Source organism: Ferribacterium limneticum (genome assembly GCF_020510565.1).
Classification (GTDB): domain Bacteria; phylum Pseudomonadota; class Gammaproteobacteria; order Burkholderiales; family Rhodocyclaceae; genus Azonexus; species Azonexus limneticus_B.
This window is the reverse complement of the sequence record NZ_CP075189.1, coordinates 2,590,920-3,052,292: the sequence shown is the minus strand read 5'-3', so window position 1 is coordinate 3,052,292 and position 461,373 is coordinate 2,590,920. Positions and strand designations below refer to the sequence as shown.

Annotated in this window: 402 protein-coding genes, 3 tRNA genes and 4 pseudogenes (2 of these 409 running past the window's edge); 240 read left to right on the top strand and 169 right to left on the bottom strand. The window is 57.3% G+C overall.

Going from position 1 to position 461,373, the window contains the following annotated elements:
* The 4 genes in view from KI610_RS14570 to KI610_RS14555 are tightly spaced (at most 7 nt apart) and all read left to right on the top strand, a layout consistent with a single transcriptional unit that may run on beyond the window.
* Positions 1-1,862, top strand: partial view of a DUF748 domain-containing protein gene (locus tag KI610_RS14570; RefSeq protein ID WP_226495685.1) — the 3' portion only. The gene continues 1,513 nt to the left of window position 1, outside the view; only the last 1,862 of its 3,375 coding nucleotides appear in the window; its start codon lies beyond the left edge, outside the window; the stop codon is at positions 1,860-1,862.
* Positions 1,863-1,869: 7 nt separating this feature from the next.
* On the top strand, positions 1,870-3,201 hold the full coding sequence (rmuC, locus tag KI610_RS14565; protein ID WP_226495684.1) for a DNA recombination protein RmuC: 1,332 nt from the start codon (positions 1,870-1,872) through the stop codon (positions 3,199-3,201).
* Positions 3,185-3,616: a DUF3293 domain-containing protein gene (locus KI610_RS14560; RefSeq protein WP_226495683.1), complete on the top strand. Its 432-nt coding sequence runs from the start codon at positions 3,185-3,187 to the stop codon at positions 3,614-3,616. The genes rmuC and KI610_RS14560 overlap by 17 nt, the downstream gene beginning before the upstream one ends.
* On the top strand, positions 3,613-5,991 hold the full coding sequence (locus KI610_RS14555) for a serine/threonine protein kinase (protein WP_226495682.1): 2,379 nt from the start codon (positions 3,613-3,615) through the stop codon (positions 5,989-5,991). Before KI610_RS14560 ends, KI610_RS14555 begins: the two co-directional genes overlap by 4 nt.
* A gap of 660 nt (positions 5,992-6,651) precedes the next feature.
* Here KI610_RS14555 and KI610_RS14550 read toward each other — a convergent pair.
* Positions 6,652-7,425, bottom strand: coding sequence for an outer membrane protein assembly factor BamD (locus KI610_RS14550; RefSeq protein ID WP_226495681.1), 774 nt, complete (start codon positions 7,423-7,425; stop codon positions 6,652-6,654).
* 52 nt (positions 7,426-7,477) lie between these two features.
* On the opposite strand from KI610_RS14550, the gene rluD reads away from it, so the two are divergent.
* Positions 7,478-8,437, top strand: a complete 960-nt coding sequence (gene rluD / locus KI610_RS14545; RefSeq protein WP_226495680.1) for a 23S rRNA pseudouridine(1911/1915/1917) synthase RluD — start codon at positions 7,478-7,480, stop codon at positions 8,435-8,437.
* A complete protein-coding gene (pgeF, locus tag KI610_RS14540) occupies positions 8,430-9,158 on the top strand; it encodes a peptidoglycan editing factor PgeF (RefSeq protein WP_226495679.1) in 729 nt (242 codons plus the stop codon). The genes rluD and pgeF overlap by 8 nt, the downstream gene beginning before the upstream one ends.
* Positions 9,159-9,213: 55 nt before the next feature.
* Here the strand turns inward: pgeF and KI610_RS14535 are convergent, their stop codons facing one another.
* Together KI610_RS14535 and KI610_RS14530 are read right to left on the bottom strand one after the other, a co-directional pair.
* Positions 9,214-10,776 carry an acetyl-CoA hydrolase/transferase family protein gene (locus tag KI610_RS14535; RefSeq protein WP_226495678.1) on the bottom strand — a complete coding sequence of 521 codons (1,563 nt, stop codon included), beginning with the start codon at positions 10,774-10,776 and terminating at the stop codon, positions 9,214-9,216.
* 208 nt (positions 10,777-10,984) lie between these two features.
* Positions 10,985-11,209 carry a hypothetical protein gene (locus KI610_RS14530; RefSeq protein ID WP_226495677.1) on the bottom strand — a complete coding sequence of 75 codons (225 nt, stop codon included), beginning with the start codon at positions 11,207-11,209 and terminating at the stop codon, positions 10,985-10,987.
* Between the two features lie 133 nt (positions 11,210-11,342).
* On the opposite strand from KI610_RS14530, the gene gcvA reads away from it, so the two are divergent.
* Together gcvA and KI610_RS14520 are read left to right on the top strand one after the other, a co-directional pair.
* Positions 11,343-12,311, top strand: a complete 969-nt coding sequence (gcvA, locus tag KI610_RS14525) for a transcriptional regulator GcvA (RefSeq protein ID WP_226495676.1) — start codon at positions 11,343-11,345, stop codon at positions 12,309-12,311.
* Between the two features lie 29 nt (positions 12,312-12,340).
* Positions 12,341-13,108 carry a ZIP family metal transporter gene (locus KI610_RS14520; RefSeq protein WP_226495675.1) on the top strand — a complete coding sequence of 256 codons (768 nt, stop codon included), beginning with the start codon at positions 12,341-12,343 and terminating at the stop codon, positions 13,106-13,108.
* Here the strand turns inward: KI610_RS14520 and KI610_RS14515 are convergent.
* Positions 13,049-13,279, bottom strand: coding sequence for a hypothetical protein (locus tag KI610_RS14515; protein ID WP_226495674.1), 231 nt, complete (start codon positions 13,277-13,279; stop codon positions 13,049-13,051). The two genes, KI610_RS14520 and KI610_RS14515, sit on opposite strands and share 60 nt — an antisense overlap.
* A 112-nt stretch (positions 13,280-13,391) precedes the next feature.
* On the opposite strand from KI610_RS14515, the gene phaC reads away from it, so the two are divergent.
* From phaC to phaR, 4 genes are all read left to right on the top strand, one after another.
* Entirely contained in the window at positions 13,392-15,122 is a 1,731-nt protein-coding gene (phaC, locus tag KI610_RS14510) for a class I poly(R)-hydroxyalkanoic acid synthase (protein WP_404827411.1), read from the top strand.
* Between the two features lie 23 nt (positions 15,123-15,145).
* Positions 15,146-15,886, top strand: a complete 741-nt coding sequence (phbB, locus tag KI610_RS14505; protein WP_226495673.1) for an acetoacetyl-CoA reductase — start codon at positions 15,146-15,148, stop codon at positions 15,884-15,886.
* Positions 15,887-15,935: 49 nt separating this feature from the next.
* Positions 15,936-16,679, top strand: a complete 744-nt coding sequence (gene phbB, locus KI610_RS14500; RefSeq protein WP_226400017.1) for an acetoacetyl-CoA reductase — start codon at positions 15,936-15,938, stop codon at positions 16,677-16,679.
* Positions 16,680-16,819: 140 nt separating this feature from the next.
* On the top strand, positions 16,820-17,377 hold the full coding sequence (gene phaR, locus KI610_RS14495; RefSeq protein ID WP_226495672.1) for a polyhydroxyalkanoate synthesis repressor PhaR: 558 nt from the start codon (positions 16,820-16,822) through the stop codon (positions 17,375-17,377).
* Between the two features lie 57 nt (positions 17,378-17,434).
* Here phaR and menC read toward each other — a convergent pair whose 3' ends face one another.
* Both menC and menB read right to left on the bottom strand, forming a co-directional pair.
* Positions 17,435-18,469, bottom strand: a complete 1,035-nt coding sequence (gene menC / locus KI610_RS14490; protein WP_226495671.1) for an o-succinylbenzoate synthase — start codon at positions 18,467-18,469, stop codon at positions 17,435-17,437.
* Positions 18,466-19,290, bottom strand: coding sequence for a 1,4-dihydroxy-2-naphthoyl-CoA synthase (gene menB / locus KI610_RS14485; RefSeq protein WP_226495670.1), 825 nt, complete (start codon positions 19,288-19,290; stop codon positions 18,466-18,468). Before menB ends, menC begins: the two co-directional genes overlap by 4 nt.
* A 177-nt stretch (positions 19,291-19,467) precedes the next feature.
* Here menB and KI610_RS14480 point away from each other — a divergent pair, with 177 nt between their 5' ends.
* Positions 19,468-19,815, top strand: coding sequence for a PilZ domain-containing protein (locus KI610_RS14480; RefSeq protein WP_226495669.1), 348 nt, complete (start codon positions 19,468-19,470; stop codon positions 19,813-19,815).
* A 10-nt stretch (positions 19,816-19,825) separates the two neighbouring features.
* On the opposite strand, the gene ilvN is transcribed toward KI610_RS14480, so the two are convergent.
* The 3 genes from ilvN to KI610_RS14465 form a co-directional block, all read right to left on the bottom strand.
* Positions 19,826-20,137: an acetolactate synthase small subunit gene (gene ilvN / locus KI610_RS14475; protein WP_226495668.1), complete on the bottom strand. Its 312-nt coding sequence runs from the start codon at positions 20,135-20,137 to the stop codon at positions 19,826-19,828.
* Position 20,138: 1 nt separating this feature from the next.
* Positions 20,139-21,809, bottom strand: a complete 1,671-nt coding sequence (gene ilvB, locus KI610_RS14470) for an acetolactate synthase large subunit (RefSeq protein WP_226495667.1) — start codon at positions 21,807-21,809, stop codon at positions 20,139-20,141.
* 361 nt (positions 21,810-22,170) lie between these two features.
* Entirely contained in the window at positions 22,171-23,529 is a 1,359-nt protein-coding gene (locus tag KI610_RS14465; RefSeq protein WP_226495666.1) for an esterase-like activity of phytase family protein, read from the bottom strand.
* 400 nt (positions 23,530-23,929) lie between these two features.
* On the opposite strand from KI610_RS14465, the gene KI610_RS14460 reads away from it, so the two are divergent.
* Both KI610_RS14460 and KI610_RS14455 read left to right on the top strand, forming a co-directional pair.
* Entirely contained in the window at positions 23,930-25,183 is a 1,254-nt protein-coding gene (locus tag KI610_RS14460) for a diguanylate cyclase domain-containing protein (protein WP_226495665.1), read from the top strand.
* 41 nt (positions 25,184-25,224) lie between these two features.
* A complete protein-coding gene (locus KI610_RS14455; RefSeq protein WP_226495664.1) occupies positions 25,225-26,883 on the top strand; it encodes a CorA family divalent cation transporter in 1,659 nt (552 codons plus the stop codon).
* 21 nt (positions 26,884-26,904) lie between these two features.
* On the opposite strand, the gene KI610_RS14450 is transcribed toward KI610_RS14455, so the two are convergent.
* Positions 26,905-27,696 carry a hypothetical protein gene (locus KI610_RS14450; RefSeq protein WP_226495663.1) on the bottom strand — a complete coding sequence of 264 codons (792 nt, stop codon included), beginning with the start codon at positions 27,694-27,696 and terminating at the stop codon, positions 26,905-26,907.
* 172 nt (positions 27,697-27,868) lie between these two features.
* Between KI610_RS14450 and KI610_RS14445 the strand changes: the two genes are divergently transcribed.
* Positions 27,869-29,056, top strand: a complete 1,188-nt coding sequence (locus KI610_RS14445) for a GGDEF domain-containing response regulator (RefSeq protein ID WP_226495662.1) — start codon at positions 27,869-27,871, stop codon at positions 29,054-29,056.
* Positions 29,057-29,119: 63 nt separating this feature from the next.
* Here KI610_RS14445 and KI610_RS14440 read toward each other — a convergent pair whose 3' ends face one another.
* Together KI610_RS14440 and KI610_RS14435 are read right to left on the bottom strand one after the other, a co-directional pair.
* Complete coding sequence (locus KI610_RS14440) at positions 29,120-30,652, bottom strand: fumarate hydratase (RefSeq protein ID WP_226495661.1); 1,533 nt, start codon at positions 30,650-30,652, stop codon at positions 29,120-29,122.
* Between the two features lie 13 nt (positions 30,653-30,665).
* Positions 30,666-31,202: a TIGR00645 family protein gene (locus tag KI610_RS14435; protein ID WP_226495660.1), complete on the bottom strand. Its 537-nt coding sequence runs from the start codon at positions 31,200-31,202 to the stop codon at positions 30,666-30,668.
* 251 nt (positions 31,203-31,453) lie between these two features.
* Here KI610_RS14435 and acs point away from each other — a divergent pair, with 251 nt between their 5' ends.
* The 12 genes from acs (at position 31,454) to KI610_RS14375 (ending at position 45,556) form a co-directional block, all read left to right on the top strand.
* Positions 31,454-33,418: an acetate--CoA ligase gene (gene acs / locus KI610_RS14430; RefSeq protein WP_226495659.1), complete on the top strand. Its 1,965-nt coding sequence runs from the start codon at positions 31,454-31,456 to the stop codon at positions 33,416-33,418.
* 184 nt (positions 33,419-33,602) lie between these two features.
* Positions 33,603-33,797 carry a hypothetical protein gene (locus KI610_RS14425; RefSeq protein ID WP_226495658.1) on the top strand — a complete coding sequence of 65 codons (195 nt, stop codon included), beginning with the start codon at positions 33,603-33,605 and terminating at the stop codon, positions 33,795-33,797.
* A complete protein-coding gene (locus tag KI610_RS14420; RefSeq protein WP_226495657.1) occupies positions 33,798-36,530 on the top strand; it encodes a sensor histidine kinase in 2,733 nt (910 codons plus the stop codon).
* Positions 36,527-36,898, top strand: a complete 372-nt coding sequence (locus tag KI610_RS14415; RefSeq protein WP_226495656.1) for a response regulator transcription factor — start codon at positions 36,527-36,529, stop codon at positions 36,896-36,898. Before KI610_RS14420 ends, KI610_RS14415 begins: the two co-directional genes overlap by 4 nt.
* 69 nt (positions 36,899-36,967) lie before the next feature.
* A complete protein-coding gene (locus tag KI610_RS14410) occupies positions 36,968-39,130 on the top strand; it encodes a 3'-5' exonuclease (RefSeq protein WP_226495655.1) in 2,163 nt (720 codons plus the stop codon).
* A gap of 7 nt (positions 39,131-39,137) precedes the next feature.
* Positions 39,138-40,193: a DUF294 nucleotidyltransferase-like domain-containing protein gene (locus tag KI610_RS14405; RefSeq protein WP_226495654.1), complete on the top strand. Its 1,056-nt coding sequence runs from the start codon at positions 39,138-39,140 to the stop codon at positions 40,191-40,193.
* 77 nt (positions 40,194-40,270) lie between these two features.
* The gene (locus KI610_RS14400) at positions 40,271-42,190 is read left to right on the top strand and encodes a DUF294 nucleotidyltransferase-like domain-containing protein (protein WP_404827509.1); all 1,920 of its coding nucleotides are present in this window, start codon (positions 40,271-40,273) and stop codon (positions 42,188-42,190) included.
* Positions 42,187-42,858, top strand: coding sequence for a 3'-5' exonuclease (locus tag KI610_RS14395; protein WP_226495653.1), 672 nt, complete (start codon positions 42,187-42,189; stop codon positions 42,856-42,858). Before KI610_RS14400 ends, KI610_RS14395 begins: the two co-directional genes overlap by 4 nt.
* A gap of 8 nt (positions 42,859-42,866) precedes the next feature.
* A complete protein-coding gene (locus tag KI610_RS14390) occupies positions 42,867-44,903 on the top strand; it encodes a sodium:solute symporter family protein (RefSeq protein ID WP_226495652.1) in 2,037 nt (678 codons plus the stop codon).
* Entirely contained in the window at positions 44,900-45,151 is a 252-nt protein-coding gene (locus tag KI610_RS14385) for a DUF4212 domain-containing protein (protein ID WP_226495651.1), read from the top strand. Before KI610_RS14390 ends, KI610_RS14385 begins: the two co-directional genes overlap by 4 nt.
* A gap of 9 nt (positions 45,152-45,160) precedes the next feature.
* The gene (locus tag KI610_RS14380) at positions 45,161-45,430 is read left to right on the top strand and encodes a hypothetical protein (RefSeq protein WP_226495650.1); all 270 of its coding nucleotides are present in this window, start codon (positions 45,161-45,163) and stop codon (positions 45,428-45,430) included.
* A 35-nt stretch (positions 45,431-45,465) separates the two neighbouring features.
* Positions 45,466-45,556: transfer RNA gene (locus tag KI610_RS14375), tRNA-Ser, on the top strand.
* Positions 45,557-45,903: 347 nt separating this feature from the next.
* Here the strand turns inward: KI610_RS14375 and KI610_RS14370 are convergent.
* A complete protein-coding gene (locus KI610_RS14370) occupies positions 45,904-46,467 on the bottom strand; it encodes an NADPH-dependent FMN reductase (RefSeq protein WP_226495649.1) in 564 nt (187 codons plus the stop codon).
* Here KI610_RS14370 and KI610_RS14365 point away from each other — a divergent pair.
* The gene (locus KI610_RS14365) at positions 46,466-46,747 is read left to right on the top strand and encodes a transaldolase family protein (RefSeq protein ID WP_226495648.1); all 282 of its coding nucleotides are present in this window, start codon (positions 46,466-46,468) and stop codon (positions 46,745-46,747) included. The genes KI610_RS14370 and KI610_RS14365 overlap by 2 nt on opposite strands.
* On the opposite strand, the gene KI610_RS14360 is transcribed toward KI610_RS14365, so the two are convergent.
* The 7 genes from KI610_RS14360 to KI610_RS14330 form a co-directional block, all read right to left on the bottom strand.
* Entirely contained in the window at positions 46,748-47,479 is a 732-nt protein-coding gene (locus KI610_RS14360) for a S1 family peptidase (RefSeq protein WP_226495647.1), read from the bottom strand.
* Between the two features lie 368 nt (positions 47,480-47,847).
* The gene (locus KI610_RS14355) at positions 47,848-50,931 is read right to left on the bottom strand and encodes an ExeM/NucH family extracellular endonuclease (RefSeq protein WP_226495646.1); all 3,084 of its coding nucleotides are present in this window, start codon (positions 50,929-50,931) and stop codon (positions 47,848-47,850) included.
* A gap of 100 nt (positions 50,932-51,031) precedes the next feature.
* On the bottom strand, positions 51,032-51,514 hold the full coding sequence (locus tag KI610_RS14350; RefSeq protein WP_226495645.1) for a PEP-CTERM sorting domain-containing protein: 483 nt from the start codon (positions 51,512-51,514) through the stop codon (positions 51,032-51,034).
* A gap of 135 nt (positions 51,515-51,649) precedes the next feature.
* Positions 51,650-52,399 carry an FxDxF family PEP-CTERM protein gene (locus tag KI610_RS14345; RefSeq protein WP_226495644.1) on the bottom strand — a complete coding sequence of 250 codons (750 nt, stop codon included), beginning with the start codon at positions 52,397-52,399 and terminating at the stop codon, positions 51,650-51,652.
* Between the two features lie 29 nt (positions 52,400-52,428).
* Complete coding sequence (locus tag KI610_RS14340) at positions 52,429-54,348, bottom strand: bifunctional metallophosphatase/5'-nucleotidase (RefSeq protein ID WP_226495643.1); 1,920 nt, start codon at positions 54,346-54,348, stop codon at positions 52,429-52,431.
* Between the two features lie 97 nt (positions 54,349-54,445).
* The gene (locus KI610_RS14335) at positions 54,446-55,168 is read right to left on the bottom strand and encodes a PEP-CTERM sorting domain-containing protein (RefSeq protein ID WP_226495642.1); all 723 of its coding nucleotides are present in this window, start codon (positions 55,166-55,168) and stop codon (positions 54,446-54,448) included.
* Between the two features lie 198 nt (positions 55,169-55,366).
* Positions 55,367-55,675 carry a hypothetical protein gene (locus KI610_RS14330; protein ID WP_226495641.1) on the bottom strand — a complete coding sequence of 103 codons (309 nt, stop codon included), beginning with the start codon at positions 55,673-55,675 and terminating at the stop codon, positions 55,367-55,369.
* Positions 55,676-55,907: 232 nt separating this feature from the next.
* On the opposite strand from KI610_RS14330, the gene KI610_RS14325 reads away from it, so the two are divergent.
* From KI610_RS14325 to phoB, 19 genes are all read left to right on the top strand, one after another.
* Positions 55,908-58,124: a secretin and TonB N-terminal domain-containing protein gene (locus tag KI610_RS14325; protein ID WP_226495640.1), complete on the top strand. Its 2,217-nt coding sequence runs from the start codon at positions 55,908-55,910 to the stop codon at positions 58,122-58,124.
* Between the two features lie 2 nt (positions 58,125-58,126).
* Positions 58,127-58,606, top strand: a complete 480-nt coding sequence (locus tag KI610_RS14320) for a type II secretion system protein (protein WP_226495639.1) — start codon at positions 58,127-58,129, stop codon at positions 58,604-58,606.
* Positions 58,607-58,609: 3 nt separating this feature from the next.
* Positions 58,610-58,990 carry a type II secretion system protein gene (locus KI610_RS14315; protein WP_226495638.1) on the top strand — a complete coding sequence of 127 codons (381 nt, stop codon included), beginning with the start codon at positions 58,610-58,612 and terminating at the stop codon, positions 58,988-58,990.
* Between the two features lie 23 nt (positions 58,991-59,013).
* Positions 59,014-59,544, top strand: a complete 531-nt coding sequence (locus KI610_RS14310) for a type II secretion system protein (protein ID WP_226495637.1) — start codon at positions 59,014-59,016, stop codon at positions 59,542-59,544.
* Positions 59,545-59,640: 96 nt separating this feature from the next.
* Positions 59,641-61,995 (top strand): tetratricopeptide repeat protein, encoded by a 2,355-nt coding sequence (locus KI610_RS14305; RefSeq protein ID WP_226495636.1) that lies wholly within the window; start codon positions 59,641-59,643, stop codon positions 61,993-61,995.
* Between the two features lie 109 nt (positions 61,996-62,104).
* Positions 62,105-62,902 (top strand): ankyrin repeat domain-containing protein, encoded by a 798-nt coding sequence (locus tag KI610_RS14300; RefSeq protein ID WP_226495635.1) that lies wholly within the window; start codon positions 62,105-62,107, stop codon positions 62,900-62,902.
* On the top strand, positions 62,895-63,683 hold the full coding sequence (epsA, locus tag KI610_RS14295; protein WP_226495634.1) for an XrtB/PEP-CTERM-associated transcriptional regulator EpsA: 789 nt from the start codon (positions 62,895-62,897) through the stop codon (positions 63,681-63,683). The genes KI610_RS14300 and epsA overlap by 8 nt, the downstream gene beginning before the upstream one ends.
* 473 nt (positions 63,684-64,156) lie before the next feature.
* Entirely contained in the window at positions 64,157-64,945 is a 789-nt protein-coding gene (locus KI610_RS14290) for an FxDxF family PEP-CTERM protein (RefSeq protein WP_226495633.1), read from the top strand.
* Positions 64,946-65,014: 69 nt separating this feature from the next.
* Positions 65,015-66,493: a hypothetical protein gene (locus KI610_RS14285; RefSeq protein WP_226495632.1), complete on the top strand. Its 1,479-nt coding sequence runs from the start codon at positions 65,015-65,017 to the stop codon at positions 66,491-66,493.
* Between the two features lie 171 nt (positions 66,494-66,664).
* Positions 66,665-68,242 carry a ShlB/FhaC/HecB family hemolysin secretion/activation protein gene (locus tag KI610_RS14280; RefSeq protein ID WP_226495631.1) on the top strand — a complete coding sequence of 526 codons (1,578 nt, stop codon included), beginning with the start codon at positions 66,665-66,667 and terminating at the stop codon, positions 68,240-68,242.
* Positions 68,243-68,272: 30 nt separating this feature from the next.
* Entirely contained in the window at positions 68,273-80,935 is a 12,663-nt protein-coding gene (locus KI610_RS14275) for a filamentous hemagglutinin N-terminal domain-containing protein (RefSeq protein WP_226495630.1), read from the top strand.
* Between the two features lie 58 nt (positions 80,936-80,993).
* Positions 80,994-82,727, top strand: a complete 1,734-nt coding sequence (locus KI610_RS14270) for a MotA/TolQ/ExbB proton channel family protein (protein ID WP_226495629.1) — start codon at positions 80,994-80,996, stop codon at positions 82,725-82,727.
* Positions 82,728-82,742: 15 nt separating this feature from the next.
* The gene (locus KI610_RS14265; protein ID WP_226495628.1) at positions 82,743-83,147 is read left to right on the top strand and encodes an ExbD/TolR family protein; all 405 of its coding nucleotides are present in this window, start codon (positions 82,743-82,745) and stop codon (positions 83,145-83,147) included.
* A gap of 3 nt (positions 83,148-83,150) precedes the next feature.
* Complete coding sequence (locus KI610_RS14260; protein ID WP_226495627.1) at positions 83,151-83,555, top strand: ExbD/TolR family protein; 405 nt, start codon at positions 83,151-83,153, stop codon at positions 83,553-83,555.
* A gap of 5 nt (positions 83,556-83,560) precedes the next feature.
* Entirely contained in the window at positions 83,561-84,217 is a 657-nt protein-coding gene (locus KI610_RS14255; RefSeq protein WP_226495626.1) for an energy transducer TonB family protein, read from the top strand.
* Between the two features lie 144 nt (positions 84,218-84,361).
* Positions 84,362-85,879 carry a putative porin gene (locus KI610_RS14250; protein ID WP_226495625.1) on the top strand — a complete coding sequence of 506 codons (1,518 nt, stop codon included), beginning with the start codon at positions 84,362-84,364 and terminating at the stop codon, positions 85,877-85,879.
* A complete protein-coding gene (locus tag KI610_RS14245; protein ID WP_226495624.1) occupies positions 85,866-86,456 on the top strand; it encodes a hypothetical protein in 591 nt (196 codons plus the stop codon). Before KI610_RS14250 ends, KI610_RS14245 begins: the two co-directional genes overlap by 14 nt.
* Positions 86,457-86,479: 23 nt before the next feature.
* Positions 86,480-87,154, top strand: a complete 675-nt coding sequence (locus tag KI610_RS14240) for a CAAX prenyl protease-related protein (RefSeq protein ID WP_226495623.1) — start codon at positions 86,480-86,482, stop codon at positions 87,152-87,154.
* A gap of 87 nt (positions 87,155-87,241) precedes the next feature.
* Entirely contained in the window at positions 87,242-87,940 is a 699-nt protein-coding gene (gene phoB / locus KI610_RS14235; RefSeq protein ID WP_226495622.1) for a phosphate regulon transcriptional regulator PhoB, read from the top strand.
* Between the two features lie 70 nt (positions 87,941-88,010).
* Here the strand turns inward: phoB and KI610_RS14230 are convergent, their stop codons facing one another.
* A complete protein-coding gene (locus KI610_RS14230; RefSeq protein ID WP_226495621.1) occupies positions 88,011-88,625 on the bottom strand; it encodes a lytic transglycosylase domain-containing protein in 615 nt (204 codons plus the stop codon).
* Between the two features lie 181 nt (positions 88,626-88,806).
* Between KI610_RS14230 and gspG the strand changes: the two genes are divergently transcribed.
* From gspG to KI610_RS14195, 7 genes are read left to right on the top strand one after another with little or no spacing between them, the layout of a single operon-like run.
* Entirely contained in the window at positions 88,807-89,250 is a 444-nt protein-coding gene (gene gspG / locus KI610_RS14225; protein WP_226498552.1) for a type II secretion system major pseudopilin GspG, read from the top strand.
* Between the two features lie 13 nt (positions 89,251-89,263).
* Entirely contained in the window at positions 89,264-90,448 is a 1,185-nt protein-coding gene (locus KI610_RS14220) for a type II secretion system F family protein (RefSeq protein WP_226495620.1), read from the top strand.
* Positions 90,449-90,456: 8 nt separating this feature from the next.
* A complete protein-coding gene (locus KI610_RS14215) occupies positions 90,457-92,166 on the top strand; it encodes a GspE/PulE family protein (protein ID WP_226495619.1) in 1,710 nt (569 codons plus the stop codon).
* Positions 92,147-92,914, top strand: coding sequence for a hypothetical protein (locus tag KI610_RS14210; RefSeq protein ID WP_226495618.1), 768 nt, complete (start codon positions 92,147-92,149; stop codon positions 92,912-92,914). Before KI610_RS14215 ends, KI610_RS14210 begins: the two co-directional genes overlap by 20 nt.
* Complete coding sequence (locus tag KI610_RS14205; RefSeq protein ID WP_226495617.1) at positions 92,907-93,434, top strand: hypothetical protein; 528 nt, start codon at positions 92,907-92,909, stop codon at positions 93,432-93,434. Before KI610_RS14210 ends, KI610_RS14205 begins: the two co-directional genes overlap by 8 nt.
* Complete coding sequence (locus KI610_RS14200; protein ID WP_226495616.1) at positions 93,416-93,985, top strand: hypothetical protein; 570 nt, start codon at positions 93,416-93,418, stop codon at positions 93,983-93,985. Before KI610_RS14205 ends, KI610_RS14200 begins: the two co-directional genes overlap by 19 nt.
* Positions 93,982-94,530, top strand: a complete 549-nt coding sequence (locus tag KI610_RS14195) for a hypothetical protein (RefSeq protein ID WP_226495615.1) — start codon at positions 93,982-93,984, stop codon at positions 94,528-94,530. The genes KI610_RS14200 and KI610_RS14195 overlap by 4 nt, the downstream gene beginning before the upstream one ends.
* Before the next feature lie 54 nt (positions 94,531-94,584).
* Here the strand turns inward: KI610_RS14195 and KI610_RS14190 are convergent, their stop codons facing one another.
* Positions 94,585-95,997 carry an esterase-like activity of phytase family protein gene (locus KI610_RS14190; RefSeq protein WP_226495614.1) on the bottom strand — a complete coding sequence of 471 codons (1,413 nt, stop codon included), beginning with the start codon at positions 95,995-95,997 and terminating at the stop codon, positions 94,585-94,587.
* Between the two features lie 308 nt (positions 95,998-96,305).
* On the opposite strand from KI610_RS14190, the gene KI610_RS14185 reads away from it, so the two are divergent.
* The 5 genes from KI610_RS14185 (at position 96,306) to KI610_RS14165 (ending at position 101,253) form a co-directional block, all read left to right on the top strand.
* On the top strand, positions 96,306-97,814 hold the full coding sequence (locus KI610_RS14185) for a 3-hydroxybutyrate oligomer hydrolase family protein (RefSeq protein ID WP_226495613.1): 1,509 nt from the start codon (positions 96,306-96,308) through the stop codon (positions 97,812-97,814).
* A gap of 162 nt (positions 97,815-97,976) precedes the next feature.
* Positions 97,977-98,258 (top strand): hypothetical protein, encoded by a 282-nt coding sequence (locus KI610_RS14180; protein WP_226495612.1) that lies wholly within the window; start codon positions 97,977-97,979, stop codon positions 98,256-98,258.
* A 141-nt stretch (positions 98,259-98,399) separates the two neighbouring features.
* Positions 98,400-100,151 (top strand): alkaline phosphatase D family protein, encoded by a 1,752-nt coding sequence (locus KI610_RS14175; RefSeq protein WP_226495611.1) that lies wholly within the window; start codon positions 98,400-98,402, stop codon positions 100,149-100,151.
* Positions 100,152-100,313: 162 nt separating this feature from the next.
* Complete coding sequence (locus KI610_RS14170) at positions 100,314-100,952, top strand: hypothetical protein (RefSeq protein WP_226495610.1); 639 nt, start codon at positions 100,314-100,316, stop codon at positions 100,950-100,952.
* A 22-nt stretch (positions 100,953-100,974) separates the two neighbouring features.
* A complete protein-coding gene (locus KI610_RS14165; protein WP_226495609.1) occupies positions 100,975-101,253 on the top strand; it encodes a hypothetical protein in 279 nt (92 codons plus the stop codon).
* A 71-nt stretch (positions 101,254-101,324) separates the two neighbouring features.
* Here KI610_RS14165 and KI610_RS14160 read toward each other — a convergent pair whose 3' ends face one another.
* The 3 genes from KI610_RS14160 to KI610_RS14150 form a co-directional block, all read right to left on the bottom strand.
* Positions 101,325-102,218 carry a ParB/RepB/Spo0J family partition protein gene (locus tag KI610_RS14160; RefSeq protein WP_226495608.1) on the bottom strand — a complete coding sequence of 298 codons (894 nt, stop codon included), beginning with the start codon at positions 102,216-102,218 and terminating at the stop codon, positions 101,325-101,327.
* Positions 102,219-102,299: 81 nt separating this feature from the next.
* Positions 102,300-102,578, bottom strand: coding sequence for an HU family DNA-binding protein (locus KI610_RS14155; RefSeq protein WP_226399872.1), 279 nt, complete (start codon positions 102,576-102,578; stop codon positions 102,300-102,302).
* 448 nt (positions 102,579-103,026) lie between these two features.
* Positions 103,027-103,839: an inositol monophosphatase family protein gene (locus tag KI610_RS14150; protein WP_226495607.1), complete on the bottom strand. Its 813-nt coding sequence runs from the start codon at positions 103,837-103,839 to the stop codon at positions 103,027-103,029.
* Positions 103,840-103,905: 66 nt separating this feature from the next.
* Here KI610_RS14150 and KI610_RS14145 point away from each other — a divergent pair, with 66 nt between their 5' ends.
* Complete coding sequence (locus KI610_RS14145; RefSeq protein ID WP_226495606.1) at positions 103,906-104,667, top strand: RNA methyltransferase; 762 nt, start codon at positions 103,906-103,908, stop codon at positions 104,665-104,667.
* A gap of 6 nt (positions 104,668-104,673) precedes the next feature.
* Here KI610_RS14145 and KI610_RS14140 read toward each other — a convergent pair whose 3' ends face one another.
* From KI610_RS14140 to tig, 6 genes are all read right to left on the bottom strand, one after another.
* Positions 104,674-105,552: an HDOD domain-containing protein gene (locus KI610_RS14140; RefSeq protein ID WP_226495605.1), complete on the bottom strand. Its 879-nt coding sequence runs from the start codon at positions 105,550-105,552 to the stop codon at positions 104,674-104,676.
* Positions 105,553-105,760: 208 nt separating this feature from the next.
* Positions 105,761-106,033 (bottom strand): HU family DNA-binding protein, encoded by a 273-nt coding sequence (locus KI610_RS14135; protein WP_226495604.1) that lies wholly within the window; start codon positions 106,031-106,033, stop codon positions 105,761-105,763.
* 163 nt (positions 106,034-106,196) lie between these two features.
* Complete coding sequence (gene lon / locus KI610_RS14130) at positions 106,197-108,611, bottom strand: endopeptidase La (RefSeq protein WP_226495603.1); 2,415 nt, start codon at positions 108,609-108,611, stop codon at positions 106,197-106,199.
* 67 nt (positions 108,612-108,678) lie between these two features.
* A complete protein-coding gene (gene clpX / locus KI610_RS14125; protein WP_226495602.1) occupies positions 108,679-109,941 on the bottom strand; it encodes an ATP-dependent Clp protease ATP-binding subunit ClpX in 1,263 nt (420 codons plus the stop codon).
* 14 nt (positions 109,942-109,955) lie between these two features.
* Positions 109,956-110,585, bottom strand: a complete 630-nt coding sequence (clpP, locus tag KI610_RS14120) for an ATP-dependent Clp endopeptidase proteolytic subunit ClpP (RefSeq protein WP_226495601.1) — start codon at positions 110,583-110,585, stop codon at positions 109,956-109,958.
* Positions 110,586-110,652: 67 nt separating this feature from the next.
* Positions 110,653-111,957, bottom strand: a complete 1,305-nt coding sequence (tig, locus tag KI610_RS14115) for a trigger factor (protein ID WP_226495600.1) — start codon at positions 111,955-111,957, stop codon at positions 110,653-110,655.
* Positions 111,958-112,111: 154 nt separating this feature from the next.
* Between tig and KI610_RS14110 the strand changes: the two genes are divergently transcribed.
* The 3 genes from KI610_RS14110 to KI610_RS14100 all read left to right on the top strand — a co-directional run bounded on the left by KI610_RS14110 (position 112,112) and on the right by KI610_RS14100 (position 114,541).
* Positions 112,112-112,187: transfer RNA gene (locus KI610_RS14110), tRNA-His, on the top strand.
* 177 nt (positions 112,188-112,364) lie between these two features.
* Positions 112,365-113,603, top strand: coding sequence for a tyrosine-type recombinase/integrase (locus KI610_RS14105; RefSeq protein ID WP_226495599.1), 1,239 nt, complete (start codon positions 112,365-112,367; stop codon positions 113,601-113,603).
* A gap of 233 nt (positions 113,604-113,836) precedes the next feature.
* Complete coding sequence (locus KI610_RS14100) at positions 113,837-114,541, top strand: DUF6088 family protein (protein WP_226495598.1); 705 nt, start codon at positions 113,837-113,839, stop codon at positions 114,539-114,541.
* A gap of 544 nt (positions 114,542-115,085) precedes the next feature.
* Here KI610_RS14100 and KI610_RS14095 read toward each other — a convergent pair.
* A complete protein-coding gene (locus KI610_RS14095; RefSeq protein ID WP_226495597.1) occupies positions 115,086-115,550 on the bottom strand; it encodes an H-NS histone family protein in 465 nt (154 codons plus the stop codon).
* Between the two features lie 544 nt (positions 115,551-116,094).
* Between KI610_RS14095 and KI610_RS14090 the strand changes: the two genes are divergently transcribed.
* The 8 genes from KI610_RS14090 to KI610_RS14055 all read left to right on the top strand — a co-directional run bounded on the left by KI610_RS14090 (position 116,095) and on the right by KI610_RS14055 (position 127,220).
* Positions 116,095-117,150 carry a nucleoid-associated protein gene (locus KI610_RS14090; protein ID WP_226495596.1) on the top strand — a complete coding sequence of 352 codons (1,056 nt, stop codon included), beginning with the start codon at positions 116,095-116,097 and terminating at the stop codon, positions 117,148-117,150.
* Entirely contained in the window at positions 117,147-118,130 is a 984-nt protein-coding gene (locus tag KI610_RS14085) for a nucleotidyltransferase family protein (protein ID WP_226495595.1), read from the top strand. Before KI610_RS14090 ends, KI610_RS14085 begins: the two co-directional genes overlap by 4 nt.
* A gap of 6 nt (positions 118,131-118,136) precedes the next feature.
* Positions 118,137-118,640: an SLATT domain-containing protein gene (locus tag KI610_RS14080; RefSeq protein ID WP_226495594.1), complete on the top strand. Its 504-nt coding sequence runs from the start codon at positions 118,137-118,139 to the stop codon at positions 118,638-118,640.
* Between the two features lie 583 nt (positions 118,641-119,223).
* Positions 119,224-123,060 carry a hypothetical protein gene (locus tag KI610_RS14075; protein WP_226495593.1) on the top strand — a complete coding sequence of 1,279 codons (3,837 nt, stop codon included), beginning with the start codon at positions 119,224-119,226 and terminating at the stop codon, positions 123,058-123,060.
* A 527-nt stretch (positions 123,061-123,587) separates the two neighbouring features.
* The gene (locus KI610_RS14070; protein ID WP_226495592.1) at positions 123,588-123,869 is read left to right on the top strand and encodes an integration host factor subunit beta; all 282 of its coding nucleotides are present in this window, start codon (positions 123,588-123,590) and stop codon (positions 123,867-123,869) included.
* A gap of 192 nt (positions 123,870-124,061) precedes the next feature.
* Positions 124,062-124,325 (top strand): helix-turn-helix domain-containing protein, encoded by a 264-nt coding sequence (locus KI610_RS14065; RefSeq protein WP_226495591.1) that lies wholly within the window; start codon positions 124,062-124,064, stop codon positions 124,323-124,325.
* Positions 124,322-125,671, top strand: a complete 1,350-nt coding sequence (locus KI610_RS14060) for a type II toxin-antitoxin system HipA family toxin (RefSeq protein WP_226495590.1) — start codon at positions 124,322-124,324, stop codon at positions 125,669-125,671. Before KI610_RS14065 ends, KI610_RS14060 begins: the two co-directional genes overlap by 4 nt.
* Before the next feature lie 409 nt (positions 125,672-126,080).
* On the top strand, positions 126,081-127,220 hold the full coding sequence (locus KI610_RS14055; RefSeq protein ID WP_226495589.1) for a hypothetical protein: 1,140 nt from the start codon (positions 126,081-126,083) through the stop codon (positions 127,218-127,220).
* A gap of 83 nt (positions 127,221-127,303) precedes the next feature.
* Here KI610_RS14055 and KI610_RS14050 read toward each other — a convergent pair whose 3' ends face one another.
* Positions 127,304-128,833, bottom strand: coding sequence for an LA2681 family HEPN domain-containing protein (locus tag KI610_RS14050; RefSeq protein WP_226495588.1), 1,530 nt, complete (start codon positions 128,831-128,833; stop codon positions 127,304-127,306).
* A gap of 207 nt (positions 128,834-129,040) precedes the next feature.
* Between KI610_RS14050 and KI610_RS14045 the strand changes: the two genes are divergently transcribed.
* On the top strand, positions 129,041-129,241 hold the full coding sequence (locus tag KI610_RS14045) for a hypothetical protein (protein WP_226495587.1): 201 nt from the start codon (positions 129,041-129,043) through the stop codon (positions 129,239-129,241).
* Between the two features lie 182 nt (positions 129,242-129,423).
* Here the strand turns inward: KI610_RS14045 and KI610_RS14040 are convergent, their stop codons facing one another.
* From KI610_RS14040 to KI610_RS13910, 27 genes are all read right to left on the bottom strand, one after another.
* On the bottom strand, positions 129,424-129,723 hold the full coding sequence (locus KI610_RS14040) for a hypothetical protein (RefSeq protein WP_226495586.1): 300 nt from the start codon (positions 129,721-129,723) through the stop codon (positions 129,424-129,426).
* A 693-nt stretch (positions 129,724-130,416) separates the two neighbouring features.
* Positions 130,417-133,200 (bottom strand): conjugal transfer protein TraG N-terminal domain-containing protein, encoded by a 2,784-nt coding sequence (locus KI610_RS14035; protein ID WP_226495585.1) that lies wholly within the window; start codon positions 133,198-133,200, stop codon positions 130,417-130,419.
* Positions 133,201-133,233: 33 nt separating this feature from the next.
* Positions 133,234-134,682: a conjugal transfer protein TraH gene (locus KI610_RS14030; RefSeq protein ID WP_226495584.1), complete on the bottom strand. Its 1,449-nt coding sequence runs from the start codon at positions 134,680-134,682 to the stop codon at positions 133,234-133,236.
* Positions 134,679-135,542 carry a conjugal transfer protein TraF gene (traF, locus tag KI610_RS14025; protein WP_226495583.1) on the bottom strand — a complete coding sequence of 288 codons (864 nt, stop codon included), beginning with the start codon at positions 135,540-135,542 and terminating at the stop codon, positions 134,679-134,681. Before traF (KI610_RS14025) ends, KI610_RS14030 begins: the two co-directional genes overlap by 4 nt.
* A gap of 8 nt (positions 135,543-135,550) precedes the next feature.
* Positions 135,551-135,925: a hypothetical protein gene (locus tag KI610_RS14020; protein WP_226495582.1), complete on the bottom strand. Its 375-nt coding sequence runs from the start codon at positions 135,923-135,925 to the stop codon at positions 135,551-135,553.
* On the bottom strand, positions 135,922-138,027 hold the full coding sequence (traN, locus tag KI610_RS14015) for a type-F conjugative transfer system mating-pair stabilization protein TraN (RefSeq protein ID WP_226495581.1): 2,106 nt from the start codon (positions 138,025-138,027) through the stop codon (positions 135,922-135,924). Before traN ends, KI610_RS14020 begins: the two co-directional genes overlap by 4 nt.
* 9 nt (positions 138,028-138,036) lie before the next feature.
* Positions 138,037-138,795, bottom strand: coding sequence for a type-F conjugative transfer system pilin assembly protein TrbC (gene trbC / locus KI610_RS14010; protein ID WP_226495580.1), 759 nt, complete (start codon positions 138,793-138,795; stop codon positions 138,037-138,039).
* Entirely contained in the window at positions 138,782-139,810 is a 1,029-nt protein-coding gene (traU, locus tag KI610_RS14005) for a conjugal transfer pilus assembly protein TraU (protein ID WP_226495579.1), read from the bottom strand. Before traU ends, trbC begins: the two co-directional genes overlap by 14 nt.
* Positions 139,807-140,442 (bottom strand): type-F conjugative transfer system protein TraW, encoded by a 636-nt coding sequence (gene traW, locus KI610_RS14000; protein WP_226495578.1) that lies wholly within the window; start codon positions 140,440-140,442, stop codon positions 139,807-139,809. Before traW ends, traU begins: the two co-directional genes overlap by 4 nt.
* Complete coding sequence (locus tag KI610_RS13995; protein WP_226495577.1) at positions 140,439-140,723, bottom strand: hypothetical protein; 285 nt, start codon at positions 140,721-140,723, stop codon at positions 140,439-140,441. The genes traW and KI610_RS13995 overlap by 4 nt, the downstream gene beginning before the upstream one ends.
* 124 nt (positions 140,724-140,847) lie before the next feature.
* Positions 140,848-141,444: a conjugative transfer signal peptidase TraF gene (gene traF, locus KI610_RS13990; protein WP_226495576.1), complete on the bottom strand. Its 597-nt coding sequence runs from the start codon at positions 141,442-141,444 to the stop codon at positions 140,848-140,850.
* Positions 141,441-141,809 carry a hypothetical protein gene (locus KI610_RS13985; protein WP_226495575.1) on the bottom strand — a complete coding sequence of 123 codons (369 nt, stop codon included), beginning with the start codon at positions 141,807-141,809 and terminating at the stop codon, positions 141,441-141,443. Before KI610_RS13985 ends, traF (KI610_RS13990) begins: the two co-directional genes overlap by 4 nt.
* Positions 141,806-144,373 carry a type IV secretion system protein TraC gene (gene traC, locus KI610_RS13980; protein WP_226495574.1) on the bottom strand — a complete coding sequence of 856 codons (2,568 nt, stop codon included), beginning with the start codon at positions 144,371-144,373 and terminating at the stop codon, positions 141,806-141,808. The genes KI610_RS13985 and traC overlap by 4 nt, the downstream gene beginning before the upstream one ends.
* Positions 144,374-144,380: 7 nt before the next feature.
* Positions 144,381-144,962 (bottom strand): type IV conjugative transfer system lipoprotein TraV, encoded by a 582-nt coding sequence (gene traV / locus KI610_RS13975; RefSeq protein ID WP_226495573.1) that lies wholly within the window; start codon positions 144,960-144,962, stop codon positions 144,381-144,383.
* The gene (locus tag KI610_RS13970; RefSeq protein WP_226495572.1) at positions 144,959-145,777 is read right to left on the bottom strand and encodes a DsbC family protein; all 819 of its coding nucleotides are present in this window, start codon (positions 145,775-145,777) and stop codon (positions 144,959-144,961) included. Before KI610_RS13970 ends, traV begins: the two co-directional genes overlap by 4 nt.
* Positions 145,764-147,149, bottom strand: coding sequence for a TraB/VirB10 family protein (locus KI610_RS13965; RefSeq protein ID WP_226495571.1), 1,386 nt, complete (start codon positions 147,147-147,149; stop codon positions 145,764-145,766). The genes KI610_RS13970 and KI610_RS13965 overlap by 14 nt, the downstream gene beginning before the upstream one ends.
* Entirely contained in the window at positions 147,146-148,027 is an 882-nt protein-coding gene (locus KI610_RS13960; protein WP_226495570.1) for a type-F conjugative transfer system secretin TraK, read from the bottom strand. The genes KI610_RS13965 and KI610_RS13960 overlap by 4 nt, the downstream gene beginning before the upstream one ends.
* The gene (gene traE, locus KI610_RS13955; RefSeq protein WP_226495569.1) at positions 148,014-148,580 is read right to left on the bottom strand and encodes a type IV conjugative transfer system protein TraE; all 567 of its coding nucleotides are present in this window, start codon (positions 148,578-148,580) and stop codon (positions 148,014-148,016) included. Before traE ends, KI610_RS13960 begins: the two co-directional genes overlap by 14 nt.
* Before the next feature lie 17 nt (positions 148,581-148,597).
* On the bottom strand, positions 148,598-148,897 hold the full coding sequence (traL, locus tag KI610_RS13950; protein WP_011288049.1) for a type IV conjugative transfer system protein TraL: 300 nt from the start codon (positions 148,895-148,897) through the stop codon (positions 148,598-148,600).
* Between the two features lie 29 nt (positions 148,898-148,926).
* Positions 148,927-149,277, bottom strand: a complete 351-nt coding sequence (locus KI610_RS13945) for a hypothetical protein (protein ID WP_226495568.1) — start codon at positions 149,275-149,277, stop codon at positions 148,927-148,929.
* Positions 149,278-149,406: 129 nt separating this feature from the next.
* Positions 149,407-150,081, bottom strand: coding sequence for an OmpA family protein (locus KI610_RS13940; protein ID WP_226495567.1), 675 nt, complete (start codon positions 150,079-150,081; stop codon positions 149,407-149,409).
* Positions 150,078-150,629, bottom strand: a complete 552-nt coding sequence (locus tag KI610_RS13935; protein WP_226495566.1) for a lytic transglycosylase domain-containing protein — start codon at positions 150,627-150,629, stop codon at positions 150,078-150,080. The genes KI610_RS13940 and KI610_RS13935 overlap by 4 nt, the downstream gene beginning before the upstream one ends.
* Positions 150,630-150,827: 198 nt before the next feature.
* Entirely contained in the window at positions 150,828-151,325 is a 498-nt protein-coding gene (locus KI610_RS13930; protein WP_226495565.1) for a hypothetical protein, read from the bottom strand.
* 444 nt (positions 151,326-151,769) lie between these two features.
* Positions 151,770-152,687: an FRG domain-containing protein gene (locus tag KI610_RS13925; protein WP_226495564.1), complete on the bottom strand. Its 918-nt coding sequence runs from the start codon at positions 152,685-152,687 to the stop codon at positions 151,770-151,772.
* Between the two features lie 67 nt (positions 152,688-152,754).
* Positions 152,755-153,702: a hypothetical protein gene (locus KI610_RS13920; protein WP_226495563.1), complete on the bottom strand. Its 948-nt coding sequence runs from the start codon at positions 153,700-153,702 to the stop codon at positions 152,755-152,757.
* 383 nt (positions 153,703-154,085) lie between these two features.
* A complete protein-coding gene (locus KI610_RS13915; RefSeq protein ID WP_226495562.1) occupies positions 154,086-156,182 on the bottom strand; it encodes a sensor histidine kinase in 2,097 nt (698 codons plus the stop codon).
* A complete protein-coding gene (locus KI610_RS13910) occupies positions 156,154-156,837 on the bottom strand; it encodes a response regulator transcription factor (RefSeq protein WP_226495561.1) in 684 nt (227 codons plus the stop codon). Before KI610_RS13910 ends, KI610_RS13915 begins: the two co-directional genes overlap by 29 nt.
* Positions 156,838-157,039: 202 nt before the next feature.
* On the opposite strand from KI610_RS13910, the gene KI610_RS13905 reads away from it, so the two are divergent.
* Positions 157,040-157,936, top strand: coding sequence for a hypothetical protein (locus tag KI610_RS13905; RefSeq protein WP_226495560.1), 897 nt, complete (start codon positions 157,040-157,042; stop codon positions 157,934-157,936).
* A 418-nt stretch (positions 157,937-158,354) separates the two neighbouring features.
* On the opposite strand, the gene KI610_RS13900 is transcribed toward KI610_RS13905, so the two are convergent.
* Positions 158,355-159,095: a GntR family transcriptional regulator gene (locus tag KI610_RS13900; protein WP_226495559.1), complete on the bottom strand. Its 741-nt coding sequence runs from the start codon at positions 159,093-159,095 to the stop codon at positions 158,355-158,357.
* 318 nt (positions 159,096-159,413) lie between these two features.
* Between KI610_RS13900 and KI610_RS13895 the strand changes: the two genes are divergently transcribed.
* The 16 genes from KI610_RS13895 to KI610_RS13820 all read left to right on the top strand — a co-directional run bounded on the left by KI610_RS13895 (position 159,414) and on the right by KI610_RS13820 (position 181,674).
* The gene (locus KI610_RS13895) at positions 159,414-161,087 is read left to right on the top strand and encodes a DUF1302 domain-containing protein (RefSeq protein WP_226495558.1); all 1,674 of its coding nucleotides are present in this window, start codon (positions 159,414-159,416) and stop codon (positions 161,085-161,087) included.
* 14 nt (positions 161,088-161,101) lie between these two features.
* A complete protein-coding gene (locus KI610_RS13890; protein ID WP_226495557.1) occupies positions 161,102-162,457 on the top strand; it encodes a DUF1329 domain-containing protein in 1,356 nt (451 codons plus the stop codon).
* Positions 162,458-162,538: 81 nt separating this feature from the next.
* Entirely contained in the window at positions 162,539-163,624 is a 1,086-nt protein-coding gene (locus tag KI610_RS13885) for a WD40/YVTN/BNR-like repeat-containing protein (protein WP_226495556.1), read from the top strand.
* Complete coding sequence (locus KI610_RS13880) at positions 163,621-166,008, top strand: efflux RND transporter permease subunit (protein ID WP_226495555.1); 2,388 nt, start codon at positions 163,621-163,623, stop codon at positions 166,006-166,008. Before KI610_RS13885 ends, KI610_RS13880 begins: the two co-directional genes overlap by 4 nt.
* A gap of 47 nt (positions 166,009-166,055) precedes the next feature.
* Positions 166,056-166,919: a fumarylacetoacetate hydrolase family protein gene (locus KI610_RS13875; protein WP_226495554.1), complete on the top strand. Its 864-nt coding sequence runs from the start codon at positions 166,056-166,058 to the stop codon at positions 166,917-166,919.
* A gap of 88 nt (positions 166,920-167,007) precedes the next feature.
* Complete coding sequence (locus KI610_RS13870) at positions 167,008-167,943, top strand: VOC family protein (protein ID WP_226495553.1); 936 nt, start codon at positions 167,008-167,010, stop codon at positions 167,941-167,943.
* 116 nt (positions 167,944-168,059) lie between these two features.
* Positions 168,060-171,038: a molybdopterin-dependent oxidoreductase gene (locus KI610_RS13865; protein WP_226495552.1), complete on the top strand. Its 2,979-nt coding sequence runs from the start codon at positions 168,060-168,062 to the stop codon at positions 171,036-171,038.
* Between the two features lie 29 nt (positions 171,039-171,067).
* Positions 171,068-171,907: a 4Fe-4S dicluster domain-containing protein gene (locus KI610_RS13860; protein ID WP_226495551.1), complete on the top strand. Its 840-nt coding sequence runs from the start codon at positions 171,068-171,070 to the stop codon at positions 171,905-171,907.
* A 31-nt stretch (positions 171,908-171,938) separates the two neighbouring features.
* Entirely contained in the window at positions 171,939-173,018 is a 1,080-nt protein-coding gene (locus tag KI610_RS13855) for a hypothetical protein (RefSeq protein ID WP_226495550.1), read from the top strand.
* A gap of 18 nt (positions 173,019-173,036) precedes the next feature.
* Positions 173,037-173,699, top strand: coding sequence for an acetate CoA-transferase subunit alpha (gene atoD, locus KI610_RS13850; protein ID WP_226495549.1), 663 nt, complete (start codon positions 173,037-173,039; stop codon positions 173,697-173,699).
* A gap of 1 nt (position 173,700) precedes the next feature.
* Complete coding sequence (locus KI610_RS13845) at positions 173,701-174,354, top strand: 3-oxoacid CoA-transferase subunit B (RefSeq protein ID WP_226495548.1); 654 nt, start codon at positions 173,701-173,703, stop codon at positions 174,352-174,354.
* A gap of 156 nt (positions 174,355-174,510) precedes the next feature.
* Positions 174,511-177,960, top strand: coding sequence for a pyruvate carboxylase (locus KI610_RS13840; RefSeq protein ID WP_226495547.1), 3,450 nt, complete (start codon positions 174,511-174,513; stop codon positions 177,958-177,960).
* A gap of 9 nt (positions 177,961-177,969) precedes the next feature.
* A complete protein-coding gene (locus tag KI610_RS13835) occupies positions 177,970-178,713 on the top strand; it encodes a nitroreductase family protein (protein ID WP_226495546.1) in 744 nt (247 codons plus the stop codon).
* Between the two features lie 72 nt (positions 178,714-178,785).
* Positions 178,786-179,802: a ketol-acid reductoisomerase gene (gene ilvC / locus KI610_RS13830; RefSeq protein ID WP_226495545.1), complete on the top strand. Its 1,017-nt coding sequence runs from the start codon at positions 178,786-178,788 to the stop codon at positions 179,800-179,802.
* Positions 179,803-179,829: 27 nt separating this feature from the next.
* On the top strand, positions 179,830-180,861 hold the full coding sequence (moaA, locus tag KI610_RS13825) for a GTP 3',8-cyclase MoaA (protein ID WP_226495544.1): 1,032 nt from the start codon (positions 179,830-179,832) through the stop codon (positions 180,859-180,861).
* Between the two features lie 60 nt (positions 180,862-180,921).
* On the top strand, positions 180,922-181,674 hold the full coding sequence (locus KI610_RS13820) for a sulfite exporter TauE/SafE family protein (RefSeq protein ID WP_226495543.1): 753 nt from the start codon (positions 180,922-180,924) through the stop codon (positions 181,672-181,674).
* 46 nt (positions 181,675-181,720) lie between these two features.
* On the opposite strand, the gene KI610_RS13815 is transcribed toward KI610_RS13820, so the two are convergent.
* From KI610_RS13815 to KI610_RS13770, 10 genes are all read right to left on the bottom strand, one after another.
* Positions 181,721-182,302 carry a thermonuclease family protein gene (locus KI610_RS13815; protein ID WP_226495542.1) on the bottom strand — a complete coding sequence of 194 codons (582 nt, stop codon included), beginning with the start codon at positions 182,300-182,302 and terminating at the stop codon, positions 181,721-181,723.
* A 15-nt stretch (positions 182,303-182,317) separates the two neighbouring features.
* Positions 182,318-182,593, bottom strand: coding sequence for a YHYH domain-containing protein (locus KI610_RS20090; RefSeq protein WP_226495541.1), 276 nt, complete (start codon positions 182,591-182,593; stop codon positions 182,318-182,320).
* A gap of 54 nt (positions 182,594-182,647) precedes the next feature.
* Positions 182,648-182,932, bottom strand: a complete 285-nt coding sequence (locus KI610_RS13805) for a DUF4124 domain-containing protein (protein WP_226495540.1) — start codon at positions 182,930-182,932, stop codon at positions 182,648-182,650.
* A gap of 94 nt (positions 182,933-183,026) precedes the next feature.
* Positions 183,027-184,007 (bottom strand): restriction endonuclease, encoded by a 981-nt coding sequence (locus tag KI610_RS13800; RefSeq protein WP_226495539.1) that lies wholly within the window; start codon positions 184,005-184,007, stop codon positions 183,027-183,029.
* Between the two features lie 62 nt (positions 184,008-184,069).
* Positions 184,070-184,537 (bottom strand): hypothetical protein, encoded by a 468-nt coding sequence (locus tag KI610_RS13795; RefSeq protein ID WP_226495538.1) that lies wholly within the window; start codon positions 184,535-184,537, stop codon positions 184,070-184,072.
* 479 nt (positions 184,538-185,016) lie between these two features.
* Complete coding sequence (locus KI610_RS13790) at positions 185,017-185,640, bottom strand: DUF4400 domain-containing protein (RefSeq protein ID WP_226495537.1); 624 nt, start codon at positions 185,638-185,640, stop codon at positions 185,017-185,019.
* On the bottom strand, positions 185,640-187,544 hold the full coding sequence (traD, locus tag KI610_RS13785; protein ID WP_226495536.1) for a conjugative transfer system coupling protein TraD: 1,905 nt from the start codon (positions 187,542-187,544) through the stop codon (positions 185,640-185,642). The genes KI610_RS13790 and traD overlap by 1 nt, the downstream gene beginning before the upstream one ends.
* Position 187,545: 1 nt before the next feature.
* The gene (mobH, locus tag KI610_RS13780; protein ID WP_226495535.1) at positions 187,546-189,195 is read right to left on the bottom strand and encodes a MobH family relaxase; all 1,650 of its coding nucleotides are present in this window, start codon (positions 189,193-189,195) and stop codon (positions 187,546-187,548) included.
* A 79-nt stretch (positions 189,196-189,274) separates the two neighbouring features.
* Positions 189,275-189,841 (bottom strand): hypothetical protein, encoded by a 567-nt coding sequence (locus tag KI610_RS13775; RefSeq protein ID WP_404827408.1) that lies wholly within the window; start codon positions 189,839-189,841, stop codon positions 189,275-189,277.
* Between the two features lie 78 nt (positions 189,842-189,919).
* Positions 189,920-190,219 (bottom strand): hypothetical protein, encoded by a 300-nt coding sequence (locus KI610_RS13770; protein WP_226495533.1) that lies wholly within the window; start codon positions 190,217-190,219, stop codon positions 189,920-189,922.
* 265 nt (positions 190,220-190,484) lie between these two features.
* On the opposite strand from KI610_RS13770, the gene KI610_RS13765 reads away from it, so the two are divergent.
* A complete protein-coding gene (locus KI610_RS13765) occupies positions 190,485-191,207 on the top strand; it encodes a S24 family peptidase (RefSeq protein WP_226495532.1) in 723 nt (240 codons plus the stop codon).
* Positions 191,208-191,256: 49 nt separating this feature from the next.
* Here KI610_RS13765 and KI610_RS13760 read toward each other — a convergent pair whose 3' ends face one another.
* The 6 genes from KI610_RS13760 to KI610_RS13735 form a co-directional block, all read right to left on the bottom strand.
* Complete coding sequence (locus tag KI610_RS13760) at positions 191,257-192,321, bottom strand: DUF932 domain-containing protein (RefSeq protein WP_226495531.1); 1,065 nt, start codon at positions 192,319-192,321, stop codon at positions 191,257-191,259.
* A 281-nt stretch (positions 192,322-192,602) separates the two neighbouring features.
* The gene (locus KI610_RS13755; protein WP_226495530.1) at positions 192,603-193,658 is read right to left on the bottom strand and encodes a DUF7146 domain-containing protein; all 1,056 of its coding nucleotides are present in this window, start codon (positions 193,656-193,658) and stop codon (positions 192,603-192,605) included.
* Positions 193,597-195,210 carry an ATP-binding protein gene (locus tag KI610_RS13750; protein ID WP_226495529.1) on the bottom strand — a complete coding sequence of 538 codons (1,614 nt, stop codon included), beginning with the start codon at positions 195,208-195,210 and terminating at the stop codon, positions 193,597-193,599. Before KI610_RS13750 ends, KI610_RS13755 begins: the two co-directional genes overlap by 62 nt.
* A 67-nt stretch (positions 195,211-195,277) precedes the next feature.
* Positions 195,278-195,595 carry a hypothetical protein gene (locus KI610_RS13745; protein WP_226495528.1) on the bottom strand — a complete coding sequence of 106 codons (318 nt, stop codon included), beginning with the start codon at positions 195,593-195,595 and terminating at the stop codon, positions 195,278-195,280.
* 10 nt (positions 195,596-195,605) lie between these two features.
* Positions 195,606-195,863: a hypothetical protein gene (locus tag KI610_RS13740; RefSeq protein ID WP_226495527.1), complete on the bottom strand. Its 258-nt coding sequence runs from the start codon at positions 195,861-195,863 to the stop codon at positions 195,606-195,608.
* Between the two features lie 61 nt (positions 195,864-195,924).
* Complete coding sequence (locus KI610_RS13735; RefSeq protein ID WP_226495526.1) at positions 195,925-196,503, bottom strand: hypothetical protein; 579 nt, start codon at positions 196,501-196,503, stop codon at positions 195,925-195,927.
* 528 nt (positions 196,504-197,031) lie between these two features.
* On the opposite strand from KI610_RS13735, the gene KI610_RS13730 reads away from it, so the two are divergent.
* Together KI610_RS13730 and KI610_RS13725 are read left to right on the top strand one after the other, a co-directional pair.
* Positions 197,032-197,787, top strand: coding sequence for a DUF1845 domain-containing protein (locus tag KI610_RS13730; RefSeq protein ID WP_226495525.1), 756 nt, complete (start codon positions 197,032-197,034; stop codon positions 197,785-197,787).
* Positions 197,788-198,344: 557 nt separating this feature from the next.
* Positions 198,345-198,620, top strand: coding sequence for a helix-turn-helix transcriptional regulator (locus KI610_RS13725; RefSeq protein WP_226495524.1), 276 nt, complete (start codon positions 198,345-198,347; stop codon positions 198,618-198,620).
* Between the two features lie 202 nt (positions 198,621-198,822).
* Here KI610_RS13725 and KI610_RS13720 read toward each other — a convergent pair whose 3' ends face one another.
* From KI610_RS13720 to KI610_RS13705, 4 genes are all read right to left on the bottom strand, one after another.
* Complete coding sequence (locus KI610_RS13720) at positions 198,823-199,440, bottom strand: TetR family transcriptional regulator (protein ID WP_226495523.1); 618 nt, start codon at positions 199,438-199,440, stop codon at positions 198,823-198,825.
* Positions 199,441-199,487: 47 nt separating this feature from the next.
* The gene (locus KI610_RS13715; RefSeq protein WP_226495522.1) at positions 199,488-200,339 is read right to left on the bottom strand and encodes a pirin family protein; all 852 of its coding nucleotides are present in this window, start codon (positions 200,337-200,339) and stop codon (positions 199,488-199,490) included.
* A 231-nt stretch (positions 200,340-200,570) separates the two neighbouring features.
* Positions 200,571-201,101: a cytochrome b gene (locus tag KI610_RS13710; protein ID WP_226495521.1), complete on the bottom strand. Its 531-nt coding sequence runs from the start codon at positions 201,099-201,101 to the stop codon at positions 200,571-200,573.
* 11 nt (positions 201,102-201,112) lie between these two features.
* A complete protein-coding gene (locus KI610_RS13705; RefSeq protein ID WP_404827407.1) occupies positions 201,113-202,114 on the bottom strand; it encodes an alkene reductase in 1,002 nt (333 codons plus the stop codon).
* Positions 202,115-202,586: 472 nt separating this feature from the next.
* On the opposite strand from KI610_RS13705, the gene KI610_RS13700 reads away from it, so the two are divergent.
* The 21 genes from KI610_RS13700 to KI610_RS13600 all read left to right on the top strand — a co-directional run bounded on the left by KI610_RS13700 (position 202,587) and on the right by KI610_RS13600 (position 228,603).
* Positions 202,587-203,465, top strand: a complete 879-nt coding sequence (locus KI610_RS13700; protein ID WP_226495519.1) for a LysR family transcriptional regulator — start codon at positions 202,587-202,589, stop codon at positions 203,463-203,465.
* Positions 203,466-204,320: 855 nt separating this feature from the next.
* Positions 204,321-205,121 (top strand): pirin family protein, encoded by an 801-nt coding sequence (locus KI610_RS13695; protein WP_226495518.1) that lies wholly within the window; start codon positions 204,321-204,323, stop codon positions 205,119-205,121.
* A gap of 63 nt (positions 205,122-205,184) precedes the next feature.
* Entirely contained in the window at positions 205,185-205,781 is a 597-nt protein-coding gene (locus KI610_RS13690) for an isochorismatase family protein (RefSeq protein WP_226495517.1), read from the top strand.
* 152 nt (positions 205,782-205,933) lie between these two features.
* Positions 205,934-206,158, top strand: coding sequence for a hypothetical protein (locus KI610_RS13685; RefSeq protein ID WP_226495516.1), 225 nt, complete (start codon positions 205,934-205,936; stop codon positions 206,156-206,158).
* Between the two features lie 253 nt (positions 206,159-206,411).
* Positions 206,412-207,326, top strand: a complete 915-nt coding sequence (locus tag KI610_RS13680; RefSeq protein ID WP_226495515.1) for a LysR family transcriptional regulator — start codon at positions 206,412-206,414, stop codon at positions 207,324-207,326.
* A gap of 401 nt (positions 207,327-207,727) precedes the next feature.
* Positions 207,728-208,759 carry a CDP-6-deoxy-delta-3,4-glucoseen reductase gene (locus tag KI610_RS13675; RefSeq protein WP_226495514.1) on the top strand — a complete coding sequence of 344 codons (1,032 nt, stop codon included), beginning with the start codon at positions 207,728-207,730 and terminating at the stop codon, positions 208,757-208,759.
* Between the two features lie 36 nt (positions 208,760-208,795).
* Positions 208,796-209,299, top strand: a complete 504-nt coding sequence (locus KI610_RS13670) for a VOC family protein (protein ID WP_226495513.1) — start codon at positions 208,796-208,798, stop codon at positions 209,297-209,299.
* Positions 209,300-209,368: 69 nt separating this feature from the next.
* On the top strand, positions 209,369-211,060 hold the full coding sequence (locus KI610_RS13665) for a DUF1302 domain-containing protein (protein WP_226495512.1): 1,692 nt from the start codon (positions 209,369-209,371) through the stop codon (positions 211,058-211,060).
* Positions 211,061-211,078: 18 nt separating this feature from the next.
* Positions 211,079-212,431, top strand: coding sequence for a DUF1329 domain-containing protein (locus KI610_RS13660; protein ID WP_226495511.1), 1,353 nt, complete (start codon positions 211,079-211,081; stop codon positions 212,429-212,431).
* Positions 212,432-212,512: 81 nt separating this feature from the next.
* Entirely contained in the window at positions 212,513-213,628 is a 1,116-nt protein-coding gene (locus KI610_RS13655) for a WD40/YVTN/BNR-like repeat-containing protein (RefSeq protein ID WP_226495510.1), read from the top strand.
* Positions 213,625-216,054 carry an efflux RND transporter permease subunit gene (locus tag KI610_RS13650; protein ID WP_226495509.1) on the top strand — a complete coding sequence of 810 codons (2,430 nt, stop codon included), beginning with the start codon at positions 213,625-213,627 and terminating at the stop codon, positions 216,052-216,054. Before KI610_RS13655 ends, KI610_RS13650 begins: the two co-directional genes overlap by 4 nt.
* A gap of 132 nt (positions 216,055-216,186) precedes the next feature.
* Complete coding sequence (locus tag KI610_RS13645) at positions 216,187-217,218, top strand: universal stress protein (RefSeq protein ID WP_226495508.1); 1,032 nt, start codon at positions 216,187-216,189, stop codon at positions 217,216-217,218.
* A gap of 166 nt (positions 217,219-217,384) precedes the next feature.
* Positions 217,385-218,086: an SDR family NAD(P)-dependent oxidoreductase gene (locus KI610_RS13640; protein WP_404827406.1), complete on the top strand. Its 702-nt coding sequence runs from the start codon at positions 217,385-217,387 to the stop codon at positions 218,084-218,086.
* A gap of 307 nt (positions 218,087-218,393) precedes the next feature.
* Positions 218,394-219,410, top strand: coding sequence for a ketol-acid reductoisomerase (gene ilvC, locus KI610_RS13635; protein ID WP_226495506.1), 1,017 nt, complete (start codon positions 218,394-218,396; stop codon positions 219,408-219,410).
* Between the two features lie 205 nt (positions 219,411-219,615).
* Positions 219,616-220,548 carry a fumarylacetoacetate hydrolase family protein gene (locus tag KI610_RS13630; RefSeq protein WP_226495505.1) on the top strand — a complete coding sequence of 311 codons (933 nt, stop codon included), beginning with the start codon at positions 219,616-219,618 and terminating at the stop codon, positions 220,546-220,548.
* A 180-nt stretch (positions 220,549-220,728) separates the two neighbouring features.
* Entirely contained in the window at positions 220,729-221,400 is a 672-nt protein-coding gene (locus KI610_RS13625) for a class II aldolase/adducin family protein (protein ID WP_226495504.1), read from the top strand.
* Between the two features lie 341 nt (positions 221,401-221,741).
* Positions 221,742-222,602, top strand: a complete 861-nt coding sequence (locus KI610_RS13620; RefSeq protein WP_226495503.1) for a VOC family protein — start codon at positions 221,742-221,744, stop codon at positions 222,600-222,602.
* Positions 222,603-222,719: 117 nt separating this feature from the next.
* Positions 222,720-223,076 carry a nuclear transport factor 2 family protein gene (locus KI610_RS13615; protein ID WP_226495502.1) on the top strand — a complete coding sequence of 119 codons (357 nt, stop codon included), beginning with the start codon at positions 222,720-222,722 and terminating at the stop codon, positions 223,074-223,076.
* A 363-nt stretch (positions 223,077-223,439) separates the two neighbouring features.
* Positions 223,440-226,415, top strand: a complete 2,976-nt coding sequence (locus KI610_RS13610; protein ID WP_226495501.1) for a molybdopterin-dependent oxidoreductase — start codon at positions 223,440-223,442, stop codon at positions 226,413-226,415.
* Positions 226,412-227,263, top strand: coding sequence for a 4Fe-4S dicluster domain-containing protein (locus KI610_RS13605; protein ID WP_226495500.1), 852 nt, complete (start codon positions 226,412-226,414; stop codon positions 227,261-227,263). Before KI610_RS13610 ends, KI610_RS13605 begins: the two co-directional genes overlap by 4 nt.
* A 338-nt stretch (positions 227,264-227,601) precedes the next feature.
* Positions 227,602-228,603, top strand: a complete 1,002-nt coding sequence (locus KI610_RS13600; RefSeq protein ID WP_226495499.1) for a helix-turn-helix domain-containing protein — start codon at positions 227,602-227,604, stop codon at positions 228,601-228,603.
* A 212-nt stretch (positions 228,604-228,815) separates the two neighbouring features.
* On the opposite strand, the gene KI610_RS13595 is transcribed toward KI610_RS13600, so the two are convergent.
* The 6 genes from KI610_RS13595 to KI610_RS13570 form a co-directional block, all read right to left on the bottom strand.
* Positions 228,816-229,064 (bottom strand): hypothetical protein, encoded by a 249-nt coding sequence (locus KI610_RS13595; RefSeq protein ID WP_226495498.1) that lies wholly within the window; start codon positions 229,062-229,064, stop codon positions 228,816-228,818.
* A 446-nt stretch (positions 229,065-229,510) separates the two neighbouring features.
* Positions 229,511-229,951: a hypothetical protein gene (locus KI610_RS13590; protein WP_226495497.1), complete on the bottom strand. Its 441-nt coding sequence runs from the start codon at positions 229,949-229,951 to the stop codon at positions 229,511-229,513.
* Positions 229,952-229,968: 17 nt separating this feature from the next.
* A complete protein-coding gene (locus KI610_RS13585) occupies positions 229,969-231,753 on the bottom strand; it encodes an FAD-dependent oxidoreductase (protein ID WP_226495496.1) in 1,785 nt (594 codons plus the stop codon).
* Between the two features lie 44 nt (positions 231,754-231,797).
* The gene (locus KI610_RS13580; protein WP_226495495.1) at positions 231,798-232,016 is read right to left on the bottom strand and encodes a hypothetical protein; all 219 of its coding nucleotides are present in this window, start codon (positions 232,014-232,016) and stop codon (positions 231,798-231,800) included.
* Complete coding sequence (locus KI610_RS13575; protein ID WP_226495494.1) at positions 232,013-233,602, bottom strand: phytoene desaturase family protein; 1,590 nt, start codon at positions 233,600-233,602, stop codon at positions 232,013-232,015. The genes KI610_RS13580 and KI610_RS13575 overlap by 4 nt, the downstream gene beginning before the upstream one ends.
* A 141-nt stretch (positions 233,603-233,743) precedes the next feature.
* Positions 233,744-234,577 (bottom strand): glucose 1-dehydrogenase, encoded by an 834-nt coding sequence (locus KI610_RS13570; protein ID WP_226495493.1) that lies wholly within the window; start codon positions 234,575-234,577, stop codon positions 233,744-233,746.
* Positions 234,578-234,751: 174 nt separating this feature from the next.
* Between KI610_RS13570 and KI610_RS13565 the strand changes: the two genes are divergently transcribed.
* Complete coding sequence (locus KI610_RS13565) at positions 234,752-235,153, top strand: hypothetical protein (RefSeq protein ID WP_226495492.1); 402 nt, start codon at positions 234,752-234,754, stop codon at positions 235,151-235,153.
* Positions 235,154-235,197: 44 nt separating this feature from the next.
* On the opposite strand, the gene KI610_RS13560 is transcribed toward KI610_RS13565, so the two are convergent.
* A complete protein-coding gene (locus KI610_RS13560) occupies positions 235,198-235,656 on the bottom strand; it encodes a CerR family C-terminal domain-containing protein (RefSeq protein ID WP_226495491.1) in 459 nt (152 codons plus the stop codon).
* A gap of 87 nt (positions 235,657-235,743) precedes the next feature.
* A pseudogene (locus tag KI610_RS20170) lies at positions 235,744-235,818 on the bottom strand (hypothetical protein); the annotation flags it as partial.
* A gap of 155 nt (positions 235,819-235,973) precedes the next feature.
* On the opposite strand from KI610_RS20170, the gene KI610_RS13550 reads away from it, so the two are divergent.
* On the top strand, positions 235,974-236,216 hold the full coding sequence (locus KI610_RS13550) for a TolC family protein (protein ID WP_226495490.1): 243 nt from the start codon (positions 235,974-235,976) through the stop codon (positions 236,214-236,216).
* Between the two features lie 78 nt (positions 236,217-236,294).
* Entirely contained in the window at positions 236,295-237,128 is an 834-nt protein-coding gene (locus KI610_RS20210) for a TolC family protein (protein WP_264178966.1), read from the top strand.
* Between the two features lie 338 nt (positions 237,129-237,466).
* Here the strand turns inward: KI610_RS20210 and KI610_RS13535 are convergent, their stop codons facing one another.
* Genes KI610_RS13535 through KI610_RS13525 form a run of 3 tightly spaced genes read right to left on the bottom strand, consistent with a single transcriptional unit; the run spans position 237,467 to position 239,441 of the window.
* Positions 237,467-238,537 (bottom strand): alkene reductase, encoded by a 1,071-nt coding sequence (locus KI610_RS13535; protein ID WP_226495489.1) that lies wholly within the window; start codon positions 238,535-238,537, stop codon positions 237,467-237,469.
* 51 nt (positions 238,538-238,588) lie between these two features.
* Positions 238,589-239,227, bottom strand: coding sequence for a TetR/AcrR family transcriptional regulator (locus KI610_RS13530; RefSeq protein ID WP_226495488.1), 639 nt, complete (start codon positions 239,225-239,227; stop codon positions 238,589-238,591).
* 49 nt (positions 239,228-239,276) lie between these two features.
* Positions 239,277-239,441, bottom strand: a complete 165-nt coding sequence (locus KI610_RS13525; protein WP_226495487.1) for a hypothetical protein — start codon at positions 239,439-239,441, stop codon at positions 239,277-239,279.
* A gap of 186 nt (positions 239,442-239,627) precedes the next feature.
* On the opposite strand from KI610_RS13525, the gene KI610_RS13520 reads away from it, so the two are divergent.
* On the top strand, positions 239,628-241,352 hold the full coding sequence (locus tag KI610_RS13520) for a methyl-accepting chemotaxis protein (RefSeq protein WP_226495486.1): 1,725 nt from the start codon (positions 239,628-239,630) through the stop codon (positions 241,350-241,352).
* A 211-nt stretch (positions 241,353-241,563) separates the two neighbouring features.
* On the opposite strand, the gene KI610_RS13515 is transcribed toward KI610_RS13520, so the two are convergent.
* From KI610_RS13515 to KI610_RS13480, 8 genes are all read right to left on the bottom strand, one after another.
* A complete protein-coding gene (locus tag KI610_RS13515; protein ID WP_226495485.1) occupies positions 241,564-241,833 on the bottom strand; it encodes a DUF3135 domain-containing protein in 270 nt (89 codons plus the stop codon).
* Positions 241,834-241,926: 93 nt separating this feature from the next.
* Positions 241,927-242,118: a 2-hydroxymuconate tautomerase gene (locus tag KI610_RS13510; RefSeq protein WP_226495484.1), complete on the bottom strand. Its 192-nt coding sequence runs from the start codon at positions 242,116-242,118 to the stop codon at positions 241,927-241,929.
* Between the two features lie 17 nt (positions 242,119-242,135).
* Positions 242,136-242,927, bottom strand: a complete 792-nt coding sequence (gene dmpH, locus KI610_RS13505) for a 2-oxo-3-hexenedioate decarboxylase (RefSeq protein WP_226495483.1) — start codon at positions 242,925-242,927, stop codon at positions 242,136-242,138.
* Positions 242,924-243,955 carry a 4-hydroxy-2-oxovalerate aldolase gene (dmpG, locus tag KI610_RS13500; RefSeq protein WP_226495482.1) on the bottom strand — a complete coding sequence of 344 codons (1,032 nt, stop codon included), beginning with the start codon at positions 243,953-243,955 and terminating at the stop codon, positions 242,924-242,926. Before dmpG ends, dmpH begins: the two co-directional genes overlap by 4 nt.
* Before the next feature lie 16 nt (positions 243,956-243,971).
* Positions 243,972-244,883: an acetaldehyde dehydrogenase (acetylating) gene (locus tag KI610_RS13495; RefSeq protein ID WP_226495481.1), complete on the bottom strand. Its 912-nt coding sequence runs from the start codon at positions 244,881-244,883 to the stop codon at positions 243,972-243,974.
* A gap of 21 nt (positions 244,884-244,904) precedes the next feature.
* A complete protein-coding gene (locus KI610_RS13490) occupies positions 244,905-245,699 on the bottom strand; it encodes an SDR family NAD(P)-dependent oxidoreductase (RefSeq protein WP_226495480.1) in 795 nt (264 codons plus the stop codon).
* Positions 245,700-245,707: 8 nt separating this feature from the next.
* On the bottom strand, positions 245,708-246,490 hold the full coding sequence (gene dmpE, locus KI610_RS13485; protein WP_226495479.1) for a 2-oxopent-4-enoate hydratase: 783 nt from the start codon (positions 246,488-246,490) through the stop codon (positions 245,708-245,710).
* A gap of 33 nt (positions 246,491-246,523) precedes the next feature.
* Positions 246,524-247,978: a 2-hydroxymuconic semialdehyde dehydrogenase gene (locus KI610_RS13480; RefSeq protein WP_226495478.1), complete on the bottom strand. Its 1,455-nt coding sequence runs from the start codon at positions 247,976-247,978 to the stop codon at positions 246,524-246,526.
* 275 nt (positions 247,979-248,253) lie between these two features.
* Here KI610_RS13480 and KI610_RS13475 point away from each other — a divergent pair, with 275 nt between their 5' ends.
* Positions 248,254-248,985 (top strand): FCD domain-containing protein, encoded by a 732-nt coding sequence (locus KI610_RS13475; RefSeq protein ID WP_226495477.1) that lies wholly within the window; start codon positions 248,254-248,256, stop codon positions 248,983-248,985.
* Between the two features lie 161 nt (positions 248,986-249,146).
* Here KI610_RS13475 and fabI read toward each other — a convergent pair whose 3' ends face one another.
* The 4 genes from fabI to KI610_RS13455 form a co-directional block, all read right to left on the bottom strand.
* Positions 249,147-249,944: an enoyl-ACP reductase FabI gene (fabI, locus tag KI610_RS13470; RefSeq protein WP_226495476.1), complete on the bottom strand. Its 798-nt coding sequence runs from the start codon at positions 249,942-249,944 to the stop codon at positions 249,147-249,149.
* Between the two features lie 351 nt (positions 249,945-250,295).
* Complete coding sequence (locus KI610_RS13465) at positions 250,296-251,330, bottom strand: HlyD family secretion protein (RefSeq protein ID WP_226495475.1); 1,035 nt, start codon at positions 251,328-251,330, stop codon at positions 250,296-250,298.
* A 6-nt stretch (positions 251,331-251,336) separates the two neighbouring features.
* Positions 251,337-252,911 (bottom strand): MFS transporter, encoded by a 1,575-nt coding sequence (locus KI610_RS13460; RefSeq protein WP_226495474.1) that lies wholly within the window; start codon positions 252,909-252,911, stop codon positions 251,337-251,339.
* On the bottom strand, positions 252,908-254,377 hold the full coding sequence (locus tag KI610_RS13455) for an efflux transporter outer membrane subunit (RefSeq protein ID WP_226495473.1): 1,470 nt from the start codon (positions 254,375-254,377) through the stop codon (positions 252,908-252,910). Before KI610_RS13455 ends, KI610_RS13460 begins: the two co-directional genes overlap by 4 nt.
* A gap of 201 nt (positions 254,378-254,578) precedes the next feature.
* Between KI610_RS13455 and KI610_RS13450 the strand changes: the two genes are divergently transcribed.
* The 3 genes from KI610_RS13450 (at position 254,579) to KI610_RS13440 (ending at position 257,585) form a co-directional block, all read left to right on the top strand.
* Positions 254,579-255,244, top strand: a complete 666-nt coding sequence (locus tag KI610_RS13450) for a TetR/AcrR family transcriptional regulator (RefSeq protein ID WP_226495472.1) — start codon at positions 254,579-254,581, stop codon at positions 255,242-255,244.
* A gap of 181 nt (positions 255,245-255,425) precedes the next feature.
* On the top strand, positions 255,426-256,370 hold the full coding sequence (locus KI610_RS13445) for a site-specific integrase (RefSeq protein WP_226495471.1): 945 nt from the start codon (positions 255,426-255,428) through the stop codon (positions 256,368-256,370).
* 6 nt (positions 256,371-256,376) lie between these two features.
* Positions 256,377-257,585 (top strand): DUF1173 domain-containing protein, encoded by a 1,209-nt coding sequence (locus tag KI610_RS13440; RefSeq protein ID WP_226495470.1) that lies wholly within the window; start codon positions 256,377-256,379, stop codon positions 257,583-257,585.
* A gap of 237 nt (positions 257,586-257,822) precedes the next feature.
* On the opposite strand, the gene KI610_RS13435 is transcribed toward KI610_RS13440, so the two are convergent.
* Positions 257,823-259,469, bottom strand: coding sequence for an electron transfer flavoprotein-ubiquinone oxidoreductase (locus tag KI610_RS13435; protein ID WP_226495469.1), 1,647 nt, complete (start codon positions 259,467-259,469; stop codon positions 257,823-257,825).
* A 542-nt stretch (positions 259,470-260,011) separates the two neighbouring features.
* Here KI610_RS13435 and KI610_RS13430 point away from each other — a divergent pair.
* The gene (locus tag KI610_RS13430) at positions 260,012-260,911 is read left to right on the top strand and encodes a LysR family transcriptional regulator (protein WP_226495468.1); all 900 of its coding nucleotides are present in this window, start codon (positions 260,012-260,014) and stop codon (positions 260,909-260,911) included.
* Positions 260,912-260,938: 27 nt separating this feature from the next.
* Here the strand turns inward: KI610_RS13430 and KI610_RS13425 are convergent, their stop codons facing one another.
* A complete protein-coding gene (locus tag KI610_RS13425) occupies positions 260,939-261,601 on the bottom strand; it encodes a TetR/AcrR family transcriptional regulator (protein ID WP_226495467.1) in 663 nt (220 codons plus the stop codon).
* A gap of 918 nt (positions 261,602-262,519) precedes the next feature.
* Here KI610_RS13425 and KI610_RS13420 point away from each other — a divergent pair.
* The 8 genes from KI610_RS13420 (at position 262,520) to KI610_RS13385 (ending at position 271,160) form a co-directional block, all read left to right on the top strand.
* Positions 262,520-263,296, top strand: a complete 777-nt coding sequence (locus tag KI610_RS13420; RefSeq protein ID WP_226495466.1) for an SDR family NAD(P)-dependent oxidoreductase — start codon at positions 262,520-262,522, stop codon at positions 263,294-263,296.
* A 259-nt stretch (positions 263,297-263,555) separates the two neighbouring features.
* Entirely contained in the window at positions 263,556-265,253 is a 1,698-nt protein-coding gene (locus tag KI610_RS13415; RefSeq protein WP_226495465.1) for an FAD-dependent oxidoreductase, read from the top strand.
* A 19-nt stretch (positions 265,254-265,272) separates the two neighbouring features.
* A complete protein-coding gene (locus KI610_RS13410; protein WP_226495464.1) occupies positions 265,273-265,704 on the top strand; it encodes a c-type cytochrome domain-containing protein in 432 nt (143 codons plus the stop codon).
* A 59-nt stretch (positions 265,705-265,763) separates the two neighbouring features.
* Positions 265,764-265,967, top strand: a complete 204-nt coding sequence (locus KI610_RS13405) for a hypothetical protein (protein WP_226495463.1) — start codon at positions 265,764-265,766, stop codon at positions 265,965-265,967.
* 183 nt (positions 265,968-266,150) lie between these two features.
* Complete coding sequence (locus KI610_RS13400) at positions 266,151-267,719, top strand: phytoene desaturase family protein (RefSeq protein ID WP_226495462.1); 1,569 nt, start codon at positions 266,151-266,153, stop codon at positions 267,717-267,719.
* 628 nt (positions 267,720-268,347) lie between these two features.
* Entirely contained in the window at positions 268,348-268,494 is a 147-nt protein-coding gene (locus tag KI610_RS13395; protein WP_226495461.1) for a cytochrome P450, read from the top strand.
* Between the two features lie 89 nt (positions 268,495-268,583).
* Positions 268,584-269,360 (top strand): SDR family NAD(P)-dependent oxidoreductase, encoded by a 777-nt coding sequence (locus KI610_RS13390; RefSeq protein ID WP_226495460.1) that lies wholly within the window; start codon positions 268,584-268,586, stop codon positions 269,358-269,360.
* A gap of 96 nt (positions 269,361-269,456) precedes the next feature.
* On the top strand, positions 269,457-271,160 hold the full coding sequence (locus tag KI610_RS13385) for a HAMP domain-containing methyl-accepting chemotaxis protein (protein WP_226495459.1): 1,704 nt from the start codon (positions 269,457-269,459) through the stop codon (positions 271,158-271,160).
* A 101-nt stretch (positions 271,161-271,261) separates the two neighbouring features.
* On the opposite strand, the gene KI610_RS13380 is transcribed toward KI610_RS13385, so the two are convergent.
* Positions 271,262-271,453: a hypothetical protein gene (locus tag KI610_RS13380; protein ID WP_226495458.1), complete on the bottom strand. Its 192-nt coding sequence runs from the start codon at positions 271,451-271,453 to the stop codon at positions 271,262-271,264.
* Positions 271,454-271,487: 34 nt separating this feature from the next.
* Here KI610_RS13380 and KI610_RS13375 point away from each other — a divergent pair, with 34 nt between their 5' ends.
* A complete protein-coding gene (locus KI610_RS13375; protein ID WP_226495457.1) occupies positions 271,488-272,756 on the top strand; it encodes an MFS transporter in 1,269 nt (422 codons plus the stop codon).
* Positions 272,757-272,923: 167 nt separating this feature from the next.
* Here KI610_RS13375 and KI610_RS13370 read toward each other — a convergent pair whose 3' ends face one another.
* The 9 genes and pseudogenes from KI610_RS13370 to KI610_RS13330 form a co-directional block, all read right to left on the bottom strand.
* The gene (locus KI610_RS13370) at positions 272,924-273,523 is read right to left on the bottom strand and encodes a MarR family winged helix-turn-helix transcriptional regulator (RefSeq protein ID WP_226495456.1); all 600 of its coding nucleotides are present in this window, start codon (positions 273,521-273,523) and stop codon (positions 272,924-272,926) included.
* A 382-nt stretch (positions 273,524-273,905) separates the two neighbouring features.
* The gene (locus tag KI610_RS13365) at positions 273,906-274,559 is read right to left on the bottom strand and encodes a cytochrome b/b6 domain-containing protein (RefSeq protein WP_226495455.1); all 654 of its coding nucleotides are present in this window, start codon (positions 274,557-274,559) and stop codon (positions 273,906-273,908) included.
* A gap of 2 nt (positions 274,560-274,561) precedes the next feature.
* On the bottom strand, positions 274,562-274,999 hold the full coding sequence (locus KI610_RS13360; RefSeq protein WP_226495454.1) for a c-type cytochrome: 438 nt from the start codon (positions 274,997-274,999) through the stop codon (positions 274,562-274,564).
* Positions 275,000-275,146: 147 nt separating this feature from the next.
* The gene (locus tag KI610_RS13355; protein ID WP_226495453.1) at positions 275,147-275,587 is read right to left on the bottom strand and encodes a hypothetical protein; all 441 of its coding nucleotides are present in this window, start codon (positions 275,585-275,587) and stop codon (positions 275,147-275,149) included.
* Positions 275,577-276,044, bottom strand: coding sequence for a MarR family winged helix-turn-helix transcriptional regulator (locus KI610_RS13350; RefSeq protein WP_226495452.1), 468 nt, complete (start codon positions 276,042-276,044; stop codon positions 275,577-275,579). Before KI610_RS13350 ends, KI610_RS13355 begins: the two co-directional genes overlap by 11 nt.
* 286 nt (positions 276,045-276,330) lie before the next feature.
* Positions 276,331-276,528 (bottom strand): annotated as a pseudogene (locus KI610_RS13345) (IS5/IS1182 family transposase); the annotation flags it as partial.
* 19 nt (positions 276,529-276,547) lie between these two features.
* Positions 276,548-277,561: an isocitrate/isopropylmalate dehydrogenase family protein gene (locus KI610_RS13340; protein ID WP_226495451.1), complete on the bottom strand. Its 1,014-nt coding sequence runs from the start codon at positions 277,559-277,561 to the stop codon at positions 276,548-276,550.
* Positions 277,562-277,808: 247 nt separating this feature from the next.
* A complete protein-coding gene (locus tag KI610_RS13335) occupies positions 277,809-278,996 on the bottom strand; it encodes an MFS transporter (protein WP_226495450.1) in 1,188 nt (395 codons plus the stop codon).
* Between the two features lie 102 nt (positions 278,997-279,098).
* On the bottom strand, positions 279,099-279,644 hold the full coding sequence (locus KI610_RS13330; RefSeq protein ID WP_226495449.1) for a MarR family winged helix-turn-helix transcriptional regulator: 546 nt from the start codon (positions 279,642-279,644) through the stop codon (positions 279,099-279,101).
* A gap of 325 nt (positions 279,645-279,969) precedes the next feature.
* Between KI610_RS13330 and KI610_RS13325 the strand changes: the two genes are divergently transcribed.
* The 31 genes from KI610_RS13325 (at position 279,970) to KI610_RS13175 (ending at position 318,278) form a co-directional block, all read left to right on the top strand.
* The gene (locus KI610_RS13325; protein WP_226495448.1) at positions 279,970-281,004 is read left to right on the top strand and encodes a hypothetical protein; all 1,035 of its coding nucleotides are present in this window, start codon (positions 279,970-279,972) and stop codon (positions 281,002-281,004) included.
* A gap of 77 nt (positions 281,005-281,081) precedes the next feature.
* Positions 281,082-282,032, top strand: a complete 951-nt coding sequence (locus KI610_RS13320) for a 3-keto-5-aminohexanoate cleavage protein (protein WP_226495447.1) — start codon at positions 281,082-281,084, stop codon at positions 282,030-282,032.
* 78 nt (positions 282,033-282,110) lie between these two features.
* Positions 282,111-283,745: a DUF1302 domain-containing protein gene (locus KI610_RS13315; protein WP_226495446.1), complete on the top strand. Its 1,635-nt coding sequence runs from the start codon at positions 282,111-282,113 to the stop codon at positions 283,743-283,745.
* A 12-nt stretch (positions 283,746-283,757) separates the two neighbouring features.
* A complete protein-coding gene (locus KI610_RS13310) occupies positions 283,758-285,140 on the top strand; it encodes a DUF1329 domain-containing protein (RefSeq protein WP_226495445.1) in 1,383 nt (460 codons plus the stop codon).
* A gap of 29 nt (positions 285,141-285,169) precedes the next feature.
* Positions 285,170-286,252 carry a YCF48-related protein gene (locus KI610_RS13305; RefSeq protein WP_226495444.1) on the top strand — a complete coding sequence of 361 codons (1,083 nt, stop codon included), beginning with the start codon at positions 285,170-285,172 and terminating at the stop codon, positions 286,250-286,252.
* Positions 286,253-286,323: 71 nt separating this feature from the next.
* Positions 286,324-288,762 (top strand): efflux RND transporter permease subunit, encoded by a 2,439-nt coding sequence (locus KI610_RS13300; protein ID WP_226495443.1) that lies wholly within the window; start codon positions 286,324-286,326, stop codon positions 288,760-288,762.
* The gene (gene wrbA, locus KI610_RS13295; RefSeq protein WP_226495442.1) at positions 288,747-289,373 is read left to right on the top strand and encodes an NAD(P)H:quinone oxidoreductase; all 627 of its coding nucleotides are present in this window, start codon (positions 288,747-288,749) and stop codon (positions 289,371-289,373) included. Before KI610_RS13300 ends, wrbA begins: the two co-directional genes overlap by 16 nt.
* Positions 289,366-289,740 (top strand): nuclear transport factor 2 family protein, encoded by a 375-nt coding sequence (locus KI610_RS13290; RefSeq protein WP_226495441.1) that lies wholly within the window; start codon positions 289,366-289,368, stop codon positions 289,738-289,740. Before wrbA ends, KI610_RS13290 begins: the two co-directional genes overlap by 8 nt.
* A 59-nt stretch (positions 289,741-289,799) precedes the next feature.
* Positions 289,800-292,817, top strand: a complete 3,018-nt coding sequence (locus tag KI610_RS13285) for a molybdopterin-dependent oxidoreductase (protein ID WP_226495440.1) — start codon at positions 289,800-289,802, stop codon at positions 292,815-292,817.
* Entirely contained in the window at positions 292,807-293,646 is an 840-nt protein-coding gene (locus KI610_RS13280) for a 4Fe-4S dicluster domain-containing protein (protein ID WP_226495439.1), read from the top strand. Before KI610_RS13285 ends, KI610_RS13280 begins: the two co-directional genes overlap by 11 nt.
* 245 nt (positions 293,647-293,891) lie before the next feature.
* On the top strand, positions 293,892-294,863 hold the full coding sequence (locus KI610_RS13275; protein WP_226495438.1) for a PdxA family dehydrogenase: 972 nt from the start codon (positions 293,892-293,894) through the stop codon (positions 294,861-294,863).
* Positions 294,864-294,992: 129 nt separating this feature from the next.
* Positions 294,993-296,210 carry an NAD(P)/FAD-dependent oxidoreductase gene (locus KI610_RS13270; protein ID WP_226495437.1) on the top strand — a complete coding sequence of 406 codons (1,218 nt, stop codon included), beginning with the start codon at positions 294,993-294,995 and terminating at the stop codon, positions 296,208-296,210.
* Positions 296,211-296,243: 33 nt separating this feature from the next.
* Positions 296,244-296,582 carry a non-heme iron oxygenase ferredoxin subunit gene (locus KI610_RS13265; RefSeq protein WP_226495436.1) on the top strand — a complete coding sequence of 113 codons (339 nt, stop codon included), beginning with the start codon at positions 296,244-296,246 and terminating at the stop codon, positions 296,580-296,582.
* Positions 296,583-296,793: 211 nt separating this feature from the next.
* Entirely contained in the window at positions 296,794-297,984 is a 1,191-nt protein-coding gene (locus KI610_RS13260; protein ID WP_226495435.1) for an acyl-CoA dehydrogenase, read from the top strand.
* A gap of 60 nt (positions 297,985-298,044) precedes the next feature.
* Positions 298,045-299,205 carry an acyl-CoA dehydrogenase family protein gene (locus KI610_RS13255; RefSeq protein ID WP_226495434.1) on the top strand — a complete coding sequence of 387 codons (1,161 nt, stop codon included), beginning with the start codon at positions 298,045-298,047 and terminating at the stop codon, positions 299,203-299,205.
* A gap of 226 nt (positions 299,206-299,431) precedes the next feature.
* Positions 299,432-300,589, top strand: a complete 1,158-nt coding sequence (locus KI610_RS13250; protein WP_404827405.1) for a CaiB/BaiF CoA transferase family protein — start codon at positions 299,432-299,434, stop codon at positions 300,587-300,589.
* A 156-nt stretch (positions 300,590-300,745) separates the two neighbouring features.
* On the top strand, positions 300,746-301,594 hold the full coding sequence (locus tag KI610_RS13245) for an alpha/beta fold hydrolase (RefSeq protein WP_226495433.1): 849 nt from the start codon (positions 300,746-300,748) through the stop codon (positions 301,592-301,594).
* Between the two features lie 10 nt (positions 301,595-301,604).
* Positions 301,605-302,408, top strand: coding sequence for a 2-oxo-hept-4-ene-1,7-dioate hydratase (gene hpaH, locus KI610_RS13240; protein WP_226495432.1), 804 nt, complete (start codon positions 301,605-301,607; stop codon positions 302,406-302,408).
* A gap of 3 nt (positions 302,409-302,411) precedes the next feature.
* Positions 302,412-303,188 carry an HpcH/HpaI aldolase family protein gene (locus KI610_RS13235; protein WP_226495431.1) on the top strand — a complete coding sequence of 259 codons (777 nt, stop codon included), beginning with the start codon at positions 302,412-302,414 and terminating at the stop codon, positions 303,186-303,188.
* A 93-nt stretch (positions 303,189-303,281) separates the two neighbouring features.
* Positions 303,282-304,052: an enoyl-CoA hydratase gene (locus KI610_RS13230; protein WP_226495430.1), complete on the top strand. Its 771-nt coding sequence runs from the start codon at positions 303,282-303,284 to the stop codon at positions 304,050-304,052.
* Positions 304,049-305,578, top strand: a complete 1,530-nt coding sequence (locus KI610_RS13225) for a 3-hydroxyacyl-CoA dehydrogenase (protein WP_226495429.1) — start codon at positions 304,049-304,051, stop codon at positions 305,576-305,578. Before KI610_RS13230 ends, KI610_RS13225 begins: the two co-directional genes overlap by 4 nt.
* Positions 305,579-305,615: 37 nt before the next feature.
* Positions 305,616-306,818: a 3-oxoadipyl-CoA thiolase gene (locus KI610_RS13220; protein WP_226495428.1), complete on the top strand. Its 1,203-nt coding sequence runs from the start codon at positions 305,616-305,618 to the stop codon at positions 306,816-306,818.
* Between the two features lie 78 nt (positions 306,819-306,896).
* A complete protein-coding gene (locus tag KI610_RS13215) occupies positions 306,897-308,327 on the top strand; it encodes an aldehyde dehydrogenase family protein (RefSeq protein WP_226495427.1) in 1,431 nt (476 codons plus the stop codon).
* A 235-nt stretch (positions 308,328-308,562) separates the two neighbouring features.
* Positions 308,563-309,312 (top strand): electron transfer flavoprotein subunit beta/FixA family protein, encoded by a 750-nt coding sequence (locus KI610_RS13210; RefSeq protein ID WP_226495426.1) that lies wholly within the window; start codon positions 308,563-308,565, stop codon positions 309,310-309,312.
* Between the two features lies 1 nt (position 309,313).
* Positions 309,314-310,246 carry an electron transfer flavoprotein subunit alpha/FixB family protein gene (locus KI610_RS13205; protein ID WP_226495425.1) on the top strand — a complete coding sequence of 311 codons (933 nt, stop codon included), beginning with the start codon at positions 309,314-309,316 and terminating at the stop codon, positions 310,244-310,246.
* A 104-nt stretch (positions 310,247-310,350) separates the two neighbouring features.
* Positions 310,351-311,013: an acetate CoA-transferase subunit alpha gene (atoD, locus tag KI610_RS13200; RefSeq protein ID WP_226495424.1), complete on the top strand. Its 663-nt coding sequence runs from the start codon at positions 310,351-310,353 to the stop codon at positions 311,011-311,013.
* 1 nt (position 311,014) lies between these two features.
* A complete protein-coding gene (locus KI610_RS13195) occupies positions 311,015-311,668 on the top strand; it encodes a 3-oxoacid CoA-transferase subunit B (RefSeq protein WP_226495423.1) in 654 nt (217 codons plus the stop codon).
* Positions 311,669-312,182: 514 nt separating this feature from the next.
* Positions 312,183-315,626, top strand: coding sequence for a pyruvate carboxylase (locus KI610_RS13190; RefSeq protein WP_226495422.1), 3,444 nt, complete (start codon positions 312,183-312,185; stop codon positions 315,624-315,626).
* Positions 315,627-315,789: 163 nt separating this feature from the next.
* Positions 315,790-315,963, top strand: coding sequence for a PAS domain-containing protein (locus KI610_RS20155; RefSeq protein ID WP_404827404.1), 174 nt, complete (start codon positions 315,790-315,792; stop codon positions 315,961-315,963).
* A gap of 408 nt (positions 315,964-316,371) precedes the next feature.
* Complete coding sequence (locus KI610_RS13180) at positions 316,372-316,989, top strand: TetR family transcriptional regulator (protein ID WP_226495421.1); 618 nt, start codon at positions 316,372-316,374, stop codon at positions 316,987-316,989.
* A gap of 110 nt (positions 316,990-317,099) precedes the next feature.
* Entirely contained in the window at positions 317,100-318,278 is a 1,179-nt protein-coding gene (locus KI610_RS13175; RefSeq protein ID WP_226495420.1) for an ABC transporter substrate-binding protein, read from the top strand.
* Here KI610_RS13175 and KI610_RS13170 read toward each other — a convergent pair.
* Positions 318,271-318,648, bottom strand: a complete 378-nt coding sequence (locus KI610_RS13170; protein WP_226495419.1) for a hypothetical protein — start codon at positions 318,646-318,648, stop codon at positions 318,271-318,273. The two genes, KI610_RS13175 and KI610_RS13170, sit on opposite strands and share 8 nt — an antisense overlap.
* Positions 318,649-319,712: 1,064 nt before the next feature.
* Here KI610_RS13170 and KI610_RS13165 point away from each other — a divergent pair.
* The 6 genes from KI610_RS13165 (at position 319,713) to KI610_RS13140 (ending at position 325,564) form a co-directional block, all read left to right on the top strand.
* Complete coding sequence (locus KI610_RS13165; RefSeq protein ID WP_226495418.1) at positions 319,713-321,017, top strand: aromatic ring-hydroxylating oxygenase subunit alpha; 1,305 nt, start codon at positions 319,713-319,715, stop codon at positions 321,015-321,017.
* Between the two features lie 15 nt (positions 321,018-321,032).
* On the top strand, positions 321,033-321,521 hold the full coding sequence (locus tag KI610_RS13160) for an aromatic-ring-hydroxylating dioxygenase subunit beta (protein ID WP_226495417.1): 489 nt from the start codon (positions 321,033-321,035) through the stop codon (positions 321,519-321,521).
* Positions 321,522-321,614: 93 nt separating this feature from the next.
* Positions 321,615-322,478 (top strand): VOC family protein, encoded by an 864-nt coding sequence (locus tag KI610_RS13155; RefSeq protein ID WP_226495416.1) that lies wholly within the window; start codon positions 321,615-321,617, stop codon positions 322,476-322,478.
* Positions 322,479-322,676: 198 nt separating this feature from the next.
* Complete coding sequence (locus KI610_RS13150; RefSeq protein ID WP_226495415.1) at positions 322,677-323,408, top strand: class II aldolase/adducin family protein; 732 nt, start codon at positions 322,677-322,679, stop codon at positions 323,406-323,408.
* Positions 323,409-323,574: 166 nt separating this feature from the next.
* On the top strand, positions 323,575-324,603 hold the full coding sequence (locus tag KI610_RS13145) for a universal stress protein (RefSeq protein WP_226495414.1): 1,029 nt from the start codon (positions 323,575-323,577) through the stop codon (positions 324,601-324,603).
* A 184-nt stretch (positions 324,604-324,787) separates the two neighbouring features.
* A complete protein-coding gene (locus KI610_RS13140; protein WP_226495413.1) occupies positions 324,788-325,564 on the top strand; it encodes a hypothetical protein in 777 nt (258 codons plus the stop codon).
* 130 nt (positions 325,565-325,694) lie between these two features.
* Here the strand turns inward: KI610_RS13140 and KI610_RS13135 are convergent, their stop codons facing one another.
* Complete coding sequence (locus KI610_RS13135) at positions 325,695-326,027, bottom strand: integration host factor subunit beta (RefSeq protein ID WP_226495412.1); 333 nt, start codon at positions 326,025-326,027, stop codon at positions 325,695-325,697.
* Between the two features lie 138 nt (positions 326,028-326,165).
* Between KI610_RS13135 and KI610_RS13130 the strand changes: the two genes are divergently transcribed.
* The 3 genes from KI610_RS13130 to KI610_RS13120 all read left to right on the top strand — a co-directional run bounded on the left by KI610_RS13130 (position 326,166) and on the right by KI610_RS13120 (position 331,313).
* Positions 326,166-327,488 carry a recombination directionality factor gene (locus KI610_RS13130; protein WP_226495411.1) on the top strand — a complete coding sequence of 441 codons (1,323 nt, stop codon included), beginning with the start codon at positions 326,166-326,168 and terminating at the stop codon, positions 327,486-327,488.
* A complete protein-coding gene (locus KI610_RS13125; RefSeq protein WP_226495410.1) occupies positions 327,485-328,780 on the top strand; it encodes a metallophosphoesterase family protein in 1,296 nt (431 codons plus the stop codon). The genes KI610_RS13130 and KI610_RS13125 overlap by 4 nt, the downstream gene beginning before the upstream one ends.
* A gap of 67 nt (positions 328,781-328,847) precedes the next feature.
* Positions 328,848-331,313 (top strand): AAA family ATPase, encoded by a 2,466-nt coding sequence (locus KI610_RS13120; protein ID WP_226495409.1) that lies wholly within the window; start codon positions 328,848-328,850, stop codon positions 331,311-331,313.
* 308 nt (positions 331,314-331,621) lie between these two features.
* On the opposite strand, the gene KI610_RS13115 is transcribed toward KI610_RS13120, so the two are convergent.
* The 4 genes from KI610_RS13115 to KI610_RS13100 form a co-directional block, all read right to left on the bottom strand.
* Positions 331,622-332,098 (bottom strand): SRPBCC family protein, encoded by a 477-nt coding sequence (locus tag KI610_RS13115; RefSeq protein WP_226495408.1) that lies wholly within the window; start codon positions 332,096-332,098, stop codon positions 331,622-331,624.
* Between the two features lie 294 nt (positions 332,099-332,392).
* Complete coding sequence (locus tag KI610_RS13110) at positions 332,393-332,974, bottom strand: JAB domain-containing protein (RefSeq protein ID WP_226495407.1); 582 nt, start codon at positions 332,972-332,974, stop codon at positions 332,393-332,395.
* A gap of 291 nt (positions 332,975-333,265) precedes the next feature.
* Positions 333,266-333,937 (bottom strand): hypothetical protein, encoded by a 672-nt coding sequence (locus tag KI610_RS13105; protein WP_226495406.1) that lies wholly within the window; start codon positions 333,935-333,937, stop codon positions 333,266-333,268.
* A gap of 322 nt (positions 333,938-334,259) precedes the next feature.
* Entirely contained in the window at positions 334,260-334,697 is a 438-nt protein-coding gene (locus KI610_RS13100; protein ID WP_226495405.1) for a hypothetical protein, read from the bottom strand.
* Positions 334,698-334,825: 128 nt separating this feature from the next.
* On the opposite strand from KI610_RS13100, the gene KI610_RS13095 reads away from it, so the two are divergent.
* Complete coding sequence (locus KI610_RS13095; protein WP_226495404.1) at positions 334,826-335,056, top strand: hypothetical protein; 231 nt, start codon at positions 334,826-334,828, stop codon at positions 335,054-335,056.
* Here KI610_RS13095 and KI610_RS13090 read toward each other — a convergent pair.
* Positions 335,042-335,251 carry a hypothetical protein gene (locus KI610_RS13090; protein WP_226495403.1) on the bottom strand — a complete coding sequence of 70 codons (210 nt, stop codon included), beginning with the start codon at positions 335,249-335,251 and terminating at the stop codon, positions 335,042-335,044. The two genes, KI610_RS13095 and KI610_RS13090, sit on opposite strands and share 15 nt — an antisense overlap.
* Before the next feature lie 801 nt (positions 335,252-336,052).
* Between KI610_RS13090 and KI610_RS13085 the strand changes: the two genes are divergently transcribed.
* A complete protein-coding gene (locus KI610_RS13085; protein WP_226498592.1) occupies positions 336,053-336,202 on the top strand; it encodes a hypothetical protein in 150 nt (49 codons plus the stop codon).
* A complete protein-coding gene (locus tag KI610_RS13080; RefSeq protein ID WP_404827508.1) occupies positions 336,187-336,339 on the top strand; it encodes a transposase in 153 nt (50 codons plus the stop codon). The genes KI610_RS13085 and KI610_RS13080 overlap by 16 nt, the downstream gene beginning before the upstream one ends.
* Positions 336,340-336,491: 152 nt before the next feature.
* Here KI610_RS13080 and KI610_RS13075 read toward each other — a convergent pair whose 3' ends face one another.
* Together KI610_RS13075 and KI610_RS13070 are read right to left on the bottom strand one after the other, a co-directional pair.
* Positions 336,492-336,710, bottom strand: a complete 219-nt coding sequence (locus KI610_RS13075; RefSeq protein WP_226495402.1) for a hypothetical protein — start codon at positions 336,708-336,710, stop codon at positions 336,492-336,494.
* Positions 336,711-336,773: 63 nt separating this feature from the next.
* A complete protein-coding gene (locus KI610_RS13070; protein ID WP_226495401.1) occupies positions 336,774-337,202 on the bottom strand; it encodes a DUF2141 domain-containing protein in 429 nt (142 codons plus the stop codon).
* Positions 337,203-337,420: 218 nt separating this feature from the next.
* Between KI610_RS13070 and KI610_RS13065 the strand changes: the two are divergent.
* Positions 337,421-337,550: pseudogene (locus KI610_RS13065) on the top strand (IS3 family transposase); the annotation flags it as partial.
* On the opposite strand, the gene KI610_RS13060 reads toward KI610_RS13065, so the two are convergent.
* Complete coding sequence (locus tag KI610_RS13060; RefSeq protein WP_226495400.1) at positions 337,544-338,242, bottom strand: TetR/AcrR family transcriptional regulator; 699 nt, start codon at positions 338,240-338,242, stop codon at positions 337,544-337,546. The pseudogene KI610_RS13065 and the gene KI610_RS13060 overlap by 7 nt on opposite strands.
* A 243-nt stretch (positions 338,243-338,485) precedes the next feature.
* On the opposite strand from KI610_RS13060, the gene phaP reads away from it, so the two are divergent.
* The 15 genes and pseudogenes from phaP (at position 338,486) to KI610_RS12985 (ending at position 357,089) form a co-directional block, all read left to right on the top strand.
* On the top strand, positions 338,486-338,701 hold the full coding sequence (gene phaP / locus KI610_RS20150; RefSeq protein WP_404827507.1) for a TIGR01841 family phasin: 216 nt from the start codon (positions 338,486-338,488) through the stop codon (positions 338,699-338,701).
* 377 nt (positions 338,702-339,078) lie between these two features.
* The gene (locus KI610_RS13050) at positions 339,079-339,780 is read left to right on the top strand and encodes a DUF6781 family protein (RefSeq protein WP_226495398.1); all 702 of its coding nucleotides are present in this window, start codon (positions 339,079-339,081) and stop codon (positions 339,778-339,780) included.
* Positions 339,780-341,534: an ABC1 kinase family protein gene (locus KI610_RS13045; protein WP_226495397.1), complete on the top strand. Its 1,755-nt coding sequence runs from the start codon at positions 339,780-339,782 to the stop codon at positions 341,532-341,534. Before KI610_RS13050 ends, KI610_RS13045 begins: the two co-directional genes overlap by 1 nt.
* Before the next feature lies 1 nt (position 341,535).
* Positions 341,536-342,525, top strand: coding sequence for a patatin-like phospholipase family protein (locus KI610_RS13040; protein WP_226495396.1), 990 nt, complete (start codon positions 341,536-341,538; stop codon positions 342,523-342,525).
* Positions 342,526-342,557: 32 nt separating this feature from the next.
* The gene (locus tag KI610_RS13035) at positions 342,558-342,821 is read left to right on the top strand and encodes a hypothetical protein (RefSeq protein WP_226495395.1); all 264 of its coding nucleotides are present in this window, start codon (positions 342,558-342,560) and stop codon (positions 342,819-342,821) included.
* Positions 342,822-342,912: 91 nt separating this feature from the next.
* Positions 342,913-343,260, top strand: coding sequence for an ABC transporter permease (locus KI610_RS13030; protein ID WP_264178961.1), 348 nt, complete (start codon positions 342,913-342,915; stop codon positions 343,258-343,260).
* 171 nt (positions 343,261-343,431) lie between these two features.
* Entirely contained in the window at positions 343,432-344,064 is a 633-nt protein-coding gene (locus KI610_RS13025) for a TetR/AcrR family transcriptional regulator (RefSeq protein WP_226495394.1), read from the top strand.
* Between the two features lie 830 nt (positions 344,065-344,894).
* The gene (locus KI610_RS13020; protein WP_226495393.1) at positions 344,895-346,454 is read left to right on the top strand and encodes a PAS domain S-box protein; all 1,560 of its coding nucleotides are present in this window, start codon (positions 344,895-344,897) and stop codon (positions 346,452-346,454) included.
* Positions 346,451-347,083 (top strand): response regulator, encoded by a 633-nt coding sequence (locus tag KI610_RS13015; RefSeq protein WP_226495392.1) that lies wholly within the window; start codon positions 346,451-346,453, stop codon positions 347,081-347,083. Before KI610_RS13020 ends, KI610_RS13015 begins: the two co-directional genes overlap by 4 nt.
* A 281-nt stretch (positions 347,084-347,364) precedes the next feature.
* Positions 347,365-348,987 (top strand): methyl-accepting chemotaxis protein, encoded by a 1,623-nt coding sequence (locus KI610_RS13010; RefSeq protein ID WP_226495391.1) that lies wholly within the window; start codon positions 347,365-347,367, stop codon positions 348,985-348,987.
* Positions 348,988-349,055: 68 nt separating this feature from the next.
* Positions 349,056-349,826: an oxygen-binding di-iron domain-containing protein gene (locus KI610_RS13005; RefSeq protein ID WP_226495390.1), complete on the top strand. Its 771-nt coding sequence runs from the start codon at positions 349,056-349,058 to the stop codon at positions 349,824-349,826.
* Between the two features lie 44 nt (positions 349,827-349,870).
* On the top strand, positions 349,871-352,018 hold the full coding sequence (locus tag KI610_RS13000; protein ID WP_226495389.1) for a putative bifunctional diguanylate cyclase/phosphodiesterase: 2,148 nt from the start codon (positions 349,871-349,873) through the stop codon (positions 352,016-352,018).
* An 84-nt stretch (positions 352,019-352,102) separates the two neighbouring features.
* Positions 352,103-352,548: pseudogene (locus tag KI610_RS12995) on the top strand (plasmid pRiA4b ORF-3 family protein).
* A 284-nt stretch (positions 352,549-352,832) separates the two neighbouring features.
* The gene (locus KI610_RS12990) at positions 352,833-354,896 is read left to right on the top strand and encodes an HDOD domain-containing protein (RefSeq protein WP_404827403.1); all 2,064 of its coding nucleotides are present in this window, start codon (positions 352,833-352,835) and stop codon (positions 354,894-354,896) included.
* A 3-nt stretch (positions 354,897-354,899) separates the two neighbouring features.
* On the top strand, positions 354,900-357,089 hold the full coding sequence (locus KI610_RS12985) for a GGDEF/EAL domain-containing response regulator (RefSeq protein ID WP_226495387.1): 2,190 nt from the start codon (positions 354,900-354,902) through the stop codon (positions 357,087-357,089).
* Between the two features lie 417 nt (positions 357,090-357,506).
* On the opposite strand, the gene KI610_RS12980 is transcribed toward KI610_RS12985, so the two are convergent.
* Positions 357,507-357,824 carry an integration host factor subunit alpha gene (locus KI610_RS12980; RefSeq protein ID WP_226495386.1) on the bottom strand — a complete coding sequence of 106 codons (318 nt, stop codon included), beginning with the start codon at positions 357,822-357,824 and terminating at the stop codon, positions 357,507-357,509.
* A 314-nt stretch (positions 357,825-358,138) separates the two neighbouring features.
* On the opposite strand from KI610_RS12980, the gene KI610_RS12975 reads away from it, so the two are divergent.
* The 3 genes from KI610_RS12975 to KI610_RS12965 all read left to right on the top strand — a co-directional run bounded on the left by KI610_RS12975 (position 358,139) and on the right by KI610_RS12965 (position 359,735).
* The gene (locus KI610_RS12975) at positions 358,139-358,714 is read left to right on the top strand and encodes a hypothetical protein (protein ID WP_226495385.1); all 576 of its coding nucleotides are present in this window, start codon (positions 358,139-358,141) and stop codon (positions 358,712-358,714) included.
* On the top strand, positions 358,711-359,358 hold the full coding sequence (locus KI610_RS12970) for an RES family NAD+ phosphorylase (protein WP_226495384.1): 648 nt from the start codon (positions 358,711-358,713) through the stop codon (positions 359,356-359,358). The genes KI610_RS12975 and KI610_RS12970 overlap by 4 nt, the downstream gene beginning before the upstream one ends.
* A gap of 167 nt (positions 359,359-359,525) precedes the next feature.
* Entirely contained in the window at positions 359,526-359,735 is a 210-nt protein-coding gene (locus tag KI610_RS12965; RefSeq protein ID WP_226495383.1) for a hypothetical protein, read from the top strand.
* Between the two features lie 67 nt (positions 359,736-359,802).
* Here KI610_RS12965 and KI610_RS12960 read toward each other — a convergent pair whose 3' ends face one another.
* Positions 359,803-361,008 (bottom strand): integrase domain-containing protein, encoded by a 1,206-nt coding sequence (locus KI610_RS12960; RefSeq protein ID WP_226495382.1) that lies wholly within the window; start codon positions 361,006-361,008, stop codon positions 359,803-359,805.
* A 1,168-nt stretch (positions 361,009-362,176) separates the two neighbouring features.
* On the opposite strand from KI610_RS12960, the gene KI610_RS12955 reads away from it, so the two are divergent.
* From KI610_RS12955 to KI610_RS20145, 5 genes are all read left to right on the top strand, one after another.
* Complete coding sequence (locus KI610_RS12955; RefSeq protein ID WP_226495381.1) at positions 362,177-363,205, top strand: PRTRC system protein D; 1,029 nt, start codon at positions 362,177-362,179, stop codon at positions 363,203-363,205.
* The gene (locus tag KI610_RS12950; RefSeq protein WP_226495380.1) at positions 363,205-363,510 is read left to right on the top strand and encodes a hypothetical protein; all 306 of its coding nucleotides are present in this window, start codon (positions 363,205-363,207) and stop codon (positions 363,508-363,510) included. The genes KI610_RS12955 and KI610_RS12950 overlap by 1 nt, the downstream gene beginning before the upstream one ends.
* 353 nt (positions 363,511-363,863) lie before the next feature.
* Positions 363,864-366,149, top strand: coding sequence for a hypothetical protein (locus KI610_RS12945; protein ID WP_226495379.1), 2,286 nt, complete (start codon positions 363,864-363,866; stop codon positions 366,147-366,149).
* An 83-nt stretch (positions 366,150-366,232) separates the two neighbouring features.
* Positions 366,233-370,060, top strand: a complete 3,828-nt coding sequence (locus KI610_RS12940) for a hypothetical protein (protein ID WP_226495378.1) — start codon at positions 366,233-366,235, stop codon at positions 370,058-370,060.
* Between the two features lie 409 nt (positions 370,061-370,469).
* The gene (locus tag KI610_RS20145) at positions 370,470-370,730 is read left to right on the top strand and encodes an IS66 family transposase (RefSeq protein ID WP_226495377.1); all 261 of its coding nucleotides are present in this window, start codon (positions 370,470-370,472) and stop codon (positions 370,728-370,730) included.
* On the opposite strand, the gene KI610_RS12930 is transcribed toward KI610_RS20145, so the two are convergent.
* From KI610_RS12930 to KI610_RS12915, 4 genes are read right to left on the bottom strand one after another with little or no spacing between them, the layout of a single operon-like run.
* Complete coding sequence (locus tag KI610_RS12930; RefSeq protein WP_226495376.1) at positions 370,678-372,294, bottom strand: non-canonical purine NTP pyrophosphatase; 1,617 nt, start codon at positions 372,292-372,294, stop codon at positions 370,678-370,680. The two genes, KI610_RS20145 and KI610_RS12930, sit on opposite strands and share 53 nt — an antisense overlap.
* Positions 372,287-373,285, bottom strand: a complete 999-nt coding sequence (locus KI610_RS12925; RefSeq protein ID WP_226495375.1) for a beta-ribofuranosylaminobenzene 5'-phosphate synthase family protein — start codon at positions 373,283-373,285, stop codon at positions 372,287-372,289. Before KI610_RS12925 ends, KI610_RS12930 begins: the two co-directional genes overlap by 8 nt.
* Positions 373,272-374,006: a hypothetical protein gene (locus KI610_RS12920; RefSeq protein ID WP_226495374.1), complete on the bottom strand. Its 735-nt coding sequence runs from the start codon at positions 374,004-374,006 to the stop codon at positions 373,272-373,274. The genes KI610_RS12925 and KI610_RS12920 overlap by 14 nt, the downstream gene beginning before the upstream one ends.
* A complete protein-coding gene (locus KI610_RS12915; RefSeq protein ID WP_226495373.1) occupies positions 374,006-375,202 on the bottom strand; it encodes a DNA adenine methylase in 1,197 nt (398 codons plus the stop codon). Before KI610_RS12915 ends, KI610_RS12920 begins: the two co-directional genes overlap by 1 nt.
* Positions 375,203-376,186: 984 nt before the next feature.
* On the opposite strand from KI610_RS12915, the gene KI610_RS12910 reads away from it, so the two are divergent.
* Positions 376,187-377,638 (top strand): aminoacyl-histidine dipeptidase, encoded by a 1,452-nt coding sequence (locus KI610_RS12910; RefSeq protein WP_226498548.1) that lies wholly within the window; start codon positions 376,187-376,189, stop codon positions 377,636-377,638.
* Positions 377,639-377,709: 71 nt separating this feature from the next.
* Here the strand turns inward: KI610_RS12910 and KI610_RS12905 are convergent, their stop codons facing one another.
* From KI610_RS12905 to dapC, 6 genes are read right to left on the bottom strand one after another with little or no spacing between them, the layout of a single operon-like run.
* Positions 377,710-378,561, bottom strand: a complete 852-nt coding sequence (locus KI610_RS12905; protein WP_226495372.1) for a spermine/spermidine synthase domain-containing protein — start codon at positions 378,559-378,561, stop codon at positions 377,710-377,712.
* A gap of 14 nt (positions 378,562-378,575) precedes the next feature.
* Positions 378,576-379,472, bottom strand: coding sequence for a 50S ribosomal protein L3 N(5)-glutamine methyltransferase (gene prmB, locus KI610_RS12900; RefSeq protein ID WP_226495371.1), 897 nt, complete (start codon positions 379,470-379,472; stop codon positions 378,576-378,578).
* The gene (dapE, locus tag KI610_RS12895; RefSeq protein ID WP_226495370.1) at positions 379,469-380,602 is read right to left on the bottom strand and encodes a succinyl-diaminopimelate desuccinylase; all 1,134 of its coding nucleotides are present in this window, start codon (positions 380,600-380,602) and stop codon (positions 379,469-379,471) included. Before dapE ends, prmB begins: the two co-directional genes overlap by 4 nt.
* Entirely contained in the window at positions 380,602-381,789 is a 1,188-nt protein-coding gene (locus tag KI610_RS12890; RefSeq protein WP_226495369.1) for a PilT/PilU family type 4a pilus ATPase, read from the bottom strand. Before KI610_RS12890 ends, dapE begins: the two co-directional genes overlap by 1 nt.
* A 25-nt stretch (positions 381,790-381,814) precedes the next feature.
* Positions 381,815-382,633 (bottom strand): 2,3,4,5-tetrahydropyridine-2,6-dicarboxylate N-succinyltransferase, encoded by an 819-nt coding sequence (gene dapD, locus KI610_RS12885; RefSeq protein WP_226495368.1) that lies wholly within the window; start codon positions 382,631-382,633, stop codon positions 381,815-381,817.
* 15 nt (positions 382,634-382,648) lie between these two features.
* Positions 382,649-383,839: a succinyldiaminopimelate transaminase gene (gene dapC / locus KI610_RS12880; RefSeq protein WP_226495367.1), complete on the bottom strand. Its 1,191-nt coding sequence runs from the start codon at positions 383,837-383,839 to the stop codon at positions 382,649-382,651.
* 83 nt (positions 383,840-383,922) lie between these two features.
* On the opposite strand from dapC, the gene KI610_RS12875 reads away from it, so the two are divergent.
* Together KI610_RS12875 and KI610_RS12870 are read left to right on the top strand one after the other, a co-directional pair.
* Positions 383,923-384,282 carry a hypothetical protein gene (locus KI610_RS12875; RefSeq protein WP_226495366.1) on the top strand — a complete coding sequence of 120 codons (360 nt, stop codon included), beginning with the start codon at positions 383,923-383,925 and terminating at the stop codon, positions 384,280-384,282.
* A gap of 139 nt (positions 384,283-384,421) precedes the next feature.
* Positions 384,422-385,270, top strand: a complete 849-nt coding sequence (locus KI610_RS12870) for a M48 family metalloprotease (protein ID WP_226495365.1) — start codon at positions 384,422-384,424, stop codon at positions 385,268-385,270.
* Positions 385,271-385,335: 65 nt separating this feature from the next.
* Here KI610_RS12870 and KI610_RS12865 read toward each other — a convergent pair whose 3' ends face one another.
* The gene (locus tag KI610_RS12865; RefSeq protein WP_226495364.1) at positions 385,336-388,164 is read right to left on the bottom strand and encodes an NB-ARC domain-containing protein; all 2,829 of its coding nucleotides are present in this window, start codon (positions 388,162-388,164) and stop codon (positions 385,336-385,338) included.
* 18 nt (positions 388,165-388,182) lie between these two features.
* Positions 388,183-388,533: an antibiotic biosynthesis monooxygenase family protein gene (locus tag KI610_RS12860; RefSeq protein ID WP_226495363.1), complete on the bottom strand. Its 351-nt coding sequence runs from the start codon at positions 388,531-388,533 to the stop codon at positions 388,183-388,185.
* A gap of 156 nt (positions 388,534-388,689) precedes the next feature.
* On the opposite strand from KI610_RS12860, the gene KI610_RS12855 reads away from it, so the two are divergent.
* Entirely contained in the window at positions 388,690-389,628 is a 939-nt protein-coding gene (locus KI610_RS12855) for a toll/interleukin-1 receptor domain-containing protein (RefSeq protein ID WP_226495362.1), read from the top strand.
* 14 nt (positions 389,629-389,642) lie between these two features.
* Here the strand turns inward: KI610_RS12855 and KI610_RS12850 are convergent, their stop codons facing one another.
* The 11 genes from KI610_RS12850 to KI610_RS12800 form a co-directional block, all read right to left on the bottom strand.
* The gene (locus KI610_RS12850) at positions 389,643-390,893 is read right to left on the bottom strand and encodes a dicarboxylate/amino acid:cation symporter (RefSeq protein ID WP_226495361.1); all 1,251 of its coding nucleotides are present in this window, start codon (positions 390,891-390,893) and stop codon (positions 389,643-389,645) included.
* Between the two features lie 200 nt (positions 390,894-391,093).
* The gene (locus KI610_RS12845) at positions 391,094-391,663 is read right to left on the bottom strand and encodes a diheme cytochrome c-553 (protein WP_226495360.1); all 570 of its coding nucleotides are present in this window, start codon (positions 391,661-391,663) and stop codon (positions 391,094-391,096) included.
* A gap of 40 nt (positions 391,664-391,703) precedes the next feature.
* On the bottom strand, positions 391,704-392,663 hold the full coding sequence (locus KI610_RS12840; protein ID WP_226495359.1) for an alpha-ketoacid dehydrogenase subunit beta: 960 nt from the start codon (positions 392,661-392,663) through the stop codon (positions 391,704-391,706).
* 8 nt (positions 392,664-392,671) lie between these two features.
* Entirely contained in the window at positions 392,672-393,634 is a 963-nt protein-coding gene (locus KI610_RS12835; RefSeq protein ID WP_226495358.1) for a thiamine pyrophosphate-dependent dehydrogenase E1 component subunit alpha, read from the bottom strand.
* 136 nt (positions 393,635-393,770) lie between these two features.
* Entirely contained in the window at positions 393,771-395,108 is a 1,338-nt protein-coding gene (locus KI610_RS12830) for a GAF domain-containing protein (RefSeq protein ID WP_226495357.1), read from the bottom strand.
* Positions 395,105-395,581, bottom strand: a complete 477-nt coding sequence (locus KI610_RS12825) for a hypothetical protein (RefSeq protein WP_226495356.1) — start codon at positions 395,579-395,581, stop codon at positions 395,105-395,107. The genes KI610_RS12830 and KI610_RS12825 overlap by 4 nt, the downstream gene beginning before the upstream one ends.
* 105 nt (positions 395,582-395,686) lie before the next feature.
* Positions 395,687-396,949, bottom strand: a complete 1,263-nt coding sequence (locus KI610_RS12820) for a serine hydrolase (RefSeq protein WP_226495355.1) — start codon at positions 396,947-396,949, stop codon at positions 395,687-395,689.
* 17 nt (positions 396,950-396,966) lie between these two features.
* Positions 396,967-398,100 (bottom strand): YbdK family carboxylate-amine ligase, encoded by a 1,134-nt coding sequence (locus KI610_RS12815; RefSeq protein ID WP_226495354.1) that lies wholly within the window; start codon positions 398,098-398,100, stop codon positions 396,967-396,969.
* Complete coding sequence (locus tag KI610_RS12810) at positions 398,097-399,371, bottom strand: cation:proton antiporter (protein ID WP_226495353.1); 1,275 nt, start codon at positions 399,369-399,371, stop codon at positions 398,097-398,099. The genes KI610_RS12815 and KI610_RS12810 overlap by 4 nt, the downstream gene beginning before the upstream one ends.
* A gap of 43 nt (positions 399,372-399,414) precedes the next feature.
* Positions 399,415-400,197 carry a gamma-glutamyl-gamma-aminobutyrate hydrolase family protein gene (locus KI610_RS12805; RefSeq protein ID WP_226495352.1) on the bottom strand — a complete coding sequence of 261 codons (783 nt, stop codon included), beginning with the start codon at positions 400,195-400,197 and terminating at the stop codon, positions 399,415-399,417.
* Positions 400,194-401,411 carry a cation:proton antiporter gene (locus KI610_RS12800; protein WP_226495351.1) on the bottom strand — a complete coding sequence of 406 codons (1,218 nt, stop codon included), beginning with the start codon at positions 401,409-401,411 and terminating at the stop codon, positions 400,194-400,196. Before KI610_RS12800 ends, KI610_RS12805 begins: the two co-directional genes overlap by 4 nt.
* Before the next feature lie 120 nt (positions 401,412-401,531).
* Between KI610_RS12800 and KI610_RS12795 the strand changes: the two genes are divergently transcribed.
* Positions 401,532-402,017 carry a MarR family winged helix-turn-helix transcriptional regulator gene (locus tag KI610_RS12795; RefSeq protein ID WP_226495350.1) on the top strand — a complete coding sequence of 162 codons (486 nt, stop codon included), beginning with the start codon at positions 401,532-401,534 and terminating at the stop codon, positions 402,015-402,017.
* Complete coding sequence (locus KI610_RS12790) at positions 402,010-402,573, top strand: OmpA family protein (RefSeq protein ID WP_226495349.1); 564 nt, start codon at positions 402,010-402,012, stop codon at positions 402,571-402,573. The genes KI610_RS12795 and KI610_RS12790 overlap by 8 nt, the downstream gene beginning before the upstream one ends.
* 192 nt (positions 402,574-402,765) lie before the next feature.
* On the opposite strand, the gene KI610_RS12785 is transcribed toward KI610_RS12790, so the two are convergent.
* From KI610_RS12785 to KI610_RS12775, 3 genes are all read right to left on the bottom strand, one after another.
* A complete protein-coding gene (locus KI610_RS12785) occupies positions 402,766-404,097 on the bottom strand; it encodes a hemolysin family protein (RefSeq protein ID WP_226495348.1) in 1,332 nt (443 codons plus the stop codon).
* A gap of 190 nt (positions 404,098-404,287) precedes the next feature.
* A complete protein-coding gene (locus KI610_RS12780) occupies positions 404,288-404,605 on the bottom strand; it encodes a hypothetical protein (protein WP_226495347.1) in 318 nt (105 codons plus the stop codon).
* 16 nt (positions 404,606-404,621) lie between these two features.
* Positions 404,622-405,095, bottom strand: a complete 474-nt coding sequence (locus tag KI610_RS12775) for a nucleoside deaminase (protein ID WP_226495346.1) — start codon at positions 405,093-405,095, stop codon at positions 404,622-404,624.
* A 95-nt stretch (positions 405,096-405,190) separates the two neighbouring features.
* On the opposite strand from KI610_RS12775, the gene smc reads away from it, so the two are divergent.
* The 7 genes from smc to KI610_RS12740 are packed head-to-tail and all read left to right on the top strand — an operon-like array spanning position 405,191 to position 414,917.
* Entirely contained in the window at positions 405,191-408,703 is a 3,513-nt protein-coding gene (smc, locus tag KI610_RS12770) for a chromosome segregation protein SMC (protein WP_226495345.1), read from the top strand.
* Positions 408,704-409,978 (top strand): cell division protein ZipA C-terminal FtsZ-binding domain-containing protein, encoded by a 1,275-nt coding sequence (locus KI610_RS12765; RefSeq protein WP_226495344.1) that lies wholly within the window; start codon positions 408,704-408,706, stop codon positions 409,976-409,978.
* On the top strand, positions 409,978-412,029 hold the full coding sequence (gene ligA / locus KI610_RS12760) for an NAD-dependent DNA ligase LigA (protein WP_226495343.1): 2,052 nt from the start codon (positions 409,978-409,980) through the stop codon (positions 412,027-412,029). Before KI610_RS12765 ends, ligA begins: the two co-directional genes overlap by 1 nt.
* Entirely contained in the window at positions 412,029-412,898 is an 870-nt protein-coding gene (galU, locus tag KI610_RS12755) for a UTP--glucose-1-phosphate uridylyltransferase GalU (protein WP_226495342.1), read from the top strand. Before ligA ends, galU begins: the two co-directional genes overlap by 1 nt.
* Positions 412,899-413,447 (top strand): hypoxanthine-guanine phosphoribosyltransferase, encoded by a 549-nt coding sequence (locus tag KI610_RS12750; RefSeq protein ID WP_226495341.1) that lies wholly within the window; start codon positions 412,899-412,901, stop codon positions 413,445-413,447.
* Entirely contained in the window at positions 413,444-414,145 is a 702-nt protein-coding gene (locus KI610_RS12745) for a class I SAM-dependent methyltransferase (RefSeq protein ID WP_226495340.1), read from the top strand. Before KI610_RS12750 ends, KI610_RS12745 begins: the two co-directional genes overlap by 4 nt.
* A gap of 1 nt (position 414,146) precedes the next feature.
* On the top strand, positions 414,147-414,917 hold the full coding sequence (locus KI610_RS12740; RefSeq protein WP_226495339.1) for an S-methyl-5'-thioinosine phosphorylase: 771 nt from the start codon (positions 414,147-414,149) through the stop codon (positions 414,915-414,917).
* A gap of 42 nt (positions 414,918-414,959) precedes the next feature.
* Here KI610_RS12740 and KI610_RS12735 read toward each other — a convergent pair whose 3' ends face one another.
* On the bottom strand, positions 414,960-417,521 hold the full coding sequence (locus KI610_RS12735; protein ID WP_226495338.1) for a [protein-PII] uridylyltransferase: 2,562 nt from the start codon (positions 417,519-417,521) through the stop codon (positions 414,960-414,962).
* Entirely contained in the window at positions 417,521-418,321 is an 801-nt protein-coding gene (gene map, locus KI610_RS12730) for a type I methionyl aminopeptidase (protein WP_226495337.1), read from the bottom strand. Before map ends, KI610_RS12735 begins: the two co-directional genes overlap by 1 nt.
* A gap of 115 nt (positions 418,322-418,436) precedes the next feature.
* Here map and rfbD point away from each other — a divergent pair, with 115 nt between their 5' ends.
* The 17 genes from rfbD (at position 418,437) to KI610_RS12645 (ending at position 434,267) form a co-directional block, all read left to right on the top strand.
* On the top strand, positions 418,437-419,348 hold the full coding sequence (gene rfbD, locus KI610_RS12725) for a dTDP-4-dehydrorhamnose reductase (RefSeq protein ID WP_226495336.1): 912 nt from the start codon (positions 418,437-418,439) through the stop codon (positions 419,346-419,348).
* Positions 419,349-419,536: 188 nt separating this feature from the next.
* Positions 419,537-420,283, top strand: a complete 747-nt coding sequence (gene rpsB / locus KI610_RS12720; protein ID WP_226495335.1) for a 30S ribosomal protein S2 — start codon at positions 419,537-419,539, stop codon at positions 420,281-420,283.
* Positions 420,284-420,339: 56 nt separating this feature from the next.
* Positions 420,340-421,239: a translation elongation factor Ts gene (gene tsf / locus KI610_RS12715; protein ID WP_226495334.1), complete on the top strand. Its 900-nt coding sequence runs from the start codon at positions 420,340-420,342 to the stop codon at positions 421,237-421,239.
* A gap of 15 nt (positions 421,240-421,254) precedes the next feature.
* Positions 421,255-421,971, top strand: a complete 717-nt coding sequence (gene pyrH / locus KI610_RS12710; protein WP_226495333.1) for a UMP kinase — start codon at positions 421,255-421,257, stop codon at positions 421,969-421,971.
* Between the two features lie 13 nt (positions 421,972-421,984).
* The gene (gene frr, locus KI610_RS12705) at positions 421,985-422,542 is read left to right on the top strand and encodes a ribosome recycling factor (protein ID WP_226495332.1); all 558 of its coding nucleotides are present in this window, start codon (positions 421,985-421,987) and stop codon (positions 422,540-422,542) included.
* 27 nt (positions 422,543-422,569) lie between these two features.
* Positions 422,570-423,331 (top strand): polyprenyl diphosphate synthase, encoded by a 762-nt coding sequence (gene uppS, locus KI610_RS12700; protein WP_226495331.1) that lies wholly within the window; start codon positions 422,570-422,572, stop codon positions 423,329-423,331.
* Positions 423,324-424,154: a phosphatidate cytidylyltransferase gene (locus KI610_RS12695; RefSeq protein ID WP_226495330.1), complete on the top strand. Its 831-nt coding sequence runs from the start codon at positions 423,324-423,326 to the stop codon at positions 424,152-424,154. The genes uppS and KI610_RS12695 overlap by 8 nt, the downstream gene beginning before the upstream one ends.
* The gene (ispC, locus tag KI610_RS12690) at positions 424,151-425,347 is read left to right on the top strand and encodes a 1-deoxy-D-xylulose-5-phosphate reductoisomerase (protein WP_226495329.1); all 1,197 of its coding nucleotides are present in this window, start codon (positions 424,151-424,153) and stop codon (positions 425,345-425,347) included. The genes KI610_RS12695 and ispC overlap by 4 nt, the downstream gene beginning before the upstream one ends.
* Positions 425,344-426,711 carry an RIP metalloprotease RseP gene (gene rseP / locus KI610_RS12685; RefSeq protein WP_226495328.1) on the top strand — a complete coding sequence of 456 codons (1,368 nt, stop codon included), beginning with the start codon at positions 425,344-425,346 and terminating at the stop codon, positions 426,709-426,711. The genes ispC and rseP overlap by 4 nt, the downstream gene beginning before the upstream one ends.
* A gap of 3 nt (positions 426,712-426,714) precedes the next feature.
* Positions 426,715-429,000 carry an outer membrane protein assembly factor BamA gene (gene bamA / locus KI610_RS12680; protein ID WP_226495327.1) on the top strand — a complete coding sequence of 762 codons (2,286 nt, stop codon included), beginning with the start codon at positions 426,715-426,717 and terminating at the stop codon, positions 428,998-429,000.
* 48 nt (positions 429,001-429,048) lie between these two features.
* Positions 429,049-429,519: an OmpH family outer membrane protein gene (locus KI610_RS12675; RefSeq protein ID WP_226495326.1), complete on the top strand. Its 471-nt coding sequence runs from the start codon at positions 429,049-429,051 to the stop codon at positions 429,517-429,519.
* A 1-nt stretch (position 429,520) separates the two neighbouring features.
* Positions 429,521-430,546, top strand: a complete 1,026-nt coding sequence (gene lpxD / locus KI610_RS12670; protein WP_226495325.1) for a UDP-3-O-(3-hydroxymyristoyl)glucosamine N-acyltransferase — start codon at positions 429,521-429,523, stop codon at positions 430,544-430,546.
* A gap of 22 nt (positions 430,547-430,568) precedes the next feature.
* On the top strand, positions 430,569-431,003 hold the full coding sequence (fabZ, locus tag KI610_RS12665; protein WP_226399761.1) for a 3-hydroxyacyl-ACP dehydratase FabZ: 435 nt from the start codon (positions 430,569-430,571) through the stop codon (positions 431,001-431,003).
* A gap of 1 nt (position 431,004) precedes the next feature.
* Positions 431,005-431,775: an acyl-ACP--UDP-N-acetylglucosamine O-acyltransferase gene (gene lpxA, locus KI610_RS12660; protein ID WP_226495324.1), complete on the top strand. Its 771-nt coding sequence runs from the start codon at positions 431,005-431,007 to the stop codon at positions 431,773-431,775.
* Between the two features lies 1 nt (position 431,776).
* A complete protein-coding gene (lpxB, locus tag KI610_RS12655; protein ID WP_226495323.1) occupies positions 431,777-432,922 on the top strand; it encodes a lipid-A-disaccharide synthase in 1,146 nt (381 codons plus the stop codon).
* A complete protein-coding gene (rnhB, locus tag KI610_RS12650; protein WP_226495322.1) occupies positions 432,910-433,500 on the top strand; it encodes a ribonuclease HII in 591 nt (196 codons plus the stop codon). Before lpxB ends, rnhB begins: the two co-directional genes overlap by 13 nt.
* A complete protein-coding gene (locus KI610_RS12645; RefSeq protein WP_226495321.1) occupies positions 433,497-434,267 on the top strand; it encodes a TrmH family RNA methyltransferase in 771 nt (256 codons plus the stop codon). Before rnhB ends, KI610_RS12645 begins: the two co-directional genes overlap by 4 nt.
* Here KI610_RS12645 and ppsR read toward each other — a convergent pair.
* The 7 genes from ppsR to KI610_RS12610 form a co-directional block, all read right to left on the bottom strand.
* Positions 434,259-435,077, bottom strand: coding sequence for a posphoenolpyruvate synthetase regulatory kinase/phosphorylase PpsR (gene ppsR, locus KI610_RS12640; RefSeq protein WP_226495320.1), 819 nt, complete (start codon positions 435,075-435,077; stop codon positions 434,259-434,261). The two genes, KI610_RS12645 and ppsR, sit on opposite strands and share 9 nt — an antisense overlap.
* A gap of 9 nt (positions 435,078-435,086) precedes the next feature.
* Positions 435,087-437,849, bottom strand: a complete 2,763-nt coding sequence (ppc, locus tag KI610_RS12635; protein ID WP_226495319.1) for a phosphoenolpyruvate carboxylase — start codon at positions 437,847-437,849, stop codon at positions 435,087-435,089.
* A gap of 109 nt (positions 437,850-437,958) precedes the next feature.
* Positions 437,959-438,405, bottom strand: a complete 447-nt coding sequence (locus KI610_RS12630; RefSeq protein ID WP_226495318.1) for a universal stress protein — start codon at positions 438,403-438,405, stop codon at positions 437,959-437,961.
* Between the two features lie 74 nt (positions 438,406-438,479).
* Positions 438,480-441,245 (bottom strand): FAD-binding and (Fe-S)-binding domain-containing protein, encoded by a 2,766-nt coding sequence (locus KI610_RS12625; protein WP_226495317.1) that lies wholly within the window; start codon positions 441,243-441,245, stop codon positions 438,480-438,482.
* Positions 441,246-441,849: 604 nt separating this feature from the next.
* Positions 441,850-443,283 carry a LutB/LldF family L-lactate oxidation iron-sulfur protein gene (locus KI610_RS12620; protein ID WP_226495316.1) on the bottom strand — a complete coding sequence of 478 codons (1,434 nt, stop codon included), beginning with the start codon at positions 443,281-443,283 and terminating at the stop codon, positions 441,850-441,852.
* The gene (locus KI610_RS12615; protein ID WP_226495315.1) at positions 443,280-443,948 is read right to left on the bottom strand and encodes a LutC/YkgG family protein; all 669 of its coding nucleotides are present in this window, start codon (positions 443,946-443,948) and stop codon (positions 443,280-443,282) included. Before KI610_RS12615 ends, KI610_RS12620 begins: the two co-directional genes overlap by 4 nt.
* The gene (locus KI610_RS12610; protein ID WP_226495314.1) at positions 443,945-444,727 is read right to left on the bottom strand and encodes a (Fe-S)-binding protein; all 783 of its coding nucleotides are present in this window, start codon (positions 444,725-444,727) and stop codon (positions 443,945-443,947) included. Before KI610_RS12610 ends, KI610_RS12615 begins: the two co-directional genes overlap by 4 nt.
* 172 nt (positions 444,728-444,899) lie before the next feature.
* Between KI610_RS12610 and KI610_RS12605 the strand changes: the two genes are divergently transcribed.
* A complete protein-coding gene (locus tag KI610_RS12605; RefSeq protein WP_226495313.1) occupies positions 444,900-445,676 on the top strand; it encodes a GntR family transcriptional regulator in 777 nt (258 codons plus the stop codon).
* 32 nt (positions 445,677-445,708) lie between these two features.
* Positions 445,709-448,084: a phosphoenolpyruvate synthase gene (ppsA, locus tag KI610_RS12600; RefSeq protein WP_226495312.1), complete on the top strand. Its 2,376-nt coding sequence runs from the start codon at positions 445,709-445,711 to the stop codon at positions 448,082-448,084.
* A gap of 236 nt (positions 448,085-448,320) precedes the next feature.
* Here ppsA and KI610_RS12595 read toward each other — a convergent pair whose 3' ends face one another.
* The 3 genes from KI610_RS12595 to KI610_RS12585 form a co-directional block, all read right to left on the bottom strand.
* Positions 448,321-448,812, bottom strand: coding sequence for an RNase H family protein (locus KI610_RS12595; RefSeq protein WP_226495311.1), 492 nt, complete (start codon positions 448,810-448,812; stop codon positions 448,321-448,323).
* 295 nt (positions 448,813-449,107) lie between these two features.
* A complete protein-coding gene (gene fghA, locus KI610_RS12590; protein ID WP_226495310.1) occupies positions 449,108-449,959 on the bottom strand; it encodes an S-formylglutathione hydrolase in 852 nt (283 codons plus the stop codon).
* Between the two features lie 10 nt (positions 449,960-449,969).
* On the bottom strand, positions 449,970-451,085 hold the full coding sequence (locus KI610_RS12585; protein ID WP_404827402.1) for an S-(hydroxymethyl)glutathione dehydrogenase/class III alcohol dehydrogenase: 1,116 nt from the start codon (positions 451,083-451,085) through the stop codon (positions 449,970-449,972).
* Positions 451,086-451,212: 127 nt separating this feature from the next.
* Between KI610_RS12585 and KI610_RS12580 the strand changes: the two genes are divergently transcribed.
* The 9 genes from KI610_RS12580 (at position 451,213) to KI610_RS12540 (ending at position 460,066) form a co-directional block, all read left to right on the top strand.
* Positions 451,213-452,124 carry a LysR family transcriptional regulator gene (locus KI610_RS12580; RefSeq protein WP_226495309.1) on the top strand — a complete coding sequence of 304 codons (912 nt, stop codon included), beginning with the start codon at positions 451,213-451,215 and terminating at the stop codon, positions 452,122-452,124.
* Positions 452,125-452,297: 173 nt separating this feature from the next.
* On the top strand, positions 452,298-454,220 hold the full coding sequence (locus KI610_RS12575; protein WP_226495308.1) for an ATP-dependent DNA helicase: 1,923 nt from the start codon (positions 452,298-452,300) through the stop codon (positions 454,218-454,220).
* 5 nt (positions 454,221-454,225) lie between these two features.
* Complete coding sequence (locus KI610_RS12570; RefSeq protein WP_226495307.1) at positions 454,226-455,359, top strand: hypothetical protein; 1,134 nt, start codon at positions 454,226-454,228, stop codon at positions 455,357-455,359.
* A 17-nt stretch (positions 455,360-455,376) separates the two neighbouring features.
* Positions 455,377-455,883, top strand: a complete 507-nt coding sequence (gene mobB, locus KI610_RS12565; RefSeq protein WP_226495306.1) for a molybdopterin-guanine dinucleotide biosynthesis protein B — start codon at positions 455,377-455,379, stop codon at positions 455,881-455,883.
* Positions 455,877-457,085 carry a molybdopterin molybdotransferase MoeA gene (locus KI610_RS12560; protein WP_226495305.1) on the top strand — a complete coding sequence of 403 codons (1,209 nt, stop codon included), beginning with the start codon at positions 455,877-455,879 and terminating at the stop codon, positions 457,083-457,085. Before mobB ends, KI610_RS12560 begins: the two co-directional genes overlap by 7 nt.
* Entirely contained in the window at positions 457,082-457,330 is a 249-nt protein-coding gene (gene moaD, locus KI610_RS12555; RefSeq protein WP_226495304.1) for a molybdopterin converting factor subunit 1, read from the top strand. Before KI610_RS12560 ends, moaD begins: the two co-directional genes overlap by 4 nt.
* A 17-nt stretch (positions 457,331-457,347) precedes the next feature.
* Complete coding sequence (gene ylqF / locus KI610_RS12550) at positions 457,348-458,271, top strand: ribosome biogenesis GTPase YlqF (protein WP_226495303.1); 924 nt, start codon at positions 457,348-457,350, stop codon at positions 458,269-458,271.
* A 100-nt stretch (positions 458,272-458,371) separates the two neighbouring features.
* Positions 458,372-458,447, top strand: a tRNA-Asn gene (locus KI610_RS12545).
* Positions 458,448-458,785: 338 nt separating this feature from the next.
* A complete protein-coding gene (locus tag KI610_RS12540; protein WP_226495302.1) occupies positions 458,786-460,066 on the top strand; it encodes a hypothetical protein in 1,281 nt (426 codons plus the stop codon).
* Between the two features lie 155 nt (positions 460,067-460,221).
* On the opposite strand, the gene KI610_RS12535 is transcribed toward KI610_RS12540, so the two are convergent.
* The 3 genes in view from KI610_RS12535 to KI610_RS12525 are tightly spaced (at most 42 nt apart) and all read right to left on the bottom strand, a layout consistent with a single transcriptional unit that may run on beyond the window.
* Complete coding sequence (locus KI610_RS12535; RefSeq protein ID WP_226495301.1) at positions 460,222-460,437, bottom strand: hypothetical protein; 216 nt, start codon at positions 460,435-460,437, stop codon at positions 460,222-460,224.
* The gene (locus tag KI610_RS12530) at positions 460,431-460,871 is read right to left on the bottom strand and encodes a rhodanese-like domain-containing protein (RefSeq protein ID WP_226495300.1); all 441 of its coding nucleotides are present in this window, start codon (positions 460,869-460,871) and stop codon (positions 460,431-460,433) included. Before KI610_RS12530 ends, KI610_RS12535 begins: the two co-directional genes overlap by 7 nt.
* A gap of 42 nt (positions 460,872-460,913) precedes the next feature.
* Positions 460,914-461,373 carry the 3' portion of a DUF3617 domain-containing protein gene (locus KI610_RS12525; protein ID WP_226495299.1) on the bottom strand. The gene runs 71 nt beyond the window's last position, so 460 of the gene's 531 nt are visible here — the last part of the coding sequence; its start codon lies beyond the right edge, outside the window; the stop codon is at positions 460,914-460,916.

Below are 461,373 nucleotides of genomic sequence, written 5' to 3'. Positions count from 1 at the left end.
AGGTGGGCAAGCTGTCCATCGAAGACCTTGGTTTTCGCTTCGAGGATCGCTCCCTGCAGCACGTCGCCGTGCAGGAAATCGAGGGGTTCAATCTGCTTGGCCAGGAACTGACCAACGAGCCGAGCAAGAAGGGCACGATTGCACTGAAGAGCAAGATCAACAAGAAGGGCAGCCTGAATGTCGATGGCAGCCTGCAGATCTATCCGCTCGACGTGGCGGTCAAGGTCGATACCGTGGCCATCCCGCTGGTGCCGCTGGAGCCATACTTCGGCCAGTTCCTGAATATTTCGCTGACGCGGGGCCAAGTGTCGAACAAGGGTGAGGCCACAGCCAAGCTCGATACGGCGGGCCTCAAGGCAGGCTACAAGGGATCCTTTACGCTGGGCGACTTTGTTGCGGTGGACAAGCTCAACAGCGCCGATTTCCTCAAGTGGAAATCCCTCTATTTTGGCGGCATCGATTTCCGCCTCGAGCCGATGGCCATCAATATCGGCGAAATTGCGCTGACCGATTATTTCTCGCGGCTGATCCTCAACAAGGAAGGCAAGCTCAACGTCGCCGAGATCGTCAGGAAACCGGAAGGCGAGGCGGTCGCTGCCAAGACGGGCGAGACCAAGCTGGTCGAGGCCAAGACTGAAACGAAGGTGGCGGCCAAGGAGTCCGGGCCGGCCAAGCAGCCGATCCCGATCAAGATCGGCAAGATCACCCTGCAAAATGGCACGGTCAATTTTTCCGACCTTTTCGTCAAACCCAACTACACGGTCAATCTGAGCAAGCTCGGCGGACGAGTGACCAATCTGTCGTCGGCGGCCGATACCGTTGCCGACATGGAACTACGTGGCAGGTATGCCAACTCGGCACCGGTGCAGATCCTGGGCAAGCTCAATCCACTGGCCGCCAAGTCCTATCTCGATATCAAGGCTGAAATCACGGGCGTCGATCTGGTCGGCTTCTCGCCGTATTCCGGCAAATACGCCGGCTACGCCATCGAAAAGGGCAAGCTGTCGCTCAACGTTGCCTACAAGCTCGAGAACAACCAGCTGGCGGCGGAGAACCGCCTATTCATTGACCAATTTACCTTTGGCGAGAAGATTGAAAGTGCTGATGCGACGACGCTGCCGGTCAATCTGGCGCTATCACTGCTCAAGAACAATCGTGGCGAGATCGACCTCAATCTGCCCATTTCCGGTTCGCTCGACGATCCGCAGTTCTCGATTGGCGGGCTGATCGTCAAGGTCATCGTCAATCTGTTCGTCAAGGCCGTGACCTCGCCATTTGCACTGATCGGCTCAATGTTCGGCGGTGGGGACGAGTTGTCCAATGTCGAATTCGCAGCTGGCCGCGCCACGCTTAACGACGCTGCCGGCAAGAAGCTCGAGGTGCTGGCCAAGGCGCTCAACGAACGCAATGCCCTTAAGCTGGAAATCACCGGCCGGGCCGATCCGGAAGCCGACCGCGAAGGCGCCAAGCGCGCCGCCCTGGAACGCGCCATGCAGGCCGAAAAGCTCAAGGATCTCAAGAAGGCTGGCGAAGGCAAGTCGCTTGAAGAAATCGAGATTGCGCCCGAGGAAAGCAAAACTTACCTGACCCGCGCCTACAAGGAGGCCAAGTTCCCGAAACCGCGCAACATGATTGGTCTGCAGAAGGATTTGCCGGTCGAGGAAATGGAGAAGCTCATGCTGACCAACCTGCCGGTCAGCGACGACGACGTCAAGGCGCTGGCGGCGCGCCGGGCCGAAGTGGTGCAGGGCTGGCTGGTGGACCAAGGCAAGGTGCCGCCGGAGCGGGTTTTCCTATTGCCAGCCAAAGTCGAGGCTGATCAAAAAGGCAAGGCCAGCCGGGTTGATTTTTCGCTGAAATGAGCCATCGATGAGTGAACCGATGGGGCTGGCGCTGATCGTCGGCTTGGTGGTGGTCATCCTTTTGCAGGTGGCGTTGTTGCTGCGCGGCAACCGGCAGCAGGACGAAGCGCGCTTTCAGGCGCAGCAGGAGGCCCAGGATAAAGGGCTCATGCGCCTGGAGCGCGAACTGCGCGAGGAACTGGCGCGCGGTCGGCGTGAGGTGGCTGAAGAAGCCTTCCGCGATCGCGAGGAAAGGGCGCAGTCGTCCAATTTGCTGGGCCAGGCGCTGACGACGCAGGTTGGTCAGTTCGGCACATCGCAGGCCGAGCGACTGGAGGCTTTTGCGCGTGAGCTGAACCGCTTTTCACTGGGGCTGGACGAGCGTTTCGAACGTTTGAAAATTGCCGTCGAATCCCGGTTGACCGCAATACAGGCCGACAACGCCAACAAGCTCGAAGAAATGCGGCGGACGGTCGATGAAAAGCTGCATGCAACGCTCGAGCAACGCCTCGGCGAGTCGTTCAAGCTGGTCAGCGAGCGGCTTGAGCAGGTCCATCGCGGTCTCGGCGAAATGCAGACGCTGGCGGCCGGTGTCGGCGACCTCAAGCGCGTGCTGACCAATGTGAAAACGCGCGGCACCTGGGGTGAGGTGCAGCTTTCGGCCCTGCTCGAACAGTTGCTGACGGCCGAGCAGTTCGGCAGCAACGTGGCGACCAAACCGGGCAGCAACGAGCGCGTCGATTTCGCCATCCGCCTGCCGGGCAAGGACGACGGTGCCGTGGTCTGGTTGCCGATCGATGCCAAGTACCCGATCGAGGATTACCAACGCCTGCTCGACGCGCAGGATCGCGGCGATCCGGCCGGGGTCGAGGAGGCCTCGCGGGCCATCGAAACCCGCCTGAAGAACGAGGCCAGGAGCATCCACGAAAAATATGTCGCACCGCCGCACACCACTGACTTTGCCTTGCTCTACCTGCCGCTCGAAGGCCTTTATGCCGAGGCGCTGCGCCGACCTGGTCTGGCCGAAACCCTGCAGCGCGACTGGCGGGTCAGTCTGACCGGGCCGACGACGCTGGCGGCGATGCTCAATAGCCTGCAGATGGGTTTCCGCACCCTGGCCATTGAGCAGCGTTCGGCCGAAGTGTGGGCGGTGCTCGGCGCGGTGAAGACGGAGTTCAGCAAGTTCGGCGAGGCGTTGGCCCATACCAAGAAGAAGCTGGACGAGGCGAGCAATAGCATTAGCAAGGCGGAAACGCGGACGCGACAATTGACGCGCCGCTTGAAGGAAGTCGAGGCGCTGCCGGTGGCAGAGGCCGAACAATTGATCGGTGTGGCGGATTTCGATGGCGAAGACGAGTGAACTTGAGGCCGCCTACATGGCGACGACTTACCGGGTATTCCTGCCTGGTGGCTGCTGCGAACTGCGCATCGGTCAGCCCTGCGAAACCTTGCGCTGCTGGCTTGAAACGGCAGGCAGCACTGAATTTGCCCTGATCACGGCGCACAATCCGGGCGGCCAGCGCGCCGATGAGGCGACCAACGCCGAACGCCAGTCGCAGTTGGAGTGCGAACTGCTTGAAGGCAACTACGAACCGTATGTGGCGCTGCACGAGGCCGATGCCGAGGGCTGGCCGAACGAAGAGAGTTGTTTCGTCCCCGAGCTTTCCCGCGAGGATGCCTGCGCCCTGGCGGCAGATTACGGGCAGAATGCCGTGGTATGTGGCGGCGCCGATGCGATTCCGCATCTTGTCTGGATTGAAGATAGCGAACAATGAGCAGAAGAATCGGCCGTTTCGAAGTCCGTGGCGAGTTGGGGCGAGGCGCGCAAAGCGTGGTCCATCTTGGCTTTGATCCCCAGTTGCAGCGCGAAATTGCCATCAAGACCCTGCATTTCGCCACGCCCGACCCGGAGCATAAAGGCATGCTGCTTGACGAGGCGCGTACGGTCAGCCGGATGCGCCATCCGAGCATCGTGCCGATTTTTGAAGCGGGCGAGCAGGACGGCGATCTCTATCTCGTTTTCGAATACGTGCCGGGCAAAAGCCTCGGCGAATTCCTCCGGCAGAGTGGGGCGTTACCGCCGGTCAAGGCGATTTCGATCCTCCGCCCTATCCTCGATGCGGTCGCCTATGCCCACGGGCAGGGCATCATTCATCGTGATCTGAAGCCGTCGAATATTTTGCTCGATGACAACGGTACGCCGCGCGTCATGGATTTCGGCATCGCGGCGCGGGTCGATGCGTTGAGCGACCCGGCCGACCGCATCACCGGCACGCCGGGCTATATGGCTCCCGAGTATGTCCTGCGCCGCGAGATCAGCGAGCGTTCGGATGTCTTCGCGGCCGGACTGATTCTCTTCGAAATGCTCACCGGGCGGCGGGCTGTACCGGGGGATAGCGCCGGCGCCATTATGCAGCGCCTGGCCAGCGAAGATATCAAGCTGCCACAGGATGCCACGGTCGACGAGCAATTAAGCGCCATTTTGCACAAGGCATTGGCCCGCGATCCGCTGCTGCGTTTTCAGACGGCGGCCCAGTTTGGCGAGGCGCTGGACAACTATCTCGACCCTGAAGAAGAGCTTCCGGCCGGCGCTGGTGGTCGACAGGCAACGCTGGAATTCCTGCTGCGCCGGATGCGCCACAAGAGCGATTTCCCGGCGCTCTCGGAGTCGGTCAGCGCCATCAACAAGATCGCCAACAGCGAGACGGAAAGCATCGACAAGCTGTCGAACACCATCCTCAAGGATTTTGCGCTGACCAACAAGTTGCTGCGTCTGGTCAACTCGGCCTATTTCCGGCAGGCCGGCGGTGGCAGCATCAGCACCGTGTCGCGGGCGGTGGTCGTGCTCGGCTTCGAGGCGGTACGCAACATCGCCATTACCGTCCTGCTCTTCGATCACCTGCAGAACAAGGCCAACGCCAACCAGCTCAAGGAAGATTTCCTGCGCGCCAACATGGCCGGCGTGCTGGCCAAGGATATCGGCGCCACGGCGCGCATGCGCGATCTGGAACAATCGTTCATCTGCTCGCTGTTCCACAGCCTCGGTCGTTTGCTGTCGCAGTTTTATTTTCCGGAAGATGCCGAGGAAATCCGCCGCCTCATGGCGCAAAAAGACTGCGGTGAGGACATCGCGGCGAAACAGGTGCTCGGTATTTCCTTTGAGGAAATCGGTATCGCCATCGCCAAACTCTGGGGCTTCCCGCCGCTGATCGTCACCTCGATGCGGCGTTTGCCGGCGGGTAAGGTCAAAAAAGCACTTGACCAAGAAGATCGTCTGCGCATGCTCTCTGGCTTCTCCAATGAACTGTGCGATGTGATCGCGCTGGCCACGCCGGAGCTACGGGATCGCGAACTCAAAAAGACCATGGCGCGCTTTGCCGACGCCGTGCAGCTTGAACAGAATGTGGTGATGCAGACCGTCCAGCGCGCCGTCGAGGAGGTTGCCGATTTTGCCCGCATCATTCACCTCAATCTCCAGCAGACGACCTTCGGCAAACAGATGCGCCAGTTCGCCGATGCCGGTGCGGATGAGAAGCTTGCCGCCGATCCGCACGCCAGCGACTTTGCCGACGGTACTGTCATTCACGAGAGCGACCCGCTCGGCGGCGTCGGCAGTGGCCTGGAGGCGCAGGAAGTCGACGCGCAATCGGTGCTGACGGCCGGTATCCAGGACATCAGCAATACGCTGATCGATGGTTTTCAGCTTAACGACATCCTGCGCATCATCCTCGAAACGATGTATCGGGCCATGGGCTTCAAGCGTGTCGTGCTGTGCATCCGCGACGTCAAGGCCGGCGTCATGCAGGGGCGCTTTGGCTTCGGGCCGGATGCCAACGAGCTGGCCAAAGCTTTCCGCTTCCCGCTGAGTTTTACGCCGGATATCTTCCATGCCGCGACGTCAAAAGGGGTCGATCTGCTGATCAGCGACATCAACGATCCGAAAATTGCCGGCCGTATTCCCGACTGGTATCGCAAGGCCGTGCCGGCCAATTCCTTCGTGCTGTTCCCGCTCAATATCAAGGGCAACCCGGTGGCGTTGATCTATGCCGACCGCGATGAGCCGGGGGGGATTTCCATTCCGGAAAAGGAATTGCAGTTGCTGCGGACGCTGAGGAATCAGGCGATTCTGGCGATCAAGCAGGGGTCGTGAATTGGCTTGAGGTTCCGCCCTTGCCTTTGAGGCGGAGGTGCCTCTTCGTAACCCTTGTTTTCCGCGCTTGAGGCGCGGGCGTACTTTCTTCTTGCTTCGCCAAGAAGAAAGTAAGCAAAGAAGAAGGCGACCCTGGGTCGGTGCCGGCTGCGCCGGTTCCCTGTGCTACTCGGCAGGCCGGGCGGCTGCGGAACTCGGGCTTCGCCCTCAAACAGTCCTCGCCGACTGCCCCCGGCCTTCCTGCGTTGCTCGGCACCTTCCAAGGGGCCCGGTAAGGCGTCCACGCTGAACCTGTGGATTTCATTTTTTGGCTTTTTTTCCGGTTGACCGTGGAAGCCCGCTTTTTTCGGCGTAACGGTTGAACGTGGACGTTTTTGGGGTCCCCGTGGAAGGCGCTGAGCAACGCAGGCGGGCCGGGGGCAGTCGGCTTGCGTTGTTTGAGCCGAAGGCGAGTTTAGCAAGCCGCCCGGCCTGCCGAGTAGCGCAAGGAACCGGGCAAAGCCCGGCGCCGCCCTCGGGGTCGCCTTCTTTTTGGCTACTTTTTCTTGGCGAAGCAAGAAAAAGTACGCCCGCCAACAAGGCGGAACCCAAAGCTAATTAAACGGGAAATCACCATGATCAACGGCAATCCCGTAATCCATCCCGCTTACGCAGACACTCTTACCAGAGCTGCCACCAAGCCGTCTTGCTCTTCAACCCGTCTTTGTAAAACGGGCTCTTCGGGAAATTCTTCTTCATCACGCGATCAGCGTCGTCGCGCAGATCGTTCATGCCCATCTTGTCGTAAGCGGTAACCATGATGAACATAGCCTCTTCGATGGCCGGGGCCTGCGGATAGGTCTTGATCGCGTACTGGGCGCGATTGGCTGCGGCAATATAGGCGCCGCGCTTGACGTAGTAGCGGGCGACGTGGACTTCCAGCGAGGCCAGCGCATTGATCAGGTAGTTCATGCGCAACGTGGCGTCGGGCGTGTATTTGCTGTTCGGGAAGCGGGTGACCAATTCCTTGAAGGCCTCGAAGGCTTCGCGGGCGGCTTTGGGGTCGCGTTCGGTCGGGTCCTGGGAGCTGACCAGAGCGGTCAGGCCGAGGTCTTCGTTGAAGTTGACCAAGCCCTTCAGGTAATAGACGTAATCGACGGCCGGGTGGCTCGGGTGCAGCTTGATGAAGCGGTCACAGGCGGCCAGGGCCGAACCGGGTTCGTTGTTTTTCCAGTACACGTAACCCATTTCAAGCTGGGCTTGCTGGGCGTAGCGGCCATAGGGGAAGCGGGCCTCCAGCTTCTCCAGCATCTTGGCGGCCTTGTCCCAGTTGTTGTCGGCTTGCGCATCCTTGGCTTCGCCATAGAGCTTGCCTGCCGACCAGCCGGCGGTTTCGTCGATTTGCGCCGGCATCATGCCGCAGCCAGCGATGAAAGCGGCAATGAAAACAGCCATCAGCACGCGGAAGAGAGCGGGGAATGACTGGAATGCAGGTAAACTTCGCACCATGAATGATGATCCTGTTGAAAACTCCGGCGATTATAGCCGAACTGAACCGCTCCACCTGACCGTTCCTGACGCTAGTTATGGCCGCCGTCTCGATCAGGTTCTGGCCGAGCTGCTGCCCCAGCATTCCCGCAACCGCCTGCAGGGCTGGGTACGCGATGCCTGCGTGCTAGTCGATGGCAAGGCCGAGACCGAACCCAAGCGCAAGATGATGGGCGGCGAAAAGCTGCTGGTCAGCGAGCCGACCGATATCCGCAACCAGCCTGAACTGCCCGAAGACATTCCGCTCGATGTCGTCTACGAGGACGAAACCCTGCTCGTCATCAACAAACCGGCCGGTCTGGTCGTCCATCCGGGTAGCGGCAACTGGAGCGGCACCTTGATGAATGCGCTGCTCCACCACGTCCCGGGTATCGAGGCCGTGCCGCGCGCCGGAATCGTGCACCGTCTGGACAAGGACACGAGCGGTCTGCTCGTCGTTGCCAAGACGCTGGAAGCGCAGACCGATCTGGTTCGCCAGTTGCAGGCGCGGACTGTGCGGCGCATCTATCTGGCCCTGGCTGCCGGCGCGATGAAGCACGAAGGGACGGTCAACGAGCCGATTGGCCGGCATCCGTCGCAGCGCATCAAGATGGCCATCGTGCCGGAAAACCGCGGTGGCAAGCCGGCGATTACCAATATCCGCATTCTCGAACTCTTTCCCTACACCACCTTCGTCGAGTGTTCGCTGGAAACCGGGCGGACGCACCAGATCCGTGTGCACATGGCGGCCATTCATCATCCGCTGGTCGGCGATCAGGTTTATGGCAAGCACAACCCGAAGCTACCCGAGTTTCCTCGGCAAGCGTTGCACGCAACGCGCCTCGGCCTCGTGCATCCGCTGACCGGCCTGAAAATGCAGTGGGAAGTACCGATGCCGGAGGACATGCGTGACCTTCTCGATTCCCTGCGCTATGGCTAATCTGCTGGTTCCGGACTGGCCGGCGCCAGCCCGGGTCCGCAGCTTGCAAACGTTGCGCGGTGCCGGTTGCAGCCTGGCGCCGTGGGACAGTTTCAACCTCGGCGACCATGTTGGTGATGATCCATCCCATGTCGCAGCCAATCGGGCGGCATTGCGCGAGCATCTGCCGGCTGAACCGGCCTGGCTCAAGCAGGTGCACGGCATTGCCACGGTCAACCCGAAAAAAAGCCCAAAAATGAAAGAGGCAGATGCGGCCTTCACGCGGGACCCCGGAACGGTCTGTGCCGTGATGACCGCCGACTGTCTGCCCGTTCTTTTTTGCGACCGAGCCGGGACCGTTGTCGCCGCTGCGCATGCCGGCTGGCGCGGGCTGGCCGCCGGTGTGCTTGAAGAAACCATGGCCCAGATGGCCGTGCCGGCCGGCGAATTGCTCGCTTGGCTGGGGCCGGCCATCGGCCCGTCGGCTTTTGAAGTCGGTGACGAAGTTCGCGCCGTATTCGTTGCGCACGATGCGCGGGCAGCGCAAGCTTTCGTCGTCCATGGGCCGGGAAAATGGTTGGCTGACATCTATCTGCTCGCCCGCCAGCGCCTGAACGCGGCTGGCATCAGTTCGATCAGCGGCGGAGAGCGCTGCACCTTCAGCGAAGCAGCCGATTTCTTTTCTTACCGCCGCGATGGCGTGACCGGCCGCATGGCCAGCCTGATCTGGCTGGAGTCTTAAGCGAGTATTTAGGGGGCGGTCGGATTGTTCCGGATTCGCCCCCCGATTTTGCCGACTACTTTTTCCAGGCGTCCGCCTGCACCAGCGAATCCTCCCGCCAGGCTTCCCGTGCGGCCTGATTGGCCACCCAGTTCGGCAGGAAGGTAAAGGCCTCATCGAGCAGGTGAGGCGTGTGACGACCGGGCGAATAGCGCGTCGAGCGCTCGTAATACTCGCGCAAGGCCGGCTTGAAATTCGGATGCGCGCAATTGTCGATGATCACCTTGGCCCGCTGCTTCGGCGACAGGCCACGCAGATCGGCCAGGCCTTGCTCGGTGACGACGACCTGGACGTCGTGTTCGGTGTGGTCGACGTGCGACACCATCGGCACGATGCATGAAATGCTGCCCCCCTTGGCGCTCGACGGCGTCATGAAGATGGAGACGAAGGCGTTGCGGGCGAAGTCGCCGGAACCGCCGATGCCGTTCATGATCGAGGTGCCCATGATGTGGGTCGAATTGACGTTGCCGTAAATGTCGGCTTCGATCAGTCCGTTCATCGAGATGACGCCGAGGCGGCGGATCACTTCCGGATGGTTCGAGATTTCCTGCGGACGCAGGATGATGGAATCCTTGAAGCGCGGCAGGTCGGCATTCAGTTCGACCAGCGCATTCGGGCTCAGCGAGAACGACGTGGCCGACGCGCAGGTCAGTTTGCCCGATTTGATCAGTTCGAGCATGCCGTCCTGTAGTACTTCGGTGTAAGCCGTCAGGTTCTCGAAGGGGCCATCCTGCAAGCCGGCCATTACCGCATTGGCGACATTGCCGACACCCGATTGCAGGGGCAGCAGGTTGGCCGGCAGGCGGCCTTTTTTCACTTCGTGCTGGAGGAATTCCAAGATGTGGCCGGCGATCAGTTGCGAATTGGTGTCCGGCGGCGAGAAGGCGGAGTTGCGGTCGGCCTTGTTGGTCTCGATGACGGCGATGACCTTGTTCGGGTCGATGGTGTAATACGGCTCGCCGATGCGGTCGTCGGTCTTGAGCAGCGGAATCGGCTTGCGGTGCGGCGGCAGGGCGGTGCCGTAGTAAATGTCGTGCATGCCCTCGAGAGCAGGGTTTTGCCAGGAATTGACTTCCAGGATGATCTTGTCGGCCTGATCCAGCCATGTCTTGTTGTTGCCAACTGAGGACGACGGAATCAGCCGGCCGTCTTCAAGAATGCCGGCGACTTCAACGACGGCAATATCGAGTTTGCCGAGGAAGCCGCCCCAGACGAACTGGGCGACGTGCGACAGGTGGATGTCGATGTACTCCATCTCCCCAGCGTTGATCCGTTTGCGGCAGGTCGGGTCGGACTGGTAAGGCAGGCGCATTTCGATGCCATCGACCATGGCCAGCGCGCCGTCGAGTTCGGGTGCCGTCGAGGCGCCGGTCCACACGCCGATCTTGAATTTCTGTCCGTGCAGATTGGCGTCCATGATGCGCTTGGCCAGCGCCGTGGGAACCAGTTTCGGGTAGCCAGCGCCGGTAAAGCCACTCATCCCGACGTTGACGCCGGATTGGATGAGATTGGCGGCCTCGTCGGCCGACATGATCTTGCCGCGCATGGCGGCATTAAGGATGCGTGAACCTCCAACCATGTTTCTCGATGCTCCAGTATTGGGTTATCAACAAATGACGGACAAAAAACGAATAAAAAAAGAGCCCGCATAAAGCGGGCTCAATCCAGATCCTAAGCGCATGAAGGTCTGGAGGAGACGGGGCGCAATTTATCAAAATCGCCGTTAGGCAACGAACGAGTTATTTTTGTTTGATAAATTAGTCTTTCTTAACTGTGAGGCGTTTGGCTCAACGGGCCGGGGTGCTTTCGCCGGCCGGGGCGCTCGGGGTGGCGCTATCGGCAGGCTTGGCAGCCTCTTCCTGCCCGACGTTCGGCAGCACAGGCGGAGTGGCTGGAGCCGGCAGGGAAGGAGCGGCAACTGCCGGCGGCAGTGCTGCGACGGACTCGTCCTTCTTGCCGCAGGCGGTGAGTGCGACGGTAAGCAGTGCGGCAACGAGCAGTGACTTGTTCATGGCGATACCTTTCTTTCAGGGATGTTTGACGGTGCGACCCGATTTCGGCCGAGATGAAACATTAGTCAGCGCCTTGCCGAGCGGCAAACGACTATTTATGATGCAATGCTTTAGAAAAACTTAATCGTTAGCCGTGACCTATCGTCTGCCTCCACTTTCCGCCATGCGCGCCTTCGAGTCTGCGGCGCGTCACCTGAGTTTCAAGAAGTCTGCCGAGGAAATGCACGTCACACCGGCTGCCGTCAGCCAGCAGATCAAGTCGCTTGAAACCTATCTCGGTGTCGCGCTTTTCCGCCGCCTGACCCGGGCGCTGGAAATCACGCCGCAGGGGCGAGCCATGCTGCCCAAGATTCGCGAAGGTTTCGATTGTTTTGCCGCCGCCATCGACAGCACGCGCAGCGAAGCCGACGGCGTGCTCACCGTGACGGCGCCGCCGTCTTTTGCAACACGCTGGCTGGTGCCGCGTTTGCCCCGTTTTTCACTGGCCCATCCGGAAGTCGAATTGCGCCTGTCGAGTCGCGGCGACAGCGTCGACCGGCGGGGCGAAACACTGTTGCTCGACAATGATCGCTTCGATCTGCGCGAGGCCGGCAGCCTGCTCGCTATTCGCTATGGCACCGGTAATTATCCCGGTCTGCAGGTGGAGCAAATCTTCGCGCCGGACTGGGTGCCGGTATGCAGCCCGCGGCTGCTCAGTGCAGAGCGCCCGCTAGCCGTTCCCCAGGATCTGGCGCGTCACGTCTTGATCCACGATGAAACCATCGGTGACGAGGAAGGCCAGCCCGGTTGGCAGGAGTGGCTTTCCTGTGCCGGGGTGAGCAACGTCGATGCAGAGCGCGGGCCACGGTTTTCAAATGCCGTCCTCGCTGTTGAGGCTGCGCTTGATGGGCAGGGTGTCGCCCTGGCGCTGAAACCACTGGTCGAAGCTGATGTGGCGGCCGGACGTTTGATCGTGCCATTCGAGATCGCCGTGCCGTCGCCCTTCGGTTATTTTCTCGTGATGCGCAAGGCCGTCGCCCAGCGCGATTCGGTCGCCGCATTCCGCCGCTGGCTTTTGGACGAAGCCCTGGCGGTTCAGCCAAACTGGCCGGCGGGCGTATAATCCGCGCCTTTCCCAAGTAGCAGATTCCCGTGAGCACTCTTTCCTGGATCATTGCAGTTTCGCTGGCTGGCGGCGCCTTGAGCGTCTTCGCCGCAGCCGCGGTGAGTCTCGCCCTAGGTGCGCATCGCATCAGCATGCTGATCTCTTATGCTATCGGTGCACTGCTCGGCGCGGCCTTTCTGGAAATCCTGCCGCATGCGCTCGAACACGGCGATGTACATCGGACGACGGCGACCGTTCTGTTCGGCATCATGGCGTTTTTCGTGCTCGAAAAACTGGTCCTTTGGCGCCATTGCCACCACGATCATTGCGAGGCGCATGATGCCCATGCACCGGCTCACGATCACGGGCGCTCGGGACTGCTCATCCTGGTTGGCGATACCTTCCACAATTTTGTCGACGGCATCCTGATCGCCGCAGCATTCCTGCAAAGCACCGAGCTTGGCATCGTCACCGCGATGGCCATCATCGCCCATGAAATTCCGCAGGAGGTCGGCGATTACCTGATCCTGCTTCATTCCGGCTACAGCAAGGTCAGGGCGCTGGCCTTCAATCTGCTGTCCAGCCTGGCAACGATGGTCGGTGCCATGCTGGCCTATTTTGCCCTGGCCGACATGACTGAGTGGATTCCTTCGCTGCTCGCTCTCGGCGCTGCGAGCATGATCTATGTTGCGGTAGCCGACCTGATTCCCGGTCTGCACAAGCGTTCCGAGCTCATGGAGTCGATCCTGCAGGTCTTATTGATCGGCTCGGGCATCGCCTCGATCGCCATCGTCCAGGCGCTGGTTGGCGAGTGATTCCCGATGCGCCCGGCGCTGTCGCCGGGCCTTGCTGCCGCCCAGCCAGAGCAGCAGCGAGCAGGGCATAAGCCCGTAAAACAGGAACGAAATGATGCCGGCGACGATGCTGGGTTCGTTGACGGCAATCAGCAATGTTACGTACAGCCAGCCGATTGCAACAATGTACATATTGGGAGCCTCGAAGGGGGCTTAATTATGCATGCAAATTCATTGACAGCGCTGAATCGGGTATGGAGAATCCAAAGGCTCAAACCCGACAACAATAGAGACGAGTCTTCCCATGGCGCAGGGATCGAACAATAACGACGCATTCGCGGGTTCTGCCGCACAGTTCATGCAAAACGGGCAGAACATGATGCAGCAATTCATGGACTATCTCGGCAAGGCCGGTGGGCAGGCTGGTGCATTGCCGCCGCCGGCAGTCGATCCGCAGGCGCTGACGGCGCTGCAAAAGCAGTTCATGGATCAGCAGATGTCGCTTTGGCAGGCGATGCTCAACAAACAACCGGGTCAGGATCCCGCCTTCAAGGTGGCGCCCGAGCCCGGCGACCGTCGTTTTTCGGCGCCCGAGTGGAAAGAAAGCCCGATCTACGACTATCTGCATCAGGCCTATCTGCTCAATACCCAGTATCTGAAGCAAGTGGTCGAAGTGATTCCGGCCGAAGATGCAAAGTCCAAGGAGCGCATGCGCTTCCTGGCCCGCCAGATGGCCGATGCCATGGCCCCCTCCAATTTTGCCGCGACCAATCCTGAGTTCATCAAGCTGGCGCTCGAAACCAAGGGCCAGAGCATTACCGACGGCATCAACAATCTGATCAAGGATTTCGAGAAGGGCCGTATTTCGATGACCGACGAGTCGGTGTTCGAGGTCGGCAAGAACATCGCGACGACCGAAGGCGCTGTCGTCTACGAAAACGAGCTGATGCAGTTGATCCAGTATGCGCCGCTGACGCCCAAGGTCGGCACCCGGCCGCTGCTGGTCGTGCCGCCGTGCATCAACAAGTTCTACATCATGGATCTGCAGCCGGACAATTCGCTGATCCGTTTCATGGTCGAGCAGGGCAACACTGTGTTTCTGGTTTCCTGGCGCAATCCGAAGGAGGCGCAAGGCCAGGCAGGTTGGGATGACTATCTTGAGCAAGGGCCGATCACTGCGCTGCGTGTCGTTCAGGAAATCACCAAGGTCAAGCAGGTCAATGCGCTCGGTTTCTGTGTCGGCGGAACCATCCTGACTTCGGCGCTGGCCGTGCTCAAGGCGCGTGGCGAAAGCCCCGTTGCCTCGCTGACGCTACTGACGACGCTGCTCGATTTCTCCGATACGGGCGAAATCGGCCTGTTCATTGACGAGAAAGGTGTTGCTGCCCGTGAAGGCACGATCGGCAAGGGCGGCCTGCTGCCCGCCCGTGATCTGGCCAATACCTTCTCCTTCCTGCGCGCCAACGATCTGGTCTGGAACTACGTTACCGGCAACTATCTGAAGGGCGAAAAGCCGAAGGCCTTCGACCTGCTGTACTGGAATTCCGATTCGACCAATCTGCCGGGGCCGTTCGCCTGTTGGTACATGCGCAACATGTATCTCGAAAACAACCTGCGCGTACCGGGCAAGCTCGATATGTGCGGGAGCAAGGTCGATCTCGGTCAGCTCGACATGCCGGTCTATCTGCTGGCGACGCGCGAAGACCACATCGTGCCGTGGCACTCGGCCTACCAGAGCACGCGTCTGCTCGGCGGCAAGAGCCGCTTCGTGCTGGGCGCTTCCGGTCATATTGCCGGGGTCATCAACCCGGTCAGCAAGAACAAGCGCAGCTATTGGGTCAATGAAGATGTGAAAAACGATGCCGAGGGCTGGTTGACCGCGGCCGAAGAGAGGAAGGGGAGCTGGTGGGCCGACTGGGCTGGCTGGCTCAAACCGTTGTCGGGAGAACAGCGGGCACCGCGCAAACCGGGGAATGCCAAATACAAGCCGATTGAACCGGCGCCCGGCAGATACGTCAAGGAACGCGCGGTATAAAAACTTCTCGAGAGGGTATAACAATGTCGCGAGTTGCACTGGTTACTGGAGGAATGGGTGGTCTCGGCGAGGCCGTTTGCATCAAGCTGGCTGCATTGGGTTTCAAGGTCGTCACGACCTATTCGCCGGGCAATGCCAAGGTTCAGGATTGGCTCAAGGGAATGAACAACATGGGTTACGGCTTCAAGGCCTATCCGTGCGATGTGACCGATTTCGACTCGGCTCGCGAGTGTGTCGAAACGGTGAGCAAGGAAGTCGGACCGGTCGATGTGCTGGTCAATAATGCCGGCATCACGCGCGACATGACTTTCAAGAAAATGACCAAGGCTGATTGGGATGCCGTCATCCACACCAACCTCGACTCCGTGTTCAATATGACCAAGCAGGTCATGGAGGGCATGGTCGAGCGCAAGTGGGGGCGGGTCATCAATGTCGGTTCGGTCAATGGCCAGAAGGGCGCCTTCGGGCAGACCAACTATTCCGCGGCCAAGGCCGGCATGCACGGTTTCACCAAGGCGCTGGCCCTGGAAGTCGCCAAGCAGGGCGTGACGGTCAACACGATTTCGCCGGGTTACATTGGCACCAAGATGGTGACGGCAATCCCGCAGGAAATTCTCGATTCAAAAATTCTGCCGCAGATTCCGGTCAATCGACTGGGCAAGCCGGAAGAAATCGCCGGCCTTGTCGCCTACCTCGCTTCTGACGAAGCGGCGTTCGTGACTGGGGCCAATATTTCCATCAACGGCGGTCAGCACATGTATTGATCGCCGCAATTTTTTACCCCGCTCTATTTAACAACAGGAAGGAATAACTATGACTCAACGTGTTGCTCTCGTTACCGGCGCTATGGGTGGTCTTGGAACTGCAATTTGTCAGGAACTGGCCAAGGCTGGCCACAAGGTGGTCGCTTCTTACCACCCGCAATTCGACAACAAGGATGCCTGGCTGGCTGAAATGGCTGAAGCCGGCTTCAAGGATTTCGTCTGTGTCGCTGGTGACGTTTCGTCGCTGGAAGACTGCCAGAAGATGGTTGCCGAAGCTGAAGCCGCTTGCGGCCAGGTCGACATCCTCGTGAACAATGCCGGTATCACTCGTGACCGCATGTTCGCCAAGATGGAAAAGGACGGCTGGGATGCAGTTATCGCCACCAACCTGACCTCGCTGTTCAACATGACCAAGCAAGTCTCTGCCAAGATGGCCGAGCGTGGCTGGGGTCGCATCATCAACATATCCTCCGTCAACGGCGTCAAGGGTCAAGCTGGCCAGACCAACTACTCCGCTGCCAAGGCTGGTGTGATCGGCTTCTCCAAGGCACTGGCTGCCGAACTGGCCGCCAAGGGCGTGACCGTTAACGCCATCTGCCCGGGCTACGTTGCCACCAAGATGGTCATGGCGATCAAGCCGGAAGTGCTGCAGTCCATCATCGACACCGTGCCGATGAAGCGTCTGGCCAAGCCGGAAGAAATCGGTGGCGCCTGCGCCTACCTGGCTTCCGATCTGGCTGCCTTCATGACCGGCGCTACGATGAACATCAACGGCGGTCTGTACTACCAGTAATTTATATCGAACAATGTTGCGGCTTTCGGCATGAAATATTGCTGAATTTTTGCAATGCAACAAGAACGGGCGCCCTAAAGCGCCCGTTTTTTTTGCTATAATGTTGCGCTGCACACAAACTCGTCCTGAAGGATCAAAGCATGTCGGAACCGGTACGCCTGATCAAGAAATACCCCAATCGTCGTCTTTACGATACCAAGACGAGTGCGTACATCACGCTGGGCGATGTGAAGGAACTGGTCCTCAAGTTCGAAGTATTCAAGGTGCTCGACGCCAAGACCGATGAAGACCTGACGCGCAGCATCCTGCTCCAGATCATCCTAGAAGAAGAATCGGGCGGCATGCCGCTGTTCTCGAGCGAGCTGCTTTCCGGCTTCATCCGCTTCTACGGCAGCACGATGCAGGGCATGCTCGGCAAGTACCTCGAGAACAACATGAAGACCTTCGTCGATTTCCAGGGCAAGTTGCAGGAACAGTCGAAGACCATGTACGGCCCGAATGGCGGCGACAATACCCACATGCAGGCAGATTTCTGGAACCAGTTCCTGAACTTCCAGCAGCCGGCCATGCAGAACATGATGACTGCCTATATGGATCAGTCAAAAAAAATGTTTCAGTCGATGCAGGACCAGATGCAAAACCAGACGCGGACCATGTTCACGGGTTTTCAGTACAACCCGGGCGACAAGCCCGAGTAAGCGTCGCTCCGGGCAGTGCTCTGCCCGGTTCAATCTGCTTCGGCAGTATTTCAAATTTCACCGATATTTCCGGTTGACCGTGGTATTCCCGGCAACCGTATGAGCCATGGTCTCATGGCTGGGCTGTCCGACCTTGGTTGATTCGCGGGACTGAAATCCGAGGCCGGGAACGCTCGGAATGGCCATTCGACCGCCAATGATGGCCGGCGCAGTGCCGGTATCTTCAGAAAACCACTCGCTTGTGGCCAGCCCGTGGACGGCGTCCGGCGCCACGGCGGCAGCCAGCTGGGCGCAGGCGAGCAGGCCGCAGGCGCTTTCCAGGCTGGAGGTGATGATGACCTCGATCCCCGATGCACGGGCGCGCAGCGCGAGTTCGACGCTGGCCAGCAGGCCGCCGTGGCGAGCCGGTTTGATGACGATGCGGCGGACCGGCGGGTGGTGGAAAAAATGGGCGTCGAGCAGGTGGATCGATTCGTCGATGGCGAGCGGGAAGGCTGCGGTCGACTGCAGTTTTTGCAGCAAATCCGGCGTCGGTTCGGCCAGCGGTTCTTCAAGGCCTTCGACCGGCAGGCTGGCGCAGGCAGCGATGAAGCGTTGCGCGTCGGCGAAGTTCCAGGCGCGGTTGGCGTCGAGGCGCAGGCGCAGCCCGGCCGGCAGCGACTTGGCGAGTTGGTGCAGGGCGGCGATTTCATCGTTGACCGGGGCGATGCCGATTTTTAGCTTGAGGACGCTGAAACCGGCCTCGCCAGCATCGGCCAGTGCTTCGGGGGTGCATTCCAAAATTGGCCCAAAATTCCGGTTGACCGTGACAAAGCTCGCCGGCGGCTCGCCACTGAGCCAGGCGTTGAGCGGCAGCCCGGCTTGCTGGGCAATCAGATCGAGGTGGGCGCATTCTTCGGCAAAAGCCGTTGCAGCGTCTTCGCTGATGCCGAATTCGGGCAACGGCGCGCAGTCGCCCCAGCCGGTCAGGCCGTCGGCCGATTGCAGGCGGAGCAGGCGGCCTTCACGCTGATTTAACTCGCCGCGACTGGTTTGCCACGGGCGCTTGAGCGGCAGGGCGTAGGGCAGCCATTCGGCGGCGGCAATTTTCACGGCCGTTTGCGATACTTTCCGAAGTTGGGCGGGCGGCGTTCGAGCCAGGCGTTGCGGCCTTCCTGGCCTTCTTCGCTCATGTAGAACAGGCCGGTGGCGTTGCCGGCCAGTTCCTGGATGCCGGCCAGCCCGTCGGTGTCGGCGTTGAAGCCGGCCTTGATCATGCGCAGCGCCATGGGCGACAGCTTGAGCATATCGCGGCACCAGTTCACGGTTTCTTCTTCGAGCTTGTCGACCGGCACGACGGCATTGACCAGCCCCCAGTCGAGTGCTGTGGCGGCATCGTACTGGCGGCAGAGTAGCCAGATTTCCTTGGCCCGCTTGAGGCCGATCGTCCGCGCCATAAGCCCGGCGCCAAGGCCTGCATCGAAGCTGCCGACGCGCGGCCCGGTCTGGCCGAAACGGGCGTTGTCGGCGGCAATGCTCAGGTCGCAGACGAGGTGCAGGACGTGGCCACCGCCGATGGCAAAGCCGGCGACCATGGCGACGACCGGCTTGGGCAGCCGGCGGATCTGCATCTGCAAATCGAGCACATTGAGGTGCGGCGTGCCGCCTTCGTCGATGTAGCCCTCGGCGCCGCGCACCTTCTGGTCTCCGCCCGAACAGAAAGCCTCGTGGCCCGCACCGGTCAGGATGATGGCGCCGATGGCGTTGTCACGATGGGCGCGGTGGAAGGCGTCGATCAGCTCATTGACCGTTTCCGGGCGGAAAGCGTTACGCCGTTCTGGCCGGTTGATGGTGATCTTGGCGATGCCTTCAGCCGTGTCGTAGAGGATGTCGGTGTAGGCGTGGGCGCTTTGCCAGCTGATGCTGTGAGTCATGATTCGTCAATGGTTGGGCAGAAAGGCAGAGTATAGCCGGGCCTTCGTGGGGTCGCATCGGCGCCAGGGCGCTGGATTTTGTCGGGCGGCCCGGCTATGGTAAATCCATGTAATTGTCGTGCGTTTGAACCACGCACGTGCAAAAATGTCTGTCTAGTGTTGTGCTGGAAATCTATCGTGAAAGAACGTCGCCGCTCCCCTCGCGTATTCCTCCAAGGCCACGTCTCCCTGAGTTTGGGCGGGATGCACCTTGAGTTGCCGGCGGCTGACATTTCGGTGTCCGGTATCGGCGTGCTGATCGACGCGGCCGTTCTCGGCGCCAAGCCGAGCGGTGAAGTCGGCGTCTGCCGGATCGATTCGCCCGATCTCGGCGGAAAGGTCGAAGCCTACGTCAGTATCATGCGCATTCGCCGGCTCGGTGAACGCCGGCTGGTCGGCTTGCGCTTCGAGTCGATCAGCGACGACGAACTCGAACTGATCCGCGAATACAAACGGAAGTGCCGGGAAACCCCGGCAGCTTCCTGATTGCTTGCCGTCAGGGTTGGAAGAAGGTTTCCAGATCCTGAAAGACCGCGTGGTCGGCGTTGTGCCGGCGAATCGCGATGACGTCCTCGAGTTTTTCCACCTGTTTCATCATCTGCGCCAGCCGCTGATCTTCGTTGACCAGCAGCCAGATGCGACTTTGCCGGCCGTCGCCAACCGGCAGGCAGAGGATGCCTTCGACGTTGTATGAACGCCGCGAAAACAGGCCAACGACGTGCGACATGACGCCAGCGTGGTTGTTGACGTCGATTTCCAGCACGGCGCGGGCCAGGGCGTTTTGTTCGTTACGGTTGATCGCGTTCATCTCAGGCTCCAATCATGTCGCGGTTGGCGGCGCCCGGCGGCACCATGGGATAGACCTTCTGTTCGGCGGCTATGCTGGCGTGAATCAGGCACGGGCCGGGGCGGGAAATGGCCTCCCTGAGCGTCGCGCAGGGATAGTCCGAGGCGTCGAGGTCGACCGCCGCGATGCCGAAGCCCTGGGCGATCTTGACGAAATCTGGCGACGAGCGGAACTGCGAGGCGAACAGCCGTTCGCCGTAGAACAACGTCTGTTGCTGATGGACGAGGCCGAGCGTGGCGTTGTCCATCAGCACGATCTTGATGTTCACGTTTTCCTCGGCGGCGGTGACCAGTTCCTGGATGTTCATCATGATCGAGCCGTCACCCGTGAAGCAGACCACAGTGCGCTCGCGTTCGGCCAGCGCCGCGCCGATGGCCGCCGGCACGCCGAAGCCCATCGTGCCCAGCCCGCCGGAAGTCAGCCACTGGCGCGGGCGGCGCAGAGGGTAGGCCTGGGCGACCCACATCTGGTGCTGGCCGACGTCGGTGGCGATGATGGCATCATCGTCGAGGCAGGCCGCAACGCTCTGGATCAGGCCGAAATGCGAACGCGGGTTGTCGGTGCTGTGCAGATCGAACGGGAACTCGGCTTTCAGGGCATTGCTACGGTCAACCCAATTTTTTCTCGAATTTTGAAATACGGCCGGCAGCAACTCGCCGAGTGCTTCGCCGATGTCGGCCGTGATGCCGATGTGCGCGGTCTTGATCTTGTCCAGTTCGGCCGGGTCGATGTCGATGTGGATGATCTTCGCCTGCGGGCAGAAGGCGGCCACCTTCCCGGTTGCCCGGTCGTCGAAACGGGCGCCGACGGCGATCAGCAGGTCGCATTCGTCGAGCGCTAGATTGGTGTAGCGGGCGGCGTGCATGCCGAGCATGCCCATGGCCAGCGGGTGGTCGACCGGCATGGCGCCGAGCGCCATGAGCGTCATGACGGTTGGCAGGCTGGCTTTTTCAGCCAGTTCGATGGCGACGGCCGAGGCGCCGGAATGAATGACGCCGCCGCCGAGGTAAAGGATCGGCCGTTCGGCCGCGTTGATCATTGAGGCGGCCTGTTCGATGAGCACCGGGTCGGCGGCCGGCGCCGGCTCGGCACGACCGGGTTCCGGCCACTCGCTGACGTCGATGGCCTGCGTCTGCACGTCCTTGGGAATGTCGACAAGCACCGGGCCGGGCCGGCCGGAGGCGGCGATCCGGAAGGCGCGCGGGATGACTTCAAGCAGTTCTTCGGCCGACGAAACGAGGAAGTTGTGCTTGGTGATCGGAATGCTCAGGCCGTAGGTGTCGACTTCCTGAAAGGCATCGGTACCGATCATCGCCTTGGGCACCTGGCCGGTGATGGCGACGAGCGGAATCGAATCGAGCTTGGCATCGGCGATGGCGGTCAGCAGGTTGGTCGCGCCGGGGCCGGAGGAGGCGAGGCAGACGGCGGGCAGCCCTGTGGCGCGGGCCATGCCCTGGGCCATGAAGCCGGCACCCTGCTCATGGCGGGCGAGGACGTGGTGGATGGCGGTCGACTGCCCGAGCGCGTCGTAGATGGGCAGGATGGCGCCGCCCGGAATGCCGGCGACGGTGCGGATGCCCTGGCGTTCAAGCAGGCGCACGATGATCTGGGCGCCGGTGAGAGTTTCTGTCATGGAGATTTCCTTTCGGTTGGTGGCGCAACCGGCGGGCTCCAAAAAACAAAACCCCGCCGGTTTGCGCCGGCGGGGTTTGGGGTTCTGTGCTGCTTCTGCTTACCCGATCCGCGACGGCGCGTGCATAACGACGCCTACTACGACTACGCATACGACGACCGGTTCCACTGCAAAGGCAGTGGCAGAGCGGAAGGTCGGGCGAGCGTTCATGCGGTTTAGGTTTCGTGAAAATCAGAAGAGCGGCAACTATCGCCGAGGCGGCGCAGAAAATCAAGCGTATGGCGAACAGGGTTATTCAAGATGCAGCATTCATTTCAGCTTGTCGGGCTGTGGCCCGACAAACTGAAATTGCGAAGCTGCCTTAGTGATGACCGCGATGGTTTTCGCTTGCTTCGCAGCGGCTGAACGTTTCTTCGTCATGCCCGTGGTCATGATGGTCGAGGCCGGGAATCGGTTTGGCCAGGCGAATTTTCAGGAACTCGGTGTTGTCCGAAGCGAGTTCGCGACCGCCGCCATACGGAAAATTATTGTCGTTGATGACCAGCAGCGTATGAGCATCAAGGATCAACACATTTTCGATCGTCACGTACGGGAAAGTGAAGGTCGTCTTGCCGTCGCCATTCAGGTCGTCCGGGTCGGCCAGATTCATCAGGTCGACCAGTTCGCTCTTCTGGACGGTGCCGCCGTTGGCAACGCCCTTGATGTCAGCCATGAAAATTTTCTTGAACGGAGCCCCTGTGGTCGTCGCGGTGTTGCCGTTGCGCTCGATGACCAGGAAACGGGAATTGTCGATGGCTGTCATGTCACCGATGGCGGTGCCGTTTGCGTCCAGCGGATAGACGAAGCTGACGCCAGTGTAGGCCTCGTTGTCGATGTCGAACTCGTTGATGCGCAAGGTCTTGGCGGCATCGCCGGCGACGGTTTTTTCGAGCAGCGTGTAAAGTTTGTCGCCGCGTTTGTTGATGGCCATGCCTTCAAAACCGCCCGAGCCGCCAAGATTGGCGACTGCCTTGCCGGCGACGACATCCTTGTGCTGCGGCGCATAGACGCCGGGTAGCGAGATTTCGCTGCGCAGTATGGTGCCGGAAGCATCGGTCTTGATCAGGTAAGGGCCGAATTCATCGCCGAACCAAAGCTTGCAGTTTTTGTCGCGGCGCATGGATTCGATGTCGAGGTCGGCGCCCGTCAGCAATCGACCAAACTTGATGCCCGGATCGATCGCCGGTTTTGCCGGGTCATTGTAATAATTGTCCAGATCGGCCTGGATAGTCATGTCGAGCTTGTGATTGGCATCGTTGAGCGTGATACGGCTCGGATTCGAGAAGTTCGATAGCGCAGAACCGAGCGTGAAATTGACGGCGGAAAACGTGCCATTGCCACCTGAAGCGGTCTTGAATTCCGGCTGGATGGCATAGACACGGAGCAGCGTGTCAGCCGAGTTGGCCTGAGCGCCAAAACCGTTGTCGGTCATGACCAGGAAAGTACCTTTTTCGGGGCCGGCCAGCACACCGGAGAAGCCCTGGACTGGCTGCATGTCGGCATAGGGCGGCAGATTGGTGCCGTAGGGGTTGGCGCCAGTAAACTGACCGGAGGTCGGGCCATCGGCAAAAGTAGCTGCAGGCAGCATGGCCCAGCCGATCAGGGTGTTGGACGCAGCGAAGGCCGGGGCGGCCATGGTGGCAACGACGGCGACGATCAGGGGCTTGATTGCAGTTTTCATTTCTTCTCCTCTATCAGGTGGGGGCACGTAGTTGCCGTCCGGAGTCATGGATGTTGCCGATTTACAGTAGCCATGACGTCTGCCCGGACCGATCAAACGGTTCCGGAGCGTTCGGGCTACAGTCAGACAACCGGACAAACGACGGGGCGACAACACGTACTCAAGCCTAAGTTCTGAATGTGACAATATCCGTGCGTGCCACTGATCCGATATGACTATGTCAACACGATGGGATGGTTGTTGCCGGTAACGCGGGGCGTCATTTGCTCGCACATGGGCATGACCGGCATTTGTTGGTGTGATGCAATTCTTGACTCAAATGGTCTTACGTCGCTTAAACTTCTGATCCAGTGAATGCGATATTCAAGTATTTGAAATAATTGGTGAATTTGGAATATAGATGACAAATAAACGCAAGGTTCTGATTGTCGATGCATCGCGAGTCGTACGGGCGTCGCTGGCCAAGCAACTGTCTGAGCGTTTTGATGTGCGTGATGAGGATAATGACGAGTCGGCATGGCAGACCATGGTCCTCGACAGTGCCATTGTGGCCGTCATATCGGGAACGACTTTGGTCAGAGACGATGGCCGTGGCCTGCTTGAACGCCTGCGCGACAGCAAGTTGTCGCGTTTGAAAAACGTTCCTTTTTTGCTCATGGTGTCGAACAGCTTTTCTGAGAGCGAACGACAGGAAGCCTGGGATTTGGGGGTCACCGAATTTATTGTCAAAGGTTCGACCAGTCCGTCGATCGAAAGCATCGTTTCGGCCCAGATGGAATGGCGAGAGGACGGCGTGGAGGGGCGTGCTCATACGCTCGCCCCGCTTCCCGAAGAACCGTTCGAACAGTTTGGTGACCAGTCCGACATCGGTATCAGCAATATCATGGGCCAGATTGCCGGGCTGGAGCCGTCGGGAAGCGACGAGCCGGGTGACGACGAGTACGGCAACGACGATACGGTGCTCGCCGAGGAGATGCTTGAAGAGTACTTGGCGAAAACCCTGCCCGAGGCGCTGGAGGGCCATGGTGTCGGCGTTCTCGCCTTTGGCCTCGATGGCTATGACGATCTGGTCGTCCGCTACGGGGCTGAGCTGGCCTTCGGTTCGGCCCAAAGATTCTGTTTTTTGTTGTCGCGAAAAATCCGGCCGGAGGACTTTATCGGCCAACTCGCTGATGGTCGGGTGGTCATTGTGACGCGATCGTCGACCGCCTCGATTTGTGCCGGATTTGCCAACCGGATCTGCAAGGCGATGGCGAGCGCGCAGATATCCGTCGAGGGCCAGCGCATCCATCTGACGGTCAGCGTTGGCGTTGCCGTCGTCCCCGATGACGGTGTCGAGTTGTCGGAGCAGGCCCTGCTGCAACTGGCTTATGAGCGCCTTCAGGCTGCCGCCCGGGCCGGTGGCAACCGGGTCGTCGCTGCCTCTAGCCTGCAGGCTTCCGGCCTTGCCAGCTGCGATTCATTCGTGCCACAGCTCAAGGAATTGCTGGCAACGATTGATCCCTCGGATTTGGGGCCTTGCCTGGGGTCGGTCGGGATGCAATTGATGCCTATCCTCAGGGAGCTCGACAAGAACTTCCATTTCGGCTTGCCGATCGAGGATATGAACAAGCGCCTGTGGGATCGGGCCCGGGCTGAACGAATGGTTTCCTGATCGATAGAATCGGCATGAGCAGCGCACATGGGGGAAATCAGATGACCGACACGCAGGGCGATGCGCAGAACGGTCGCGTTCGGCTCTTTCACGCCAGCCTGGTCTGGCCGCTGCAACTGGAGCCGATGGCAATTAGCGGTAGCGAGGGGCGGCACTGGGAGGTGTTCGAGTCGCGGACCGAGACGCATCCGTGGCGCCGGATCGACGATGAGTTCATGGAGGATGCCGGTCAATTCAAGGAGCGCCACTACCGCGAATTCGTTTCGTTTTTGCCTTATGTGCAGCGATTTCTTTATGGCGAAGGGCGCTCGCGCAATTCGGCGGCGGACGACCCACCGGGCGGCTCGCCGATGCACGTTTTCCGGCGCAAGGATATTGACCGGCTGCGCGTGACGTTGCGCAAGGGGCAGGCGCCGATCGAGTTGGACATCGTGCACCTCGATCTCTATTTCTTCCACGATCTCGAGGTCGTGCAGCTCAACCTCGAAGTGCGGGCCAATGACCTGCCGCTCGATACCGTGCGCGATTTCATGTTCCGCTTCGGTCGGGCCTATCCGTCCGGCTGGGAAGAGGGCGGCGAGGGTTTGCACAATGTCTACCTGGCCGAGTGGATCGGGATTGATGGTCAGGTCGTGGCGCGTTCCGATGCCGAAAAGCGCGAGAAATACCTGAGCTACGTCTGCCAGCATCGCAGCCCCTGCATTTCCGAACATTGGGCCAGCCTGCTGCGGCCGATGGTGTTGGCCCATTCCGACGAAGAGGGGGATTTGCGTTACCGCCTGATCGAATACCAGCGCATGCCGGTCATGGCCTTTCTCGCCGTCGACCAGCCGCGCACGCTAAGCCGCGAGGAGTGGGTACGTATCGGTCTGGCGACCATGCTGCACCCGAACGAAACGCTGCCGATCAACGAACCGGGCGTCATCGAATTCGAGAGCCGGTTCTGTCACGACCGTTTCTGGACCGACAGCGAGGCCGGGCCGAACACGCGCTTCATGTGCACCGGCAACGCCTTTACGGTGGTCGGTGATGCGGCATTCCCGTTTTTTGTCGATGGCGAGCGCGGCGTATTGGCCCAGTTCCGCCATCAGTATTTCCTCGTTTTCCTGATCGCGCATTTGCACCGTGCCTCGTTGCTGGCGTTTTCCGAGGTGCTGGTCGACGCGGTCAACGATCTCGATATTCGCAACGACAATTCCGTGCGCCGCTTCAAGCGACGGATCCGGGCCAATTTTGAAACCTTTCTGCGCTTCACGCACCGCTACTGGTTCCACGAGCTTTCCGAACGGCCGCACGTGCAGGCGATGTACCGACTGTGTTCCAACCATCTGCACAACGACGCGCTGTACGACGACGTCCGCGACGAAATCCGCGAGATGAGCCACTACCTCGACAGCGACTCGCAGCGCCGGCAATCGAATACCGTCGTCCGGCTGACCGTGATCACCATTCTCGGCTTGATTGCGACGGTGACAACCGGCTATTTCGGCATGAACATCATTGCCTTCGGCGAGGGCTCAATGCTCGAACGCGGCCTGCACGGGCTGATCGCCACCTCGGTATTCATCGGGCTGGTGCTTTTTGCCGTGGCCAAGTCGAAGCGCATGTCCGATTTCCTCGAAGCCCTGTCGGACGAAAGACTGACGCTGCGCGGCAAGTTCCGCGCCCTGTGGGGCGTGGTCGGCAAGACCGAGCGCTGATTCAACGGCCGGAAAGCGATTTCATTTTTGGCTGTTTTTTCGGGTTGACCGTAGGAACCCGATTTCCACGGCAGTTTCCGGCCCGACCAGCGTATCGGCCAGGCTGATCGGGATTTCGGCAGTCTGCTCGTCCAGCGGGATACGCCCACCCATGATCTCGGCCATTTCCTGCGGCAGGCGCGGGTCGCGTCCCGGCTCGGCATAGCCCTGCGGGTAGATCGGCTGCAGTGTGGCCAGATCGTATTTGTCGGTAGCGCCGAAGGTGTGCAGCATTTCGTGGGTGATGACCACGGCGTTCTGCCGGCGCTGCTGGCGCGAGGCGTAGGCGTGGATGACGCCGATCTGCCCCTTGCTCAAGCCGGTTGAGTGCGGCACCGACGGGTTGCGTGCCGGATCGTGAAAGAGCACGAAAAGCCGGATGTGCGGTTTCGGGCCGTCGATCTTGTCGTGCTGCGACGCCCACCAGCGCAGTTTCAGGCTCCACAGCATGGCCTCGAGCGCGCTTGGCTGGTGTGGTCGCGGCGGCGGCAGCTCGGCGAGCGGTGGCGCCACGCGCAGCGCGACCGGTTGCAGGATGGCGAGGCCCTGCTTTTCGGTCTGCTGCTGCATCCATTGCGCAATGTCTGTAAAGCTTTCGTTGTTCAGGCCGCTAATGTAGCTGGCAGTGGCCGGCGAGTTGTCGCCGGCAATCGGATAAACCGCGACGTGAATGGTGTGCTCCCAGGCCGTCAGCCGGGAATTGGAGCGCCACGCGCCGAGGCCGACGGTGGCGAGGACAAGGAGCAGGATCAGGATGCGGAATTTGCGGAACATGGGGTAGGCCGAGGCAAATCGAGGGGCAGAAAATATGACATTGTTGCAATCAGGGGGAAATGAACGAAGAGTCAGTAATGTAAGCGCCATCTCGCTGAATGAATTAAACTATCCCGTTAGTCGTAACATTGTTAATAATCGCGTAGTCAAGACGATATAGCACGGAAGAAATATGACAAAGTTGCAGAAAGTCCTGATCGTGGACGCTTCGCGGCTGGTTCGAGCATCGCTGAGCAAGCTATTGCGCGGGCATTTTGACGTATGCGAGGAGCGCGACGCAGAGTCGGCGTGGCAAACACTGGTCCTTGACTCGTCGATTATTGCTGCTTTTTCCGGGCTGGATATTGCCACGCTCGAAGGCGCCGAATTGGTCGAGCGCCTGCGGGCCAGCAAATTGGCTCGCCTCAATCGGCTTCCCTATTTTCAGCTGGTCTCGGACAGCTTCTCCGATGATGGGCGGGAGCAGGCAAGGCAACTCGGTGTTTCCGAGTTCATTCCGAAAAGAACTGCCGGCCAGGAGTTCCAGAATCTGCTGCTGCGTCTGATCAAGCCAGAGCTGGTTTCCGAACCGGACGCGATGACCAGCGTTGCGGAATTTGGCGACCAGAGCGATGTCGGCCTCAATGATTTCAAACAGCGTGTCGAAAGCCTGCCAGATCTGAGCGGCGAACTGCCCACGAGTCAGCTCTCGCCTATCCCCCGGCAACTCGAAAAGACAGACGGACAGTGCCTGGAGGACTCGCTTGCCTCGGCAGCGAACGCTCAGCCGCGTGGCGTTCTGGTCTTCGGGCTGGATGGCTACGAAGGCTTCAGAATTCGTTACGGCTGGGATCTGGCCGACAAAATCGTCCAGAAAATACTCGGCTTGCTGGCGAGCAAGATCCACGCGGATGAAAGCATGCTGCCGTTGGTCGGCGGGCGTATCGCCATCATTTCATTGATGGCCGGGCGCGAGCAGAGCGAAAAATTCGCCCGTGGCGTTTGCAATGCCATTTCCGCGGCCAATATCTCGATTCAGGGGATGCGCGTCGCCGTCACCGTCAGTGTCGGTATCGCCGCCTTGCCCGATGACAGTGCGGCAACGACAACCGACGAGCTGTTGCATCTGGCCATCAGCCGCCACGATGCTGCACACCTCTCCGGCGGTAACCGGGTCATCAGCATGACGGGTTGCGGCGGAACCAGTATCAATCAGGAGGTGTTCTTTGAACGCATCAAGGAAATGCTGGCCGATGAGTCGCCGACCACCTTGATGTCGTGCAAGGGCTGGCTGACGGCTGTCTGCAAGAAATGCCGCAAGTTGCGCGCGGCCGGTGAGGCGCCGCTCTGTCCGGTCGGGGATCTCGAAGAAAACTGCTGAGCGTTGGTTTTTTCAGGCGCAAAAAACCCGGCCGCGGCCGGGTTTTTGTTGTCCGGAAAAAACTTATGCCGAAACTGGAATCTTGCCGATCTTGATCTGCCATTCCTTCGGTCCGGTTTCGTGCACGCTGATACCGGACGAGTCGACGGCAACCGTCACCGGCATGTTCTCGACATCGAACTCGTAGATGGCTTCCATGCCCAGATCGGCGAAGCCGACGACCTTGGCCGACTTGATCGCCTTGGCGACCAGATAAGCAGCGCCGCCGACGGCCATCAGGTAGGCCGACTTGTTGTCCTTGATCGCCTCGATGGCAACCGGGCCGCGTTCGGACTTGCCGATCATCGAGATCAGGCCGGTCTGTTCGAGCATCATGCGCGTGAACTTGTCCATCCGTGTGCCGGTGGTCGGACCGGCCGGGCCGACGACTTCGTCACGGACCGGATCGACCGGGCCGACGTAGTAAATGACGCGATTGGTGAAGTCGACCGGCAGCTTCTCGCCCTTGGCCAGCATGTCGGCAATGCGCTTGTGGGCTGCATCGCGGCCGGTCAGCATCTTGCCGTTGAGGAGGAGTTTCTGGCCCGGCTTCCAGGCAGCGACCTGTTCCTTCGTCAGGGTGTTGAGATCAACCGAGGTGGCGGCCTTGAGGTCCGGTGTCCAGGTGACGGCCGGCCAGTCTTCGAGTTTTGGCACTTCGAGCTTGGCCGGGCCGGAGCCATCGAGATGGAAATGGCAGTGGCGGGTAGCGGCGCAGTTCGGGACCAGGGCGACTGGCAGGTTGGCTGCGTGGCAGGGGTAATCGAGTACCTTGACGTCGAGCACGGTAGTCAAGCCGCCGAGGCCCTGGGCGCCAACGCCGAGTGCGTTGATCTTCTCGAACAGTTCGAGGCGCAGTTCTTCCGGACGGGTCAGTTTGGCACCGCTAGCGGCCTTGGCCTTCAGTTCATGAATATTGACCGGTGCCATGATCGATTCCTTGGCCAGCAGCATGGCTTTTTCCGGCGTGCCGCCGATGCCGATGCCAATGATGCCGGGCGGGCACCAGCCGGCGCCCATTTCCGGGATCTTGTGCAGCACCCAGTCGACGAGGTCGTCGGACGGGTTGAGCATGGCGAACTTGGACTTGGCTTCCGAGCCGCCGCCCTTGGCAGCACAGATGACTTCGACGTGGTGGCCGGGAACGATTTCAAAATGGACGACAGCTGGAGTGTTGTCCTTGGTGTTCTTGCGGGCACCGGCCGGGTCAGCCAGCACCGAGGCGCGCAGCGGATTGTCCGGGTTGCCGTAGGCGCGGCGGACGCCTTCGTCGATCATCTGCTGAATGCTCATGGTGGCATCCGGCCAGGTGACCTGCATGCCGACCTTGATGAAGACCATGCCGATCCCGGTGTCCTGACAGATCGGGCGGTGGCCTTCGGCGGACATGCGCGAATTGGTCAGGATCTGGGCGATGGCGTCCTTGGCAGCGGGGCTTTCCTCGCGCTCATAGGCTTCACCGAGGGCCTTGATGTAATCGAGCGGGTGGTAGTAGCTGATGTACTGGAAAGCATCGGCAACGGACTGGATCAGATCTTCTTGTTTGATGGCGGTCATGCGCAACTCCGGGTCAGTGGTTTTTCTGGTGTTGAAGAGCGAGGGTCTGGGTCATGGTCTTGTCTACCATCGCCATGGCCAGGGCGGAGAAAAGGAATACGACGTGAATGACTACCTGCCACATCAGTGTGTGCTCGGACAGGTTGTTGGCATTGATGAAGCTCTTCAGCAGGTGAATCGACGAGATGCCGATGATGGCGGTCGAAAGCTTGATCTTGAGAACGCCAGCATTGACGTGGGAGAGCCATTCCGGCTGATCCGGGTGGTCTTCGAGATCAAGGCGGGAGACGAAGGTTTCATAGCCGCCGACAATCACCATGACCAGCAGGTTGGCAATCATCACGACGTCGATCAGGCCGAGAACGACCAGCATGACTTCGGTTTCGCTGAAATGGGCGGCATCGAAGACGCTGCTGACCAGATGGCTTAACTCGACCATGAACAGCCAGCAATAGACCACTTGGGCAATGATCAGGCCAAGGTAGAGCGGGGCCTGAATCCAGCGACTGGCAAAGATGAAGGTCTCAAGGGATTTGATTGGCGAGCTCATTTTGGGAATCATAAATTGGGGAGCCGAAGTTTATCACGCGACCCGCCGGCTTCCGGAATCCCTTGAAATGCTGCGGCGCAGCGTGATTTCGTAAGGCCTTTGTAAGAATATCGAAGTCTAATGCCGCATCAACGCTGGCGGGGGAGTGAAGTGTTCTCCGGCTTGCGCGGCTTTAAACAGTTCCGGGGTCAAGCCTGGGATCCAATCGGTTGTTTCAACATAAATTGCGAAGTACCGCAGAGGAGAAGAATATGTCGAATGAGTCCGTGCAGCTAATTTATCCGTCTGACGAAATGGTCAAGAATGCGGCGGTTTCGGGGATGGATGCCTACAGGGCGCTGTGCGCGGAAGCGGAAGCCGACTACCCCGAGTTCTGGGCCAAGCGCGCCCGTGAAATGATCACGTGGAAGCAGCCGTTCACCCAGTCGCTTGATGAATCCAACGCTCCGTTTTTCAAGTGGTTTGCCGATGGCAAGCTCAACGTTTCTTACAACTGCCTCGATCGTCAGGTTGAAGCCGGTCTGGGCGAAAAAGTCGCCATCATCTTTGAAGCCGACAATGGCGAAGTAACCAAGGTTACTTACAAGGAATTGCTCTCCAAGGTTGCCAAGTTCGCCAATGCACTGCGCGGCATGGGTGTCAAGAAGGGTGATCGCGTCGTCATCTACATGCCGATGACCGTCGAAGGCATCTGCGCCATGCAGGCTTGTGCCCGTATCGGCGCCATCCACTCCATCGTTTTCGGCGGCTTCTCTGCCCAGTCCCTGCGCGATCGCATCAACGACGCCGGCGCAGTGGCCCTGATCACTTCCGACGGCCAGTTCCGCGGTGGCAAGGCCATCCCGCTCAAGCCGATCGCTGATGAAGCCTTCGCCATGGGCGGTTGCGAGTCGGTCAAGAACGTCATCGTCTTCAAGCGCACCGGCGCCGAAGTCAATATGGTTGCCGGTCGTGACACCTGGTTGCACGACGCTGTTGCAGGCCAGTCCGACGTCTGCGAACCGGAATGGGTTGAAGCCGAACACCCGCTGTTCCTGCTCTACACCTCGGGTTCCACCGGCAAGCCGAAGGGTGTTCAGCACTCCACCGGCGGCTACCTGCTGCACGCCATCATGACCATGAAGTGGACCTTCGACATCAAGCCGAACGATGTCTTCTGGTGCACGGCCGACATCGGCTGGGTCACCGGCCACACCTACATCACCTACGGCCCGCTGGCCTGCGGCGCTACCGAAGTCGTTTTCGAAGGCGTCCCGACCTACCCGGATGCCGGCCGTTTCTGGAAGATGATCCAGGATCACAAGGTTTCGATTTTCTACACCGCACCGACCGCCATCCGTTCGTTGATCAAGTCCTCCGACAACAACGCGGCTGTGCATCCGAAGAGCTACGACCTGTCTTCGCTGCGCATCCTTGGTTCGGTCGGCGAGCCGATCAACCCGGCAGCCTGGACGTGGTACTACGAAAACGTTGGCGGCGGCCGTTGCCCGATCGTCGATACCTTCTGGCAAACCGAAACCGGTGGTCACATGATCACCCCGCTGCCGGGCGCAACCCCGCTGGTTCCGGGTTCCTGCACCCTGCCGTTCCCGGGCATCCAGTTCGCCGTGGTCGATGAGACCGGCGCCGATCTGCCGTGGGGCCAGGGCGGTATCCTGGTCTGCAAGAAGCCGTGGCCGTCGATGATCCGCACGATCTGGAACGACGATGAGCGTTACGTCAAGTCCTACTATCCGCAAGACTTCCAGGGCAAGTACTACCTGGCTGGCGATGGCGCGATTCGCGACAAGGACACCGGTTACTTCACCATTACCGGCCGTATCGACGACGTGCTGAACGTTTCCGGTCACCGCATGGGTACGATGGAAATCGAATCCGCGCTGGTTGCCAACCCGCTGGTTGCCGAAGCTGCCGTTGTCGGCCGTCCGGATGACCTGACCGGTGAAGCCATCGTCGCCTTCGTGGTGCTCAAGGGCTCCCGTCCGACCGATCCGGAAACCGCCAAGAAGCTGATCAAGGAACTGTCTGATTGGGTGGGCAAGGAAATTGGTCCGATCGCCAAGCCGAAGGACATCCGTTTCGGTGACAACCTGCCGAAGACCCGTTCAGGCAAGATCATGCGTCGTCTGCTGCGCGGTCTGGCCAAGGGCGAGGAACTGACGCAAGACACCTCGACGCTTGAGAACCCGGCTATTCTGGAACAACTGAAGGGCTAAAAAAGCCTCGTTCCAGCATGAGCCAGGAGGCGGCGAACTTGCCACGCTGCCTCCAAAGACTATAAGGCAAGGAGGAGACAATGGTCGCCCAAAAGGTGGCCTCCCGTGTAGTCGCATCAGACTATATGCCAACAACGGCTGGCACGCTTGGCGTGCCAGCCGTTCCCTTTTCTGGGATGGGGTCGTGAAAAGAGCCAATCCAACCCGCCAGCGACTGGCAGCACTTGGTCTGCTCGGCGTACCGCTGCTGACCTATCCGCTGCTCAACCTGCCGGGCGGCGAAGTGGGAGATATCCCTGCGACCTATCTGTATCTGTTCGGCGTCTGGGCCGGACTGATCGCGCTGGCGGCCTGGGTGGCCGAGAAGCGGGGTTCGTAGATGCTTTCCGGCTGGTTCGTCGCGCTCCTCGCCACGGCCTATCTCGGGCTGTTGTTCGCCGTCGCGCGTTTCGGCGATGCTAGGGCCGATGCCGGCAAGTCGATCATCTCAGCCAATGTTTATGCCCTGTCGCTGGCCGTTTATTGCACCTCGTGGACTTTCTACGGCAGCGTTGGCCGGGCCACCTCCGGCGGGCTGTCCTTCTTGACCATTTATCTTGGCCCGACGCTGATGCTGCTCTGCGTCGGCGTCATCATCAAGATGATCCGCATCAGCAAGGCCCAGCGCATCACCTCGATTGCCGACTTCATCGCCTCGCGCTACGGCAAGAGCCAGTTGCTGGCCGGCATGGTGACGGTGATTGCGGTGATTGGCGTCGTGCCGTACATCGCCCTGCAACTCAAGGCGATGGCGGCCAGTGTCGATGTGCTGCTGGAGCATTCGGTAAGTGGCGTAGAGGTCTGGGGGCTCGACTCCACCTTCCTGATTGCCGTCGTGCTGGCCTTCTTTTCGATCCTCTTCGGGACGCGCCATCTTGATGCGACCGAGCGCCACGAGGGCATGGTCGCTGCCGTGGCTTTCGAGTCGGTGGTCAAACTCATCGCTTTCATGGCGGTCGGCCTCTTCGTCACTTACGGCATGTTCGGCGGGCTTGGCGATCTGTTCCAGCGGGCGGCGGCGAGTGCCGATCTCGGGCGCTTGCTGCAGCTTGATTCCGGGCGGGCGGGAACGTGGACGGCGCTGATCATCCTTTCCGGCCTGGCCATCATTTTTCTGCCGCGTCAGTTCCAGATCATCGTCGTCGAGAACGTCGATGAATCGCATCTCAAGCGCGCCGTCTGGCTCTTTCCGCTTTATCTGCTGTTGATCAACATTTTTGTCCTGCCGCTGGCCCTTGGCGGCCTTCTGCATTTTGACGGGCAGGGGGTCAATCCCGACACCTTCGTGCTGACCCTACCGTTGGCCCGTGGCGCCGAGGCGCTGGCCTTGCTGGCTTTCATCGGCGGTCTGTCGGCAGCGACCGGCATGGTCATCGTCGAAACCATCGCCTTGTCGACCATGGTCTGCAACGACCTCGTCATGCCTATATTGCTACGGTCAACCGGAAAATTCGTCGAAAAACGAAAAGATCTTTCCGGCCTGTTGATCGGCATCCGGCGCGCCGCCATCGCCCTGATCCTGCTTCTTGGCTACATCTATTTCCGTGCCGCCGGAGAAGCTTACGCCCTCGTCGGCATCGGCCTGATTTCCTTTGCCGCGGTCGCCCAGTTCGCGCCGGCCATGTTCGGCGGCATGTACTGGAAGCAGGGCACGCGGGCTGGTGCGGTGGCCGGCTTGCTGGCCGGCTTTGTCGTCTGGTTGTACACCTTGCTGCTGCCGTCCTTTGCCAAATCAGGCTGGATGCCGAGCGGTTTTGTCGAACACGGTTTGTTCGGCCTCGGCTGGCTCAAGGCGCAGGCGCTGTTCGGGCTGGCCGGGCTGGACGAGATTTCGCATTGCCTGTGGTGGAGCATGCTGGCCAATATTGGCGCCTATGTCGCCGTGTCGCTCAATTCCAAACCGGATGCGGTCGAGGCCAGCCAGGCCGAGCGTTTCGTCGATGTCTTCCGCTTCGATTCGCGCAATACCGAGGCGCTGTTATGGCGTGGCAAGGCCTCGCCCGATGCGCTGGTCCAGTTGCTCGAGCGCTTTCTCGGGGCGGCGCGGGCGCGTCAGCAACTGGCCGCCTATGCCAGTTCCCGGCGCGCCGGGCATTGGCGCGAGCTGCCGGCCGATGCCGATTTCGTCCAGTTTGCCGAGTCTGAACTGGCTGGCGCCATCGGCTCGGCCAGTGCCCGGGTCATGGTCGCTTCGGTCGCCCAGGAAGAGGATCTCGGCCTCGAAGAGGTGCTCGACATTCTCGACGAGGCGACGCAGGTCCGCGCCTACAGCCACGAACTCGAAGGCAAGCAGCGGGAGTTGGAGGCAGCGACCACCGAACTGCGCGAAGCCAACGAGCGCCTGCGCGAACTCGACCGCATGAAGGACGACTTCATTTCGACGGTGACGCACGAGTTGCGTACGCCGCTCACCTCGATCCGTGCGCTGTCCGAAATGCTGCACGAAGACCCGCGTCTCGAACTGACCGACCGCAAGCGTTTCCTCGGCATCATCGTCAATGAAGCCGAGCGGCTGACCCGGCTCATCAACCAGATTCTCGACATGGCCAAGATGGAATCCGGGCGGGCCGAATGGACGACCGGCGAAGTCGATATGGGGGAAGTGGTGCGCGAATCGATGGCCTCGCTCGAACAGTTGTTCCGGGATAAAGACGTGGCGCTCGAAGGCGATATTCCGACCTCCGCGCCGGTCGTGCAGGCCGACCGCGACCGGCTGACCCAGGTCATGATCAACCTGTTGTCGAATGCCGTGAAGTTCGTGCCGGGTGGCAGCGGCCGGGTTCAGGTCAGGCTTTCCAGCGGGGCCGGCCTGGTTCGCGTCGAAGTGCGCGACAACGGCCCGGGTCTGACGGCAGAAGAATGCAGTGTCATTTTTGAAAAATTCCGTCAGGGTGGCAACACAATGACGGACAAACCGCAGGGAACCGGTCTGGGCCTGCCAATCAGCCGCCAGATCGTGGAATATTTTGGTGGTAATCTCTGGGTTGAAAGCGCGCCCGGAGCCGGAGCGAACTTCATTTTCACGGTGCCCTTACCGGCACCGGACGATAACAGTGGGAGACAAACCGCATGACCAAGAAAATCCTGATCGTTGATGACGAACCCAACATCGTCATCTCCCTTGAATTCCTCATGAAAAAAGAAGGCTTTGCCGTCGCCGTCGCCTGCGATGGCGAAGAGGCGCTGGCCAAGGTGGCGAGTTTCGCGCCGGATTTGATCCTGCTCGACGTCATGATGCCGAAGAAGTCCGGCTTCGAAGTCTGTGAAGCCCTGCGGGCCGACCAGAAGAATGCCGGCGTACTGATCGTCATGCTCACCGCCAAGGGACGCGACACCGAAGTGGCCAAGGGCCTGGCCATGGGCGCCGATGCCTACGTCACCAAGCCGTTTTCGACCAAGGATCTGGTGGCCCGGGTGAAAACCATGCTCGGCATCGTCTGAGGGCGGACTCCCACGGTCAACCGGAAATAACGGCCAAAATCGAAAGCCAAATTTGTTGGAATGCACGCCATGAAGGCTAAACAACGTTTGATCGTCGCGGTGATTGTTCTCGGTCTGCTCATGACCGGCCCGTTTGTCGTCACCTCGCTGCTCGTCTGGCTCGACATGAAAGAGGCCGAGCGCACCCTGCTGACCAATCTGCTGGTTTCCCGGCTGCCGGTCGGGACGATGATGACCCTGTTCGGCTTTGCCCTTGGCGTCGGCGTGCTGCACAAGCTGTTCAAGCAATACGTCGAAGGCTTGCTGCGGATGGCCGAAACGCTGCGCCTGATGCTCGGCGCCAACCGCAATTTTCGCGTGACCATCGAAGGTCCGCCGGAAGTCCAGCAACTGGCCCAGGCCGCCAACGACCTGGCCCAGCAACGCGACGCCCTGATGGATGACGTCGATTCGCAGATCGCCACGGCCAAGGCCTCGGTCGAGGAAGAAAAGAACCGGCTGGCAGCCCTGATGTCCGAACTGGCCCAGGCCGTCGTCGTGTGCAATCTCGACGGTCGCATCCTGCTCTACAACAACCGCGCCCGCCTGCAGTTCAAGGCTCTGTCGCAGGGGCCGACCTCGGTCGCCGGCGGCGCCCTGATCGGCCTCGGTCGTTCCATTTTTTCCATTCTCGAAAAGAGCCAGGTCGATCACGCCGAGGAGGTCATTCGCCAGCGCCTGTCCGCTGGCAAAACGGCGATTTCCAACTTCATCACGACGACGCGCGGCGGTCAGCTGCTGCGCGCCCAGATGGTGCCGGTGCTCGCTGCCTCGGGCGACGAGGGCGAGGCGGCAATGTCGGGCTACGTGCTCACCGTCGAGAACATCACGCGCAGCATCGAGGAAGAAGAGCGTCGCGACCAGGCGCTGCATTCGCTGACCCAGGGCAGCCGTTCATCGATCGCCAATATCCGCGCCGCCGTCGCCAACCTGCTGGATTACCCCGACATGGAGCCCGAACTGCGCGAGCGTTTCCTCAGGGTCATCGACGACGAAGTGGCCAAGCGCAGCCAGGTCATCGACCAGACCATGAGCCAGTTCTCCGACGCCATGAAGACACGTTGGCCGCTCGAGGACATTCTCGGTATCGACATCATCGCCGCCGCCCAGCGCCGTATCGAAGACAAGCTCAAGTTGCCGAGCAAGATGGAAGAGATTGACGATGCCCTGTGGATCAAGGCCGACAGTTTCTCGCTGGTTTTCGCGCTGGTCAGTCTGGCCTCCAAGCTGCAGGACCACTACGAACCGCGTGAGCTGCGCTTCCGCCTGACCTCAGCCGGCAAGCTGGCCTATCTCGACCTGATCTGGGCCGGCCCGGCAATGTCGTCGGAAACTTTCTACACTTGGGAAATGGAGTCGATGCAGATTGGCAGCGAAAGCTCGCCGCTCAGCCTGCGCGATGTCATCGACCGGCATGGCGGCGAAATCTGGTACGAGCGCGAAAAGGCCGCGCACCGCGCCTTCTTCCGTTTTGTGCTGCCGGTGGCCGTGCCCGAACTCGAGAGCGAACCGGAAGAGCGCAGTCGCGGCAAGGGGCGGCCGGAATACTACGATTTCGACCTCTTCAAGTTCGAGGACAAGAGCATCGACCTCGACCGCAAGCTGTCCGATCTGACCTACACCGTGTTCGATACCGAAACGACCGGCCTGGAACCGTCCAAAGGCGACGAAATCATCCAGATCGGTGCCGTCCGCATCGTCAATAACCGGCTGCTCCGCCAGGAAGTCTTCAACCAGATTGTCGACCCTGAGTGTCCGCTCAAACCCGAGTCCATCCCCATCCACGGCATCACCGAAGACATGGTGCGCGGCAAGCCGAACATCGATGTCATCCTGCCCGCCTTCCACGAATTCTGCGAAGATACCGTGCTGATCGCCCACAACGCAGCTTTCGACATGCGTTTCCTGCAACTCAAGGAAGAGCGGACCGGCATCCGTTTCACCCAGCCGGTACTCGACACGCTGCTGCTCTCGGCCGTCGTTCATCCCAATCAGGAATCGCACAAGCTCGACGTCATTCTCGAGCGCCTGGGCGTTAGCATCGGCACCCGGCACAACGCGCTCGAAGATGCGCTGGCGACCGGCGAAGTCTTCCTGAAACTGGTCAAGCTGCTCGAAGACATGGGCATCGTGACCGTTCGCCAGGCGCTGGCAGCGGCCGAGAAAACCTATTTCGCCCGAGTGAAATATTGAGGCCGGCGTGAATACCGACTTTACGCTGCCCTGCCGGCAGCAACTCGAACTGGTGACGGCGCTGCAGTCGCTGTCCAGCCTTGATGCCGCACCGGCACTCGCCGGGCGCCTGCGCGAATACCTGCTGTCCGTGGCGGGAAACGGCTTCGACGGCCTGGCCGCGACGCGCCTGATTTCGGTCTTCAATGACCGTCTGACGAGCAAAGTCATCGAATTGACCTCCCGCCGCCATCGTCTGCCGCCGGTAGCCTGGTGCTGGCTGGCGCTGGGTTCGGAAGGACGGCATGAACAGACTTTCGTCACCGACCAGGACAATGGCCTGATTTTCAACGCGACCAGCGAGCAGGAGGCAGCCGCCCTGCGCCAGATCTTCCTGCCTTTTGCTCAGGAAGTTAACCAGCATCTGGCCGACTGCGGCTTCGCCTTGTGTACCGGGCAGATCATGGCCGGCAACCCGGCCTGGTGCCTGTCGCTTGAAGAGTGGCGCGAGAGGTTCATCGACTGGGTGCGTCGCCCTGAGCCTGAAGCGCTGCTCAACGCCAGCATCTTTTTCGATCTGCGTCCGCTGTTCGGCGAACTCGCCCTGGGCGAAAAATTGCGTACTCTGCTGCTGTCGATGACGGAGGCCACGCCATCCTTCCAGCATCTCATGGCAGCCAATGCGCTGCAGGCCGATGTGCCACTCAATTTTCGTGGCGACATTGCGGTGGGCGAGGGCGACAGCGTCGATCTGAAAAAGTACGGCAGCCGGATATTTGTCGATGCAGCGCGCATCTTCGCGCTTTCTTCCGGAACAAAGGCGGTCAATACGTCGGAACGCCTGCGCCAGGCCGGCTTATCGGTTGGTATGCCGGAGGTGGAAATTGCTCCGGTCGACGCCGCTTTTTCGCAAATTTTGCGCTTGCGTCTAGCCCAACAGATCGACGCCGCAAGCCGAGGGGAGCCCGGGGGGTATGGCCTGAAACCCGCCGCGCTGCATGACATCGATCGGGCCATCTTGCGCGAGGCATTGAAACAGGCCAAACGTCTGCAACAGCGTCTCAAGTTAAACTATGCACTCTAGAAAATGAGGTTGTCGTGACTACGCAACAGCAAACAGGGCAGGAAAAAGAACAAGAACAGGTCGTTGGCCAGGTGGAAATGTCGCTGCGTCACGATGGGCGCAGCCGAATGGCTGGCAACACGCAGGCTTTCCTGCGCAACCATGCACCGTTCAACAAGATGCAGCCGGACGCCCTGCAACACTTCGCGGAGAAGGCGCAGATCGTCTTTTATGCCGCCGGCAGCGAGATCGTCGGGCCGGATTCGGGCAAGGTTCGTTTCTTCTACCTCATTGAATCGGGCAAGGTGCAGGCGCGCCAGGCCGGCGAAGTGACGGTCACCGAATACTCCATCCTCAGCCTCGGCGCCGGCGAGAGTTTTCCGATCGGTGCCGTCACGGCCGGCCGGCCATCGACCAATCTGTACACGGCCGTTGAAGACACCTTCTGCTACCAGTTGCCGGCCGAAGATTTCCTGGTCTTGCTGACCTCCAGCCCGGAATTCAACCTGTTCTGCACGCGCTACATCGCCAGCCTGCTCGACCAGTCGCGTCGCCAGTTGCAACTGCAGTTTTCCCAGCGCGCCAGCGAGCAGCAGACACTCAATTCACCGCTGGCCGGCATCGGTTCGCGTTCGCCGATCACCGTGTCGCCGGAAACTCCGTTGCGCGCCGCGCTGGAAACCATGTCGAAAGCCGGTGTCGGTTCGCTGGTTGTTGCCGGTGACGACCGCAAGGCCGTTGGCGTCTTTACGCGGACCGACCTGCTCGATCGCGTCGTGCTGGCTGAACTGCCGCTGACCACGCCAGTCGGCCAGGCGATGTCGCCCAATCCGTTCATGATCGAAGAGCATGCCACGGCCTACGACGCGATGTTTGCCATGGCGACGCATGGCATTCGCCACGTGCTGGTTACCGATGCCGAGGGCAAACTGACTGGCGTTGTTTCCGAGCGCGACCTGTTCTCGCTGCAGCGTGTCGGTTTGCGCCAAATCCGCCAGTCGATCGATGGCGCCCGCAATGTCGAGGCCTTGCAGCAGGCGGCTGCCGATGTTCGCCAGCTGTCGTTCAACATGCTGGCCCAGGGAGTTGGCGCCGAGCAACTGACTCAGTTTATTTCGGCGCTAAACGATGCGCTGACCCGTCGCGTTATCCAGCTCAACCTCGAAAACCACAATTTCGACGGCATCGAATGGGCCTGGCTGGCCTTCGGTTCGGAAGGGCGCGACGAGCAGACCTTCAGCACCGACCAGGATAACGGCATCGTTTTCGCGCCGCCGGAAGGTGCTGCGGTCGACGCCTTGAAGCAGCGTTTTCTGGCCTACGCGCTCGACGTCAACAACGACCTCGACCGCGTCGGCTTCCCGCTGTGCAAGGGCAACATCATGGCGAGCAACCCGCAATGGTGTTTGACGCTTGAGGAGTGGAAAGACCAGTTCGGCAACTGGATACGCATGCCGCAGCCTGATGCGCTGCTCAACGCCACCATCTTTTTTGATTTCCGCGCGCTCTATGGCAAGTCCGAACTGGCCGATGCGATGCGCCGCCACCTGCTGGCGCAGACGGCATCGAATCCGATGTTCCTGCGTGCAATGGCCAAAAATGCCCTCGACGTCGAGCCGCCGCTCGGCAAGATTCGCGATTTCCTGACCGACCTCGAACCAGGGCATCCAGGCAAGATCGATCTCAAGAAATACGGCTCGCGTATTTTTGTCGACGTCGCCCGCATCTACGCCATGGCCAGCGGCGTGCACAACACCAATTCGATCCAGCGCCTGCGGCTGGCGGCCCAACGCCTGTCGATCCGTAGCGACGAGATCAACGCCGTGCTCGAGGGGCTCAACTTCATCCAGTTGCTGCGCCTGCAGCACCAGTATCTTGAAGGCGAACCAGGCACGCAGGGTGACAACCTGATCGATCCGGACACGCTCAATGAACTGGACCGCCGCATTCTGAAAGAATCCTTCCGTCAGGCCCGCAAGATCCAGACGCGCCTCAAGCTCGATTACCAGGTGCAATGACCATGCTCAGCCTCAAGAAATTCCTGTTCCGGGGCGGCGCGCCGGCCAATCTGCCGGATGATGTGCGGGCTTCGCTTGAAGTCTGGCGCGCCAGCAAGGCGCCGCCGCTCGACGATCTGCACTTCCACACCCGCTACGTCGTGGTCGACATCGTCAGCAGCGGTTCGAATCCCGAAAGCGACCAGTTGCTAAGCATCGCGGCGAGTTCAGTGTGGAAGGGAGCGATCCAGCCGGATGACACCTTCTACCTGGATTTTTCGACGCTGGACGGTGAGGGTTCCACGGTCGACCGGGAATTAACGGCATTTTTGCTGTTTGTCGCCAAGGCGCCGCTGGTTACTTATCACATCCCCTACGTCGGCGGCTTCCTGCAACGCGCCTTCAAGGAGCGGCTGGGCGTCGACTTTCAGCCGCAGTGGGTCGATCTGGCCTGGCTGTTGCCGTCGATGTTCGAGGACAAGGGCGACTCGGTCATGCCGCTCGACCACTGGATCGATGTCTTCGGTCTCGATGCAGGGACTGGCCGGCGCGATGCGATGGCCAACACGCTGCTGCTCGCCCGCATCTTCCAGATGATGACGGTGCGCGCTGTCGGCAAGCAGATCGATACGGCGACTCACCTCATCGACGAATCGCGGGCGAGCAGCTTCCTGCGGCGCACTCACTAGAATCCCGGATGTTTGCTTCACTGACCAGACTGCAGCGCTATTACCTGTATTACACCGGCGGCTTCCTGTCGTTCATCGGGGCGCTGGCGGTTCTTGAGCAACACGGCATGCCGCCGCGCTGGATCGGCTATGCCTTCCTGTGTTTCACCATTTCGATGTACGCGCTGATCGGCATTGCCTGCCGGACCTCCGATGTCTCGGAGTATTACGTCGCCGGGCGGCGCGTGCCGGCTTTCTTCAACGGTATGGCGACCGGTGCCGACTGGATGAGCGCCGCGTCTTTCATTGGTCTGGCCGGTACGCTTTACCTCTCGGGATTCCAGGGGCTGGCCTATGTCATCGGCTGGACTGGCGGCTTCGTGCTGGTCGCGCTGCTGCTCGCGCCGTATCTCCGACGCTTCGGTCAATACACCATTCCCGATTTTCTCGGTGCCCGCTATGGTGGCAACGCGATTCGCCTGGTCGCCGTCGCGGCCGCCATCCTTGCCTCCTTCGTGTACGTGGTAGCGCAGATTTATGGCGTCGGCGTCATTACCAGCCGCTTCGTCAGCCTGCAATTCGAGATTGGCGTCTTTGTCGGTCTGGCCGGCATCCTCGTTTGTTCGTTTCTGGGTGGCATGCGGGCGGTAACGTGGACGCAGGTTGCCCAGTACCTGATCCTGATCATTGCCTATGTGACGCCGGTCGCCATCCTGTCCTACAACGTCACTGGCAATCCGGTGCCGCAACTGGTCTACGGCCAGGTACTTCAGCAAGTCACCAAACTGGAAAATCGCTTGTTCCAGAGCCCGGTAGAGGTGGAAGTCCGCGAGCTATATCGCGAGCGCGCCGACCTCTATGCACAGAAGATCATGCAGTTGCCGCAGTCACTGAATTTCGAACGCGAACAGCTATCGACGCAGATCAACCAGCTCAAGGCCAGCGACGCCCAGATGCGGGATATTGTCGCGCTGGAAAGGCAGTATCGGGACTTGCCGCGCGATCCTGAACAGGCGAGGGTCCGTTGGGAAAATGCCATGTTTTCGGCGGTTGACCGTAGCAAAACGCCGATTCATCACGCCGAGGCCTTTCCCGGCGAGACGGTCGAGGAGCAGAACATCATGCGCGTCAATTTTCTCGCGCTGATCTTCTGCCTGACTGTCGGAACAGCCGCCTTGCCGCACGTGCTGACCCGCTACTACACGACGCCCACCGTTCGTCAGGCGCGCGAATCGGTGTTCTGGTCGCTGTTGTTCATCCTCTTGCTTTACATCACCGCACCAGCCTACGCGGTCTTCGCCAAGTACGAGGTGCTGTCCCACCTGGCCGAAATACCCATCACCAAATTGCCCGGCTGGGTGGCCGCCTGGGCCAAGATCGGGCTGGTGAGCATCGAGGACATCAACGCCGACGGTATCCTGCAACTGGCTGAACTATCGCTTAATCCGGACGTCATCGTGCTCGCCACCCCGGAAATCGCCGGCATGCCCTACGTGGTTTCCGGCCTGGTCGCGGCCGGCGGTCTGGCCGCTGCCCTGTCCACCGCTGACGGCCTGCTGCTGACCATTACCAGCTCACTGTCGCACGACGTTTATTACCGGATTTTCCGTCCCGATGCGTCGACACAATTCCGGCTGGTCATCTCGAAATCGATGCTGCTGGTCGTCGCCATTCTTGCCGCCACGGTCGCCGCCCAAAAACCAGGAACAATCCTGTCCATGGTTTCCTGGGCCTTTTCCATTGCCGGTTCGGCCTTCTTTCCGGCGCTGGTTCTCGGCATTTTCTGGGAAAGGGCGACCCGGGCCGGCGCGCTGGCCGGCATGGTCGTTGGCATTCTGCTGTCGATCTATTACATCATTCGCGTCGAATTCGACAGCATCCCCATCCTTGGGATCAGTGGTTTTGGCATGGAGCCGTGGTTTCATATTCAATCGACTTCCAGCGGCCTGTTTGGTGTCGCGGCCGGTTTCATGACGATCATCGTGGTCAGCCTGGTTACCAAACAGGACCCTCGGGCCGCCAGTTTCCTCAACACCATCCGTTTCCGGAACGGAGATGGGCCGTGATCCTGAAAGCCGAACTTCACTGGCGTAAAACGCGGCGCCTGACCTTCACCCTCATTTGCCTCTGGCTATTCATAACCTTTGGCTTGACCTGGTTCGCCCGAGGCATCAACGAGGTTGTCATCCTCGGCTTTCCGCTTGGTTTTTACATGGCCGCTCAAGGCGCCCTGGTCCTCTACCTGTTGATCATCTGGTGGTACAACCGGCAGATGAAAAAACTCGATGCGGAATTCGGTGTCGAGAACGAGTGAGCCGTAGCGGTGAGTCTTTTCCTGATCAGCGCTCTGCGGGCGATTATCGAAATGCTGGGCCTGTGCCTTCTCGGCCAAGGGATGATGTACTTGATTGCGGGGCGGAAGAGAGCGAGCAACCGCGTCTACCAACTTTTTTCCCTGATTACCCGTGCACCTCGCCGGATTGTGGCAGCCGCCCTGCCACGTTCGGCAAGTGGTCTTCTCATCGGCGGCTTAACCTTTGCAATTGTCCTGATACTCTGGCTGGGACTCGCTTTTGTCCGAAAGTTTGTTTGACCAAGCGGCCTCTTCTGCTACAATGCGCGGCTTCCGGAGGGGTGGATGAGTGGTTTAAGTCGCACGCCTGGAAAGCGTGTGTAGGGTAATCCCCTACCGCGGGTTCGAATCCCGCCTCCTCCGCCAGTATTCAGCAAGGCCCAATTTCCAAATCTGATCTATAGATTGCGAAATTGGGCTTTTTGCATTTAAGCCAAGTATTTACGCAACTGCTAACCCAAATCAGGGACTCTTTATGGAGACATCCTCCTGCCAGGTCTTGGATTTATGTCTGGGCAGGTGGTGGCTGGAAGCGGTATGTGGCCGAGGGTTATCGATTTGAGTGACTTCTGTAGCTGTTTTGGCTGCCACCAGGCATCAAGGCTCCACCCCCGTATTTCAGTTTTGGCTCTTTTTTCCGGTTGACCGTGGGAAACATAGAGACTTGCTGCGCCCGGTGTCCGACGGTCGCGGTTTGTCGGATTAGCCTGCCGTCACCCAGTTGTCCGGCGAACCGATTTTTCCAGCTGCACCAGCGTGTTCAACAGTTTCTTGATGAGATTGCGGCTTCGCTCGTCGGTCAGGACGCCGTTCTGGTCGAATCGTTCAGCCGCGTTGCCGATCATCACTTCGGGTTGAACGACGACCGGCATGTCGAGGGCGACCAGGATTTTCCGGAGATCGTATTGGGCGCGGGCGGTGCCGAAGTTGCCGATGGAAACGCCCATGATGGCCGCTGCCTTGCCCTGCCAGGCGCTTTGGCCGTAGGGTCTGGATCCCCAGTCGAGGGCATTTTTCAAGCCGCCCGGTAGCGAGTAGTTGTATTCCGGTGTGGCAAACAGGATTGCATCCGCCGCCATGATCTTTTGCTTGAATTCAAGCACGGCGGCCGGCGGTGCCGTTTCGTCATCCTGATTGAACACCGGAATGCCCAGGAGGCTCACTGTTTCCAGTGATACGCCTTCGGGCAGCAGTTCCTGCGCGGCTTTCAGGGCGAAAGCGTTGTACGAGTCTTTGCGCAGACTGCCCACGATGCCCAGAATTTTCAGCTCGCTCATGTTATTTCTCCTTGAGGCGGTTTCGAGTTTGACGGACAGGGTGATCGGAGCGTTCAATAGTTTTGATACCGGGCATTCATCTTGGACGATCTTGGCGACGCGTTCCCGGCATGGCCTGGTCGGGTTCGACAACTTCCCGATCAAAGCGCCGGCCACGGTTTTCGGAATCGAGGCTTTTTTCCGGTTGACCGTGGAAGGCCTCCCGGTGACCGTCACGTTGATCTTGTGTCTGCGCTGTCAGGAAGAAAGTCATGGCAGGTCCGAAGACCTGAAACCCTGATTACCGCTCGGTCAGTTTGAGCAGGATGTCGGCGTACCAGGCCCCGTTCAGACCCAATGCCTCGTCCTCGATCAGGTCGCGATTGCCGACATCGAAGCGGGAAGAATGAATGCCGAGCAGCATCCATGGCAGATCGCCGTGGGCCGGCTTGGTCTTGGCAATGCGCATGACGACAGGTGCGCCACTGCTGCCGCGATGGGTGCGCGCATCGGTCAGAAAGAAACCTTCCCCCTGAAAGCGCAGGCCGAATGACGAGGCGATGATGGCATGGCGGACCACCGGCGTATGGTGCAGGGCGTCATGAAAGCCGAGCGGGAAGCCGACGATGAGCAATGATGAGCCGACTTCGACATGATCGAGACTGGTTAACAGGTGCTGCGGACTGAAGGCACGATAGACAGCCGTCTTGGGCAGGGCCTTGCGGTTGATCTCGATGACCGCCACGTCGATTTCCCCGGCGGCGTCCAGTCCCTGGCGCCAGAGGCTCTTGCCATCGCGGTAGAGCGGAATCGAAAAGCCTGTCGATTCGGCGATATTCGCCGCATTGGTGTGCAACTCGATCTCGATCCGGGTCGGGAAATGCTTGCTTTTCTTGTCGAACACCACGTGGTGGCTGGTCACCAGAAACAGGCGCCCGTCGCGCTCGAAGAAAAACCCGCTGGCGTTGGTCAGCAAGATCTTTTCATTGAAAGTCGAGATACGGGCAGCGGCGAGTAATAGCGGTTCGATCATGGGTCTGGGCGCTCGGTTGGAGATTCAAGACATAGCCACTTTACGGCCGGTTTCCCGTGTGCAGGCACACGCTTGTGCCGGAACATCCGGCAGCCAGCCTTAGTGTAGCCCATGCACGCGTCGTCGATGTGCGCCAGCGAACGGTACCAGGGCGGCCATGCTCACAAGCCGAAGGATCGATTCATCGGGCATGCCCGAGAGAAAGCAAAGCTGTGCCCGCCCCCTCGACAAAATTTTGTTTTATCGAGGGGCGGGCAGACAGGGCCTGAGTGGTCAGCTCCTTGGTATGCCCGGAGCTGACATGGCTAGCGCATGCCTAGCCGATCAATCGAGCATTTCCCAAAAAGGAAACAGGCGTTCGTCGATGCTCAAAACCCGAAGTTGCCGGGGATGGCAACGGCGCAACTCTGGTTCTTCAACAGTACGAGGTTACGGCTGACAGCGCTGCCGGCGGCATCGGGATCAATGCCGATCATGGCGTCGGCGCCAACCGTTTTGCAGGTGACGTAGCCGCCGGCAATCGGATTGGCGATGTTGATGCCGAGGGATTGCAGAAGCTGGGTCAGCACGACACGGTCGACGCCCGGTTGGAAGTCGGTAATCGTATCGACGCCATCGCGCAGGCTGGTGAACACGAACTGGTCGGCCCCGGCGCCGCCGGTCAGCGTATCGGCCCCGATGCCGCCGGTAATCACATCGTCGCCGGGGGTGCCGACAAGCTTGTCGCGGCCGGTCGTGCCGCCGATCTGCTTGAACAGATTGAGGCCGATGACCACCGGGTCATGGTCGGACGAGCGATAGACCGTGTTGCTGTAGTAGTCTGGGCCGCAGGTGGCGCAGGCCGGCTGCTTGAACTCGGTGTTGTAGTCGATGATGGCCGGCTCGTCGGCGTTGATGCGCCAGTGTTTGGCACCGGCGATCTGGGCGCTCAGGCTGGGGGTGGCCAGGGCGTGATCGAGGTAACCGGCTTCGCCATCGAAGACGTAGGAGTAGCCGAAGCTGTCGAAGCGGGCCACCTGATCAACGTATCCGGCATTGGTGAAGTTGAGGATGGGGTCTTCCTTGCCGTAGGCATTGAGGTCGCCGATGACGATGACGTCGCTGTCACCGCTACTCGCCTGAAGGTTTTGCACGGTGTTGCGCAAGGCTTGTGCTTGCTGGGTACGTACATCGTTCCAGCAACCCTGGCCATCGCCCTGATCAGCATCATTGCCGGATGTCGGGCAGCTGCCCTTCGACTTGAAGTGATTGACCACGACGCTGAACTTCTCGCCATTGGCCGCAGCGAAGGTTTGCAGCAAAGGCGGCCGATTGTGGATCGGGTCAGTATCCGAAATGGCCTGTCCAACCGGGGTGACCGCAGCACTCTTGTAGATCAGCGCAACGCGGATCGCATCGTCGCCGATGCTGCCGTTGATGTTGGTGACGGCGGTGTACACCTGGCTGCCGTAGGCTGCATTGAGGGCGGCGACCAGGTTCTGGACGGCGACCGCAGCGTTGTTCTGGATTTCCATCAGGCCGACCACGTCGGCATTGAGCGCCTTGATGGCATTGACGATTTTGGCCTGCTGGCGGGTGAACTCGGCGGCATTGTTGGCACCCCGGCAGTTTGCAGCGGCAGAGGCGCCGCCCAGCGAACAGCCCTGGCCGCTCTGACCATCGGCCGTCTGGCCGTTGGTGAAGGTGGTGAAATAGTTGAGGACGTTGAAGCTGGCCACCTTGATGTTCCCGCCGACGGCTTCCGGGCCGGTCGTCCGCGGATTGGTCCGGCTGATGGCCGGTGCTTCCGTTGGCTGGAGACGGTAGTCGCTGAGGCCGGAACTGGTGCTGGTGGCCAGGCCGTAGTCGATGACGCCGGTCAGGCCGTTGATGCTGTCGCCGGCGCGAACGGTGTTGTCGGCTGCCAGATATGGCGTCGGGTTGACGTTCTGCAGGCTGGAGCCATCGTCGAGCAGGAGACGGCGGCGGGCATTGTCGTCGGCCATCGCCAGGGCTTCGGCGCTACCCGCCGGGTAACGGTTGGTCGGCTTTTCCAGGCGGCCGCCAGCGGCTACCGTCAGTTGGCCGTAGCGCCCAAGGAAATAGTTCTGGCCGATGGTGAGCGGGCCTTCGATATGGACCAGCATGCCTTCGTAGTGCTCAAGATCGCCTTCGACGGCTTCCGGGAAGGCGATGGTGGTCGGTGCGATGCTGATGCCGGAAGCGAGCACGCTGACCGCCGGGCTGGTCAATTCGGTGAGCGGGTTGGCGACGGCTTCGGCCCCGGTGCCGACGGCGTATTCGGCTACTGTCGCGGCGACGCGGACGCGCTGGCCAAGTTGTACGGTAGGGGCGCTACCGGTATAGACGTAGATGCCTTCGGAGGTGGTCGGGTCGCTGTCCGGCGTTTCGTCCTGCATGAAGAAACCGCTGTTCATCACCTTGGTGACCACGCCCTGCGTCGTGACCTGCTGGCCAACCAGCGGGCTGGTTGCGCCGCTGCCCTGAATGGCGTGGATCGGCGTCGTGCCGCTGATCAAGACGTTCACCGTGCAACTGGCGGTCTGTGCCTCGTCGTTGGCGAAATTGACGGCGACGGCGTAATTGCCGGCGGCGACGCTGCTGGCGACATTCAGTGCGACCGTCGCTGCTTCGCCGTCGGCGTTGGCCGCGGTCAGCGTCCCGAGCGTGAAGCCGGCCGGGGCGTTGGCGGCCAGGCTGGCGGCATTGACGCGGCTGTCGGTATCGCTGGCGCTGAGCAGGACACTGCCAACTTCACCGGCGGCCAGGCTGCTGGCCGGGCAGGCGGTGATGATCGGGGCATTGGCCGGGGTGCCACCACCACAGACGTTGAAGCTCGTGGCGGTGTTGCGCGGTGCCGGGCTGCCGGTGGTGAAGTCGGTGCTGTTGTTATTGCTGTCGGTACAGCCGTTTGCTGCGCGCAGGGCGGCCGTGGTGTTGCTCAGTGCAACACCGGTATTGGCTGTTTCGTAGCCGTTCGGCGTCGTGCCGAAGCCGACCAGATCGACGACGCTGGCGCTGCCGACGGGATTGGCGCCACTCAGCGCCGTGGTCGAATTTACCAGCGCGACCTTGCCGTTGGTCGCTGACATCGGGATTGTGCCAATCGCATCAGGCGTCGGCAGGCTGGCAGTGCCGCCTGCGCCGACAGCTTCCTGCACCAGGTAGTATTGGCCGGGTTGCAGCATTACATTGGCAAGAGCAGAAACCTGCCAGGTAGTGCCGGTCGCCGAGCCGTACTGTACCGACCAGCCGGCCAGGCTGACCGGGCTGACGCCAGCGTTGAAGAGTTCGACGAAATCGTTTTTCAGCGTCGCGCCGCTATTGCCGCCTCCGCCGTACACCTGTGAAATGACGACGCCAGCGGCAAAGGCCGGCAGGGTTGAGGCCATCAAGCTGGCCGCAATGATGTTGCGGGCGAAGCGGTGGCGGGAATCGGGACGGATTTTCATGGTGTCTCACTCATGGCGAAAAGGTTGGATAGGCTTTTTTGATCAGGGAAGGGGCCAAAAAATGGCTCCCGCAGGAGCCATTCTCTGAATGCAGTGCTGATCAGGCGGCCTGGGAACGGCGGCGGGCGACCACACCCATCAGGCCAAGACCGGCGAGCAGCATGGCGTAGGTCTCGGGTTCGGGAACCGCGGCGTAGATTACGTCGGCGGAGCTCAGGCCATCGGTGACGTAGGCATCGCTGGTGTTAAGCAGGCCGGGAACGAAGGTCATGGAGTCATTTGAATACGACAGGCCAAGGAAGGCACCGTTGTAGTAGGAGACATCCGGCGGGCCCCAGGCATCAAGCAGCGAGTAGCTGACATCGTTGTAGGTCATCGAGAGGCTCGAAACCGGGGCAACCGTGAGTAGCGGCTCGACTGCATTGAAGATCGCCAGTAGCGAGTCGTCGAAGCTGAAGCTGCCGGAGAACTGGATGGAATTCAGCGTGCCCAGGAATGAATAGCTTTGGGTGGTGGCCTGCGCAGCCGGCAAGGCAGCGAACAGCATGGCAACGATGGTGGTGATGCGAAGTAACTTGGACACAAGAATCTCCTGGGAGCAGAGCGGCGGGGCGGCATTTGGAAATTGGCCAAAATTTCCGGTTGACCGTGGAAGAGTGGCGGGGGGTGTAAAAAAACCGCACGGGCCGGGTAGCCCGTACGGTTTCACCGGCATGGATCAGCGGCTGCTACGGCGACGGGCAACGCCGGCGATCAGGCCAAGACCGGCCAGCAGCATGGCGTACTGTTCCGGCTCCGGGACGGCGGTGACCGTGAAGTTGCCGCTCATCATGCCGGTCAGGCTGGCATCGATCGGGCCGCTGGCGTTCATATGAACGCCTTGGGAGGCCGACAAGACAATGATGTCGCCGGCTTGAGCCGCGAAAGCGAAATTGACGTTCTGGTCGGCAAACTGTTTGGTCGTGAAGTTGGCCAGAATGTTGCTGCCCTGAGAGACGCGAACACTGGTCTGAAACGTACCTTCGGAAGAGCCAACCAGCCCGCTGAAGGTGGAGGACAGCCCGGCGAAGCTGACGTTGACCTGCGGGCCGATATCACCGGCGTCGGCTACCACTTGCAACTGAACCGTCTTCTCGACAGCAGTGGCGATACCGTAATACTCGATTGGATTGGCGGAGCTGAAGCTGACTGAAGTCGTCAGGTCGAGGAAGCTACCACCGAGAAAGCTGCCAGAGGCATTGCCGCTATGCTCGTAGTCGGTGGTGGTTTCGATAGCGCTTACCGCCGTTCCAAAATCGTTTCCACCGGAAGTGTAGTCGCCGTTGAAGTTGAAGTCAGTGAAATCGACGGTGCCGGAATAGCGGCTGGTAGCGTTGTAGTTAAGCACTTCGAAGTGGGCAGCTTGCGCGGAAGCGCAGCCGATCAGCAGCAGGGAGGCAAGCAGGGGTTTGAGCAGTTTGGTTTTCATGATGAGGCTCTCTAAATGGGGTCAGTTGATCAGTTCTTGACGATGCGGTTCTGCGGGCCCGGGGCGACGCCGCTCGGGTTGGCCTGCAGGTACTTCTCGAAGGCATCGGTATCGACTTCGCCGCCAAGGCGGTCGGTACCGTTCTTGAGGACGCCGAAGGCATCGCCGCCATCAGCCAGGAAGCTGTTGACCGTGACGCGGTAGCTGGCAGCGGAATCGACCGGAACACCATTCAGGGTCATCGACGTAATGCGGGCGTTACAGGCATTGGCGGCGGTGTAGGCGTAGCTGAAGCCGTTGGAGATCTGCAGGATGCGTTCCTGGGTCTGGCCGTTGCAGCCGTTGAACTGGGTTTCCAGCGCCGTCTTGATCTGCTCGCCGGTCAGGGTCAGGGTCACCAGGGAGTTGCCGAAGGGCTGGACGGTGAAGGCATTGCCGTAGGTCACCGCACCATCGTAGGCAAAGCCGGCGGAAGCCAGGTTGTACGGCAGATCGGCACGGATGCCGCCCGGGTTCATCATGGCGATGACGGCGCTACCGGTCGCGGCGCTGGACGTGGCGGCCAGTTGCGCGTCGGCGATGACGTCGCCGAGGGCCGATTCGCCGGCAGCGTTATTGGTCTTGGTGATGCCGGTGGTGATCTTGCCGATGACGCGGCCGGCCGGGACGGCGGCGGATGCATCGTAGTGGGCGACGAGGTCGGTCAGGGCCGGGTCTTCGGCTGTCGTTGCACCGGTGCCGGTGACCAGATTGGTGGCGGCGATGCTGAGGACGTTCTTCGTCTTGGTGTCGATAACCATGTCGATGTCGGTCAGGTTGCGGCCGTACTGGCCGGCCGACGTGACGCGCACCGGCTGGCCGGCGCTGTTGTTGATCAGGCAGTTGTAGGCAGCGTGCGTGTGGCCGGAGATCACCAGGTCCACTTCCGGATGCAGGCGATTGACGATATCGACGATCGGACCGGAGATGCCGGTGCAGTCGTTGATGTTGGACGTGGTGTCGAAGCCACCTTCGTGGATCAGCACGACAACGCTCTTGATGCCCTGGGCCTGCAGGGTCGGGATCAGCGCATTGACAGTGTTGGCTTCGTCGCGGAATTCAAGACCGGCAACGCCGGAAGGCGAGACGATGGTCGGCGTGGCTTCGAGGGTCATGCCGATGAAGGCGACCTTGTTGCCGAGGAAGCTCTTGACGCCGTAGGCCGGGAAGACGGTGCTACCGGAATCGGTTTCAACAACGTTGGCCGACAGGAAGTCGAACTTGGCGCCGGCGAATTCGCCATCCTTCAGGTCTTGCGGCAAACCGCTACCGGAGAACGGGTCGGTCGGGTGGTTGCCACCCTGCTTCATGCGCAGCAGTTCGGCCTTGCCTTCGTCGAATTCGTGGTTGCCCACCGAATTGAAGTCGATGCCGATGCGGTTCATCGCTTCGATGGTCGGCTCGTCCTTGAACAGGGCGGAAGTCAGCGGGCTGGCACCGATCATGTCGCCGGCGGAAACGACGGCGTTCAAGCTGTTCTGGGCGCGCAGGGCCTTGATCCTGGTGGAGAAGCGGGCAACGCCCGGGTTGCTCGACGAGCCTTCACCAGCCTTGATGTAACCGTGGAAATCGTTGAAGCCGATCAGCTTGACCTTGACCGAGTTGCCGATGCCGGAAGCCTGGGCTGCGGCCATCAACTTGTTGCGCTCGATGGCGCTGATCTTGCCAGCCTTCAGAAGGTCGAAGCTGACCTTGGAGACGTGCGCCAGAAAGGTGGCCTGACTGCCCCACTGTTGCTCATCATCGAGGATCTGGTCGTCGATGGTGCAGGTGCCGGCCACGGCGCGATTGCTCACGCCGGAGTTGTAGGTGCCGAAGGTAACGCTGGTCGAAGCGTCGGGGCAGGCGGCGAAGGCCGGGGCAGCGAAGGCGCTGGCCAGAACGAGGGCCAGGGTGGAAAGCTTGAACATGAAAATCTCCTTGGGGCAGCGGCCAATCATCGATTCGGCCGGCTGTTTCGAATGTGGCCCGACCGGAGCGGAAAACCCCGGTCGGTTGTCGTGGGCCTTAGCGGTTGCTTTGGCGGCGGGCGATAAGACCCATCAGGCCGAGACCGGCGAGGAACATGGCGTAGTTTTTCGGCTCGGGGACGGCCATCACGCTGAATGACGTAGTGTCCGGGACCATTGCGGCTTGATCACCACCCACGGTTATTACCCAGTTGGCGCTGTTGTTGATCAGGCTAGCGTAAGCGGAATACGTCGTCTGGCCGCTGCGCGGGCCGATATAGGCGGCGTAATCGGTACTGTTGGTCACCACCACGGCGGTGCTGCCGGCAGCCAGGCCGGCAGGCGCCAGGTTGGTTGCGCCTTCGCTGGAGATGCCGGCCAGGAATGAGGTCGGGCTGGTGGCGCTGGCGCCAAGATAGGCGTAGATCGTTTCGTTGGTGGCGTTGATCCCGTTGTCGCCGGTGCCTGTGATGGTGCCGGAAGTGGCGGCGCGGGTTGCCTTGTCTACCGCCGAGAAGCGGACGAGGCTGCCGGCAACGATGTTGGCGGCGCCGGTATCCCAAGTCATATAGCCTTCGCCGGTATTGAAGGCACTGCCGTTCCACTCGTTGTCGGAAAAGTAGATGGTGGAATTGGCGGCGATGTCAGAAAGCGCAACGATGGACCAGCCATCCTCGTCAGCATTGAAAGACGTGAAGGCGATGTCGCCGGCCGACAGTGCAGCGTGAGCGTTGACGCCGGCCGCAGCCAGCAGAAGAGCGAGAACAGTCTTGCGAATCATGGTTTTCCCCGGGGCGTATGGTTGAAGTCGATTCCGATAACGATCTTCGGATGAACATCAGCATATGCATCCGGCGTGACAGCAATTGCCTTGCCGGGGAGGATTAATCTGAGCCGAATGGACTAGATTCTGGTGTTGCCTGAAACAAAACGGGGAAGCTTGGCTTCCTCGTTTTGTTCATGTGTTGCCCCCGCCGTTTCAGGCCTGAAAGCGGGCCATGATTTCACCGTGCTGGCGCCACAGGCGACGCAGGCCTTCGACGCCGAGGTCTTCGCTGCTGCTGGCTTCAAGCCGATAAAGCAGAACCATCATGGCGCGCAGTTCCTGGCAGATCTGCGGATCGATACTTTCGCTGCGCGGGTTGGTCGCGTCGGCATCGAGAAAGTGGCGAACCGATGAACGATCGCCCAGGTCAACGCCGCATTGCGGGGCGAGTTGGGCAATCAGCCGGCGCAGGGCCTGCATGTCTTCGGGCGGATAGTGGGTGTCGGAAACTGGGCGCTTCATCGGTCTCTCCCTTCGTCGTGGCCGGCGCTGGCATGCCGGCCTGATGTCAGGAGAGTATTGCGGCCGCAGGTTTCAGCCGTATGAAGCGTGGCGCGGGATTCGAATGGTATATTTCCTTGTCTTTAACAAGGCTGTAATGCTGTCTTCCTAGGATAATAAGATTTTGTCACGGTTCAACTCGATGCAAATCCGATTCGATAGTGCTTTGAAGCAAGGCTCGATTTTGCTGTTCATGGCTGTTGTACTGGGCGGGTGCTCCCATCCGGCCTACCGGGACGGCCTTGATTACATGGCGGCCGGCAAGAAGGAGGAGGGCGTCGCCTCTCTGGAAAAAGCTGCCCGTGACCGGCCCCGTGATGCCGAGATCAAGGCGGCCATGATTCGCCACAAGGGCGAGTCGGTCGATGCCTACCTCGATGACGCCGATCGCCAGCGCTCTGCCGGCAAGCTCGATGCAGCCGAAGCCGCCTACCGGCGTGCGCTCGGTATCGATGGACGGAATACCCGGGCCACGCAAGGCCTGGAGCAACTTGCGGTCGACCGGAAAAACGCCGCCAGTTTGGCCCAGGCCGAACAGTTATTGAAGAAGGGCGACCTGCTCGGCGCCGAGCGCGTGGTACGTACCGTACGAGCCCAGGACACGCTCAATCCGCTGGCGCGCAAGCTGCAGCAACAGATCGACGTGTTGCGCGAGAAGGAAATGAATCCGTCGGCCAACCCGGCCGTCAAGGCAGCGCTGGCCAAGCCGGTTGTGCTGGAATTCCGCGATGCGACACTGAAATCGGTCTTCGAAGTGCTTTCGCGCTCGTCCGGCCTCAATTTCGTGTTCGACAAGGACGTCAAGGGCGACACCAAGGTGACTTTCTTCGTTCGCAACAGCCCGCTCGAAGACATCCTCAATCTGATCATGAAGACCAATCAGCTGGAAAAGCGCCAGCTCAATGACAACAGCTTCCTGATCTACCCGAACACGCCGGCCAAGGCCAAGGAGTATCAGGAGCTGGTGGTGCGCAGCTTCTATCTGGCCAATGCCGACGTCAAGCAGGCGCAGATCCTAGTCAAGACGGTGGCCAAGAGCAAGGACGTCTTTGCCGACGAAAAGCTCAACCTGCTCATCGTCAAGGACACGCCGGATGCCATGCGGCTGGTCGAGCGGCTAATCGAATCGCTCGATCTGGCCGAGCCGGAAGTGATGCTGGAAGTCGAGATTCTGGAAGTGACGCGTAGCCGGTTGCATGAGATTGGGGTGGATTGGCCGGACAGTGTTAGTTATGGCGCGCTGCAGGCTCCTCAGTCGACCACTGTGTTGGTCAACGGTGTTCCGCAGAGTATTAGTACTACGGCGGGTGGTACGCTGGCGCAAGGCTTTCTTGATCTCAGGAAGACCTCAGGCCTGACCAGCTTTGTCGCCAACCCCGGCCTGACCCTCAATCTCAAAGGCCAAGTCGGCGATACCAACGTTCTGGCCAACCCGCGCATTCGCGTCAAGAACCGCGAGAAGGCGAAGATTCACATCGGCGACAAGCTGCCGATATTCACCACCACCTCGACGGCCAACGTCGGCGTTTCCGCCTCGGTGACCTATCTTGATGTCGGCCTCAAGCTCGATGTCGAATCGAACGTTACGCTCGACGACGAAGTGTCGATGAAAGTCGCCCTGGAAGTCAGCAGCATCGTCAAGGAAGTGGCTGGACCCTCCAGTTCGCTGGCCTATCAGGTTGGGACGCGCAGCGCGAGCACCACGCTGCGTCTGAAAAATGGCGAAACCCAGGTACTGGCCGGTCTGATCAACGATGAGGAGCGCAAGTCCACCAGCCACATCCCGGGACTCGGCGAGATCCCCATCATTGGTCGTGCCTTTGGCAGCCAGCGTGATACCTCGGTCAAGACGGAAATCATCCTGCTCATCACGCCGCGCGTGCTGCGCAATATTCATCGTCCCGACTTCGGGCAGCCGGCCTTGCCGTCGGGCACTGAGTCGGCGGTCGGTGCGGCGCCGATGACCATCAAGTCACAGGGCCCGAAATCGCTGGCCGTGGCGCCGCGCGGCGGCGTCGCAGCGGCCGGTGGTGGCACGCCACGGTTCGGCGCGCCGGCTATCGAGCAGGAGCAGCCGGTGCCGCCACCCGTTTTCGAGGGGCTCCAACTTGGCGGGCCGGCTGAGGCTGTCGCTGGCAGCGAGGTGGAAATCAGCGTCATGGCACCGGGGCAAACCAGTGCCCTGATGGTCGATGTGGCCTACGACCCGACGCGGCTCGAGGTGATTCAGCCGGCGGCGGTTGCCCCGGGGCGCATTACGCTGCGCATCGAGCAGGGCAGTGGCAGCCTTCGTCTGCGCGTCCTGCCCGGAGTCAAGGGCGAGACCCGGATCGACGTGACCGGGGCGACGCTGGAAAGCGGCGAGCCTTACTCCGGGGCTGCCGTTTCGCATGCGATCAAGCTGAACTAGCCATGATCGGCAAGCCGGGCCGGGGTTTCACGCTGATCGAACTGGTCATCACCGTCGCCATCGTCGGCATTCTGGCGATGACGGCGATGCCGATGATCGAGATGACGGCCAAGCGGCAGAAGGAAGTCGAGTTGCGGGCCGCCTTGCGGGAAATTCGCGGTGGTCTCGACGCCTATCGACGGGCCGTCGACGAGGGCAAACTCGAGAAGAAGGTCGACGAAAGCGGCTATCCGCGTCGTCTCGAAGACCTGGCCAAAGGCGTCGAAAACGTGCAGGACCCGAACAAGGCCAAGCTCTATTTTCTGCGCCGCCTGCCGCGTGATCCGTTTGCCGATGATCCGGCGTTGCCGGCGGAATTGACCTGGGGCAAGCGCAGCTATGCCAGCCCGCCCGATGCGCCGGTCGAAGGCGCCGATGTGTTTGACGTCTATTCGCTGGCCAAGGGCGTCGGCCTCAATGGCACGCCGTACCGGGAGTGGTGAGACATGAACTCCCGTAAAAAAGGCTTCACGCTGATCGAACTGCTGGTTGTCATGTCGGTGATCGCCACGCTGCTCACCATCGCCGTGCCGCGCTATTTCCAGCATCTCGACCGGGCCCGCGAAGCCTCGCTGCGCGAGTCGCTGGCCGTCATGCGTGACGCTGTCGACAAATATCGCGGTGACACCGGACGCTACCCGGAAACGATTGAAGAGCTGGTCACCAAACGCTACCTGCGCAAGGTACCGCCCGACCCGATCACCGAAAGCACCGAAACCTGGGTCATCGTCCCGCCGCCGGACGAACCGGGCCAGCGCAAGGTCTGGGACATCCGTAGCGGGGCCGAAGGGCAGGGCCTGAACGGCAGCGATTATTCGACATGGTGATCTGCCACGGTCAACCGGAAATTTTGGCCAAAAATGAAATCGGTCGTCAGGGTGGCTTTACCTTCCTCGGCCTGATGTTTGCCGTCGCCATCGCCGGCATTGCGCTGGCCGGGACCGGTGCCCTGTGGCAAATGGAAAGCCGGCGCGAGAAGGAAAAGGAACTGCTCTTCATCGGCGAGCAATACCGCCATGCCATCGGCAGCTATTACGACAAATCGCCCGGCGGCGTAAAACAGTTTCCGAACAAGCTCGAAGACCTGCTGCAGGACAAGCGCTACCCCAACCCGACCCACCACCTGCGCCGCCTCTATCGCGACCCGATGACGGCCGATGGCGAGTGGGAGTTGATCCGCCAGGAAGGCCGCATCATGGGCGTCGCCAGTCGCTCCTCGGACAAGCCGATCAAGGTGGCGGGATTTACCGCCGATCAGGGTGATTTCGAGGGCGCCGCGAGCTATACCGAATGGCGATTCATCAGCAGCGGCGGGGGGCAGCCGGCGAACGCCAATTCCGGCGCACAAGCCGGCGGCGCTCAGTCCACACAGGAACGTTAGCCACCCACGGTCCCGTCTCCGGAATGCAACATTGCTTCGCTAAAGTAGCCGGCATTTCATTCTGATGCTGCGGTCATCGCAGACCAAGGTCGATTCATGAGCAAGGGAATAACCCGCCAATCCGCTGCCGCGGCCGGGCGCTCGGCAATGCCGGGCAATCTGCAATTCATACTCGATCAGGGCATTTCCCTGCTGCAACAGGGGCAACTGGCCCCGGCCGAGGTCTATTTCCGGCAGGTGCTGACGGCCGTGCCGCAACATCTCGATGCTCTGCAGTTTCTCGGCGTCATCGAATACCAGAAAGGGCGCTTCGCGGCCGCTGCCGAACTACTGCAAAGTGCCATTGATCTGGCGCCCGACGCCCCGGGTTTGCACTGCAATTTGGGCCTGGCGCAGCAGGAACTTGGCCACCCTGAACAGGCGCTGGCCAGCTACGACCGGGCGCTGGCCCTGACGCCGAAATTCGTCGAAGCCCTCAACAATCGGGGCAATGTTCTGCGCCAACTGGGGCGGCTCGCCGAATCAGCGGCCAGCTATCGGCGCGCCCTGAGCTCGCGGCCCGATTTCATCGAAGCGCTGTTCAACCTCGGCATCACCCAGATCGCCCAAGGCCAGGCTGACCAGGCTGTGACTCCGCTGGCGCGCTGCCTGCGGCTGGCACCGGGGCATCTCGGCGCCTGGGGCCAGTACGGCGTCGCCCTCATGGCGCTCAACAAACATGCCGATGCCCTGAACTGCTTCGAACGCATTCTTTCGCACACAGCCAACGATGCCGAGGCGCATTACTGGCGCGGCAACGCGCTGCTTGCGCTGGGGCGCCCTGACGAAGCGCTGCAGGCCTACGGCAATGCAGCGCAGATTCGCCCCGATATTCCTGAAGTGCACTACAACATCGGCAACGTGCTGCTCGATCAGGGCCGGGTAGAAGAGGGCATTGCCGCCTTCAATCAGGCGCTGGATCGCCGGCCCGCCTTCCCCGAGGCGCTCTATAACCGCGGCGGCGCCGAACAGGATCTCGGGCGCTACGACGATGCCGCGGCCACCTACGAGCACCTGCTGACCTTGGTGCCCGATCATCGCTACGCCCTCGGCAGGCTTTTCCACTGCCGGCAGTTCGGCGCCAACTGGCGGCGCCACGCCGAACAGCGCAGCGCCCTGGTGGCCAGCGCCGACGGCGTCGTCCGCGACATGCCTTTCCCCTTCCTTGCGGTGAGCGACGACCCGGCGCTGCAACTGCGCTGCGCCCAAGCCTACACTGCCGCCAAGTATCCGCCGGCCGCCACTCCGTTGTGCAGTGGAAAGCCCTACGCTCACCAGCGCATTCGTCTCGCCTACGTCTCGGCCGATTTTTGCGAGCATGCCCTGAGCTACCTGCTGGCCGGCGTCTTCGAGACGCACGACCGGGCCCTTTTTGAAGTCTGGGGCATTTCGCTGAAACCCGGCGACGGCAGCGCCATGGCCGGTCGCGTGGCTACCGCCTTCGAGCATTTCATCGACGCCTCGGCCCTGAACGACAACGAAGTCGCCCGCCAACTGCGCGACCTCGAAATCGACATCGCCATCGACCTCACCGGCCACACCCAGGATGCCCGCACCGCCATCTTCGCGGCGCGGCCGGCGCCGGTGCAGGTCAATTACCTCGGCTTCCCCGGCAGCATGGGGGCGGCCTACATCGACTACATCATCGCCGACGACTTTGTCATCCCCGAGGCGGCGCGCCCGCACTATGCCGAGCAGGTCGTCCATCTGCCCGAGTGCTTCCAGGGCAACGACGACCGGCGCGCCATCGATACGCAGCCACAAACGCGTGCTGCCCACGGTCTACCGGAAAAAGCCTTCGTTTTTTGTGCCTTCAATAATACCTACAAACTGACGCCGGAATTCTTTGATCTCTGGATGCGCCTGCTCGCCGCCGTACCGGACAGCGTGCTCTGGCTGGCCAGCGCCGACGCCAGCGTGCAACGCAATCTGCGCGCCGAGGCCGAACGGCGGGGCATTGCGCCCGAACGCCTGGTCTTCTCGCCGCGCATCCGCTATGCCGAGCACCTCGCTCGTCTGCAGTTGGCTGACCTTTTTCTCGACACCTTGCCCTTCAATGCCGGCACCACAGCCAGCGATGCGCTGTGGGCCGGCGTCCCGGTCCTCACCTGCGCCGGCCGCGCCTTCTCGGCGCGCATGGCCGGCAGCCTGCTGCGCGCCCTCGGGCTGCCTGAGTTGATCACCGGTAGCCTCGCCGCCTACGAGGCGCGGGCCCTCGAACTGGCTGCGAATCCGGCCGTCCTGAGCGCACTCCGGTCGCGCCTGGCCAACAACCGGGCAACCCATCCGCTGTTCGACACCCGGCGCTTCACGCGCCACCTCGAACAGGCCTACCTCGCCATGCAGCAACGCGTCGATGCCGGGCTGCCGCCGGATCATCTGGTGATTGCTGCCGAGCTTTCGGCAGCCTGAAGTCTGGCCGGATTTCCAGGGACGGAGCTTTTGTCACCGTTCTGCAACAACAGGGTAACCAAGAGAGACTAAATTCAGGCGCTTAGCAAAAATATGCCAGCGAGCTCTCATGCGCCTTGCCCAGTCCGTCGTTCCCATTGTTTTTTTCGCGGTTGTTGCCTCGGCGCAGGCTTTCGAGGAGGGGCCGGCGGTGCCCGAGCTGCTGGCGCCGGCCTCGGTCAAGGTTCGCCAGCGGGCTTTGCCGGAAGACTTTTCGGCTGTCGGCAAGGCAGCGTGGGAAGACAGCAGGCCGGTGGTGGCGCCCTCGACGCGCGACCTACTTGCCGCCGTCAAGGCCGGCCAGTTCGATGCCGTCAAGACGCAGCTCAATGACGGCGCGCTGGCCAACGGCGCCGATGAAGTCGGCGAGCGGCCACTTATTGCCGCCGTCGCCGGCGAGCATGCCGAAATCGCCCGCCTGCTCATCCAGCGCGGGGCCAGCCCCAACGTCAAGGGGCCGGAAGGGCGGACACCGCTGGCCATGGCCTCGGCTGCCGGCAATCCCGGCATTGTTCGCATGCTTTTGCAGGCCGGTGCCGACATCAACGCCCGCAGCGACAACCGCGCCACGGCCCTGCATGAGGCTATCCGCTTCGACCACCCGGAAATTGTCCGTCTGTTGCTGACGGCCAACCCCGACCCCGAGCGTTACGACCGCGAGGGCCTGCATCCGCTGGCCTTGGCTGCGGCACTCGGCCGGCTCAACTGCCTGCTGGCCGTGCTCGACAGCCAGGTGGCGCCCGATCAGCCCGACCGCAAGGGCCTCACCGCGCTTTACTGGGCGCGGCGTTACGACCAGGCACTGGCCGAAAGCCTGCTCGTCGAGCACGGCGCCAGCCGCGAAGCCTGGCCACTCAACCTTGACTGATTACCCGCTCATGGACGCGCTGGTTACCCTCACGGCGGTCGATCTTGAGCGTTTGCTGATTACCATTGAATCCTCGCAGCAGGTGCATTTGCGCCACCAGTATTTCCTTTGGTCGCAAGGCGTGTTGCAAAGCTTCCTGCCGCACGAGGCGCTGATTATTGGCTATGGCGAATACGGTACGCCGTCCTTTCGCTATGAGGTGCTGGGGCGCACCCAACTGGCTGGCGACCGGATGCCGGGCAGCGATTTCGACAAACTGGTCGGGCTGGCGCTCGATAGCTGGCAGCATGGCGGCCACGTCCCGAAAGCCTTTGGCGGTGATGGCAACGGTAACGGCATTTGTCCGGTTGGCCAGTTGCTCAGTCGCTTCTCCATCGGCCACGCCATGGCGCACGGTACCCGCGAGTTCACCGGCGACAGCTCGGGTTTCTTCATCTTTCTCAACATGCCGGAAGCGCCCGGCCGACGCCATGTGTACTTCGCGCAAATGCTCATGCCCTACCTGCACACCACGCTGCACCGCATGCTGACGCAGGAAAAAAATGCGCCCGAACTGCCGGTTCGCTTCAACACCCGGCTCAGTGGCCGCGAGGCCCAGGTCATCTCGCTGGTCCGCGACGGCATGACCAACCAGCAGATCGCCGGCACGCTCGAACTCAGCCCGCTGACCATCAAAAACCATATCCAGAACATCCTGCGCAAGCTCGAAGTCTCGAATCGCGCCCAGGCCGTCGCCAAGGCCGTCAAGGCCCGGTTGATCAGCGATCAGCCGGGGACGTAGAGGCAATCCCACGGTCAACCGGAAATTTTGGCCAAAATTGAAATAGCCCGCGGCGCCAATGCGCTCGGGTCGAGGCCCATTGCTGCCCTTGAGCGAGCTCGGCGCGTGCCTTGTTCCGCCAAAACTGAAACCCGTAACGTTACGCCTGCAACGCCGCAAGCTTGACGGACAAAACCCCTGGCCAGACGCCAATGCCACCAATGTTTCAGATTATGACAATGGATAAGGCTGGAGCTGAGCCGATCAGACTATCTCCCTAGTCCGATCGGCGGGTCAAAAGGGCCTGCTGGCGCCGTATCTGGAGTCATCTTGCCCTCCTAAAGTGGCTGCATCAGCAAGGTTCTGTCCCGGGTGAAAAACTGTTTCTCACGGTCCGTGAGCGTGGGCTCCCGGTTGGCAGTGACCGAGCTGGTCGTTCTTTGCCATCTTCCGCTTCGCTCTGAAGCACAGTCAATTTTTCAAAGGGGTATTCAATGAAGTTTTCTCTCAAGACCATCGCTGCTGCCGTCGTCATGGCCGCTGCTGCTGCCAGCGCCAACGCTGCCATCGATAACGGTGCCCTGGGCAACGGCGAACTGATGTTCAACGCCTGGGACGGCCAGACGTCCTACGTTTACGACATGAACGTCTCAATCGACAGCTTCGAATCTGCGCTCAACGCTGGCGGCGCCCTGAACCTGTCCTGGGGCAACGACTTCACGACCTCCTTCGGCGCCTGGGTTGGTACCGCTGCTACTTCCAGTCTGAAGTGGAGCATCCTGGCCGTTGAATCCGATGGTCAGCGCCGCATCCTGTCTACCGTTGGTAACGGCGTTACCCTGCCGGCCCTGAACGGCCAGGCCGACGCGCTGCGCACGGCTGTAACTACTGTCCAAACCAGCTATCTGAACAACCTGAATCCGCTCCTCGGTGACGATGGTACGTCCTATGTCACCACCTCTACCGCTTCCGCTGGCTATGCCGGCAAGATTGGTGACAAGGTTTATAGCAAGTTCAACTTCTCGACTGTCGGTAATGTTGGCAACGACAGCTATGCCAATGGCCTCGTCTTCGAACAGACTCTGGCCAATGCCAGCGGTATCGCCAAGGGTACCAACACCGCCTTTGTCGACGGCACTGCCGTCCACGCCTGGGTCGCTGCCGACAACACCCTGCATATCGCCGCTGCCACCTTGCCGGTTCCGGAACCCGAGTCCTACGCCATGCTGCTGGCCGGCCTGGGCATGATCGGCTTCATGGCTCGTCGTCGCAAGAGCGCCTAAGCACTGCAATTTGGCTGCTGCGCCCATCCGGCGCGGCAGTCTGAACCCGTCTATCAAGGAGTTTTCCCCATGCAAGTCAAGAAAATCGCTTCCCTGTGCGCCGTCGCTTTTGCCGCCATGTCCGGCCAGGCCAATGCTGCCATGTCCGCTGCTGAGCAGACCATCGTCAACGACGCTGTCACCAACGGCCGCGTCATCTTCATCTCTGGCGCTTCCGCCACCCAGAAGGGGTTCACTGGCATCATCGCCAAGATGTTCACCGGTACCCCGATCCGCTTCGCCAACACCACCGCCGACAGCAAGGACTTCGAAGCCGTTGCCGGTGTGCTCGGTGCAGATGCCGGTGCCTGGTCCGGTAAAAACGTCATCGTCATCGACCGCGTCAAGGGCGGCTCCGTCTTCGGCGTCGATCCGGTTGCCCGCAATCAGAAGATCGAATCCCTGAAGGTCACCTCCGCTTCCTGCGGTGGCTCCGGTGCCGGCACGTCTTCTAGCCCGTATGTCTGTGACGTTACCCTCGAGGCCAACGGCGAATTCATGGCGCCGGATGCCGGCATCTCCGACGTCGCCCCGGCCCTGTTCGTCGGCCCGATCAACACCGAAGGCGAAATTCCCGCTGGTACCTTGACCGAAGCCGAGCTGGGCGAGCTGACTGCCACCCCGATCTACTCCCTGGCCTTCGGCGTGCCGGTCACCAGCAACGTCGGCGCCAGCGTGTCCTTCAACAAGGCCTTGGTTTCCGCCATCATGGCCGGCAACATCGGCACCTGGGACCAGGTCGATCCCTCGGAGTCCGGCGACATGATCGTCTGCCGCCGCGTGCCGGGCTCCGGCACCCAGGCCGTCGACAACCTGTACTTCGGCAACTTCCCGTGCGGTGGCGAGAATGCGAACACCCCGGCTGACCGCACGTCTTCCCTGGCTGCCGTCTGGAACAACGCTGCCAATACCTACACGGTCAATGGCGCTACCGGTGGTGTCGTGGTCATCGAGAACTCGACCTCCGGCGATGTTCGCAACTGCCTGAACAAGGCTGTCGAAGCCAAGACCGCTTTGCCGGTTGGTAGCTACACCACCTACGGTACCAAGGATCGCAGTGGCGCGGCCGTTACGGTGAGCTTCAAGAACGGTGTTGATCACAAGGCCGTCGGCGTGCTGTCCATGGACAGCCTGAAGGATTCCAAGACCACCGGCAAGTGGCAGTTCCGTTCGCTGAACGGCGCCGGCACGTACACCTGGGACAACACCGCCAACGAACCGGTTGCCACCGGCACCGGCATCTTCCCGACCCTGGCCAACCTGATCGACGGTACCTGGGATCTGCAGGGCTGGATCTCGTTCAACATCCCGTCCCGCACCACCGGCGACAAGGCGGATGCCATCAACAAGTTCCTGGTTTCCGCTCAGGATCCGGCCATCCTTGGCTCCATCACCGATCTGAAGAAGGTTGCCGCTGCGATTCCGGGTGGCGAATACTCCGGTGCCCAGGTCATGCGTGCCCAGTACCTCGGCAACAGCCAGTGCGCCCCGCTGAACCGCAACTACTAATCAGCTAAGGTTCTCCGGCCGCTCCTTGCGGCCTGCACCTGACAAGACAGCCCATGGTATCCATGGGCTGTTTTTATTATTCCTGAAATATTTTCATGGTCCGAACGGACTAGTTTTTGTCGTGCTTTTGGTCACGGAAGGGTAATGCCGTCTGGCGATAATCCTAGGGCTATGCTTCTCTCAAAATACTCCCTCTCGGCCGGCCTTCTGGGTCTGGCATTCATCGCCACCGGCGCCCAGGCGGCAACCTTCGATCTGCTCGAGTTCTCGGTGGAAGGCAACACCGTGCTGGCCGACGTTGATATCGAGCGCGCCGTCTATCCTTGGCTGGGTTTGCAGAAAACCGTCGTCGATGTGGAAAAGGCGCGCGCCGCGCTGGAGGCGGCCTACCAGAAGAACGGCTATCTTTCGGTATCGGTAGCCTTGCCCGAGCAGTCGGTTGCCGGCGGGGTGATTCGCCTGCAGGTCATCGAAGGGCAGGTCGAGCGACTGAAGGTCAGCGGCAACAAGTACACCTCGCGGACCGATCTGCGCAGCGAAGTGCCGGAACTAGCGCCGGGCGCAGTGCCTCATTTTCCTACCATGCAGGCCGAGCTGGCCCAGGCCGGGCGTTCGCCGGACCGTCGCGTGACCCCATTGCTGCGCCCCGGCGTGCGGCCGGGAACGATGGAGGTCGAACTGGCGGTTGAAGACAGTTTGCCGCTGCACGGCAATGTCGAACTGAATAACCGGCAAAGCCCGGATACGTCCGAGTCCCGCCTGGAGGCCGGCATACGCTACGGCAACCTGTTCCAGAAACAGCACAGCGCCGGCTTGAACTACGTGGTTTCCCCGGAAAAACCGGATGAGGTGAGCGTGCTGGCCGGTTTTTACAGCCTGCCCTTGAGCGAGACGCGCTCGCTGTCGGCCTTTATCCAGAGTTCGAACAGCAATATCGGCTCGGCGGTGGGTAGTACCGTGGTCGGTAAGGGTACGACGATTGGCGGCCGCATTTCATTTACCCTGCCGCAGCCGGCCGGCGTGGCCAATCTGTTTCATTCGCTGTCGCTTGGGCTTGATTTCAAGGATCTTGCCGAGACCCAGAATGCGCTGGGCTCGGATGCCAAGAACACGCCGTTGCGCTACATGCCGCTGGTGGCGCAGTACAGCTTCAGCCGTCTGGGCGAGTTCGGCGATTTCAGCGGCAACCTCGGCTTGGTAGTGAACCTGAACATGATTTCGCGGCAGGTCGATTGCCAGGGTGTGCAGATGGACCAGTTCGAATGCCGGCGTACCTACGCCCGCCCGGGGTTCTCGGTCTTGCGTGGTGATATGACGTATGCAAAACGGGTGCTGGGCTGGGAAGGTTCGGCCCGGATGGATTTCCAGTTCAGCAAACAGCCTCTGGTTTCGCCGGAGCAGATTCTGGCCGGCGGCATGGATAACGTGCGCGGCTATTTCGAAGGCGAAGCGGCGGGCGATGCCGGTTGGCGGCTGCGTGGCGAGGTCAAGACGCCGGCTTTTGCGGAGATTGGCTCGGCCGCCTTGCGCGCCTTGGTTTTTGTCGAGGGCGCGCAGTTGTGGCTGAACAACCCGCCGGCCGGTCAGACCAGTGATTTTTCACTGGCCAGTGCCGGGCTTGGCCTGCGCCTGAAGGGCGACAAGGGTGGCCCGTTGATGGTGCTCGATGTCGGACATGCCCTGCTGGACGGACCACGCACCAAACACGGCGACCTGCGCGGGCATGTGCGCCTGGGTTACGAATTCTGATAGGCCTGACGGATTAAACAGGGGTAAAGCATGAACCACGGAATCTATCGGCTGATTTTCAACAGCGAGCGCAATAGCTGGGTTGCAGTTGCGGAAAACGTGCGCGGGCGCGGCAAGAAGAGCAATCGCCGGCGCGTTGCGGCCGTGGTTCTGGGGTTAGCCGCTGCTGCGGGGGGCGAAATGGCTCTAGCGGCCGGCCGCGGACCCCTTCCTGTTCCATCCACGGCGGTAGGCAGACCTTTTGTTTTTTCCGGAGCGGTGACTGGTGGGCAGCCGTCGACGGTCGGCAACACGATGACGATCAATACGGATAGCCGCACGCTGGGGCTGAACTGGAAGAGCTTTGACATCGCAAGCGGATACAAGGTCGAGTTCGCGCAGCCGGATAGTACCTCGCGGGTCCTGAACCGTATCTGGGACAACAGTCCGAGCCAGATCATGGGCCAGCTGAAGGCCAACGGTCAGGTCTATCTGATCAATCAGAATGGCATTCTGTTTGGCGCGGGTGCCGAGGTTAACGTCGGTGGTCTGGTCGCTTCCGCACTTGGCATGTCCGAGACAATGATGAGCAAGCTGCTGGCCACCGGCTTGCCGACGACCAAGGGTGACAGCCTGACCTTCGCCTACGGCGCGGTGGCCGGCGAACCGGCGCAAAGCACCGTGGTGGTCGAAACGGGGGCGCGGATCACCGCTGCGGATGGCGGCAAGGTCGTCCTGATTGCGCCAAAGTCAGTCGATAATCAGGGGTTCATTGGGGGAGCTGGCAGCATCGAGACGATTCTGGCAGCGGGTGGCAAGGTTATCGTGACCGCGCCCGACGAACCGTCGCTGCGCGGCTTGCTGGTTGAAACCCAGGCCGCTACCTTCAAGGACAGCCTGGGCAGCAATGCAACGCTGGACGGTACAGCGACCAACAGCGGGCACATCGACACTGGTCCCGGGGGTGTCGTCACCCTCGCTGCCTTGGCGGTCAACCAGAAGGGGATTGTTAACGCAACGAAGGCGGTCAACCTGAACGGCACGACCATGCTGGTCTCCGGTTCAACTGAGACCGATCTGCTGACCGTAAACCAGCGCGGCAGCGTTGCTGAAATCGACTGGGTGAGCGGTTTCGGTGTCGGCGCCGGCAAAGCGGTGGAGTTTGTTCAGTCCTCTACGGGGAGTGTAGCCTACAACTATGTCTACGATCCGGATCGCACTGCGGTCGATGGTCTTGCCCTGAATCGGGCCGGTCGTACCAGTATCGATGGCATTCTCAAGGCAAACGGCCAATTCGTGTTGATCAACGAAAAAGGGATCGACTTCGGCAGCAATGCTCGCGTTTCGGCGAATAATTTCGTTGCCTCGGCACTCGGAATGAATCCGAACATTGTCGGAACCGGGCTGCTCGGACAAAAAAACGTTAACACGCGGGCGTTTTATCTCAATGCAAGACCCACGAAGTTCAGTGAGAATGACCCGGCGCTGAAGACAATCGTCAGCGATGCTCTGGCGACAGTTCGTCAGGCAACGATCAAGGTTCAGTCCGGCGCGCAGATTGAAAGCGGAAGCAATGGCTACGTCATTCTGGCGGGGATGAAAATTGACCAGGTCGGTCAGATCACTTCGGACAACGGCCAGGCTTTGCTGGCAGCCGGCGCAGATCTATACCTGAAGCCCGGTTACTCGTCATTCATGCGCGGATTTACCGCCGAGGTCAATCCGTTCTACATGGTCCGTGACGACGTAAACAAGAGTTGGGTCGCCCTGTCGCGCAACGACGATGCCAACGCTGTGATCAATCGGGGCACGATCAGCGTGCCTTTCGGCGACATCACCCTGGTTGGGCACGAAATAACCCAGGCCGGGATTCTGCGGGCGAGCACGTCGGTGACATCAAACGGCTCGATCCACCTCGTTGCGCGCGATCAACTCAATACGCAGGATGAAGGGGTGCCCGCCGCGTCGCTGTTTTATCGCCAGTACGGCGAGCAGGGCGTGTTGGCATCGACGTCGAATTCCGTGAGCAGCACGGCTGATGACGTTTCGGCCTTCGTAACTGGCCAGGTGGGCGGCAAGCTGACGTTCGCGCCGGGTAGCCAGACAGTGATCGACATCGATGGCCGCAACAAAAAGACCCTGACTGCCGACCAGACTTTCATCAAATCGTCGATAGAGGCTGTCGCCAGTAAGATTGTCGTTGCAGACGCCGATATCGAGGCTCGTGGCGGCAATATCCGCCTAAATGCAAGTGAGAAGTTCGGCGAGTTTTCTGCGTTTGCCACAGACCCGCTGGTTCCTGAAAGAACGGCTACACCCCAGGCGGGTGTGGGTATCTTCGTCGATGATGGTGCACGCATCGATGCATCCGGCGTCGATGCCTCGGGCGAGGATCAATGGGGAACGAAGAAGGGCAAGTCGGTTGCCGACCTCTTCATCGAGGTGGAGTTGCGCGGCGATGAATTCGCCGACAACGCGGTGCAGCGCTCCGGCACCTTGCGTGGCCAGAAAGCCTGGGTCGACATTCGCGACAAGGTGAGCATCGCCAACCTGGATGGCTGGGTCAACAAGGTCGGGCAGACTGTATTCGAGAAGGCAGCAACCGGCGGGGAGGTTTCGCTGGGTTCCACGGGAAGCGTGATCGTCAAATCCGGTTCGACGCTCGATGTGTCTGGTGGCAAGGTTGACTTCGCTGCAAGCGCTGTCCAGGAGTCGATCGCCACGGCCGTGAATGGCAAGAGCTATCGCCTGAATGATGCGCCGACTTCGATTCCCTACCTTTCGCTGACGACCGTCAGTCGCAATGAATCCGCCTACGTCGAGGGCAAGAGCGCCGGCACTGTTAGCTTGTCCGGGCACAGCCTTGCGGTCGACGGCAATTTGCTGGCAAAAACCACAGTCGGTACGCGGCAGCGCGAAATGGGGGACCCGTCCAGCAATCGTTATGCGGTTCCCTACGGTGGCCGGCTGATCGTCAAGGACTTCGGGCAGCATTATGTTGTCCAGGATCGCGACCTGGCCAGCCAGGCCCAGATCGCGGCGGTCTTCGATCGCGCCCAGATTAGCTTTGTCAAGGGCGCAGCGACGGCAGCCAGTGGGCTAAAGGCTGACGATGCGGCCGGGCCGAAACTCGAATTGTCGGAATTGATCGCCGATGCCGGTTTTTCGCGTTTCGAGATTTCAAGCGAAGGGCGGATCGATATTCCGACCGAAGTCACGCTCGATCTGGCGGCTGGCGGCAGTTTTTCGGCATCCGGCCGGCAAATCTACGTGGCCGGTGATATTTCGGCGCCGAGCGGCAAGATTGCACTGAGCACGCTGGATATGAGCGGTAAATCGCTTGATGCGCCATCGACCAACGAAGCGAAATACTCTACCTTGCTGCTTGATTCGGGCTCTAGCCTGTCGACCGCCGGGGTCTGGGTCAACGATTATCTGGGCAATCGCCTCAGCAAGATGGCCAAGTCCATTGACGGCGGTAGTGTCAGCCTTGTTTCGGCCTACGACATCGACTTGCGCGCCGGCAGCGCTATCGATGTTTCCGGTGGCGGTTGGGTGAATTCCAGCGGCAAGTTGACTGCGGGCAATGCCGGATCCATCAAGCTCGCTACCGGCGGTGTCGAGGGGGCTGCTTACAATTTTGGAGGCGATGGCGATCTTCGGGATGCCAGTTTGTTCCTCGATGGCACGCTGTCCGCTTACGCGCTGGGCAAGGGCGGCAAATTGACGGTGGAAACGTCGGCAATCACGCTTGGTGAGAAGTTTGCCGAAGACAGTCGGGCCTGGAGCCGTTCCGATCGGCTGGAAAAAGAGCAGGTTGGTGCGGCATTCGACGCCGGCTTCGTCGACCGTGGTGGATTTTTCAGCTTCTCGTTCGTGGGGCGCGACGGAGTGACCGTTCTCGATCGTGCACAGGTTTCTCCGGATCCAGTGAGTTGGTCACTGGCTGGTTTGCCGGGTTATCGCTTCCGGTCGACCAGCAGTGCGGTGGGCAGTTTCGCTCAGTCGGTCGCGCTGCACCCTGAATTGCGCGCCGGATTGACTTCTCTTTCGCTGGCAACGCGCAGCAGGGAGTTCGGCGATCTGCACGTCGGCGAGGGCGCCTATCTTGGTGTCTCGGCTCAGGGCAGTATCGATCTGGTTTCCATGGCGCAATTGACCGTGCTCGGTACGCTGGAGGCGCCGGCTGGCCAGATTTCGCTGCGCCGTCCGAAAGACTATGACGAGAAGGTCAGTACGAAGGGTTACAACCAACTCGAACTGGAGTTTTCAGATACCAAACAGTCGGAATCAATCTACCTTGGATCGAACAGTCGCCTTTTAGCTGCAGGTACCACAGTGTTGTCCGCAGATACGCGCTCGGCGCTGGAGTCTGGGGCGACCGCCGAATCGCTGCTTGCCGAGTCGCGTTACAAGGGTAGCGTGTTGAATGGCGGCACTGTCAGCCTCGATGCCGGTTTTGGCTATTTGGTTACGCGCGAAGGGTCGCAGATCGACGTGTCCGGCGCCAGCGTAACGTTGAATGCGGCAACCAGCAATGGTCAGGGTGGGGTTTCCTATCCAGCCCAGACCGTGGGTAGCACCGGCGGTACCGTCAATTTCAAGGCGCGCGAAGGCATGCTGATCGATGGAGGGTTTGCCGCTACCGGTAAACAAGGCGCCTTGGGCGGTACTTTTACCCTGTCCTTTATTGATGTCGATTACAAGTCAAATCCGTGGGATATCGACAAACCCGAAAATGGTGATTTCACGGCGGAGCAGTTGGCATCTATGGCCGACCGACAACTGACGCTCTATCAATCGACCGGAGGACATGCCGCTAACTGGTTACTTGATGGTGATGGTGGCAGCTATCTGGCAGGCGATACTCTCTTGAACTCGTTGAAATACAACGGCCAGGCTGCGCTTGATCTGGCGTTGCTCACGTCCGGCGGGTTCGGATCGTGGTCGCTGACCAGCCAGCACGAGATGCGCTTTTCCGGCGCCATTACGGCGACAGCGAACAATCAGCTCAAGCTGTTGGCGTCAAAATTCTCGGCTGCTGACGATACGACAGTTGTCACGCTGACTGCGGCTGCAGCGCAGATCGGAAACATCAGGACCGGTGCCACTGCATCGACGGCGAGCATCGGCAATGCCAAGGCAACGATCAACGCGCTCGACATTGGGCTGGTTGGCACCTTTGACTGGAACGGCTTCGGGACCACCAAGTTTGTCAGCCAGGGTGAAATCCACTTCGACAGCGTCGGTACGAGCGTTAGCGACTACAAGGGCCAGATGTCGGCTGCCGGCGACCTGACGTTCTCGGCTGCACGCCTGAGCCCATCGACCTACAGCAATTTCCGTGTGGACCTGTTGGCCGATCCGAATAGCAGTATTTCGATTACCCGCCCGGAAGGGGCTGTCGCCGATGTTTCGCTGTCAGCTGCGGGCCGCCTCGAATTTGCGGCGCCGGAGATCACTCACGAAGGCACCATTTCCGCTCCGCTGGGCGAAATTGTTTTCAGCGCACCGGGCGGCAAGGTGACGTTGAAGGAAGGAAGTATCACCTCGGTAGCCGCAGACCGTGATCTGTTGTTGGGCTATACCACCGAGTCCGGCACGGCCTGGAAGTATCTTGGCAGCAAGATTACGGCCCTGCCCAACAAGGGTGTCCGGATAGATGCCTCGGATACCGTGGTTGCCAGCGGCGCCAAACTCGATCTTTCGGGTGGCGGCGATGCGTTGGCTTGGGAATTCACCGCTGGACCGGGCGGCAAAACTGACGTTCTGAAGGCATCGTCCCAGACATTTGCCATCGTTCCGGGTTGGAGCGGCTTTACGGCGACGGACGGTGAATTGCAGCAAGGATATTTGTCGGCGACCGGTGATTTGGCCGCCCCGTTGAAGGCCGGCGACCGAATTGCTCTAGCCGACAACCCGGCCGGTCTGAACGGCAGCTATGTTCTGCTGCCGGCACGCTATGCGGTTCTACCCGGCGCCTATCTCGTGACCGTCACGAGCAGCAAGGAAAGCGTGCTCGGCAGGGTGCAAACCCAGGCCGACGGCTCATGGTTGGTAGCCGGTTCGCGCCTCGCCGTCAACTTTGACGGAACGACTACTACGACTACTGCCTACTCAGCAACGCCGCTCACGCTTGAACTGGCTAGTTCAAGCGTTGTCGCAACGCGGGCTGCTTACGTCACCACCAAGGCCAGTCAGTTCTTCTACGATGTCGATGGTGCGAAGCTGCCGGGCGATGCCGGGCAACTGACGGCTATTGGCCGAAACAGTCTGGTCTTTGATCCGGCGGTCGTGGCTATGCGGGTGGCCGAAATTTCTGCTGCCGATGGGCGCCAGCGCGCCGGGAGCGGTCTTGAGGTCGATCTTGCTGCACCCAAATTGCGCGTAACTGACAACGCAGGCACGGGCACGGCAAATGCTGGTTGGTCGGTCCTCGATCAGGAGAAGCTCAACGCCTTGGGCGCGTCGAGCATCCTCATCGGCGGCGCGCGGACGGTAAGCGGGATGACGACCACTATCGAAAGCGTTGCTAGCGATGTTGAGGTCAACAATAGCCACGGGGCGCTGAGCGTCGCAGAAATAATGATGACTGCTACCGATAGGCTGACCGTGACAGAGAACAGCCGTATCGAGTCGATCGGTAGTGCCGATGTGCGCGATATCAGGCTTAGCGGCGACGGTGCGTTTATGCGTGTGGCAGAGAGCGGCCAGGCGGCGCTGACGCGGGTCGATGGGACCGTTCAGCGCGCCAAGGGCGACCTGAATATCGAAACGGGTGCCAGCATTGCCGGCCAGTCGTTGATTTTTGATGCTACTCGGAACACGGCATTGGACGGAATGGTTTCGCTGGGCTCGCGCCGTAGCGATGGCAGCCGCGAGAGCAACGGTGCCATCGCCATCGGTGCCGGGCGGCTCAATGTCGTGGGCGACGGCAGCACTCCGGCTGATGGGCTCACACTGGATAACGCGTATTTGGCGCGTTTCGCGACCGGCGACCAGCTTCGGTTAACCAGCTACTCCACTCTGGATCTCTACGGTAACGCCGTGTTGGGCTCGGCTAGCCTCAAGGAGTTGATTGTCACCGCTGCTGGCGTTGCAGGCCACGGTGACGCTGGCAGCGTGGCCGAAATCGCGGCCCAGAGCGTTCGCTTCATCAACCCGGAAGGTTCCTCATCCTTCGTGGCGGGCGATACGCTGGGCGGGGGGCGCCTTGGCATCCAGGCAACCATGGTCGAATTTGGTGAAAATGCGACAGCCACCGGCCGCAAGGCCGAGACGGCCGGTTTTGCTATCCGTGGTTTTAGCGATGTCGATGTCGTGGCAAGTGGCGACGTTCGCTTTGCCGGTATCGGCGTTACCGCCATCGACAACGTGGACGGAAGCGGCAACGCGGCAAATCTGAACATCGATGCGGCGCGCGTTGTCACGGTGGGTACGGCGGACCACCTGTTGGTGGCTAGCGGCGCGACGACCATCACGCGCAATGCCAAGGCCAGCACGGCGGAATCTGATGTTGGCCTTGGTGGCACCCTGGATTTGCGTGGCAAATCGCTCGACGTTTCCGGAAAAATTGATGTTGCCGGCGGCACGCTGACACTTTCGGGTACCGACTATCTGAAGGTGCTCAAGGACGCGTTTGTGGGGGCAGAGGGCAAAAAGGTTGCGTTTGACGATACCTATGCCTACGCCTCGGGCGGACGGATTGCCCTCAAGTCGCAAAATGGCGATGTCACTGTGCAAGACGGTGCAGTCGTCTCGGTTTCCGCAGATCCGGATGGTGGAAATGCGGGTAGTCTTTTGCTGGTCGCCCCGCAGGGGACGGTTTCTGCTGCCGAAGGCACGTTGCGCGGCGCAGCAAATGAGGCAAGCGAACAGGGCTTGCTGACCGTAGATGCCAAGTCGCTGGATCTCGACGCGCTGACAGGAGCGGTGATCGACAATGCCGGTACGCGCCACTTCACTGCGGGTTGGGATATCCGTCGGCGCAGCGGCGACTTGACGCTGAACAAGGAAATCAAGGCGGATGCCGTGAAGCTGGCGGCAGACGCAGGCAACATCGACATTGCCGGCATCATCGATGCTTCGGGCAACAAGGGCGGCACGATCGAGCTTTACGCTAATCGCGCTGGCGGCGTTGGTGGCTGGGTCAACCTGAAGGCAGGTAGCCAGCTCAAAGCTTATGCTGAGGAAAGCGTAGGAGCCGGGCAGGGAACAAAGGGGCAGGGTGGCACGGTGATCGTCGGCGTCAGTGCCAGCGATGCCGCAGACGATCTGGCCACCGGTATTAGCTTCGACGGAGAGAGCGGCGGCAAGGCGGCTGCTTCGATCGACGTGTCGACAGCAGTCGATAGCACGGCTGACAAGGGCAAGGTGATCTTCCGTGCGCCGCGCCAGGATACGTTAGGGAATTTGACTGGTTTCGATGGTGCGATCATCGTCAGCAATGACGCACTTGCCAGCGTGCTGCCGACTTCTTACGTTGTCAGCCCGTCCACCGCAGTTTCCACCCTGGGTTGGGGCACGACAGTCAGTATCCGGTTGTCGGCTAGCAGTATTGCCCAGGCAACGCTCGATTTGAGTGGCCTTGGTAGCAAGAATGTACTGCGTGCCGATGGCACCGCACTTTCTGACAACGATCTGGTCAGCGCGACAACTGGCAAGGTGCTTGTTTTCGACGGTAGTACATTCAGGATTTCACCGACAGCTGCTTCAGCAATTCCGGCTACTCCAGCTTCCGCTGCGCTGACCTCGGGGGCATATCAGGTTTCCGGATCGGCACCGGTTGCATGGGGTATGACGGCATTCAAGGCGGCAGCGGCAAACCTGGCGACTACCCAGATCAAGGTTGCCGGTAAGAGCTACGCTCTACTTGGCAGCAATGGCAGCCCACTTGCAGCGGGAGCCATCAAGAAGGATCAGAACGTCCTGGTGGTATTCGACGGCACTGCCTTCCGGGTATCTCCGACGACTCATACAGCAGCTCGTACGGTTAACCTGGCGACTGGCCCGACCGCCACACAATACCGGGTCGATAGCGCTAGCACTGTTGCCGGTTTGGTGTCGGGGAGTGTGGTGACCTTTACTGCGACGGCACAGGCAACTGCAGGTGCAACCCTCAAGGTGGGCGGCAACAGTGCTGTCGTTCTGCTAAAGGCGGATGGAACGCCGCTGGATAGCGAAGTCAAGGAAAGCGGGGTGCTCAAGACTGCTGCCACGTTCGAAGCCGGGCAAAGTGTGGTCGCCGTGTTTGACGGTTCGGCCTTCCGCATTTCTACGTTGGCGCTCAAGGACACCGGCACGGTTGCCAATACGTACAAGGTGACGCCAACTGTGAAGCCGGTATCGAATGCCGAGGTAACGACCGACGGCTATACGGTGACATTCAGGGCACGGCAGGCCAATACCGGGGCCGGCAAGCTGACTGTTGTAACCGAGGCCAGTACCTCCGGTACGACGATCAATCTGAAGCAGGCTGATGGAAGCGCCTTGAAGAGCGGCGACATAAAGAACGACCAGTTGTTAACGGCCGTCTACAACACAAATGCCGATGGAACGGGCGAATTCCGCTTGGTCGGCGGCACTGAGCTGGCAAGTGCGCCAGTAACCGACTCGGCTATGGCCACGGTCAACCTGCAGGGCAATATCTCCGGTGCAGCAAGTGTCGCCCTCGAAGCCGTCAATACGACGCGCAAATCGGGAGAAGTGGTTCTGGGTACGGATCAGCAGCGATTCATTGTGGAGAGGACGGCACAGGCTGCCGCACTCAAGGGTAAATCCTTTGTTGCTGTAGCTGATGCCGAGGGGCGTTTAGAAGTCGTGTTCCGTCCAGGTGAGGAGATTCGTTCGACAGGTGATATCTCTGTCAGTGGAGACTGGGACTTCAGTTCGGCGCGCTATGCGAGTCAACCGGGAACGCTCAGCCTGCGTGCCGGTGGCGATCTTAATGTGGCCGGAACGCTGAACGATGGATTTGGCGAGCTGGTCACCGGGGATAGCTCTTTCCGTGCGGTATCCAGGGATGCGCAGCTTGCTTCGAGTGGCGACAGTTGGTCGTTCCGCCTGGTGGCTGGCGCGGACTCGGCGCAAGCTCAGCCGATGGCGACCCGCAGTGAAACAAGCGAAGGAAGCATACTGATCGGCACCAACAAGCTGGTGCGGACGGGGACAGGTACGATCGAGATGGCCGCCAGCAAGGACATCAAGCTCTTTGACCGCGCCGCGATTTATACCGCCGGGGTGGATGCCGCGACTCAACCGGATGGCTTCGTGGCTGCATCGGCGCCCAGCAGAACGGCCGTAGGTGAAAAATCTGCCTTCTCGATGTTCCCGTCAGGGGGTGGCGATATCAGCCTGACCGCTGGCGAGGACATCCTGATGGTCAAGAGCGGAGACAAGGATCCAGACGAACGTCATATCAATGAATGGCTATTCCGGGCCGGCGGCAAGAGCGCCAGCTTGCAATGGTGGTCGCGGATAGCGTCGTTCCAGCAGGGGGTGGCGGCTTTTGGCGGCGGTGACGTCAAGGTGACCGCCGGCCGGGAGGTTAGCAACCTGGTGGTTGCCTTGCCTACCAATGGACGAGTTCCTCAAATCGATGGTGTCAGCCAGCCTGACAGCGCGGTAGTGCAGGGTGGGGGCGATCTGACGGTGCGTACGCCGGGAACAATTACGGGCGGCTTGTTCTACGTGGAAAATGGTGTCATGCGTATCGACGCCGGGGCTTTGAAATTCGATGTCGGTCTTGCCCTCGGTAACGCACCGGCTATCGTGACTGCCAAAGGCGATATCGAGCTTGGCAACGTTTTCAATCCGCTTTGGGTAGATACCGACTACGTCTACAACACCTACAACGGGGAGAAAAATCTTGCCGGTAACAAGGGCACTGTTGCGTGGACGAATGCCAACAAAACCAATAATGAGTATGACGTTCGCTTTGGAACTTATGGTGAGAATACCAAGCTAGATGTCGTATCGGCAGCGGGCGATGTGGCACTGAATGGCAAGGGCAGTTTTTTTGGCAAGTCTGACGATGAAACCCACCGCCTGATGCCTTCCAGGGTCAAAGTGGCTGCACTGAATGGCGATATCGAAGGCAGTGTGGCGCAAGCGTCGGGTAAAAACGGGCAACTCGACCTGCTCGCCCAGGGCTCGATTTCGCTCACCGATACCTTCATTACACAGCTTGACGTTCCTGCCGAGTTGTTGCCCAGCGTACGCAATCCGCTCAAAAATACGGGCATCAACGGTCGCAGCGGTTTTAGCCTGATAGGTTTGTTGTCGAGTGGCAGCGTTCTGGAACAGCATTCGGCGACGGGTTGGCATGCCGACGACACTGAGCCGAGCCGCCTGGTTGCCCTGAACGGCGATATCGTGGCCAAGACCAGTGATTTCTCCAAGTATTCGCAGTTCAACGAAGCGGTGCGCGTTGTGGCCGGTGGTGACGTTACGGACTTCAATGTCAGTATCCAACATGCCCACGCTGGTGACGTAAGCAGCATTGTCGCTGGCGGGGATGTCGGTTTTGCTTATCAGACCACGGGTGAGCCAGGCAAAGTAAAAGCGGTTGCCGCGCATTCTCTTGGCATTGAAGTCACCGGCCCGGGAAGTGTCGAGGTAGACGCCGGCGGGACTGTCGACCTAGCTGATACCGGCGGTATCGTATCCCGTGGCAATCTGGAAAATCCATATCTGCCGGAGGGCGGTGCCAGCGTTTTGGTGGCCGCTGGCGCTACGCCGGACTACGAATCGCTCCGGGTCTTCCTGAAGGTGGGCAAGGAAATCGGGAATGCCGAGTTGCGCATGCGTTTCTTTACCTTGCTGCGCGAATACGGCAAGGAAGCCCAGAAGACTGGAGATGAGAGTTACTACGAGAAGGGACGGTTGTTGGCGCAAGCTTTGTTCCCGAGCGAAAAAATTGGTCGGGGAGACATCAAGTTGTCGGTCAGCCAGATCAAGACCGAGCAGGGCGGTGGCATCCATGCCTTTGCGCCGGGCGGCAGCATCCAGGTTGGCGTGGCCGTTCCTACGCTGGAAAAGAAGGCTTCCCAGCAGGGCATCTTCACCATCCGCGACGGCGAGATATTTGCCTATGTCGCCAACAACTTCTTGGTCAACCAGTCGCGAGTATTCACGCTCGACGGTGGCGACATCATGATTTGGGCCGATAAAGGCGATATCAATGCCGGCAGTGGTTCGAAGACGCAGATTTCTACGCCGCCGCCGGTGCTGGTCATTCGTGACGGACAGATCGTGCTTGATACCTCCAACTCGATTTCAGGGTCGGGTATTGGTGTGCTGGCTTCACGTGATGATACTCAGGCCAGTGACATGAGCTTGTTTGCTCCAGAGGGAGCGATTGATGCCGGTGATGCTGGCTTGCGCAGTACCGGGAATATCACGCTTGGCGCACGGGTGGTTCTCAATGCCAACAATATTCAGGCTAGCGGTAACGTGTCAGGGGCGCCTGCGCCGGTCACGGCCGCCGCGCCCGTTGCCGCCGTGACCAATCCGACCAACAACGAAAACAAGGCCCTTGAAGAAGTTGCGCCTGCCGCAGGCAAGCGCGACGGGGCGGGGGGCATGTTGACGGTCGAAGTGCTGGATAGTGAGCCTGCAACTGCTCAGACGCCGGCGACAACCGAACCTTCTGCTCCGGCAAAGGCGCCGAACAACGACGATGAGCGGAAGCCCAAATCCAGTTCTGCCGGGTAGCACGGCTGTAAGAATCAAATTTCATAATAGTTCGATCAACCCAACAACCTTGAAGACGATGAGAAACCTTGCACACTGGATGATGGCGGCGGCGAGCTTTGTTGCCCTGAACGCGCAAGCGGCGGATGGTTTTAATCCGGACGACTGGCAGCACAAGCAGAAGACGCTGATCGACACGACGGCCGAAGGCGTCGAGCTGAAGCTGGGCGCAGCCCAGTTGCCGCTGGCCTTGCGCCTGCACACCGGCAATTTTGCCTTTGCCGAAGCCAAGCCGGACGGCAGCGATCTGCGCGTGACGGCTGCCGACGGCAAGACGCCGCTGCGTTTCCACATCGAAAAATATGATTCGACCAACGAGCTGGCGGTGATCTGGGTGCAACAGCCCAAGCTGGCGCCGCTGGCCAAAACGGACGCGGTCACGCTGCTCTGGGGTAATGAAAAAGCGGTTGCAGCCAGCGATGCCAAGGGCAGCTACGATGCGGCCCAGAATCTGGTGCTGCATTTCTCCGACAACGGTCCGGTACAGGATTCCTCGGTCAACCGGAATAATCCGCAAAATTTGACAATCAAACCTGTCGCCGGCCCGCTCGGCGACGCGGCCAGCCTGGACGGCAGCACGACGCTGACGGTTCCTGCGTCTCCCTCGCTTAAGCTGGTGACCGCCAATGGCCTGACCTTCACGGCGTGGATCAAGCCGGTGGCCAACGCTTCCGGTACGTTGTTCCAGCAAAGTGAAGGCGGCAAGAGTCTGGCCCTGGCGCTCAAGGGCGGCAAGCTGGTGGCCGTGGTCAATGGCAAGGAATTCGCCTCGAAGGCGACGGTGCTGGCCGATACCTGGCAGCACGTGGCGATGACGCTGATTGGCGGCAAACTGACCTTCTACATGGAAGGTGCCGAGGCTGGCACGGCCGATATTGCGCTCGACGACACGGCTGGCGACATCCAGATCGGTGCCGGATTCCGTGGCGAACTCGACGAAGTGACCCTGGCCGCGACCTCGCGTTCGGCTGATTACATCAAGGCCCTGCATGGCAGCCAGCAGCCGGACAGCCTGATGTACGGCGCCGAGGAAGAGGAGGCAGGTGAAGCTGCTTCCTACGTCGGCATCCTGCTCGGCGCGTTGACGGTGGACGGCTGGATTGTCATCGGCATTCTCGCCGTCATGGCCGTCATCAGCTGTGCAGTCATGGTTGGCAAGACCCTGTTCCTGGGCAAGGCGGAAAAGGCCAACGATGCCTTCCTCAACCGCTTCCGTGACAACCCGCGCAAGCTGTTGCAACCGGACTCGATGGATACCAAGGCGCTGAGCGAAGACGAGGCGATGCGCCATTCAACGATCTTCCGTCTGTACAAGATCGGCATCCAGGAAATGCATCACCGCTTCGACACCCAGACCAAGAGCGGTGTCCAAAACAAGCTCTCCGATGCTGCCCTCAATTCGATCCGTGCCGCCATGGATGCCGGGCTGGTCCGCGAGAACCAGCGCCTGAACAGCCAGATCGTGCTGCTCACCATCGCCATTTCCGGCGGTCCCTTCCTCGGCCTGCTCGGTACCGTAGTCGGCGTCATGATCACTTTCGCGGCGATTGCTGCAGCTGGTGACGTCAATGTGAACTCGATTGCGCCGGGTATCGCCGCTGCGCTGGTCGCCACCGTCGCCGGTCTGGCCGTGGCGATTCCCGCCCTGTTCGGCTACAACTGGCTGGCCATCAAGATCAAGAACGTCTCGGCCGACACCCAGGTGTTCGCCGACGAGTTCCTGACCAAGTCCGCCGAGCAGTACGCCGTCTAAGCGGGAACGAGCACGATGCACGTTCAGGAAGACAACCAGCCCTACGACGAGATCAATGTCACGCCGATGCTCGACCTCGCCTATGTGCTGCTGGTCATCTTCATCATCATGACGACGGCCTCGGTGCAGGGCGTCAAGGTCGAGTTGCCGAAAACGGTGGCCAGCTCCAGCCTGGCCAAGCCGGGCACCAAGGCGGTGACGGTGGCGCGCAACGGGGACGTCTTCATCGACGCCTACCCGGTGACCATGGAGCAGCTTGACCTGCGTCTGGCCCAGTATCTGGCGGCCAATCCGGCGCTGTCGATTGTCATCAAGGGCGATGGACAGGCCCAGTACGCCAAGGTCATGGAGGTCATGGAGTTGCTCAAACGCAACGGCATCACCGACCTTGGCCTGGCGACGACGCGGGCGCAGAGGTAGGCCATGCACGTTCAAGCAGAAACCAAACCCTACGACAGCATCAACGTCACGCCGATGCTCGACCTCGCCTATGTGCTGCTGGTCATCTTCATCCTGATGACCACCGCCTCGGTGTCGGGCATGTCGATCAACCTGCCCAAGCCATCGAACAAACCAAGCACCGAGAAACACGAGATCAAGATCATCCAGATCAAGCCAGACGGATCGCTGCACCTCAACGGTGTCGGCGTTACGGTTCGCGAACTGGAGGTCCAGCTAAAGTCGACCATGGCCCGCGACCCGAAGGCCTCGGTCGTGCTCAAGGGCGATCCGGCGGTCAACTACGCGCGCGTCGTCGAAGTGCTCGATCTCACCGGTGCCATGGGCATCGGCGCCGTGGGACTCGTCACGGCGAGAATTGGTAACTGACGGCTATGGAAACAAAGATCAAGCCGTCGCGGCGCTGGGTGAGTATTGTCGTGATCGCCGTGCTTGGCGCCGCGATCATCGCCATTGTCACCTGGGGCATCATGAGCCTGATGGGCGGCAAGTCCGGCAAGCCGCGCAAGCCGCCGGTCGTCACCCTGCTGCCGGATAAACCGCCACCGCCCCCGCCGCCGCCCAAGGAAGAAAAGAAACCCGAGCCGCCCAAGGAAAACAAGGACGTCAAGATCGAGCCGCCCAAGGAAGCGCCGCAGCCGGCGCAGAACGAGCCGCTCAAGATGGAAGGTGCGGCGGGGGATGGCGACAGCGCTTTCGGCTCCGGCACGGTCGGCCGCGAATACGCCGGCGGGGCGATTGGTGGCGCCGGCATGCAGGGCATGTACGCCGGCCGCCTGCAGCGCCATTTGCAGGAACAGCTGAGCCGCAATCGCAAGCTGAAGGAATCCGACTATCGCGTCACCGTGCGCGTCTGGCTGCGCCGCGACGGCTCCGTCGAGAAGGCCGATCTGGCTCAAAGCACCGGTAATAGCGGGCTGGATGAACTGCTGCGCGAAGCCTTGCTGCAAGTCGCCGCCATGCGCGAAGCGCCGCCTGAAAACATGCCGCAACCGATCCGGATACGCATTACTGCCCGCGGTGCGCCTTAGTCACGAATTGAATTGAAGAAACCCAGAGAGAAATCCATGAAATTCACTCAAAAACCTTTGCACAAAGCCATGGTCGGCGTCTTCGTCGGCTTGCTGGCGGCCGCTCAGCCGGCGCTGGCCGACGACCGCGAGTCGCTTGAAACCTTGCGCGAAACGACGCTCAATTTGATCGATGCGCTGGTCGAACAGGGTATTTTCAGCCGCGAAAAGGCCGATGCGATGGTCAAGGCTGCCCAGTCCAAGGCAGCGAAAACGGTAACCCGCGAAAAGTCCAAGTCGGCAGCGCCGGTGCGCGTTCAGTATGTGCCCGAGACGGTCAAGAACGAGATCCGTGACCAGTTGCGCCAGGAGGTGCTGGCCCAGGCCAAGGCAGAGCGCTGGGCCGAACCGAATGCAGTCCCGTCGTGGCTGGATCGGATCAAGTGGGAGGGTGACATCCGGGTGCGCTATCAGCCTGAGTTTTATGACATAGCGAATGCGACACAGGCGCAGTATTTGGCTTCTGTTGCAGATACCCTGCCAAATCGGGCTGCGGGGTTCCTTTCTTTGGCTTCAAATACGGCTGAAGACCGCGACCGTTTCCGTTTGCGGGCGCGCTTGGGTATGCTTGCCAAGGTTTCCGATGATTGGAGCGCGGGCGTCCGCTTGGCTACGGGAAATACGACTGATCGGGTGTCGACCAATCAGACGATGGGTCAGGATTTCAACAAGTACCAATTGACGCTTGACCGGGCTTTCATTAAGTACGATCCGGCCGAATGGCTGACGGTCAGCGGTGGCCGCATACCCAACCCATGGCTTTCCACGGATCTGGTTTGGGATGAAGACCTCAACTTTGAAGGCTTTGCAGCGACCATCAAGCCGAGTTTCGCCAACGGGGATTTCAAACCATTCCTAACTGCTGGTGCCTTCCCGCTCCGCGAGGATGGCCCGCCGACAAAAACCAGTCGCTGGCTGAGGGGAGTCCAGGCTGGAGCAAAGTGGCAGTTGGCCTCGAATACCCGTCTGAATTTTGGTGCTGCGTTGTATGACTACGATAATTTTGCGGGGCAAAAAGAGTCTGACGCCAACTACTACGATCTGAGCTACCAAGCATATGGGCAGTATGAATACGGCACCGGATTGCGCCAGAAAGGCAATACGCTTTTCCGTACCAACGCATCGGCTGATAGTGCTTCATCTGCCTTGTGGGGACTGGCCTCCAAGTTCCGTCCGGTCAACCTGACTGCCTCGCTCGATCTGGCACATTTCGACCCGGTCCATGTCGTGCTGACAGCCGATTACGTCAAAAATACCGCTTTCGATCGCAGCGAAATCCAGCGTCGGACGGGTGTTGTGCTGACTGATGGCAAGGACTACGGCTACCTCTTCAAGCTTGCCGTCGGCATGCCAAAGCTTGAAAAGCGCCATGACTGGCAGAGTAGTTTTGCTTACCGCTATCTGGGGTCCGATGCGACGGTCGACGCCTTTACCGACTCCGATTTCGGTCTCGGCGGTACCAATCTCAAGGGCTACCAGCTGGGCATGAACTACGCGATGGATCAGAACGCTTGGTTGAGCTTGCGCTGGATGTCGGCTGAATCGATTGAGTCCTTCGCTCCTGGCACGAACTATCGTTTCGGGGTCGATCTTCTTCAGGCTGACGTCAATGTGCGCTTCTAAAACAAAGCTCTCGGCCCTGTTGCTGGCGGCAGCGTTGGCCGCAACACCGGCCCTGGCTGCCGAAAAAAAAGCCGACCCGAACAAGGGTGAAGTCCGTCGCTTGCAACAGATGCAGCGCCAGCTGGAGCAGGAGAAGAACCTGTTGGCCGAGCAGAAGGCAGCGGCGGAAAGCGAGTTGGGTGAGGTTCGCAAGAAGGTAGATGGCGAGTCCCGTCGGGCTGCGGCGCTGAGTCGTGATGCTGCTGCCCTGCGTGCGGCCCGCGATGCCACAGCCGCCAAGTTGGCCGAAACCGAGGCCGAGCTGCGCAAGACCCAGGAGGCGCAACGTGCCGCAGAGGCCGAAGGCAAGCGCTTGCAAGCCGCCCTGGCGGCGGAGAAGCAGCAACTGCAGGTATGCACCGAGCGCGGCCAGGAATTGCGCAAGGTGAGTAACCAGGTGCTCGATCTCTATGAAAAGAAAAGCTGTCTCGACAGCAGCTTGCAGCGCGAGCCGTTCACCGGGCTGAAGCGGGTCGAGATCGAGAACGCGGTCGAGGACATGCGCGAGAAGCTGGATAGCCAGCGCGTCGGCTCATGAGCGTTGGCGTTCTGGCGCGGGGCTTGTCTTTTTCGGGCCCAGCCGTGGCCCGCGCCTTGCCGTTCGCGGTTTTTATCGGCCTGATGGCGGTCGAGCCGTGGTTGGCGGCGCAGTTGGCCGGGGTAATCGACCCGCGCTGGTTTTACGGTATTCGTTCGGCCGTAGTGGCTAGTCTGCTCTACGTTTTTTGGCCGAGCTTCACGGAACTGACTGCGGCGCGTCGTCCGTCCATTCGGGAATTCGGACTGGCCATGGTGGCTGGCCTGATTGTCCTGGCCATCTGGTTGTCGCTGGATTCCGGGATTTTCGTGCTCGGCCAATCGGGCTCCGGATTCAATCCGCACGTGGCCGATGGCAGCATTGACTGGTCGCTGGCCTTGATGCGACTGGCCGGTTCGGCGCTGGTGGTGCCGCTCATGGAAGAGTTGTTCTGGCGCTCGCTGGTCATGCGCTGGCTGGAAGAAGCCGATTTTTCGGCGATCGACCCGGCCCGCATCGGCCTGCGCGCCGTGCTCTTGTCCAGCCTTGTTTTCGGTCTTGAACACAGCCAGTGGGCGGCCGGCATGCTGGCTGGCCTGGTCTATGGCTGGCTCTATGTGCGCAGCGGCAATCTGTGGGTGGCCATCGCGGCACATGCCGTGACCAACGCCGGCCTGGGGATTTGGGTGCTGGCGACTGGTGCCTGGTATTTCTGGTAAGAAGCGTGGCGGAAATCTAAATATCATCATCCGGTAATGTTGGTGGAATATCCTGACCGGCTGTAAATGCAAGCAAATGGGCGAGAGATGTCTGCAAGAGTTCTTGTCGTTGAAGACGAGCCGTACGTCAACGAGTTGATCACGATTAACCTCAAATACGCTGGTTTTGAGGTGCATTCCGTCGATAGTGCCGAGGCCGCCTGGCAGGTTCTGTCGTCGAACGCGCCCGATGTGTTGCTGGTGGACTGGATGCTGCCCGGCATGTCCGGTTTTCAGCTGATCCGCCATGTCCGCGCCGATTCGCGCTGGCGTGAAATTCCCGTGATCATGCTGACCGCCCGCAGCGAAGAGGTCGACAAGATTTCGGCCCTGGAAATCGGCGCTGATGACTACGTGACCAAGCCTTTTTCACCGCGCGAACTGGTCGCTCGCGTCAAGGCGGTGATCCGTCGGCGCGATCCGAAAATGCTTGAAGGCTCGGTCGAAATTGGCGGTTTGCGTCTGGTGCCCAATTCGCGCAAGGCGTTGGCCGGCGAGGAGCCGATCGGTCTGGGGCCGACCGAGTTCCGCTTGCTGCATTTCCTGATGACCCACGCCGAGCGCGTCCATAGCCGTGGCCAGTTGCTTGATTATGTCTGGGGCGGACGTTCGCACATCGAGGAGCGGACGGTCGATGTGCATATTCGTCGCCTGCGCAGCGTTCTCGAAAACCACGCGCTCGACGGCATGGTGCAGACCGTGCGCGGCATGGGCTATCGCTTCTCGATCACGCCGGATGGCAACTGAACCACCTGTTCTGACTTTTTGATTTTGGCCCGAAATTCCGGTTGACCGTGGAATTGCTCAGGAAAGCCGCTCAGCTTCCCTGCATCCGACGGTAATGCGCGACGACCAGCGGCACGTAGCGCCGGGTTTCGGCATAAGGCGGCAAGCGGCGACCATGGCGGATGACAGCGTTTTCGCCGGCGTTGTAGGCGGCTAGCGCCAGTTCCAGATTGTTATCGAACATGGCGAGCAGGTCGCGCAGATAGCGGGCACCGGCGCGGATGTTTTCACCGGGATCGAGCAGGTTCACGGTGCCGTAGCGTTTGGCGGTACCGGGCAACAACTGCATCAGGCCGGTCGCCCCCTTCGGTGAAACGGCGCCCTGGTTGTAGCCCGACTCGACGGTGATCACCGCATGCAGCAGCTTGGCGTCGACGCCAGACTCGCTGCTGGCGCGCATGACCGAATCGTGAAACGGCCGCTGGCCGTAGGGCAGGGCGAGCACGCCGCGCGGTGCGCGCAAGGCGGTGCGGGCCGGTTCGAAACGGTCGGCCAGGACCAGCCGGTAGCGCTTGTCGTCCGGAATGTTGCTGAGGTGCTCGACACCGTCCTCGTCGACAAAGCCGAAAATGCCGCCGACCGCCTGCGCCTGCAGCGGAGCAAGCGAGGTAAGGGCAAGGCAGAAGAGGGCTGAGTTGAAGCGCATGGTCGAATCATAATCCAGTTGTCCGCCCAGCTTAACCGGCCTGTGTTACCGGGGCTTGACCAGCCGATGACCGGTTTCGGCGGGCGCTGCGTCATGGTCATGTAACGCAACTTGCATAGTATTATTGTCCGGATACTTAATCTCCCTTGGCGAACCCGTGTTGCATAAACTAATTTCCCGAATCCTTGGCCGCCTTTTCGCACCCGCTGTCGTTTCACGGCTGCGTCAGCGCGGATTTACCCTGCTTGAACTGCTTGTCGTCATGGTCATCATCGGCTTGCTCGCCGGTTATGTCGGGCCGAAGTATTTTTCGCAGATCGGCAAATCGGAAATCAAGGCGACGCGCGCCCAGATCGACGGCCTCGAAAAGGCCCTCGACCAGTATCGTCTCGATGTCGGTCGCTACCCCAATACCGAGCAGGGACTGGCCGCGCTGACCAAGCGTCCGGCTGGCGAGAGCCGCTGGCAGGGCCCCTACCTCAAGAAGGAGGTGCCGGCTGACCCGTGGGGCGCCGCCTACCAGTACGCCCAGCCCGGAGAACACGGCGACTTCGATCTCTTCTCCTTCGGCAAGGATGGCAAGGCCGGCGGCGAGGACGAAAACGCCGATATCACCAACTGGTGAGTCGCGGCTAACAATGGATTACGACGTGATGGCCGTCTTTCCCGGTCGGGGTGTTTGCCGACTGACGGTAGCGGCCGAATCACCTGAACAGCTTGCCGCGGCGCCAGCCTTGCAGGGCGGCGTCATCGTCTCGTCGCGGCCGATTGGCCAGCGCAGCGGGCGGGCGCGCGGCGGCAAGTTCCCGCTGCCGCTGTTCACCCGGCAGATGCTCTCGCTGCTCAAGGCCGGCCTGACCGTTGTCGAAGGCCTCGAGACGCTGTCCGAGCAGGACCAGGGTTCGGCGACCTCCGAGGTGCTGAGCCGTCTGCTCGGTCACCTGCGGGAAGGGCAGTCGCTGTCGACGGCCATGCAGCACCATCCCGAGGCTTTTCCCGATCTATACGTGGCGACGGTTCGGGCCAGCGAGCGCACCGGCGACATGCCCGAAGCGCTGCAGCGCTACATCGTCTTCCACGAAAAACTGGCCGACCTCAAGAAGAAAATCGTCAGCGCCGCCATCTATCCGGTCTTGCTGATGTCGGTCGGGGCGATTGTCACGCTCTTCCTGCTCGGCTACGTCGTGCCGCGCTTTGCCCTGGTTTTTGCCGATAGCGGGCGCGATCCGGAAGGGCTGTCCAGCCTGCTTTTCGCCTGGGGCGGCTTCATCAACAATCACGCTGCCGGGCTGGCTATCGGTGTGGCGCTGGGCATTGCCGGTCTGGTCGGCCTCTTTTCGCTGCCACCCGTGCGTGCTGCCGTTGCCCGCGCCGCCTGGAGCGTACCGGCCCTCGGCGAGCGCATCCGGTTGATTTTTTTGGCCCGTTTTTACCGGACCACCGGCATGTTGCTGCGCGCCGGTATTCCCCTCAAAACGACGCTCGGCATGGTTTCCGACATCCTGCCCGTGGCGCTGCGCCCCGGCTTGCTACAGGCGGTGGCCGACATCGAACAGGGGCGGCCGTTTTCGCAGGCGGCCGAACGGGGCGGCCTGACCACGCCGGTGGCGCTGCGCATGATTGCTGTCGGCGAACGCAGCGGCCAGCTCGGCGACATGATGGAAGCCGTCGCCACCTTCTACGACGAGGAAATCAACCGCCTCGTCGACATGTTCACCCGACTCTTCGAACCCTTGCTCATGGCGGTGATCGGCGGCGTCATCGGTGGCATCGTGTTGCTCCTGTACATGCCGATCTTCGAACTGGCCGGTAATTTTCAGTAGGATAGGCAATGAATTTTCCAAGGGAGGCCCACTTGTCGATGGAACGCCAGGAACACGATGTCCTGCTCGGCGAGGCATGCCAGCTGGCGGCGGCCGGTCGCGGGCTGCCGGCGGTGATGGCTGCCCTGCAAGCCGATTTTGCCCAGAGCGAAGAGGCGGCCGGCGAATTGACGGCCCTGGCCTTCGGCCTCAATGCCATCAGCCTCGCCGAACTTTCCGAACACTCGCTGGCCCTGTCGCTGGCGCCGTTTGCCGAATTCATCCGGCGTCAGGCGCTGGTCCTCGAAGCCGGCGATGCCTACCTGATCGCCACGCCCAACCCCTTCGACGTCACCGTGCGCGACTGGCTGGAGGGCTTGGTGCCGCTCGGCAAGCCGCTGCACTGGCGCCTGGCGCCGCCATCGGTTTTAACCGCTTTCCTGGCCCGCGAAGAAACCCGGGTCCGGGCGCTCGACGGCAGCCTGAGCGGCGAGGGCGGCCAGATCGCCATCGGTTCGGTGGCCGAAGACCTCTCGCTGCAACGCATTTCCGAAGACGGCAGCGCCGTCGTCCGCCTTCTGCGGTCGACCCTGCATGATGGCCTGAAAGCCGGGGCCAGCGATATCCACGTCGAGGCCAACAATCGCGGCCTGGCCATCAAGTACCGCATCGACGGCGTGCTCAATTACGCCGGGTCGATCGACGGAACCGATACCGCCGAACAGATGATTTCCCGCGTCAAGGTACTCTCCGAACTCGACATCTCCGAACGCCGCGTACCGCAGGACGGCCGTTTCAAGGTCAGCTGGCAGGACCGCGAGATCGATATCCGCGTTTCGATAATGCCGAGCATCTGGGGTGAAGACGCCGTGTTGCGCGTGCTCGACAAGCAGGCGCTCACCGATCACCTGCAGGGCCTGCGTCTCGACGCCATGGGCTTCGACGCCGACATCATGGCGCGCATCCGCCGGCTGTCCAGCGAGCCCTACGGCATGGTGCTGGTGACCGGCCCGACCGGTTCCGGCAAGACGACGACGCTCTACGCCGCACTGACCGAAATCAATGACGGCAAAGACAAGATCATCACGATTGAAGACCCGGTCGAGTACCAGCTTTCCGGCGTCCTGCAGATTCCGGTCAACGAGAAAAAAGGCCTGACTTTCGCCCGCGGCCTGCGCTCCATCCTGCGTCACGACCCGGACAAGATCATGGTCGGCGAAATCCGCGACTCGGAAACGGCGCAGATCGCCGTCCAGGCGGCGCTGACCGGTCACCTGGTGTTCACCACGGTGCACGCCAACAACGTTTTCGACGTCATCGGCCGCTTCCTGCACATGGAAGTTGATCCGTACAACCTCGTCTCGGCGCTCAACGGTGTTGTCGCCCAACGCCTGATCCGCACCCTGTGCCCGGCCTGCGCGCAGCCGACGACACCAACCGGCGAAGAACTGACCGACGCCGATATCGGCGCGGTGGCCGGTGCCGACTGGAAGTTCCGCCGCGCGGTCGGCTGCGGTACCTGCCGTGGCACCGGCTATCGCGGTCGCAAGGCCATTGCCGAACTGCTCGTCCTCAACGACGAAATCCGCGAACTGATCATCAGCCGCGCCCCGATCCGCCAACTCAAGGAAGCGGCCCGCCGCAACGGCACCCGCTCGCTGCGCGAAAGCGCCCTCGACCTCGTCCGCGACGGGATAACCAGCCTGGAAGAAGCCAACCGTGTCACTTTCGTGGCTTGACCGCCTGACCCTTTTCATCCACCCGCAGCGCGTCGTTCTCGAACGGCAGCCGTGGCGCGGTGCGCCGTCCAGCCAAACGGCCGAGGTGGCGCCGCCGACGCCGGGCGAAGCCGATTGGCAGCCGGTGCTGGCCGCCGCCGACATCTTGCTCAAGACTGCCGGCCAGGGCGCTGGCCTGCGCATCGTCGTCGCCGACCATCTGGTCCGCTACGCCTTGCTGCCGTGGAGCGAGATGTTGACCGGCAAGGCGGCCAGACTGCACATGGCCCGCGCCCTGTTCCGCAACGCCTTGGGCGAACGGGCCGCGGTGCTGGACATCGCCCTCGACCGTCCGGCCTTCGGCAAGAACGGCATTGCCGCCGGTATCGACCGCCAGTTGCTGGCCGGTCTGCGCGCCGCCGCCAAGGCCCGGCGCCTGCGCCTGAACAGCGTGCAGCCGCGCCTGATCGCCGAGTTGGCGGCGCAGCAGACGCAGTTGAACGACGGCTGGCTGGCCTGCCTCGACCTCGGCTGGCTGACCCTGGCCGGCGTTCGCGACGGCGAGCTTGCCAGCCTGCGCAATCACCGCGCCAGCACGACGGAGCCGGCTATTCTGGCAGGTGAGCTGGGCGGGCTGCTGGCCGCCGAGTCTGCTACGGTCAACGGGAAAAAAGTGCTGATTTCAACATCTGCCGTCGCTGCCCCGAAGCTCGCTGGCGGCTGGGAAACGACGCTGGTCGCACCGGTTGCCGGAGGCGTCCATGCGTGATCTTGGCCTGGATTTTCAGCCGCGCCGTCCCGGCCTGCTGACGGTCGTTCTGCTCCTCGCCGGCGTGCTGCTTTGTGCCGACGCCTGGCTCGAAGACCGGACGCTGCTCAGCCAGCAGGAAGAAGTCGAAGCCCGGCTGGCCCAGGCCAAGCGCCGGGCCGACCGGGTCGATGCCGGCCGCCGCGACAGCCGCCCGGAAAACGTCTTTTCGGCCGAGGAGGGCAAGACCCTGCGTCAGACCATAGCCCTCATCCGCATAGACTGGGAAAAGCTTTTCCGCAGCATAGACGCGGCAACCGGTGAGGACGTCGCCTTGCTCGCCATCCGCCCCAGCGCGGCCGGCAAGGCGGTGCAGATTTCCGGCGAGGCGCGCAACATGGCGGCGGCGCTGGCCTTTGTCGAAGCCCTCCGCCGCGAACCGCTGGACAAGGCTGTGCTGCTCTCGCATCAGATCAAACAAAGCGACCCGCAACAACCCATCCTCTTCGAGATTGCCGCAACATGGCTGACCGGTTCCTGAACCTCCTGCTCGCTCGCCTGCGCTTTGCCGTGGCCAATCTGCCGGTGCTGCCGCTGATCGCCTTTTTGCTGGTTGTTGCCGCCGCGCTGACCCATATTGTCGTGTTGCCCGGCCGCGAAGCCGCCATCGAGGAAGGCGAGCGTCGTCTGGCCAGCCTCGAACGCAGCGCCCGTCGCGCCACGATGGAAAGCCAGACCGAGCGCGTGACGCCGGAAGATACGCGGCAGCGTTTGCTCGACCGTTTCCCGAGCGAGGATCAGCTCAACGCCGAACTTGGTGGACTGCTTGAGCTGGCAAGCAAGGAAGGCCTGCAAATTCCGACTGGCGACTATCGCCTGGTGCCGGGCAAGGATGGCCTTTTCGACCGCTACGTGCTGAATCTGCCGGTCAAGGGCAGCTACCAGACCATACGCCGCTACGTGGTGGCGGTGCGCCAGCAGTACCCCGACCTGGCTGTCGAGGACATCAGCCTGCGCCGTGAAAACATCGGTAGCGCCGACGTTGAGGCGCAATTGCGCTTCATCCTCTTCGGCCGGAGGAAGGCGGCATGACGCCGAAACAACGCTGGATCATTCTCGGTGGCCTGCTCTCGGCCACCCTCGTCGCCGGCTACATGATTGACGACGAACCGGTGCCGGAAAAGAGCAAGCGCAAGGGCAATGTCGCCAGCAAATCGGCCGCTTCGTCGTCAGCCGAAAATCGGCGGGCCGGGGCGAAGGAGCGGACGACCGAACTGGCTGCCGCCCCGCTCAGTTTCCCCGAGCCGGCGCCGGTCGCGGCGGGCGACGAGGGCAAGACGGAGGAGGAGGCCAAGCCCATCGACCCCTTCCGCAACAAGAGTTGGTACGTTGCGCCGCCGCCACCCAAACCGCCCAAGCCGACGGCCCCGCCGCTGCCTTTCCAGTATCTCGGCAAGCTCAACGAGGCGGGCGAAACGCGGGTCTTCCTCAACCATCAGGGCAAACACATCATCGCCAAGGTCGGCGACGTGATCAATGGCACGTACAGCGTTGAAGAGATTTCCGGTGGCCAGATGACTTTTCTCTACCAGCCCTTGAATGAAAAGCAGGTGCTGGGCATCGGCTCCGACAAGTAAGTCGGAGCCGTGCTGCAAAGCGTCCCGCACTGCTGTGCGGGACGGCTCAGAAGCTTACTTCGCCTGGCGACGACGGGCGGTAAAGCCGATCAAGCCAAGACCGGCCATCAGCATGGCCCATGATTCCGGTTCCGGCACCGGCGCCGTGTAGCCGGCGAGGTCGGTGGCGCTGACCTTGTACGCGTGCAGGACACCGGGTAGCAGCTTGTAGTCGCTGTTAAGCGTGGCGCCAGTTGCATCGGCGGTGCTGATGCAGCCAGTGGTCTGGCCGAGCGGGCACTGAATCGAAGTGGCATACGGATCAGCATCGCTGAAGCGGAAATAGACGTCGAACTGGGTGCCTGAGCCATTCTGCGTGACGCTGTAATCGTTGTCGGTACCCGCCAGCATCAGGAAGCTGCCGTCGGCCAGCTTCGGTCCGATAGCCAGACCTTCCCATTTTTCCGGCGATTTGTTGCCGAGGGCGGACAGGGTGTCGGCGTCGAGATCGAGAATCTGGCCAGACTTGATGACTTTTGTATATGCCGCGCCAGAGTCGAGATCAATGTTGCTGACATCGGTCGCACCGGTCAGGTCGATCTTGTAAACCTCCTTGTCGGCCGTCGCCAGGGCGGCGCCGACGCCGATACCGCGGTTGTTGCGTTCGAGTACATAGAACTCGTGGTCATTGATGGCGACCAGCGAAGAAATTCCTTGTCCAGGCTTGGCTTGCTTCATCTGGTAAGCGTACTGGCCGACGGCGTTGCCGGTCTCAATGTCGAACTTGACGATGCGGTTCACCTTGCCGTCACCGCCGCCTTCATCGAGCATGGCGCTTTGCAGCATGGCGTAGGCGTACTTGCCGTCCGGGGTGATGGCCAGGCCTTCGAAGCCGCGATTGGTCCGCTTGCCGGCCGTGTTGCCGGCATCGCTGGCGTAGTTGGGAATGCCGCTGACCGTATTGCGCGGCAGCAGATTGGCCGGCGTGGCGAAGGTGCGCAGCAGATTGCCGTTACGGTCGAATTCACGCACCGACGGGCCGTACTCGTCGGAAACCAGGAAGTTGCCGGTCTTCGGATTGACGACGAAACCTTCCGGGTCCATCGACAGGCCAAGCGTGCTGGTCGGGCTCGGGGCGATGCCGTTGAGCGAGCTGCCGGCATTGTTGAAAACGATGGTTTGCTTGATCTGGAAGTTCGAGATGGCGCCGGTGTTGTAATCGACGTCAAGCGAGAAGCGCTGGACGCGGGTGTCGTAGCTCAGTGTGCCGCCGCCCGGACCGCGGTCGGACAGGCCCCACCATTCGTTGCGGTTGGTGTCGTAGTAAATGTCGGAGAAATAGCCGACGCGGCCGTTGTTGACCGTCGTGCCGCCGGACAGGTCGAGCATGCCGCCATCCAGCGTCAGGCCGTTGACGAAAGTTGGGGCGGCCTGGGCGGCGCCGGCGAACAAAATGCTCAGTAATGCGATTGTTGGTTTGAGTTTCATGATCTCTTCGTGAGGTTGGGTGTTGTCGAAAGTTGGATCGCCGGAAATTGAATGGGCGCTACCAGATGGTGGCGCCTTGCCTCATTTTTGCGCCGGCATTCCCACGCGCCTGACTCTATGTCTGTTTTGTTTCTGGCATATGACAAAAGCCGTCATGGTGAATGAGCTGGTCATTTTTTGGCCAGGCTTATAAGGGTTTTCCATACCCATTTTTCATTGGTTGGCGGCTTGCGGGTGTATTAGGATGTCATGCGGATGACTGCCACGGTCAACCGGAAATTTCCCCCAAAATCAAAAGGAGACAAAACATGAAAAGACCAAATATTACGCCGTCGTTGCCAGCCGTTCGCTGCCTCAGCGCACTGATCATGCTGCTTGGCGCCGGTGCTGCCCAGGCTGACCGGTGCGCCAGTCTGATCCAGGCTTTCGGCAGCCAGTTGGCCGATGTCAGCTGCGTCGACAGCGCCGACCTGACCACGGCCAACCCGGCGACAACCCCGGCCAACAACTCGCTGCCCGGCTTGCCGCCGTTCGCCTTCACCCCGCAGACCGACCGCGCGACGATTGCGCCCGATGCGGCCAACCGCCCGCCGATCACCGCCGTAGTTCCCGGCGTCCAGCTCAACGCGCGGATCGCCAGCGACCCGACCGGCCAGGCCCGCTTCCTGTTGCGGCTGCCGGCGAAATGGAACGGTCGCCTTGTTGTCGCCGGTGCCTCCGGCACCCGCAGCGAGTTCAACGGCGACTTCGCCTGGAGCGATTACGTCGTCCAGAAAGGTTACGCCTACGCCTCGCAGAACAAGGGCGTGCTCAACCTGAAGTTCAGCGACGCCAGCGACCCGCTGGCCTGCCGCCTCAACCCGACTTCGCCGCTGTGGGTCCAGTTTTACGACAACGGCCCGGGCCAGGAATTCACCCGCTGGCGCGACTACATGGTGCTCGCTTCCAAACTCGCTCACAAAGGCGCGGCGGCCAACTACGGCAAGGCGCCGCGCTACACCTACGCGGTCGGCACCTCGAACGGCGCCTACCAGGTGCGGCGGGCCGTCGAGTCGGCGCCCGAATGGTTCGACGGCGGCGTGGACTGGGAAGGTACCTTCGTCGACGAAAACGCCCCGAACCTGCTGACCGATCTGCCGGCGGCCGTCCTCAACTTCCCCGATTACGTCGCCGGCGGCATGAGTTCGACCAGCACTGCCGCAAAAAACATTCGCGGCGCCGGCTATCCGCCCGATCTGGGCACTGGCGTCACCTCGCTGTGGTCGATGAATTCCGCCTCGTTCTGGGAAGTGACGCTGTGTCAGTGGCAGAAGCGCCTCGATCCGAGCTACGACACCTACGGCAGCGGACCGGAGAACTACAACTACTTCGCGCGTCTGCCGGTCTCCAATGCTGACGACAACGTTGCCGATTTCGCCACCACCGGCCGCATCCAGCGTCCGCTGATCACCGTCGCCGGCACCATGGACGCGCTGCTGCCGATCGATCACCATGCCCGCGCCTACGCCCGCAAGGTGGCTGAGAACGGTGGCGAGCGGATCGATGACGACGACCATCGTCGCCGCCATCACCACCACGATCGCAACCCGGCCTACCGGCTCTACGAAGTGCAAAACGGCAACCACATCGAGACCTACAAGCTGACCCTGCCGCAACTTGAGTTCATCCAGCCGCACGCCCAGCGCGCTTTCGATCTGCTGGTCAGCCACGTCGAGCACGGCAAGGCGTTGCCGCCCGACCAGTGCATCGCCCGCGGCGCCGCCATCGCCGACGCGCCGACCCAGCCCGGTCACTGCGCCGAACTGCTGGCACCCTGATCCGACGCCGCCTTTCCTGGCGGCAAGCTCAACGGCCCATTCTTCCATTGGAAGATTGGGCCGTTTTGCAATCTATCGTCATATTTATTTCACCGAGGGGTAACGGGGAAGCACTATATTTCAGCTGCTTGAGTGAAGGGGAACCCGATGACACGAGATGAAATGATCCGATTGCTGGTGCTTGACCGCCTTGAATACCGCGATGATCAGGCGCGCTACCTGCATCTGCAGGGGGTGCTCGAGAACGGTTTTCGTGGCTTCAAAAAGCTCTCCGACCACGAGCTGTCAGCCGAGATTCAGGCGCTCGGGCTGGACCGTCGATTCGATACTGCGGACGGCCTGGATGATGACCTCGACGCTTTTGCCGACGACAACCTGTTCGACTCCAGCCTGTCCGTCGGTCACGCCTTCATCCTCAAGCAGTCCGCCGACTTCTCGCAGTAAGTCGCTGCTTGCCCCGCCACGCGGCGATGCCCGCGAAACCCGGCGGCGCTCCTCGCGCATTACCCTGACATTTTTGCGCAATGCTGCTGTAATTCTTCGGCGCTAGGCTGAGCTACCTTCATCTCTTCCAAGCTGGCGCCCATGACCACTCGCACTCCGACCCAACGTCGTCGTTTCCTCCGTAATTTCGCCATGGGCGGCGTCGCCGCCTCGGCTGGCAGCCTGCTGCCATTGCGTGCCATGGCTCATGGTTTCGATGCCGACGACCTGTTCTCCGATGAGCAGCGCGCGCTGGCCCACTTTCCGCATCGCCACAAGATCAGTTTCGAGCACGGCGTCGCCAGCGGCGACCCGCTCGCCCGCAAGGTCATTCTCTGGACGCGCGTTACCAGCGAGCGCGGCGGCATCGTTCCGGTCAAGTGGGAAATGGCCCTCGACGCGGCATTCCGTCGCGTCGTCCGCGCCGGTATCGCGCTCACCGATGGCCGCAAGGATCACACCGTCAAGGTCGATGTCAGCGGCCTGAAGCCGGACACCGTCTATCACTATCGCTTCGCCGTCGGCCATACGGTGTCGCCGGCCGGTCGGACGCGCACCCTGCCGGTGGGCAGCGTTGCCCAGGTCAAGCTCGCCGTGTTCACCTGCTCCAACTTCCCGGCCGGTTATTTCCATGCCTACCGTGAAGCAGCGAAGCTCGAAGGCATCCATGCCGCCGTCCATCTCGGCGACTACATCTACGAATACGGCCGCGATGGCTACGCTTCGACCGATGCTGCCGCGCTCGGCCGCGAAGTGCTGCCGGCCGGCGAACTGCTGACGCTGGACGACTACCGCCAGCGTTACGCCCAGTACCACACCGATGCCGACCTGCAGGCCGTGCATGCCGCGATGCCCTTCATCAACGTCTGGGACGACCACGAGATCGCCAACGACACCTGGAAGGACGGTGCCGAAAACCATGATTCGGCGACCGAAGGCGAATTCACCGTCCGCCGTGCCGCCGCGTTGCAGGCTTTCCACGAATGGCTGCCGATTCGCACTCCGGACCCGCGTCGGCCGCAGCAGATCAACCGCAGCTTCGCTTTTGGCAACCTGCTGGCGCTGCACATGCTCGACACCCGCGTCATCGCCCGCGACCAGCAAATGGAATACGCCAATTACTTCGGCAGCGACGGCAGCTTCGACGTCCAGCGCTTCGCCGCCGACCTGGCCGATACCGACCGCCAGTTGCTCGGCGCCGAACAACTGCTCTGGCTGCAGGATCAACTCGCCGCTTCCGGCGCCACCTGGCAGATGCTCGGCCAGCAGGTGCTGATGGGCCGCATGAACATCCCGGCGCCGCTGGTTCTCGGCCAGATCAGCTTCTCCGCCTACTCGGCGCTGGTCTACAAGGCGCAGACGGCACCCGCCACGCTGACGCCGCAGGAGCAGTTCATCCTCGCCCAGCCGGCCATTCCCTACAACCTCGATGCCTGGGACGGTTACGCCATGGCCCGCGAAACCGTGCTGGCCATGGCCAGGGGGCTGAACAAGAACCTCGTCGTGCTGGCCGGCGATACCCACAACGCCTGGGCGAGCGATCTGCAGGACTACCAGGGCAACGCAGTCGGCGTCGAGTATGCCGTCGCATCCGTCTCCTCGCCGGGTCTCGAGGAATATTTCCCGAGCGAAAACCCGCTCGCCGTGGCGGCCGGGCTGGAAGCCATCATCGGGCCACTCAAGTACGCCAACACCGGCGACCGCGGCTACATGGTGGTCACCGCCACGCCGGGTGAGTGCCGTTGCGACTGGCGCTATGTCAGCACTGTCAAGGCAGAGGAATACACCATGCTGGCCGGCAAATCACTGCGCACGCTGCCCGGTGCAGCGAATCGCCGGCTGCTGCCGGTTTGATTTCTGCCCGATGACATTGATCCATGCGTGACATCCCCGGGAAGTAATTGCGCACTAGACTCGGACGTACGGGCGTGCGCCATGATGCATGCCCTGTTCGATGCTCACCTCAACCCCAGCTAACGGAGCTCATCGATAACGTCGAATAATATTTGACGTACGGTGATCTCCAGAGCGCTTTCCAAGACCTATTCCTGGGATCAGCAGACATCCGATTCCGCTGCCCGCTTCGACCTCAAGGTCAACCAGACGCAAACCGACTGGTACCTCTGGCGTGAAGCCGACAGCATCGAAACAGCCAATGCCGCCGTCGCCCAGAACGACATCTGGCACCGCGTCAGAGGCAACGAATACAATTACCGCCGCGTTTTCCATAACGACCAGCGCGTGGTCGATTACACGGCTGGCGAAATCAAGACCCGCCACGCCGAGCCGGACTGGTCAAAACTCGCCTCGGTCATTTCGCCGCAACTGCTGCAAGAACTCAAGCGCGGCGCCAGCAAGACATTGTTCGGCCAGAAGGCCGTGCGCTACACCGGCAAACTTGGCGGCCAGAGCATCGAACTGTGGTGGCTGGAGCAGGCTCAACTCCCGGCCAGCCTGCAAATGACCCGAACCGGCCAGCGCATGACCCTTGCCCTGAAAGAACTGCACAGCAAGGCGCCCGCCGCTTGGCCGCGCGCCACCGAAGAGCGAATTGCCGATTACGGGCAGATCGATGCCGCAGATTTCGGCGACATGGAGAGTGATCCCTTTGTCGCCCGCGTCATGCAGCAGGATGGTCACAGCCATACGCATTAAACCGCGGTGCTGGCGGTGCGCCATGCTTTTTGCCGCAGCCGCGATGTTCCTGCCTGCAGTTCATGGCGCCGATGCCGAGATCTATGTCACCACCGGGCCGGACGGGGTCGAGATATTTTCGAACTTGCCCCGTGGCCCGGTAGCGCAAGCGGGTCTGGCTAGGGTGCAGGGAAAGGCGGGCGGAGCCTTGTCGGTGCTGCCTGCAGGCGCCAGGCAGCAAGTCGTGGAAGCGTCGAAGGAGCCGGAATCCCCGGGCAGTGAGGCGGCTGAGGCTGGCAAGTCGTTTTTACTCGACGATTGAGCGCTCTCCTGATCTCGGTAGCCGGCATAGGACTCTGGTCTAGTGAAGCTTGTCGGTCTGCGTGTGCTCGATCAGGCGCTCTTCTGCGCGAGGAATTCATCAATCAGTCGAATGAGCACTTCCTCTTCATCGCCATCATCCAAACCGAGTAGTTCCGCTACAAGTCTTACCTTGTCCTGACTCACGCGACGCCGTGCGGACGAGATTCGATCTGCTACGGGACTGTCTTCTCTGGGCGGGATAGCGGTGGCCGATGCTGCCGACGACACAACTGGCTGAGAGCTGGGGTCGGATGCAACGCCTTCCTTCTTCTTCCGGCCAGCGGAAACTTCTGAAAGGGCGGTATCGACTATTTTCTTCGAGACCTTTTCACCCTCAGGTAATTGCTCTATCTGGCCGATCAAGACTTCTGCCTTGGCCTCGTCTTTTTTGGATAGCTTTTCGAGCTGAACGGCAGCGCCCGTGCTGGAAATCTTGCCGGCGTCGAGGAGGGCGCTGACCTTCCCGGACAAATTGGCGGCGGCTGTTGCCTGGGCCAGCCAAGTTGGGGCGCGACCAAAATGTTGAGCCGCCTCTTCCGGCGACTCGAAACGCCCCGCGATGGCCTGGATTGCGTTGGCCATGTCGCGCGGCTCCAGCGCAGAACGTACGCCAAGGCCGATGTTTTCAAAAACCTGAACTTCAAGTGTTTCATTGGGCGCGCAGGCGCGAACGATAACGGGCACCGTCTTCTCGCCAGCCAAGAGCGCAGCCTGGCGGCGCCGCTCACCGACGATGACCGTATAGCGGCCATTCGCATTGGCCGGCCTGACCAGCAGCGGGTGGATTACCCCCATTTTCTGAATTGAATTGGCCAGCCCCTTGAGATTGCCTTCATCGATATTCTGTCGGGCGTGCTGTGGATCGGCTTCGATCAATGCGATATCGACGATTTGAAAATCGGATGAACTGTCTTTGAACGCCATGGCCAATTTCTTTGAAATACAGGGATAAAAAGCAAAAAGCCCCAGCAATCGAACTCTGGGGCTTTTCCCGAAACATGGTGATTACTTCTGGGCGACGGCCGCCTTGAAGTTGGTGCCCGCGGAGAACTTCGGTACGGTGGTCGCAGCGATCGACAGCTTTTCGCCGGTCTTGGGATTTTTGCCTTCACGGGCGGCACGGGCCGATGCCTTGAAGGTACCGAAACCGATAAGGGAAACGGAGTCACCATTGGCCACGGCATTGACAATGGCACCGGTCACCGCGTCAAGGGCTTTGGCTGCGTCAGCCTTGGTCAGGCCGGCTTCTTCAGCGATGGTGTCGATCAGTTCGGATTTGTTCATGTTCATTCCTTGGTTTGGTCAGAGGGGGCAATGGGAACGCAACACCAGTGCGCCGGAAGGGGCGCAATTTTAGGGCTTTTCGTGTTCGAAGCAAGACTAACTTTGGCTGGCTGTCAGAACCACAGGGAAAATTTGCTGTGGGCAATGTCAGCGACGGGAGGGCTGCCTGCTACGAGTACGCCCTGCCGGTTTATGCGACGCGCGGTGTGTCCGCGATATCCGGTAGCGGGAGATGCCCGTGCTTATCCCCATTTTCTGTGGATAAGCTTGGGGGCAGGTGCGGAGTTGATGCGCTAAGGTACTGAAGTAAAAACGGTTTATATCGTTTGCCCAATTAACGGGCTGTACGCTCAGTTGCAGTAGATTCCCTGCAGCATGCTGATGACGCTCGCGTGGCTGCAGGTTGGCGACGGCGTAGTAAACGCGAAGGCTTCCTTGCGCGACTTGCTCAGCCGCGGATCGAGTCAGGCAGTTTGTCCTGCACAAGCTTGAGCAGCGGAGCGAAAACTTTGGGTGTGCCGGCGATCAGATTGCCGGTTTCGAGATAGTTCGCGTCGCCGCGCAGGTCGCTGACAAGGCCGCCAGCTTCCGAAATCAGAAGGGCTCCCGCTGCCATATCCCACGGCGAAAGTCCGAATTCCCAAAAACCGTCGTAACGGCCGCAGGCAACGTAGGCCAAGTCAAGCGAGGCCGCTCCCGGGCGACGCTGACCGGCTGTCTTCTGGGCCAGTTCCTTGAAGATTGCGATGTAGGTATCGATGTGCTCGAACATACGGTACGGGAAACCAGTGCCAAGCAGTGAGTCCTGCAGTTTTGTGCGCTTGGAGACGCGGATGCGGCGCTCGTTGAGGAAGGCACCTGCCCCTTTGCTGGCAGTGAACAGCTCGTTGCGATTGGGGTCGAAAACAACGGCCTGCTCGATCACGCCACCTTTGGCCAAAGCAATCGAGACGGCATATTGCGGCATGCCGTGAATGAAGTTTGTCGTGCCATCAAGCGGATCGATGATCCACTGGAACTCTGCTTCGTTGCTGCCCTTGCCGGCAGTCTCGCCGGACTCCTCTGCTAGAATGCCGTAGCTGGGATAGGCTTCCATCAGGACTTCGATGATCGCGGCTTCGGCGGCCTTGTCGACTTCGGTGACAAAATCATTGGGCTGCTTGGTGGTGACCTTGAGCAGGTCCAGGTCGTTGGAAGCGCGATTGATGATCTGGCCGGCACGGCGCGCTGCCTTGATGGCGATATTCAGAGTTGGATGCATGAGCTTAAAGAGCTGACGGGTGGCCGAAGCCGCCCAATCTATATTTGAAAGACCGAATTTTACACCATGAACCCCGAAGTCCTGCTTTCACGTATCAGAGTGGTGCTGTGCCGAACCAGTCACCCAGGCAATATTGGCGCCGCAGCGCGCGCGATGAAGACGATGGGCTTGTGCAATCTCTATCTGGTTGAACCGAAGCAATTTCCGGATCCGGAGGCTGATGCGCGGGCGACGTCTGCGGTCGATATTCTGCAACAGGCAAAAATTACGTCGTCGCTGAAAGATGCGCTGGTCGGAACATCATTTGTCGTTGCGCTGTCGGCGCGCCAACGCGATATCGGGCCGGTGATCGGGGCGCCGCGCGAAACGGTGGCGCGTCTGATCGCCGAGGCCGGGCAGGGCGAGGTGGCGCTGGTCTTTGGCAATGAAACGGTCGGTCTGAGCAACGAAGAAATCCTGCATTGTCATGCTGCAGTGACGATTCCGACCAATCCCGAGTTCAGTTCCTTGAACCTTGGTTCGGCTGTTCAGGTGCTGAGCTACGAGTGCCGGATGGCAGCCTATGCCGAGCAGCCACCGATCATCGAACAGGGGGTGACCCCATTCGCTTCTCCGGCCGCAACACATGATGAGGTGGAAGGGTTATATACCCATCTGGAAACGGTAATGACCGATACCGGCTTTTTCAATCCGGAGCAGCCAGGGCGCTTGCTACCGAAACTGCGCCGCCTGTTTAGCCGGGTTCGCCTGGAAAAGGACGAAATCAATATTCTGCGCGGCGTTCTGGCCTCCACCCAAGTCAAGACCGGGCACGGCCGCAAGAGCTGATCAAAGTCAGGCGAAGCTGCTACGCATCTCCGTTGCGAGCGCTTCGATTTCCGGCCGCAAGTGGCCGTATTTTTCTTCAAGAAGACTCATTTCGGCGGGGATCTCCGGTTGGTCCTGCATCAGCCACTCGAAATGCCCGCCACTGAGCATGTTGGCGACGTAAATGATGTCGGTCAGATTGCGGATGCTTGTCGGTGTTGGTCGTACGTGATCGTGGTCGATCGTGGCTTCGACGATTTCCTCGGGTAAGCCCAGCGCATTCAGCAGGGAGACACCGATACTTTCGTGCCACTGGATGATCAGGTATCTGACGCTATCCGGTCGATGGCGCAGTTCTTCGTACTGAGTGGCGCGATAGAGCATGTAGAAGGCGCCGAGATCATGGATAAGACCAGCCAGCATGGCTTCATCCGGGTTCTGGCGGGTCATCCGGCGAGCCACAATATTGGCTGCGGCTGCGCTATTGATCGAATGCTCCCACAGCGAGTGGGTGATCTCGGAGAATTCGGCCATGCCCTTGGCACGCATCAACTGGGTCATGACAATTGACAAGGCTGCCGTTCGCACTGCGTTGAGCCCGAGTCTGGTGATGGCCGATTTCAGATCAACAAGTACACGCCCGTCAGGATTGAAGGCAACGGAATTCGCCAGATGGAGGAGTTTGGCGGAAATCAGTGGCTCGACGGCGACGGCGCGAGCGATGTTGGCAATGCTTTGTTCCGGGTCGTGCAGTACTTTGCGCAGACGCAAAACTGCGTCGAAATAGGTCGGGAAAACAACTTCGCCGGAAAGCTCCTGGGCAATATCGGCAAGCATCTGAAAGCGTTGCGATTTTAGCGCTTCGCCTTTCTTGTCCTGATCGTATTCTGAACTGGCAATTGTCATGGCCATATTATTCAACAAAAACCCCGCCTTGTGGGCGGGGTTCATGTTTCGTTTCGGGCTTCTGGTGGGCAACGCAGGGCTCTAAGACGCCCCGAAACTCACCTGGCCAAGTACCCGGTTTTTCGGCGTAGCACTTCGTGAATTCAGCTTGGGCGTGCATTTTTGCAATTCCCGCAACCTGCCTTCGTGCCTTACGCCGATAAGCTCATTAGTTGCAGGCGTCTTTCAGACCCTTGCCAGCGCGGAATTTCGGCGACTTGGCGGCCTTGATTTCCAGCGTCTTGCCGGTGCGCGGGTTGCGGCCGGTGCGAGCTGCGCGCTCGCCGACGTAGAAAGTACCGAAGCCGATCAGGTTGACAGTATCGCCGGCCTTGAGAGCCCCTTTGATGGTTTCAACGGCGGCATCCAGCGCGCGGCCGGCGGCAGCCTTCGAAATATCGGCTTGAGTAGCGATGGCGTCGATCAGTTCAGTCTTGTTCATTTACGTCCCCTAATGGATGGATTTGGAGTGGTGAAAACTTTGCGAGGACGGATTTATATATCTGGCGAAATCCTTGTGTCAAGCGGATTTTCGGGGGATTTCCAGATGGCTGAGCTGAGGAAAGGATGTCGCCGATAAGACGCCGGCATCCTTTCCTTGCAAATCAATGAGTAAGCACAGTTGCGGCTGCTGCCGCCTCGGCCGATGCCTGAACTGCAGAATCTGCAACCGCAGGCTCGGGAAGGGCTTCCGGCATGCGTTCGAGGGCTCGTTCAAGTACCTGGTCAATCCATTTGACCGGGACGATTTCAATCTTGTTCTTGATGTTGTCGGGGATCTCGGTGAGGTCTTTAACGTTCTCTTCCGGGATCAGTGCTGTCTTCAGTCCGCCGCGCACGGCAGCCAGCAACTTTTCCTTGAGGCCGCCGATGGCCAGCACTTCGCCGCGCAGGGTGATCTCTCCGGTCATGCAGACATCGCAACGAACCGGAATGCCGGTGTAGGACGATACCAGGGCTGTCGTCATGGCGCCGCCGGCGGAGGGGCCATCCTTGGGTGTGGCGCCTTCCGGAACGTGGATGTGGATGTCTGTCTTCTCAAAAGCCTCGTCCTTGATACCGAGGCGACGGGCGCGGGCGCGCACGACTGAGCGAGCAGCTTCAACCGATTCCTTCATGACATCACCCAGAGAGCCTGTGCGGATAATGTTCCCCTTGCCCGGCATGATGGCGCATTCGATAGTCAGCAATTCGCCACCGACTTCCGTCCAGGCTAGACCGGTCACTTGGCCGACCTGGTTTTCCTTTTCGGCCATGCCGAAGCTGTAGCGACGGACGCCAAGGAATTTATCCAGATTTCGGGCGTTGACCGCAATCTTTGTGTCGCGCTTCTTCAAAACCAGGGTTTTGACGACCTTGCGACAGATCTTGGAGATTTCGCGTTCGAGCGCGCGCACGCCGGCTTCGCGGGTGTAATAGCGGACGATGTCGCGAATGGCGCTGTCGGCAACGGCAATTTCGGTCTTCTTCAGGCCATTGTTCTTGATCTGCTTGGGCAGCAGATAGCGCATGGCGATGTTGACCTTTTCGTCTTCCGTGTAGCCTGCCAGACGGATGACTTCCATCCGGTCGAGCAAGGCAGCCGGGATGTTCAGTGTGTTGGCGGTGGCCACGAACATGACGTCGGATAGGTCGAAATCGACCTCGACGTAGTGATCCTGGAAGGTGTAATTCTGTTCCGGATCAAGCACTTCGAGCAGGGCGGACGAGGGGTCGCCACGGAAATCCTGGCCAAGCTTGTCGACTTCGTCGAGCAGGAACAGCGGATTGCGCACGCCGACCTTGGTCAGGCTGCTCAGAATCTTGCCCGGCATCGAGCCGATGTAGGTACGGCGATGGCCGCGAATTTCGGCTTCGTCACGCACGCCGCCGAGCGCCATGCGCACGAACTTGCGGTTCGTGGCCTTGGCGATGGACTGACCAAGCGAGGTCTTGCCAACACCGGGAGGGCCAACCAGGCAGAGAATCGGCGCCTTGACCTTGTCTACCCGTTGCTGCACGGCGAGATATTCGACGATACGTTCCTTGACCTTCTCCAGCCCATAGTGATCGCTGTCGAGAATTTTTTCAGCTTCACGCAGATCCTTGCTGATCCGCGTTTTCTTGCGCCACGGCAGGCCGATAAGTGTTTCAATGAAATTCCGGACAACAGTCGCTTCGGCCGACATCGGTGACATCAGTCGCAGCTTCTTGAGCTCGCCCTGCGCCTTGGCCAGACCTTCCTTGCTCATGCCGGCGGCGTTGATCTTCTTGTCCAGTTCCTCGAGGTCGGCACCTTCTTCGCCTTCGCCGAGTTCCTTCTGGATTGCCTTGACCTGTTCGTTGAGGTAGTACTCGCGCTGGCTCTTTTCCATCTGGCGCTTGACGCGGCCACGGATGCGCTTTTCGACCTGCAGGATGTCGATTTCGGCTTCGAGCTGGGAAAGCAAACGATCAATGCGGTCGCGGATGCTTTCCATTTCCAGTACTTCCTGCTTCTGCTCGAGCTTGAGCGGCAGGTGGGCGGCGATGGTGTCGGCCAGGCGGCCGGCATCCTCGATGCCAGCGATGGAGGAAAGCACCTCCGGCGGAATCTTCTTGTTCAGTTTGACGAACTGGTCGAACTGGGCGACCACGGCGCGGCGCATCGCCTCGATTTCGTGGTCTTCGACACCGGGTTGGGCCAACGGCAGGGCAGTGGCCATGAAGACGGAGGATTGAACCTCGATGGCTTCGACGCGGGCGCGCTGGGTGCCTTCGACCAACACCTTGACGGTGCCGTCGGGCAGCTTGAGCATCTGCAGGATGTTGGCCATGCAGCCGATGCGATAGAGATCTTCCGGTTCCGGTTCGTCCTTGGCGGCCGATTTCTGGGCGACGAGCAGGATGTTCTTGCCGGCTTCCATGGCCATTTCGAGCGCCTTGATGGATTTCGGGCGGCCGACGAAGAGCGGGATGACCATGTGCGGGAAGACGACGACATCGCGCAGCGGCAGCAGCGGCAGTTCGACGGTTTCCGGGAGCGTGTTGGGGTTCGACATTACGATGCCTTTGAAATAGGTATGTGCCCCCTACGTGGGGGCGGGGAACCGCAATTCAAGACCCGGCTCAGTTGGAGCCGGAAACCTTTGGCTGATCGGCGTAAATGAGCAGGGGCGGGGTGTCGCCGGTGATCATGTTTTCATCGATCACCACCTTTTCGACATTTTCCATGCCCGGGAGTTCGTACATCGTATCAAGTAGCGCGTGCTCCATGATCGAACGCAGGCCGCGTGCCCCGGTTTTACGTTCCAGTGCCTTTTTGGCGATGGCGGAAAGAGCGCCCGGACGAATTTCCAGTTCGACGTCTTCCATGTTGAACAGCTTCTGGTATTGCTTGACCAGCGCGTTCTTCGGTTCGGTCAGAATCTGGACGAGGGCATCCTCTTCCAGTTCCTGCAGCGTGGCGACTACCGGCAGGCGGCCGATCAGTTCGGGGATAAGACCGAACTTGATGAGATCTTCGGGTTCGGTTTCGAGCAGAATTTTGCCGACAGCCTTGCCGTCGTCCTTGCTCTTGACCTCGGCACCGAAGCCGATGCCACCCTTTTCGGAGCGCTTCTGGATGACCTTTTCCAGGCCGGCAAAGGCGCCGCCGCAGATAAAGAGAATGTTGGTGGTATCGACCTGGACGAAGTCCTGATTCGGATGCTTGCGGCCACCTTGCGGCGGGATCGAGGCTGTCGTGCCTTCGATGAGCTTGAGCAAGGCCTGCTGAACGCCCTCACCGGAAACGTCGCGGGTAATCGAGGGGTTGTCCGACTTGCGGGAAATCTTGTCGATTTCGTCAATGTAAACAATACCCTGCTGCGCCTTCTCGACGTCGTAGTCACACTTTTGCAGCAATTTCTGGATGATGTTCTCGACGTCCTCGCCGACGTAGCCGGCTTCGGTCAGCGTCGTTGCATCGGCCATCACGAAGGGAACATTGAGCAGACGGGCCAGCGTCTGGGCGAGCAGGGTCTTGCCCGAGCCGGTCGGGCCGATGAGCAGGATGTTGCTCTTGGAGAGTTCAACCTCGCCGGCGTTCTTGGCGCTATGGCGCAAACGCTTGTAATGGTTGTACACCGCCACGGCAAGAATGCGTTTTGCGACTTCCTGGCCGATCACATACTGGTCGAGGATGGAGCTGATCTCGCGCGGCGTCGGCAGGTCGGAACGACCGGCCTTGGCCGCTTCTTCCGGTAACTCGTCGCGGATGATGTCGTTGCAGAGTGCAATGCACTCGTCACAGATGAACACCGACGGGCCGGCGATAAGCTTTTTGACTTCGTGCTGGCTCTTGCCGCAGAAGGAGCAGTAGAGCAGTTTTTCCGGGGTCCCTTTGGTCATCTGTAGCTCTCCGTTCAAGCCGCGTCGCGGCGGGTCAATACCTTGTCAATCAAACCGTATTCAGCTGCTTCAGTAGCCGAAAGGAAATTATCGCGGTCGGTGTCCTTCTCGATGCGCTCGAGTGGCTGGCCACTGTGTTCGGCCATGATCCGGTTGAGGCGGTCGCGAATCGACAGGATTTCCTTGGCGTGGATGGCGATATCCGAGGCCTGACCCTGGAAGCCACCCAGCGGCTGGTGAATCATGACGCGGGAATTGGGCAGGGCGAAGCGCTTGCCCTTGGCGCCGGCGTTGAGCAGGAAGGCGCCCATCGAGGCAGCCTGGCCGATGCACAGCGTCGACACGTCGGGCTTGATGAACTGCATGGTGTCGTAGATCGACATGCCGGCCGTTACCGAGCCGCCCGGCGAGTTGATGTAGAAGTAGATGTCCTTGTCCGGATTTTCCGCTTCGAGGAACAGCAATTGGGCGACGACCAGATTGGCCGTGACGTCGTTGACAGGGCCGACAAGAAAAATCACGCGCTCTTTAAGGAGGCGCGAATAGATGTCGTACGCGCGTTCGCCGCGGCCGCTCTGCTCTACCACCATGGGGACCATGCCGAGTGCCTGTGGATCCCAGTTGCTTGCGTTGTCGATATTCATGTCAGCCCTTGTGTGTTGCTGTTTCGTTACATTCAAGACGATTGTTGCTTTTGCAACAAGGTCCGGATTACTGCTTTTGACCCATCAGTTCATCAAAAACTGCAGCCTTGTCGGTGACCTTGGCTTTGCCCAGGACCCACGCAACCACGTTGTTTTCAATGGCGACGCCTTCAACTTCCTGAAGACGCTGCGGTTGAGCGTAATACCAGCGGATGACCTCTTCCGGATGCTCGTAGCTTTGGGCGTTTTCTTCGACCATCGCACGAACTTGTTCCGGTGTTGCCTGAAGCTTCTCCGTTTTCACAACCTCAGCAAGGATCAGGCCAAGTGTGACGCGACGCTTTGCCTGGTCGGCAAACCACTCGGGCTGGATCGGCATGTCCTTGACCTTCATGCCGCGCTGTTCCATGTCTTGGCGAGCAGCTTGCATCAGGCGCTGGATTTCCATATCGACCAGCGAGGTCGGCACCGAAATCGGGTTGGCCTTGATCAAGGCTTCCATGACCTGGTCCTTGAGCTTGCCTTCGATGCGGCGCTTAACTTCACGCTTGAGGTTGGTTTCGATCTCGGCACGCATCTTGGCCACGTCGCCGTCGGCGATGCCCATGCTGGTGGCGAATTCGGCGTTGAGTTCGGGCAGAACCGGGGCCTGTACCTGCTTGACGGTGACGTCGAACTGGACTGTCTGGCCAGCCAGATCTTTGGCGTGGTAATCGGCCGGGAAGGCCAGGTCAAACGTCTTGGAGTCGCCAGCCTTGGCGCCTTCGACGGCGTTTTCGAAATCGGGCAGCATCATGCCCTGGCCGAGAACGAACGGGTAATCCTTGGCTTCGCCACCGGCGAACGGCACGCCGTCCTTCTTGCCGAGGAAGTCGATGACGACGCGGTCTTCCTTGGCGGCGGCACGGTCGGTATCTTCATAGGAAACGCGTTGCTTGCGCAGGATGTCGAGGGTCTTGTCGACTTCAGCAGCGCTGACTTCGAGGATCGGACGTTCGACTTCCGCGGTCGCCAGATTGCCAGGGGTGAATTCCGGATAAACCTCGAAAATGGCCGAGAACTCGATGTGCGTCGTGCTTTCGGTTGTCTTCGGCTCAATGCGCGGGTAACCGGCGACACGCATCTTCTTTTCGGTGACGGTTTCGCCGAAAACGCGGTCGAGTTCCTCGGACAGCACTTCGTGGCGAGCCTGGTCGCCATGCTGCTGCTTGACGATGCTGAACGGAACCTTGCCCGGACGGAAGCCTGGTACCTTCATATTCTTGCCCATGCGCTTCAGGCGCTGTTCCATGACCTTTTCGACATCGGCAATGGCGATGGAGAGGTCGATGCGGCGTTCAAGTTCGTTAGCTTGTGCAGTAGTTGCTTCCATGAGAGTTCCTTGTGACTTCGGAGCCGAAAAATAAAGCGGACAATAATATCACGGCAGGTCGAGTGCCGGATGCTTCTGCCCAATAGCGAGGACAGGCGCTATTGCCTGTAGACAGACGCTTTGGAACTTCGTACAATGCGCGCCTTCTTCAGCGGCGGCTGTAGCTCAGTTGGTAGAGTCCCGGATTGTGATTCCGGTTGTCGTGGGTTCGAGCCCCATCAGTCGCCCCAAAATATCGTTTCACCAAGTATCAAGAAGCACCATAAACCCCAACAGCTATAGGCTCTTGGGGTTTTTTGTTGTCTCAATGCATCCCAAGGATTACCATTAGATACCAATAGATTGTTGGTATTTATGTTGGTAGTTCATGTGCCAACATAGCCGTGTACCAACAAAGGAGCGCGGATATGACCACAGGTACGTTATCGGCGGTTGCAGTCAAGAATGCCAAGGCCAAAGAGCAGCCCTACAAGCTCTCAGATGGGGGCGGCATGTTCCTGCTTGTTGATGCCAAGGGCGGCAAATATTGGCGCTTAGCTTATCGGTTTTTAGGTAAGCAGAAGACGTTGGCGCTTGGCGTTTATCCGGAGGTGTCGCTAGAGCTAGCCCGAAGAGCTAGGGACCAAGCCAGGGAGCAGTTGCGCGAAGGTGCCGACCCCGGAATGGTTCGCAAGGTGGGCAAGTTGCTAGCGCACCAGGCCGCCCTAAACAGCTTTGAAGCTGTTGCCAGAGAGTGGCATAAGAGGTTCTCCACTGGCTGGACTGCCCATACGATTAACAAGAATATCCGAATACTCGAACTGAATGCGTTTCCCTGGCTTGGCGAGCGCCCAATTGATGAAATCAAGGCCCCCGAGTTGCTGGCTGTATTGCGACGGGTCGAAGAGCGTGGCTTGATGGACACGGCGCACCGCCTGAGACACACATGCGGTCAGATTTTCCGGTATGGAATTGCTACTGGTAGGTGTGAACGAGACATTTCAGTTGATCTTCGGGGGGCTATTGCGCCACGTCGGCCGCAGAATATGGCGGCCATCGTTGATCCGAAGGTGTTTGGCGAATTGTTGCGCGACATCTGGGAATACCAGGGAACACTGACCACGTGCTGCGCCTTTCGGTTATCTGCACTTTTCGGTCTTCGCCCAGGTGAGGTTAGGAATCTTGAATGGTCAGAGGTAGATAAGAATGAACGCCTGATCCGCATTCCGCTTGGAAAGATGAAGGCGCGTCGGCTTCACGTAGTGCCGCTTTCAAAGCAGGCCTTGGAGATCATTGAAGATATTCGGCCGCTGACGGGAACTGGTCACTACTGTTTTCCCGGATTGCATAGCCGGGAGCGGCCGATGAGTGAGAACACCATCAACGCAGCGCTGCGTAGGATGGGGTACGACACCAAAACCGAACATACCGCGCACGGATTTCGCAGCTCATTTAGCACCATGGCACACGGCTCTGGTTTGTTCCGTCCGGAGGTTGTTGAGGTGCAACTGGCCCATAAGCATGGGGACGCGGTGCGGCTTGCCTATGATCGGGGCGACTTCCTCGAAGAGCGGCGCAAATTAATGGACTGGTGGGCCGACCAATGCGATCAGATGCGCCAAGGGGCAAAGGTGATCAAATTGAAGGTTGAGGCGGAGCATAAATGATAGCGGCCTTGCGTGAGCAATCTTCCTGTTGTGGCTGATGATCAGGTTTATTGAGTCAAATATATTTTTACTTATCAAGAAAAAAGTCGCATATGGCGAGGATGGTATTCCACAGCTCCGTTATGAGTTCCTCGCGTACAGCCTTTGGATGTCCGAAATAGATCTATAATTTTCGGACAATAATTCTTGCTGTCTGTCCGAAAAAATTATACAAATATCGGACAGGAGGCCATGTGTCAGATATCAAATCCGCCATTTCGTCGCAAATCAACGCTGCAGGTCCAGGCCACGTCTGGGTACCGACTGACTTTGCGCACATCGGCAACCGGGATGCGATCGACAAGACCCTCCAGCGTATGGTGCTGGCGGGCGATTTGCGGCGTGTCGACCGAGGCTTGTACGACAAGCCCATCATCAATCGCCTAACCCAGCGCCCCACGACTCCGGACTATCGGGCGATCATCGATGCTATCGCACGGCGTGACCAACTGCGTTTGCTTGTGGATGGAATGACCGCCGCCAATGACCTTGGCTTAACGGATGCTGTTCCAGCTCGCGTTATCATTCATACGGACACACGTCGCCGGGCTATCAAGCTCGATAAACTCGTCATCGACTTCAAGCAAACTGCTCCCAGTCGCCTTTATTGGGCAGGCCGTCCTGCCATGCGAATCGTACAGGCCCTGCATTGGCTGAAGGACACGCTGGGCGTCGACCATGATCGCATTGTCAGCCGACTGAATCGACTACTCGTCGATTCCGATCAGGGCGTTGCAATCTGCCATGATCTGCGCAACGGGTTCAGTGTGCTGCCGGCGTGGATGCAGGACCTGATCCGTGATCTACCCGGTTGCGACCCTCGGGACACCGTATCCGGAATCTCGCCAATACATAGTGGCGTGAAATCTTCAGTCGATTCTCGTGGCCCGAAGGCGTAAGGAGAGCCATTGAATCGGTCCTTCCGCCTCCTCCGCCAGAACACCAGCAACCACGGCCCTTATGGGCCGTTTTTGTTTTCTACCACCCTCTGTACCCCCGTCTTTGAATGAGACTCTATGTGCCAATATGGGTTGCCTTGGAGGCTCCTGTGTCGTGGGGTCCGTGTGGTGATCCGATTCCCCTTCGGAGAAATACCCTTTGTTCGGTAGGGAAATAGCTTTTCCTGTCGTGGGGGGGTTCTCACAATTTGGCCAGAACGGCCGTTGGCCAAAGGCGCCGAATTGGGCAGTGACGAGCCTCTTTTCTGCAGTTCAGCCTCAAGTGGTCACCAACGGCAGCTTTCCTATCAGGCAAACTCACCCTCCCAGCCCACTTCAGACAATACTATTTCCCTATGAGGCTGACTCTAATCACAACCATATTAAACTCGTAGAGTTGGTAAGCGTTTTGAATATAGCTCATTCATTACAATGCAGACCATCAGCGAGGAAAAAAGCGGGCATTGCCCGCTTTGTTTTCCGGTTTGTACCGTCAGCTATTTACTCATTCTTTGGTGGTTGCTGTAGCTGCTGTCGGTTCTGCTGGCTTTGTAGCGGATTTTCTTTGCGCAGGCTTTTTAACAGCGGGTTTGGCCACCGTTTTTTTTAGGGCTGATTTCTTTGGGGCTGCTTTGATTGGGGCTTTGGCTGCCACTGAACTGGCTCCAGAAATTATCAAGGCGTCGAGTTTATTTTCAGCTTTGGCCTTGATCACCCAAGCTGGACTACGACCGCGGCCGCTCCAAGTTTCACCGGTAATCGGGTCACGGTATTTTGCGGCGACTGCTTTGCCGGGGGCTCTTGATACTTTGCCGTCCTTTAGCTTGAGGTCCTTGACCGAGAGATTGAACTGCGCCATCAACGACTTGATTTGAGCGATGGCCCCTGTCAATTCTGCACGCCGGGCCTCTTCTGCCTTTTTCTGCAATTCGGCAATTTCTTTTTGGTAGTCTTGATACGATTTCACCATGTTTCACTCCTCGATAAAGAACGACGAGGAGATGGTAAATAAAAATTCAATAATTTGCTAAATTAATTGCGTTTTATTACTACCGAAAATACCTTGATGTACTGCGCAGGCAATGCGGATTTACTGTTGGTTTTAAAATTAACGATTGATGCTCTACGGCAGCAATGAAACTCGAAAAACTATGATGAAACAAATAGCTGGTACTTAAGACCCGCCTTTCATGGCGAGAAACTTATCGATCAGTTTTGCAAGCAATGCTTCTTCATCGTCTTCACTCAGTCCCAATAGTTCAGCGACCAATTTCACTTTTCTGGGCCTAATACGTGAAGAAACGATTGCGGGTGAAGCTTGATCCGCTGGCGGTGATGACTGGACGAGCGGCGTTTCGTAGACTCACTGGCGACACGACTGGGAAGCATGGGGCAGAGCAAACCAGAGTGTGGCTTGCTGTTCGGCGAAGTAATATCCTCGCGCAACGTTATAGAATAATGAAAACTGCATGTATGTACATGCTGTTTTGTCCGTTTCGAGGAGAAGGCACCCGATGATTGACCTCACTTTTCTGTCAATCGAACGCATTATTGTCCACCACATCCCGCCGCGGGCGGAGGATAAGGGCTTTGTGGCGCCGATTTGCGCTACCTCGCTCGTGACCCTCGCCAAGCCGGGTCTAGACATGTTCGCAAAGCGAATCAGTCAGGCACTCGGGCATCACTCGCACGGCATTCAGGCTCAATTCCACAACACCGGGCCGCAGAGCTACTTCGCCAATTCAGTGGATCTGATGGAAGGGGACGATGCCCAATTCATCGCAAGTTCCGCCATCGTGGCGCACGATCTGACGAGGGCTCAACAGTCCAAGAATCTGTCTGCGAGCAAGCTGATTGTTATCTCGGGCCACACCTCTAAAAGTCAGATGCCATTCTCCGCGGTCGTAAAATCGGAATTACAGGACGGACTGACCGAAACCTCCAGCAAGGGAAAAACAAGCGTCGACTACTTGAGCGATATTTTTTTTGCGGAGAGCCAAAAGCTTTACAAAATCGGATTCGTTCAGAAGACGAGCAAACTTGGCACCAAGACGGCGCCGGAGCATTTCGCGGTTCACTTGTTCGATCACCTGATGACGGGGACGGAGACGCGAAGTGCCGCGTTCTACTTCCACTCTGAATTTCTGGGCGCCGACGTTGCTGCCTCTGATCGCCATCGAACGAGAGAATTCTTCGACAAAACCAACGAATTTCTACAAGCGCAACCTATCCCGAGTTCGACAAAGATTGCGCTTGGCGAAGCGTTGCGTGCAGAACTGCGAAGTAATAAGAATACTATCAGCGTGAAGGGATTCTCCGACGAACATTTGGAGCCCGCGATGCAAAGTAAGTACCTTACGTTCATGGCGAAGGCCAACATCAGCACTCACGCCATCACCAAAGATACTGAATACATCAAGTCGAGGCTGAAGCGCCGGCAGAAAATCGTTTTCACCAGCGGAGTCATGATCAGCACGCCAGCTGACCAAATCTATCTTGTCTCGATCGAGGCGCCGACTGATGACACGACCATCGTGAAGATCCGCGGAACAGTAGAGAGCCAAGAGTGAAGATCTCGCGTGACCAATTTCTTGCAGAGATGCGTGCCAACGCTCCTCTGCTTGAGCTATGGGCGTGTGAATCCGTGAAGTTGATTTCTGAAATGGTCAGGGCAGAAATTGGACCGGAGCGCTTTGAAGGCTTCTTTAAAATTGATCCGCGGTACAGGCTGAAAACTGAAGAGTCCGCCCTGAAGAAATTTGATCACTGGGGTGTTCTAGAGTCGGCAAAGGAAATGCATGATCTCGCGGGCGCTAGATTTGTCGTGCTTCTCCGCACGGATTTGCAGATTATCGAGAATGTCATCAAGGGATTTTCTGGATGGAGTACTGCCAGGGTGCGTCACTTCGAGGATGACGTTGACGATGATCCTGTAGTCTTTGACTACCAGTCGATTCATCTACTAATCAAGGGGAGTCGCGGCACTACCATCGATGGGCATATTCTTACCGACGACGTGACGTGTGAAATCCAAGTCCGCACGATGATGCAGCATGCTTATGCCGAGCTGTGTCACGACAAAATTTACAAGAACTTTCGCTCCATTCCGCCGAGTGCAAAGCGTCTGGTAGCTAGATCGATGGCCCTGATGGAAACAACTGATTCGATATTTTGCGAAACGGCGAAGCAGTTGGAGGAGGTTGCAGCTGACCGAAATAGATGGCTGGAATATCTTGCAGGTGTGTATGGCCAGGCCACCCAGCAAAACGCCTCCTCGAGCGATCTCGTGTGTCCGGTTATTTTCGATAGATTCCAACACCTCCTAGAAAACGTGATATTGAGCGATGTCGGTGCGGCGGTAAATGCGCCCGTCGTTCGGTCGCGAATGGTGGATCGGCTTAGTGATAAGTTGTTCAGTAGCGCAGGTTGCGTGCTCACATATTGGCTCGTCGAAAATCACTTCAACGAAACGAAGCGCTCGTGGCCTGATGAATCTCTTTTGCCCGGACTGCAGCTCGTATGTGCGGACCTTGGTGTTTCCTATGAATAGATAACCATGGCGCCCCCTGAATCCACACGCTATACCCCTCCAACGAATGACGCAGAGCTTGTGCTCGCCTGGTTGCGACGCGCGCGCGAGTCGCAGTTTTTCCACTACAACGCCGCCAAGCGCTTGGGGCGCTATGGGCGGGTCTTCGGCGTTCCGGTCATCGTCATCACCGCGATCGTGGGCGCCTCAGCGTTCGCATCGATTCTCTCTCAGACGGTTCCCCTCTACGCCAAGCTGATTGTGGGGTTGTGCAGCCTAGTCGCGACAGTACTTTCGAGCCTCCAGACCTTCTTCAAGTTTTCGGAGCGGTCGGAGAAGCACAGGATCTTTGGGGCCAAGTTCGGAGCGGTTCGACGCGAACTGGAAACACTTCATATCCAGGCCCAGATCAAATCCATGGAGTTGGCCGCGGTTCGTGCGAAGCTCGACATGTTGGCGGAGGAGGCGCCTGACGTTGACGCCGCTGTTTTCTCGCGCGAGAAGGCGAAGCAGGGCGACGAACTTCCCTAGTGGGCGGCTCGCAAACTGCTCCTGTGCTCCGTTTTTCAATAGCTGGCGCGTGCGGGAGGAGGCGGCTGGCTACGGCTCCCTCGCCTTTCGCCCATCGACTGGTCGATCGGTCAAGGCCAACGTTGGTGCCACCCGTCAGTACTGGGCGTACGTGGGTGGCCAACCGGAATTTCCGCGCGATTATGAGCCTGGGTTAGACAGGCTCGTCTCGTGGAAGTTGAATTGCCCCGGGATTTGTAGAGACTTTGCAGTCAGCTTTGTGCGCTACTGCAGCCGTTCAAACGGGTGTGGCCGAATGGCTGTAATGGCACAGATTTTCTGCCTATTGTCGTTGGCATGAGACCGTTTTTCGGCCAAAGCTGTAGTTGAGCATCCTGGCAACGACCGGCAGGTATGGCGTCCGAACCGGCCATTGGACAGTTCAAGCGATGGTCGGCGGCTCCGGATGAAGTATATGTATCTAATCGCGTGATCAGCCCTGCCACCAAGGCCGAGAGCTTAGGTCCCATCACGAATATGAGGAGCGCGTAAAATTGCATGCTGACAGTTTTCACTAGCACACGACAACAGAAAGCCAACAGCAATGCATCCAATTTTTCGCATCACGTCAGCAGACATAAAGGCTCTTAACGACGGCCAAGCTCGAGAGTTGGTGGCACGGCTGTGTAAAGCAGAACTTCAGGCTGGTGGAATTGGAACGGATGCGGTTACCTGGGGTGGAGACCAAAGGGCTAAAGATGGCGGAGTCGACGTTCGTGTTGAAGCAACTCCCGGAGCCATTGTTACTGGGTACATCCCCAGAGACTCCACGGTCTATCAAGTCAAGGCGGAACCCTTTGGAAAACCCAAAATCCCTGGAGAAATGGCACCCAAGGGGATAATACGGCCGGCCCTAAGTGATCTTGCTGGCAAGTCGGGAGCCTACGTTATCGTTTCGACCAGGGACGACTTATCAGACTTGTCGCTGGGGGAACGTAAACAGGCTATGGCCGACTGCTTGGAGGAACATGGGTTAGGCGGTCGGGTTTTTCTGGATTTTTACGACAGCAGGAAAGTCGCTGATTGGACAGAGAACCACCCCGCAATAGTTGCCTGGGTAAAAAATGAATTTGGAAAGCCACTTGAGGGCTGGAGATCCTATGGGCCATGGGCATATCACGAAAAAAGCGTAGACGACGAGTACCTTCTGGACGACAAGGTTAAAGTCCTTGTCCCAAACACAGAGGATGGAATTGAGGTCATTGGCGCCATAAATAGGCTGCGCGCAGATCTAAACAAGAGCGGCTCATCGGTACGCATCGTTGGTTTATCCGGGGTCGGGAAGACGCGCCTTGTTCAAGCCCTTTTTGACAAGCGAATCGAAACTGCGAATGCGGCGCTTGACCAAGATAATGTGCTGTATACCGACCTATCCGACAATCCGTCGCCACAACCAACGGCGATGCTTGAAGCCCTCATCCTAGAAGGTTCAGAAAGTGTCGTTGTGGTCGACAACTGTGGGCAGGACGTCCATCAGAGGCTCACGGAAATTGTGAAGCGCCCTGATAGCAAGGTTCGGCTCGTTACCGTTGAGTACGACATAAGAGACAACCTGCCAGAAGGAACTGCCTGTTATCACCTAGAGGGGTCGTCCAGTGAAGTTATCGCAAAGCTTCTTAAACGCCACACCAAAAACCTTTCCGACGTAGATGTCCAGAAGATTGTCGAATTTTCTGATGGAAACGCCCGAGTAGCGTTTGCCCTTGCAGCAACCTCTGAATCCAAAGGTGAGTTAGCTCAGCTTCTGGACAACGACCTCTTCGAACGTCTGTTTATTCAGAAGCACAGTGAAAGCAACGAGCTGCAACGGTGTGCAGAGGCTGCGAGCCTCTTGTATTCATTCGATGCTGTGGACACAGGCAAAGATTCAGAGCTAGCAGCCCTTTCTGCGGTTGCAGAGGTCACGATCTCAACGTTTTATCGAAACGTCTCCGAACTTCAGAAACGAGGGTTAGTGCAGGAACGGGGGATGTGGGGAGCGGTACTTCCCCACGCAATTTCAAACCGACTAGCCCTCAACGCCGTTCAATCTAACCACCCGAGCTTACTCGTCCAAAGGTTTGTTACCGATGCATCAGAACGTGTTGCACGCTCCTTCTCAAGGAGGCTGGGCTATTTGCACGAATCGAGGCAAGCTCAACGGATAGTTGAAGATTGGCTAAAGCCGGAAGGTCTTCTTGGCAATGTCACCAACCTAAGCAGACTGAAGCGGGAAATGCTTGAAAACGTTTCGCCGGTAAATCAACGTGCAGCGCTGAATGCAGTACTTCGTGCCGTCGAAAACCCCGATTTTGTTGCTGTAACGAACTCCAGTAGAGCACATACTGCTCGCCTGCTGCGCTCGCTAGCTTATGAGCCCAACATGTTTGACGATGCAGCATCGGCACTTTTGAAATTAGCATTAGCAGAACCCAACGATTTCAAATCGGACTCGACACTCGACATCCTTCAATCTCTGTTCTACGTCCATCTTTCTGGAACTCTTTCCCCTCCAGAACAGCGAGCTGCGTTTGTTAGGGCGCTAGCTTTTTCAGGAGGTGACGCCAAGCAAAAGCTGGCATTGGCTCTTCTGCGGGCAGGACTTGAATCCCAAAATTTCTCATCTGACTACGGCTTCGACTTTGGGGCATTAAAACGCGGATATGGATGGTTTCCACGAACCCTGGAAGAAATTCAGGGCTGGTATGAGCCATTCGTTAAGATCGCTATTGATATTGGGAAGGCTACAACAGCTTTGGGCTCCGATGCTCGCGCCATATTGGGAAGTGCCTTCAGGGGGCTATGGGGTGATGCCAGAATGGAAGATACATTGATCCAAGCTGCGCGAGAGTTAGCTCCAATTGACGGGTGGCCCGATGGATGGATCGGTATCCGAAACACCCTACATTGGGATAAAGAGCGCATCGCTCCCGATTCACTCGAAAGGTTGAAGGCGCTGGAAAAGGAAATTACGCCTAGAGATTTGCGAGCAAAAATCCATGCCAAAGTTCTCCAGAGAGGATCATTTGGCGTTGATCTTGACGATTCTGAAGAAGACTCGCCGACAGATTGGTATGTGAAAGCGCATGAAGAGGCCAAGGCGCTCGGAAAAGCTGCCGCACAGGATACAGATGTACTCGCTGACCTTTCGCTATTCATATCGAATAGGAATACAACCGACAAGGTTTGGTGCTTTGCTGTTGGCCTAGGCCAAGCTTCAGTTTCTACGCGACAGATTCTTGATCGCCTAAAGCCATTGGTCGAACATCCGCCAGCCGACGGATTTGACCTTCAATTCATCACCGGCTTAATCAACGGCTGGAACCAGGCCAAGCCCGATGAAGTTGCTGCTTTTCTGGATGAAACTGTTGGAGATGAAGTTTGGGGGCCACTGTTTCCAAACCTGCAATTCGCAATTGAACTTGATCAGGTGGGCTATTCGAGACTCATGAAATCTCTAGAGCTCGGCCGAGCATCTTGCTGGAAATATACGAATCTCGGTTGCGGACGCAGAACCGATCTGCTCACTGTTGCTCAAATTTCTGCTTTGCTGGGGCTTCTGGCTGGAAAGCCGGACGAAGGCTTGCCTGCAGCAATTGATGTGCTTTACATGGTGATTCACTGCACCGACACTAAAGATGAACAATATAAAGAGGAGTTGCGGGCCTATTGCTTGAAGTTCGTTGGTGAGCTTGATTGGTGTTTGATTGATCTTACGAACGAAAACTTTCTGCATCACCTGGAGAGCGTGATCAAATATTCTCTTGATAGCATCGAGCCACATGAGGTGGCTACCAAGACACTTAATCGATTGATCCAACAGGAACGCGCCGGAAAGAGGATATTTCCGCGTCGCCTTGGCAACGTACTCTTGCCATTTTTCAAAAAATGTCCAATTGAAGCCTTGGATGCCGTTTATACCAAAGATGAGCACACCGCTCTTATGCGCATGCTGACCGTTCGACTCGATAGGCATGGGGACACAGCAATAGGAGTTGTGCCAGAGGAAGCCTTGATTGAGTGGTGCAAAGTCTCTCCTGAAGACAGATGCGTATTTGCGGCACAGACCTGCAAACTATTCGAAAGACCAAATTCTGGTGAATCTAGCGACATAGCCGTCATAGGCATATCAAGCGCAGCTAAAACGCTTCTGGCTCTTGCTCCAGACAAAAAGAAGGTTCTCGAAACACTAGCCAGCCGTTTCTCTCCCAATTCTTGGTCTGGTTCCCGTGCGGCAATCATGCGCAAGAGGTTCGAACACTTAGATGAACTCAACCCGACCGGCAGTCCAGAACTCGCGTCATTGATAGAGGAAATGAAGGCTCGCGTATTCAGGCTCATCGAACGCGAAGAACAGAGGGAGAGGGATGACGAGCGATCTGAGACAGGTAGCTTTGAATGAATCAGCGTTGTTATTGCGGAGGTATGGTCACTGCTATACCGCCTTCGAATTGACGCCACCAGTCACTTCGGTGGCGGCAAATTGAACAACTGCAGTTATTCAAGAGAGACTGATCGAACGTCAGCTATGGCCTGCGGATTCTACCGATGTCCTTCCGTTGGCCATACGGCAGGTTTTGGAGTGGAGCAGTCCATTGACGGTCGGCACTCCGGCAAAAAGGTACGTCCCCTACTGGCAGGTTGTGTGAGTTCGACGTGACGCCTGCAAGCAGTGAGTCGAGAAGACATCGTTCCAGGCTATGACCGCATTGCGGTAATAAGCCAGGCTAGTGCTAGCTCAAAACAATCCATCAGCGCAGGCCCTTATCAACAGCTAATGCTGCCTGTTCCCGCAAGAGTGACGCTGTTTGCAAAAATACTGTGGGAAATCGTGACTAATTTCACGCGAATCCACCGCCACTAGCATTCAAAATATTTTCCCTCGTGGCTTAAACCCGGACTTCGAAATAGTCGATTAACTACTGAATCATGACCCGATCAGAACTGATTGCATCACTTAGCCAGCGTTTCCCACAACTCGTCCTGAAGGATGCCGAACTTTCCGTTGCCGAGATTTTGGGTGCTCTGGGGAATGCGATCAGCCGTGGTGGCCGTGTCGAGATCCGGGGCTTCGGGAGTTTCAGCCTGAATTACCGGCCGCCGCGCATCGGCAGAAATCCAAGGACCGGCGAGCGAGTCAACATTCCGGAAAAATGGACGCCGCATTTCAAGCCGGGGAAGGAACTGCGAGAACTGGTCAATGCAGCGTGATCGATACAATCAGTGCGCTCATTGCTGAATTACCCGTGATATGAATTTCCGGTATGGGGCAAGCGCGCACAGCGGTGTTGTGAGTTGTGAAAAGCGAGGGTTCCTGATTTGTCGGATTGCCTACTTGAATTAATGTGTCCCAAGGGCTACATTAATAGCAATTAGATGCTAATTTGACGCCTAGGGGCTACAGTGACAGCACTTTCCGATGTTGCCGAGATGCTCAAGAGTGCTCGCCGCGAAGCGCGGCTGAGTCAGGATGAACTCGCCCAGCGGGCGGGGGTTTCGCGCACAACCGTGGCGCGTATGGAAACCCTGGCCAAGGGCGACATGAGCGTGTCTGCGCTGGTGCGCCTGCTCGAAGCAGCAGGCTACGACTTGAGGCTGGTGAAGCCTGGGCATGTGCGCACGGTCGAAGATATCCTGGCCGAGCAGCGCCAAGGTGACTTGCCATGAAGCTCGACGTCCAAGTCAGTGGCAAGACCGTTGCCCAACTCTACCGCGAACGCGACGAGTATGTGCTCAAGTATCTGCCGGGCGCTGATGCGGCCGATTTCATCAGCCTGACCATGCCAGTGCGCGACGAGCCTTGGCGCTGGCCGCGCGACCTGCATCCGTTCTTTCGCCAGAACCTGCCCGAAGGCTACCTGTTGAACATCATCCGCGAGGAGTTCGGGCCGTTGCTCGACGGCACGGATCTGTCATTGCTGGCGGTCGTGGGGGGCACCGGCATCGGCCGCGTCACGATCACGCCCGAAGGTGGCAAGCCCGGCGTCGAGATGGAGCCCCTGCAGATCGACAAACTGCTGACGGCGGACAACACCACCGAGCACTTCTCATCGCTGGTGCGTCGCTATGCCCGAGCATCCATTTCAGGCATGGTCCCTAAGTTCATCGCGCCGGAAGAAGCACCCGACGAGACACTGGGCCCGCTGGGCAAGCCCACGCTGCGTACCAGTCGCCACATCATCAAGGGCTCGGACGACAGCACGCCCTACCTCGGCTTCAATGAGTTTTACAGCATGCTGGTGCTGGAGCGCCTGAATGTCGTGCCGGTGGCCCGAACCCGGATGTCCGACGATGGCCGGGTGCTGGTGGTCGAACGCTTCGACGTGGACGAACAAGGTGTGCCAACGCACGGGCTCGAAGATGCCTGCGGGTTGCTCGGTCTGCCCCCTCACGAAAAGTACGCAACCACCACCGAGAAGGTGCTGAACGCCACGCGTGCCTACCTGCCGCCCGCGCACGTGCGCGTCCAGTTGGAGCAATTTGGCTGGCATGTGCTGGCCAACTATGTGGTGCGCAATGCGGACTGTCACGCCAAGAACGTCGCGCTGTACTACACCCGGCTTGGCGATGTGACCTTTACGCCGGTCTATGACATCGTGACCACTCAGGCTTACCCGCGCTATGCGAACAACCCACCGGGCTTATCCATCGACGGTCGGCAGACCTGGGCGGCTGGTAAGGCACTGCAGCGCTTTTTCAATGCACGGCTCGGCATTGCACCAAGGGACTATGCTGACATGGTCGAGCGCTTGTGCGAATCGGCGGTTGAGGTCGGCGCAGAAGTGATCGAAGCGGCCAAGAACGAGCCGCACTGGCGTCCAATTGCCAAGCAAATGGTGCATGCCTGGAATGAAGGCATGGCATCGCTACGCGACCCGAAGAAGTCCGTAGCATTCCGAGGCCTGGATGGCGCGATTGCCGCGGCTGGTTTTTCCGAACCCGAGTCCCCCGAACCAACCCATGTGACGATCGGTCGCTCTGAATTACTGGCCCCGCAGCGGCGCAAACGGTAACTTTACGAAAACATCCATTACCTTGAGATAGGTTTAGTTGATATGACAGGCAAATGTATTGAGGTTTTCCAAGACCCGCATTTGAAAGGCCGATCATCGGCAAGCTCTATCCGAGCCGGCATCATGGCCCAGGTTCAGGCACCCATGGCACCATGATCAGGAGCGGGGAGAAGACATCAGGGGGCATACAAGCGATGGCGAGGACATGATCATTCTCGTGCGGGATGAATTCGAAGACGTTGACGAATCCGGCATGGTGCTCTGGCAGGAGGGAGAAGGTTACAGGGTCTCCAACCTCTGGATCAGTTGAATGCTGAGGTAGAGGTCATAGAACTGCCTTGTTCGGAGTGAGCCTCTATGATTTTTGCGTAGAATAAGTTGCGTAACCACTAACCACTCCTTGAACCACATGGCGGAACAAAAGAGCTATTTGATCAAACTAGCTACGAAGCTAGGCGAAAAAAATCCACGCCTCGATATTGAACGGTTACGCAGCAACGCCGCCAATGGAATCCGTACAGCCGTTCAACTCGATGCAAATGTCTTTATCAACATCCTCGACCATCAACAGGATAGGGACGGCGTACCGGGCTACGAAAAGCTAGTGCGATGGGGGCTCTTTGATTTTGTCGAGCTAATCTGGTTATGCAACAAGGAATCGATCCCACTGTCGATACATCCAGGCATCGCGTTGACCGAAGTGCAGGGAGATCCCAACCTGGTCCGAAAAGACTATGATGATTTTCTGGCTGCCTATCAACTCGAATTGGAGGATGACCCCTCCAATCTTTCTTGGAGCAGCGCGATCCCGTCGAAGCTCCCGGCACATCTCGACAACTGCGGCTTCTTTAAACTGACGCCGGACGAGCAGAAGTTTCGAGCGTGTTCATTCGTCAGTCTGCTTGCAATGCTAGTTGTGGATAGTGATCTCAGCCTTGAAACCCCAATGTCGCGTATCCGGCGATATCTCGACCTGATGCTTGAATTTGTTGGTGTGTTCAGCGTCAAGGAAACCATGATCGCTTGCTTTGTACTGGGTGACCTCGTTGAGCGAGCGGCGGCAGGGGGATACTCGGTCGGCAATGACGGAGAGGTGTTTTATGCTGCTGTGTTAAGGAATTTTGCGCGACGACGACAAGGGCGCAAGCCGCTGGGCAGACGTCCGCGAACTTCTACGGAGGTCTTCCACCTCGCCTTTAATTCAGCCAACGACATTGCCCAAATTAATGCGGGGATCGTCATGGAGGATCGTGGCCTCGATGGTGAGCGATGGGATCTTTGGTTTTGCACGATGGACGCGAAACTCACACGGTTCCTTGGCGCAATGACCTACAAAAAATTGATTCCAGGACAGGCGGGAATGTTCGCCGAGCTAGGACTACCACGCGGGATTGCCATTCATCCCGATCTAATAACGCAAGAAGCCATTGTCTTCGCTCGGCAATTCTGCGGACCTGAGCGAAACATTCCACAACTGAGCAGCGATATTTGGTTGGTGAAAGCTGAACAGATGGCAACGTTGGTGAGCAGAGCGTTTCCGTCATCGTAGAAAAGTTCGCCGGGAAGCCGCGTCCAGATCTCCGTGGTTCTGCGTCAATACGTCGGACGATGCCCCCAGTGCCCAAGGTCACGTCAGTTTTCCCCTCGAATCCAGTCGTGGTCCGGCACATCTAGAGCCCAAGCATTGTCCACCGGAAACCGTCTTTCTCGGTCGGAAACAGTTTCCACAAAGTAAATCAGGGCTGCTCGGACAAGTTGAAGTGTTTCAATGAGGTGCTGACGAAATTCATCCTTGTAGTAGCGATCGATGATGTCGACGTCGGGCGCTGTAGCAAGTGATATATCGTGCAGAACAATGAAACGATGGGTGGAGGCATTGCGCAATTGGCGTTTAGGTTGGAGATAACCTTGGTGTGAAACATCGGTTGCCATTTCGGCAAGGGCGAGAAGCCCACGATTGCCGCAGTCGATTTCCTCTCTGATACGTGCCTTCCACTGTTTGGGCGCATCGCCGGGTTCGAAAAACGAATTGAGGAATGTAGCGTTCCGCTCAGGTTTGATCTGGCCCAAGTAATGGAGCAGGGCGACCGTCAACTTGTCCAGAACATCGACGCAGGTTCGTTGGGCCAGGCTAAGGCTGGCGGTGTCGATGCCATAGCAAGCATAGTCCAGCGTATCGGCGTAGCTGCCGCTCTCCGGCGGTGGATCTTGTAGTGCGGTAAATGCTAAATGGCGTACCGCCAAGTAGTCGGCCTTCAATACGTTGAAGGTCGCGAAGACCGTGGGTATCCGATAGAGGGTTCCCGCTGGTTCGAAAATTCCTGGCAGCTTGAGCGAGTCCCAGCGCTTGAGCGACAAGTCGAACCCCTCGATGGTCGGTGAGAGGGCGAGGCGATAATCTCGCACGAAACGCTGGTAGGGGGTCGCTTCCGAAAAATCCGGCCGGCGCAATTCCGGTAGAGTTTGCTGAAGCAGCGGTGTCAGCGCCTCAAGGGCGTGTTCGCCCGCCAGTTCCCGGAGGCGATGAGGATTTTGCCGGGCGTAGCGCAGATGCTCGTTGGCGGCTATCAGGAGCGAGTCCTGGTCACCAATGCCGGCGCTGGCATAAGAGAGCAGGACTCGTGCAGCGCCGGTGGCGGCGATCGCGTTGCTCGGGTCGGACTCGAGAGCGCGGCAATAGCAATCATAGGCCTCTACGAAACGATAAGCCTTCAATAGGGCATTGCCGAGGTTGGTCTGGGCGCGCGCCTGCAGATCGCGTTCCGATGAAGCGTCGGCGCAGTGCTGATACAGGGTTTTGGCGCGCTGGCGCCACGATGATGTCTTCAAGTACCAGCCCCGATCATCGTAGGGTTCGATGTCGGTAATGGCAGTCAGCCCGTTGGCGAGGTTGTACTTGAAGTTTTCCTCGTCAGGATATTGCGTGATTAGGTGTTCGAAAATTTCGATACCGCGGGCAACCAAAGCGATGTCTTTGCACAATCCCCCTGCATCGATAAAAAAGCTCGCACGCATAGCTAGGAGTGTCGCCTTGCCGAACTCGGCAGCGTCGAGCGCGTCAAGCCGCGCCAAGGCCGCTGCCGGGTCAGTGTCAAGCAGACCGTAGAGTTCCGCCTGCATGCCGGCAAATCGTATTTGAAAGTTGTCGTCTTGCTCGGTCATATCTCCGCCCCAATTACTCTCGATGCTTTCTTTGTATGCTCGCCTGCGACGTTCACTTTCACTCCCCAAGCACGGCAGACTAGCGACCTGAATCGGCTGTCTGCAATGTAAAGGATCAACGATCGTTTACCTGACCAGACAGACCCTGTCCATGGCGATCACCGGAGAGACAAGCCTGGCTGGGTCGAGGGAGCGCACTGGAATGCAATGGCCTATGAGTCAGATGTGGCGCCGCAACTGGTCCGTAGTGTCTTGTCGCGGATGAGCGCCCAGTTGCCAGAAGCGATCTCCAATGTGATCGTAGATGAGCGGCTGCTGGAGGCCAAACGGGATTTCTTGCGCGAGAACATGCTGTTCCTCATTGAGGAGCGACGAGGTTTCATTGCTGATGCGGTTAGATTCCCGTAGACCACGGTCGACGAATTACTGGCAGAGGGAAAATTTGATCCGTCCGTCTTGGGGCATCTGGCTGCCAGCCGCACGACGCGGAGTTGAACAGGGAGGCGGGGAAGGGGGCACAAACTCGATGGTGCATATTTCCCCTTCTGAAGAAACAGACTCTCCCGAAGAAGGCGTGGGGCGAGAGCGGTCTAATACGGGTAGCTAGGGCTAAGTTTGGAAAAGTTTTCCACGACCCAACCGGTCACGGTCTGCCGACTTGGCGCAGTAGATTTGTAGTGCTCTTTAAGCATCCACTCGACAATGAGCCGTGTTTTCTTAGGAAGGTCCGCCTTATCTTTCCCTGTCAGCGAATTCAAGTACAAAAGCATTTCATACCCTTCGTTCCGACTGAGATGGTTCGCGTCATCAGAAATGAGTCTGGGGTTGTCCCCCGCGGTAACCGTCCAGCTATATTCATAATGAAGGTCTTCTTTCGTCAGCTTCGGCATTTTTGATTCTCCCTTGGTTGGTTTGCCGGAATGGCAACCTGCGTTGGATATGAGTCCATGCGGATAGATTTCAACCCCGCAATGCATAGATTTGTCAGAAACCCGCGAATCCGATGGATGCCTTGTACCGTGTCGAATTGGGAGTATGCCTTCAGGGAACTTCGAGCTAGATGTTCTATGGTGCTGGGTGACCAACGTCTGGTTACAGGTTGGAGGGATCTACCAACTTGCTGGGGCCTATGCCTGTATCGGCATAGAAAGCTTCCGACCAGAAACCTCATCAAACTCTGATGATCCTGTTGTTGCTACAAAAGAAGTGATCCGTCTAACGATTTCCCCGGCGCTTGGGTGTGGCAATAGCATTTGACTTGAATCAGTGGCTTGCTGACGGCATTTCCGCGATTAGCCTGATATCAGGAGGTCGATATGCGGAAATTTTTCTTCTTCGCGATCCTGGCGATAGGGGCAGGGATCGGATTGCTGGTTGCTATCGCAGCAAAAGGTGAATGGGGTGCAGGGGCAGTCATGGTGGGTATTGGGCTACTCTTTGCCGTTCCGCTCGCCAGTGCGTTGACGGGCATTGGACGAGGCCGCAGGAGGTTGCGGCGGCGACGGATTGATGGCAGACCAGGGGGCACGTCTGGGTCTTTGTTCAAGGGAGATGTCCCTGTTCGGCGCTGGGATCGGTAGCGGTTACTTTTTTGACTTGATCAGGTCCTGCACGGCATCCTTTGCATTATCTGCCGTTGCCTCTCCATCTTTGTAGACCTGCCTGGCTGATTGCCACATCAGCGACTTCTTCGATGCCAATGTCCCGTCGTCAGTCTTGATGATTTCAGCCTTGTCGTCGAATTCTCCGCGCTTTGCAGCGGTTTCTCGGTGAATCTGGGCGGCGCGTTGCTGCACTTCCTCGCGCACGGGCGACGGTGGTTCAGTTTTCTGTTCCAGCGGACGACTTGGATTGCCGCCAAAGCGTGAGGCCTTGCTCACTTGAGCCTGGTGGATTGCGTTGATGTCCGGTGTGATGGCGACATCATGCAACTGCTCTTCATGGAGGTCGCGGACGTCACCAAAGGAGGTCGGGAGGCTGCTCCCATCCGAAATAACCCGGTTCGGGCGCAATGACTGGCGGGCCAGTTCGGCCGACATCAAGGCGTGAGCAGCGGCGCTGTTGCCGCCGTAGGTCTGGGCGTACCGGAGGAACATCTCCATGTTGTGCGGGTCTTGGGCGATGTCGATGGAGATGGATTCGCCCTTGTCGTAGGCGGACGATACACGTTCCGCAAAACTGGTGCGGTCGGCAAGGGTGGCATCCGCCCGCACGGAACGGGCCCGCGTCGAACCGAGCCGGGACGACATCTCGCGGGCCTCGCTCGCGTCGTTCGAGAGCGCCTGCATATAGCTGGCGTCCCTCGATACCCGGTCACCGAATTGTTTGAAGGCTACCAACTGCTCCCCACTCAGGCTGGCCAATGCTTTCTGTTCCTGGGCGGAAAGGCTCGACTGGTAGGACTTGTCGGCGCTGGCATGAAGTTCAGCACCGGCGACCTTGGCATTCACGCCGACATGGGCTGCAGCACCGAAAGCAATTCGCGCGACCTGCGCCTGGCTGAGACCGGTGCTCTGGGCAACGCTTTGCGTAATCTGATCCAACTGGTTCAGCGTGTCGCCCATTTGCTCGAAGCTACTGGTGCTGGAACCGCTGCTGTTGCGCGTGGAGCGAAGCTTATTGAGCCCGCGAGAGAACACTTCAGATAGTGCTGCCGATTGCTCCGTGGTCGCTGTCACGGCTTCACCGCGCGCCGCGTCGACCTGCCGGCTGGCTTGCTGCACATCCTGTTCGGATACACGCATCGAGACCACTCGCGAAGCGAATCCCTGATTGCGCAACAGGCTGACCGCAGTTCGGCCGGTGAGCGCGTTCGATGAAAACGTATTTCCGGAGAGATCGTTTTGCCAACTGCTCATGAATGCCGATGTACGGTTGGGCGCCAGTTGCATCTGGTCCATACCGACATTCCCCATCGATATGTTACCGACGGTGGCGGCCGAGGTGCCGCCCGAGATCATCCCTTGCAACCCCGACAAGCCACCGACCAGTGCGGTCCCGAAATTCTCCATGCGCTTCAGGGCGGCCCACGCAATGAATGGAATACTGATGGCGAGGTAACCGACGACAGCCTCACCCGAGATCGCCCGCGAATAGATCGTCGACGCTGTTTGCAATGCCAGCGATTTGCCCCCCGTTCCGAGGTCGGCCGCTGCGGCGAGGTCGTAAGCCGCGTAGATCGACGCCATGTAGTTCAGGATGGCGTAGAGCGGCGGCCACAACTGAATCCAGATCAGCACCGCCGCATAGCCTTTGAAGGCCAGCATTGTTTCCCGTCCGCTGGTGAGCAGGAGCAGCAGGACCATGAGGGGGAACATCGCGTAGGTGACCGCCTCGACCACGTTTCTAAAAACAGGCAGGGCCTGCTCAGCCACCTTGCCGTAATTGAGCCAGCTCGCGTTCTGCTGGGCCACCGCCTGGGCTCGACCAACCGCCAACACCATCGCCGCCGGGTCATTGACCTTCTGACCGACAATCTTGCTGGTGTCCTCAAGCGCGTTGAGCATGGCGTTTTGCCGAATGATGTCGGCCGCCGTCGCCGCCGCAGTGGCAATGCTGTTCTTGAGATAGGCCTGCTGGATTTGTCCGGCAATGGCCGCTGCCGCAGCAGCGCCGGGCAAGGTCGGATTGAGCTGAAAGGCCAGGCGCCCCTGGATACGGGTGATCTGGGCTGGCAAGCGGCCATTGAGGCTCAGATAGACATTGGGGCAGGTATCGACGCCGACACTGCCACCAGCGCCGGTCAGCGTGGAAAAGCGCGCCGGATTGGGAGAGGCCATCAGCGGCCAGACATCGTCCGATACAGAAAAAGCCGCCGGATCGAGCGTGCCGTCGATCAGGTCGTAGGTCGTGCAGTTGTGGATGAAGTTGATCAGGTCGGTGCGGAAGGCCGGATCCTGGAACACCACATTGCCGGTCTCGCGGATCAGACGGTTACCGAACATCAGGCCGTTCTGCTGGTAGCTCAGTTCGACCGGCAGGGCCCCAGCGCCCGGGATGACCTGGAAGGCGGTTTCGAACAGGCTGGTCAGTGTATTGCCGATCGTGCTGGTGATGCCGCCCAGTGCGGCTACCCCGAACGGTACATTGCCGACGACTTTAACGGTCGAACCACCGGTCTTGTCCACGATGCCCACAGTGACCTTGGGAACGATCAATACCGAGAAGACCAGCACGACTGTGCCCAGCCACTTCCAACCCTGCAACTTCTCGGGAGCGAAAGCATAGGCAATCAGGGCCGCCACAAAACCGCAGAAGGCCACGGCTGCCAGCGCTGCTGCATAGTCGCCCGAGGCGTGAATCGCTGCCGCGGCATTGAAGACACCGAACAGACTATCGGCATTCTGGTAGGCGTAGATTTCCCACATGGCGCTTTCTCCTGTCGCGCTATCGCATCGTCTCTATTGCGACAGGTAAGCCGCCTGCTGGCCAAGCATGTCCATCACGTGTTGCGGCATGCTGGAACGTAGTTGGCGTTCGAGTTGCTCCAGGTGGTTCGATACCGCCCGGAAGGAGCCGACCTTCTGGTAGAGCAGGTTCTTTTCCTGGGAAAGTTGCGTGAGCATGGCCTGCGCCCGCTGGCGGACCTGGTTGGCCTGCTCCCGTTGCGACTGCTGCAGGGTGTAATTCTTGTCCAGCGCGGCCATGCCCAGGCGCAGATTGCGTTCGAGGAAAACATAGGCGTAGTCGGCAGCAATCACGTCGCGGTACTGGGCGATCAGGCTATCAGCCAAGCCCGATCCCGGGATGCTGGTGCCGATGGACAACATCTTGTAGACCGGCTCGGTAGTCTGGTTCACGAAACCGACCTCGGGTGAGTTATTGGGGATGGCGGTGCGCGTCGTGATCTTCTCAGCGATGGAGCGCATGATCGCCTCGACCTTGGCGGTAAAGGGCGTGTGGGTGTACGCGGTGTTCAAGGTGACGACGTCGCAATTGCTGTAGTCGTTGCACTTCAAGACATGCTGCACGACATCCGTACCGGCGGCTGCGCCCTGGCCGTAGAGCAACTGGCTGATCGAGGTCAGCGTCGGGGCGATCGGCTCGGGGTCGCGGGCCGACTCTTCCGGGTAGTAGATGATGGTGCCGACCAGGCTCATGATCAGTTCGCGCTCCTGGTCGTCGAGATAGGCACCGGTGTACTGCAAGGCTTTCCAGGTCAGGTTGCCGACGAAGGGCGCCTTGTTTTTCACTTTTGGGTCGCCCGAGGAACGTGCCGTGGACAGAATGCTGGGCCGATCCGTCGCACAGCGCCGACGCGCTGCATCACGATCGCTTTCCATGCCCATCTCGATGGCCAGATCGGCGCAGGTCTCCTGAGAACTGTAGCCAATCGATTCGGCCGCCGTGCTGACAATGGCCTTGGCGGTTTCGCAGGAATTGATTCGGGCGTTGTTGATCCAGGTCTCCAGTCCTTTGGCCCACTTGGTCAGTCCTCCGAGCAGCGGCGAGACAGCCTCCAAGGCGAGTTGGAAAGCGATCCCCGGCAGGGCGGCTGTGATGTTCTTCAGCATGTTCTTGAACTCGGTTGCCGAAATGTGCGAGAAGGAGCCGCCAAAGACATCGATGCCGCCGCAGCCGGCCTTGGCGCTGGGGAACTGGATGGCGGCCAACTGATATACCTTGTTCGGCGAACGCATCATCAGGCTGCCGCCGGTGTAGGTATTGAAGGTCTGGCCACGGAAGGCGCCGGGGGCGGTGTAGTTACCAATGGCGCCTAGGTTGTTGAACATGTTGTTCACCTCGCTGTTGAGATCGCCAGCCTGCAGTTGAAAAGACGGGATCGCCAGCAGCAACGCCAGGAGCGTGGCAGAAGTACGCCGAAAGGTTGGACGGTCGTAATGTTTCATGGCGCCTCCGGGGGTAGGGCGAGACCTTGCGTTGTTGTGGTTTGCATGCCCTCGGCTTGCAAACCGGAGACGACGGCGATGCGCTCAAGCAACTGGGATTCGGAGAGCACGCCGAAGCCGATCGGGGTGATCTTTCCGGTGAAAGGCTGAGCCAGAAAGACGGCGGGCACCTGGCTGACCTTCAGGGTGGTGGCAATGCCGTTGTCTGGGCGTGCATTGGGGAAACTTGGCAACGGACCACCGTCCACGCTGATAGCGACAACCTGGATGCCGTGATGGGTCTGGAAAGCAGTCAGGGTCGGCGCGAAGGCATGGCAATACGGGCAGTCCGAGCGGTAAAAGAAGAACAGCACGTGATCCTTGCCCAGATCGGCAATGGCGCGCGAGCGATCCACCAGTTCGGCTTGGTCGAAGACTTCCAGGGCCTTGGCATTGACCGGGCGGCCCTGCAGCGTCGGGTCGAGTTGCGGTGTAGCCCAGGCAACGCGCTGTGCGACATCGGCGAAATAGGAGGCGCGGGCGACGACCTTGGATTCCAGTTCCATGTAGCGCCGGACATTGGCTTCGCTCGGTCGCATGATGGCGATGTTGCGCGTCTCTTCCAGGGTTTTCTGGAGACGTTCGAATTCGACCAGTTCCGGTGCCCGCGAGGCTTGGGTCGGTGGCGCAGTTGGCATGGCCTTGCCTGCCGGTAATAAATATTGAAGTTCCTCGAGCATCGGCGCTTCATAAAAATGCCAGCCGCGCCAACTGTCGGCCCAGTAACGGGAAGCCGCATCCTGGGCTACTGAACCATGGCTGCCGAGCATTACGGCAAAGCTCAGCAGCAGGAGGAGGGCGGGGCGGTTGCGGATCGTCATGCGTGGCCCTACTTCGGGGATTGCGGTGGCAGGCCATCGAGGCAGTAGTTGATGCCGAAATCCATGGTCTGGCGGCGCGGAGTCGAGGCACCGGGCAGCAAAACCCCGTCCTGCCAGAACCTGACATTCAAGCGGGCACAACCGGCCTGGGCGTAGCGCTTCTCGGTCGTGACATCAATATAGATTGGCGAGGTGGCAGCAAAGCGCTGGGTGAGCGCTTCGGCGATCTCGCCGCTGAGGATGGCGTGGGCCTCGCCATCAACTGAACGAAGGGCGGCCAACATGACCGGTCGCGGATCCGCGACCGGGGCTCTGGGCACCTCGTCGGCGAGGACGAGTGATGCGAATCCGGCGATCAAGACGGCGGTATAGGCGATCTTCATTGGCACTTCCCCTGTCCGTAGTAGCAGGTTGTCAGGCGTGCGGCATTGCTGCCCTGTAGCGCGCCGGCATTGGGCAGCGTCGGGACGATGGAGGCGTAGAACTCGGTGAGGTCCATGGCCGCAAAGTCGAGGCTCTGGAGTTGGGCAATGGTGAACCCCGAGCAGTCGGGACTTTCGCCCGAACCCCAGTCCTTGCCGACCTGCACGCGGCCTTGCTCATTGACGATGCGGGCCAGTTTGCTGTTGAAGCAGCACTTGCCGGTGCTGTGTTCGAGGCAGGAGACGCAATTGCCGAAGATGCGGAAGCAGGAGGAGCACCAGGTGCCGACGGTGTGGCATAGGCCGGCCCCTTCCTTCATGCCGAGCTTGCCTTCTTCCTCGTTGCAGGACGACATCGACATAATGATGTAGATCACCACCGCAATGACCAGCGACCAGGGGTCGAAGGCAATCACCAGATTTTGGCCGGAATAGAGGATGGCCGAACTGGCCGGTAGTGCCGTGCCGTTGACCGCGACGGTGATGCCATAGGTCGTGAAGCTGCCGCTAAAACCGCCGCCCAGCAGCAAGGCCTGCATGCCCTGGTAAAGAAACTCGCGGTTCTGGGAGTTCATCAGCACGTCATAGACCAATTTCGAACCCGTACCGAACAGGCTCTGATTGGTCATGCCGGCGCCAGCCGAGTCGGAACTGCAACAGTTCTTCAGCAGGCGGTGGCGACAGCGGTTGCCTTCACCCTTGAAGACCTGCATTTTGCTGGTGTCGAGATACACGCCAGCCTCGCGTCCGGCTTCCATCAGCGACATCGAGCGGGCGAAGTCGGCGTCGTTGGTGTAACTGGTGTTGAAGCAGTTCGTACCCAGGCAATAGACGTTGGCCGGGCAGTTCGAGACACTGGTCGTGGTTTGCGCAGCGATCGGGCAGGTATAGGTGTCCTGGGTGATCTCGCACAGCCCGCTGCCGACATTCATCTGCTTGCAGGTGCTGCTGGCCGGCGTGCAGCCGCCGCTAACCAGCGCTGCGCACTCGTCGATCGGAGCGCCCGAGGAGCAGGTCAGGGTGCGCTCATAGGACCAGCAGGCACGGGTCACGGGGCGGCCTTCGATGGCCTTGGTCGCCGGGCCGTCGACGCAGGTGTCTGCGGTAGTGATGGTGCAGCGCCCACCCGCATTCAGCGCAGCACTCTTGTCGACCCAGGCATCGGTCTCGTGTTGCACCATGGCCGGCTGGATAAACGATAGGGGTAGGCTCCACGTTGAGCCAAACTGGAAGGTGTAATTGCAGGTCCCACCCCTGCAGCCGGAACCCGGCATCATCGTGACCGAGAACGGGCTCCAGCAATGGCCCTCCCAGTGGGGAGCGAGGTTGGTGACATAGGTGGCCTGGCTGGCCGGTGCGGTCTGCAGGTCGACGGTTTGCCAGCCGATGCAGGCCCCTTTTCCGCCCGCCGCATAAAAACGAAAACGTTGCAACCCGTCGCTGCGCAGTTGGCATTGAGCTTCCGCCACCATATAGTCGGCGCCATTGCGGTTGACCTGGCCGTGGGCGATCCAGGTGCCTTCGATGCAACTGGGCTGGAGATCAATCTCAACCGTCAGATCGCGCCGCGTCGTGTAGTTGCCGACACCGCTGTAGCGGTTGCAGACCTTGGTCGTGGTGCCTGCCGCGGTGCTGACCTCGGCAGTCGTGCAGCCCGAGTAGTAGTCGGCCAGGCTACCCAAGGCATTCGACGGATTGCGGGCGATGTCGTTGGCCGCAGTGACTGCCGGATCGTAGGCGGAGATCGCCGGGCGGGGCGTATTGGCCGAACTCAGCGCGCCATCCTGAGCCTGGCAGACCGGGTCGTTAGCGCTGGCCGCGCAGGTGCTCAGGCGGACATTGGCTGCACCCGACAGGTTGGGCTGGCCGTAATACGCCGTTTCGGGGGGCGTCGTTGTGTACTCCGGCACGGCGCTCGAGGCGCTGGGCATGTTCACCGTGCCGCGAATGAGCGGGTTGGCCACCTGGCCGGCGGCGGTGCCCTCTTCGAAGGGGCCGGCGATGGCAGCGCTCTGCGTAGTGACGAAGCAGAACAGCGTGATCCAGATGATCAGGCGGCGCATGGGGATCACCTATCCTCTGATGCGCTTCAGGAAGAGTTCAGCGGCTGGACCAAAGGCAGGCGCCGAGCGCTGCATGTGTTCCAGGGCGTAATCCAGGCTGACGTCACCAGTTGCCCGCAGGAAACTGTCGGCAGGGGCGCAACTGCCGCTGGCACAAGAGACGGGACGTGTGCCGTCACGCACCAAGACGAAGCTGGGTACCTTGCTGATGGCGAAGCGGTCGAAGGCCAGTGGATCGATCTGGATTGCCACCTGCTGTTTACCGATCAAGCCCTGGACCTGGGCAACCGTATCGCGCAGCGAACCGTTGGCGAAGCCACGGATGACGATGGTGGCTTTGGCGCGAGCCGCCTGGTTGACCAGGCCTTGCAGCGTGGCGCGGGGCATGCTGAGGCTGACGAAGATGAAAAGTCCTGGACCGGTAGTGAGCCCCTGCACCTGAGTCATCGCGTCGGATTGCCCGGCATAGCCGCGAGCCAGCGCTTCCAGATCGACCGGCATCTGCGTTGCTGGTTGGGGCAGCGCCTCAAGGTTCGGACTGTTCAGCGGCGCGGATCGGTGTCCGGCTTCGCCCGGCAGGGCGTACTTTTGCCGCGCCAATTCGATATCTTGCTCGGTGACCGTGGGGGTCTCTCGCCGGGCTCGTTCGATGTCCGCCTCCGTGACGACCGTCGTTGTCTGCGCCAAGGCCGAACTGCCGGCAACGAGCGCGGCGCTGAGCCCAAGGATCAGGGCGGCGAGGGTTCGATGGAAGTCAGTAGCCGACACAGCAATTCCTTTTGCGAAACAACATGAAGGCGAAGTCCTCGCCGCGCACCGGGTATTCCTTGCCGGCCCCCCAGAGCACGGTGGTCCGCCCGAAGGGCTGGCAACAGCGGCCGCCTTCCTTGTCGGTGTTGGGAATGGGATAGGTGAGTTGGGTTTTGTAGGCGGTCTTGTCCATCACCGGCTCGAAGTACGGGCCGCACAGCCCGTCTTTGCCATGCCAGCCCCAGGCCACCAACTCGCGGTGCATCTTGGCGCTCAAGCGCTGGGCCATCAGCGCGGCAGTCCGCACCCCACCCAGGTGGTAGGGGACGTATCCATTGAGGGGATAGATGCCGCCCTGACAACCGGCGCACCAGAACATCTCGCGGATGCCGAAGCCGACCGAGGCCGCGACGCAATCGGCGGCGCAAGCGGCAATGGCGACCGGATTGGCAAACAGCACGGCATCGGGATTGAGGATCAGGGTGAGTTCGTCGTCGGCCCACAAGGGATCGACTTCCGTCATGTAGGCCAGATCGAAGGATGCCTTCTCCAGGCAGGGAAAGTCGGTGACTACCTCCAGCCAGTACATCACCGGGTTCAGGTAGTAATGCGCCTGATAGAAACCGCCACCGTCGCCATCGCCTTCCGGGCGGGTAAAGCGGGCCGCCTCGGGAGCCGGGATGCCTGGATCAAGGTCGATGCCGCCGAGCGAGACGAGGCAGAAGGGTTTGCGCACTACTTCGACATGGCGCGCCGGCTCCCAGAAGCCGATGGACAGACCGACGATCGGATTGACCAGGCATCTGCACACGGGATTGGGTGGATTGTCGGTGTCCTCCTGGTCGCCGAAGTTGGCGATGCGCGCACTGCCAATGCTGATCGGCAGAATGCAGGACCAACAGATATCGGTGATCGGATTTGGAAACTTGCCGGTGCAGGTGGCCGTGCCGGCAGCTTGGGTCGGCAGGGTGCAGAAACCGAGGAGCAGTGCCAGAAGGATAGGGAGACTGTTTAGGAAGCAGCGTTGGCTCATGGCGCGATCTCCAGTTCGTCGATGCGCAGGCGCAGTCCTTCCTGCGATACCAGGGCAGGAACCTGGGTAATGCCCAGGCGGCGGGTAAGCAGACCATGCTGATCGAAATAGACCGGCATGCGCCATGACTTCATCAGGTCGAGGTAGGAACCGCCGACCAGGATCGGCTTGACCCGCCCTTGGTAGAAGGCAATCAACTGCCGGGCACGGCCGACCTGGCGCGCGTCACGCCCATCGAAAAAGAGCAGATGCCGGGACAGCGACACCACCTCCAGCGGATTTTTGCGAGTGCCGGCGGCAAACAGCAACTCGCCCCGCGGGCCGAGAATGTTGCGATCGAGCGTGAAACTTGGATCGAAGTAGAAGGTCTTGGCTGTCTCGGTCGAATGCAATCCGGCGATCGGCGGCGGGTTTCTCACGGTGGCGATACCGCGTTCCCGGGCTTGTTCTTCGAGGCGCTTGAGTTCGCCGCTACGTTCCTTGTCGCGCAGACGTTGCTCGATCATGTGCAGCAGATGCGGCTCGCTGATTGCATAGCTCGGTCCGATGACGCCCAGATCAAGGGCTTGCGCGCCCGGTGCGACCAGCAGCAGCGAGAAGAGCAGGGGCGGGATGGCGATTAGGTGTTTCATCGCGTCGCCTTGCCCGAACAGCGGATCTTTCCGGCGAGTTGTTCGCGCCCGGCGGTGTCGCCCAGTTGGTTCGCCCGGATTAGTGCCATCAGTGCCGGATCGCCGTCACCGTCCGCCATGGCCCGGCGCAATTCGGCTGGCGTCAGGGGGCGGCCGCAGCGCCGCGCGAAAGCGGCGAGGTAATCTCGCGCCCCGGCCTCGGCGGCTGGGGCGATATGCCGGAGCAGGGCGAGATAGTCGGCCAGTGGCACGTTGTCAGAGGGCTGAATGCCTTGCATCATTGGGGTGCTGGCTTGTTGGCCTGGTAATGGGGTAGCGGCTGGAGGGCTCTGTGCCCACGCGGTGGAAAATGCCAGAACACCGAACAAGGTGAGGCTAGAGAGGGTGCGGGGCATGACCGCCATCTCAGAATAGCGGGACCACGACGCCGATCACCTGCTCCGCCCGAACCAGGCCACTTTCCTGGTAACGCGAGTCGAAGGAATCTGGGCTGGTGCCCTGCACGTAGTAGTAGCGAGGCGGGATGACGGTCGGCGCAATCGGCGCAAGTGGCTGGCGGTCGTAGGCCTTTGTCTTGGCCCTACCGACGTCCTGGCCGTTGATGGCCACCTGCCGGCCGGTGACGGTGACAGTATCGCCCGGCAAACCGCGCACAATCTTGAAGAAAGGTTGACCGAGTAATCCCGGATAGCGGTGTTGCGCCTCGCCGGCAAAGGAAAAAACGATGAAGTCGCCGCGCTGCAGTCGGTGTGGACCGTGCTGCAGCCAGGCAACGCGATAAGGCAGGCTCGGTGTCCAGTTGAAAAGGATAGGCACTCGCGGTGTCGCGTCGACGAAGAGGCGGACATAGGCCAGGCTCCAGATGGCGATGATCGGCAGGTAGAGGTACCAGCGCTGGCGGGCATGGTGCAGGAAGTCGCCGACGCATCCGAGGATTCTCCGACCACGAGCGGGTCTCGCGGCGGGAATGGCGACTGCCGGTTGATGCGGGGCATTGTTCATGGCGCGCTCACTTTTCTGCGCAGTGCGGCCGTCAGGTCGACGGTATTCGCGGTAGCTCCGGCCACAGCCGCCTTGAGAACAACCAGGCAGCCGCACTCACGCGGCAATTCCTCAAGGGCGACCGGTAGGCGCGTGGCAAAGCTTCGCGCCATGAACAGCGCTTTTTGTCGGTCTTCCTCGGAGTTGGCCTTGGTCAAAATCTGGGTGAATTCGGCTTCCTTGGCGCGGTACACCTCGGCCACATCGACCACGCCAATCACCAGCGCGGGGCGCAGGACGAGACGGTCGTAGGTGGTCAGGGCGGCGCTCACCACAAGTAACGTCAGCAAGCCGTGGCGCAATAACTGGGCGGTATTCGGCTTCATACCGTATGCCCCCGATGCCGCAGCAACTCGCTGATCGCCTCGTCGATGGACAGGCCCTGGGCGCGCAATTCGTCGATCGGGGCGTTGTCTTCCAGCTTGTTGGAGAACAACAGGTGAGTGGCCGGATCGAGGATGTTGCGGGCGACGCCCTCGCCGACCGGCGACGAGATGTACAACTCGGAGAAGACGCCGGCCTCGGTGCGCAGGGAATTGAGCAGCCGCTTCTTCGGTTCGTCCATGGTCAGCCGGCCCTTGCGGTCGAGCATTTCGATGGACTCGGGCTTTTGACGGAGCAGGAAAACCCAGTCCGAGCAGTTGAAGGCCGCTTCCATCTGGGTCGAGCCGTAGAAATCGTCGGCACTCTGGGTCGCGGTGCCGAGGGCACCGCCGTACTTGCGGGCGCGCCGCGCGGCTTCCTCGATGACGGCCGCCTTGACCGGATCGTCGGCGCCGATGTCGCCCAGTTGCTGTTTCAGCTCGTCGACGAAGAGCACCTTGCGCCGGTTGCGGGTGAGGTACATCTCACCGGTGATCCGGTGCAGCAGCAGGATGTTCACCACCGCATGCAAGTCGGGCCGGCGTTTCAGTTCCTCGTTCTCAATGACGATGAAGTCATTGGAAAAATCGATGTTGTTGCGGCCTTCAAAGAAGCGCTCGTATTGCCCGCCGCGGGAGTACGGGTTGAGCATGATGGCGAGGTCCTTGATGCGCTGGTCGCCGACGATGCCCAGTTCTTCGATGCTTCCGCTCTTGAAGGCATCGCGCAGGCCGGTGATGCGCAGCTCATTGCCGTATTCCCGCCAGAGCTTGAGGACCATGGCCGAGATGGCCTTGTACTGGACCTCTTCCAGGGTGTGCTGCATCGAGCACATCTTGGCGATGCCGGGCACCAGCATGTCGATGTCTTCATTGATATCGACGATGTGGGTGAACGGGTCCAGGCAGATATTTACGTCGGGCCGAAACTCGATATAGGTGCCCTTGGCCTTGCGGCACAGCTTCTCGAAACTGCGGCCAAGATCGAGCATCCAGACCTTGGCGCCGATGGCGCGGTAGGACCAGGCCATTTCGTTCATCAGTACCGACTTGCCCGAGCCGGGGGCACCAATGATGGCGAAATTGTAGTTGCCGAGATCGTTGTCGAAGATATCGAGGGTCATCAACTGGCCGCGCCGTCCCCCAAAAACCAGGGCCGGCGTGCGCGTGCCGCGCCACTCGGCAATCAGCGGGGCCATGTGGATGGCATTGGCCATGGTCTTGCGCGTGACCCGGCGCATTTTGACCAAGTCCTTGTGGAATTTCTCGGTCAGCGTCATCGGCAGGCTGGCGAGTAGTGCCTGGCGGTGCATGTAGGCGTCGGCATTGAGCTGGAAGCCGCGGCCACGCCAGATCGCATTGGCGGCTTCGTGGGCGGCGACCGATTTGTTGGGTGCGGTGAATATCGCCAGCTGGTGGTAGAGGCTGACCAGGTTGCCGCCGGTATCGATGGCATCGGCGGCAGCCGTCCAGTCCTGCAGTTTCTTATTGACGTCCGGCATGACGTCGGCCATCTTCGATTTGGCATTCTGCGTTGCCCGCACATGGTTGGCGGTGACCACCGACTTGGTGAGGTTGGGGTCGAGGACCTGGACGCCGAGAGTGAGCAGAAATGGCGCGCTGTACTGCAAGGCCGGCTGCATCAGGTCGCCGATCAGCGACCCCATCTGCCACAGGGCAAAGCGTTCCGGGAAACTCTTGATCGAGTAGAAGCGCGCCTCCAGCACGTCGGGACTGGCTTCCTTCCACAAGATGAGGCCGCTCGGATGCGGATCCTGGATGGTGTCGAAGTCCACGATCTGGTCGCGCAACTCGCGGCCATCGTCGTAATTGAGGTCCGGCGCATCGGTCTGCGAGATGCGGTCGGGATTGGTGAATAAGGCACACCAGTTGATCAGGTCGGCGGCATCGCAGACGCGATTGGGCAGCGAGGCGGAGCGCAGGCTGGACGACATCGAATCGCGCAGGGCGAGCAGTTCATCGCGCTTGTTGAGGTCTTCCGGGTCGCCCGGAAAGGCAACGCTCAGCATCAGCCGAAAATCCCGGATCGTGTAGTGGAAGCCGGCGGTCAGCGACTTCTGTGCCCCCTGCAGCAGGTGGTCCACGCGCTGACGCGCCAGTTTGCGGAACAGGTTTTCGTTGCGGGCCGGGCGGCCCCATTGTTTCGCCTGCTCAGCCTGATCTTCATCCTCGACCCGCAGATTGGCGTACTGGCGCAACTGGCTACGGACCTGCGGCGAGGCGAACAAATGGAACTGGATGCCGGTGCCGGGCGGGCAATTGGCGTAGAGCGAGATCAGTACTTCCGCCATCCGCTCGTCGGCCCCCGACTGCGGCATCAATTCGAGCATGACGCCCATGCTGTCGCGGTTCACGAAAATCTTCTCGGCGGCGAGATAAGCGGAGTAGGGCAGCCAGTTGGCGAACTGTTCGGCAGGTGTGTCTGCCGGTTCGCCGAAGGGAAAGCGCGGTGCATGGGTGTGCTCACGCTGACGGGCGAAATGGGGATCGCTGTGGGCGGTGTTCATCTAGACCTCACTGCGCAGGGTTGGCGCCGGCCCCGGGCAGCGGCGGGCGTTGCAACATCGGTGGGGACGACGACGTACTGGCGCCGGGTTCGGTGGTCGTCTCAGCGGCCGGCTTGGGTGGCAGCTTCAGCGGTGCATAGCGATCACGGATCTGGCGTTGCACGTGGTCGATCTGCCACTGACCGTTGTCCACCTGCACATAGACGTAACCCTGGTCGTAGAGATCGCCGTCGGCGTCTTCCCAAGGCTTGATCCACAGCCGCAGGATGCGTGCCTGTGTGCGCAATGGACTGGGCGTTACGGCCATCCCGGAAACGTTGGCTGTGGCCGAGGAATTAGGACGCCCAAGCGTGGGGGAGGAGTTCTCTTCGGAGGTCTCTTTCTGTCGGCGAGCAATTCGTTGGGCTTGTTGGCTGGGCAGGTTGTTGTGAAGGGCATTGGCGTAGGTGCCGGATACCGAGTCGCAGGCGACGCCATCGGGGGCCTTGCAGGCGTACTTCGAGTCGCCGCCCAGGCCAGACATGTTCATGCAGGCGCTCAAGGGGAGGACCAGGCAGACGGCGCCGAGTTGCAGGACGAGCGTTTTCATGGCTGCTTCTCCGGCGCAACTGGCGAAGTGGTAGCTGAGAGTCGTGATTCGAGTACGGCTCGTCCGACGAACCCTTCGCTACGGGTGCCATCAGCCCAGATCAGGGTGGGTGTGCGCTGTACGCCGAGTCGGCGGGCCAGTGCCAGGTTGCGACCGATCGGGTGGTCGCAGGTGCCGCCGTTGTTGAGCAGGCTGTCGTCACCGTCGAGCATCAGGCGCCGCCAGGCTGCTGCATGATCCGCCGCACACCAGATGGCGATCGGTTTGGTCTCACCGAGGAAAGGCAGCAGGAAGGTGTAGATGGTGATGTTGTCGAGGCTGGATAGCTCCGCTTCCAACTGTTTGCAGTACGGGCAGTTGGGGTCGCTGAAAACGGCCAGCCGGCGCTGACCCGTGCCGTGCACAGTCTTGATCGCGTCGCTCAGAGGCAACTGTTCGAAGCGGATCGGACCCGCTTCGGTTGGCTGGTAGTTCTGGGGCGCTTCATCGGGACCTTTTGCCTTGTTGGCCTGCACCAGTTTCGGGCCGGTCAGGTCGCTCATGCTCTGGGTGTCGAACAGATGGCCGAAGAGAAAGTAGCGCGGCTGCCTGGCAGACACATAGGCCACGTTGCCGTTCATCCAGACCTCGTAGAGGCCGGCGATAGGCGTACGGGCGATGCTGGAGAACTGCGTTCCCGGATGGGCTTTCTGCAAGGCCGACAGCAGTTGCGTCTCATCGGGTGTGGCCGCGTTGACGCCAAGGCCGGTGCCAACGAGGATCGTGCTCAAGGCCGCGACGAGTGCTCGCCGGCGCATGGGTTTAGTAATTGCCATCGTCCGAGGTCTCCAAATAACGGGTTTCAGGTGAATTGGCGAAGCGGGCGGCAGCGGGCTCGCTGGCCGTCATCGGTACATCGATGCGCACGCCCTTGGTGATCACCACATCGACCTCGCGGCCGGCGTCCACTTCGATGACCGGGAAGGTGTTCTCGGCGAGCTTGATGTAGTACTGGGCCAGCCGGTCGAGGGCCTTGCCGACACCGGAACCGAGGCCGGCGCGGTAGGCTTCGGTTCCGGTGGCGCTGGCGACCGTGCCGAGGGCTGAGGTGCTGTATTCCGTCGACGAGGTGGCCAGGCCCTGGCCGATGCCGCTGACCACGCCGGCCAACAGGGCGTTGGCGAGCATCTGGCCCTGCTTGGTGACCAGCCGCCCGCGCATGCCGACCTTGCCATCCTCGCCGTAGATCGAGCCCTGGATCTTGACTTCCAGCGTTGCGCCGTCGGTCCGCACACAAGACAGACTCTCGGTGCGCAAATAGGCCCGCTCGGAGCTGATGTCGCCATAGCCGGCGGCCACCACGAAGCACTCCCGGTATTCGGCGCGGAAACGGTTGGGCAGGAATGAGTTGTCTGAAAGACGGATCAGAACCGGGTGCGGGTTGGATTGCGATTGACCGCCGGTGGGGGCATCCAGGCCACCCAGCAGCGTGCCGCGGGTAAAGCTGACGGGCAGGAAGGTGGAGACGGTTCGGGGGGCTGTTTGCACTCCAGCCCCGGTGGCGCGCTCGGCTTTCTCGCTGGTGTTGGCGAGCAGGGAGCGCTCGGCCACCGTAATCCGGGCGATCGCTGGCGTTGGCGCCATTGGCGGGCTCGGAGGCAGCAGGTCGCCGGGCGTGCCACTCGGCATCGCTCCGGTGACCAAACCCTTGGGTGGCGGCGGTGCTGGGGGCAGACTCACCGCTGGCGGCATGCTGTTCGGCATGGTCGGGACTGGTGTGGGCGGCTGGGGCGTAGCGGCGGCCTGCTGGGTCGAGGTCAGTCGCTGTTCCAGTTCGGCAAAGCGCTGCATCGTTTTCGCTTCGAAGGTTTGGCGATCCTTGTTGAGTCGTCCCTGTTCTTCGCGTTCGTTTTCGTACTGGGCAAGCTTGCGTCCGGCCGTGCCGACCCATTGATCAACCGGATTGACTTGGGCGCCGGGCGACATCACGCCGATATTGGTGACCGAACTGGCGGGCCCGGCGGCGGGTTGCGCGGTGCTCGCTGGCGGACTGCTCGCCGTGAATGCGAAAATCGACCAGAGCAGCCCGACGCCGCCGGCCATCAGGGCGCCGAGCATGGCGTACTGGCGCTGCCGCGGGGACAGGTGCTGCAGCAATTGCTGCGGTAAGCTCCGCAGTGTCTGCATCCACTGACGCGGCGTCGTCATGGCGTCTCTCCGCGACGGATCACGTAGACGCTGGTGCTCTCGCCGGGGTGAAGGTTGTGGTGCTCGACAGCGATACCGACGATGCTGCCCTGCTCGCGGTCGAATTCCGGTTCGGCCAGCACCATGGGGGCATCGCTGATGTTCTGCAGCAGGTATTTCTCGCCGACCAGGCCGCGCCCCTCGTACTGGCGTACCCGGGAAAAACGCGCCTCGTTCCACAACGGAAGCGTGCCGTGGGTCTCTTCGACCCGGATATCCGGCGGCACCCGATCCGAAGCCATCGCCACTAACAGCGCCTTCATGGCCCGTACCTGGTTGGGTGACGGACCGGCTGGAGTCTGAGCCGATGTCGCATGCTTCAATGCCTTCGGTGTCCTGTCACGGATGACGATCGTGTCGGCCGGTGTATCCGAGCGGCGCAGCAGCAAGGTGTAGGTGGCGTTGGCCGATGCGACGAAAAGGTTGATCGGCTTTGCGGAATCACCCACCGGACGGACATAGATTTCGCCCTTGTCGCGATCACAGGTCAGCGCGATCTCACCGGCTGGATTGATCGGTGATGAACCCGTACCGGCGGGTGTCATGCCTGGGCTGGCGGGAAGCGCCGCCGCCATGCCGCATTGGCTCGAATGGATATTGCCGAAGACATCGGTGATCGATGCGCCTTCGATGCGGATGCGGGTCGGTTCCCGGATCGACAGGATGGCTTCGACCGCCGCGCCGTCGCTGGCCTCGACGACTTGCAGTGCCTGGGCGGGCAGGGCCGTCATGCTGGCGATACAGGCGATGGCCAGCACAGCGGCTATCGTCCATCCGTGTTTTGGTGCCAGCTGGGGATCGGCTCTGGATAGGGCCGGGTGGGTATCAGTTGCCGACATTGGCTACCTCCTTGAAACTTTTCAGATGCATGCGCGCGCCGGCGTAGCTGAACTCGACCCGATAGGCCTTGAGATCGTTGGCCGTCTCGAACCCATTTACCAAAGTGCGTAGGCGGCCGCGAATGACGACGCTCTGGCCTTCTTCACTGGGAACCAGTTGCTGGGGCGCGAACACGGTGGCGGCGTTGATGCGCTTCAGGCGTTCGGCTTCCACTTCCTGTCGGGTCTTCAGCGGGCCGTACTGTTCCGGTTCGACATAGCCGAGCAGAATTTCCTTCTTCCAGTCGATTGAAGCCGGCGTTACGTCGAGCACCAGCCAGGCGATGAAACTGCCCATTTGCTCAAGGTATTCGCTGCTCGCCTTGTCACGGGTAACCCAGAAGGTCTTGTCGATCGAGGGCGGTACGACAACGGTACGCACTGTCCCGAGCAGGTTGAGGATGACCACCAGGGCGAGGATCTGGCCGGCGGCCAGGACGCCAACGGCGAGACCGAGTCCGCGGTTTCGGCGGCGCATTTCCTTGATGTCGCCGTTGAGTCGTTCGAAGTCCATGGGTTCGTCTCCTGGGCTCAGCCGACCATGCGGCGGATGTGCGATGGCGGCGTAGCGCGCATCGTGGTCAACGGACTGGCTGGCAGGTGCCAGTACAGCCAGTGGATGGCGAAGGCCGGGTGCTTGTCCGCCTTGATGCGCGATATCCAGCGCGAGACGAATATGCCCGCCGCCATGCAGACGGCGAACGAGGTCTTGCTGCCGGACATATAGCCCACGAAAAACATGAACAGGATCGGCGCGGCGACATCGACATCCCAGAAGCCGATCTTCCATTGGTCATCGAGACGCCGCGGGATATAGGTGTCTGCTTGCATATCGGTCTCCTGGGGTCGATGCCGGCGTTTCAGATCACTGCGCCCATGATCGCGCCGGCGATCACCAGGCCCACGGCGGCAAAGATGGCGAGGCCCACGTAAAACAGGACTGGGCCGAAGTTGCGCAGCGCGGAGAGTGAGATGAGTGCGACCACGAAACCGACGAAGCCGACCAGGGCCTTGATGCCGGGACCGAGTGCGGCGATTTGGGTCAGCGCCGAGGTCATCGGGCCGGTGATGCCGGTAAAGGCGACCAAATCCAGGGCGTAGCCGGGAAAGGCGATGCCGAGACAAAGGGCGATCGTCGCCAGCAGAATGGCGACCATGATCGGCTTGCGCGCGGCAAGGCGGGGGGAAGAAACCAGCACAGCAGTGTTCATGAGTACCTCCGGGGAAGAGTCGAACGTTGAATGGGTGGAAAAGGCGGGTAGGCATCGGAATGCCCGGCGGGTGGGAGCGCGTGCTCGGCGGGTGAAGGGCAGAAATTACTCAGTTCGAGCCGCCCGGCCTCATGGCGGAAGGCCGTCGTTCATCTGGAAGACCACCTCGACCCGGCGGTTTTGCGTGCGGCCGGCTTGGGTATCGTTCGGGGCGACGAAGCAGCACCCGCCTTGTGCCTTGATGGTCAGGGCGGGCGTCAGTCTCGGATGGGTCTTGAGCAGGTGGTCGCGGACAGCCATGGCGCGCGCCAGAGCCAACGAATCATTGAAGGCCAACGGCCCGGTGTTGTCGGTACGGCCGATGATCGTGATGCGACGTGCCGACTTCAGGTCGGGCAGCGTGCCTTTCAATTCTGTGCGGGCGGCAGGGCTCAGCTTGGCGCTGCCAAGGCCGAAGCGCAGGGTGAGTGTGCGGGAGACTTCCTTCTTCAGTGCCGGGGCTAACGGAACAGCGGGCGGGGCTGGCTCGGTTGGGATGGGCGCATCGGTCCGCTTGATCGATGGGTCAGGCGTTTCCAGCGCGAGCGTCTTGGGGGTACGGATCGGGCAGGCTGGTGGGATGCAGCGTGCAAACGTTGCCTGCCTGCCGAAATCGAGTTGGGCCAACTGTGCCGGTGCCGCGCGCTGCAGGATTGCCTGATGATTGGGTGATGGTGGCGTGGAGACCAGGCTGCACGCGGCGGCCAGGAGGGTACTGCCGCCCATAAGGCCGAGCGTCCAGTGGCGTAGTGAGCCAAATCTCATGGCGCCACCCGCACCGACATCATCGCAAGCATTTCGCCCGAGGCCGCCGGCTTGAGCGTGTTCGGTGCCCTGACGAATTGGCTGCTCCGTTGGGCCGGCAATTGGCGGTAAACCCGCCAGGCGTATTGCGCGCGTGCCTTGGCGCAAGCCTCGCCTTTGAGCTGCGAGCAGGCTGCGTTGTAGGCACCGACCGCATCCCATGTCGTTCCGTGCCGGGAAAATAGATCGGAGAGCAGCCAGGCTCCGACCTGAATGTTGATGCAAGGATCAAAAAGATCCGGTTCCCTGATGCCGTGGCGTGACAGCACTGAAAGGTGACGGTTGTTGATCTGCATGAGTCCAATATCGTAGGACCCGGTGCGTTGAGCGTGCGAGCGGTTTACGGCCTTCGGATTCAAGTTCGATTCGACCCGAGCGATCACATAGAGCAGGTCGGCCGAGATGCCGTAGCGCTGGGCAGCCTCCTCCCAGCAGGTCTGTGCTTGGGAGGGTACGTTAGCCAAGACGGCCACGGCTGTAAGGCCAGCAAAATACCGCGGCAGACGCATGAGTCACCTCTCCAACGAAACCGGAAACGACCCGCCGGGTAGGCAGGCTGCGAGGGTCTGGGCCGTCGGCGGTACGCGGACGAGCAGAGTCGGATTCGGGTCGGTCCGGCGTCTAGCCGGGCAAGGTGATGGTGAGCGAGTGGTTCAGGAGTAGGTGGATGATGCCGGTCAGGTGCGTTAGTTAAGGCGTCACAATCCTCAACCGGAGGGCGCGCCCCGCCCGCGATTGGAACGTTCGGCCATGTTGCGGCGTGCCTGTTGCAGAACGCCAGCGCCCGAGCCATCCTCCGCACGGCACAGGGCGACGCAGGCCGTGGTCAATTGGTCGAGCTGGAACTTGGGGTTGGGGTGTCGGTTAGCTGGGGAACGTTGCAGGTCCAAGAGCAACTGGTACTGGCTCCGCCACATCGATTCGCGGCGGCGCGGTGTTTCGGGCGAACGAAGAACAAGCTCTGTCCCTAAAAACCGGAAGATGCGACAGGAGGCATCCTGATGCATGAAAACTAGTGAGACGCTGGCGCTGATGAGATCGGGAAAACGGAAGGTCGGCGACACATTGTCTTCGCTCCGCAGCAGGCGGTAGAGCCAGTCGTGCTCTTCAAGCCACAAGCGAGTCTCGATGACATCCTGAGCTTTATTATCCTCTGGAGGAGGTGAGAGGTGATGCTGGAGCATCGCTGTTGTGGCGGTGATCATGCGGCTTTCCCCTGTTCTGTGGCGGCGTAATGCTCTTGCGAGCACATGACAGGAAGATAGGTCGCCTAGTTTGTGGTGTCTCTTGGGAATGGCGGACTTGTGAGGGGGATTTTGCTATCAGGAAATAGGCCGCTAGAAATATTCCTCGTTGCATGACGTATGGGATCTGACCGCCTAGCTATTCGTCAACGAGAGAATTTTTAACAGGGTAAGGCCGGCGACAGCACCTCGGTGCGGTCGGTGGGAGTGGCTCAGTCGAGTGCCCGGTGTCGCGCAGGTTCCAGCCGTTGAGGCGGCATACACCTTGAATGGCCGCTTCCGTTACTGACGAATGAGTACTCAGCCCAAAGGCAACGGTGGAGCAGGGAGAAAGCTGCCGTTCAGTAACGTAAAAGTCACCGGCGCTGCGCGGTACTATCGCGCAGCATCCGTGTGGACGCCGGGTTATACCTTGGTGTCATCGAGAGCGGGTAGATCGACATCTCGTAGATAGGAAAACTTTGGGTTGTAGTTGTATGCATTTTTGATGTCGAGGACTACTCCATCTGCACTGTCGTAGAGGTTGCCACCCGTAATATTCATTAGCTCCAACCGGGAAAACACATCTGATACTGCAAATTGGTTTATAAAAATCTTCGTAAGGATTGGCTTTCCCGGCAGCGTTTTTGTGCCATCAAAAAATGGCGTCTCAGATCTGACTTCAATGTACTCCTCAAGGTCTTTAAGACCCATATGGCTATACCAGAGCGTGTCGTAAATTAGGCAGCCAAGCTGGCGTTGCATCCGTTTGTTCGCGGCTCCGGGAAATGGGATAAATTGAAGTGTATTTGCAGGAAATCCGTTTTCAAGATATTCCTGCTTGGGCCATTGAAAATTACGGAATGTGCTATAGAGAGCATCGCTATTGGTCCTTGGGTCATGCTGTTCTTTTGCTCTCGCCTCTGCAAGTTGGTTGACGTTGAGTGCATAAACCACTGAATACGGTTTCTTTTTTCCCCTTGGTACGCGGACGCCATTGAAAGCAAAAAATAGTGCGACATATGGCGAGTAGGAAAAATCTAGGCACGGCGTCGGAACACCATGATGGCGCCCATGTTCTAGCGCTTCGAATCTATTGGTATGGTCAAAGGATTTTATTCCTAGTTTTTCTAATCCAACCTTGTACGCCATAAGCGTTTCGTCGATATCAGTATTCCATGGTTCGTGCAAAACGGTTCGGTGCCGTTGCCACGTATTTACCAAGCGATACTCACTCTTCTCATGTCCCCGAAACACTATGGTGTCGTTCGATTCATGGGCTAAGGATTCAAGAAAAGCAATTGCGCCTTTAGCGTTTTGGAATCTCTTGGTGACTATGCTCATTGGATCGGCCTGGAAGGTATAACTTCGAAATTCAGCGGACGCCGAAGGCGTCCGTTGCAATGACCGGTTAGCCAACACGCGGCTTAGCCTTGGCCTTAATCGCAGAAAACACCTCATTGAACTCCTGCATCCTCCGATTTATTAGATCCATTGACAGTTGGTCCATTTTTCCGAGCTTGTCAGGGTGATATGCAGAACTAATAGCTTGCATTTGTTTCTTGATTTCTGGCACATCGGAGGTCAGAAGAGGTGCTATCAACTCATCGGGCTCGACCGCCATTCTGTGTGAGTGAATTTCCGATTTTGGAATTAATTTGTTCCACTCAAGTTTATGCTTGTATCCTGGAGCCTTCACTTTTACTCGAAGACGATGAGGAATAGAAAACTGCGTGGCCACGGTGACGCCATTCCCAGCCCTCCATCGCAATTGTCGAGCCACGGCGTCGTACGCCAAATCTGTACTGCCAATCTTACATTGCAGGAAATAATCCGTTAGTGCGTCCGCAAGCGGCAATATATCCTTTGCGTCCGAGCGTACGCCCCTGCTTCTGAGAACAGCGTCAATTGAAAGCGCCTCAATCGCGGTTTCAGTGTAATTAATGAAGAGCGACGCTTCGCGCCAGGTCGATAGGAGGATTGCTTGCTGGAGCAGTGACTTGTCTGATTGCCAATCCATTTTTGCCTGGAAGAGAAGTGCCTTCGTTTCTTTTCGGCCGGACCAATCAATTGACAATTCAATGATTCCGTCTGCGCCAACGAAGCTTTCAGTGGCGTCCTTTCCCCTTCCGCGAAATTTCGTATAGTCAATTGACCATTTCCACGGACCATCAATTTCAGCATTCTCAACGTTGACAATATGCGTGCCTGTCCGCAGACAGGCGCCGAACTGTCCGGTCATAGTGTCCTCGTCTTCATTCGCGGACATAAATCCATCGACCGCCTTCGGAATGGAAGCGCTGATATGTTTCTTGATTGACTCAAGGACTTCAATGGGCATATAGAGGCGACGAGGCATTTTTGTGTTGGCTTCTTTGTCATCGGGAGCAGTTTTTCTGCATAACTCCGGCGTCTGCTCCCTAACTCGGCGTCGTTTTGCTGATGTTTTTATACAGTAATAAATAAACGCGTAAACCGGCACTGCAAAATATAGCACGCCAGCATGCACAGAGAAGGCCTGAACGGCTGGTTTATGACGCCAACGCTACCGGCGCAATTGGCCAGACTCTGCCTGATGACAGGTGGTAGCGGGGATACCCGGCGGGAGCGTGCCCATAGCCGACCTTGGGTCTCTGGCAAGAATCCGGCAGCAATGTGCCGGCAAACTGACGTTCAGCCACCGAGGGTGCAACGATCTCGTTATGCCGTTTGAGGTTGGATGCAATTTCATCCTTGGAAGACCTAAGCCGACACAAGTTTCACGACAATGGAAAAGCCGTTTGGCCGATTTTCGGCATGGATGGCCCCGCCGAAACAGGTGAGGTATTGCCTCGCTGCGTAGAGGCCGATACCTAGATTCTCCGCCGCGTCCGAACTAGTCTCGCCGCATAAAAATATCTCCTCGGTTTCGGCGACGTTGGGTCCTTGATTGAATACCTCAAACTCCACCTCTCTGCGATTATGAGTGGTCAGTCGAATTTCAATTGCGGTGCCTCGCAGTGCATAACGTTGGGCGTTATCGAGGACATTTTGTAAGACCTGATCCAGCAGGATGTCGTCGTACCTGGCCAAAACCCCGGATTGTGGGCCTTCATAAGTAAGGCGTAGACCTGAGGACAAATCCCCATAAGCACACAGCGAAGCAGCAAGGTCGTGAACAGCGGTCCGCGCAGCTTCCTTTGTGGATTCCACGTCTCGCTTCTCTTTGAATATTTCCATCGCACGCTGCATGCGCTCCAGCAGCCGCCGGGTTTCGCTCTTCTCTGGGTTAAGCAGAAGCAGCGTTGCCACTGGAGAACGAATCTCGTGGGCAATCAGACGCAGGCTTTGCTGGTGCTGCACTACTGCGGCCTCCTCGCGAGCTAAGGTTCTGGCTTTGCTTTCCACCTTCGCGCGAATACGCTGATCTAGGTAGTAAATGACACGTCCGATGGTGCCGATTTGATCGCGTCGCCACTTGTACTTGGCGCACTCGTCGCCGTGCCGGCGTTTGGCCAAGGCCAACGCATCTCCAGTGATTTGCCCGACGGTCCGAGCAACATAGAAAACTACAGCCGCAAGGGCAATGACAATAAACGCGGCAACAGTCAGCAACGCGAGGACCCGCGCGGCTAGTTCGGGAATAACGTTGCCGGAGGAACGCAACTCAGCATGGAGCGCACCGACGATCGGACTCTGGAAGGTTTGAATGGCCCGGATGGTCTCGCCCTTGAGCAAGTCGGCGATCCGATCACCGATCCGCTGCATGATTCCGGGTGAGGCCTGCAGTCCGGGTGGCTCGAGGGACTTTGAGGACCAGAATATTTGCCCACCAACCAGGCCTTTGTGAATATCCAAGGTTGCACCTGATGGAACCGAGGCCAGATAGGCTTGGGCCAAGGATACGAGTGCTGCCCCCTTTTGTGTTTCCGAAATAGCGATAAGAGTGGAATCCGAGCGATGAATATCCAGCCCGATAGACATTGCTCGCAACGTTGCATCGGGCCAAGAATCAGACCGTTGATTAAACACCGAGGCGTCGATTCGAACAGCAACGGTCACAATACGAGGATTATCCGGCTGTTCTGTTCGCTCCATTGCCTGTCCGCTGACCAAGGTCGTGGGGCGACCACCATCATCGTTAAGGAAACCAGCGACCTCATACAATCCCTCGAAACGCGCGGGATTCCGTTTCCTTGCCTCAGTCGGAAGGTTGGGGGCCTCCAGAGCGAGCCGAATGGTGGTTGGGGAAGCTTTTCCGGAGTGAAAACGCAAACGAATGAAATCGCTCCCCTTTAGCGGCTGCCCTGACCGATGGGGCGTCACCTGTCCGGTAGGGTATCTGACGATCACGTACACATAGCGACCAGACGGATCGTTTTGCACAGCAGCGAGACAAGCTTGAACGGTATTCGGAGAATGCTGGCTGAACTGCTCAATATCGATCGGATACTCAAGGATGCAGGCACGTGGTTGTTCGGTACGGACTAAGTCCTTGCGAAAGGACTTGAAATTCTCTCGAGTTGCGAAGTAACTAAAAAATGGTTTGCGTACAGTAACGATTTTCAGCGGCCGGCGCGATTGCGTGAAATCCTCCGGATTGTCGAGCAGAGATGACCCGTCTGGCTCTCGTGTCGTCATGAGTAGGAATTCGACCAACTGGCTGCGGAGGCCTGCTGCTTGCAACAACTCGTCCTTATGCTGGATGGCCCGAAAAACGTCAAATGCCGCCCAAGATAAAAGAATAAAGAGGGCGACGAGCGCCCCCGTCACGTAAACGGTAAAGTTGTATCGTTTGAGGCGAGCACCGAAACCCCCGCGCCGCCAACGGCTAGTCACCCCAGATATACGCACCGCCATGGCATGAAATCTTTTTAAAAGCGGGGTCTACTGCCTCGAATTTTTTCCGGATATTTGTAATGTGCTGCGTCACCGCATGGCCGGAACCACTTTTGAGAACCTTTGTCAGCCGGCCGAGGTCCACTCGCTGGCCTTTCGCGTGCCAAATTTCCCTGACGATACTCAATTCAGTAGGGGTCAGCTGGATGGTTTCGCCGCGCCATTGGCAGCATCTCTTGTAGGGCTCAAGGACTAGTTCCGGCGGCAAATCCGATTCAGCCATCGCGGACGTATCTCTGTTCCCCCACTGCAGCGCCCGCTCGATGTGGCCCAACAAAACGGAATCAGCGAATGGCTTTGTGACAATGTCGCTTCCGGTCAGCACCATCCCCACCTCGGAGAGAAAATCTCGGGTATCCCCGGTGACTATTATCGTCTGGCAGCCGCGATCAGCAAGCCTCGAAGCGTAGCGCAAGCCCAACAACTGTCCGGTGGGCTTCGGGTTCAACTGAAGATCGACCAAGGCGACGTCATAACGCTGACGTGCGATCAGTTCGTCTGCCTCCTGTTCGTTCGCCGCACAATCGACTTGGACTTCGTCTAGTTGTTGAACCAACGCTAACAGGCGTTCCCGCATCGCTGACTCGTCTTCGATGATCAGAATCCGTCGCGTCACCGTTGCTCTCCTTAAATACATGTAAGTCGACGTTATCACGGACTCGGTCAAGATTTTGAGCTCCGAGATCTAGGAATAATGAATGAAATCAACATTTCTTGATCAGGTGAAGTTAGAGATCAGCGAAGCTGAACCATGCCAGGAGTGTTTCTTGACGTCTGCATCCGCAAAATGGAGCCATCAAAAAACCGGATGACACCCCATGAACCACCAGACCGAAGTTTTGTTGAAAACGATTGGCGAAGATCTGGACCGGAAGGTGTTTCCCTCTGTACATGACAGCGGCCTTGTCTGGCCGGCGCGAACCGTTGTCATTTCACAACCGCCTGGCCAGGAGATTCAAAATGAAAGACAAACAACCGCACCAGGAGCATGGCAAACCGGAGCATCCAGGACATCCAGCTCATCCGGAACATCCGGAACATCCAGTGACACCCGGCCGCCCGGTGCCGCCGCATCGCTCCTCGGCGAATACCAAAGCGACGGCTTCCTAGCAGAAATTGATGCCGTTCAGGCGGCCTATCCGGGCACGCAGGTGTGGGAAGTGGCAGATGGCTTTTGGCTCTATGCCCAAAGCCATCTTCTTCCTGGATTGAACCGTCCCGTAGGATTCCTGGTGGGGCTTTCTCTTGCCAAGCGACGCGTCCGTGCATGGGCTTTCTGGTCAGCAGGGGTGGTTGGGTCTGACTGGATCGGGCCGCGTCACACCAATTTCCCGGATGGGTCGATCTGCGCATTCGAGCCTAGGGATGGCACTTGGGTTTTTGGACAATCTCTGGTTACTCTCCTTGATCTCTACTCAGTGTGGGCTCTGCGCCAACTTCATTTGGAGAGGCTAGGTCGTTGGCCAGGGCCGCAGGCAGTTCATTTCCCTTATGAACGGATTCTCGAGGTGGCAGGTGACGAGCATTGCCCCTGTGGCTTTACTGGACGGCGTTATGCGGAGTGTTGCCAGCCAGTCGATCTGGCAGCCAACCGGCTGGCAATAGCCGTGAATCTAGTCTGTATTTCCAGTGCAAGTATGCGCTTTCCACCCAGTTCAATTCGAGATTTCGTGCTCTATCGGAAATTCATCCCGAGCATAGCTGACTTAGTTTAGCGATATCCCTCCGAACCAGTTCGGGCTCCCAACATGGTCTCCTAGCCGTGACAGGTAGTAGGTTGCATTCCAGACATTGAATGCTTGGTCCAGCTACGGCAGCTTAGGCAGCGATCAACTGCCGAATTCAGATGGCAACAGATATTTAGGGTTAGCGGGCAGCGCGAGCGTTGTGAATATTGCAGCTGCTGTTGTCGATCTTCTTCATCGAACGGCAGCTTCCGATTTCCGCCAATGAGTAATCGGCGCCTAAAACTCCCGGATGGAAGCGCCAGCCTCCTGGCCTCATGCGAAGCGCAACATTAGGTTGATCAACCACCCGGCAGGGGTCTCTCCAAACAACTGGCTTGGCTATCGGCCAATGCACACGTTTGGGCAGGGTTTCTGAATTTCAGTGGTGCTTTGACAAGTCGGGAAATCAGGAAGGCTTGTGAATTCCGAGAGCTAGGCGAGTGGTCGTTGCGAAATGCTCTTTTAGTAGTTCACACGCTTTGTTTGCGTCGCGCGCCAAAGCAGCATCAACAATTCTCAAATGTTCTTGGGTTACATCTCGGACATAGGATTTTTCAGCACGCAATGATAGCTGTCTGTAGCGAGCAGTTTGTTCGCGCAAAAGTGCTGCGAGCTTGAGCAGCCAGTTCGAAGTCGACCCAGAAAGCAGAGCGGCATGAAAGGCATCGTGAGCTCTTTCCCACTCTGGATTCAGCACAACTTCGGGGTCCGTGAGCATCATCGGAATGCGACTGAGTCTGTGGCTAGCTGACATCAGTTCTGTTTCCCAATTGATGTCTCCGTGCTCGATCGCATCACGCAATGCATCGGCCTCCAGTCGTTGCCGTACCTGAGTGATATCAAGCAACTCAGCCTCCGATACTCCGGCAACACGAAAACCGCGCTGATCCTCAGCATCTACAAAACCGCTCATTGCTAGCCGCGATAGGGCTTCTCGAAGCGGAATAACTCCGACGCCGTACCGCTCTGACAACTCTCTGAGCTTGAGTTTTGAGTCTGGAGGAAAGACGCCAGCAATGATGTCCTGTCGCACTGAATCCGTAAGGATGGATGCCTGAGTGCGTACTGCCAGATCGCTATGGCGGCGGCGACTGGATGTGGTGGCAGTTCTATCGGTATTCAAAGCGGGTATCTCAAAAGGTCGCATGGTGACAGCTCCAATTCTAGGCGAACGGGGTGCGAATATCTACTATACGCAAAAAATTATGCATAAATGAACAAATTATTTTTATTTGATTTTGTATATTTTTTGTCGTAATGTATAAATCGTGTGAGCAGCCTTCACGCAAATGAGTCGCAAGAACTCTGGCTGTGAAAGGAGAGCAGCACCTTTCTGAGGTTGCTTCATTAGGTTGCAGCGGTGCTAAAGCACGGCTGTGTTAGCGAATTGCGCAAGAGCGCGGGATTCAGTCGCAGGTGGCTCGAGAGGCTTCGAGGTGCGGCGAGGACATTGGAGGAGGAGCAAATGGGTACTTCAAATTGGCGTCAGCAACCAAGGGCGCTGCAACTGAAAAAGGTTGCGTTAATCATCGCTTCACTGGGTTGTTCCCAGGGAGTAATGGCTTTCGATATTCCTACCGGGGAGTCGGATCTAAAGGTTCGCTGGGACAATACGGTCAAGTACAGCGTGGCTTACCGTCTGAGTAATCCCGATGAAAAAGTGGCAGCCGGTGATGCGATGGTTCCTGGTTTCTTGGCGCCGGGTCGCCAGCTTGATGACGGTGACCGAAATTTCAAACGGGGCTTGGTTTCTAATCGAGTCGACCTGTTTTCCGAGCTCGATGTTACCTATAAGAATATTGGCGCGCGTGTTAGCGGTGCCGCTTGGTATGACGACGTTTACAACAGGGGGAATGACAATAGTTCCGACAGCGTTAACTCGACCAGCGTAGGTGCGGGCCAATTCAATAACGGCACGCGGGACATGATGGGTCGGAAAGCAGAAGTTCTCGACGCCTTCCTGTTCCTCAGGAGTGACCAGTCTTCCGAGACCCCGTATACGGTACGCCTTGGTAAACATACCGTGCTTTACGGCGAAAGTTTGTTCTTCGGCGCTAACGGTATTGCAAATGCTCAGGCGCCTATGGACCTGATCAAGCTTTTGTCAGTCCCAGGGTCCCAGTTTAAGGAAATTATTCGCCCCGTCGGCCAAGTTTCCACTCAGGTACAGGTTTCATCGAATGTATCGGTCGGTGCTTACTATCAGTACCAGTGGGAAAAGAATCGCCTACCCCCTTCCGGTTCTTATTTGAGCGATGTGGACTTTGTCGGCGCCGGTACCGAGAGCCTGTTGCCGGGAACTCCGGTAGCAATGGTTAAGGTGGAAGACTTGAAACCAGAGGCGCCGCAAGGTGGTTTCCAGGTTCGTTTTAAAACTGATTCCAGCGATGTCGAGTATGGCTTCTATGCAGCCCAGTACAACGACAAGAACCCTGCAATCATGATGAACCTCGGTAACAATTTCCGCTTCGTGTATCCGGAAAAGATTAAAACGGTTGGCGCTAGTTTGAGTACGGTGATCGGTGAGGCCAATGTTTCGGCTGAGGTTTCCTACCGCTGGAATGCGCCTATTGTCTCAGCCCCGCAGGTGGATATCGGCCTGGCAGGCAACAGCACCAATAACCCGCTCTATGCGGTAGGTAAAACCGCTCATGCACAAGTTTCAGCAATCTACCTGATGAGCAAGAGCCCGTTGTGGGACGGGGCTGAATTGTTGGGAGAGTTGGCTTGGAACCGCACCCTCAGCGTGGACAAAAACCCGATGGCGGTTGATCCGAACGTGACTAGGGATGCGATGGCATTTCGGATGATATTTGCTCCGCAATATTTTCAGGTCCTTTCGGGACTCGATCTGTCGGTGCCGATTGGCATCGGATACAACCCCTATGGACGTTCTTCAGCCGTATTCAAGTTTAACGGTGGGGTTGAGCGCGGTGGCGACTTCAGTATCGGTCTAAAGGCGGACTACCAGAAGAAATGGAAGATCGCTGCGAATTACACCCATTTCTTTGGGGATGCCAACGCCTTCCTGACGCCCAACACGGTTAATGCACCGGCTGGTGGGCTCTACATGCAGACGGGCGCACAGTCCCTGCACGATCGAGATTTCCTTTCTCTCTCAGTCCAAACAACGTTCTAACCAGGAGATAACTCATGCTGAGACGTACATTTATCAACACCGCGATTGCCGCGCTCTGGGCAATCTCACTGCCGAGCTTTGCGGTTACGGCTGACGAAGCTGCCGCGCTCAAATCCACCTTAACGCCGCTTGGTGCAGAAAAAGCAGGCAATAAAGATGGCTCAATTCCATCTTGGGATGGCGGTTTGAATAAGGCTCCTGCTGGTTACCAGGCTGGTGCACAGCGCCCCGATCCCTTCGCAGCTGAGAAGTCGACTGTGCAGATATCTGCCAAGAACATGGATCAATATAAAGACAAGCTGTCTGAGGGCGTCCAGGCTTTGATGCGTAAGTATCCGAGCTTCCGGGTCGATGTGTATCCGACGCACCGGACAGCATCAGCTCCGCAATGGGTGTATGACAACACCTTTGCCAATGCCACGCGTGCAAAGTCGACGCAAGGCGGCAACAACATCGAAAACGCCTTTGGGGGGATTCCCTTCCCAATTCCGAAGACTGGTGCCGAAGTGATGTGGAACCACCTTCTCCGCTGGAAGGGGGAGTCTGTAGAAATTCCGTTCCGTGTCTGGGTTGGTGCTGCAGACGGTTCTCGGACCATGGCTGTCGAAGCCAAGGATGATCACCAATTCCCGTATTACCAGAAGGATGGTTCGCTAGAAAAATTCGGTGGTGAGTTCATGTTCCTGCGCCAAGTGCAGACTGACCCTCCGTTCAAAGCGGGTGAGTCGATTCTGTTGCGCGATCCAATTGACCAAATTGGGAAGGGACGCCAAGCTTGGCAGTACCTGACCGGCCAGCGCCGCGTTCGCCGTGCTCCGACCATCGCCTTCGATACGCCGGATTTCGTAGCCTCGGGTCAGAACTACTTTGATGAAGTGTTCATGTTCCTCGGCTCTTTGGAACGTTATGAGTGGAAGATCGTCGGGAAGAAGGAAATTTACGTTCCCTACAATAACAACCGCTTTCAGCTAGCAAAGACCGATGAAGTTTTTGTGCCGCATCACCTGAACCCCGAAAAGATGCGCTGGGAACTCCATCGTGTTTGGGTCGTTGAGGCTAACTTGGCTCCTGGCAAACGCCATGTCGTGCCGAAAAAGCAGTTCTACGTTGACGAGGATAGCTGGTCCGTGTTGCTGGTTGATGGTTACGACGCCCAAGGCAAGTTGTGGCGAACACAACACGCAGTGCCTTTTGTCGCACCGGAAATTCCAGCTGTGGTCTCAACAACCTTCACTGTTTTCAATTTGCAAGCAGGTACCTGGCTGGTTAATAACCTCTACAACGACCTGAAGTCTCCATACAAAGTAGTGCCGCGTCGTCCTGATGCCTATTTCTCGGCTGATGCGTTGGCTGGTGCTGGCATTCGCTAAAGAGCGCAGTTGTATCGCGAGTTGTAGGTAACGTCGAACGGAGAGGGGAATCCTCTTCCGTTCGATCAGAGGAGTTAAATCATGAGTTTCGACATGAGAAAAAACATGTCGGTGGCTGGTTGCACCCTGATTATTGGGTTGTTGGGCAGCGTGCCGGCTCTGGCCGAGCAAGATGCTCTGGATCGCCCAGCGATAATGCGAACACAAGAGCGAACGACGACATCAGTCATGCTTTCTCTTCAGAAAGCCGGAAAACGGCTTGTGGCTGCTGGCGAACGCGGGTTGATCCTGTGGTCCGATGATGAGGGGCAGACTTGGAATCAAGCCAAGGTGCCCGTCAGCGTGACATTGACCAGCCTGTCGTTTTCCGATGCTCAAAATGGCTGGGCTACCGGACATAGTGGAATTGTGCTCGGCACCACAGATGGCGGCCAAAATTGGGTAAAGCTATTTGACGGAAAACGTGCGGCCGAAATTGTGTCTAGCGAAGCCAAGAAATCGAACGCAACTCCCGCACAAATTGCAGATGCAGAGCGACTCGTCAAAGATGGGCCGGACAAGCCGTTTCTCAGTGTCTATTTTTCGGATGCGAATAACGGTTTAATTGTTGGCGCCTATGGCCTGATTTTCTCAACTGCTGATGCTGGTAGGTCTTGGAAGCCTCTTCAGGGGCATATCGAGAATACCAAAGGACTGCATTTTTACTCCATCCATGACGCAGGAGATGCAGTCTACCTTTCGGGTGAGCAAGGTTCTCTGTACGTTTCGCACGATCGAGGCGCCAATTTTCAATCCATCAAGACACCTTACCTAGGGACATATTTTGGCGTCCTTACTGCGGGGAACAATTTGCTCGCCTTTGGTATGCGTGGGAACTCATTCTTCTCTGGTGACAAGGGGAAGACATGGCAGAAAAGTGAAATTCCAGGTAACAACACTTTGACCGCTGGTGCCCGCCTGAAAGATGGCCGCGTGATGCTGGTCGACGATGGCGGAAACATACTCGTCAGCAAAGACGACGGTCAGCGATTTACCAAGGCTGAAATGCCCAAGCTGACTCCGTTGAACTCACTGATTGAGACAGAAGGTGGAAAACTATTCTTCGCTGGAGTGCGTGGCATCAGTCGCGCAAGCCAAGCTCAACCTGCCACGGATGACAAAAAATGAGCCACGATTCCTCGTTAGCGGAACATCCGGTTATCCGCGATATTAAAGATTTTGACCCACGTTCTGGCAGCCTGATGGAACGTGCTTTCTTCAACAATCGCATGCTGGTGATGGTCGCCTGTCTGCTGTTGACGGTAATCCTTGGCTTCCAGGCGATGGGCGTCCGGCTGAACGCAAGTTTTGACAAGATGATCCCGGCTAACCATCCCTACATTCTCAATTTCTTTGAGAATCGTCAGGACTTGGCCGGTCTTGGCAACAGTGTGCGCATCGCCGTAGAAGCATCTGGTGATTCCATTTACGACGCCAAATACCTAGACACTTTGCGTCGTTTGAACGACGAATTGTTCTTGTTGCCCGGCGTTGATCGTCCCTACATGAAATCTTTGTGGACGCCGGCAACGCGTTGGGTTGGTGTAACCGAAGAGGGTCTTGATGGTGGTCCGGTCATACCCGAAAACTATGACGGCAGCCCGACTAGTCTCGACCAGGTTCGCGAAAATATTGAGCGATCCGGTGAGATCGGCCAACTTGTTGCAGGTAACTATAAGTCGACCATCATTCTCGTTCCGCTTAACGAAACGGCCGAGGGTGGCGAGCGCCTTGACTACCATGCCTTCTCGAATCAGCTAGAAGAGCTACGGACTAAATACGAGGCCGAAGGCGTAAGAATCCATATCACCGGATTTTCGAAGATCGTCGGTGACCTGATAGATGGTTTGGAGCAGGTCCTGATCTTCTTTGCCATCGCAATTGTTATCTGTACGGTGGTTCTCTACTGGTACACCCGTTGTTCACGCAGTACCGCTCTGGTCGTGTCGTGCTCGCTGGTTGCCGTTGTCTGGTTGCTCGGTCTGCTACCGACTCTCGGATATGAACTTGATCCGTATTCCGTTTTGGTACCGTTCCTGGTCTTCGCCATTGGCATGAGCCATGGGGCGCAGAAGATGAATGGCGTGATGCAGGATATCGGTCGTGGTACTCACAAACTGGTGGCAGCACGCTACACCTTCCGCCGCTTGTTCCTAGCCGGTGTCACTGCGCTGCTGGCGGATGCGGTTGGTTTTGCTGTACTTATGGTCATCGACATTCCGGTTATCAAAGATCTCGCCATTACTGCCAGCATGGGGGTGGCTGGTCTGATCTTCACCAACCTCATCCTGTTGCCCATCGTCCTCTCCTACACCGGCGTCAGTGCGAATGCTGCGAAGCGCAGCCTGACCGAAGAGAGGGGCGACGAGCAGGATGTGGCTCGCAAAAAGCATCCTTTTTGGGAGTTCCTCGATCTCTTCACCCACCGGAAATGGGCGACGATTGCCATTGTCGTTTCGATCATCCTTGGCGCAGTCGGGTTCGTAGTCAGTCTGCAATTGAAAATTGGTGACCTAGATCCCGGTGCTCCGGAACTGCGGGCCGATTCGCGCTACAACCGCGACAACGCTTTCATGGCCGCCAACTATGCGGCGAGCAGTGATGTCTTTGTTGTCATGGTCAAGACGCCGGAGTTCCAGTGTGTGCAATACAACACACTAAGCCAAGTCGATGTCCTTGAGTCCGAGTTGCAGCAACTACCTGGTGTCGAGTCGACCAACTCATTCTCTGCCTTGAGCAAACGAGCCGCTGCTGGAATGAACGAAGGTAGCCTGAAGTGGTATGAACTGCCGCGTACCCAGGACATGCTCAATGCCATCGCAACGCGTGCTCCTCGGGAACTGTTTAACCAGAAGTGCAACTTGCTGACGGTCTATGTTTTCCTCAAGGATCACAAGGCAGACACCTTGGAAGCCGTGGTCAAGGTGGTTGAAGCTTTCGCTGAGCGTAACAACACCGCCGAGGTGAGGTTCCTTAACGCAGCGGGCAATTCAGGTATCGAAGCTGCAACCAATATCGTAGTTAAGAAGGCAAACGTTGAAATGCTGATGTTTGTCTACGCGGCCGTGATCATTCTTGCATTCATCACCTTCCGGTCCTGGCAGGCAGTGGTTTGTGCGGTGTTGCCACTGATGCTGACATCGGTCTTGTGCGAAGCCCTGATGGTTTTTCTGGGCATCGGTGTCAAGGTGGCAACTCTGCCTGTGATCGCCCTTGGCGTTGGTATTGGTGTCGACTATGCCCTCTATATCCTGACCGTGACCCAAGCACGACTGCGCGAAGGGATGAGCCTGTCGGATGCTTATTACAAGGCGTTGCTATTCACCGGCAAGGTGGTTGCACTGACAGGAATGACATTGGGTATTGCTGTTGCAACCTGGGTTTTCTCGCCCATCAAATTCCAAGCTGACATGGGCATCCTCCTCGGCTTCATGTTCGTTTGGAACATGTTAGGTGCCGGCATTCTCCTGCCTGCTTTAGGTCACTTCCTTCTCAAGCCTGCGAAGCAGTAGGCGAATTTAGCTACAAATCATAAACACACCATCGAAAAGGACAAATTATGAAACTGGTCACTTTTACCCACTCTGGTCATACCCGCATTGGCAAAGTTGAAGGGGATCAGATTATTGATCTTTCGATCGCCCAACCCAGTCTGCCGCAAGATATGTTGAGCTTGTTGCAGCAGGGTGGTGCGGCCATGGATAAGGTTCGCGATGCCAAAGCATTGCCTGAAGCTGTTCTTGCCCTGGCTGATGTCAAGCTTGAGGCACCGGTGCAGAATCCTTCCAAGTATCTCGCCATCGGCATGAACTATCGCGACCACGTCGAAGAGTCGGCCCGCAAGGGAATTAAAACGCCGGAAACGCAAATTTGGTTTAACAAGCAGGTTTCCTGCGTCACCGGTCCGTTCGATCCGGTCGAAATGCCGCGCATCTCGGAAATGCTCGATTACGAAGTCGAACTCTGTGTCGTAATCGGAAAGACTTGCAAGGATGTATCGATTGAAGATGCGCCCTCCGTCATCGCCGGCTACATGGTGGCCAATGACGTCAGCGTACGCGACATCCAATGGGCTAGCCCGACGTGGACGCTGGGCAAGTCCTTTGATACGCATGGCCCGGTTGGTCCTTGGCTGGTCACGGCTGACGAAATTTCCAATCCGCACAACCTGCATATGCTGTTGACCGTCAATGGTGAAGAGCGCCAGAACAACACGACGAGCCTGATGGTTTACAACATTTACCAGCAGATCGCCCATCTGACCCAAATCATGACACTGCAACCGGGCGACCTGATTGCTACTGGCACGCCAATGGGTGTAGCCGCTGGCATGAACCCGCCGAAGTACCTCAAGGTTGGCGATGTCATTCGTGCCGAAATTGAAGGTGTCGGGGTTATCGAAAACAAAGTGGTTGCGAAATAACGATCCACAAACTCTCGGGAAGGCGGCCTGTTGTCATCCCGAAAAGCCCCGACAAGAGAGCCTTTCTAACTGTTTTGGAGACAAATATATGACTACAGCAAACACCGGCTGGGCTAAGGCCGGTATTCATTCCATCAACCACTTCGCCCTGGCCCTGCCGGACCTGAACGAAGCTGAGAAGTTCATGCTGGCCTATGGCCTTCGTGTCGAACGCCGCGGTGCAGAACTCCATGTTCGCGCCAGTGCCAGCGAGCACGTCTGGCTTAAGGTTGTGGCCGGCCCGAAGAAGTCTTTCGAGTTTCTGAGCCTCGGTTGCTATGCCGAAGATTTTGACCAGATTTGCCAGCAGATTCTTGATGCCGGCGGTGTCGTCACCGCTCCGCATTCGGCTGGAAGCCCCGAAGGCTTCTGGTTTAAAGATCCTGACGGTACGTTGCTGCATTTGCGAATTGCTCCGAAGATGATGCCTGACAGCAAAGCTGAGATGGAGGACGGCAATGTGCCGGCTGGAATTCAAGGTGCTGCATTCCGCTCGACGATGCAAAAGGTTGGTCCGAGCCGTCTTGCTCACATGCTGTTGTTCACGCCTGACGTACTGCGTGCAGTGGCCTTTTACGAGAAAGGCCTTGGTGTGAAGGTGGCGGACAGTTCGCAAGACATCGTTGCATTCACCTATGCACGCCACGGCTGTGACCACCACCTGATTGCTTTCCTGAAGAGCAATGGGCGCGGAATTCACCACAGCTCGTGGGATATGCCGAACGTTGAAAAACTCGGTATCGGTTCATCCCAGATGCGCAAGGCAGGCTATCCCAATCAATGGGGTGTCGGACGGCATGTGCTTGGTTCCAACTACTTCAACTACGTTCAGGACTCGTTCGGGAAGTGGTGGGAATACAACTGTCACATCGATTACATCCCGGCTGGCATGCCTTGGGATGGCGGTGATCACGATCCAGAAAATGCACTTTATTTGTGGGGCCCTGATCTGCCATCCAATTTCGTCGATAACAACGAAGCCTGATAGCAGGCACTTTATCAAGCTGTGGTAGTGCGGCTCACTCCCGGTAACTGATTTCGATTGGTTACCGGACTAATGAGTCGATAGACAACAGCCCCGGTTCTACAGAGGAGACAAAAATGAAACAAACCATGCTCAAGGTCATTCTGTTCGGCCTGACGCACATCATTCGCAAATCGCTGAAGAACTTCCCGGCGGTGCGCAATCATGTGAAGGGTCGGCGTTGTATCGCTCAGATCAAGTTGAAGGATGACAGTATCGGCCGCTATTACGTTATCGAGAGTGGCCGAATCACGTCGCACCCCGGAATCCATTCCGCGCCAGACGTGACCATGCGCTTCAACGATCTTCGGACTGCGCTGCTCTTCCTCAAACCAGGCGTTAGCCAGGCTGAGGTGATTCATGCAGCGAAGAATTTCAGGGTGCTGGTGCTCGGTCGAGACGAGACCGTGGTTTGGTTCATGCAACTCCTCAACCTGACCCAGTCGGCTGGCTGGGAACTAGGCACGCCGATGAAGGATGGCACCGTCCGCTTTACCACCAATACCAACGGTGGTCCGCTTTTCGTCTACGTCAAGGATGACAAGATCGTCCGTATGACACCAATCGACCTCGACAACAGCGATGCGCCCAGCTGGACCATCACTGCTCGTGGCAAGAAATTTACGCCGCAGCGCCGGGGCATGATCAATCCGCATGCCATGTGTCTTAAGTCGCTGGTGTATTCCGACAAGCGCATCCTTCATCCGATGAAACGCGTCGACTTTGATCCGAACGGCGAGCGCAACATCCAGAATCGCGGCAAGTCGGAATATGTGCGTATCAGTTGGGATGAGGCGCTAGATATAGTCGCCAACGAGATCACGCGCCAGAAGAAGGTGCATGGCCCAGGTGCCATGGCACTGTTCAGTGGTTCGCATCACCAGTGGGGTAACGTCGGCTATTACCTTTCTGCCATGCTGCGCTTTGGCAACCTCGTTGGCTTCACCCGCGTCCATCCAAATCCGGATAGTTGGGAAGGATGGTATTGGGGCGCCCAGCATCATTTTGGCAATTCGCTGCGTGTCGGCCTGCCGGGCTTCTCTGGCCTTGTCGAAGACTGCCTGAAAGAGGCTGAGCAAATCGTTTTCTGGTCGAGCGATCCAGAGACCACCAATGGTTACGCCAGCGGCCTCGAAGGGACTCAGCGCCGCTTCTGGGCGAAGGAATTGGGCATCGATTTTATCCATATCGACCCACACCTGAATCCGACTGCTCAGTTGTACGGTGGCCGCTGGATTCCCATCAAGCCAGCCACAGATCCGGCTTTGGCCCTCGCTATCATGTACGTGTGGATCAAGGAAGGGTTGTACGACAAGGATTACGTGGCCTCCCGCACGACCGGTTTTGATGCCTGGAAAGCCTATGTTATGGGTGAAGAAGATGGCATCCCCAAGACCCCCGAATGGCAGGAACCCGAGACCGGTGTTCCGGCCAAGGATGTCCGTGCCCTGGCGCGTAGTTGGGGGAAAAAGAAGACTTATCTGGCCGCAGGAGGTCTCGGTACCGGGTTCGGTGGCGCCTGTCGTTCGGCAACTGGGTCGCAGTGGGCCCGTCACATGATTCTGCTGATGGCCATGCAGGGCCTTGGTAAGCCGGGCATCAATTTTGGTAACTTGCAGGCCGGTACTCCGCTAGACCACGCATTCTGGTTCCCCGGTTACGCCGAGGGAGGCATTTCTGGAGAGCTCAACTTTACTGCCGGTGCGGTCAATACCTACTGCCGCATGCCGCATGTACTGACCATGAATCCGGTTAAGCAGATGATTCCACGCCAGCGCCTTCCGGATGCCATTGTTGATGGCTATGCCAAGGGTTACCTCTGGGATGGTTCTTCACTGGAGGCACAGTTCGCCCCTTATGAATACCCGATGCCGGGTTATTCCAAGGTCCATATGCTTTACCGTTATGGTGCATCTTCCTTCGGCACGGTCGCCAACTCCGATCGTTTTGTTGAGATGTATCGCCATGAATCGTTGGAGTGTGTCGTCAATCAGTCGATCTGGTTCGAAGGAGAAGCTCAGTTTGCCGACGTTATCCTGCCAGCATGTACGTCCTTTGAGCGGGTCGATATCAGCGACTGGGGTAACTCAGGTGGATACATCCACCACAATACTGACCAGATTAATCATCGCATGGTTATCTTCCAGCACAAATGCATTGAGCCGCTGGGCGAATCCAAGTCGGATTACCAGATTTTCCTTGAAATTCTCAATCGGCTCGGGCTTGGGGCAATGTTCTCTGAAGGCTGCAGTGAACTGGACTGGTGTAAGCGCATGTTCGAGGCCTCCGATCTAGTTAACTACACAAGTTGGAAGGAATTCATCAAGAAGGGTTACTTCGTTGTACCCGCAGAACCGGAAAAGACACGCGACCCCGCTTATTTCCGCTGGTTTGCTGAGGACCGCCACAAGGATGTGCCCGAACCTGTGCCGTTGCCGTCGCAATGGTCCGGCGAGTTTGGCAAGGGATTGCAGACCCAGTCGGGCAAGATCGAATTTGTCTCTAGTTCCATCCAGCGGGGTGATCCGAACAATCCTGAACGCCCGGCCTTGAACCGCTATATCCCATCGTGGGAAGGTCCTCAGACCAGCGAACTGTTCGGCAAATATCCGCTCCAGATGGTATCGACGCACTCGCGCTATAGCTTCCATACCTATGGCGACGGTAAGGATTCGACGATCAATGACATTGAAGATCACCGCATTCTGGTTGATGGCTATTACTACTGGGTAATGCGGATGAATCCGGAGGATGCACGTCAACGTGGCGTGAATCAGCATGACTTGATTCGTGTTTTCAATGACCGCGGCAACGTTGTTTGCGTAGTTGATATATCTCCTTTGATTGCCAAAGGCGTTGTTAAAGCCTTCGAATCCAGCGCCGAATACGACATTTTCATGGATCCGCGCTTTGGCCGGGTCGACCGTGGTGGGTGTGTCAATACGCTTACCCCGCGTCGTGCACAGGTAAAGAACACCGACGGCATGGGGTCGAATTCGTGCCTGGTCAATATCGAGCGCTGGATACCCTCCGGCGAAGCGTTGGTTGCAGCCTGACTAGAGCTGAGAAACGAGGAGAAAACATAATGAGCAAATGGAATCTGATCGTTGATGTGGCGCGCTGCGAGAACTGCCACAACTGCACGCTGGCCCTTAAGGACGAATTCGAGAGTAATGAGTTCCCTGGTTACTCGAAGCCGCAGCCGAGGCATGGCCATGAATGGATACGCATCGAGCGGAAAGTACGCGGCGAAGGCACGATGGTTGACGCAGCCTATCTGCCGAGTATGTGCAATCACTGTGATAACGCGCCCTGCGTTGCTAAATCGGCTGGGGCCATCAAGCAACGGGATGACGGAATTGTCATCATCGACCCGGTCAAGGCGAAGGGGCGCAAGGATCTGGTCGATACCTGTCCTTATGGCAACATCTGGTGGAACGAGGAGCATCAGGTTCCTCAGTCCTGGTTCTTCGATGCTCACCTGCTTGATCAGGGCTGGAACGAACCACGTTGCTCCCAGTCCTGTCCGACCGGCGCGTTGAAGGCATTGAAAGTCAGCGATGCCGAAATGAGGGTAATGGCCGAGAGAGAGGGTCTGGAAGTGCTCAAGCCTGACTTGGGAACCAAGCCCCGCGTCTACTACAAGAACCTGCATCGCTTTTCCAAGTGCTTTATTGGTGGCTCTGTGGTCGCTGAACTGGTCGGTGTGGACGAGTGTATTGCTGGCGCCACAGCGATCCTGAGCCAAGGAGGCAAGGAAATTGGGCGCCAAGTGACTGATGTTTTTGGCGACTTCAAGTTCGACGATCTGGAGCCAGGCAGCGGAATATATTCCGTTCAAATCCAACACCCAGATTTAGGTCTAGCAAATGTTACAGGGCTGGTCGACGACAGTTGTTATCTCGGCGAAGTCCGTTTGTCCTAATCAGAAGCTATACGCCAGTTTGGAAGAGAATATGGAAAATTCAGGTCAATTATTCAAAGGCGTTGTCGCCGCAACTGTGGTTATCGGTTTGTCGCTGTTTGCCTGCATCTCCGTTCCGCCTGACCTCTTGATGGGTTGGGGTACGCTGTTTCTAGTTGCCATGGTTCCAGCGCAGATGGTGGTCAGCCTGCTTTGGCGCTGTGAGTATCCGCGTGCTATTGCGGATCTGCCTCAGCCGTGGCGTGGACTTGGCTTTTTTGCACTGAGTGCGCTGGTCGCTGTGATGGTTGGCTACGTTTCTTGGCAAACGGTTGGTGGTGGTATTTCACCACCGACACCTTTCGTGAATATGTATCTGATTTTCACGGTGCCTGTAGCACTCTGGCTGATTATTCCCTTGCAAGCTTGGCCTTTGAGTCTTGTATGTAAGAGCATGGGTTGGCTGGGTGGCAGCCTTTTGGTGGTTACTTACACTTTGGCTTATCTGCTTTTCCGCGTTTTCTTCAATTTCAGTTTCCTGAATGGAGCGCCTTTCTACCGGGCAGTTTTGGATCCCAGCGGCCTTTACATGGCTTGGATTCCACTAGTTATGAGCATTGCCTCAGTGGCCGTCATTCTGATTCTGGCCTTGCTCGATTTCTGGCCGGTCGTTGTTCTAGCCAAATTCTTCCCCGCGATCACAAAGCAGCCAATTTTTGCGATTGCCAATGGTCTGCTCATCGCTGTCGCTGTCTTTCTGCTTTGGTGGTTCTTTGTCGGATATGGCGGAATGGATCTCGTACTTTTCCAGACCAAGGTTTGCGTTGCTCTGATTTTCGGGTTGTTCATCGTACTGGTCATGCTCGAAGGACTGCCAGGACTAAAAGTTGCGCAACCATGGCGTGGCCTGTTTTTGACAGGCATCGCCTGTGTCCTGGCAGTAGTCATGTTTGAGTTGTATCGAGTGGTTGTGCTGGGCAGGTTTGCTTTGCCCGGTGGCGAGCCTCCCTATGCACTTGAGCTTTGGCTAGCATCCAGCATGCTTGCTGTCACATTTCCTGCAATGGTTGCGCATGCGAATTACCTGCAGTTTTGGCCTTTAGGCTTGCGAAAGTCCGGCTCCAATCAATAACTACTCGAGGAATAAAAAGTGACTGTTCGTAAGTTAATTGAGTGGGATGAGGTCGGTACGCTGTTTGCCGACGGAATGACCATTATGTTCGGTGGTTTTATGGGGGTCGGAACTCCTGAGGGACTGGTTTCGGTGTTGCTGGAAAAAGGGATCAACAAACTGACCCTGATCGGCAACGATACCGCATTCCCCAATGTCGGCGTTGGCCGTCTTGTCTCTGAGGGGCGCGCCAGAAAAGTGATCGTTTCACACATTGGAACGAACCCATTGACTGGCAAAAAGATGATTGCCGGGGAGCTTGAGGTCGAACTCGTGCCTCAGGGCACTTTGGCAGAGCAAATTCGCTGCGGTGGAGCGGGTCTTGGTGGAGTCCTTACGCCAACCGGCGTTGGCACCATCGTTGAAGATGGAAAAACCAAGATGGTCGTTAACGGTCGTGAATACCTTGTCGAATTGCCGATGCGGGCCGATATCGCCCTTTTGAAGGCCAAGCGGGCGGATAAGGCGGGAAATCTTGTCTATGAGCGTGCCGCCCGCAACTTTAATCCGTTGATGGCCTTTGCTGCTGATCTTGTGATTGCAGAAGTGGAGGAATTGGTGGAGGTCGGTGAAATCGATCCAGATATGGTTATGACGCCCGCCGCGCTTGTCGACAAGATTGTGCTGTCCAGAGGGGCTTGAAATGGATTCGAAAGAACTGATCGCTCGCCGCGTAGCCCAGGAGCTTAAGGAAGGGTATGTGGTGAACCTTGGTATTGGCTTGCCAACGATGATCCCGAGATTTCTTCCGGCGGATATTGAAATTACGCTGCAGTCGGAAAACGGCTTTCTCGGACTTGGTCCGTTGATAGGGGAGCCTCAGCCGGGTGTTGTAAACGCCGGGGGGCAACCCTGTGGACTTATACCTGGTGCAGCCATCTTTGATAGTGCAACCTCGTTTGCGTTGATTCGCGGAGGGCATGTTGACGTGACGGTCCTTGGTGGCCTACAGGTTGATCAGGACGGCAACTTGGCTAACTGGATGGTGCCAGGAAAGATGGTGCCTGGCATGGGCGGCGCTATGGATCTCGTGACTGGCGCAAAAAAGGTCATTGTGGCGATGGAGCATACGACTAAAGACGGAGAGTCTCGTCTGATGCAGCACTGTGCATTGCCGCTGACTGCAAAGGCTCGCGTTTCAATGGTGGTAACTGAACTGGGCGTTTTCGGAATATCTCATGGCGAATTCATTCTTCTTGAGCATGCGCCGAATGTCACCGTTGATGAGATCAAGGCAAAGACATCTGCTCCATTGCTTGTTGCTGATGGGCTTAAGCCCATGGCACTTGATTGCTAGTTTTTTCAGTAGCTCGATTCGAAAGCATCTCCTCTGCGCTTCCTGGTAGTTGGTCGTCTCTCCCGATGTCCAGAAAGAAATGAATCGAGTGTTTTGGCCCGCTTCGGCGGGCCTCTTTTTGCATGTATCACCGTTAAGCCAGATAGAAAAATGTCGATGAAAAAAATCCGTAGCATCCTTGTCGCCAACCGCAGTGAAATCGCTATCCGTGTGCTGCGCGCAGCCTCCGAGCTGGGTATCCGAACAGTAGCCATCTACTCGAACGAAGACCGCTTCGCCCTGCACCGTTTTAAGGCAGACGAGTCCTATTTGGTGGGCGCCGGTAAAAAGCCGATCCAGGCCTATCTCGATATCGACGACATCATTCGCATCGCCAAGGAAGCTGGCGTCGATGCGATTCACCCGGGCTACGGATTCCTTTCGGAGAACCCGGATTTTGCCGATGCTTGTCACTCAGCGGGTATAGCCTTCATTGGCCCATGTGGCGAGGTGATGCGCCAGCTTGGCAACAAGGTGGCTGCCCGAAATCTGGCCGAGCGGGCAGGTGTTGCCGTTGTGCCGGCAACCCCGGCACTGCCGCTTGATCTCTACGAAGCCAAGGTTCTGGCCGATGCCGTCGGCTATCCGCTCATGCTCAAAGCCAGCTGGGGCGGCGGCGGGCGTGGCATGCGTGTCGTCGAGAATGCCGAGGAATTGCCCGGCGCGCTCGACGTCGCCCGGCGCGAAGCCAAGGCCGCCTTCGGCAATGACGAGGTCTATCTCGAAAAACTCGTGCGTCGCGCCCGCCACGTCGAGGTCCAGGTCCTCGGCGACCGCCATGGCGAGCTGGTCCATCTCTTCGAGCGCGACTGCACCGTGCAGCGCCGCAATCAGAAGGTCGTCGAACGCGCCCCGGCGCCGTACCTCGACGAAACCACCCGCCAGGCCCTGTGCGCTTCGGCCCTGCAGCTGGCCCGCGCTGCCGACTATACGCATGCCGGTACTGTCGAGTTCCTGATGGATGCCGATACCGGCAAGTTCTATTTCATCGAGGTCAATCCGCGTATCCAGGTCGAACATACGGTGACCGAGCAGATCACTGGCGTCGATATCGTCAAGGCACAGATTCGTGTCACCGAAGGCTATCGCATCGGCGACGAGGAGTCCTTCATTCCCAAACAGCCCGACATCCGCATGTCCGGCCACGCCCTGCAATGCCGCGTTACCACCGAAGATCCGGAAAACGCCTTCACCCCGGACTACGGCAAGATCGCCGTCTATCGTAGCGCAGCAGGCTTCGGCATCCGGCTTGACGCCGGCACCGCCTATTCCGGCGCTGTCATCACGCCGTTCTACGATTCGCTGCTAGTGAAAGTCACCGCTTGGGGCCACAGCAGCGACGAAGCCGCGCAGCGCATGGACCGCGCACTGCGCGAATTCCGGGTTCGTGGCCTGGCCACCAATCTGCAGTTCCTCGAGAACGTCATTGCCCATCCGCTGTTCCGCACGGGCGCCTGCACGACCCGCTTCATCGACGAGACGCCGGAACTCTTCAACTTCGTCAAACGCCGTGACCGGGCCAGCCGCCTGCTCAAATTCCTCGGCAACGTCACGGTCAACGGCAATCCCGAGATGAAGGGGCGAAAACTGCCGCCCTTGCCGCTGGCGCGTCCGATCAAGCCAGCCTTCGACCTCGGCGCACCGATCCCGGCCGGTACCCGCGACAAGCTCAAGGAACTCGGGGCCAAAGGCTTCTCCGAGTGGATGAAGGCCCAGCCGCAGGTCCTGCTCACCGATACCTCGATGCGCGATGCGCATCAGTCGCTGTTTGCGACACGCATGCGGACCCACGACATGCTGGCCATCGCCCCGTACTACGCCCGGATGGCACCGAACCTGTTGTCGATGGAATGCTGGGGTGGTGCGACCTTCGACGTGGCCCTACGTTTCTTGAAGGAAGACCCTTGGGAGCGCCTGCAGCGGTTGCGCCAGCAAGTACCGAACATCCTCTTCCAGATGTTGCTGCGTTCCTCGAATGCCGTCGGCTACACCAATTACAGCGACAACGTCGTCCGCTACTTCGTGCAGCAGGCGGCCACCAACGGCATCGACGTCTTCCGCGTCTTCGATTCCCTGAACTGGGTCGAGAACATGCGCGTCGCCATGGATGCGGCGGTTGAGAGCGGTGCCTTGTGCGAAGGCACCTTGTGTTACACGGGCGATATCTTCGATAGCAGCCGGCCGAAATTCAATCTTGCCTATTACGTCAAGCTCGCCAAGCAACTGGAAAAGGCCGGCGCCCACATCATCGGCATCAAGGACATGGCCGGGGTGTGCAAGCCACGCGCCATCACCGCCTTGGTCAAGGCGCTCAAGGATGAGATCGGTCTGCCGCTGCACTTCCATACCCATGACACCAGCGGCATCGCTGCGGCGTCCGTACTGGCCGCGGTGGAGGCCGGATGCGATGCGGTCGACGGGGCGCTCGATGCACTCTCGGGGCTCACCTCGCAACCCAACCTTGGTTCCATTGCAGCCGCCCTCAAGGGCAGCGAGCGCGATCCCGGCGTGGACCTCGGCAATCTGCAATCGCTGTCGCATTACTGGGAGGGCGTGCGCCACTACTACGCGCCTTTCGAACCTGAAATCCGCTCCGGCACTTCCGACGTCTATAACCACGAAATGCCGGGTGGCCAATACACCAACCTGCGTGAGCAGGCACGCGCCATGGGTCTCGAGCATCGCTGGCCGGAAATCTCCAAGGCTTATGCCGAGGTCAATCGCCTCTTTGGCGATATCGTCAAGGTCACGCCGACGTCCAAGGTGGTCGGTGACATGGCGATCTTCATGGTGGCCAACGATCTGAAACCGGAGGATGTGAGCAATCCCGACAAGGACATTTCCTTCCCGGAGTCGGTCATTTCCCTGTTCAAGGGCGAACTGGGCTTCCCGCCGGAAGGCTTCCCCAAAGCCCTGGAAGCCAAAGTCCTCAAGGGCGAAAAGCCATTGGCCGGAAGGGCTGGTGACTTCATGGCACCGGTCGATCTCGATGCCAAGCGCAAGGAACTGGAGCACGCCATCGGCCGTCACCCGAGCGATAGCGATCTGGCTTCCTACTTGATGTACCCCAAGGTCTTCCGAGATTACGCCGAGCATCGCCGGGAGTTCGGCGACGTGTCGCTGCTGCCCACGTCACCGTTCTTCTACGGCCTGCAGGATCGGGAAGAAGTCGCCATCGACATCGACAAGGGGAAGACCCTCGTCGTGCGTCAGACAGGCCGCGCAGAAGCGCCGGACGAGGAGGGCAAGATCAAGGTCTTCTTCGAACTGAACGGCCAACCGCGCACAACGCGGGTTCCCAAGGCAGGTCTGGAGAGCGCCAGCAAGGCTAGAGCCAAGGCGGACGGCAGCAATACCAACCATGTCAGCGCACCGATGCCAGGCATGGTGGTCACGGTTTCCGTCAAGCCGGGGCAGAAAGTGGCGAAGGGCGCTCCTCTGCTATCCATCGAGGCGATGAAGATGGAAACGATGTTGAGTGCTGAACGTGATGTCGTCATCAAGGCCATCCACATCAAGCCGGGCGATGTCATTGCGGCAAAAGATTTGCTGATTGAAATTGATTAAGGATTAAACATGTCCCAAGAAATGATCGAGTTACTTCAAGGCCATCACAGCGATAGGATGTTCTCGTCCGAGCAGGTGAGCGACGAGATACTCGACGCAATTATCAGCTCAGCGTATCGAGGCCCAACTTCAATTAACGGGCAGCATATTTCAGTTGTTGTTGTACGGGATGTCGCCAGAAAAGCTCGGATTGCTGATATCGCAGGCGGACAGGCTTGGATTGCCAAAGCACCGGTCTTCATAACATTGGTGATTGATTTTCAGAAAACCCGAATAGGCGTCGAGTGGGCGGGCAAGCAGCAGATTATTCACGAAAGCGTTGAAGGGTTCGCTGTTGGTACCCTTGATGCTGGAATCGCTTTGGCCAATCTAATGGTTGCCGCTCGGGCTCAAGGGTTGGGCATCGTACCTATTGGCGGTATCAGAAAAGATCCTCAGGCGATGATTGACCTTTTGCTATTGCCACCACTCACATTTCCGCTGGTTGGTTTGTGTATTGGCCATGTTGAGAAATCTGCGCCACGGAAACCGCGGTTACCTATCTCAACCTTTAGGCACGACGAGGTCTACCACACAGAAGCCATAGCCGATGCCATCCATGGCTATGACCAAGAGATGTTGGCTTACTGGCAGAGCATTGGTAGATCAGATGGTCTTCCTTGGTCAGCAAATACAGCTTCATTTTATGAGCGCATCTATTTTCCAAAGACCGCCAAGGTGGCTCGGAGCCAAGGCTTCGCTTTCGATGAATGATGTGATCGATAGCGCTTATTAACCGGTCTGATCAAAGCCCCGTTTTGGTTATTAAAATTTAGGAACGAACGCATGATAGTTTATTACGACAAGGACGCCGATCTCTCCCTCATCAAGGGCAAGAAGGTCACCATCGTTGGTTACGGCTCGCAGGGCCATGCCCACGCCCAGAACCTCAAGGATTCCGGCGTCAAGGTCACGGTTGGTCTGCGCAAGGATGGCGCTTCGTGGAAGAAGGCCGAAGCGGCCGGCCTCAAGGTCGAAGAAATCGCCAAGGCAGTCAAGGGCGCCGATGTGGTCATGATCCTGTTGCCGGATGAAAACATTCCGCAGGTGTACAACGAAGAAGTTGCCCCGAACATGAAGAAGGGCGCTGCGCTGGCCTTCGCTCACGGCTTCAACGTGCATTACAACCAGGTCGTGCCGCGCGCCGACGTGGACGTCATCATGGTCGCCCCGAAGGGCCCCGGCCATACCGTGCGTTCCGAGTACCTGAAGGGTGGCGGCGTGCCGTCCCTGATTGCTGTGTACCAGGACGTCACCAAGAAGGCCAAGGATATTGCCTTGTCGTACGCTGCTGCCAACGGCGGCACCAAGGGTGGCGTCATTGAAACCAACTTCCGCGAAGAAACCGAAACCGACCTGTTCGGCGAGCAGGCTGTTCTCTGTGGCGGCGCCGTTGAACTGGTCAAGATGGGCTTCGAAACCCTGACCGAAGCCGGTTACGCGCCGGAAATGGCCTACTTCGAGTGCCTGCACGAACTCAAACTGATCGTCGACCTGATGTACGAAGGCGGCATCGCCAACATGAACTACTCGATCTCCAACAACGCGGAGTTCGGCGAGTACGTGACCGGTACCGAGGTCATCAATGAGCAGTCGCGTGCTGCCATGCGCAACGCCCTGAAGCGCATCCAGAACGGTGATTACGCCAAGATGTTCATTCTTGAAGGCCGTACCAACTACCCGGCCATGACGGCTCGCCGTCGTCTGAATGCCGAGCATCCGATCGAGACGGTTGGTTCCACGCTGCGCGACATGATGCCTTGGCTCACCGAGCAGCGTCTTGTCGACCAGGCAAAAAACTAGTCAGTAACTAACGAGAGTCTTGCAGCTATGCATCATTTATCGAGAGACGCTTCTGGTGAAACTCATCGTAGAGCCATAGCTGCTCTCGTAGACAAGCATGGGCGTCGAATAAACTATGTGCGCCTTTCGATCACAGATCGCTGTGACTTTCGCTGTAACTACTGCATGGCGGAGGAGATGATATTTCTTCCTCGCCATGAAGTGATGAGTTTGGATGAGTGTCTTCGTGTTGCTTCGGTTTTTGTCGGGTTAGGAGTGAACAAGCTGAGAATTACGGGAGGCGAACCGCTCGTGCGTAAGAACGCAATGTGGCTCATCGAACGTTTGGGCGCTATGCAAGGCCTTGATGACTTGGTCATGACAACTAACGGTTCTCAGTTAGCGCGTTATGCCCAAGGGCTCAGAAATGCAGGGGTAAAGCGCCTCAACATTAGTTTGGATACCCTAAAAGCAGAGCAGTTCAGGCAGATCACCCGCACCGGATCCTTGGCGGATGTACTTAAGGGGATTTCTGCTGCCGGTGCAGCAGGGTTTAGACGAACCAAGCTAAATACAGTGATGATGCGTGGAGTCAACGATGATCAGTTCATTGATCTCGTTCGATTCGCCGTGGACAATGGGCTGGATATCTCCTTCATTGAGGAAATGCCACTCGGCGGTATCGCCGGGCGCAGCAGAACCTATATTTCAGCCGAAGAGACAAGAGCTCGAATCTCGGAATGTTTTGATTTGAGTTTGTTATCAGAGACCTCTGGTGGTCCAGCGCGATATTGGAAAGTGAGCGGTTCTGAATCTCGAGTTGGATTTATTTCGCCGCATAGCCACAATTTTTGCGATACCTGCAACCGCGTTCGGATTACTGCCAAGGGTGAGTTGTACCCCTGTCTTGGCCAGAACGATGTCGTAAATTTGCTTCCAATATTGCGATCCAAGTTATGCAACGAAGAATTGCGCCAAGCCATAGTCGATAGCATGGGGATAAAGCCATTTGGGCACGATTTTTCCAGCCAGATGGAGTCACCAAGCGTGATTCGGTTTATGTCTATGACTGGCGGCTAAATTTCTCAGTGCATGCGTACTGGTTTGTGACAATCCATTGATGACCGTGGCAAATTCTTTATGGAAATGAGTTTTACTGGTTGGGCGGTTACGGCTCTAGCGATCCTGATAACAGGGATTTCAAAGTCGGGCCTTGGGGGGGCTTTGGGTGGTTTGGCGGTGCCATTTCTGTCCATCTGGATATCTCCTAGGGATGCTGCCGCAGTCATGCTACCCATACTTATTGTCATGGACTTGGTTGGTATTCGAGCGTGGCGAGGCAAGGCTGATTGGCATGATTTGAAGATAATGATTCCAGGTGCTCTGACTGGCATAGTGATAGGTTCGCTAACGTTTGGCGTGATGCCTGATCATTTGGTTAAGAGCTTGGTTGGGTTGATCGCTGTATGTTTTTCGCTTGATCGCTTGCTAAGAAAAGCAGGTAAGGTGGCTATTGATCAGCGCCCATCTAAATATTTCGGATGGCTGTGCGGAGCTGGATCTGGTTTCACCAGCACGCTCGCCCATGCTGGTGGCCCACCGGTGATGATCTATCTGCTCTCATGGAGCCAACCTCGAGAAACATTTGTTGCGACAACAGTATTCTTTTTTGCCTTCATTAACTTGGCTAAGCTGCCCTTTTACTTTGGACTAGGCCTGTTTAGTCGTGAAACGCTCACGATGTCCTTGGTATTACTTCCCATCGTCCCCATTGGCGTGTGGTCAGGCGTGCGATTGCTCAAGCATATTCCCGAGAGGCCTTTTTATCTGATTTCTACTTATGCCCTAGGACTATCGGGTTTCAAATTACTTTGGGACGGAGTGATGGTTTAATTTCCACTACGTGTCAGCTCAGTTGGCCGGTAGACACCTGAAGCACTTACCGATACTTTTTCCTGCCATTTTCGGCAGTGCAATACCGCCCGCCTTTCGGACCTGTGCAGCTCACAGTACCAGAGCATGGACACGGCGCCTCCAGCTGCGCTCCATCCTTGGCATGGCGAAACTCCCACGGCGGTGTCGGGTTCGCGTCTCCCCACAGGCCAAGCAGCTGCACCCTGGCCTGCAACTCTGCCTGCTCATAAATGCGCCGGTGGACAGTTGATTGCTCTTTGGCGTACTTCACGTACCACCAGGCCATGCCGGCTTTCACCTGTTCGAGATTGATGTCTACACCGTTTATCAGCACCTTGCCGATCAGGCGTTCTCGATCTTTCTTTTTCCACTCAACCGTTACGGTCTTGTTAAAAGTCAAGTTGGCAATGCTCTCAGTTGAACGCGATCCAAACGCCTGGTTGCTCTCGGGGGCATCAATGGCAGCCAGGCGGATCTTGTGTTGCTGGCGATTGGCGTCAAGGACAACGATGGTGTCACCGTCAGTTATATTGACCACGTAGCCGTTGAGCGTATCGGCGTGGGCGCTGATTGCTATGACGGATAAAAAGATTCCAATTAAGTTCATCTTATCGCCTAGGCCTTAGCAACCGTAGCGTTTCCGGCCATTGACGATACGGTATCTGCCGCCTCGTGGGCCGGTGTAACAAGTGCTATCGACTTGTGGTGTAATTAAATAATTGGGTGCTTGCGAGTTGCCCCCGCGATGGGGGGCGGCAAAGTTGCCTGGGGCAAGGGCACTGCCACGATGACAGTGATACTCCCCTGTTGAACGCTTGAAGTGACAGCCATTTGCATCAAGTCCGCCCCCGTGAGCGGCCACGGAATTCGCAAGAGTGCAGAACAAAAATGTGGCCATGATTCTTACTCTCTGCTTTCTCATCAATAGCTCCCAGCTCAGGTCTCGCCAAAATTACTTCGTGCAGTTGGCTGGCTCAGGTTTCTTGCCAATTAACGCTTTACCCGTACCCTCCAGTCCCGAAATCAATCCACATGCCACGATTTTTGGGAAATCAGGTTGTTTGTCCGACTGCCTCTCGATTTCCGCCTTGCTCCCGCACGGCCAGTTTTGATAAATCAACTTTCCATCGGATTGCTTGCATTTGTAGGATTCGGCGCTGCATACACCTGCAAATAACGATGCAAAAAGAAAAAGCATCGCCGATTGAACAATAGTGCTGGGTCGTACGTAGTTCATGATTTGTCTTTTGGACTCAACTTAGGCAAGTGAGCCGCCTATGCGATTGGGGGCGAAAATATTAGCCTGGTTGCAGAGATCAAGGGACAAGAGGCTACTGGTAGTAAGCAGTGGTCAGATGAGTACCGCGACGAGCACCTAGCGTTTGCCTGCAGCGTGGATAATTTAAGCATCCCCAAAAATCCCTCAGGCCTTCCTTTCCCTGGACCAAGCGCATACTGGTGCCACAGCTTGGGCAGGTTGGCACATTGAAGTCGCCAGCAGTAGAAAACTCAAGAAGCTGTTGGCGAGGAGCCTCTGGCAACCGCTGGAGCATGGCCAGGAACATAGCGCCATCAATCAGCGTAATTCGATTCGGTGCGGCGAAGGCTTTGGCCTCATCGGAGTATTTGCCACTTGTCATGAAGAAGGCTTTACTGACCTTTTCGTGGACCATCACCCCCAAGAGTTCGCGAATTGGCTTCACGCCGACAAAGCTACTTCCCCATGCCTTGCATTGAACGATTGCCGTGGCTTGCTGGGGCGTGCTTTCTTCTTGGAAGAGCCGAATGTCGATGCCACCATCTGGCCCCAGTGGAGTGCATTCGCTACGGATGCCCTTCTGCTCATAAAACTTCTGGCACACGTCTTCAAATCGTTTCCACTCAATCGACTGAATCAACGCAAGAGACCATTCTTTGATCTTGGGTTCGTTCTGCGTGTTTCCGGTCTGATCTTTGGGAGCACATGTTGGATCCATACGTCCCGCGTTTGAATTTCCGACGTCTTCCCGCCTATATCTTTTATTCGACTGAAGAGGCAATGATCTACGGCCAAATTCAAGTGATGGCGCTTTGGCCGACTCTTTTAGCTGACCAATCCATTTGAACAGTGAGATCGCTCCAAACGCGCAACCCAGAATTAGGAACAATGGCTGTAGTCCTGCCGCCAGGGGTTTAAGGAATTGGTTGTGATTGAAGAGTGCTGGCACCAATACGTAACCAAAGAACAGGATCCCGACTGAAATCACACCAGCCGTTGGCCAGGTGGAAAAAAGTGCAATATCCAGCAGTGTTTCTTTTCGCTTACGCCCCACGCGATTCCACGCCTATTTGTCAGTTGTTGAAGGATTCTGGATCAGAGTCGCCAGCGTGACGCTTACGCGCCAGCCCTAGGGACGCACACGATAGACATCGTGGGGGCTAGGTCGTTTTGGATGTATTTTGAGTAGCGTTCTTTTAGGCGTCCAAACAGACCTTGGTCAGTTTCACCAATGAGGACAACAATGGTCTTGTACTTGGCCGGCTCCATTCCTTCGATTTGCCCAACCAAGCGATCATAGTCGGCCTTTTTCTTGAGATTGACCTTGAGTTCGAAGGCAATCTCGTCGCTTAAGAGAAGCCCTGGCCATTTGAGCCAGACGTCGATCGTCGTACCACGGTGCCGATATTCTTTCTCGACCTTGGCGTCTCCTGGCACCGACGCTCGTAACGTTTCGAGAAGATGATCTCGGTATTTTGTTTCACCCTGAAGCGCTGGGGGTTGCCACTGCTCTACGAATTTCGTCAGGCTAGGTAGAAGGCCATGCCAGCTAATAGCCATCTTTTCGAGTTTCATACCGTTCATGGTGATAAGTTCAAGAGTGGCACAGTCTAATCTGAAATTACATAACGTCATAAATTGCAGCCCCTATCAACGAGCAGGGGGGCGCTGCAGCGTGTGCTGTACCGGTGTTTATCGTGAGATACACCGGTAAGTAGCCGAGGCTGGGGAGGGCTCGAAATAGTTCCGAGGAGCACGGCGGAAGCGGTGGCGAACACCTAAATTTATACATGTAAAGATCGCTACCGTGATCACCGCACAATTCGCCCGCGAAATGGGCAGCACCGCCAAACTCCAAAATGGCCAGTTGCCACCCTATTGCAAACTGAATTGACTAGCCTGCTGAATACCAGGAATGGCCTGAAGTGTAGTCACCGATACCGATCACCCGATGGTGTCATTTGTCCTGGGGTGCTGATATTCAGTGACGTAGCCATGACACTGGCAGTCAAAGTGCACCTGTCTTTTGGGCGATCGCACTGAACTCTTTGCGGGGTATTACCTCATCCGCGTCGGTGAAAACACCCGACCGCCCGCCCAGCCAGTACCCCGACCACCAGCGGCACGCACGGCAGCAATAGTGGCTGCAGCGTCACCGGCAGCACGAAGCCGATGACCGTCATGCAGAGAGTGACGATGCCCAGGCTGGCGTAGAGTGCGAACATCTCGGGATCGTGTTGCAAAAACTCCTTGGCCTTGACGAGTCGCGCCAATCCGCCATCGACAAGGGCAGCGAGAACGAAGACGGTCAGCCAGGGCAGCCATTCGAGCAGGGTGGCCAGCCGATAGTTGGCGAGCAGGAGCAGGGCGTCGACCGAGCGGAAATAGGCATTATCGAAAAGGCGCCGGTTAACTGCGGACATTTCCTGGGATACCGCTCCATTGACGCCTGTAGTCGAGGGCGCATCCTTCGCGGCCGGGATCGGGGTGATATTGGCTGTTGCTTCTTGCATTCGCACTGCCCGGTCGAGCATGCGCAGGGCGGACGCTGCGCCCCAGTATGCGGCGGCCAGCTCGTGTTCAGCGCGTAACTGCTCGAGGAAGCGTTCCGGCGGATGGGCCGACGGCACGTACAGCACCAGCGTCAGCAGGATTACCAGAGACAGTATGGCGACGGCGCGGATCATCAAGCGGCCTGTGTGGAGAGGTGGGGGGCGTCCGCCTCGGGGTCGAGGATCGGAAACCGCCCCTTGATAATCCGGCCGCCCGACACCGACGCGAAGTACTGAAGATTGGGCAGCTTGCCCAGTATCTCGGCTGGCACCATCTCCTCGAAGCTCTCGGTCAGTTGCGCGGAATAGCTCGACGAAAAGTCGCCCAAGTGGGCATCCGAACCATGGCTGAGGCCGACGCGCACCGTATGGATTGCTGTCTTGCCGAAAGTCTCGACCACGAAGTCCTGGGTCGGCCGGTCCTTGGTGCGCAGGGCGATCAGGTTGTTGAGGTTGCCCAGGGCCATGCGTGCCGCATCCTCGCTGCCCAGCCGTTTGGCCAGGTCGGCCAGGGTCTGCATTGCACAGGTGGTGAAGATGCCGCCCTCAGCGCCCTTGTTGAGAATCTCGATCAACGGCTGGTTGATGACATTGGCCACTTCATCGACGAACAGCGCGATGCGCCGGTAAATGCCCAGGTTGTAGCGCATGCCGGCCCGCGCCGCCTGGTCGGCCAGGGCCAGGGCGCCAATGGCCGAGGCGACCGACGGATCGGGCAGGGAATCCAGGCACATGTAGAGCACGTGGCCGGCGCGCTCGATCTTCTCAAAATTCATGATCGGCCGGGTGTCGTCGGCGTCGAACGGGTCCGGCGACAGGCTGCGCCCCAGGTCCCCCGAGGTCAGCATCGACAGGATGGGCAGCAGGTTGGCGGTGATCTTCTGGTAATGCTCCCGATTGTGGCGGAAGGTGCGCACCTGCGCGTCGATCACCTTGTTGCGCTGGTTCTGGGCGATGTGGTGCTCGTAATAGGCGACAAAGGCCATCAGGTCGGCGCTGGCGGCTTCCGATGGCCGCTTCAGGTTGCCGCGCTGGGTGTCGCTGAGCAGTTTCTTCATCGCCGGCAGATCGTGCCAGCCGGCGCCCAGGGTCTGGTCGTAGTAGCGGCGCAGCGATCCTTCCAGCACCGGTTCGATGCCGCCCTCGATGTACTTGGTGAGTTTCACCAGGTTGGGCCGCTCTTCGATTTCGACCAGGCCCTGCACCACGACGTTGACGGCATCCCAGCCGAAGGCCGAGAAGGCGCCGGCCGTGTCGGGCGGCATGATGGACTGGATGCGCGAGGCGATTTCGGTGGGCTTCTGCCAGTTGAAGGTGAAATCCAGCCGTACTCCGCGCTCCGGGAATGCCGGGTGGAATTCCAGGAAGGTATCCTGATCTCGGTAGTCCGCGCAGGCGCGCTCGACCACGCGCTTCAGTCGCCGGCTGTTCTTCGGGTCGATGACGATCACGACGTCGCCGCGCCGGATCGCCTGGGTGATCAGGTTGGCCAAGGCGACGCCCTTGCCGGACTGGGTGGTGCCGACCAGCAGCGTGCCGCCCTCGAAGTTCTGCAGCGGTCGGTACAAGAGGACTTCCTGCGGCTCGACACCGTGGATGTAGGGCAGGCCGATCTCGGCGTCCGGCTGGGGCTTGGGGTCGTAACCGAGCAGCTGCAGCCAGTGCGGCGATACCGCGAATTCCCGGTAGTCGATCTTGGCCAGTTCATAGAGCCGCTGCGAATGCACCGGCTGCCATTCGAAGCCGAAGCCCAGGAACACTGAGGCCGGGTCAGGGCAGCAGCGGGCCAGGTCGTCGGTGCCGATGACTTCGATGGCGCGTCCACACAGGGCGGCGCGCAGGATCAATATGTGCAGCGCCTGGGTCACCCGCCATACGCCCATGGCGAAGCAGGCGAGGGTGAGCGGCAGCGCCAGTTGCCGCGGAAGTATGCCGATGACACCGATCCCTGCGAAATAGAGGAGTGCCAGTCCCCAGGCGATGGCGGCATAGGCTTCGTAGGCCCGGCGCCAAGGCATCTCGTAGCGGCGGACCAGCATCTCAGTTGTTCTCTTTGGGTGATGCGGCAAAGGCAGCCGGATCGAGTCCGCTCACGTAGCGCGGGTCGAGTACGATGCCGATGGTCTGCTGGCCGTTGAACTCGCGGGAGTGTGTCGGTGGACCGTCGGGGGCTTGCTTCACCAGAATGCTGGTCTCGCAGAGGGCGCGCATGGCTAGGGACGGTTGAACACCGCGGCGCACGAATTCATCGAGTGGCACGAAAAGCCCCTCGGCGACGGTACAGACGATGGGCGGCCCCATGCCTTCGTTCAGCGTCCGAACGGCATTGGCCAAGGCGTCCCGCACCAGGGGATTTAGGCGCAGGGGGGCTTGCAAGGCGAATGTACTCGGGGCAGATGCCCGCAAGGATGAGCAGGAATCTTCCTCTACCGGCGCTGCATTGGCGTCGTCGCCGGCGGGCGGCGGAATCAGCGACAACTGGGGATGCACCGGTGCCGACGTTGGAGCGGACGGGGGCGTTGGCGGTCCAGCCGAGGCTGGCGCCGGCGGTGGCTTGAATTCCAGCGCTTGCGGCAAGGTTTCCGGTGGCGGATCGATCCCGGCAAGGACGATGGCCGGCGTCGAGAATTTTGCGGCTTCCAGCGGCGTCTTGGCGCCCGGCGGCAGGATGGACCAGGTCGAGCGCTCCGCTCCGGCCGCTTCGAAGACGCCGGCGGCTAGCAGAATTTCCAGCATGGTTTCCGGTGCCTTGGGAATGCCCGCCAACTGGTCGGATTCGAGCAACTGACAGACGTCCTCGGCGCCGCCGGGCCAGACCAGGAACAGGCCGTCTTGGCCCAGCCACAGGCGCGACTTCTCGCGATTGGATATCCACGCCGGATGCCAGCTGGCGAGCCGCCGCAGGGCGTCGACTAGATAGCGCTCCAGGTGCGAGCCGTACTGGGGCGTCCCGTAGCGGTCGGCGCTGGCCGCAAGGTTGCGGTCGATGACCAAGGCCAGCGAGCGGCGGACGAGTTCGTCAAGAATGTTGTGCTCACGATAGACCGGGATGCCGCTGATACTGGCCAGCAGATGCGGCACGATGACGCTATTGCCTTCGGACAGGTCGGCCATGACGGCCGGCGGCACGACCAGGGGGAGCGCGAACAGGCCCAGGCCACGAGCCTCGACCGCCTGCGGTCGCCAGCGCAGGAAATAGCGCTCGGCGCGCTGGGCGGCCAGCCAGTCGGCCAGCGGCATCAGGAAAGCCGGCCATGCCTCGCCGGCAGCATCGGTGACGATCACATGGCTCATCAGGCGATGCAACTCGCAGCAGAGACCGGCGATGAAGGTCGCATGGCGCCAGCGTGGTTCCAGTTGGCGGCGTGCCGAGATGCTCATCCGCCCCGAGAAGATATGGGCGTCGGTCCCTTGCAGACTGAAAAATGCGGTTTCGAGGCCAAGCCGCAGGAGCCCGCCCGGCTTGCTGAAGTAGTTGTCGGCGGTCGCCGGCAGCAGATGCACGCAAGCGGCGTAACGGCGAACGAGGGTCAGCACGTCGCGTTCAAAGCTGTTCCGGTCGGTGCCGTAGCACAGCTTGATGCGCGCAATCAGGTCGGCTTCGCCGGTCAGCAACTCATCGAGCGGCAGCGCGGCGAAACCAGGGTCGGAGGCGGAATAGGTGGTGGTTGGCGTAGGTGGGGCGGCCATGGCGGGACAGCGTCCATGCAAGGAAACGTCATGCCCGATTTTTCGGCTAGCGGCTTCGCTTGTCGCGCTGAAATCGCCTCTATTCGGCCGGGGTTTCGCCTTCGGCGTCGAGACTCAACTTATGAAAAAGTGCCAGCAAACCCTGTTGGCGCTCGATGCTCTCGACGGCGGGATGCGCCGGGTACGAAGCCTGAATGCGATGGTCCAGTGGGAAGCGCTCGGTCAATTTGCAGAAGGGGCATGTTTCACCCGAACGTGCCACGGTGCCGATCGCAGCGATGAATTCACAGCCACAGCCCGGACAGGTCAGTACCGACAAGGTGGGGGTGCGGGCCAGCCAAATGCCGTCGATATAGGAGACGAGATTGAAGGCGCGGTCCAGGCTGATGCGGTAAGGCGGCAGTGTGGCGGCCTGGTAGGCGCGGTAGGCGAAGACCAGTGCTTCGCCGGCAGTGAGTCCCTGCCCGCGCAACTGGCGATACTTGGCACCGATGAGACAGGCATCGGTGCGCAGAATGAGATTGGCGTTGTGATACCACTCAGTCGAGTCCGGCGCGCGTCCGCGCGGGATAGTCCGAGGGTCGGCGAAGAACAGCCGTTGGACCTCGCGTGGCGGGAGGCCGGTGATGCTGTGAATGGTCTTCAAGCGAGCCCCCTGCTCAGCCAATTGCTTGGCAAGCTGGATGGCACGCAAATGCCGGTCGCCGCGGGTGGGCATCGGGGGCTACCGGCCAATGTTGGTCGGGGTCGGGCGATGGACCAGTGCCAGAGGTCCGGCCAGCGGCCGTGGCGTACTCAACAAGGCCACCAGGTCGGCGCGTGGTGGGAACAGAGTCGTGTTGCCAATGTGTACCACCAGGGACCACAGCTCGTCCAGGCTCAAGCCTTGCAGGTGGTCGGCCTGCGTCGTGTCGAGCGCGAACTTGCAGCAGGTCGAAGCCCGATCATGCTGTAGACCGGCGTGAATGACGGCGAGCACGTTCAAGTTGATCCACTCGACATCGGTAAGCGTCACATGACTCATGGTCCTGTCCTTCCAGTGAGATGGGACCACCGGCTGTGATGCCTGAGAGATTGATGAACATTCCAGCACGACTTTACAGCCAGGGTAAGGATGTCAGCATATGTATGGATTTGCTGGCATGGCAATAGCATTTGCTGAAAAGCTTGAGAGGCGGCCTTCTTGCCACACGCAAGGCCCGATTCATGGCATTGCTTGGCGAATGGTGCGCTCGCCGGGCGGATTGTCGAGTCACGTCGGCACGTCACAGTGACGGCAGGAGAAAGTGATGATTTCAAGGCACCAAACAGAGCAGGAAGGCAACGCCCAAGTGGCTACTCAGAGCGATAGCGGTGCGACGCCCGATGAGGATGCGCCGCCTGCGCTCGATCTGCTGCCCGGCGTGCGTGCCCGGCTGAATGAACGCCTCGACCATGTCGGCATTCCACACCGCGGCCGATTGACCTATGTGGCGGCGCTGACCTACCGTGCGGTGCAGACGGTGAGTCGATGGTTCGAGCCCGAACGCCCCGGTCTGCCTGACGTGGAGTCGCTGGCGCGGCTGTGCGATGGCCTGGGGTGCAGTTCGGATTGGGTTCTGGGCCTGACGCCCGCGATGGGCGGAAACCCTGCGCTCCAGCATGCCTCGGCAACGGAGTTGCAGTGGGTCGGCGAGGTGCTCGAGCGCTTGCGTCGGATGCATCGTGACAGTGAGCCGATGCCGATGGTCGGCGACGAGATGGCGCCTTCGATTCACGATGGCGACATGCTGTTCGTCGATCGCCGTTACGACAGGCTGGGCGGGAACGGCGTCTATGCGCTGGAAATCAACGGTCGCATCTTGGTGCGCCGGGTCGAGAGTCGCATGGGTACCGGGATCGTCTTCAAGTGCGACAACCCGGCTTATGACGATTACCCGGTCGCCGACGTGGATGCCGTCAAACGCATCGGGCTGCGTGTCCTTGGCAAGGTCCACGCCGCCGTCGGGGTCACCGTGTTCTGGAACAGTTGAAAGCCCGGCCGGGAAGACCACCCCGGCCAGCTCTCAACAAACCTGTGGATCAGGCCGCTTCGGCCAGTCCTTTCCACTCATGGGCCGACAAATCGATCAGCCGGCCGCCCAGCGCTTCGAATTCCGTCGCGCGGTCGTAATCCTCGACCTCCTGGCTGTAATGCGTCACCGCATTGACCAAGCCATAGCCTGACAACTGACCATCCGCTATCAGATGGCGCAGTACTCCAGCCCGTTCGCCTTCGTTGAGGATATAGCGCTGGGCCAGCACCTCGACCGTCTTGACGGGGTCGCCGACCAGCGGGATGTTAAGCGTCTTCTGCAGCTTCTGTGCCGTCTGGCGGAAGGTCGCTTCTGACACCGCTGCCTGCACCACGTCGCGCACCTTCAGGAAGAAGGCCTTGTCGTCGGCACGCAGGGTGTCGTCCTGGTAGACCTGGATGCGCTCATCCTCGCCACCGAGGGCGCGACCGACGTGCGTCTTGCGCAATGAGCGATCAGGAGCGATCAGGCCATTGCTGCACACCAGCCGGAACAGCAGCGGCTGGACCGACAGCGTGCCCTGGCCGACCTCCGAGTTCGAGATCACGACACCGGCCTGCACCACGTCGCCGGGTGTCATCTCATATTTCAGGCGCGGCGTGATGCACTTCAGATACATCTTCGTCTCGGTCAGTTCGACCGACTCGAAGCGCACTTCGGGCAATTGCTGCAGGATGGGCAGCACGCTTTCGGCCAGATCGAAGTTGTCCAGGCGGCGGTAGCGATCCGACAGCACGGCGCGTACATGGCCATCCAGGGTACGCAGCATGCGCCGGTCTTCCTCGCTTTGCAGCCAGGTGTTCACGTTGCGGTCGAGCAGCGCTGGCTGGTCTTCGCGCATGCGCTCGAAATAGGCATACGGGATCTTCAGCTTGTCGGCCAGTTGGCGGCGGGCCAGGGGCGTGACGCCATACTGCACCGGGCTGCCACCTTCTTCGATGACGAGGCGAGTCTCGCCCTGCTCGTCGGTGGCATGGCGTATCAGCGCCGAGGGCACGATCAGGTCCTTCTTCGAATCCAGTTGGCGTTCCAGTTCCTGGGCCAGGCTGACGAGAGAACGTCCGTTTTTCATAGCAATCTCCTTGTCGGAATAGAAAAGCGGAGACGGCATCGCCCAGTCGCGGGGATGCGCATCCCCGCCAGGGTCGATGACGAACCAGCGTGTGCCGGTCCGGATAAGGCACGAGGTGAATCGCGCCGGAACTCCAGGGCTGTCTTCGCGATACCTTGGGGTATCGCCTGGTGTGACAACTACCAGTGGGACAAACGACCTTTTCGCCGGCACCTCAGGAGGCTGTAGTACCGCTGAAAAAGTGGGTGTGCGCGCCTTGCGGCGGTGCACACCCGGGTTGCTCAAGTTGCCTGTGAGGACAAGACCTGCACGCGGCGTAGCCACAGATCGCTCCAGTCCACGCCAGCATCCTTGGGTACGAACACCTGCACCTCGCGGCTGCCTGAGCGATGCGCTTCGCGCTTCAGACGCCGGGCCAATACGAAGGCGCCGGCCTGGCCGGCAAAGTCTCCGTTGGCATCGTTGTCGGCGTAGATCCAGACCCGGCGAACCGAGTCGGGAATCCACAGCTTCTCCAGATTGCCGGCGTTCAAACCGGCCCAGAACGGCCGTCCCGTCGCGAGATACAGTGCGATGCTCTTCTCGATGCCTTCGCTGAGCCCCAGGTCCTCAGTCGCCTCGAAGAGACGGACCGCGGCCCCGTTGATGCCGGAAGAGAGCACCTTCTTCGCATCCGGCACGGCCAGTTTGGCGCCGTCCTGGAGATAGGTCCGGTGCAAGGTGGCCGCATGGCCGTCCTCGCCCTGGATGCACGCCAGCATGGCCGGATACTCGGCGACCTTGTGCGACTTGCCGTCGGCATCCTTCTGGTAGTAGCCCAGCGCCGGATGGAAGCGCAGCACCTTCGGATAGACCGGCAGCGCCACACCCCGGCTGGTCAGGTAGCGATCGACTTCATCGCCCGCCGTGACTGGCTTCGCTTCGCTCCAGATCCGTTGCGCCAACTTCTTCATGCGTTCGGCAGGCGGCTCGCTGGCGCGCGGCGGCAGACTTGGCATCACGCCCAGCCAGCGCTCGACCTCGCATAGCGCCGTATTGAAATCCATGCCCAAGGTTCCCTGCAGCAGCTTGAAGCCGCCTCCGGGGCCGCAACCGCGGCAGAAGTAGTTCCCCTCGCCGAACTTGTCGGTGTACTGGAACCGGTCGGTGCCGCCGCAGAAAGGGCAGGGCAGGTTGCGCCGCTTGAGGATGCGTGGATCTACACCCAGGCTGGACAGGATGTCTGTCCATTGACCATGGGCACGTTGCTTGGCCGATTCGACACGGGCGGCGTAGTCAGCCGACTGCATGGCAGTCTCCAGTTCCGGCCAGCAATGCCACCGAATGACCGGGTGCAACACCATCGCCGACGGTGACCGCGAAAGTCTTGCCGCGCAGCAAGGGATATTTGCCCAGCCCCAACTCCTGCAACAATGAGTCCAGCGTTTGCACCGGATCGACCGAACGCAAGCGACGGATCAGGTCGGCTAATGCATCGCGGTCGGCGTCCAGGTCCGAGGACATGAACTGCTCGTTCTCGTCGATGAAGGACGAGGCCTGCCGTACCGGCTGGCCGGACGTCTCACCCATCGGGATGTAGACCACATCCTCGTGGCAGAGGCCCGCTTCGGTGATTTCGGCCACGTCTTTGGCGCTACGCAGGATCACCGAGTCGCACAGGATTACCGTGGGCCAGATCCAGCGTCCTTCCAACTGGACGCGGATCTGTTCGGAAACCGCTTCGACCCGCACCGTTTCATTGTCGAGAAAACGCACGTGACGCCATGCCCAGTGATCGGAGCTCAGGCCGATCCAGTCGAAGATCAGAAAGCCCTTGGCCCGGGCCAGCATCCAGCGCGCCGCGTTGTCGTCACCCAACCAGTCGAGGGAGACCAGGGTTACGGCGCCGCTCTCGATGGCCTCTCGGGTGGGGGCTGCAGCAACTTGCCGGATATAGCTGCGGTCATCGTCCTGGATCGGATAGTCGACGACTTCGTCGAACAACTCGACCGGCAGCACATCGAGGTCGTTGAGCAGGTCCCAATGTCCCCAGGCGCGCATCGCTGCGTAATAGATTACGACGAATTGCTCAGGCGAAAGACGAGCCTTGGCCGACTCCAGAATTTGCCGCCAGCAGGCGGTCAGTGCGGTGCTGATACGCTTGCTCTGCACATCCTCGTCGATCAACTTGTCGCGATCCGGCAGCCGCGCCATGAACTGGCGCGAATCGAGATGCACGACATTGACCTCGTCGAACGGACAGTAATTGGGCTTCATGACGCAGAAGCCCTGCAGGAAGACCAGGGTGTTGTAACTGAACTTGCCATCCTGCATTCCGGTGAGATGGACGGTACCGATCGGGCTGTCCATGGTCGTCAGATGCGCGGCGGCAAAGCGCCGCATCAGCGGCTTGCCGTTGAACAGCACCTCCACCGGAAAACCCAGGCACAAGGTCTCGATGCGCTCGCCCAAGTCGGGCAGGTCAACGCCGTGAAGATCTATCCGGGTGCCGGTCACTGCGTCGGCCATGGACTCGATGTCGATGGATGCCTTGGCCAGCGCCGCCGCAGTATCGATGTCGACCCGCTGATGACCCGAGGCGACGACGCAGCGCGTCGCGGCATAAAGACACTTCGAGAAGCCGACCCCGAAAGGGCGTTCCTCGGCACTGGTCGCCGCATCCCAGCCCGACTCATGAAAACTCAGGAGCTTCTGGAAATCGTCGAGCCCATGGCCATCGTCTCTAATCGTCAGGACCTGTGTGCCGGCATCGTAGTCGACTTCGATATGCGTTGCGCCAGCACGGCGGGCATTCTGCAACAACTCGGAGACGAGCGTGAAGCGGTCGGTGAAGGCGTAGCGCTGGTTGCGCAAGGCGCCTTCCTCGTTGATACGAACCTGGATCTGCATGATCAACTCCTTTAGTGGAGGCGGCACCAGCCCCGACGGGACCAGCCCGCCAAAGGGGAACGACCGTTCAGCCGAGAGGGCGAAGCGGCGGGGTGGACAACTGGCCAACGGCCAGGGCTTCCATCAGGCTGTGCGGGCGGAATTCTGCCGGCAGCAGGTGGCGGGTGTTCAGGACCCGGCCTGCGGTGTCGAGACGCTCGACCTTCAGGCCGATCGGGTGCCAGTGCACCCGGTAGGCCAGCCAGTCGGCGCCGGCGATGACGAAGGTACGACCGGCACGACTGGTGAAGACTTCGCTTTCCCTGACGAGGAACTCGATGTCCTCCAGCGCCTTGACGTTCAGCAGGGACTTGGAGAGTCCGGCGAGGCGCGTTGCGGTATGCATGGCGCTCTCCTTAAAGTACGGCCGAGGTACAGGGAGGGGCATCGGCTGATAGTTCAGCATTCATGCTCTTGTCTGGAGGATCGAGGCGTTGATCATCGATTTGCGCTTGGGCATCGTGGCTTTCAGGCAGATCCCTCAGGCAAGCAGCACGCAGCTGATCCTGATGGGTCTGTTGAAGGCCGACCGCGTCTTCATAGTCCAGACGTCCGGCGATCCCGTAGAGGACGAAGATCGCCAGCAGGCAAAGGACATCCTTGAAAGTGCTCATGACGACTCCTTCAAGTGGGGCGGGCTTGCGCGTTGGCGGCAAGCCCAAAAAGGGAAGGGAATTAGGCGAACAGGTCGCCTTGCACGGACATTCGCTTGATCTGCTCGTTGATCCACTGGGGGTTCCTGGAGAGTCGGGAAGCGACCCACGTGGGGTTGTGGATGATGGCCTCGCTCACCCAGTCGGGAAAGCGTTCGAGCGAAGCGTTCAACCAGGCCTTCAGGCTGTGGCGGATATGATCGCGAATTTCCTCGGCGTCAACCCGACCGCAGTAGGCGATGGGCGACAGGGGGCTGCAACCGACCACGCGCAAGCAACTGACGAAGGAAAACGGCAGGGCATCCTTTTCGCGTTCGCTAAACACCCAGCACAAGGTGTCGAATTTCTCTTCGAGGGGCGTCGCCGGGTCGGCCAAGCAACTGACTTCCACCAGCAGGCGCCAATGCAGAAAGACAATGTCTTCCTCGCTCCACTCTACGGTTCCCTTGGTGTCGTTAAATATCTCATCCAGCGTGGCGCGATCTGGGATTGCTGCCGGCTGGTGACGCGAGGGGATGGTCAATGCAGGGAAAATGGCGGAAAAAACCGGACCCACGGGCGTGGGAGCGGAAACTCGAGGGGGTAGGTTCTGATTCAGCATCGTTAGCTCCGAAAAAATGGAGGCAACGCATCCCGGGGCAGGGGGCAGATGCCCCCGTGGGGTGAGGGGCGACCGGCCTGTTAGGGATGGTCAGTGCTAAGTGAATGAACTCCTGGACTGGCTTGAGCGTGCGGAGAGAACCGCTGTGATCGGTATGCCAGCGACCGATCGAGGAAGGCTTTCGGGGGAGGGGCGTCCAGGAGGCGACCACGTAGACGCTGTGCCCCTGCCTCGAAAACTTTCCGCGATGGCATGAGCTAGATCGGCAGCGGGGGCGCTGCCGGCAACCCGCGTGTCGCATACCGGCGAAAATCAGCGGGGTGCGATAGCGGGAACACTCCAGGGCTTGCCTTGTTTGAATGCAGGGCTAGCTACTGCATGACTCAAAGTTAGAGGCTCGATTTGCCCAAGTCAATCCAGAAATGGCCCCAATGCCGAAAGGTCCCTCAGGTTGCGGCTATTTCCGGTGGCGAATGCCTCGTCTGCTACGGAAGATGGCCTCGAACGCGCTATTTCGAGGAGCTCGGCATGTCAGAAATTCAGATCGTCAAAGTCGACGAGGGCGGCGTCAATGCCCGTATTCTAGCCAAGGAGGCCAAGGCCGATTTCCGACGGGTCGAGGCTGCCAGTCTGAAAATTCCGACGCGCTTCACCAGTGCCGAGGGCAAGCGGTTTTTTGCCCGGCTATTCAATACACTGCAACTCAACACACACTTCATTTCGGTGATTGCTCGTACACGACTCGACCACGAGGATGTGGCCAAGATAGAAGATGCCATCCGCACCCAGATGGACGCTGTGGCCGAGAACCTCAATCAGGCCATTGACCAAGCCGAAGCGCTGTTTAAGGCCCATGCGATTACTAGCGTGGCAACCTACGACACGGTGGCACTTGATGTGGATGTCCATGTGCTGTCCTCTATCGGAAGACGTTACCTCGAAGTCCTGGGCAAACTCGACCAGTTGATGCCTTTGCTGCAGACCCTGGAAATCCACGAGGTGATCACCACCCAGACAGTGGATATCCAGCGGGCCAGCCTCAAACGTCAGGTGCGGGACCTCGCCAACGCAGCGCGGAACCTCGCCATGGGTTTGAGGCGGCGGATGAATTCCTTGGCGCTGCGTGTTGGCGAGGGAGGGAGGCCGGAGACCATCGCCGCTGGCGTTTCGGATGGCAAAAACAGTTCTGAGGCTGAGCGCGAGGATACGGCAGATCCAATAGGTGAGAGTATCGTTGTCCAGCCCGAGTCCCTAGAAGATAGCCTACCTTCGATGGGCGAATAGCGTCACCCTGATTGCCCTGCGAAAGCGGGACAAGTCACTTTGTCAGTCAAAACGGGGTTAAGTTGGATTTTTTGTCTGTAATCTGGTGCAGCCTCAGCAATATTGATTACTGTGTTTTTTCTTGGCTTCAGTACTCGGACCATCTCCAATCGCTGGCATGCGTGGTCCTTTTCGTCTGGCGCATTCCGGGGTGGCTTGCGTTGGGGCTTCGACATCAATATCGTATCAATAAGCTCCGCTTCGGGTGACTGATGCTGGGGGCCAAAACCGCTCTTATGGCGGCGTTGCAGTCGTTACCTGCCTCTTCTATGATGATCCTGCGCGTGCGGCGCGAAGGAGGTGCCGCAAGCCTTGCCTTTCCCGACTTGGTTGCCCTCTGGCCGCTATGCGGGGGAGTTTTCTTTTTGAGCTTATTTTTCCATGCCGTGCGACCGGGGCGCCGGCGGCATGCCTTTGGGTTTTGCGTTCCCTATCGGCCCGCGCCATTCTGACCTAGCGCGGTCGCAACAGTGCAGGTCATGCCTTTTTCCCGGCACCCGCCGTGACGAGGTCCGATCATGTCCAACATCCGTTCCCGTGTCGCCATGATGGCGGCGACCTCCATTGCTAGTCCGGCTACGCCTGATACTCCGGTTCTTCCGCTGGTCCTGCCCGAGACCGGCTTTCTGCGTCAGACTCAGGTCTTGGCCTTCGTTCCCATCTCCAAATCGACTCTCTGGCGGCGCATACAGGCGCGCAGCTTCCCTGCCCCTGTCAAGCTCTCGGCGCGTGTGACCGCCTGGCGCGCCGAGGATATACGGCGCTGGATTGTGCAACAGGGCCAACCTGGATAATGGGAGGGCAAGGTGCCTAGAGCGGCTGAGCGTGGAATCTCGGTGCTGTTCGTCTTGCATGGAAACACCATAAATCTGACACTTTTGGTACCCATAGCCAGTCGCGAAGATGTAGCCCTTAGCCTTATGGCACGGCAGGCCACTGAGGAAAATCATGAGGAAGGCAAGCACTATGAAAAATCGGCCCAGCCCTCAGGGTGAATCAGGCTCGCCGCAATGCGATATGAGCCTGGATCATCCCCGCGATTTCCGTGTACAGGCCTTGGCCTAACTGGCAACTGACTAAGCGATATAGAAGACCGGAAGTAAACGCCCAGGTGTCGCGGGCCATGACCAGGGGATCCAAGTCTTTTCGCATTCTTCCCTTTGTGGCCGCTAGTTGATAGATGCGCACCATTTTTTCGAGGAATTCTTGTGCCGGACGACCAACTTCCTCCTGGACCCTGGAAAATTCATCAACGTATTCGCAGCGGGAAATCATGATTTCGAACAACTCCCTCACCACTGGGCACTCCTGCAACACCCGGAAAAATTCGTTGAGAGATGCTTCAATTGCGTCTAGAGGATCAGCGAACTGGTTTGTAAGCAGAAGTTGATCCACAGGAACGAGCATGGTTTCGATCACGTCCTCCCGCATGGCGAAAAAGAGTTCTGTCTTGTTTTTGAAATACCAGTAAATTGCGCCTCTGGTTACCCCCGCTTCCTTGGCAATTTTCTCTAGGGTAGAACGGACGACACCATGTTTATGGAATACCCGGCGAGCCGCATCGATAATTTCCTTGCGGGTTTTTGCCGCTTCTTCCTTTGTCTTCCTAGCCATCAATCACTTTCAATTCAGATTCATCAATATGCGGGGGCACTGGGCTCTTAAATCCAAATGTGCTCCGCTGGGCAATGTAAAGTGCCAAATTCGCCGCGTTGGTACGACGAAATTGCGTTGGCCAGCGCGTCGGCTGAGCTCAGCGCCATATGCCCTTGCCAGTACACCGGCTGGCGAAGTGGCGTACCGGCAAACAGCGCGGCCTTAGCGTTGCCCTGCGTGGCTAGAAGCTTGACCGTTCTGGCTTCCGCCTGAGCCGGCAAGATCGGAAGCCGGAGTTCGTTGCAGTCAAAACGCTGGCCATCAATCATTAAGGTGCCGAAGATCGGCATGACGAATGCACTTTGGCCTGCCGCTACCGGAACGGACAGTTCGGCTCCGTCGTCAAGCGAGATATCGAGCAAGCTGACCTCGGTGGGCGGAAGCAAAGGCGAACGTGATTCTCCGAAACCGCCCAGTGGTACTCGGATTCTTATGCCTGGCAGTTGCACGACCGTTATGTCCTGTGGCGACAGACTCATCGTGAACGGTTCAGCACTCTGTAGATCGCGAGGGAGGTTGATGAAGATTTGCAGCATGTGCACTGTTTTGCCAACTGCGGCGGGAACTTCCTCATGCACCACACCACGTCCGGCGACCGTCCAGTGCAAGCCGCCGGGCAGGATTAGGTTGCTGTTGCCCAGCGAATCACGGTTGGAGATGCCTGTTTCCGAATCCAGGAATAGATAGGACACTGCCGAGAAGCCGGCGTGTGGGTGTGGTGGAAAGGTTGGTGCGCTGATCCAGGCATGATCGACGGCGAGGAACGGGTCAACCTGGGCGGGATCGATACCGCGCAATCTGTAGGCGCGGAAATGGTTACAGTGATTCGCGCGATGCAGGCGAGTGACGGTTGTCATGACGGTATTTCTCAGACGCTATTGGTCATGCTTAGGGATGGGGAATTGATGTGGCCAAGCAAAGCAGGGGGTAATTCGCCTAGTCAGGTCGATTTCTGTAAGTCGACTCAAAGCCACAGATCGAGTGAATTCAGCGGCTTTGATTGCTTGGCTTGACGCGATCGTCAGGGTACCGATGGTTGGCAATTTGGGAGACTGTCCCCCCTTGATGCGAAGGTCTCCGGTACTTGACTATTTGCCTCCAAACCACATGCGGCTGAGCAATCCATCGCGTCGAACAAACTGGTGATAAAGCGCCGCCAGTATGTGTGCCGTGATCAGTGCGATCAGAGCCTTAGCGATCAAGCCGTGTCCCAGGCGAGGAGCAAAGTCTTCGAAACTTGCGGGCAGGGCAGCGGTGCCGGCAAATACGGCAGCTGGCAAATTGGCCTGAATCGAAAGTGCAATGCCGCTGGCTGCCATCAGGACCACAAGGAGATAAAGTCCATAGTGAGCAAGTACAGCCAATCTATCTAGCATGATATTGCCCGTTGAAGCTGGGGTAGGATGCGATGTCTTCAGTCGCACTGCTAGTCGAATCAAGGTCAAAATCAAGATCAGACCCCCCGCTACCATGTGGCCTCGCAGGGCATTGATCTTGTCGGGCGACTCGTTGGGAATGTGTTGCAAGACCAAACTACCCATGCCCAGAGCGACCAATAGAAGTACGGCGAGCAACCAGTGAAAGGTCACAAGTGCGAAGTGATAGCGTTTTGGTGTCATAGTCGAACTCCTCAGATATTTGCAGTAGTACTCAAGATCGGATAATCGATATAGCCTTGGGCACCTGGGGTGAAGAAAGTGCTTACGTCCGGGGTATTGAGCGCGGCGCCGTGGCGGAAACGTTCGGTTAGGTCTGGGTTGGCCAAGAAGGAAATGCCGAATACTGTGGCGTCGGCACGACCTTCGGATAACAGGGCTTCGGCTCTCTCCCGATCAAGCCCCCCGCCAACCAGATAGGGCCCATTGAAGCGCGGGCGCAAAAGCGAGTGATAGTCGAAGTCGGTACCGAACAGGGCGACGTGCAGATAGGCAAGATCGAAGTTACACAGTTCGTCGACCAGGTGGGCATAGGTTTCCTGCGGCGTCGCGTCGGTAATGCTGTTGAAGTTCATTTCCGGCGAAATCTTGATGCCGACGCGATCGCTGTTTGCTTCGACAACCATTGCAGCCAGGACATTTAGCACGAAACGAACACGTCCATCGACTGAACCGCCGTACTTGTCCTGTCGCTGGTTGCTGCCTGAAGAAAGAAACTGTTCCGGTAGATATCCCGAGGCAGCGTGCAATTCGACGCCGTCAAAGCCGGCTTCAAGCGCACGACGCGTTGCCTCAGCATAGTCATCGATCACTCTGTCGATATCGATCGTACTTAACGCGCGTGGGGTGACAAAATCTACCTGACCATTACCAGTCCAGGCTTTTCCATCGGGCTTAATTGCCGACGGTGCTATTGGTGATGCGTTTTCTGGCAGCAATGACGGATGGGAAATGCGTCCGCAGTGCATCAACTGCATGAAGATGCGTCCACCCTGTGCATGAACTGCCTCTGCAACGGCTTTCCAGGCCTTCATTTGGTCGTCAGTTTCGATTCCCGGCGTCCGCACGTAACCCTTGCCCATCGCCGAGGGGAAGACACCCTCGGTAATGATGAGGCCGGCGCTGGCTCGTTGGGCGTAATAGGTCGTGGCCAAATCGCTCGGAACGCCAGCGTCATCAGCGCGTGAGCGGGTCATTGGTGCCATCACGAAGCGGTTTGGCAGCGTATATCTGCCTACACGGACAGGGGTAAATAATGGGCTCAATTTGGACTTCCCATAGCAGTTGGAAGATGGCTGCCGCTCATGTGACGGCTCCTCTTGTGACTCATGGTTGTGGACAATATGACCCGCCACGGTAACTCCCCGACTAAGCAAAGCGGTTCTCTTTGGATGCAAGGAATGTCTCTTCTTCCGCTGTCGACGTGCGGGGCTTTCGAGATACCACCGACTCATCAGTTAATCGAGCTTGCCTTAGCAGTTGAGGACCAACAGGTACTGCATCAGCACAGCAAGGAGAGGAAGTTGTCATGGCACCCCTAACGCAACAGGCCTCCTGATCTCGCTAAATTATTACAGTGCTGTTGCGATAGATGAATCATCCATCAATTTGATTTCGGAATAAAGATGGTAAATTGGAAATGATTGATCCATTAATGGAGCGGTAACTATGGAACTGTTGAATGAGATGGCCTTATTCGTCGAAGTCGTAAAGGCGATGAGCTTTCGTCGTGCAGCAGAGGCGATTGGTGTGCCAAACTCAACCTTGTCTCGACGCATCAGCGTCTTGGAGAAAGCGATCGGACTGCGTCTGTTGCATCGAACAACCCGCAAGATCGAGCTAACCGAGGCGGGGCAACTCTATTACGAACGTTGCAGACGTATTGTCGAAGAGGCGCGGCTAGCGCACGAGCAACTCGGTGAAATGCTGGCACAGCCTAGCGGCGTGCTGCGCGCCTCACTGCCGGTAGATTTCGCCAATATTTTCTTGGCGCCGCTGATAGCGGAATTCGCCAGCCGTTACCCTGGTATTACTTTTGACTTCGACTTGACTCCGCGTAGGGTCGACTTGGTCTCCGAGCCCTTCGATGTGGCAATCCGCATGGGCGAGCCGCAGAACTCGAACTTGATCGCTCGGCAATTGGCCAAGCTGCCTGTATATCTTTATGCCTCGCCGCGCTACCTCGAAATCTCCGGCGAACCAAGTCGCCCAGAGGAACTGGCGCAGCATGAGTGCCTAGGTTTTCCAAATGCAGGTTTGTGGATTTTGAACCGTGCACTTGAAACGATTGAGGTTTCGGTCGGTGGCCGATTTGTACTAAATAGCGTGGGAATGATCCGACGTTTAGCTACCCTTGATATGGGAATTATTTTGTTACCGGAAGAAGTGGTCGCCGAGGACTTGGCATGTGGACGTCTTTGTCGCGTGCTGCCAGATTGGCAAGGTACACCGATTTCTGTTTATGCCCTTACTGAAACTCGATTGCTACCCGCGAAGACGCAACGTTTCATTGAATTCTTGCGCGAGCGATTTGAGCAGGGCAGCTAATGCCTTGCCAGTAAAGCGTCGCAATTTTGACACTTTCTCTACGCAGGGATCACGCTCGCTATCCGGCGACCTAAGGGCGGGTTTTCCAAAAGTCGGCCTTCTTGCAGCAAAACCCGGACTCCACAAGATTATTCACCAGCGTATCGACAGCCAGCGAAGACGTCTGGCCGCGTGGTCACAACCTGCTAATGCTCCCATCGTGCAGCGGGTATTCCGAAAGTAGCGGAATCAGTTTTCACGTACTTGATGGCCGGTGCAGCCAGTAGGGCTGGCAAACACCAATGCCCATGCCTTGAAGCAATGCATTGCCTGACCAACATGCTGCCGGGCCTCATGTTCCAGCGCAGCCGCATGGTTTCGCCGCCCGTTTGCCATTGATTGAGATCGGGGCGCGTCAGGATGGTCAAGCGGTCAACCAATGCTGACGGATAGCGCGGTACTCCTGCGCGGCCAGATAGATCGGTGGCGCCACGAGCCGCACGGCAATCCAACACATTAATCCTCGGATGCTGAGTGCTACTACTCCATGTATTGCGTCATTTTTGGATTAGTCTTTTCCATTCTGCCGGGTTTATTCCATTGAGCAGTTAAGCGAAGATGTTTTCCATCATTAACGCGGAGCACTTCGTGAGTCAGCCTGTCATCCCTGCCCGAGTTGGTTGTTGCATTCAGGAACTCTACATCGAGAGCAGGTGATTCGCTTACTCGTGATCGAAGTGGGCGGTCTGATCCACCAAGATCAGGATCGCGCTGGCTTGGTCATCCGTGAAGAGTAAATACCCAACCCAAGCGCCAACAATATAACCGAGTCCCTTTGCTATGAACGTTTCCCCCGTAATTCTCCGCTTGCATCGAATGGACAAGGGCGCCGTGTTTCGCGCTTTCACACTCCGTGGTGATGAGGCTTCTTGGCCGATTGATCCATTCCTCGGAGTGGACCATGCATGGATCAGCGGACCAACTTTCCCGCCGCATCCACATGCCGGTTTCTCTGCCGTGTCCTATCTATTCAGCGATTCGGATACCAACATAGCCAATCGTGATTCATATGGGGACAAGTCGTTAATTTTGCCGGGCGGGTTGCATTGGACTGCCGCTGGCAGGGGCGTGGTGCATGAGGAGGTGCCAGCGGAAAACGGCAAGACCGTGCATATGCTGCAGATCTTTGTGAACCTACCGGCGGAGCGGCAATCCGATGCGCCATTTGCTTTGAAGCTCCTCCCCCAGGAGGTTCCTGTGGTGCAAATGCCTGGGGTGAAAGTACGCGTCCCGCTGGGGGCGTTCCAAGAGGCCTGCTCGCCGCTTAAGCCTCCGACTGAAGTTAACTTGTTCGATATCGAACTCGAAGAAGGGTCTGAATTACTGCTGCCCATTGCAGCAGGGCACAGTGCCTTTCTTATGCCTATTTTCGGAACGGTGACGATTGAAGGCCAGGCATTTTCGAGCGATGAGACGGGGGTGCCGGCTTTTCCTGGGCAGCCAGAGCCGCGAGTGATCACAGTCAAATCTCCAAAAGGCGGAGCAAAGGTTGTGTTGTTTTCCGGGAAACCCCTCGAACAGCCGATTTATTGGATGGGCCCCATGGCCACGTGTTCAGAAAAAACATTAGCGGCGTCTGTGGATGCATATCGCCGCGGGGAGTTTGGGTCGCTGTAATGCACAGCGATCCAGCGGTACTGGGCTATCGATAGTCCATTTTTTTATTACAGGAGACTTAGTATGACAAAGGAACTTTTTAGTGCCAGCAACACGGCAATGTTGCTGATCGATCACCAAGTAGGAACGATGGGTTGGGTTCGCTCCATTCCCGCCTCGCAATTGAAGCGTAATGCGGTATTGCTGGCGAAGGCCGCCAAGATTCTCAATATACCCGTCATTCTTACGTCAAGCATGGAAGAGTATGCCCAGGGCCCGCTCATCAGCGAACTTGCTGAGATTCTGCCGGAAGCCCATGCCGCACGAATCAAGCGCTTCGGCATTGTCGATGCGATGGGCGACCAGAACTTTGCTGCAGCGGTCAAGGCGACGGGTCGCAAGAATCTGCTGATCGCTGGTGTGACGAACGACGTGTGCACCGTGTTCCCGGTACTGACCGCCATTCAGCAAGGCTACGAGGTGCAAGTGGTGGCCGATGCGGGTGGTTCGCCGACCAAGTTTGCCGATGATGTTTCCTTGCGCCGAATGGAACAAGCCGGTGCTGTTGTGACCAGCACAATTCAGGCCGTTGCCGAACTTGCGCGCAACTGGACCACCCCGGAAGGTGGTGAACTGATGGGGGCTGTCATTGGTGCGCTTCAGGAGCTGCTGTCGGAGTAATCCTGAGGAGCGGCTTAACTTCGCCGGGGTCTGCTGTCGGGACCTCGGCGTAGCTATTTTTGATCGCGAAAGCACCGCCGCCGAGAAGTGACCACATGGGGGAACGGCGGCTGAGAACAGAAACCTATGAGACGAAGGAGGGTTGAATTGTGATGAAAATTACAACGGCGGATGGCGCGCCATTGATGGAGGTTTCGGACATCCGGATTGTCGGCGACAAGATTGTGTTCGAAGGAAAGATCATGGGGGGCATACCTATGAAAGCCTTCGTGCCGCCAAAAGAAATATGGGTGTTAGTACGAATGGTTTGGTTCAAGAAAGCTTTCAATATTGTTTGGCTGTTGATGAAGGCTCTTTTCAAATCCGAAAAGCGATAAACGCAAAAATATAGTCAGCGTGATTGGGCGGGCGGCGAGAAATGACCCCAGTCATAGTTGAAAACAGGAGTTGGTGAGGTAACCAGCATCGAGCGGCTTTCAGGTGAATTTTGAACCTGTGGCTGGCCCAATACGGAGGGGAGAGGCGAGAGGCACTTCCCCTGTTTTTCCTGATGGTGGCGATAACTCGTAGTGGCTGGTGGACTCTCCTCCGGCAACGCTTCGGTTAAAGCCAGCCTATGGAGGAGGCATCATGAATATAAATACACTCGATCTCAACTTGTTGCTCGTGTTCGACGCAATACTACGCACGCATAGTACTACGTTGGCAGGGGAGCAAATGGGGCTTACCCAATCGGCGGTAAGTAATGCGCTTAAGCGCCTGAGATTGGCGTTTGACGATCCGCTCTTCGTGAAGACTCAGGAAGGCATGATGCCTACACTGCGTGCTGAGAAAATGGCGGAAACGATTCAGTCCGCGCTACTTCAAATTCGGAATGTGGTCGAGGATCGTGGTGAGTTTGACGCACGTCACAGTGAGAGAACTTTTCGTCTCTGCATGAGCGATATAGGGCAGATGATCATGCTGCCACCTTTGCTCAATTATCTTCGGACCGAAGCTCCGCATATCAACCTTGAAACGATCGAGGCAACACCGCAAGAGGCGCCTGGTCTGTTGGCGCGAGGAGAGGTAGATCTGGCGATCGGGTTTCTCAAAGACCTTGGAGACGGAATTTACAATCAGAGGCTAAAACGGGAGACCTTTGTCTGCCTTGTCCGTGCTGATCACCCAACGATTCGCGATCATCTGGCTCTCGGTCAATATTTGTCCGCCGCGCATGCTGAGTATCGGCCCTCTGGAGGCAGCCACTCCATCTTCGAAGATGCCGCTAAGAAACTCTTCGCGGCGCATGGTGTGGAACGGCGGGTCGCCTTGCGACTCGCTCATTCGACAGGAATCGGACTTGTCATAACCCACTCTGATTTTGTTATAGCGGTACCTAGCCGCCTCGGGGATACCTTCAGTGCCTACCCTAATCTCCGTGTATTTCCCCTACCGTTTGAATCTCCCGTCTACAACATTACGCAGCAGTGGCATGGGCGATGCCAAAAGGACCCTGGACATGCCTGGCTACGTACAACTTTTGCCTTGCTATTTCGCGAGTAATCGTTCGCATTTTCCCACCCTTTGAATACTCAAAGCACCGAGTCAAAGGGGCTTGCGTCCAATCTATTTGGTGCCACTAGGTTGGCGAACTGAATGTTTGCGCGCATTTGGAATGCCTACATGTCTTGGAATCGAAGGGGTGGGAAATTTGTCTAGCCTACATGGCGTGTTTGTGCAGAGGAGCGGCGCGTCAAGGTCTGTTGTACTTCGGATCATGTCAATGAAGTTGGCGCAATCACTCACGTGAATTCCAGTAATCATAACTGTTTGTTGGATTCATAACTATTGAGTGGATAGCCTATTGATAAATCTTGGGCTGCGAGAGTCGCTAATAAAGGAGAGCAGACTCGCTGTATGCAGGCCGAGAGTGAATGCATTCTAACTAGATAGGGAGACGATCCATGGCATTCCAAGTCACACTCAAGCCAAGCGGTCACACGTTTGTGGTGCCGGATGGAAAACGGGTTCTGGAGGCTGGCCTGAAGGCGGGTGTTTTTATGCCCCATAACTGTAAGGGCGGTTTGTGTTCTACCTGCAAGGGAAGGGTCCTGGAAGGCGCCGTCGACTTTGGTAATGTCCTTCCGAAATATCTGCCGGACTCCGAAAAAGCGACAGGTCATGCTCTGCTTTGTCAGGCAAAGCCGTTAAGCGATCTGGTAATCGAGTTGAACGAACTTGGTGGGCTGGAAGGGGTTAGAACCAGGGAAGTGCCTTGTCGAGTCATCAAGCTCGAAAGAGCGGCTCCGGACGTGGTGGTCATGCAGCTTCGGTTGCCAATGAACGAGAACCTGCGTTTCGCCGGTGGGCAGCATCTTGAGTTTATTCTGAAGGATGGGCAGCGCCGCGCTTATTCCATTGCTACGGCGCCGTCACCGGAAGGCGTGATCGGGCTTGAGCTGCACGTGCGCCATGTGCCAGGCGGGCTCTTTACCGACCACGTATTTTCGGCCCTGAAAGAGCGCGATCTGCTGCGCTTTGAGGGGCCGCTGGGAACCTTTTTTCTGCGCGAGGAAAGCCCTAAACCCATCATTCTTCTGGCTGGCGGCACCGGGTTCGCGCCGATCAAATCGATCGTCCTGTCTGCGCTAAACAAGAAGATTTCGCGTCCGATGACACTCTACTGGGGCGGGCGGAAAAAAGCAGACCTTTACCAGTTTGAGTTGGCACAGAAATGGGCTGAAGAGAATCCGCATTTCAAGTTCGTTCCCGTCCTCTCTGACGCCTCTGCTGCATGTGATTGGGCCGGGCGGACCGGGTTTGTCCACCACGCTGTGATGCAAGACCATCCGGACCTCTCCGGTTATCAAGTTTATGCGTGCGGGGCGCCGGTGATGGTCGATGCCGCGAAAAACGACTTCACTAAAGAATGCCGCTTGCTTCCTGACGAGTTTTTCGCAGATTCGTTCCTTACAGAAGCCGATCGCGCGCTTTAACCATCAATTGCAGATTAATTGCTAAAGGAGAAGTCTGTGAGTGCAACCAGAGAAATGATCCCGGATGGGGTGGCCGATCCTAAAAACGAGGCCTCAATCGTCAAACCTTACGTAATGTCCCACGGGACAATGGAAGTTTACGACCTCAAGGCATCACGCCGGTTTTATGAGGAATTCTTAGGGATGCAATGCGTACGGCACGGTGCCTCGACGATGGCGATTCGTTGCGGACTCAAGTCTCATATTGTCTGTGTGGAGGTTGGTGAGGCTCTGAAGCCGGTCCATATGCTCAATCACTGGGGGCTTGATGTTCGCTCGGATGAGGAGGTTGATCGCGCCTATCAAGAGGCGCTTCGTTGCCAGGAAAAATATGGCATACGGAAAATCTTCGAGCCCAAACGCGAACACGGCGTTTATTCATTCTTTTTCGTCGACCTCGATCATAACTGGTGGGAAATTCAGCATTACTGGGGCGGGGTTCAGAACGAGGATATGTTCGATTTTGGGGACCGATTTACGATGGATGGTAAAGCGCTTTAGATTTTCTGTTTTCCGAATTTTAGTTGTGGGTTTTAAAGTGGCATGATTTTATTAATATAAGGAGGAGATATGGTCAGAAAAACTCGGTTTTTTTCTGGGGCAAGGGAAGCGGCGTGTCGGCCGCGTTTAATTACGGTAATTGTCGCTTCTGCCTTAGCTTCGATTTCTGTAGTTCCGACGGTTTATGCTTTTGAGATTAATACTGGTGAATCAGATTTCAAGGCACGATGGGATACGACTGCAAAGTATTCAACCATGTTGCGCCTGAAAGATCCCGATAGTCGCCTTACGAGCCCAGCTGTAAATCCAAACAATGCGAATCAGAATGATGGTGATAACAACTTCAAAAAAGGTATTGTCTCAAATCGCGCCGATATTTTTACAGAGCTTGATGTTACTTACCAAAACTTTGGTGCGCGTGTAAGTGCTGCTGCTTGGTACGATACGGTTTATAACAAGTCTAATGATAGCAATGATGCTTTAACTAATAATTCATCATCGGTTTCATATAATAATTTCACATCTAACACGCAAGATCTTCAAGGTCGCAAGGCTGAATTGCTTGATGCTTTTGTGTTCGGTAAATTCGAATTGGGTGGTGATAAAAACGCTTCGATTCGAGCCGGCAGGCATAGCGTTCTTTGGGGCGAAACACTTTTCTTTGGTGCCAACGGGATTGCTGGTGGCCAAGCGCCAATGGATTACATCAAGCTTCTTTCTGTGCCTAGTAGCCAGTTTAAAGAGTTGATTCGTCCTGTAGGTCAAGTGTCAGGTCAGTTTCAACTAAATTCAAATGTATCATTTGGTGCGTATTATCAGTACAAATGGGCAGGGAATCGAATTCCGGCAGTCGGTAGCTATCTTTCGAATGAAGACCTATTTGTAACTGGCGGTGAGAATTTTATTTTCCCATGGGGAAAAGAGGCCCATTTACAGGATCACATGCCGAGCGACGACGGTCAATTTGGATTTCAGATTCGCTTCCGGCCGGAAGGGTATGATGCTGAGTACGGTCTTTATGCTATTCGATATCATGACAAAAACCCGAATGTATATATAAATATTGGTTCAAATCCTGTATTGGGTGGTGCAGTTGCTCCTGTTGGATATAGTCTTGCTTATGCGGAAGGCATTCGTGCTTTTGGTGCTAGTTTTAGCACGACGCTGGGTGACGCAAATATTGGAGGTGAGGCATCTATCCGGCACAACACACCCCTAGTAAATCCTGGTTCCCCAAATCCATTTTTAACTCACGATAATAGTTCTAATCCTGGCTATCCTGTGGGTAAGTCCGCTCATTTGAATCTTTCTGCAATCTATTTATTGCCGCCAAGCAGTCTTTGGCAAGGTGGTGATCTACTTGCAGAGGTTGCGTGGAATAGGCGTCTAAGTGTCGATAGTGATCCACATGGCACTCTGGATCCGAATTCCACTCGTGATGCTTGGGGTTTTCGCATGCTTTTTCAACCAAGCTATTATCAAGTTTTTGCAGGTCTTGACCTAAAGGTGCCAATCGGTCTTGGATATAACCCTAAGGGGCGTTCATCTGTTGTTCCTCAGTTTAATGGTGGTGTTGATAAAGGTGGCGATTTCAGTATTGGCCTCGTCGGAGATTATCAGAAGCAATGGACACTGCGCCTGAATTACACGCACTTCCTTGGGGATATCGGTGGCGCATTCGATACGAACGCGCACCTGTCGTTTCAGCAGAGCTTGAAGGATCGTGACTTCCTATCGTTTTCCGTACAAACGACTTGGTAATTTGAAGCAGGGGACTATATGAAAATGAATCAAAAAGTTATCGCGCTTGCTTTGGGGGCGCTGCTCTCTGCGCAATTCGCATGGGCTGCCGTGACTCCAGAAGAAGCGGCACGTCTGAAACGCGATCTCACCCCATTCGGCGCTGAAAAGGCCGGAAATAAAGAAGGGACAATTCCCGCGTGGGATGGTGGTTATACGAAGGTTCCGGCTGGCTACCAGTCCGGCGATCCTCGCCCCGATCCGTTCGCGAACGAGAAGCCATTGTTCTCGATTACGGCAAAAAACATGGATCAGTATGCGGATAAGCTGGCTGAAGGCACCAAGGCGCTATTGAAGAAATATCCGACGTATCGCGTTGATGTTTATCCGACCCATCGTACAGCAGCAGCGCCGCAGTGGGTGTTTGATAACACGTTCAAAAATTCGACACGCGCCAAGACTACGCGAGGTGGCTATGGGGTGGAAGGGGCGTACGGCGGTATTCCTTTCCCCATTCCCAAAGATGGTTACGAAGCAATGCATAACCACCGTTTGAAGTGGAATGGTGTAACTAATACCCATAGTTTCGAAAATTACACCGGAAACTCAGATGGTAAGCACGTTTTAGTCACCAAGGGTCAAAGTACGTATCAGTTCCCCTATTACGACAAAAACGGCTCGCTAGAAACCTTTAAAGGCCTTTACGAGCAGTGGTTTGTGCAGCAGACCGATCCCCCCTTCAAGTCTGGTGAAGCATTCATCATTCATGACTATGTTGATCAGCCGCGCCAGGCTTGGCAGTATCTGACTGGGCAGCGCCGGGTTCGAAAAGCGCCCACTATCGGCTACGACACACCAGATGATGTCAATTCTGGTCAACAGTACTTTGACGAAGCCTTCGTTTTCCTGGGTGATCTCGATCGTTATGAGTGGAAGTTGATCGGGAAGAAAGAGCTCTATATTCCTTACAACGACAATAAATACGTCCAAAAGTCACCTGAGGAACGGCTGGCGCCCTATCACCTGAATCCAGATGTATTGCGTTGGGAACTGCACCGTGTTTGGGTAGTGGAAGCTACGCTTGCACCAGGCAAGCGCCATGTGGTGCCGAAGCGCCGCTTCTATCTGGATGAGGATACTTGGGGTGCCGTGATCGGTGAAGGTTGGGATGCTCAGGGCCAGCTGTGGCGGACGAATCATTCAACGCCGCACATCCTTTTTGAAGCGCAGAGAAATGAGATGGCATATCCCTTGGTGGTGTACAACTTGTTGACCGGTACTTTTGTTTCTTCTGGATTCAATCTTTCGAAGGGGAATATCTATAAATCCGTTCCTCGCGTACCGGACAGCTATTTCACGCCAGACGCATTGGCAGGTCAGGGCATTCGCTGACGTTTCGAACTGTATCGATTGATGTTAAGGACGGGGGCGCCCAGCAGAGCGGCTCCGTCCCGCTCCACTGAGAAATAAGCAATGAAAATGACATTCAGGATGGTGCGGATGGCGAGAGCTGTCTTCGCGCTCCCTTTTATCTTCATCACGAGTGCAACGCTCCAGGCGCCTGCGTATGCCGAGTCTGACGTGCTGCAGCGTCCCGCCATCCTTAGTGCGCGGGCTAGTAGCCGGGCGATGCTATCTCTTGCTCGTGCCGATGGGCGCATCGTTGCCGTAGGGGAGCGCGGCATTGTCCTGTTGTCTGACGACAGTGGAGTTTCTTGGCGCCAGGCAAAAGTTCCTGTCAGCGTCACGCTTACCCGGGTGTGGTTCGTCAACAGCAAGTTAGGGTGGGCTGTCGGGCATGGCGGCGTCGTATTGCATAGCGAAGATGGTGGTGAAACCTGGATCAGCCAGCTGGACGGTAAGAAAGCTGCTGCTCTCGTGCTCGAAGCTGTGCGGTCGCAGGGCACCGAAGGGCGCGTGAATGTGCAGAAGCTGGCAGCAGAGGCTGAGCGTTTAGTGGCTGATGGCCCGGACAAGCCTTTCCTCGATGTCTATTTTCCGGACGCGAATCACGGCCTGATTGTTGGTGCCTACGGGCTCGCATTTGCCACTGAAGACGGTGGTAAGCATTGGCAGCCAATATTACATCAAATTCCTAATCCGCTAGGGAGGCATCTCTACCGGATCCACTCTACCGGAAATGATCTTTTCATTGCCGGAGAGCAAGGTGTTCTCGTCAAATCAACCAATGGTGGCAAATCATTTACCGAGGTGACGACACCTTATGCTGGAACTTATTTTGGTCTACTTGATGGCGCAAACGGGGAACTGGTGGTGCATGGGCTCCGTGGAAATGCCTTTTGGTCGGGCGACGCTGGTCATGCTTGGCAAAAGATTGAAACCAGTGGGCTTGGTACGTTGGTGGCGGGTCTGCGTTTGGCCGACGACTCTCTGCTCTTGATTGATGAGACCGGACTTGTCCTGAAGAGCAACGACGGAGGTCGTCATTTCGATCGCCTAAAGAAGGAGGATCAGCCTTCGCTTATCGCGGGGGCTGTTCAGGCTAAAGACGGTAGCGTACTTCTTGCCGGCGTGCGGGGCATTAAGCGGCTGTCGCCTTCAATAAAGCTTGTAGAAGAAAACAAATGAATCCCGAAATATTAAAACCGCAACTAGAAGTCATGCGTGAATTCAAGGACTTCGATCGAAATTCCGGCGTACTTGCTGAACGCTTGCTGTTCAACAACCGCTGGATGGTAGTTGTTATCTGCTTACTGATTACGATCATCCTTGGTTTTCAGGCCACAAAGCTTTCCCTGAATGCTGGCTTCGAAAAGATGATCCCCGTCAAGCACCCGTTCGTGGTTAATTATCTCGCCAACAAAAGCGAACTTTCAGGATTAGGTAATACCCTGCGGATAGCCGTCGAGAATACTAAGGGAACGATTTACGACGCGACCTATCTCGAGACTCTGCAAAAGCTAAATGACGAGATATTTCTGCTTCCCGGAGTGGATCGGCCTTTCATGAGATCTCTTTGGACGGCATCGACCCGATGGCTTGGCGTGACTGAAGAGGGCCTAGAAGGTGGCCCGGTTATTCCGGATGGCTATGATGGCTCGGCGGACAGCCTGGAGCAACTGCGTGCCAATATCGAGCGCTCTGGTCAGGTCGGTCAACTAGTTGCCGGTAACTATCAATCAAGTGTGATTCTGGTACCTTTGCTTGAGCGAGATTCTGCTGGCAATAGAATCAGCTATCACGAGTTCAGCCAGCAGTTGGAGAAAGTGCGGCAGAAATACGAATCAGACTCCATCAAAATCCATGTCACTGGTTTTGCCAAGGTTGTAGGGGATCTGATTGACGGACTGCAGCAGGTGCTTTTGTTTTTTGCAACTGCTATTGGGATTTGCACCGCAGTTCTCTACTGGTATACGCGTTGCATGCGTAGCACACTGCTCGTGGTGACTTGCTCGTTGATTGCTGTGTTGTGGCTCCTCGGCCTGCTGCCGACGCTGGGCTACGAACTTGATCCCTATTCGATCCTTGTGCCGTTCTTGGTTTTCGCTATTGGGATGAGCCACGGCGCGCAGAAGATGAACGGCATCATGCAGGATATTGGCCGTGGGACGCATAAACTGGTTGCAGCACGTTACACTTTCCGCCGCTTGTTCCTGGCCGGAATGACTGCCTTGCTGGCTGATGCGGTTGGATTCGCGGTACTTATGGTCATTGAAATCCAGGTGATTCAGGAGTTGGCGATCGCAGCATCGATCGGGATGGCTGTGCTGATTTTCACCAACCTGGTGCTGTTGCCAATCCTTCTTTCATTCTCTGGGGTGAGCATCTCTGCAGCGCAGCGTAGCCTCAAATCGGAATTGGATGAGGACCTCGTACCCCAAAAGAAACATCCGTTTTGGGCCTTCCTCGACCTCTTCACAGAGCGTAAGTGGGCCAGTGTTGCTTTGCTTGTGGCGCTGATTCTTGGTGGCGCTGGCTTCGTTGTCAGCCTCGGCCTCAAGATTGGCGACCTCGAGCCGGGGGCTCCGGAACTACGCCGTGATTCGCGCTATAACCGTGACAATTCTTTCTTGGTCACCAACTATGCGGCGAGCAGCGACACATATGTGGTGATGGTAAGGACGCCGCAGTTCGAATGCACCCTGTACTCAACGCTGGCGCTCGTCGAAGCCTTGGAATGGGAGCTGCAGCAACTACCAGGGGTGGAATCGACCAACTCTTTCGCCAGCACGGCAAAGGCGGTGGCTGCTCCTATGAATGAAGGAAGCCTTCTGTGGTTTGAGCTTCCTCGCACGCAGGACATGCTTAACTCCATCGTGTACCGCGCACCACGCGAGCTTTTTAATCAGAATTGCGATCTGCTCACAGTGTATGTCTATCTGAAGGACCACAAAGCCGATACCCTTGATAGTGTCGTAAAAGCGGTCGATACGTTTGCTGCCAAGAACGATACCGACAATATCAAGTTCCTTTCCGCTGCCGGCAATGCAGGGATTGAGGCTGCGACCAATATCGTGGTTAAGAAAGCCAATACGCAAATGTTGATATTGGTTTATGTGGCAGTGAGCATGCTGGCATTTATTACCTTTCGCTCCTGGCGTGCCGTAGTCTGTGCGATTCTGCCGCTAATGCTGACAACGGTGCTGGCCGAGGCATTGATGGTTGCTTTAGGGATCGGTGTCAAGGTGGCTACCTTGCCCGTAGTCGCGCTAGGTGTTGGTATTGGTGTGGACTACGCGCTTTACGTGCTTTCGGTGACCTTGGCCCATCTGCGCCAAGGGCTTACCTTGTCACAGGCCTACTACAAGGCTCTGCTTTTCACTGGCAGAGTGGTGGTTCTTACCGGCATCACACTGGGTATCGCTGTGGCAACATGGGCTTTTTCACCGATTAAGTTCCAGGCCGACATGGGGATCCTGTTGGGGTTCATGTTTATCCTAAACATGCTCGGGGCATTGATTTTGCTGCCGGCCCTGGCTCAATTCTTCCTCAAACCAAAACGCAGCACGGTCATCAAGGACGTGGCATTCACGACGACGGTTGCGCGGACCTGAGCTCAAACACACCAACGCCCCCCCTTCGCCTTTAGCAGAATAAAGCGGCGCGCTCAATTTTGCTTGGATGCCAGGCTGGCGCAGGGGTTGGCGTTGCAAAAAATTTTTGATGAAATGTGACAGGAGACATCTATGTACCGTCATTTGTTGGTACCCCTCGACGGCTCTGAATTGTCTGTCGAAACGGTCGGGCGTGCAGTTGAGTTTGCCCGTGATGCAGGTGCACGCATCACATTTTTCAATGCGCCGAAGGACTATGGTGTTACGGGAGATGGTGCGCTCTTCCGTACTATTTCACCCAGCCATTTCGCGATGGAGGCGGCCGGTCAGACGCGTGCTTTACTGGCGAAAGCGGAAGCCGCTGCACGAGCGTGCGGTGTTGAATGTCGTTCGCTGAGCAAAGTTAGCGACAAACCGTATGAGGCAATTCTTCACGCAGCTGAGGTTGAGGGGTGTGACTTGATCTTCATGGCCTCGCGGGGAGCAAGAAGCATAGCTGGTCTGATGCTAGGTTCCGAAACACTCAAGGTACTCACGAATTCGGTTATCCCGGTGCTCGTTTGGTCGGTGGCGCGGAATATTGCCTCGCAGTCACAAAGCAAGGCCATCGCTATTATTCAAGATGAACATCGCTCTTTGGCAGTGGTGTCTGAGGGACTGCAATACCTTGTCAAAGAACTTGGTAAGCGAGAGGCAAAGGAAGAAGATTTCAGACTGCTCAAAGGGATGCTTCATTACGTCGAGGCTTTCTCGAATGCGCTGCACCATCCGAAGGAAGACGCTTACCTTTTTCGCAAGCTGCGTGCGCGCACGGAGTTGGTGAACGAGGCGATTGGTGAACTGGAGCGTCAGCATGCTAACGGAGGGCAGTTTCTGACGGATCTGAAAGCATGTCTGGCTCAGTTCGAGGGCGGTTACGTTGGGGGACTTGAAACGTTTTCAAATGCGATTGAACAGTTTGGTCATGCGCAATGGGAACACATGAATCTTGAAGAAACGACGATCATTCCTGCTGCCCGCAAGTACCTCAATGACGATGACTGGGATGAAATATCCGAGGCCTTTGGCAAGAACGGCGATCCACGTTTCGGTTCGGAGCCGGATGAACAGTTTCGAGATTTGTTCTCACGGATTGTCAATCTTACGCCGGTGTCGAAAGACTAGCACGTTCCAATGGTCACGTTTTAGGACGGTGGTTGCTGAAGTTGTTATGGGGAGAATACCTCCCACTCCTAGAGCCCTGTTGGGCAAAAGCTGATTACTAAAGGGGATCAGGACAATGGGACGCGTAGAAGGTAAGGTTGTTATCGTAACGGGCGGAGCAATTGGAATGGGTCGTTCGCACGCCCTTCTGCTCGCGAGAGAAGGAGCGAAGGTGGTCGTTGCTGACATCGATAAAACCTCTGCTCACGAGACCGTTGAGGAAATCCGCAAAGCGGGAGGCAGCGCAATTTTCGTCTCGCTTGATGTGAGCAAGGAGGATCAATGGAGATCCGCCATCTCAGAGGTTTTAAGCCATTTCGGATCTATTAGTGTCCTGGTGAATAATGCGGGAGTCATATCCTACGGGCCGCTCATGGAGACACCCCTTGCTGATTGGAACCGGGTTTTCGGGATTAATGCAACAGGACCATTTCTAGGTATCCGGGAAGTTTCCCGCGTGATGAAAGATGCTGGCGGTGGCGTGATTGTGAATATCTCGTCGGTATTGGGTGTTGTTGGTGCGGCAGGTATGGTGGCCTATCAAGCCTCAAAGGGCGCGGTAACGACGCTGACCAAAGCGGCCGCTGCCGAGTTGGCGCAATACAACATACGCGTCAATGCGGTCCATCCTGGGCTGGTCGAGACTCCCATGATCGCCCAGTTTCTTAATGATGCTGCCGTCGTAGACGCCATGCTCGGTCCGACACTTATCCGGCGTCTCGGAAAACCGGAGGAAATCTCCTATGCGGTTTTGTTCTTGGCGTCTGATGAGTCTCCCTATATGACCGGCTCTATCCTTACGGTGGATGGGGGATATGCCACCGTATAAATCAAATCTTTTCGTTCACCCCCGATTGCTCTGGGGTCGATAGCGGGCTGACCGCATCGATCCAGAGCTGATTTTGCCAAGGATCCCGTAGCTCAGGGCTGCACTGCTCTAGCGGATTTCAAGCCGCCTATTTCAGCACTTCTTTGGTTTTTGTGCTGACTAAGTGGCTGTCAGTAGCTGTTTAGCTAAGCGGCCATTTTCTCCAAGGCGAACTTATTCGTGTGCTTGGGAAACGATTTGGCCTTTACTCAGCGGTCGTCGTACAGCATTGCGATCTTATAACCTCTTAAATTTATTCTACTTACCCATGATAGTTTATTACGACAAGGACGCCGATCTCTCCCTCATCAAGGGCAAGAAGGTCACCATCGTTGGTTACGGCTCGCAGGGCCATGCCCACGCCCAGAACCTCAAGGATTCCGGCGTCAAGGTCACGGTTGGCCTGCGCAAGGAAGGCGCTTCCTGGAAGAAGGCCGAAGCGGCTGGCCTCAAGGTCGAAGAGATCGCCAAGGCCGTCAAGGGCGCCGACGTGGTCATGATCCTGTTGCCGGATGAAAACATTCCGCAGGTGTACAACGAAGAAGTTGCCCCGAACATGAAGAAGGGCGCTGCCTTGGCTTTTGCCCACGGCTTCAATGTGCATTACAACCAGGTCGTGCCGCGCGCCGATGTGGACGTCATCATGATCGCCCCGAAGGGCCCTGGCCACACCGTGCGTTCCGAGTACCTGAAGGGTGGCGGCGTGCCGTCCCTGATCGCTGTGTACCAGGACGTCACCAAGAAGGCCAAGGACATCGCCCTGTCCTACGCGGCTGCCAACGGCGGCACCAAGGGTGGCGTCATTGAAACCAACTTCCGCGAAGAAACCGAAACCGACCTGTTCGGCGAGCAGGCTGTTCTCTGCGGCGGTGCCGTCGAGCTGGTCAAGATGGGCTTCGAAACCCTGACCGAAGCTGGTTACGCCCCGGAAATGGCTTACTTCGAGTGCTTGCACGAACTGAAGCTGATCGTCGACCTGATGTACGAAGGTGGCATTGCCAACATGAACTATTCGATCTCCAACAATGCGGAGTTCGGTGAGTACGTGACTGGTACAGAAGTCATCAACGAGCAGTCCCGTGCCGCCATGCGCAATGCCCTCAAGCGCATCCAGAATGGTGACTACGCCAAGATGTTCATTCTTGAAGGCCGCACAAACTACCCGGCCATGACGGCTCGCCGTCGTCTGAATGCCGAGCATCCGATAGAGGTCGTCGGCGAAAAATTGCGTGAAATGATGCCTTGGCTGAGTACGGGAAAGCTCGTCGATAAATCCAAGAATTAATTCAGCTAAGTACATCGGGCTCTGAGTTAAGCGTATGCAGCCAATGCGTTGCAGGCTTTTGGCTGCCCACTAAATTCAGGTGGATCACTATCGGTAATTCGGGAAATCATTGTTGTTTGTTGGATTAATGGTGATGCGCCGGATAGCCTTTGGAAGCTGATCGATGCAAGTCGATTGTCATCTGAAATTACGGAGCGAAAAAGCAATGAGCTATAAACTGTTAACTTATCAAGCGGAAGGTGGCACTCCGCAGGCTGGTATTCTTGTTGGTAACCAGGTTTTTGACGTTGCCGCAGTAACCGGCGTTCCCGCGTATGCTGTGGTACTGGATATCCTCAGCGATTGGGATTCTGCTGCCGAAGTGCTGAAGGGGGTGGCCAAGAAAATCGAGGCTGATAAGCTTTCCGGAATTCCGTTGGAACGGGTTGAGCTATTGGCTCCGGTTCTTTATCCAGGAGCGATTTACTGCGCTGGCGCAAATTATTACGGTCACGTTCGGGAGATGATGAACCTGATGAAGATGCCCAGCGACCTTGATCCGCGTGATCTTGTCGGTCCGCAGCCTTGGCACTTCATAAAGACAGCCCGTAGTTCCGTCGTTGGTCATGGCGCCAAAGTAGCTGTCCCGGCCAATACTGCCAAGTTTGATTGGGAGGCGGAACTTGTCGCTGTGATTGGACGTACGGCCAAGAATGTCTCCTTGGAAAACGCGCTTGACTATATTGCTGGTTACACCATTTCCAACGATCTCTCCGCACGAGATCTTGGGAAACGCGAGGGGGTTCCCGAATTTTCCCCCTTTCGTTTCGATTGGGTCGGTCAAAAGTGCTTTGATGGCGGCTTGCCAGTTGGCCCCTGGATTACTCCCGCCGATGAAATTCCGGATCCCGAGCAGCTCGCAATTAAGCTGTGGGTAAACGACGTGATCAAGCAGGACTCCATGACGAGTGACATCATCTATGGCGTGGCTGAACAGATCGCATTTCTCTCGAGCCGGGTTACTTTGTATCCGGGCGATATGATTGTTACGGGCACTCCCGCCGGCGTCGGAACTGCGAGAAATGAGTTTCTTAAGGCTGGTGACAAGGTCCGCATTTTCGTTGAGAAGATCGGTGAATTGAGTCATTCCGTGATTTGATGCTGACAGCTCGGCATGGGGGCGTAAGCACGGAAAGTCGTGATTGCGGTACCTACGCCGAGCTGCGCTGATCCTGGACGCACTTGTCAAGACCAGGCATCCCGTGCTTGTTCATGTATTCATGATTTGTGCGTGTAATGTTATTCAGAGTCCGCGCAAGCGGGCTTTCATTGGTTAAAGATGAACTTCGAGAATAATCAGGTTGTTGTTCGCAAAATGGCTAGGGCGCTTGCGCGCGGAGGCCTTGCAAACGCGTATGGGCACTGCAGCGTACGTATGGATGAACATTCGTTTCTTGTTTGCGCAGCGCAGTCGCCTGGGTTGATCAAGTCTGGCGAAGCGGGCTCCGTGGTGCCGGTCGTTGGGGATTTGCCTGAAGGTGTGCTGGGCGAAGTGCGTATGCACCAGCAGATTTATCAACGCCGACCGGAAGTGCGGGCAATCTGTCGTTTCATTTCGCCAAATGTCCTTGCGCTGTCGGCAATGGGTTACACGCCGAAGGCGCGCCATGGATTTGGCTCGTATTTTTATCCACAGGTTCCGTTTTGGCCTGATCCTGCGCTGATTCGAAACGATCAAGCGGCGAACGGTGTGGCGCAGACGATGGGGGGGGCATGTGCGGTGGTTGTCGGGTGCAACGGTGCGGTGACTGCTGGTGAAACTCCGGAGCAGGCGCTTACCTTGGCTTGGTTTCTAGAGGATGCGGCACGCGTTGAGCTTGCTGTCCTTGCTGCCGGGATGGCGGATAAATCGCCCTTAATGAGTGAAGATCAGGCGAGGAATCGTGCCACTTGGCAAGGGCGGATCGCAGAGAGAATGTGGGACTACCTCACTGCCGGCGACCCTGAATAATACGGTGTTGGAGAAACGGTCACGCGCATTGGCATGAGGCCAACGGTGATCAGACACTGGCCGTAAACGCCCCAAAACCCGGCGTCGTTACGCTCTGACTGTCTTGCTTGCTCTGGAATGCCCGTCCAACTTCGCCGGGTGCGTAATGCATACCAATAAACCGGGAGTTGATTCATTTAGTGGATCAAACCAAGGGGGATCATCACCGTAAATACGTGGGATTACAACTACTTGTTGGCTTAACGGATTTGCGGCGCGTAGGCTGACCTTTATCGGTTGGCGCTTCGCTTGGCTGCGATTTAATGGCGCCTCGATGTTACTTTTATTAAAAGGGAGACAAAATGATTAAATTGTTCGACGTTCGTTATGTTCGCCTGGGAACCGCCAATCGGGAGCTTGCGACCAAGTTTGCCACCGAAATTGTTGGCCTTGATATTGCGCGCGTGGAGTCCACGGCAACCTATCTCAAGAGCGATCATCGAGACCATACGCTCTGCTATTTTGATGGAGATCCGAGTGACCAGACAGTGGGCTGGGAGTTGTGGGATCCAAACGACCTTGAATCTGCTGCTGCTGAGTTGGAACAAAAAGGTTATGCCGTGCATCGGGGAACGAAAGAAGAGTGTGAGCAGCGGGCAGTTCGCGGCTTTATCAATTTGAAGGATCCCACCGGTAATTCGCTGGATATTGTTGCCCGTCCGTATGATAGTAGCCTCCGGTATCATGGTAGCCGTGACGCGGGCATTACAGGGTTTAATCATGCAGCCCTTTGCTCCACTGACCCGGAGCGGGATGAGAAATTTTGGACCCAAATTCTCAATGCTCGAGTTTCGGATTGGATTGCTCACGTTCCTCTGATGAGAGTTTCTTCCACGCACCACTCGCTGGCTCTTTTTCCTGATACGAAAAAGGGGATTCAGCATATCAACCATCAGGTTGCTAGCGTGGATGACATCATGAAGTCCTATTATTTCTTGCTTGAGCGCAACATCCCGATCAAGTTTGGCCCGGGGCGGCACGCGACATCCGGCGCAATGTTCCTATATTTTGAGGGGCCTGACGGCGTTATCTTTGAGTATTCGCACGGTGTGCGCGAGATTACGCCGGAGCAAGAGGCTACTTACCGGCCACGTCAGTTCCCGTTTGAAAATGCCTCCCTTTGTTATTGGGGAGCAAAGCCGAACATGTCTCAGTTTAAGTGAGGGCTCGTTCAGCGAGTTAGCAGAGTGCGCGTTTGGATCGGTTTATCGTTGTGAATTTCTCCTTCGCGCACTTTTTTAGAATATAGCCCTTGAGACAAGGGCCGTTTAGAGACAAAAATGGATTCCAAAAATACCGAACGAATGTTCGCCAGTATTGATGGCATGCGTGTAGAAGAGATTCTACGTTATTTTGCCGACGATATTGAATTTCAATTGGGAAACAATGAGTCGATTTGTGGTAAAGATGCCGTTCGGCAAGGGCTGACAAAGTTTTTCTCGTCAATTAAAGGTATGCGCCACTCCTTTTCTGGTATTTGGTCGCAAGATAATGTTGTTATATGCCAATCTGTTGCTGAGTACGCCCGGATGGATGAGAAAGTCGTAGCGTTGCCTTGTGTCAGTATTTTTAAATATAACGGTTCATTGATCATTGATTATCGGGTATATATCGATATTTCTCCGGTCTTTGCATGACATCAAGGAATGGGTTTTTTCGATTCGAGTGTTATTAAAATTGTTGAGGCCGCGCTTATTCTTGGGTCCCTGCACTCGATTTATTTTTAATTAGTTATGGCAGTGGATGTAAATCTATATTCAATATTGAGCAAGGCCGTATTGCAAACCGTCCTCTGCGTCAGGGCGCCTCTCGTTCGTAGTCTTAGCCCTGGCTATTTTGGGGGGGAGGCAATAGCTTCCCCCCATTTTTTGATGATTTCCTTGCGCGTCTTTTAGAGGGGTTTTTGCCCCTCTTTTTTTCTGGTTTTATTTATTCTGCTTTAGGTTTTCCCTGCAGCTGAGCTTCAAATAATAATTGCTCTTAAATGAGGAGATATAATTTTGAAAACACTAGTACTCCGCACGATTCTAACAGCCTTGCCTTTGGTCATCCGGAGTGCTGCAAGGAGGCATAGATCCGTTCGGCAAAAACTGAAAACCGGAAACTGGGTTGTTCAACTTCGATTGCGTGACAACAGTATTTCCAGGCATTTCGTCATTAAGGGCGGGCAGGTGACTGGACACGCCGGTCTTCATCCGAAGCCTGATGGAGAAATGGTCTTCAAAAATGTTGATATCGCTCTGGGAATGCTGAAACCCAGCCCGAACTATGGGTTTGTTATTGATGCCTTGAAGAATTTCAAGGTCATGGCCATGGGGCGGGACGATTGTCTGGTTTGGTTCGGGCAGCTGATGAACATGATCAACAATGCCGGGCTGGATTGCGGGGCTCGGATGCCCGATGGAAGCGTGCGCTACACCAACCTGACCAATGGCGGTCCGGTCTACGTTTTCGTCAAGGATGGGCGGATCATCCGCATGACGCCGATCGATTTAGGCAGCGATGACGCCGCCAGTTGGACAATTTTCGCTCGTGGCAAGTCGTTCACTCCAATGCGTCGGGCCACGGTAAGTCCTCATGCTCTCGCGCTCAAGGCAACGGTCTATTCGGATAAGCGCATTCTGTACCCAATGAAGCGGGTGGATTTTGATCCGAATGGGGAGCGGAACCCACAAAACCGGGGTAAGTCCAGTTATGAGCGCATCAGCTGGGATGAGGCACTTGATATCGTCGCTAGTGAAATTCAGCGCATGAAGACGCAGTATGGGCCAGGGGCCGTTGGCGTTTTCCATTCGGCACATCAGCAATGGGGCAACATTAACTATTGGCTTTCCTCGCTGCTGCGCTTCAGCAACCTGATCGGCACCACAAGAATGGGATTCAGCCCCACTAGTTGGGAAGGCTGGTATTGGGGGGCTATGCATCATTTCGGAAATAATCTTCGCCTTGGGTTGCCGGGTTTCTACGGCACGGTAGAAGATTGTCTCAAAGAGGCTGAGATGATCGTCTTCTGGTCGAGCGATCCCGAAACTACCAACGGTCTCTATGGAGGCTTTGAAGGTACCCAGCGCCGTCTATGGGCAAAGGACCTTGGAATTGAGTTCGTTCACATCGATCCTCATTGCAACAAGACGGCTCAGCTTCTTGGCGGCAAGTGGATTCCTATCAAGGCAGGTACAGACCCAGCCATGGCTATTGCCATTATGTACCAGTGGATTGTCGATGGAGTCTACGATCGGGAGTACGTAGAGAAGAACACCACAGGTTTCGAGGAGTGGCGAGATTATCTGCTTGGCGTGTCCGATGGCATTCCGAAAACACCAGAGTGGCAGGAAGCCGAAACCGGCGTGCCTGCGAAGGATGTTCGAAGCCTTGCCCAGATTTGGGGTGGGAAGAAAACCTATCTGGCTGCCGGTGGTCTAGGCGCAGGCTACGGCGGGATTTGTCGTTCCGCAACCGGCGCTCAGTGGGCTCGTTGCATGGTTCAGATGATGGCGATGCAGGGGTGGGGCAAGCCGGGCGTCAATTTTGGCAATCTGCAGTACGGTACCCCGATGGATTTCAATTTCTACTTCCCTGGTTATGCTGAGGGTGGGATTTCTGGCGACGTCATCAACAGTGCATCGGTGTTCAACAACTACACGCGCATGCCACATGTTGTGTCGGTGAATCCGTGCAAGCAGGTTTTGCCGCGCCAACAGTTTCCCGAGGGAATTATTGAAGGGAAGTGTTCTGGGTATGTTTGGGATGGCATGTCCATGGAGGCACAGTTCCAGCGGTATGACTATCCGCTTCCTGGGTATTCTCCGGTCCACATGCTTTATCGTTTCGGGGGCTCCTCTTTCGGTACCGTGGCTAACTCGGAACGCTACATTGAGGCAACTCGCCATCCGTCATTGGAGTTCGTTGTCAATCAGTCCATCTGGATGGAAAACGAGGTCCAGTTTGCCGACCTCATCTTGCCGGCTTGCACCTCGTTTGAGCGCTGGGACATTGCGGAATCGGCAAACTGTGCCGGCTTCCTTGCGCACAATCAGAATCAGCTGAATCATCGAATGGTGATGATGCAGCACAAGTGTATTGAGCCGCTGGGCGAGTCGAAATCCGATTATCAGATTTTCCTCGATATCCTGAGTCGCCTTGGCCTTGGGGCGATATTCTCCGAAGGTGGTTGCGACGAATTAACCTGGTGCAAACGGATTTTTGATTCCTCTGATCTTCCGAAAAAGATTAGTTGGAAAAAGTTTGTGAAGAAGGGCTATTACGTTGTTCCTCCCGATCCGGAGGAGACGCCGGTACCGGTTGATATGCGTTGGTATGCCGAGGGTAGGTCGAAAGATGTTCCCGAGCCGGCCCCCTTGCCGTCACAGTATGCCGAGTATTTTGGTAAAGGCCTGCCCACACAGTCCGGAAAATTCGAGTTTGTTCCGAATTCGCTACGGCGCATTGAAAAGGAGGACCCAGATCGTCCGGCGTTAAATCGCTACATTCCGTCTTGGGAAGGTTCTCATTCGGGTGACCTGTTCCGTAAATATCCTTTGCAACTGTTAACGGCCCATCCGGCCTACAGTTTCCATACTTATGGCGACGGCAAGAGCAGCCATATCAACCAGATCAAAGATCATCGCGTTCTTGTCGATGGCTACTCTTACTGGTTGCTACGCATGAGTTTTGAGGATGCGGCGAGCCGTGGTCTCCGGCAGCACGATCTTGTCGCTGTGAAGAATGATCGCGCGACTGTGATTTGTGCGGTAGATATTTCGCCACTCATGGCGAGCGGGGTTGTGAAGGGCTTTGGATCTGCGGCCGAGTTCGATCAAATTCAAACTCCAGAGGGTCTTGTGGATCGGGGGGGGTGTCTCAACCTCTTGACACCGGGACGCATGATGACCCAGACCGCAGCTGGAATATCCCCGAACTCTTGCCTGGTTGAAGTAAAGAAATGGGATCGAGTTGTAGTGAAGGAGGCAGCATGATTAAGTGGAACATGATCGTCGATGTCGATAAGTGCTGCAATTGCAACAATTGCGCTTTGGCGATCAAAGATGAATACGTTGGCAATGCATTTCCGGGGTATTCGGCACCTCAGCCACCGTCAGGCCACGAGTGGTTCGCGATCGACCAAGTCGTCCGGGGAAGTGGTTCGCTTGTTGATGTTAGTTACATTCCGCGGACCTGTAACCATTGTGATGACGCGCCGTGCATAAAGGCAGGTGAGGGCGCTGTGACCAAGCGTCCTGACGGTATCGTGATCATCGACCCGGTTAAGGCCAAAGGTAACAAGGCACTGGTCAATTCTTGCCCCTATGGTGCTATCTCTTGGAACGAGGCAGAACAACTGCCACAACATTGGCCTTTTGACGCACATCTTCTCGATGGTGGCTGGAAAGAGCCGCGGTGTGTTCAAGTTTGTCCGACAGGCGCATTGCGATCACTGAAGGTTTCCGATGACGAAATGGCTGCAATCGTTGAGAGAGAACAATTGACCACGATAAAGCCACTCTTGAAGACGCGTCCACGTATCTACTATCGCGGTCTTGAACGGACAAAGGCTGCCTTCGTTGGTGGAAACGTAGCAATACGTAGCCAAGATGGCAGACTGGACAATGTAGCAGGAGCTCAAGTCGAGGTTTCCCTTCCTGACAATGGAACAGTTGTTCGAGTCGTTACCGATCACTTCGGTGATTTTCGCGCCGATGGGTTTAATGCAAGCGGCAAGTCCTACTTTGTTCGCGTCTCGCACAGCGAATTCGGTGAGGCTATGTACTCGGGAGAATTGCACTCTAGTGTAAATATTGGCACCGTCGAGTTGCGAGTCGGCTGATGCTTAGGGGCGAGGCAAACTGAGGTGGTCAGCTCGCTCAGTTTGTTAATTGCGCCCTGTGATGGGAGTCCTCCTCGGACTCCCCGTCGGATGCGAGGCTGGCTGGCATGCTCAGGCTTCATTAGTCCAATATGCTTCAGAGAATGAATGAGCCTCCATCTCGATATCGCGTCCCCCCGCAAGTTCGTTGTAAGGCAGCACAGTTAGGCTAGACGTAGGTATCTACGTGCCAAAACTGAGTAAGGGATTGAATTTTTGGCTTTGTGCGCAGTCATATTCAGGTAGCGAATTTACCTCTGCTGCGTGTTCGATTGGTGAGTAATCAGGGGGCTTTGGTCATGGCTGCTGTTTCTACGGTTTGCTGCCCAGCGGAGCAGGGTTCTTTCGTCGACTATCGAGAATTTTCCAGAGAGTTGAATCGGTGCCACTTGCACTGGAACATCAAGCCGATCAGCCGGCATGGATTTCAGGCACGCTTCAGACGGCGCGAAGTGGGGCCGCTCGTTTTCTCAGAAATCGAGTACGAACCGATCTCGGGGGCTCGGGGTATGAGCGATATCAATCGGCGTGATGATTGTGTGATCGGCCTGACCTTCTTCGTCAAGGGAACCGTGGCCTTCAACCAGGGGGGGCGCGAGCTGTTGCTTCAGGCCGATGAGCTGCTCCTGTGGGATGGTATGCGCCCTGGCGGTGTTCGCTCTTGGGACACCGTAGAGTGCAAGACCATCCTCTTCCCTCGAGACCTAGTTTGCCAGCACATTGGAAACGTCGACGACCTTACCGGGCAGAAAATCGGACAGAGTTCTGGAATGGGCTTGTTGCTCAAATCACATATCAAAGCTCTGCATCAGTCAGTCGGACTTATAGCGCCGCGCGACCAGGCGAACGTACTTCGCGCAACCTTCAATCTGCTCGAGGCATGTTTTCGTCCTACAGAGGCAACACTGACCGGGACAGCTTACCGTAAAGCACTTTTCAGACGCATCGAGGACTTCATGCGCGATACTTTGCTTGATCCGGTTTTCAGTCCAACCACTATCGCTGCAGCTTTTGGTTTTACTCCAAGGTACCTACACCGAATTTTTGCGGAAGCAGGGACAACATTCTCGGAGTGGGTTAGAAAGGAACGGCTTGCTCGGGCGGAAAGCGCCCTGACGAATCCAAGTTTTGCCGGCGAATCAATTACCAACATCGCGCACCGTTTTGGCTTCTGCGATGCTGCGCACTTTAGCAACCTGTTTAAGGCCCGCTTTGGACAACCACCGAGCGCGTACAGAAATGCTGTTTCGGTTATCTCAGATATACGTGGGCATCGCGGAGGTGTGGATTGCGGACTATAGGCGCGCATGAACACGTTCCCCGCCCGTTCTACTGCATTGGCTATTAATTGCAGTCTGGCGTTGAAGAGGCATGGCTCATGCACCTCTGATTTCACTAGGCCTCGTAAAATGAGCGGTTGCTAGCTTGGGGCGACGTGGCGTAGCTTGCCAGCATTCATAACTTCATCAAAATAGCCTTCAGCATATTGCATTCTTTGGCTGGGCCAATTTTCTTAGAACAGGCGTCCCACTGCCGGATCGTGTGCGGCGGCGATCGCCATATGCTGCGCAGCAAGCTTTTGCGGTGAGTGTAAAATCTTTAACACCCGTTTGCCAAATTCTGTAAGGAAACGCTGACTTATTCCGTCCGCCGGAGCGACGATGCCGGCAGGATGAGAAAATGCGCAGAGCCCAACAGTGAGTAAGTGAGATGACAAAGCAAGCAAGTTTTTCTGAACTGGAATGTTAACGCCCGGAGTCATCAGTGAATTGAAGGCTTAGACCGTGAAGATAGTGTCCACTAAATTCGGTGGTGTACACTATGGAAATCGAGAAACCGATCCGCCGCAGGCGGAACCATACAGAAGAGTTCAAGCAGGCCATGATTGCGGCCTGTGTTGTGAGATCGGCGCATCAGTCGCCGGCATTGCTCTAGCTAAACAGGTTAACGCGAATCAGGTCCGTCGCCGGATACGGGAACGAGGCATAGAGCCGCCGAGCCGCGGGCTATGGACTCCGTGCTCTGGCTTAAAATCTCAGCTGGACCAGAGCCATACTGAGGCTCGTTGGGTGGGTTGCTGGATCATGAGCATTGGCTTCCACTGAGTGTCGGCAAGGTCGTGACCGTGTAAAGAAACATGGAAAAGAAAAATGGTGCAGATTAAGCCTGCACCATTTTTTTGGGGGGCGACAATGGTTTTGTACTGCGTTAATCCTTCCTGGCACCTTCCTGTATCCATCGCCGTAGGATTTGGATTGACCCCTTGTCTAGTGGGCCTGTGGTGGGCATCTGTTCTCCTGTCCCACCAGCCTCAATATGCGACCCCTCGAGTTTGTGAATCAGGTAGCTTTCTTTAGGGCGGCCGGGAGCGATTCGCAGCAACTTGCTCTCCTCACTATTGCGCATCACCGTCGCGCCATAGGATTCTCCGTCTTCCAGGTTCAGTCCGCCTTGGGTTCCACCAGTTTGGTGACATACCACGCAGTTGGCATCGAAAATGGGCTGGATATCCTTATGGAAATTCAGTTTGCTATTTCCTGGCTGAGGCTTGAGGTGATGCGAAGCGGTTTGTGCCATGCCACAAGCGGGAAAGGTGAGCAGAAAGCCATAAGCAATAAGCCAAGGTGGAGAGGTCAATTTCAAAAGCATGATGGTCTCCTAGCGCATTACTTCCTTCTGTTTCCGGCAGCCTGGATATGGCTAGCGTCTTTCGCTGACTCTTTGGCTGCATTCACGCCGGCTAGGTGTCCGAAGGTAATGGCGAGACTCAAAGTTGGGCCAGCTCCCCAGTAACTTTGCGCAGCAGGAGAGGAGATGCAATTACCTGCACCATAGAGACCAGGGATTGGCCTGTTGGAAGCATCCATCACCTGAGCCACTGGATTAATAACGGGGCCGCCATTGGTGTCAAGGACGCCCGGGGCGAGAATGATTGCGAAATAGGGGCCTTCGGCCTGGAACGGATGCATGGTTTTGCTCGGCATCTCATCCGTCTTCCAGGACGTGCCACTGCGCGGGATTGACGTATAAACCTGCCATTCCTTGTCCCAGCGAAATTCTCCCCGTTGAAATTGCTCATCGTTCCCGGTTTGTGCGTAGCGGTTGAAGGTAGTAATAGTCTTAGCGAGATTTTGTGCGAAGCCTTTCAGCCGAACTTCACCCACCTTTTTAACATTCTGGTCTAGGCGCGCTTGTATCGCCTGTCCCAGCTCCTCTAGGGTGTTGCCGCTGATGACATACGGCGCGCCGGCCCCGGGGGCAGGCAACGGAAAGTTGCCCCCGAACAGTTCTTCAACCCTTCGGTCGTAGACCATGAACAAGAACTGATTCGGATACTCTTCCCGATTGGCATCCCAGTTAAAGTGAACCCTTGAGCGATCATGGTAGTTGTGCTTTTCATTGACGACACGCTCGCCATATTTGTTCACCATGATCATGCTGTCGCCGGGGGGCTGCCATATGCCTTTGGGGACACTGCGCATTTCGAGGGAATGATCCAGTACCAACTGCATGCGCCAAGCATTGACCATATTGCCCAGCTTGGCACCGGCGGTTTGGGCGATCGCGACGAAGTCGCCTTCGGCGGAGGGAACGGCACAGGCGCCATAAACAGGACCCGGTTGGAAGTTTCGGATCAACTCTTGATTGTGCGAGAAGCCGCCGGTAGCGAAGATGACCGCCTTGCGCGCGCGCAGCAGCACCACATCTCCGTTGGCATTCGTTGCTTCAAGTCCAACAACTTCTCCTTTGTCGTTGCGCACCAGGTTCCGGACGCGATGTTTGAGCAGAACTGGAATCTTCTTTGAGTCTACCCAGGCTTTTAGTTGCCTGATTAGTTCCAAGCCTGGCCCAAATTGCCCATCCGGACGCTCAGACATAATCATGCGGCCTTGGGGGGCCTTGTTTTCGGGAGCACTGTCGTAGTAGTCGGGGAGGCTCAAAACGGCAGTCGTTTTCAAGGCCCCAATTCCTTCGAGAAACTCAAAGGCCTTGGACGAATTGTCATAAAAGGCTTCCAACAACTTGAATTCGGATTCCGGCATGCCGAACTGAGGGTCATCCGCTCGGTACAAATGCGGACGAGCACAGCGTGCCATATAGCGCAAAGCATCATTACGAGAATCGGCTTTGCCTTGAGCTCGCATAAATCGGTTGTTCGGAACCCACATGCCGCCATCCGCCTTGGCTGACGTTCCACCATATACCGGTGCTTTTTCAACCATGATTACCGAACTGCCCGACTGGGCTGCGGTAATGGCGGCGGACGATGCGGCAGCGCCGGTACCGACGACCAGAATGTCGGCTTCTTGGTCCCATTTGCCGGCAGCATGGGCATCACTTACTGCGAATGAGGAAATGCCGGCAAGTCCGGCAGCGCTGCCAGCTACGGTCGAGCGAAGAAACTTCCGGCGGGATGGTTCTGCGCCCATCGATTTTTGGTTTTTGGACATATTCAGGTCTCCACTGAGTGGGTATGAGAGCTTCGAAAGAAGCTTTACTTGGTTTTTTTGCTTCTTGAAAGAAGTGCTTTGATGACAAACACCACCGTTTTCCAGTTCAGAAGCGACAAGGCGGCACGCACTTCTTCGGGGCGCAATACAGCCACTAGGGGCATCGTTCCGTAGATTTTTCCGCGAATCATCAGCTGTTGTCCGTCGAGCTCGATCTTGCTGACCTGCATCATTTCCTGATTGTCTGGACCATACAACTTCATAACGCTGCTCCTGCCACTTTATCGAAATCAATATTCAGGTCGCCCAGCATGCGGATTGCCGTAGCGCGGCCGGCGCCATTGACGCCACCGCCCGGGTGCATGAACGGACCAACCAGATAGAGCCCAGAAACGCCGGGTACGGTGTATTGGCCCAAGTCGGCGGTGGGGCGATGACCCACACTCTGGAAGAAGTTGGGGGCCGCACCGTGGATGTCGCCCTCCATGAAGCTGGGGCTCCAGCGTTCCATATCGAGCGGGCTTTCAATGTGGCGGGCCAGAATGTTTTCCGCGTTCAGGTTGTAGGTGAACTGGCGGAGGTATTCCAGGTTCATGTCCGCAACAGTTTCCTTGTATTCGTCCCAGTAGGCGGGTTCGTGGCCGACGAGACGGAAGGGCACCAGCGCGGTGTTGTACATGATGCCCTTGCCTGACGGGACCCGGGTCTTGTCCCGCACGCTGGGGTCAACACCCATGGTCAGGGGGTATTTGGGCAGACGACCGCGCTTGATGTTGTCGATGTCGATCATCGCTTCGTCAACGCTTTCCCACATCATGCATTCGGAGATGACGGCCTTGTCGAATTCCGGGCCGGCTTTGTGACGCAGCGGCTCGTTGAGGGCGTAGCTGGTGTTGATTGTCGCCAGTTTGGAGAGCAGAACACGCTTGCCACGCGTCGTGATGGCAGGGTCGAGGCCATCGACCATCTTGGACAGGTTATGTGGGTGGATCGCCCCAATCAGGCCATCCCTGGCTTCATAAACCTGGCCATCTTCCATCTCGACACCCGTGGCGCGGCCATTTTTCGTAACCACTTTACGCACGGAGCGATTGAGTTGAACTTCGCCGTCGAAGTACTCGATGCACTTGATCAAAGCTTCAGTCAACTTGCCGCTGCCGCCAATGGGTTGCTGGATGCCATAGGTATGCACCAGTCCGGGCCACAAGAAGAAGGTCGCGCCAGCCCCGAGTTCGTCCCAGAAAATCAGGTTTTCGGACATGAGGCGCAGCAGATGCATCTTGACCTTGTCATTTTCGAACCACTCATTGCAGATGTCCAACGGCGTGCGTTGCAGCATCTGCATGATGTCGCGCCCTTCGCTGCTCTGGTCCATCATCCCCACGAAGGCCACCATGGGGAGCGGCGGGGAATAGAGAGAGGAAAGGAACAAAGGCAGCATCGCCTTACTGGCCTGGGCGAAACGGCGATAGCTTTCGGCATCCTTTTCCGAAACCGTGGCGATGGACTGGGCGGTACGGTCGATGTCTTTGTAGGTATAAAGCACAGTCCCGTCGCCGAAGACGCTGGCATGGGGCACTTCTGCCACATCGTACTTGAGCCCGAATTTGGATTGCAGACCTAGTTCGTCCTGCTGGATCATCGGATTTGCCAGCACCATGATGTGGGCCATGGAGTGCATGTCATGGTGAAAACCGGGCAGGGTTGCCTCGCGGGTGACAACGCCACCGCCGGCATGGGCGTTGCGTTCTAATACCAGCACCTTCTTGCCTGCTTTGGCCATGTAGGCAGCAGCCACCAAGCCGTTATGTCCCGCACCGATGGCGATGACATCGTAGTTCTTTGCCATGCTTTTTTGTCTCCAGTTATATTTGATATGTATCGAAATTCCGCAGATATCCGTTCTGAACTAGGAGTCCACGAAATTTCGGGTGTTGCGGTTTAATTTGCTTAATGAAACCCCGAAATATCCAATATGAAATGGGGTGAATTACATCGCCACATAACCGCCATCCACCAGCAAGGAGGTGGCGACAACGAAAGAGGACGCATCGGAGAGCAGCCAGATAGCTCCTTGAGCAATTTCCTCTGGGGTGGCAAATCGTCCGATGGGGTGTGCCTTCCGGATGGCTTCGAACATCTGGGAAGCTGCAGGGTCTTCCATGAGCCGGGCAATCATTGGGGTCTTGGTGACGCCGGGCAGCAGGGCGTTGATCCGGACGCCTTGTTCGGCATACTCAATGGCGGCAGCCTTGGTAAGACCGATTACACCGTGTTTGGCCGCGATGTATTCGGAGCCATTGGGAATGGCCACCATGCCGAGGTTGGATGCGGTATTGACAATTGAACCGCCCCCCGTGGCGAGCATGGCTGGTATCTGATACTTCATGCAGAGGAAAACGCCCGTCAAGTCAACGTTCATTACCCGCTGCCATTGCGACAAGGGAATTTCGTGAAGGGGCTTTTGTCCCATTTCAATTCCGGCGTTGTTGAATGCACAGTCGAGTTTCCCGAATGTCTCTACGGTACGTCGCACAAGCTCCGCAACTGATGTTTCATCAGAAACGTCCGTCGCAATGAAAATGGATTCGCCACCTGCCTTCCGGATTGATTGGGCGGTTGTTTCCCCTGCATCACTATTCATATCTGCAACAACCACCTTGGCGCCCGCTTGGGCAAACATAAGCGCTGCCGTACGACCAATGCCCGTTGCCGCACCTGTTGCAATGACAACTTTGTCCTTTAGTACCTGTCCAATCTGTCCCATACTTGTCTCCAAGGTGATTTTTTTGTGTACCTTGATCATAGCCAGCAGGAAAAACACTTCCTTGTATGGGAGTGAACAATTTCTTGGATGAGTGGCCGGAAATATCCAGCTAAAGCTGATACGAAGACCGGTGCAGCCACACGACTACAAACTGTTGATCTTTGTTAAATATGTGCCATTGCTTTGGCCATAGCATGAGCAGCGTGACATGGTGTTTTGGAGCAGTTAAAGGTGGTTAAACTAACCTGGGAAAGGTTTGGCGTAGTGCGTGAGTGTTGGGGCTGCCTGACGGAGGAAGAACTCGAGTCCTCTGCCATGGCGATTCAAGGGGATGCTCGCCTTGACGATATGTATTACAGCATCCATGACTTCTCGAACGTGACTGATTTTTCGGTATCGGATAACGGGTTAGAGTTTATGGGTGCCCGAGCTGGCGTCGCTGTTCAAAGGAATACAAGGCTAAAAGTCGCGTTTGTCGGAGACCACCCTGTTTTGAGCAAGCTTATCAACGCCTTTAACGACAGTGGTTTGGCGGCGATTCGGATTCAACGCTTCGATACGCTTGAAGATGCCCGAAATTATGTGAGCACTGGTGTGCGCATGATTCACCCATTGCCTTCCAGCAAGGAATAGAGGAGCCGCCGATTTTCCTCAGCAATGCGAGGAGGGTGCGGAGTTTATCTGGCGGCCGCCTTGGTAGGCTTTATATCCTCTGCTACAGCGGACAGTCCGCCCTTGATGAATCGCTGGAAATGATTCACTACAGCATCTACCTGGTTGCCTGCGGCGGCGCAGGGAGCGGCGTGTTGCAGCATCTCGGGGCTACCGAGTAAAAGGAGGGCAATGGGGCCGATGATGCTCAGTCCGCAGCGGGCAACGGACGGATGATCGGGAGGCAATCCCAGAATCTGACTGACGAAGCCAAGGGCGATCTGCTTCTTGGGGAGAACCTCACGCTCCAGAAGCGTTTGAAGCGCATCCGAGGGGTGAAGCATTTCCCAGCCCAGGACACGAAGCGCCCAACTCGAGGAGGTCGGGCCCAGAATGGCCCGGATCATCCCTTCCAGGAAGATGTTGAGCTTTTCCGATGGGGTGCCCGGTGCTTCGTTGACTGTCTTCAGGAATTCCAAATCCATCAAGCGATGATGGGCCTCCTCGAGGACTTCGGAGTAGAGACAGTCGATTCCACCGAAATAGTAGTTCACGGCAGCCGAGTTGGTGCTGGCGCGCTCGGCGATTTCTTTGCCGGTGGCGTGGCCGACACCTTTCTCGGCGAAAACCTCGCCGGCGGCTTCCAGTATTTGTAGTCATCACGGCTTTCGAACTTGACCTGTTCTGGCGTCTGCGCAGTCCGAATCAGCAGGCACTGGAAAACTATCTGGCTACCGCGGAAGCGCGCAACGCGACCCAGATTGCATTGATTGCGGAGATTGCCAATGCGTAGCTATGCCTCTTGGGGGACCGCAAGCAGTTTTCCCTGGCCGAAAATACGCTCGCGACCCGTCAGAAAACCCTGAAACTGATCGAACGCCGGTTCGAATTGGGCATGGGTAACGAATTGGATCGCGCCCACGCCCGATCCGCTATCGAAGCCGCGCGGGCCAGTCAGGCCCGATACCTCCGGCTTGTCGAGCAGGACATCAATGCCCTGCAGATGCTGGCCGGCATGTCGATCACCAAGGCTGGCCTGAGATGAGAATTGGACAACATAACGCTTGTTCAAGATCTGCCTGTCAGGCTTCCTTCGTAAGTTCTGTTGTATCGCCCAGACATTATGCTGGCCGAGCATGCACTGAAAGCTGCGAATGCCAACATCGGCACCGCTCGCGCCGCCTTCTTCCCGATGATTTCGTTGACGGCATTGGCTGGGTTCGCGAGCCCCGCCTTGAGTGGCCTGTTTGACTCGGATTCACGCACGTGGCCATTTGTGCCCAGCATTACCGTCCCGATCTTCGATGCAGGCCGTAACCAGGCCAATCTGGATGCGTCCAAAGCGAACCGGGAAATTGCCGTTGCACGCTATGAGAAGGCCATTCAGGGAGCACTTCGTGAGGTCTCGGACGGGCTGATCGCCCGGGGAACGCTGCTTAGTCAAGTCGAGGCGCAGAGCGCATTGGTCGAGGCAGCCGATTCGAGCCTCAGGCTTTCCGATTCCCATTACCGGCAGGGCATAGACAGCTATCTGGTAGTGCTGGATGCGGAGCGATCGCTCTATAGCGCGCAACAGGAGCTGATTCAACTTCAGGTCCAGCTGCTGTCGAATCTCGTCACGCTATACAAGGTTATGGTGGAGGATGGACATGATATTCCGGATTGCCGAGCAGTATTGAGCATATTGCTACACGAGCCAGTGTTAGCAAGGGCACCATATATTTGTATTTTGATAGCAAGGAAGCACTATTCAAAACTGCCTTGGAACAACTGTTTAACCGGGCTATCGCCGTATAACGGCCATTCCAGCCAAAGCCAACAGGGTAGCCGCAATACAGTTGTACGAGCAAATCTATTTCTGGTGGCAGGCATTTGGAGCAACAGACCTCACATGCTTGCCGAAATTGATGGTGTCCGAATCCCACATCTTCCCGGAGATGACGAGATTAATGCGTGAGAAAATACTGGGCAAGCCAGCGCTATCCTCGTCCCGATAATAGATCAGGGTATCGCTCAGGGTGACTTTCTGCACGTTGATCCATACATTGGCCAAACGATCTCCGAAATTCTATTTTCCTACGTCATTTGGCAACGGTGTTTTGTATCGCCTTCATCCGATATCACGTTGGTCAAGGCATCTTTTGCAGCAGTTGTCGATATTCTGCTCGTCGATAAAGAGCCGTTGATTACGTGAGCGCCTGCCCCCCAGACCCGGGCTGGGTACAGGGGGCAGAATTCCAGTTGTTCACGGAATATTCTGGCATCAGGATTCAACAAGCGCAGAAAGTCCGTTGGTCAGGCTAATGTTGGATAATCGGTATAGCCGCGTTCTTCTCCTTGATAGAAAGTTGAACTATCTGGTTGATTTAGTGGAGCTCCTTGCTTAAATCGCTCGACCAGATCAGGATTGGCTAGAAATGCAGTGCCGAAGGCCACAAGGTCAGCGTCACCCGTACGGATTGCTGTTTCGGCTCGCGCTGCGTCATATCCGCCATTTGCGATATAGGTTCCGCCGAAACGGCGTTTTAATTCGGCAAAATCGAACTGCCCTTCACCTAATTGCATTACATGCAGATAGGCCAGCCCGTATTGGCCCAGTAGTTCAGCAGCGTGGCCAAAAGTAGCAGCCGGATTGCTGTCGCTCATTGAGAAGTTATTGAAGATGGGCGACAAACGAACACCCACGCGATCGGCGCCGAAGACAGGGATGACTGCCTCAACTACTTCCTTAAGGAATCGGGCGCGGTTTTCAACAGAACCCCCATAAGCATCAGTACGTACATTGCTACCATCGCGTAGAAACTGGTCGATCAGGTAGCCATTGGCTGCATGGATTTCCACACCGTCAAAGCCAGCCTGCTTGGCGTTCTCCGCTGCCTGGCGAAAATCGTCAACCACTTCCGGAATTTCTTCAATATCGAGGGCACGTGGTATTTCGAGGGATTTCAGGCCGGCAAAGGTGACGATTTCACCAACAGGCTTGATTGCCGAAGGAGCAACAGGCAACTCTTCATTCGGCTGAACAACAGGATGCGACATACGGCCAACATGCCAGATTTGCAGGAAAATGTGCCCCCCCTCGGCATGAACGGCATCAGTCACCAGCTTCCAGCCAGCAATCTGTGCGTCAGTGAAAATACCGGGGGTCCGTGGGTAACCTTTGCCCTGAAGAGATATCTGCGATGCTTCTGTAACGATGAGACCTGCGGTGGCACGCTGGCGATAATATTCGGCAACAGTTGGGTTTGCTACGTCGCCTTCCCCCGCTCGACTGCGCGTTAGTGGTGCCATGACCATCCGATTTCTCAGCGTGAGCACACCTAGCTGGACGGGGGAAAGTAGTTTATCAAGACGAGTAGTTGCCATGCTTTCACTCCTTCATGTAATGGACCGATCGGTCCGTAATCGATAAAAAAATTACTCCAGAACTGACATCATTACAGACAACGTATCATCCAGGCGTTGGGGGGCGGTTTTGGCGCGTGCCATGATTTGCAAGCCTTGATGGCTTGCGCACAAGAATCGGGCGAGTTTGCGAGCATCTTTTGTGGGAGAAATCGAACCGTCCTGTATTCCGCGCTCAATCGCCAGAGCGAACGAATCCTCCATTCCGACGAAGTCTTGCTCCACCAATTGCTGGACTTCCACGTCATGCGGCCCTAACTCGGCTGCTTCATTACAACTCATACAGCCAAACGGTTGCTCTTCATTTCTTGCGTGTTCAACAACCATTTCGAAAAAAGCGTGGATTGAGGCGAGGGCAGTGGGGCACTGGGTAAGATAGCCATGGAGTTTTCGCATCCGCTCCTTTCGATATTCATCGAACGCTTCCAGAAACAGTTCGCGCTTGCTACCGAACGTGTCATACAGGCTGCTCTTGCTGAGCCCAGTCGCTTTGAGCAACTCGGAGATCGATGTTGCCTCATAGCCTTTGCTCCAGAAGAGTCGCATTGCTTGAAGCAAGGCCTTTTGTTTATCAAACTCGCGAGGACGTGCCATTTCATCAATCTCAATCCGTTTGCGTGCAATATAGATGTTTTGGAACGACAAGTCCATAACTGTCCAATATGTAATTCTCCTTGCTTGATCGGTAACGATTTTGCCGTCAAGTCGCGATGGAGGTTTGGTTGCCCATATCGGTGGCGTGCCGGTTGTCATCGAAATAGAAAATTTTGCCGGTGATGACGATGACAAAATCGGAAAGCATAAAGGCAGCGGCATTGCCAACGTCCCCGATTGTTAGTTTCCACGAAGCGGTGAGGTTTGGCATCGGGGAGGGCAAGTTCCCGACGTTGCCTATCCCTGAGGCAGGAAGCTGCCAGAGTGGCGATTTATCACTGCTGTGAATTTTGAGAATTCAGGCTGCTTGTTGGAACAATGGGCTTGTGGGAAGTAGCTTTCATCAACGGATTTCCGAGTGGCGATTCAAGGGATTGCGCCGGTCCAAGATGATTGAATGAATAACCCAAAAAGGATGGGCATGCGTGCTCTTACAATTAAACAGAAGTTAGTTTTACTCGCAATTTTGTCCCTTTCAAGCTTGGTTCTGGTTGGCTCTGCCGGGTGGATCGGCGTGAGTCGCCTGGATTCGGCACTACGCGAAACAAATGAACACAGCACTCCCGCCGTAGTGGTAATGGCTGAACTACGTATGTGGCAACTCAAATCCTTATTGGTAACTAGGGAGGTGGCGACGTGGCAGCCGGAAAGATATGAAGGTTTGGGAAACCGAAGTGATGCGCTTAGTGAAACAAAAAGCACATTTGAGTCTGTGCTAGAGCGTCGAGGAGAGGCTGAAGCAAAGGTGAGGGCCGCATTCGATGCTTACCAAAAGCTTGAAAAATCCAATGAAGAGACCAGCGAATGGGAGGAGGTTCAACAGCGCCTCAATGCATTCCGAGAGTCTTACGACAGGCTTCTTCCGATAATTCAGGAAATGGCAAAGACAGACAATTGGGAAACGCTGGTAAGCCTACACGGTCAATTCAAGGTAATTGATGACAGAATCAACGGGGTTTGGGAGCAGGCCGATTCAGGGATCGAAAAGCTTAATGGTGTTACCAAGAAATACGCGGAACAGGTTGACGCGTCCGCTCGAGAAGCACAGGTCAGTGCGCTTTCGATGATCGCCATTGTATTTGTTTCTTCGGCGCTCGGCCTCGGTGTGTTGGCACTTATGATCGTCCGGAACGTAACCGGCAGCCTGTACAGGATGAAAGCTGTCATCGTTTCAGTTGCGGAAACTAACGATTTTACACAACGCATTGACTTTATCCGATCTGACGAGATCGGTGAAACGTCAGCGGCATTCAACCGACTGCTGGATCGCGTTGGCGACTTTATTCGGCATGTTTCTGATAATGCCAGAGAGATTTCTGGCGCAGCCGACAATACGTTGAGCGCATCAAGGCAGCTCTCGGAATCATCGGCGCACCAAAATGACCTAGCGGTAGCTATGGCATCCGCTGTCGAACAGATGTCCGCCACCGTCGGCAACATAACCAGTTCCGTCCAAGCCGCGGTCGGGCGCGCAAACAACGCCGGATTAGCAGCCAACCAAGGTGAGGTGATGGTTTCTGAAACCGCTATGGAAATGGACTCCATAACTGAGACGGTTGCCAAGGCCGAAATGACTATTTCAGAGCTTGGTACGCAGTCCGGGCAAATATCCAGAATTGTTCAGGTAATCAAGGACGTTGCAGATCAAACCAATCTGCTGGCGTTGAACGCTGCGATCGAAGCTGCTCGAGCTGGAGAAATGGGGCGAGGTTTCGCTGTGGTGGCTGATGAGGTAAGGAAGCTTGCAGAAAGGACCAGTGCATCGACCGTGGAGATCGGCGCAATGGTCTCGGCCATGCAACATCTTTCAAGCAACGTCGTGGATGAAATGGGCATCATAATTTCCAAAGTTCATCATGGAAAGGATCTCTCTGCGCAGGCTGCAGAGCGGATTCTGGCCATACGCGAAAACTCTCAGGAAGTAACCGTTTCAGTAAATGGCATTTCGTACTCCCTGAAAGAGCACTCCACAACATCAAGTGAGATATCAAGACGCGTGGATGCCGTTGCCAGGCTCAGTGAGGAGAATGCCAGTGCTGCTTCAAAGTCGGCAACTGTATCGGAGGTCCTTCACGCATTGGCCGTATCGCTGCAATCAGCAGTAAGCCTATTCAAGGCGTAAGGCTTCATGGTTTTTTGCAGGGCATTGAATTTCGCACTTGATTCGAGAAATCCATGGTGCCGATGCGGGGCAGCGAAATATTTCGTTATCGAGCGTGAAGCAGCCTTCAGTGGGCAAAATTGAGGCTGTTATGGCGCCAGCATAGTTCCAGGCTTTGTCTATTGAGAAAATAAGCCGAAAGCTAGGCTGGCTCGCGCCGAATCAGGGTGGGTTATTCCACACGAAGAGCCTCCGCTAACAAATGCATTTGCTCTACCATATCTTTGATCTTGTAAGCTAGAGCAGCGCAAGTTTGTGTGCCGACGGCATGAGACATTCTTTCCAAGTCTATTTCACCTTGTAGCCGATATCCATCCTCCTGAATACGAAACGAGTGGATTGCCTGTTGAATCAGGCCGTCGCGTATCTTGGCAAATTCGCTGGGAGCATCGGCGGATAGTTTTGCCAACAGGTCAAAGTCAAAAAAATCATTTCCTTGCATGCTGGGCTTCAAGTTGTGGCTTATTTATGCTGATTATCGGCGGCAATAGGTCTGGCGCTAGGCGCCGACCTAATTCGGGTCGAATGCGGGTTTTTAGCGTCCTAGCTCTTTCGCAGTCTTCCCCGCAATTCCCCATTGCGCCTTAGGCACGTCGTGAATCCAGACACGGGTATTTTCGATTGGTGCGCCAAGCGCTTCAGACATAGCGATGCAGACTTTTTCGATGACGGCTTTCTTTTGTTCTTCCGTGCGGCCTTCAATGAGGTAGATCTGTGCGAACGGCATAATTTTCTCCTTACTATTTAGTGGATGAATTTCACATTGACGCTACCTAGATCCTGGATGCGTAAGCTGACGTTGTCACCGGCCTTGACCGCGACTGCCTCGGTGACGCCACCGGAAAGGATCATCGTGCCGGCCGGAATTTCCTCGCCACGGGCGCCGAGATGGTTGGCCAGCATGGCAATCGCCGCTGCCGGGTGGCCAAGAACGGCCGCGCCGGCACCGATGGCGACGGGTTCGCCGTTCTTCTCCATGACGACGCCCAGGGTGCGCAGATCGAGACCGGCCACCGGCGTCATCTGCCCGCCGAGGACGAAACGCGACGACGAACAGTTGTCAGCGATAACGCTCTTCAGGTCGAACTTGAAATCGCGATAGCGCGAATCGATGATCTCGATGCCCGGCATGATGAAATCGGTTGCGGCCAGCACGGCACCGATGTGGCAACCCGGGCCTTTCAGGGCCTTCTTCAGGACGAAGACGATTTCCGGCTCGACCTTCGGATGGATCAGTTGATCGATCTTGATCTCGCCGCCATCGGCAACGCTGAAGTAATCGACCAGAAAGCCGAAACACGGGGTTTCAACGCCCATCTGCTTCATCTTGGCGTGCGAGGTCAGACCAGCTTTCAGGCCGACGACGCGATTGCCGCGGGCCAGCTTGCGGCGGAGGATTTCGTTCTGGATGGCGTAGGCGTCGTCCCAATCCATTTCAGGATTGGCATCGGTGATCTTGACGACGTCGTGCGCCTGCAATTCGGCGTTTTCAAGCAGTTCGGCCAATTGGCCTATGGTTTGCTGGTTCAGTTTCATGCCATCAGTCCTCGTGCGCGTGCCATGCTCATGGCGGTGTCTTCAATCATGTCTTCCTGCCCGCCGACCATGCCGCGACGGCCGAGTTCGACCAGAATGTCGCGGGCCGGTACGCCGTATTTGACGGAGGCACGCTTGGCAAAAAGCAGGAATGAGCCATAAACGCCGGCATAACCGAGCGTCAGCGCATCGCGGTCGATGCGGATCGGGAAGTCCATCATCGGCACGACGAGGTCTTCGGCGACGTCGGTGATCTTGGCGACATCGACACCGGTCTCGATACCCATCAGGCTGCACACGGCGATGAGCACTTCCATCGGCGTATTGCCGGCCCCGGCACCGAGGCCCGCGGCGGCGGCATCGACGCGATTGGCGCCGACTTCGATGGCGGCGATCGAGTTGGCAACGCCCATGGCCAGGTTGTGGTGGCCGTGGAAGCCGAGTTCGGTTTCCGGCTTCAATGCCGCACGCACGGCCGACAGGCGCTCCTTGACGCCTTCCGGCAGCAGATGACCGGCCGAGTCGGTGACGTAGATGCAGTTGGCGCCGTACCCTTCCATGAGCTTGGCTTGCTTGACCAGGCCTTCGGCACTGTTCATGTGGGCCATCATGAGGAAACCGACGGTGTCCATGTCCAGCTTGCGGGCCATGGTGATGTGTTGCTCGGAGACGTCAGCTTCGGTGCAGTGGGTGGCGACGCGGATGGTGTTGACGCCGAGGTCACGCGCCATCTTGAGGTGGTCGACGGTGCCGATGCCGGGGAGCAGCAAGGCCGAGACCTTGGCCTTCTTCATCCTGGGGATGACGGCGCCGAGGTATTCCTCGTCGGTGTGGGCCGGGAAGCCGTAGTTGACCGAGGAACCACCGAGGCCGTCGCCGTGGGTGACTTCGATCAGCGGCACGCCGGCTTCGTCGAGGCCGGTGGCGATGCTGACCATCTGGTCGAGGGTCATCAGGTGACGCTTGGGATGCATGCCATCCCGCAGGGTCATGTCGTGGACGGTTACTTTTTTGCCGCGTAGGGTCATTGTTTTCTCCAGTTACTCAGGCAACTACGGGCTCAAGCTTGAGCGTGCCTTTGATCATTTCTTCGGCGAACATTTCGGCGGTGCGCGCACCGGCGGCGGTCATGATGTCGAGGTTGCCGGCGTAGGTCGGCAGGAAGTCGCCGAGGCCGGTGACTTCCATGTAGACGGAGACGCGGTTGCCATCGAAGACCGGGCCGTTGACCAGGCGGTAGCCCGGGACGTACTTCTGGACTTCCTTGATCATGGCGTGGATGGATTCGGTGATCGCGGCCTGGTCCGGGGCGGTTTCGGTCAGGCAGTGCACGGTGTCGCGCATGACGAGCGGGGGTTCGGCCGGGTTGATGATGATGATGGCTTTGCCCTTCTTGGCGCCGCCGACCTTTTCGACGGCACCGGCGGTGGTGCGGGTGAATTCATCGATGTTCTTGCGGGTACCGGGGCCGGCGCTCTTGGACGAGACGGTGGCGACGATTTCACCGTAGGCGACCGGTTGAACGCGGGAAACGGCTGCCACCATCGGGATGGTGGCCTGGCCACCGCAGGTGACCATGTTGACGTTCATTTCACGGCGACCGACGTGTTCCTTGAGGTTGACCGGCGGGACGCAGAACGGGCCGATGGCGGCCGGCGTCAGGTCGATCATCAGGACGCCGAGGGCGTTGAGCTTGCGCGAGTTCTCGGCGTGGACATAGGCCGAGGTCGCGTCGAAGGCGATCTGGACGTTGTCGGCGAGGACGTGGGGCAGGAAGCCGTCTACGCCGGTGGCGCAGGTCTTGAGGCCCATTTCGGCGGCACGCTTCAGGCCTTCGGATTCCGGGTCGATGCCAATCATCCAGACGGGGTCGAGGAAGGGGCTGCGCTTCAGTTTGTAAAGCAGGTCGGTCCCGATGTTGCCCGGGCCGATCAAGGCACACTTGATCTTATTCATGTTGTGGTTTCCTAGAAGGGTTCAATACAGGGAACTGACGGCGTCGCCGACCATACGTTGGGCTTCATCATTGGTAGCGGCGACATCTGGGCTGCATATGCAAGTCATCTCGGCAGGGACTTCGGTTGGGTCGATGATTTCATCAGAGCGAGAGGTCTGGGGCATTTGGGGGGCACGCTGAGGCTCAGCGTCGGCAATGCTGATCTCCTGGTCCGGGGCCAGCTTGGCGAGGACCATCGCCACGCTCTCTGAAAGGGTTTGGCCTGCTCGAATGCTATTCACGGTAATACCGGTGCCAACCATAAACTGTGCCAAACCATGCGATACCGCAGTCTGGGCTGCTTTGGTCATGCCGTGGTGGATCATCTCGCCTGACGGGGTGATGCCGGGATCGTCAGAGATGAATACGATGCGGCCCCAGTTAGTGGCCTTCATGCGTGGTAGATAGTGTCGCACCAAGCGCACGCCGCTCAAGACATTGACGTCAAAAATGCGGTGCCATTCGGAATCCGTGATTTTTTCGAAAGGCGCTCGCTCGATGATTTCGAGACTGTTCACCAGAATATCAGCCTTGGGGCATTGGCGTAGCAGGGACTGAATTCCGTAAGCATTGGCCAAATCTGCTGTTACGCCGTGCACTTGGGCATGATTCACTTCACTTCGAATGAATTCAACCGCCGCCGCTACCCGTTCTGGCTCACTTCCGTTGATAGTCACGATGGCGCCTTCCCGGGCCAGTTCCAACGCAATGGCAAAGCCGACGCCGGTAGTGGATCCGGTCACCAGGGCGCGCTTGCCGGAAAGCTGGAAATTCATTGCGCGACTCAGACGAAACGCACCGAACAGCCACCGAGGCCGCCGATGGTCATGCGCAGGTTGTCGCCCTTGACCACCGGGACCATGGCACCCATCGCGCCGGACAGCACGATGTCGCCGGCCTTGAGGGTGATGCCCAGCTTGCCGAGCGTATTGGCCAACCAGACCATGGCATTGACCGGATGACCCATGGTCGCGGCGCCGGCGCCGGTGACGACGATTTCGCCGTTCTTTTCGAGGACCATGCCGCACAGGCCGAGGTCGATGTTGCTGATGTCGACGAGTTGGTCACCGAGCACGAAGACACCGCAGGAGGCGTTGTCGGCGACAGTGTCCTGGATCTTGATCTTCCAGTCGGTGATGCGCGAATCGACGATCTCGAAGCATGCCATGACGCCTTCGGTGGCAGCCAGTACTTCGGCAGCGGTGACTCCTGGACCTTGCAGGTCTTTCTTGAGCAGGAAGGCGATTTCACCTTCGGCCTTGGGCTGGATCAGCGAGCTCATCTCGATCGATTCGCCTTCGTTGTAGACCATGCCGTCAAGCAGGTAGCCGAAGTCGGGCTGATGGACGCCAAGCAGGTTCATGACCGGCTTGCTGGTCACGCCGATCTTCTTACCGATGACCTTCTCGCCATTTTCCAGCCGGCGCGACAGCATGCGTTGCTGGATGTAGTAGGCATCCTCGATGGTGATGTCGAAGCCGCGCGAGGTCAGTGGGCTGACCGTCTTGCCGGCGACCAGGGCGTCGTAGAGTTCGTCGCCCAGTTTCTCTATTGTGGGTTGATCCATTATTTTTCCTGTCGTGGTTTGGGTGCTGGCGGCTTACAACTTGATGCAGATGTTCTTGAGTTCGGTGTAGAACTCGAGCGAATGGACGCCACCTTCGCGGCCGATGCCGGACTGCTTGGCACCGCCAAAGGGCGTGCGCAAGTCACGCAGGAACCAGCTGTTGACCCAGACCAGACCGACTTCCATCTGCGCCGCGACACGGTGGGCGCGGTTGATGTTCTGCGTGAACACCGAGGCGGCCAGACCGTAGGTCGTGTTGTTGGCGCGCTTGATGACTTCGTCTTCGCTGTCGAAGGGCATGACCGTCGTACAGGGTCCGAAAATTTCCTCGCGAACAACCGTTGCGCTGTCATCCAGACCGATCCAGATCGTCGGCTGGACCCAGGCGCCGTTGGCCAGTTCGCCCGGCATTTTCGGAATGCCGCCGCCGGTAACGACCGTTGCGCCCTCATCGACGGCCTTTTTGTAATAGGAGAGCACCTTGTCGCGATGTTCCTGGCTGACCAGCGGCCCCATGTTGGTGGCCGGATCGCTCGGCACGCCAAGCTTGAGCTTCTCGGCACCGGCCTTCAGGCGGGCGACGAACTCGTCGAAGATCGGACGTTCGACATAAAGACGCTCGGTGCCCAGGCAAACCTGACCGCAGTTGGCGAAGCAGGAACGAATCGTCGCTTCGATCGCGACATCCATGTCGCAGTCGGCAAAGACGATGCCCGGATTCTTGCCGCCCATTTCGAGTGACACCGGGCGCGAACCGTGGGCTGCAGCCTTGTTGATGATCTCGCCGGTCCGCGTTTCGCCGGTGAAGGTGATGGCATTGACGCCCTGGTTGGTGGTCAGGAATTCACCAGCCGAATTCGGCCCGAAGCCATGCACGACGTTATAGACGCCCTTGGGCACGCCACAGGCATTCATGACTTCGCCGAGCAGCGTGGCGGTGGACGGCGTTTCTTCCGAAGGTTTGACAACGACGGCGTTGCCACAGGCCAGCGCCGGGCCGACCTTCCAGGTCATGAGCAGCAGCGGCAGGTTCCACGGACAGACGACGCCGACGACGCCAACCGGGCGACGAATCGCGTAGTTGAGCGCACCCTTGCCATCCGGCGTCGCCATTTCGAAGAACTCGGTCGGCGCATTCTTGATGACGTCGGCGAAGATCTTGAAGTTGGCGGCACCGCGCGGGATGTCGATGTGCGAAGCGAGGCTCTTCGGCTTACCGGTATCGGCGCATTCGGCTTCGAGGAATTCATCGAAACGACGGGTGATCTCGTCGGCGACCTTGTTCAGGATGTCGGTACGCTCGACCACGGTCATCTTGCCCCACGGGCCTTTCAGCGCATCGTGCGCAGCCTGCACGGCGGCATCGACTTCTGTCTTGCCGGCTTCGTGCACCATGCCGATGATCGAGTTATCGAGCGGCGTGCGTTTCTCGAACTGCTTGCCTGTCGAGACGAATTCGCCGTTGATGAAATTCAGGATCTGCTTCATGGTTCTATGCTTTCCCTATTACCTTGTTCGTTTTTCCAAGCCGATGACCGCCAGTTCCACCCCGATGCCAGTGAGCTCTTTCTGTCGTGCTTGCACTGCGTTATGGGGTGGATTTGGGAATCAGTTTCCGACGGCGATACTACTATTTGGTCTTCGCGTTATCCTATTTTCTCGAGAAATACAGGGAATCACGAAAATAAGGGGGGAAGGCAGGGGCCAGTCTGTAGAATTCGTGACCAGATAAGAGTCATGTAAACATGCACATAACATCCACTATGTCGGAAAACAAATTGGCAACGCCATTCCGCAATGAAACGGCGAGCGGTGAACATAAGTCGATGATTGAATCGGCTTACCGTAATTTGCGCCGCGACATCATAGATGGGCGCCTCGCTCCGGGAGAAAAACTGCGGGTCGAGCATCTCAAGGATGATTACGGCGTCGGTGCCGGTACGCTGCGCGAGGCACTCTCTCTTCTTGTCGCGGACGCCTTGGTTGTTAGCCAGTCTCAGCGGGGCTTTCGCGTAGCGCCGATATCGTTGGCAGATTTTGAGGACATTACGCGCAACCGCGTCATGCTGGAGTGCGAAGCCTTGAGGCAGTCGATCGCTCTTGGGGACGATGCATGGGAGGGTGAGGTGGCGGCCGCTTTTCACCGCCTATCCAGGGCGGAAGCGAAGCTCTCCGACGGTGATGCGCGCGACGAGTGGGAAAAACGCAATCGTGTTTTTCACGAAGTCCTGATCGCTGCGTGCCCATCGCGCTGGCTCAAGCACTTTCTTTCCATCCTCTACCACCAGGCGGAGCGTTACCGCCGGCTTTCTCTGTACCGTAGTCCGATCCTCCGGGATATACATGGTGAGCACACGGCTCTGTTCGATGCCGTTTTGGCTCATGACGCGGAGCGAGCTACGGCAATTTTGGCCGACCACATCGGCAAGACGCTAACCGGGTTAAGAAACTTGCCGTCAGAATTGTTTTGGGAAGGCAGCGCGTTAACAGCGTAGTCGGGCATGCCACTGAGCATGACCTGTTGTTCATCGTCGCTGGTTAAAGTATTTCTCCCACTGCTATTTCATTACCGTGGCCCACGGTTGTAAACGCTTCCTTTTTGATTTTGGGTGCTTTTTCCGGTGAACCGTGGGAGGGCAAGGTCGCGTTAAGATTCTCAGGACGGCATCGGCTCGGCGTTGCCCAGCGCGGTGGTGTTCATGCCACCATCTACGTAAAGAATCTCGCCGGTGATGCCGCTGGCCAAGTCGGACAGCATGAAGGCGGCGGCGTTGCCGACTTCCTCGATGGTCACGTTGCGACGCAACGGGGCATTGTGCGAGTTGTAGGCGAGCAGTTTGCCGAAGTTGCCGATGCCGGAGGCGGCCAGGGTCTTGATCGGGCCGGCCGAAATGGCGTTGGCGCGAATGCCTTCAGGGCCGAGGCAGAAAGCCAGGTAGCGCGTGGCCGCTTCCAGGCTAGCCTTGGCCAGGCCCATGGTGTTGTAGTTGGGCATGGTGCGCTCGGCGCCGAGGTAGGAGAGAGCCAGCGTGGAGCTCTTGCGGCCCTGCATCATCGGACGCGCGGCCTTGACGAGTGCCGGGTAGCTGTATGAGGAAATTTCGTGGGCGATGCGAAAGGCTTCGCGCGAGATGCCGTTCAGGAAATCGCCTTGGATGGCTTCGGTCGGGGCGTAGCCGATGGAATGAACCAGACCATCCAGGCCATCCCAATGGTTGGCCAGTTCGACGAAGAGTTTGTCGATTTGTTCGTCGCTGCTGACGTCAACCGGAATCGTAATGTCGCTGCCGAATTCGGCAGCAAATTTCTTGATGCGGTTTTCGAAACGCTCGTTCTGGTAGGTGAAGGCGAGTTGCGCACCTTCACGATGGCAAGCCTTGGCGATGCCATAGGCTATGGAGTGCTTGGACAGCAGACCCGTGAGCAGAATTTTTTTGTCGGCAAGAAAGCTCATGTGTTGTTCTCCAAAAAGAATTTAGCAGGTTGTCCAAAACCCTTGGGTGGTCGATGCCAATGAGATAATGGTGGTTCTGTCAGGGTAAGCGGAGTCTGGAAGGGCGGATTCCAGCAGGACATCCGTTGCGTAGATTGCGTGTGCTTTACCGATGGTATTCATCGGCTAGATGAATCGCACGTTTGCCAGTTGTACTCGCGTACCGCTGGTCTGGGGATTCCGCCGGGACTCCTGTTCAGAGCAAGCCTGATTCATGTGTTGTTTTCCATCCGCTAGCCGAAGGTATCGGAGTGTTTTTGTGCAACCTGTTAATAGACCGATTGGTCTTTTTCAAGGTTGGGTTGAACAGGGTCATTCGGCGATATGAATAGTAGGTGTGACGGACATGCCCACCCTCAAGCTCGTAGCGGGTTTCTGGTTTGGTTCTATGCTGATACGCACGGGTAAGCGTTGAACAATTTTCGTGAAATTGCCTGTTGCATTGTGGGGAGGTACAGCGGAATAGCTGACTCCGCTGGCTGGCCCCAGGCTGTCGACCTTTCCTCTCAGCGCATCGCCCGGGAATGCGTCGACTTTGATTTCAACTGCTTGCCCTGGGCGTACGTTTGCTAACTGTGTTTCCCTGAAGTTGGCGGTAATGTAGATGGCATCGAGGGGTACGACTGCGAGCAATGGTTTTCCCGCGTTCACATATGCGCCGACTCGAACCGCCTTCTGTCCGACTACGCCATCTACTGGCGCAGTGATCCGAGTGTAGGAAAGTTTCAGTTCAGCAGCAGCCTGGGCTGCTTGCGCCTGCTTCAAGGCCGCCGTTGCCTTGTCTAGATCGGCGCGGAGGATGTCTATCTGTTGCCGACTGGCTAGAAGACCGGCTTGATTCTTTACCATGCTGGCTTGCTGGATGCTTAGCTGTGCTTCTGCCTGTTGCAGGGCTTGTACGGAACCTGAGCCATCCGTTGCCAGGTTTTGATATCGGACCTGATTGGCCTTGGCCAGTTTCAAGCCGGCTTCATCTGCCGCAACCGCTGCCTGTGATTGCTGAATTGTGGATTCTTGTCGCACAAGTTGTGCCTGAAGGCTGGCTATGCTTGCTTGAGCGCCCGCCGATTGGGCTTTTGCCGAGTCGACCGCAATTTGAAAATCTTTGTCGTCAATCGTGGCAAGTAGATCACCCGCCTTTACAGCCTGATTGTCTTCAACAAGGACATGGTCGACGGTTCCCGATATTTGCGGTGCCACGCTCGTAAAGTCAGCCTGGACGTAAGCGTCATCTGTCGATTGGGTCGATGCGCTGGATTCCAGGCGGTTGAAGTAAAGGGTGCTGCCGATGGCCAATGTGGCTAGTGTTACGGCAATGAAGACCTTCGTTTTTTTGGGGAGAGCCATGGCATGTTATCCGTGTGAAGAGGGTGAAGGGGTAGGATGTGTGGCGCTGAGGTCAGGGGCTGGGATATAGGTCAGCCGAAGTACGAGCGGAATCAGGAGTAGGGCGAGAACGCCTAAAACCCGGTAGGCATCTGCCACCGACAGCACCACTGACTGTTGGCTGACAATGTTCATCAGTTGGGTGGAGTCTGGCGATTGCGCTACCCAGTTGCTGGCTTGGGCAGCTCGGTCAAGCAGCATTTCCGAATGAAATCGGCTGCGTACTGCCAGCAATTGCCCAATCGTCGCTCCGCCGATTAGCGAGCTGAATGCCCGCAGCGTGTTGATCGTCCCCGAGAAATAAGGGCCCTCATTGGGATGCACGACGCTGGTCATGAGGAAGAGCTGAGAAACGATGGCCATGGGCTGACCAAAGGCCTGAAGGAGCTGAGTAACGAGAAATTGGTCTCGGTTCCATTCCGCGGTGAGCTGTGCGCCCGAAAAGCACGCCAAGGCAATCAATGAGAGTCCTAGTACGAAGACAATGCGTGCGTCCACCCACTTCTTGTAGAGGAGAAATGCAACCATTGATCCTAGAACAAGTTGAGGAAGGGCGATCAGCAATCCAACAGGGGCCGTTTGAAAGCTGCGATAACCTTGGATGCCTCCCAGATAATTTGCCGGCAGCTGAGAACCCGATACCAGCGTCACCAGTAACAGGACGAAGATGCTGGAACCCAGCCAAAGATTTCGGCGCCCAAGGAGTTGTAGTTTGAGAAATGGGGCCTCGTGAAACCATTCTGTCAGTAGGTAGATGACGAAAAGTGTCAAGCCGACGACAAGCGAGAGTGTGACCAAGGGGGAATTGAACCAGTCCAGCCTCACGCCCTGATCGAGGGCTATGCTTAGCAAGGCTAGGCCGGCGCTGCCGAATGCCAGGCCAAGCCAGTTGGCTTCCTTGAACCGTCTGGTCTGTATTTTGTCATGGGGCAAACCCCAGCCAACGAGCACCCCGGCAAGGACGCAGAGGGGTATGCTTTGCCAATAAAGCCATCGCCAATCGAACAATTCATCGGTCCATTGCCCGGCAAGCCACATGGCGAGGTTGGGGGCGAAAGTAGCGGTCATTGCATACAGTGCCAGACCATGCAAGCGAATTTGAGGTGGAAGAAACTTGAGCGCTGCCATCATGAGAACCGGAATCAAGGCACCGCTACTCATCCCCTGCAGGAAGCGGAGGCCAATCAATAGATTCAGGTCGTGAACGAAGGGCAATAGCGCGGCAATCCCTGCACAAATGCTTACCATCAGAAGATGGAAGCGCCGCACGGACAAGGTGATTGCAAACCAGGTTGCAAATGGCGTGGCAATTAACTCACCAGCCGCGTAGAAAGTGGTAAGCCAGGATGCGTCGTCTAAACCAAAGCCTAGTGCTCCGCGTACATCGGCCAAGCCTAACGCGCCAACGCGATTGTTGAGCCCAGCCATCATTGCGGAAATGAAAATTCCAAGCAGGCCGGCCATGGCCCTCACTGATAGATTGGCTGGATGTGCCTGGTGACGAGGCGCATGAGCATGTTCTTGCAGTGCCGCAGCGGTCATTTTGTTTCCCCTGTCACATTCCACCCTCCGCCTAGTGCTTTGTACAAATTAACCAGAGTAAGCGTGGCATTGGTGGCACTAGTATTTAGGTTCGTTTGGCTGGAAAGCAGGTTGCGCTGGGTTGTCAGTACGCCGAGGTAATCCCCTGCCCCTTCCTGGTAGGCCCTTTCGGCAACCTGTAAGGCTTGTTTGTTCTGCTCGTAGGCGAGGAGAAGTTCCTCGTGTTCGCGTTGCTGAGCAGCCCAGGCATCCAAGGCGTTGTCCACTTCATGCCAAGCCAGCAGAACTGTTTGCCGAAAAGCCAGGGCTGCGGCTTTTTGCCGTGCCTCGGTCAGCGCGAGACGTTGGGTCAGCCTACCTCCCTGGAAGATTGGAAGATAGACGGTCGGACCGACTGAGAAGAGCCGGGAATCCCAACTGCTGAGATCTCCGCTTTCAAAAGCTTCCGCGCCGATACGTCCTCTGAGTCCGATGCGTGGGTAAAAGTCAGCCTTGGCAACGCCAATGCTGGCAGTTGCGGCGTGGAGCTGGGCCTCTGCACGTAGGATGTCTGGTCGTCTGCGCGCGAGCTCGGATGGGATGCCTACCGGAACCTCGCTGGGCAGCGATGGAATAGGCATGGCCTGCCGTAACTGGGCGTCCAATGCTCGCGGCTTTTCGCCCAACAGTAATGCCAGGGCATTCATTAATGCGTTGCGGCGCTGCGTTTGTTCCGAGATCGCGGCATTAATTGTTGCCAACTGTGCACGAGCGGATGATGTTTCAAAACGGGTGGCAATGCCGTTGCGCTGGCGGCTTTCCACCAAGTCGAGTGTTCTCTCGGCTATCGTCCGGTTTTGGTTTGCGATATCAAGCTGAGCCTGCGTGCCGCGTATTTGCAAATAGCATCTCGCAATTTCGGCTGCCAGCGTCACTCGAAAAGCCTCGCGCTCATAGGTTGTCGCTTCCAGTGTTGCGGCGGCACCTTCATTTGCCCTGCGGGCTCGGCCCCATAAATCAAGTTCCCAGGTGGCGTCGAAGCCGATCTGCCAGAAATTGTTTGGCGTGGTAGGGGCGCCTAACGCGGCAAAATATCCATGTTGGCTTATCGCTTCCCGAGCATAGCTCGCGCTAGCAGAAATGCTGGGGAGTAAGTCGGCGCCTGTTATCCCCAGCTGCGCACGTGATTGTTCAATTCGATTGGTCGCTATCTGGAGGTCAAGATTGGATAGCAATGCTCGTGATTCGAACTCCATCAGAAGGGGGTCGTTAAACAATGACCACCACAGGGCAGGAACTTCGGTATGAGATATCGGTGAACTTCCCGAGTACTCGGGTCTGGGAAGCAATACAGCTTCTTGCAATCCGCTGTCTGGCCGAAGGTAGTCGGGACCTACTGTGCAAGCTGTTAGAGCGGAGATGCATGCAAGCACACCAAATATGTTTCGAACTGGTAGCAGTATTTGTGTTACCGGTCTTGATGTCATTTGAGTTTCCTGTAGGTGGTGCTTTAATAAACGTACCGTACCGCTCGGTATGCTTCTTTATCAAAAAAAACTAAAAGAGAGATGGTTGGCTTGACGACTAAAAATGTAGCGATTTAAAGGGTATTTAATATACCGTACCGCTCGGTTCGATACTATAATGATCAACGATCAACATGTCAAAACTTATATGGGAAGTGTTTTATGGGGTTAGCTAAGAAGCGTCACCTGTCCATTCTGCCGCCGGAAGAGTTGCCTGGTACCAAGGCTTACACGGTATTGCGTGCTGCTCGAAAGATTTTCTTCATGCATGGGTTTAGCGCTGCTACGACCGACATGATTCAACGCGAAGCGGGGGTCTCCAAGTCGACTGTCTATGCGTACTATGCAAACAAGGAAGCTTTGTTCGTGGCAGTTGTGCAGGCCGAATGTTGGGCCTTCCAGGAAACAATACGTGCCATCAAGTTTTCACCGGGGAAGCTTAGAGAGACTCTGAGTGCCTTGGCCCATACCTACCTGGATATCGTACTTTCCGAGCCAGGTTCGTACCTTTACCGGATCATTGTTGCTGAAGGGATCCGCTTTCCGGCGTTGGCTTCCACGTTTTACATGGCCGGGCCGCACGTCATTGCAGCCATGGTCGCGGAACATCTTGCGAGTGCTGTAACGTCGGGAGAAGTCGATTTAGGCGATGTTGAGTTGGATGAGGCGGCCAATGTGTTCGTTAACTTGGTGCGTAGTGAGCCGCAATTGCTGTATTTGACCCATCCTGATGCCGCTCCTTCATCACAACAAATTGATCGCTGGGTTAAGGTCGTGATCGATACCTTCATGCGTGCATATGGTTGTTCCTGTTATCGGATCTCCTAAAGGGTACGCCATGCTCGAACCTTCCATGCCTATGGGGGACGCTGCGAAGGCGGAGCAGCCTCGAAGGCCAAGGCCTGATAGCGAAATCACGCGCCATTTCAGGGGATTTCGTCTGTTCAAGGATGTGTCGGTATTCGAATATTCGGGCTGATCTCGTTCGCGATGTCAGGAGGTGCTACTCATGCAAGACAATCCGGAGCTTGGGAAAAATGCCGAGAACGAAGGGCCATCGATTGCCATGCTTCGTGCTGTCATCGATGGTAATACTTATGAAGCAGTGGCGCTGCAATTCGGTGTTTCGCGTACCGCAGTTGAACGACGTATCAAGGCGCTCGCAGTCCAACTGACTCAGCTAGTCGGTGTAGAGGGTCTCAAAGAGGAAGGAGCTGCTTTCGTGCGGCGACTGCGTTTGCACCGGCAAGCGATTCTGGCTGCGTTGGAAAATTTTTCCCTCCCCAATCCGGCGTGCCCTCGTCCTGCGCGGGTGTTGTCGGCGCAAGAAGTAGCTCAAGGTGCTTTACGCATCAGAGGGCGTACTAGCCGCACGTCGCACGATTTGGCGCTGTATTACCTTCTGTTTACCACCGGTCTGCGTCCCCTTGAAATCGCTCGTCTCCAGGTGCGTGACTACCTGTGGGCAGATGGTACCGTGCGTCGAGCATCGGAATTGCGGGCCGAGGCCGCCATCAACGGCAAGTCGCGGCCGCTCTACTTCAGCAGCAGCCGGCTTGACGAAGCACTGGCGGCTTACTTCGAGGAGAGGCGCGAATCTGGTCACGGTCGGGGCATGCCGGGGGTCTATCGAGGCCTCGACCCCGAAAGCCGGGTGTTTCTCTTAGCAAACGGCGAACCCTACAAGATACTGTCCAACAACGGCGAGGCCGGCCAGGATCGCCATGTTTGTCGCGCCTTGCTGGAAATTTACCGAAAACTGTTTCGTTACGCCGAACTGAAGGGCTTGAGTGCACAATCGGCACGCCTGACGTTGATATCACGCATGTACGAGCGCGGCGCCGACGAAGATCAGATTGGAATAATTCTTGGCATTGGCGAGCGCAGTGCCGTACGCGAACTATTACCTAGGCCCAGGCCGGCTCTGGTGGAAATTCTGAATGAACTGGTCTGATTTGCGATGGATTCCCAGCAGTTTGTCATCCGTGGAAGAGTGATCGCGGCCGACGCCCCGGAACTGCAGGAGGCGCTCGCCCAGGTTTACGACACGCTCGAGCGCCCACGCTGCCTGTGTGTGGAGGGAGGTGTGGAAATGTATGTCGCCAGGCATCGATGTTTCGTCATCAAGCGCATGCCGGAGAGCGGCAGTACCCACCATCCGGGCTGTCCTTCCTACGAACCCGAAGCCCGCCAATCGGGGCTGGGGGAGCTGATAGGCGATGCCGTGTTGGAGTCAGCGTCGGGCCAAGTCGAACTGCGCGTAGATTTTCCTTGGACGAGGATGGCAGGAAGAAGCGTGCAGCGTGGCGAGCTGCGAGAAGTGGCTGAGGTGGAGGTGCCGCGCCGGCGCATGACTTTGCGGGCTATGCTGCATTTTCTGTTCGATCGGGCCGGCTTCAACCGCTGGAGTCCGGCGATGGCGGGTAAGCGCAATCAGGGCGTGATGTGCAAATACTTGTTGGAAGCTGCCGAGGAAATCACTGTCAAGGGGGTGCCGCTCGTCCAGCGCTTGTATGTGCCAGAGCCTTTCAGCGAAAGCACCAAGGCGGAGATTGCAGGGCGTCGGCGTGAGAAACTGGCCGTGTTGCGGCCAAAGGATGGGCAGATGCCGTTGGCCCTGGTTATTGGCGAATACAAGGGGAATGAGGTAACGGTACAAGGGCGTCGAGTCTGGATTCGTCACATGCCGGACGCGCCGTTGCTGATTGCAGCGGGCAGTTGGGAGCGCATCGAGCGGGTGTTCGCCCCATTGTTCGAGGCGCGGGACGCCGATACCGTCCGCCCTGTACGCCTAGTCATGGCTGCGTTGATCCGTGCACGCCGCGAATACACCTACGAGATTGAAGCGGCAAGCCTGATGTTGACGACCGAGCATTGGATTCCCATTGATGGTGTGCATGAACTGCCCCTGGTCGACGCGCTGGTCGCACAACAACGCCGTTTCATCAAGCCTTTGCGTTATGACGCCCGCAGTGGTGTACCTTTTCCTAATGGCTTGTTGCTCGATGCCGGCCCGGCTCCTGTTCCTCTACATGTTGTTAGTGCTTTCATAGATACCGGGGAGCGAGCGGCTAAGGAGAAAATGATCGCGGCGTGCAAGGGGAACGTTTGGGTTTGGCGGACTGATCAGCCGATGCCGCCCCTGACCGGCATAGTAAGTTTGCGCTGAAGCGTTCTTTGCGTTGCTAGGCAGAGGTTTTCATGGGGTTGATGCGAAGCTAAGCGGCGGGAGGATGAAGCATTGGAATGCCCCGATCTTCATGGAGGTGACCGCCTTGCTCCGCGAAAACGACGATACCGAGACGACCCTGGCCCAAGAATAGATGGCGACCCAGAGACTGAAGTATAGGTCAAACTTGGGTGGGTGCCCCGGCGGAGCCGGGGGGGGGGGGGCTGCCTCAATGATTTACATGTTGGGGTAAGTCGGGCCTTCGCCGCCTTGCGGCACCACCCAGTTGATATTCTGGGTCGGGTCCTTGATATCGCAGGTTTTGCAATGCACGCAGTTCTGCGCATTGATCTGCAGGCGCGGGTTGGCACCGCTCTCGTCGCGCAGGATTTCATAGACGCCGGCCGGGCAGAAACGCTGCTCCGGCGCATCGTATTGCGCCAGATTGACGGTAATCGGGATGCAGGCATCCTTTAGTTGCAGATGGCAGGGCTGGTCTTCTTCATGGTTGGTACTGGAGAGGAAGACGGAGGACAGGCGGTCGAAGGTGATGACACCATCCGGTTTCGGATAGGCGATCGGCTCGCAGTCGGCCGCCAGTTTGAGCTTGGCGTGGTCTGGCGTGCGGTTGTGCAACGTCCACGGCGCCTTGCCGCGCAGCACGACCTGATCGATACCAAACATGATAGAGCCGAGCGCCAGACCCTTGTTCATCCACGGTTTGAAGTTACGTGATTTGTGAAGTTCATCGTACAACCAACTGTTTTTAAATGACTCCGGGTAGGCGGTCAGCTCATCGCGCTGGCGTTCGCCGGCCAGTGCCGCAAAGCAGGCTTCAGCCGCCAGCGAGCCAGTCTTGATGGCGCAGTGCGAGCCCTTGATGCGCGCCGCGTTGAGGAAGCCGGCATCATCGCCGATCAGCACGCCACCGGGGAAAGTCAGCTTGGGCAGCGACTGCAGGCCACCGGCGGTCAGGGCGCGGGCACCGTAGGCGATGCGTTTACCGCCTTCGAGAAACTTGCGGATTTCCGGATGCGTCTTGAAACGCTGGAATTCCTCGTAGGGCGACAGGTGCGGGTTGCTGTAACCAAGGCCGACGACGAAGCCGACGGCGATCTGGTTGTTTTCCAGGTGGTAGAGAAAGCCACCGCCATAGGTGTCCGACTGCATCGGCCAGCCACCGCTGTGAATGACCAGGCCAAGCTGGTGCTTGTCCGGCTCGATTTCCCAGAGTTCCTTGAGACCGATGCCGTAGGTTTGTGGATCGACGCCATCGCGCAAATTGAATTTGGCTTCAAGCTGTTTGCCGAGGTGGCCGCGACAGCCTTCGGCAAAGAAGGTGTATTTGCCGTGCAGTTCCATGCCCAGCTGGAAATTCGGGCCTTCGGAACCATCATGCAGGCGGCCCATGTCGCCGGTGGCAACACCTTTGACTGCGCCATTCTCGTCGAACAGGACTTCTGAACCTGCGAAGCCGGGGTAAATCTCGACGCCCAGCGCCTCGGCCTGCTCGCCGAGCCAGCGGCAGACGTTGCCCAGCGAAATGACGTAGTTGCCTTCATTGTGGAAGCAGTTGGGCAACAGGCTGTTCGGCACCTTGGTGGCGCCGGTTTCAGAGAAGATGAAAAAGCGGTCTTCGGAGACGGGGGCATTGAGCGGTGCACCGTCTGTCTGCCAGTTGGGCAGCAATTCGTTCAGGGCACGCGGGTCCATGACGGCGCCGGAAAGAATATGGGCGCCGATTTCGGCACCTTTTTCGATCAGGCAGACGCCGAGATCCGTTCCTTTTTCTGCCGCCAGTTGCTTCAGGCGGATTGCCGCGGCCAGACCGGCCGGGCCGCCGCCGACGATAACGACGTCAAATTCCATGGATTCGCGTTGCATGATGCCTTGTTGTCGCAATTCAAAAAAATGGTCCGGCATAAATGCCGGACCGGAAACTACCGACTTGAGAGACAGAAGGTCGGCAGAGGAGACGAAGGTGGAAAAAGAGTCCGGTATTTCTACCGGACCTGAAATGCCGACACGAGGGATAACGTGCCGGCTCGCGGAGTAGGAATTCGGAACAAAGCAATCTAGTACGGGCTCAAAATGGCTTCCTGCCGAATTTCAGAAAATGGGCCTTTTGTGTTTTCTAATATTCATCATTGCGTATGCTTACCTTGCGCCAGTTTTATATCCAAACGGTAAGTCTGGTGGTCGCGCTCGCCGTTCTCAAAATGATCAATAGTAAATAAATTGAACACCTGTTATTTTTTGGTCACATCAAAAATGTACCCGTATCACCATTTAACGTTATGAATTTATAGAAGATGTTATGGCGTTTTGATTTATGTTGCAATCGAGGGTTTTGCACATATTTGTGCAAAAATGTCACTCCTTGATTTTGACAGCACCTGGCAGTCACTTGTGCGGCAGGCAAACCAATGCGCAGAAAAATTCCGAACACCACGACACTCTTGGCTTTTGAAGCAGCAGCAAGGCACGAAAGCTTTACCAAGGCGGCGAGTGAGCTATCCCTAACCCAAGGCGCAGTTTGTCGTCAGATTGGTGGCTTGGAAGAGTTTCTTGGCGTGAAATTATTCAGGCGTACGCGTCGCGGTGTCGAGCTCACAGAGGCGGGAGGTACATACTGCCGCCAGATCACCGGTCAACTTGACGCCATCGAAAGAGATACCCTATCTCTGATGGCCCACATGGGCAGAGGCCATACGATCGAATTGGCGGTAATGCCCACCTTTGCGACATGTTGGCTTATTCCAAGGCTAAATTCCTTTTTTAAAGCCAACCCTGATATCAGAATCAATCTAACCACTCAAACGCGACCATTCTTGTTCGACGAAACCACTTTCGACGCTTCGCTCTACCATGGTATTGCCGGATGGCCTGGTACTGAAGCGTTTTTCCTCATGCGAGAGGAGGCCGTCCCGGTTTGTAGTCCTCAGCTTTTGGCTGGGCGGGGCAGCATTGGACCCGAGGAAATCGGCACCATGCCCTTGCTGCAACAAACGACCAGACCCTATGCTTGGAGAAACTGGTTTGGATCTTTGGGTGTGAACGTTATCGGCGACATGAGCGGGATGCGACTCGAGCTCTTTACGATGCTGGCAAGAGCTGCCGAAGAGGGGATGGGGGTTGCGCTTATTCCGCCTATGTATATCGAGTCGGAACTGAAGTCTGGTTCACTTGTGATTGCAATGGATCAACGCACTGTAAGTGACTCGGCCTATTTTTTTATTGTCCCGGAAGCAAAAGCAGATGATCCGACTCTGCTGGCACTTCGTGATTGGTTGCTTGATGAGGTGCGTCTCTTTACAGGGCGATGAAACATAGGGCTCAGGGAAACCATGCCCTTAGCTGCTGCCGGCAATCGGTTCGGAAGGGCGCGATAGCAAAACTGTTTGTACGAATGCACGTCGGACGCGATCAACCCTGTCCGAACTCTCACCAATCTCCATCATTTGAATTAGTGCAGTGGAGCCTGCGTACACGATAATGGCTTCATCGTAAGCGTTCAGGTCCGCACGAATATTTCCTTCCTTCTGGCCGCGCGCTATAACGTCTGCAAAGCCCTGAATCATATGACGGTAGTGTTGTAAATAGCGAGGCCAAGTCGGTTCATGCACGCTGACACTCCATTCGCGAAGTATTCGGGCGTAGTCTGCATGGCTGCCAAGTGTATTGGTCAAGGCTTCAGTTAGTTCGAGGAGAGCCACGTCAGCAGGCTTGTCCGAATCCACGGCCTTGGCAATCGTCAACTGGTAAAACGATTCCACCTCCTCCAAGACTGCGCTTACAAGCATTTCGCGGGTTTTGAAGTAGAAAAAAACCGTGGGAACAGAAACCTGTGCCGCGGTTGCGATTGCAGCATGATTCGCTGCAACAAAGCCTCGCGATGCGAATATATTTATGGCCCAGCCAAGCAGTTGTGTGCGGCGCTGATCGGGAGACAGGCGAACTGATCGTTCTGATGTGCTCCTCGCTTTTCTTGAATTTTGTACGGGTTTTGTTTTCACTTTTGAATTGCTGATATGAGTTCTAGCATCAAGCCTCAAGATCGTATCCCATGACGTGAGGCAAGAGGCACTCAAGGGGTTATAGGCTCCGGCTAGGTGCTTGCCAGTTGGATTGGCACAACGGGCAGGCTAATATAAAAATTGTCGCTGACCTCGGCCGAGATTTCCAGGGGTATATACATGTTCCCTAGTGAACAACGTGCGTTCTGCCCAAAGTTCTTCTAACGTCGCCAATTCTGGCGATGCATAGGGCCAGAATTCTCAGGGATTCTTCTGTCTCCTGCTCCACCTCATTTCTCAGAAGATACACACGTAACGTTGCTAGGTGGCCAGATCTCCTTTCGAATGGTCGCCGGGCTTCCCGAAGGCCTGCGCTTGCGCCTATTCAAGATACGCAGCGCCACCATGTCTTTTTGATAACAAGTTCGATAGGCATTATGTAACAAGGTCGATCATTCTGCGTGCGATCGACGACGCCAGAGTTTTCGAGCAACGCGGAAAGTTGCATCCTGCAATGGAGCAACAGTTGATTCCTCGCTAACAGTTGAGACTGGGACTACAACCTTCCCTGAATTTTCCGATGACCTTTCGGTCGCTCCTGCGGCATTGACTCTTGGGTCAGAACACTCTCCCGAAACCTACTGCTCTTGCACCGCGTAGCGGAATACTGACTGCGACTCAGCGGTCAGCGCCACCTGACAATCATCGCAATAACAAATTACGCTTGTTGACATCGATATCAATATATAAAACAATCGTCCCTTCATAGTTGAAATATGGGGAGATTGAAATGCCGAAAATCCATGTCACAAGCCGCAATGGGGCAGCATCCGAACTGACCGTCGATGCGTCGGGTACCGCATGCCTAGAGGCCATTCATGGAGCTGTAAAGCCATACCGGCTGATAAAGGAATAGAGATGGGAAAAGTTCTTGAAGGGAAAGTGATCGTTGTTACTGGTGCCGGCGGTGGTATCGGACGCGAGAGCTCTCGTGTTTTTGCCTCAGCAGGTGCCAAATTGGTTCTGGCAGATATAGGTGAGCAAGGCTTACGGGAAACGCTTGATGTGATTCGCGCCGATGGCTTTGATGCCGAATCTGTCGTGACCGATGTCGGCGACGAAGAATCAGTCCGGGGACTGGTCGCCCACACCATGTCACGGCATCAGCGATTAGACGGGGCATTCAATAATGCCGCCGTTGAACAAGCATCCAAACCGCTCACAGATCTGTCACTTGCTGAGTGGGAGAGAGCCATGCGGGTCGACCTGACCGGTGTCTTCCTTTGTTTGAAGTATCAAATCCCGGCCATGCTCGCTAGTGGAGGCGGTTCTATTGTGAATACGTCGTCGGCTGCAGCCGAGATTGCCTTTCCCTGTGGAGCCGAATATATCTCCGCCAAAGCTGGTGTTTTGGGATTAACACGCGCTGCTGCAGTCGATTTTGGTGCCAGGGGAATCCGGATAAATGCGATTCTCCCCGGCGTCATTCGTACCCCGATGGTGCAACGTCTTTCCGAAGATCCGCGGTTCCGTGATTTTCTGGGACTCACTCGCGAACGTCATATCTTGAAGCGATTCGGTGAATCTGCCGAAGTGGGTGAAGTTGCCAAATGGCTTCTATCCGATGCCGCGACTTTTGTTCAAGGGGCTTGCATCAACGTTGATGGCGGTTTCAGCATCAACGGCGGTCAATAGCGCTCGGATGAAGCCTACTTCCTGCTGCGATTTCTAACAATTTCCCATCAAATTGGTACGACGGTCTGGATATATAGAGACTAAAAACAAATCAATAGATCAGAGGATTCCAACCAAAAATCCCAGTTGAAATTCGTGACCCAAACCACCACAAAGGAGCGAGACAATTATGAGTGACAGAGAAATTAAGCATCCGGAGCCAGGTAATCCTCGGCGCCGATTCCTAACAAATACTGTAGCCGGAAGCGCAGCTGGGTTGATGGGCACATTGCCATTCACCAGCGTTGCCAATGCAGTAGAGCGCTGGGACAAGGAAGCCGATGTGGTCGTTGTCGGCAGTGGAGCAGCCGGCTTGGTCGCTGCGGTTTCTGCTGTTTATGCGGGCGCGTCGGTGATCATCGTGGAAAAAGCGCCCGTTGTCGGTGGGACTACGGCCAAGTCGGATGGTGGCTACTGGATTCCGAACAATCGCGACATGCGTGCCGCAGGCCTGGTGGACAACCGAATTGACGCGATCACCTTCATGGCGCGATGTGCTCGGCCGCAGTTGTTTAACCCGACGGATGCGCTGCTGGGGTTGCCGGAAAGAGAATACCGTCTGCTCGAGACCTACTATGACAATGCTTCCAAGACGGTGGAATTTCTGGAAGAAATTTCTGCGCTCAAATCGTTTCAAGCCTACCCCTGGCCAGATTACGTCGAAATTCCGGAGAACAAGTCTCCCAAAGGACGGGCTTTTACTCCGCGCAAACCGGATGGCAGCTATGGGAGGGGCGTGGAAATCGTCCGGCAGCTCAAGGCATGGCTAGATGACAAAAAGGTTCCCGTCCTACTTCGGCACAGAGCTAAAGAAGTAGTACGTAATGAACGGGGCGAAGTTGTCGGACTACTGGCAACGACCAAAGACGGGCGAACAATTTCTCTTCGTGCAAAAAAAGGGGTGATCTTCGGCAGTGGTGGTTTTGGTCAGAATCCAGAAATGATGCTCAATTACCAGCCACTTCCGATTTACGGTGGCTTGGCCGTGCCCGGCGCCGAAGGCGACTTCGTGCGTATTGGCCAATCTGTCGGGGCAAAGCTGGGCAACATGGCCAATTCGTGGCACATGCAGATACTCTTGGAGCCGGCGCTGGAGGTGCGAAGCATGCCCATAGGCATTGTGCAGCCGCCGGGCGACAGTATGATTCTTGTCAACAAGTACGGCGAGCGTGTCGTCGGTGAGAAGCGCAATTACCACGATAGAACTCAAGCACATTTTGCGTGGGACGCACTTCGCTCCGAATATCCCAACCAGCTCATGTTCATGGTCTACGACCGGCGAACGGCTGAGCTTTTCGCAGGGAGCTATCCTCTTCCTGCAGCGGGGACTGCAGCTTCGTACGTCATCAGCGCGGCATCGTTGGCGGAGCTTGAGCAGGCCATACAGGCCCGGCTGAAGAAGTTGTCTCCACGGTTGGGCAATATCCGCCTGTCGGACAACTTCGCCAAGAATCTTGCAGCAACGGTGACAAATTTCAACCGATATGCCGCAAATGGCGTTGACGAACAATTCCAGCGTGGCTCAAAGGCGTACGACATTGAATGGGACGCCATCTACACGTCCCATCCTCGCCCCGATACGGGGTGGAAGATGGGAGAGGCCCCCAATCCAACCATGCATCCGTTCCAGTCGGACGGCCCCTACTACGCCATCATCGTTGGCGCCACATGCCTGGATACAAATGGCGGTCCTGTGATCAACTCATCGGCACAGGTGTTGGATGCTGATGAAAAACCAATTTCCGGTCTCTATGGTGCAGGTAACTGCATAGCATCGCCAGCTGCCCAAGGGTATTGGGGAGGGGGGGCCACGATCGGTCCGGCGATGATCTATGGTTTCTTGGCGGGAAGCCATGCAGCACGGTCTGCTGTAAAGCAGGCATCGAGCTCAGTCAAGGCAGGTGGCAAGCAGGCCTGACGATTTTCAAGGACGAAACGTGAAACTTAAAGGTTTTCTCGGCGTGTTTATCTTTGCCGGGCTCAGCGCTTACGGGCATGGACAGCAGACGGGGGGCCTGGTGAGGGGGGCTAAGCCTGCGATCCAGTCTGTGGTGAGCTTTAAGGGTGACATTCAGCCGATCCTTGATGCTCAATGCGTCGCCTGTCACCAGAGTGGAGCGGCTTCGGCCAACCTTAATCTGGAGGATGGGATGGCCTACCTGGCTTCAGTTCGGAAGGGGAGTCAACAAAGCAAACTTCAGCTTGTTACGCCGGGCAAGCCCGACGAAAGCTATCTGGTGCGCAAATTAGAGGGATCCCATATCAGCGCGGGGGGGCAAGGTGATCAAATGCCTGTGCTTGAACCGCTGGGCAAGGGGTCAATAACACTGATCCGTCAGTGGATACAGGATGGTGCACCTGACAACTAACGCGTTGACGGGGATGCCTGCCAACAGACGAAAAATACTAATTTACTTGGAGCTGCAATATGAAGATGACCACTCCCGACGGCATGGAGATAATGAAGCTTGATGCCATTGAGCGTAGAGGAAACGACCTCGCCTTGAAGGCCAACATCATGGGTGCCATGCCCATGACTGTTCTCCTGTCCCCAAGCGAGGCGCGCAAGGCGCTTCGAATGCTCAACTGGCGACTCGTACTGTTTCTGCTGACCTTCCTGTTTCGCAAGTAAGCCAGCCTCAGCCTGAAAAGGGCGCCTTTTACTTAAAACAATTCAATGATGTGTGGTGCCATGAAAACCCACAGTGCAAATCTAGCAGGTGTGCTGTTGCTCAAGGTACGAACAATTTTCTGTGCAGCAAGCAATTTTCGGCATGACATCTGTGCTTAGCAAAACGATCGAAAGGAATTTGACATGAGTGAAATGACGGACATTATTGTGGTCGGTGCAGGCCACAACTCCTTAACTGCAGCGGCGTATCTTGCCAAGCATGGTCTCAGCGTTCTAGTGCTGGAGCGCAACGATCACATCGGCGGCGGCGTTGTAACCGAAGAGCTCACGGTACCTGGCTTCCATCACGATACCCACTCGATCATTCATCAATACATCCAGATGAACCCGATGATCGATAAGGATGAGCTTGGATTACTGTCCAAGTTCGGACTGAAGTACCTTGAGGCGCCCTACATGTTCTCCAGCGTCTTCGAAGATGGATCGATTATCCAGATGGGACAGGATCTGGAGATGTCGTGTGCCAGCATTGCGGTGCATTCTGAGCGCGATGCCAAAGCTTACCGGGACTTCATCCATAAGACTTATGAAATCCTGCCTATGGTGCAGCATGCTCTCTTTAATCCCCCGATGCCATTCGGCGGATTTATGGCATTGCTGGAGCAAAGCCCCTTGGGCCGCGAGTTGATGGGCGATATGCTGGGTAGCGCCTATGATCTTGCCCTGAAGTATTTCGAGAACGAAAAGGTGCAGATGCATCTGTTGCGTTATGCGGCGGAGGCCATGATGGGGCCGGAAAGCAAGGGTACTGGCTTGCTGTTGTTCATCACGGCAGCCGCCTTGCACGCGAAGAACGCGCGCTACCCAGAGGGTGGAAGCGGCCATTTGAGTTTGGCCATTCAAAGATGCATCGAGCACTACGGCGGCAAGATTATGTTGAATTCCTCCGTCAAGCGGCTCATCATGTCCGGAGACAAGGCCACAGGGGTGGAGCTCGACGATGGTCGCGTCTTCCATGCCAAAAAGGCTGTGCTGGCTAGTGTCCACCCGAAAAATCTCAATGATTTCGTGGGTGGCAGGCTGACCCCGGAGATTCAAGCTGATATCAAGAACCTCAAGCCGTCAGACTATGTAGCGTTCAACACGCACTATGCTCTGAAAGAGCCGCTTCGCTACAAGGTGCATCCAGAGGCACTGGCGAATACGTTTGGTATTGAGATTCAGCCTGCCAATATGATGGAACTGCGTCAGATGTTCGACGAATTCCGGTACAACAAGCTTCCTGAGCATCTCTCCGTGATCGGATGCGTCCCGTCAAATTTCGACAAGAAACGCTGCCCAGAGGGTAACGCTGTACTGTACCTATATATGTTCGCGCCTTCTAAGTTGGTTAATGGCGATTGGGACGAGATCAAGATGCAGGTGGCCGACAGAATGCTTGAGACGTATAGGCAGATTGCTGAGAATCTGACCGACGACAACATCATTGCCCGTCACGTTGATAGTCCGAAAGATATGGCGAAGCACTCGGCTAGTTTCGTTGGCGGCGACATCATGTCACTTGGAATGCATCTGTTCCAGTTCATGGGGCGTCGGCCCACACCGGATCTGGCAAGCTATCGAGTTCCAGGGGTTAGTGGCTTGTATCTGGTCGGCCCATTTATGCATCCCGGTGGTGGTGTCATGGGAGGGGGCCGCCCAGTCGCTATCAGGGTGATGGCTGACTTGGGGATGAAGACAGACATGCTTTGACATTAGTGGAGCATGTCGCTCCAACGTGACTGAATTCTTGTGTTAACGGGATCTTGGTTACATCCAAGCGGCTGCTCCTTAATTTGTGTGGAGATATGTTCATGGCTCCACTTCAATCACGAATCAATATATCCAATTTCGACCGATGTGTTGTGTAGTGGCACGTAGAGAGATTCTGGTCCGACGCATTAAGGTCTCGATACTGGCACCATCCTCGAACACATCGCGAACGATGGCATTAATACCATCACCCCGCTACGCCGCGAATGGATCGTTCAATTGGATTTGAGTGACTCACGTGAAAAATCGGGAGTTTGGTCGAGCACTTTTCCTTCCGCATTTAACAATTCAGGCGCATTGCCAGGCGCTACAACAATCTGGCTGAGCGCTTCGCTTCCATTGTCGCGCGGATACGCGGCCTTCAGTTGGCTTGCTTGATTGTCGAACCCCCCTCGTCCGGCGACGTACCGAAGAAGGTTCGAGAAAGTTAAGTTTCAGCCCCGTCGCGGAAAACCCCTTCATTACGGTGATTTGAAAATTTTTCGATACGCGTAGACAATTTAATTCGAGATCGTATTATTCTAGTTCGAACGGTATGCTTGGCGTGTTTCAGTCGAGCACTTCCTAGGTGGAACTGGAGGGCATCGCGTACGAGATTTTGACCAGCAGGCTTCCTGGGTTGCGCGTTGAGCCGGGCTACACCATCCAATATGAACCGACGCTGATGAACGTGATTATTGCGCGGATGCCGGTTGAGTGGAATGTGAATAAATAGGACTGATGCCGCCCCCCTTGCGTGCCTGATTGCATGCAGGGGGTCGTTCATCAAGCGTTAACGTTAAACAGCCTGATAAAGGAATAGAGATGGGAAAAATTCTTGAAGGAAAAGTGATCATTGTTACTGGTGCTGGCGGTGGAATCGGACGCGAGAGCTCTCGTGTTTTTGCCTCAGCAGGAGCCAAATTGGTTCTGGCTGATATAGGTGAGCAAGGCTTACGGGAAACGCTTGATGCGATTCGCGCCGATGGCTTTGACGCCGAATCTGTCGTAACCGATGTCGGCGACGAAGAATCGGTCCGGGGGCTGGTCGCCCACACCATGTCACGGTATCAGCGGTTAGACGGGGCATTCAATAATGCCGCTGTTGAACAAGCATCCAAACCGCTCACAGATCTGTCACTTGCTGAGTGGGAGAGAGCCATGCGGGTCGACCTGACCGGTGTCTTCCTTTGTTTGAAGTATCAAATCCCGGCCATGCTCGCTAGTGGAGGCGGTTCTATTGTGAATACGTCGTCGGCTGCAGCCGAGATTGCCTTTCCCTATGGAGCCGAATACATCTCCGCCAAAGCTGGTGTTTTGGGATTAACGCGTGCTGCTGCAGTCGATTTTGGTGCTAGGGGAATTCGGATAAATGCGATTCTCCCCGGCGTCATTCGTACCCCGATGGTGCAACGTCTTTCCGAAGATCCGCGGTTCCGTGATTTTCTGGGACTCACTCGCGAACGTCATATCTTGAAGCGATTCGGTGAATCTGCCGAAGTGGGTGAAGTTGCCAAATGGCTTCTATCCGATGGCGCGACTTTTGTTCAAGGTGCGTGCATCAATGTTGATGGCGGTTTCAGCATCAACGGCGGTCAATAGTCACCAGAACAGGCCAGGGGCGGCGTTGCTTCTGGCGAGAACCGATATCTCCAATGGTTTTGAAAAACAAAGCTGGATCGGTATTTGGAGCAAGAAATGCATAGATTGGCAATGTTGTCCATCCGGCAGAAGCTAATGCTGATGGCGATTGTTTCCTTGGTCAGTTTGGCGGTCGTAGGCTTTTCCGGTTGGTTGGGTGTTTCGCGTTTGGGTAGTGCTCTTGATGAAATCCAGGGGCAAAGTTTCCCTGCGCTCACGTCAATGCTCCAGGCGCGTAGCGACCAGATGGAAACCGTATTGATATTGCGCGAGTTTGCCGAATGGAAGCCTGAAACGTATGAAAGCAACCCGGACGACGGCTTGCGAGAGGCCAAGGGACTGGCACAGTCGATCCTGCTGCGCCAGGGGGAACCGTCAAATAGAATGGATGCAAGCTTCGCCGCCTACGTGGCGCTGCCAAAGACCCTGGAGGAAGAAACACAATGGAAGGTTGTGAAGGAGAAAAAAGCAGTTTTCGACGACGTTTGTAACGAACTACGCAATGTGCTGAATGAGATCGCCAACGCCAATGACTTTGTGGTGGCCCGCTCTCTGTCCAGTCGCTATTACGCCCGCAACAATTCCATCGAATCGCTACTGACTGAAGCGAATAAAGAAACCCAAATCCTATTAGAAATCATCAAGAAAAAAGCGGATGCGATCAAGGTGTCTGCTGAAAGCTCACGTACAAGCGCCCTTACCGTGATACTTGTGATTTTAATTCTCGCTGGTGCAGGTTTGGCTGGGCTGACCTTCCTGATTGTTCGTACTGTGGTTGGTTCGTTGGAATCGATGCGCCGTGAGATTGTCCGGGTAGCCGATACGAAGGATTTTACCTCCCGCATTCTGTGTAGCGGGAATGACGAGTTGGCTCAAACCGCTGAGGCCTTCAATGGATTGCTCGATACTCTGCAAAGCTCTCTCAAGGCCGTTCTGGAAAGTGCTTTGGGGATATCTAAGGTAGCCAACGATTCGGCGACGGCTGCCAGTCGAGTGCTGGAAGCCTCTACCCAACAAAGCGAAGCCGCTTTATCCATGGCCGCATCCATAGAACAAATGACTGTTGGCATCAACCTTATTTCTGATAACGCCAAGGTTGTCATGGGGCGCTCCCGTGAAGCGAGTGAAGCGGCCGACATGGGGGCCAGGACCATCAATGGTGCTGCCCAGGAAATGGACACCATAAATCAGACGGTTTCTGTAGCGAGCGAGACGATCCATCAGGTGGATGAGCAGTCAAGTAATATTTCGGCAATTATTAGCGTAATCAAGGATGTGGCGGAACAGACAAATCTGTTAGCCCTCAATGCAGCCATCGAAGCTGCTCGGGCTGGCGAGCAGGGCCGGGGGTTCGCCGTAGTGGCCGACGAGGTTCGTAAGTTGGCGGAGCGAACTAGTAAGGCAACTGCTGAGATTAGCGCCATGATTGTTGCCATGCAATCCTCGGCCAGTGGGGCGGTATCCGGCATGCAGCTTATTGTCGGTAAAGTTAAAGACGGCAAGGATCTTTCATCCCAAGCATCACACCGAATGAATACCATCCAAGCCAATTCGGATGAAATGGCGCTGTCGATCAATCAAATATCCGATGCTCTGAGCGAACAGAGTGCTTCAGCCCAGGAAATTTCCCGCAAGGTGGAAGTGGTCGCGCAGATGAGCGAGGAAAACTGCGAGGTGGCAGCTGAAACTGCTCGTATTTCCAAGGATCTTAAATGTCTATCGGAAAAACTGCACGCAACAGCGAACCTTTTTCGAGTCTGAGTCGCGCCCCAAAAAACTAAATCGGGCATACAAGCGAGATCCGATAGCAATAGAAAAGGAGAGGGTGATCTGCATCGTCGTTCCGAGCGGAAATTCCGACGTCAGAACGCTTCAATTCCAGCCTTGCGTAGCAACTTACCGGACGAAGGTTTGAGAGTTTGATATTCGGACGTTGTTGCAGCAAAGCCTTTCCCAAAAGGCAATTTCGATACTTTGCCGAACACAATGAGCAGATTGTTTTGCTCGTGTTGGTAGTCCCCAATAACGAACAGTCTCTGATTAACCTTTTCCACGCAAGCACCCTAGTTAGAATATGAAGGGATAAATATGAACATTCACGAGCTAGATCAGCGCAGTACTGAAACCCAAAGTTCTCCGCTCGCTTCGAGAAGAACAGCCGTTCTTGCTGTCATCGGCTGCCTCCTCGCTTTGGCTACCTCCTCTGGCGCAGTGGTGGCCTTTGCGTTGAGTATGTTTATTGCTCCCATGGGAGACGAGTTTCACTGGACACGAACTGATATTTCGCTGGGTTACAGCATTATGACTTTAGGTCTGGCGTTCAGCGCACCGTTTGCAGGGCGTGTGTTTGACTATTATGGGGTACGTCGAACACTGCTTTTTCTTGTTCCGCTCTTCGCTGCTGCCATAGCTAGTCTTTCCCTGTTGCCGCCATCGCTACCTGCATATTTGGGTTTTTTTGGTGTGGCGGGAGTGCTTGGGGCATTTCATTCATCGATTCCTTACATCAAAGTTGTCTCAGGGTGGTTTGACAGAAGGCGCGGAATTGCCATCGGTGTAACGATGAGCGGTGTTGCCGTCGGTGGTATTTTGCTTACCCAAACTGTTCGGTTCGTGATGGAGCGCGCCGGCTGGCGAGATGGGTTCATTGCCCTGGGAGCGATAATCCTGATACTTGGCTTCAGCGCAGTGCTGTTTCTAGTTCACGAGAAGCCTACACCAGTACGGGCCTTGGATGTACCGTTGGATGTTTCGACATCGTTATCCGGCACGACGGTAGCAAAGGCTATCCGAGATCCCGCTTTTTGGATCATTTTGCTCTTTGTCTTTTGTATGAGCATGACCGTGAACGGTATTGCTGCCAGTGCGGCCGCGATCTTGAATTGGAAAGGGGCAAGCACAGGGGAGGCTGCGAAGATGTTGGCTATTTTGGCAGGAGCGAGTTTTGTTGGCCGATTGGGAACAGGATTCATACTTGATCGTGTGTTCGCTCCTTATATTGCTGCATCCATTTGCACAATAACGATTGCCGGTATTGCGCTTCTCTCATCTGTTGAGGGATCTACAGCATCAATTGTAGGATTGGCTGCAATTGGATTTTCGCTTGGTGCAGAGACCGACGTAATCGCATATATGTTGGGCCGCTATTGTGGGCTGCGAAGTTTTGGGGCGCTCTTCGGTATTACGGTCGGTATTTTTGCACTTGCCCCAGCATTTGGTATTCCGCTACTGGCTATGAGTTTTGACCACACTCAATCGTATGCCACCACGATGGGTGGATTTGCGGTTGCCGTAGCAATAGCAGCCATCACCACTCTGCAACTAGGTCCCTACAGGTTCTTAGCTGAGGCAGACTAAAAATCGTTGATGCTCACTTAGCTGATATCTTGGAGCTGGCGTTTTTTACTGGCTTGATGGCCTTTAAAAAATTCTGCCCAGTGATACGCTGAAATTACACCTACGGAGTTTCGCTGGCGATGTCGCCCAAATCGCCCCTGCGACTATAGAGGAGCAGTTCGGTAAGACTACTCCGCATCCCTCGCCAGATGAGCGGCCTGGATTGAGTTCACCATCTTTTTTAGTAGTTCGACCAGTTGCATGCGTTCCTTAGTGCTGAGCCTGTTCATGAGTTGCTCTAGCCAACTCCAATGTCCTGGAAGGGTCTGATTGAGAAATTCATGCCCTTGCGTTGTCAGTTCAATGAGGAATGACCGGGAATCTCGTGGGTTGACCTGTCTTTCAATGAGTCCCATGCGGATAAGCGCATTGATGTTGCCTGACATGTTGTTAGATCGCACAAATAACATCGAGCTGAGGGCGCCAACAGTAGTAGGGCTGTTGGCGCGTTGAAGTGTAGCCAAGATGTTGAAATGGATTGGTGAGAGGCCTACCTTGGCGAGTTCTTCAACCTGGTCACGGTCTAATACCGAAAATGCTTGGTACATGGCAAGAACAACAAAGAGTGCGGTGCCGTCGAAAGCTTTGTCTGTAGTAGCAGCTACTGCGCTATGACAGGATAGCAGGGGGAGCGGCAAGAACTTGTCGTCAAGAGTAGTCTGTTCAGCACGAGGTTTACCTCGGACAACGCGTTCGGGTAAAGCGACTTCCCTGGGTTTTTTATTCATTTGGTATGTTCGATAAATTAAGCAATCTGAGCCCGGCTAGTTGGCATTCCAAGCCCCTAATTTACCGAATGACGATTCTACTTTTGCTTCGAAGTCAGGGCAGGGATCAGATGCTCTGTTACATCAGATGAGCATTAATATCCACAGGTAATGGGCGAATACAGCCAAACCCGCTTTTGTTTATACTCATTTTTGGCCAATAAAAAGCACCCTTTTAGCCCTTGTTCCTTCTATGCTGGTGACAGCATTTTGAAAGTGACTGCTTCCAGCCTAGCCCACGCAATAAATGGTAATGATAATACTACAGAGATGGCCTCAATGCGGCCCCTATAAATCAGGGTTGCTACTCAGCTAAAAGCTGCCTACAGCCACCAGTCCGGCATCAGTGCACCGTTAATGAAGCTGCGGTAGCCAGAAGAACAACGCACTGTATGGCCGCCGCCAGAATCAAGCTAACAAATTGAGCGGGTTTAACTGGTGCTGTTACCCATTTCTTACCGGTGAACATCGGACCAACCAGATTCTCTCTGCCGACAAACCAATAGAGCAAAATGGCCGTCATGTGGATGGCAATCAGCCCCCCAAGCCAGTTCGCCAGCCCACGATGAGCGCTACTGGCTACATCTGACAACGACTGGCTGACGCTATGGGCCAGAGGCCCCTGGAACAGAATGCCATCATTAGCCAGCAGCCCAGTGCCGGCCTGAATTAGGAGCACTGCCAGCATGGCCACTACCATCCAGCCGCCCAATGGATTGTGGCCCAACGATTTCGATTGCCGATAAACGAGGTATTGCCGTATGGCAGTAAAACCTCCAAGGAAATCACTGAATCGGGCCGTCTGACTTCCAACCACGCCCCAAATCAAACGAAATATAACTAGCGCCAGGACACCTTTTCCCGCCAATGCATGAGCGTCCAATGCACCCAGCGAGGCGGTCACGAACAAGGCGCCGACGAGAATGACGAGGCACCAGTGAAACAGTCGAATCGGTAAATCCCAAATCTGGATACGGTGCTTGGCCTGATTCATCATTCTTACCAGCCTTTCTTGTACGGCTGATGGCAGGTCTTGCAGTTCTCCGTCACCTTGGCAAATGCTGCGCTAACCGCGGCTTTGTCGGGAGAGGGTGATGAAGCCAGGGTTGCAAGTTCCTGCGCGTTGCTTTGAAAGTTCTTCGACTTCTGAACAAAGTCCGGGAAGTTGCGCCAGATGTCTTCCTTGGCTGCGGAAAAGAACCCTCCTTTGCTTCCAGCCGGGAAAAGGCTTGGAATTCGCTCTGCGAACTCGGCCATCGTCTTGGCAGAGGCCGCAACGGTGGTCATGTTGCCATCGGCCAGCGCATCCTTAATGGTGGCGACAGCACGCTTACTGGCTTTGAAGCCACTCTCCCGTTCCGAAATAACATCACTGGCGACAGCCGCTGAGATGATGAGCCCGCCGAGTATCAGGGCGATTAAGTGCTTTGTGGTCACGATTGCCTCGCTATGGATATAGTTTGCCGCTGGAAATTCCGGGCGCAAGTTGCCTACCGAAGCCGCCCAAGGCGCTTCGCGTAATGAAGTCTCTGGATAAAGATTCGGATGGCTGGGTGCAGAGCTCCCAGCCTCTCGAAAAGAGAGCTACATCTTTTGATGTCGCCGGCTCATTTGCCGGCCGTCACGGATGTTCAGCCCCATCAGGAAAAGATTGGTTGCACCGGCCAGCAATTCCAGAACCTGTACGGTGTAGAACACAGTATCGAATTCGCCGGCTTGAGCCTTGATGCTGAGAAAGATGGCTGCGGGAATCAGGACCAGCAGACCATTGGCTCCGATGATGGGCATGCGACGACGTTTGGCTACCAGGATGGGGAAGGTGCTCTTCCCGCCCATGGCAAATCCGGTTGCGCCGGTAATGGCCATGCAGGGTACGAATGCGATAAATGCATAGGTAATCGCAACCTTCACACTGGTAACCGCACTGTGGTCAAGAAAGAGTTCGGAAACTACCGTCGCTGTCCAGAACGTCGCAATGAACAGGAAGGCTAATACTCCTGCAGCGGCGTGAATATTACGTTTCATCATGCTCTCCTTGTGCAGCCACGCCATGAAGCCGAGAAATCAGGTTGAGGGTACGAAGCGTGGTTTCTAGGTCCTGTGCGGAGAACGCTTCGCCAGTCTTGGTTGCATGCGCTTGCCAGGCCAGGTTGACCCTATCGAATAGCGAGCTGCCTTTCCCGGTCAGGCGGTAGTGTGGCGAGCGTTGATGTGACGGGTTCGCGAGCTTCTCAATCAAGCCATCGTCAACGAGCAGGTTCAGTTGCTTTTGTGCGCCTTGCCGAGAGACACCCATTTGCTCGGCAATTTGGGGGGCCGTCTGTTTCTGGCCTGCCCAGGCGATTGCTCCAAGGATTTGCCATCGGGCGCTGGTCAAGCCGAAAGGTGCCGTGAAAGCATCGCCCCATTCCAGCATCTTTCCATTTGCTTGAAAGAGCGCGACAACAGTCTCGGAGATGAGTCCGGAAATTTCTGAATGCATCTGAAATACCTCACAAGGAAACTAACTGACAACCAGTTTCCAGTAATGGAAACCGGTTGTCAACATGTTTTTCTAGTAGGCCATTTCTCAAATGCCTTGTTGACAATCAACTCACAGCAAACCTGACTGGCGGTAGTGCGGCTAATAGCAGTCGTATCAAGCGAGGAGCGCGACCGTCCGCAGATGGCCGATGGTGTTGAAAAACTCGTTGGCCAAGCTCCTCACGCTCGCCTAAAGGGATATTTTTGGTGGTTTTTTGCCCGTATATGAGGCAGGCGAGTTGGTTCCGACCCACATTCCGGGCATCTTCATGGATGCTGCGGGCGATTTTACGCATCGGCGTATTCGGGCAGCTCGGGGCTTTTTCTGGACAGCTTGCGCAGTCACGCTGGCTTGCCCGATATACGATCGTCTCGGCTTTGGTGATGCAGCTACGTGGAATATTGAAGGCGCGGCGATTACAACGCAGGGCCTTGCCGATTGGGGAGTGGTCCGCAGCATACTCAGCCTAGGTGTCGAGCCACTGCGGTGGCCATTTCATAAGTGGAGGCATTTCCTCCTAAATCAGGAGTTCTTACCAGATCTTCATTCAGTGCTTTATCGATCGCTGAACGAAGGCGTGAAGCCTCGTCGTGTTTTCCAACATGTAAAAGCATCAACGCCCCGGAGAGCAGCAGTGCGATTGGGTTTGCAATTCCTTTTCCCGCGATGCCGGGGGCAGAACCGTGGACCGGTTCAAATAGAGCGCAGTTTTTTCCGATATTCATACACGGAGCCATGCCAATTCCACCAGTTAAACCAGCAGCAAGATCGGAGAGAATGTCACCAAACATATTGGTCGTAACAATTACGTCGAAAAATGATCTATTCATGGCCATTTGCATTGCGCAGGCGTCTACGATCATCTCTTCATATTCAAACGTCTGGGCATACTCACTACTTCCGTAGAGTTCTCTGGCTGTTTGAAGGAAAATTCCAGATAACTTTTTTAGGACATTTGCTTTGTGTACGACTGTGACTTTTCTACGTCTTTGGGTTTGCGCAAGATCAAAGGCAAAACGCAAAATGCGCTCACATCCAATCCTGCTGTTGTATGCAGTGGCCTGAGCTATTCCATGAGGATCGTCACCGACAGGGAGATATGTCTCCTCCGCCGAATACAATCCCTCCATATTCTCGCGAACCATTAACATATCTACCTTGTCGTCATTGAGATGGTCCTTTAACAGGATCTGGCTTGGGCGAACGTTGGCAAACAGTTCAAAATGTTTTCTGAGTCGCAACAGCGGCGATTGAAAGCCCGAGATCAGCGGAGTTTCAACTGGTCCTTTGATGGCAAGTCTCGTTGATTCGATACTTTGTATCGTTCGAGCAGGTAGGGGGTCGCCATACTTCTCAAAGGCACCCAACCCCATTTCGGCATGCTTCCAGTGAAACGGTTGGCCTAATGCCTGGAACACCAATATTAAGGCTTCGGTGATTTCAGGCCCGACGCCATCACCCGGAATCAAAGTCACTGAGATTGATGAAGAACTGATTTTTAACTCCTTAATCGTTGGAGCGTTTTTGATAAAAAGTAGTTGATGCGCTGATTTTTGTGTTGATTGGACGTGTTAAGCAAGATCGAGTTGATGCATCTTAAGCATCAAGGTTTCGAAACTATGCCTAGGGGCTTAGAAGACGGCAGTGTGGAAAACGAAAAACATGGGCTACCCGATTATCGAAAGAGCAGGTCGCAAGGATTGCTATCGGTGATCTTGACTGCTAATTTGCTTTGGAGACACTGGAGACCAGCCAACCCAATAATAGGACTAATCCAGCGGTAATGACGAAGGCATTGCCTACTAACCCGTTGTCTAAGCAAATCGCCATGATCATCACCCCAAGCGACTGACCCAAAAAAACCATGCAAGAAAAAAAACTCAGGGCAGTGCCGCGTGCCGTTGGTGCCATTTGACTGGCTTGTGTCTGTAGGTTTCCATGAATCATGTAAAAACCAATTCCTGCGATAGTGCTTGAAGCTATGCCAATTGCTGGGTGATCTGCTACCGCGAGCCCAAATAGACCTAAAGCGATCAACACGCCACCAAGAAGTGCCAGGCCGTGCGCGCCAATGAGACGCAGCCAGTACCTTGCCATTCTGCTATATGCAATCCCCCCCATTCCGAACAGCAGCATTACTCCTCCCGCCATTGTTGCACTCAGCCCGAAATGCTGAATTAGACGGCTAGGAATAAAGGCGACAGCCCCCATCACAGTAATTCCTTCAAACAAAGACAAAAAGAGTATCCAGAGCGTGCGCCGCTCCCAAAGTTTCAATAGTGATTGAAAGTATGGAGCTCCTGAATAGTGATGGGTGGCAGCTTGGTTGGGTGGTGTCCATCGATGAATAGACCATCCGGCCCAAAGTAGTGCTACAGCAAGTGTGAGAAAAGCTGCTCGCCAACTCAGATAATCTGCAGCGATTCCGCCAAACCATACACCAAACATCATTCCTGATACGGTCCACGATGTCAGCTTTGCAAGTGTTTCTTGCCGATGTTCAAAAGAGACGCTGTCGCCAATCCAGGCCATTGATAAGGGGATGATGGCAGCTGAGAAGGTGCCCATCGCCACGCGGGCCCATAACAAAGATGTGAGGTTTGGTGACACGGCGGCCGAAAGGGCGAAGAAGCCGCAAGCCAGACAGGCTGCTGCTACAACACGTAACTTCCCTATCCGATCTCCAAAGGGACCATAAAGCAGCCCGATTACGCCGTAGGCAATCGAATACCAAGACACGACGCCGGCTGCGGCACCTGTCGTCACGCCAAAATCCTGAGCAAGTGCAACCAGCATTGAGTCACAAATCCGTGTCGTGGCCATGCTGGCAAAAGTTGCAAGGCCAATGACCCGGATGTTTAGCGAGCTATGTAATTGGGAATTTGGTGGAGTTGGCACAGTCTTGCTCAAGATTGAAGTTCCATATGTAGTCGCTATTCACTGGGGCCTAGTGCCGTGCGCTCCTTGGGTTGCAAGCTGAGCGAAATCTTGCAGGAGAGAGAGGCGTGCATTTCAATAATCGGCGTTATCGTCTGCGTTTACTGCAAGGAGATTGGCTTCAACTTGAAGTAATGTCTTCCAAACAATTTTGATGTCGTTTGGAGATGCGCCTTCAAATGACTCTTTAACCAGTTGTGTGAAGCTTGACATGACCTCCCCAATTAGGCGGCGTCCATTGTCTGTAAGGGTGACGTTGTATTTTCGTCTGTCGTTTGGATCCCTTACCCTGAGAACGAGCTCGCTCTTTTCCAGAAAGTCCAGCACAGGAACCGTGGTTGCGGACGCCATGCCAACTCGCTTACTGAGTTCGAGTTGATTCAAAGGACCACTCTCCAGCACTCTGAGGTAATACCAATGAGCCATGGTGATCCCCCAGGGGTGCAGCGTCTTTTGGCCTATTCCTGTATAGAGCCGGGAAATGTCCCGCATCAACCATGCTAGCGTGCGACCGAGTTTGTCGACGAGTAAATCAGAGTCTATCTCTGAGCTAGCTTCCACGTTGTCTTGAGCAAATTTTTGGCGAATGTTATTTGCATTTTCCGGCGTGTTGAATTCCATGGTGCAAAACCTCATTTCATAAATTATTAGGTCACGCCTATAGGCTCGACGGGTTAGCGGTGCTGTGGCAGTTGCAGGTTGCGACCTTGCCTAAGCCGGATATCTTACTAACGTGCTGTGGGCGATGGTATAGCCACCTCATCGTGATCGACATAGTTTGAAAAAATTCAAATTGCTCAATCAGAAACTGGTTGCATGATAAGAAATGTGTTGTATGATTCGAAATCATATCATACGATCTCGAATGATTCCATGGTGTGTTGAAGTTGTAGTCAAATTTCCAATTTGTTGTCTGTCAAAGATTTTTTCAGAGGAGATCAATGTCATGAACAATCCAAACATGCTGGACCCGAAGATGGCCCCGACTCTTTGGACTCGGGAGGGGTTCGGTGGGCCGGTCGCTGCGGCAGTTAGGGCGGCGCACACCCCTTCGTATTTGAGGGTAGAGGGGCCACACGGCCCGCGTCGCAACATCCTGGCGCGAATGGTGCCAAAGGATGAGTCCTCGGCTGATGCTCTGCCGACAGTGATTGCTACCAGTCGTGAAGGTCTTCGGATGTCGATGTCGGGTCGCAAAGAGGCTATGCCCTTCGTGATTCGCAATGTCGAGTGTGACGAAGTGCATTTTGTGCAGAGTGGAAGTGTCCGGTTCGAAACGGAGTTTGGGGAGCTTGATGCAGAGGCGGGAGACTTTGTCTTTATTCCGCGCGCGGTTGCCTACAAGTTTCACCCAGTGTCCGGTGGTATGCGCAGTTTGATCATCGAATCTCCGTGGGCCCTAAAAGTGAATGCCCCGTTCGGCGTGATTATGCCAAGCGATATTGGTCGTCCTACTGTCAAGCCGAATCCGACTCGCGATTGCGAAACCAAGCTTGTGGTGAAAACTCGTGATGACTTGACCACGTTCGTTTTGCCGTACGACCCGACGGTCTTGCTTGCCTTGGTTATTGGCGAAAACCCGGTCTGGAAGGTTAACTTGGCCAAGATTCAAACTGGCTCGTATGCGCCGGTTGGCGGTCCGCCCGTACAGATCATTACTACCGCAAACAGCGAGTTCTGTGTATTCAATCTAAGTTCGCGCGTGGGTCTGCGTCCGCCGCCGCACCTAAATGCCGATTACGACGAATTCATTGTCTACGCCGCTGGGCCAGGCCACTGGGGTGCGTGCTCCGAGCCAGGGACCATTACATTGGTGCCAAAGGGTGTTCCTCATCAAGGTATGGACGAGAACGTTCCCGAGGGGTATCTGGCGTGGTTGGTGGAGTGTCGTCCAACTTTGAGGTGGACCGAAGAAGGGCTGCATGCGTCGGAATTGATGGATACCAGCACCTATGGTCCACTCGGCGGCGCGAAGCCCTAATTTCATCTCGCGAACCCGCCGACGAATTGCATTAAGTGCGGCAGGGTTCATTAATATTGAAAACTAGAGGATTCTAAATGATTAAACCTCTTTCGCTCTTCGAAGCGGCTACAAAAGAAATGGAAACGTACCGGTTCATCTGCGACGCTTCCGTTCAGCCTTGCTGGGACATTCCTCGAAAGATTGCAATCAATACTGCCGTAGCTGCTCGCATGGAAAATGGCGAACCATCGTCAATACAACATTACGTTGATGCGGCTACAAGTGTGATCGAGGCCGGGGCATGTGGCGTACACATCGATTTCAGTGGTGTCGTCGACGCACAGGGGCGGCGCCTGGATCGCGATATACCGCCGGTGGATGCATATACGATGGTCCTTGAGCCGCTGCGAAAACGTTTTGGCAACGACTTTGTTGTCAATCTGAATGTCCTGAATGGTGCAACCTTCGATATTTGTGTCAGTCCTGCGCGTGAGGGTCTTGCGGAGGTGGCACCGTGCGCAGCCGGTCACCCAGACGATTTCATGATTCCAGCGATTCAGGCGATGGAGGAGTTTGGCGTAAAGCCGGAAGTGGTGGTGCATAGTTCTGGTGAAATCGAGCTCGCCAAGCGAAAGTTGATTGACACCGGCATCCTGAAGAAACCCTATAACTGGATCATTCTTTTTGGTCTGCCATTTGATTGCGGGCGGACGATCAATTCCGGCACCTGGGTGCGCAACACTCAGGATATGGCGCGCCATCTGTTCCTGATGGTTGATCAGGTCAAAGGTATCGATCCGGATTGCCATATCACCGTCTGCGCTGCGGGACGCGCCTCACTCTTTGTGACGACGTTGGCAACGATGATGGGTTTGCATATCCGAGTAGGAACAGAGGACTCGGCGTATAAATTTCCAGGTCGAGACGATCCCGTTGGCAGCAATCTCGAGATGTTCCTCATGGCACGCGAAATCGCGGCACTTCATGGCCGTGAGCCTGCTTCCGCGAATGAGTACCGGAAAATGATCGGCAAGCCCGAGCGATAGGCCGTTGTGATTTGGTTTTATCCGACGAAATCCATATTGGGATTTCGTATTGCATCAAAATCTATAAGGAGGAGACAAATGGAAGCGTGCAATTGGAAATTGAAGCTGCTAACGGCAGCATGCGCGTTGACGACTGGTACAAATGCATCTGCGTTTCAGATTGCCTCAGACGTTGATGGTTTATCCATGCGGTTCGACAACACCTTCAAGTACAGCGTTGCGCAGCGTCTCAAGGGTCAAGATTCTGCGTTGATCGCGGATGTGAATCAGGATGATGGTGATAGAAATTTCAGTAAGAATGGGTTGATCTCTAACCGCATTGACCTCCTGTCGGAGTTCGATCTTACCTATAAGAATGTCGGGTTGCGGGTCAGTGGCGCTGCTTGGTATGACCAAGCCTATATGAATGGTAACGACAATGACTCGCCGTTCACAAACAACAGTGCCTCGGCCCCCTACAATGATTTCACGAGCGATACGAAAAAATTGCATGGGCGACGTGCAGAAGTTTTGGATGCCTTTGTATTCGGTAAGACCTATGTTGCTGACATGCTTTTGACTGGTCGTCTTGGCCAACATACGGTCGTATTTGGCGAAAGCTTGTTTTTTGGTTCTAACGGTATTGCCGCAGCCCAGGCACCAATCGACATCGTCAAGCTTTTGTCAGTCCCGGGGACGCAGTTCAAGGAACTGATGCGACCTGTTCCGCAAATCTCTGGCCAGATTCAGGTCAACGAGAACGTGTCGATTGGGGCTTACTACCAGTTCAAGTGGGAGAAAGACAGAATCCCTGCTGCGGGAAGCTATTTCTCATCGGTAGATATGCTCGATGCGGGGGGGGAGCGGATTAGTGTTATTCCTGGCGCCTACTACTTCACGCGGACCGATGATGTTAAACCCAAGGATTCAGGTCAAGGCGGTCTCCAGGTAAAGTTCCGGACTGACGGCGGAGATACGGATTATGGCCTCTATGCCGTTCAGTATCACGCAAAGTCACCGATGCTGATGCCAGGTGGTGTCGCTGCGGTTCCCGTTCCCCTCCAACCCTTCCTAGGTCCCTTTTTTCCAACTGATTATTCCCTTGTTTATCCAGAGGATATCAAAGCGTTCGGGGCCAGTTTAAGTACCACGGTATTCGATACTAATGTCGGAGCCGAGGCTTCAGTTCGCCATGACATGCCACTTGTTGCGCAGGGGGGGGTAATAAACGGACCCACTTTGTACCCTGTGGGCAAGACATTTCATGCCCAGGTATCTTGGGTGAAGCTGCTGAGTAATACAGCGCTCTGGCAAGGAGGGCAGTTCCTCGGCGAGATCGCGTATCACAAGGTGACTTCCGTGGACCGGAATGAAGCCATGCTAGATCCGAACGGCACGCGATCAGCCTCGGCCATGCGCATCATGTTTGCTCCGGCTTATTACCAAGTTATAAGCGGGTTGGATATAAGTATTCCCATCAACTTGGGATATGGCATCAGTGGCCGGTCGCTCGTCGTGCATCCCGGCTTCTCGCCCAAGAATACCGGGGATTTCAGCATCGGTATCAAGGGAGAGTATGAGAAGGCTTGGCAATTGAGCCTGACCTATACCAAGTTTTTTGGCACTGCCAAAACATCGACCGGGCCAGCGAACTCGCCTGTTCAAGCATTTTCATACGGCCAAGAATTGGCTGATCGCGACTTCCTGTCGTTCTCTGTACAGCGCGCATTTTAAAGGAGAGATGTAATGAAATTGAACCGCAAATTTTGGTTCATGGCAGCCTTTGCTGCAGTTAACTGCGCAGGGCAAGCGCTTGCCGGAGTTACTGCAGAGCAGGCTGCCAAGCTAAAGAATACTTTGACGCCATACGGCGCTGAGCGCGCCGGCAACAAGGACGGAAGCATTCCTACATGGGAAGGGGGTTATAAGCACAATCCCGGGCAATACAAGAATGGAGAGTCCCGAGAGGACCTTTATCCAAATGAGAAGCCTACCCTCGTTATAAACGCACAGAATGTCAGTCAGTACGCCGACAAGCTAAGCGAAGGGGTCAAAGGACTGATCAAAAAATATCCGAATACCTTCAGCCTTCAGGTGTACCCGACCCATCGAACTGCAGCCGCGCCGCAGTGGGTCTATGACAACATCGCAAAGAACGCGACCCGAGCAAAGCTGAGCGCTGACGGACAGAAGCTGGAAGGCGCATATGGAGGGATTCCGTTTCCGATCCCGTCAACGGGCATTGAGGTGATGTGGAACCACAAATTGCAGTATCTCGGTGAAGGCTATGCGTTGAATGTGGCTGCCTATAGTGGGGGCGCCGATGGCAAGATTACAAAGGCATCTAACGCCTACAGCAATGTGATCAACCCTTACTATTTTAAAGACGGTAGCCTAGAGACTTATAAGGGAGTCTCCTCGATGTGGCGGGTCTGGGTAACTGGGCCAGCACACAAAGCTGGGGAGCAGTTCCTCCTTCATCAGTTCACGGATCGCCCGATGCAGGTCTGGCAGTACCTGGTTGGACAACGTCGGGTACGCAAAGCACCTACCTTTTGTTGCGATACGCCTGAAGAGGTCAATTCCGGTATCAACTATGTTGACGAAGCTTACGGTTTCTACGGCGACTTAGACCGTTATGACTGGAAGCTGGTGGGCAAGCGGGAAATGTACATCCCCTACAACGGCAACAAGCTCGTCTCAAAAGAAGCAGAAAAAGTGGGCGCCCAGAAGGGGAATCACGTTAACCCTGATTTAGTTCGCTGGGAGAAACACCGAGTCTGGGTAGTAGAGGCAACGGTAAAAGAGGGCAAACGTCATGCGATTCCAAAGCGTACGTTCTACGTCGATGAAGACACTTGGTCCGTAATCCTCAGCGATGGATATGACGCACAAGGTACGCTTTGGCGGGTCGGTATTTCTGTTCCTTTCGTCGCACCCGAAGGCCCCTTCGTATATGGCAATGGTCAGTGGTCCGTCTACGATCTAGTGGCGGGGAATTACCTGGCTGGGTTACTCACGGACTGGTCTAACTCTTCCTATAAATGGCACTTCAAGACGTACGCCAAAGAAGCTACCCCTCTCGCCGAGTTTACGCCTGATGCCATGGCAGGTAGTGGCGTAAGGTAATAAATATGTCGTCAACGGGAGGTAATGAAATGCAAATACGCAAATCTAAATGGTTTGCCGTGCTGGGTATCAGCATGCTGTTACTACAACCAGTGCAGGAGGTCGTGGCGACAGTTCCCGTTGACGCAATTGAGCGTCCGAGCGTTGCGAGTGTGCGCATGTCTACAGCGCTCATGTTGTCCGTAGCGCCGGCGGGCCAGAGACTGGTGGCAGTAGGCGAGCGAGGTTTCATCCAGTTCTCTGATGACAATGGTGCGACTTGGACGCAGGCTAGTTCTCCTGTGTCTGTCACACTGACATCGGTACGATTTGTCAATGCCTTGCGGGGGTGGTCAGTTGGTCATGGCGGGGTAGTGCTGGCAACCCGTGATGGCGGAAAAACTTGGCGCAAGCAACTTGATGGCGTGATGGCTGCGGCGCTCATGAAAGCGGCCGCAACGGCGCAAGAAGGAGAGGCGAAAGCGGCTGCGCTTCGGGAAGCAGAACGTTTGGTCCAGGAGGGAGCGGATAAGCCTTTCTTCGATGTTTACTTCAGCAACGAGAGTTCCGGCCTTGTTGTAGGGGCGTACGGCCTGGCTTTTGTCACTGAGGATGGGGGTAACAGTTGGCGACCCATTGGCGGGAGGCTTCCGAATCCTAGTGGATTGCATCTTTTCAAGATTTATTCTGACGCGACAGGGCTATGGATCGTCGGCGAGCGAGGTCTGGTCATGAGAGGGCGCTCATTCGTCGATAAGTTTTCATCAGAGGAGTTGCCCTATAAAGGCTCTCTGTACGGTGTGGCTTGCTCCTCCGAAAAGGCATGTTATGTATATGGTCTGCGAGGCAACATATTGCAGTTGAAATCTGACACCCATTCATGGGCTAGCGTCGCCAACGAACAACCTTTGACGATCACAACGTCAGTTTTGGCTCCCGACAAGTTGGGCTCTCTCATCTTTGCAGACCAAGGTGGGCGAATTCTCAGCCTGGATAACCAGGACGCACGGTTAACTGTACGAATGTCCAGGTCGCTGCCTCCGATCAATGCACTGACTACAGCTACGGACGGGAGCCTTGTGGCGGCGACGGCTAAAGGAATGGTTCGAGTAACGCCGAGTGACTTTAGATAGCACGGGCATTGAGGATCGTGCCGTGGAAAAAATACGACTACCTCAAATTTTTTGCTGACCAACGATAAGCCATGATTATTAAAAAAAGCGACATGCTGCAGTCCTTGGTTGAGCGTGCGATCTTCGGACGACGCCCAATCATCATCATTCTTTGCTTGCTTGTAACTATCGGTCTCATATTTGAGGCGGCGAGCCTTCGAGTCAACGCTGGTTTTGACAAAATGATTCCACAGGGCCATGAGTTTATTAAGAACTACATGGCAAACAAAGCTGAAATAACCTCTTCAAGCAACAACCTGCGGATCGTTGTTGAGACAACTGCAGAGTCAATCTTCGAACCGAAGTACGTTGAGACATTGCGTCGAATCAATGACGAAGTGTTCCTGTTGCCAGGTGTCGAGCGTTCTTACTTCAAGTCTCTGTGGATGCCCTCTGTGCGATGGGTCGGCGTGACCGAGGAGGGAATCGAGTCGGGGCCTGTGATGCCTGAGAGTTACAACGGCTCAACAGAAAGTATCGATGAGCTTCGCACCAATGTCATGAGGTCCGGCGAGGTTGGGCAGCTGGTAGGGCTTGATCTGAAGTCAACTACGATTTTAGCTCCCTTAATTGATCGGAATGAGCATGGAGAGCGCCTGGACTACCAGCGCCTCTCGACTGCGCTGGAGGCTGTCCGAGTTAAGTACGAGAGCAACGACGTAAAGATTCATATCGTCGGATTTGGCAAGCTTGTTGGCGATTTGATCGATGCACTGCATACCGTGGCGTTGTTCTTCGCTTTGGCAATTGTTGTGTGTATGGCGGTATTGTACTGGCATACAAGGTGTATCCGTAGCACCCTGCTTGTCGTCAGTTGTTCGCTCCTCGCCGTTGTATGGCTCCTTGGGTTATTGCCTTTGTTGGGCTTTGAGTTAGATCCGTACTCCGTGCTTGTCCCATTTCTCATCTTCGCGATTGGAATGTCGCATGGCGCGCAGAAGATGAACGGTATCATGCAGGATATTGGTCGGGGTGAGGACAAGTTGGTCGCGGCGCGGTTGACTTTCCGTCGCCTATTCCTGGCTGGCGTAACGGCATTGCTTGCGGACGTTGTCGGGTTTGCAGTTTTGATGATCATAGACATCAAAGTCATTCAGGAGCTCGCAATTGCGGCTAGCTTAGGTGTCGGTGTTCTGATCTTTACGAACCTTATCCTCCTGCCCATTTTGCTGTCATACGTGGGAGTGAGTCCTGAAGCTGCCCAGCGAAGCCTGAAAGAGGAGCGTTCTGCTCTGGGCAATGACGGTGCGTCTAGCCAAAAGCTTTGGACTCTATTAACTCAGTTCACAACTCGTCGATGGGCCACCGCAGCTATTTGCGTATTTGTTGTGATTGGCGCTCTTTCCTATTACTACGGCAGGGGGGTCAAGGTGGGCGATCTGGAACCCGGAGCGCCAGAGCTGAGAGCTGAGTCGCAGTACAACAGAGACAATGCGTACATTACTTCACACTATGCTGCTAGTAGCGACGTATTCATGGTGATGGTTAAGACGCAGGCTTCCGAGTGCAATACTTATCGTGTGCTATCGGTAGTCGACAAACTTGAGCTGGAGCTCCAGCAGATTCCCCAAGTTGAATCAATAAAGTCTTTCGCCGGCTTTGCAAAGATGGCAGCTGTCGGCATGAATGAAGGGAGCTTCCTTTGGTATGACCTACCAAGGAATCAAGGGATGCTCAATTCGGCGGCCAACCGGGGCGTTCCTCGAGAGTTGATTAATCAACGTTGCGATATGGCCAGCGTGATCGTCTACCTTAAAGATCACAAATCGGAGACGCTGGACCAAGTGGTGGCGACAACCCAGAGTTTCGCAGATCGTTATAGTTCGGAGGATATTCAGATCCTGATGGCGGCAGGGAATGCTGGCATCGAGGCTGCGACCAACAGCGTGGTCCGTCACGCTGACCATATGATCTTGTGGTTGGTCTATTTGGCTGTCTCCTTACTTGCCTACGTGACCTTCCGGTCAATCAGGGCTGTTATTTGTGCGGTGTTGCCTCTAGTGGTGACGACGCTAATGTCGCAAGCCCTGATGGTTAGTCTGGACATAGGGATCAAGGTTGCTACGCTACCAGTGATTGCTTTGGGAGTCGGTATTGGAGTGGACTATTCCTTATACGTACTCTCCGTTGTTATGGCCGAGTTAAGGTCTGGGGCATCACTGAAAAGAGCGTACTACGCCGCACTGGCATTTACGGGGCGTGTCGTGGTACTTACCGGGCTCACGCTGGCTGTCGCTGTTCTCATGTGGGTGGCTTCCCCTATCAAATTTCAAGCAGATATGGGAGCGCTGTTGGCATTCATGTTTGGCTGGAACATGGTGGCGTCTTTGATTCTTATTCCCGCCCTCGGGCACTTTCTGCTTCAGCCGCAAGCAACAGCTGATGGAAGTTCCTATTCTTCAATGGTTCTCGAAGCTCACCCTGAGCCGGTTTCAACTCAACATACAAAACTCCCATGTCTAAAGTCCTAATTCTTTATTACTCGATGTATGGCCATGTATCAACCTTAGCTAGAGAACTAGAACGAGGTGCTAGTTCAGTGGATGGCATAGATGTGACCATAAAAAGAGTTCCCGAGATAATGGAGCGATCAGCTCTGGAGAAGATACAGGCCGTTCTGGACGACGAAGTGCCGGTGGCGACAGTTGAGGAGCTGCCTCAGTACGATGCAATTATCTTCGGGACGCCCACGCGGTTTGGAAATATGGCATCCCAGATGCGAAGTTTTCTGGATCAGACAGGCGGCCTTTGGTACACGAATGCTCTTGTTGGCAAAGTGGGAAGCGTGTTTGTCAGCACATCGACCGGCGCCGGGAACGAAACAACCATCACATCCTTTCATACGACTCTTTTGCATCATGGGATGGTTGTCGTGGGAGTACCTTATACCGTTGCTGCTCTGTCAGATGTATCCGAAGCACGTGGTGGAAGCGTATTAGGCGCCGGCTATCTGTCGGGGCCCGATGGCCGGCGAGAAATAAGCGAGTGCGAACTCGCGATCGCATTTGGGCAAGGCCGTCATGTGGCGGAAATTACGCGACGTCTATCGGCTGGTTTGAAAGCTGAGGTTAAACATGAGTGATGCCCCGTCTTTTGTTGCCAGTGTTTACGCTTCTGTTGACTCTATGGACCCGTCGCGGATGCGACCGTACATGACGGATGACTGTGTCTTCAGGTTCTCGAACATGCCTGAGGTGCGCGGACGAGATGCCTTTGAGGCATCAGCGCAACAGTTTTACGCAATGTTGTCGTCAGTAACGCACCAGGTGCACCAGAGTTGGGCGACAGACGACGGCCATCTAGTCTCTCAGGTAACCGTGACCTATCGTCGTCGCGATGGTTACGAACTCACCTGTCCGGCGGCTGGGATTTGGCGGCTTACGGACGGACTCATCAGTGAGTACAACGTCTATGTCGACAACTCCAGCCTCTTTGCACAGGCTGCTTAAGCAGCTAATGAAGCATGCCAACGAGTTGGAATTTGTGGTGATCCAGTTGAGCGATATCAATGGTCAAAATTATTAATCAGCAGTTACGTTTCGCGAACTCGCTGGCAGTCAGGGCAATCCTGACGGCTTTGCCGCTTGTGATCCGACTGGCAGCAAAGCGTGACGCGAGCGTCAGGAAGATATTGGCGCGTGGAGACTGCACTATTCAGTTTCGCACACGTGATTCTCGCGTGTCCAGACACCTTGTGTTTGGAGGTGGCGGCGTCAAGGGGTACTCAGGTCAAACGCCCCAACCAGATGTAGAGATGGTCTTTCGGAATGCAGCAACAGCGCTTCAGATGTTGAGCCCTACGCCGGACTATAGCGTCGTTATAGACTTACTGAAGAATTTTAAAGTGGTGGCATCGGGATCGGACAAATGGACGGTTTGGTTTGGTCGGTTGATGAATGCCGTTTCTCATGTCGGTACGCAGTACGGTGTGGCTTGTGCCGATGGGACTGTGCGTTTTACCACGGTGACGAACGGTGGACCGCTCTTCGTCTATGTTAAGGATGACAAGATCGTTCGCGTAACGCCGATCGACTTGAGCGAGCAAGATGCTGCGAGTTGGCAGCTTATGGCCAGAGGCAAGTCGTTTACGCCCAGAAGGCAGTCGACTGTCAGCCCGCATGCTCTGTCGATCAAGTCGCTGGTTTATTCAGAAAAGCGGATACTTACACCGCTTCGTCGCGTCGACTTCAACCCGGCATCAAGCGACCGCAATACTCAAAATCGGGGTATCTCCGAGTATGTCCCAATTTCTTGGGACGAGGCCTTGGACATTGTCGCCAGTGAAATTAAGCGCATGAAGCAGACATATGGCCCAGGCGCGATTGCCTCGGCCCATTCTGCGCACCACCAGTGGGGAAACCTCAATTATTGGGTGAGCGCGATGCTGCGCTTCAACAACCTAGTCGGGGTGACCCGAATGGGTTTTAGTCCTGTTAGTTGGGAGGGGTGGTACTGGGGGGCGATGCATCACTACGGCAATAGCCTTCGAACTGGTTGCCCGGGATACTACGGAACCCTCGAGGATTGTCTTCAGAACGCCGAACTCGTTGTCTTTTGGTCCAGCGATCCAGAGAGTACGTCTGGCGTATACGGTGGCTCCGAGGGGACGCAACGCAGGCAGTGGGCCCGGGAGTTGGGCATCGAGTTTGTCCATATCGATCCCCACTACAATAAAACTGCACAGCTATTTGGTGGGAAGTGGATCCCGATTCGACCGGGGACTGATGCTGCTCTTGCGCAGGCCATCATGCACGAGTGGATTGTCAACGGCACATATGACACCCAGTACGTAGAAGAGCGAACGGTCGGCTTCGCTGAGTGGAAAGACCATCTACTTGGCGTTAGCGATGGAGTGGCAAAGACGCCGGAATGGCAAGAGTCGGAGACGGGGGTTCTGGCGAAAGATGTACGCTCGTTGGCTGCACTTTGGGCCAAGAAACGAACTTACTTAGGGGCTGGAGGCCAAGGAGCCGGACTTGGCGGGGCGTGTCGAGCCGCAAATGGGGCGCAGTGGACTCGGTGCATGGTTCAGATGATGGCTATGCAGGGCTGGGGAAAGCCGGGGGTCAATTTCGGCAACCTCCAATATTCCACCCCGGTCGATATGAACTTTTACTTCCCGGGCTACGCGGATGGGGGGATTAGCGGAGATCTCGTCAATTCAGCAAGCGCTGTGCACAACTATACCCGCATGCCACACATCTTGACCATGAACACGGTTAAACAGGTCATATCGCGTCAGCATTTCCCTGAGGCAATCCTCAAGGGCAGCTGCAGTGGATATTTGTGGGATGGAACCTCTGCGGAAAACCAGTTCATTCCTTATGAGTATCCAATGACAGGGTACTCCCCGGTTCACATGCTGTACCGGTATGGTGGATCTTCCCTTGGAACCATCATGGAGTCTGGGCAATTGATTGATGCCTACCGCCATCCATCCTTGGAGTTTGTCGTAAGTCAGTCAATTTGGTTGGAGAATGAGGTCAAATTTGCCGATATCATTTTACCGGCGTGCACCGCACTGGAGCGCTTTGACATTAGCGAAGTAGCCAACTGTGCGGGCTACATACCGCATAACCAAAGTGTACTTAACCACCGTATGGTGGTCATGCAGCACAAGTGCATTGAGCCTTTAGGTGAGTCGAAGTCTGACTATCAGATTTTTTCCGACATCCTTACTCGGCTGGGTCTCGGGGCCTTCTATACAGAAGGAGGTTGCGATGACCTGACTTGGTGCAAGCGAATTTTCAATTCCTCGGATTTGCCAGGATCAATCAGTTGGAAGCAATTCCTCAAGAAGGGGTATTACGTAATACCCCCGGAGCCGGAAAGCAGCGGCGTCAGCCGTGTTGAAATGCGGTGGTTTGCAGAAGGACGCACAAAAGACACGCCCGATCCAAGCGCACTGCCATCTCAATATTCAGGGGATTTCGGAAGTGGCTTGACTACCCAAAGTGGGAAATTCGAATTCGTTCCGAATAGTTTGCAGCGGACCGGAGAGTTTGACCAAGATCGTCCCGCTATAAATAAATACATACCTTCATGGGAAGGCCTTGCGACTGGCGATGCATCGGCTTACCCGCTTCAGTTGATTACCTCGCATCCGCCATATAGTTTTCATACCTTTGGGGATGCCAAGGGGGGGGGCGTTGATGACTTGGAAGACCACCGCATTACCGTTAACGGTTATGCCTATTGGGTTGTGCGGCTGAATCCGTCAGATGCGTTGTCGCGTGGAATCCGTCATCATGACCTCGTTCGAGTGTTCAATGGTCGTGCCTCTGTTATCTGCGCAGTGGATGTAAATGAAACAGTGATGTTTGGTGTCGCCAAGGCCTTTGAGTCAAGTGCAAGCTACGACCCGGTACAAACCGGTTTTGGTCTTATCGATAGAGGGGGATGCCTGAATCTACTCACCTCGGGACGGCGAATTTCAAAGACGTCAGATGGCATTGCCCCCAATTCGTGCTTGGTGCAGGTCGAGCGCTTCGAGTACACGCACGAGGAGGTCCGGAATGAGCGCTAAGTGGAATCTCATTGTTGATGTTGCTTCCTGCTCAAACTGCGGCAATTGTGTACTTGCGGTAAAAGACGAATATGTAGGAAACGATTTTCCTGGCTATTCGGCGGCACAACCGCAAAGTGGTCACAAGTGGCTGTGGGTCGAGCGGGTTGTCCGAGGAAGTGGAACAGCAGTGGATGTCGCACATGTTCCCATGGCGTGTAATCACTGCGACGATGCCCCATGCCAGAAGGCGGCCCCTGATGCCGTGACAAAGCGTGACGACGGGATCGTAATCTTCGATCCGATAAAAGCGGTAGGACGGCGGGATCTAGTGGAGGTCTGTCCCTACGGTGCTGTCTCATGGAACAGCGAGAAGCAGTTGCCGCAGATTTGGCCTTTCGATGCTCATTTGCTAGATGCAGGTTGGTCGAATCCGAGAGGCGTTCAGGTGTGCCCAACGGAGTGTCTAAGTGCAGTCAAGATTACCGATGCTGAAATGGCCTTGATCGCAAAAGAGCAGGAACTGACAGTCTTGAAACCTGGCTTGGATACGAAGCCAAGAATCTACTATCGAAACCTCTGGCGGGCGCAGGAGCATTTTATTGCGGGCAATGTAGTTGGATATGACGATTCAGGCCGCGAAGCCAACTTGGCTGGTATCGAAGTGTTCCTGTTTTTGGATGGGGTTGATCGTCGTACTGTTCGTACAGACGTTTTTGGAGACTTTAAGTTCGACCGGTTGAGGGCAGGGCAAAAATTCGAGTTAGGCCTTGGCGCACCAGATGAACTGACGAACCGTAATTCTGGAGTTGTTGAACAAAGCGTAAATTTGGGTCAATTAAAGATTTGAGATTGGCTTGATAGATGCCATGAAATCAGCCTAGGACAACGACAGTTACCCCTTGCCAGATTGCCTTGAATCCGTTGGTCTGCACAAAAATAGTTCAATAAACGAACTATCGTATTGATAAATATTTCTGTCGGTGAAATAATTGGCCATATGAATACCATTTTCGATTCGCGAATTGCCAACCCTTTCAAGGTTAGGTCGGCCGATGTTCCTGTCGGTAGCAATCCGTTGCTAAGGGTAGGTCTATGTTAAAAAATCGTCCCCTTATTGCTGCCACCATTGGAGATCCGGCTGGAATTGGCCCGGAAGTGTGCGTTAAGGCTGCGCAAGGAATCCATGGGGAGGGGGTGTTTGATGTCCTTCTTATTGGCGATATTCAGGTTATTCAGACAGCAGCAGAGATTTGCGGTTGTCATGTTCCGTTTCGTCGGGTTTCGGCGCCGCGGGATGGTGTTCGCCAGAATTTCATTGGCGTCCTCGATCCTCGAGGTGGGGCGGCTATTGAATATCTCATTGGTGAGGCGTCTGCGAGTGCGGCTAGGGCTGCCCTTGAATGGCTCAGTTGTGGTCACGATCTTGGTAGCCGAGGACTCATTGATGGGCTGGTCCTTGGGCCAGTCAACAGTGAGGCATTGAAACTATCTGGCTTGATTCAGCATATTGATCAACTCCAGCCGGAGGGTACGTACATGCTTCGTGTAAGTGGCAACCTGCGAGTGATGCCTCTTACGGAGCATATTCCCATTCGCGATGTCGCAGCGACGGTGTCGAGTGCGTCGGTGATGGCAGCGGTAAGTGTGCTAGACGAAGCGTTGAGAAAGTGGGGGGTCGAAAGGCCCAGGATTGCAGTTGCAGGATTGAATCCGCATGCAATGTTCGAAGAGGATGCAACACAGATCGCCCCGGCAGTTCAAGCGTTATCAGGACAAGGAGTTGGAGTAATTGGGCCAATTTCCCCTGACTCGGTCTTTAGAAAGGCTTTTGCCGGAGACTTCGATGCCGTCGTGGCGATGTATCACGACCAAGGTCAGATTGCGTTGAAGACTGCCGCATTCTCAGGTGCTTGCACCATCTACGTTGGCTTGAGTCATGTGGAAATTGCAATTCCCCATGGAACTGCATATGACATAGCCGGGAAAGGAACTGCTGATAGTTCAAGTATGGCGGCAGGTATGAGGATGGCTGCCCGGCTTGTTTCGGGCGCCGGATTTAACTGATAGCCCTAGGGGTTGCTTATGTGGAACGAACTTGGTTGTTCTATTTGCTGTAGGCCACTTCTTTTCGGCGAAGGAATGCTATGACCGCCATGGTTGGTTATTCGCAGCTGTGGTTTGTGGAGAGGCAATATGTCTAGTGATTTCAGTGACATCGTTGTTCTGGGTGCAGGGATAGCTGGGTATACGGTAGCTGCCGAACTTATTCGCGCGGGAAGCCAGCAGCGAATCGTGGTAATCGGCGAAGAGCCAGATGCGCCGTACGACAGGCCCCCGCTGTCTAAAGAATTCCTACTGAACGGGGATGAGTCTGCGCTGCATTTCTCAGAACTGCCACAGAGCCAAGTCGAGTTTTGGCTCGGGGATCCAGCGGTGGAGGTGGATACCGGACAACGCGTCGTTCGCACTGCTAATGGGCGCTCGCTGATGTGGGAGAGGATCATCTTTGCGACCGGTACTGTTCCCCGTTCAGTTGAGCCCTCGTCGGCGGCCGGGCGAATTCACATGTTACGAACGCTGGCAGATGCTAGGTGGATTCGTGAATCTGTTTGTCGTGCCTCCAGTATTTTGTTGGTTGGTGGTGGGCCGATTGGCCTGGAGCTAGCCGCTTATGCGAGAAACCAAGATCTTAAGACAACAGTCATCGACGCTGCAGATGTACTGATGGCGCGAAGTATTCCAACCGTTGTCGGCGAGCACCTATATCGTTTTCATACTCAGAGGGGCGTTGAAGTCCGCTTGAAAAGTCCAATTGCCCGCATTGGTGAGAGCGGAACTGTGTACCTCGTGGATGGAACAGAGATAACAGCAGACATGACGGTGGTGGGCATTGGCGTAAGGGCCAATGACGAATTGGCGCACCGTGCCGGAATCGCTACCGAAGATGGAATTCTCGTTGATGAATGGTTTCGCACAAATGTTCCATCCGTATTCGCTGTTGGCGATGTTGCCAGGCAGCGCAGTGCTGCAACGGGGCTATATGAGCGTAACGAGACATGGTCGAGTGCCCGTGATCAGGCTGTTGCGCTGGCGAAGATATTGATGGATCCAGAAGGTGCCGCCCCATTTGTTGGAACCCCATGGTTCTGGTCCGACCAGGGGGGCATGTACGTTCAGGGTGCGGGTTCTGTCCGAGCCGAGCTACAGACCATTCGAGGGGACCTGGCAGTTGAGTCGTACTCAGTCCTGCAGTGGGAGTCAGGGCGTCTGGTGGGGGTGGCGAGTGTCAATTCACCCCGAGAGTTCCAGCTCCTGCGGAAGGTTATTGGCATGCAAGCCAGTCTCGATCCGGATGAGATTTCTGATCCTGGGTGCAATTTGAAGATGCGGCTAAAGGCCCTGCTGCAATGAATCAAACATCATTAAAAAGTGAAGATAGCTAACATGACTCAGAAACTATTATGTGCATTGGACGATCTGGAAGAGGGCGAGATCAAGAAAGTCAATCTTGAGGATGGCAGTTCCCTCGCTGTTTACCTAGTGGATGGAGAGGTTTACGCAACAGATGACAAGTGCACGCATGGCGATGCATCACTTGCCGATACCGGGGCTCTTGATGGATGTGTAGTCGAGTGCGGGCTGCACTTGGGGTGTTTTGATGTCCGCACAGGAGCTGTTATGTCAGCTCCCTGTTCAAAGCCGCTGCGAATCTATCCCGTTTGCATTCGCGATCAGAAGGTTTGGGCTGAGTTTTCGGAAATCTCTTGCGGGGAAACTTGCTGAGTTCGCTGACTGCTGCGCGGCATCTCCCGAAACGGCAGGAATCTCGCTCAATGTTGGGCAAGGAGTATTCGTATGCGTCCATGGTGCAACGTATTGAACGATGACCTTGGTAAATATGGCAATTCGATTTTTTAATTCAAGCGGGCGCAGTGGTCGCATGAGATTTTAGGCGGGACTCACTGGCTCAAAGCGTAATGGAGATAAATTTAATATGACTACGGTAAAACAACAGACTGCATTTTCTTGGGATGATCCGCTGCAACTCGATGGTCAGTTGACCGAGACCGAAAGAATGGTGCGGGATACAGCCCGTGGATATAGCCAGGACCGGCTGCAGCCACGCGTGCAAGAGGCCTTTCGCCATGAAAAGACGGATCGCGCCATCTTTACAGAAATGGGGGATCTAGGGCTTCTAGGTGTAACCATTCCCGAAGAATATGGTGGCGCGGGCATGAATTACGTTTCTTACGGGCTCATTGCACGCGAAGTCGAGCGCGTGGACTCCGGATATCGCTCGATGATGAGCGTGCAGAGCTCGCTCGTTATGGTGCCGATCAACGAATTTGGAACAGAAGGCCAGAAGCAGAAGTATCTGCCAAGGCTGGCCACGGGAGAGTGGGTGGGTTGCTTCGGCCTCACCGAGCCCAATCACGGTTCCGATCCGGGGGGAATGATCACTAGGGCAAAAAAGGTTGATGGCGGCTACAAATTGTCCGGTTCGAAAATGTGGATCACCAATAGTCCGATTGCCGACGTATTCGTCGTGTGGGCCAAGGACGATGCTGGCGATATCCGTGGCTTCATTCTGGAAAAGGGATGGAAGGGGCTGTCAGCACCCGCGATTCACGGGAAAGTCGGATTGCGCGCCTCCATTACAGGCGAAATTGTGATGGACGAAGTTTTCGTGCCAGAAGAGAACGCCTTTCCCAACGTTCGTGGCCTTCGGGGACCCTTCACTTGTCTTAACTCCGCACGTTATGGCATTGCATGGGGGGCGCTTGGTGCGGCGGAAGCCTGCTATGAAACGGCACGGCAATACACGCTGGATCGAAAGCAGTTTGGACGTCCCCTGGCCGCCAACCAGTTGGTGCAAAAGAAATTGGCTGACATGTTGACCGAAATTTCCCTAGGGTTACAGACCTGCTTGCGTATCGGTCGTATGAAAGAAGAGGGAAATGCCCCCGTAGAGCTAACTTCGATCGTGAAGCGAAACTCCTGCGGCAAGGCGCTTGAGATCGCTCGTGTGGCGCGAGATATGTTGGGTGGAAACGGCATTTCCGATGAATTTTGTGTTGCGCGTCATTTGGTGAATCTTGAAGTTGTTAACACCTATGAAGGTACCCACGATATCCACGCTTTGATCCTTGGTCGCGCTATCACCGGGCTTCAGGCTTTCAGTTGAGTTAGTGGTCATAGGAATTCTGCCCTAACGTTATCTCCAACTATATAGAGCGAAATTATCATGAGTGTCGATTCTGAATCTTTTGACCTGCTCCTCGAAACCATTCAGCGTTTCGTCCGTGAGCGCTTGGTTCCAGCAGAAAACGATGTCGAGGAAAATGACGAAGTTCCTGCAGACATTATTGAAGACTTAAAAGAGATGGGTTTGTATGGTCTATCCATCCCGGAGCAATACGGCGGCATCGGGCTGTCGATGATTCAGGAGTGCCTGGTTGCTTTCGAACTAGGGCAAACCTCGCTTGCTTTTAGGTCGGCTTTTGGTACCAACGTCGGGATTGGTTCGCAGGGTATCCTGATGGATGGAACGGAAGAACAAAAACGCGTCTATCTCCCCAAGGTAGCCAGCGGCGAACTGGTTATGTCGTTCGCACTAACGGAGCCCGAGGCCGGATCCGATTCAGCAGCCCTCAAGACCAGGGGCGAACTGGATGGTGATCATTATGTACTGAACGGAACCAAGCGTTTCATCACGAATGCACCGCGGGCAGGGGCATTCACGCTGATGGCTCGGACTGATGGGCCGGGAGCGAAGGGAATATCTGCCTTTATTGTTCCCGCGAATACGCCCGGCCTTGAGCTAGGTAAGCCGGACAAGAAGATGGGGCAGCGCGGCACCAAAACCTGTGACGTAATCCTTAACAATGCCCGGGTGCCAGTCGCCAACATCATTGGTGGCGTACCCGGACAGGGGTTCAAGACCGCAATGAAGGTTTTAGACCGTGGTCGTCTGCATATTTCGGCCGTAGCCTGCGGAATGGCGAAGCGCATCCTTGATGAGTCTTTGGCTTACGCCCGGGAGCGAAAACAGTTTGGATCCCGAATCGGAGACTTCCAACTAGTTCAGGCCATGTTTGCGGATTCTTTCGCAGAGATGTATGCCGGTTGGTCGATGGTCCAAGACTGCGCACGCCGTTACGACGCAAAACCTGCTGGAGTGAGTGATCAGGACGTCAGCATGCGGGCATCTAGTACAAAGCTGTTCTGTACCGAGATGGTCGGTCGTGTTGCGGACCGTGGCGTACAAGTCCACGGAGGTGCCGGTTACATCAACGAATACAAGGTCGAACGATTTTACCGGGACGTCCGCTTGCTCCGTTTATACGAAGGTACCACGCAGATTCAGCAGCTCATTATTGGGCGCGCGCTGATGGCTCAAGAGTAGTGAAAGGTTGAAAGCCCGACGAGGCAGCACACGACTAGGGTTTTTTACCGACTTGAGGAACAAGGAAGCAGGTAACGCAGAAACCAGTTTGGGGACTGCGCAGCCATGTATCAATCTAATTTACTAACCATGGGTTGTTGGAATGTCAGAAACAAGCACAGCTTCGGGTAATTCGATGGGCATATGCAACGACGGTCCGCCGTTAAAGGGCATACGGGTACTCGATATGTCCAGAGTTCTGGCCGGACCATGTTGCGCCATGGTCCTAGGTGACCTTGGGGCTGAGGTAATCAAACTCGAACACCCCGGGCGGGGAGATGATACTCGGGACTGGGGAATAAAGGTTGGCTCAACCCAAACTGCATATTTCAACAGCATGAACAGGAACAAGCGTTCCGTTACGTTGGACTTGCAAAACGCGGATGCTCAGAAAATTGCGCTTGATTTGGTACGAAAATCAGATGTGATCATTCACAACTTCAAGCATGGTGGAATTGAGAAATTTGGTCTCGGATACGACCAAGTGAAGGAGGTTAATCCCGAGATAGTCTATTGCTCCATAACGGGCTATGACAGCACAGGGCCAGAAGCCTCGAGGCCGGGCTATGACCTTGTGGTTCAGGGCGAGACAGGGCTCATGCACATTAATGGCGAGCCTCATCAGCCCCCCCTTAAATTCGGGATTGCAGCAGTCGATTTGATGACTGGGATGTATTCGGCACAAGCAGTTCTTGCTGCGCTCTTTCAGCGTCAAATAACCGGTCGCGGGCGCCATATCTCGATGGCGCTCTATGACTGTGGGCTGATGATCAGTTCATATTATGGTCTTGAAGCATTATTGATGCAAAAAGATCCGCCGAAATATGGCAATGCACACCCCTCGATTGTCCCTTATGGCGTTTTTGATGCAAAAGACGGGCGGCTTGTTATTACGGTAGGCAATAACAGCCAATTCGAGCGTTTTTGCCGCGATGTGATCAATCGTCCTGACCTAGCAGAGGATGATCGCTTCAAGACTAACTTGAAACGTACAGAAAACCGTTCGATTCTCCTGTCGGAAATTCAGAGAGAGCTTTCCTTGCGCACCTGCAGGGCACTCCTTCAGAACCTCGCAGCTGTTGGCATTCCTTGTGGCGAAGTCGTCGGATTGTACGACGCACTGACTTCGGAACGAACGGAACAGGGGGGGTTGGTTGTCGACTTTCCCCATCAGGAGGCCGGCACAGTTTCCGTCATGGCTCCACCTTACCGCCTGGATGGAGTCAGGATGCCTGTGAGGTATCCGCCGCCACCGCTCGGTGAGGCGACCCAAGATGTACTTCATGACATCTTGGAGTTAAGTGATGCAGAGATTGCGAGACTAAAGTCTGTGGGGGCAATTTGAATAAGCCAATACAACTCGCGCTCTAGCGTTATGCGCTGATTTTTCAAGCCTTAATCAGCCGGCTGATGCAAGTCAAGAAAACATAATTTTTAACCGAACATGTCGGGTTCCATTTCAGAATTCGAACCAACTTAGTCCTCAAATAGGAGCAAGTCAATGACCTACAAACTAATCGAAGAACGCATTCCATCTGGGCAGTTCACTAGTCACGTGATGATGGCAGGCGATCCAAAGAATCCCCCGTTGATCCTGATGCATGGTGCCGGCCCAGGCGCCAGTGCTTCGTCCAATTGGCGGCACTGTTTTCCTGAACTCGCAAAGGACTTTTACGTCATTGCGCCAGACATGATTGGCTTCGGCAAGAGCGACGTTCCGGATCCCCTTCCGCCGCATAGCGTGACCTGGATGGGAATGCGCGTAGAGCAAGTATTTGGTCTGATGGACCATCTGGGGATTCAAAAGGCAAACATCCTCGGCAACTCGATGGGCGGCGCTGTCACGTTGCAGCTCCTGGTTGAGGCCCCCGAGAGATTCGAGAAAGCGATGATGATGGGCCCTGCTGGTGCCCAGATGAGCCGTACCCCGGAAATGGCACGGCTGCTTTCCTTTTACGCCGATCCGCGGCTGGCCCGTTATCGCGAAATCATTACCAGCTTTGTCTACGATCCACAGGCTTTGCCCAACCTCGAGCAGATTATCGAAGAACGATTCCGTATCGCCGTCGATCCTGAGGTGCGTCGCGTCCAGGAAGTCATGTTTGAGTCTATGAAGACGGGCATGGATGCGCTTGTGATGTCCCCAACATCATTGTCCCGAATTCCCCATGAAGTGGCGCTGGTACATGGTCGCCATGATCGCATCGTGCCGCTGGAGGCCAGCCTGTATCTGTTACAGCACCTCAAGCGTGCAGAACTCCACGTTCTGGATCGATGCGGTCACTGGGCCCAGATTCAACGTTGGGATGCGATGTTGCCCCTGATTCGGATGCACTTTTTAAAAGATTGAGGACTCCACCATGCTAGACGACGTCACTATCCGACAGCTTGCTGCCGAATTGCATGAAGCAGAACGCACTCGGGTTCAGATATCGCAGTTGTCGCTGCGATATCCTGAAATCCAATTCGAGGATAGCTATCGGATTCAGCGCGAGTGGATGCGTATCAAACTGGCAGAAGGGGCTAGGCCCATCGGCAGGAAGATCGGGATGACGTCGCGTGCCATGCAACAAGTGGCGAACATGACTGAGCCTGATTACGGCTTATTACTTGACCACATGCTGATACCCGAGGGCAGTGCAATTGCAGCTGATCGCTTCATTCAGCCATGGGTAGAGGTCGAGTTGGCATTTATTCTAAAGCGCGAACTGCGCGGGCCGAATGTGACAATTTTTGATGTGTTGGACGCGACCGATTGGGTGGTTCCAGCTCTTGAGATCATTGATGCGCGGATACAGCGTATCGATCCGGGTACCGGGGCACAGAGGCGCATCCTCGATACGATCGCTGACAATGCTGCAAACGGTGGAATTGTCATGGGCGCGAGACCAATTCGTCCAGATGCAATGGATCTGCGTTGGATCGGTGGACTGCTCTACAAGAATGGTGTGATTGAGGAAACCGGCCTGGCGGCGGGGGTTCTTAATCATCCTGCCAATGGGATCGCCTGGCTTGCGCGTCAGCTTAGCAAATGGGATGAATCCCTGGCAGCAGGAGACATCGTGCTCGCCGGCTCGTTCACGCGGATCGTTCCAGCAAGTCATGGCGATCAGTTCGCCGCTGATTACGGACCGCTTGGCTCAATAAACATTCGTTTTGAATAAATTATGAACACCACCACACCTGTGAATAGTTTTAAACAAGCCTTAAGGGAAAAGCGCGCACAAATCGGCTTTTGGCTGACCCTTGGTGACTCGACCAGTGCAGAGATTTGTGCAAGCGCAGGATTCGACTGGTTGCTGATTGATGGGGAACACGTTCCTCATTCGCTACAAAGCGTACTTGATCAATTGCGTTCGATTGCCGGCTACCCGGAAACTCATGCGATCGCCCGAGTTCCGTCGTCCGATCCCATATTGATCAAGCAGTATCTCGACCTCGGGGTTCAAACCTTGCTGGTGCCAATGGTTGAGAGCGCGGACGAAGCTGCATCGATCGTAAAAGCTTGTCGCTACCCTCCCTCCGGGAGTCGGGGAATTGGTGGAGCGCGTGCAGCGCGCTGGGGGCATTTTCCTAAATATCTCCACGAAGCAGATGACCAGATAGCGGTAATCGTGCAGGTGGAAAGCCAACAAGGTTTAGACAATCTTGACGAAATCGTTCAAACCGAAGGTATAGACGGCGTCTTCATCGGACCAGCCGACCTGTCGGCATCGCTTGGCTACCTCGGGCAACCTGGGCATCCGGAGGTCCAGCGCCAGATTAGGGAGGCAGTTGATCGTATCAGCGCAGCCGGCAAGGCCCCCGGGATACTGACTCGCGACCTGGGTCTTGCTCGCGCATATTTGGAGCGGGGTGTGCTGATGCTCGCTGTAGGTCTCGACGCACACCTTCTGGCTGCGGAGACGCGGGGATTGGTCAATTCCTTCAAGGCGAACGGCTGATAGTCATTTGGTGGCGCGTATGCGCCACCAAATGAGATCGACATACGCCAATAACGCATCCGGAAAATGTAAGGGCAGCAGTCAGGGGGCAGCATGAAAGAAGTCTTGGTCGAGCGACCGACAAAAGAAGTCGCATTACTACGGATTAATCGTCCGGATGCCAGAAATGCTTTGAACCAAGAGGTTCGTAGCCAACTGGCCAGTCATTTTCATGAGCTGGGCCAAGCCAGCGATGTTCGAGCGATTGTATTGACGGGTGGCGATGATGTCTTCGCGGCCGGCGCCGATATTCGGGCCATGGTTGATTGTGGTTCCATTGAAATGATGCTGAGAAATACGCAGCGGATGTGGCAAATGATCACCGCTTGTCCCAAGCCGATTATTGCTGCTGTTAACGGTTTCGCTTGGGGCGGTGGCTGTGAACTGGCCATGCATGCGGACATCATCATTGCCGGCGAAACTGCTTCTTTTGCCCAGCCTGAAGTAAAGGTCGGGATTATGCCTGGAGCAGGTGGAACACAACGTTTGCTTCGTGCCGTGGGAAAGTTCAAGGCGCTGAAGATGCTCTTGACCGGGCTGCCCGTATCTGCACAAGAAGCTTCGGATATGGGTTTGGTAAGCGAAGTGGTAGCCGACGGCATCGTTCAAGAACGGGCCATCGAAATTGCCACCCTAATTGCAGCGCTTCCGCCCCTGGCCATTGCACAAATCAAGGAAGTGGCAATCGCGGGGATGGATGCATCACTGGAAACTGCGTTGATGCTCGAGCGGAAAGCTTTTCAACTTTTGTTCGCCAGTCGCGACAAGAGTGAGGGAATGCAGGCTTTTCTTGAAAAGCGCAAACCGGATTTTCATGGAGTATGAAGATGTTCGATGCTTCTCGTAATGATCTTTGTCTCGGGATCGTTGGCGCAGGTTTGATGGGCCGTGGGATGGCTCAAATTGCTGCACAAGCCGGAATTCAGGTCGTGCTGTTTGATAACAGTCCAGAGACTGCGGAAACGGCTCGACTGACAATCGCCGAGGTATTGGGAAAGTTAAGTGCCAAGGGGAAAATCGATTACCTCGAGGCATCCGCTGCAGCAGCACGCATTACGGTTGCTGACAGCCTGACAAAATTCGAGCGTTGCCACGTGGTCATTGAGGCCATCATCGAGAATCTGGATGCCAAGCGGGAACTCTTTCGTCGGCTTGAGGAGGTGGTTTCAGATACTTGTCTTTTGGCAACAAATACCTCGTCGCTCTCCGTCACCGAAATCGCCGCCACTTGCAAACTCCCCGGACGTTTAGGTGGCTTCCACTTCTTTAATCCCGTTCCTGTCATGAAAGTCGTCGAGGTGATTGATGGCGTTCGCAGCGAATCGTGGGTTGGCAGCGCGCTGGGGGAATTGGCCGTGCGTTTCGGTCACACACCGGTACGGGCGAAGGATTCTCCTGGCTTCATTGTCAACCACGCTGGGCGAGGTTTTCTGACTGAGGCGCTACGGATTGTCGGCGAGGGCATTGCTGATTTCAGCCAGGTTGACGGCATTCTTCGTGGAGCTGGCTTCAAACTTGGACCTTTCGAACTTCTCGATCTGACGGGTCTTGATGTGTCGTATCCGGTGATGGAGGCAATTTACAACCAGTACTACCAGGAGCCACGCTACCGGCCTTCGTTGATCGCCCGCCAGCGTCTTGTTGCGGGGTTGCTGGGACGAAAGACGGGCCAAGGCTTTTACAAATATGCAGATGGAAAAAAGCTGATTGAGTCTCCGGAAGAAGTGCCTGACGCAGCTGTGGTTATGAAACCCATTTGGGTGGGGTCCAGCAATTCACCTTTCCGGGAGGAGGTGATTCGTCTAATCGAGGCCAAAGGCGCATTGGTGGACAAAGGCGAACGGCCAACTGCAGAGTCAATTTGCATAGTTCTCCCGATCGGGCTCGATGTGACAACTGCTGCACTGTCTGAAAAGCTTGATCCTGCCAAAACGATCGGAATTGACCCGCTACATCTTGACGGCCAAGTAACATTGATGAAAACGCCCGTAACTGCAGCCGATGTGTCCCTGGCAGTACGGTCAATTTTTGCGAGTAATGGCACTTCACCTATATGTATCCACGATAGCCCTGGATTCGTAGCGCAGCGAGTGAAGGCAATGATTGTCAATATCGGCTGCGATATGGCACAGCAGCGAATTGCTACGCCATCTGATATCGATCGCGCCGTTACGCTCGGCCTCGGCTATCCAATGGGGCCGCTCACAATGGGCGATTCAATGGGCGCCAAAGTGGTACTTCAGATATTGGAGGAACTCAACGATTTCTATCGAGATCCTCGTTATCGGCCGAGTCCCTGGCTTATCCGTCGGGCTCGCCTCGGGGTGTCGCTGCTGACTCCGGAAAACTAATCCTAACCGTCTAACAACTGAAGTTCAGGAAAACGAAATGCTTGATGCCTATATTTATGCAGGTTTGAGGTCTCCAATTGGTCGGCATGGGGGGGCGCTTGCTAGCGTTCGCCCAGATGACTTGGCAGCAACGGTGATGAGGGAATTGGTGGCGCGCTCAGGGTTCTCGCCCAACAAGATCGAGGACGTCATTCTCGGCTGCGCCTCTCAATCCGGAGAGGATAGCCGGAACGTTGCGCGGCACGCCACATTGTTGGCGGGCTTTCCTGCAACCACACCTGGACAAACGGTAAATCGGCTATGCGGAAGCGGCTTGGCGGCTGTGATAGAAAGTGCTCGCGCTGTTACTTGCGGTGAAGGGGAACTCTATGTTGCCGGTGGTGTGGAGAGCATGAGTCGGGCACCGTTTGTAGTTGCTAAGGCAGAGACTCCATACAGCCGTGATTTCAAGGTTTTCGACGCAACCATCGGTGTGCGCTTTCCGAATGTGCGCCTTACGGATCAGTATGGCAACCATTCAATGCCGGAGACGGCTGATAACGTCGCGGCAGAATTGGACATTGATCGCGAAGCATGTGATTTCTATGCAGCGAAATCTCAAGCTCAGTATGCAAACGCCAAAGCAAGTGGTTTTTATTCGGACGAGATCCTTCCTATCGAGGTGCCCACGGGGCGCAAAACGCCTCCTCTTATTGTTAGCGAAGACGAGCATCCTCGACCAGAATCAACGTTCGATGCCCTCTCCAAGTTAAAGCCTCTCTTCGCCGGCGGTGTGGTGACGGCTGGGAATGCGTCTGGGATCAACGATGGCGCAGCGGCTGTATTGGTGGGCAGCGCGCGCGCCGGAGAACGTGCCGGCGTAGCGCCGATGGCGCGCATCCTCTCAAGTGCAGTGGCCGGTGTTGCCCCGAGGATCATGGGCATCGGGCCCGCATATGCAATACCCAAAGCGCTTGAACGTGCAGGCCTTTCGCTTGGCGACATGGATGTCATTGAAATCAACGAGGCTTTTGCATCCCAAGTGCTTGGTTGTTTGCGGCTATTAAACGTTTCCTTTGACGATGCCAGAGTGAATCCGAACGGTGGTGCGATTGCGTTGGGTCACCCGCTCGGCGCCTCAGGGGCAAGGATTGCCTTCAGCGCAACGCGGGAATTGCAACGTTGTCATGGACGTTACGCCGTCGTTAGCTTGTGTATTGGCGTCGGCCAGGGGATCGCCATGGTAATTGAGCGGATGTGACAGGAATTGCAGTGGCAAAAATAGTTGTTCTCGACAAGAGAATAAATTGCCCAAGCGACATGAATTGACGGAGGAATGATGGATCAGAAACCCCCCAGTATCGATTTTGAAAACGGGTTCTGTATGTCGATTGATGGCCTGAAGGTCATCTGTGACAAGGGAATCGACGTGATTAATCCTGCTACGGAGCAACTCGTAGGGGTTGCTCCCGACTGTTCTGCGGAAATGCTCGATGAGGCGGTCAACGCTGCCCGCAAGGCCTTTCCTGAATGGAGAAGCGCTACGCACGAAACTCGGGCGAATGCGTTGGAACTGATTGCTGAGAAGCTGGAAGAGAATGTGGAGCCGCTCGGTGTATTGCTGACTAGGGAGCAAGGCAAGCCGTTGGCGGATGCACGAATGGAGATTGCTCGCTCTGCGCTTTGGTTCAGGCATTTTGCCAAGTGCCAACTGTCCATTGAGCACCGTATAAGTCCCGAGGGTCGGAAGGTCGAGATTAGGCGCGTACCTGTCGGTGTTGTCGGAGCGATTACGCCGTGGAATTTCCCCATCAACCTTGCTACATGGAAATTGGCCCCAGCTCTATTGGCCGGCAATACTGTTGTTCTCAAACCATCCCCATTTACACCGCTGACGACGTTGAAAATTGGTGAATTGCTACTCGATGTACTTCCCCCGGGGGTGCTCAACGTCGTATCGGGTGGTGACCATCTTGGTCCGAGGATGTCGGAGCATCTCGGCTTGGACAAGATTGCGTTTACTGGCTCAACCGCAACCGGGCGAGCGGTGATGCGTAGTGCATCCGTTAATTTGAAGCGTGTGACATTGGAGTTAGGTGGTAATGATCCAGCAATCGTGCTTCCGGATGTTGATGTTGAAGAAACAGCCGAGAAAATGTTTTGGGCGGCATTCCGAAATTGTGGACAGGTTTGTGTCGCTGCTAAGCGAATCTATGTGCATGATGCGATTTATGACCAGTTCGCTGCTGCAATGGCGAATTTGGCGCGGACGTTCCAGCCGTCAAACGGCGAAGCGCCTGGAGCACGGATCGGTCCTGTACAGAACCGCGTTCAATATCAGCGTGTTCAGGAATTGATCGAGGACTCCAGAAGGGCTGGCTATAAATTTCTGTCGGAACCGGGCGATATGAAGGGACCCGGCTACTTTATAGCGCCAACCATCATCGACAACCCGCCAGACGATTCTCGCATCGTGCTTGAAGAGCCGTTTGGGCCCGTTGTTCCGCTGCTTCGGTTCAGTGATATCGACGACGTCATAAGGCGTGCCAACGACAGTGAGTTCGGGCTTTCCGGGTCAGTCTGGAGCAAAAACGTTGAGGTTGCCAGGTCCATTGCAACTCGCCTCGATTGCGGCACCGTGTGGATAAACGCCGCGCAGGTGTTAATGCCGTCAGTTCCGTTTGGCGGACGAAAGCAGTCCGGCGTTGGGGTGGAGAATGGAGACGAGGGGTTGTGCGAATTCACTAGTCTCCACGTCACGGTGGAATAGCAATCCCAATGAATGCTGTTTGTTGCCCGGCAGTTCAGCGAACGTCTCGTCGGGCAACACCCGCCTGCTCAAGCAGTCCAATGCGTATCAGTGCGATATCACGGATCCAAAGAAGAACACCCGCGCGCTTGGTTCCAAGCCATCGATGGAGCCATGTTTTGGCGAACTTGGCGCGTTGCCCCAAACATGTGATCAACAACAGCATGAGATTCAACAGAAGCACAGGAGAAATGTAATGAAGATTCTTGTCCCCGTGAAGCGGGTGGTCGATTACAACGTCAAGGTACGTGTCAAGACCGATGGGTCTGGCGTTGATCTCGCGAACGTCAAGATGTCGATGAATCCCTTCGATGAAATAGCGATAGAAGAGGCCGTTCGACTGAAAGAGGCTGGCATCGCGACGGAAGTGATTGCCGTTTCCTGTGGTGCTACAGCCTGTCAGGAGACCATTCGCACTGCGCTGGCGATGGGAGCTGACCGGGGCATCCTGGTCGAAAGCGATACCGAGTTGCAGCCCCTCGCTGTGGCAAAGCTATTGAAGGTGCTGTGTGACAAGGAGCAACCTCAGCTGGTTATCTGCGGAAAGCAGGCAATCGATGATGATGCAAACCAGGTCGGACAGATGTTAGCTGCGCTTTCCGGCTGGCCACAGGCGACCTTCGCTTCAAAGGTCGTCATTGCGGACGGAAAGGCCAAGGTCACGCGAGAAATTGACGGCGGCTTGGAGACCCTGGAGATCACATTGCCGGCCGTAGTCACTACGGACCTGCGCCTTAATGAACCGCGCTACGCGACACTGCCCAACATCATGAAGGCAAAGAAGAAGCCACTTGACATTGTCAAAGCCAGCGATCAGGGGGTCGATATTGTGTCGCGGCTGACCACGCTAAAGCTCGCCGAGCCGTCAAAGCGCAGTGCAGGAATCAAGGTCGCCGATGTCGCCGAACTGGTCAATAAGTTGAAAAACGAAGCAAAGGTAATCTGACATGTCCATTCTCGTCATTGCAGAGCACGACAATCAAAATATCAAGGCTGCCACCCTCAATACCATCTCTGCCGCCACCCGGTTGGGGAGCAATGTCCATGTTTTGATTGCCGGTGTTAATTGTGATCCTGCCGCACAGCAGGCCAGCAGGCTGCAGGGGGTCGTCAAGGTGCTCGTCGCCGATGCCGCACATTACGCCGAGCAGACCGCCGAGAACGTTGCCGCGCTTGTTGTTGCTACTGCCACTGGCTACACCCATCTTTTGGCACCAGCCACATCTTTCGGCAAGAACATCATGCCACGGGTCGCAGCATTGCTGGACGTCGCACAAATCTCCGATGTTGTTGCCATCGAAGGGAGCGACACCTTCGTCCGTCCCATCTATGCCGGCAATGTCTTGGCAACGGTGAAAAGTAGTGATCTGACCAAGGTTATCACCATCCGCACCACCGCATTTGATGCTGCGGTTGTAGGTGGCAGCGCACCTGTTGAGGCTCTTGGTCCTGCCTCTGACGAGGGCAGGACTTGTCTGGTCAGTCGAGAGCTAACCAAGTCCGAACGTCCTGAACTCGGTGCCGCCAAGATCATCGTATCGGGTGGGCGTGGGGTCGGTAGTGGCGAGAATTATCACAAGCTTCTCGAGCCTCTGGCCGACAAGCTAAAAGCCGCCTTAGGCGCATCGCGCGCTGCGGTTGACGCGGGTTATGTGCCGAACGACTTCCAGGTCGGACAGACAGGAAAGATTGTCGCGCCGCAGCTTTACATCGCTGTGGGTATTTCCGGCGCCATCCAGCACCTGGCCGGCATGAAGGATTCCAAGGTGATTGTCGCAATCAACAAGGACACCGATGCGCCAATCTTCCAAGTGGCCGATTACGGGCTGGTGGGGGACTTGTTCGAGGTCGTCCCGCAACTTACCGATGCTATTGGCTGACAGTCAAATCTCTGGCGTAAAGAGCAGTCAGCCTATTTCATCAAGCTCTGGCCGTTTCGAAGCTCCCGAAGTGCCAATAAAAGACCAAATAGAAGGAAAACAGCATGGCAGTTGGTAAGTTAATCGAGTGGTCAGAGGTTGCCCCTCTATTTCATGATGGGATGTCCGTCATGTTTGGTGGGTTTATGGGCGTTGGTACTCCCGAGGGGATTGTTTCTGAAATCCTGAAAAAGGGTGTCAAGGATCTTACGCTCATTGGGAACGATACCGCGTTTCCTGATACCGGAGTCGGCCCGTTAATTGCGCAAGGGCTGGCAACGAGGGTCATCGTTTCGCATATTGGGACCAACCCGGTGACTGGGAAAAAGATGATTTCTGGAGAGATTGAGGTGGAATTGGTACCTCAAGGCACCTTGGCCGAAAGAATTCGTTGTGGTGGAGCTGGCCTAGGCGGGGTATTAACGCCAACAGGCGTTGGGACTATTGTTGAGGAAGGCAAATCAAAACTCGTCTTGAGCGGCAAGGAGTTTCTGCTCGAATTGCCCCTAAGGGCTGATGTAGCCATCTTGAAAGCAAAGAAAGGCGACCGTTTGGGCAATCTTGTTTATCAACGTGCATCCAGGAATTTCAATCCGGTCATGGCCTTAGCTGCAGACCTTGTTATTGCCGAGGTCGATGAACTAGTCGAGGTAGGAGAAATAGATCCCGATCTTGTTATGACGCCTGGCGCACTTGTGGACAGGATCATCGTGAAGAAGGGTAGCTGAGATGGAGGCCAAGGAATTAATCGCACGTCGCGTTGCTCAAGAGTTGCAAGAGGGATTCATCGTCAATCTTGGCATTGGCCTTCCGACAATGATTCCAAGCTATCTGTCACCTGATATTCATATCACCTTGCAGTCTGAAAACGGATTTCTAGGCCTTGGTCCATTGCAAGGCGATCCTGAATTTGGTGTTGTAAACGCTGGCGGTAAGCCATGTGGACTTATTCCAGGGGCGGCAATGTTCGACAGTGCAATGTCTTTTGCGCTGATTCGCGGGGGGCATATAGATTTGACGGTACTTGGAGGCTTGCAGGTCGATTGCCATGGAAATCTCGCCAATTGGATGGTGCCCGGGAAGATGGTGCCGGGCATGGGGGGGGCGATGGATTTAGTCACGGGGGCAAAGCGAGTGATTGTCGCAATGGAGCACTGTACGAAAGAGGGCGAGTCTCGTTTGTTGGAGCACTGCACTCTTCCTCTAACAGCGCGCGGCAAGGTTTCCATGGTGGTAACTGATCTCGCCGTGTTTGAACGTTTGAATGGTGTGTTCACTCTAGTTGAACTTGCACCTGGATTGTCCCTGGAAGAGGTTACAGCCAAGACAAGCGCGCCATTTACGGTTTCTCCGTCATTGAAAATGATGGAGGGTATTCAATAGATTTCGTTCCATCCCCGATTCAAATATCTCCTCTGCGCTTCTTGGCCATCGTGTTGTATTTCTCCTTGGTCTGAAGAATTGAATCGGGTTTTTGCCCGCTACGGCGGGCTTTTTTTTGAAATGAACGATTTTGGAATAAACGATTGAAATACCGTTATTTTCTCGTTCCTAACTATGAAAATTACCAAGATAAATGAAGGCGTAAATATGGAGATGCATCGCAAAGAATTAATGGCAATTGTTGTTCGACTTAAGCAGTTGCTTCTCCAGAAGTCTTTTGGCCAGATAAATTCTGAAGAGTACGTAGCGCAAAGAGCCGATTGTATGCGTCGGTATCGTGAACTGAGTGAGGCAGCTCACGACTAGAGATGGGGGACGACTTCGGCAATAACCCATTAGGCATCGCATGGCGGTTGCCCATCGAGCGTTACAGCCAGATATCTATCCTGATTTCCCCTGCACAGGTAGTCCAGTTCATTCTTTCCCAAGCGACAAATATGAAAGAGAGCAGTCGATGAAAAAGATTCGTAGCATCCTTGTAGCGAACCGAAGCGAAATTGCGATCCGCGTCATGCGAGCAGCATCGGAACTGGGCATCCGTACCGTGGGTATCTATTCAAACGAAGACCGCTTTGCCCTGCATCGTTTCAAGGCAGACGAAAGCTATCTGGTTGGTGACGGCAAGAAGCCAATTGGCGCCTATCTGGATATTGCCGACATTATTCGTGTCGCCAAGTTAGCGAAAGTGGATGCTATTCACCCGGGCTACGGCTTCCTCTCTGAGAATCCCGATTTTGCCGACGCCTGTGCGGCAGCAGGCATCGCATTCATTGGCCCTAGACCCGATGTCATGCGGGAGTTGGGTAACAAGGTTGCTGCCCGCGCCTTGGCTGAGCGGGTTGGCGTACCTGTGGTGCCCGCCACAGGCGCCCTGCCTTATGACATGGAAGAGTGCCGCAAGCAGGCAGCCAAGGTGGGATATCCCATTATGCTGAAAGCCAGTTGGGGCGGCGGTGGTCGCGGCATGCGCGCGATCCATAGCGAGGAAGAACTCGCTCCTTCCATCGAGGTCGCGCGCCGTGAAGCCGACGCCGCCTTTGGTAACGACGAGGTCTATCTGGAAAAGATGGTTGTCCGTGCACGCCACGTCGAAGTGCAAGTCATGGGTGACACCCACGGCAATCTGGTGCACCTCTTCGAACGGGACTGTTCCGTCCAGCGCCGCAACCAAAAGGTGGTCGAGCGCGCCCCGGCTCCCTACTTGACCGCTGCACAGCGCGAAGGCCTTTGCCTGTCTGCCTTAAAGCTCGCCGCAGGGGTGAATTACACTCATGCTGGCACTGTCGAGTTTCTCATGGATGCCGACACGGGCAACTTCTACTTCATTGAGGTGAATCCTCGCATCCAGGTGGAACACACGGTGACCGAGGAGGTTACCGGCATCGACATCGTCAAGGCTCAGATCAAGGTTACCGAAGGGGCGAAGATCGGCGAGGATGACTACCTGCCGGCCCAAGTCAACATCCATCTCTCTGGCCATGCCTTGCAATGCCGGGTTACCACCGAAGATCCTGAAAAGGGCTTTACTCCCGACTACGGCAAGCTTTCGGCCTACCGCAGTGCGGCCGGCGCAGGTATCCGTCTCGATGCGGGTACCGCCTACACCGGCGCCGTGATCACACCCTTCTACGACTCCCTGCTAGTCAAGGTGACTGCACGCGGTCACGATCCGGAAGAGGCCATCCGCCGCATGGATCGTGCCTTGAGGGAGTTTCGCATCCGTGGTGTGTCTACCAATCTCGCTTTCCTTGAAAACGTCATTGAACACCCCTTGTTCAAGAATGGTCAGTGCACCACACGCTTCATCGATACCACGCCTGAACTCTTCACGTTCAAGGCCAAACGCGACCGCGCCTCGCGCATGCTTCGCTTCGTCGGTAATGTGGTGGTAAATGGCAATCCGGAAATGAAGGGCCGTGTCAAACCAGCCCACCTCCTGGCTAAGCCCCTGTTGCCCGCCGTAGACCTTGGCGCCCCTCTTTCTGCCGGCAGCCGCGACAAACTGAAGGAACTAGGACCGGATAAGTTCGCCCAATGGATGCGCAATGAGCAACGCATTCTGCTGACCGACACCACCATGCGGGATGCCCATCAGTCTCTCTTTGCTACACGCATGCGCACTGCCGACATGCTCCCCATCGCGCCCCAATATGCGCACCTGTTGCCGGAACTGTTCTCCATGGAATGCTGGGGTGGGGCCACTTTCGACGTGGCCATGCGCTTCCTCAAGGAAGACCCTTGGGCACGTCTTGTCCAACTTCGTCAGGCAGTGCCCAACATTTTGTTTCAGATGTTGCTTAGAGCATCGAACGCCGTCGGCTACACCAACTATTCAGACAACGTGGTGCGCTACTTCGTCAAGCAGGCGGCCGAGAACGGTATGGATGTATTCCGCGTCTTCGACTCACTGAACTGGGTAGAGAACATGCGTGTGGCCATGGATGCGGTAATCGAGGCCGGTGCTGTCTGTGAGGGCACCATCTGCTACACCGGCGATATCTTCGACCCAGCCCGTCCCAAGTACAACCTCAAGTACTACGTGGACATGGCAAAGCAGCTTGAAAAGGCGGGGGCCCACATCATCGGCCTCAAAGATATGGCTGGCGTCTGTCGTCCGGCCGCTGCCAAGGCTCTGGTCAAGGCCCTGCGGGAAGAGGTGGGCCTGCCCATTCACTTCCACACCCACGACACCAGCGGCGGAGCCGTAGCCAGCATCCTGGCCGCAGTCGAAGCTGGCGTCGATGCGGTGGACGGAGCCATGGATGCCATGAGTGGTCTCACCTCCCAGCCAAGTCTGGGTACCATCGTCGCTGCTCTGGAGCACACAGAGAGAGACTCCGGCTTGACTTATGGCCGCATCGCTCCGTTCTCCCGCTACTGGGAGGGTGTGCGTCACTTCTACAGCCCCTTCGAAGCCGAGATCCGCTCTGGCACCTCGGATGTATATCGCCATGAAATGCCAGGTGGCCAGTACACTAACCTGCGGGAGCAGGCCAGAAGCATGGGTCTGGAACATCGTTGGAACGAAGTGGCTCAGGGCTATGCCGACGTCAATCAGTTGTTCGGCGACATCGTAAAAGTCACGCCCTCTTCCAAGGTGGTGGGTGATTTGGCCTTGTTTATGGTGGCCAATGACTTGAGCTCTGAGGACGTGAAGAATCCGGAAAAGGACATCTCTTTCCCGGAGTCCGTTATCTCTATGATGCGGGGCGAACTGGGCTACCCCGCCGACGGCTTTCCCATGGAGTTGCAGGCCAAAATTCTAAAGGGTCAGCAGCCAATTGAAGGAAGAGTAGGGGGGCACTTGCCTGCTGTGAATCTGGAAGCGGAACGGGAGAAGGCCGAGAAGACTGTTGGTCACCACGTGAACGATACGGACCTCGCCAGCTTCCTGATGTATCCCAAGGTCTTTGCGGAATATGCGGATCACGTAAGAAAGTATGGTGATGTCTCGGTACTGCCGACGCCGGTATTCTTTTACGGTCTGAGCGAGAAAGATGAAATTGCAGTAGATATAGACATGGGGAAAACCCTTGTGGTGCGTCTAACTGGCAAGACGGTGGTGGATGACGAAGGTGAGGTGAAACTCTTCTTCGAATTGAACGGTCAGCCACGGCCAGTGCGGATTGCCAAGGCTGGCCTGGAGTCGACAAGGAAAGCACGGCCCAAGGCGGAGGAGGGTAATGCCAACCACATCGCGGCGCCGATGCCTGGAGCTGTGTCCACCATTGCGGTAAAGCCCGGGCAGAAAGTCTGCAAGGGCAGCCCCTTGCTCTCAATTGAAGCCATGAAAATGGAAACGGCTATCACGGTAGATCGTGATGCCACTGTGGTGAAAGTGCTGGTTTCGCCAGGGGATCGGGTCGATCCGAAGGATTTGCTTTTGGTGTTGGAGTAAGGATGGTTGGTTGGCAGCAATTGACTGGTCTAGTCGACTATTTCAGTCGTCGTATAGGGGGGGGCGAAATTTCACGCGATATCGCCGAGCGAAAGAACGTGGAAACTGAATTGCAGCAGAACGCTACCGGGTTATACAGGAGGGGGCTGCAGACCCAATCCATGTGGTCAGTCCACAAGGACGATTGGTCTACGCGAACGCCGAGTCTTCGCAGAAGCTTGGTTACAGCCAGTTCGAATTTTTGGAAATGCGTGTTCCCGAGATTGCTGCGCCAAATGTTTATCGGGAACGATGGTGCCACGCCTATTTCAAGCATTTGAGCAGGCCGATAGTTTGACAACCCGGCGCTATGGCGGAACGGGGCTCGGTTTGGCGCATTAGTTCGGGGACAGATTGTGTCCCCTTGCATACCCGATAGTTGGAAATTGCACATATTGATATTGATGTTAATATGTAAAACAATCATTGCTAAAAAGTAATGTATTTAGCTCCGTATCGTGCTAGATAAGATTGATCTTTGGATGAGTGCGGTTTTTGTCCTGGTCCTGTAGACGAACTCATTTTGGTCTGGCCCTTTCCCATATTTATCGCCTGGCGATAGGTCAGCAAAATGGTCTATACAGGGCCTTCATCCGTGAATTATCTATCCTATGGCTCCTTCGTCTGTAATTGGTCACAAAGTCCATCAACCCAGCCGTTTCAATGATTATGAAATCCCAATTCGATCCGCCCATTAAGAAGAAAAATGGCTAAAAAAACCAAGTCGGAGGCAGAGAACACTCGAAAAAAAATCATTGAAGCGGCGCGTGGAGTATTTCTTGAACGTGGTGTTATCCGCGCTACGTTCGAAAATATTGCAAAGGCAGCGGGAGTGACGCGTGGAGCAATCTATTGGCACTTTAGTAACAAGGCAGAATTGTTTTTCGCGATGCGGGAGGATGCATTTACTCCTCTTATAGAACGCACCGATGCTGCCCTCTATGCATCCTCATACGACAATCCTCTTGACGCTATCGGATCCTCCCTCACGGAGTTTTTCGGTGTTATTCAAGAAAGCGCTACGGTTCGTGCGGTTTTTGAAATCATGATGTCTCGTTGCGAATATGTTGATGAGTTTGCATGCGTCCAAGAAGAGCTCGACCGTCCGGCCTTGAATTTTCTAGCAAAAATAGAGCAAATCTACCAACTCGCTTTGGAGAAAAAAACCTTACACCCTCGGATTTCACCCCATGACGCTGCAAGAGATACATGGGTTTTTACGGTTGGGTTATTGAATCTTGTGTTAGTTCCTAGGCGAAATATTGATATAGCATCAGATCTGGCGCATATGATCGAATCGCATATGGAGTTGAAGAGGGCTTGATTACCTTGGGTGCTACATCCAGGCGCGGCTTCTACGACAGATTGACGATGGAGGTCGACAGGGTCGAAAAAAGGCAGAAATACTGTATTGATGTGCAATAGAGAAAATTAATGATTAATTTAATAAAATACATGAATTGTTCCAAGGGCTATTGCAAGCCAGTGTTATCAACTTGTTTTCATGGCATTGTCTTTGTGTGTGTGTTCCTATTCAGCGCGCTGTCCTATGCTGCGGGTCGGCAGCCGATTGTCATCGGCCAATCACTTAACTTGAGTCCCAGTAATTCTCATATTGGAAAGCGTTGGGTTGCTGGTGCAGAAATATACATAAACGCCATTAACGCATCCGGAGGAATTAATGGACGCCTCCTTCGGCTTGTAACGCTAAATGATGAAGGAAGTCCAAATCTCCATTACAAGAATGTGCAAACTCTGATTTCGGATCATAAGGCTGTTGCTATTATTAATTGCTCTGGTGACGCTGTATGTCTTGCCTCGGCAAAATTGGCTGGTGAGACGGGGGTGCCACTGATTGGAACAATATCAGGTTCCCAAAAACTTTATTCTTTGGATAAGAACAGGCAAGTATTTCCTGTTCGCCAGACCTATGCCAAGGAAGCCATATCGATTGCCATGCAGCTATCTAGCATGGGAATAAGCAAGGTAGCGGTACTTACTGATGTGAAAGACTCGGAGAGGGTGGAAGGTCTTATTTCAAGCTTGCCCAAGTTTCGAGTCTCGTCAGACGTCTTCCATATAACCTTGGCTGATAGCAACTCTCTTGGTGCTATCAGCCAAAAGTTAGGGGGGGGTACCTATCAAGCCGTGATATTGGATCTCGGTCTATCATCAATCGACGTATTGCGGGACCGAGGCTTTTTTGATCGAGGAAGTTGGCCTGCAACTAATTTTTCTTTCGCAAATGATAGCCTTGTTGCACTGAGTGATATCTTCAAAAAAAGGCTATTAGGCTTCACAATGGTTGTGCCAAATCCAGAAGCTCATTCTCTTCCCTTGACATTTGAGTTTCAGCGGAATGCTGAACGCTACAACGAACTTCGTGCTATTAGTTTTGAGGGAATGGAGAGCTATATTAATACTCGTATTTGTGTGGAGGCTATTCGTAGAGCAGGATCAAATGTTAATCCTAGAAATATTGGATCAATTTTGAGAGGTATTGAAAGCTTTAATTTAGGTGGCTATTTCGTTAGTTTCGATAATCCGAATGTTCCTGCGTCATCCTGGCTCGAGGTTGGATTGAAGACACCAAATGGTGTCTATATCAAGTGAGTCGCACCGGGTTTCCTACAAACTGACGGGCCTCTTCAAGAGTATCAAAGCGGCAGCATCGATGTAGGGAACGGTCCATTTGATTGAAAGTGTCGATCAACTTCCGGACAATAGAATGGCTTGAAACGAAGGCAATCTTAATCCGAGGGTTCTGTCGTAACGCAACACTGGCGCGTATCGCTATGAAATCAATCTCATCTTGGGGAACGATGAAATCGCTAACGCCAGAGCAGTCGTGGATGACGTAGCGTAAGGTGTCAATCCGCTCATGCGCTTGGGTTGCCTCGTCGGACATATTCCATTCGTTCGCGGTGACCGAGCCTGTCATCTTGCGTAGTAACCCAAACTCTTCCCAAAATAGCTCAATCATAGTCGGCTCTTCGCGGCTTTCTACTGCTGAATAGCGGTCATGGATGATTCATGGCCAATTGGTGGATTTTAATAAGCATTTGTTATTTAAGCGTAAACTTGCTGGAGTCTGATAAATGTTCACGATTCCGCTCGAAGAGCTAGGCCATGCGATGGAAAGATAAATTTCGGTATCCAAGCCACTGATACGGGCTTGATCCATGATCGGCACACTAGGCCGCGCGTTGCTTTCCCGTTCCGAAGTGTCATCAGGATGCCGCGAAGCTGGCGGTTGCGCCGGTCGATACAGGGGGCCATCTGGCAATCGATCTCCAAGCGCAGTTAAGCAATCTCTGGATGTGTCGGCTGGATGTCCTGCACACTTTTCTTCGCCAGTTCGTCGCCTAAGATGGCGGCTGATGATTTTAGCACTTGCGCCTTTCAGTCGGTTGTCTGGTTTGGATGGGCAGCGATGGTAGTACTAACTCGGCCGGAGTTTTGTCACCCCTAAAGACAGCTGTCGCCACCTTCCGCTCGAACTCCGGTGAGTGATTCAGCAGCATTGCCCCGAAACAGAAGTCAGCGCTTTTAAGCGACTCTACTTCTGGTCGCTGCTAAAAATGGGGGGATTACCCCCGTCCAAACTGCATCCTCGCGCATCCCTGGCACCTGCGTGACGGCATGCTCCCTGGACTCTTGTGATCTTTGTTCGAAGCCCATTTTTTCGGTAGCGAAACCCACCGCCAGTCCATAAACGATTTAGCCCACTCGTGCTGGCGCAGCTTACCTCTTCGTCTTGGTCGGAACACCTGTACCTTGTTATTTTGTTCACTTGCAAAATAATTCAATTACTGAAATAATTTAATTCAAGCACATTAGCTTCCTTGGGCACGGAATCTCCGAGTCAGGATTCCGCTTATGTTGGTGCCGAATGGTAGGTCTGTTCAGGAGTGCATGATGGCGAGTTTGCTTCATTGGAAGGGTGCGGGCATGTCTGCGCAGATTCTTGTGTGGCCGGAACCCCACCAGAGGGTAAATGGTTGGCGGCGACTAGCGCCGGCTTTCGAGAAATGACGAGGAGATAAAATGTCGGTAATTCAAGTTGAACCTAAGGCTAGCAAAGGGCTAGACATAGAGAGCTTGGTCCAAGAAGGGCGAGTTCATTCTCGGGCTTTTACAGATCAGTCCATCTTCGACATGGAGATGGACAAAATCTTTGAGCAGAACTGGGTGTACATCGGGCATGGATCTGAGATCCCGCGCCACGGTGACTACAGGGTGCGCAAGATTGGGCGGCAGTCGGTTGTCATGATTCGTGATAAAGACGGCTCCATCAATGTGCTAATGAATCGCTGTCGTCATCGTGGTGCTCAAGTTTGTGAAGGCGACGCGGGTAATACCAAGGCCTTGCGATGCTGGTTTCACGGTTGGATTTACGACACTGCTGGCAACCTTATCGAAGTTCCTGGTCGAGAAGCCTATGACGACAAGTTCAATCAGGCCAAGATGGGTTTGAACTCGGCGCCGAAGGTTGGTGTGTATAGGGATTTCGTGTTTGCCAGTTTGAATCCTACGTCAGTCGAGCTTGCGGATCATCTAGGTAATGCCAAGGAGATGATTGATCTAATGGTTGATGCCTCTCCGACGGGGGCGATTCGACTGCAGGCCGGAGCAAATAGGACGACGTACAAGGGCAATTGGAAACTGATTGGCATGGATGGTTATCATGCGCCGTTTGTTCATGCATCAGTCGTCGAGTTGTGGAGCCAGGATCAAGACCGCGGCCTCGCGGCAACGCATCGCGGTAATCCTTTTGAGGATGGCGGGCCTTCGCGTACTCGCGATCTAGGTAATGGTCACAGCATGTTGGATTTTTCGCAGTACCGACTCGGGCACTTGGATGCAATGAAAAAGTTGCTTCGCTCGTTTAACGGTGGTGAGCAATACCTTGCTGATATGTATGGCAAGCATAGCGCCGAGCGTGCTGATCTGCTCGTGGCGCTGGGCGGAGATCCCCATGTTGGCCTCTTTCCGAACGTGCAGTTGATTAACCAGCACGTGCGTATCATCAATCCAATAGGCCCGGGCTTGACAGAAATCTACATGACCCCCGTGCTCCTTGACGGCGTAAGTGATGAGATCAATGGGATGCGCTTGCGCCAACATGAATCGTTCTACGGGCCTGCTGGGGCGGGCTCTCCAGACGATACAGAAATTTGGGAACGTGTCCAGCGCGGTCTCTCGGCAGAAGTAAATCCATGGATCGATCTGACACGTGGGCTGCACCGCCAGACTAGAGACGACAAGGGAGTTATTACCGGCCACATTGGCGATGAAGTGACCCAACGAGGTCAATTCCGCCAGTGGAAAAAACTCATGTCCTCGAACTGAATTGGAGTCAATCCCATGAGCAATGTATCGTTTGAAGTAAGAAGCGCGGTTGAAGATTTTCTATTCCTAGAAGCGGATTGCATGGATCTCCATCGATATGATGAGTGGTTCTCGTTGTGGTCGGAAGAACTCAACTACTGGGTTCCATGCAATGAGGATGGCAGTGACCCGAAGCGTCATGTCTCATTGATATTCGATGACCGCAAGAGGCTGGAGGAACGGATTTTCCGGCTGAAGTCGAAGTTCAATCATTCCCAATCGCCGGCCTCACGCCTGTCGCGAGTTGTCTCGAACATCCGTATCAAACAATGCGCCGATACAAGTACTTTGGAAGTTAGTTCAACGTTCTGCTTGACGGAAGCTCGCGGTGACAGTGTTACGTTTTGGGCCGGTAGGCAAACCCATTTTCTTGAAGCAAAAAATAGCAATTTTAAGATTAAAGAGAAGCGAATTTTCCTCGTAAATAATGATCTTGTGCTTGGAAATCTCACTTTCCTGATTTGAGTTGAGTGGAAATCGATTAGGCAATTGGTTGCCCTATAGAAATAGGGGGCCAATTGCCTAGAGTTGATTGTCCGATGAATTACGGAGACAAAAATGATTAATTTACGAGATGTTGCGTATGTCCGACTTGGAACTCGATCACTTCAGAATGCAGAGGACTTTGCGACCAAAATTTTGGGATTGCAAGTCGGCGAGCGCGTCGAAAATTCGGTCTATCTGCGATCTGACCAGCGTGCATATACGCTTAGCTATTTCGAAGGTGATCCTTCCAACCAAACGGCCGCATTTGTGGTCGACAACGATGACGAATTGAACGCAGCTGCCGACGTACTCGACAAACTGGGGTACAGGGTGCATCGTGGATCGAGTGCTGAAGCTGAACTGAGGAAGGTCAAGTCCTTCATTGCGTTTGGAGGTCCCTCTGGCACCCAAATTGAGTTGGTGACTTATCCTGCTTTTAGTGGAAAGCGTTACTACGGTGCGAGGGACGCGGGGATCACTGGCTTTAACCACTTAGCCTTTTTTAGTCATGATCCAGTTGCGGATGAGCAGTTTTGGACCACTGTGTGTAATGCACGCGTAAGCGACTGGGTCGGTGACATTCCACTAATGCGCATCAACGCGATTCACCATACGCTGGCTCTTGTGAAATCTAGTCGCAGTGGTATTCAGCATATCAATCATCAGGTAGAGACCGTTGACGACATTATGAAGTCGTACTACATGCTGCGCGATGCCAATGTGCCGATCATTTTTGGCCCTGGCCGGCATCCAACTTCCGGTGCTCGATTCCTGTACTTTACGGGTCCGGATGGAGTGACTTTCGAGTATTCATGCGGTGTTGGGAAGATCGAGGATGAGGCGAATCACGTTCCCCGCCGGTTTACTACTGAGCCGACCAGTATGTGCATGTGGGGATCGAAACCAAATCTTGAGGCTTTCGTTCCTGGCGCTTGATCAGTGTGCTTTCTCTGCACGAGTCTTGTGGAGGAGAGCGATTCCGTGTGTGCTAAGGGCCAGGACGCCTTGCTGAAGCCCTCTGAGTTGGCCTCGGCAGGCCTCCTGGCTTTTCGTGCGCATGGTGTTAAGCGAAGCTGGTCAAGGTTGGGTTCTGTCTGTGTGGGTAGATTGATGCTCACTCGATAGTCTAGCGCCTTGGCAAAGGTAGACGAAATTTTGGTAGATGAGGATGAGATGCAAGCTGATATCCAAGACAAGTCGAGGCAACTGCGTGTTGCCGCACGTGCGTTGTCGCGGGCAGGGCTGGTGCATGCTTTTGGCCACTGCAGCATACGAATAGATGAAAGCAGTTTCATCGTCTCTCCGGCGAAGCCTTTAGGCAATATTCGCGCAGGTGAGGCTGGCGTTATTGTGCCGATCGATGGCGGACTTCCAGAAGGTGTGCTCGGAGAGGTACGGCTTCATCAGGCGATCTATCGCAAACGGGAGGACGTCAAAGCCATCTGCCGCATCACTCCACGGCAAGTCGAACTTCTTTCTTTGATCCGCCGTACGCCGCAGGTGCGCAACGGTCTCAGCGTTTTCTTCGACCCCTGCCCACCATTCTGGAATGATCCACGCCTTCTACGCGAAGACCTGGCGGCAGCCCGCCTAGCAGAGCAATTGGGCTCTGCCAGGGCCATCGTAATGCGGGCCAATGGGGCTGTGGTGGTAGGTGTTGATTTGGCCGAGGCGGTGGCCATGTCCTGGCTTTTAGAGGAAGCAGCACGAGTCGAACTTGGCCTCATGCAAATTAGTCGTGATGGCGAAGACGCTCTTCTGACGTCAGACGAAATAAAGGCTCGACTAGAAACTTCAGGACATGTTGGTCGGCGTATTTGGGAGTTTCTTACTTCTTCGGATGAGGAAGCCGTGTCCATGCGTTGAACCTACACTCAGTTGAGGCGATACGTGTAAATGGGATTGATCAAACTAGAAATAAAGTTATCAAAATATGTACATTGGATGAAAAATTTTATTTTATCATGGCATTCAATAACGTTTTTGGGCATCAAAATATCGAAGAAGTGTCTGTCAATAATTGGAGAAGCTTATGTATCGTCATCTTATGGTCCCAGTCGATGGTTCGACACTTTCCGCTCTAAATGTTGAGAGTGCTATTAAATTGGCGCGAAAGCTCGAGTCAGAAATTACTTTTCTATACGCCACGCCGGATTTGGCATCAACGGCTGATGGGCTGATTATCCGATCATCCGATCCGAATCTTTTTGAATCGGAAGCGTTGGGTGAAACAAATGCGATCTTAAAAAGGGCTGCCTCTAGTGCCCATGCGGCAGGTGTGAATGGGGTTCTCCTTTCGCGTATATCCGTAAATCCTGCCCAAACGATAGTTCAGGAAGCCACTCTCAATGGTTGTGACTTGATTGTTATGGCTACTCGCGGTCGCCGTGGCCTGACCGGATGGATTAATAACTCACAAACAGAAAAAGTCATCCGTCAGTCTCCGATTCCGGTCTTGATTACTCGTATTGAAGCAAATAATCCGATGACGGATATGGAGCGTGCTATAGCCGTTATTCAAGAAGAACACAGATCTATTGCCGCTGTCGTTCGTGGAATGTTAAATGTTTCCCGGGATTATAGGGAACACGGGAACAAAATTGATTTGAAACCGCTTAGTGCGATGCTTACATATCTGCATAAATTCCCTACCAAAATGCATCATCCTAAAGAAGAAAAGTTCATTCATGCTGCGCTTCGCCTGCGTGCCCCTGAATGCTTGGCGCTACTTGATGAGCTGGAGTCACAGCACAAGAAAGAACATTTATTTATTGATCAAGTAGAAAAAAGTTTATCTGTAGCACTCTCTGGCGAGAATGCTCATCATTTCAATTTAAGTTCAGCGATAGAAGTATTTGCTGATGCCGTATGGGGCCACATGGGAAAAGAGGAACGGGAAGTTCTTCCTCTAGCGCAGACGAAGTTGCTTCCTTCAGACTGGGCGAAAATTGCTGAAGCATTTGATAACAACGAGGACCCATCTTTCGGTCAGATGGACGCTGATGAATTTAGAAACTATTTCAGGCGAATTGCAGATTTAATGCCTGATGAAAAGAGATAGCGAATTGGGTAAGTATGGCAAATCGATTGATAATCGAAGTGGTTCATGGAATTCTGGCAGGTCTGGTTTTATTTAATGGCTGATTTAATGGGCGATTCGCGAACGTACTAAATTGTTTTTCGCGAGATATTTAGAACTATGGGCCTGAACTTCCTTTCTGGCAGAAGGGGATAGATGGGACGAAATGAATTTTAATTTACCACCACTAAGCTATTGCCTAGATAATTCTGTAACAGAACTACAAAAGAACTGCTCGGGGTTGGTTTCTGTTTCTCTTGTATTAGGTGGCATTCACGACACTCTCGCGGAAATTCAAAATAGCCTTAGTACGACTATTACGGCCATATATAGTGGGACAACATTTTCGGCCGAAGATTTAGGAATCGATCAACATGTCCTAGAAAAAACGTTGGAGTATCGTCTTGACCTTTCCGAAGCATTTGAGCAATTGCATGCTGATAGCATTGATCTTGATCGATGCGTAGTCGCATATTGCGCAGCTTTGATCAAGCTAAGTAGTGAGGCTCAGGCAAAGGAAGTTGATCACACGTCTGAGGGGTTCAAGGAGTTGTTAATCAATGCAAAAGAAAAGTTGGATGAAATCTCACTTTGGTTCTTGGTTTATCTTTGCCAGGTTGTTTTTCTGAATTTTGCGCTGAAATTTAGCAATCAACTGCTCAAGGTTCACTTGGCAGAACGGGACTCAGGTTCGGGATCTGTTTCTGCCGTCTTTCAAGTGATCGACGCTGTGAATGAAGTGCTCAGTAGTCAGAGAGGCCATGGTTTTGAGAATCATGCCGCCAATCTCGAAAATGTTTTTTGGCAGTTTTTACAAGTAATCGAATCCGCGAACTCATCAGCAATAAATCGAGATCAGGAAGAGTTTTGTAGGAGTTTCTTGGAATGCGAACGTCTGAGTCAGTCTTTTGTTGCAGAAACGCGGGCTTTTCGGTACGCATAGTCTGATCCGAGCGTGTAGGGTTTTTATGTAAACACTTGGCAGAAAACTGCCGTGCCACAAAGAGCGACACGATGGCCAGAGACGGCCCCTCGCAGTTGGGCAAAAAATCGGTTTTCTAATGTGATGACCTTCAGCGAAAGCTCGGTTGAATTGCTCTTTGGCGACAGGTGTGAATGGACGTAGTTGTGGCCATCACCCGCTCACGTAGTTCCTTTCCGGCCTTGAAAGCGGGTACCCATTTCCCGTTTACGTCAACTGGTGCCCCAGTTTTTGGGTTGCGGGCTTGGCGCGGAGGACGGTAGAGCAAACCAAAGCTGCCAAATCCGCGAATCTCGACCCGATCACCGTGAACCAGCGCCGCGTGGATGGCCCCAAGAATTTCTGTTGCTGCCATTTCAGCATCCTTCTGCAACAGTTGAGGAAAGCGTTCGGCGAGTTGGGCGATGAGTTCGGAGCGGGTCATGGCGATATTTTAAGACCGGGGTGAACTTCGGCCAAGGGTAAGCTTTTGCCGTGAGTGTTTCCGTAGGGGTTGAACCGGAGGGAAGTCGCGAGAGCATGAATGGTCGAAATTTTCCGACCTTCATGGAGTAACACCGTCATGGCCAATCTCAACCCACATCCAGTGATTTCCGTACAGGGTGGCGGCACCACCCCGACCCTGCTCGGGCAAAGCCCCGCCCGTATTCCGACTGGCGGTAAAATCCGCGCCGGTATCAAGGTGCTGACGAAGAAAGCTGCCGAGCAGCCCAAGGCCAAGGCGATCTACGACCAGGGCGTAGCCGCTGGCCAGTCCTTCGAGCAGATCGAACGCGCTATCACCGAGGTGCTGCCCGCCCTCAAGACGCCATTGGTGCCGCGCAATGTGCCATGGTTCACTGTGCGGGGCCAGGATTTCCCCAATCCTGAAATCGCCGCGGAAATTTTGGTGGCTTACGGCGAAGACAGGGGCGAGGGGCGGCACCTGTATCGCTTTCCCGTGGTATTTCCTTCCGACTACTGGCAAACCGTGATGCCGCACGAACTGGCGGCCTGGGGAATGCACGACAAACACTACTGGTCGCAATACTCGGCCGATGGCCGGGTGCGCCACTGCATGTGCCATGCGCCGGTGCCGGTGGACGATACGGGGCGGCGCACGATCCGTCTCTTCGGTGGGCGCAAGACAATGGTCCGCGAGGAGAACAATGGCCTGTGCGAACCGGAGGCCTGCCGCGAATACCAAGCGCGTCAGTGCAACCTGACCGGGCGTTTTCTGTTTTTCATACCCGGCATCCGCTCGATCAGCGCCTTTGAACTGCACACCAACAGTTTCTACGCGATGAATGCGGCGATCCAGAAGTTCGAGACGGTGGGCTTTTTGCGCGGCGGGCGTATCTCCGGCTTCCTGGATCGGCAACGCACGCCTTTCTACCTGACCAAGAGACTCATGGAGGTGGCTCATATCGACGAACAGGGCAGGGCTGTACGCGTACCTCAGTGGATCATCGATCTGGAGGCGCCGGTGGATGTCACCGCCTTACTGCGTGAGAACGAGGACACCGAGACGGCCGTGTTGCAGGCACAACTGGCGACGCAGGTGCTGCAAGGCAGTACGGGCGAGTCCTTTGCCGAGCCCTTGCAATCTGCTGAGAGCGAGGTCCGGTCATCCCCAATGGTCGATGTCTCGTCTGTCGACGAGCCGTTGCTCCAGAGCGGGCATCCCAGTTTCGAGCAACTGATGGCGCGGGTGCTGGCTTATGACATCCTGCCTGAGCAGTACCGAGCCTACGCCGACCGGCGCTGGGGACCGGGCTGGAAGATCAATCCACATGGCCGTGCCCAGGCCTGGAATGAACTGGGGCGCTACGGCAACGATCCGCAGGGCTACCGTGACAAGATCGAGAGCGAAATGCTGTTGGTGTCTCGGGGGAGAACCGCATGATCTGCATCGCGCATTTCTCCGATTTGCACTACGGCACCAAAAATCGGATGGAGGCGGATCGCTGCTTCGGCGCCGCCATCGATCGGGCCATTGCCCTGGGGGTAGAAGCAGCGGTGCTGTCGGGTGATGCCACCGACCATGCGCTGGACTTACACGCGCCGGCAGCCGAACGACTGTTCGCCCAGGTGCGGCGACTGGCCGACCATTGCCCGGTGCTGATGCTGCAGGGGACGTTTTCGCATGAGCCGCCCGGCACCCTGGCTATTTTCAAACTGCTGGGCGGTCGCTATCCGGTGCATGTGGCCGAGCGTATTGAACAAGTGGCACTCACCGCCCAGGGGCAATGGCTTGTTTCGACGGGCTGGTGCTTCGATCAACTGCCGGTCGGTGCCCGTGCCTTGTTCTCCTGCGTGCCCACGGTGAACAAGGCGGCGGTTGCCGCAACGGTCGGTGCGGCGGATGCGGCACAGGCGGTTGGCGAGCATCTGGCCATCCTGTTGCGTGGTTTTGTGCCGATTAATCGGGCGGCGCGGTTGCAAGGCCTGCCCACCATCGGCATCTCGCACGGTACCGTATTCGGCTGCCTGAGCGAGCACGGCGTGCCAATGGCGGGTTTCGATCATGAATTCACTACCGGGGCGCTGTTCGCCGCCGAGACGCAGGCCTTCATGCTCGGGCATATCCATCGACATCAATTCTGGGAACAGGAGGGCAGGGCCGGGCGGCAGTGCATTGCCTATCCCGGTTCCATCGGCCGTTTTCACTACGGCGAGGACGGCGAGAAGGGGTTTCTGGTGTGGGAAGTCGATGCCGATCAGGCGCGCTTTGCACTGGAGGCGACGCCGGCACGTCGAACAGTCGACGTTGTGTTCGACGGCAAACCAGACATCGACGCGCTCCGCGCTGCCGTCGCCCAACAGGACATCGCCGGTGCCTTCGTGCGCGTGCGCTGGACGGTTGCCGATGAGGATCGTCATCAAGTCGACCGTAGGGCAATTGAGCGCTTGCTGGAGGGCGCCGCGGAAACCAAGTTGGAGGGACGCATCGTGCCGGTGGTGCGAACCAGGGCGGCAGGAATTTCGCAGTTGGCGCATCTGGCAGACAAGGTGCGGGTCTGGGCGCAGGTAACCGAGGCCAGGGTGGAACCGTTGCTCGCCTGCCTCCAGACTATTTCCGGTCAGGAGCCCGAAGCAATCGTCGAGTGCGTCTTAAGGGGGCAGGAAATTCACTATGGTGAGAGTAGAACCAAGATCGAGCCAATGACCGATATTGAGCCCGTGTCGCTGTTCTGACCTGAGCAGGCTTGCCGATCTTTGCCTGTGTCGCAGACTGTTCTGGTGACCTAGTTGGAGTCCATTCATGCAACCGCTTTCACTAACGCTCAAAGGCTTTCGCGGTATCCGCGCCGGTCTGGGACGCGATGTCCTCACCCTGGATTTCGACCTACTGGCCGACGGTGCCGAGTTGATCGCCATTGCCGGTGCCAACGGGCGCGGCAAGACCACGGTAATGGACAATATGCACCCTTATCTCACTATGCCCTCGCGAGCGACGACGGCAGGTCCGGGCGGCTTTTCCTATTACGACCACGTCTGCCTCCCGGAAAATGAGAAGGACCTGGTGTGGTCCCACGATGGCCGAACCTACCGTTCGCAGGTGGTGATCCGCCTCAACGGTCGGCGCAAGACTGAAGCATTCCTGTTTGCCCTTTCTGCCGACGGTGCGTGGAAACCCATGGCATTGGAAGATGGCACTGTCGCGGATGGCAAGGTGGAGACCTATACCTGCTGCGTCGAGGCGATCTGCGGCAATGCTGACACCTTCTTCACCTCGGTGTTTTCCGCCCAGGGCAAACGGCAGTTGAGCGCCTATCGCAATGCCGAGATCAAGACGCTGCTGGCTGATCTGTTGGGGCAGGAGGAAATCCGGGCGCAGGGCCAGAAGGCAGCCGAAACGGCGCGGCTACTCAAACTTGGTCTGGCGGGGATTTGGCAGGAGTTGTCCGGACTGGATGATGATGCGCAACGCATCTGCGGGGAACTGCAACGGCTTGAGGGCGCTGCGGGCCGCATCGCCCGGAGTCTGGCGGCACGCCAAGCGGCTCAGGCCAACCTGGAGGCTGCCCGAAGCCAGCATGCGCAATTGGCGGCCGAACGGGAGCAGTCGCAGAGTGTTGAGCTGCGTCGGACGCAGCTTCAGGGCGAATGCAGCGCGGTGATCCAGGCTGGCACCGAGGCCATCGAAGCCTTGAAGGCACAGGAGCATAGCGAGTCGCAGCGCCTGGCACGACTGGAGCAGCGTATCGCCCAACGCCTGACTCACGAGCGCAACCGTCGGCAGGCTTTGCACAATCAGCGTCAACAATGCCTCAAGGTGTTAGCCAGTGCACCAACCGTACGGCAAGCCGAGGCACGTCTACCAATGGCTGAACAGGTTCTGTCACTGCGTCTGGCTCGGGTCGGCCACTGGCGCCAGCAGGCTCAGCGCCTGACCCAGTGCAAAGCTTCCGAGGATTTGGTCCAGCAAAGATTGTCGGGGATCGAGCATGAGGCCGGGCAGGCAGCGCTCAAAGCCGACGAATTGGTGCGGCGCTTTGGCCTTGCTGGCGTGGTGCCCTGTGCCGGTACTGACCTGCAGGGGCAATGCCAGCTTTTGTGGGATGCGCGGGAAGCCCAGTCACTGATTCCCGGTGCCCAGGCTGCCATCAAGCGCCTGGCAGACCAAAAGGCAGTGGCACAAGAGGAGTTGGCGGTTCTTGGCAGGCAGTACGAAGGGATTGCTGCGGCGCTCCAGAAACTGGCGTGGGCCGAACATCGTGCCGAGGTGGCAGGCGCGAGAAGCTCGCGGTATGCGCTACTGGCAGCCAAGGCGGGAGAACAGGCACGAGCCAAGAACGCGCTCGCCGAGATTGAGGCGGAACTGGCGGCGTTAGGTGACGAAATGTCGTCCTGCCAGCAAGGGGCGGAAACACTCGATGAGTTAGCCGAGCGCCAACAGATTGGTACCGCCCGGCAGTCGATTGGGGCTCAATTCGAACAACAGGCCAAGCATTACCGCGACACGCTGGGCCGGCTCAAACAGGTGTTGGCGGCCTTGCCTCCATGCTATGACGAGCAGCGTTTGGGCGAGTCGCGCAGGAAGATGGAAGAAGCGGCGCAGTCAGTCGCTGCCGCCGAACAGACTTACCTGGGCGCCGTGCGGGAGGCCGAAAACTTCACTGTCCTGACGCAGCAGGCAACAGCCTTGGCTACTCGTCAGGCGCAGGTGGCGAGCCGTATCGCCAAGGTCCAGTCCGAGTTGGGCAACTGGACATTATTCGCCAAATGCATGAGCAATGATGGCTTGATCGCCCTGGCCATAGACGATGCCGGACCATCCTTGGCAGGGCTGGCCAACGATTTGCTGCTTGCTTCCTACGGTTCCCGTTTCACCGTCTCCATCCTGACCCAGGTGGAGACCGCCAAGGGCGACCAGAAGGAGGGCTTCGATATCCTGGTACACGATGGTGAATCCGGCGAGAGCAAGAGTGTCGGGCTGATGAGTGGCGGCGAACGGGTATGGATCAACGAATGCCTGATCCGGGCGGTGGCGCTTTATCTCGCCCAGCACGCCAGGCGACGGTACGACACGTTGTTTTCTGACGAGACCGATGGGCAGCTTGATCCCGAGCGTAAGCGCATGTTCATGACGATGAAAAGGGAAGTCCTGCGGCTGGGCGGCTACCGGCAGGAGTTTTTCGTGTCGCAGACGCCGGAACTGACGGCCATGGCGGATGCAGTGATTGACATGGAGACGATGATTCTATCGATGACTACCCAAGAATGACTAATTCATCTTATTGCCAATCGCGCATGTACGGCTTAGCTGGCTGCGCATCGCGATGGCTTCCTTGATTTTCTCGCGCAGCCTGTCCGGTGTTGGATTGGGGGCGAGAGGGCAAGAACTACTGCCACTACAGCAATAATCAGGGAGGTGGGCTAGGGCAGGACGATGGATTTCCTGTTCCCTTGCCCGCCAATCTCGGCCAACTGACCGCCGACGAATTACGCCGCCCGCTGCTCGGTTAAGACCGGGGACTGACCTAGCGTCGACGTAACACGATGGTCGCAGGTCAGATTCCTCGAATCATCCCTTCACAGCTTTCCTTCTTTTACAAGTGAACGGATGCGCGCCAAGGTCGAGAGCAAGGCAGCCTTGTAGCCTCGATCCTCGCTGTCAAACATTTCTTGCTCCTGGCGTTCCCGTTCGCTGCCCGCATCTGCCCCGAGCAACCCAAGGTAGGCATAGAACTTCAGTTGGAGCTCACCGTTTGCGTCTTCCAGGATTTCATTGACGATAACGCCTTCACGCGGACTCTTGACCTGATGGAACGATACTTTTTCCATCGGCTTGAACGACACAATCTCGGTAATATCATCATCGAAAATCACCGCCTCGCGTACGATGAAGTTCTTGCCCTCGCCCACGACATCGCATTTCGGGCAAAATCCGGGCGGAAGAAACTGGCTCGCGTCACGCGCCTTCAATACCAGGCCGGCCCAGAGTTGATCACGGGAGAGCCTTACTTCGCCAGCCGGATTCACCGGCACTACTGCAGTCGAAAAAATCATGGGGATTCTTTCCTTTCCTAAGAATTATGTTGAATAGACATCGCACGGCTTCGGATTACGCGCCCGCGCTCTGCCTCAAATGTGCTGGAATGCATTTTATGGCGCCTCATTGATATCTCGCATCAGAAGGAAAAATAGTCGGTATTTCCGGAGAGCAGGCGGCTGTACTACCTTGGGATCTGTTCATGAACTTTTGAGTAGGAGTGTCATGAACGCCAAATGGATGAACTGCTGCAAGCTGGTGTTGAGTTTTCGAGCCAATGGGGCTGGCTAAAAGTTGGGCGGTGGATGGTGCTACATCAGCCCTCGTTCGGCAAAAGAGAGTACTTGGTCGCCGGCCACGACAAAATGGTCGATGATCCGCACGTCCACCAGGCTCAACGCCGATTTCAGGGTCTGCGTCAGCACTTCATCGGCACGTGACTGCTCGGCCTCTCCCGACGGGTGGTTGTGAGCCACGGCCAATGCAGCTGCGTTGCGGATGAGTGCGCCCTTGACCACTTCGCGGGGGTAGACGGAGGTCTGGGTCAGGGTCCCCCGAAACAACTCTTCGGCCTCGATCAGGCGGTGATGCGCATCGAGGTAAAGAACCATGAACACCTCGTATTCCAGCCCGGCGCAGTGGAGGCGCAGCCAATCGCGCAGGACTTGCGGCGATGACATGATCGGAGCGCTGCGCATTTGCTCGTGCAGGTCGCGTAGCAGCAACTCGCGGGCAACCTTTAGACGGCGGGTGAGCACGGTATCGGGCTTACCTTCCGTGCCAGTGGTGCCCACGGCATCACTGACATGCCAGCGGTGCTCACTCGACGTGCAAACCGGAGGTGACAGCAGTTCGCTGACCAGGTCGGCACGGGACAGGGCAGACATATTCATGACGTTCTCCTCTACAAGTAGGCGAAGCGGGAACGCCGATCCCGACGGGGACAGAGTCCCCGCTTGGGATGAATGTGCGGACGAATGTAGCAACATCGGCCGACACGATGGTTGAGGCAGGTATCGACTGCGACGCCGGCCTGGGGCCAGGCAACATTCCACGATGGAATGTCTATCAGCCCGCTCAGTTTCCAGCATTGGATATATCGCTTCAACGGACGATAGCAAATGCCATGCACAAGCGGCCCGAATCCGACCAGCTTATGCAGGGTGTCGGTGGTCAGCGCTACCTCATTGAAAGATGCGGGGTTCGATCGTCGCACCTCGCATGAAAGCGACGTAGGCGCCGGCTTTCCCGATGTCCCGGAAACTCGCGACGATCTCCCCTTTTCGCAGGACGTCCCAGGGCCGTTCGGCAGCGTCGGAAGGTTTGATGCTCAGATCCGCTTCGCGGTAGCCGGGATGGCGGTACAGAAAGTTGCCGGATGCCCAATCCACGATGCCGAGAATGCTGGTACACAGGATGGCGCTGCCGCCGTGCTCGCCAGATTCGATCAAGAGCGGAACTTTCAGTGTTCCGATAGAGCGGCCGATCCGACCAACGACATCATGCTCCTCGAGCCAGGGTTCGCCGGTGCGAGTTTCGCCCGTAATCAGGCGTATCTTGCGCTCCTGGGCGCGGCAGGATTCCAGGGTCTTGGCGGCTTTTTGATCGGTGCCGGGATCGAAGTAGGTCGTGCGCGTCAGGGGCGACTGGCCCCAGGCGTGGACGGCATTACAGTACTTTTCGTAGCCGGCAAGGGTCGCATAGTCCTCGTCGGTGAATGCCAAGTCAGGCCTGCCCAACTTTTGGGCGATCTGATTGACGTGGTCGCGGGCGTTGGCAAAGCCAAAGCAAGTATAGCCTTCGCCGCAATCGATCACGTAAAGTTGTTGCTCGGGATTGATGCGGATTTTGTTCATGTCAGGTTCCTCTCGAAACGGTGCGGAACCCGACCCTGGGGGCCGGGGCCCCGCAGCGGAGTTGGATCGTTCTGTAAACCCGGGAATGGCGGGCGTCGGAGCGTGCTTCAGGCTACTTGGGCTACTGGCCGGCGGCCTTGGTCGGGCGCCGTCTCGTCGGCGATGACGAGTTGGTCGGGCAGCAGGTGGTCCAGCTTCAGCAGCAGAGCCACTGCATGTTCCTGGTCATCCGGGTTCAAGGACGGGTGTAGTTGCAGGACTTCTTTCTTGATGATGCGAAGTTCCTGAACGATGGCCCGGTTGGCTTGCGCTTCGACGGCGTTCAGGATGCCTGCTGCTTGAAGGCCGTGCGTGCAGTGGCGAACTCAGCTTCGCGAGCCAGGCGGCGAACTTGGGCTACGGCCGGTTCCTCGGCCGCTTCGGGTAGGCATTCGACAGCGAGGTCGCTGCCACGATGTAGTCCAGCCAGCAGACTTTGCCAGGGCTGGACGAACATGCCATGGCAGAGCCAACGGGCGAACTGTCCGATCCGTTGGTCGCGCGCTTGGCGCGCCTTGTGCCGGCGCAAGGATTCCTTGCAGCACAGGTACAGAGCAAGATGGGTGCGCTTCATTTCGGGATCGGACTCGAGTTGGGTCATGACTTCGGTGGCGATCGCAGGATCGTGGCCGACACGCCGATAGAAGCCAATCCAGGCACGCTCTTCCTCGGACTCGATGCTGGTGCGTCTCGTGCGAGGACGGGGTTTTTCAAGAGACATGGTGTTTTCTCCAAGGTGAAATAGAGGGAACACCTGTCCCTGGTCGGAGAGGCGGTGGACTCCCCTGGGTTGCGCGGGTCTGCGGCTGGGCTATGCTGAACGCCCACAGATTGGAAGGAGCCCACAGCATGCTGCGTGCAGGCAAAGCACTTCGGTTCACGCCCGACGAAATTGAGGCTTACCGAAAACTCGGTCTCGACTTCGACGGGGCGCGAACGCAGGACGACATCGAACAGGCATTGGCCCAATGGACCGATACACTGAACGATGAACGTCCCGATCTCCTGGAAAAGATTGCTGTGGAAATGGCGAACGCCAAGGGCATCCCACTACCCGCACGCTTGCTACGGGTGCGCTGATGCCCCGGCCTTGTCGTTGCCCTCGGCAATCCGAATCCAACGGTCGGCGATCCGGTCCAGATAGACTAGGTCGCCGACTTCGATCTCGCCCGACTCTCGCAAGCGGGCGATGACTTCCTTGACCAGGACAGGGTCGTCCTTGGCCAACTGAACCACGGTGGCGGCGATGCGCCGGCGGTAGAGGCCGATTGACATCATCAGCCTCCAATTTCGCGATGCTCAAGGCTGCGGGCCGAACGCTGTGTGGCGGGCGGCTGCGGCTTCAGAAGCGCCGGTACGGTCGACGTGCGCGAGGTGGGCCGGGGACGCCCGGAACCACCCAGCAGTACGGCGATCGGGCACGATACTCTGGATACGGGGAGTGCGAACATGGTGTTCTCCTTCGGAAATGAAAGGGAACACCGATCCCTGGCGGGGAACTTGGAGTTCCCCATTCGGGATACGCTGCCATGGCGGCGGCGCGGCTCAACACCTGCCTGGCGGCAGATGCGGTACGGAAGGCTAGCATTTCTTGCGAAACGGGGCCTTAGCTCACTGCCGAATGACCCAAAGGTCGTGCGGCAGCGCAACGGTCAGCAAGTCGGCTGAAATAGACACTGGGTCATGGTAATGACCGGACCCGGTCGAAGCCGGGGGACTGAGGAGGGCAGGTAACGACTGCGACGCCAGCGAGGCTGGACTCCAGGGCAACAGGAGTCGCCACTGAAGGCTGTGCAGACACGATGTCCACAGAAAGCCCTTGCAGTATGGCGCTGGTTGCGTCTTCGGCTCAAGGCTGTTCGGTCGTTTGCCACCTGCAAGCGCTCAGCATCGTGATGGCTTCACGCGAAATTAGCGTTTCCGAACTGTCCAGCCGCAGGGGAGCAGGATGCATTCATGGTCATCTACAACCCTTAGGTGATGTAGCTGGGCTGATATTAGTGCGCGCACCACGGATGCCAACCGCCACCCCTTTTCGCCTATTTTTTCCAGTTGACCGTAGCATTTCCGTTTTGGTTGCCCCGCTACATCTACGACCTATCCGGCCGGCTGGTCGGCACCCAGGAAGCCAACGGCAATCTCACCACCCAGGCGCTCCTGCCTGTCGTCGGCAACGACGGCGAAGGGCAGGTTGCTTACGACCGCAAGATATCGGCCTTGACCTAAAGCCTGTCAGCCGGCTCGTCGCCTGGCTGGGTCTGACGCTACGGCAGAATTCCAGCACCGGCAAGACGAAGCTCGGTGCGATCAGCAAGCGCGGCGATGTCACTCTGTGCACCTTGCTGATTCACGGCACCCGCTAGGAATTGCGGCTAACGAGAGGGCAGGGTGGCGGTCGCAATAGCATCTGGGTAGAGGCGCTCAAGGCACTGAGCTGCGCCAATATGGCGGCCATTGCCCTAGTCTCCGATAATGCAATTGTCATTTATGGGGGGCTGTCTCGAGGGACCGAATATCAAGTGGCAAGCTGACGCTCGCCTTGTTCAAGCGATTCATCAGAAAGATCCACACCTGAGAGCTGCAAGCGACATGAGTTCATGGGAGAAAGGTTCGGATCGACGTGGAAGCAGCCTGGTAATGTGTTTGGCCAAGACAAGGCCAAGGCTTCCGCGGAGCGAATGTCATCAGGGCCAGTGCCGATGCGCACCGCAGTAGACCGGATAAATTCCTGCACGCTGCTTCCGAAAAACGAACAACCCATCGCTTTACAATGTTGGGAGAGTCCATCGACAGCACGCTAATAAGCAAGCTTGATGTCGATCGATGTCTCAGGTCCGGCGACCTCGAAGGCGCTGTCGGCGAATTTGGGCGGTCCCATTACTTTCGGATTGTTGGACAAGCCATAGCCTTCGGTCGGGAACATGCCGAATCGCAGGTTCAGTTTCTGGTCGGCGTTCTCGTCGTGATAGACCATCACGGCGTAGCGGCCCAGCGGCAGGCTGTCGAATACGAATTTCGAGTCTCCCTTTGCCGCCGGCAGGGAAATGACCTTCAGTGCCTTGTCTTCCTTGCGGAAGGTTTCCGGTTCCCGATAGAGGGAGGCGCGCAGATTGCCGGTTTCGTTGCGGACGCCAAGCAGGTTGACGACTAGCTGGCTGTTGTCCGCCTGCGCATGGCCGACTGCGAGCAGGCAGGCAAGCAATACCTGAATGGGCAGGCGCTGCATCGAATGGCGACTCAGAAGTGGTGCGATCGTACGGGGTTTAGTTGTGATGGTCATCGTCTTGGCAATGGGTGTTGTCGGGAAGTGGCAGGCAGTTCAAGTCTGTTGTCCGGGAAGGTCAAAATAGCACTGTCCGGATTGTCTTCCTACGTGATGACGGAGAGGGTACCTGAATCGCCACGGAACTTGTAATCGCTCCGAAGGCTTAGAATGGAGAACTTATGAGCAACAAGCTTTACCCGGAAGAATTCAAGATTGCGGCAGTCAAGCAGGTAACCGAGCGTGGCAGCTGTAGCCAATCGTATTGGCGGCTTGCAGTACCGTCTCTACGAATGGCTCAAGGGTTATAGCTTGCCCGAAGGCGGGAGGCTTGAACTACAAGGACAATCGGCCGTTACATTACCGAGCAAAGATGCATGTATTTCAGTCTTAAGTTGCTCGATACCAACATCTCCTCCTCCAAGTCGCGCAATGATGTGCCGAGAGGAAAGAATCATAGCGACCCCGCTGAACAATCCCACGTGTAGCACCACAGGGTTTGACGGTCGCAGCAAGCCGGCATCCATCGCTTCGCGCCACAAGGGAACACAAATCTCAGAGCCGGGACGGATCAAATGTTCAACAAGGTAATCGAGTCGCTCGCTGGGGGCTGAGATTTCGCGCGTAATGAACAGGATAGTTTCCGGTTGGTCTGCCAAATGATCAACCATCCTATCCAGAAGCGATGTGACGCGTCTTACTAAAGGTTGGTCTGCAGACTTCAGTTCATTGAGTTCAAGCTGTAAGGTTTGATGCTTCTGAGCAACTTCATCAACAACCGTACGCCATAAGTCTGCCTTGGACCCGAAATGATGAGCAAGCATTGATACATCAAAACCTGCTGTGCTGGCGATGGTCCGCAAGCTGACACCGTCAAAGCCGTGGCGGGCAAAAGACGAAAGTGCCACAGCCAACAATTTGTCGCGGCAGGTCGAATCAAATCCCTTCGGGCGCCCAGGGCGGCGAGATACGGCCAGTGTATTTATTGCGGTAGCACGCGGCATCGTATTTGGTAATGAATGGTTCGTGAAAAGAATAGGGATAGAAATGATTCACCAGTGCACTCTAGCTTGTTGACACTAATCAAACAACTGATGGATTAGTATGACGATAATCCTGTTGTAGCGCTGTGTACTTTGTTCCAAGGAGCGGGAGTTTTCTTAACCAACTGCTAGGAGCTGGAAGTGTCCACTAACAATAGTAGGGAACTACTGGTTACTGCCAGCAACTCAACCGTTGGCGCCCCGATGTCAGCAGCGCACACGGGATTTGCTACTACTCAGCGTCTGGTGGCTTTAAGTTTCGAAACAATTCGCGTGGTGCTCGATGATGGCGCCCAAAATGCTCGCGCTCTGCTAACCACCCAAAATCCGCAGGAAACCGCTTCCCTGTCCGGCGCGCTATCGAACGCAGCAGCTGACCGGGCCGTAGCGTGCTCGCGCAGCGTTTTCGAAATCGCTTGACCAGCAAATGATTTTCGTTCTAACAAGCGGTGGTCACAATCCCGGTATTGTCAGCGAACCCGGCCATCCCCTCCACCACTATCGCATCTGCACTAGCCTGGGTGGAGATGCCTACATGGCGCCGGACGGCTGGATGACTGCCACGCCAGTCAAGGAAGGTTCCTGGTGGCTGGAATGGCGCACACTGGCTCAAGGCCCGCTCGGCGGAATCCACTGTGCCACGCAAAATGCGGGCTACAGCCGGCCAATACCTGGTGCTAGGCGATGCACCGGGCCGATACGTGTTCCAGAAATAGAGGATCGCTGCCACGCCGCCATTATTGATCGCATGTATTCCAACAAACAGACCCGTTCACCAACTCGAGAGGAAGTGCATTATGCAAATAGAATCCGGTAATGCCACTGGCGGCAACATCGATGCCGCCAAGTTTGAGGCTGATGTACGCCGTGCCGTCGAGCAGGGCCATGATGTGCAGGAAATGGTGCGTGGTCTCACCATACAAATGATCAGCAAACACACGCTTGATATGGAGTCGGTGGGACAAATTGCGAGTGCCGCACTACGTGGGGCGAGGGATGGTACCGAAAAGGCGTTTAGCCAGTCGGCGGCCCAACTCGACGCGACACGGACGCGCCTCGGACAGGCCGTCGCCGGGTTGGATGCGGGGCTGGCACAAGTAGCCGAAGCGTCCAAGCTGGCATTGCAGGAAGCGGTGGGGCGGGCACAGTCCTTTTCCAACGAGGATCTGACACGAGCTCGCGCCGACCTGGAAAGCCTGGAGGCGATGTTCGTGGAAACGCTGCAAAGCTCCGCCGCGGGTGCCAAGGACGCGATAGGGAAAATTTTCGCCGATCTGGCCGAACACAGTCGCATTCATGGTTCTGCGGTCGGCCGACAGTTGCAGGAAACCCTTGGCGATCTCACACAACAGATTGGCGTAGCGGGACGCTCGCAGCTTGAAGCCAGCCTGCATTTGACGCATGCCACCACCGACCTGTTGCGGCAAATTGCGGCCGGTGGGCTCAGTGGCCTGGCCGATCGGGTCAAGCCACATCATCCCCAAGGCAAGGAAAACTGATGCTTTGGCAGGCGTTGACGGCGGTGCGTGACCTCGGGCGCCTGCACGACATCGCCGCGATTCTGGTCCGCTACGGTTTCGGCGACATGGTGCGGCGCATGGGGTTGGCCAACGCCCTGGAGCGCGCCGGGCGAATGCTGCACTGGAGCAATGCCGAAGAGTTCGCCCACATGCCCCCGCCCGAACGGGTGCGGCGGGCCCTGGAAGAAATGGGGCCGACCTTCGTCAAGCTTGGCCAAGTACTTGCTACCCGCATCGACCTGTTCGAGCCGGAGTGGATCGCCGAATTCGGAAAGCTACAGGACAGCGCCCCCGCTGCGCCCTGGGCGGACATTAGTCAGCAACTCACCGAGGACCTTGGTGCGTCGCCGGAGACCGTCTTCGCCGCTTTCGACCCGGAGCCGCTGGCGGCGGCGTCGATTGCCCAAGTGCACCGCGCCCGTCTCGACGACGGCAGTTGCGTCGTGGTCAAGGTGCGCCGACCAGGCATCCGGCCGATCATCGAAGCCGACCTGCGATGGCTAATGCGCCTGGCAGAACTCGCCGAGACGGAAAGCTCGGAGTTGCGTGCCTTCCACCCGCAGGAGGTAGCGCGCAACTTTAGTCTGTCTTTGCGACGCGAACTCGATTTCGCCGGCGAGTGTCGCAATGCCGAGCGTATCGCCGAGAGCTTCGCCGGCTATGCCGACTCCGACTCGCCAGAGCCCGGGCAAAACGGCGAAGCGGCCGTGCCGGCAACAGCGTCGGCGATCATCGTCATTCCCCGCGTATATTGGCAATGGACCGGCGAGCGGGTGTGTGTGCAGGAATTCATCGACGGCATTTCCGGGCGCAACCTGCAGGCTGTCGAACAGGCCGGGCTGGACCGCAAGGTCCTGGCGCAACGCGGGGCGAACGCGGTGTTGAAGATGATCCTCGAAGATGGTTTCTTCCACGCTGACCCGCATCCCGGCAACATCTTCTACCTGCCCGGCAACCGCATCGCATTCATCGACTTCGGCATGGTCGGAAGGCTTACCGAGGAGCGGCGCGACCAACTGATCAGCCTGTTGCTGGGGCTGGTAAAACATCAGCCACAGCGCGTCGCCGACGTTATGCTTGACTGGACGGCCGAGGTCACCGTCGACGAGGCGGGCCTGATACTGGAAATCCAGACTTTCGTCGATCAGTACCATGGCGTGGCGCTAAAGCAGCTCAAGCTGGGTGCCATGCTTTCCGATCTGGTGGATATTCTGCGCCAGCACCAGTTGGCCTTGCCGACTGATCTTTCCCTGCTGGTCAAGGCCTTCATCAGCCTCGAGGGAATGGGGCGCGAACTCGACCCGGAGTTCGACATGGCCGGCGCAGCGCTTTCCTTGCTGGAACGGGCAATGCGCGCCCGTTACACGCCGGCCGCCATCCTCAAACGCAGTTGGCATACGGCGAGCGAAGCGATCGCGCTGATTGCCGGCTTGCCGCAGGATATCTCCCGCTTACTGCGCGCCGCCCGCCGCGGGCGGCTGGAAATTCACATCGACATTTCGCACCTGAAACGGGTCGGTAACCAACTCGACAGCGCCGCCAACCGCCTGGTAATAGGTATTGTCGTCGCTGCGTTGATCATCGGCTCCTCCATAGTCATGACCGTGCCCGGTGGGCCGACCCTGCTCGGACTGCCGGTATTTGGTCTGCTCGGCTTTTTCGGTGCGGTTGTCGGCGGCGTCTGGCTGCTGCTGTCGATCTGGAAAACCGGAAGAATGGACCGCGAGCGATGAAATGATCTGGAAGCCAATCGGCGGCAATCCCGAGCGTCCGCCAAAAATCGCTCTCGTTCTCGGTAGCGGCTCGGCCCGCGGACTCGCGCATCTTGGCGTCATCCGGGCCATCGAAGCGGCGGGCATCGAAGTGGACTTCGTGGTCGGCACGAGCATGGGAGCGCTGATCGGAGCGATCTACGCAGCCGGCAAGCTGGACGATCTGGAAACCACCTTCAAAACTTTCGACTGGAAAAAAACGCTCGCCTTCTTTGACGTCATCCTGCCCAAGTCCGGCCTGCTCGACGGCGCCAAGGTCAGCGAATTGATACGGGCCCACATTCATGCTGACAGCATCTCGGCACTGCGCAAACCCTTTGCCGCCTTGGCGACGGACATTGTCAACGGCGATGAAGTGGTCATCCGGCACGGCGATGTAATTGAGGCGGTGCGTGCCAGTATATCGGTGCCGGGCATCTTTACGCCGGTGCGCAGCAACGGTCGAATTCTGGTGGACGGCGGCTTGACCAACCCGGTGCCGGTGAGCGTCGCCCGCGCCATGGGAGCCGACATCGTGATCGCGGTCGATCTCAACCACGAAATCATTGCCGGCAAGAATTTCAAGCCGCTGCGTGGCCTGCCCAATGGCGCGAATGACGAGACGCTGGGGATGTTCTCGCGCTGGGTGGACGGCTATCGCCAGTCGATGCAGGAGGTCAAGAGCCGTCTGCTCGCCCTGGATGCACCGGGGGCTGCGCAGTTCGCGCGTTGGGCATCGAGCGAGGAGGCAATGCCCAACATCTTCGAAGTGCTGTTGGCCTCGATCAACATCATGGAAACCCGCATTACGCAAACCCGTCTCGAACTCGATCAACCGGATATCCTGATCAGGCCGCCGCTCGGTGATATCCGTTTCCTAGAATTTGGCCGCGCCGAGGAAATCATCGAGATCGGCTACCGAAATGCGCAAGAAACGCTCGCCCGCTTGCCCTGCCAGCTACCGCGGCGGTAGCAGTTTGGCTGATTACTACGCCTGACGAGATCGTGCGTGCCGGCACGCCGATCATGCTCGATGTCGTCAACCCGAGCATGCAGATTGAATCGCCGGGGCATCCCGGACTCCGCCTGCGGGGCGACGATAGCCCGCAGGAATTGACGCTATTTCCGGTTGGTCCGGTTGCTGCGGATGGCACGCATCGTCCCGTCCCTGTCGGTGGGTTTGGCTTGCTAGCGATGGAGAGCACCCGGCATCAACGAACCCGGGGGCAGAACCATGTCGAGCTGCAAGCCAGCTATGTTTTTTCCTGACAGGCGCGTGACTACCAATCGGGATTCCCAGAGAGAAATATAATGAGCGTATCGATCAGATGAGCCGACCTGGTTAGCCGAACAGGAGGCGATGAACGGCTGCCAGACATCGTTGCTGACCTTCATCGTGCAGGGCGTGCTCACTGTACCGATCGAAGATTCAGTGGCGCTGTTTCTGGCAATTGCTGCATTGGATCTTGTTGTTGCCACCTCGATGGGTATTTTTATGGCAACCCTGGCGCGTAACATGCCGCAGTTCGGTTTGTTGGCAATGCTGGTGCTTTTGCCAAGGAGGTTGCTCTCGGGCGGTGTGACGCCACGTGAGAGTATGCCGATGCTCGCGCAAAACGTGACGGAGATCTCGCCGACCACGCATTTTGTTGCCGCTGCCCAAGCGATCCTCTATCGCGGCGCGGGTCTCGATGTGCTTTGGCTTTAAGTGCTTACCTTGGCAGTAATCGGTGCAGTGTTTTTTGTCGCCGCCCTGATCAGTTTTCGCAAGACCATCAGCCAGATGGCCACTATCATCATGAGATGAAGGGGTGTTAGAAACAGAATCGTTGTCGATGCTGTTGTTCCGGAAAGCGGAAAGCAAATATGAGAGTAAATTATGACGAAATCTACGCTACAGGAAACCCCTGATCGTAAGCGGCGGAAAGATAAGCGCCCAAACGAAATACTCGACGCAGCTTTGAAGGTTTTTCTGGAGAGAGGTTACTCCTCGGCAAAAATGGACGATATTGCTGCCTTGGCTGGCGTTAGGAAGGGCACTGTATATTTGTATTTTAAAAACAAAGAAATCCTGTTTTTAGAAGTCATAAGGCGGAACACGATACCGCATATTGAAATAGCTAATCAGATAGTCAAAGAGTATCGAGGGCCCAAGACTGCCTTAATTCAAATGCTTGTTACGTTCTGGTGGGAACAGGTGGGGGCTACAACAACAGGAGAAATTCTGAAAATAATAATTGGTGAAGCTAGAAATTTTCCTTCGGTAGCACAGTTCTATTTAAGCAATGTTTTTCAACCTGCTTGGAATATTATTGCGTCCTTGCTCCAGTCAGGAATTGAAAGTGGCGAGTTTAGGGAGGTTGATTCAGAGCTAGTGTCGCGAGCACTTATAAAGAATTTACTGATTATTGTGTTGTGGCGGGTCACGTTCGGTGAGTCAGATGATGTCGCTTTGGATGCTGAGTTCAAAATGATACTTGATTATTTTTTCGCTGGATTAAGAATTCTCTGAGCAACCCTCTGCTTTCGGATGGGCTGTTATACCGATTGTTAAGGCAGACTGCCTCGTGCAACAAGGCTGATTTTGCACTCGGGCATGATAACGACAGGGCATGGCCGAAGCCGGGGGCTCAGGAGGGTCGGTAACGACTGCGACGCCAGCGATGCTGGACTTTGCAACCGGAGTCGCCGATAAAGGCTGTGCAGACAAGATGTCCACTGAAAGCCCTTGCAGTATGGTGCTGGTTAAGTCTTCGGCTCAAGGCGGTTCGGTCGCTTGCCACCAGCAAGCGCTTGGGCCCGAGATATCTTCTTGCGAAATTAGCGTTTCCGGACCCTCGCAACTTTGCGATGCTCATCTTTTCGGCATTGGGAGTTTCCCCCGGCTCGACTGCGTAATCTTCGCCCCCTAGCCACATGCTGCTCGCGCCGCCACGATGGATCGATTTGAGTCGATGAGTATTGGCTGCGCTATCGGTAGTCGTGACGATACGACGTTCCCCCGTTTCAGGCGACCGCTTCAGGTGCCGGCGATGGTAAGTGGGTGAGCCATGAGTGTCCTCTCTATCCAGCTGTCCGAAACACCATGATCGACGAAACGCTGCTCTGTCGCTTGCTGAAGATGATGTCAAATGGGTCCCAAATGACTGGCTATCCTGAGAGTTGCGGAGGAGCAAGGGGGCCTTCTGTTGATTGGTGAATGTCGTTCATGTGCTAAGTTCAGTGTGAGATGTTACTTCGCAAGCTGCCGCTAAATACGACTGGGGCAGCGTGCGTGTTTAGTAGAAAAAATATCGTACTCAAGTACGGCTTGACTGGTTGTATGTAGAGGCCATTCGTTACATGAATTCAAACTTGAATATTGAGTTTCAGACTTTTTTCGTATCAGTTTTCTCTCTCGCAGCAATCATTCTTGGCTGCGCGATATTGGTTATCAGCAAATTTCGGCGCGCCAAAGAAGAAATGCGGATCAGCAAGGATTTTTTTCAAAGCACCTTCGATGCTGCTGCAGTTGGGATGGCCGTTGCCAACATCGATGGGCGTTATGTCAAAGTCAATCGAGCGATGTGCGAATTCGTTGGGTACTCCGAATCGGAATTACTCCGCATGTCCTATCGGGAAATAACCTTTCCTGAGGATATCGAGGCCAATGTCCAAGCGCGCCAACGTTTGCTTGCAGGCGAAATGTCGACTTTCCGTCAGGAAAAGCGTTACGTGCGCAAGGATGGGCAGGTGGTTTGGGCGGTTATGGTGGTATCACAGATATGTGACAAGAGTGGCTTAGCGATCTACACCATTGGACAAATGCTCGACATCGACACGCTTAAGCGCATAGAACAGAGCTTGCGGGCCAGCCAGGCTGGGCTGGCGCATGCCCAGCGGATTAGCAGAATTGGCGAATGGGAATGGAATATCGAGGAAGACTCCTTCGAGTGGTCGGATGAAATTTGCCATCTTTTTGGGATTGATCGCTCACAACTCCCAAAGACTTACAAAGATATTATTTCAAATGCATACTCTGACGACCGCCCACTGCTTGAAGGTGCGCTTAATAGGGCATTGCAAGACCACAAAATGTTTACCATCGATCTTCGAATATTACTTCCGACGGATGGTGGCTTACGTTTTGTCTGCCTCCGCGGTGAGGTTGTTGTTGATGCTTCTGGAAAGCCTGCAAAAATCCGCGGGACTACACAAGACATCACTGAGCGCAAGCAAACAGAGTTGGCTTTGGTTGAGTCGCGGCAGTTGCTAAGAGAGTTATCACTGCATCAAAAAAACCTTCTCGAAGAAGAACGGAAATATATTGCTCATGAAATTCATGACGAGCTTGGCCAGCGCCTGACAGCACTAAAAATGGATATTTCCCTGCTTCGCCTGCGTTTTGGCAAAGATCCGGAGTTACTGGAAAAGCTGGAGGACATGCGGGTGCTTGCCGAAGGCACCATCGGCGTTGTCCGCAATATTGCCAGTGACCTTCGGCCGTCTGCACTGGATCTGGGCTTGGTTCCGGCTATCGAGTGGCTCGCCCAAGACTTGGAGGCGCATTCGGATATCTGTTGTCGCCTGGACTTGGGAAATGAAGAAATTTCGATGAACGATACTCAAGCTACCGTTGTTTTTCGTGTCGTGCAGGAGTCATTAACCAATGTTGCACGTCATGCCAAGGCCAGCGAGGTGGTGATCGCGCTGAGCAGGGGTAATGGGCAACTCCTGCTGAAGATTCAAGATGATGGCTGCGGTTTTGACCCGAGTGCAGTGATCCAGTCACGGGGCTTTGGGCTTTTTGGCATGCGAGAGCGGGCTCTTGGTTTGGGCGGGAAACTTCAGATTGAAAGTGCGCCGGCTCGGGGAACAACCGTATCGATTGAGTTTCCCTTTCCGATGGGGGCAAAGGTGTGATCAGGATCATCGTTGCCGATGACCATGCTATCGTCCGCGGCGGGCTGAAACAGATAATTGCGACGACTGCTGATATCGTGGTCGTTGGCGAAGCGACGAAGGGCCAGGAAGTCCTGGATCGTTTGAGCGAGATACAGGTCGACCTGGTTTTGCTCGATATGGCGATGCCTGATACGCAGGGAGTTGACCTGATTCAGAGTATTAGTGCCCGATGGCCTTCACTGCCGATTCTTGTGCTATCGATGCACAATGAAGGACAAATCGTTGCACGAGCGCTCAAAGCAGGTGCTCGCGGCTACGTGACCAAAGATAGTGAACCGGAAGTCTTGATCAGCGGGATTCGTAAAATTGCCGACGGTGGGAAATTCATGGATCCGGCTTTGGTTGACGTCATGTTGTTTGATGTTACTTGCGGCCTCGCTCAACCTCGCCAAGCTCTTTCCGGGAGGGAGCGTCAGGTCCTGGAAGGAATTTCAGCAGGGCAGTCGCTCGGGCAAATTGCTGAAGGACTTCATCTGAGTCCAAAAACGGTCAGTACCCATAAGATGCGCCTAATGGAGAAACTCAGCATCGACAACAATGCTGATTTGATGCGCTACGCTATTCGTCACGGCCTTGCTGATGGTTGATTCAAGGCAGATGTTTCTGCAAGGCAAATAATTGTTGCTGCACGGAACCAGCGTTTGCCAAGGGCCTTGTCTGCCCGGATCCGTGTCAATTGGGGTTTTCCTTAATAAATTCAGGAAAACCTGACATACAGAACTATGAATGATCGATATCTTGTTCCCTAAGCTAGAGGTTCTTTGGCTTGGGGTGGACGGGGCGTTCAAAAGACCTCGCCGCATGAGTAAATCGCAAGGTTAAGCAATTCCATATTTGGGGATAAGCGACCGCATCAACAGAGAAGCTCGTGAAAATAAATCTGCCCGTCACGCAGAACGAGGTCGCCTATCCTAAAGGCCGATACCTCGTTTCCAAGACTGACCTTAAAGGCGTCATCACGCATGCCAACGACGCATTCGTGGAAATTAGCGGTTATAGCCGTCAGGAATTGATCGGCAACTCGCACAATATGGTGCGCCATCCGGACATGCCACCCGAGGCTTTTTCCGATTTGTGGCGGACAGTCAAGAGTGGCTTGCCGTGGCACGGTGTCGTCAAAAACCGCTGCAAGAACGGCGACTACTATTGGGTCAAGGCCTTTGTTGTGCCGGTGCGCAAGAATGGCCAGACGGTTGGTTACATGTCCGTTCGTACCGAACCCGCCCGAGACTTGGTCAGTCAGGCTGAAGGTTTGTACCGTCAGGTTCGGGAAAAACAGGCCAAACTGCCGACGGTCAATCCCGGGTTGCTCGGGCGCTTTTCTTTTAGTACTAGGTTGTGGACCATCATGGGGGGCATGGCTGCGCTGACGGCGGGTATCACGGTGGCGTCATTTGCCAGCGAACTGACATCTGAAAGGACGCTGTTTGTCGGCGTGGCGGCTTTGATCTCCTCGCTGATCGCAATCTCCGTCGGCGTTTATCTCTCCATCAAGATCGACCGGCCGCTCTCCAGAGTCGCAGAGTTTTTTGACCAGATAGCGGAAGGCAATCTGACCAACGATGTCGATGTCTCCAACCGGGACGAAACAGGATTCCTTTTCTGCCAATTGGGCGGAATGCAGGTTCACCTCCTCGCCATGCTTGATGATATCTCCAGTGCATCCTCCGCAATCGAAACCCGCTGCCAGAACCTGAGCCGGCAGATGGGGCAGGTCAATGAACAATCCACCCTGCAGTTTGACAGTGCCAAGAGTGTGGCTGCCGCCACCGAAGAACTTAGTGTCTCGGTTCGCGAAGTCGCCAACAGCGCAAGCGACACAACAAGCGCAGCGCAACGTGCTCAGCAACTGATCAAATCAGGAAATGCCAGAATCAGGGAAACGGTACAGATGACGACGCGCGTCGTCGATGCCGTGGAGCGGTCGAGTTCGACGATCAATACCTTGTCGGCTGCCATTAACAAGATTGGCAGCATTACCAAGGTGATTACCGATATTGCCGGGCAAACCAATCTTCTGGCGCTAAATGCCGCCATTGAAGCTGCCCGCGCCGGGGAGCAGGGGCGTGGCTTTGCCGTTGTCGCCGACGAAGTACGGACACTGGCCGAGCGAACCTCGACTAGTACGCGCGATATCGCCGCTACCATCGCCGAGATTCAGAGCGTGACGCTCGAAGCTGTTGAAGCCATGGCTTCGGCCCGCAAGGAAGTGGAGGCGACAACTTCCTCCTTGCAAAGCAGTGCCGAGAGCCTGGATGGTGTAACGCAGGCTGCCGACGAGGTGGCCGAAATGGCGCAAAGTATCTCGGCGGCTACTGTCGAACAAACCCAGGCCAGCGAAGAAGTTGCCCAGAACATGGAGCGGATTACGCAACTGATCGAGGGCAACTTGGCGGCAGCACAGCAAGCAAATCTGGATTCCAATGAATTGCTCGAGACATCAGTGGGTTTAAAGGCCTTGATTGGCGGATTTCAGATTCATAAAAGGTGAAGAGGCGAACAATCGCTCACCCCGGCCACGGGGGACCACCTACTTAAGAAACACCAAGGGGAAACAGCATGCGAAATATTCCGATATACAGCTCCGAGCAGCACAAATTCATTCTCTTGAACGAGAGTGAGCCCGGCGAGGAGGATGGCATCCGCTCCAACCAGTATCTGATTGTTCACGAGGACAATGGGGTCTTGCTCGATCCAGGTGGCTTTGGTGTCATGCCGCGGGTCCTCTCGGAGCTGCTGAACTATGTCAGCCCCGACAAGCTGAAAGCGATCATGCTCTCGCATCAGGATCCGGATATCGTCGGCGGGATCGCGACCTGGCTCGAAATCACGGATGCACCTGTTTACGTGTCGAGTATCTGGTTGCGCTTTCTTCCCCATTACGGGGTTTCGTCCATGCAGCGTTTTGTTGGCGTGCCGGACGAAGGGATGAACTGCCAGTTGGCAGCGGGTTTCGATCTGAAGTTGGTGCCAGCCCATTTCCTGCATTCGGAAGGCCAGATCAATGTCTATGATCCGATCGCCAAGGTTTTGTTTACTGGCGATATCGGTGCTGCCATGGTGCCGGAGGGCGAAGATCATCCCTACGTGGATGATTTTGCTGCCCATTTGCCTTATATCGAAGGGTTTCACCGTCGTTACATGTGCTCTAACCGGGCGGCTCGATTCTGGGTCGAGGCTGTTTCCCAATTGGATATCGACTTTATTGCCCCGCAGCATGGCCCTGTTTATCGTGGCGCCGCTGTTCCTGCATTCCTGAAGTGGTTCAAAAATCTGGAGTGCGGCGTCGACCTGATGGTGGGGGCCGGTCGATTCCAGCAGGGGGGTTGAGGATGACGAGCGTCCCGCGACTTCATCCCGAACGCCAGGCGGAAATGCGGCAAAAGGTCCTCGAGCGGTTCACCGCATTATTCGAGAACCAGACCAGAACCCGTCTGTTTGCCGCGAGCGTTACCGAATTAACCCAGAGCACCCATGCCGAACTTCTTGCCGGGCTCAAAGAGTCCATTGCGCGGGTTACCTCGGCAAAACTGGAGCAAGCAGAGCGGGACGAGATCACGACCAGCCTCAAGCAGGCCGTGGCCCGCTGTAGTCGGCTCGACAAGACGTTGGACCTTTTGATTGGGGAGCGGCGGCGACAGTGGCAGCGTAATGCAAATGATCTTCAGCAGGTCATGCTTGAGTTCAACCGGATGACCAAGGATCTGGCCGGCACCTTGATCGAGAAAGACCTTCTCGAACGCCAAAGCCGGGTTCTCGAAACCATCGTCCTCTCCCACGAAAAAGTCACCCAGTGGAAAGCCTTTGTCCAGGAGGTTTTGCTGGGATTTCATGCCTTCTTTCCGTTCGATGTTTTCTTTATTGCCTTTGCCGAAGACAACGTCCTGTCGCTTTACATCTACTACATGGGCGATTATCCGGAGGAGGTAAAGAGGCGCGCACGGGATAATCTGGCGCGGGACATGATCGGACACCTGAGCCTGCCGGCCGACGTGCCTTTGGATATTGAAGAGTTTCAGGTCATCAATAAAAAGGGCAGGGCTCATGCGGATATCGAGAATATCCAAATGATCACGGTGCCTGTTCCCGACCTCGATACCTCCAATCTGGCCGGTCTCCTAGGGATCGCCTATGCGTCAACCGATGGCCTGACCGCTCAGGAAAGCAGTGTCATTCATTCGATTCTGGCGGTGATGGTGATGGTGGTGGGGTCGAGTAAGGCGCTCAGCCGAACACTTTCCGAACTTGAATACTATTCGACGCATGACCCGCTTACCGGTCTGCATAATCGGCGTTACTTCAATGACATTCTTGATTATGAAATAGGCCGTTCGGAGCGGCATCAACACGAATTTTCCATTCTCATGCTGGATCTGGACGACTTCAAGGATGTCAATGACACTTATGGTCACCCGTGTGGCGACAGCGTCTTGCGGCAGGTCGCAGAGACCATGCATTCGGTCATGCGCAAAGGAGATTTGGCAACTCGCATCGGCGGCGATGAGTTCGCGATTATTCTGGTCGAGACGGGTATCGACGGGGCGATGATCGTTGCCGAAAAGCTCAGAACTGAATTGCGGCAGATGACCTTTGAGGGGGAGGACGGCAAGTATTTTCACATCACCACCTCGATTGGTGCCGTCAGCTATCCGGGCGACGCCAAGAGCATTTCCGACCTGATGGCGGGTGTTGATCTCGGCCTCTATCGCGCCAAGGAGCTAGGGAAGGATGCGATCGGGACGCTGGAGTCGGTCAAAGACCGCCTACATGCCAGTCGGTTGAATCGTGACTATGCGGAAACGCTTCGCGCGTCGCTGCGGGAGGGGCGTGTGATTCCGTACTACCAGACTATTTTCGATTGCAAGACAGGCGAGCCGTTTGCTTATGAGACTCTAGCCCGGATCAAGGAAGCTGACGGAAAAGTCCTCTCTGCCGGGGCGTTTATCGAGACGATTGAAAAGTATGGCTTGGGTCGGGAACTTGATCGCGCCATCATCGAACAGGCGTTGGTTGCAGCGCGTGTGCAGCTCGACGAAAAGAAGCCGCCATTTCGCCTGTTCATCAATCTCTCTGCCCAGGAAATCCAGGGGCGGGGCATTCTCGGGTATGCGGAGCAACTCTGTGCTGAACTGGAGATTCCGCCGAGCATTATCGTCTTTGAGATTCTCGAGCGTGATGCCATCAGTGACATGACTCACATGAGGAAATTCCTCGGTGACTTGCGGAAAAAAGGATTCCTGTTCGCGCTCGATGACTTCGGTAGTGGCTACAACTCTTTTCACTATCTGCGCGAGTTATCCTTCGATTACGTCAAGATCGATGGTGCGTTTGTGAAGAATATTGTCAAATCCAAGATCGACAGTACGCTGGTGCGCAACTTGACTCGCCTCTGCCAGGAGCTCGGTATTTTGACGATTGCGGAGTTCGTGGAGTCGGAAGAAATACTGCTGGCATTGCAGGGGATGGGCGTCGACTATGCGCAAGGTTTCCATCTGGGGATTCCTGCCGCAAGAATGCCTTGATTCGGTCCAAGTAACCGATTTTTGGGCAAACCAGGCAAACGCATCGTCGTTCCGGAATCGATCACGCTGGGCAATCTGCACCATATGCTACAAATGGCTTTCAACTGGGGTGATTGTCTCCTGCATGAATTCGATATCGATGGCGAACGCTTTGCTATTCCTGACCCTGAGTTCGATTGGGAGCTAGTTCGTTCCGAGAAGCGGATTCAACTGAAGACCGCCTTGGGCGGCATGACTTCTTTCAAATATATCTACGACTTTGGCGACCACTGGGAACACCGGATCAAGCTCGAGAAGAAATTGCTCGGCGCTCCCAAGCTAAGCGACCGCGCCCTGTGTCTCGGCGGTCCCAATGCGCACCACCCGAAGATGTCGGTGGCGCGCTGGGCTACGCGGATTTCGTTTTTGCCATCGCGGACCCCAACCATCCCGAGCGCCAACAAATGCTCGAGTGGTACGGCGATTCGTTCAACCCAACTCATTTCGACAACATCGCCCTGAGCCTGGCCTACCAAGACCTCAAAATCTAACGGTAAGACGGTGTCGGGACGACGCTTACGTAGGACTGTGGCTCTTAGTTTCAAATCTAGCGCTATGGCGGTCTTATGCCTTCTGAATTTTCATACGTCCGACCTATTAACTATGTACGTTGCAATAGCGGTTGTTCCCGTAGATGATTAGATCATCCTCCTTACATGCTCTGTATATAGGCAGTCTTCGATTCTGCACACACATGCAACGTCTCCCTAAATCTGTTCAAGAATCAATCGAAAGCGCTCGTGTTCCGTCACCGCCCGAGATTCTGTTGCGACTGATGCGGACCGTCGAAGACGAACAGGCAACGATGGGCGAACTGGCGACCATCGTCGAACAAGACCCCGGCCTGGCCAGCCGCATACTGAGTGTCGCCAACTCGCCCGCGCTGCGCCGGGGCAAAGAACTCAAGAATCTGGAAACCTGCCTGATCGCGCTCGGAACACGCCTCGTTCGTTCTCTGGCGACCTGCCTTTCCATCCAGCGGCTTTTTGACCGCAATCCCAACCTCGACAAATTCGATGTCGCCGACTATTGGAGCCATTCGCTGCTGGTCGGTGAAATTGCCCGCGGCGTCGCCGAGCTGGCGGAATATCCGCATCCTGACGAAGCCTATCTGTCGGGGCTGTTGCACGATATCGGCGAACTGATCCTGCTCTCGGCGATTGGCGAGCCGTATCAGCGTTTTTTGGTCAATTCGACCGAAACCCCCAGGCTCCAGACCGAGGAATCCCAACTGTTCGGGACGACACATGCCGACGTGGGCGGCTGGCTGATCGACCGCTGGGGGCTGGACTCCGTGCTGGCCGATAGCGTGGCTTTCCATCATGCCTCGGCGGCACAGATCGTCACGGCAACCACCCTGCCGCAGATAGTCTGGATCGCCCAGGCGTTAAGCACCACCACGGAGAGCACGCCTGAATTGGGCATGGTCGTTAATCGCAGCAGCCCCAAACTGGAAATGTCAGCACTGCTGGCGGTTCGGGAACGTGCGGTCCAGCGCGCCCGTCAGATTGCCGAAGCATTGGGAATCAGCATTGCCGACGATTTTCCCAAACGCAGCATGGTGCCATCGGCGCCGACACCTCGTTTGTCCGATCTGGCAAACGCGGCCGAGGAGGATATTGCCGCGATGGTCGGCGGCATGGCGATGTTGCAGCCTTTGCAACAGGATTTGTTCCAGCTCGGCAGCGACACCGAAGTCCTGCTCGCCTTGCGGGAATCCGCCCGCATCCTGTTTGATCTCCCGAAAGTCGCCATCCTGCTCGCCAATGAGAAAGGCGACGCGCTGTCCGGCGAAAAAGTTGGCGCCCAGCCGGAACTGTTCCGACAACTTTCCATCCCACTGATCTCTTCCCGCTCGCTGGCCGCAGCAGCCGTCATTGGACGCCAGGTTCGAACAACATTTGATCAGACTGAACCTCTCGCCTTGCTTGACCTGCAACTCGCCCGTGCCCTGTCTGCCGACGGTCTGCTCTGCATCCCCATGCTGGCGCGCAATCGCGTCATCGGCGTGATGCTTTGCGGCCTCTCCGAAAAGCAGTACGGTCGCCTGCAGCGCCGCGTTCCCTGGCTGGCCAATTTCGGCAAGATCGCGGCGATCAGCCTCGATGCCGTATTTGAAGCAGCGCAGCACCGCCAGCAGGTCGAAGCCGAACTGACCCAGCAATTTACCCGTCAGGCCCGGCAGATAGTCCATGAGGCCGGCAACCCGCTGGGCATCATCAAGAGCTATCTGAGCATTCTCGAACGCAAGCTGCCGGAGGATGGCGTTCGCCAGGAGCTGGCGGTACTGACCGAGGAAATTGATCGCGTCGCCAACATCGTCGGCCACATGACGCAATCGATCAAAACCACCGCGGATACCCGAAGCATCGATCTCGTCAGCGTCCTCAACGATTTTCTCGTGCTCTATGCCGACACCTTGTTCAACGCCAAGGGAATACGCGTCGAAACGGCGCTACCCCAGCTTGAGCTACTCGTCCCGGTCAATCGCGACAACCTCAAACAGATCGTCCTCAACCTCTGGAAAAACGCGTCGGAGGCCCTGGGCGAGGGCAAGCTCATCAAGATTTCGGTCAGCGATAACATCATCCATGACGGCGTCAGCTATGTGCAGTTGCGGGTCGATGACAATGGCCCGGGGATGTCCGAGGAAACCATACAGGCGATCTACCGACCGAAGCCGATAACTGACACCGCGCAACGCGGCATTGGCCTGTCCGTCGTCGGCAGTCTGGCCAAAAGGGAAGGAATACTCATCACCTGCCGCAGCCAGATCGGCGCCGGCACGAGCATTGCACTGCTGATCCCCAAGAACCGAACACCTGCCTCGGGACAATAGTGCATGAACGCCATCACCGCACTGTATGAGTTGGCCAGGGTTCCCGCTATTCGGTCGCAGCAGAATATTCTGATCGTCGACGATGAGCCGCGCTTTCGGCTCGCCTACAAGGAATTGCTGGCCGGCGAGCAGCGCTCAATTAGCGAAGCCAGCACCGGGCAGGAGGCCATTGCCAAGCTCAAGGAAGGCAAGACAGACCTAGTCATCCTCGATTTGCGGCTGCCGGACATCTCGGGCTTCGAGATCATGGAGTGGATGACCTCGCACAAGATCGACACATCGGTCATCGTTTTCAGTGCGGACAAGTCGATCAACTCGGCGATTCACGCGCTGCGCCACCGGGCCTTCGAATTCCTGCGCAAGGATTGCGATCCGAACGACATGATCCTGGCCGTTGACCGCGCCCTGGCCAATCGACACCGCGACCAGGAACTCGCTGTCGTCTCGACCCAGCTCCAGCATTCCGAGCAATTGCACCGCTTCCTCGTCGAGCAGTCGCCCGACCTGATCTTTACGCTTGATCGCGAAGGCCGATTCACCTTCATCAACGGGCGCGTCAGCAGCTTGCTGGGCTATGCACCGGAAGAACTGGTCGGGCAAAACTACACCCGGATCGTCGATCCACGCGACCACGAGCATGTCCAATACGCCTTCAACGAAAGGCGAGTCGGCGAACGCGCGACGAGCAATCTTGAAGTGCGCTTCAAACGCAAGCCCGCCATGCCGCGCGCTGGCGGCGGGCCGGTCATGACAGCCATCCTGAGCTCACAGGGCGTCTATGAAGGTGCACCGAGCCTATCGTCAGATGCGTTCCTCGGCACCTCAGGCGTGGCGCGCGACATTTCGGAACGCAAGAAAGCCGAAGAAACGATCACCTTCCAGGCATTTCATGACCTGCTGACCAAGCTGCCCAATCGAATACTGTTTGTCGATCGCCTCGAGATGGCCATTGCACAGGCATCACGGCGCAAAGAGAAACTCGCGGTCATGTTTCTGGACATCGATCGATTCAAGCTGGTCAACGACAGCTATGGTCACCAGATCGGTGATCAACTGCTCCGAAAATTTGCCGCGCGCGTCCGCAGTTGTTTGCGCACAGGTGACACCCTGGCGCGGCAGGGTGGTGACGAATTTACGGCCTTGCTGCCCAACATCAGCAATAACGAAGACGTCCACGTCGTTGCCGAGAAAATTCTCGCCGAACTGCGCAAACCGTTCGTGCTGGGCGAAACCCAGTTTTTGGCGACGACCAGTATTGGCATCGCCGTCTACCCTGACAACAGCACCAGTGCCGAAGATCTGATTCGCTGCGCCGACATGGCAATGTACAAAGTGAAGGATCAGGGGAAAAACGGCGCTCTGGCTTTCCAGCCGGATATGCACACGGCTCACCTCGATCGCCTGTCACTGGAAAACGACCTGCGCAAAGCGGTCAAGGAAGGCAATCAGTTCGAATTGCACTACCAGCCGCAAATCAATGCAGCACTGGGCAAGATTGTCGGGGTTGAGGCCCTGATTCGCTGGCACCATCCGAGCGCCGGCATGATCAGCCCGGATCTCTTCATTCCCATCGCCGAAGAGACGGGACTGATCATCACCATCAGCGACTGGGTGCTGCGCGAAGCCTGTGCCCAGTTGGCGTACCTCAAGGAGCAAGGATTCGGCGACCTCCGACTGGGCGTCAATCTTTCGGCCCGGGAATTCGACCGCATCGACCTCCTCGAGCGAATTCGCCTCCCCCTCGACGAATTCCGTATCGCGCCCGAATCGCTCGAGATCGAAATTACCGAAAGCCTGCTCATGAAGGACGCCGAGAACATCGTGGCGCGCGTCAAACATCTGCGCAGCACCGGCGTCCATATTTCGATCGACGATTTCGGCACCCGCTATTCGTCGCTCAATTACCTGCGCCGCTTTTCGGTCAGCCGGATCAAGATCGACCAGTCATTCGTGCGCGACCTGAGAACCTCTCACGACTCGTTCGCCATCATTCAGGCGATTGTCGGGATTGCCAAAAACTTCAATCTGCATGTGATCGTCGAAGGCGTCGAAACCGAGCAGCAGGTCGCCATCCTCCGGCAACTTGGCTGCAACGAAATGCAGGGCTATTTCTTCAGCCGGCCCCTGCCGTCCCGGCAGTTGATCGAGTTTTTGAGGTCGGATATGCGGCTGATGGTTCAGTCAATAACCTAGATGCGTATAGACTAATGTCGCGTCCAGCGTTGGAGGGCAAGATATATCAGAACAAAAAAACCCATCAATGCGGGCTTTGTTTGTAGATTATCGTCTTCACCTAAATCCATGAATTCAGGTAGTTAATGTCTATTTCTGATAGTTGAGTTTTGAGTCAGCGGAGATCGCTATTCGGCATATTGCTGAGTCAGGCAATGTGCTTGGGGTTCATATTCCCAGGTGCTAGAAAGCATGAGTCGAATACATTTTAGACATGGGCTTCGTGTGAGCGACTGGATTAACTGAACCTGGGGCGTTGAACGGCAACCGACAGGTGGTGCCCAAAAACAGGGGCCGCGTTAGCGACCCCACATAGCCGCTTTGAGCGGCTCACCAATTAAAGCCCGGCCCTGCCGGGAGATACTTACTTGCCTGTATTCAGGCAGCTTTCGCTTCATCGAGGGATAGATGAGGACTGGCCTCCACTGAGTCTTTGAGGCTACCACTGGGATGAAAGGTCACGACGCGACGAGCGGAGATGGGTGTTTCTTCCCCCGTTTTGGGGTTGCGCCCTGGCCGCGCGGCTTTTCTACGAGTATTGAATACGCCGAAGCCGGCGAGTTTCACTTCTTCATGACGCTCCAGGCAATCCGAGATCTCTTTGAAAAATCCCTCAACCATCTCCTTGGCCTCCCGGTGGTTGAGGCCAACGCCGTCGACGAGTAGTTCAGCGAGGTCTGCTTTGGTGAGGGTCATAGTTCGAAAGTGAAATTTACGAAAGGCTGATCATAATTCGCAAGCCTGCTTGGTGAAAGTCTTCCGCGCAGGAAATCTGTTAGTTGTTGATACACGAAGAACCAATAACGGCAGCCCCTGGCCATTTCAGCAGTAATGCAATCCTGGGAGGGGTTAGGTTTGACCAAATGGACTTTGTTTTACAGAATAAGGTCAATTGGTTCAATTGGCTGATGATCATGTCTAATACCGTTACCCAGGTCGCTTTCTCCGGTGATGTCCTGTCTTTTCAGTCTTGCCCACAGTCGACGGGCGGCAAGTAGGAGCACACCTATTTGATTGGCGTGAAGGATGAGGCCGTATCCCGTGTGCTGGAAGGGATGATGCCCCTGCTCGGACGTCTCCTGCTGGAAAAGACGGCGAATGTGCGGGAACGTCGTCTGGAAGAAATGCTTGGCTTCATGGCAGCACAGATGCTGGCCCCTTCGGCAGTGGATATCCAGATGGCCCAGCGTCTGGCCGCGCGCCATGCCGCCGTGCTCAACGAGTTCGACTACTTCTCGGCCGAGCAGTTGGCCGACGCGAACCGTTCTATCGCTGCCAGCCGTAGTACGCTCGCCGACAACTGGCGCAAGCGCCGACAGGTGTTCGCGGTGCCGCACCCTGACAAGAGTGCCCGCGAGCGTGACGTCTACCCGGCCTTCCAGTTTGCGGACCACAAGCCGATCAAGGCGGTGCAGAGCGTGCTGGCTGCATTCGGTGAGCGCAAGGCCCCGTGGAAGCTGGCGCTGTGGTTCACCTCGAACAACGGCTGGCTGCCCGGCAGTGCGCGTCCGGTCGTCATGCTTCTTTCCGATCCGGAGGCGGTCATTGGCGCGGCCCGGCATGATGCTGCCGGAAGCGCCGCGTGACATGCCGTTCCCCGTACCTGCAGCTTGATCCCCTCTTTGAGGACTGGCCGGCCGGTGAGGTGATTCATGTGATCCATGACACGGCCTATCCACCAGAGAGCTTCAATCCGGGCGTGGACGGGGCGGGGGGGCTCCGCAACCCGGCCCGGTTCGCACCCATTCGCGACCTGCACGGCAGGGTAGTGCCCTACCTTTACGGTGGATCGACTCTTGACTGCGCGATTTTCGAGACGGTATTCCACAACGTGCCGATCGACGCTCCGGTCAAGTTTGTCGATCTCGACGATTTCGCCGAACGTGGACACGGTCAACTGGTTTTCCGGAGGTCTCTGCGTCTCGTCGACCTGACGACCGATGGCTTGCATCGTCTCACGGTACCCAACGCGGAGCTGATTGCGAGCCCAGCCCGAGATTATCCGGATACGACACGTTGGGCCGAGGCGATTCATCGCCAATGTGCCGATGTGGACGGCCTGGTCTGGATGTCGCGCCAACGGGATCGGGATCGCGCCGTCGTACTGTTCGGTGACCGCGTGGGGACGGTGTTCACGGGAACACGGATTGGTCTTCCGTTGCGGCTCAACAACGCGCTTCGGCAGGCTATTGTGGCGGCGGCCTTGCGTGCTGGAATCGAGGCCGACTGACGGGCCATTGCATAGCAGGCAATCAATCAAGTTCTGGAATCTGGCTAATTCTCTGGCGACCAGACGTCTGAAACGGGGGGCTCCTTTCGTTTCATCCTGAGCGATATGATTTTCTGAGCGATGGGTACTATGATGGTCTCCATTCCACGGAAAGCGGAGGCCGGATTATGGATCACCCCATTATCAAGCAGTTCGAGGCTCATGCCGAACTGCTGGACATCAGCGGCAGCGCAGAAGCCATCGACGAGGCCATTGTGCAGCTTGCCACCTGGATGGATGGCCTCGTTCTTTCCGAGGATGATCAAGCGCTTCTCTGCCACATCGGAGCCGTGCTCTACCGCGAGGGACTGCGCGGCCGCATGGGAATGCGACCGTGATCGACGGGGTAAACACGGGGGGCGCATTGGCCCCATTTTCTTGAGTGGGCCGGGTACAGGTTCGAACTCAACGCCCTTCGAGAAAATCCTCATCGCCGGATGTGTCCGGTGCCTCCGTTTGCAGTTGTGCACTTGGCACCGCCTTCCGGGCGAGCAGCCCACCCAAATAAGCTCCCGATGCCCTGGCCCGGTTGTGTCCGGCCAGCCGCGCGGCCGAGAGTCTTGCCGTCGCATCTTCCGCGCGCGGCACATCACCGCCACCTCGTACCGGAGGTTCCCCGCCAGCCTTGTTCGTGTAGTGATCGATCATCGCTTCATGGCGCAGCCCGTGCGCGGTGGCACCCAGTCCATCTGCCGTGATGCCGAACTTGTCCATCACGTAATCGAAGCGCCGCAGGTTGCGTTTCAGGCTGTGGCGGGGATCCCCCAGGTGCGAATCCACTCCCTGAACGACAGCCTGTGCAAACTTCAGAGCAGCAATCCGTTGCTCGGTATCCAGTGGCACAAAACGCAGTCGTCCTCCTTTCGCACCTGCCTTGATCCGCAGATAGTGGTCGGCCTCTCTTTCCTCGGGTGGCAGGCCTGTGGTTTCGAACGGCACAGTGGATAAGTGCGGGCGAAGCATCACCGCTTCCTTGCGGCGCAGGCCGAACACCCGGATCAAACCCAAGGACGCGCCGACGTAGCGGTCGAATGCTATGGTCTGTTCAATCACGGTATCGATGTCGATGCCGGCAGCCGTCCAGCTCTTGTCACGCTGGGCGTTTTCGTCGCGCTGGTATTCCCTGAGTGTGAGGCCGTAGTAGGCTGGAGGATGGATAAAACCAGGCTTGCCTATCCATAGCGCCAGTCCTCGCAAAAAACTCAGGTAGGTCTGGATCGTCGACGGAGCGAGTTTCTCCTCGCGCCACACGGCAACAATTGCCCGGATGTGCCGATCACCGAGATTGCGGGGATCAGGCATGGTGGCGAAATTGGCCTTCAACTTGAGATCGCGGAAGAATCGTCGCAGGAAGTCGGCACGTTCCTGCCGCGTTTTGTGGGAGACCGTCTTGTCGAGGGCGGTGTGCTGCGTGTTGAACAACTCCAGCAGGACGTTGAGTACCTGTAAGGGGTCCGCTTTGCCCGGACGATAGTGGGCCAGTATCTCGGCGGGTGAGAGAGAGGCCCACTCTTGGCGACGTGCCGGCTGGTGAGTGGTTGGGCCCGAGCCAGTGGCGCCTTGGACCCGGCGACGCAAGCGGGAAGTGTTGGTGAAAGTAGAAGTTGACATAGCAAATCTCCTTGTCGCCATGCGCTGTCCCGTCAGCCCACAGCAGATGTATTGGATGGAATCTGTCGGTTCAATGCGGACGCAGATTCCGTCGCGTCCGTAAGGCGTGGTCGATCTTTTCGGGACGGCGTGCGACCACGAGCACGCCATGCCTACCCAGGGTTTACCGGTGTCGCACCTCATGCGCTCTCCGGCTCGGTCGGCCTTAAAAATGAAACGGTGATCTGTCCGCTTCCGCATTTCTGCGTTCGACGGGGTGGGTGATGCAGCCTCGCCTCGAAGGCGGGGACAGCATCGGCGCGAAGGTCTCGCCTTGCGCTACAGGGTGATCAGTCCTCGATTCGTAGCGTCATCCATCTGCATGGGGCCACCCCCGACCGAAAGCCCAGGGCAGTACAGACGTACGAGCGGCTTCACACGCGGAGCCCATGGGGGCCACACGACGTGTGCTGCGCAGTGCGCATGCTCGAACAATGACGGGAACAGGGGTGCGGCATCGGGTGCCGGCCAGTTAAACCGAACGCGAGACATGCCCTCGAGGGGCGTCCGACAGGAAGCTGCCGGCAAAGTCTGGCGTTGCACTACGGGTAGAGCGGCTTCGAGCATGGCCTCGGGGGCCATGCCAACCCGACTCAAGGTCGGGGCTGAAGAGGCGGGTAACGACCGCAACGCCTTTCGCTCCGCGATGGAGCAGGCCTGGATGGCCTCGGGAGCCTGTAGTTCACACCTTGAGCGAGAGTAGGTCAATGGGCAGACCTGCCGAAACACCAGGAATGTAGGGGCTTGCGGATGGCACTTGAAATTGAAACTCAGGGTGAATTTATTTTTCAAGTGACGATTGGAGTGAGGCGGAATCAGGGCTTGACGGGCGTTTTTTCGGCCTCTGGTTACCACCGTGAAGGTTTCGACTCCACTTCGCTCAGGACCGTAGGGAAATAGCTGGAAATGTGCCCTTGACGCATCCTGATCCAGTGAGACCGTAGGACGAAGCGGAAGGCGTTTTGATGCTCGGCGCAGGAACTCTATGTTCATCGCATCCCAGGTCGACTGGAATTCGAATGCGGTCGAGGCTGATTGCGATAGCTGGGCAAAACAAGATGGTTTTCGCGTGGGCTGGCCGCGTCGGGATACCGATGCTAGCCGTTGAAACCTATTATTGGAGTCTCACATGGACTATGTCGTCAGAGCGGTGGATGTTGGGTTTGGCAACACCAAATACATCAGCAGCGTGGCCGGCGGTGATATCCGCTGTGCCAGTTTCCCTTCGGTCGCTTATCCGACCATGCGCGAGCATTCCGGTCAGTCCGGCTACGAGCGGCGTAAGACGGTGGCGATTCCGATCAACGGCCTGTTCTATGAGGTCGGTCCCGAGGTCGAACTGGCCGCGGACACCTTCCGTGCTACTCAGATGCATGATCGTTACACCGAGACGCCGGAGTACATGGCGTTGCTGAGAGGGGCATTGGCCTTCATGAAGCAGCCTGTCATCGACCTGCTGGTCGTGGGGTTACCCGTGGCTGTGCTTACTACCAAGAAAGCCGCCCTTGAGAAGGCGATAATCGGGACGCACGGCATTGGAAATGGCAAGAGCGTCGTGGTTCGCCAGGCCTTGGCTGTCGCGCAACCGCAGGGAGCCTTGGTCGATTTTGCCGTACAGCACGGGAAGATGTGCAGCATCGAACTAGAGCAGAGCTTGATCCTGGACCCGGGTTCTCGTACCTTCGACTGGCTGGTGGCTCGGGGGATGCGTCTGGTGCAGAACAAGAGCCATTCGGTGAACCGGGGCATCTTCGACATCCTGCAAGCCATTGCCGCAGAGGTTGGGCACGACATCGGTACGCCCTACAACGATATCGAGGCCATCGACGTGGCGCTCCGCACCGGCAAAAACCCGGTGATCTACCAGAAGCCCTACGACATCTCGCGGGCCATGCCCATAGCCCATTCCATCGCCCAGCAGGCCGTGTCGTCCATGATGCGTTGGATTGAGGCGAGCTACAGCTTCCAGAACATTATCCTGGTCGGCGGCGGCGCATATCTGTTCAAGAAGGCGGTGAAAGAGGCCTTTCCGAAGCACCGCATCCTGGAAGTGAAGGATCCCCTGCATGCCAACGTCCGGGGTTTCCAGATCGCCGGCATGAATCACGTGGACAAGCTCTTCAGTGGCTCCAGCACTGTGGACCAGGTAGGTGCGTGATGAGCGAGAAGACGATTCCGGTGCACGAGACGATCCGCATGCTGTTTGAGCTGGACCGCGCGGACGACTCTCAGCTTTACGATGACCTGATCCGTTTCAAGAAAGGGACGAAACGGATCAATCGGCTGCGGCTCTTGGCGCGTGAAGGTGCCATTGGACAAATGAGCCTGGCTACGGCGAGGGCTTTTCCGCGTCAGTACCCGATATCGCCCACCAACGGTGACGCTGTTGTGCGGTCAGCCAGCCCTGCGATTTCTATGCCGATCGCGTCAGACGTGTTCAACGACCCCATCTCCGACTATTGAGAAAAGGAGGATCAGTATGTCTACTAAGCACATTCCAGCCGCTCGAGACCGAGTGCAAGGCAATCTGCACAATCGGTTGTCCACGCGGCGTGCAGTTATTCGTTATGGTTCACCTGTTACGATGAGGTCAATTTTGCAGCAGAGATCGAGGCGATATTGGCCGAGTTCTGCCGAATTCTAAAATAGCCGCTGAATCATCCGGGTTTGATAGATTTTTTTCAGCGTCCGGTTTGGATTTGAAATAAACACCGGTCTAGCAAGCAAAAGGGCCATAGGCTTCTGATTGAAAAGCGTGACGGACGCACATGTCTTAGAGGCTGACAACCTCCATGGTCACAATAATCGAGCATAAAGTGAAGCGGAAACTGAAATCTAAGAGGCGGAAAGACAAACATATCAAAAACCCGAAGAATCTGGGATTCACGGCCTTCGAGCACCCTTTCAACAAAATCGATAAAGATGTTTTGAAGAAAGCTTTTCTATCCACGGGGCAGGAGAGCAGCAAAAAGTTTCCAGCGATTCTTCAATCGCTTCTCGGTCACTTCCGCACTTGGTATCCGCCTTTCATTATTTCGACGATTGCCACGTATGGCCTGCAAGTGGGAGTCGGTGATGAAGGTGTGTCGTCCCAAGGGTTTATAGAGAACATGCAACAGCATCATGTTGAGATGCTGCAGGCGCTTGCGCTGACTCTACCTCATGCCGAGTGGGGAAGCGAACCAGCGCCACCTAAGGTCATCCAGCAGGTGATCGACCAGGCAGGCGAACTGGCCGAGGCATTCATGTACCGCAGATTCGTCGCAATGGATGAGGAGCGCGATGAACAGCAACGTGTCGTACTAGCCCTCCAAGAACGTCTCCGGGCGCATACCCAGATGGTCCGGAATTGGGGTTATTTCTCAGCAGTTGTCAGAATTTCGAAAGAAATGTACGGGGCACTTGACCAGGATCTATCAAGTCATTTTGGGTTCAGCGCCACAGATATGATCGAAGTCTCCAAGGCACTGCTCACATCGTTTGAGCGGCGAGCTAACCAGCGATGGACTGTCCTGCGCGACATCTTCCGGGCCAGCACCACCGAGCAGTTGGTTCGGGACTTCTACGCCAAGTACCCAGATGTCGAAGGTGACCCTTCGGAATTCCTGGCCGGCATTCCGAAGGACGTGACTACACAAATGGTCAAGTATCGATTACTGGCTCACGCTGATATCGCGTTGGTCAAGCTAGGCATTGCCGATGCAGACGAGCTTGCCGAACTGACTGGACGAACCAGTGAGGTGGTTGGGCAGATACTAGGAAAATTGTCTCTGCGTCCTGGTGATCTTTGTGCTGAGCAGATAGACAGTTTTTTTCTTGCTAACCCAATATGGATTTCTCCAGGCATGAAAATCGCCGGGGAGTTCTTCTTTCCAACCCCGCAGATCATATTCAGTCATATTCACCCAATAATGAACGCGTTGGCCGAAGCGGCCGGTGTAAAGACAAAACTTGAAAGGCGCCGTGCGACTTTTTTGGAGGCCAAGGTTAAGGAGGTTGTAGAGAGAGCCCTCCCTGGAATAAGTCTCACCACGAATGCAAAGTGGGAGGTTGATGGCAAAATCTTCGAGACCGATTTGCTGGGCCAAATCGATCGCGTGGCCTTCATAGTTGAAGCCAAGTCTGCTGCTCTAACTCCCCAAGGGCTACGTGGAGCACCCGACCGGGTGAAACGCCATGTGCGCGACTTGGTGGTATCCCCCGCTCAGCAGTCATTCCGCCTCGAACAAATCATCTTACAGGCGAAGGCTGGAGACCCATCGTCATTCGGCATCGTGTCGTCGCTTGGACTGGTTCTGGGCGATATCGATATTGTCATTCGCGTTTCGGTCACGTTGGATGACTTCTCTACCATCTGCAGTGCGGAGAACGAACTCAAGGCCGCTGGATGGGTTCCTCAGGACCTGCGCCTAGCACCAACGCTTGGGCTTGCGGATTTCGAGGTCGTCGCGGACATCCTGGATGAGCCTGCGTATTTTCTCCACTACCTCGCCGAGCGAGAGCGCGTGCAGAAGAGTATCGACATCTTCGGTGACGAGTTGGACTACTTAGGGTTTTACCTACAGACGGGCTTCAATATCTTCTCGCTTGAAGAGGCTGGGGTCGCGCTAGCAATCACTGAGATGTCCCAAGCTATAGACCACTACTACTGCAGCATCGATGCCGGCGTTGAGGTACGCAAGCCTAGTCCGAAGATACACTCACAGCTTGCGCGCATTATTCAAGAGATCCGGCGGAGAAATGCTAGATCGTGGACTAGCATGTCGCTAGACATGCTGAGCATGGGTAGCGCCGAAGAGCAGGATCTCCTGTTCAGCGAACTGGAAATCCTGCGAGAGAACGTCCGCAAGAACTACATTGACCCGAAGCATCTTTGTTCTCTCGTTGTATCTCCCCCTGCACATCGCGCGGCGTGCGTGATTTTCTACGTCTACCCAGAAGTCCTCTCAAACCAGCGTCAGGATATCGTGAGTCAACTAGCGGGAGATGCTTTTGCAGAGCAAAACCGAACGCGCTGCATTATTGTCGGCCGGAAGATAGAAGAATGGCACCGCCCCTATCAGTTCATCGGAATTGCCATGCCACAAAAGGCGTCTCCCTAGCCGGATAACTTGAGCAGGTTCTACAGGGTTAAAACATTCAATCACAAAGCGTTGACATCGATTAGCGTTCAGAGGAGCCGATCATGGGGAAGAAATCGCGCCTGAAGCAGGAGAAGCGTAAGGCCCAAACAGACCGTCCGGCGGTTGTCGTCGAGGCACCAATGCTGAAACAATCTTCGCAAGACAAACGATTCTATGAACAACTGGGGGAGTTGAAGGGCTACCTTACCCAATTCGGCGCCTACGACATCATTCTTGCCCTCGGAGTGTCAGACCTCTGGCGGCCCAATCGATCAAGCCAAGTAAAGCACAGCCTGGCTATGCTCATTGCTCTGAGTATGCCTCTATGTGAGTTCCTGGGTCGTCGCGCTATCGTCACATATAACGAGTTCGTAGACTTTCTGAATGGGCTGAGGCGACTGTTACCAAGCTTCCCCATGCTTGAGGATTTCGTTCCGGAGGCAGACTGGGGTGAAATACGCGTAGCAGGATTGGATGGCTTTCAACGCATCTTCTACGGCGGCAGTGTCGAGCGGATTCCGGACTTCATAGAGGCGTTCAGGCTTCTTCGTGTTGAACATCCAGTTGCCACACGCGACATGAATCTCGCTATTGCACTGCAGGCGAATATTCTTGGAGCAATTGATGGTTCTCTTGTGGGACCAGAAGAGCATGTGGCCGCAGGGCACATGGAGGTACCAACAGATGTGTTCTGGTTTTCGTGCCGTGAAGCGTTGTTATCCACATACGCTGCCATCCAATCGAACTTTGACGGAACGAGTAGAGAACTAATAGTGGAGTTGGGGGCACTGAGCGCTCCCGACTCTCTAGGAAGTTTCTATGAGGCAATTATGCTGGGGACAGCCTTGCCCACTCTTATGGTGCAAGTGGGGGAAGCATACCTTCCGGTTGCTCCACGAGCTGCTTCGAGCGTGGTTATCGATCTTTGGCATGAACAGGCTAACTCTCTCCGTGCTGACGGCATAGGGAAGCTTGCCGGGCGGCTCGGCAAGTTTTTGTCGGATCGGCTCCGAGAACATGACGTGATTGCCGGGCCCGCTGATCTCATCGGAACATCACATCGATTCGATCGACAAATCGCTGCCGTTGTTCGTTCTGAAGGAAAACTTTATTTCATCCTGCCGATCAATCTTGATGACCTGGCAAAGCTAGGGCAGATGGAGCGTTGGTTTAACAGGTTGGTAGATGAAAGCGCGCGTTGGGCACTGAGGCTTCCTAATCAAAGGCAGATAGTGGAGCTACGCAACGGAAAAGGAGATTTCCCACGATCCAACGGGATCCAACTCGTAGCTGTCATCGCGCGGGTTAGTACTCAGGCCGCATCCTTTGGGTTGCCAGATTTGGGTATGCGGGTCATCGGATTGCCCGATTTTGTATCGCTTTTTGACTCAGTGAAGGGCAGCGACGAGTTGGATGCGTTCATTACCTACTTGGACGATACGGAGTCATCCACACGAGGCATGATTGGTGTTATCGATCAATTTGCAGCCTTTCGCGACAGCCATGGCGTCTTAATAGAGGGTGCTGAGTCTCCTGATTGGATTAACCTCGACCCACACTGGAACTCCTGTTGGCGCTTCAGGGAACTCGAGGCTTTCTGGGCATCCGCTCCGCATAGATTTCCTGATGATCGGCACACTTGGGTTGTGGACAAGAGAGAAGACGGTCTTACTTCGATGAAGGCCAAAGGACCTTTCGCGCTTGCGTGGTCTGGCGGCGTGGGGCGATGTGTAGTGCAAGCTTTTATGGAAGTCGGATCGAATCCCGACTATGAGAACGGGCCGCTACTGGAGTTGTTTGTTCATTGCGTTGCTGACGCATGCACTCAGCGTAGTTCTCTGCTTGAGAAGCTAGAGCTATTTCGCCGAGAGCAGATCGCAATCCACTGTGAAATGGATCTTCGGACACTACCGTTGAGGGATGATGATGAGGCGACAGCCCATTGTGCGTCGCTACCCTTGTTCACAAGCCTGAAGCTCGCCTTTGGTTCATCTGAGAAAGCGATTTTTGCGGTGGTAGTAAATCTCTCCAGGCTTTACTCTGGGCTCAACTGCGCTGCAGATGCCTCGTTTGAGGTGGAATGTGCGATCGAGTTGGCCGTTGGCTTGTCAGCGTTGCTTGGCTTGAGTTGTGAGGAAAACGTCTTGGAGTCACTACGCGCGACAGAGAAACGACCACCAAGATTCACACTACGTAGCACCCAGCGCCCCTTTGACGTGCCCGACCATGCGAGCCCAAACCTCCCAGATGCTGGTCAATTTAAGCTCGCCCGCAAGGAGTTAGCCTTCGTCTTCAAGCAACAAGGGGTCGCTCCTGCTCGTTATGAACTGGAACCGGCCAAGCTCATCATGAACTCCGCCCGGGATACGATGCGAAGTGATCTGCATGCAACGATCGCCAAATTCGATCGAAAGCAGTTACTGCAGATCTGTATCGCTCAGCACGACGAGTTAACCGCGAAGTACCAGTATGAGGTGATGCGGTTGAAGCTGAGCCTGAGCCATCAAGTTTCCTTCGATCGATCCACGCGATTCGCCGAAGTGCACGAGAAGTACACCAGCATGGCCCGGAACTATCGCTACTTGCTAGAGTGCTCCGTCAGCTCTCCTGTGCAAAGTGAAATTCGGCCGACGGTCTCCGACATTGTTCAGCAAATTGCACGTATTGACTGGTTATCGGTCCTTTATGAGGCAAGCGACACACTTCATAACGGGATCGATGTTGGAGGAATTGAATTAAATGATTCTTTTGTCCCCACGGTTTTTTTCTCGGAAGATCGAGACACAAAGGAACTGCAGTATCTTCAAGACTTTGCGGGCACAAGGCTAGGAATCGGGCTATCCGAAATCGATGAAGTCAACTCCGATCAGGACAGTGCCAAAAACTGGGCTCAGCTCGATGAAGCGTTCAGCTTGGATCTTGGCTTTTCCCTGACCCATTTGAGCCAGGTGCTCCAGGTACTCTCACACTGGCATTCGGCCGGCGGCGACGATGAGCTTCGTTTTGGCTACGCTGCACCGTTAGCTTTAATTGTTGAACGAGTGCGTGAGCGTCTGCCATCTATCCCTGACGGCGTCACGGAGAAGGTCATTGCATTCCTGACACTAGACCCCATCGGTGTTCGCCGTCTGGCTGGTAAGACGGAGGATGAGCCAGATGTACCAGTTTGGGAGCATTCCAAACGTGTGCATCGGTATACCATTCGTCCCCTGATCCAGATTGATCAAAATGTACTAGCTTGGGGAGCTGCCACAATTGACCGTTCTCGCTCGATCTGGGTCGGTAGCATTGTCAATGGCTATCTGCCCGCAGACTTCCAATGGCCAACGGTTGCAAAAGTTGTTCGCAACATCAAGGAGGGAATTGAGAAGCTTTTAGAGGTGCGGGCGCATGAGATATTTCGAAGGCACGGCGAATTCGTTTTGCACGGAATTGATTTTCGTCGTAGGTTTCCGAAAGAGCGGTTTGATGATGTAGGGGACTTTGATGTGCTTGCGTATTGGCCAGATAGGAATCTCTGGGTCGCGGTCGAATGCAAGTACAACCAACCACCGTTCTGCCTCAAGGATGCACGCCGTTTAAGAGAGCGTATCTTTGGCCGGGGCGAAGATCATGGTCAGTTTTCAAAAATTGAACGTCGGCGTCATTTTTTGGCGAAAAATGTGCACCGGCTCAGGGAATTGCTTCAATGGCCAGAAAGCCAGAATGAAGGCGATACAGAGTTTCGGGACGTCTACGTTTGTAGAGAAATTTCTTGGTGGCTCAAGCACCCGCCGTATGAAACTCGCACAGATTTTGTACGGGTTGATGCGCTTGATGACTGGCTTGGTGCCATGCTCAAGATCTCCACGGATAATCTGAAGTCGGCGGCGAAGTGCGGTCAGGTCTAAGGCAAGCGATTTATGCCGACCGGAGCGTATGTCATCGTAAGCACCCGGCAAAGTCATCTGTGAATTGAAGGCTTAGACCGTGAAGATAGTGTCCACTAAAGACAATGGTGGACACTATGGAAATCGAGAAGCCAAGCCGCCGCAGGCGGAGCCATACAGAAGAGTTCAAGCAGGCGGTGATCTATGCCTGTTGCGAGGCCGCGGTGCATCAGTGGCCGCCATTGCGCTGGCCAATGAACTCAATGCGAATCAGGTCGGTCGCTGGATGCGGGAAAGAGGCGTTGAGCCGCCGAGCCGCAGCCTGCAGGCACGGTAGATTCACCGAAGTGCGGTGTAGAACCGGCATTTGTGCCGGCACCGATTCCCCCTATCATCTCAAGCCTCCCCGACATTCGAATCTAAATCAGGCGTGGTCGCTGGCGAGGCCCTGGATTATTTCGGGAAACTCTACGGCGTTGAGCGAGAAGTCATTGAATTCGATGTCGATGAGCGACGACGAATCCGGGAGGTAAAAGCCCGACCGATTGCTGATGAATTGCATGCCTGGCTGACCAGGCAACGGCAGATGGTGCCCAATGGTAACTGCCTATCAAGGTATAGCATTCAAAACAAATCAATTAGAACAAGCCGGGTGCTGCTTTCAACGCCTTCCTTGGGGATTTTCGGCTGAATACTACGCTTTTTGCTCGTGTTAGATAGAGTGCTCGGCTGACACCTGTATTCGAGAGCTTGTAACGAATTTTGTTATTTTCCGCGTGAGCTTCGTAATAGGCATGAAAATCCTGTTGGAAATACCGACTCACATTATTTTTTGATTTTGACTGACCAAATCTTAGATTTACTAATTCAGCGATTTCCCTTGTTGTGTACCCAGATACCTTGTTTTCACTGAGCAAACTTAGCAAGATCAAGTCTTCCAGTTCGCGTTCCCTTGTTGGGTTAGCCTCATTAGGCTGAAGTTCTAGCAAATGCCCACAATGAGTTGAAAATCGACCAAATAAAATATCAAGTGACTCGTCGTTTGTAATGCTCAAACAGCTAGGTAGATGAGGAATTTCTCCTAGCCCCATGTCATTTTCCTGTTCATCCCGATGCACAAAAGAGCCCGCAGTTACATCATCCCTGCCTCTGGCAATGGCACGTTCTAGCCGAATTGATTGGCTAGCATCAAGAAAGATGACCTGCACATCTCTCTCTGGGGTTAATAACTTTTGTAACTCCAGCACTTCCTCAGGTGATCTGAAGCCTGAAACAACCACATTCGAATAGTGTTTTTCCTCTACCTCTTTGGCAATCGCTTTTGGAACTATGGTTGGATCTTGGCTAAGGGCTGATGCTGCAAAGTCACCAATTTTTATACCTGTCCAGATACCGTGCCTACGCCAGAACGCTTGGTACATAAAATCGCTGGCTTCGAGGTGGATGTAGCCTTGCGTATCTCTTAACCACTGCGCTAACCGTGTCTTCCCTGCACAGCTATAACCACAAAGGAGAAAAACAGATGGGGCCTTGGGAATTAGAGAAAGAGGTAGCTGTAATGAGGCATGCTTTTTCGCTTGATTAACGATGCCTGCATTGGAGAGAAAATCGATAGCCTGCTTGAATGCTCGGTAGCGAAAATCAACTGAATTAGCGTCAGAAATGGCTAGGCAACTGATTGGAACACCAAATCCTTCCGGCACAAACCATCGATTAAACGTTCGATTGTCTAGCCATGGATATAGTAGGTTTGGCTTGATTGGAGTTTCACTTGTGACAACCCGTCCCTTGGTCTCTCCGTGAAACCAAACAAACGAATCACCAATTCCCATCGCATGACGAACGCGCTCGGGAATATGCAGAACGATATCGGATCGAACTGTGGCTGATCGATTGCCTCCAGCCTTGAGAATGAGAGCATTAAGCGTCTCAAAATTCATGTCACGCATCCAAAATTTCACGTGAACACCTGGCACGTCAACATCATCTGTGCTCAGCGCATCAACTCTTACCGATGTATCTTCTAAGAAAAAGTGGCCGAAATCATCAGCCCCAAATTTTTTTTTCCATTGATTTAGGGCGCTTTCGTAGCTTTCTCTTAATAGAGCTTCGCGATCATCAAGTCGTGGCTCGTGGTAGCTCCCATAGAATGTTTTTTCCCTGAATCCTGAAATAGTGACGCCCAGTCGGGTGCCGATATACTTGAAGTGAGCAAGCTTTGCTCGGTTCGAGGTGAAAAATACGAGTTCAGACAACGGTGATCTCCCGCCCATGATTTCGAGGTTGCGTTTGAATCAAACGCGCATCAGGGAAGGCTATTCGAATGCGTGAGCAAACCTGGTCGAAGTCCTTTGCCAAGAAATATAAGCTTGGGCCAAGGCTTGTTAATCCGACTGCATCGCAGCCGAGATCACGTAGCTTGCTCATTGTTTTCGTGATCACATCTCCGAATGCCGCAATCTCTGAGCGCTTCCAAATGCATTGCTGGAGGGTATTGATTGCTACGCAGAATGTGGAAAAGTCGTGCGACAAGGCTGAGGAAACCACACCAAATGTAGCGTGGTAAACCGCTTCGTGCACATCTTGCGGCGAAAGCGGACAAACCGATTCGAATACTTGACACTCAGCCTGTGAAGATAGAGGCTGCACATCTGCTGACGTCAATATTCCAACCTTCCAGGAGGGCATAGGCATTGATACGAGAGAGATTGGCAACCGAAAGTTGGTATCAATCGCTCCTGACGGCATGAATGGCTGGCCATCCTCAACCCTGCCTGCATCAAATACCAACCCGCCGTCGAAATAGGTATTGATTCCAATGCCAGAGACACCTCCGCGTCCTGACAGCTGTTGCAATGTCGCTTTGTCTATTGGGTGATTATTTGCAATCAGCAATGCCTCAACACATGAAAGGGTTATTGCTGTTCCAGAGCCAAATCCTGTGTGCCTAGCTATTTCTCCACAGTCAATAAGGCTGATACCAGTGCACAACTCAAGATCAGTAGTAATTTTCTGTAGCCGTGAACTCAACTTGACGATCTCTGGTTCTGTGAACCCAAAACTCCTGAGAACCGAAATATCAGTGTGTTGGCTTGTTGAGAACTTAAGCTTTAGCGATGGTGCATCTACTGAAAACCCGACTCCTCCATTACGCCTATAGCCCTTACCAGACAGGTCTAATAGACAGATATGAAGGCGAGGATAGGCACAAATTGAAATGGTTGAATTAGGCTTACTCAACAGCAAGGCCCCATTCGTGATTGAAGTAGTCGATGTACGGCTTTGCAAATGTTCCGTCGCAAACTGTATGTACCGCAGGCGTATCTTTGCTGCGAATATTCGGAAACTGTGGGCCAACTAAACAGTCATTGTCGATACGGAAGATGTTGTGAGTTGGCGAGTGGTCAAAGTATTTGTATTCAAAACAATCGGGATATTTTGCTTTCAATTCGGAAAGTTGTCTCGCTGCGCTCGCAAATTTTTCTTGTTGCCCAACCTGTCCAAGGTGAGTTTCGTTAGCCACAATAATTCGTACATGTACTTTGCGGTCTAGTGCAGAAAGTAGAACACGATTCGCCTCTATTGGACTACTAGAGGCAGCAAAATCTTCTAAAAAACGAGATGCGGTTCCGCCCATCAGATCAATTTGTTTTTTGGCTTTTTCGATCAATGAACCGTAGTATCGTGCATCATCCCTAGTCATTAAAATTGATTTGACCTTTAAGCCACGAAGGCGAGAAATTTCACGAAACTCTGACCATTGGAGTGTGTACTGAATTAGCGCCACAACAAGGCCTGGCACCATTCCGGAGGCTAAGACGTAAAACAGCCCTTCTGGTGTTGTCCATCCTTTTTCTGCCGGGGCAAATGATTTAAATAGAGCCCAAAACACACCCGTAAGAATGACCAGCAAGAGCAAAATTGCCCAGTGCAAAGGAATTACTAGCCGTTTTTCAAATATAGACATCACTGCTTCCCGATAAACAATAGTTCCGTCCTAGCACGCGTTGATAGACTGCGTTGATAATTTTGTCGAAACACCTCTGTTTGCCGAAAAGTGCTTCTGAAATGTTCCGTTATTTGTTTTTCATCCGGATGGGCATCTGCCACATAGGAGAGAACTACGGTAGATTCGCTGAAATTACTGATAGCTGAATATAAAGATGATTCAAACTCTAATTTTGAATGCCACTCTTCTGGCTCGATACGGTCGGAAAATCCTTTTATCTTGCTCTCTTGATCAATAAGATTTGGCCACTCCTCAAATCGAGCCAAGCCCTCAAGAAAGTGATATCTCGTTAAATAGGACTCTGTGTGGCGATGGGAGTTAAAGTACGGAGGGTCCATGTACACAATGTCGAAATCGCTTCCCAAATTATCAACAGATCCACAAGGCAAAACTGTAATTGGATTCCTGATTAATGTTCGACCGCGAATTAGCTCACCATAGGCCGATAACATGTGTTCCCCAAAACTTTTTTCCCATGTGGCACGGTTGCCAAAACTCACGGGTTGCTCGGAGTATCGGATATTTAGATTGGCTCGATGAAAAAGGTTGTATGGGCGTTTACTTAAACATGCCTGGAACAAGCAATAGAGTAGAACAGCCCTCTCTACTTTGCTTTCCTTTTCCGAAATTTTTTCCATTACTCCATCCAGCCATCTATTTTCTTCCGGCTTGAAATAGAGACCATCAAAAACTTGAGTGACAAAACCATCTCTTGGCTTAACGGTAGCCAAGAATATCTTCATGCGATCAGGATGAAGGCTGACTTCTCCCAAGTCACCAAGTAGCGCTTGGGCCGAGATCTCTTGGAATCGAAATACGTCGTTATACGTTACCTTTTTTCCCAAGTGACTAAAAAGTAGCGATACGGTTCCGGTTCCCCCAAACGCGTCTAAGACCGTAGTCCCACGTAGTTCTTGCAGGTGAGAGAAAAGCCAAGCAAGTTGCTTCCTCTTGCTGCCATAAAACCTCGTCTTGGGAAATTTCGACAACTCGAACTCAACAGATACCGCTGTACGGTGTGATTTCTTTGGCTCTTGGTAGTTACCCCGATGATGATGCTCAGATGGGAAAGAGTTATCACCAACCGAATGATCAGCAGAGTCGATAAATTCTATAGTCATTAAAAAGTCATTTTTAATCGGCGGAGATTCCACGAATTATCCATCAACAAAAACTCCCAAGATAGATGCCAAGTCGGCTCAAAGCTCTTCTTCTAGGCGTAGAGCGAGATCATGCTGCTTTTACGAAAGAGAGGCAAGGAACAACAGGATTGGGCAAGAAGTCGACGGAACCCTGATGCATAAGTTGTCACTCCTGGTCTCAAATTGCCTGTGGCAGGTCTGTACTCAGACCCCGGCCACTTTTCATCGAGGACACCACCGACCGCTTTGGCCGACCTGTTACCGGTGAGCTGACATTCTGGGCGACTGCTCGAGTCAGAAACCTGCCGTTGGTCTGCGGTGACAAGGGATGACGGGAACGGGTCGGGGGTGTGAGTTCGCCGGCCAGCGAAGCGGTCATTGACAGTCATCAGTGGCTGAACGGCAGATGGCCTGAACATTTGCCGCCCGATCCTTGCCACGGTCCCAAGGTCGCCTGTCGTGCCGATAAGGCGCCGTTGCTATCGTCCAGCATTGTCATCATCTGTGGCAGTTTTTCACTAAACTAGGAAAGAGCTTGCTATATGAGGGTAGATGTGACGGTAGACTTTGAAATGAGAAAACGAGAAGTTAGAATTAATACGGCTTTCCAGCCATTGGAAATTATCGAGTAGGATCCTCATGACAGCCGCGTGATGCAGGAGGTGTGGTCATTCGCAAGAAGGCCTACGTCGACAAGGAGTTTGCTACAGCATTGAGTTTTCTTGAAAATGGGTACAGCGGAAGTTCATCTCCCAATTGATCCGTAGCGAGATGAGTGTGACAGCTCTTGTCCAATCTGACTGGTAAAATAGTCGAACTCGGCACACCGCTTAAATGTGTTGGTACTTTTGTTGGTATATTAAAAATAAACTTTCAGTGTTCGTTTCTATTTCTATGTTCTGGAGCGATGTTTGATCCCCATCAGTCGCCCCAGAATTTAACCCCCGCACACCGCAAGGTCTGCGGGGGTTTTCACTTTGGAGTCTGCTCAACGTGATGAACTTGGATATTGCCGCCCTGCAGCCAGCGCTTGTCTGGTCTCATTTTGCGAATTTGTGCGCGATCCCACGCCCTTCAAAGGAGGAGGCGACGCTGCGCGATTCATTGCGGCAGTGGGCGCTGGTGCGTGGTTTGGCGGCGGTGGTCGATGCGGCGGGCAACCTGATTATCCGCAAGCCGGCGAGTGCCGGTGGCGAGGGGCGGCAGGGTGTCGTGCTGCAGGCGCATCTCGACATGGTGTGTCAGAAGAACGCCGATAGCAGTCACGATTTTTTCCGTGATCCGATTGTTCCGGCGTTGCGCGATGGTTGGCTGGTGGCTGAAAAGACGACGCTGGGGGCCGATAACGGGATTGGCGTGGCGCTGATTCTGGCGGCGCTTGAGGATGAAAGTCTTGTTCATGGGCCGCTCGAAGCCTTGCTGACGGTCGATGAAGAGGCCGGCATGGGTGGGGCGCGTGGCCTTGAGCCGGCCGTTTTGCAGGGGCGGCTGATGCTCAATCTTGATACCGAGGCTTGGGGCGAGTTTTATCTCGGCTGCGCCGGTGGGCTGGATGTGAATGTCGAGCGCGCTGGTGTGGCCGAGCCGCTGCCAGCTGGCTTTGAGGTGGTGCAGATTGCGTTGCGTGGCCTGCGTGGCGGGCATTCCGGCGTCGATATCCACGAGGAGCGAGGCAATGCGATCAAGCTGCTGGTTCGTGTTCTGCGCGAGCTGGAGGGCGTGACGCCGCTGCGCTTGGTTGGTCTGGTCGGCGGTTCGGCGCGCAATGCCTTGCCGCGTGAGGCGGTAGCCACGGTGGCTGTGCCTGGCGGTCGGGGCGGAGCATTGGTGAGCTGGCTGGCCGGGATGGAGGTGACCTTGCGGGCCGAGTTGCGCGGGATCGACGAGGGCTTGAACCTCACTGTTACGGTGGCCGAGGCGACGCAGGTCATGGCGGCGGCCGAGCAGGAAATCTGGCTCGGTTCGTTGCATGCGGCACCGCATGGCGTGCGCCGGATGAGCCGGCAGGTGCCGGGCGTGGTCGAGACGTCGAACAATCTGGGCATGGTCGATTTGCACCCGAATGGGGGATCGTGCAACTTTATGGTGCGTTCGCTGATCGGGAGCGGCAGTCTGGCGCTGGCCGATGAAATTGTCAGTTTGTGGGCTTTGAGTGGAACGCACGCCGAGAAATCCGGTTTTTATCCGGGCTGGGCGCCGAATCCGGATTCGGCGTTGCTCAAGCTATGCCAGTCGGTTTATCGGCGCGACTTTGCTGCTGAGTCCAAGGTTCAGGTCATTCATGCCGGGCTGGAGTGCGGCATCATCGGCGACAAGTATCCGGGGATGGATATCGTCTCCTTCGGCCCGACCATCCGTGGCGCGCATGCGCCGGGCGAGCGGGTCGAGATTGCTTCGGTCGAGCGGTGCTGGCGTTTGTTGCGGGCGATTTTGACGGAAATTCGGTAGTCCTCTTGCCGGGAGGCGGGCCAAAACCATTTCAATTTTGGCCGAATTTTCCGGTTGACCGTGGAAGTGGCCTATCGGCGCCGAATGGCCTCGCGGCGGGCCAGACCGAGCTTGGTCGAGCGTTCCATCTTTTGCACGAAGGCGGGGAAGTCGAGGCCGAACTTGGCGCGCAACTCCTTGGCGTAGTTGTGCAGCCAGCGCCAGCGCGGCTCGAAATGACGTTCCTTGAACGCGTAGAGGACGTGGTTGCCGTCGTCCGGCACCGAAATCACGATGACCTGATCGTCAAAAACGTGCATGGCTTCGCCGATCAATCCGGCGTAGGTTTCCTTTTCGCCCGCCAGATTGATGACTAGCACGCCGTTGCCGGAGAGCTTGGCCCAGGCGTTGTCGAAGAATTCGCGGTTGGCCAGGCTGGGGGCAAAGCCGGTCTTGTCGAAGGCGTCGACGAGCAGGGCGTCGATGCCTTTTTCAGTTCTTTCAAGGAATTCGGCACCGTCAGCTTCGAGAACCTGGAGGCGATCATCGTCGGGTGGCATGAGAAAGGTGTCGCGGAAGGCGATGACATTGGGGTCGAGTTCGACGGCCGTCAGTTGCGTGCCGGGCATGCGCTGGTAGCAGAATTTGATCAGCGAGCCGCCGCCGAGACCGATCAGCACGATGCGTTTCGGGCGCGGCTGGAAGAGCAGGAAGGCCATCATTTTCTGCGTGTAGCGGATGGCCAGGTCGTGCGGCGCCTTGAGCGACATTTCGCTCTGCATGAGGCGGACGTTGAAATAGAGGAAACGCGATTTGCCGTCGTCGATGACGAAGGGCTTGGGGTAGCTTTCGTCGAGCAACTGGGCGCGGAGTTCGCCTTCGCGCGCCCATGATGGCTCATGCATGAGCACGGTGCCCGTTTCGACTTCGAACGGGCTGGGCATTTCAAACAACTGGTTCAATCCGGTAGATCGGCGGCGTGAAGCAGGAAGACGAATTCGTCGCCGGCAGCAGTGTCGAGCCAGGTGAAGGGCAGCGTCGGGTAGGCGGCTTCGAGGTCGTCGCGGTTGTGGCCGATTTCGACGATCAGGATGCCGTTTTCAGTCAGGTGCTTCTTGGCTTCGCGCAGGATGATGCGCGTGAAATCGAGGCCGTCTTGACCGGAGCCGAGCGCCAGTTCCGGTTCATGCAGGTATTCCGGCGGCAGTGCGGCAACCGATTCGGCATTGACGTAGGGCGGATTCGAGATGATCAGGTCGAACTTGCGGCCGGCCAGCTTGGTGAAGGCGTCGGACTGGATCAGCTCGACGCGGTCGGTCAGGTGGTAGTCGGCGACATTACGCTCGGCGACGGCGAGGGCATCTTCGGACAGGTCGACCGCAGCAACCTCGGCATTCGGGAAGGCGAGGGCGGTCAGGATGGCCAGGCAGCCGGAACCGGTGCACAGGTCGAGGGCGGACTCGATGGCCCATGGATCGTCGATCCACGGCGTGAGCTGTTCATCGAGCAGTTCGGCGATAAAGGAGCGCGGCACGATGACGCGGTCGTCGACATAAAAACGGTGCTCCCCGAGCCAGGCTTCGTGGGTCAGGTAGGCGGCGGGCAGGCGGTCCTGGCAGCGGCGCGCGTAGATGTCGAGCAGCAGTTCGCGCTCATGCGGCAGCAGGCGGGCGTCGAGGAAGGGTTCGAGGCGGTCGAGCGGCAGGTTCAGCGTGTGCAGGGTCAGATAAACCGCTTCGTCCCAGGCGTTGTCGCTGCCGTGACCGAAGAAGAGCTGGGCGGCGTTGAAGCGGCTGACGGCATAACGGATGTAGTCGCGAACGGTGAACAGTTCGGTTTTGGCGGCAGTGGTCATGCGGTCAGGAGTTGTTCGAGGATGCGGTGGTAAATGGCCGAGAGCTTGGGCAGGGAATCGACGGCGATGCACTCGTCGATCTTGTGGCTGGTCGCATTGACCGGGCCGATTTCGAGCATCTGCTTGCAGATTTCGGCGATGAAGCGTCCGTCCGAGGTGCCGCCGGTGGTCGATAGCTCGGTGTCAATGCCGCAAACCTCGCGGATGGCTACGGTCGCCGCATCGGCCAGCGGACCACGGCCGGTCAGGAAGGGGCGGGCGCCCAGCGTCCAGTGGATGTCGTAGTCCAGATTGTGTTTTTCGAGGATGGCGCGCAGGCGCTGCTGCAGGCCTTCCGGCGTGCTGGCCGTGGAAAAGCGGAAATTGAATTTGATTTCCAGTTGACCGGGGATGACGTTGGTCGCACCGGTGCCGCCGTGGATGTTGGAGACCTGCCAGGTGGTCGGCGGGAAATATTCGTTGCCTTCATCCCAGAGCGTCGCGGCCAGTTCGGCCAGGGCCGGGGCGGCTTCGTGGATAGGGTTGCGACCTTTTTCCGGGTAGGCGATGTGGCACTGAATGCCCTTGACCGTCAGCACGCCGGAGAGGGAGCCGCGGCGGCCATTCTTGATCATGTCGCCGAGGGTGTTGACCGAGGTCGGTTCGCCAATGATGCAGAAATCGAGCGTTTCACCGCGTGCCTTGAGCGCTTCGACAACGATGGTGGTGCCGTCGACCGCGTCGCCTTCTTCGTCCGAGGTCAGCAGGAAGGCGAGGGAGCCGGGATGATTCGGGTGGGCAGCGATGAAGGCTTCGACGGCAGTCACCGAAGCGGCGACCGATGACTTCATGTCGGCCGTGCCACGGCCGTAGAGCATGCCGTCACGGACTTCCGGGGCGAAGGGCGGCGAGCTCCACTTGTCGAGCGGGCCGGTCGGCACGACATCAGTGTGGCCGGCGAAGACGAAAAGCGGTGCCACTGTGCCGCGCCGGGCCCAGAGGTTGGTGACGCCGTTGCGGTTGATGAATTCGATGCTGAAACCGAGCGGTTTGAGGCGTTCGGTGATGATTTCCATGCAGCCGCCGTCTTCCGGCGTGACCGAGTGGCAGGAGATGATCTGCCGGGCCAGTTCAAACGTGGGGTCCGACATCAGTGGGTTTCTTCGTCGTGGTCGGCCAGGCTCAGCGTGAATTCCTTGAAGGAGGTGCCGGCTTCGCTGGTGCTGTCGAATTCGAGCGCGACGTCGGTCTTGCGGTCGTCCTTGCCGTTGGTGCTGCCGAATTCGGAATTGTTGATGAGCCACGACAGGTTGGTCGGCGAATCGGCGTTGGCCAGTGCTTCGTCGATGGTGATGGTGCCGCCGCTGTACAAGTTGAACAGGTCCTGCTCGAAAGTCTGCGATCCCGGGGCCAGCGTTTGCTCCATGGCGTCCTTGATGCCCTGGACTTCGCCGCGCTCGATCAGTTCGCTGATGTGGCGGGTGTTGAGCATGATTTCGCAGGTCGGAATGCGCTTGCCGTCCGGTTTCTTGACCAGGCGCTGGGAGGCAATGGCGCGCAGGGCGACCGACAGGTCGAGGAAGAGCGCCGGCCGGTTTTCGAGCGGGAAGAAGCTGATGATGCGGTTCAGTGCGTGGTACGAGTTGTTGGCGTGCAGCGTGGCCAGGCACAGGTGACCTGTCTGGGCGTAGGCGATGGCGGCCTGCATGGTTTCCTTGTCGCGGATTTCGCCGATCAGGATACAGTCCGGGGCCTGGCGCATGGCGTTCTTGAGCGCCGATTGCCAGTCCATCGTGTCCATGCCGATTTCGCGCTGGTTGACGATGGATTTCTTGTGCTTGAAGAGGAATTCGATCGGGTCTTCAACCGTCAGAATGTGGCCTGAACGGTTGGCATTGCGGTGGTCGAGCATCGAGGCGATGGTCGTCGACTTGCCTGAGCCGGTGGCGCCGACGATCAGGATCAGGCCGCGCTTTTCCATGATCAGCTCGCCGAGGATCATGGGCAGGCCGAGTTCATCGAGCGGCGGGATGTTGCCGAGGATGAAGCGGATGACGATGCTCGTCGAGCCGCGCTGGCGGAAGATATTGACGCGGAAGTTGCCGACGTTGGGCACACCGAAGGAGAGGTTCATCTCCCAGCTCGCCTCGAAGGTCTTGATCTGGTCCGGCGACATCAGTTCGTAGGCGATCTTCTCGATCATGTCCGGCAGCATGACCTGCTGGTTGACCGGGAGCGTGTTGCCCTGGATCTTGATGTGGATCGGCGCGCCTGCGGATATGAAGATATCCGAGGCCTGCTTTTCAGCCATCAACTGGAACAGTTTGTCGAGAATCATGACAAGACCTTCTTGGTGGTTTGACTTACGGGCGCAGCAGCTCGTTGATGCTGGTCTTCGAGCGGGTTTGTGCGTCGACCTTCTTGACGATGATCGCGGCATACAGGCTATACGCGCCGTTGGCCTTCGGCAAGGTGCCGCTGATCACGACCGATCCGGGTGGTACGCGACCGTAGGTGACTTCGCCGGTTTCGCGGTCGTAGATCGGGGTGCTCTGGCCGATATAGACGCCCATGGACAGCACCGAGTTCTCGCCGATGATGACGCCTTCGACGACTTCCGAACGGGCGCCGATGAAGCAGTTGTCTTCGATGATGGTCGGGTTGGCCTGCAGCGGCTCAAGGACGCCGCCGATGCCGACGCCGCCGGAGAGGTGCACGTTCTTGCCAATCTGCGCGCAGGAACCGACGGTGACCCAGGTGTCGACCATCGTCGCTTCATCGACGTAGGCGCCGATGTTGACGAAGGACGGCATGAGCACGGCGTTCTTGGCGACGTAGGAACCCTTGCGGACAATGGTGCCCGGGACGACGCGGAAGCCGCCCTGGCGGAACTGCTCTTCGGTCCAGCCTTCGAACTTGGTGTCGACCTTGTCGTAGAAGCGAACGTCGCCGGATTCCTGGACGCGGTTGTCGCGCACGCGGAAGGAAAGCAGCACGGCCTTCTTGATCCACTGGTGGGTGACCCAGTCGCCGTCGATCTTTTCGGCGACGCGCAGGGCGCCGGAGTCGAGCATGCCGACCACCTGGTTGATGGCGGCGACGGTGTCGACCGGGGATTGCGGGGACAGCTCGGTGCGGCGTTCCCAGAGTTCTTCGATGATGGCTTGCAGGGGATGGCTCATGGATGTTCTCTCTGTTTACAGTTGTTGTGCGAATTGACGGATGCGCCGGGTCGCTTCCAGACACTCGTCGAGTGAGGCGACCAGCGCGATACGAATGAAATTGGCCCCCGGATTGACGCCGCGGACTTCGCGCGCCAGGAAGCTGCCGGGCAGGACCACGACATTATAGTGTTCGAGCAGGCCGCGGGCGAACTCGGTGTCGGCGATGGGCGTCTTCGCCCACAGGTAGAAGCTGGCGTCCGGCATGCCGGTGCCGAGCACTTCGGCAATCAGCGGCGTGCAGGCAGCGAACTTCTCGCGATACTGGTTGCGGTTGTCGAGGACATGCGCCTCGTCGTTCCAGGCGGCGATGGAGGCCGTCTGCACCGGCGGCGACATGGCGCAGCCCTGGTAGGTGCGGAACAGCAGGTATTTCTTGAGGATGGCCGCGTCGCCGGCGACGAAGCCGGAGCGCATCCCCGGCACGTTGGAGCGCTTGGACAGGCTGGAGAACATGACCAGCCGTTCGTTCGAGCGACCGAGCAGCTTGGCCGCCTGCAGGCCGCCGATGGGCGGGTTGGCTTCGTCGAAGTAGATTTCCGAATAGCACTCGTCGGAGGCGATGACGAAACCGTACTTGTCGGATAGCGCGAACAGCGTTTTCCAGTCTTCCAGCGACAGGACCTTGCCGGTCGGGTTGCCCGGTGAGCAGACGTAGAAGAGCTGGACGCGCGACCATTCTTCTTCACTCAGGCTGGCGTAGTCGAAGGCGAAATCGTTGTCCGGCAGGTTGTTGAGGAAACGCGGCTCGGCGCCGGACAGATAGGCGGCACCTTCGTAGATCTGGTAGAACGGGTTCGGGCTGACGACGAGCGGCGCATGGCCTCGGCTGGTATCAATCACCGTTTGCGCGAAAGAAAACAACGCTTCGCGCGAGCCATTGACCGGCAGGATTTCGGTTTCCGGATTGAGCGCCAGATCGTAACGACGCTGGCACCAGGCAGCGATGGCTTGACGCAATGCCGGAACGCCCTGCGTCGTCGGGTAGTTTGCCAGGCCCTTCAGACCGTTGGCCAGCGCGTCGATGATGAAGGCCGGCGTCGGGTGCTGCGGCTCGCCGATGGAGAGCTTGATCTCCTTGAGCTGGGGGTTGGGCGTGACGCCGGCGAACAGGGCGCGCAGCTTTTCGAAGGGGTAGGGCTGGAGTTGGGCGAGATGCGAATTCACGTCGGGCGTCGAATGGGTGTAAAAATGTCAATTATCCTCGAAAACCTCAACGCTGCCTTGTGAACAAACGCGGAATTCCCCTGTTGATTTTCATGTCCTTGCTGCTCGCCGCATGCGCCATCGGCTATCAGGCCCGCGGCAACCTCAGCGATGTGCCGGGCGAGCTGCGCGGCAAGGGCTTTCCCGGTAATGCGAGCGGTGGCGGGCGGTTCATTCTGGCTGACAGCGGCGGTCGTCTGCAGTGCGACGGACAACTGTCGCCGCCGGACATTTCGCCTAACCCCGGCAGTTGTGCGGGCGAAGCCGGGAAAGGCGTCGTCCGCTGCAACGACGGCAGGGAGATGGCGGTGCGGTGGACGGCGACCACCTGCCGCTCATTCGAGGGTAGCGGCGAGGATAAATTTGGAAATCGGCTGATTTTTCGGGTTGACCGTAGGAATTAGGCCACCGCTCGCAACTTGGAATGCCTTCCAGGGTCGAACCGTTAACGTCAATTGATTGAAGAAGGCGGGTGCGGCTGAGTTTTGTTCGATGCCGCGGATTATGTGGCTGGCGAGAATTTCAGGTTATGGGGCTGTGGTCATGCAACTTTGCCTGGCTGCTTGCTCAATGACACCCGTTATGGATCGGCCTCGAATCGTTGATGTTCCGCTGGCCGGTGTCCAGTCTGACATCGAGTTCAGCATTACCAGCGCCTCACTAGCCGATATATCCTGCGCAGTAAATTCTGCTTGCACCACCGAGGCTGGGCAGGGTGGCGGAAGGTTTATTGTCCGGGACGTCGAACGGATTGCCGGCCTCCTGGAAAAAGGGGCTTTGAAGCAGTATCCCGATCTGGCGTGGTGTACCCCAAAATTGGCCGGTGGATGTTTTGATGTTTATGTCGTCGAGGGTGATGAGCCGGGTAGTTCATCCAGCGCCAACGGTCGCATCGCCCTGCATGCGGCGCTCGGCCGATGGCAGGCTTACGACGGCGTGCTGGCCTTCGTGATTGCGCGTGAAATGGGCCATGTGATCGCCCGTCACCACGAAGAAAACTCGTCGGTCAGCATTGCCACTACCGTCCTCTTGAATATTTTCATGCCGGTCAGCGGGCTGTTCAAGAGCCTGATGTCGATGGGTGGGGCGAGGCTTGCTGCGAATAGCAATCGCGATGTGCAGGCGATGGAGGCCGATGCCATCTCCTTCAAGCTGCTTGAGGCCTCTGGCTTTCGCCCGAAGGATGTTGCCAGGAGCCTGCTTATGGTGCCGGTGGCGCTCGATGAAAGCTCGTGGTCGAAAGCGTTCAGAAAATCATCGAACTACTTTGTGGCGGCAGTCCGTACGTCGGAATCCGCCGTCGCCTCGGCCAAGGCCATGAAATCCAGTGATCGCCGAGCGCTGGCGGCGGATAAAAAATGCTCCCTGAAAACGGTCGATTTTCCGTGTTGACCGCGGGAGGTAGTTTGAGCCGCTGATTGGTCGGTACGGTTGCTTTGTAACGGGCGCCTTGCCCCTTATTTGCCGGCCTGATTCAATTTGTCGAGAGCGGTGGCCAGCGAGGGGATGATCGCCTCGACTTCCCTGGCGTAGTCGGCTGCCCCGCTCAGGATGTCGCCGGTGATGGGCGGCGGGAAGAGGGCGGCCGCGATGGCGACGGGATCGGCATTGCTCAGCGCGTCAGCCAAGCCGTTGGCGGTCGTTTGTTCCGGATGGCGTTGCCAGTAAAACTGCCAATAGTTGAGCATCGTCTCGCAGAGCGTCGTGCCGGCGGCCTGGTCAGTGCCGGCAAGGTTGGCGGCCTGCCCGGCGATGCGGCTGGTGATTTCCTGATAGAAGGCCATGGTGTAGGTATCGGCGGGTTCAGGAATCGCCTGGAAGGCGTAGGCATAGAAAGTCGCCCGCAGGTAGTGCTGGGCGGCCAGCGCATGCTGTTGGCCGGCGATGGCCAGGTCGCCGAGCAGTCGGTAATTGTTGGCGAGCAGTTCGGAGTCGCGTTCGGCCAACGGCGCATCCTCGCCCCCGGCGGCGCAGCCGGCTTCGGTCAGCGAGCGCCGGGCATATTCTGCCGAATCGTCGAGGCTGCCTTGCTCGAGGAGATATTGGGCGACATAGAAACAGAGCCAGGCCGCCACCCAGAGGTCGCCATCGAGATGGAAAATGTCGTGGGCGGCAGCATAGCGTTTGAGGGCGCCCTCGTGGTCGTGGCGGCCGTAGGCGTAGGCCTCGGCCAACAGGAAGTCGGTGAAACCGCGCACCCGGCGGGCGTCTTCATCGCGGATGGCGGAAATTTCGCCTTCCAGCCCGAGGCCTTGCCGCAGACGGGTGAGCGAGCGTTCGACCTCGTTCCAGTTGCCGCGGGCGGCCTTTTCGTAGCCTTCCGGGTAGGCGCTCTGAAACGCGGCGAGTTGATCGAGTCCCTGGCGCACCTTGGGATCGACGCTGCGCCGTTGCTGCCATTCGAGCAGGAGGCGTTCGCAGAAGGGGAAGCGCTGGTAATAGCCCCACCACCAGAAGGCGTCGAAATAGACACGCAGGAATGCCTGCACGCTGCTCACCGCGTTGCCGGCATGGGCCAGATGGTAGAGCCAGGCGTCCTTGGTCGCCTGCCAGTCGGTCTGTTCGTAGCGGTACCAGCCAAGGTAGGCGACCGGGTTGTCGTCGATGTCCTGCTGCAATTGCCGGGCGTAGTAATTGACGGCCTGGTGGTGCAGCGCCTGGGATTCGGTCAGCGGCAGCCTGGTCCGGGCATATTCGGCGATCACCCGGTGCATGGTGTATTCGCCGTCGCCGTAATGCTCGATCAGGCCGATGTCGCTCAGGTCATACAGCACGGCCGCTTCGGTGCCGGCAACTTGCCGGGCGATGTCCTTGGAAAAGGTGTTGGGCTTGGGACGGAAGATGGCGAGGTTGAGGATGGCCTGTCGCGCATCGTCGGTGCGCAGGGCGGCGAAGCTGACTTCGATGATTTCGGCCAGCGAATGCGCTCCGGCCTCTTCGTCGGGGTTGATTTCGAGGCGGTGGCCGGCTTCGGCCATGGTCTGGAAGGCGCTTGCAGTGCGGTCGGGGTCGCCGTCCGACGATTCGCGGCGCAGGTATTTGCCGATCAGGACCAGGGCCAGCGGCAGTCCATAGACGGCGCTGACCAGATTGCTCGCCCCATCAGGGTCGTAGGCGACTGCCTTCGGGGCGATCTCGGTGAGTAGCGCGAGGCCGGTCGTGGCGTCGAGTTCCGGTACCAGTTCGGGGTCGCCGAGCATGGCGGCGACGTCCTTGCAGCGCGTGGTGATGATGAAGACGCCGCGCGGGACGAGGTGCATGAATTCCCGGGCTGCCTTGTTCTGCCAGACATCGTCGAGAACGACCAGAATCCGGCGATTGCCGATCGCTGCCTTGACCGTCGCTTTCCAGTCGTCGATGCTGGCCAGGCTGGCCTTGCGTTCGTCGGGAACCTGCAAGGCCGTGGCCCAGCGGCGTAGTTGTTCGCCGACCATGGGCTGGCGTCCGAGGTCGGCCCACAGTACGCCGTCGAAGTGGTCGAGCAGGCGCTGGCGATCGGCCAGCAGGGCTTGGGCGACTGTCGTTTTGCCGACGCCGGGCAGGAACAGCAGGCTCTGGCTTTTGCCGGCGATGGCCCGTTCCCAGACCTGGCGAACCAGTTCATCACGGCCGACGATGGCGTGGTCGCGGTCGACCTCGGGGGCCAGGAAGGGCGGTTCGATATCGGGTGAAGGTGGTGGCGCCGCAACCGGCACGGCCCCTGGCTGGCGATCCAGGTACGCCGTGAAACAGGCGCTCAGGAGCTTGCGGAACAAGGCGGCGAATTCCGCCGGGTCGGCGTAGTCGTGGCGGCCGCCGGCGGCCGAGCCGTCGGTATTCTGGAGGCGCTCGAGAAAGCTGCCGACCGCCCGGTATTGCTTGAGCTTGGCGTCGAAATCGGGATCGTCGAGCTCGACCCGGGGCTTTTCGCTGCGCCGGAATATCCAGACCTCCTTGCCGGCGGCCAGTGCATTTTCGTATTCCGACACGGTGCCGGATTCGTAGCGGCTGCCATCGCTGCGCACGCAATCGGCCGAAACCGGGGTGCCGAGCCGGCTCCACAGGATGACGATGGTCAGGTCGCAGGCGCTGGCCGGTCCCTTGTAAAGATTGACGCCGAGTTGCGGGGTGATGCCGGCCGGCATGGGCGACGGCGCATCGGGGTCGTCGTAGGCAATCGCTTCGCTGGTGATCTTGCCGCGATAGGCCGGGTCGCGCGGCAGGGATTCGATGACTTCGCGGGCCAGACGCCGCTCGTCGCCGACATCGCCGGGTGAGGAAATGAAAATTCTCAGATGAAGCGGCACACTCGCTGTCACGGCGTGCTAGTCCACGACGTGCCGGCCGCTGGCATCGAACCGGTAACTGCGGACCGGGGCGCAGACCTGGACCTGGTAGGACGCAAAGTATTTCTGCCGGCCATGCTCCTGGGCCGCCAGATGCTCCGGATTGTCGCGCCAGGCGATGAGGGTTTCCAGACTGTCGAATTCGACGATGGAGACGTTTTCGCCATCGGCTGCAGCGAAATCCTTGTAGGAAATGAAGCCGGGCATGGCCGAGGCGATTTCGAACATCCGTTCGCCCAGCGCGGTCAGGGCTTGTTCGTCGATGCCATCCTTGAGTCGGGTACGGAAAACGATGACCACCATGGCTGCCTCCTTCCGGATCGGAATCATGAACCTATCGTAGTTCAAATATTCATATGCGTTGACGGCGGCAGGTGGCCAGGGTTCCCGTCCTTGCGGTAGTGTCGGGGTATTCCGGATTTGGCCGATTTTTCCGGTTGACCGTGGCAATCCACGCGCGCCTGTTCCATCAAGGAGACTTGTCCCATGTCTGGAATATTCATCAGTTACCGTCGCGACGATCAGGCCGGTTTTGCCGGCCGTCTGGCCGATGCCCTGGTCTCGACCTTCGGTGCGGACAACGTGTTTCGTGACATCGAGGACATCCACCCGGGTGAGGACTTTGTCGTTGCCATCGAGAAACAACTGGCGGCCGTCGATGTCATGCTGGTGGTGATCGGCCCGGCGTGGCTGACGGTGAGCCGGAATGGCGTTCGTCGCCTCGACGAGCCGGAGGACTTCGTCCGGCGGGAGATCGAGGCCGGCATGAAATCGGGAAAGGCAGTGCTGCCGGTGCTCGTCGGCGGCGCGGCGATGCCGGCCGAAAAGCACTTGCCGCCGGGTATCGCGGCGCTGGCCCGGCGTCAGTCCTTCATTCTGTCGGATATCGGGTGGACGTCGGACGTGGCGCGGCTGGTCGAGGTCATCAAGCCGTTCTTCCCGGCCAGCCGTCGTCCGTTGCGGCGCTCCGGGCTGCTTTGGGGTCTGGCCGCCCTGGCCGTGATCGTGCTGTTGGCGTTTGGTTTGAGAGGCAACTGGCTGGGGCGGTCATCTGATGGGCCGACGCCGGTTGCCTCTGAGTTGGCGCAAAGCCTTGCCGGACGCTGGTTGGCTACCGTCAAATACGACTGGGGCGCCGAGCACGCCGAGCGTTTCGAACTGCGTCCGGAAAATGGCGAGGTGCATGGCACGGCCAGCTATCTGCGGGTGGCGCGGACCGTTGAACAGGGCGCCCTGAAGGGCGAACAACTCAATTTCATCACCCACAGCCAGGAGGTGGTGGGCGACGGTTCAGGCCGCGAGGTGACGCATCGCTACCGTGCAACGCTCAAGGCCGGCGAACTGCATTTCGTGCTGGAAAGCGGTGGGGGCCTTAGCGTCCACACGCCAGTTGAATTCGTCGCCCGGCGGGAAGCCGGGAAATGATGGTTCCTGGCCGGTCAGGCGTGTTTTTCGCCGCCTGATTCGGTCAGTTTCTGCACGATCAGGCTGCCGACCATGTCGCCTTCGACATTGACGGCCGTGCGCACGGTATCGAGGATGCGGTCGATGGGGAGCAGGATGGCAATCGCGGCGGTGGGCAGGCCGACCGATTCAAGCACCAGCACCATACTCAGCATGCCGACGCTGGGGATGCCCGGGGCGCCAATGGCACCGAGCATGGCGACGAAGAAGATGATGAGCTGGTGGGCGAGATCGAGTTCGATGCCGGCCAGGCGGGCGACGAACAGCGCGGCGGCGGCTTCGTAGAGCGCCGTGCCGTCCATGTTGGCGGTGGCGCCGAGCGGCACGACGAAGTTGGCGATGTCCTTTTTGACGTGCAGGTGCTGCTCGGTGCAGCGCAGCGTGATGGGTAGTGTGGCGGCGCTTGAACTCGTGGCGAAGGCGGTGATCAGGGCTTCCTTCGCGCCTCTCCAGAAACGCAGCGGCGACATGCGGGTAACCAGCCAGAGCAGCAGCGGCAGGACGACGATGCCGTGGAACAGCGTCGTGCCGACGACGACGCTGATGAAATGGGCGAGGCTGGCGAGCAGATCGGCATTCTGCGTGGCGACCAGTTGCAGCAGCAGCGCGGCGAGGCCGAAGGGGGCGAGGCGCATGATCCAGCCGACGATGAGCAGGCAGAGTTCCTGCAATTCCTGGATCAGCACGCGCAGGTTCTTGTAGCGCTCGCCGCCGATGACCAGCGCAATGCCGAGAAACAACGCAATGATGACGACGGCCAGGATGTCCCCCTGGGCCAGCGCCTTGAACGGGTTCTGGAACAGCCCGCGCATGAACTGCGCGATGTAGTCGGGCAGCGGCATCTGGCGCGCCTGGAAATCCCGCGTGGCGTCGGCGAACATGGCCAGGTGCAGGCCATCGCCGGGGCGGAAAAGGTTGGCGGCGCCGAGGCCGAGGACAATGGCCAGCGCCATCGACAGCGCAAAGAAGGCGAGCGTCGTCGTCCATACCCGGTGCATCTGCTGATGGGCGCGCAGGTTGGCGACGCCAACGACAATCGACGAAAAGACCAGCGGCACCAGAACCATGCGCAACAGGTCGAGAAACAGGTTGCCAAGCATCTTGGCGCCGTACAGCGTGTTGCCGACGACGGGTTCCGCAGCTGGCTGGGTGGCGAGCCACAGACCGCCCGAAATGCCGAGCAGGCAGCCGATCAGAATCTGGGTGTTGAGCGAGGGACGGGGCATCGGGCGCGTTGAGGTGGAGGCAGCGCCATTTTAGCGGCATTGCCGTTGATCGCAGCTGGCTTGCTTCGGCGCTGGCCATTTCAATTTTGGCCAATTTTTCCGGTTGACCGTTGGAGTCTGCTTTCGGCGGCGATTTTCCGGAAACTCATGAGCCGGCCTGCAACACAGCAGGCTGGCTCCTGGTGATGCCGGACGAACGCTCAGCCGCCGGCTTTGCTGATGCTGGTGGCGGGCGGCAGATAGTCGGGCACCTTGTTCTTCACGGCTGGTTGCGACTTGAGGTAGGTAAAAATCGCCCGCAAGTCCCTTTCAGATAGCGAGGCGACCGCCTGCCAGGGCATGGGCGGCAGGATCGGGCGGGCCACGCCGACATGCTTGCCGGTGCGCATGGCCTGGATGAAATCCTGCTCGCGCCAGGCGCCGATGCCGGTCTCGCGGTCGGGCGTCAGGTTGGATGCGTAGGTCGTGCCCCACGGGCCGACGAAGGCCGTCATGGTCGCCGAACCGGCCCAGTTCCAGGCGTTGTCGAGCTTGGGCGAAGGCGGCAGGCGAAGCTCTTCGGGATGGCCGGAAAGGCCTCGCGCCATGTCCTTCTCGGGGCCGTTGGCACCCATTTTGAAAGGTGTGTGGCAATCGACGCAGCCACCGAAGGCGATCAGTTTTTCGCCGCGTTTGATCAGTACCGAATCGCTGTCGGCGGCCACGGCGCTGGTGTTGAACAGGGCGCAGGCCAGGGTGGCGGCGATGAGGGTTTTGGGGTTGGGGTGCATGGTTTTTCTCCTTTTTGAAAATTGATGTTGAAGCTTGTTTTCAGGTGGAACAGAGGCGTCGGGCTGCCTCGGCAATCGCCTCGGCTGACGGGACCGAGGCCTGTTCGAGCGGGTAACTGGCGGCGGCCGGGGCATCGGGGCCGCCCAGGCGGACGATCGGTGCCTTGAGGTCGGCGAAGGCGTGTTCGGCGACCAGCGCGGCGATCTCGGCACCGATGCCGCACAGGCGGTTGGCTTCGTGCACGACGACCAGGCGACCGGTTTTCCGCACGGAGGCGAGGATGGTCGCCTCGTCGAGCGGCTTCAGGCTGCGCAGGTCGATGACCTCGGCGGCGATGCCGTGGCCGGCCAGTTGGTCGGCCGCCTGCTGGCAGTGGTGCACCGTCTTGCCGTAGGAAACCAGCGTGACGTCGCGTCCGTCGCGGACGATGGCGGCCTGGCCCAGCGGCAGCAGATGTTCGCCAGCCGGTACTTCGCCCGGCTGGTAGAGCAGCCCGATGTCGAGGAAGAAAAGCACCGGGTTATCGTCGCGAATGGCCGTCTTGAGCAGGGCCTTGGCGTCGGCCGGCGTGCTTGGCATGACCACCTTGAGGCCGGGGCTGTGCACGAACCAGGCCTCGACATTGTGGTTGTGCTGGGCGCCGACGCCCCAGCCGGCGCCGGTCATGGCCAGCGTGACGAGGGGGAAGGAGAACTGGCCGCCGGACAGGTAGCGCAGCTTGCCGGCGCTGTTGACCAGTTCGTCCATGGCGTAGCAGAGAAAGGGCGCGAAAAGCAGGTCGACGACCGGGCGCAGGCCCATGGCGGCGGCACCGACGGCCGTGCCAGCAATGATGCCCTCGGCCAGCGGCGTGTTGCGGATGCGCAGGGCGCCGAATTCGTCGACCAGCTCGTGGCGTTTGGTGGCGATGCCTTCGCCGAAGGCGATGACATTGTGGTCGCGGCGCATTTCCTCGGTCAGCGCGGCGCCGACGGCATCGTAAATAGTCAGGGTTGGCATGGGAATCCTCAGGCGTAGACGTCGCGGGTCAGTTCATCCGCGGCAGGGAAAGGCGATGCTTCGGCAAAGGCCTGGGCGACGGCGATGCGGCTGGCCACCTTGTCGGCCATGGTTGCGGCCTGGGCAGGACTCAGTAGCCCGTCGGCTAGCAAGCGGGCGCGGCCTGCAGCGATCGGGTCGCGGGCGAGCCAGGTGGCTAGTTCGGCCTTGTCGACATAACCCTGGTCGTCCGGTTCGAGGTGGCCACGAGTCCGGTAGGTCAGGGTTTCGAGCAGGTAGGGTCGGCCGCTCTCGCGGACCTGGGTGGCGGCGGCCTGGGCGGCTTCGAGCACGGCGAAGACATCGTTGCCGTCCACCGTCCGGGCCGGGATGCCGTAGCCGGCGGCCCAGTCAGCGACATGCTCGCGGCTCATTGCTTCGCGCCGATGGACGAAGGCTTGCCAGTGGTTGTTCTCGCAGACGTAGAGGATGGGCAGGTTCCACAGCGCGGCAAGATTGAGCGATTCGTGAAAGCTGCCCTCGCAGGCCGCGCCGTCGCCAAAGAAACAGACGACGATGCCGGGGCGGCCGAGCATGCTCTGCGCCAGGGCGACGCCGGGCGCCATCGACAGTTCGGCGCCGACGATGGTCGAGGTCAACACGACGCCGAGCTCCTTGGCCGAAATGTGCAGCGAGCCGCTCTTGCCCTTGCAGTAGCCGTCGCGGCGGCCCATGACTTCGGCCAACAGACGGCCGGGGTCGGCGCCGCGGGCGAGCAGGTGGCCGGCGCTGCGATGGTTGGTCAGGATCAGGTCTTCCGCGGCAAGCGCGTTGACCACGCCGACGGCGGCCGCTTCCTGGCCGACCGAGGTGCAGGTGCCGGGCATCTTGCCGGCGGCGCTGCCGTTGACGATGGCCTCTTCGTAGGCGCGGATGAGCAGCATCTGTTCGAGCAGTTGCTGCGGGTTTTTTGCCGGGGGCTTCGGGGTCATGGCCTCTCCAATCGTTAATCGATGGAGGAAGTCTAGGCCGCCCGAAAACCCTGACAAGACGACCAGAGGCTGCTTACGATTCTTTTAAGAAACGCTGAATGAAGATTTAAGGAAAGGTGGGCCAAGCGCCCGAAAATCAGCTTTCGAGGAGCTGCAGCGGGCGGTCCACGGCCAGTGAAAAACGGCCGCGCCCGGTCTTGGTCAGCCGGATGCCGGCGTCGCGTTCTTCCAGCCGGCGCTGCAGCAGTACCAGACGTGCTTCGAGGTTGTCGCTGACGCCCGGCAGGCGGATGCGGGGATCGACCCGCAAGCCCTTGTTGGTGAAACTGGTGCGCCGACGTTCGGCAAAATCGCTGAGCAGCACCCAGAGGATGGCCCCGGCGACGCCCTTGATCAGGTAGTCGTCATCGATGAAAACGCTGTCGGTGGCGGCGAAGTGGCGAATGGTCAGCGGTGTGCCGGCGACGGCCGGAGCTGCTTCTTCGCTGCCGGCCGGCTCGTCGGGCTGGTCGTCGGCCGGCTGGTGGTGGACGATGGCAAGACCCAGTTGGGCGGCGAAGGCGACGAGGGCGTCTTCTTCGTCGTAGCCGAAATGCAGGTCGGACACGCTCTCGACATAGAGCACGCCGAGCAGGCGGCCGGCGACGCTGATCGGCACGGCCATCTGGCTCGCCGCATCGGGCAGGCCCGGCAGCGGAATGGCCGTTTCCAGGGCGTCGGCCTGACCGTCGGCGGCGATGCCATCGCGCACGGTACGGCCGTAGGCGTACTCGCTGTTGGTGAAGCCGATCCGGATCGGCGTGCGTTCGCGGGCGCAGATGCCGATGACGCCGGCGCCGACCGGAATTTCCGAGCCGATGCCGGATTCGGGGTAGCCGCGGCTGGCCAGGGTGTACAGGCGGCCGCGCGCCTCGTCGTGCATGAGCAGCATGAGATGGGCGATGCCGAACTCTTTTTCCAGGCAGTCGACGGCCTTTTCGAGCAGGCATTCCAGCGTGTTGCAGGTGGCCAGGCGGTCGACCGTCCGGCGCAGGGCGTTCAGGCAATTGACTGGGGGCGGAGGCGGCGCCACGGTCTCGCCGGGCACCTGTTCGATATTCAGCACACGGTAGATGTCGGCGCCGAGCAACTGAAAGATGCCGGCCATGCCGGTATGCGAGGCGATCCCGGCCAGTTTGGCCCGCATCTGCTCAAAGAGCGGCCCGGCCGCCTCGGTGCGCAGGTAGTGCAGGGTCAGCCGGTACTGGGCGCCGGTCAGGTGGCTGGTCAGCAGCAGGCGCACCGGCGAGTCGGCCAGGATGTTCTGCCGGGTTCGGTTGAAGAACTGGTAGGACAGCGCGACGTGTTCGTTGTCGATGAATTCGACCTGGGAGAGGTAGGCCAGGTTGGGCATTCCGGCCCGGTCGCAGGTGGCGATGTGGCCCGGGATGATGCCCTCCAGACATTCGCGGATGGTCTCGAGGCGCAGGCTCATGACGCAGCGCCCAGCGGGTCTCCGGCTTTCGGGCCTGGCGTCTGGGTGAAGGCGGCGCTCGGTGAGTACACCACCGTCACGAGGTCGTCGACCGTGCAGGCGAACATGGCCCGAATCATGTTTTCCTGCATGCCGAAGGGGATGACTTCGTCGAGGAACAGGGAAACGTGCGATGCGATCACCGGCAGATCGGCTGGATCGAAGGGCTGGATGTGCGCATCGACACCCTTTAGCTGCACGGTGCGGTTGCTGCTCGGCAGGTTGAAAACACTGGCGACCCGGCCGGTGTTGCGGATGTTGTCGAGGAGTTCGGCCGACTGCGAGCGCTTGATGAATATCGCGACTTGACGCCCGCCGTCGATCAGCTTGCAACCCAGACCCCGGCTCATGCAGGGCAGGCGATCAACGGCGCAGGCGGCCAGGCTGATGCTGACTCCGGTCTGGATGAAGGCGGCGTGGTCGCTGTCTAACATGGCGGTTGGATCATTTGGGACGTTGGGATGATTTAAGCATAGCAAGCCGCCGTTTGTTATTTCAAATTTGGCCGTTATTTCCGGTTGACCGTGGAAGTCAGGAAATCACGGCTTTTTGAGCTTTTCCGGCCGAGCAATTGCCAAGTCTATGGCCTTCCAGGCGTGTTCCAGCAATGCCAGCGTGCCGGGCGTGCTTTCGCCGGGACGGGTCGCATAAAGCGCAATGACCAGGCGTTCATCGAAATCGATATAGAGGCTGGTGCCATGCGCCCCGATCAGTGCCACCCGATTCGGCGACCCGCCGAGATGGACGAAGCCGTAGCGCTGCTCGCTGCCTTTGGTGAGGCCCTTGATTTCGGCCGAGCGCATGCCCGATGAGGCGGTCAGCGTTTCGATGAACCACGAGGGAATTTTGCCGCGATTTCGGCTGCTCCGGGCGTCGACCAGAACCTGGCCCAGTTTGGCAAAATCGCGCAGGGACAAACCAAGCCCGTTGGCCAATTGGACGCCACGCGGGTCGCTCAGCCAGACGATGGGGTGTTCCGGTGCGTTGCGGCTCAGCAGTCTTTCGCAAAACAGTTGCGAAAGCGGCATGGCGTTGCTCTCGGCCAATATCCAGGCCAACAGGTCGTCATCCGGGGCGGCGGCAAAGGAGGTTTCAGCCGGTTCGTCCAGCGGCTTTTCCCAACGCCCGGCCTGGGAAAGCCAGGCACGGATGCCGTTGCCGGCCTGGTTCGTTGTCCAGCCACCGGCCAGTTGCCAGGATTCGAGGTCTTCCGCTGTCCAGGCATGGCGATCCTCGCTTTCGAGCAGGCGCCGGATCGACAGCTTGCGCAGCCCGGCTGACGGCGGCACGTTGGGAAGAAAACGGCTGACCGACTTGTCGGCGGCCAGTTTGCCCTGGCTGACGCTCATGGCGCCGAGCAGATTGAGCAACGGACGGGTTGCTTCAAGCAATAGCCTGGGTTTGTCAGGCGTCAGTCCATTGCGATAGCGTTCGGCGACGACCCGACCATTGCGCAGGACGACGAGGCCATCGGCGTAGAGGCGACTGTCGAGCAAAAATCCGAGGTCGCGCCGGCTGCCATCGAGCGGATCGACAACCGGAAAATCATCGATCGGGCGTTGCTTCGCCGCCGCGGGTTGAGCATCGCCAGCCGGGGCCAGCCGCCAGGCGGGCATGAATACCTCGCCGGCCTGTAAAGTCAGGCGCTGGTTTTCAATGGCCAGCCAGTTGCTCTTGTCGATCCAGGCGCCCAGTTTTTGGGGGCCGACCGGCACCTGCTCAAATTGGCAGGTCGCGTTGGCCGCCCATGTGTCCGTGGCGATGAACAGTGACAAAAAGGCTGCAGGCAACCGGCGGATCATTTTGTTTTCTCCTGAAATTAATTGTTTGTGCCCATCAGCCGTTCGCTGGCTTCGCGTACCACATCGTTCAAATTGCCATGCTGCGCTTCTCTCGCCCGCAGCCAGGCGGCATCGCCCGTATTTTCAGCGACCGCCTGCTTGAGCGGGCTCAGCCAGTGGGCGCAGTCCAGTTCCCGGGCATCCTCCGAAACGGCTTCGAGCAAGTCGGCCAGGGTTTGCTTCAATGGTGTCTGGCATAAGTTCTCCGGATCGGAAATCATCGCCTCGAGGCCGTAGCGGCAGGCCTGGAACTTGTTGTAACGGGCAACATGGGCCTGTTTGGCGGTATGCAGCGGCGGACGGGTGCGCAGCAGCCAGCGGGAAAGGGATTGGGCCAGGGCAGCCAGGGAGGTCGCTTGTTCGATGGTCAGCGGCGTATCGCAGACGCGTATTTCAACCGTACCGAATTCCGGTTTCGGGCGGACATCCCAGTACAGATCCTTGATGCCCTGGGCGATACCGCAGGCTTGCAGGAAGGCAAAGTGCTCGGTGAATTCCTGCCAACTGCCGAGCGGTGGGCACTGGCCGCTCAGCGGAAAGGCTGAAACGGCGTTGAGCCGGGCCGACTGGTAGAAACTGTCCACGCCATCGACAAAGGGGGAGGAGGCGGACAGGGCGATGAAGGCCGGCACATAGACGCCGAGCGCCTGGGTCAGCCAGATGGCCTCATCGGCCGAGGTGCAGCCGACATGGACGTGCTGGCCGAAGACGGTGAATTGCTTGGCGAGATAACCGTAGCGCTGGTAAATGTCATTGAAGCGGTCGCCCGGGCAGATGCGTCGTTCCGGCCAATGGTGGAACGGGTGCGTGCCGCCGCCGCAGATGCCGATGTTGTTGCGCTCGCAATGCTGGCGCAGGGTGTCGCGCAGGCCGCCGAGGTCGGCTGCAATGCCATCGACGGTAGCTTGTGGCTGGGTGCTGATTTCGATCATGCTTTCGGTGATTTCGAGCTTGATCTCGCCGAAACGTTCGTCGTAATCGAGGCTGCCGAGCAGGTCGGTGGCGCCCCGTGTCAGGTTGAAATCGCGCTTCGAGACGAGTTGCAGTTCAAGCTCGACACCCAGGGAAAAAGCGGCGCTGTCCTTGAAGTCGCCCAATGCTTTGGTTGTCATGCAATACCTCCTTGACTGCGCTCACCGCTCTCGCACTCGCCCGATTTGTGCAGTGCCAGTCGGCACAGGGCAGGGCCGACCAGTTCCATCATGGCGGCGGCGAACAGCGGCAAGGTCAGGGCCGAACGGCCGACTTCCGGATACAGGCTGGCGAGTTCGTAAGCCATGAATACCGCCGTGGCCGACAGCGGCTGGATACCCATGCCGACCAGCAGGCGTTTGGGCAAGGGCAGGCTGCCGCCCGACCAGGCCATCGCCGCGGCCTTGGCCGCCGCGCGCACCAGCAGCAGGCCGAGCGCCTGCAGGCCGGCCAGCCAGGTAAATTCCTGCCAGGGCAAGGAGGCGCCGACGATGACAAAGAGCACGATGGCGAGGAGCCAATGTCCCTCGGGCAACTCGGTGTAACGCAGGGTTTGTTGCCGGTCACGCGAAGCGAGCAGAACGCCCATCAGGAAGAGCGTCAAAAAGACCGGGACGGCGAGCATGCGCGCGATGCCAACGGCCAGCAGGGCGCAGGCGATCAGGACAAAAACCTGAGCCAGCGACCCTTTCGGCAAGGTTTTGGCAATGCGCAGCGCCAGCCAGGTGCCAATGCCGCCGACCAGCAAGGCGCCGGCGACCACCCACAGCGGATGCGCAATGGCATTCAGCCAGTCTTCGCTCAGTTCGGCGTGAACGACGCCGAGCACGACGGCGAAGGCAACAAAGGAAGCAGCGGAGCCAATCGCCGTGTGCAGGATGATGCGTTCGGTGACCTGTCCCTGGGCCTTGGCTTCCTCGATGGTCAGCAAAACGACAGCCGGGGCTGAAGCCATGGTCACGGCCGCCGTGGCGGCAGCCCAGGCGGGCGTCAGGCCGACCAGCCAGAGGGCAAAACTGAAGATCAGGGCAAACGACAGCGTGATGTCGGCCAGGGTGCTGCGCAACAGTTCGGGATTGCGGCGCAGCCAACTCAGGTCGAGACGCCGGCCGACCTCCATCATCAGCAAACCGAGCGCCGCGTCGGCAATCGGTCGTGCCTGGGCCAGCGCCTCAATGCTGATCCAGGCCAGCGCTGATGGGCCGAACAGGATGCCAGCCAGCACGTAGCCGATGACTTTTGGCCACTTGAGATGGGCGTGCAACCATTCGCCGATGAGCAGGCCGACGACGAGGAGCAGGCTGAACAAGGCCAGCGAGTCGATGCTCTCCGGGAAGGGCGGCAGGAAAAACAGGCGTTCGAGCAGGCTTTCCCAGATGGTGCGCAACGGCGAAATGATCGTGTCGATCATGCTTTGCCCTTTGCTACGGTCAACGGCAAAAAGCCGTCAAAAATCACCAACGCCGGCCTCGCGCCGCGCTCAGGAATTCATCAAGAATCGGATTGCAGTTCAGCAAATCCGGGGCGCCCGGCGGGTGAAACTCGGGGTGCCACTGCAGGCCGAGAACATAGGGTTTGCCCTCAAGACGGATCGCTTCGATCAAGCCATCTTCGGCGCTGCGCGCCTCGACGCGCAGTCCCTTGCCGAGTGCCTTGATGGCCTGGTGATGAATCGAAATCACCTTGCTGTTGCCCGGTTCGGGGTACAGCTTGGCCAGGCCGCTGCCAGGTTCCCAGGTGATGTCATGGGCGTGCTTGTCGTAATCCTCGTGCACATGGATTTGCGGCTCTTCGTACTGCGTTGCGATGTCCTGGTACAAGGTGCCGCCCAGCGCGACGTTGATCAGTTGGGCGCCCCGGCAAATGCCCAGCACCGGCCGGCGGGCTTCCATGAATTCGTGGAGTAATTCCATTTCATAGGCATCGCGCAGGCGGTCGCCCGCCCACTCGGCTTGCAGCGGTTGTTCTCCGTAGCATTGCGGGCTGATGTCGGCGCCGCCCTGCAGGACCAGCCCGTCGAGGTATTGTGGATAGTCCGAGAGGCGAATGCTGCTGCGATGTACCATGCCGTCGCCGCTCACCGAGGGAATCATGAAAACCATCACCTCGCGTGACATCACCCAGTGCGCCACCGACTGTTCAAGGTATTGCAGCGACTTGGATTGCAGCCCGGTGGCCCCGGGCAGGGGATGGTAGATCCGGGCCGAAAGCCCGATACGCAAAGGGCGTCTGCTCATGATGTGCCTCCAATGTTTTGTGCCGGTACTTCGTTTTTTGCTGGGGGGCGAAGTCGAGTCGCTTCGCCGAATCCCTTGATGGCCGTTTGAGTCGCCAGCGGACCAAATAATTGCATCAGCAGGATCGTTGCCATGAGCATGCCCACCAGTTTTCCATCCATGCCGCTATAGAGCATCTGGGTGTTGACCAGAAGCACCAGGGCGATGCTCGACATCGGTTGCAGGCCGATGCCCAGAAAAACGCTCTCACGCACCGTCAGGCCTATGCTTTTGCGCGAAATCAGGATGGCCAGCACCTGCCCGGCCAGTCGCGCCAGGGCAATCAGGATGGCCTCCAGCCAATAGTCACGCAGGTAGGCAATGTCCAGTGCGGCGCCGGCGAGGACGAAAGTGATGACCAGAAAAACCCGGGCGTCACTGGCGATACGGATGGCGATGACTTTGTGGTCACGGTCAATGGTGCTGACCAGAATGCCAAAGATCAGCATGGGCAGAAAGACGGAGACATCCAGATAAATGGCCGTACCGACACCGAGGACGATGGTGCCGAGAATCAGCAGATGCTGGTGTTCGGCCTGCTTCTCCAGCCGATCGGCGCCGAGCAGGACCAATCCGGCGCAGGCCCCACCGAGAACGATGGAGCCGATGATGCTGCCCAGCGCATCGCTGATGCGGGCGAAACCACTCAGTGGCTCGCTGTCGATCAGAAACGGGACAAGCAGGACCACCGCGGCAAAGGCAACGGCACCGTTGATTGCCACCATGGTGTACAGCAGGCCGGTGCGCTCGCCTTTGGCCCCGACGTCGCTACAGGTAGCAATGGTGATGGCCGGCGAAGTGGCCACACAAAGCGCCGCGGCAAACAGGGCGGAGCCTGTGGAAAAACCCCAGTAGAGAAACAACAGCAATACCAGCAAGCCTGCCATCAGCGAAATGGCACAGCCTGCCAGCAAGCGCTGGCGTCCGGCCTGCGGGGTACTGCGCGGAACCAGGTAGCCCAGTTCGAAGAGAATCAGACCCAGCGCCAGATCGATGAAAAGCTGTGCCGATTCGATATCCAAAAGCGTTACCCAGTTCAGGCCGCTTTGACCGACCAGCAAGCCGAACAGCACGTAGCCGGTCGTTCGTGGCAAGGCAAGAACTCTTCTCGACACTTCGCCGGCGGCCAAACCACCTAACAGCACCAGACCGAAGAGTTGGATCGAGTTGAACATAAAAAATGGGGGGCAAGCCCCCCGAAAACCCTTGTCGATAAGGATTGTTGTAAAAGCAGCCAAAACTGCATTGGTTAGCAATATAATTTGAGCCCCAAATTAGTGCAACCTATCATTTACATGAATGAACCTACGCCGCCATTGGCCCTTGAAGTTCTGCAGCAGTTCCGGGTCATTTATGGAACCATGCGCAAGTATTTTCGTGAGCTTGAAGAATGTTGCGGGCTGCCCGGGTCGCAGATGTGGGTTCTTCAGGAAATTGAGCGGACTCCGGAAATCGGCATCACCGAACTCGCCGGCAGGCTGGGAATCCATCAGTCGACATGCAGTCAATTGGTCGACAAGCTGGTAGCCAGGGACTGCCTTGTCAAAAAGCGGCATAGTGTCGATCAGCGACGTGTCGGGCTCTTCCTGGCGGAGGAGGGACGAAAGGCCATTGCCTCGCTTCCCGGGCCGGCTGAAGGCATTCTCCCCGAGGCTCTGGCGAGCATTCCCGATGTCGCTCTAAAAACATTGAATATCAATCTAGCTGAATTGATTGATCATCTGCCGGTCAAGGACGAAGAGTTCGCCTCGACGCCGCTGGCGGAAATGGTGCGTGACTAAGGTGCCTATCCCCCACTGTTTTCGCGCCGCCATGCTTGGGCTGTCGTTCTCGATGGTTCTTTTGTCGGGATGTGGCACGACGTCTCAACCGGAACGGCCGGTTCAGCAGGTGCTCAAGCCGCCGGCGCCCACTGAAGCGGAGACTGCGTCGCCGCCCATCAGCGCATCAAGTCAGTCCGCGAAAAAAGCAGAGGCCGAAGTCGATGAGAAGATGAGCGTCTTCTTTGTTTTCGGCTCAAGCGCTGTCGGCCATGGTGAAATCTACAAACTGCGCAACGCAGCAAGCCTGTTGAAAGAAGACAACGGCTTGTCAGTCACCTTGATCGGGCACGCCAGTGACAACGGCAGCCGTTCAGTCAATCTGGCGGTAGCCGATGCGCGGGTTGAGGCAGTTTCTGCCAGCTTGAAAAAACTCGGCGTAAAAGCCCGGCAGATCAGGAAGACCGTAATCGGTGGCGAAAAACCGCCAGGCAATTGCGGGTCGGCAGAATGCCGCCGCAAAATGCGTCGCGTCGAGCTCGTGTTTTCAAAAGGAAGCCGGGGAAGCGCTGAGTAAGCGGCCGTGCTCCAGCCCTTGTTGAACCGATGAGCCTAATGGCAAGCGGCAACAAGGGCGAATGGCGACTGTCGCCACGCTGAGGCCTCGGGCCATGCAAAACCGTGATTCCCACGGTCAACCGGAATAAACGGCCGAAAATCAAATCAAATCAAATCAGATTAAGTCAAGACCTTGGGCCGGCGCTGACCGTCAAGTCGATCCGCCCCCTTTGGGCTGGTCGGCAACGACGACTATCGAGAGCAGAACCTTGTCTACACGGTTCTTGTCCATGTCCATCACCTCGAACCGCCAGCCGGCTGCGTTGAAATGGTCGGTCGGTGCTGGAATGCGTCCGAGGGCGTGCATGATGAAACCACCCAGCGTATGGAAGCCATTTTCCTCCTCGCCGGGCAGTTCTTCCTCAATGTCGAGTACCGATTTCATGCGTTCGACACCGACGTCGCCATCGACCAGCCAGGAGCCGTCCTCGCGCTGAATCATGTCGCGCTCTTCCGGCTTTTCCGGCTCGGAGAGTTCCCCGACAATGGCCGACATGACGTCAGTCAGGGTCACCACGCCCTGGACGTCACCATATTCATCGACGATGAGGGCGAACTGCAGACGCGCGCGACGGAAGCTTTCGAGCAACTGGGTTGTGGTGACTGTTTCCGGTACATACAAGGGCGGGTGGAGAACGGCCTCGATGTCAACAGCGGTGATGCAGTGACCGCCTGGCAAGGCTTTCTTGAGAAGGTCCCCGGTTTGCAGGATGCCGAGCACATGCTCCATGCCATCCCGACAAACCACAACCCGCGAAAACTCGGTTTCGATGATTCTTTGGCGAGCAGCCTCATCGCCTTCGTCAAGGTCGATGACGAACATTTCGCGACGCGGCGTCATGATGGCTGCAATCTTTTGCTCATCGAGCCGCAGGACGTTGGAGACGATTTCCTGTTCGCTCTCGTGAAAGACGCCAGCTTCCGCGCCTTGCTCCATCAGCACCTTGATTTCGTCGTTGGTGACAGGCGGCTCTTCCTTGCGTCGGGCTCCGAGAATTCCCAGAATCGCGGTCGAGGAGCTGGACAATATGACCACCAAAGGATGCGTCACCTTGGCCAGCAACATCATCGGACGGGCAATCAGCGAGGCGATGCCTTCAGGCGCCAGTATGGCCAGGCGTTTCGGCACCAACTCGCCCACCACGACAGAGAAATAGGTCAGCGCAATAATCGTGATGGTGAGCGCAACGCTCTTGGCGTAAGGCTCAAGCAGGGGAAAGGCAGCCATCCAGGCGGCCAACGGGTCGGCAATCGCCGCTTCACCGATGGCGCCGCTCATGATACCGACCGAGGTGATACCAACCTGAATTGTGGACAAGAAACCGGAGGGTTCCTGATGCAGGGATAACGCGGCTTCTGCTCCCAGGCTGCCGTCATCTGCCAGATTCTGGAGTCTCGCCTTGCGCGAGGAGACGACTGCTATTTCGGACATGGCGAAAACGCCATTGACGAGGATGAGAACGACGAGAAGTAATATATCCATGGTTGAAACCGCCCTACGCAATCATCGTGCGTGCGGTTTCGGTGTTGATAGGTCGCCGAGTATAGCAGGTGCCGTTGCCTGTGGTCCCCAGACTCGGGAGCACCTCGTGCCGACCATCAGCATGAACGCCAGGTTCGCCCACGACATCAGAGGCAAGCAGGCTGCGTTGTTTTCGACTGCATCTCAATACCTAACCGAGCAGCGTGATCTTGAGCTTTTCCAGAAAGTTCAGCTCGGCCCACCAAGCCAGGCCTTTTTCCCGGAACTCGCAGCCCTTTTCAGTCAGCACCAGCTTGATGGCGCCGAACTCGGTTTTGCCACTGTCGGCAATGAAGCCCGAATCCATCAGAAATTGGGCGATGGCCGGTTGGACCTGCTGGCCGGAGAGTGTCCAGCGCGAGCCATAGCCATCGTCGTCGCCGGTGAGCATCAGGATAGGCTCGAACGGACCCATCAGGCGAAGTACCTGCAGGGTTTCGGCGCGCTGCGGGATGGTGTTGGAATGCATGGTCCTGACCACCGAATCAATAGGGGATTCGACCCGGATTGGCCGCCCAGTGTTCCAGCGGTTCGAGTGCGCCGGGTATGGGATGGTGTTCCATGACGATGCTGCGCGACGAGAAATGGCGGTTCAGCTCGCTGTACAGCTCGTCGTCGCAAAAGCCGATGGCGGCCGCTTCGGCCCGGCTGTTGGCGAAGACGATGCGGTCGATGCGCGCCCAGTAGGCGGCGGACAGGCACATCGGGCAGGGTTCGCTCGAGGCGTAGAGGGTGCAGCCGGGCAGGTGGAAGTGATCGGCGCCGGCGCAGGCGCTGCGGATGGCGCTGATTTCGGCGTGGGCCGTTGGGTCATGGCTGGCGACGACGCGGTTCCAGCCTTCGGCGATGATCTTGCCATCGCGCACGATGACGGCGCCGAACGGCCCGCCTTCGCCGCTTTCGCTGCCGTGCCGGGCCAATTCGATGGCGCGGGCGAGAAACTGGTCGTCGAGGTTCATCGGAACGATCCTTCCTGAGGGCAGGGCGATCAAATAGTCGATGTTATTATACGGCCCCCATCATGGCGGGGGCATGTGCCCCGCCGCAATCAGGCATGCGTCTTACCAAACTCAAACTCGCCGGCTTCAAGTCCTTCGTCGATCCGACCTCTGTCGCCGTTCCCGGCCAGCTCGTCGGCGTCGTCGGCCCCAATGGCTGCGGCAAATCCAACATCATGGATGCCGTGCGCTGGGTGCTGGGCGAGTCCAAAGCCTCGGAGCTGCGCGGCGAGTCGATGATGGACGTTATCTTCAACGGCTCGTCGAACCGCAAGCCGGTGTCGCGCGCTTCCGTTGAACTGATTTTCGAGAACCTGCTCGGCCGGGCTCTCGGCCAGTGGTCGCAATACACCGAGCTGTCGGTCAAGCGGACGCTGACGCGGCAGGGGCAGTCGGACTATTTCATCAACAACCTGAAGGTCCGCCGCAAGGACATCACTGATCTGTTTCTCGGTACCGGCCTCGGGCCGCGTGCTTACGCCATCATCGGCCAGGGCATGATTTCGCGGATCATCGAGGCGCGGCCGGACGACCTGCGCGTCTTCCTCGAAGAAGCGGCCGGCGTTACCCGCTACAAGGAACGGCGCAAGGAAACCAACGGCCGGCTCGAAGACACCCGCGAAAACCTGCTGCGCGTCGAAGATATCCGCCAGGAACTCGGCAACCAGATGGAACGGCTCGAAGCGCAGGCCGAAGTGGCGCGCCGTTATCAGGGGTTGAACGAGCAACTGGTGCTGCGCCAGCAGGTGCTGTGGCTGCTCAAGAAGCGTGAAGCCGAGGCCGAACGGCAAAAGCTGTCGCTCGATGTCGAACGCGCCGTGACCGAACTCGAAGCGCAGAGCGCCGCCCTGCGCGAAACCGAAGCGCGTGCCGAGGAAACGCGCGAGGCGCACTTTGCTGCCGGCGACGCCTTGCACAACGCGCAGAGCGACATGTACACGGCGAATGCCGAAGTCGCCCGGCTCGAGGCGGAAATTCGCCACCGTCGCGAATCGCGCAGTCAGCTTGAAGCGCGCCTGACCCAGCTCGAGGACGAACTCAAGCACTGGGGCGAGACAGCCGAGAAACTGACCGAAGATCGCCTGAAGTGGGAAGAAACCCAGGAAATCACCAAACTGCGCGTCGAGGAAGCCGAGGCGCGCCTGCACGAGCAGATGAACATCGCGCCGCAGGTCGAGGAAGACCACGCCCAGGCTCAGGAAGAGCTGCAACGTCTCAAGACGCGGTCGACCAACGGCGAGCAGAAGCTCGAAGTCGAGCTGACCAACAAGTCGCACGCCCAGCGTGCCCTGCAGGCCATCACGCTGCGCCGCGAGCGCCTGCGCGAGGAAACCGGTGGCAACGATGCGCCGGACGAAATGGACCTGGCCGAGAAGGAAGAAGAACTCAGCCTGCTGCGCGAGGAACTGGCTGGCGATCAGGACCAGCTCCAGCAGTTGCAGCAGGAAATGCCGCAGCTCGAAGCCCGGCGCAAGGAAGCGCAGGCCGAAGTGCAGCGCATTGAGCGCGAACTGGCCGCCGGACAGGCTCGTCGGGCGGCGCTGGAGCAGATGCAGGCGCGGACGCAGCAGAGTGGCAAATTGCCGGAATGGTTGCGTCGCCACGACCTCGAAAACGCACCGCCGCTGTGGCAGAAGATTCACGTTGAAGCCGGCTGGGAAGAGGCGGTCGAAGCGGTATTGCGCGAGCGTTTGAGCGCCATTGCCTGCGACGATCCGGCCAAGCTCGACGCCTGGCTGCACGACCGGCCGGAAGCGCGGCTCAGCGTCGTGCTGCCGGGCGATTTCAATTTTGGCCAAAATTTCCGGTTGACCGTGGAAGTCCTGTCGTCGCGGGTCAGCAGCGACGATCCTGCCATCCAGGCCGTGCTCGACGACTGGCTGGGCCAGGTGCGCACGGCGGAAACGCTGGCCGAGGCGCTGGGGCAGCGCGCCGATCTGCCGCCGGGAGCGGTCATCGTTACGCGCGGCGGCGATCTGGTCAGCGCCGCCAGCGTCACCTTCTTCGCGCCGGATCAGGGCGAACACGGCCTGCTCGAACGCCAGCGCGAAATCGAAGCACTCGGCGACGGGATCGCCATGGCCGAAGAGAAGGCCGACGCGATCCGCGAACAGCTGGTCATGCTCGATGAACAGGTCGAGGACAAGCAGGCCGAAATGGGCGAAATCCGCCAATACGTCACCGACCGCCAGCAACGCGTGCACGCCGTGCAGGTGGAAGTGCTCAAGTTGTCGCAGGCCATCGAGCGCCACAAGGAGCAGAAAGAGCGCCTGCAAGAGCAACTGGCCGAACTGGCCGAGGAAGAAGAGAGCGAACGCGAGCGCGACATGTCGGCTGACGAGCGCATCGCGGAAATCCGTGACGGTCTGAGCCGCATCCGCGTGCTGGTCCATGGCGCGCAAACCCGGCTCGACGAATGCGAACGCGCCGTGCGTGCCGAGCGCGAGCGCAATTCCGATTTCGACCGCGCTTTGCGCGAAGCGCAGTTCTCGCTGCGCGAATGCGAGGGCAAGCTGCAGGACGTTTTCGCCCAGCAGGCCGTGGCTCAGCGCGAGCTGAACCGCATCGAAAAGGATCGTGCCCAGTGCGCCGAGCAGGTCGAGGCGGCACCGCCGGATGTCATGGAGGGCGCCCTTCAGACGGCGCTCGAAGCACGGCAGGCAGCCGAGAAAGTGCTGGCCGAGAAGCGCGACGCGCTCGAAGCGGCGACCAACGCCCTGCGCGGTTTCGAAGAGCAGCGTCTGCGCATCGAGCAGGGGCTGGAGCCGCTGCGTGTGCGGATCGGCGACCTCAAATTGAAAGAGCAGGCGGCGGCACTCAATGCCGAGCAGTTCGCCATGCAACTGCTCGAAGCCGGCGCCAACGAGGAGGCTTTGCAGGCCGAGCTGGGCACGGCAAGGCCGCCGGCCTTGCAAGGCGAAATCACCCGCCTGACCAACGCCATCGCCGAGCTTGGCGCCGTCAACATGGCCGCCCTGCAGGAGCTTGAAACGGCGACCGAGCGCAAGGGCTACCTCGACATGCAGGCGGCCGATCTCAACGAGGCCATGGAAACCCTCGAAAACGCCATTCGCCGCATCGACCGCGAAACGCGCGACCTGCTGCAAAGCACCTTCGACACGGTCAACGGCCATTTCGGCCAGCTTTTCCCCGAACTCTTCGGCGGCGGTCGCGCCGAACTGGTGATGACCGGCGACGAGATTCTCGATGCCGGCGTCCAGGTCATCGCCCAGCCGCCGGGCAAGAAAAACTCGACCATCCATCTGCTGTCCGGCGGCGAAAAGGCGCTGACGGCAATTGCGCTGGTCTTTTCCATGTTCCAGCTCAATCCGGCGCCGTTCTGCCTGCTCGACGAGGTCGATGCGCCGCTCGACGACAGCAATACCGAACGTTTCTGCAAGATGGTCAAGAAAATGTCAGGTGCAACGCAATTCCTGTTCATTTCCCATAATAAAATCGCCATGGAAATGGCCGAACAGCTGGTCGGCGTCACCATGCAGGAAAGCGGCGTGTCGCGCGTGGTGGAAGTGGATATTCAGGAAGCTTTGAAAATGAGGGATGCGGCTTAAATGACCGAGCTTCAACTAGGTTTGATCGGGCTGGGCGCGACGGCGGTGGTCGGCGTGTTTGGCTACAACAAATGGCAGGAATTCCGGCAGCGCAAGCTGGCCGAAGCGGTGCTCAAGCCGCATCACGCCGATATTTTGCTGGGCGATGGGCCGAAAGCTGCAGCGCAACCAGCCGTCGCCGAACGCAGCGAACCGGAATTCCGTGTCGACACGCCGGCGCCGAGTGGCGAGCGCGTCGAGCCGGTCTTCGTCGATCTCCATCCGACCCTGCCGTCGGAAGACATGATTGCCGCGCCGGACGATGCGCCTATGCCGGAAATGCCGGTTTTCGCCACCCCGGCCGCGCCTGTCGAGTCGACTCCCGTGCCGCAACCCATCCCGGCGTCGATGTCTGCCCCGGTTCAGGCGGACATTGCGGACGATGCCCCGGAAATCCCCGCCACCGATTTGCCGGCTGAACTGCTCGACCCGGGTCTCGAGTTCATCGTCGCCATGGAACTGGTCGAACTGGTTTCTGCCATGGACATCCTGCATTCGCAGCGTTCGGCGCTGCTCCGCCTGAACAAGCCCGTGCATTGGGTCGGCTACAACGAACGTAGCCGCGAGTGGGTGCGCCTGGCGCCCGACAGCGAACTCAAACTGCGCCGCCTGCGTGTCGGCCTGCAACTGGTCAATCGTCAGGGCCCGCTTTCCGAAGCCGACATGGGCATTTTCACCAATGCCATGAACGCCCTGGCCGACGAGCTGATGGCTGTGGCCGACATGCCCTCGTCGCGCGTCCTCGATCAAGCGGCCGAAATCGACCAGTTCTGCGCCGCGGTCGACCTCGAAATTGGTCTCAATCTGGTCAGTCGTGGCAGTGCCTTCACCGGCACCAAGATTCGCGCCCTGGCCGAAGCGGCCGGCATGGTCCTTGGCCTGGGCGGTGTCTTCACCCGTTACGACGACAGCGGCCGTGTCCTGTTCAGCCTGCAAAACTACGAAAGCACGCAGTTCTCGGCTGACACGCTGCGCACCCTGACGACGCATGGCCTGACTTTCCTGCTCGACGTGCCGCGCGTCGATCACGGCGAACGCACTTTCATGCAGATGACGGAAATCGCCAAGCGCTTCGCCGACACGCTCAATGGCGCGCTGGTCGACGACAATCGCCAGCCGCTCAGCGATTCGCAGCTTGACCACATCCGCCGCGAATTCATCGGCAAGCCGCAGGCAACGATGGCCAGTTACGGCCTGACCGCTGGTTCGCCCCAGGCGCTGCGGCTGTTCTCCTGATGGTGGCACCCGCTGTGGCGGTTGCGCGCGCGGCCGAGTTGCGCGCCGAACTGGAGCGCCACAACCACGCCTATTACGTCCTCGATGCGCCAAGTATCCCGGATGCCGAGTACGACAAGCTGTTCCGCGAACTGCAGGGGCTGGAAAGTGAATATCCGGAACTGCTGACGGCCGATTCGCCGACCCAGCGCGTCGGCGGTACGCCGCTCAAGGAATTCCCGTCACGCCAGCACGGCGTGCCGATGTTGTCGCTGAACAACGCGTTTTCGCCGGAAGAGGTAGAAGCCTTCGACAAGCGCGTGCGTGACGGCTTGGAAACGATTGCTGCGGTCGACTACGCCGTCGAGCCGAAATTCGACGGCCTGGCCATCAGCCTGACCTACGAAAATGGCGTGTTCACCTGTGGCGCCACGCGCGGCGACGGGGTGACCGGCGAGGAAGTGACGCCCAACCTGCGCACCCTGCGCTGCATTCCGTTGCGTCTGCAAGGCGAGGGCTGGCCGGCGCTGATCGAGATCCGCGGCGAAGTGCTGATGTTCAAGGCTGATTTCGCCGAACTCAACGTCCGCCAGCGCGAACGCGGCGACAAGGAATTTGCCAACCCGCGCAACGCCGCGGCCGGCAGCCTGCGCCAGCTTGACTCGAAGATCACGGCCAGCCGGCCCTTGTCCTTCTTTGCCTATGGCGTCGGCGCGGGGGCGGATGAACTGGCCGTCAGGACGCACAGCGAATTGATGGACAAACTGGCGAGCTGGGGCTTCCCGGTGGCCGCCGAACGTGCCGTCGTGACCGGCTCCCACGGTCAACTGGAATTTTTCGCCAAAATTGGAATGTTGCGGCCTAGTCTGCCCTACGACATCGACGGCGTGGTGTACAAGGTCAATCGCCTCGACTGGCAGGCGCGCCTCGGTTTCGTCTCGCGCGCCCCGCGTTTCGCCATCGCCCACAAATTCCCGGCTGAAGAGGCGTTGACCGAAGTGCTCGGCATCGACGTCCAGGTTGGCCGCACCGGCGCCATTACCCCGGTCGCCCGGCTCAAGCCAGTTTTCGTCGGCGGCGTCACGGTGACCAACGCAACACTGCACAACGAGGACGAAGTGCGCCGCAAGGATGTCCGGGTCGGCGATACGGTCATCGTTCGGCGGGCCGGCGACGTCATTCCCGAAGTCGTCGCCATCGTCCCGGAAAAACGGCCGACGCGCGACCTGTTCGGCGGCGAGCCGCTGCATCCGCCCTTCGAACTGCCCAAGCTTTGCCCGGAATGCGGTTCGGCCGTGACGCGCGGCATCGACGAAGCCATCGCCCGCTGTACCGGCGGCCTCTATTGCCCGGCCCAGCGCAAGCAGGCGCTGTGGCACTACGCGGCGCGCCGGGCGATGGACATCGAGGGCCTCGGCGACAAGATCGTCGATCAGCTAGTCGATGCCGGCCTCGTTCATACGCCGGCCGATCTTTATGGTCTTACCGTCGAAACCTTGGCCGGGCTCGAGCGCATGGGCGAAAAGTCGGCGCAGAACCTCGTTGCCGCCATCGACCAAAGCCGGCAGACGACGCTGGCACGCTTCATCTTCGCGCTCGGCATCCGCAATGTCGGCGAGGCCACGGCGCGCGATCTTGCCAGGCATTTCGGCAACCTCGATGGCATAATCGCGGCCGATATCGAAGCGCTGCAGCAGGTGCCTGATGTCGGCCCGATTGTCGCGGCCAGCATCGTCACTTTCTTCAGCGAGTCACATAACCGTGAAATCATCGCCCAGCTGCTTGCCGCCGGCCTGCACTGGACGGACGGCGAACCGGCCGATGCCGGGCCAAAGCTGCTGGCTGGCAAGACCCTGGTCCTGACTGGCACGCTGCCGACGCTCAAGCGCGACGACGCGAAGGCGATGATCGAAGCAGCGGGCGGCAAGGTGGCAGGCTCGGTATCGAAAAAAACCGATTTCGTGGTTGCCGGCGAGGAAGCCGGCTCCAAGCTGGAAAAGGCATTGGAGCTGGGCGTCGCGGTGATCGATGAAGCCGAATTGTTGAAATTGCTCGAAAAGGGAGTCCAATAATGAAAAAAGTTCGCAAAGCAGTGTTTCCGGTTGCCGGCATGGGTACCCGTTTTTTACCGGCGACCAAGGCCAGCCCGAAGGAAATGCTGCCCATCGTCGATAAGCCGTTGATCCAGTTCGCCGTCGAAGAAGCGGTTGCCGCCGGCATTACCGACATGGTCTTCGTGACCGGTCGTTCGAAGCGCTCGATCGAAGATCACTTCGACAAGGCCTACGAGCTGGAAAGCGAACTTGAAGCGCGCGGCAAGAGCCAATTGCTCGACTTCGTGCGCAACATGATCCCCAAGAACATCAACTGCATCTACATCCGTCAGGCCGAAGCGCTCGGCCTTGGTCATGCCGTGCTGTGCGCCAAGCCGGTGATCGGCGACGAACCCTTTGCCGTGATCCTCGCCGATGACTTGCTCGACGGCAAACCAGCGGTCATGAAGCAGATGACCGATACCTATGATTACTACCGCTGCTCGGTGCTCGGTGTACAGGACGTGCCGCGCGCCGACACGCGCAGCTACGGCATCGTCGATGCCCGCGCCGTGGCTGATCGGGTCGAACAGATCAATGCCATCGTCGAGAAGCCGAAGCCCGAGGATGCACCGTCGACGCTGGCCGTCGTTGGTCGTTACATCCTGACGCCGCGCATTTTCCATCACCTTGAAAACGTCAAGCCGGGTGCCGGCGGCGAAATCCAGCTGACCGACGGCATCGCCTCGCTGCTCAGCGAAGAGCAGGTTCTGGCCTATCGCTACGACGGAACGCGCTACGATTGCGGTTCGAAGCTGGGCTACCTGCAGGCGACGGTCGTTTTCGGCCAGCGCCACCCGGAAGTCGGGGCTGAATTCGACGCTTACCTGAAGAGCCTTGGAGGCTGAATGGATTTGAAAAAAGCACAGGCCATGCTGGCCAATGCCGAACTGATACACAGCGAGGCGGCCGTTCAAGGGGCAGTGACCGAGGTTGCTGCAGCCATTCGTGAACGGCTGGCCGACAAATACCCGCTGGTCCTTTGCGTGATGACCGGTGGGGTGGTTTTCTGCGGTCAACTGCTGACTAAACTCGATTTTCCGCTCGACTTCGACTACCTGCACGCCACGCGCTACGGCCCGGAAACGCAAGGTGGCAAGATTTCGTGGCGTTCAGCGCCATGGACTTCGGTCAAGGGCCGCTCGGTGCTGGTCGTCGACGACATTCTCGATGAAGGCGTGACACTCGCTGCCGTCAAGGAAAGCCTGCGCCGCATGGGGGCCGAAGAGGTCCTGACCGCCGTCTTTGCCGACAAGCTGAACGGTAAGGACAAACCGATTGCTGCCGATTTTGTCGGCCTGACCGTACCCGACCGCTTTGTCTTCGGCTTCGGCATGGATGCCGGTGGCGTCTGGCGCAACCTGCCTGCGGTCTACGCCATGAAGGACGACGCGTGAGTGGTGCGACGGTCGCCGAGTTCATCGGCTACTGGGAAACTGAAGGACAGGCCTACGTCCGGCGCGGCGATTACGACTGGATGGCAGCGCTGGTTCCCGGCCAGCGTGTGCTGGAAATCGGCTGTGGCGTCGGCTTTGCCACGCAGGCCCTGGCCAAGCGGGGTTTGACGGTGCTCTCCATCGACTCGCTGGGCGAATGCCTGGACCTCACACGGCAACGCGTTGACGGCAGCGACGTAACGCTGATGCTGGCCGATTTGACGGCATTGACCGATGAGCAGCGCGCCACCATCAAAGCCTTCGCGCCCGATAGCGTGGTCTGCTGGCTCATGGGCGCGCCAGCCGAAACGACCGGCGCGGTGGCTACCGATGCCGGCCGCGCGGTCATCGCCTACCGTGAAAAGCTGCATCGTCTGGTTGCCAAGCTGGCGGCCAGCCTGCCGACCGTGCAGGCGCTGCACTACGTCGATCGCACGGCGATTCCGTGGCAGGCCAAGGACATTGGCCGCGATACGCTGGTCAGCTACCATGGTGGCAAGACTTTGCTTGATCTGCCCTTCGTCGCCGTACGCGCCAATGCGCTCTACCGCAAGCTGGGCGACGATGCGGTGAACAACGCCCCAAACCGTAAAATGCACCCGTCGCTCAAGGGCGTGGTGCCGACGCTGGCTTCGTTGCTGGTGGAAAGGAAAAAATAATATGTTGGCAATTATTGGCGGTAGCGGCCTGACAACGCTGTCCAATCTCGACGTTTCGCATCGCGAAGTGGTTCGTACGCCTTACGGCGAAGCGTCCGGCGCCCTGGTTTTCGGGCAGATATCTGGCCAGCCGGCGGTTTTCCTGCCGCGCCACGGCTACGGCCACACCATCCCGCCGCACATGGTCAATTACCGCGCCAATATGTGGGCCTTGCACCACCACAAGGTGACCGGCATCATTTCGGTGGCCTCGGTCGGCAGCATTCGTCCCGACCTGCAGCCGGGCGACATTGTCCTGCCCGACCAGATCATCGATTACACCTGGGGCCGCAAATCGACGATGTTCGACGGCAACGGTACGCCGGTGACCCACGTCGACTTTACCGAACCCTACGACGCCGATCTGCGCCGCCGCATTCTGGCGGCTGGCCAGCAACTGAGCATCGACATCAAGGTCGACGCGGTCTATGCCGCGACGCAGGGGCCGCGTCTCGAAACGGCAGCCGAAATCAATCGCCTGGAGCGCGACGGTGCCGATGTGGTCGGCATGACCGGCATGCCGGAAGCCATCCTGGCACGCGAACTCGGCTTGCCCTATGCCGCGATCAACGTCGTCGCCAACCATGCCGCGGGCCGTGGCAGCAGTGTCAACGGCATCCACTTCGAAAGCCTGGAGCACGTGCTGCATGAGGCGATGGGGCGGGTCAAGGCGATTGTCGAGAAGCTGGTCGGCAGTACCGACAGTTGCCAGCCGATGGGGATGTCCGTTTAGCTGCTAGGTATTAGCGGTTAGTAGTTGGCTAACCGCTAACTACTAACCGATCTTCAGACGTTCCATCAGCTCGGTTTCGAGGCGGATGCGTTTGCCGGTGTCGCGCAGGTCGCCGCCGCTGATCAGGAAAACGTCTTCGGCCCGTTCGCCGAGCGTCGTGATCTTGGCGGTATGCAGGAAGGCGCCGTGCTCGGCCAGCGTATTGGCGACGGTGTAGAGCAGGCCGGGGCGGTCGGCGGCGACCAGCGAAAGGATGAAATGCGATCCCTTTTCGTCGCCGCGGATGCCGACTTCCGGCTTGATCGGGAAATGCTTGACCTGCCGTGACAGGCGCCCGGCGGACGGGACGTCCGGCGGCATCTGGTGCAGCAGGCGCTGTTCCAGTTCGTGCTCGATGTAGGCGACCATTTCGCGGTCGCTATCACGATTTTCGACATCCAGTACGACGAAGCTGTCGAGCGCGTAGCCGTGGGCTGTCGTGTGAATCTTGGCGTCAACAATGCTGTAGCCAGCGCGGGCGAAGAAGCCGACGATGCGGGCGAAAAGGTCGGGCTGGTCCTGGGTGTAGACCATGACCTGCAGGCCTTCGCCTTCCTGGTAGGGGCGGGCGCGGACGACGGGCTGGTTGTTGTAGATGCGGTAGTGCAGCGAGCGCGTGTGCCAGGCGATTTCTTCGGCCGAATGGCGCAGGAAGTAGACGGTATCGAGTTGTTTCCAGAGACGTTCGTGAACGGTGTCGGAAAGGGCGAAGAAGCGCAGCAGGCGCATTGCTTCGGCCTGGCGTTCGGCAATCAGGCCGTGCCCGGCCGGGGCGTTGCCACTCGAGAGGTGATGCAGCGCCTGGTAATAGAGGTCGGCCAGCAGCTTGCCCTTCCAGTGGTTCCAGACTTTCGGGCTGGTCCCCCTGATGTCGGCATGGGTCAGCAGATAGAGCGACTGGAGGTGGCGGATGTCGCCGACCAGTTTGAGGAATTTGTCGATCACGTCCGGGTCGCTGAGGTCTTCTTTTTGCGCAACCTGCGACATGACCAGGTGATTCCGGACCAGCCAGACGACTAGTTCGGTGTCTTCCACGGTCAACCGGTGATTTTGGCAAAATTCCAAAGCATCGACGGTACCGAGCTCGGAGTGATCGCCGCCGCGGCCCTTGGCGATGTCGTGGAAGAGCGCGGCGATGTAGAGCAGCCACGGACGGTCAAGCTCGCTGACGATGCGGGAACACAACGGGTATTCGTGGGCGAATTCGCTCATCGTGAAGCGGCGGATGTTGCGCAGGACTTGCAGGATGTGCTGGTCGACGGTGTAGACGTGAAACAGGTCGTGCTGCATCTGGCCGACGATGCGTCCGAAATTTGGCAGGTAGGCGCCAAGTATGTCGAGCTGGTTCATGCGCCGGAATTCATGAATGATGCCGCGCTCGCCTTGCAGCAATTTGAGGAACATCGACCGGTTGGCCGGATCGGCCCGGAATTCCGGCGTGATCTGCTCGCGGGCCCGCCACAGGGCGCGTAGTGTGCGCGTCGTCATGCCGGACAGTTCATGGGTTTCCTGCATGACCAGGAAGCTGTCGAAGATGGCTGACGGGTCTTTTTCGAACAGGGATTCGTCCCGGATGTCGAGCAGGTTGCCGACCATCTGGAAATTGTCGTCGAGCGGCTGTGGCGTCTGTTCGTTTTCCGGAGTCAGCGCCGACGCCATGTTTTGCAGCAGGATGGTGTTGAGCAGGCTGACCGTTTTGGCATTGCGGTAATAGACCTGCATGAGCTGTTCGGACGCACGCTTGGCTTCGTTCGAGACAAATCCGTACTTGGCAGCCAGGTTGCTCTGGTAGTCGAACAGCAGGCGATCTTCACGGCGCCCGAGCATGAAATGCAGGCGTATGCGCAGGTGTGACAGGTATTCCTGGCACTCCCGGGCCTGGATCATGCCTTCGAGCGTGATGATGCCGTTCTTGTGCAGTTCCTCCCAGGTTGATCCGAAACCGGCCGCCTTGGCAATCCAGAAAATGACCTGAAAATCGCGCAGGCCGCCCGGCGAATCCTTGCAGTTCGGCTCCAGGCTGTAGGGCGTTTCGTTAAAACGGAGGTAGCGCTCCTGTTGCTCGATCTGCTTGGCTTCACAGAAAACGAGGGGGTCGAGATGACCGCGCAGGCGTTTCTGAAAAGTCGCGAAGAGCTTGGCATTGCCGGTCAGCAGGCGAGCCTCAAGCAAAGCGGTTTGCACCGTGATGTCGTTCTCGGCTTCGTTCAGGCAGTCCTGGATGGTGCGGACGCTGTGCCCGATCTCCAGACCTATGTCCCAGAAGGAACCGATCAGCCGTTCCAGTTTTTCCTGCAGGGCGCCGCTTGCTTCCTTGGGCAGCAGGATGAGCAGGTCAATATCGGAGGCCGGGTAAAGTTCGCCGCGACCGTAGCCGCCGACTGCGGACAGGGCGAGGGTGGCGGGAAAGTCGAACGAGGCCCAGAGTCTTTCGAGAACGCTGTCGACCTGTTGACTGCGTTCGGCGAGTAGCCCCTCGGCATCGCCGGTCCGTTCGTAATTTTCCTGGAGGCGGATCTGAGCCGCCTTGACTTCAGCCCGCAGCGCGGCGACATCGCAGGCCATCAGTTGATCCAGTCAGGTTTGGCGCGGCCGCCGGCAGAAAGCGTCATGATTTCGTAGCCCGTCTCGGTAACCAGCACGGTGTGTTCCCACTGCGCCGAGAGGCTGCGGTCCTTGGTGACGATGGTCCAGCCATCGGCCATTTCGCGGATGGCCGCCTTGCCGGCGTTGATCATCGGTTCGACGGTAAAGATCATGCCTGGTTCGAGCCTGGGACCGGTGCCGCCTTTGCCGTAATGCAGGACCTGCGGATCTTCGTGGAATTTGGCGCCGATGCCGTGGCCGCAAAACTCGCGGACGACCGAGCAGCCGTTCTTTTCAGCGTATTTCTGGATGATCGCGCCGATATCGCCCAGGTGTGCGCCTGGCTTGATGACCGAAATTCCCAGCCACATGCACTCGAAGGTGATTTCGCACAGGCGCTTGGCCTGGATCGAGCCTTCGCCGACGATGAACATCCGGCTGGTGTCGCCGTGGTAGCCATCCTTGATCGTCGTGATGTCGAGATTCACGATGTCGCCGTTCTTGAGCACGCGTTCGCCGGGAACGCCGTGGCAGACCTGCTGATTGACCGAGGTGCAGATCGATTTGGGGTAGGGGTTGTAGCCTGACGGCGCGTAGTTGAGCGGGGCGGGAATGCAGCCCTGCACATCGACCATGTAGTCGTGGCAGAGCTTGTCGAGTTCTTCCGTGGTGACGCCGACCTTGACGAAGGGTGCGATGTAGTCGAGGACTTCTCCGGCCAGACGCCCGGCAATTCTCATTTTTTCGATTTCTTCCGGGGTCTTGATGCTGATGCTCATGGCGGCTGTTCTGTGGGGCGTTGGCAAAGGGGAAGGATAAATGATGGGGCGGGTTTCGCAAAGCCGGGAGCGGCCAAAGTGGCATACTTGCGCTCTTCGACTTGCGAATTTTTCGATGACGATTCTTCTGCTCGGCAAGGATGGCCAGGTTGGTTGGCAACTCCAGCGTTCGCTGGCGCCGCATGGGGCTGTGGTGGCTTGTGGCCGGGCTCAGTGCGATTTGGCCGATGCGGAGCAGATTCGTTCCGTTGTTCGTCAAGTGCAGCCTTCGGTCATCGTCAATGCAACGGCCTACACCGCTGTGGACAAGGCCGAGTCCGAACCGGAACTGGCGCATCGCATCAATGCCGTGGCGCCGGGTGTTCTGGCCGAGGAGGCTGTCGTGCTCGGCGCCTTGCTGGTCCATTATTCGACCGACTACGTCTACGACGGCAGCAAATCATCGCCCTATGTCGAAAGCGATCCAACCGGGCCGCAAAGTGTTTATGGTCGGACCAAGCTGGCTGGCGAGGAGGCGATTCGTGCCGTCGGTGGTCAGTCGCTGATCTTCCGTACCAGCTGGGTGTTTGGCGCGCGTGGTGACAATTTCGTCAAGACCATCCTGCGCCTGGCGCGGGAAAAGGACAGCCTCAATGTCGTCGATGACCAGATCGGTTCACCGACCCCGGCTGCCCTGATTGCGACGGTGACCGGCGTCGTGCTGGCCATGGTTCGCCACGGTCAACCGGAAAAAATGGCCAAAAATGAAATCTATCATCTGGCCGCGGCGCGGCCGGTCAGCTGGTGCGAGTTTGCCCGGACCATCGTCGGGCTGGCCGGGCAGATGCCGGGCTTCAACCTGCGCCTGAAGCCGGAGGCGATTCATCCCATCACGACAGCGGAATATCCGACACCGGCCCGGCGCCCGGCCAATTCGCGCCTCGACTGCACTCGCCTGGAAACCGACTTCGGCTTGCAGATGCCCGACTGGCAACCGTATCTGGAGCGCATGCTGCAGCTGCTGGCGCTCAAACAGAACGGTTATTGAGCTTCCGGAAAGCCTGTTCTGCTGCTATAATCCGCAGGTTTTTCTCAGCCGTTATGGCTGAAAAAACGGTGGTCTGCACGGTGCAGGCAACCAAAATCCACACATCCGCCGATTAAGGGTGTCTGCCAGAATTCAACAATGGCGGGCGTTTCAGGCGGGTGGAGGTACAACCCTTAAGGAGTTTTACAATGTCCGTTACCATGCGCGAAATGCTGGAAGCCGGTGTCCACTTCGGTCACCAAACCCGTTTCTGGTCCCCCAAGATGGCCCCGTATATCTTCGGTGCCCGCAACAAGATTCACATCGTCAACCTCGAAAAGACCCTGGCCAAGTACAACGAAGCCATGGCATTCGTGAAGAAGCTGGCCGCTAACCGTGGTTCCGTGCTCTTCGTCGGCACCAAGCGTCAGGCTCGTGAAATCATCGGTGAAGAAGCGCTGCGCGCCAATTCCCCGTTCGTTGACCAGCGCTGGCTGGGCGGCATGCTGACCAACTTCAAGACCGTCAAGACTTCGATCAAGCGTCTGAAGGACATGGAAGTTGCCGTTGAAGCCGGTGAGCTGGAAAAGATGCCGAAGAAGGAAGCGCTGACCTTCCGTCGCGAACTGGAAAAGCTCCAGAAGTCCATCGGCGGCATCAAGGAAATGGGCGGCCTGCCGGACGCCATCTTCGTTGTCGACGTCGGCTACCACAAGATCGCCATTACCGAAGCTGAAAAGCTCGGCATCCCGGTCATCGGCGTGGTCGATACCAACCACTCTCCGGACGGCGTTGCTTACGTCATTCCGGGTAACGACGATTCTTCCCGTGCCATCCAGCTCTACGCTCGTGGCGTGGCTGATGCCATCCTCGAAGGCCGCAATCAGGTCATGCAGGAAATCGTTAGCGCCGGTGGTGATGACGAATTCGTCGAAGTCGTCGACGCAGCTGAATAAAGTTGTAACGGCGGAGCGCTAAGCTCCGCCTGTTTTAAAAGCTCAGGAGAAAAAATATGGCGGCAATTACCGCAGGCATGGTGGCAGAACTGCGCGGCAAGACCGACGCGCCCATGATGGAATGCAAGAAGGCCCTGACCGAAGCCGATGGCGACATGGCCAAGGCTGAAGAGATTCTTCGCGTCAAGCTCGGCAACAAGGCCTCCAAGGCCGCGACCCGCGTCGCTGCCGAAGGTATCGTTGCTGTCAGCATTTCTGCCGACGGCAAGCTCGGTGCAATCATCGAAGTCAACAGCGAAACCGACTTCGTTGCCAAGAACGACGAGTTCATCGCTCTGGCCAATGGCTCGGCCAAGCTGGTTGCTGAAAAGAACCCGGCTGACGTCGCTGCGCTGTCCGCGCTGCCGTTAGGCGACGGTACTGTTGAATCGGTCCGTGCCGCTCTGGTCGGCAAGATCGGCGAGAACATGTCGATCCGCCGCTTCGCCCGTTTTGAAGCCAAGGGCAAGCTGGTTTCCTACATCCACGGTGGCGCCAAGGTTGGCGTCGTGATCGACGTGGTTGGTGGCGACGAGCAACTGGCCAAGGATCTGGCGATGCATATCGCTGCCTCCAAGCCGAAGGCGCTGGATGCCTCGGGTGTTTCCCAGGAACTTCTGGACACCGAGCGTCGTATCGCCATCGAGAAGGCCCGCGCCGACAACAAGCCGGAAGCCATGCTCGAGAAGATTGCCGAAGGTACCGTTCAGAAGTATCTGAAGGACGTTACCCTGCTGGCTCAAGTCTTCGTCAAGGCCGCTGACGGCAAGCAAACCATCGAGCAACTGCTGAAAGCCAAGGGCGCTTCCGTCGCTGGCTTCGCGCTGTTCCTGGTTGGCGAAGGCATCGAGAAGAAGGTTGACGACTTTGCTGCTGAAGTCGCTGCCCAGGCTGCTGCCGCTGCTGCCAAGAAGTAATTGAAAGGAACGCCGATGTCTGCACCCAAGTACAAGCGAATTCTCCTGAAACTCTCCGGCGAGGCCCTGATGGGCAATGACGCCTACGGCATCAACCCGCAGACCATCGCGGGTATCTGCGGAGAGATCAAGGCGGTCGCTGACATGGGCGTGGAAATCGGCGTCGTGATCGGCGGTGGCAACATCTTCCGTGGCATGGCCGGTACGGCCACCGGGATGGATCGCGCCACTGCGGATTACATGGGCATGCTGGCCACGGTGATGAACGCCATGGCGCTGTCCGACGCTTTCCGCCAGTGTGGCCTCAATGCCCGCGTGCAGTCGGCGCTGAACATCGAGCAGGTTGTCGAGCCGTACATCCGCGGCAAGGCCATCCGCTACCTTGAAGAAGGCAAGATCGTCATCTTTGGTGCCGGTACCGGCAACCCCTTCTTTACCACCGATACCGCTGCAGCATTGCGCGGCTCGGAAATTGGCGCTGAAATCGTTCTCAAGGCGACCAAGGTCGACGGTATTTACTCGGCCGATCCCAAGAAGGATCCGCTGGCGACCCGTTACGACAAGATCAGCTTCAACGAAGCGATCTCCAAGAACCTGGCGGTCATGGATGCAACCGCTTTCGCGCTGTGTCGCGATCAAAAATTGCCGATCAACGTGTTTTCCATCTTCAAAACCGGCGCGCTGAAGCGCGTGGTCTGTGGCGAAGATGAAGGTACGCTGGTCTATTGCTGAGGGAGACTAAAAAATGATTCCTGAACTCAAAAAAACTGCTGAAGCCAAGATGCAGAAGTCGCTGGAAGCACTGCGACTTGATCTCCAGAAAATTCGCACCGGCCGCGCCCATACCGGCTTGCTGGATCATGTCCAGGTTGATTACTACGGTTCCATGGTGCCGGTGAATCAGGTGGCCAATATTACGCTGGTTGACGCCCGTACCATCGGCGTCCAGCCGTGGGAAAAGGCCATGCTGCAAAAGGTCGAAAAGGCCATTCGTGATTGCGATCTCGGCCTGAATCCGGCTTCGCAGGGCGAACTCATTCGCGTGCCGATGCCGGCGCTGACCGAAGAGCGTCGCAAGGAAATGATCAAGATCGTCAAGACCGAAGGCGAGGGCGTCAAGGTGGCCATTCGCAACCTGCGTCGCGACGCCAATACCCACCTGAAGGATGCGCTCAAGAAGGGCGAAATTCCGGAAGATGATGAGCGCAAGGCGCAGGACGACGTCCAGAAATTGACTGATCGCTACATCGTCGAAGTCGACAAGATGCTCGCCGCCAAAGAGGCCGAGCTCATGCAGGTTTAAGCCGGTTCCGCTCGGGTTCCCGGCTGCATGGCCTTCTTTTCCAGCTCAACACGACAGGTTCCGCCAACGGCGGTCGTGCCCCGGCACGTCGCCGTCATCATGGATGGCAACGGCCGCTGGGCGAAGAAACGCTTCCTGCCGCGTGTCGCCGGTCATGTCAAAGGTGTCGAGCTGGTACGTGAGATGGTTCGCGCCTGTCTTGAGCGCGGCATCCAATACCTGACACTCTTTGCGTTTTCGTCCGAAAATTGGCGTCGACCGCAGGACGAGGTGTCGCTGCTCATGCAGCTCTTCGTCAAGGCACTCGAGCAGGAAGTCGACAAGCTGGACCGCAATGGCGTTCGCCTGCGTATTATCGGCGACTTGTCGCGTTTCGAGCCGCGTCTGCAGGAACTGATTCGCCAGGCCGAGGTGAGGACTGCCGGCAATACCCGCCTCGACCTGACCATCGCCGCCAACTACGGTGGGCGCTGGGACATCATGCAGGCGACCAATCAAATGCTGGCCGCCCAGCCGGAAAAGCGTGACAGCTGGCAGGAGAGTGATCTCGAGCCGCATTTGTCGATGAGTTTTGCGCCGGAACCCGATCTGTTCATTCGCACCGGTGGCGAGGAGCGGATCAGTAATTTCCTGCTCTGGCAACTGGCATATACCGAACTCTATTTCACCCCTATCCTCTGGCCGGATTTCGACACGGCCGAGTTCGACAAGGCGATTACGTCGTTTCAACAGCGCGAACGTCGCTTTGGCCGAACCAGCGAACAACTGGTGGAAAAACCGAATGCTTAAAACCCGCGTCATCACGGCGCTGGTCCTGATGGCGTTGCTGCTGCCCAGTCTGTTTTATTCATCGCAGGCCGGCTGGGCCTTGCTGGTCGCCGGTTTCATCGGTGTCGCAGCCTGGGAGTGGGGCGCCTTGCTCGGTTGGCCAAGTGGCCGCCGTATCATCCTTGGTGTAGCGACAGCCCTGTTTTGCGCGATCTTATCTATCGTCGTTCCAGAAGCTATCGGGGCCGGCGAAGTCTCGGTGCCAGCGCAGCCGTGGGTTTTGATTGCCTACGCGGTGGCTACAGGTTTCTGGTGTCTGGTCATGCCGCTGTGGCTGAAAAACAAGTGGTCGCTTGGCGGTATTTCGGGTCTTCTGGTCGGGGTGGTGGTCCTGTTGCCAACCTGGCTGGCTATGGTTCAGTTGCGGATGCTCGGTGCTGGCGCGTTACTCGGAATTTTTGCCGTCGTCTGGATGGCTGATATTGCCGCCTATTTTTCCGGAAAAACTTTCGGCAAGCACAAGCTGGCGCCGACGATCAGCCCGGGCAAGACCTGGGAAGGCGCCATAGGTGCGGGCGTTGGCGTGGTTATTTACGGCCTTGTGGTTCGCCAGTTGTTCGGGCTGGAGTTCATGCCCTTGCCGCTCTGGGTTGCTGCGCTGGTTGGTGTGACGGCCATCAGCATCGTCGGCGATCTCTATGAGTCCCTGCTCAAGCGCAAGGCCGGCATCAAAGACAGCAGCAACATTCTTCCCGGCCATGGTGGCGTGCTTGATCGCATTGATAGCCTGACCTCGACACTGCCCGTCGTCGCCCTTGTCTGGCTCTTGTTCGTAGCCCAGTGAGCGCGACCTTGCAGAACATTACCGTACTCGGTTCGACCGGCTCGATTGGTGTCAGCACGCTGGATGTGATCCGGCGTCATCCAGATCGCTATCGGGCTTTTGCGCTTTGCGCGCATAGTCAGCTTGAAAAACTGTTCGAGCAGTGCATTGAGTTTCGTCCGCGTTTTGCCGTGTTGCGCGATGCGGCGCTGGCGGCCCAGCTCGCTGAGCGTTGCCGTGCCGCCGGGCTGGATACGGAAATTCGCCACGGCGTCGAATCACTCGTTGAATTGTCGTCCCTGCCGGAAGTGGATGCCGTAATGGCAGCTATCGTCGGTGCAGCCGGTCTGGAGCCAACGCTCGCCGCCGCGAGTGCCGGCAAAAAGGTCATGCTGGCCAACAAGGAAGTGCTGGTCATGGCAGGCGAGTTGTTCATGCACGCGGTCCGTGAGCATGGCGCGGCGCTGCTTCCGGTCGATAGCGAACACAATGCGATTTTTCAGTCTCTGCCTGGTGATTTCGCCCGGGGTCTCGATCAGTGCGGTGTCCAGAAGATTTTGCTGACCGCTTCCGGCGGCCCATTCCGCAATACGCCCTTGGCCGATCTGGCCAATGTGACACCTGATCAGGCCTGCGCCCACCCAAACTGGGTGATGGGGCGCAAGATTTCTGTCGATTCCGCGACCATGATGAACAAGGGCCTGGAAGTCATCGAGGCGCGCTGGTTGTTTGATGCCCCGCCAGAGATGATCCAGGTCGTCGTCCATCCGCAAAGCGTGATTCATTCAGCCGTCCAGTATGTTGACGGTTCGGTCTTGGCACAGATGGGCAACCCTGACATGCGGACGCCCATTGCTTACGCGATGGCTTGGCCCGAGCGCATTGCCGCCGGGGTCGAGCCGCTGGACCTGTTCAAGATTGCCCGGCTGGATTTTGTGGCGCCCGATTTCGAACGATTTCGTTGTCTGCAACTGGCCTATGACGTACTGCGTGAAGGCGGCACAGCACCTGCCATCCTGAATGCTGCCAACGAAGTCGCGGTCGCTGCTTTCCTTGACGGAGCTTTGCCGTTCCTCGGCATTGCGCAGCTTGACGATGCGGTTCTGCAAGCTTTACCGGCTGGCCCGGAAGGTAGTCTGGCCGATGTGCTGGCGGCCGATGCCGAGGCACGTCAGTTGGCGCACAAATTGGTTCGGGAACGCCATTTCGCGTGAATAACATCCCGTTTTACCTCGCTGCCTTTCTGGTAGTCCTCGGCGTCCTGATTGTCGTACATGAATTGGGGCATTATCTGGCAGCAAGGCTGTGTGGCGTCAAGGTGCTGCGTTTTTCCGTCGGCTTCGGGCGCATGCTGTGGAAAAAACAGCTGGGGAAAGATCAGACCGAATGGGCGATCAGTATTTTCCCGCTGGGTGGCTACGTAAAAATGCTCGACGAGCGTGAAGGCAAGGTTGCGGAAGAAGAGGTTCATCGTGCCTTCAATCGCCAGGGTGTCGGCAAGCGCAGCATCATCGTCGCAGCCGGGCCGCTGGCCAATTTTGCGCTGGCAATCCTGATCTATTGGGCGGTGTTCATGCATGGCAGTGAGGAATTGCTGCCTGTGCTTGGTACGCCACCTGTTGGTACGCCTGCAGCCATGGCTGTCATCGCGAACGGTGAGCAGGTCAGGACGGTTGATGGGCAGCCGGTAGCAACCTGGAACGACTTGCGCTGGATGCTCTTGCAAAAGGCAGTTGATCAGGAAAGCGTAGCACTTGAAGTGATCAACGAGCGCGACGAAATAGCCGTCCGCCATCTATATCTGTCTGCAGCTGGTGAACAGGGTTGGGAAGGTGATGCGCTGGAACGTCTGGGAGTGCGCTTCTATCGTCCGGATCTTCCGCCGGTGATTGGCAAGGTGGTGGCTAATGGTGTTGGTGAAAAAGCTGGTTTGCTGCCTGGCGACCGAATTCTGTCCGCTGTAGGAAAGGACGTACCCTCTTGGTACGAACTGGTTGCGATCATTCGTGACTCGGCGACAAAATCCATCCGCCTTGAGGTAGAGCGCCAGGATGAGATTGTTGTGGTCGACGTGACTCCTGAAGCAGTTTCAGAGCGTGGGCAGACGGTCGGCAAGATTGGCATAGCGGTCGCTGAAGGCCCGAAACCTGGTCGGGAGATAAAAACCTTTATCAGCTACGACATCGTTGATGCCGCTGGCAAGGCACTTGAAGAAACCTGGGACAAATCGGTATTCAGTCTGGTCATGATGGGCAAGATGCTGACCGGTGAGGTTTCCTGGAAAAATCTCTCTGGGCCAGTGACTATTGCCGACTATGCTGGCCAATCGGCGCGTCTTGGGCTGGACTATTACCTCAAGTTCATGGCGCTGGTCAGTATCAGCCTGGGGGTGCTGAATCTGCTTCCCATACCGGTGCTGGATGGTGGGCATTTGTTGTATCATATGATTGAAGTCGTCATGCGTAGGCCGCTTTCGGAGCGCGCCATGGAAATTGGGCAGCAAGTAGGTATGTCCATTCTGTTCGCCTTGATGGCTTTCGCCTTTTTTAACGACTTGACCCGCCTGTTTAACGGCTGAACGATGAAAAAATCCCTGTTGTCCATCCTGATTGCCGGCCTGTTTTCGACACCTGCGCTGGCTTTCGAACCTTTTGCGGTCAAGGACATTCGGGTCGAAGGGATACAGCGTACCGAAGCGGGTACGGTTTTTGGCTACTTGCCTGTCAAAGTCGGCGAAACGCTGACTGATGAAAAGGCTGCGCAGTCGATCAAGGCGCTATTCGCTACCGGCTTCTTCAAGGATGTGCGGATCGAGGTCGAGAAAGACGTCATGGTTGTTGTCGTCCAGGAGCGGCCGGCCATTGCAACGATCAATTTTGTCGGCCTCAAAGAGTTCGAGAAGGATGTCATCGTCAAGGCGCTCAAGGAAACGGGTATTGCCGACGGGCGCATCTTTGACCGCGCCTTGCTGGAAAAGGCTGAGCAGGAACTCAAGCGTCAGTATCTGACGCGGGGCAAGTATGCAGCCAATATCACGACGACAGTGACCCCGCTTGAGCGGAATCGTGTTGGCATCAATTTCAATATCGAAGAAGGTGTTGCAGCCAAGATCAAGCAGATCAATCTGGTTGGCGCCAAGGCTTTCTCTGAAAAAGAATTACTTAGTCAGTTCGAACTGACGACGCCCGGTTTGCTGACCTGGTATACCAAGAACGATCAGTATTCCCGGCAGAAATTGTCGGCCGACCTGGAAAAACTGAAGTCGTTCTATATGAACCAGGGGTATCTGGAATTTGCCGTCGAATCGACGCAGGTTTCAATTTCTCCGGATAAGCAGGATGTCTACATCACCGCCAATATCGTTGAAGGCGAACGTTTCCAAGTGTCGTCAGTCAAGATGGCCGGTGATTTCTCAATCCCTGAAGATGAGTTGAAAAAGTTGGTCACCATCAAGCCGGGTGATGTCTTCTCTCGTGAAAAGCTAAACGGCTCAACCAAGGCCATCAGCGACCGTCTTGGCAAGGAAGGCTATGCCTTTGCCAACGTCAATGCCGCGCCGGAAATCGACAAAGAGAAGCGCAAGGTTGCTTTCACCATTTTCGTCGATCCGGGGAAGCGTGTTTACGTTCGTCGCGTCAATGTCACCGGCAATACCAAAACTCGTGATGAGGTCATTCGCCGTGAAATGCGCCAGATGGAAGGCGGCTGGTACGATGCAGACAAAGTGACAGGCTCCAAGCAGCGGCTTGACCGTTTGGGCTTCTTTGGCGACGTCGCTATCGAGACGCCAGCGGTGTCTGGTACTGCAGATCAACTGGACGTAAACGTCAATGTGACCGAGAAGCCGACGGGAAACCTGATGCTCGGTCTTGGTACATCCAGTGTGGACAAGATCATCCTGTCCGGTTCGATTGCTCAGAACAATTTCATGGGGAGCGGCAACAACGTTGCTATCCAGGTGAATTCTGCCAAGACCTATCGGACCTATGTGTTCTCCTACACCAATCCGTATTTCACGCAGGATGGCGTCAGCCAGGGTTTCGACCTCTATCAGCGGACAGTTAACACGACGACCACGGCAATTGCCGCCTATAGTTCGTCGTCTTATGGCGGTGGCCTTCGGTTTGGTTTCCCGATTGGCGAGAAAGAGTCTTTGGGTGTAGGTCTGGGCGTCGATTCAACCACGATCTCGACCTACGACTCCAGCCCGAGCTATTACAAGGATTACGTCAGCAAATTTGGCGCGACCAATCTTTCCATTCCGCTCACCCTGAGTTGGTCCAGCGATGGCAAGGATAGCTACTTCTTCCCAACGCGCGGGACTTTCCAAAAGGCATCGCTTGAAGTTGCGTTGCCAGGCGGCGATCTGACCTATTACCGCGCCAGCTACCAGTTGCAGCACTTTATTCCGCTCTCTTCAAGGTTTACTTTGATGCTGAATGGCGAAGTGGGTTATGCCGAGGGATACGGCGATTCCGGCCTGCCCTTCTTCAAGAATTTCTATGCGGGCGGTATTGGGTCTGTTCGCGGCTACAAGGCTTCGAGTCTTGGCCCGATTACCCGGGATGCCAGCACCGGCACTGATTACCGTATTGGCGGAAATCGCAGGGTTATTGGCAATGCCGAGTTGCTGTGGGGAATTCCCGGCATGGAAAAGAGCTTCCGCATGGGATGGTTCTTTGATGCCGGCCAGGTTTATGGGAACGATGCAGCTCAGTCGTCCAGTGGTCTTCGCTATTCGACAGGGATTTCCGCATCGTGGATTTCTCCGATCGGTCCGCTAAAATTCAGTTTTGGTCGGCCGCTTAAAAAGCAAGAAAGCGACAAGACAGAGTCCTTCCAGTTCCAGATGGGCACCACGTTTTAATTCAGGAGCGTCAAGTTGAAAATCAAGTCCGTAATTCTCGCATCGTTGATGTCTGCACTGTTTGTAAGCGGTGCGGTTGCCTCCGAGTTGAAGGTTGGTTACGTCAATACGCAGCGTATTTTCCGTGATGCGCCAGCGGCGCAGAAGGCAGCCAAAAAGCTGGAAGGTGAGTTTGCCAAGCGCGATCAGGATCTTCAGCGCATGGCCAAGCAGTTGCAGGGTCTGCAGGAAAATCTGGAAAAGAATTCGGTGACCATGGCGGAAAGTGAACGCCGCACCAAGGAAAAGGAATTCGGCGAGATTTCCCGCGAATTCCAGCGTCGCCAGCGTGAGTTCCGCGAAGACCTGAATTTGCGCCAGAACGAAGAAAATGCGGCGGTCATCGAGAAGGCCAACAAGGCGATCAAGCAGATTGCCGAGAACGAGAAGTATGACCTGATTCTGCAGGATGTCGTTTGGGTCAGCCCCCGTCTCGACATAACGGAACGTGTGATCAAGGCTCTGTCGGAAGGCAAGTAATATGGCTGGTTTGGGTGAGACTACTTATACTCTTGCCGACATCGCCGCCCAATTGGGCGGCGATGTGCTTGGAGACCCGCAAACGCGCGTTTCACGTGTGGCGCCACTGGTCTCCGCCGCTGAGGGCGAGATTACTTTTCTGGCCAATCCGAAATTCCGGAGCCAGCTAGCGACCAGCAAGGCATCGGCGGTTATTTTGCGCCCGGATGCTGCTGACGAGTTTGTCGGAGCGCGTATTGTTACCGGCAATCCGTATGCCTATTACGCTCGGGTGACCGCGCTGCTGAATCCGCAATCTGTCGGCTTCATTGGCATTCACGCCAGTGCCGTGCTTGAGTCTGCGGTTCCTGCCAGCGTAGTCATCGGCCCGAACGTGGTTATCGGCCGGGGGGTGACTTTGGGCGAAAACGTGGCCATTCATGCCGGCTGCGTGATTGGCGATGGCGTCTCAATCGGCGATGGGTCGGTGCTGTATCCCAACGTCGTGGTTTATTACGGATGCCGCATAGGGTACGGGTGCATACTGCATTCCGGCGCTGTGATTGGCGCCGACGGATTTGGCTTTGCACCGGACGGGCAGTCCTGGGTAAAAATTCCGCAGATTGGCGGGGTGGTGGTTGGCAACGATGTCGAAATCGGGGCCAATACGACGGTTGACCGTGGCGCCCTGGAAGACACGGTGGTTGGTGATGGTTGCAAGATCGATAATCTGGTTCATGTCGGACACAACTGCCGGATCGGCGCCAACAGTGTGCTGGCCGGATGTACTGGCGTTGCAGGTAGTACCGTTTTTGGTGAGCACTGCATTGTTGGCGGTGCCGGCATGATTTCCGGTCACCTCAATATCGTTGGCGATACGACGATTTCCGGCGGCTCGACTGTCATGAAGAGCATTATGAAGCCCGGTGTTTACACGAGCGTTCAGCCCCTCGATACACATGAGGACTGGTTGCGTAATGCATCGCATATTCGTCGGCTTGCCAAGCTCGCAGACCGTGTGGCTGAACTTGAGAAAAAACTTAAATAGAATTATACAAGGGGTTGATTAAATGGATATTCAAGCAATCATGGAACACCTGCCGCACCGCTACCCGTTCCTGCTGGTCGACCGCGTTGTGGAGATTGAACTGGGCAAGTCCATCCATGCCTACAAGAATGTAACGATCAACGAGCCATTTTTCATGGGTCATTTTCCCCATCACCCGGTGATGCCCGGGGTGCTGATCATGGAAGCGCTGGCGCAGGCGGCAGGTATTTTGTCGTTCAAGTCGATGTCCGAGAAGCCGTCGGCTGATACGGTGTTTTACTTTGCTGGCATTGACGAGGCTCGCTTCAAGAAGCCAGTTCTGCCGGGTGATCAGTTGCACCTGCATGTCGAGATCGAGCGCCATATGCGCGGTGTCTGGAAATTCAAGGGCGAGGCGCGCGTTGATGGCCAATTGGCGGCAGAAGCACGTCTAATGTGCGCCCAGCGGAAGCTCTAAAATGATCCATTCGACTGCCATTGTCGATCCGGGTGCCAAGATTGGCGCGAATGTCGAGATCGGGCCGTATTCGATCATCGGTCCGGATGTCGAGATCGGTGACAACACCGTCATCGGTCCGCATACCGTGATTCGTGGCCATACCAGCATTGGTCGCGACAACCGGATTTTCCAGTTCTGCTCGCTCGGCGAAGTGCCGCAAGACAAGAAATACGCTGGCGAGCCAACCCGTCTGGAAATCGGTGACCGCAACGTGATCCGCGAGTTCTGCACCTTCAATCTGGGTACCGTCCAGGATGCAGGTGCTACGCGGCTGGGTGACGACAACTGGATCATGGCTTACGTGCATATCGCCCACGACTGCCAAGTCGGCAACAAGGTAACTTTCGCCAACAATGCTTCGCTGGCCGGCCATGTCGTGGTCGATGACTGGGCGATTCTCGGCGGTTTCACCGGCGTACACCAGTTCTGCCGGATTGGCGCGCACGTCATGACCGCTGTCAGCACGGTGATCCTCCAGGACGTGCCGCCTTACCTGATGGCCGCCGGCAATACGGCGACACCTTACGGCATCAATGTCGAAGGTTTGAAGCGGCGTGGTTTCACCGCCGAATCAATTACCTCGCTCAAGCGTGCCTACCGCACTCTCTACAAATCCGGGCTGTTGCTCGAAGAGGCCAAGAGCAAGCTGACCGAGGATGCAAAGACGCAACCGGATCTGCAACGCCTTGTCGACTTCCTGGACGTTTCGAAGCGAGGCATCATTCGCTGATATGGGCCGCGCCGTACGGATTGCCATGGTGGCAGGGGAGCCTTCCGGGGATCTCCTGGCCAGCCACCTGATTGCTGCCTTGAAAGAGCGTTTGCCGGATGCCGTATTTTTCGGCATTGGTGGGCCGCGCATGGAGTCGCAGGGTTTCGAAGCCTGGTGGCCGATGGAGAAATTGTCGGTCATGGGCTATGTCGATGCGCTCAAGAATTACCGGGAAATTTCCGGTATTCGTCGCCAGCTGAAAAAGCGCCTGCTCGATATTCAGCCCGATATCTTCATCGGTGTCGATGCGCCCGATTTCAACCTCGGTCTGGAAACCAGCCTCAAGTCGGCCGGGGTCAAGACCATTCATTACGTCAGCCCGTCGATCTGGGCCTGGCGTGGTGGGCGTATCAAGAAAATTGCCCGCGCCGTCAATCGCGTGCTGGCGCTCTTCCCGATGGAGCCCCCGCTCTACGAAAAAGAGCATATTCCGGTGACCTATGTCGGGCATCCGCTGGCTGACATCATTCCGCTGCAGACCAGCAAGCAGGCTGTGCGTGAAAAGCTGGAATTGCCGCGCGATTACCCGATTTTCGGTATGTTGCCAGGGAGCCGTCAGGGCGAACTGGCGATGATGGCCGATACCTTCGTGCAAACCGCCAAATTGATAGTAGAGCGCTTGCCCAACGCGATTTTTGTCGTGCCGCTGGCAACTCGCGAGACACGGCTGCAGTTTGAAGCGGCGATTTATCGCCAGCAGGCCGGTGAAGTTCCTTTCCGGTTGCTTTTTGGCCATGCCCATGACGCCTTGGGTGCCGCCGATGTATCGCTCGTCGCCAGCGGTACGGCGACGCTTGAAGCGGCGCTGATCAAGCGGCCGATGGTCATTACCTACAAGATCGCCAAGCTTTCCTACTGGCTCATGAAGCGCATGGCCTATCAGCCCTTCGTCGGGCTGCCCAACGTCCTGGCCGGGCGTTATGTCGTGCCGGAAATCCTGCAGGACGAAGCGACACCGGAAAACCTGGCCGAGGCGCTGCTCAAGTTGTACGAAGACAAGGAAAACGCCGCGGCAGTTGAAGCCGCATTTACCGACATTCATTTGCAGCTACGTCAGAACACGGCGGAAAAGGCCGCCAACGCGGTCATTGAATGCCTGAACTGATCGTTCCCGAAGGCCTCGTCTGCGGCATCGACGAGGCCGGCCGTGGTCCCCTGGCCGGTACGGTCGTTGCGGCGGCCGTCATTCTCGATCCGCTGCGGCCAATTCCCGGTCTCAACGACTCGAAAAAACTCAGTGAAAAGAAGCGCGATGCGCTCGCCGTGCTGATCCGCGAACGGGCCGTGGCTTGGGCGGTAGCCTCGGCCTCGGTTGAGGAGATTGATCGCCTGAACATCCTGCACGCTACGATGCTGGCCATGCAGCGCGCGGTGGCCGGGCTGGCCGTGCGGCCGACCAGCGCCATGGTCGATGGCAATCGTTGCCCGAAACTGGATATTCCCTGCGAAGCCGTGATCAAGGGCGACGGCAAGATCGCGTCGATTGCGGCGGCCTCGATTCTCGCCAAGACCGTCCGCGATGCCGACATGCTGAACCTGCACGCCCAATATCCGATGTACGGTTTTGACCGCCACATGGGCTATCCGACGGCTGCGCATTTTCAGGCGCTTGAGGAACACGGTGCCTCGCCGGTACATCGCCGCAGTTTTGGCCCGGTGGCGAAGCAGCTTTCCCAGCTATGAAACTGATCCAGTCGCGCGATAACGCGTTTTTCAAGTCGCTCAAGCGGCTGGCCGAATCCGGGCGCGAGCGGCGGAAAACCGGGCAAACGCTGCTTGATGGCGTGCATCTGGTAGAGGCTTACGAGGCCGTATTCGGGCCCGTGGACAGCTTGATCGTTGCCGAATCGGCGCTGGGCGGTGGTGAAGTGGCCGGATTTGTTCAAGGTCGGGAAACGGTAGCGCTGGCTGATTCCCTGATGCGTGATCTTGGTCTGGTCGATACGCCGAGCGGCTTGCTGGCCCTGGTCAAAACGCCGCGGGCGACTGCCACGGTCAACCGGAAAAAAGACGCTATTTTGATAGATGGCGTACAAGACCCCGGCAATGTCGGCACCCTGCTGCGCACCGCGGCAGCGGCTGGAATCGGGCAGGCGCTACTGTCGTCCGGCTGCGCCTCGGCCTGGTCTCCCAAGGTTTTGCGCGCCGGGCAGGGGGCGCACTTTGCGCTGGCTATCCATGAAGAGTGCGATCTGGCTGGCTTCATGGCCGGCTACGAAGGTACGACTGCGGTTACCTGTCTGGACGGCGCCACGTCGCTTTATGCGGCGCGTTTGGATGGACCGATTGCCTGGGTATTCGGCGCTGAGGGGCAGGGGGTCAGCGCCGAGCTGATTGCCGCCGCCCAGCTCAGAATTCGTATTCCGATGCCGGGTGCGGTGGAGTCGCTCAATGTCGCTGCGGCTGCGGCGGTGTGCCTGTTTGAGGCGCTGCGCCGCAAGTTAGCGTAGCTTCAGTTCCTGCAAAATCGTCGTCGATATTTCCTCGATCGACTTGGTCGATGAATCCAGCCAGCGGATTCCTTCGCGACGCATCATCTTTTCGGCTTCGGCAATTTCGTAGCGGCAGTTGGCCAGCGAGGCGTACTTGCTGTTGGCACGGCGCTCTTCGCGAATTTGGTGCAGGCGTTCGGGCTGGATGGTCAGGCCGAACAGCTTCGAGCGATGTTTTTCGAGCGTGCTTGGCAGGCAGCCGCGGTCGAAATCCTCGGGAATCAGCGGGAAGTTGGCAGCCTTGAGGCCGAATTGCATGGCCAGGTAGAGCGAGGTCGGCGTTTTGCCGCAGCGTGATACGGCAACCAGAATGACGTCAGCTTCGGCGAGATCGCGGTCGGTGATGCCGTCGTCGTGGGCCAGCGTGTAGTTGATCGCCTCGATACGGTGCTTGTATTCGGAGCTTTCGGCCGAGCCATGCGAGCGACCGACGGTGTGGTTGGACTTCTTGCCGAGTTCAGCTTCCAGCGGAGCCAGGAAGGATTCGAAGTAGGACAGGCAGAAGGCGTCGGATTGATGGACGAGGCTGGCCAATTCGGGGTTGATCAGCGTCGTGAAAACGATCGGCCGCATGCCGTCCGATTCGCCTTGGGCATTGATGCGGGCAACCGCCTCCTGCGCTTTTTCAACAGTTTTGAGAAAGGGGATGCGGATTTGCTTGAACTCGATGTCCTCGAACTGGGTCATCAGGCTGTGGCCGAGGGCTTCGACCGTCAGGCCGGTGCCGTCCGAGACGAAGAAGACTGTGCGTTTGATAGGGGTAGGCATGCGCTGATTTTACCCGCTGTTGCGCAGTCCGGAAGCGACGCCGTTGATCGACAGGTGGATGCCGCGGGCCACGCGCTCGTCGGTTTCGCCGGCGCGGTGGCGCTTGAGCAGTTCGACCTGCAGGTGATTGAGCGGGTCCATGTAGGGCGAACGAAGTTGCAACGAGCGCTTGAGCATCGGATTGTCGGCGAGGAAATCATCCTGTTCGAGAATGGCCAGCAGGTGCTTTCTGGTTAGCGCCCATTCCGCCTTGATCTGGTTGAAAATCCGTTCGCGCAGGCCGGCATCAGTAACCAGTTCGGCATAGCGCGAGGCGATGGCGAGGTCGGTCTTGGCCAGCACCATGTCCATGTTGGAGAGCAGGCTCTGGAAGAAGGGCCAGGATTTGACCATGCGGCGGAGCGTCGTCAAACCTTCAGGATTGGCCGCCAGATAGCCGTCGACCGCAGCACCGAAGCCGTACCAGCCGGGCAACATGAGCCGGCATTGCGCCCAGCTGAAAACCCAGGGAATGGCGCGCAGATCTTCAATGCGTTCTGAGGCCTTGCGCGAGGCCGGGCGGCTGCCGATGTTGAGCAGGGCGATTTCGGATACGACCGTCGATTGGCGGAAATAAGTCGTGAAGCCCGGCGTTTCATAGACCAGGCCGCGGTAGGCGTTGAAGGCACGCAGCGAGAGGTCGTCCATCACGGCGTGGAACTGCTCGGCTGGCTCGACCTTGTTTTCATGGTCGGTCAGGCTGGCTTCGAGCGTCGCGGCGAGCAGCACTTCGAGGTTGCGGCGGCCGGTGTCGGCGTTGCCGTATTTGGTCGAGATGACTTCGCCCTGTTCGGTCAGGCGGATCTGGCCGGAAACGGCGCCGGCCGGCTGGGCCAGGATGGCGTGGTAGGTCGGGCCGCCGCCGCGGCCAACTGAGCCGCCACGGCCGTGGAACAGGCGCAGGCGCACGCCGTGCTGCCGGAATACCTGGGCCAGTTCGATCTCGGCCTTGTAGAGTTCCCAGCCCGAGGTCAGGAAGCCGCCGTCCTTGTTGGAATCGGAGTAGCCGAGCATGACTTCATGCTCGTCGCCGCGGCCGGCGATCAGTTCGCGGTAGGCCGGAATGGCGAAGACGCCGGCCATCGTTGCCGCGCTCTTCTGCAGGTCTTCGATGGTTTCGAAGAGCGGGATGATGTTGACGTTGAGCTTTGGCTTGGCGCCCGGCAGCAGCAGGCCGGATTCCTTGAGGAGCAGGGCGAGTTCAAGCAGATCGGAAACACCGTCGGTTTTCGAAATGATGCAGTTGGGCAGCGCGGCGTTGCCATAGCGCTGGCGCAGTTCGTTGGCGGCGAAGAAAATGGCCAGTTCGCCCTGGGTTTCTTCCGAATACGTCAGGTAGGGCGAGTAAAGCGGGCGCGGGGTGCTGATTTCCACGGTCAACAGGGAAATTCGCTCAATTTCGGAAAGTGCTTCGTAATCCGGGCAACGGCCGGCGCCGGCGAGCAGTTCGGCGACGCTGCGAGCGTGGACTTCGGAGTTCTGGCGCAGGTCGATGGGTGCCAGGTGGAAGCCGAAGATCTGGACGCCGCGCATCAGTCGGCGCAGGCGACCGCCGGCCAGATTGCCGCTGCCGTTGAGCTTGAGCGAATTGGCCAGCACCTTGAGGTCGGCGCGCAGGGCGTCCGGCGTAGCGTAGGGTTCGGCCTGGCCGATTTCGTGGCGGACCGGCTCAACGTGGTCGAGGACGCGGGCGGTTGCGGCAAGTCGGGCATAGATGCCGGACAGGGCGCGGCGGTAGGGCTCGTCGGCGCGTTGCGGCGAGTGGTCGGTGGAGTGTTCGGCCAGCGCCAGCAGTTCCGGCGTGACTTTGATCAGCAAGTCGGAAAGCGGCAGTTCGCCGCCCAGTTCGTGGATTTCTTCGAGGTAATGATTGAGCGCCGCGGCCGACTGCAGGCGCAGGGCTTCGCGCAGGATTTCGGCGGTGACGAACGGGTTGCCGTCACGGTCGCCGCCGATCCAGCTGCCGACGCGGAAGAAGGGCGGTAGCGCCCAATGCGTGTCGGGGTAGCGCTTCTGCAGTTGCTGCGTCGCCTGGATGTAGAGGCGTGGCAGTTCGGTGAAGAAAGTTTCCTTGAAATAGGTGATGCCGTTCTTGACCTCGTCGAGCACCTTGAGGCGCACCGGGCGCAGCATGCGCGACTGCCACAAAGTCAGGATGGAATTGGCGATGCCGAGGTCGTTTTCGGCCTCTTCTTCCGGTGTCATCTGCAGGCGTTCGCGCTGGTCGAGCAGGCGGGCGAGGTCGCGGTGATTGCGGATCAGGCTCTGGCGCTGGACTTCGGTCGGATGCGCGGTGAGCACCGGGGCGACGACGGCGTGGGCGAAGAAGTCGGCAATGGCTTCCGGCGAGACCGCTGCGGTCGACAGGGAATCGAGGGCAAAAATCAAACTGCCTTCGCGCGGCGGCGAGCCGGCCAGATCGTGGGCGCGACGGCGGCGGATGTGGTGCTCGTCCTCGGCGATGTTGGCTAGCTGCAGGAAGTAGCTGAAGGCGCGGACGACGGCTTGCGTCGTGTCGCGCGGCAGCGGGTCGAGCAGGGCGGCAAGTTCGTTGCGGGCGGCCGGGTCACCGTCGCGGGCAAAACGGACGGCAGTCTGGCGGACGCGCTCGACGATGTCGTATACCGATTCGCCCTCCTGCTCACGCACGGTGTCACCGAGGATGCGGCCGAGCAGGCGAATATCGTCGCGAAGGGGTTCGTCCTTGCTGGTGTCCAGTGAGGCTTGGTGCATGAGCTGTTTCCTGTTGGAGTTTTCGGTATTGTTTGTTTTTCTCGATATTCTGACCTTTGCGCAACAGGCTGGCAATCAGAATAAAAGGGTTTCGTACCGAGATGGCTGATTAGTGTTTTCTGACCAGAAGTACCGAAGCATCGGCGATCTTGGCCAGTTGTTCGGCCACCGAGCCGAGAATCAACGTGGCCAGGCCGCGCTGGCCGTGACGACCGATGACGATGAGGTCGACGCCCAGTTCCTTGGCCTTGTCGGAAATGACTTCGGAAATGCGACGGTTGCTGGCTTCGAGCATCAGCGCTTCGGCATCGACATCGGTGGCCGAGGCCATGGCGTCGTCGAGCAGCTTTTGTCCGCCCTTGATCAGGTTGGCTACAGCGCCATCGAGATTGACTGCGTGGGACATGGCATGACCGTGCAGGTTGAGGACGGTTTCGTCGGCAACGTGGGTGATGTAGAGCTTGGCCTTGCTCGTCCGGGCGATATGCAGGGCTTCGGCCAGGGCGCCGCGGGAGGTGGCGCTGTCGTCGATGGCGACCATAATCTTCTTGTACATGGGTGTTCTCCTTGAATTTGTTTGATCGGGCGTAACTTAGCAATTCGCTTGAGTTTGCGCTGTTAGGGAAATCCTCAACACGTTTGAGGTTGGCGGCTGCATCGCTCAAGCAAATAGGCGATGGATTGATAGTTGATGCCGGTTTCGGCAGTCAGGCCGATTTCGCAGGTGCGGTTGGTCGAGACGCCGCAGGCGCAGTTGGCCGGTAGATCCTTGTGGATATGGCGCAGGGCGTGGCGGTTGAGTTCAGGCACGACAAAGCCGCGGTCGCCGGCAAAGCCGCAGCAGGTGACGCCGGCTGGTTCGATGATCTGCTCGACGCAGGCGGCGAGCAGGGTTTTGAGCTTGGCATCGGCACCGGTTTTCCTGACGCTGCAATTGACGTGCAGGGCGATGGGGCCTGCCTCCTTGCTGATCATCAGGCGGGGCAGCAGCGCGTCATGGGCGAACTCGTGGAAGTCGTAGAGTTTCAGGCGGCCAGCGAGGTGCTTCTGCATGCGGACCGAGCAGGCACTGGCGTCCATGATCACCGGGTATTTGCCGTTCTGCGAGGCTTTCATGAGCGCTGTTTCGAGTGTGTTCGACATGCCGTCAGCTTCTTCCGCCATGCCCTTGCTGGCCAGCATCTGGCCGCAGCACAGGCTGTCGAAACCTTCCGGCAGGATCGGTGCATAGCCGGCGCGGGTGAGCAGTTCGAGGATGACGTCGCCGAGTTGCTTTTCGCCGGCGGTCGATGGGCCAAAGATGCGGCCGCCGCAGGTCGGGAAGTAGACCACCGGGTCACCCTGAGTCGTCCGTGCCACAGGGGCTTTGCCAGCGTGCGGCATGTTCTTCTTCCACGCGCCGCCCGAGATGCGGGCGAGGAAGTTGTCGCCGAGGACGCCGGAAACAGCGTGGCCGACGTTGAGGCCGAGGCGCGAGGCATTGGCCAACGTGCCGAAATGCTCGCCGGTCCACGCGTTGACGGCTCGCGCCGTGTCGCCCAGCTTGCGGCCGCGCAGGCGGCGGGTCAGGTCACCGGTGTCGATGCCGACCGGGCAGGCGGTCGAGCACAGGCCGCAGCCGGCGCAGGTGTCGAGGCCCATGTAGGCGTAGTCCTCGCCGACGCTGCCGGCTGGTTCGCCCGCTGCAGCACGCCGCGCCAGTTCGCGCACGCTGGTGATGCGCTGGCGCGGCGACAGAGTCAGCCGGTGCGACGGGCAGAGTGGTTCGCAGAAGCCGCATTCGATGCAGCGGTCGACAATGTCTTCGGCGGCCGGCATCGGCTTGAGGTTTTCGAGGTGGGCGTGTGGGTTGTCGTTGAGGATGACACCCGGGTTGAGGCGGTTTTCCGGGTCGAACAGCGCCTTGATCCGGCGCATCAGGTCGGCCGCCTCCTTGCCCCATTCGAGCTCGACGAAGGGCGCCATGTTGCGGCCGGTGCCGTGCTCGGCCTTGAGCGAGCCGTCGTATTTGTCGACGACCATGTGGCAGAGGTCGTCCATGAAGCGGGCGTAGCGGTCGACTTCGCTGGCATCGCCGAAATCCTGGGTGATGACGAAGTGCAGGTTGCCTTCCAGCGCGTGGCCGAAAATGATCGCCTCGTGGTAACCGTGGTGGCGAAGCAGGGCCTGCAGGTCGAGCGTGGCGTCGGCCAGGTTCTCGATGTGGAAGGCGACGTCCTCGATGAGCACCGTGGTGCCCGTGCGGCGCATGGCGCCAACGGCCGGGAAGGTGCCCTTGCGGACTTTCCAGTACATCTCGCAGGTCGCTGGATCGGTCGAGAACACCATCGGCTCGACGGTGGCGACGCCTTCCATCGCAGCATGAACTTGCGAAATTCGCTCATTTATCCCGTCGACCGTGGCAGCGCGGACTTCGATGAGCAGCGCGGCGGCTTCCTCGCCCAGTTCGCGCATGATGGCCGGCAGGCCGGGCTTGTTTTCGACCGAGTGCAGGGCAGGGCGGTCGAGCAGTTCGACGGCCGACACCGGCTGTGGCTTGAGGCGGATGACGGCTTCGCAGGCGGTGCGGATGTCCGGGAAGAAAACCAGCGCCGAGGCCTTGAACGGGTCGTCGACGACGGTGTTGTAAGTGATGCGCGAGATGAAGCCGAGCGTGCCTTCGGAGCCGATCATCAGGTGCGACAGGATGTCGATCGGGTCTTCGTAATCGATCAGCGCATTGAGGCTGTAGCCGGTCGTGTTCTTGATCTTGAACTTGTGGCGGATGCGTTCGGCCAGCTTGGTGTTGTTGCGCGTGTCGCGACCCAGACGCTCGAGTTCGCCGAGCAGCACGGCGTGGCTCTTCGAGAAAGCATCGACGCTCAGGTGATCCTCGGTGTCGAGCACGCTGCCGTCAGCCAGCATGACGCGCATGCCGGCCAGCGTCCGGTAGCTGTTCTGCGCTGTGCCGCAGCACATGCCGGAAGCGTTGTTGGCAGCGATGCCGCCGATCTTGGCGGCGCCGATGGAGGCCGGATCGGGGCCGATCTTTTTGCCGAACGGGGCGAGCCGGCGGTTCACTTCGCCGCCGATGATGCCGGGGCCGACCTTGACCTTGCTGGCGTCGGCATTTTGTTCGTAGGTGGCGAAACCTTCGCCGATCAGGGCGAGGATGCCATTGGTGATGGCCTGGCCGGAAAGACTGGTTCCGGCGGCCCGGAAGGTGACGGGGCGGTTGTGTTGTTTGGCGGTCAGCAGCACCTGGCGTGCTTCTGCCTCGTTTTCGATGACGGCGATCACCTCGGGCGTCAGGCGGTAGAAGCTGGCGTCGGTGCCGTAGGCCAAACGGCGCAGGTCATCGACGATGATCTGGTGCGGCGGGAGGTGGTCGCTCAGGGCGTGGATGAGGTCGCTCATGGGTGTGTGTCTCCTCAAGCTTTGGCGCTTGATTGGCGTTGGGTTCCGCCCTTGAGGGGCGTCTTACTTTTTCTTGCTTCGCCAAGAAAAAGTAAGCAAAAAGAAGGCGACCCTGGGTCGGTGCCGGCTGCGCCGGTTCCCTGTGCTACTCGGGACTGGCGGGGGCTGCGGAACTCGGGCTTCGCCCTCAGACAGTCCTCGCCCTTTATCCGCCAGCCCCTGCGTTGCTCGGCACCTCTCAAGGGGCCCGGTGAAACGATCCGGAGTTGAGCGTGGGTGTCAAAACAGCACTTTTCATTTTTGGCCGTTTTTTCCAGTTGACCGTGGAAACCGGTTTTTTGCGACGAAATGCTGAGCGCGGACGTTTTTGGGGTCCCCGTGGAAGGCGCTGAGCAACGCAGGAATGCCGGGGGCAGTCGGCTGGCGTTGTTTGAGCCGCAGGCGAGTTTAGCCAGCCGCCCGGCGTTCCGAGTAGCGCAAGGGACCGGCGTAGCCGGCGCCGCCCCCGGGGTCGCCTTTTCTTTGGCTACTTTCTTTTGGCGAAGCAAAAGAAAGTACGCCCGCCAGCAAGGCGGAACCCCATGCCAATCGGCAAGGGAAAACGTCATTCCCCGCGTTCCTTCAACATATCCCGCAACCGCCGAGGCGCCGGCTTCAACGGCACCCGAACTGAAGTCCACGCCCCTTGCTTCGAAGGCATCAGCCACGAAAACCGACTCCCCAACCAGGTAGCTACGCCGTACAAAGAAGGCGACCGATACACAGCAGCCCATCCCTTCCAGACAGAAGTCATCAACCAGCTATACCCCGCCCCCTGACCAACCATCGAAGGATTCGCATGCGGCGCGGTAAACGCCTCCTCCCGCAAACGCATTAGCAACTCCGGAATCGGAATCTTCACCGGACAAACTTCCCCGCAAGCCCCGCACAACGAGGATGCAGTGGCCATCGTAGAAGTCGCCTCCAGCCCCAGCATATGCGGCGAAATGATCTTGCCGATCGGCCCCGGGTAGGTCGTCCCGTAGGCATGACCACCAATCCGCGTATAAACCGGGCAGTGATTCATGCACGCCCCGCAGCGAATGCACTGCAGCGTCTTGCGCAACTGCTCGTCGGCATAGGCTTGTGACCGGCCATTGTCGAGCAGGACCAGATGCACTTCGCTCGGACCATCCTTCTCGCCCGGCTTGCGCGGGCTGGAGATCATGTTGAAGTAGGTCGAGATGTTCTGGCCGGTGGCCGAGCGGGTCAGGAGCGAGAGCAGCGGCGGCACGTGTTCGAGTTTCTCGACAATCTTCTCGATGCCTGTGATGGCGATATGCACCGGCGGTGCCGTGGTGCACATCCGGCCATTGCCTTCGTTCTCGACCAGACACAGCGTGCCGGTTTCGGCGACGGCGAAATTGACGCCGGAGAGGCCGATGTCAGCCTCCAGAAATTTCTGCCGCAGCACGTTGCGGCCGATCTGGATCAACGCATCGACGTTGTCGGTGTAATCGACGCCTTCGACCTTGTCGGCGAAGAGGCGGGCGATTTCCTCCTTGGTCTTGTGGATGGCCGGCATGATGATGTGCGACGGCTTCTCTCCCGCCAGCTGGACGATGTACTCGCCCATGTCCGATTCCAGCGCGCCGATTCCGGCCGCTTCGGCGGCGTGGTTAAGCTCGATTTCCTCGCTGACCATCGACTTGCCCTTGACCATCAGCTTGGCACTGCGCGCCTGGCAGATGCCGAGGATGATGGCGTTGGCTTCGTCCGGGGTCTCGGCCCAATGGACCTGGATACCGTTGCGGGTCAGGTTGGCTTCGAGTTGTTCAAGCAGCGTCGGCAGTTTGGCCAGATTGTATTGGCGGATGCTCTCGCCCAGCGTGCGCAGGCTTTCCAGTTCTTCCGAATCGGGAAACTGCGCCGCGCGCTTGCTCATCAGGAAATCCATCGCGCCGCGGAAACTCTGGCGCAGGAAGGGGTTGTCGACGACGGCCTTGGAGCGGGCGCGGAAGCCCTCCGAGGGCTTGAATTGCAGGATGTGCTCGCTCATTGTTCGTCTCCGATCATCAGCACGACCAGTTCCTTCGGACCATGCGCACCGTAGGCCAGCGTCTGCTGGATGTCGGCTGTTTTCGACGGGCCGGAGATGAGCAGCGAATTGGTTGGCAGGCCATTGGCCCAGCCTTCCGTCTGCATCGCTTCGAAAAAGGTGTTGTAGATTTTGCCGGCGTCGAGCAGCACGATATGCACCGGCGGCACCAGTGACATCAGGCGCGGCTCGTCGGCATTCGGCCACAGGATCAGTGTTCCGGTTTCGGCGATGGCGGCGCGGGCAACCGTCAGGCTGGCCGGCGTCTGCTGGAACATTTCCGACTTCCAGGCTTCGATGGGCAGGTCGTAGGTCTGGCAGTCGATGCCGTGACGCGGGAAGTCGTTGAGCACGGCTTCGCCATGCGCCGTTTCTTCCGCAACCAGCAGTTTGTCGATCTGCTTGGCGCGCAGGACTTCAAGCAGTTTGGCCAGCCAGTTGGCGGATGTCACCGCATGCACTTCGGCGTGCGCCAGTTCGATGCAGGCACGGAAGCGCTTGGCCTTGTCGGCTGATGATTCAACTACGCGATGCGTGGCAAACCAGCCGCCGACATCGGGCAGGGCCGGTGCAGTCGCAGGCATGGTCGCCTTCAATTTGCCAAGAATCCGGTCACGGGCGCTCATTTCGAAGTCCTCCGCAGCAAAAAGCTGGCGATGTGTTCACCCGGCAGGCTCGGCGTCTTGCGGCCTTCCTGTTCATCTTTCCAGGCGGCGTGGCCGAGGATGTTCATGAGGCAGCCGCAATCGGCGCTGACCACGCGTTCGGCGCCGGTCGCCTTCAAGGCCTTGACCTTGTCCTCAACCATCGCCCCGGAAATTTCAGGCTGCTTGACCGAGAAGGTGCCGCCGAACCCGCAGCATTCCGATTCGTGATCCTGTTGCGCCACGGTCACTTTGCCAAGACCGCCAAGCAGCTTGCGCCCGGTCAGATGCACACCCATTTCGCGACGAGCCGAGCATGAGGTATGCAGGACAACCGTGCAGTCGCTGCCCTTGTCTTCCGGCTGGAAATTCAGGACATTGACCAGAAAGTCCGTCAACTCGTAGATGCGTGAAGAGAGCGCTTCGGCCTGGGCCTTGCGCACCGGATCGGCAGCGAACAGCGTCGGGTAGTGGTGCTTCATCATGCCGGCGCAGGAGCCGGAGGGAACGACCACGGGCCAGTCATTCGGAAACAGCGTCAATTGATGCGCCGCAACCTTGCGTGCCTCGTCAGGAAAACCGCTCGTATACGCCGGTTGACCGCAGCAAGTCTGCTCTTCGGGAAAGTGCACGCGGATGCCTTGGCGTTCAAGCAGGGTGATGGCATCCATCCCGGCGCCGGGAAAGAACTGGTCGACGACACAGGTGGCAAAAAAATAAACGTCGCCAGGCCGTGCTACTGCGGATTCCGCTTGTTTCATCTTGTCTCCGTTGTGAATTATTTAACGGTAAAATGGTAAGACCAATATTCGTGTAGGTGAAAATTTACGTGAATACCGTGACTTAGTCAATAAACTAAGGGAATATCCTACGCTTGCACTTTGCCGAAACGCTGATTAGAATGTGCTGGTCTTACCAATCATGCCGAGCCCGATGCCCCTCAATAAAGTGCAGGTCCCGCGTATTTCCGATGCCGTCGCTGCTTCGTTGGAGCGCCGCATTCTGGAAGGCTCGCTGAAATCCGGCGACCGCCTGCCGCCGGAGCGCGAACTGGCGACCGAGTTTGGCGTCTCGCGTCCGTCGCTGCGTGAAGCGATCCAGAAACTGGCATCCAAGGGCATGGTACAGAGCAAGCAGGGCGGCGGCACGTACGTCACCAATGCGCTCGAAGCGACTTTTTTCGACCCGTGGCAGGACATGATGGGCAGCCATCCGAACCTGCGCGAAGACATGCTCGAATTCCGCCGCATGCTCGAAGGCCAGGCCGCCGAGTGGGCCGCCGAGCGCGCCACCGAAGCTGACTTGACGCGACTCGGCCAGCGCTTCGCCGCACTGAATGCGACCTTTACCAACGAAAACATGGATCAGCGCTCCGAGGCCGATATCGCCTTTCATCAGGCCGTCGGCGAGGCTGCCCACAATGCGCTGCTTGGCCATCTGTCTTCGGCCCTGCTGCGCCTCATGCACGACAACATCCGCCTCAATCTGGGCGAACTGAAAACCGTGCCGGCGGCCGGCGCCTTGCTCAAGAGCCAGCACGCCGCCATCTACGAGGCGATTGCCGGGCGCAAGCCGCAGGCTGCCCGCGCTGCCGCCGAAACGCACATCGATTTCGTCCGCGAAACGCTGGCCCAAACCCTGCGCAGCGTCGCCCGCCGCGAAACGGCTGCCCGTCGTCTCAGTCCTGATTTTTCCGACTCCACTTCCTGATTTTCAATTCAACTTTCCTGCAAGGAACCCCCATGGAACCGCTCGTCCTACCTTTCGAAAAACTCCGAATGAACGACGTCGACAAAGTCGGCGGCAAGAATTCTTCCCTCGGTGAAATGATCAGCCAGTTGGCTGACACCGGCGTTCGCGTGCCGGGCGGCTTCGCCACGACGGCCCAGGCCTACCGCGATTTTCTCGCCCAGTCCGGCCTCGACGCCAAGATCAACGCGGTGCTCGACGTGCTCGATGTCGATGACGTCAATACCCTGGTCAAGACCGGTGCCGAGATCCGCCAATGGATCATGGACACCCCGTTCCCGATGGACCTGACCATCGCCATCACCGAGCAGTACCAGCGCCTGGTCGCCGATTCGACTACCGACATGTCCTTCGCCGTGCGCTCCTCGGCTACCGCTGAAGACTTGCCGGACGCTTCCTTTGCCGGTCAGCAGGAAACCTTCCTGAACATCGTCGGCCTGGAAAACATCCTGCACGCCATCAAGGAAGTGTTCGCTTCCCTGTACAACGACCGCGCCATTTCCTACCGCGTGCACAAAGGCTTCGTCCATGCCGACGTCGCCCTGTCGGCCGGTATCCAGCGCATGGTTCGCTCGGACAAGGGCGCCGCCGGCGTGATGTTCACGCTCGACACCGAATCCGGTTTCCGTGATGCCGTCTTCGTGACCTCAAGCTACGGCCTCGGCGAAACGGTCGTTCAGGGCGCCGTCAATCCGGACGAGTTCTACGTGCACAAGCCCATGCTGGCCGCTGGCAAGCATGCCGTCGTGCGTCGCAACCTCGGTTCCAAGATGATCAAGATGACCTTCTCGGCTGAAAAGGTCGCCGGCAAGTCGGTGATCACCGAGGAAGTCGAAGAATCCCTGCGCCACCAGTTCTCGCTCAATGACGAAGAAGTCATGGAACTGGCCCGCTACGCCATGATCATCGAAAAGCACTACGGTCGTCCGATGGACATCGAGTGGGGCAAGGATGGTATCGACGGCAAGCTCTACATCCTGCAAGCCCGTCCGGAAACCGTGCAGTCGCAGGCCGGGGCCGGCAAGGTTGAAAAATTCAAGCTCAAGTCCTTCTCCAAGGTGCTCGCTTCCGGCCGCGCCATCGGTCAGAAGATCGGTGTCGGCCCGGTCCGCATCGTCAAGGACCCGAAGGAAATGGACCAGGTCAAGCCGGGTGACGTGCTCGTTGCCGACATGACCGACCCGAACTGGGAACCGGTCATGAAGCGCGCTTCGGCCATCGTCACCAACCGTGGCGGCCGGACCTGCCACGCCGCCATCATCGCCCGCGAACTGGGCATCCCGGCCATCGTCGGTTGCGGTGACGCCACCGAAACGCTGACCGAAGGCGAAATCGTCACGGCATCCTGTACAGAAGGCGACACCGGCCACGTCTATCGCGGCAGCCTCGATTTCGAAGTCACGACGCGCGATATCACCGCCATGCCGGACGTCCCGGTCAAGGTCATGATGAACGTCGGCAACCCGGAACTGGCCTTCGAATTCGCCCAACTGCCAAACGCCGGCGTCGGTCTGGCCCGCGTCGAGTTCATCATCAACAACGTCATCGGCATCCACCCCAAGGCCATCCTCGACGTCGAGCGTCTGCCGGCTTCGAAGCGCGACGAAATCAAGCGCCGCGCCCGTGGCTACGCTTCGCCGAAGGAATTCTTCGTCGAGAAGCTGGTTGAAGGCGTGTCCACCATCGCCGCCGCCTTCTGGCCGAACCCGGTCATCGTCCGTCTCTCCGACTTCAAGTCCAACGAGTACCGCAAGCTGCTCGGCGGCGAGCTCTACGAGCCGGAAGAAGAAAACCCGATGCTCGGCTTCCGCGGCGCCTCTCGTTACATCGCCCAGTCCTTCCGCGACTGTTTCGAGATGGAATGCCGCGCCATGAAGAAGGTCCGCGAAGAAATGGGCCTGACCAACGTGCAACTGATGGTGCCGTTTGTCCGCACCGTCGGCGAAGGCCAGGGCGTCGTCGATCTGCTGGCTGAACATGGCCTCAAGCAGGGCGAGAACGACCTCAAGCTCATCATGATGTGCGAAATCCCGTCCAACGCGCTGCTGGCCGAAGATTTCCTCAAGATCTTCGACGGCTTCTCGATCGGCTCGAACGACCTGACCCAGCTCACCCTCGGCCTCGACCGCGACTCCGGCCTCGTCGCCAACCTCTTCGACGAACGCGACCCGGCCGTCAAGATGCTGCTCTCGATGGCGATCTCGGCCGCCAACAAGATGGGCAAATACATCGGCATCTGCGGCCAAGGCCCGTCCGACCACCCCGATCTGGCCGAATGGCTGATGGATCAGGGCATCAGCAGCATCTCGCTGAACCCGGATACCGTGGTCGACACGTGGACGCAACTGGCGAGTCACAAGAAGGCCTGATTGCCGCGAAGACCGTGGTTTCCACGGTCAACCGGAAAAATGAGCCAAAAATGAAATGGCCGGGAGCGATCCCGGCCTTTTTCGTTTCGTTGACTTGATAGTCGTTGCTTAAATGAATAAACCAGACGATGACGAGGCCATAAATGGATGTGTCGGCGATCTGATCGAAGGCTCGCATACGCTGCCAGTTGCGCCGACCCGATGAAGTCTTCGTCACCCCCTTAGGTTGGTAGGGCCTAGCGCGCGGCCTCCGCCGCGTGCTGATCGGCCAGGATGTTGCCCCGGCAACTGCCGTGTCCCTTGATCCAGCAAATGGACGCATTGGCCAGGGTGACGACTAGTTCCTGCTCGCCGAGCATCTGCCGCAACTCGGGGTCCTGCTCCAGACCTTCGGTCTTGCAGCGGTTGAGCCGAAGCACTGCGTCCTGATTATCCGAAAACAACGCGAACTGTTGGCCGGGGAACAGGTCTCGGGCCTGTTCCAGTGCAAAAAGCGTTGCCTGCAGTTCGAGTTCGTTGCTGCCGATGATGGGCACGGTGCGCGACCTGACGACCGCGTCGCTGTCCGGCGTGGCAAAGAGGATGGCGGCGAGTCCGCCGTGCCGTTTCTGGCTGGCGTCGCTGAAGACCTGCAGGTGTCCGGCGTAGAGCGGGGCGAGTCGTAAGGGCAGCGGGCTCACCGACGGGTGGATGACTCGGGCAATTTTCTTTTTTCGTCTTTTCGACATGCTGGCTGGCTGGCGGGCGAATGCGTTGGCTGAAAGGATAGCCGAAAGTGCCGCCCTGAAAAGGCGAAAGCCTCGTACCGGGGGGAGTACGAGGCTTTCTGGACGGCCCGGGGGAGGGGGAGGTGGGTAGGGCCGTCAGGGCTGATGTCTGGTCAGCGCATGTGTCCAAGATAAGGGACGGGCCAGCGGACTTCAAGTAACCGTTTGCAACAGTGCGTGTCGTTGTGTGCGCAGCCGTATTGCGCTGCCGCAGAGCACGCCGCCATCGGCTTTCTGACCGAAGGCGGCGTGATTCTCAGGCTGACGGCAGGAGTGCCCGGGCGTGATGGCGCAGGTGGTCTTCGATGAAACTGGCGATGAAATAATAGCTGTGGTCGTAGCCGTGCTGCATGCGCAAGTCGAGCGGGTGTCCGGCAGCCAGCGCGGCGACCTGCAAGACCTCCGGTTTGAGCTGGACGCTCAGGAACTGGTCGCGGTCGCCCTGATCGATCAGGATCGGCAGTTTTTCGGCCGCCGTGGCAATGAGCTGGCTGGCATCCCATTCGCGCCATTGCGAGCGGTCTTCGCCGAGGTAACGCGAGAAAGCTTTTTCGCCCCAGGGCACGATCATCGGGTTGCAGATTGGCGCGAAGGCCGAAAGCGACTGGTAGCGGCCCGGGTTGCGCAGGGCGCAGACCAGCGCCCCATGGCCGCCCATCGAATGGCCGCTGATGCCGCGTTTGTCCGACACCGGAAAGCTGGCTTCGATCAGCGCCGGCAGTTCGTGCACCACGTAGTCGTGCATTCGGTAATGCTGCGCCCACGGCGCTTGTGTTGCGTTAAGGTAAAAGCCGGCACCGTGGCCGAAATCCCAGCCGCCATCCGGATCGCCCGGCACGTCATCGCCGCGCGGGCTGGTGTCGGGGGCGACGATAACCATGCCGAGTTCGGCGGCAATCCGCTGGGCGCCGGCTTTCTGCATGAAAGTCTCGTCGGTGCAGCTCAGGCCGGACAGCCAGTAGAGCACCGGCAGCTTCTCACCGCTTTCTATCTGCGGCGGCAGATAGATCGAGAACGTCATGTTGCAGCCAAGCGTCGTCGAGCGGTGCCGGTAGCGCTTGGTCCAGCCGCCGGCGCTTTTCTGGCAGGAAAGGTTTTCGAGCGTCATGGCCGGTGCCTTAGAAATGAATGACCGTGCGGATGCTCTTGCCTTCGTGCATCAGGTCGAAGGCGGTGTTGATCTCTTCGAGCGGCATGGTATGCGTGATGAAGGTGTCGAGCGGGATTTCGCCGGTGCGCGCCTTCTCGACATAGCCCGGCAGTTCCGTGCGGCCCTTGACGCCGCCGAAGGCCGAACCACGCCAGACCCGGCCGGTGACGAGCTGGAAGGGGCGGGTGGAGATTTCCTGGCCGGCCCCGGCGACGCCGATGATGGTCGATTCGCCCCAACCCTTGTGGCAGCACTCGAGCGCAGCGCGCATCAGGCTCACGTTGCCGACGCACTCGAAGGAGTAATCGACGCCACCGTCGGTCATTTCGACGATGAGTTCCTGAATCGGGACGTCGAAATGTTTCGGATTGACGCAGTCGGTGGCACCCAGTTTGCGGGCGATTTCAAACTTGGCGGGGTTGATGTCGATGGCGATGATGCGCGAAGCCTTGGCCATCTTGGCGCCGATGATCGCCGCCAGGCCGATGCCGCCCAGCCCGAACACGGCGACGGTGGCGCCTTCTTCCACCTTGGCGGTATTGAGCACGGCGCCGATGCCGGTGGTGACACCGCAGCCGAGCAGGCAGACCTTTTCGAGCGGTGCGCTCTTCGGGATCTTGGCCAGCGAGATTTCCGGCAGCACGGTGTATTCGGAGAAAGTCGAGCAGCCCATGTAGTGGTAGATCGGCTGGCCCTTGTAGGAAAAGCGGGTCGTGCCGTCCGGCATCAGGCCCTTGCCCTGGGTGGCGCGCACGGCCTGGCAGAGGTTGGTCTTGCCTGACAGGCAGAACTTGCATTTGCCGCATTCGGCCGTGTACAGCGGAATGACGTGGTCGCCGACAGCCAGCGAGGTGACGCCTTCGCCGATGGCTTCGATAATGCCACCGCCCTCATGGCCGAGGATGGACGGGAAAATGCCTTCCGGATCGTCGCCGGACAGCGTGAAGGCATCGGTATGGCAGACGCCGGAGGCGACGATGCGGACCAGGACTTCGCCAGCCTTGGGCGCCTCGACATCGACTTCGACGATTTGCAGGGGCTGGCCAGCAGCAAAGGCGACGGCGGCGCGGGACTTGATCGACATGGCGGAACTCACGGAATGGTGACAATGGTGCTGAGTATAATTAGCGCCTGGTTGCGGATAAATTGGCATTCAAGGAATGATTGTTGCTGAACAGGGATAATCAAATTCGTCGGGGAAGGCGCAGAAAATGAGTCGCTGGGAAGGGCTGGATGAATTTGTCGCCGTCGCCGAGTGCGGCAACTTCTCGCGTGCCGCCGAGCGCCTGCGCCTGTCGTCGTCGCATGTCAGCCGGCAGGTGGCATTGCTCGAAGAACGCCTGCAAGCCCGGCTGCTCTACCGGACGACGCGCCGCGTTTCGCTGACCGAAGCCGGCCAGACTTTCCTCGCCCGTTGCCAGCGCCTGATTGAAGAGCGCGACGAAGCCTTCCTGACTATCAGCGACCTGCACAGCGCGCCGACCGGCCTGCTGCGCATGACGGCCGCCGTCGCCTACGGCGAGCGTTTCATCGTGCCGCTGGTCAATGAGTTCATGGCAGGCTACCCGGCGCTCAAGGTTGAAATCGAACTGACCAACCGCACCCTCGACATGGTGCACGAGGGCTTCGATCTGGCCATCCGCCTCGGCCGGCTCAGCGAATCGAGCCTGGTCGCCACCCGGCTCGCACCGCGCGCCATGTACCTGTGCGCCGCGCCGGCCTACCTGGAAAAATATGGCCGGCCGCATACGCTGTCCGAACTCGGCCAGCACAACTGCCTGATCGGCACCGGCGACACCTGGAGCTTTCAGCAAAATGGGCACGAGCACCAGTTCCGGCCCAGTGGCAACTGGCGCTGCAACAGCGGTCAGGCCGTGCTCGATGCCGCGCTGCGCGGTTTTGGCTTGTGCCAACTGCCCGATTATTACGTCCTCGAACCCTTGCGCCGGGGCGAGCTGGTTTCCCTGCTCGACGCCAATCAGCCGCCGAATACCGCTGTCTGGGCCGTTTATCCGCAACGGCGCTACTCGCTGCCCAAGGTGCGTCTGCTGGTCGATGCGCTGAAGGCGGGGTTGGCGCTGTGCCCGGAATATCGGGGGCAGGCTGACGATCAGCGGGCCTGATTGAGCCGTCCGTAAAACCCCTCCCCAGCCCTCCCCTTGTCAGGGGAGGGGGCTTGATCGCGCTCGGTTTGGGGTTCTCCTCCCCTGATAAGGGGAGGCCGGGAGGGGTTGGAATGACGTCGGCAGACCCCGCATCTGCTAAGATTCGGCCCTGATTTTTCAGGCTTCTTCCCTTGTCTTCCCTCCCGGAAATATTCTCTCCCGAAGGCCCGCTCGCCCGGGCCATCAGCGGTTATCGCATCCGCGAACAGCAGCTTGACATGGCCGAGCGCATCGCCGCCGCCATCAAGGGCTGTTCGGTCTTCATCGCCGAGGCCGGCACCGGCACGGGCAAGACTTTCGCCTACCTCGTCCCGGCCTTGCAGTCGAACGGCAAGGTAATCGTCTCCACCGGCACCAAAACACTGCAGGATCAGCTCTTCAACAAGGACCTGCCGATGGTCCGCGACGCGCTCAAGGCACCGGTGAAGATCGCGCTGCTCAAGGGCCGGGCCAACTACGTTTGTCCTTATCACCTGCAACACGCCATCGCCGACGGCCGTTTCCTGACCCGCGAGGACGCCGCCGATGCCCGTCGCATCTCGGTTTTCGCCAAGACCACGCAGAGCGGCGACAAGGCTGAATGCATCGAGGTTTCCGAGAATTCGCCAGTGTGGAGCCACGCCACCTCGACGCGCGACAACTGCCTTGGCCAGGAATGCCCGGACTACAAGGAATGCTTCGTCATGCTCGCCCGGCGCGAGGCGATGGCGGCCGATCTGGTCGTCGTTAATCACCACCTGTTCTTCGCCGACGTCATGCTTCGCGACGAAGGCATGGCCGAACTGCTCCCCGCCTGCAACACGGTCATCTTCGACGAAGCCCACCAGCTGCCGGAAGTAGCGACGCTCTTCTTCGGCGACAGCATTTCGACGGCGCAGGTCCTCGATCTGGCCCGCGACGTCCGCGCCGAAGCGCTGACCAACGCCCGCGACTGCCTGGCTCTGCCGGAAACCAGCAAGAAGGTCGAAAAGGCCGCCAAGGACTTGCGGCTGGCCGTCGGCGTCGACAGCGGCCGCTTCTCCTACGGTCAACTGGAAGAAAAGCCTGATTTTGAAGCCGCCCTCAAGGCGCTAGAGGCCGAAGTGGTGGCCTTCGCCGCCTTGCTCGAAACCCAGGCCGAACGCGCCGAGGGCCTCGAGAAATGCTGGCAGCGCGCCACCGAACTCGTCCAGCACCTCGCCCAGTGGCAGAACCCGACGCCCGGCTACGTCCGCTGGGCCGAAGCCTTCACCCATTCGCTGCAGCTCAACGCGACACCGCTCAATGTCGCCGAAATTTTCCGCAAGCAGATGGGCGGCCATCCGCGGGCGTGGATCTTCACCTCGGCCACCTTGGCCGTGCAGGGCAAGTTCCACCACTACTGCGCCGAACTCGGCCTCGGCGAGCCGGATTCCGCCTGCTGGCACAGCCCCTTCGACTACGACAAGCAGGCCATCCTCTACGCGCCGCTCGGCATGCCCGACCCGAACGACTGGAACTACACCGATGCCGTCGTCGACGCTGCCTGGCCGGCCGTCAAGGCGGCCAACGGCGGCGCCTTCTTCCTGTGCACCAGCTTGCGTGCCATGCGCCGCACGCACGAACTGCTCAAGGCCAAGCTCGAAGACGAAAACATCGACATGCCGCTGCTCGTCCAGGGCGAGGGCAGCAAGAACGATCTGCTGCAACGCTTCCGCCACCACGGCAATTCCATCCTGGTCGGCAGCCAGAGCTTCTGGGAAGGCGTCGACGTGCGCGGCGAGGCGCTGTCGCTCGTCGTCATCGACAAGATTCCCTTCGCGCCGCCCGACGACCCCGTGCTCTCGGCGCGCATCGAGCAGATGAAAAAGGAAGGCCGCAACGCCTTCATGGAATACCAGCTGCCGCGCGCTGTCATCAACGTCAAGCAGGGCGCCGGCCGGCTGATCCGCGACGAGAACGACAAAGGCGTGCTCATGATGTGCGATCCACGACTCATATCAAAGCCCTACGGCCGCCGCGTCTGGCAAAGTCTGCCGCCCATGAAACGAACCCGCGAACTGCAGGTCGTCCTCGATTTCTTCGCCAACCGGTAAAGCGGATGAAAACCATCTTCGAGCAAATGCGCGCGCAGCAGCCGCAATTCTTCTCCAGCGCCGACATCACCATCGCCGTCGGGCCGATGCAGGCCATGGCCAACATCATTACCGCCATTGAGTCAGTCATCGCAATGCCCGCCTATCAGGCACATGCGCTGGCCCAGGCGCCGGAAATCGCCCGCCTGCCGGTCAAGTCGCGCGGCGTTTTCATGGGCTACGATTTTCACCTGACCGAAACCGGCCCCAAGCTCATCGAGATCAACACCAACGCTGGCGGCGGTCTGCTCAACGCCTACCTGCTTGCTTCGCATGGCCATGCGGAAGAGGCCGCGCGGATTCGCGACGAATACGTTGCCATGTTCCGCGAGGAATGGCGCCTGGAACGCGGTGACGCACCGCTGCGCCGCATCGCCATCGTCGATGAAAACCCGGCCGAGCAGTTTCTCGCCCCCGAATTCGCGCTCTTCAAGGAATTGTTCGAGCAGCACGGCATCGCCGCCGTGGTGGCCGATCCGGGCGAATTCGAGAGCGACGGCCAGCAGCTTTTGCACGCCGGCCAGCCCATCGACCTGATCTACAACCGCCTGACCGACTTCGCGCTCGATGCCACGGTCAACCGGAAAATTCGAGCAATTTTCGAATCGGGTGGCGTCGTCGTCACGCCGCATCCACGCGCCCACGCCCTCTACGCCGACAAGCGCAACCTCATGCAGCTCTCCGATGAGGCCGCGCTGCAGGCGCTCGGCGTCGACGAGGCAACCCGCCAGACCCTGCTCGCCGGCATCCCGAAAACCGTCGCCGTCACGCCGGAGCAGGGCGAGCAATTCTGGGCCGAGCGCAAACGCTGGTTCTTCAAACCGCCAGCCGGCTTCGGCAGCCGCGCCGCCTATCGCGGCGACAAGCTGACCAAGCGGGTCTTCGAAGAAATCCTGCACGGCGGCTACATCGCCCAGGAAATTGCGCATCCGTCCGAGCATGTCGTGCCGGTCGATGGTGTCGAAACGACCATGAAAGCCGACATCCGCTGCTACGTCTACGCCGGCCGCATCCAGCTCGTCGCCGCCCGCCTGTACCAGGGCCAAACCACCAATTTCCGGACGCCGGGCGGCGGTTTCGCCCCGGTTTTCGTGGCCTGAGCGAGTAAAATCCGCCCATGAAGATTTTCGGTATCGCCGGTTATTCCGGCTCCGGCAAGACGACTTTGCTGGAAAAGCTCATCCCCCAACTGACGGCGCGTGGCCTCAAGGTGTCGGTGATCAAGCACGCCCACCACGGTTTCGACATCGACAAGCCGGGCAAGGATTCGTACCGCCACCGCGAAGCCGGCGCCACCGAGGTGCTGCTCTCCTGCGGCGACCGCTGGGCGCTCATGCACGAGCGGCGCGACGAGGTGGAACCAACGCTCAACGAACTGATCAGCCACCTCTCACCCTGCGATCTCGTGCTAATCGAAGGCTTCAAGCAGGAACCGGTGCCCAAGCTCGAAGTCTACCGGCCGGAGAACGGCAAGCCGCCGCTCTTCCCCGAGCGCCACGACATCGTCGCCGTGGCCACCGACGCCGCCATCGAAACCAGCCTGCCGACGCTGCCGCTCAACGACTACGCCGCGATGGCCGATTTCGTCATGAACCACCTTAATTTGCAGGCCCGCCCATGCTGAGTTTTGAAGAAGCCCTGGAAAAACTGCTGGCCGCCGCCCAGCCGGTCGAGGAAATCCGCTCGCTGCCTATTACCGCCGCCGCCGGGCGCATTCTGGCCGTTTCCCAGCAGTCGACCGTAGCAGTACCGCCGCTCGACAACTCGGCCATGGACGGTTACGCCGTGCGCGTTGCCGACATCACCGCCGCCGGCGTCTGCCTGCCGGTCAGCCAGCGCATTCCGGCCGGCACGGTCGGCACCACATTGCAACCCGGCACGGCAGCCCGCATCTTCACCGGCGCCCCGGTCCCGGCCGGCGCCGACGCCGTGATCATGCAGGAACGCTGCGAGCACGGTGAAAACGGCGTCGTCATCAACCATATGCCGCGCGAAGGCGAAAACATCCGCCGGGCCGGCGAAGACATCTCGGTCGGCGCCGAAATCCTCAAGGCCGGCACCAAGCTGCGCCCGCAGGAAATCGCCCTGGCCGCCTCGGCCGGCCTGCCCGAACTGCCGGTCTATCGCCGCGTTCGCGTCGGCGTCTTCTTCACCGGCGACGAACTCGTCCAGCCGGGCGAGCCGCTGCCGCCCGGAGCCATCTACAACTCCAACCGCTATGCGCTGCGCGCCCTGCTCGAAGGCATGGGCTGCGAAGTCCGCGACCTCGGCGCCATCGCCGATACGCTCGAAGCGACCCGCGATGCCTTGCGCCGTGCCGCAGCCGACAACGATCTGGTGCTGACCAGCGGCGGCGTTTCGGTCGGCGAGGAAGACCACGTCAAGCCGGCCGTCGAAGCCGAAGGCCGGCTCGACATGTGGAAGATCGCCATCAAGCCCGGCAAGCCGCTGGCCTTCGGCGAAATCCGCAAGGCGGATGGCAAGGCCTGGTTCCTCGGCCTGCCCGGCAATCCGGTCGCCGCCTTCGTCACCTTCCTGACCATGGTTCGCCCGTTCATCCTGCGTTTGCAGGGGGCGGCCAGCGTTTCGCCGCGCGTCCTGAATCTGCCGTCCGCCTCGGTGTGGGGCAGGGCAGATGGCGCCCGCCTCGAATTCCTGCGCGCTTCGCTCAACGCGCAAGGCGCCGTCGAGTTATACAAAAATCAAGGCTCGGCCGTCGTCACCTCGCTGTGCTGGAGCGACGGGCTGGTCCTCAACCCGCCGGGCAACACCATCGCCGTCGGCGACACCGTGCGTTTTGTATCCTTCGCGGAGCTGCTGTCGTGAGCGTCAAAATTCTCTACTTCGCCGGCCTCAAGGAGGCCCTCGGCCTGCCTAGCGAAACCATCGAATTGCCGGCCGGCATCACCACCGTCGGCGGCCTGCGTGACTGGCTGGTCGGGCAGGGGCGCGACAAACTGGCCACCGCCAAAAACCTGCGCTGCGCCGTCAATCAGGACATGGCCAAGCTTGATGCCACAATAAAAGACGGCGACGAAATCGCCTTCTTCCCGCCGGTCACCGGCGGCTGAAAATAGAAAGAATATAAATGTCCATCCAATGGTTCCCGGGGCACATGACCCAGGCCCGCAAGAAGGCCGGCGAAACGCTGGCCGTGGCCGACGTCGTCGTCGAAGTGCTCGACGCCCGCCTGCCGCAAGCGAGCAGCAATCCGATGATCCACGAGCTGCGCGTCTTCCGTCAGCGCCCGTGCCTCAAACTGCTCAACAAGGCCGATCTGGCCGACCCCGAAGCGACCAAAGCCTGGCTGGCTTATTTTGACGCCCAGCCCGGCGTCAAGGCCGTCGCCATTTCGTGCAAGAAAGCCAGCGACGTGGCGCGCATCCCCGGTCTGGCGCAGAAGCTGGCGCCGCACCGCAACGACGCCGTCAAGCCGCTGCGCCTCATGATCATGGGCATCCCCAACGTCGGCAAATCGACGCTCATGAATGCGCTGGTCAAGAAAAAAGTCGCCGCAGTCGGCGACCAGCCGGCCGTCACCAAGACCCAGCAGCGCATCGACATCAGCAACCGCCTGACCCTCTACGACACCCCGGGCATGCTCTGGCCGAAGATCGACCACCCCATCGACGGCCTCATGCTCGCCGCCAGCCACGCCGTCGGCATCAATGCCTACATCGACGAAGAAGTCGGCACCTGGCTCGCCAACTACCTGCTCGAGGTCTACCCCAAGCTGCTCATGGCGCGCTACGGCTTTGCCACCGAAGGTATGGATGCCGTCGGCGTCATCGAAGCCATCGCCAAAAAGCGCGGCTGCGTGATCAAGGGGCGAGGCGGCGAACTCGATATGGAAAGAGCCGCTGCCATCCTGATCCTCGACTACCGCTCCGGCGCCCTCGGCCGCATCAGCCTGGAAACACCAGCGCTGCGGGCTTCCCGGCAAGCCGAGTTGAAGGCCGCGGGCAAACTGCCAGTGAATCCAGATCTTGTGGTCGACGACGGAAAAGCCTGATTTTCAATTTTTTGCTGCTCTGGAGACGCTCTCTATTGCAGCCTCTCAGCGGATTTGTATATAATCCGCGCCCTGTCAGCCGCAAGGCCGACAGCACCGTTCCTCGATAGCTCAGTTGGTAGAGCGCCGGACTGTTAATCCGTAGGTCCCTGGTTCGAGCCCAGGTCGGGGAGCCAGAAATACAAGCAAAAAGCCCAGGTCAAAAGACTGGGCTTTTTGCGTTTTTGGGTCGGCATAGCTGAGGCGTAGCCGGCCATGCTCAGAATTTGATCTGTCCCAGTAACCTTTCAGCATTGGAGACGCCGATTTTCATGGCGTGAAGAACATCTGGACTAATTCTATGCATGACAACACGGAGCGTTTTGGGACGTGGCTTAGGAGCGAGTGACGATTCATTCGGACTCAATAGAGCGCGCCACATATTCTAATCTGCATTTTCCATAGGCTACATCAAGCCCCACACAAAAATGCGGTTAGAATTAAAAGCTCCAAAATAAAAACGTAGGCATGCGTTATGCGCACCATTTCGAATACCGAAGTCCGGCTTGATCGCGTAAATTACCAAGTAATTGGTGCTCCGCTAGTCCATGACAATCAGGTTGGCCAATACCTTGAATATATTCGGAAGTTGTATGAACGTATTTCCGAACGGGAGCAACATACTGGAATAACTAGATGGGCTCTCCTGGCTGGACTTGCGTACATGGCGTGGCAGTCCGTTCCTATGTTGGCAATAATCAAAGAAGCAGAACCTAGCTGGACTTACCTGTGGCTAATTAGTTCTTACTTGACGACTATTACTTTCTTTACGCACCATTTATATCAAAGCCTCAGCGTTAGCCGCCATGCTTCACCGTACGACTTTCGCCAAGTAAATGCGACAGCGAGCGCCGGGAGTCCCTTATCGCTTCTGATAATTATTGTTTCATTTTCTCCTGGTATTTTCTTATCTTACTTGGCTTGGCGAACAGTGCCAGAGCTTTCGGATCTCAATTATCGTTTTCTAAATCTTACAACGTGGTCGTTGTCCGTGTTTGCTGTGCTCCTCTCTGGAGCCGTTTTGTATAACGATCGCTACATAAAAAAGAATGGTTTCATGCCTCCATTTATATTGGCGGCAAATAAACAGTCTATTTCAATATTTATATTTCAAATAGTTTTTCCGCTATTCTTTATCGGTACAAGTGTCTACTTTTTTTCAATCAGCATAAACAAAATACCGTCGGCAATTTTCGAACCGGTGCTGCTGTTAAGTGGTTCAATTGCGTTAATCGCCCCCATTGCTGAAGTGGTTCTATCAGGTATCCGCAGACAAGAGCGGTTAAGTGTACTTGCGACTCTGGAGCGCGATATTTTGATGCACGATCTCTCTGCCGAGGAAATAAAAATCCGACTTGAGGATGACTTTATCGGTTGTGAGTTGGGCGATTGGGCCAAGCGACAAGTTGAACTGGTGCGCGCAGCACACACTTCAATTTCGACATATTGCAAAGATGCTCAAGATGTACTCCTGCAAGTTTCTCAACTAGACCCTTCCTTAAGATTTGAACGTATTGGGCGCATCAAACAATGTGTGAAGCTACTAGATTCAAAAATAGACGAGCTAAATGGTTGCTGGGAGCCACTTAATGCTTGGCTGATCGGCTGCAAAAGTCAGCCGTTCCTCGACCCTTATATTGCTCAGATCGTAGAGGGAACGCTGGCGGATCTATCCCCGTTAATGCAAACGGCAGTCAGGATGGCTCGAAACTCACTAGAGCTCCTAAAAAAACGTCTTGAAGAATTGGAGAGTTAACATATTTTCCTTTCGTGCTTTTTCTATCAATAGAAATGATTATTTGAAGTGACAGTTTGGATGGATTAATTTGGCTTTACAGCGGCCCGTATGTTTCAAGCCCATTTCAATTTTTGCCATTTTTCCCGGTTGACCGTGGCAAGCGGGATGCTGGGTTATCGCGGCGTCTGATCCAGCGCTTCCCAAATCCGCCAATGCCCGCAGGCCGAGCGGGCGCGGCGTTCGGAGTTGTCCCAGCCGCCGCCAAGGCAGAGGCCTTCCGAGGTTTCGGCTTCGATGAGGACGGTTCCCGGTTCTTCACCGGGTTGGCGCCAACCGCTCCAGTGCTCGCAACTGGCGCACCTTTTGCGGTCGACGGCGTGGTTCAGCAAGTTTTCGCGGCCTTGCACAAGGCGATGGTTTGCGTTGCCGGGACGACCGGGCCGCCGGCGCCGATCCAGCCCTTGATGCCGGACTTGACGTTGTAGACCGTGGCGTAGCCGGCTTGTTGCGAGAGGAACTGGCTGACGGCCTTGGTCCGGTTGCCGGTGCGGCAGATGACGATGACCGGCTCGTTCGGCTTGGCGAAGGGTTTGACCTTTTCCAGCCAGGCTGGGGCGTCGGCGCGGCCTCTTTCGTCGAAGAATGTGAGCAGTTTGCTGCCGCCGACGATGCCGGTTTCTTCCCATTCCGATTGCAGGCGAATGTCGACGACGGGGACGCCGCTTTGGCGCAGTTTGTCGAGCTGGGCGTTGTCGATGTCAATGACTTCGGCGTGGGCGAAGCTGGTGGCGGCGATCAGGCAGGCTAGGAGCAGGTGGCGCATGGCAATCTCGTGTATTAGAAAACGCTGATTATATGGGGCGCTTTACTGCTTTTGCTGGCGCTTCATCATTTCGCGCATCTGCGGATCGTTCATCATTTCCTGCATGTTGAATTTCTGCATGCCAGGCATGACGACGTCGCCCGGTTTTTGGCCGGCCTTGCAGGGGCCGAGCCAGCGGGCTTCCTGAACCATCTTCATTTCTTTCATGCCGTGCTGCGGCGGTTCGTAGCGGATCACCATGTCGTTGCGGTAGGCCGAGTCGAAATCGCCGGTGATGACGGAATCGCTGGTGCTGGTCACGCCTTCGTGTTTGCAGACGGCGTGAATGGTCATCTTGCCGGCGCCGCGACTGACGTCCATGACCGGGCAATTGACCTTTTCCTTGGCGCGTTCCTGCATCACGTTATCGCTGGCCTGATCGACGCACATCTGCATCGGGCCTTGCGAGGGCATGCCGGGCATCTGGGTCTTTATTTCCCACAGCCCGGATTTGCGGCGCGGG

Coding starts and splice junctions, on each gene's coding strand:
- KI610_RS13420 (WP_226495466.1), top strand. CDS start 262,520: ATGGGAAAAGTTCTTGAAGGGAAAGTGATCGTTGTTACTGGTGCCGGC.
- lpxA (WP_226495324.1), top strand. CDS start 431,005: ATGATCCATTCGACTGCCATTGTCGATCCGGGTGCCAAGATTGGCGCG.
- KI610_RS13120 (WP_226495409.1), top strand. CDS start 328,848: ATGCAACCGCTTTCACTAACGCTCAAAGGCTTTCGCGGTATCCGCGCC.
- KI610_RS13585 (WP_226495496.1), bottom strand. CDS start 231,753: ATGTCCAAAAACCAAAAATCGATGGGCGCAGAACCATCCCGCCGGAAG.
- KI610_RS14285 (WP_226495632.1), top strand. CDS start 65,015: ATGCAAGTCAAGAAAATCGCTTCCCTGTGCGCCGTCGCTTTTGCCGCC.
- KI610_RS14550 (WP_226495681.1), bottom strand. CDS start 7,425: ATGGCTGTTTTCATTGCCGCTTTCATCGCTGGCTGCGGCATGATGCCG.
- KI610_RS12570 (WP_226495307.1), top strand. CDS start 454,226: ATGAAAACCATCTTCGAGCAAATGCGCGCGCAGCAGCCGCAATTCTTC.
- KI610_RS13900 (WP_226495559.1), bottom strand. CDS start 159,095: ATGCGACCTTTTGAGATACCCGCTTTGAATACCGATAGAACTGCCACC.
- KI610_RS13650 (WP_226495509.1), top strand. CDS start 213,625: ATGAATCCCGAAATATTAAAACCGCAACTAGAAGTCATGCGTGAATTC.
- KI610_RS12815 (WP_226495354.1), bottom strand. CDS start 398,100: ATGACAACCAAAGCATTGGGCGACTTCAAGGACAGCGCCGCTTTTTCC.
- prmB (WP_226495371.1), bottom strand. CDS start 379,472: ATGACCACTGCCGCCAAAACCGAACTGTTCACCGTTCGCGACTACATC.
- KI610_RS13245 (WP_226495433.1), top strand. CDS start 300,746: ATGACCTACAAACTAATCGAAGAACGCATTCCATCTGGGCAGTTCACT.
- KI610_RS12820 (WP_226495355.1), bottom strand. CDS start 396,949: ATGATCCGCCGGTTGCCTGCAGCCTTTTTGTCACTGTTCATCGCCACG.
- rnhB (WP_226495322.1), top strand. CDS start 432,910: ATGCCTGAACTGATCGTTCCCGAAGGCCTCGTCTGCGGCATCGACGAG.
- smc (WP_226495345.1), top strand. CDS start 405,191: ATGCGTCTTACCAAACTCAAACTCGCCGGCTTCAAGTCCTTCGTCGAT.
- KI610_RS13970 (WP_226495572.1), bottom strand. CDS start 145,777: ATGGCAATTACTAAACCCATGCGCCGGCGAGCACTCGTCGCGGCCTTG.
- KI610_RS13770 (WP_226495533.1), bottom strand. CDS start 190,219: ATGAGTCATGTGACGCTTACCGATGTCGAGTGGATCAACTTGAACGTG.
- KI610_RS13725 (WP_226495524.1), top strand. CDS start 198,345: ATGTCCAACATCCGTTCCCGTGTCGCCATGATGGCGGCGACCTCCATT.
- KI610_RS13370 (WP_226495456.1), bottom strand. CDS start 273,523: ATGAATAAAAAACCCAGGGAAGTCGCTTTACCCGAACGCGTTGTCCGA.
- KI610_RS14070 (WP_226495592.1), top strand. CDS start 123,588: ATGACCCGATCAGAACTGATTGCATCACTTAGCCAGCGTTTCCCACAA.
- KI610_RS20210 (WP_264178966.1), top strand. CDS start 236,295: ATGCTGGCCGAGCATGCACTGAAAGCTGCGAATGCCAACATCGGCACC.
- KI610_RS14555 (WP_226495682.1), top strand. CDS start 3,613: ATGAGCAGAAGAATCGGCCGTTTCGAAGTCCGTGGCGAGTTGGGGCGA.
- KI610_RS14345 (WP_226495644.1), bottom strand. CDS start 52,399: ATGAAAACCAAACTGCTCAAACCCCTGCTTGCCTCCCTGCTGCTGATC.
- KI610_RS13940 (WP_226495567.1), bottom strand. CDS start 150,081: ATGAGATTTGGCTCACTACGCCACTGGACGCTCGGCCTTATGGGCGGC.
- KI610_RS14135 (WP_226495604.1), bottom strand. CDS start 106,033: ATGAACAAGACTGAACTGATCGACGCCATCGCTACTCAAGCCGATATT.
- KI610_RS13320 (WP_226495447.1), top strand. CDS start 281,082: ATGATTAAACCTCTTTCGCTCTTCGAAGCGGCTACAAAAGAAATGGAA.
- KI610_RS13205 (WP_226495425.1), top strand. CDS start 309,314: ATGTCCATTCTCGTCATTGCAGAGCACGACAATCAAAATATCAAGGCT.
- KI610_RS14435 (WP_226495660.1), bottom strand. CDS start 31,202: ATGAGCTCGCCAATCAAATCCCTTGAGACCTTCATCTTTGCCAGTCGC.
- KI610_RS12530 (WP_226495300.1), bottom strand. CDS start 460,871: ATGCGCCACCTGCTCCTAGCCTGCCTGATCGCCGCCACCAGCTTCGCC.
- KI610_RS12940 (WP_226495378.1), top strand. CDS start 366,233: ATGGGGAAGAAATCGCGCCTGAAGCAGGAGAAGCGTAAGGCCCAAACA.
- KI610_RS14255 (WP_226495626.1), top strand. CDS start 83,561: ATGGAAACAAAGATCAAGCCGTCGCGGCGCTGGGTGAGTATTGTCGTG.
- KI610_RS13880 (WP_226495555.1), top strand. CDS start 163,621: ATGAGCCACGATTCCTCGTTAGCGGAACATCCGGTTATCCGCGATATT.
- KI610_RS14215 (WP_226495619.1), top strand. CDS start 90,457: ATGAATTTTCCAAGGGAGGCCCACTTGTCGATGGAACGCCAGGAACAC.
- KI610_RS14330 (WP_226495641.1), bottom strand. CDS start 55,675: ATGAAGCGCCCAGTTTCCGACACCCACTATCCGCCCGAAGACATGCAG.
- KI610_RS14465 (WP_226495666.1), bottom strand. CDS start 23,529: ATGAAAACTGCAATCAAGCCCCTGATCGTCGCCGTCGTTGCCACCATG.
- KI610_RS12850 (WP_226495361.1), bottom strand. CDS start 390,893: ATGCCCCGTCCCTCGCTCAACACCCAGATTCTGATCGGCTGCCTGCTC.
- KI610_RS13325 (WP_226495448.1), top strand. CDS start 279,970: ATGAACAATCCAAACATGCTGGACCCGAAGATGGCCCCGACTCTTTGG.
- KI610_RS13250 (WP_404827405.1), top strand. CDS start 299,432: ATGTCCAGAGTTCTGGCCGGACCATGTTGCGCCATGGTCCTAGGTGAC.
- KI610_RS13895 (WP_226495558.1), top strand. CDS start 159,414: ATGGGTACTTCAAATTGGCGTCAGCAACCAAGGGCGCTGCAACTGAAA.
- phaP (WP_404827507.1), top strand. CDS start 338,486: ATGTCAGCAGCGCACACGGGATTTGCTACTACTCAGCGTCTGGTGGCT.
- KI610_RS13735 (WP_226495526.1), bottom strand. CDS start 196,503: ATGCTGAATCAGAACCTACCCCCTCGAGTTTCCGCTCCCACGCCCGTG.
- KI610_RS13415 (WP_226495465.1), top strand. CDS start 263,556: ATGGGCACATTGCCATTCACCAGCGTTGCCAATGCAGTAGAGCGCTGG.
- KI610_RS13985 (WP_226495575.1), bottom strand. CDS start 141,809: ATGAAGCCGAATACCGCCCAGTTATTGCGCCACGGCTTGCTGACGTTA.
- KI610_RS14515 (WP_226495674.1), bottom strand. CDS start 13,279: ATGTACATTGTTGCAATCGGCTGGCTGTACGTAACATTGCTGATTGCC.
- KI610_RS14180 (WP_226495612.1), top strand. CDS start 97,977: ATGATCCGATTGCTGGTGCTTGACCGCCTTGAATACCGCGATGATCAG.
- KI610_RS13870 (WP_226495553.1), top strand. CDS start 167,008: ATGACTACAGCAAACACCGGCTGGGCTAAGGCCGGTATTCATTCCATC.
- KI610_RS12540 (WP_226495302.1), top strand. CDS start 458,786: ATGCGCACCATTTCGAATACCGAAGTCCGGCTTGATCGCGTAAATTAC.
- KI610_RS13000 (WP_226495389.1), top strand. CDS start 349,871: ATGCGGCAAAAGGTCCTCGAGCGGTTCACCGCATTATTCGAGAACCAG.
- fabI (WP_226495476.1), bottom strand. CDS start 249,944: ATGAGCTTTCTTGCCGACAAAAAAATTCTGCTCACGGGTCTGCTGTCC.
- KI610_RS13280 (WP_226495439.1), top strand. CDS start 292,807: ATGAGCGCTAAGTGGAATCTCATTGTTGATGTTGCTTCCTGCTCAAAC.
- KI610_RS13165 (WP_226495418.1), top strand. CDS start 319,713: ATGTCGGTAATTCAAGTTGAACCTAAGGCTAGCAAAGGGCTAGACATA.
- traL (WP_011288049.1), bottom strand. CDS start 148,897: ATGCAAGCAGACACCTATATCCCGCGGCGTCTCGATGACCAATGGAAG.
- KI610_RS12990 (WP_404827403.1), top strand. CDS start 352,833: ATGCGGACCGTCGAAGACGAACAGGCAACGATGGGCGAACTGGCGACC.
- KI610_RS13535 (WP_226495489.1), bottom strand. CDS start 238,537: ATGGCAACTACTCGTCTTGATAAACTACTTTCCCCCGTCCAGCTAGGT.
- KI610_RS12965 (WP_226495383.1), top strand. CDS start 359,526: ATGGATCACCCCATTATCAAGCAGTTCGAGGCTCATGCCGAACTGCTG.
- KI610_RS13440 (WP_226495470.1), top strand. CDS start 256,377: ATGGATTCCCAGCAGTTTGTCATCCGTGGAAGAGTGATCGCGGCCGAC.
- KI610_RS13945 (WP_226495568.1), bottom strand. CDS start 149,277: ATGAACACTGCTGTGCTGGTTTCTTCCCCCCGCCTTGCCGCGCGCAAG.
- KI610_RS12630 (WP_226495318.1), bottom strand. CDS start 438,405: ATGTACAAGAAGATTATGGTCGCCATCGACGACAGCGCCACCTCCCGC.
- KI610_RS13760 (WP_226495531.1), bottom strand. CDS start 192,321: ATGAAAAACGGACGTTCTCTCGTCAGCCTGGCCCAGGAACTGGAACGC.
- traN (WP_226495581.1), bottom strand. CDS start 138,027: ATGCGCCGCCTGATCATCTGGATCACGCTGTTCTGCTTCGTCACTACG.
- lon (WP_226495603.1), bottom strand. CDS start 108,611: ATGTCGAACCCCAACACGCTCCCGGAAACCGTCGAACTGCCGCTGCTG.
- KI610_RS13270 (WP_226495437.1), top strand. CDS start 294,993: ATGTCTAGTGATTTCAGTGACATCGTTGTTCTGGGTGCAGGGATAGCT.
- KI610_RS13890 (WP_226495557.1), top strand. CDS start 161,102: ATGCTGAGACGTACATTTATCAACACCGCGATTGCCGCGCTCTGGGCA.
- hpaH (WP_226495432.1), top strand. CDS start 301,605: ATGCTAGACGACGTCACTATCCGACAGCTTGCTGCCGAATTGCATGAA.
- KI610_RS14230 (WP_226495621.1), bottom strand. CDS start 88,625: ATGCGCTTCAACTCAGCCCTCTTCTGCCTTGCCCTTACCTCGCTTGCT.
- KI610_RS12960 (WP_226495382.1), bottom strand. CDS start 361,008: ATGTCAACTTCTACTTTCACCAACACTTCCCGCTTGCGTCGCCGGGTC.
- KI610_RS13600 (WP_226495499.1), top strand. CDS start 227,602: ATGGCTGCTGTTTCTACGGTTTGCTGCCCAGCGGAGCAGGGTTCTTTC.
- KI610_RS13275 (WP_226495438.1), top strand. CDS start 293,892: ATGTTAAAAAATCGTCCCCTTATTGCTGCCACCATTGGAGATCCGGCT.
- atoD (WP_226495424.1), top strand. CDS start 310,351: ATGGCAGTTGGTAAGTTAATCGAGTGGTCAGAGGTTGCCCCTCTATTT.
- KI610_RS13680 (WP_226495515.1), top strand. CDS start 206,412: ATGAATATAAATACACTCGATCTCAACTTGTTGCTCGTGTTCGACGCA.
- menB (WP_226495670.1), bottom strand. CDS start 19,290: ATGACTCACAGCATCAGCTGGCAAAGCGCCCACGCCTACACCGACATC.
- KI610_RS14400 (WP_404827509.1), top strand. CDS start 40,271: ATGTCGCTGCGTCACGATGGGCGCAGCCGAATGGCTGGCAACACGCAG.
- fabZ (WP_226399761.1), top strand. CDS start 430,569: ATGGATATTCAAGCAATCATGGAACACCTGCCGCACCGCTACCCGTTC.
- KI610_RS13820 (WP_226495543.1), top strand. CDS start 180,922: ATGGAAATGAGTTTTACTGGTTGGGCGGTTACGGCTCTAGCGATCCTG.
- KI610_RS14460 (WP_226495665.1), top strand. CDS start 23,930: ATGACAAATAAACGCAAGGTTCTGATTGTCGATGCATCGCGAGTCGTA.
- KI610_RS13590 (WP_226495497.1), bottom strand. CDS start 229,951: ATGCTTTTGAAATTGACCTCTCCACCTTGGCTTATTGCTTATGGCTTT.
- KI610_RS13615 (WP_226495502.1), top strand. CDS start 222,720: ATGGATTCCAAAAATACCGAACGAATGTTCGCCAGTATTGATGGCATG.
- rluD (WP_226495680.1), top strand. CDS start 7,478: ATGAATGATGATCCTGTTGAAAACTCCGGCGATTATAGCCGAACTGAA.
- KI610_RS13595 (WP_226495498.1), bottom strand. CDS start 229,064: ATGACTCCGGGCGTTAACATTCCAGTTCAGAAAAACTTGCTTGCTTTG.
- KI610_RS12675 (WP_226495326.1), top strand. CDS start 429,049: ATGTCTGCACTGTTTGTAAGCGGTGCGGTTGCCTCCGAGTTGAAGGTT.
- KI610_RS13845 (WP_226495548.1), top strand. CDS start 173,701: ATGGATTCGAAAGAACTGATCGCTCGCCGCGTAGCCCAGGAGCTTAAG.
- KI610_RS13855 (WP_226495550.1), top strand. CDS start 171,939: ATGGAAAATTCAGGTCAATTATTCAAAGGCGTTGTCGCCGCAACTGTG.
- KI610_RS13180 (WP_226495421.1), top strand. CDS start 316,372: ATGGCTAAAAAAACCAAGTCGGAGGCAGAGAACACTCGAAAAAAAATC.
- KI610_RS14080 (WP_226495594.1), top strand. CDS start 118,137: ATGGCGCCCCCTGAATCCACACGCTATACCCCTCCAACGAATGACGCA.
- KI610_RS13685 (WP_226495516.1), top strand. CDS start 205,934: ATGAAAATTACAACGGCGGATGGCGCGCCATTGATGGAGGTTTCGGAC.
- KI610_RS13710 (WP_226495521.1), bottom strand. CDS start 201,101: ATGACACCAAAACGCTATCACTTCGCACTTGTGACCTTTCACTGGTTG.
- KI610_RS12810 (WP_226495353.1), bottom strand. CDS start 399,371: ATGATCGACACGATCATTTCGCCGTTGCGCACCATCTGGGAAAGCCTG.
- KI610_RS12560 (WP_226495305.1), top strand. CDS start 455,877: ATGCTGAGTTTTGAAGAAGCCCTGGAAAAACTGCTGGCCGCCGCCCAG.
- KI610_RS13445 (WP_226495471.1), top strand. CDS start 255,426: ATGCAAGACAATCCGGAGCTTGGGAAAAATGCCGAGAACGAAGGGCCA.
- KI610_RS13290 (WP_226495441.1), top strand. CDS start 289,366: ATGAGTGATGCCCCGTCTTTTGTTGCCAGTGTTTACGCTTCTGTTGAC.
- acs (WP_226495659.1), top strand. CDS start 31,454: ATGTCGAATGAGTCCGTGCAGCTAATTTATCCGTCTGACGAAATGGTC.
- KI610_RS13750 (WP_226495529.1), bottom strand. CDS start 195,210: ATGCAGATCCAGGTTCGTATCAACGAGGAAGGCGCCTTGCGCAACCAG.
- pyrH (WP_226495333.1), top strand. CDS start 421,255: ATGTCTGCACCCAAGTACAAGCGAATTCTCCTGAAACTCTCCGGCGAG.
- KI610_RS14050 (WP_226495588.1), bottom strand. CDS start 128,833: ATGACCGAGCAAGACGACAACTTTCAAATACGATTTGCCGGCATGCAG.
- KI610_RS14355 (WP_226495646.1), bottom strand. CDS start 50,931: ATGAAAATCCGTCCCGATTCCCGCCACCGCTTCGCCCGCAACATCATT.
- KI610_RS13795 (WP_226495538.1), bottom strand. CDS start 184,537: ATGAACGGTATGAAACTCGAAAAGATGGCTATTAGCTGGCATGGCCTT.
- KI610_RS14265 (WP_226495628.1), top strand. CDS start 82,743: ATGCACGTTCAGGAAGACAACCAGCCCTACGACGAGATCAATGTCACG.
- lpxB (WP_226495323.1), top strand. CDS start 431,777: ATGGGCCGCGCCGTACGGATTGCCATGGTGGCAGGGGAGCCTTCCGGG.
- traC (WP_226495574.1), bottom strand. CDS start 144,373: ATGAACACCGCCCACAGCGATCCCCATTTCGCCCGTCAGCGTGAGCAC.
- traE (WP_226495569.1), bottom strand. CDS start 148,580: ATGGACTTCGAACGACTCAACGGCGACATCAAGGAAATGCGCCGCCGA.
- KI610_RS12780 (WP_226495347.1), bottom strand. CDS start 404,605: ATGCATTCCAACACCATCCCGCAGCGCGCCGAAACCCTGCAGGTACTT.
- KI610_RS13045 (WP_226495397.1), top strand. CDS start 339,780: ATGCTTTGGCAGGCGTTGACGGCGGTGCGTGACCTCGGGCGCCTGCAC.
- KI610_RS12830 (WP_226495357.1), bottom strand. CDS start 395,108: ATGAGCCTGCGCCTCGAGACCATCCGCGAATGTCTGGAGGGCATCATC.
- clpX (WP_226495602.1), bottom strand. CDS start 109,941: ATGACCAAAGGGACCCCGGAAAAACTGCTCTACTGCTCCTTCTGCGGC.
- KI610_RS13100 (WP_226495405.1), bottom strand. CDS start 334,697: ATGTCTCTTGAAAAACCCCGTCCTCGCACGAGACGCACCAGCATCGAG.
- KI610_RS13455 (WP_226495473.1), bottom strand. CDS start 254,377: ATGACATCAAGACCGGTAACACAAATACTGCTACCAGTTCGAAACATA.
- KI610_RS13730 (WP_226495525.1), top strand. CDS start 197,032: ATGTCAGAAATTCAGATCGTCAAAGTCGACGAGGGCGGCGTCAATGCC.
- ilvB (WP_226495667.1), bottom strand. CDS start 21,809: ATGACAGAAACTCTCACCGGCGCCCAGATCATCGTGCGCCTGCTTGAA.
- KI610_RS13675 (WP_226495514.1), top strand. CDS start 207,728: ATGGCATTCCAAGTCACACTCAAGCCAAGCGGTCACACGTTTGTGGTG.
- KI610_RS12920 (WP_226495374.1), bottom strand. CDS start 374,006: ATGTCTATATTTGAAAAACGGCTAGTAATTCCTTTGCACTGGGCAATT.
- KI610_RS14275 (WP_226495630.1), top strand. CDS start 68,273: ATGAACCACGGAATCTATCGGCTGATTTTCAACAGCGAGCGCAATAGC.
- KI610_RS13930 (WP_226495565.1), bottom strand. CDS start 151,325: ATGATCACCGCCACAACAGCGATGCTCCAGCATCACCTCTCACCTCCT.
- dmpH (WP_226495483.1), bottom strand. CDS start 242,927: ATGAAACTGAACCAGCAAACCATAGGCCAATTGGCCGAACTGCTTGAA.
- KI610_RS12620 (WP_226495316.1), bottom strand. CDS start 443,283: ATGAGCGAGCACATCCTGCAATTCAAGCCCTCGGAGGGCTTCCGCGCC.
- ligA (WP_226495343.1), top strand. CDS start 409,978: ATGGTGGCACCCGCTGTGGCGGTTGCGCGCGCGGCCGAGTTGCGCGCC.
- KI610_RS14055 (WP_226495589.1), top strand. CDS start 126,081: ATGGCGGAACAAAAGAGCTATTTGATCAAACTAGCTACGAAGCTAGGC.
- KI610_RS13435 (WP_226495469.1), bottom strand. CDS start 259,469: ATGCAACGCGAATCCATGGAATTTGACGTCGTTATCGTCGGCGGCGGC.
- KI610_RS14450 (WP_226495663.1), bottom strand. CDS start 27,696: ATGTTCCGCAAATTCCGCATCCTGATCCTGCTCCTTGTCCTCGCCACC.
- dapD (WP_226495368.1), bottom strand. CDS start 382,633: ATGAGCCATCCCCTGCAAGCCATCATCGAAGAACTCTGGGAACGCCGC.
- KI610_RS14410 (WP_226495655.1), top strand. CDS start 36,968: ATGAAGGCTAAACAACGTTTGATCGTCGCGGTGATTGTTCTCGGTCTG.
- KI610_RS14290 (WP_226495633.1), top strand. CDS start 64,157: ATGAAGTTTTCTCTCAAGACCATCGCTGCTGCCGTCGTCATGGCCGCT.
- KI610_RS12950 (WP_226495380.1), top strand. CDS start 363,205: ATGAGCGAGAAGACGATTCCGGTGCACGAGACGATCCGCATGCTGTTT.
- KI610_RS13690 (WP_226495517.1), top strand. CDS start 205,185: ATGACAAAGGAACTTTTTAGTGCCAGCAACACGGCAATGTTGCTGATC.
- KI610_RS13625 (WP_226495504.1), top strand. CDS start 220,729: ATGAACTTCGAGAATAATCAGGTTGTTGTTCGCAAAATGGCTAGGGCG.
- KI610_RS13355 (WP_226495453.1), bottom strand. CDS start 275,587: ATGAAACGTAATATTCACGCCGCTGCAGGAGTATTAGCCTTCCTGTTC.
- KI610_RS14325 (WP_226495640.1), top strand. CDS start 55,908: ATGGCTGTTGTACTGGGCGGGTGCTCCCATCCGGCCTACCGGGACGGC.
- moaA (WP_226495544.1), top strand. CDS start 179,830: ATGCATCATTTATCGAGAGACGCTTCTGGTGAAACTCATCGTAGAGCC.
- KI610_RS13655 (WP_226495510.1), top strand. CDS start 212,513: ATGAAAATGACATTCAGGATGGTGCGGATGGCGAGAGCTGTCTTCGCG.
- KI610_RS14245 (WP_226495624.1), top strand. CDS start 85,866: ATGTGCGCTTCTAAAACAAAGCTCTCGGCCCTGTTGCTGGCGGCAGCG.
- KI610_RS14160 (WP_226495608.1), bottom strand. CDS start 102,218: ATGGCGTTCAAAGACAGTTCATCCGATTTTCAAATCGTCGATATCGCA.
- KI610_RS13215 (WP_226495427.1), top strand. CDS start 306,897: ATGGATCAGAAACCCCCCAGTATCGATTTTGAAAACGGGTTCTGTATG.
- KI610_RS14150 (WP_226495607.1), bottom strand. CDS start 103,839: ATGCATCCAACTCTGAATATCGCCATCAAGGCAGCGCGCCGTGCCGGC.
- KI610_RS13510 (WP_226495484.1), bottom strand. CDS start 242,118: ATGCCGTTCGCACAGATCTACCTCATTGAAGGCCGCACGGAAGAACAA.
- KI610_RS14300 (WP_226495635.1), top strand. CDS start 62,105: ATGCGCCTTGCCCAGTCCGTCGTTCCCATTGTTTTTTTCGCGGTTGTT.
- KI610_RS12860 (WP_226495363.1), bottom strand. CDS start 388,533: ATGATTCCGATCCGGAAGGAGGCAGCCATGGTGGTCATCGTTTTCCGT.
- KI610_RS12795 (WP_226495350.1), top strand. CDS start 401,532: ATGAATGAACCTACGCCGCCATTGGCCCTTGAAGTTCTGCAGCAGTTC.
- KI610_RS13115 (WP_226495408.1), bottom strand. CDS start 332,098: ATGATTTTTTCGACTGCAGTAGTGCCGGTGAATCCGGCTGGCGAAGTA.
- frr (WP_226495332.1), top strand. CDS start 421,985: ATGATTCCTGAACTCAAAAAAACTGCTGAAGCCAAGATGCAGAAGTCG.
- KI610_RS13030 (WP_264178961.1), top strand. CDS start 342,913: ATGAACGGCTGCCAGACATCGTTGCTGACCTTCATCGTGCAGGGCGTG.
- KI610_RS12775 (WP_226495346.1), bottom strand. CDS start 405,095: ATGAACCTCGACGACCAGTTTCTCGCCCGCGCCATCGAATTGGCCCGG.
- KI610_RS13605 (WP_226495500.1), top strand. CDS start 226,412: ATGATTAAGTGGAACATGATCGTCGATGTCGATAAGTGCTGCAATTGC.
- traU (WP_226495579.1), bottom strand. CDS start 139,810: ATGAGCCAACGCTGCTTCCTAAACAGTCTCCCTATCCTTCTGGCACTG.
- KI610_RS13700 (WP_226495519.1), top strand. CDS start 202,587: ATGGAACTGTTGAATGAGATGGCCTTATTCGTCGAAGTCGTAAAGGCG.
- KI610_RS13965 (WP_226495571.1), bottom strand. CDS start 147,149: ATGACGACGCCGCGTCAGTGGATGCAGACACTGCGGAGCTTACCGCAG.
- KI610_RS13660 (WP_226495511.1), top strand. CDS start 211,079: ATGAAAATGAATCAAAAAGTTATCGCGCTTGCTTTGGGGGCGCTGCTC.
- KI610_RS12580 (WP_226495309.1), top strand. CDS start 451,213: ATGAGTCGCTGGGAAGGGCTGGATGAATTTGTCGCCGTCGCCGAGTGC.
- KI610_RS13475 (WP_226495477.1), top strand. CDS start 248,254: ATGTCGGAAAACAAATTGGCAACGCCATTCCGCAATGAAACGGCGAGC.
- KI610_RS13640 (WP_404827406.1), top strand. CDS start 217,385: ATGGGTCGTTCGCACGCCCTTCTGCTCGCGAGAGAAGGAGCGAAGGTG.
- KI610_RS12625 (WP_226495317.1), bottom strand. CDS start 441,245: ATGAGCGACCTCATCCACGCCCTGAGCGACCACCTCCCGCCGCACCAG.
- KI610_RS13095 (WP_226495404.1), top strand. CDS start 334,826: ATGCTGCGTGCAGGCAAAGCACTTCGGTTCACGCCCGACGAAATTGAG.
- KI610_RS14390 (WP_226495652.1), top strand. CDS start 42,867: ATGTTTGCTTCACTGACCAGACTGCAGCGCTATTACCTGTATTACACC.
- KI610_RS12585 (WP_404827402.1), bottom strand. CDS start 451,085: ATGTCGATCAAGTCCCGCGCCGCCGTCGCCTTTGCTGCTGGCCAGCCC.
- rpsB (WP_226495335.1), top strand. CDS start 419,537: ATGTCCGTTACCATGCGCGAAATGCTGGAAGCCGGTGTCCACTTCGGT.
- KI610_RS13720 (WP_226495523.1), bottom strand. CDS start 199,440: ATGGCTAGGAAGACAAAGGAAGAAGCGGCAAAAACCCGCAAGGAAATT.
- KI610_RS14420 (WP_226495657.1), top strand. CDS start 33,798: ATGCTTTCCGGCTGGTTCGTCGCGCTCCTCGCCACGGCCTATCTCGGG.
- KI610_RS13285 (WP_226495440.1), top strand. CDS start 289,800: ATGGTCAAAATTATTAATCAGCAGTTACGTTTCGCGAACTCGCTGGCA.
- KI610_RS13405 (WP_226495463.1), top strand. CDS start 265,764: ATGAAGATGACCACTCCCGACGGCATGGAGATAATGAAGCTTGATGCC.
- KI610_RS13805 (WP_226495540.1), bottom strand. CDS start 182,932: ATGAACTACGTACGACCCAGCACTATTGTTCAATCGGCGATGCTTTTT.
- KI610_RS12845 (WP_226495360.1), bottom strand. CDS start 391,663: ATGCACCCCAACCCCAAAACCCTCATCGCCGCCACCCTGGCCTGCGCC.
- KI610_RS14020 (WP_226495582.1), bottom strand. CDS start 135,925: ATGAAGATCGCCTATACCGCCGTCTTGATCGCCGGATTCGCATCACTC.
- KI610_RS13070 (WP_226495401.1), bottom strand. CDS start 337,202: ATGCAGCGCCTGCCCATTCAGGTATTGCTTGCCTGCCTGCTCGCAGTC.
- KI610_RS14315 (WP_226495638.1), top strand. CDS start 58,610: ATGAACTCCCGTAAAAAAGGCTTCACGCTGATCGAACTGCTGGTTGTC.
- KI610_RS12980 (WP_226495386.1), bottom strand. CDS start 357,824: ATGACCCTCACCAAAGCAGACCTCGCTGAACTACTCGTCGACGGCGTT.
- KI610_RS13630 (WP_226495505.1), top strand. CDS start 219,616: ATGAGCTATAAACTGTTAACTTATCAAGCGGAAGGTGGCACTCCGCAG.
- KI610_RS13515 (WP_226495485.1), bottom strand. CDS start 241,833: ATGCAAGGAAATGATTTTTTTGACTTTGACCTGTTGGCAAAACTATCC.
- KI610_RS14045 (WP_226495587.1), top strand. CDS start 129,041: ATGGCCTATGAGTCAGATGTGGCGCCGCAACTGGTCCGTAGTGTCTTG.
- KI610_RS13155 (WP_226495416.1), top strand. CDS start 321,615: ATGATTAATTTACGAGATGTTGCGTATGTCCGACTTGGAACTCGATCA.
- phaR (WP_226495672.1), top strand. CDS start 16,820: ATGTCGGAACCGGTACGCCTGATCAAGAAATACCCCAATCGTCGTCTT.
- wrbA (WP_226495442.1), top strand. CDS start 288,747: ATGTCTAAAGTCCTAATTCTTTATTACTCGATGTATGGCCATGTATCA.
- ilvC (WP_226495506.1), top strand. CDS start 218,394: ATGATAGTTTATTACGACAAGGACGCCGATCTCTCCCTCATCAAGGGC.
- ylqF (WP_226495303.1), top strand. CDS start 457,348: ATGTCCATCCAATGGTTCCCGGGGCACATGACCCAGGCCCGCAAGAAG.
- mobH (WP_226495535.1), bottom strand. CDS start 189,195: ATGGCCGCCCCACCTACGCCAACCACCACCTATTCCGCCTCCGACCCT.
- KI610_RS12840 (WP_226495359.1), bottom strand. CDS start 392,663: ATGCCAACCCTGACTATTTACGATGCCGTCGGCGCCGCGCTGACCGAG.
- KI610_RS14445 (WP_226495662.1), top strand. CDS start 27,869: ATGACAAAGTTGCAGAAAGTCCTGATCGTGGACGCTTCGCGGCTGGTT.
- KI610_RS14560 (WP_226495683.1), top strand. CDS start 3,185: ATGGCGAAGACGAGTGAACTTGAGGCCGCCTACATGGCGACGACTTAC.
- KI610_RS14040 (WP_226495586.1), bottom strand. CDS start 129,723: ATGCCGAAGCTGACGAAAGAAGACCTTCATTATGAATATAGCTGGACG.
- KI610_RS13860 (WP_226495551.1), top strand. CDS start 171,068: ATGAGCAAATGGAATCTGATCGTTGATGTGGCGCGCTGCGAGAACTGC.
- phbB (WP_226400017.1), top strand. CDS start 15,936: ATGACTCAACGTGTTGCTCTCGTTACCGGCGCTATGGGTGGTCTTGGA.
- KI610_RS12615 (WP_226495315.1), bottom strand. CDS start 443,948: ATGAGCGCCCGTGACCGGATTCTTGGCAAATTGAAGGCGACCATGCCT.
- KI610_RS13520 (WP_226495486.1), top strand. CDS start 239,628: ATGAATAACCCAAAAAGGATGGGCATGCGTGCTCTTACAATTAAACAG.
- KI610_RS13135 (WP_226495412.1), bottom strand. CDS start 326,027: ATGACCCGCTCCGAACTCATCGCCCAACTCGCCGAACGCTTTCCTCAA.
- KI610_RS12985 (WP_226495387.1), top strand. CDS start 354,900: ATGAACGCCATCACCGCACTGTATGAGTTGGCCAGGGTTCCCGCTATT.
- KI610_RS13020 (WP_226495393.1), top strand. CDS start 344,895: ATGAATTCAAACTTGAATATTGAGTTTCAGACTTTTTTCGTATCAGTT.
- KI610_RS14205 (WP_226495617.1), top strand. CDS start 92,907: ATGCGTGATCTTGGCCTGGATTTTCAGCCGCGCCGTCCCGGCCTGCTG.
- KI610_RS13665 (WP_226495512.1), top strand. CDS start 209,369: ATGGTCAGAAAAACTCGGTTTTTTTCTGGGGCAAGGGAAGCGGCGTGT.
- KI610_RS13005 (WP_226495390.1), top strand. CDS start 349,056: ATGCGAAATATTCCGATATACAGCTCCGAGCAGCACAAATTCATTCTC.
- KI610_RS13310 (WP_226495445.1), top strand. CDS start 283,758: ATGAAATTGAACCGCAAATTTTGGTTCATGGCAGCCTTTGCTGCAGTT.
- KI610_RS14155 (WP_226399872.1), bottom strand. CDS start 102,578: ATGAACAAATCCGAACTGATCGACACCATCGCTGAAGAAGCCGGCCTG.
- KI610_RS13960 (WP_226495570.1), bottom strand. CDS start 148,027: ATGTCGGCAACTGATACCCACCCGGCCCTATCCAGAGCCGATCCCCAG.
- KI610_RS13875 (WP_226495554.1), top strand. CDS start 166,056: ATGAAACTGGTCACTTTTACCCACTCTGGTCATACCCGCATTGGCAAA.
- traW (WP_226495578.1), bottom strand. CDS start 140,442: ATGAAACACCTAATCGCCATCCCGCCCCTGCTCTTCTCGCTGCTGCTG.
- KI610_RS12805 (WP_226495352.1), bottom strand. CDS start 400,197: ATGAGCAGACGCCCTTTGCGTATCGGGCTTTCGGCCCGGATCTACCAT.
- KI610_RS13460 (WP_226495474.1), bottom strand. CDS start 252,911: ATGACCGCTGCGGCACTGCAAGAACATGCTCATGCGCCTCGTCACCAG.
- phbB (WP_226495673.1), top strand. CDS start 15,146: ATGTCGCGAGTTGCACTGGTTACTGGAGGAATGGGTGGTCTCGGCGAG.
- KI610_RS13160 (WP_226495417.1), top strand. CDS start 321,033: ATGAGCAATGTATCGTTTGAAGTAAGAAGCGCGGTTGAAGATTTTCTA.
- KI610_RS12855 (WP_226495362.1), top strand. CDS start 388,690: ATGTCTGGAATATTCATCAGTTACCGTCGCGACGATCAGGCCGGTTTT.
- mobB (WP_226495306.1), top strand. CDS start 455,377: ATGAAGATTTTCGGTATCGCCGGTTATTCCGGCTCCGGCAAGACGACT.
- KI610_RS14200 (WP_226495616.1), top strand. CDS start 93,416: ATGGCTGACCGGTTCCTGAACCTCCTGCTCGCTCGCCTGCGCTTTGCC.
- KI610_RS14035 (WP_226495585.1), bottom strand. CDS start 133,200: ATGTGGGAAATCTACGCCTACCAGAATGCCGATAGTCTGTTCGGTGTC.
- KI610_RS13330 (WP_226495449.1), bottom strand. CDS start 279,644: ATGGAATTCAACACGCCGGAAAATGCAAATAACATTCGCCAAAAATTT.
- KI610_RS14140 (WP_226495605.1), bottom strand. CDS start 105,552: ATGACAATTGCCAGTTCAGAATACGATCAGGACAAGAAAGGCGAAGCG.
- KI610_RS14370 (WP_226495649.1), bottom strand. CDS start 46,467: ATGAGCGAGCTGAAAATTCTGGGCATCGTGGGCAGTCTGCGCAAAGAC.
- KI610_RS12610 (WP_226495314.1), bottom strand. CDS start 444,727: ATGAAACAAGCGGAATCCGCAGTAGCACGGCCTGGCGACGTTTATTTT.
- KI610_RS13935 (WP_226495566.1), bottom strand. CDS start 150,629: ATGCGTCTGCCGCGGTATTTTGCTGGCCTTACAGCCGTGGCCGTCTTG.
- KI610_RS14260 (WP_226495627.1), top strand. CDS start 83,151: ATGCACGTTCAAGCAGAAACCAAACCCTACGACAGCATCAACGTCACG.
- KI610_RS12910 (WP_226498548.1), top strand. CDS start 376,187: ATGAACTTGGATATTGCCGCCCTGCAGCCAGCGCTTGTCTGGTCTCAT.
- KI610_RS13140 (WP_226495413.1), top strand. CDS start 324,788: ATGAATTTTAATTTACCACCACTAAGCTATTGCCTAGATAATTCTGTA.
- fghA (WP_226495310.1), bottom strand. CDS start 449,959: ATGACGCTCGAAAACCTTTCCTGCCAGAAAAGCGCCGGCGGCTGGACC.
- KI610_RS13580 (WP_226495495.1), bottom strand. CDS start 232,016: ATGAAGTTGTATGGTCCAGACAATCAGGAAATGATGCAGGTCAGCAAG.
- KI610_RS12645 (WP_226495321.1), top strand. CDS start 433,497: ATGAAACTGATCCAGTCGCGCGATAACGCGTTTTTCAAGTCGCTCAAG.
- KI610_RS13490 (WP_226495480.1), bottom strand. CDS start 245,699: ATGAATTTCCAGCTTTCCGGCAAGCGCGCCCTGGTGACCGGATCCACT.
- KI610_RS13430 (WP_226495468.1), top strand. CDS start 260,012: ATGCGCAGAAAAATTCCGAACACCACGACACTCTTGGCTTTTGAAGCA.
- KI610_RS13315 (WP_226495446.1), top strand. CDS start 282,111: ATGGAAGCGTGCAATTGGAAATTGAAGCTGCTAACGGCAGCATGCGCG.
- tig (WP_226495600.1), bottom strand. CDS start 111,957: ATGGAAGCAACTACTGCACAAGCTAACGAACTTGAACGCCGCATCGAC.
- KI610_RS13560 (WP_226495491.1), bottom strand. CDS start 235,656: ATGGATTTGGAATTCCTGAAGACAGTCAACGAAGCACCGGGCACCCCA.
- KI610_RS14270 (WP_226495629.1), top strand. CDS start 80,994: ATGAGAAACCTTGCACACTGGATGATGGCGGCGGCGAGCTTTGTTGCC.
- bamA (WP_226495327.1), top strand. CDS start 426,715: ATGAAAAAATCCCTGTTGTCCATCCTGATTGCCGGCCTGTTTTCGACA.
- KI610_RS14395 (WP_226495653.1), top strand. CDS start 42,187: ATGACCATGCTCAGCCTCAAGAAATTCCTGTTCCGGGGCGGCGCGCCG.
- KI610_RS13575 (WP_226495494.1), bottom strand. CDS start 233,602: ATGGCAAAGAACTACGATGTCATCGCCATCGGTGCGGGACATAACGGC.
- KI610_RS13105 (WP_226495406.1), bottom strand. CDS start 333,937: ATGAACAAAATCCGCATCAATCCCGAGCAACAACTTTACGTGATCGAT.
- KI610_RS12800 (WP_226495351.1), bottom strand. CDS start 401,411: ATGTTCAACTCGATCCAACTCTTCGGTCTGGTGCTGTTAGGTGGTTTG.
- ilvC (WP_226495545.1), top strand. CDS start 178,786: ATGATAGTTTATTACGACAAGGACGCCGATCTCTCCCTCATCAAGGGC.
- pgeF (WP_226495679.1), top strand. CDS start 8,430: ATGGCTAATCTGCTGGTTCCGGACTGGCCGGCGCCAGCCCGGGTCCGC.
- rfbD (WP_226495336.1), top strand. CDS start 418,437: ATGACGATTCTTCTGCTCGGCAAGGATGGCCAGGTTGGTTGGCAACTC.
- clpP (WP_226495601.1), bottom strand. CDS start 110,585: ATGAATATCGACAACGCAAGCAACTGGGATCCACAGGCACTCGGCATG.
- galU (WP_226495342.1), top strand. CDS start 412,029: ATGAAAAAAGTTCGCAAAGCAGTGTTTCCGGTTGCCGGCATGGGTACC.
- KI610_RS13765 (WP_226495532.1), top strand. CDS start 190,485: ATGATTTCAAGGCACCAAACAGAGCAGGAAGGCAACGCCCAAGTGGCT.
- KI610_RS14305 (WP_226495636.1), top strand. CDS start 59,641: ATGAGCAAGGGAATAACCCGCCAATCCGCTGCCGCGGCCGGGCGCTCG.
- ppsR (WP_226495320.1), bottom strand. CDS start 435,077: ATGCCTACCCCTATCAAACGCACAGTCTTCTTCGTCTCGGACGGCACC.
- KI610_RS12870 (WP_226495365.1), top strand. CDS start 384,422: ATGCAACTTTGCCTGGCTGCTTGCTCAATGACACCCGTTATGGATCGG.
- ppsA (WP_226495312.1), top strand. CDS start 445,709: ATGGAACCGCTCGTCCTACCTTTCGAAAAACTCCGAATGAACGACGTC.
- KI610_RS13925 (WP_226495564.1), bottom strand. CDS start 152,687: ATGAGCATAGTCACCAAGAGATTCCAAAACGCTAAAGGCGCAATTGCT.
- KI610_RS20090 (WP_226495541.1), bottom strand. CDS start 182,593: ATGGCCACATTTTTGTTCTGCACTCTTGCGAATTCCGTGGCCGCTCAC.
- KI610_RS12735 (WP_226495338.1), bottom strand. CDS start 417,521: ATGGCCTGCGATGTCGCCGCGCTGCGGGCTGAAGTCAAGGCGGCTCAG.
- traD (WP_226495536.1), bottom strand. CDS start 187,544: ATGCTGGTCCGCCGCTACGAGATGCCTTGGCGCCGGGCCTACGAAGCC.
- KI610_RS13195 (WP_226495423.1), top strand. CDS start 311,015: ATGGAGGCCAAGGAATTAATCGCACGTCGCGTTGCTCAAGAGTTGCAA.
- KI610_RS14190 (WP_226495614.1), bottom strand. CDS start 95,997: ATGAAACTCAAACCAACAATCGCATTACTGAGCATTTTGTTCGCCGGC.
- KI610_RS12905 (WP_226495372.1), bottom strand. CDS start 378,561: ATGCCCAGCCCGTTCGAAGTCGAAACGGGCACCGTGCTCATGCATGAG.
- KI610_RS12785 (WP_226495348.1), bottom strand. CDS start 404,097: ATGGATATATTACTTCTCGTCGTTCTCATCCTCGTCAATGGCGTTTTC.
- KI610_RS14075 (WP_226495593.1), top strand. CDS start 119,224: ATGCATCCAATTTTTCGCATCACGTCAGCAGACATAAAGGCTCTTAAC.
- KI610_RS14145 (WP_226495606.1), top strand. CDS start 103,906: ATGAACCCCGAAGTCCTGCTTTCACGTATCAGAGTGGTGCTGTGCCGA.
- KI610_RS13145 (WP_226495414.1), top strand. CDS start 323,575: ATGTATCGTCATCTTATGGTCCCAGTCGATGGTTCGACACTTTCCGCT.
- KI610_RS12765 (WP_226495344.1), top strand. CDS start 408,704: ATGACCGAGCTTCAACTAGGTTTGATCGGGCTGGGCGCGACGGCGGTG.
- KI610_RS13620 (WP_226495503.1), top strand. CDS start 221,742: ATGATTAAATTGTTCGACGTTCGTTATGTTCGCCTGGGAACCGCCAAT.
- KI610_RS13230 (WP_226495430.1), top strand. CDS start 303,282: ATGAAAGAAGTCTTGGTCGAGCGACCGACAAAAGAAGTCGCATTACTA.
- KI610_RS14280 (WP_226495631.1), top strand. CDS start 66,665: ATGCTTCTCTCAAAATACTCCCTCTCGGCCGGCCTTCTGGGTCTGGCA.
- KI610_RS13170 (WP_226495419.1), bottom strand. CDS start 318,648: ATGATTGAGCTATTTTGGGAAGAGTTTGGGTTACTACGCAAGATGACA.
- KI610_RS12750 (WP_226495341.1), top strand. CDS start 412,899: ATGGATTTGAAAAAAGCACAGGCCATGCTGGCCAATGCCGAACTGATA.
- KI610_RS13885 (WP_226495556.1), top strand. CDS start 162,539: ATGAGTTTCGACATGAGAAAAAACATGTCGGTGGCTGGTTGCACCCTG.
- KI610_RS13300 (WP_226495443.1), top strand. CDS start 286,324: ATGATTATTAAAAAAAGCGACATGCTGCAGTCCTTGGTTGAGCGTGCG.
- KI610_RS13390 (WP_226495460.1), top strand. CDS start 268,584: ATGGGAAAAATTCTTGAAGGAAAAGTGATCATTGTTACTGGTGCTGGC.
- KI610_RS13265 (WP_226495436.1), top strand. CDS start 296,244: ATGACTCAGAAACTATTATGTGCATTGGACGATCTGGAAGAGGGCGAG.
- KI610_RS13090 (WP_226495403.1), bottom strand. CDS start 335,251: ATGTCAATCGGCCTCTACCGCCGGCGCATCGCCGCCACCGTGGTTCAG.
- KI610_RS13525 (WP_226495487.1), bottom strand. CDS start 239,441: ATGCCAAACCTCACCGCTTCGTGGAAACTAACAATCGGGGACGTTGGC.
- ppc (WP_226495319.1), bottom strand. CDS start 437,849: ATGCACCAAGCCTCACTGGACACCAGCAAGGACGAACCCCTTCGCGAC.
- KI610_RS13695 (WP_226495518.1), top strand. CDS start 204,321: ATGGACAAGGGCGCCGTGTTTCGCGCTTTCACACTCCGTGGTGATGAG.
- KI610_RS12825 (WP_226495356.1), bottom strand. CDS start 395,581: ATGTTAGACAGCGACCACGCCGCCTTCATCCAGACCGGAGTCAGCATC.
- KI610_RS13835 (WP_226495546.1), top strand. CDS start 177,970: ATGTCCCAAGAAATGATCGAGTTACTTCAAGGCCATCACAGCGATAGG.
- KI610_RS14365 (WP_226495648.1), top strand. CDS start 46,466: ATGTTATTTCTCCTTGAGGCGGTTTCGAGTTTGACGGACAGGGTGATC.
- KI610_RS14175 (WP_226495611.1), top strand. CDS start 98,400: ATGACCACTCGCACTCCGACCCAACGTCGTCGTTTCCTCCGTAATTTC.
- KI610_RS14530 (WP_226495677.1), bottom strand. CDS start 11,209: ATGAACAAGTCACTGCTCGTTGCCGCACTGCTTACCGTCGCACTCACC.
- KI610_RS12890 (WP_226495369.1), bottom strand. CDS start 381,789: ATGATTCTCGACAAACTGTTCCAGTTGATGGCTGAAAAGCAGGCCTCG.
- KI610_RS13385 (WP_226495459.1), top strand. CDS start 269,457: ATGCATAGATTGGCAATGTTGTCCATCCGGCAGAAGCTAATGCTGATG.
- uppS (WP_226495331.1), top strand. CDS start 422,570: ATGGCCTTCTTTTCCAGCTCAACACGACAGGTTCCGCCAACGGCGGTC.
- dmpE (WP_226495479.1), bottom strand. CDS start 246,490: ATGGATCAACCCACAATAGAGAAACTGGGCGACGAACTCTACGACGCC.
- KI610_RS14105 (WP_226495599.1), top strand. CDS start 112,365: ATGACCACAGGTACGTTATCGGCGGTTGCAGTCAAGAATGCCAAGGCC.
- KI610_RS13740 (WP_226495527.1), bottom strand. CDS start 195,863: ATGAGCACTTTCAAGGATGTCCTTTGCCTGCTGGCGATCTTCGTCCTC.
- lpxD (WP_226495325.1), top strand. CDS start 429,521: ATGGCTGGTTTGGGTGAGACTACTTATACTCTTGCCGACATCGCCGCC.
- KI610_RS13815 (WP_226495542.1), bottom strand. CDS start 182,302: ATGAACTTAATTGGAATCTTTTTATCCGTCATAGCAATCAGCGCCCAC.
- KI610_RS13715 (WP_226495522.1), bottom strand. CDS start 200,339: ATGACAACCGTCACTCGCCTGCATCGCGCGAATCACTGTAACCATTTC.
- KI610_RS13495 (WP_226495481.1), bottom strand. CDS start 244,883: ATGAATAAGATCAAGTGTGCCTTGATCGGCCCGGGCAACATCGGGACC.
- KI610_RS14060 (WP_226495590.1), top strand. CDS start 124,322: ATGAAGCTCGACGTCCAAGTCAGTGGCAAGACCGTTGCCCAACTCTAC.
- rmuC (WP_226495684.1), top strand. CDS start 1,870: ATGAGTGAACCGATGGGGCTGGCGCTGATCGTCGGCTTGGTGGTGGTC.
- KI610_RS13040 (WP_226495396.1), top strand. CDS start 341,536: ATGATCTGGAAGCCAATCGGCGGCAATCCCGAGCGTCCGCCAAAAATC.
- KI610_RS13645 (WP_226495508.1), top strand. CDS start 216,187: ATGTACCGTCATTTGTTGGTACCCCTCGACGGCTCTGAATTGTCTGTC.
- KI610_RS13790 (WP_226495537.1), bottom strand. CDS start 185,640: ATGATCCGCGCCGTCGCCATACTGTCTCTGGTAATCCTGCTGACGCTG.
- KI610_RS13220 (WP_226495428.1), top strand. CDS start 305,616: ATGCTTGATGCCTATATTTATGCAGGTTTGAGGTCTCCAATTGGTCGG.
- KI610_RS13530 (WP_226495488.1), bottom strand. CDS start 239,227: ATGGACTTGTCGTTCCAAAACATCTATATTGCACGCAAACGGATTGAG.
- KI610_RS13255 (WP_226495434.1), top strand. CDS start 298,045: ATGAGTGTCGATTCTGAATCTTTTGACCTGCTCCTCGAAACCATTCAG.
- KI610_RS13365 (WP_226495455.1), bottom strand. CDS start 274,559: ATGATGAATCAGGCCAAGCACCGTATCCAGATTTGGGATTTACCGATT.
- KI610_RS13110 (WP_226495407.1), bottom strand. CDS start 332,974: ATGAATATGTCTGCCCTGTCCCGTGCCGACCTGGTCAGCGAACTGCTG.
- ilvN (WP_226495668.1), bottom strand. CDS start 20,137: ATGAACGCGATCAACCGTAACGAACAAAACGCCCTGGCCCGCGCCGTG.
- KI610_RS13995 (WP_226495577.1), bottom strand. CDS start 140,723: ATGATGCAAGGCATTCAGCCCTCTGACAACGTGCCACTGGCCGACTAT.
- map (WP_226495337.1), bottom strand. CDS start 418,321: ATGAGCATCAGCATCAAGACCCCGGAAGAAATCGAAAAAATGAGAATT.
- KI610_RS13915 (WP_226495562.1), bottom strand. CDS start 156,182: ATGGCGGTGCGTATATCTGGGGTGACTAGCCGTTGGCGGCGCGGGGGT.
- KI610_RS13125 (WP_226495410.1), top strand. CDS start 327,485: ATGATCTGCATCGCGCATTTCTCCGATTTGCACTACGGCACCAAAAAT.
- KI610_RS14360 (WP_226495647.1), bottom strand. CDS start 47,479: ATGATCGAACCGCTATTACTCGCCGCTGCCCGTATCTCGACTTTCAAT.
- KI610_RS14340 (WP_226495643.1), bottom strand. CDS start 54,348: ATGTTCAAGCTTTCCACCCTGGCCCTCGTTCTGGCCAGCGCCTTCGCT.
- traF (WP_226495583.1), bottom strand. CDS start 135,542: ATGACGATCCGCAACCGCCCCGCCCTCCTCCTGCTGCTGAGCTTTGCC.
- KI610_RS12695 (WP_226495330.1), top strand. CDS start 423,324: ATGCTTAAAACCCGCGTCATCACGGCGCTGGTCCTGATGGCGTTGCTG.
- KI610_RS13225 (WP_226495429.1), top strand. CDS start 304,049: ATGAAGATGTTCGATGCTTCTCGTAATGATCTTTGTCTCGGGATCGTT.
- KI610_RS13260 (WP_226495435.1), top strand. CDS start 296,794: ATGACTACGGTAAAACAACAGACTGCATTTTCTTGGGATGATCCGCTG.
- KI610_RS14535 (WP_226495678.1), bottom strand. CDS start 10,776: ATGGTTGGAGGTTCACGCATCCTTAATGCCGCCATGCGCGGCAAGATC.
- KI610_RS13375 (WP_226495457.1), top strand. CDS start 271,488: ATGAACATTCACGAGCTAGATCAGCGCAGTACTGAAACCCAAAGTTCT.
- traV (WP_226495573.1), bottom strand. CDS start 144,962: ATGAAAACGCTCGTCCTGCAACTCGGCGCCGTCTGCCTGGTCCTCCCC.
- KI610_RS12595 (WP_226495311.1), bottom strand. CDS start 448,812: ATGTCGAAAAGACGAAAAAAGAAAATTGCCCGAGTCATCCACCCGTCG.
- KI610_RS13400 (WP_226495462.1), top strand. CDS start 266,151: ATGAGTGAAATGACGGACATTATTGTGGTCGGTGCAGGCCACAACTCC.
- tsf (WP_226495334.1), top strand. CDS start 420,340: ATGGCGGCAATTACCGCAGGCATGGTGGCAGAACTGCGCGGCAAGACC.
- KI610_RS14195 (WP_226495615.1), top strand. CDS start 93,982: ATGACGCCGAAACAACGCTGGATCATTCTCGGTGGCCTGCTCTCGGCC.
- phoB (WP_226495622.1), top strand. CDS start 87,242: ATGTCTGCAAGAGTTCTTGTCGTTGAAGACGAGCCGTACGTCAACGAG.
- KI610_RS14455 (WP_226495664.1), top strand. CDS start 25,225: ATGACCGACACGCAGGGCGATGCGCAGAACGGTCGCGTTCGGCTCTTT.
- KI610_RS14090 (WP_226495596.1), top strand. CDS start 116,095: ATGATTGACCTCACTTTTCTGTCAATCGAACGCATTATTGTCCACCAC.
- KI610_RS13025 (WP_226495394.1), top strand. CDS start 343,432: ATGACGAAATCTACGCTACAGGAAACCCCTGATCGTAAGCGGCGGAAA.
- KI610_RS12955 (WP_226495381.1), top strand. CDS start 362,177: ATGGACTATGTCGTCAGAGCGGTGGATGTTGGGTTTGGCAACACCAAA.
- KI610_RS14320 (WP_226495639.1), top strand. CDS start 58,127: ATGATCGGCAAGCCGGGCCGGGGTTTCACGCTGATCGAACTGGTCATC.
- KI610_RS13920 (WP_226495563.1), bottom strand. CDS start 153,702: ATGCCTCGTCGCCTCTATATGCCCATTGAAGTCCTTGAGTCAATCAAG.
- KI610_RS13050 (WP_226495398.1), top strand. CDS start 339,079: ATGCAAATAGAATCCGGTAATGCCACTGGCGGCAACATCGATGCCGCC.
- KI610_RS14415 (WP_226495656.1), top strand. CDS start 36,527: ATGACCAAGAAAATCCTGATCGTTGATGACGAACCCAACATCGTCATC.
- KI610_RS13210 (WP_226495426.1), top strand. CDS start 308,563: ATGAAGATTCTTGTCCCCGTGAAGCGGGTGGTCGATTACAACGTCAAG.
- KI610_RS13705 (WP_404827407.1), bottom strand. CDS start 202,114: ATGACCCGCTCACGCGCTGATGACGCTGGCGTTCCGAGCGATTTGGCC.
- KI610_RS14095 (WP_226495597.1), bottom strand. CDS start 115,550: ATGGTGAAATCGTATCAAGACTACCAAAAAGAAATTGCCGAATTGCAG.
- KI610_RS13840 (WP_226495547.1), top strand. CDS start 174,511: ATGAAAAAAATCCGTAGCATCCTTGTCGCCAACCGCAGTGAAATCGCT.
- KI610_RS14220 (WP_226495620.1), top strand. CDS start 89,264: ATGGATTACGACGTGATGGCCGTCTTTCCCGGTCGGGGTGTTTGCCGA.
- KI610_RS12740 (WP_226495339.1), top strand. CDS start 414,147: ATGTTGGCAATTATTGGCGGTAGCGGCCTGACAACGCTGTCCAATCTC.
- KI610_RS13305 (WP_226495444.1), top strand. CDS start 285,170: ATGCAAATACGCAAATCTAAATGGTTTGCCGTGCTGGGTATCAGCATG.
- KI610_RS13465 (WP_226495475.1), bottom strand. CDS start 251,330: ATGGCTCTCCCCAAAAAAACGAAGGTCTTCATTGCCGTAACACTAGCC.
- KI610_RS14030 (WP_226495584.1), bottom strand. CDS start 134,682: ATGAAACATTACGACCGTCCAACCTTTCGGCGTACTTCTGCCACGCTC.
- KI610_RS13350 (WP_226495452.1), bottom strand. CDS start 276,044: ATGCATTCAGAAATTTCCGGACTCATCTCCGAGACTGTTGTCGCGCTC.
- dapE (WP_226495370.1), bottom strand. CDS start 380,602: ATGTCGGACCCCACGTTTGAACTGGCCCGGCAGATCATCTCCTGCCAC.
- traF (WP_226495576.1), bottom strand. CDS start 141,444: ATGAACAATGCCCCGCATCAACCGGCAGTCGCCATTCCCGCCGCGAGA.
- KI610_RS14335 (WP_226495642.1), bottom strand. CDS start 55,168: ATGATTCGCAAGACTGTTCTCGCTCTTCTGCTGGCTGCGGCCGGCGTC.
- KI610_RS13480 (WP_226495478.1), bottom strand. CDS start 247,978: ATGAAGCAGATCCTGAATTTCATCAACGGCGAATTCGTCTCGACAGGC.
- KI610_RS12605 (WP_226495313.1), top strand. CDS start 444,900: ATGCCCCTCAATAAAGTGCAGGTCCCGCGTATTTCCGATGCCGTCGCT.
- KI610_RS13905 (WP_226495560.1), top strand. CDS start 157,040: ATGAACCACCAGACCGAAGTTTTGTTGAAAACGATTGGCGAAGATCTG.
- KI610_RS13865 (WP_226495552.1), top strand. CDS start 168,060: ATGAAACAAACCATGCTCAAGGTCATTCTGTTCGGCCTGACGCACATC.
- KI610_RS13060 (WP_226495400.1), bottom strand. CDS start 338,242: ATGCCGCGTGCTACCGCAATAAATACACTGGCCGTATCTCGCCGCCCT.
- KI610_RS14185 (WP_226495613.1), top strand. CDS start 96,306: ATGAAAAGACCAAATATTACGCCGTCGTTGCCAGCCGTTCGCTGCCTC.
- KI610_RS14440 (WP_226495661.1), bottom strand. CDS start 30,652: ATGACCGCCATCAAACAAGAAGATCTGATCCAGTCCGTTGCCGATGCT.
- KI610_RS13190 (WP_226495422.1), top strand. CDS start 312,183: ATGAAAAAGATTCGTAGCATCCTTGTAGCGAACCGAAGCGAAATTGCG.
- phaC (WP_404827411.1), top strand. CDS start 13,392: ATGGCGCAGGGATCGAACAATAACGACGCATTCGCGGGTTCTGCCGCA.
- KI610_RS13130 (WP_226495411.1), top strand. CDS start 326,166: ATGGCCAATCTCAACCCACATCCAGTGATTTCCGTACAGGGTGGCGGC.
- dmpG (WP_226495482.1), bottom strand. CDS start 243,955: ATGACCCTACGCGGCAAAAAAGTAACCGTCCACGACATGACCCTGCGG.
- KI610_RS13175 (WP_226495420.1), top strand. CDS start 317,100: ATGATTAATTTAATAAAATACATGAATTGTTCCAAGGGCTATTGCAAG.
- KI610_RS13450 (WP_226495472.1), top strand. CDS start 254,579: ATGGGGTTAGCTAAGAAGCGTCACCTGTCCATTCTGCCGCCGGAAGAG.
- KI610_RS13745 (WP_226495528.1), bottom strand. CDS start 195,595: ATGCATACCGCAACGCGCCTCGCCGGACTCTCCAAGTCCCTGCTGAAC.
- KI610_RS12835 (WP_226495358.1), bottom strand. CDS start 393,634: ATGACCCCGAAGCCCCCGGCAAAAAACCCGCAGCAACTGCTCGAACAG.
- KI610_RS14165 (WP_226495609.1), top strand. CDS start 100,975: ATGCTTTTTGCCGCAGCCGCGATGTTCCTGCCTGCAGTTCATGGCGCC.
- KI610_RS13235 (WP_226495431.1), top strand. CDS start 302,412: ATGAACACCACCACACCTGTGAATAGTTTTAAACAAGCCTTAAGGGAA.